This window comes from Agathobaculum sp. Marseille-P7918, from assembly GCF_964248325.1.
Taxonomy (GTDB): Bacteria; Bacillota; Clostridia; order Oscillospirales; family Butyricicoccaceae; genus Agathobaculum.
Map to the genome: position 1 here is coordinate 230,686 of NZ_CAXTXI010000001.1, position 424,067 is coordinate 654,752.

At 52.8% G+C, this 424,067-nt stretch carries 429 protein-coding genes, 12 tRNA genes, 2 rRNA genes, 5 pseudogenes and 2 other annotated features (1 of these 450 running past the window's edge); of the genes and pseudogenes, 155 read left to right on the forward strand and 293 right to left on the reverse strand.

From position 1 onward, the window contains the following. From ACESSO_RS01090 to ACESSO_RS01105, 4 genes are all read left to right on the forward strand, one after another. Positions 1–35, forward strand: the final stretch of a protein-coding gene (locus tag ACESSO_RS01090; RefSeq protein ID WP_373163202.1) for an S-layer homology domain-containing protein. The gene continues 4,774 nt to the left of window position 1, outside the view; 35 of the gene's 4,809 nt are visible here — the last part of the coding sequence; its start codon lies beyond the left edge, outside the window; the stop codon is at positions 33–35. Positions 36–172: 137 nt separating this feature from the next. Next, positions 173–3,211 (forward strand): EAL domain-containing protein, encoded by a 3,039-nt coding sequence (locus tag ACESSO_RS01095; protein WP_373163203.1) that lies wholly within the window; start codon positions 173–175, stop codon positions 3,209–3,211. A gap of 29 nt (positions 3,212–3,240) precedes the next feature. Further along, a complete protein-coding gene (locus ACESSO_RS01100) occupies positions 3,241–3,894 on the forward strand; it encodes a PilZ domain-containing protein (RefSeq protein ID WP_373163204.1) in 654 nt (217 codons plus the stop codon). 460 nt (positions 3,895–4,354) lie between these two features. After that, on the forward strand, positions 4,355–6,469 hold the full coding sequence (locus ACESSO_RS01105; RefSeq protein WP_373163205.1) for a methyl-accepting chemotaxis protein: 2,115 nt from the start codon (positions 4,355–4,357) through the stop codon (positions 6,467–6,469). Positions 6,470–6,587: 118 nt separating this feature from the next. Here the strand turns inward: ACESSO_RS01105 and hcp are convergent, their stop codons facing one another. Next, positions 6,588–8,234 (reverse strand): hydroxylamine reductase, encoded by a 1,647-nt coding sequence (gene hcp, locus ACESSO_RS01110; protein WP_373163206.1) that lies wholly within the window; start codon positions 8,232–8,234, stop codon positions 6,588–6,590. Between the two features lie 122 nt (positions 8,235–8,356). Between hcp and ACESSO_RS01115 the strand changes: the two genes are divergently transcribed. After that, positions 8,357–9,025, forward strand: a complete 669-nt coding sequence (locus tag ACESSO_RS01115) for a Crp/Fnr family transcriptional regulator (RefSeq protein ID WP_373163207.1) — start codon at positions 8,357–8,359, stop codon at positions 9,023–9,025. Between the two features lie 34 nt (positions 9,026–9,059). On the opposite strand, the gene ACESSO_RS01120 is transcribed toward ACESSO_RS01115, so the two are convergent. From ACESSO_RS01120 to ACESSO_RS01130, 3 genes are read right to left on the reverse strand one after another with little or no spacing between them, the layout of a single operon-like run. Further along, entirely contained in the window at positions 9,060–9,794 is a 735-nt protein-coding gene (locus tag ACESSO_RS01120; protein ID WP_373163208.1) for an ABC transporter permease, read from the reverse strand. A gap of 3 nt (positions 9,795–9,797) precedes the next feature. Then, a complete protein-coding gene (locus ACESSO_RS01125; protein ID WP_373163209.1) occupies positions 9,798–10,547 on the reverse strand; it encodes an ABC transporter permease in 750 nt (249 codons plus the stop codon). Next, on the reverse strand, positions 10,544–11,458 hold the full coding sequence (locus ACESSO_RS01130) for an ABC transporter ATP-binding protein (protein WP_373163210.1): 915 nt from the start codon (positions 11,456–11,458) through the stop codon (positions 10,544–10,546). Before ACESSO_RS01130 ends, ACESSO_RS01125 begins: the two co-directional genes overlap by 4 nt. Before the next feature lie 129 nt (positions 11,459–11,587). On the opposite strand from ACESSO_RS01130, the gene ACESSO_RS01135 reads away from it, so the two are divergent. Then, positions 11,588–12,301 (forward strand): response regulator transcription factor, encoded by a 714-nt coding sequence (locus tag ACESSO_RS01135; protein WP_373163613.1) that lies wholly within the window; start codon positions 11,588–11,590, stop codon positions 12,299–12,301. Beyond that, on the forward strand, positions 12,298–13,683 hold the full coding sequence (locus ACESSO_RS01140; protein WP_373163211.1) for a sensor histidine kinase: 1,386 nt from the start codon (positions 12,298–12,300) through the stop codon (positions 13,681–13,683). Before ACESSO_RS01135 ends, ACESSO_RS01140 begins: the two co-directional genes overlap by 4 nt. A gap of 110 nt (positions 13,684–13,793) precedes the next feature. Here ACESSO_RS01140 and ACESSO_RS01145 read toward each other — a convergent pair whose 3' ends face one another. From ACESSO_RS01145 to ACESSO_RS01200, 12 genes are all read right to left on the reverse strand, one after another. Continuing rightward, a complete protein-coding gene (locus ACESSO_RS01145) occupies positions 13,794–15,344 on the reverse strand; it encodes an S-layer homology domain-containing protein (protein ID WP_373163212.1) in 1,551 nt (516 codons plus the stop codon). Next, the gene (locus tag ACESSO_RS01150) at positions 15,341–15,976 is read right to left on the reverse strand and encodes a TetR/AcrR family transcriptional regulator (protein WP_373163213.1); all 636 of its coding nucleotides are present in this window, start codon (positions 15,974–15,976) and stop codon (positions 15,341–15,343) included. Before ACESSO_RS01150 ends, ACESSO_RS01145 begins: the two co-directional genes overlap by 4 nt. 220 nt (positions 15,977–16,196) lie before the next feature. Next, positions 16,197–16,730, reverse strand: coding sequence for an HdeD family acid-resistance protein (locus tag ACESSO_RS01155; protein WP_373163214.1), 534 nt, complete (start codon positions 16,728–16,730; stop codon positions 16,197–16,199). Positions 16,731–16,748: 18 nt separating this feature from the next. Next, entirely contained in the window at positions 16,749–18,593 is a 1,845-nt protein-coding gene (ftsH, locus tag ACESSO_RS01160; protein ID WP_373163215.1) for an ATP-dependent zinc metalloprotease FtsH, read from the reverse strand. Next, a complete protein-coding gene (locus ACESSO_RS01165) occupies positions 18,586–19,056 on the reverse strand; it encodes a MarR family winged helix-turn-helix transcriptional regulator (protein ID WP_373163216.1) in 471 nt (156 codons plus the stop codon). Before ACESSO_RS01165 ends, ftsH (ACESSO_RS01160) begins: the two co-directional genes overlap by 8 nt. A gap of 273 nt (positions 19,057–19,329) precedes the next feature. Further along, positions 19,330–19,476, reverse strand: a complete 147-nt coding sequence (locus tag ACESSO_RS01170; RefSeq protein WP_302664904.1) for a hypothetical protein — start codon at positions 19,474–19,476, stop codon at positions 19,330–19,332. A gap of 282 nt (positions 19,477–19,758) precedes the next feature. Continuing rightward, positions 19,759–19,872: an S-layer homology domain-containing protein gene (locus ACESSO_RS01175; protein ID WP_373163217.1), complete on the reverse strand. Its 114-nt coding sequence runs from the start codon at positions 19,870–19,872 to the stop codon at positions 19,759–19,761. Then, positions 19,854–23,609, reverse strand: coding sequence for a chitobiase/beta-hexosaminidase C-terminal domain-containing protein (locus ACESSO_RS01180; protein WP_373163218.1), 3,756 nt, complete (start codon positions 23,607–23,609; stop codon positions 19,854–19,856). The genes ACESSO_RS01175 and ACESSO_RS01180 overlap by 19 nt, the downstream gene beginning before the upstream one ends. A 27-nt stretch (positions 23,610–23,636) precedes the next feature. After that, on the reverse strand, positions 23,637–24,146 hold the full coding sequence (locus tag ACESSO_RS01185) for a deoxyuridine 5'-triphosphate nucleotidohydrolase (RefSeq protein WP_373163220.1): 510 nt from the start codon (positions 24,144–24,146) through the stop codon (positions 23,637–23,639). A 29-nt stretch (positions 24,147–24,175) separates the two neighbouring features. Beyond that, positions 24,176–24,661 carry an anaerobic ribonucleoside-triphosphate reductase activating protein gene (nrdG, locus tag ACESSO_RS01190; RefSeq protein WP_373163614.1) on the reverse strand — a complete coding sequence of 162 codons (486 nt, stop codon included), beginning with the start codon at positions 24,659–24,661 and terminating at the stop codon, positions 24,176–24,178. Continuing rightward, positions 24,661–26,781, reverse strand: coding sequence for an anaerobic ribonucleoside-triphosphate reductase (nrdD, locus tag ACESSO_RS01195; RefSeq protein ID WP_373163221.1), 2,121 nt, complete (start codon positions 26,779–26,781; stop codon positions 24,661–24,663). The genes nrdG and nrdD overlap by 1 nt, the downstream gene beginning before the upstream one ends. Before the next feature lie 142 nt (positions 26,782–26,923). Next, positions 26,924–27,094 carry a hypothetical protein gene (locus ACESSO_RS01200; protein WP_373163222.1) on the reverse strand — a complete coding sequence of 57 codons (171 nt, stop codon included), beginning with the start codon at positions 27,092–27,094 and terminating at the stop codon, positions 26,924–26,926. 109 nt (positions 27,095–27,203) lie between these two features. On the opposite strand from ACESSO_RS01200, the gene ACESSO_RS01205 reads away from it, so the two are divergent. Then, a complete protein-coding gene (locus tag ACESSO_RS01205; protein ID WP_373163223.1) occupies positions 27,204–28,781 on the forward strand; it encodes a recombinase family protein in 1,578 nt (525 codons plus the stop codon). A gap of 2 nt (positions 28,782–28,783) precedes the next feature. Here ACESSO_RS01205 and ACESSO_RS01210 read toward each other — a convergent pair whose 3' ends face one another. The 38 genes from ACESSO_RS01210 to ACESSO_RS01395 all read right to left on the reverse strand — a co-directional run bounded on the left by ACESSO_RS01210 (position 28,784) and on the right by ACESSO_RS01395 (position 63,973). Next, positions 28,784–29,059: a hypothetical protein gene (locus tag ACESSO_RS01210; protein WP_373163224.1), complete on the reverse strand. Its 276-nt coding sequence runs from the start codon at positions 29,057–29,059 to the stop codon at positions 28,784–28,786. Positions 29,060–29,125: 66 nt separating this feature from the next. Continuing rightward, the gene (locus ACESSO_RS01215; RefSeq protein ID WP_373163225.1) at positions 29,126–30,328 is read right to left on the reverse strand and encodes an SAM-dependent methyltransferase; all 1,203 of its coding nucleotides are present in this window, start codon (positions 30,326–30,328) and stop codon (positions 29,126–29,128) included. 107 nt (positions 30,329–30,435) lie between these two features. Further along, positions 30,436–30,999: an ATP-binding cassette domain-containing protein gene (locus ACESSO_RS01220; RefSeq protein ID WP_373163226.1), complete on the reverse strand. Its 564-nt coding sequence runs from the start codon at positions 30,997–30,999 to the stop codon at positions 30,436–30,438. Next, positions 30,996–31,763, reverse strand: coding sequence for an ABC transporter permease (locus tag ACESSO_RS01225; RefSeq protein WP_373163227.1), 768 nt, complete (start codon positions 31,761–31,763; stop codon positions 30,996–30,998). Before ACESSO_RS01225 ends, ACESSO_RS01220 begins: the two co-directional genes overlap by 4 nt. Beyond that, the gene (locus tag ACESSO_RS01230; protein WP_373163228.1) at positions 31,738–32,763 is read right to left on the reverse strand and encodes an ABC transporter substrate-binding protein; all 1,026 of its coding nucleotides are present in this window, start codon (positions 32,761–32,763) and stop codon (positions 31,738–31,740) included. Before ACESSO_RS01230 ends, ACESSO_RS01225 begins: the two co-directional genes overlap by 26 nt. Before the next feature lie 13 nt (positions 32,764–32,776). Then, positions 32,777–33,013, reverse strand: coding sequence for a TM1266 family iron-only hydrogenase system putative regulator (locus ACESSO_RS01235; RefSeq protein WP_373163229.1), 237 nt, complete (start codon positions 33,011–33,013; stop codon positions 32,777–32,779). 322 nt (positions 33,014–33,335) lie between these two features. Continuing rightward, positions 33,336–35,039 carry a recombinase family protein gene (locus ACESSO_RS01240; RefSeq protein ID WP_373163230.1) on the reverse strand — a complete coding sequence of 568 codons (1,704 nt, stop codon included), beginning with the start codon at positions 35,037–35,039 and terminating at the stop codon, positions 33,336–33,338. Between the two features lie 116 nt (positions 35,040–35,155). Then, on the reverse strand, positions 35,156–35,299 hold the full coding sequence (locus ACESSO_RS01245) for a hypothetical protein (protein WP_373163231.1): 144 nt from the start codon (positions 35,297–35,299) through the stop codon (positions 35,156–35,158). A 215-nt stretch (positions 35,300–35,514) separates the two neighbouring features. Beyond that, on the reverse strand, positions 35,515–36,603 hold the full coding sequence (locus tag ACESSO_RS01250) for a DUF871 domain-containing protein (RefSeq protein ID WP_373163232.1): 1,089 nt from the start codon (positions 36,601–36,603) through the stop codon (positions 35,515–35,517). A 50-nt stretch (positions 36,604–36,653) separates the two neighbouring features. After that, positions 36,654–37,523, reverse strand: coding sequence for a YitT family protein (locus tag ACESSO_RS01255; RefSeq protein WP_373163233.1), 870 nt, complete (start codon positions 37,521–37,523; stop codon positions 36,654–36,656). Then, on the reverse strand, positions 37,520–38,254 hold the full coding sequence (locus ACESSO_RS01260) for a copper homeostasis protein CutC (protein ID WP_373163234.1): 735 nt from the start codon (positions 38,252–38,254) through the stop codon (positions 37,520–37,522). The genes ACESSO_RS01255 and ACESSO_RS01260 overlap by 4 nt, the downstream gene beginning before the upstream one ends. 19 nt (positions 38,255–38,273) lie before the next feature. Beyond that, entirely contained in the window at positions 38,274–39,413 is a 1,140-nt protein-coding gene (locus tag ACESSO_RS01265; protein WP_373163235.1) for a Sapep family Mn(2+)-dependent dipeptidase, read from the reverse strand. A 3-nt stretch (positions 39,414–39,416) separates the two neighbouring features. Beyond that, on the reverse strand, positions 39,417–40,373 hold the full coding sequence (locus tag ACESSO_RS01270; protein ID WP_373163236.1) for a N(4)-(beta-N-acetylglucosaminyl)-L-asparaginase: 957 nt from the start codon (positions 40,371–40,373) through the stop codon (positions 39,417–39,419). Positions 40,374–40,476: 103 nt separating this feature from the next. Continuing rightward, positions 40,477–41,001: a GrdB-related putative oxidoreductase gene (locus ACESSO_RS01275; protein ID WP_373163237.1), complete on the reverse strand. Its 525-nt coding sequence runs from the start codon at positions 40,999–41,001 to the stop codon at positions 40,477–40,479. Positions 41,002–41,031: 30 nt separating this feature from the next. Further along, positions 41,032–42,399, reverse strand: coding sequence for a PTS sugar transporter subunit IIC (locus ACESSO_RS01280; protein WP_373163238.1), 1,368 nt, complete (start codon positions 42,397–42,399; stop codon positions 41,032–41,034). 14 nt (positions 42,400–42,413) lie between these two features. Beyond that, positions 42,414–42,734, reverse strand: coding sequence for a PTS sugar transporter subunit IIB (locus ACESSO_RS01285; protein ID WP_373163239.1), 321 nt, complete (start codon positions 42,732–42,734; stop codon positions 42,414–42,416). A gap of 64 nt (positions 42,735–42,798) precedes the next feature. Next, on the reverse strand, positions 42,799–43,119 hold the full coding sequence (locus ACESSO_RS01290; protein WP_373163240.1) for a PTS lactose/cellobiose transporter subunit IIA: 321 nt from the start codon (positions 43,117–43,119) through the stop codon (positions 42,799–42,801). Between the two features lie 57 nt (positions 43,120–43,176). Beyond that, positions 43,177–43,749 (reverse strand): RDD family protein, encoded by a 573-nt coding sequence (locus ACESSO_RS01295; protein WP_373163241.1) that lies wholly within the window; start codon positions 43,747–43,749, stop codon positions 43,177–43,179. Between the two features lie 21 nt (positions 43,750–43,770). Continuing rightward, positions 43,771–45,672, reverse strand: a complete 1,902-nt coding sequence (locus ACESSO_RS01300; RefSeq protein ID WP_373163242.1) for a transcription antiterminator — start codon at positions 45,670–45,672, stop codon at positions 43,771–43,773. 852 nt (positions 45,673–46,524) lie between these two features. Then, positions 46,525–47,292, reverse strand: a complete 768-nt coding sequence (locus ACESSO_RS01305) for an SDR family NAD(P)-dependent oxidoreductase (protein WP_373163243.1) — start codon at positions 47,290–47,292, stop codon at positions 46,525–46,527. Continuing rightward, positions 47,289–48,578: a nitrate/nitrite transporter gene (locus ACESSO_RS01310; protein ID WP_373163244.1), complete on the reverse strand. Its 1,290-nt coding sequence runs from the start codon at positions 48,576–48,578 to the stop codon at positions 47,289–47,291. Before ACESSO_RS01310 ends, ACESSO_RS01305 begins: the two co-directional genes overlap by 4 nt. A gap of 78 nt (positions 48,579–48,656) precedes the next feature. Next, positions 48,657–49,604 (reverse strand): transketolase family protein, encoded by a 948-nt coding sequence (locus tag ACESSO_RS01315; RefSeq protein WP_373163245.1) that lies wholly within the window; start codon positions 49,602–49,604, stop codon positions 48,657–48,659. A gap of 2 nt (positions 49,605–49,606) precedes the next feature. After that, complete coding sequence (locus ACESSO_RS01320; protein WP_373163247.1) at positions 49,607–50,446, reverse strand: transketolase; 840 nt, start codon at positions 50,444–50,446, stop codon at positions 49,607–49,609. Between the two features lie 25 nt (positions 50,447–50,471). Continuing rightward, positions 50,472–51,116: a phosphoribosyltransferase family protein gene (locus tag ACESSO_RS01325; protein WP_373163248.1), complete on the reverse strand. Its 645-nt coding sequence runs from the start codon at positions 51,114–51,116 to the stop codon at positions 50,472–50,474. A gap of 99 nt (positions 51,117–51,215) precedes the next feature. Beyond that, entirely contained in the window at positions 51,216–52,217 is a 1,002-nt protein-coding gene (locus ACESSO_RS01330) for a transketolase family protein (protein ID WP_373163249.1), read from the reverse strand. A gap of 14 nt (positions 52,218–52,231) precedes the next feature. After that, positions 52,232–53,095, reverse strand: a complete 864-nt coding sequence (locus tag ACESSO_RS01335; protein ID WP_373163250.1) for a transketolase — start codon at positions 53,093–53,095, stop codon at positions 52,232–52,234. A 27-nt stretch (positions 53,096–53,122) separates the two neighbouring features. Continuing rightward, on the reverse strand, positions 53,123–53,974 hold the full coding sequence (locus ACESSO_RS01340; protein WP_373163251.1) for an SDR family NAD(P)-dependent oxidoreductase: 852 nt from the start codon (positions 53,972–53,974) through the stop codon (positions 53,123–53,125). Between the two features lie 38 nt (positions 53,975–54,012). Beyond that, a complete protein-coding gene (locus tag ACESSO_RS01345) occupies positions 54,013–55,071 on the reverse strand; it encodes a zinc-binding dehydrogenase (protein ID WP_373163252.1) in 1,059 nt (352 codons plus the stop codon). 60 nt (positions 55,072–55,131) lie between these two features. Beyond that, entirely contained in the window at positions 55,132–56,535 is a 1,404-nt protein-coding gene (locus ACESSO_RS01350; protein WP_373163253.1) for an MFS transporter, read from the reverse strand. 280 nt (positions 56,536–56,815) lie between these two features. Next, positions 56,816–57,814, reverse strand: coding sequence for a zinc-binding dehydrogenase (locus ACESSO_RS01355; RefSeq protein WP_373163254.1), 999 nt, complete (start codon positions 57,812–57,814; stop codon positions 56,816–56,818). 10 nt (positions 57,815–57,824) lie between these two features. Next, positions 57,825–59,303, reverse strand: coding sequence for a helix-turn-helix transcriptional regulator (locus ACESSO_RS01360; protein WP_373163255.1), 1,479 nt, complete (start codon positions 59,301–59,303; stop codon positions 57,825–57,827). Positions 59,304–59,586: 283 nt separating this feature from the next. After that, positions 59,587–59,892 carry a type II toxin-antitoxin system RelE/ParE family toxin gene (locus ACESSO_RS01365; RefSeq protein WP_373163256.1) on the reverse strand — a complete coding sequence of 102 codons (306 nt, stop codon included), beginning with the start codon at positions 59,890–59,892 and terminating at the stop codon, positions 59,587–59,589. Next, positions 59,889–60,191, reverse strand: a complete 303-nt coding sequence (locus ACESSO_RS01370; protein WP_373163257.1) for a type II toxin-antitoxin system RelB/DinJ family antitoxin — start codon at positions 60,189–60,191, stop codon at positions 59,889–59,891. The genes ACESSO_RS01365 and ACESSO_RS01370 overlap by 4 nt, the downstream gene beginning before the upstream one ends. A gap of 123 nt (positions 60,192–60,314) precedes the next feature. Then, positions 60,315–61,067: a hypothetical protein gene (locus tag ACESSO_RS01375; protein WP_373163258.1), complete on the reverse strand. Its 753-nt coding sequence runs from the start codon at positions 61,065–61,067 to the stop codon at positions 60,315–60,317. A 143-nt stretch (positions 61,068–61,210) separates the two neighbouring features. Then, positions 61,211–62,401, reverse strand: coding sequence for a CAP domain-containing protein (locus tag ACESSO_RS01380; protein ID WP_373163259.1), 1,191 nt, complete (start codon positions 62,399–62,401; stop codon positions 61,211–61,213). 201 nt (positions 62,402–62,602) lie between these two features. Then, on the reverse strand, positions 62,603–62,752 hold the full coding sequence (locus ACESSO_RS01385; protein WP_373163260.1) for a DUF1540 domain-containing protein: 150 nt from the start codon (positions 62,750–62,752) through the stop codon (positions 62,603–62,605). A 130-nt stretch (positions 62,753–62,882) separates the two neighbouring features. Then, positions 62,883–63,122, reverse strand: coding sequence for a hypothetical protein (locus tag ACESSO_RS01390; protein ID WP_373163261.1), 240 nt, complete (start codon positions 63,120–63,122; stop codon positions 62,883–62,885). A gap of 17 nt (positions 63,123–63,139) precedes the next feature. Next, the gene (locus ACESSO_RS01395) at positions 63,140–63,973 is read right to left on the reverse strand and encodes a DNA adenine methylase (protein ID WP_373163262.1); all 834 of its coding nucleotides are present in this window, start codon (positions 63,971–63,973) and stop codon (positions 63,140–63,142) included. 491 nt (positions 63,974–64,464) lie between these two features. Here ACESSO_RS01395 and ACESSO_RS01400 point away from each other — a divergent pair, with 491 nt between their 5' ends. Beyond that, positions 64,465–64,704 carry a hypothetical protein gene (locus ACESSO_RS01400; RefSeq protein ID WP_373163263.1) on the forward strand — a complete coding sequence of 80 codons (240 nt, stop codon included), beginning with the start codon at positions 64,465–64,467 and terminating at the stop codon, positions 64,702–64,704. On the opposite strand, the gene ACESSO_RS01405 is transcribed toward ACESSO_RS01400, so the two are convergent. Then, positions 64,692–65,588: a LysR family transcriptional regulator gene (locus ACESSO_RS01405; RefSeq protein ID WP_373163264.1), complete on the reverse strand. Its 897-nt coding sequence runs from the start codon at positions 65,586–65,588 to the stop codon at positions 64,692–64,694. The two genes, ACESSO_RS01400 and ACESSO_RS01405, sit on opposite strands and share 13 nt — an antisense overlap. 204 nt (positions 65,589–65,792) lie before the next feature. On the opposite strand from ACESSO_RS01405, the gene ACESSO_RS01410 reads away from it, so the two are divergent. Together ACESSO_RS01410 and ACESSO_RS01415 are read left to right on the forward strand one after the other, a co-directional pair. Continuing rightward, positions 65,793–66,590: a DUF4866 domain-containing protein gene (locus ACESSO_RS01410; protein ID WP_373163265.1), complete on the forward strand. Its 798-nt coding sequence runs from the start codon at positions 65,793–65,795 to the stop codon at positions 66,588–66,590. A 19-nt stretch (positions 66,591–66,609) separates the two neighbouring features. Beyond that, positions 66,610–67,953, forward strand: a complete 1,344-nt coding sequence (locus ACESSO_RS01415; protein ID WP_373163615.1) for a threonine/serine exporter ThrE family protein — start codon at positions 66,610–66,612, stop codon at positions 67,951–67,953. Between the two features lie 239 nt (positions 67,954–68,192). Here the strand turns inward: ACESSO_RS01415 and ACESSO_RS01420 are convergent, their stop codons facing one another. Together ACESSO_RS01420 and ACESSO_RS01425 are read right to left on the reverse strand one after the other, a co-directional pair. Then, entirely contained in the window at positions 68,193–69,308 is a 1,116-nt protein-coding gene (locus ACESSO_RS01420; protein ID WP_373163266.1) for a 5-methyltetrahydropteroyltriglutamate--homocysteine S-methyltransferase, read from the reverse strand. Positions 69,309–69,452: 144 nt separating this feature from the next. Then, positions 69,453–70,361 carry a LysR family transcriptional regulator gene (locus ACESSO_RS01425; protein WP_373163267.1) on the reverse strand — a complete coding sequence of 303 codons (909 nt, stop codon included), beginning with the start codon at positions 70,359–70,361 and terminating at the stop codon, positions 69,453–69,455. Positions 70,362–70,534: 173 nt separating this feature from the next. On the opposite strand from ACESSO_RS01425, the pseudogene ACESSO_RS01430 reads away from it, so the two are divergent. Further along, positions 70,535–70,705 (forward strand): annotated as a pseudogene (locus tag ACESSO_RS01430) (resolvase); the annotation flags it as partial. 537 nt (positions 70,706–71,242) lie between these two features. Here the strand turns inward: ACESSO_RS01430 and ACESSO_RS01435 are convergent. Then, positions 71,243–71,407, reverse strand: coding sequence for a hypothetical protein (locus ACESSO_RS01435; protein WP_373163268.1), 165 nt, complete (start codon positions 71,405–71,407; stop codon positions 71,243–71,245). 628 nt (positions 71,408–72,035) lie between these two features. Between ACESSO_RS01435 and ACESSO_RS01440 the strand changes: the two genes are divergently transcribed. Further along, the gene (locus ACESSO_RS01440; RefSeq protein ID WP_373163269.1) at positions 72,036–76,061 is read left to right on the forward strand and encodes a hypothetical protein; all 4,026 of its coding nucleotides are present in this window, start codon (positions 72,036–72,038) and stop codon (positions 76,059–76,061) included. 17 nt (positions 76,062–76,078) lie between these two features. On the opposite strand, the gene ACESSO_RS01445 is transcribed toward ACESSO_RS01440, so the two are convergent. Further along, positions 76,079–76,237 (reverse strand): hypothetical protein, encoded by a 159-nt coding sequence (locus ACESSO_RS01445; protein WP_373163270.1) that lies wholly within the window; start codon positions 76,235–76,237, stop codon positions 76,079–76,081. A gap of 403 nt (positions 76,238–76,640) precedes the next feature. Between ACESSO_RS01445 and ACESSO_RS01450 the strand changes: the two genes are divergently transcribed. The 22 genes from ACESSO_RS01450 (at position 76,641) to ACESSO_RS01555 (ending at position 100,002) form a co-directional block, all read left to right on the forward strand. Further along, on the forward strand, positions 76,641–77,288 hold the full coding sequence (locus ACESSO_RS01450; RefSeq protein WP_080906742.1) for a TetR/AcrR family transcriptional regulator: 648 nt from the start codon (positions 76,641–76,643) through the stop codon (positions 77,286–77,288). Between the two features lie 135 nt (positions 77,289–77,423). Then, on the forward strand, positions 77,424–78,155 hold the full coding sequence (locus ACESSO_RS01455) for an ABC transporter ATP-binding protein (protein ID WP_373163271.1): 732 nt from the start codon (positions 77,424–77,426) through the stop codon (positions 78,153–78,155). After that, entirely contained in the window at positions 78,148–78,855 is a 708-nt protein-coding gene (locus ACESSO_RS01460; protein WP_373163272.1) for an ABC transporter permease, read from the forward strand. The genes ACESSO_RS01455 and ACESSO_RS01460 overlap by 8 nt, the downstream gene beginning before the upstream one ends. A gap of 3 nt (positions 78,856–78,858) precedes the next feature. Next, entirely contained in the window at positions 78,859–79,158 is a 300-nt protein-coding gene (locus ACESSO_RS01465; RefSeq protein ID WP_373163273.1) for a hypothetical protein, read from the forward strand. Continuing rightward, positions 79,155–79,973, forward strand: coding sequence for an MFS transporter (locus ACESSO_RS01470; RefSeq protein WP_373163274.1), 819 nt, complete (start codon positions 79,155–79,157; stop codon positions 79,971–79,973). The genes ACESSO_RS01465 and ACESSO_RS01470 overlap by 4 nt, the downstream gene beginning before the upstream one ends. A gap of 7 nt (positions 79,974–79,980) precedes the next feature. Next, positions 79,981–80,391, forward strand: a complete 411-nt coding sequence (locus tag ACESSO_RS01475; protein WP_373163275.1) for a hypothetical protein — start codon at positions 79,981–79,983, stop codon at positions 80,389–80,391. Positions 80,392–80,848: 457 nt separating this feature from the next. Continuing rightward, positions 80,849–81,280 carry a sigma-70 family RNA polymerase sigma factor gene (locus tag ACESSO_RS01480; protein ID WP_373163276.1) on the forward strand — a complete coding sequence of 144 codons (432 nt, stop codon included), beginning with the start codon at positions 80,849–80,851 and terminating at the stop codon, positions 81,278–81,280. Between the two features lie 5 nt (positions 81,281–81,285). After that, a complete protein-coding gene (locus tag ACESSO_RS01485) occupies positions 81,286–81,519 on the forward strand; it encodes a helix-turn-helix domain-containing protein (RefSeq protein WP_373163277.1) in 234 nt (77 codons plus the stop codon). A gap of 101 nt (positions 81,520–81,620) precedes the next feature. Continuing rightward, a complete protein-coding gene (locus tag ACESSO_RS01490) occupies positions 81,621–81,800 on the forward strand; it encodes a hypothetical protein (protein WP_373163278.1) in 180 nt (59 codons plus the stop codon). A 96-nt stretch (positions 81,801–81,896) separates the two neighbouring features. Further along, positions 81,897–83,606, forward strand: coding sequence for a DUF4368 domain-containing protein (locus tag ACESSO_RS01495; RefSeq protein WP_373163279.1), 1,710 nt, complete (start codon positions 81,897–81,899; stop codon positions 83,604–83,606). Between the two features lie 597 nt (positions 83,607–84,203). Then, positions 84,204–86,321, forward strand: coding sequence for an AAA family ATPase (locus ACESSO_RS01500; RefSeq protein ID WP_373163280.1), 2,118 nt, complete (start codon positions 84,204–84,206; stop codon positions 86,319–86,321). A gap of 75 nt (positions 86,322–86,396) precedes the next feature. Further along, positions 86,397–86,753 (forward strand): hypothetical protein, encoded by a 357-nt coding sequence (locus ACESSO_RS01505; RefSeq protein WP_373163281.1) that lies wholly within the window; start codon positions 86,397–86,399, stop codon positions 86,751–86,753. 239 nt (positions 86,754–86,992) lie between these two features. After that, entirely contained in the window at positions 86,993–87,760 is a 768-nt protein-coding gene (locus ACESSO_RS01510) for a hypothetical protein (protein WP_373163282.1), read from the forward strand. A 4-nt stretch (positions 87,761–87,764) separates the two neighbouring features. Further along, positions 87,765–88,841, forward strand: coding sequence for a DNA adenine methylase (locus ACESSO_RS01515; RefSeq protein WP_373163283.1), 1,077 nt, complete (start codon positions 87,765–87,767; stop codon positions 88,839–88,841). Between the two features lie 174 nt (positions 88,842–89,015). Continuing rightward, positions 89,016–89,513, forward strand: coding sequence for a hypothetical protein (locus ACESSO_RS01520; protein WP_373163284.1), 498 nt, complete (start codon positions 89,016–89,018; stop codon positions 89,511–89,513). 126 nt (positions 89,514–89,639) lie between these two features. Beyond that, complete coding sequence (locus ACESSO_RS01525) at positions 89,640–90,257, forward strand: SprT-like domain-containing protein (protein WP_373163285.1); 618 nt, start codon at positions 89,640–89,642, stop codon at positions 90,255–90,257. Between the two features lie 226 nt (positions 90,258–90,483). Continuing rightward, on the forward strand, positions 90,484–91,080 hold the full coding sequence (locus ACESSO_RS01530; protein WP_373163286.1) for a recombinase family protein: 597 nt from the start codon (positions 90,484–90,486) through the stop codon (positions 91,078–91,080). Between the two features lie 1,488 nt (positions 91,081–92,568). Beyond that, entirely contained in the window at positions 92,569–93,810 is a 1,242-nt protein-coding gene (locus ACESSO_RS01535; RefSeq protein WP_373163287.1) for an S-layer homology domain-containing protein, read from the forward strand. 162 nt (positions 93,811–93,972) lie between these two features. After that, positions 93,973–96,753 (forward strand): hypothetical protein, encoded by a 2,781-nt coding sequence (locus ACESSO_RS01540; protein WP_373163288.1) that lies wholly within the window; start codon positions 93,973–93,975, stop codon positions 96,751–96,753. Positions 96,754–97,514: 761 nt separating this feature from the next. Then, a complete protein-coding gene (locus ACESSO_RS01545; protein ID WP_373163289.1) occupies positions 97,515–97,706 on the forward strand; it encodes a hypothetical protein in 192 nt (63 codons plus the stop codon). 1 nt (position 97,707) lies between these two features. Beyond that, positions 97,708–97,944, forward strand: coding sequence for a hypothetical protein (locus ACESSO_RS01550; protein ID WP_373163290.1), 237 nt, complete (start codon positions 97,708–97,710; stop codon positions 97,942–97,944). 465 nt (positions 97,945–98,409) lie between these two features. Beyond that, positions 98,410–100,002, forward strand: coding sequence for a tyrosine-type recombinase/integrase (locus ACESSO_RS01555; RefSeq protein WP_373163291.1), 1,593 nt, complete (start codon positions 98,410–98,412; stop codon positions 100,000–100,002). Between the two features lie 362 nt (positions 100,003–100,364). On the opposite strand, the gene ACESSO_RS01560 is transcribed toward ACESSO_RS01555, so the two are convergent. From ACESSO_RS01560 to ACESSO_RS01575, 4 genes are all read right to left on the reverse strand, one after another. Continuing rightward, positions 100,365–100,440: transfer RNA gene (locus ACESSO_RS01560), tRNA-Pro, on the reverse strand. A 200-nt stretch (positions 100,441–100,640) separates the two neighbouring features. Next, positions 100,641–101,648: a M42 family metallopeptidase gene (locus tag ACESSO_RS01565; protein ID WP_373163292.1), complete on the reverse strand. Its 1,008-nt coding sequence runs from the start codon at positions 101,646–101,648 to the stop codon at positions 100,641–100,643. Further along, positions 101,645–102,667, reverse strand: a complete 1,023-nt coding sequence (locus ACESSO_RS01570; protein ID WP_373163293.1) for a M42 family metallopeptidase — start codon at positions 102,665–102,667, stop codon at positions 101,645–101,647. Before ACESSO_RS01570 ends, ACESSO_RS01565 begins: the two co-directional genes overlap by 4 nt. After that, a complete protein-coding gene (locus tag ACESSO_RS01575; protein ID WP_373163294.1) occupies positions 102,664–103,698 on the reverse strand; it encodes a M20/M25/M40 family metallo-hydrolase in 1,035 nt (344 codons plus the stop codon). The genes ACESSO_RS01570 and ACESSO_RS01575 overlap by 4 nt, the downstream gene beginning before the upstream one ends. Before the next feature lie 246 nt (positions 103,699–103,944). On the opposite strand from ACESSO_RS01575, the gene ACESSO_RS01580 reads away from it, so the two are divergent. Continuing rightward, positions 103,945–104,256, forward strand: coding sequence for a DUF6442 family protein (locus ACESSO_RS01580; protein WP_373163295.1), 312 nt, complete (start codon positions 103,945–103,947; stop codon positions 104,254–104,256). Positions 104,257–104,259: 3 nt separating this feature from the next. Beyond that, complete coding sequence (locus ACESSO_RS01585) at positions 104,260–104,469, forward strand: helix-turn-helix transcriptional regulator (RefSeq protein WP_373163296.1); 210 nt, start codon at positions 104,260–104,262, stop codon at positions 104,467–104,469. Between the two features lie 44 nt (positions 104,470–104,513). On the opposite strand, the gene ACESSO_RS01590 is transcribed toward ACESSO_RS01585, so the two are convergent. From ACESSO_RS01590 to ACESSO_RS01685, 20 genes are all read right to left on the reverse strand, one after another. After that, on the reverse strand, positions 104,514–104,930 hold the full coding sequence (locus ACESSO_RS01590; protein WP_373163297.1) for a hypothetical protein: 417 nt from the start codon (positions 104,928–104,930) through the stop codon (positions 104,514–104,516). Then, a complete protein-coding gene (locus ACESSO_RS01595) occupies positions 104,927–106,465 on the reverse strand; it encodes a DNA methylase (RefSeq protein ID WP_373163298.1) in 1,539 nt (512 codons plus the stop codon). Before ACESSO_RS01595 ends, ACESSO_RS01590 begins: the two co-directional genes overlap by 4 nt. A 245-nt stretch (positions 106,466–106,710) precedes the next feature. Next, positions 106,711–107,211, reverse strand: a complete 501-nt coding sequence (locus ACESSO_RS01600) for a hypothetical protein (protein WP_373163299.1) — start codon at positions 107,209–107,211, stop codon at positions 106,711–106,713. Between the two features lie 36 nt (positions 107,212–107,247). Beyond that, complete coding sequence (gatB, locus tag ACESSO_RS01605) at positions 107,248–108,672, reverse strand: Asp-tRNA(Asn)/Glu-tRNA(Gln) amidotransferase subunit GatB (RefSeq protein ID WP_373163300.1); 1,425 nt, start codon at positions 108,670–108,672, stop codon at positions 107,248–107,250. A gap of 15 nt (positions 108,673–108,687) precedes the next feature. After that, positions 108,688–110,157 carry an Asp-tRNA(Asn)/Glu-tRNA(Gln) amidotransferase subunit GatA gene (gatA, locus tag ACESSO_RS01610; RefSeq protein ID WP_373163301.1) on the reverse strand — a complete coding sequence of 490 codons (1,470 nt, stop codon included), beginning with the start codon at positions 110,155–110,157 and terminating at the stop codon, positions 108,688–108,690. Between the two features lie 14 nt (positions 110,158–110,171). After that, a complete protein-coding gene (gatC, locus tag ACESSO_RS01615) occupies positions 110,172–110,459 on the reverse strand; it encodes an Asp-tRNA(Asn)/Glu-tRNA(Gln) amidotransferase subunit GatC (RefSeq protein ID WP_297275931.1) in 288 nt (95 codons plus the stop codon). 1 nt (position 110,460) lies between these two features. Next, positions 110,461–112,449: an NAD-dependent DNA ligase LigA gene (gene ligA, locus ACESSO_RS01620; protein WP_373163302.1), complete on the reverse strand. Its 1,989-nt coding sequence runs from the start codon at positions 112,447–112,449 to the stop codon at positions 110,461–110,463. 65 nt (positions 112,450–112,514) lie between these two features. Beyond that, positions 112,515–113,207: a sporulation protein YunB gene (gene yunB, locus ACESSO_RS01625; protein WP_373163303.1), complete on the reverse strand. Its 693-nt coding sequence runs from the start codon at positions 113,205–113,207 to the stop codon at positions 112,515–112,517. Positions 113,208–113,292: 85 nt separating this feature from the next. Beyond that, positions 113,293–115,227, reverse strand: coding sequence for a bifunctional 4-hydroxy-3-methylbut-2-enyl diphosphate reductase/30S ribosomal protein S1 (locus ACESSO_RS01630; protein WP_373163304.1), 1,935 nt, complete (start codon positions 115,225–115,227; stop codon positions 113,293–113,295). After that, complete coding sequence (locus ACESSO_RS01635) at positions 115,224–115,811, reverse strand: lysophospholipid acyltransferase family protein (RefSeq protein WP_373163305.1); 588 nt, start codon at positions 115,809–115,811, stop codon at positions 115,224–115,226. Before ACESSO_RS01635 ends, ACESSO_RS01630 begins: the two co-directional genes overlap by 4 nt. Then, positions 115,808–116,488, reverse strand: a complete 681-nt coding sequence (cmk, locus tag ACESSO_RS01640; protein ID WP_373163306.1) for a (d)CMP kinase — start codon at positions 116,486–116,488, stop codon at positions 115,808–115,810. The genes ACESSO_RS01635 and cmk overlap by 4 nt, the downstream gene beginning before the upstream one ends. Then, positions 116,488–117,720 (reverse strand): NAD(P)/FAD-dependent oxidoreductase, encoded by a 1,233-nt coding sequence (locus ACESSO_RS01645; RefSeq protein ID WP_373163307.1) that lies wholly within the window; start codon positions 117,718–117,720, stop codon positions 116,488–116,490. Before ACESSO_RS01645 ends, cmk begins: the two co-directional genes overlap by 1 nt. After that, positions 117,717–118,586, reverse strand: coding sequence for a MurR/RpiR family transcriptional regulator (locus tag ACESSO_RS01650; protein WP_373163308.1), 870 nt, complete (start codon positions 118,584–118,586; stop codon positions 117,717–117,719). Before ACESSO_RS01650 ends, ACESSO_RS01645 begins: the two co-directional genes overlap by 4 nt. Before the next feature lie 84 nt (positions 118,587–118,670). Continuing rightward, on the reverse strand, positions 118,671–119,396 hold the full coding sequence (locus ACESSO_RS01655) for a pseudouridine synthase (protein ID WP_373163309.1): 726 nt from the start codon (positions 119,394–119,396) through the stop codon (positions 118,671–118,673). A gap of 23 nt (positions 119,397–119,419) precedes the next feature. Continuing rightward, the gene (locus ACESSO_RS01660; protein WP_373163310.1) at positions 119,420–120,505 is read right to left on the reverse strand and encodes a serine hydrolase; all 1,086 of its coding nucleotides are present in this window, start codon (positions 120,503–120,505) and stop codon (positions 119,420–119,422) included. A gap of 73 nt (positions 120,506–120,578) precedes the next feature. Continuing rightward, entirely contained in the window at positions 120,579–121,010 is a 432-nt protein-coding gene (ytfJ, locus tag ACESSO_RS01665) for a GerW family sporulation protein (protein ID WP_373163311.1), read from the reverse strand. Continuing rightward, positions 121,003–121,644, reverse strand: coding sequence for a DUF2953 domain-containing protein (locus ACESSO_RS01670; RefSeq protein ID WP_373163312.1), 642 nt, complete (start codon positions 121,642–121,644; stop codon positions 121,003–121,005). Before ACESSO_RS01670 ends, ytfJ begins: the two co-directional genes overlap by 8 nt. 7 nt (positions 121,645–121,651) lie before the next feature. Then, positions 121,652–122,299, reverse strand: coding sequence for an SMC-Scp complex subunit ScpB (scpB, locus tag ACESSO_RS01675; protein ID WP_373163313.1), 648 nt, complete (start codon positions 122,297–122,299; stop codon positions 121,652–121,654). Between the two features lie 6 nt (positions 122,300–122,305). Then, positions 122,306–123,016, reverse strand: coding sequence for a ScpA family protein (locus tag ACESSO_RS01680; protein ID WP_373163314.1), 711 nt, complete (start codon positions 123,014–123,016; stop codon positions 122,306–122,308). Between the two features lie 12 nt (positions 123,017–123,028). Next, positions 123,029–123,685, reverse strand: a complete 657-nt coding sequence (locus ACESSO_RS01685; protein WP_373163315.1) for a site-2 protease family protein — start codon at positions 123,683–123,685, stop codon at positions 123,029–123,031. A 400-nt stretch (positions 123,686–124,085) separates the two neighbouring features. On the opposite strand from ACESSO_RS01685, the gene ACESSO_RS01690 reads away from it, so the two are divergent. Both ACESSO_RS01690 and ACESSO_RS01695 read left to right on the forward strand, forming a co-directional pair. Next, positions 124,086–125,168 (forward strand): DUF4118 domain-containing protein, encoded by a 1,083-nt coding sequence (locus ACESSO_RS01690; protein WP_373163316.1) that lies wholly within the window; start codon positions 124,086–124,088, stop codon positions 125,166–125,168. Beyond that, positions 125,165–125,872, forward strand: coding sequence for a response regulator (locus tag ACESSO_RS01695; protein ID WP_373163317.1), 708 nt, complete (start codon positions 125,165–125,167; stop codon positions 125,870–125,872). Before ACESSO_RS01690 ends, ACESSO_RS01695 begins: the two co-directional genes overlap by 4 nt. A gap of 64 nt (positions 125,873–125,936) precedes the next feature. Here the strand turns inward: ACESSO_RS01695 and ACESSO_RS01700 are convergent, their stop codons facing one another. Together ACESSO_RS01700 and ACESSO_RS01705 are read right to left on the reverse strand one after the other, a co-directional pair. Then, a complete protein-coding gene (locus ACESSO_RS01700) occupies positions 125,937–126,359 on the reverse strand; it encodes an HIT family protein (RefSeq protein ID WP_373163318.1) in 423 nt (140 codons plus the stop codon). A 70-nt stretch (positions 126,360–126,429) separates the two neighbouring features. Further along, the gene (locus ACESSO_RS01705) at positions 126,430–127,572 is read right to left on the reverse strand and encodes an FkbM family methyltransferase (RefSeq protein ID WP_373163319.1); all 1,143 of its coding nucleotides are present in this window, start codon (positions 127,570–127,572) and stop codon (positions 126,430–126,432) included. Positions 127,573–127,650: 78 nt separating this feature from the next. Between ACESSO_RS01705 and ACESSO_RS01710 the strand changes: the two genes are divergently transcribed. Together ACESSO_RS01710 and ACESSO_RS01715 are read left to right on the forward strand one after the other, a co-directional pair. Continuing rightward, a complete protein-coding gene (locus tag ACESSO_RS01710; protein WP_373163320.1) occupies positions 127,651–128,253 on the forward strand; it encodes a hypothetical protein in 603 nt (200 codons plus the stop codon). Then, positions 128,253–129,116: a hypothetical protein gene (locus tag ACESSO_RS01715; protein WP_373163321.1), complete on the forward strand. Its 864-nt coding sequence runs from the start codon at positions 128,253–128,255 to the stop codon at positions 129,114–129,116. Before ACESSO_RS01710 ends, ACESSO_RS01715 begins: the two co-directional genes overlap by 1 nt. 49 nt (positions 129,117–129,165) lie before the next feature. Here ACESSO_RS01715 and ACESSO_RS01720 read toward each other — a convergent pair whose 3' ends face one another. The 7 genes from ACESSO_RS01720 to ACESSO_RS01750 all read right to left on the reverse strand — a co-directional run bounded on the left by ACESSO_RS01720 (position 129,166) and on the right by ACESSO_RS01750 (position 136,901). Next, positions 129,166–130,128: a carbohydrate kinase gene (locus tag ACESSO_RS01720; RefSeq protein WP_373163322.1), complete on the reverse strand. Its 963-nt coding sequence runs from the start codon at positions 130,126–130,128 to the stop codon at positions 129,166–129,168. Then, on the reverse strand, positions 130,125–130,991 hold the full coding sequence (locus tag ACESSO_RS01725) for a Cof-type HAD-IIB family hydrolase (RefSeq protein ID WP_373163323.1): 867 nt from the start codon (positions 130,989–130,991) through the stop codon (positions 130,125–130,127). Before ACESSO_RS01725 ends, ACESSO_RS01720 begins: the two co-directional genes overlap by 4 nt. Before the next feature lie 3 nt (positions 130,992–130,994). Continuing rightward, entirely contained in the window at positions 130,995–132,401 is a 1,407-nt protein-coding gene (locus ACESSO_RS01730; RefSeq protein ID WP_373163324.1) for a glycoside hydrolase family 32 protein, read from the reverse strand. A gap of 15 nt (positions 132,402–132,416) precedes the next feature. Beyond that, complete coding sequence (locus ACESSO_RS01735; RefSeq protein WP_373163325.1) at positions 132,417–134,303, reverse strand: glucose PTS transporter subunit IIA; 1,887 nt, start codon at positions 134,301–134,303, stop codon at positions 132,417–132,419. A gap of 210 nt (positions 134,304–134,513) precedes the next feature. After that, positions 134,514–135,560, reverse strand: a complete 1,047-nt coding sequence (locus tag ACESSO_RS01740; protein ID WP_373163616.1) for a LacI family DNA-binding transcriptional regulator — start codon at positions 135,558–135,560, stop codon at positions 134,514–134,516. After that, positions 135,515–136,030 carry a M48 family metallopeptidase gene (locus tag ACESSO_RS01745; protein ID WP_373163326.1) on the reverse strand — a complete coding sequence of 172 codons (516 nt, stop codon included), beginning with the start codon at positions 136,028–136,030 and terminating at the stop codon, positions 135,515–135,517. Before ACESSO_RS01745 ends, ACESSO_RS01740 begins: the two co-directional genes overlap by 46 nt. Beyond that, positions 136,017–136,901, reverse strand: a complete 885-nt coding sequence (locus ACESSO_RS01750) for a DMT family transporter (RefSeq protein ID WP_373163327.1) — start codon at positions 136,899–136,901, stop codon at positions 136,017–136,019. The genes ACESSO_RS01745 and ACESSO_RS01750 overlap by 14 nt, the downstream gene beginning before the upstream one ends. A 171-nt stretch (positions 136,902–137,072) precedes the next feature. Here ACESSO_RS01750 and selD point away from each other — a divergent pair, with 171 nt between their 5' ends. Further along, positions 137,073–138,110, forward strand: coding sequence for a selenide, water dikinase SelD (gene selD / locus ACESSO_RS01755; protein WP_373163328.1), 1,038 nt, complete (start codon positions 137,073–137,075; stop codon positions 138,108–138,110). On the opposite strand, the gene ACESSO_RS01760 is transcribed toward selD, so the two are convergent. Next, positions 138,097–139,248 carry an aminotransferase class V-fold PLP-dependent enzyme gene (locus tag ACESSO_RS01760; RefSeq protein ID WP_373163329.1) on the reverse strand — a complete coding sequence of 384 codons (1,152 nt, stop codon included), beginning with the start codon at positions 139,246–139,248 and terminating at the stop codon, positions 138,097–138,099. The genes selD and ACESSO_RS01760 overlap by 14 nt on opposite strands. 127 nt (positions 139,249–139,375) lie before the next feature. Between ACESSO_RS01760 and yedE the strand changes: the two genes are divergently transcribed. The 4 genes from yedE to yqeC are packed head-to-tail and all read left to right on the forward strand — an operon-like array spanning position 139,376 to position 141,616. After that, positions 139,376–140,470: a YedE family putative selenium transporter gene (gene yedE / locus ACESSO_RS01765; protein ID WP_373163330.1), complete on the forward strand. Its 1,095-nt coding sequence runs from the start codon at positions 139,376–139,378 to the stop codon at positions 140,468–140,470. Then, a complete protein-coding gene (locus ACESSO_RS01770; protein ID WP_373163331.1) occupies positions 140,463–140,675 on the forward strand; it encodes a sulfurtransferase TusA family protein in 213 nt (70 codons plus the stop codon). The genes yedE and ACESSO_RS01770 overlap by 8 nt, the downstream gene beginning before the upstream one ends. Then, the gene (locus tag ACESSO_RS01775) at positions 140,672–140,914 is read left to right on the forward strand and encodes a DUF3343 domain-containing protein (protein WP_373163332.1); all 243 of its coding nucleotides are present in this window, start codon (positions 140,672–140,674) and stop codon (positions 140,912–140,914) included. Before ACESSO_RS01770 ends, ACESSO_RS01775 begins: the two co-directional genes overlap by 4 nt. A gap of 3 nt (positions 140,915–140,917) precedes the next feature. Then, positions 140,918–141,616 carry a selenium cofactor biosynthesis protein YqeC gene (yqeC, locus tag ACESSO_RS01780; protein ID WP_373163333.1) on the forward strand — a complete coding sequence of 233 codons (699 nt, stop codon included), beginning with the start codon at positions 140,918–140,920 and terminating at the stop codon, positions 141,614–141,616. Between the two features lie 34 nt (positions 141,617–141,650). Here yqeC and yqeB read toward each other — a convergent pair whose 3' ends face one another. Both yqeB and ACESSO_RS01790 read right to left on the reverse strand, forming a co-directional pair. Beyond that, positions 141,651–142,493 carry a selenium-dependent molybdenum cofactor biosynthesis protein YqeB gene (gene yqeB, locus ACESSO_RS01785; protein WP_373163334.1) on the reverse strand — a complete coding sequence of 281 codons (843 nt, stop codon included), beginning with the start codon at positions 142,491–142,493 and terminating at the stop codon, positions 141,651–141,653. A 5-nt stretch (positions 142,494–142,498) separates the two neighbouring features. Further along, the gene (locus ACESSO_RS01790; protein WP_373163335.1) at positions 142,499–142,855 is read right to left on the reverse strand and encodes a winged helix-turn-helix domain-containing protein; all 357 of its coding nucleotides are present in this window, start codon (positions 142,853–142,855) and stop codon (positions 142,499–142,501) included. Between the two features lie 236 nt (positions 142,856–143,091). Between ACESSO_RS01790 and ACESSO_RS01795 the strand changes: the two genes are divergently transcribed. The 9 genes from ACESSO_RS01795 (at position 143,092) to ACESSO_RS01835 (ending at position 150,014) form a co-directional block, all read left to right on the forward strand. Then, positions 143,092–144,117, forward strand: a complete 1,026-nt coding sequence (locus tag ACESSO_RS01795; protein ID WP_373163336.1) for a molybdopterin-binding protein — start codon at positions 143,092–143,094, stop codon at positions 144,115–144,117. A gap of 1 nt (position 144,118) precedes the next feature. After that, positions 144,119–145,087 (forward strand): GTP 3',8-cyclase MoaA, encoded by a 969-nt coding sequence (gene moaA, locus ACESSO_RS01800; protein WP_373163337.1) that lies wholly within the window; start codon positions 144,119–144,121, stop codon positions 145,085–145,087. Position 145,088: 1 nt separating this feature from the next. Continuing rightward, a complete protein-coding gene (locus ACESSO_RS01805; RefSeq protein ID WP_373163338.1) occupies positions 145,089–146,021 on the forward strand; it encodes a molybdopterin-binding protein in 933 nt (310 codons plus the stop codon). 79 nt (positions 146,022–146,100) lie between these two features. After that, positions 146,101–146,949 (forward strand): molybdate ABC transporter substrate-binding protein, encoded by an 849-nt coding sequence (gene modA, locus ACESSO_RS01810; RefSeq protein WP_373163339.1) that lies wholly within the window; start codon positions 146,101–146,103, stop codon positions 146,947–146,949. A gap of 66 nt (positions 146,950–147,015) precedes the next feature. Beyond that, positions 147,016–147,684: a molybdate ABC transporter permease subunit gene (gene modB / locus ACESSO_RS01815; protein WP_373163340.1), complete on the forward strand. Its 669-nt coding sequence runs from the start codon at positions 147,016–147,018 to the stop codon at positions 147,682–147,684. After that, on the forward strand, positions 147,681–148,724 hold the full coding sequence (locus ACESSO_RS01820; RefSeq protein ID WP_373163341.1) for a sulfate/molybdate ABC transporter ATP-binding protein: 1,044 nt from the start codon (positions 147,681–147,683) through the stop codon (positions 148,722–148,724). The genes modB and ACESSO_RS01820 overlap by 4 nt, the downstream gene beginning before the upstream one ends. Before the next feature lie 12 nt (positions 148,725–148,736). After that, the gene (locus tag ACESSO_RS01825) at positions 148,737–149,690 is read left to right on the forward strand and encodes an XdhC family protein (protein WP_373163342.1); all 954 of its coding nucleotides are present in this window, start codon (positions 148,737–148,739) and stop codon (positions 149,688–149,690) included. Between the two features lie 128 nt (positions 149,691–149,818). Further along, positions 149,819–149,903: transfer RNA gene (locus ACESSO_RS01830), tRNA-Leu, on the forward strand. Between the two features lie 25 nt (positions 149,904–149,928). Beyond that, positions 149,929–150,014 (forward strand) — tRNA-Leu (locus tag ACESSO_RS01835). Positions 150,015–150,345: 331 nt separating this feature from the next. Here ACESSO_RS01835 and ACESSO_RS01840 read toward each other — a convergent pair. The 3 genes from ACESSO_RS01840 to ACESSO_RS01850 form a co-directional block, all read right to left on the reverse strand. Then, on the reverse strand, positions 150,346–151,131 hold the full coding sequence (locus tag ACESSO_RS01840; RefSeq protein ID WP_373163343.1) for a Swt1 family HEPN domain-containing protein: 786 nt from the start codon (positions 151,129–151,131) through the stop codon (positions 150,346–150,348). A gap of 5 nt (positions 151,132–151,136) precedes the next feature. Then, a complete protein-coding gene (locus tag ACESSO_RS01845) occupies positions 151,137–151,739 on the reverse strand; it encodes a hypothetical protein (RefSeq protein ID WP_373163344.1) in 603 nt (200 codons plus the stop codon). Between the two features lie 321 nt (positions 151,740–152,060). Then, a complete protein-coding gene (locus ACESSO_RS01850; RefSeq protein ID WP_373163345.1) occupies positions 152,061–152,207 on the reverse strand; it encodes a hypothetical protein in 147 nt (48 codons plus the stop codon). Positions 152,208–152,496: 289 nt separating this feature from the next. Here ACESSO_RS01850 and ACESSO_RS01855 point away from each other — a divergent pair, with 289 nt between their 5' ends. From ACESSO_RS01855 to ACESSO_RS01900, 10 genes are all read left to right on the forward strand, one after another. Further along, complete coding sequence (locus ACESSO_RS01855) at positions 152,497–152,862, forward strand: CD3324 family protein (RefSeq protein ID WP_373163346.1); 366 nt, start codon at positions 152,497–152,499, stop codon at positions 152,860–152,862. Positions 152,863–152,999: 137 nt separating this feature from the next. After that, positions 153,000–153,698 (forward strand): conjugal transfer protein, encoded by a 699-nt coding sequence (locus tag ACESSO_RS01860; RefSeq protein WP_373163617.1) that lies wholly within the window; start codon positions 153,000–153,002, stop codon positions 153,696–153,698. 20 nt (positions 153,699–153,718) lie between these two features. Further along, the gene (locus tag ACESSO_RS01865) at positions 153,719–154,375 is read left to right on the forward strand and encodes a CatB-related O-acetyltransferase (protein WP_373163347.1); all 657 of its coding nucleotides are present in this window, start codon (positions 153,719–153,721) and stop codon (positions 154,373–154,375) included. Then, entirely contained in the window at positions 154,362–154,781 is a 420-nt protein-coding gene (locus ACESSO_RS01870; protein WP_373163348.1) for a sigma-70 family RNA polymerase sigma factor, read from the forward strand. Before ACESSO_RS01865 ends, ACESSO_RS01870 begins: the two co-directional genes overlap by 14 nt. Continuing rightward, complete coding sequence (locus ACESSO_RS01875; protein WP_373163349.1) at positions 154,778–155,011, forward strand: helix-turn-helix domain-containing protein; 234 nt, start codon at positions 154,778–154,780, stop codon at positions 155,009–155,011. Before ACESSO_RS01870 ends, ACESSO_RS01875 begins: the two co-directional genes overlap by 4 nt. Before the next feature lie 264 nt (positions 155,012–155,275). Next, on the forward strand, positions 155,276–156,829 hold the full coding sequence (locus ACESSO_RS01880) for a recombinase family protein (RefSeq protein ID WP_373163350.1): 1,554 nt from the start codon (positions 155,276–155,278) through the stop codon (positions 156,827–156,829). Positions 156,830–156,940: 111 nt separating this feature from the next. Next, positions 156,941–157,025, forward strand: a tRNA-Leu gene (locus ACESSO_RS01885). Positions 157,026–157,048: 23 nt separating this feature from the next. Continuing rightward, positions 157,049–157,134 (forward strand) — tRNA-Leu (locus tag ACESSO_RS01890). Positions 157,135–157,299: 165 nt separating this feature from the next. Beyond that, positions 157,300–157,464 (forward strand): hypothetical protein, encoded by a 165-nt coding sequence (locus ACESSO_RS01895; protein WP_373163351.1) that lies wholly within the window; start codon positions 157,300–157,302, stop codon positions 157,462–157,464. Positions 157,465–157,524: 60 nt separating this feature from the next. Beyond that, positions 157,525–157,758, forward strand: coding sequence for a hypothetical protein (locus ACESSO_RS01900; protein ID WP_373163627.1), 234 nt, complete (start codon positions 157,525–157,527; stop codon positions 157,756–157,758). 305 nt (positions 157,759–158,063) lie between these two features. Here ACESSO_RS01900 and ACESSO_RS01905 read toward each other — a convergent pair whose 3' ends face one another. Beyond that, positions 158,064–158,234 (reverse strand): hypothetical protein, encoded by a 171-nt coding sequence (locus ACESSO_RS01905; RefSeq protein WP_373163352.1) that lies wholly within the window; start codon positions 158,232–158,234, stop codon positions 158,064–158,066. Positions 158,235–158,482: 248 nt separating this feature from the next. Beyond that, complete coding sequence (locus tag ACESSO_RS01910) at positions 158,483–158,791, reverse strand: helix-turn-helix domain-containing protein (protein WP_373163353.1); 309 nt, start codon at positions 158,789–158,791, stop codon at positions 158,483–158,485. Between the two features lie 179 nt (positions 158,792–158,970). On the opposite strand from ACESSO_RS01910, the gene ACESSO_RS01915 reads away from it, so the two are divergent. Next, positions 158,971–159,222 (forward strand): AbrB/MazE/SpoVT family DNA-binding domain-containing protein, encoded by a 252-nt coding sequence (locus ACESSO_RS01915; protein WP_373163354.1) that lies wholly within the window; start codon positions 158,971–158,973, stop codon positions 159,220–159,222. Between the two features lie 315 nt (positions 159,223–159,537). Here ACESSO_RS01915 and ACESSO_RS01920 read toward each other — a convergent pair whose 3' ends face one another. From ACESSO_RS01920 to ACESSO_RS01930, 3 genes are all read right to left on the reverse strand, one after another. Further along, complete coding sequence (locus tag ACESSO_RS01920; RefSeq protein ID WP_373163355.1) at positions 159,538–159,966, reverse strand: hypothetical protein; 429 nt, start codon at positions 159,964–159,966, stop codon at positions 159,538–159,540. A 101-nt stretch (positions 159,967–160,067) separates the two neighbouring features. Further along, positions 160,068–160,772, reverse strand: coding sequence for a DUF4367 domain-containing protein (locus tag ACESSO_RS01925; RefSeq protein ID WP_373163356.1), 705 nt, complete (start codon positions 160,770–160,772; stop codon positions 160,068–160,070). Beyond that, complete coding sequence (locus ACESSO_RS01930) at positions 160,759–161,310, reverse strand: RNA polymerase sigma factor (RefSeq protein ID WP_373163357.1); 552 nt, start codon at positions 161,308–161,310, stop codon at positions 160,759–160,761. The genes ACESSO_RS01925 and ACESSO_RS01930 overlap by 14 nt, the downstream gene beginning before the upstream one ends. A gap of 295 nt (positions 161,311–161,605) precedes the next feature. Between ACESSO_RS01930 and ACESSO_RS01935 the strand changes: the two genes are divergently transcribed. Continuing rightward, on the forward strand, positions 161,606–161,761 hold the full coding sequence (locus tag ACESSO_RS01935) for a hypothetical protein (protein WP_373163358.1): 156 nt from the start codon (positions 161,606–161,608) through the stop codon (positions 161,759–161,761). Between the two features lie 248 nt (positions 161,762–162,009). Here the strand turns inward: ACESSO_RS01935 and ACESSO_RS01940 are convergent, their stop codons facing one another. Continuing rightward, complete coding sequence (locus ACESSO_RS01940) at positions 162,010–162,267, reverse strand: hypothetical protein (protein WP_373163359.1); 258 nt, start codon at positions 162,265–162,267, stop codon at positions 162,010–162,012. Between the two features lie 482 nt (positions 162,268–162,749). On the opposite strand from ACESSO_RS01940, the gene ACESSO_RS01945 reads away from it, so the two are divergent. Together ACESSO_RS01945 and ACESSO_RS01950 are read left to right on the forward strand one after the other, a co-directional pair. Then, positions 162,750–163,184 carry a hypothetical protein gene (locus ACESSO_RS01945; RefSeq protein WP_373163360.1) on the forward strand — a complete coding sequence of 145 codons (435 nt, stop codon included), beginning with the start codon at positions 162,750–162,752 and terminating at the stop codon, positions 163,182–163,184. Positions 163,185–163,312: 128 nt separating this feature from the next. Next, positions 163,313–163,478, forward strand: a pseudogene (locus tag ACESSO_RS01950) (IS256 family transposase); the annotation flags it as partial. Between the two features lie 228 nt (positions 163,479–163,706). Here the strand turns inward: ACESSO_RS01950 and ACESSO_RS01955 are convergent. The 4 genes from ACESSO_RS01955 to mtaB form a co-directional block, all read right to left on the reverse strand. Then, positions 163,707–163,782: transfer RNA gene (locus ACESSO_RS01955), tRNA-Val, on the reverse strand. Between the two features lie 40 nt (positions 163,783–163,822). Next, on the reverse strand, positions 163,823–164,383 hold the full coding sequence (efp, locus tag ACESSO_RS01960; protein WP_297284238.1) for an elongation factor P: 561 nt from the start codon (positions 164,381–164,383) through the stop codon (positions 163,823–163,825). Between the two features lie 194 nt (positions 164,384–164,577). Continuing rightward, entirely contained in the window at positions 164,578–164,730 is a 153-nt protein-coding gene (locus ACESSO_RS01965) for a hypothetical protein (protein ID WP_373163361.1), read from the reverse strand. A gap of 69 nt (positions 164,731–164,799) precedes the next feature. Continuing rightward, positions 164,800–166,080 (reverse strand): tRNA (N(6)-L-threonylcarbamoyladenosine(37)-C(2))-methylthiotransferase MtaB, encoded by a 1,281-nt coding sequence (mtaB, locus tag ACESSO_RS01970; protein ID WP_373163362.1) that lies wholly within the window; start codon positions 166,078–166,080, stop codon positions 164,800–164,802. A gap of 168 nt (positions 166,081–166,248) precedes the next feature. Between mtaB and ACESSO_RS01975 the strand changes: the two genes are divergently transcribed. Next, positions 166,249–166,548 carry a hypothetical protein gene (locus ACESSO_RS01975; protein ID WP_373163363.1) on the forward strand — a complete coding sequence of 100 codons (300 nt, stop codon included), beginning with the start codon at positions 166,249–166,251 and terminating at the stop codon, positions 166,546–166,548. A gap of 34 nt (positions 166,549–166,582) precedes the next feature. Further along, entirely contained in the window at positions 166,583–167,530 is a 948-nt protein-coding gene (locus ACESSO_RS01980) for an SH3 domain-containing protein (protein ID WP_373163364.1), read from the forward strand. 99 nt (positions 167,531–167,629) lie between these two features. Here ACESSO_RS01980 and ACESSO_RS01985 read toward each other — a convergent pair whose 3' ends face one another. After that, entirely contained in the window at positions 167,630–168,193 is a 564-nt protein-coding gene (locus tag ACESSO_RS01985; RefSeq protein ID WP_373163365.1) for a hypothetical protein, read from the reverse strand. Between the two features lie 150 nt (positions 168,194–168,343). Between ACESSO_RS01985 and ACESSO_RS01990 the strand changes: the two genes are divergently transcribed. Then, the gene (locus ACESSO_RS01990; protein ID WP_373163366.1) at positions 168,344–168,550 is read left to right on the forward strand and encodes a hypothetical protein; all 207 of its coding nucleotides are present in this window, start codon (positions 168,344–168,346) and stop codon (positions 168,548–168,550) included. 91 nt (positions 168,551–168,641) lie between these two features. Here the strand turns inward: ACESSO_RS01990 and ACESSO_RS01995 are convergent, their stop codons facing one another. From ACESSO_RS01995 to ACESSO_RS02005, 3 genes are all read right to left on the reverse strand, one after another. Next, positions 168,642–169,265, reverse strand: a complete 624-nt coding sequence (locus ACESSO_RS01995) for a hypothetical protein (RefSeq protein ID WP_373163367.1) — start codon at positions 169,263–169,265, stop codon at positions 168,642–168,644. 206 nt (positions 169,266–169,471) lie between these two features. Beyond that, positions 169,472–171,202, reverse strand: coding sequence for an ammonium transporter (locus ACESSO_RS02000; protein ID WP_373163368.1), 1,731 nt, complete (start codon positions 171,200–171,202; stop codon positions 169,472–169,474). Between the two features lie 302 nt (positions 171,203–171,504). After that, positions 171,505–173,592 (reverse strand): glutamine synthetase III, encoded by a 2,088-nt coding sequence (locus ACESSO_RS02005; RefSeq protein WP_373163369.1) that lies wholly within the window; start codon positions 173,590–173,592, stop codon positions 171,505–171,507. 480 nt (positions 173,593–174,072) lie between these two features. On the opposite strand from ACESSO_RS02005, the gene ACESSO_RS02010 reads away from it, so the two are divergent. The 11 genes from ACESSO_RS02010 to ACESSO_RS02060 all read left to right on the forward strand — a co-directional run bounded on the left by ACESSO_RS02010 (position 174,073) and on the right by ACESSO_RS02060 (position 185,583). Then, positions 174,073–175,170 carry a glutamine amidotransferase family protein gene (locus ACESSO_RS02010; protein ID WP_373163370.1) on the forward strand — a complete coding sequence of 366 codons (1,098 nt, stop codon included), beginning with the start codon at positions 174,073–174,075 and terminating at the stop codon, positions 175,168–175,170. Continuing rightward, positions 175,170–176,675 carry a glutamate synthase-related protein gene (locus tag ACESSO_RS02015; protein WP_373163371.1) on the forward strand — a complete coding sequence of 502 codons (1,506 nt, stop codon included), beginning with the start codon at positions 175,170–175,172 and terminating at the stop codon, positions 176,673–176,675. Before ACESSO_RS02010 ends, ACESSO_RS02015 begins: the two co-directional genes overlap by 1 nt. Positions 176,676–176,689: 14 nt before the next feature. Next, positions 176,690–177,118, forward strand: coding sequence for a 4Fe-4S dicluster domain-containing protein (locus ACESSO_RS02020; protein WP_297283904.1), 429 nt, complete (start codon positions 176,690–176,692; stop codon positions 177,116–177,118). Between the two features lie 5 nt (positions 177,119–177,123). Next, positions 177,124–178,362, forward strand: a complete 1,239-nt coding sequence (locus ACESSO_RS02025; RefSeq protein WP_373163372.1) for an NAD(P)/FAD-dependent oxidoreductase — start codon at positions 177,124–177,126, stop codon at positions 178,360–178,362. Next, positions 178,362–179,090, forward strand: coding sequence for a glutamate synthase (locus tag ACESSO_RS02030; protein WP_373163373.1), 729 nt, complete (start codon positions 178,362–178,364; stop codon positions 179,088–179,090). Before ACESSO_RS02025 ends, ACESSO_RS02030 begins: the two co-directional genes overlap by 1 nt. Positions 179,091–179,140: 50 nt before the next feature. Continuing rightward, positions 179,141–180,460 (forward strand): glutamine synthetase family protein, encoded by a 1,320-nt coding sequence (locus tag ACESSO_RS02035; protein ID WP_373163374.1) that lies wholly within the window; start codon positions 179,141–179,143, stop codon positions 180,458–180,460. A 39-nt stretch (positions 180,461–180,499) separates the two neighbouring features. Further along, the gene (locus ACESSO_RS02040; RefSeq protein ID WP_373163375.1) at positions 180,500–181,075 is read left to right on the forward strand and encodes an ANTAR domain-containing response regulator; all 576 of its coding nucleotides are present in this window, start codon (positions 180,500–180,502) and stop codon (positions 181,073–181,075) included. Positions 181,076–181,255: 180 nt separating this feature from the next. Next, positions 181,256–182,101 carry a diaminopimelate epimerase gene (gene dapF / locus ACESSO_RS02045; RefSeq protein WP_373163376.1) on the forward strand — a complete coding sequence of 282 codons (846 nt, stop codon included), beginning with the start codon at positions 181,256–181,258 and terminating at the stop codon, positions 182,099–182,101. After that, the gene (locus tag ACESSO_RS02050; RefSeq protein WP_373163377.1) at positions 182,098–183,714 is read left to right on the forward strand and encodes a CTP synthase; all 1,617 of its coding nucleotides are present in this window, start codon (positions 182,098–182,100) and stop codon (positions 183,712–183,714) included. The genes dapF and ACESSO_RS02050 overlap by 4 nt, the downstream gene beginning before the upstream one ends. Continuing rightward, the gene (locus tag ACESSO_RS02055; protein ID WP_373163378.1) at positions 183,701–184,879 is read left to right on the forward strand and encodes an LL-diaminopimelate aminotransferase; all 1,179 of its coding nucleotides are present in this window, start codon (positions 183,701–183,703) and stop codon (positions 184,877–184,879) included. The genes ACESSO_RS02050 and ACESSO_RS02055 overlap by 14 nt, the downstream gene beginning before the upstream one ends. Before the next feature lie 53 nt (positions 184,880–184,932). Continuing rightward, the gene (locus ACESSO_RS02060; RefSeq protein ID WP_373163379.1) at positions 184,933–185,583 is read left to right on the forward strand and encodes a ComF family protein; all 651 of its coding nucleotides are present in this window, start codon (positions 184,933–184,935) and stop codon (positions 185,581–185,583) included. A gap of 13 nt (positions 185,584–185,596) precedes the next feature. Here the strand turns inward: ACESSO_RS02060 and ACESSO_RS02065 are convergent, their stop codons facing one another. From ACESSO_RS02065 to ACESSO_RS02090, 6 genes are all read right to left on the reverse strand, one after another. Further along, positions 185,597–186,778, reverse strand: a complete 1,182-nt coding sequence (locus ACESSO_RS02065) for a helix-turn-helix domain-containing protein (RefSeq protein WP_373163380.1) — start codon at positions 186,776–186,778, stop codon at positions 185,597–185,599. A gap of 166 nt (positions 186,779–186,944) precedes the next feature. Next, entirely contained in the window at positions 186,945–187,133 is a 189-nt protein-coding gene (locus tag ACESSO_RS02070; protein ID WP_373163381.1) for a hypothetical protein, read from the reverse strand. A 113-nt stretch (positions 187,134–187,246) separates the two neighbouring features. Further along, entirely contained in the window at positions 187,247–188,455 is a 1,209-nt protein-coding gene (locus ACESSO_RS02075; protein WP_373163382.1) for an aspartate kinase, read from the reverse strand. Between the two features lie 48 nt (positions 188,456–188,503). Further along, positions 188,504–189,394, reverse strand: coding sequence for a homoserine kinase (thrB, locus tag ACESSO_RS02080; protein ID WP_373163383.1), 891 nt, complete (start codon positions 189,392–189,394; stop codon positions 188,504–188,506). 18 nt (positions 189,395–189,412) lie between these two features. Continuing rightward, positions 189,413–190,624: a homoserine dehydrogenase gene (locus tag ACESSO_RS02085; protein WP_373163384.1), complete on the reverse strand. Its 1,212-nt coding sequence runs from the start codon at positions 190,622–190,624 to the stop codon at positions 189,413–189,415. Positions 190,625–190,671: 47 nt separating this feature from the next. Beyond that, positions 190,672–191,112, reverse strand: coding sequence for an ACT domain-containing protein (locus ACESSO_RS02090; RefSeq protein WP_373163385.1), 441 nt, complete (start codon positions 191,110–191,112; stop codon positions 190,672–190,674). A 230-nt stretch (positions 191,113–191,342) separates the two neighbouring features. Here ACESSO_RS02090 and ACESSO_RS02095 point away from each other — a divergent pair, with 230 nt between their 5' ends. Beyond that, on the forward strand, positions 191,343–192,668 hold the full coding sequence (locus ACESSO_RS02095; protein ID WP_373163386.1) for a sodium-dependent transporter: 1,326 nt from the start codon (positions 191,343–191,345) through the stop codon (positions 192,666–192,668). 92 nt (positions 192,669–192,760) lie between these two features. On the opposite strand, the gene ftsH (ACESSO_RS02100) is transcribed toward ACESSO_RS02095, so the two are convergent. The 6 genes from ftsH (ACESSO_RS02100) to ACESSO_RS02125 all read right to left on the reverse strand — a co-directional run bounded on the left by ftsH (ACESSO_RS02100) (position 192,761) and on the right by ACESSO_RS02125 (position 200,751). Continuing rightward, on the reverse strand, positions 192,761–194,731 hold the full coding sequence (ftsH, locus tag ACESSO_RS02100) for an ATP-dependent zinc metalloprotease FtsH (protein WP_373163618.1): 1,971 nt from the start codon (positions 194,729–194,731) through the stop codon (positions 192,761–192,763). A gap of 42 nt (positions 194,732–194,773) precedes the next feature. Beyond that, on the reverse strand, positions 194,774–195,328 hold the full coding sequence (gene hpt, locus ACESSO_RS02105) for a hypoxanthine phosphoribosyltransferase (protein ID WP_373163387.1): 555 nt from the start codon (positions 195,326–195,328) through the stop codon (positions 194,774–194,776). A gap of 3 nt (positions 195,329–195,331) precedes the next feature. Then, the gene (tilS, locus tag ACESSO_RS02110; protein ID WP_373163388.1) at positions 195,332–196,666 is read right to left on the reverse strand and encodes a tRNA lysidine(34) synthetase TilS; all 1,335 of its coding nucleotides are present in this window, start codon (positions 196,664–196,666) and stop codon (positions 195,332–195,334) included. A 4-nt stretch (positions 196,667–196,670) separates the two neighbouring features. Continuing rightward, entirely contained in the window at positions 196,671–198,092 is a 1,422-nt protein-coding gene (gene dnaB, locus ACESSO_RS02115) for a replicative DNA helicase (RefSeq protein ID WP_373163389.1), read from the reverse strand. 162 nt (positions 198,093–198,254) lie between these two features. Continuing rightward, the gene (rplI, locus tag ACESSO_RS02120; RefSeq protein ID WP_295945583.1) at positions 198,255–198,701 is read right to left on the reverse strand and encodes a 50S ribosomal protein L9; all 447 of its coding nucleotides are present in this window, start codon (positions 198,699–198,701) and stop codon (positions 198,255–198,257) included. Between the two features lie 52 nt (positions 198,702–198,753). Beyond that, complete coding sequence (locus ACESSO_RS02125) at positions 198,754–200,751, reverse strand: DHH family phosphoesterase (RefSeq protein ID WP_373163390.1); 1,998 nt, start codon at positions 200,749–200,751, stop codon at positions 198,754–198,756. 178 nt (positions 200,752–200,929) lie between these two features. Here ACESSO_RS02125 and glpK point away from each other — a divergent pair, with 178 nt between their 5' ends. Next, positions 200,930–202,420, forward strand: a complete 1,491-nt coding sequence (gene glpK / locus ACESSO_RS02130) for a glycerol kinase GlpK (protein WP_373163391.1) — start codon at positions 200,930–200,932, stop codon at positions 202,418–202,420. Between the two features lie 17 nt (positions 202,421–202,437). Here the strand turns inward: glpK and ACESSO_RS02135 are convergent, their stop codons facing one another. From ACESSO_RS02135 to ACESSO_RS02190, 12 genes are all read right to left on the reverse strand, one after another. Continuing rightward, positions 202,438–203,673, reverse strand: a complete 1,236-nt coding sequence (locus tag ACESSO_RS02135) for a U32 family peptidase (RefSeq protein ID WP_373163392.1) — start codon at positions 203,671–203,673, stop codon at positions 202,438–202,440. Beyond that, positions 203,663–204,826: an endolytic transglycosylase MltG gene (gene mltG, locus ACESSO_RS02140; RefSeq protein WP_373163393.1), complete on the reverse strand. Its 1,164-nt coding sequence runs from the start codon at positions 204,824–204,826 to the stop codon at positions 203,663–203,665. The genes ACESSO_RS02135 and mltG overlap by 11 nt, the downstream gene beginning before the upstream one ends. 30 nt (positions 204,827–204,856) lie before the next feature. Further along, on the reverse strand, positions 204,857–205,747 hold the full coding sequence (locus ACESSO_RS02145; protein WP_373163394.1) for a lysostaphin resistance A-like protein: 891 nt from the start codon (positions 205,745–205,747) through the stop codon (positions 204,857–204,859). Continuing rightward, positions 205,737–206,327, reverse strand: coding sequence for a 5-formyltetrahydrofolate cyclo-ligase (locus ACESSO_RS02150; protein ID WP_373163395.1), 591 nt, complete (start codon positions 206,325–206,327; stop codon positions 205,737–205,739). The genes ACESSO_RS02145 and ACESSO_RS02150 overlap by 11 nt, the downstream gene beginning before the upstream one ends. Continuing rightward, positions 206,293–206,844, reverse strand: a complete 552-nt coding sequence (locus ACESSO_RS02155) for a DJ-1 family glyoxalase III (protein WP_373163396.1) — start codon at positions 206,842–206,844, stop codon at positions 206,293–206,295. Before ACESSO_RS02155 ends, ACESSO_RS02150 begins: the two co-directional genes overlap by 35 nt. A gap of 15 nt (positions 206,845–206,859) precedes the next feature. Next, positions 206,860–207,657 carry a GNAT family N-acetyltransferase gene (locus ACESSO_RS02160; protein WP_373163397.1) on the reverse strand — a complete coding sequence of 266 codons (798 nt, stop codon included), beginning with the start codon at positions 207,655–207,657 and terminating at the stop codon, positions 206,860–206,862. Next, positions 207,654–208,568 (reverse strand): DUF2156 domain-containing protein, encoded by a 915-nt coding sequence (locus tag ACESSO_RS02165; protein WP_373163398.1) that lies wholly within the window; start codon positions 208,566–208,568, stop codon positions 207,654–207,656. Before ACESSO_RS02165 ends, ACESSO_RS02160 begins: the two co-directional genes overlap by 4 nt. Positions 208,569–208,720: 152 nt before the next feature. Then, positions 208,721–209,458: a WecB/TagA/CpsF family glycosyltransferase gene (locus ACESSO_RS02170; RefSeq protein WP_373163399.1), complete on the reverse strand. Its 738-nt coding sequence runs from the start codon at positions 209,456–209,458 to the stop codon at positions 208,721–208,723. A 271-nt stretch (positions 209,459–209,729) separates the two neighbouring features. Then, positions 209,730–210,806: a 3-isopropylmalate dehydrogenase gene (gene leuB / locus ACESSO_RS02175; protein WP_373163400.1), complete on the reverse strand. Its 1,077-nt coding sequence runs from the start codon at positions 210,804–210,806 to the stop codon at positions 209,730–209,732. Positions 210,807–210,809: 3 nt separating this feature from the next. Further along, complete coding sequence (leuD, locus tag ACESSO_RS02180) at positions 210,810–211,301, reverse strand: 3-isopropylmalate dehydratase small subunit (protein ID WP_373163401.1); 492 nt, start codon at positions 211,299–211,301, stop codon at positions 210,810–210,812. A gap of 16 nt (positions 211,302–211,317) precedes the next feature. Further along, positions 211,318–212,580 (reverse strand): 3-isopropylmalate dehydratase large subunit, encoded by a 1,263-nt coding sequence (gene leuC / locus ACESSO_RS02185; protein ID WP_373163402.1) that lies wholly within the window; start codon positions 212,578–212,580, stop codon positions 211,318–211,320. A 21-nt stretch (positions 212,581–212,601) separates the two neighbouring features. Then, entirely contained in the window at positions 212,602–214,146 is a 1,545-nt protein-coding gene (locus ACESSO_RS02190) for a 2-isopropylmalate synthase (protein WP_373163619.1), read from the reverse strand. Between the two features lie 31 nt (positions 214,147–214,177). Further along, positions 214,178–214,418 (reverse strand) — a binding site (T-box leader). Between the two features lie 142 nt (positions 214,419–214,560). On the opposite strand from ACESSO_RS02190, the gene ACESSO_RS02195 reads away from it, so the two are divergent. Genes ACESSO_RS02195 through ACESSO_RS02205 form a run of 3 tightly spaced genes read left to right on the forward strand, consistent with a single transcriptional unit; the run spans position 214,561 to position 217,771 of the window. Further along, a complete protein-coding gene (locus ACESSO_RS02195; protein ID WP_373163403.1) occupies positions 214,561–215,757 on the forward strand; it encodes a dicarboxylate/amino acid:cation symporter in 1,197 nt (398 codons plus the stop codon). A gap of 22 nt (positions 215,758–215,779) precedes the next feature. Beyond that, positions 215,780–216,352 carry a phosphatase PAP2 family protein gene (locus ACESSO_RS02200; RefSeq protein WP_373163404.1) on the forward strand — a complete coding sequence of 191 codons (573 nt, stop codon included), beginning with the start codon at positions 215,780–215,782 and terminating at the stop codon, positions 216,350–216,352. Then, entirely contained in the window at positions 216,353–217,771 is a 1,419-nt protein-coding gene (locus ACESSO_RS02205) for a lipopolysaccharide biosynthesis protein (protein WP_373163405.1), read from the forward strand. It abuts the gene before it with no gap. Positions 217,772–217,821: 50 nt separating this feature from the next. On the opposite strand, the gene ACESSO_RS02210 is transcribed toward ACESSO_RS02205, so the two are convergent. Both ACESSO_RS02210 and ACESSO_RS02215 read right to left on the reverse strand, forming a co-directional pair. Beyond that, entirely contained in the window at positions 217,822–218,250 is a 429-nt protein-coding gene (locus ACESSO_RS02210) for an Rrf2 family transcriptional regulator (protein ID WP_297275850.1), read from the reverse strand. Positions 218,251–218,312: 62 nt separating this feature from the next. After that, the gene (locus tag ACESSO_RS02215; protein ID WP_373163406.1) at positions 218,313–220,880 is read right to left on the reverse strand and encodes an NYN domain-containing protein; all 2,568 of its coding nucleotides are present in this window, start codon (positions 220,878–220,880) and stop codon (positions 218,313–218,315) included. A gap of 246 nt (positions 220,881–221,126) precedes the next feature. Here ACESSO_RS02215 and ACESSO_RS02220 point away from each other — a divergent pair, with 246 nt between their 5' ends. The 15 genes and pseudogenes from ACESSO_RS02220 (at position 221,127) to ACESSO_RS02290 (ending at position 238,020) form a co-directional block, all read left to right on the forward strand. Continuing rightward, positions 221,127–221,240, forward strand: a complete 114-nt coding sequence (locus tag ACESSO_RS02220) for a small, acid-soluble spore protein, alpha/beta type (RefSeq protein ID WP_302667028.1) — start codon at positions 221,127–221,129, stop codon at positions 221,238–221,240. Between the two features lie 402 nt (positions 221,241–221,642). Next, positions 221,643–222,923, forward strand: coding sequence for a response regulator (locus ACESSO_RS02225; protein WP_373163407.1), 1,281 nt, complete (start codon positions 221,643–221,645; stop codon positions 222,921–222,923). Beyond that, complete coding sequence (locus tag ACESSO_RS02230; protein ID WP_373163408.1) at positions 222,920–224,638, forward strand: sensor histidine kinase; 1,719 nt, start codon at positions 222,920–222,922, stop codon at positions 224,636–224,638. The genes ACESSO_RS02225 and ACESSO_RS02230 overlap by 4 nt, the downstream gene beginning before the upstream one ends. After that, complete coding sequence (locus ACESSO_RS02235; RefSeq protein ID WP_373163409.1) at positions 224,625–225,596, forward strand: substrate-binding domain-containing protein; 972 nt, start codon at positions 224,625–224,627, stop codon at positions 225,594–225,596. The genes ACESSO_RS02230 and ACESSO_RS02235 overlap by 14 nt, the downstream gene beginning before the upstream one ends. A gap of 237 nt (positions 225,597–225,833) precedes the next feature. Beyond that, positions 225,834–227,066 (forward strand): substrate-binding domain-containing protein, encoded by a 1,233-nt coding sequence (locus ACESSO_RS02240; RefSeq protein WP_373163620.1) that lies wholly within the window; start codon positions 225,834–225,836, stop codon positions 227,064–227,066. 198 nt (positions 227,067–227,264) lie between these two features. Then, positions 227,265–228,773 carry a sugar ABC transporter ATP-binding protein gene (locus ACESSO_RS02245; protein ID WP_373163410.1) on the forward strand — a complete coding sequence of 503 codons (1,509 nt, stop codon included), beginning with the start codon at positions 227,265–227,267 and terminating at the stop codon, positions 228,771–228,773. A 15-nt stretch (positions 228,774–228,788) separates the two neighbouring features. Then, positions 228,789–230,444, forward strand: a complete 1,656-nt coding sequence (locus ACESSO_RS02250) for a galactoside ABC transporter permease (protein WP_373163411.1) — start codon at positions 228,789–228,791, stop codon at positions 230,442–230,444. Between the two features lie 159 nt (positions 230,445–230,603). Beyond that, on the forward strand, positions 230,604–231,890 hold the full coding sequence (locus ACESSO_RS02255; RefSeq protein ID WP_373163412.1) for a galactokinase: 1,287 nt from the start codon (positions 230,604–230,606) through the stop codon (positions 231,888–231,890). A gap of 41 nt (positions 231,891–231,931) precedes the next feature. Beyond that, positions 231,932–232,924: a UDP-glucose 4-epimerase GalE gene (gene galE, locus ACESSO_RS02260; protein WP_373163413.1), complete on the forward strand. Its 993-nt coding sequence runs from the start codon at positions 231,932–231,934 to the stop codon at positions 232,922–232,924. A 2-nt stretch (positions 232,925–232,926) separates the two neighbouring features. Next, positions 232,927–234,423, forward strand: coding sequence for a UDP-glucose--hexose-1-phosphate uridylyltransferase (galT, locus tag ACESSO_RS02265; protein WP_373163414.1), 1,497 nt, complete (start codon positions 232,927–232,929; stop codon positions 234,421–234,423). Between the two features lie 3 nt (positions 234,424–234,426). After that, positions 234,427–235,464, forward strand: coding sequence for an aldose epimerase family protein (locus ACESSO_RS02270; protein ID WP_373163415.1), 1,038 nt, complete (start codon positions 234,427–234,429; stop codon positions 235,462–235,464). 161 nt (positions 235,465–235,625) lie between these two features. After that, entirely contained in the window at positions 235,626–235,826 is a 201-nt protein-coding gene (locus tag ACESSO_RS02275) for a hypothetical protein (protein ID WP_373163416.1), read from the forward strand. 36 nt (positions 235,827–235,862) lie between these two features. Further along, a complete protein-coding gene (locus ACESSO_RS02280) occupies positions 235,863–237,536 on the forward strand; it encodes a recombinase family protein (protein WP_373163417.1) in 1,674 nt (557 codons plus the stop codon). A gap of 35 nt (positions 237,537–237,571) precedes the next feature. Then, positions 237,572–237,712 (forward strand): annotated as a pseudogene (locus ACESSO_RS02285) (alpha/beta-type small acid-soluble spore protein); the annotation flags it as partial. Between the two features lie 167 nt (positions 237,713–237,879). Continuing rightward, the gene (locus tag ACESSO_RS02290) at positions 237,880–238,020 is read left to right on the forward strand and encodes an IS3 family transposase (RefSeq protein ID WP_373163621.1); all 141 of its coding nucleotides are present in this window, start codon (positions 237,880–237,882) and stop codon (positions 238,018–238,020) included. A 116-nt stretch (positions 238,021–238,136) separates the two neighbouring features. Here the strand turns inward: ACESSO_RS02290 and ptsP are convergent, their stop codons facing one another. Then, positions 238,137–239,849: a phosphoenolpyruvate--protein phosphotransferase gene (gene ptsP, locus ACESSO_RS02295; RefSeq protein ID WP_373163418.1), complete on the reverse strand. Its 1,713-nt coding sequence runs from the start codon at positions 239,847–239,849 to the stop codon at positions 238,137–238,139. Between the two features lie 210 nt (positions 239,850–240,059). Here ptsP and ACESSO_RS02300 point away from each other — a divergent pair, with 210 nt between their 5' ends. Next, entirely contained in the window at positions 240,060–241,370 is a 1,311-nt protein-coding gene (locus tag ACESSO_RS02300) for a DUF1015 domain-containing protein (protein ID WP_373163419.1), read from the forward strand. Here ACESSO_RS02300 and ACESSO_RS02305 read toward each other — a convergent pair. From ACESSO_RS02305 to ACESSO_RS02335, 7 genes are all read right to left on the reverse strand, one after another. Then, positions 241,363–241,956 (reverse strand): hypothetical protein, encoded by a 594-nt coding sequence (locus ACESSO_RS02305; RefSeq protein WP_373163420.1) that lies wholly within the window; start codon positions 241,954–241,956, stop codon positions 241,363–241,365. The genes ACESSO_RS02300 and ACESSO_RS02305 overlap by 8 nt on opposite strands. A gap of 69 nt (positions 241,957–242,025) precedes the next feature. Next, positions 242,026–242,388, reverse strand: a complete 363-nt coding sequence (locus tag ACESSO_RS02310) for a type II toxin-antitoxin system PemK/MazF family toxin (RefSeq protein WP_125114755.1) — start codon at positions 242,386–242,388, stop codon at positions 242,026–242,028. A 152-nt stretch (positions 242,389–242,540) separates the two neighbouring features. Further along, a complete protein-coding gene (gene alr / locus ACESSO_RS02315) occupies positions 242,541–243,662 on the reverse strand; it encodes an alanine racemase (protein ID WP_373163421.1) in 1,122 nt (373 codons plus the stop codon). A gap of 20 nt (positions 243,663–243,682) precedes the next feature. After that, complete coding sequence (locus ACESSO_RS02320) at positions 243,683–244,093, reverse strand: hypothetical protein (RefSeq protein WP_373163423.1); 411 nt, start codon at positions 244,091–244,093, stop codon at positions 243,683–243,685. A gap of 173 nt (positions 244,094–244,266) precedes the next feature. Continuing rightward, positions 244,267–244,719, reverse strand: coding sequence for a type III toxin-antitoxin system CptIN family toxin (gene cptIN, locus ACESSO_RS02325; RefSeq protein ID WP_373163424.1), 453 nt, complete (start codon positions 244,717–244,719; stop codon positions 244,267–244,269). A gap of 355 nt (positions 244,720–245,074) precedes the next feature. Continuing rightward, entirely contained in the window at positions 245,075–251,194 is a 6,120-nt protein-coding gene (locus ACESSO_RS02330; RefSeq protein ID WP_373163425.1) for a peptidoglycan DD-metalloendopeptidase family protein, read from the reverse strand. Between the two features lie 57 nt (positions 251,195–251,251). Further along, positions 251,252–252,151, reverse strand: a complete 900-nt coding sequence (locus ACESSO_RS02335; RefSeq protein ID WP_373163426.1) for a hypothetical protein — start codon at positions 252,149–252,151, stop codon at positions 251,252–251,254. Positions 252,152–252,161: 10 nt separating this feature from the next. Between ACESSO_RS02335 and ACESSO_RS02340 the strand changes: the two genes are divergently transcribed. Next, complete coding sequence (locus ACESSO_RS02340) at positions 252,162–252,398, forward strand: hypothetical protein (protein ID WP_373163427.1); 237 nt, start codon at positions 252,162–252,164, stop codon at positions 252,396–252,398. A gap of 103 nt (positions 252,399–252,501) precedes the next feature. On the opposite strand, the gene ACESSO_RS02345 is transcribed toward ACESSO_RS02340, so the two are convergent. From ACESSO_RS02345 to ACESSO_RS02540, 40 genes are all read right to left on the reverse strand, one after another. Continuing rightward, entirely contained in the window at positions 252,502–252,798 is a 297-nt protein-coding gene (locus ACESSO_RS02345) for a hypothetical protein (protein ID WP_373163428.1), read from the reverse strand. Between the two features lie 3 nt (positions 252,799–252,801). After that, entirely contained in the window at positions 252,802–253,116 is a 315-nt protein-coding gene (locus ACESSO_RS02350; protein ID WP_373163429.1) for a hypothetical protein, read from the reverse strand. Positions 253,117–253,171: 55 nt separating this feature from the next. Continuing rightward, complete coding sequence (locus ACESSO_RS02355; RefSeq protein WP_373163430.1) at positions 253,172–253,651, reverse strand: hypothetical protein; 480 nt, start codon at positions 253,649–253,651, stop codon at positions 253,172–253,174. A gap of 25 nt (positions 253,652–253,676) precedes the next feature. Further along, the gene (locus ACESSO_RS02360) at positions 253,677–253,871 is read right to left on the reverse strand and encodes a hypothetical protein (protein ID WP_373163432.1); all 195 of its coding nucleotides are present in this window, start codon (positions 253,869–253,871) and stop codon (positions 253,677–253,679) included. Positions 253,872–253,946: 75 nt separating this feature from the next. Beyond that, on the reverse strand, positions 253,947–254,171 hold the full coding sequence (locus tag ACESSO_RS02365) for a helix-turn-helix transcriptional regulator (protein WP_373163433.1): 225 nt from the start codon (positions 254,169–254,171) through the stop codon (positions 253,947–253,949). A 39-nt stretch (positions 254,172–254,210) separates the two neighbouring features. Then, complete coding sequence (locus tag ACESSO_RS02370; protein ID WP_373163434.1) at positions 254,211–254,468, reverse strand: hypothetical protein; 258 nt, start codon at positions 254,466–254,468, stop codon at positions 254,211–254,213. Then, positions 254,461–255,357 (reverse strand): N-acetylmuramoyl-L-alanine amidase, encoded by an 897-nt coding sequence (locus tag ACESSO_RS02375; RefSeq protein ID WP_373163435.1) that lies wholly within the window; start codon positions 255,355–255,357, stop codon positions 254,461–254,463. Before ACESSO_RS02375 ends, ACESSO_RS02370 begins: the two co-directional genes overlap by 8 nt. 9 nt (positions 255,358–255,366) lie before the next feature. Then, positions 255,367–255,636 (reverse strand): phage holin, encoded by a 270-nt coding sequence (locus ACESSO_RS02380; RefSeq protein ID WP_373163436.1) that lies wholly within the window; start codon positions 255,634–255,636, stop codon positions 255,367–255,369. Then, entirely contained in the window at positions 255,620–255,961 is a 342-nt protein-coding gene (locus ACESSO_RS02385; RefSeq protein WP_373163437.1) for a hypothetical protein, read from the reverse strand. The genes ACESSO_RS02380 and ACESSO_RS02385 overlap by 17 nt, the downstream gene beginning before the upstream one ends. Positions 255,962–255,973: 12 nt before the next feature. Next, a complete protein-coding gene (locus tag ACESSO_RS02390; protein WP_373163438.1) occupies positions 255,974–256,402 on the reverse strand; it encodes a hypothetical protein in 429 nt (142 codons plus the stop codon). Further along, positions 256,359–257,021: a hypothetical protein gene (locus ACESSO_RS02395; RefSeq protein WP_373163439.1), complete on the reverse strand. Its 663-nt coding sequence runs from the start codon at positions 257,019–257,021 to the stop codon at positions 256,359–256,361. Before ACESSO_RS02395 ends, ACESSO_RS02390 begins: the two co-directional genes overlap by 44 nt. 24 nt (positions 257,022–257,045) lie before the next feature. After that, a complete protein-coding gene (locus ACESSO_RS02400; RefSeq protein ID WP_373163440.1) occupies positions 257,046–257,843 on the reverse strand; it encodes a hypothetical protein in 798 nt (265 codons plus the stop codon). After that, on the reverse strand, positions 257,840–259,750 hold the full coding sequence (locus ACESSO_RS02405; protein WP_373163441.1) for a hypothetical protein: 1,911 nt from the start codon (positions 259,748–259,750) through the stop codon (positions 257,840–257,842). The genes ACESSO_RS02400 and ACESSO_RS02405 overlap by 4 nt, the downstream gene beginning before the upstream one ends. Continuing rightward, a complete protein-coding gene (locus tag ACESSO_RS02410; protein ID WP_373163442.1) occupies positions 259,743–260,135 on the reverse strand; it encodes a hypothetical protein in 393 nt (130 codons plus the stop codon). The genes ACESSO_RS02405 and ACESSO_RS02410 overlap by 8 nt, the downstream gene beginning before the upstream one ends. Positions 260,136–260,192: 57 nt before the next feature. Beyond that, the gene (locus ACESSO_RS02415; RefSeq protein ID WP_373163443.1) at positions 260,193–261,251 is read right to left on the reverse strand and encodes a chitobiase/beta-hexosaminidase C-terminal domain-containing protein; all 1,059 of its coding nucleotides are present in this window, start codon (positions 261,249–261,251) and stop codon (positions 260,193–260,195) included. Positions 261,252–261,266: 15 nt separating this feature from the next. Beyond that, on the reverse strand, positions 261,267–262,277 hold the full coding sequence (locus tag ACESSO_RS02420) for a hypothetical protein (protein ID WP_373163444.1): 1,011 nt from the start codon (positions 262,275–262,277) through the stop codon (positions 261,267–261,269). A gap of 316 nt (positions 262,278–262,593) precedes the next feature. Beyond that, complete coding sequence (locus tag ACESSO_RS02425; RefSeq protein WP_373163445.1) at positions 262,594–262,776, reverse strand: hypothetical protein; 183 nt, start codon at positions 262,774–262,776, stop codon at positions 262,594–262,596. 12 nt (positions 262,777–262,788) lie between these two features. Further along, complete coding sequence (locus ACESSO_RS02430; protein WP_373163446.1) at positions 262,789–263,004, reverse strand: hypothetical protein; 216 nt, start codon at positions 263,002–263,004, stop codon at positions 262,789–262,791. Then, positions 263,005–264,591 (reverse strand): hypothetical protein, encoded by a 1,587-nt coding sequence (locus ACESSO_RS02435; protein ID WP_373163447.1) that lies wholly within the window; start codon positions 264,589–264,591, stop codon positions 263,005–263,007. Beyond that, positions 264,584–265,030, reverse strand: coding sequence for a hypothetical protein (locus ACESSO_RS02440; RefSeq protein ID WP_373163448.1), 447 nt, complete (start codon positions 265,028–265,030; stop codon positions 264,584–264,586). Before ACESSO_RS02440 ends, ACESSO_RS02435 begins: the two co-directional genes overlap by 8 nt. Next, positions 265,014–266,339 carry a phage terminase large subunit gene (locus ACESSO_RS02445; RefSeq protein WP_373163449.1) on the reverse strand — a complete coding sequence of 442 codons (1,326 nt, stop codon included), beginning with the start codon at positions 266,337–266,339 and terminating at the stop codon, positions 265,014–265,016. Before ACESSO_RS02445 ends, ACESSO_RS02440 begins: the two co-directional genes overlap by 17 nt. Next, a complete protein-coding gene (locus ACESSO_RS02450; RefSeq protein WP_373163450.1) occupies positions 266,336–266,866 on the reverse strand; it encodes a helix-turn-helix domain-containing protein in 531 nt (176 codons plus the stop codon). Before ACESSO_RS02450 ends, ACESSO_RS02445 begins: the two co-directional genes overlap by 4 nt. Before the next feature lie 178 nt (positions 266,867–267,044). Continuing rightward, positions 267,045–267,656, reverse strand: coding sequence for a recombinase family protein (locus tag ACESSO_RS02455; protein WP_373163451.1), 612 nt, complete (start codon positions 267,654–267,656; stop codon positions 267,045–267,047). Between the two features lie 195 nt (positions 267,657–267,851). Next, positions 267,852–268,229, reverse strand: coding sequence for a hypothetical protein (locus tag ACESSO_RS02460; RefSeq protein WP_373163452.1), 378 nt, complete (start codon positions 268,227–268,229; stop codon positions 267,852–267,854). A gap of 311 nt (positions 268,230–268,540) precedes the next feature. Beyond that, positions 268,541–269,371: a hypothetical protein gene (locus ACESSO_RS02465; protein ID WP_373163453.1), complete on the reverse strand. Its 831-nt coding sequence runs from the start codon at positions 269,369–269,371 to the stop codon at positions 268,541–268,543. Between the two features lie 49 nt (positions 269,372–269,420). Continuing rightward, entirely contained in the window at positions 269,421–269,696 is a 276-nt protein-coding gene (locus tag ACESSO_RS02470) for a hypothetical protein (protein ID WP_373163454.1), read from the reverse strand. After that, a complete protein-coding gene (locus tag ACESSO_RS02475; protein WP_373163455.1) occupies positions 269,668–270,060 on the reverse strand; it encodes a hypothetical protein in 393 nt (130 codons plus the stop codon). Before ACESSO_RS02475 ends, ACESSO_RS02470 begins: the two co-directional genes overlap by 29 nt. Next, positions 270,045–270,377, reverse strand: coding sequence for a hypothetical protein (locus ACESSO_RS02480; protein WP_373163456.1), 333 nt, complete (start codon positions 270,375–270,377; stop codon positions 270,045–270,047). The genes ACESSO_RS02475 and ACESSO_RS02480 overlap by 16 nt, the downstream gene beginning before the upstream one ends. After that, the gene (locus ACESSO_RS02485; protein ID WP_373163457.1) at positions 270,374–271,282 is read right to left on the reverse strand and encodes a DUF3102 domain-containing protein; all 909 of its coding nucleotides are present in this window, start codon (positions 271,280–271,282) and stop codon (positions 270,374–270,376) included. The genes ACESSO_RS02480 and ACESSO_RS02485 overlap by 4 nt, the downstream gene beginning before the upstream one ends. Further along, the gene (locus ACESSO_RS02490; RefSeq protein WP_373163458.1) at positions 271,279–272,916 is read right to left on the reverse strand and encodes a PcfJ domain-containing protein; all 1,638 of its coding nucleotides are present in this window, start codon (positions 272,914–272,916) and stop codon (positions 271,279–271,281) included. Before ACESSO_RS02490 ends, ACESSO_RS02485 begins: the two co-directional genes overlap by 4 nt. Before the next feature lie 8 nt (positions 272,917–272,924). Beyond that, positions 272,925–273,314 carry a hypothetical protein gene (locus ACESSO_RS02495; protein WP_373163459.1) on the reverse strand — a complete coding sequence of 130 codons (390 nt, stop codon included), beginning with the start codon at positions 273,312–273,314 and terminating at the stop codon, positions 272,925–272,927. Between the two features lie 86 nt (positions 273,315–273,400). Then, positions 273,401–273,868, reverse strand: a complete 468-nt coding sequence (locus ACESSO_RS02500) for a helix-turn-helix domain-containing protein (RefSeq protein ID WP_373163460.1) — start codon at positions 273,866–273,868, stop codon at positions 273,401–273,403. Continuing rightward, positions 273,837–274,136: a hypothetical protein gene (locus tag ACESSO_RS02505; protein ID WP_373163461.1), complete on the reverse strand. Its 300-nt coding sequence runs from the start codon at positions 274,134–274,136 to the stop codon at positions 273,837–273,839. Before ACESSO_RS02505 ends, ACESSO_RS02500 begins: the two co-directional genes overlap by 32 nt. After that, the gene (locus tag ACESSO_RS02510) at positions 274,123–274,296 is read right to left on the reverse strand and encodes a hypothetical protein (protein ID WP_373163462.1); all 174 of its coding nucleotides are present in this window, start codon (positions 274,294–274,296) and stop codon (positions 274,123–274,125) included. Before ACESSO_RS02510 ends, ACESSO_RS02505 begins: the two co-directional genes overlap by 14 nt. After that, positions 274,293–274,538: a hypothetical protein gene (locus ACESSO_RS02515; protein WP_373163463.1), complete on the reverse strand. Its 246-nt coding sequence runs from the start codon at positions 274,536–274,538 to the stop codon at positions 274,293–274,295. The genes ACESSO_RS02510 and ACESSO_RS02515 overlap by 4 nt, the downstream gene beginning before the upstream one ends. Positions 274,539–274,551: 13 nt before the next feature. Next, positions 274,552–274,884, reverse strand: a complete 333-nt coding sequence (locus ACESSO_RS02520) for a hypothetical protein (RefSeq protein ID WP_373163464.1) — start codon at positions 274,882–274,884, stop codon at positions 274,552–274,554. A gap of 32 nt (positions 274,885–274,916) precedes the next feature. Then, complete coding sequence (locus ACESSO_RS02525) at positions 274,917–275,147, reverse strand: hypothetical protein (RefSeq protein WP_373163465.1); 231 nt, start codon at positions 275,145–275,147, stop codon at positions 274,917–274,919. Then, positions 275,144–275,299 carry a hypothetical protein gene (locus ACESSO_RS02530; RefSeq protein ID WP_373163466.1) on the reverse strand — a complete coding sequence of 52 codons (156 nt, stop codon included), beginning with the start codon at positions 275,297–275,299 and terminating at the stop codon, positions 275,144–275,146. The genes ACESSO_RS02525 and ACESSO_RS02530 overlap by 4 nt, the downstream gene beginning before the upstream one ends. 5 nt (positions 275,300–275,304) lie before the next feature. Continuing rightward, on the reverse strand, positions 275,305–275,625 hold the full coding sequence (locus tag ACESSO_RS02535) for a hypothetical protein (RefSeq protein WP_373163467.1): 321 nt from the start codon (positions 275,623–275,625) through the stop codon (positions 275,305–275,307). 25 nt (positions 275,626–275,650) lie between these two features. Continuing rightward, a complete protein-coding gene (locus ACESSO_RS02540; RefSeq protein WP_373163469.1) occupies positions 275,651–275,890 on the reverse strand; it encodes a hypothetical protein in 240 nt (79 codons plus the stop codon). Between the two features lie 70 nt (positions 275,891–275,960). Between ACESSO_RS02540 and ACESSO_RS02545 the strand changes: the two genes are divergently transcribed. Beyond that, a complete protein-coding gene (locus ACESSO_RS02545) occupies positions 275,961–276,377 on the forward strand; it encodes a hypothetical protein (protein ID WP_373163470.1) in 417 nt (138 codons plus the stop codon). 160 nt (positions 276,378–276,537) lie between these two features. Here ACESSO_RS02545 and ACESSO_RS02550 read toward each other — a convergent pair whose 3' ends face one another. Both ACESSO_RS02550 and ACESSO_RS02555 read right to left on the reverse strand, forming a co-directional pair. Beyond that, on the reverse strand, positions 276,538–276,813 hold the full coding sequence (locus tag ACESSO_RS02550) for a hypothetical protein (RefSeq protein WP_373163471.1): 276 nt from the start codon (positions 276,811–276,813) through the stop codon (positions 276,538–276,540). Between the two features lie 2 nt (positions 276,814–276,815). Beyond that, complete coding sequence (locus ACESSO_RS02555; protein WP_373163472.1) at positions 276,816–277,031, reverse strand: helix-turn-helix domain-containing protein; 216 nt, start codon at positions 277,029–277,031, stop codon at positions 276,816–276,818. A 508-nt stretch (positions 277,032–277,539) separates the two neighbouring features. On the opposite strand from ACESSO_RS02555, the gene ACESSO_RS02560 reads away from it, so the two are divergent. Genes ACESSO_RS02560 through ACESSO_RS02570 form a run of 3 tightly spaced genes read left to right on the forward strand, consistent with a single transcriptional unit; the run spans position 277,540 to position 279,688 of the window. Next, positions 277,540–277,935, forward strand: coding sequence for a helix-turn-helix domain-containing protein (locus ACESSO_RS02560; protein WP_373163473.1), 396 nt, complete (start codon positions 277,540–277,542; stop codon positions 277,933–277,935). Positions 277,936–277,982: 47 nt separating this feature from the next. After that, on the forward strand, positions 277,983–278,633 hold the full coding sequence (locus tag ACESSO_RS02565) for a stalk domain-containing protein (protein ID WP_373163474.1): 651 nt from the start codon (positions 277,983–277,985) through the stop codon (positions 278,631–278,633). 11 nt (positions 278,634–278,644) lie between these two features. After that, positions 278,645–279,688, forward strand: a complete 1,044-nt coding sequence (locus ACESSO_RS02570; protein ID WP_373163475.1) for a tyrosine-type recombinase/integrase — start codon at positions 278,645–278,647, stop codon at positions 279,686–279,688. Positions 279,689–279,826: 138 nt separating this feature from the next. On the opposite strand, the gene ACESSO_RS02575 is transcribed toward ACESSO_RS02570, so the two are convergent. Together ACESSO_RS02575 and ACESSO_RS02580 are read right to left on the reverse strand one after the other, a co-directional pair. After that, complete coding sequence (locus tag ACESSO_RS02575) at positions 279,827–279,997, reverse strand: hypothetical protein (RefSeq protein WP_373163476.1); 171 nt, start codon at positions 279,995–279,997, stop codon at positions 279,827–279,829. Between the two features lie 28 nt (positions 279,998–280,025). Beyond that, entirely contained in the window at positions 280,026–280,904 is an 879-nt protein-coding gene (locus tag ACESSO_RS02580; protein WP_373163477.1) for an NAD(P)H-hydrate dehydratase, read from the reverse strand. Positions 280,905–281,049: 145 nt separating this feature from the next. Here ACESSO_RS02580 and ACESSO_RS02585 point away from each other — a divergent pair, with 145 nt between their 5' ends. Continuing rightward, the gene (locus ACESSO_RS02585) at positions 281,050–281,622 is read left to right on the forward strand and encodes an N-acetylmuramoyl-L-alanine amidase (protein ID WP_373163478.1); all 573 of its coding nucleotides are present in this window, start codon (positions 281,050–281,052) and stop codon (positions 281,620–281,622) included. 57 nt (positions 281,623–281,679) lie between these two features. On the opposite strand, the gene ACESSO_RS02590 is transcribed toward ACESSO_RS02585, so the two are convergent. The 13 genes from ACESSO_RS02590 to ACESSO_RS02650 all read right to left on the reverse strand — a co-directional run bounded on the left by ACESSO_RS02590 (position 281,680) and on the right by ACESSO_RS02650 (position 295,741). Continuing rightward, positions 281,680–282,393 carry an SDR family NAD(P)-dependent oxidoreductase gene (locus ACESSO_RS02590; RefSeq protein ID WP_373163479.1) on the reverse strand — a complete coding sequence of 238 codons (714 nt, stop codon included), beginning with the start codon at positions 282,391–282,393 and terminating at the stop codon, positions 281,680–281,682. Next, entirely contained in the window at positions 282,393–283,367 is a 975-nt protein-coding gene (gene pfkA / locus ACESSO_RS02595; protein WP_373163481.1) for a 6-phosphofructokinase, read from the reverse strand. The genes ACESSO_RS02590 and pfkA overlap by 1 nt, the downstream gene beginning before the upstream one ends. A gap of 37 nt (positions 283,368–283,404) precedes the next feature. Next, a complete protein-coding gene (locus tag ACESSO_RS02600) occupies positions 283,405–286,920 on the reverse strand; it encodes a DNA polymerase III subunit alpha (protein ID WP_373163482.1) in 3,516 nt (1,171 codons plus the stop codon). Next, entirely contained in the window at positions 286,921–287,814 is an 894-nt protein-coding gene (whiA, locus tag ACESSO_RS02605; protein WP_373163483.1) for a DNA-binding protein WhiA, read from the reverse strand. 23 nt (positions 287,815–287,837) lie between these two features. Beyond that, the gene (gene rapZ, locus ACESSO_RS02610) at positions 287,838–288,695 is read right to left on the reverse strand and encodes an RNase adapter RapZ (RefSeq protein WP_373163484.1); all 858 of its coding nucleotides are present in this window, start codon (positions 288,693–288,695) and stop codon (positions 287,838–287,840) included. 31 nt (positions 288,696–288,726) lie between these two features. Further along, a complete protein-coding gene (gene murB / locus ACESSO_RS02615; RefSeq protein WP_373163485.1) occupies positions 288,727–289,641 on the reverse strand; it encodes a UDP-N-acetylmuramate dehydrogenase in 915 nt (304 codons plus the stop codon). A gap of 194 nt (positions 289,642–289,835) precedes the next feature. Beyond that, a complete protein-coding gene (locus ACESSO_RS02620) occupies positions 289,836–290,342 on the reverse strand; it encodes a DUF6376 family protein (RefSeq protein WP_373163486.1) in 507 nt (168 codons plus the stop codon). 143 nt (positions 290,343–290,485) lie between these two features. Continuing rightward, entirely contained in the window at positions 290,486–291,499 is a 1,014-nt protein-coding gene (locus tag ACESSO_RS02625) for an NAD(P)H-dependent glycerol-3-phosphate dehydrogenase (protein ID WP_373163487.1), read from the reverse strand. Next, complete coding sequence (gene plsY, locus ACESSO_RS02630; protein WP_373163488.1) at positions 291,496–292,140, reverse strand: glycerol-3-phosphate 1-O-acyltransferase PlsY; 645 nt, start codon at positions 292,138–292,140, stop codon at positions 291,496–291,498. Before plsY ends, ACESSO_RS02625 begins: the two co-directional genes overlap by 4 nt. A gap of 39 nt (positions 292,141–292,179) precedes the next feature. Next, positions 292,180–293,508, reverse strand: coding sequence for a ribosome biogenesis GTPase Der (gene der, locus ACESSO_RS02635; RefSeq protein WP_373163489.1), 1,329 nt, complete (start codon positions 293,506–293,508; stop codon positions 292,180–292,182). A 30-nt stretch (positions 293,509–293,538) separates the two neighbouring features. Continuing rightward, positions 293,539–294,843 (reverse strand): DUF512 domain-containing protein, encoded by a 1,305-nt coding sequence (locus ACESSO_RS02640; RefSeq protein WP_373163490.1) that lies wholly within the window; start codon positions 294,841–294,843, stop codon positions 293,539–293,541. A 148-nt stretch (positions 294,844–294,991) separates the two neighbouring features. Beyond that, a complete protein-coding gene (gene rpmF, locus ACESSO_RS02645) occupies positions 294,992–295,177 on the reverse strand; it encodes a 50S ribosomal protein L32 (protein WP_125114771.1) in 186 nt (61 codons plus the stop codon). A 48-nt stretch (positions 295,178–295,225) separates the two neighbouring features. Beyond that, positions 295,226–295,741 (reverse strand): DUF177 domain-containing protein, encoded by a 516-nt coding sequence (locus ACESSO_RS02650; RefSeq protein ID WP_373163491.1) that lies wholly within the window; start codon positions 295,739–295,741, stop codon positions 295,226–295,228. Positions 295,742–295,911: 170 nt separating this feature from the next. Between ACESSO_RS02650 and ACESSO_RS02655 the strand changes: the two genes are divergently transcribed. Further along, complete coding sequence (locus tag ACESSO_RS02655) at positions 295,912–296,883, forward strand: RluA family pseudouridine synthase (protein WP_373163492.1); 972 nt, start codon at positions 295,912–295,914, stop codon at positions 296,881–296,883. A gap of 85 nt (positions 296,884–296,968) precedes the next feature. Here ACESSO_RS02655 and ACESSO_RS02660 read toward each other — a convergent pair whose 3' ends face one another. Then, positions 296,969–298,099, reverse strand: coding sequence for an FtsW/RodA/SpoVE family cell cycle protein (locus tag ACESSO_RS02660; RefSeq protein WP_373163493.1), 1,131 nt, complete (start codon positions 298,097–298,099; stop codon positions 296,969–296,971). Positions 298,100–298,263: 164 nt separating this feature from the next. Here ACESSO_RS02660 and ACESSO_RS02665 point away from each other — a divergent pair, with 164 nt between their 5' ends. Further along, the gene (locus ACESSO_RS02665) at positions 298,264–299,934 is read left to right on the forward strand and encodes a formate--tetrahydrofolate ligase (RefSeq protein WP_373163494.1); all 1,671 of its coding nucleotides are present in this window, start codon (positions 298,264–298,266) and stop codon (positions 299,932–299,934) included. Here the strand turns inward: ACESSO_RS02665 and ACESSO_RS02670 are convergent, their stop codons facing one another. Beyond that, the gene (locus ACESSO_RS02670; protein WP_373163495.1) at positions 299,935–300,168 is read right to left on the reverse strand and encodes a hypothetical protein; all 234 of its coding nucleotides are present in this window, start codon (positions 300,166–300,168) and stop codon (positions 299,935–299,937) included. Between the two features lie 31 nt (positions 300,169–300,199). On the opposite strand from ACESSO_RS02670, the gene ACESSO_RS02675 reads away from it, so the two are divergent. The 3 genes from ACESSO_RS02675 to ACESSO_RS02685 all read left to right on the forward strand — a co-directional run bounded on the left by ACESSO_RS02675 (position 300,200) and on the right by ACESSO_RS02685 (position 302,723). Continuing rightward, positions 300,200–300,943, forward strand: a complete 744-nt coding sequence (locus ACESSO_RS02675) for an AEC family transporter (RefSeq protein WP_373163496.1) — start codon at positions 300,200–300,202, stop codon at positions 300,941–300,943. A gap of 122 nt (positions 300,944–301,065) precedes the next feature. Beyond that, positions 301,066–301,557 (forward strand): Lrp/AsnC family transcriptional regulator, encoded by a 492-nt coding sequence (locus tag ACESSO_RS02680; RefSeq protein ID WP_302665265.1) that lies wholly within the window; start codon positions 301,066–301,068, stop codon positions 301,555–301,557. After that, positions 301,551–302,723: a pyridoxal phosphate-dependent aminotransferase gene (locus ACESSO_RS02685; protein ID WP_373163497.1), complete on the forward strand. Its 1,173-nt coding sequence runs from the start codon at positions 301,551–301,553 to the stop codon at positions 302,721–302,723. Before ACESSO_RS02680 ends, ACESSO_RS02685 begins: the two co-directional genes overlap by 7 nt. Positions 302,724–302,777: 54 nt before the next feature. On the opposite strand, the gene pyrE is transcribed toward ACESSO_RS02685, so the two are convergent. The 5 genes from pyrE to ilvB all read right to left on the reverse strand — a co-directional run bounded on the left by pyrE (position 302,778) and on the right by ilvB (position 308,499). Then, positions 302,778–303,440, reverse strand: a complete 663-nt coding sequence (pyrE, locus tag ACESSO_RS02690) for an orotate phosphoribosyltransferase (RefSeq protein ID WP_373163498.1) — start codon at positions 303,438–303,440, stop codon at positions 302,778–302,780. A gap of 116 nt (positions 303,441–303,556) precedes the next feature. After that, positions 303,557–305,179 (reverse strand): dihydroxy-acid dehydratase, encoded by a 1,623-nt coding sequence (gene ilvD, locus ACESSO_RS02695; RefSeq protein WP_373163622.1) that lies wholly within the window; start codon positions 305,177–305,179, stop codon positions 303,557–303,559. 106 nt (positions 305,180–305,285) lie between these two features. Next, positions 305,286–306,281: a ketol-acid reductoisomerase gene (ilvC, locus tag ACESSO_RS02700; protein ID WP_373163499.1), complete on the reverse strand. Its 996-nt coding sequence runs from the start codon at positions 306,279–306,281 to the stop codon at positions 305,286–305,288. Between the two features lie 60 nt (positions 306,282–306,341). Further along, entirely contained in the window at positions 306,342–306,818 is a 477-nt protein-coding gene (gene ilvN / locus ACESSO_RS02705; protein ID WP_373163500.1) for an acetolactate synthase small subunit, read from the reverse strand. Positions 306,819–306,834: 16 nt separating this feature from the next. Beyond that, on the reverse strand, positions 306,835–308,499 hold the full coding sequence (gene ilvB / locus ACESSO_RS02710) for a biosynthetic-type acetolactate synthase large subunit (RefSeq protein WP_373163501.1): 1,665 nt from the start codon (positions 308,497–308,499) through the stop codon (positions 306,835–306,837). Between the two features lie 52 nt (positions 308,500–308,551). Further along, positions 308,552–308,802 (reverse strand) — a binding site (T-box leader). A 152-nt stretch (positions 308,803–308,954) separates the two neighbouring features. Between ilvB and ACESSO_RS02715 the strand changes: the two genes are divergently transcribed. From ACESSO_RS02715 to ACESSO_RS02735, 5 genes are all read left to right on the forward strand, one after another. Beyond that, entirely contained in the window at positions 308,955–309,629 is a 675-nt protein-coding gene (locus tag ACESSO_RS02715; protein ID WP_373163502.1) for a DUF421 domain-containing protein, read from the forward strand. 1 nt (position 309,630) lies between these two features. Then, entirely contained in the window at positions 309,631–309,969 is a 339-nt protein-coding gene (locus tag ACESSO_RS02720) for a DUF4363 family protein (RefSeq protein ID WP_373163503.1), read from the forward strand. 116 nt (positions 309,970–310,085) lie between these two features. Next, entirely contained in the window at positions 310,086–310,718 is a 633-nt protein-coding gene (locus ACESSO_RS02725) for a flavin reductase (RefSeq protein WP_373163504.1), read from the forward strand. Between the two features lie 103 nt (positions 310,719–310,821). Next, entirely contained in the window at positions 310,822–311,229 is a 408-nt protein-coding gene (locus ACESSO_RS02730) for a zinc-ribbon domain-containing protein (RefSeq protein WP_373163505.1), read from the forward strand. Between the two features lie 6 nt (positions 311,230–311,235). Continuing rightward, a complete protein-coding gene (locus tag ACESSO_RS02735) occupies positions 311,236–311,835 on the forward strand; it encodes an NAD(P)H-dependent oxidoreductase (protein ID WP_373163506.1) in 600 nt (199 codons plus the stop codon). A gap of 73 nt (positions 311,836–311,908) precedes the next feature. On the opposite strand, the gene ACESSO_RS02740 is transcribed toward ACESSO_RS02735, so the two are convergent. From ACESSO_RS02740 to ACESSO_RS02860, 25 genes and pseudogenes are all read right to left on the reverse strand, one after another. Further along, complete coding sequence (locus tag ACESSO_RS02740) at positions 311,909–312,388, reverse strand: pyridoxamine 5'-phosphate oxidase family protein (RefSeq protein ID WP_373163507.1); 480 nt, start codon at positions 312,386–312,388, stop codon at positions 311,909–311,911. An 82-nt stretch (positions 312,389–312,470) separates the two neighbouring features. Then, a complete protein-coding gene (locus ACESSO_RS02745; protein ID WP_373163508.1) occupies positions 312,471–313,379 on the reverse strand; it encodes a C39 family peptidase in 909 nt (302 codons plus the stop codon). Positions 313,380–313,682: 303 nt separating this feature from the next. Then, positions 313,683–314,006, reverse strand: a complete 324-nt coding sequence (gene hisE, locus ACESSO_RS02750; protein WP_373163509.1) for a phosphoribosyl-ATP diphosphatase — start codon at positions 314,004–314,006, stop codon at positions 313,683–313,685. A gap of 131 nt (positions 314,007–314,137) precedes the next feature. Further along, a complete protein-coding gene (gene hisI / locus ACESSO_RS02755; RefSeq protein WP_373163510.1) occupies positions 314,138–314,470 on the reverse strand; it encodes a phosphoribosyl-AMP cyclohydrolase in 333 nt (110 codons plus the stop codon). Between the two features lie 3 nt (positions 314,471–314,473). Further along, the gene (gene hisF / locus ACESSO_RS02760; RefSeq protein WP_373163511.1) at positions 314,474–315,238 is read right to left on the reverse strand and encodes an imidazole glycerol phosphate synthase subunit HisF; all 765 of its coding nucleotides are present in this window, start codon (positions 315,236–315,238) and stop codon (positions 314,474–314,476) included. Further along, positions 315,238–315,951, reverse strand: a complete 714-nt coding sequence (gene hisA / locus ACESSO_RS02765) for a 1-(5-phosphoribosyl)-5-[(5-phosphoribosylamino)methylideneamino]imidazole-4-carboxamide isomerase (RefSeq protein ID WP_373163512.1) — start codon at positions 315,949–315,951, stop codon at positions 315,238–315,240. Before hisA ends, hisF begins: the two co-directional genes overlap by 1 nt. Beyond that, positions 315,948–316,565 (reverse strand): imidazole glycerol phosphate synthase subunit HisH, encoded by a 618-nt coding sequence (gene hisH, locus ACESSO_RS02770; protein WP_373163513.1) that lies wholly within the window; start codon positions 316,563–316,565, stop codon positions 315,948–315,950. Before hisH ends, hisA begins: the two co-directional genes overlap by 4 nt. Continuing rightward, positions 316,565–317,140, reverse strand: a complete 576-nt coding sequence (gene hisB, locus ACESSO_RS02775; RefSeq protein ID WP_373163514.1) for an imidazoleglycerol-phosphate dehydratase HisB — start codon at positions 317,138–317,140, stop codon at positions 316,565–316,567. The genes hisH and hisB overlap by 1 nt, the downstream gene beginning before the upstream one ends. After that, entirely contained in the window at positions 317,127–318,428 is a 1,302-nt protein-coding gene (gene hisD / locus ACESSO_RS02780; protein ID WP_373163515.1) for a histidinol dehydrogenase, read from the reverse strand. Before hisD ends, hisB begins: the two co-directional genes overlap by 14 nt. Before the next feature lies 1 nt (position 318,429). Beyond that, a complete protein-coding gene (gene hisG, locus ACESSO_RS02785) occupies positions 318,430–319,098 on the reverse strand; it encodes an ATP phosphoribosyltransferase (protein ID WP_373163623.1) in 669 nt (222 codons plus the stop codon). 9 nt (positions 319,099–319,107) lie between these two features. Further along, positions 319,108–320,064, reverse strand: a pseudogene (gene hisZ, locus ACESSO_RS02790) (ATP phosphoribosyltransferase regulatory subunit); the annotation flags it as partial. 62 nt (positions 320,065–320,126) lie between these two features. Beyond that, positions 320,127–321,092: a DUF1835 domain-containing protein gene (locus ACESSO_RS02795; RefSeq protein WP_373163516.1), complete on the reverse strand. Its 966-nt coding sequence runs from the start codon at positions 321,090–321,092 to the stop codon at positions 320,127–320,129. Positions 321,093–321,094: 2 nt separating this feature from the next. Next, complete coding sequence (locus tag ACESSO_RS02800) at positions 321,095–321,439, reverse strand: DUF6054 family protein (RefSeq protein WP_373163517.1); 345 nt, start codon at positions 321,437–321,439, stop codon at positions 321,095–321,097. Between the two features lie 30 nt (positions 321,440–321,469). Next, a complete protein-coding gene (locus tag ACESSO_RS02805; RefSeq protein WP_373163518.1) occupies positions 321,470–325,846 on the reverse strand; it encodes a PolC-type DNA polymerase III in 4,377 nt (1,458 codons plus the stop codon). 18 nt (positions 325,847–325,864) lie between these two features. Next, positions 325,865–326,923, reverse strand: a complete 1,059-nt coding sequence (ispG, locus tag ACESSO_RS02810) for a flavodoxin-dependent (E)-4-hydroxy-3-methylbut-2-enyl-diphosphate synthase (RefSeq protein WP_373163519.1) — start codon at positions 326,921–326,923, stop codon at positions 325,865–325,867. Next, a complete protein-coding gene (rseP, locus tag ACESSO_RS02815; protein ID WP_373163520.1) occupies positions 326,920–327,960 on the reverse strand; it encodes an RIP metalloprotease RseP in 1,041 nt (346 codons plus the stop codon). Before rseP ends, ispG begins: the two co-directional genes overlap by 4 nt. Before the next feature lie 36 nt (positions 327,961–327,996). Further along, a complete protein-coding gene (locus ACESSO_RS02820) occupies positions 327,997–329,130 on the reverse strand; it encodes a 1-deoxy-D-xylulose-5-phosphate reductoisomerase (protein WP_373163521.1) in 1,134 nt (377 codons plus the stop codon). A gap of 11 nt (positions 329,131–329,141) precedes the next feature. Then, positions 329,142–329,984, reverse strand: coding sequence for a phosphatidate cytidylyltransferase (locus ACESSO_RS02825; RefSeq protein WP_373163522.1), 843 nt, complete (start codon positions 329,982–329,984; stop codon positions 329,142–329,144). A gap of 24 nt (positions 329,985–330,008) precedes the next feature. After that, positions 330,009–330,758: an isoprenyl transferase gene (locus tag ACESSO_RS02830; protein ID WP_373163523.1), complete on the reverse strand. Its 750-nt coding sequence runs from the start codon at positions 330,756–330,758 to the stop codon at positions 330,009–330,011. Positions 330,759–330,841: 83 nt separating this feature from the next. Further along, entirely contained in the window at positions 330,842–331,396 is a 555-nt protein-coding gene (gene frr, locus ACESSO_RS02835; protein ID WP_373163524.1) for a ribosome recycling factor, read from the reverse strand. Then, a complete protein-coding gene (pyrH, locus tag ACESSO_RS02840) occupies positions 331,393–332,118 on the reverse strand; it encodes a UMP kinase (RefSeq protein WP_373163525.1) in 726 nt (241 codons plus the stop codon). Before pyrH ends, frr begins: the two co-directional genes overlap by 4 nt. 205 nt (positions 332,119–332,323) lie before the next feature. After that, complete coding sequence (gene iolE / locus ACESSO_RS02845) at positions 332,324–333,259, reverse strand: myo-inosose-2 dehydratase (RefSeq protein ID WP_373163526.1); 936 nt, start codon at positions 333,257–333,259, stop codon at positions 332,324–332,326. Between the two features lie 195 nt (positions 333,260–333,454). Further along, positions 333,455–334,627: an NADP-dependent malic enzyme gene (locus ACESSO_RS02850; RefSeq protein ID WP_373163527.1), complete on the reverse strand. Its 1,173-nt coding sequence runs from the start codon at positions 334,625–334,627 to the stop codon at positions 333,455–333,457. Between the two features lie 145 nt (positions 334,628–334,772). Next, the gene (locus ACESSO_RS02855) at positions 334,773–335,738 is read right to left on the reverse strand and encodes a transketolase family protein (RefSeq protein ID WP_373163528.1); all 966 of its coding nucleotides are present in this window, start codon (positions 335,736–335,738) and stop codon (positions 334,773–334,775) included. Positions 335,739–335,752: 14 nt separating this feature from the next. Further along, positions 335,753–336,604, reverse strand: a complete 852-nt coding sequence (locus tag ACESSO_RS02860) for a transketolase (RefSeq protein WP_373163529.1) — start codon at positions 336,602–336,604, stop codon at positions 335,753–335,755. A gap of 548 nt (positions 336,605–337,152) precedes the next feature. On the opposite strand from ACESSO_RS02860, the gene ACESSO_RS02865 reads away from it, so the two are divergent. Next, positions 337,153–337,908 (forward strand): DeoR/GlpR family DNA-binding transcription regulator, encoded by a 756-nt coding sequence (locus ACESSO_RS02865; RefSeq protein ID WP_373163530.1) that lies wholly within the window; start codon positions 337,153–337,155, stop codon positions 337,906–337,908. A 94-nt stretch (positions 337,909–338,002) separates the two neighbouring features. Here ACESSO_RS02865 and ACESSO_RS02870 read toward each other — a convergent pair whose 3' ends face one another. Beyond that, complete coding sequence (locus ACESSO_RS02870; RefSeq protein ID WP_373163531.1) at positions 338,003–338,884, reverse strand: AraC family transcriptional regulator; 882 nt, start codon at positions 338,882–338,884, stop codon at positions 338,003–338,005. Between the two features lie 337 nt (positions 338,885–339,221). Between ACESSO_RS02870 and ACESSO_RS02875 the strand changes: the two genes are divergently transcribed. Together ACESSO_RS02875 and iolD are read left to right on the forward strand one after the other, a co-directional pair. Then, a complete protein-coding gene (locus ACESSO_RS02875) occupies positions 339,222–340,028 on the forward strand; it encodes a 5-deoxy-glucuronate isomerase (protein ID WP_373163532.1) in 807 nt (268 codons plus the stop codon). A gap of 65 nt (positions 340,029–340,093) precedes the next feature. Further along, positions 340,094–342,055, forward strand: coding sequence for a 3D-(3,5/4)-trihydroxycyclohexane-1,2-dione acylhydrolase (decyclizing) (iolD, locus tag ACESSO_RS02880; RefSeq protein ID WP_373163624.1), 1,962 nt, complete (start codon positions 340,094–340,096; stop codon positions 342,053–342,055). 95 nt (positions 342,056–342,150) lie between these two features. Here the strand turns inward: iolD and ACESSO_RS02885 are convergent, their stop codons facing one another. From ACESSO_RS02885 to ACESSO_RS02945, 13 genes are all read right to left on the reverse strand, one after another. After that, positions 342,151–342,555 (reverse strand): VOC family protein, encoded by a 405-nt coding sequence (locus ACESSO_RS02885; RefSeq protein WP_373163533.1) that lies wholly within the window; start codon positions 342,553–342,555, stop codon positions 342,151–342,153. Positions 342,556–342,683: 128 nt separating this feature from the next. Then, the gene (locus ACESSO_RS02890; protein WP_373163534.1) at positions 342,684–344,405 is read right to left on the reverse strand and encodes a solute:sodium symporter family transporter; all 1,722 of its coding nucleotides are present in this window, start codon (positions 344,403–344,405) and stop codon (positions 342,684–342,686) included. A gap of 414 nt (positions 344,406–344,819) precedes the next feature. Further along, the gene (locus ACESSO_RS02895) at positions 344,820–346,763 is read right to left on the reverse strand and encodes an LTA synthase family protein (RefSeq protein ID WP_373163535.1); all 1,944 of its coding nucleotides are present in this window, start codon (positions 346,761–346,763) and stop codon (positions 344,820–344,822) included. A gap of 72 nt (positions 346,764–346,835) precedes the next feature. Continuing rightward, positions 346,836–348,647: an aspartate--tRNA ligase gene (gene aspS, locus ACESSO_RS02900; RefSeq protein WP_373163536.1), complete on the reverse strand. Its 1,812-nt coding sequence runs from the start codon at positions 348,645–348,647 to the stop codon at positions 346,836–346,838. Between the two features lie 37 nt (positions 348,648–348,684). Continuing rightward, positions 348,685–350,043, reverse strand: coding sequence for a histidine--tRNA ligase (gene hisS, locus ACESSO_RS02905; protein WP_373163537.1), 1,359 nt, complete (start codon positions 350,041–350,043; stop codon positions 348,685–348,687). A gap of 77 nt (positions 350,044–350,120) precedes the next feature. Continuing rightward, on the reverse strand, positions 350,121–350,531 hold the full coding sequence (locus ACESSO_RS02910; protein WP_125115826.1) for a methylglyoxal synthase: 411 nt from the start codon (positions 350,529–350,531) through the stop codon (positions 350,121–350,123). Positions 350,532–350,653: 122 nt separating this feature from the next. Continuing rightward, complete coding sequence (locus tag ACESSO_RS02915) at positions 350,654–351,397, reverse strand: P-loop NTPase (RefSeq protein ID WP_373163538.1); 744 nt, start codon at positions 351,395–351,397, stop codon at positions 350,654–350,656. A 100-nt stretch (positions 351,398–351,497) separates the two neighbouring features. Next, entirely contained in the window at positions 351,498–353,795 is a 2,298-nt protein-coding gene (locus tag ACESSO_RS02920; RefSeq protein ID WP_373163539.1) for a penicillin-binding transpeptidase domain-containing protein, read from the reverse strand. Between the two features lie 21 nt (positions 353,796–353,816). After that, positions 353,817–354,326 (reverse strand): rod shape-determining protein MreD, encoded by a 510-nt coding sequence (gene mreD / locus ACESSO_RS02925; protein WP_373163540.1) that lies wholly within the window; start codon positions 354,324–354,326, stop codon positions 353,817–353,819. 4 nt (positions 354,327–354,330) lie between these two features. Beyond that, positions 354,331–355,176 (reverse strand): rod shape-determining protein MreC, encoded by an 846-nt coding sequence (gene mreC, locus ACESSO_RS02930; RefSeq protein ID WP_373163541.1) that lies wholly within the window; start codon positions 355,174–355,176, stop codon positions 354,331–354,333. A 40-nt stretch (positions 355,177–355,216) separates the two neighbouring features. Further along, a complete protein-coding gene (locus ACESSO_RS02935; protein ID WP_373163542.1) occupies positions 355,217–355,786 on the reverse strand; it encodes a nucleoside triphosphate pyrophosphatase in 570 nt (189 codons plus the stop codon). Further along, a complete protein-coding gene (locus tag ACESSO_RS02940) occupies positions 355,786–357,816 on the reverse strand; it encodes a DUF3656 domain-containing protein (RefSeq protein ID WP_373163543.1) in 2,031 nt (676 codons plus the stop codon). The genes ACESSO_RS02935 and ACESSO_RS02940 overlap by 1 nt, the downstream gene beginning before the upstream one ends. Further along, positions 357,813–358,124 (reverse strand): cell division protein ZapA, encoded by a 312-nt coding sequence (locus ACESSO_RS02945; RefSeq protein WP_373163544.1) that lies wholly within the window; start codon positions 358,122–358,124, stop codon positions 357,813–357,815. Before ACESSO_RS02945 ends, ACESSO_RS02940 begins: the two co-directional genes overlap by 4 nt. A 258-nt stretch (positions 358,125–358,382) precedes the next feature. Here ACESSO_RS02945 and proB point away from each other — a divergent pair, with 258 nt between their 5' ends. The 10 genes from proB to ACESSO_RS02995 all read left to right on the forward strand — a co-directional run bounded on the left by proB (position 358,383) and on the right by ACESSO_RS02995 (position 366,128). Further along, positions 358,383–359,192, forward strand: a complete 810-nt coding sequence (gene proB / locus ACESSO_RS02950; RefSeq protein WP_373163545.1) for a glutamate 5-kinase — start codon at positions 358,383–358,385, stop codon at positions 359,190–359,192. Further along, positions 359,189–359,341 carry a hypothetical protein gene (locus ACESSO_RS02955; RefSeq protein WP_373163546.1) on the forward strand — a complete coding sequence of 51 codons (153 nt, stop codon included), beginning with the start codon at positions 359,189–359,191 and terminating at the stop codon, positions 359,339–359,341. Before proB ends, ACESSO_RS02955 begins: the two co-directional genes overlap by 4 nt. Before the next feature lie 50 nt (positions 359,342–359,391). Further along, on the forward strand, positions 359,392–360,639 hold the full coding sequence (locus ACESSO_RS02960) for a glutamate-5-semialdehyde dehydrogenase (protein WP_373163547.1): 1,248 nt from the start codon (positions 359,392–359,394) through the stop codon (positions 360,637–360,639). Then, on the forward strand, positions 360,639–361,244 hold the full coding sequence (locus ACESSO_RS02965) for an inorganic triphosphatase (RefSeq protein WP_373163548.1): 606 nt from the start codon (positions 360,639–360,641) through the stop codon (positions 361,242–361,244). The genes ACESSO_RS02960 and ACESSO_RS02965 overlap by 1 nt, the downstream gene beginning before the upstream one ends. A 216-nt stretch (positions 361,245–361,460) precedes the next feature. Continuing rightward, entirely contained in the window at positions 361,461–362,957 is a 1,497-nt protein-coding gene (putP, locus tag ACESSO_RS02970) for a sodium/proline symporter PutP (RefSeq protein ID WP_373163549.1), read from the forward strand. Then, on the forward strand, positions 362,957–363,829 hold the full coding sequence (locus tag ACESSO_RS02975; protein ID WP_373163550.1) for a ComEC/Rec2 family competence protein: 873 nt from the start codon (positions 362,957–362,959) through the stop codon (positions 363,827–363,829). The genes putP and ACESSO_RS02975 overlap by 1 nt, the downstream gene beginning before the upstream one ends. After that, entirely contained in the window at positions 363,826–364,059 is a 234-nt protein-coding gene (locus ACESSO_RS02980; RefSeq protein ID WP_373163552.1) for a DUF3006 domain-containing protein, read from the forward strand. Before ACESSO_RS02975 ends, ACESSO_RS02980 begins: the two co-directional genes overlap by 4 nt. Before the next feature lie 28 nt (positions 364,060–364,087). Beyond that, complete coding sequence (locus ACESSO_RS02985; protein WP_373163553.1) at positions 364,088–365,353, forward strand: diaminopimelate decarboxylase; 1,266 nt, start codon at positions 364,088–364,090, stop codon at positions 365,351–365,353. Positions 365,354–365,501: 148 nt separating this feature from the next. Continuing rightward, on the forward strand, positions 365,502–365,660 hold the full coding sequence (locus tag ACESSO_RS02990) for a transposase (protein WP_373163554.1): 159 nt from the start codon (positions 365,502–365,504) through the stop codon (positions 365,658–365,660). A 42-nt stretch (positions 365,661–365,702) separates the two neighbouring features. Beyond that, entirely contained in the window at positions 365,703–366,128 is a 426-nt protein-coding gene (locus tag ACESSO_RS02995) for a transposase (protein WP_373163555.1), read from the forward strand. A 37-nt stretch (positions 366,129–366,165) separates the two neighbouring features. On the opposite strand, the gene ACESSO_RS03000 is transcribed toward ACESSO_RS02995, so the two are convergent. From ACESSO_RS03000 to ACESSO_RS03010, 3 genes are all read right to left on the reverse strand, one after another. After that, positions 366,166–367,368 (reverse strand): S-layer homology domain-containing protein, encoded by a 1,203-nt coding sequence (locus tag ACESSO_RS03000; RefSeq protein ID WP_373163556.1) that lies wholly within the window; start codon positions 367,366–367,368, stop codon positions 366,166–366,168. A 9-nt stretch (positions 367,369–367,377) separates the two neighbouring features. Continuing rightward, entirely contained in the window at positions 367,378–374,892 is a 7,515-nt protein-coding gene (locus tag ACESSO_RS03005; RefSeq protein WP_373163557.1) for an InlB B-repeat-containing protein, read from the reverse strand. Positions 374,893–375,019: 127 nt separating this feature from the next. Continuing rightward, positions 375,020–375,172, reverse strand: coding sequence for a hypothetical protein (locus tag ACESSO_RS03010; RefSeq protein WP_373163558.1), 153 nt, complete (start codon positions 375,170–375,172; stop codon positions 375,020–375,022). 150 nt (positions 375,173–375,322) lie between these two features. Between ACESSO_RS03010 and ACESSO_RS03015 the strand changes: the two genes are divergently transcribed. Genes ACESSO_RS03015 through ACESSO_RS03025 form a run of 3 tightly spaced genes read left to right on the forward strand, consistent with a single transcriptional unit; the run spans position 375,323 to position 378,673 of the window. Beyond that, a complete protein-coding gene (locus ACESSO_RS03015; RefSeq protein ID WP_373163559.1) occupies positions 375,323–376,063 on the forward strand; it encodes a LytR/AlgR family response regulator transcription factor in 741 nt (246 codons plus the stop codon). Further along, positions 376,053–377,366, forward strand: coding sequence for a sensor histidine kinase (locus tag ACESSO_RS03020; RefSeq protein ID WP_373163560.1), 1,314 nt, complete (start codon positions 376,053–376,055; stop codon positions 377,364–377,366). The genes ACESSO_RS03015 and ACESSO_RS03020 overlap by 11 nt, the downstream gene beginning before the upstream one ends. 29 nt (positions 377,367–377,395) lie before the next feature. After that, entirely contained in the window at positions 377,396–378,673 is a 1,278-nt protein-coding gene (locus ACESSO_RS03025) for a sensor histidine kinase (protein WP_373163561.1), read from the forward strand. Between the two features lie 147 nt (positions 378,674–378,820). On the opposite strand, the gene ACESSO_RS03030 is transcribed toward ACESSO_RS03025, so the two are convergent. The 11 genes from ACESSO_RS03030 to ACESSO_RS03080 all read right to left on the reverse strand — a co-directional run bounded on the left by ACESSO_RS03030 (position 378,821) and on the right by ACESSO_RS03080 (position 389,940). Next, positions 378,821–380,128, reverse strand: coding sequence for an NCS2 family permease (locus tag ACESSO_RS03030; protein WP_373163562.1), 1,308 nt, complete (start codon positions 380,126–380,128; stop codon positions 378,821–378,823). Between the two features lie 21 nt (positions 380,129–380,149). After that, positions 380,150–381,148, reverse strand: a complete 999-nt coding sequence (locus ACESSO_RS03035; RefSeq protein WP_373163563.1) for an ABC transporter permease — start codon at positions 381,146–381,148, stop codon at positions 380,150–380,152. Then, entirely contained in the window at positions 381,145–382,695 is a 1,551-nt protein-coding gene (locus ACESSO_RS03040) for a sugar ABC transporter ATP-binding protein (protein ID WP_373163565.1), read from the reverse strand. Before ACESSO_RS03040 ends, ACESSO_RS03035 begins: the two co-directional genes overlap by 4 nt. Positions 382,696–382,709: 14 nt before the next feature. Next, the gene (locus ACESSO_RS03045) at positions 382,710–383,873 is read right to left on the reverse strand and encodes an NCS2 family permease (RefSeq protein ID WP_373163566.1); all 1,164 of its coding nucleotides are present in this window, start codon (positions 383,871–383,873) and stop codon (positions 382,710–382,712) included. 9 nt (positions 383,874–383,882) lie between these two features. Continuing rightward, positions 383,883–384,110, reverse strand: coding sequence for a hypothetical protein (locus tag ACESSO_RS03050; RefSeq protein ID WP_373163567.1), 228 nt, complete (start codon positions 384,108–384,110; stop codon positions 383,883–383,885). 28 nt (positions 384,111–384,138) lie between these two features. Continuing rightward, complete coding sequence (locus ACESSO_RS03055; protein WP_373163568.1) at positions 384,139–385,281, reverse strand: substrate-binding domain-containing protein; 1,143 nt, start codon at positions 385,279–385,281, stop codon at positions 384,139–384,141. Next, entirely contained in the window at positions 385,278–386,696 is a 1,419-nt protein-coding gene (locus tag ACESSO_RS03060; protein WP_373163569.1) for a carbon starvation protein A, read from the reverse strand. Before ACESSO_RS03060 ends, ACESSO_RS03055 begins: the two co-directional genes overlap by 4 nt. Positions 386,697–386,721: 25 nt before the next feature. Next, positions 386,722–388,476, reverse strand: a complete 1,755-nt coding sequence (locus ACESSO_RS03065; RefSeq protein WP_373163570.1) for a SpoIIE family protein phosphatase — start codon at positions 388,474–388,476, stop codon at positions 386,722–386,724. An 86-nt stretch (positions 388,477–388,562) separates the two neighbouring features. Next, positions 388,563–389,174, reverse strand: coding sequence for a VOC family protein (locus ACESSO_RS03070; RefSeq protein ID WP_373163571.1), 612 nt, complete (start codon positions 389,172–389,174; stop codon positions 388,563–388,565). Positions 389,175–389,187: 13 nt separating this feature from the next. Further along, the gene (locus ACESSO_RS03075; protein WP_373163572.1) at positions 389,188–389,484 is read right to left on the reverse strand and encodes an STAS domain-containing protein; all 297 of its coding nucleotides are present in this window, start codon (positions 389,482–389,484) and stop codon (positions 389,188–389,190) included. Between the two features lie 111 nt (positions 389,485–389,595). After that, positions 389,596–389,940: a cation:dicarboxylate symporter family transporter gene (locus ACESSO_RS03080; RefSeq protein WP_373163625.1), complete on the reverse strand. Its 345-nt coding sequence runs from the start codon at positions 389,938–389,940 to the stop codon at positions 389,596–389,598. Here ACESSO_RS03080 and ACESSO_RS03085 point away from each other — a divergent pair. Then, the gene (locus ACESSO_RS03085) at positions 389,930–390,415 is read left to right on the forward strand and encodes a hypothetical protein (RefSeq protein WP_373163573.1); all 486 of its coding nucleotides are present in this window, start codon (positions 389,930–389,932) and stop codon (positions 390,413–390,415) included. The genes ACESSO_RS03080 and ACESSO_RS03085 overlap by 11 nt on opposite strands. A 175-nt stretch (positions 390,416–390,590) precedes the next feature. Here ACESSO_RS03085 and ACESSO_RS03090 read toward each other — a convergent pair whose 3' ends face one another. From ACESSO_RS03090 to ACESSO_RS03100, 3 genes are all read right to left on the reverse strand, one after another. After that, positions 390,591–390,884 carry a hypothetical protein gene (locus tag ACESSO_RS03090; RefSeq protein ID WP_373163574.1) on the reverse strand — a complete coding sequence of 98 codons (294 nt, stop codon included), beginning with the start codon at positions 390,882–390,884 and terminating at the stop codon, positions 390,591–390,593. 1,460 nt (positions 390,885–392,344) lie between these two features. Beyond that, the gene (locus tag ACESSO_RS03095; RefSeq protein ID WP_373163575.1) at positions 392,345–393,439 is read right to left on the reverse strand and encodes a hypothetical protein; all 1,095 of its coding nucleotides are present in this window, start codon (positions 393,437–393,439) and stop codon (positions 392,345–392,347) included. 337 nt (positions 393,440–393,776) lie between these two features. Further along, entirely contained in the window at positions 393,777–394,688 is a 912-nt protein-coding gene (locus ACESSO_RS03100) for a hypothetical protein (protein ID WP_373163576.1), read from the reverse strand. Between the two features lie 366 nt (positions 394,689–395,054). Here ACESSO_RS03100 and ACESSO_RS03105 point away from each other — a divergent pair, with 366 nt between their 5' ends. The 4 genes from ACESSO_RS03105 (at position 395,055) to ACESSO_RS03120 (ending at position 396,915) form a co-directional block, all read left to right on the forward strand. Beyond that, the gene (locus ACESSO_RS03105; protein ID WP_373163577.1) at positions 395,055–395,465 is read left to right on the forward strand and encodes a TIGR04076 family protein; all 411 of its coding nucleotides are present in this window, start codon (positions 395,055–395,057) and stop codon (positions 395,463–395,465) included. Between the two features lie 191 nt (positions 395,466–395,656). Then, positions 395,657–395,851, forward strand: coding sequence for a hypothetical protein (locus ACESSO_RS03110; protein WP_373163578.1), 195 nt, complete (start codon positions 395,657–395,659; stop codon positions 395,849–395,851). 38 nt (positions 395,852–395,889) lie between these two features. Further along, the gene (locus ACESSO_RS03115) at positions 395,890–396,294 is read left to right on the forward strand and encodes a hypothetical protein (RefSeq protein ID WP_373163579.1); all 405 of its coding nucleotides are present in this window, start codon (positions 395,890–395,892) and stop codon (positions 396,292–396,294) included. 171 nt (positions 396,295–396,465) lie between these two features. Next, positions 396,466–396,915: a zinc ribbon domain-containing protein gene (locus ACESSO_RS03120; protein ID WP_373163580.1), complete on the forward strand. Its 450-nt coding sequence runs from the start codon at positions 396,466–396,468 to the stop codon at positions 396,913–396,915. A gap of 155 nt (positions 396,916–397,070) precedes the next feature. On the opposite strand, the pseudogene ACESSO_RS03125 reads toward ACESSO_RS03120, so the two are convergent. The 5 genes and pseudogenes from ACESSO_RS03125 to ACESSO_RS03145 all read right to left on the reverse strand — a co-directional run. After that, a pseudogene (locus ACESSO_RS03125) lies at positions 397,071–397,286 on the reverse strand (rhodanese-like domain-containing protein); the annotation flags it as partial. Positions 397,287–397,298: 12 nt separating this feature from the next. Further along, entirely contained in the window at positions 397,299–397,454 is a 156-nt protein-coding gene (locus ACESSO_RS03130) for a hypothetical protein (RefSeq protein ID WP_373163581.1), read from the reverse strand. Further along, positions 397,451–397,984, reverse strand: a complete 534-nt coding sequence (locus ACESSO_RS03135; protein WP_373163582.1) for a GDSL-type esterase/lipase family protein — start codon at positions 397,982–397,984, stop codon at positions 397,451–397,453. Before ACESSO_RS03135 ends, ACESSO_RS03130 begins: the two co-directional genes overlap by 4 nt. Before the next feature lie 39 nt (positions 397,985–398,023). After that, on the reverse strand, positions 398,024–399,208 hold the full coding sequence (locus tag ACESSO_RS03140) for an endonuclease NucS domain-containing protein (protein WP_373163583.1): 1,185 nt from the start codon (positions 399,206–399,208) through the stop codon (positions 398,024–398,026). Continuing rightward, the gene (locus ACESSO_RS03145) at positions 399,121–399,966 is read right to left on the reverse strand and encodes a hypothetical protein (protein WP_373163584.1); all 846 of its coding nucleotides are present in this window, start codon (positions 399,964–399,966) and stop codon (positions 399,121–399,123) included. The genes ACESSO_RS03140 and ACESSO_RS03145 overlap by 88 nt, the downstream gene beginning before the upstream one ends. A gap of 54 nt (positions 399,967–400,020) precedes the next feature. Here ACESSO_RS03145 and ACESSO_RS03150 point away from each other — a divergent pair, with 54 nt between their 5' ends. Together ACESSO_RS03150 and ACESSO_RS03155 are read left to right on the forward strand one after the other, a co-directional pair. After that, on the forward strand, positions 400,021–400,533 hold the full coding sequence (locus tag ACESSO_RS03150) for a tyrosine-type recombinase/integrase (protein WP_373163585.1): 513 nt from the start codon (positions 400,021–400,023) through the stop codon (positions 400,531–400,533). After that, positions 400,526–400,729: a helix-turn-helix domain-containing protein gene (locus ACESSO_RS03155; RefSeq protein ID WP_373163586.1), complete on the forward strand. Its 204-nt coding sequence runs from the start codon at positions 400,526–400,528 to the stop codon at positions 400,727–400,729. The genes ACESSO_RS03150 and ACESSO_RS03155 overlap by 8 nt, the downstream gene beginning before the upstream one ends. 61 nt (positions 400,730–400,790) lie before the next feature. Here the strand turns inward: ACESSO_RS03155 and ACESSO_RS03160 are convergent, their stop codons facing one another. From ACESSO_RS03160 to ACESSO_RS03180, 5 genes are all read right to left on the reverse strand, one after another. Further along, positions 400,791–401,030, reverse strand: a complete 240-nt coding sequence (locus tag ACESSO_RS03160; protein ID WP_373163587.1) for a hypothetical protein — start codon at positions 401,028–401,030, stop codon at positions 400,791–400,793. 13 nt (positions 401,031–401,043) lie between these two features. Next, complete coding sequence (locus tag ACESSO_RS03165; protein ID WP_373163588.1) at positions 401,044–401,571, reverse strand: hypothetical protein; 528 nt, start codon at positions 401,569–401,571, stop codon at positions 401,044–401,046. Positions 401,572–401,611: 40 nt separating this feature from the next. After that, the gene (locus tag ACESSO_RS03170; protein ID WP_373163589.1) at positions 401,612–402,160 is read right to left on the reverse strand and encodes a class I SAM-dependent methyltransferase; all 549 of its coding nucleotides are present in this window, start codon (positions 402,158–402,160) and stop codon (positions 401,612–401,614) included. A gap of 67 nt (positions 402,161–402,227) precedes the next feature. Next, positions 402,228–402,932 (reverse strand): ATP-binding protein, encoded by a 705-nt coding sequence (locus ACESSO_RS03175; protein ID WP_373163590.1) that lies wholly within the window; start codon positions 402,930–402,932, stop codon positions 402,228–402,230. Between the two features lie 151 nt (positions 402,933–403,083). Then, positions 403,084–404,271 carry a DUF819 domain-containing protein gene (locus tag ACESSO_RS03180; protein ID WP_373163591.1) on the reverse strand — a complete coding sequence of 396 codons (1,188 nt, stop codon included), beginning with the start codon at positions 404,269–404,271 and terminating at the stop codon, positions 403,084–403,086. 206 nt (positions 404,272–404,477) lie between these two features. Here ACESSO_RS03180 and pepV point away from each other — a divergent pair, with 206 nt between their 5' ends. After that, a complete protein-coding gene (gene pepV, locus ACESSO_RS03185) occupies positions 404,478–405,842 on the forward strand; it encodes a dipeptidase PepV (RefSeq protein WP_373163592.1) in 1,365 nt (454 codons plus the stop codon). 35 nt (positions 405,843–405,877) lie between these two features. Then, on the forward strand, positions 405,878–406,969 hold the full coding sequence (locus ACESSO_RS03190; RefSeq protein ID WP_373163593.1) for a dipeptide epimerase: 1,092 nt from the start codon (positions 405,878–405,880) through the stop codon (positions 406,967–406,969). A 64-nt stretch (positions 406,970–407,033) separates the two neighbouring features. Here the strand turns inward: ACESSO_RS03190 and ACESSO_RS03195 are convergent, their stop codons facing one another. Next, on the reverse strand, positions 407,034–407,753 hold the full coding sequence (locus tag ACESSO_RS03195) for an N-acetylmuramoyl-L-alanine amidase family protein (protein ID WP_373163594.1): 720 nt from the start codon (positions 407,751–407,753) through the stop codon (positions 407,034–407,036). A gap of 135 nt (positions 407,754–407,888) precedes the next feature. Between ACESSO_RS03195 and cysK (ACESSO_RS03200) the strand changes: the two genes are divergently transcribed. Then, entirely contained in the window at positions 407,889–408,818 is a 930-nt protein-coding gene (gene cysK, locus ACESSO_RS03200) for a cysteine synthase A (RefSeq protein WP_373163595.1), read from the forward strand. Between the two features lie 69 nt (positions 408,819–408,887). On the opposite strand, the gene thiE is transcribed toward cysK (ACESSO_RS03200), so the two are convergent. Genes thiE through ACESSO_RS03220 form a run of 4 tightly spaced genes read right to left on the reverse strand, consistent with a single transcriptional unit; the run spans position 408,888 to position 411,252 of the window. Next, positions 408,888–409,520: a thiamine phosphate synthase gene (thiE, locus tag ACESSO_RS03205; protein WP_373163596.1), complete on the reverse strand. Its 633-nt coding sequence runs from the start codon at positions 409,518–409,520 to the stop codon at positions 408,888–408,890. Between the two features lie 12 nt (positions 409,521–409,532). Beyond that, complete coding sequence (locus ACESSO_RS03210; protein ID WP_373163597.1) at positions 409,533–410,258, reverse strand: nitrilase-related carbon-nitrogen hydrolase; 726 nt, start codon at positions 410,256–410,258, stop codon at positions 409,533–409,535. Beyond that, a complete protein-coding gene (locus ACESSO_RS03215) occupies positions 410,246–410,719 on the reverse strand; it encodes a YbaK/EbsC family protein (RefSeq protein ID WP_373163598.1) in 474 nt (157 codons plus the stop codon). The genes ACESSO_RS03210 and ACESSO_RS03215 overlap by 13 nt, the downstream gene beginning before the upstream one ends. 2 nt (positions 410,720–410,721) lie before the next feature. Continuing rightward, a complete protein-coding gene (locus tag ACESSO_RS03220) occupies positions 410,722–411,252 on the reverse strand; it encodes a DUF1836 domain-containing protein (RefSeq protein WP_373163626.1) in 531 nt (176 codons plus the stop codon). Positions 411,253–411,376: 124 nt separating this feature from the next. Between ACESSO_RS03220 and ACESSO_RS03225 the strand changes: the two genes are divergently transcribed. From ACESSO_RS03225 to rbr, 4 genes are all read left to right on the forward strand, one after another. After that, positions 411,377–412,618, forward strand: coding sequence for a polysaccharide deacetylase family protein (locus ACESSO_RS03225; protein WP_373163599.1), 1,242 nt, complete (start codon positions 411,377–411,379; stop codon positions 412,616–412,618). A 158-nt stretch (positions 412,619–412,776) separates the two neighbouring features. Beyond that, a complete protein-coding gene (locus ACESSO_RS03230) occupies positions 412,777–413,430 on the forward strand; it encodes a hemolysin III family protein (protein ID WP_373163600.1) in 654 nt (217 codons plus the stop codon). Between the two features lie 98 nt (positions 413,431–413,528). Further along, entirely contained in the window at positions 413,529–413,918 is a 390-nt protein-coding gene (locus tag ACESSO_RS03235; protein WP_373163601.1) for a Fur family transcriptional regulator, read from the forward strand. A 54-nt stretch (positions 413,919–413,972) separates the two neighbouring features. Further along, on the forward strand, positions 413,973–414,509 hold the full coding sequence (gene rbr, locus ACESSO_RS03240; protein WP_297283837.1) for a rubrerythrin: 537 nt from the start codon (positions 413,973–413,975) through the stop codon (positions 414,507–414,509). A 66-nt stretch (positions 414,510–414,575) separates the two neighbouring features. Here the strand turns inward: rbr and ACESSO_RS03245 are convergent, their stop codons facing one another. From ACESSO_RS03245 to gluQRS, 4 genes are all read right to left on the reverse strand, one after another. Next, positions 414,576–415,175, reverse strand: a complete 600-nt coding sequence (locus tag ACESSO_RS03245) for a GerMN domain-containing protein (protein WP_373163602.1) — start codon at positions 415,173–415,175, stop codon at positions 414,576–414,578. 105 nt (positions 415,176–415,280) lie between these two features. After that, positions 415,281–415,451, reverse strand: coding sequence for a hypothetical protein (locus ACESSO_RS03250; RefSeq protein ID WP_373163603.1), 171 nt, complete (start codon positions 415,449–415,451; stop codon positions 415,281–415,283). Between the two features lie 66 nt (positions 415,452–415,517). Then, a complete protein-coding gene (locus tag ACESSO_RS03255) occupies positions 415,518–416,543 on the reverse strand; it encodes an SPFH domain-containing protein (RefSeq protein WP_373163604.1) in 1,026 nt (341 codons plus the stop codon). A gap of 106 nt (positions 416,544–416,649) precedes the next feature. Further along, the gene (gene gluQRS / locus ACESSO_RS03260; RefSeq protein WP_373163605.1) at positions 416,650–417,567 is read right to left on the reverse strand and encodes a tRNA glutamyl-Q(34) synthetase GluQRS; all 918 of its coding nucleotides are present in this window, start codon (positions 417,565–417,567) and stop codon (positions 416,650–416,652) included. A 105-nt stretch (positions 417,568–417,672) separates the two neighbouring features. Here gluQRS and ACESSO_RS03265 point away from each other — a divergent pair, with 105 nt between their 5' ends. The 5 genes from ACESSO_RS03265 to ACESSO_RS03285 all read left to right on the forward strand — a co-directional run bounded on the left by ACESSO_RS03265 (position 417,673) and on the right by ACESSO_RS03285 (position 422,774). Then, complete coding sequence (locus tag ACESSO_RS03265) at positions 417,673–418,812, forward strand: glycoside hydrolase family 3 N-terminal domain-containing protein (RefSeq protein ID WP_373163606.1); 1,140 nt, start codon at positions 417,673–417,675, stop codon at positions 418,810–418,812. 169 nt (positions 418,813–418,981) lie between these two features. Continuing rightward, positions 418,982–419,542 carry an RNA polymerase sigma factor gene (locus tag ACESSO_RS03270; protein ID WP_373163607.1) on the forward strand — a complete coding sequence of 187 codons (561 nt, stop codon included), beginning with the start codon at positions 418,982–418,984 and terminating at the stop codon, positions 419,540–419,542. After that, positions 419,529–420,902, forward strand: coding sequence for a hypothetical protein (locus tag ACESSO_RS03275; protein WP_373163608.1), 1,374 nt, complete (start codon positions 419,529–419,531; stop codon positions 420,900–420,902). Before ACESSO_RS03270 ends, ACESSO_RS03275 begins: the two co-directional genes overlap by 14 nt. A gap of 130 nt (positions 420,903–421,032) precedes the next feature. Beyond that, on the forward strand, positions 421,033–421,965 hold the full coding sequence (gene cysK, locus ACESSO_RS03280) for a cysteine synthase A (protein WP_373163609.1): 933 nt from the start codon (positions 421,033–421,035) through the stop codon (positions 421,963–421,965). 212 nt (positions 421,966–422,177) lie between these two features. Beyond that, entirely contained in the window at positions 422,178–422,774 is a 597-nt protein-coding gene (locus ACESSO_RS03285; protein ID WP_373163610.1) for a hypothetical protein, read from the forward strand. Between the two features lie 241 nt (positions 422,775–423,015). Here ACESSO_RS03285 and ACESSO_RS03290 read toward each other — a convergent pair. The 8 genes from ACESSO_RS03290 to ACESSO_RS03325 all read right to left on the reverse strand — a co-directional run. After that, positions 423,016–423,091 (reverse strand) — tRNA-Thr (locus tag ACESSO_RS03290). A 33-nt stretch (positions 423,092–423,124) separates the two neighbouring features. Further along, positions 423,125–423,201, reverse strand: a tRNA-Asp gene (locus ACESSO_RS03295). Between the two features lie 12 nt (positions 423,202–423,213). Then, positions 423,214–423,290 (reverse strand) — tRNA-Ile (locus ACESSO_RS03300). 60 nt (positions 423,291–423,350) lie between these two features. Beyond that, positions 423,351–423,426 (reverse strand) — tRNA-Asn (locus ACESSO_RS03305). A 29-nt stretch (positions 423,427–423,455) separates the two neighbouring features. Continuing rightward, positions 423,456–423,572: ribosomal RNA gene (rrf, locus tag ACESSO_RS03310) — 5S ribosomal RNA — on the reverse strand. A 74-nt stretch (positions 423,573–423,646) separates the two neighbouring features. After that, positions 423,647–423,721 (reverse strand) — tRNA-Glu (locus ACESSO_RS03315). Positions 423,722–423,797: 76 nt separating this feature from the next. Next, positions 423,798–423,873: transfer RNA gene (locus ACESSO_RS03320), tRNA-Lys, on the reverse strand. An 80-nt stretch (positions 423,874–423,953) separates the two neighbouring features. Beyond that, positions 423,954–424,067: ribosomal RNA gene (locus ACESSO_RS03325) — 23S ribosomal RNA — on the reverse strand; the annotation flags it as partial.

Here is a 424,067-nt window from a genome sequence, read left to right on the forward strand (position 1 = left end):
GCGATGGCATGACATCGGAAATTATTTCCTCGTAAACCCATACAAAAAAAGAAGCCCTCACGGGCTTCTTTTTTTGCATCTTTCCCTGTTCCCTTTAATTTTACTTTAATTTTTCCGATATATGATATATAATATCAATGGGTACAAAATCTTCCTGAAAGGAGAATGCAACGTGAAGGCTGTTTGGGAATTTTTAGAGAACTTCTATGCCGGTGTTTATGTCGCAGATATGAACACATATGAATTGATATATATGAACGCCAAGGCCCGAGAATGGTTTCAAATCTCCAGCCCCGAGGAATACAAAGGGCAAAAATGCTATGCTGTTCTTCAAAAATTCCGCATGCCCTGTCCGTTCTGTACCAATACACAGCTTATAGACGATCAATTCTATGAATGGGATTACTACAACCCCATCATCAATAAGACTTTTCATCTCAAAGATTATATTATTGAGTATGAGGACCGAAAATGCCGCGTTGAAATCGCCATTCCCGACGATGCTACTCTCAATGCCAAAGACGGTAAAGCGGAAAATGCCGAAATGAATCCGGACTTTTTTATTAACAAGTGTCTGATGGCCACGCATTCCGCATCTGACCCTTCCGTATCGATAGAGCTAATGCTGCAGTATATCGGCTCACAGCTCGGATGTGAAAACATTTTTCTTTACGAGCGGATGGATAACGGTGAATTTCTCAGCACCTATCATTGGGCTCCCTCATCTGCTGAGCATCCCTTGAATCTTTCTCTTCAAGTGGAGTATCCTCAGCACCTTCAGAGCCTATACCGAAACGAAGTTTTGATTTTCAGTGACAGCGATGATCGTTTGCCAAGTCCTTTTCAATTTTCATCTCAACAGGATTTTGCAGACATCCATACGCTTGTCCTGTCCCCCGTGCTATCCAAAGGCCGGATTATTGCACTTCTGCGGCTGGATAACCCATCTGTACAGCATATTCGTCAAATATCCGGCACTATCAAGGTTTTATCTCATTTTATGGGTTCCATCCTGCTGCGCCGGGATTTAATGGCCCATCTGGAAGAGCTTAGCTATCATGATTCCATGACGCAGCTGCTCAATCGACATGCGCTCAACCGGTATATCAGCGGCGAGGATTATCAAAAGCGTAAAACGCTTGGTTTAATTTATTGTGACCTGATTGGCTTAAAACGCATCAACGATAACTTGGGCCACAATAACGGCGACCGCCTGATTATGCAGGCCTCCCACATTTTAACCGAACTGTTTTCTGCCAAAAATGTTTACCGCATCGGCGGAGACGAATTTCTGGTCGTCTGCCAGGATATCTCCCAAAAAGGTTTGGAAGAACAGGTGGAACAGCTCCGCGCTCGTGTTGCGCAGGATAATTGTGCACTGTCCATTGGCTGCACATGGTCGGATGCTCCCGATGATGACTTTTCTCAACTCATGACGTTGGCTGATGACAGCATGTATCGAGACAAACTGTCCTATTACGAAAACCAACAGACACACGAGCCGCATATCGACTCCTCCAAATCCACCGCGTTTCAGGCGTTCCTGCAAAACTATTACTTTGACGCTGAAACCTTTTTCCATTCCATTGCCATGCCGGAAGCGCCGTTTTACCTGTATTGCGGCGATGTTCAGCGCAATATTTACTACATCTCCGACAATCTGCGGGACACCTTCAACTTTGACAGCAACCTTGTCTATGATTTTGTCGGCCTGCTGGAACAGCGTATTTATGAACCGGATCGCCAGCTTCATATCAAGGACTCGCAAGCCATGTTTCGCGAGAAGCGTACCTCACACAGTATCCGCTACCGCATCTTTGACAAAAATGGTCAGCTCCTCTGGATTCATTGCCGTGGGATTCTCACTTGGGACGAGACAAAAACTACGCCTCTATTCTTCTCCGACAGTATGATCAGCTTAAAAAATGAATCCGAGGTTGATCCTGTTACCGGTCTTTTGAATATGTCCTGCGCTCTCAAGGATCTCGCGACGCTTTGCCGTCGGCAGGTCAAACTCCTGCTTCTGTGCTTTAATCTGAGGAATTTTTCCGATATCAACCTGTCTCTGGGGCGAAGCACTGGAGATGCCATGCTTCGTGAAATCGCCAACCGCATGGAAATGGAATTGGGAGAACAGTTTGAATTTTTCCGGTTAGACGGCGTGCATTTTCTGGTATTGACACAGCTTGATTACGATGTCCGCGTACTCTCCGACACCATCCGGCAAATCGTTCTTGATGTCTACCGACGCAACGGTATTCACATTATGTATCCTTGCGCCATCGGTGTATTGCATGCTCCTCAAGACGGTACTGCCCCGCAGGAGCTTATTGACAACATTCTATTGGCAACACAAAATGCTAAAAAAACCTATTCCACGGATTTTGTCGAATTTTCCACCTATATCTCCAAAGGGTATCGGGAACAGTCCGATATCAGCATGGCGCTCAATTATAGCGTAAATCATGGTTTCCAGGACTTCCAAATCGTTTTGCAGCCTCAGGTAGCGGCAGATACCGGCGAGATTTACGGAGGCGAGATTCTGCTTCGATGGAATTACCTCGGTCAGGAGGTGCCTCCATCCAAATTTATTCCCATCCTTGAACAGGTTGGTCTGATTGTGCCGGTTGGAAAATGGGTGGTCACACAAATCATGCAGGCCTGCCAAGAAATCTTTCTTCGTGCGCCCAACTTGAAAATTTCCTTTAACGTCAGTTATTTGCAGATTCTTGACTCTGCCTTTTTTGATTATATTCACAATGCCATGCTTTTATATGGTATTCCCGGACGCAATCTGATGATCGAGTTAACAGAAACACATTTTGACGAAATGCCGGATTATTTGGAACATTTTATCGAACGATGCGATAAGGTTGGCATCTCCTTTGTTCTGGATGATTTCGGTACGGCATACTCCAGCCTGCACATGCTATTGCAATACCCTGCCGAGCTTATCAAGCTGGATCGCACTCTGATGTGTGAGCTTACCTCTTCTCCGGAAAAGCTGAATTTTATGATGAGTATCATTTATGCCTGCCATCGTTTCGGCAAGAAAGTATGCGTAGAGGGGGTGGAAACTCAAGAGGATCTTCAAATTGTCCGTCAAACCGAATGCGACTTTATACAAGGCTTTTATTTCTATAAACCACTTGAACTTCCGGATTTTTATCGTCTTTTGCGCAATAATAATGGAAAGCTCATCCAAAGCTGACACAATTTCTTTGGAAAGGATTATGATCCATGCAAGACTATACGGATTCCATGCAACATTATCTTGGTGCATCATGTGAAGTGCTCAAACTGGATAACAATCTTTTATTTGCTGGTTCCATCCACCAGTACGATGCCGGTGAAGACGAACTAACCGTCTCTATCCGTAACGGCAATGAAACGCCACAGGGCATCATATACCACACGCCTGTAAAACTACATGTGCAGACGAATATCTCAATGAATAAAGTGCTCCTGCTTTACGGTCAGGTATCCCGTTGTGCGGCTGATTTCTGGAAAATTGCATTGAAGCACAGCTTTTCCTGTGCAGAGCGACGCAGCAGTTTCCGTCAACCAGTTTCCGTCGAAGCGATTGTTTCCCGTGGTTCTGGTATGGCCTCCTCCGCAGTGGCGCCCTGCCAAATGATTGATGTCAGCCTGACCGGACTTTGCTTCAGCAGTCAGGAGTGCTACCTTGAAGGAGAGCAAATCTTTGTTTCTTCTCTGCAGCTGCGCCGTGACGGACCTGTTCATTCCTTTGCATGCACCGTGCAGCGGGTACAGCCGCTGGAATCCGGCGCTTTACGCTATGGATGCAGCTTTAATGATATCACGGAGCGTCAGGAGGATTTGCTTTTCCAAGACATGTTCTCACTTCAAGTAAAGGCCTTCAATCAACAATGATGACTGCTCTGCGCAGGACTCTTCTCCGGTTCTTATCTTACACCTGCCGAAAGCTCATTTTTTATGCAGAATAGCACTTGAGCAATTCATATGGATTTCCCCATGTTAGTACCCAAGGGACGCTGCAAAAAGCAGCGTCCCTTTTCTGATGTCCGAAAAGCTTTTTACCAAAGCCGCTCCCCAAAATCACCGGCTATTATCCTAACCTATCACATATTTCAAAAAATGCAGCAAAATCGACAAATACTGTAAATACACCGATTTTTTTGGTATATTTTGTGCGATAAGTATATATTTTTTTATTCCAAACTTCTTTCATTGTGCAAAAAGGAAAATGTTATTGGATATAACTGTTATCATTTGAAAAAAACGGTCGAAAATATAGACATGGGTTGTTGCTGCTCATGTACAACAGTTCACACTACACGGGAATGAGAAAACTAAATGGGAAGGTGTTATCGTGAAATTAGGGATCGCGCAAAAGCTCGCTTTAGGAATCCTAATTCCGCTCATTTTGGTGCTGAGCGGTATCGGAGTGCTGCTCGGTATACAGATTTCCGGCACAGTAGAGCAAATGATGACGGAAAATCTAACCGCACAGGCGGAATCCGGTGCGCAGCAGGTGAACGCATTTTTGAAACAATACTACGGCATTGTAGACACGATGATTTGTTCGCCTGCCATTTCCAATCTGGCAGCAGATCAGGCAAAAACTTCATTGGACGGCTCGGCGTACTTTTCCGGTATGCTCAACGAGCTGAAAGAAATCCAGCAGCGGTATCAGGGGACGGTGCTGGGCGTTTGGTTTGCGGATATCGGCCTGCAGGAGTTGGTGTATTCCGACAATAGCCGCTTCACTTCGGCAGATATGGACTTCTCCACGCGTGAATGGTATATCCGTAGCCAACAGGAACAGAAAGCGATTGTCACGGGTGCTTACATAGATGTCGCAACACAGAAATTGGTCATCAGTATAGCAGGCCCAATCATGAGCAACAACCGTATGATCGGTGTGGTAGGTCTCGATGTTTCCACAGAGCAGTTGAGCAATTCTCTCAGTTCCATTCAGGTTGGTGAAACCGGCTACATTACCTTGATTGACTCCTCCAACATGATCATTTATCATCCGGACTCCTCTGTGGTCGGCACCACGATTGAGGAGGCGCAATATTCTGACAACATGAAACAAGCATTGCTTAACCGCAACAGTGTAAAAGGCTTGTCGTATACCCGTCAGAATACTTCATATTACGGCAGCACCGCCACTTTGGACGACATTGACTACGAAGTTCTGGGCGTCCTGCCGTCAGAAGAATATAACAGCCATGTCTCCAGCACTGTACGCGTAATTGTCATCAGCTTTGTCATCTGCGCTATTCTGTTGGCAATCATTGTTACTCTACTTGCCATTTCTATCATTCGCCCGCTCAAGCGTCTCGGCAAGGTTGCGGATCGTCTGGCCGACGGTGAATTGGATGTGGACTATCAGGTGAAGGGCCATGACGAAGTTGCCCGCCTCGGTCAATCTACGCTGCGCATTGTGGAGCGTTTGAAGACCTACATCAAATATATTGACGAGTTGTCCTCTGTCCTGGATCAGATGGGCCGGGGCAATCTGGTATTCGAGCTGCAGTATGATTATCACGGCGAGTTCGCCAAGCTCAAAGAAGCACTGCTGCGCATCCAGAAGAACCTTTCGGAAACGCTGTCCAGCATTGCAATGTCTGCGGCACAGGTACACATGGGGTCGGATCAAATTGCCAGCGGCGCGCAGGCACTGGCACAGGGTGCGACCGAGCAGGCATCTTCTGTGCAGGAGCTGTCCAGTACCGTGCAGAGCTTGAATGAGAAGGTCACCGAAGGCGCAGCGCAAGCCGGACAGATGATTGAACAGCTCAATGAAGTAAAGGCACAAGTGAGCACGAGCAATGGTCAGATGCAGGATATGCTCACCGCGATGCAGGATATCAGCCGCCACTCCAATGCGATTGGTAAGATTATCAAGACGATTGACGACATTGCGTTCCAGACCAATATTCTGGCACTGAATGCAGCAGTCGAGGCCGCCCGTGCAGGCGCAGCAGGCAAAGGCTTTGCGGTGGTCGCCGATGAAGTGCGCAACCTTGCTGGTAAGAGCGCAGCAGCAGCCAAGGAGACCAACGAATTGATCGCACATTCCGTAGAGGCTGTCAAGCAAGGCGAAAGCATTGCTCGTGCAACTGCTGATGCACTCAGCACTGCCGCCTCCAATTCCGATGAAGTTGTTGCAGCAGTCGAACGTGTTACACGCGATTATCAGGATCAAGCCGTCCGCTTGAAGGAAGTTTCCATTGGTGTCAATCAGATATCTGAAGTAGTACAGACCAATTCCGCTACTGCAGAGCAAAGCGCTGCGGCCAGTGAGCAATTGTCCGGCCAGGCGCAGATGCTGAAGGGCATGATCAGCCACTTCGTACTGCTCGAATCCGAAAACGGCCTGCCGATGTCATCCTTTGGAGAGAACAGCTCTACTGATTCGGTCTCCCCAGCGCCGGTAGAGCATTATGACAGCACCAACTATACAGATAAGTACTAATTATCCCACTGATAGAAGCAGTACAGAAGCCCAGCATTGGCTGGGCTTCTGTAAAAGCAAAGAAGGACGCTGCAGCACGCAGCGTCCTTTTTTCTATCTGTGACAAAAATATTTTCACTTATGCGTTTTCTGCACCGAAGAACAGTCGAATGTCGTCTTCCACCGTGCCGATGCCCGCAATACCGAAGTTCTCCACCAGCACTTTGGCCACATTCGGGCTGAGGAAAGCCGGCAGTGTCGGTCCAAGATGGATATTCTTGACACCCAGATACAGCAGAGACAGCAGTACGATTACCGCCTTCTGCTCATACCACGCGATATTGTAAACAATCGGCAGGTCATTGATATCCTCCAGTCCAAAGACCTCCTTGAGCTTAAGCGCAATCACTGCCAGCGAGTAAGAGTCATTGCACTGTCCCGCATCCAACACGCGCGGAATACCACCGATGTCGCCCAAATCCAGCTTGTTATACTTATACTTAGCACAGCCTGCGGTCAGAATCACCGCGTCATGCGGCAGCGCCTTGGCAAAGTCCGTATAATAGCTGCGGGACTTCGCACGGCCGTCACAGCCCGCCATTACCACGAACTTGCGGATCGCGCCACTCTTGACCGCCTCTACGATTTTGTCCGCCAGCGCGAGCACCTGTGCATGCGCAAAGCCACCCACGATTTCGCCGCGCTCGATTTCCTCCGGCGGTGCGCAGCGCTTAGCATGCTCAATGAGAGCCGAAAAATCCTTGTGCTCCCCTACGCCGCCCGGAATGTGCTTGCAGCCCGGATATCCTGCCGCTCCTGTGGTGTACATTCTATCCTGATAGCTTGCCGCCGGCGGCACAATGCAGTTGGTAGTCATCAGAATCGGACCGTTAAAGGAGGCGAATTCCTCTTTCTGCTTCCACCACGCGTTGCCATAATTGCCGACAAAGTGCGGATATTTCTTAAACGCCGGATAGTAATGCGCGGGCAGCATCTCCGAGTGCGTATAGACGTCCACGCCCGTGCCTGCTGTCTGCTCCAGCAGCATCTCCAGATCGCGCAAATCATGACCAGATACCAGGATGCCCGGACGTGTGCCGACACCAATATTTACCCGCGTGATTTCGGGATTGCCATAAGCTTCGGTATTCGCCTTGTCCAGCAGCGCCATGCCCTGCACACCGTACTTGCCGGTTTCCATTGCCAGCGCTACCAGCGCGTCTACCGACAGGCTGTCATCCAAGGTTGCCGCCAAAGCACGCTGCAGGAAAGCGTCTACCTCGCCGTCATCCTGAAGCAGCGCGTTCGCATGCTTGGAGTACGCCGACAGGCCCTTAAGGCCGTAGGTAATCAGTTCACGCAGAGAGCGGATGTCCTCATCCTGCGTAGACAGTACGCCGACCGTTGCAGCCTTAGCCGCAAAATCCGCTTCATCCGCCGTCCAATGTGCGGCCTCCGGCAGCAGTTCCGGCTGCGCTGCGCGGCGCAGCAGCTCCCGCTTGACATCCAGCGTCTCACGGATACACGCCACGATTGCTTCTTTGTCAAAATTTGCATTTGTGATAGTAATAAACAGGTTGAGCGTAATCCGATGGTTGATTTCCGGTGCAATTTCCTCACCCTGCTTACGCAGTGCGGTAGTCACCGCAGAAAGGCCCTTGGTCACATACACCAGCAGGTCCTGCATGGCAGCGACATCCGGCTTTTTACCACATACGCCTGCCATTGTGCAGCCGGTGCAGCCCGCAGTTTCCTGACACTGATAACAAAACATTTTCGGTTCCATCGTTCATTTCCTCCACATGTACCATGGATCATACAATCCATACGGTTGTTGACGTTACAAGCGAAGTATACTATACTCAAGACAACAAGTATGTTGTTATAACAACAATGGAGGAATGTTTTTTGAATACCACTATTTTATCGGAAAGCGCACTGTTTCGCGGTATCCAACCGGACGAAGCAAAAGAAATGCTGCACTGTTTGGGTGCAGAGCGGCGAAAATTCAGCAAAGGCGAACGCATTTTCTGTGCCGGTGATATTACTACCGAGCTTGGTCTTGTCCTCACGGGCAGCATTTTGATTCAAAACAACGATTTCTGGGGCAACACCACCGTGCTGGACCATGTGATTCCGGGCCAGATTTTTGCGGAAACCTACGCCTGCACCGGCGAACCGCTGATGGTGGATGCAGTTGCAGCAGAGGCTGTCGAGGTGCTGCTGCTCAACGTTGGACGAGTGCTGCAAACCTGTCCGCAGGTCTGCGCACATCACAGCCGACTCATCCGCAACCTCCTCTTTCTTTCCGCGCGCAAAAACTTAAACCTGTCGCGCAAAATTTTTCACACTGCATCCAAATCCATCCGCGGGCGGCTGCTGTCCTATCTTTCATTTCAATCGACGCGCTGCGGCAGCCGCAGCTTCACCATTCCGTTCAACCGCCAACAGCTCGCAGATTATCTGAACGTCGACCGTAGTGCGCTCTCCAACGAGTTGAGCAAGATGCAGAAAGACGGCTTGATCCGTGTCGACCGCAACCGATTTGAACTGCTTTGCAGCCACGATATGCTATAAGAGTGAGTTACCTAAGGGCTGTACCCAAAAACCGTCAGCCAGTTTTTACATCGCGCATCCGCAGCCAATACACGCAAAAGCAGTAGCCCACCAGAATAAAAACGCAAGAGCTGACGACAAACGCTCTGCCGCTGCATTGCATCGGCTCGGTCGGGTGGTGCGAACACATGGACAGCGGCAGGAGTGAAAACGGAAAGTATACCCCATAACCCTTCACCACCGCCGCAATACCACAAAAGCCACCCAGCAGCCCTGCACCTACCGGCACGGCAAACGAGCGAATGACCAGCGCCACGGCAAGCAGCAGCGCAGCCTGTACGGTCAAACTCCACCAACCGCGCAGCAGCCATAGCGGCAGCGCCGCAGGCAGCGGAGCGGTTAGACCTGCAACAAGCCCGCCGATGACAAACAATGCACCAATCAAAAGCTGCGTCAGCGCACTGAGCAGCGATACAACGACCAGCTTGCTCAGTACAACCGTATGCACCGCAATCGGCTGTGTCATTACCATATTCCAGTTGCCGTGCAAGTGCTCCAACCGGCACAGATAGGCGCAGTAGATTCCCACAAGTGCAGGTGCAAACAGCGTGCAGTAAAACAACGCGTGCTGCGTCCAAAGCGAATACCACGCATCCTGTAAAATTGCAATGTTACCCAGATAATTGAGCGTTCCAAACACTGCGGAAAGCAGCGGCAGCACCAGCGCTGCAATCCAGATGCACGAACGGCGCAATTTCAGCATTTCCGCACGAATTGACCAAAACAGCATCACTCAAACCTCCTTCCGCACAAACAGCCGTCGGCCAATGCAGTACAGCACGACCAGAAATACCGCGGCCACACACAGTGACCGCATATCAAACGAAGTAAAGTAATAGTGGGTGACACGGGTCTGCTCATTCCAATCCATCGCTGCCACATGCAGTACACCATAATACCCCCACGGAATACATTTCTGCACGGCGGTCGGAAAAAACAGGGAAAACAGTCCGGCAAATGAGCCAATTAACCCGAAAATCATCCCGATCATCTGATTGGGAATCAGCAGCGACAGAATCAGCTGAAACAGCACCAGCACGGTTGTGACAAGCAGCACCGCGACAAAGTACAGCGCAATTTCTACTGTCGGCAGCGGTCCTACAAACCCATGCAGCACACCGAATATCACCATCACTGCGGTTTGCAACAGCAAATAAGCCGCCATATAACATACCGAACACAGAAATTTAGCGCAGAACAGGCTGCCTGCTGTCTGCACCGTCTCAAGCAGCTTGAGCGTCTGCCCCTTGTGCTCGATATCCGCAATGCGAGAGGCCACTATCGCCGCGACAATCGGCGTCATCATGGCGTTGAGCAGCGGAAAGGTGTACAGGATATTGCACCAGCCCTCCTGCAGCTCGGCCTCGCTCATATTCCGGAACGACCACAGTCCCCATGCAAGCTGCGCTGCAAGCATGACCAGTGGCGCAAGCCAGACCCACCTGCGGCGGCATTTGTAAAACTCCAATGCAAGCGTTTTCACAGACTGTTCGCCCCCTCCGTCAAGTCCAGGAAAATATCCTCCAGATTTTTGCGGCGCTCTTCCAGCCGTATGACACCAATCTGCGCTGCGGTCAGCAGCCGGACACAGTGTGCCGCAGCCTCGTCCTCCAGCGGTGGCAGGAGCACAAAACCGTCGCGCGCTTCGCACGCAATACCGTTTTTTGCAAGCACCTCCATCGCTGCATCATCCCGGTTGGTACGCAGCGCGAGATGGTGCTCGCTTTTTTCATGCAGCCGTTCAATCGTGTCCTGATAAACCAGCGCACCATCCGCAATGATACCGACATGGGTCGCCATCTGGTCAATTTCGCTCAGCAGATGGCTGGACACCACTACCGTCATGCCGAACTGCCGCGGTAAATCGCAAATCAGCTCACGCATTTCCTGAATGCCCGCCGGGTCCAGTCCGTTGGTCGGCTCATCGAGAATCAGCAAGCGCGGATGTGTCAGCAGTGCCGCTGCCAGCCCCAGCCGCTGCTTCATCCCCAGCGAATACTGCGCAACCTTCTTGTCCTTTTGTCCGTCCAGCCGCACCAGCGCCAGCGCTTCCTCAATCGCGCGTTCCGGTACGCGGCGCAGCATCTGCAAAATACGTAAGTTTTCCGCACCCGTCAGATGACCATAGCAGGACGGCGACTCAATCAACGAACCCGTATTCCGTAAAATCTCCAGTCGGTTTTTGGCGTTCATCGCGCGGCCGAATACCGTGATTTCCCCATTCGTCGGATGCACCAGCCCCAACAGCATTTTGAGCGTTGTGGACTTTCCCGCGCCGTTCGGACCGAGAAAGCCATAAATTGCCCCCTCCGGCACTGCCATATGCAGGTTTTTGACACGCATGGCCGCACCATATCGCTTGCTAAGCCCCCGTGTTTCAATTAGATAATTCATCGCAAAGCACTTCCTTTCATCCCACAGTTTGCATGCTCTGCCTTACAGGCCGATGAATTCTGCCTTACTTTTACCTTACATTTTCACCGAAAGGTGTTTTGCTGTGGTATGATAAGCATGGTGATTACTATGGAAACACTTTACGACTGTAAGATACTGGTGGTCGATGATGAAACAGCCCTATGCGATATGATTGCAGAAATGCTGACCCAAGCAGGATTTTGTGCAGTGCGCACCGTGCAAAGCTGCGCAGCAGCACGCGCGCAATTCTCCACCTTTGTCCCGGATGCAATATTGCTGGATGTCATGCTGCCGGACGGAGACGGTTTTTCCCTCATGCGCGCGCTGCGGCACGAACGCGATGTACCCATTTTATTCCTGTCCGCGCGGGATGCGGACGAGGATCGGCTGCACGGACTGGGGCTGGGCGCAGATGACTATATTGTCAAACCGTTTTTGCCGCAGGAACTGGTCTTGCGGCTGCAAGCCGTACTGCGGCGCGCCTATGCCACCCGCTTGCAGGAAGCATCCGTTGTGCTGCGCATGGGAGAAACCGTTGTGGACTGGGGCAGCGGCACGGTCACACGCGGCGGGCAAACATTCTCCCTCACCGCCAAGGAATATGCCCTGCTGCGCAAATTAGCAGCCAACCGCGGCAATATTGTGACCATCGACGCGCTTTGCAGCGCTGTCTGGGAAGACGGCAGCTTCGGTTACGAAAACACGCTGATGGTGCATATCCGGCGGCTGCGGGAAAAAATCGAGGATACTCCGTCCGCTCCTCGCTGGCTGCTGACTGTGCGCGGACTGGGCTATCGGCTGGCAAAGGAGGAGGTGCGATGAAGGGCCTAGGACGCATCCTGTTCCGCTTTACATCTGCGGCAATTGGCGTAGGTATCTTTTTGCTACTGCTGAATCTGGTTGTATTTGTATATTTCGTTCTGAGCAGCTCTGAGATACAGCCAACATCGACCAACTATATTGAACAAATCGCAAACGGCATCACCCGTCAGCTGGACGGCAGCTGCTCGATTTCCGCCGAAGCACAAGCACGGTTGGATGAAAACTTCGTCTGGGCAATGCTGCTGGACGATGCCGGTACTGTTGTCTGGCAGGACCGTATGCCCAAAACACTGCCGACAGCTTATTCCGCAGGCGATATTTCCAGCTTTTCCCGTTGGTATCTGGAAGATTATCCGGTGCACACCTGGTCAGATGCAGATGGCCTGCTGGTCCTGGCCAGTACACCGGGCAGCGAGTGGAAATACAATATCGTGATGCCGACAGCGCAGCTTGAATTATTGTTCCGGCTGATGCCGCTCGTGCTCACCATCAATCTGTTGGCTGCGCTTTTGCTGGCACTATTCCTTGGCTGGCGTATGTATCGTTCCGCCTCCCCCATTGCGTCCGGTATTGCAGCGCTTGCCTGCGGCGAGGCAGTCGAGCTGAGCGAAAAAGGCGTATTGGGCCAGCTGGCGGCCGGACTCAACCGAACCTCCTCCCATTTGCTGCGGCAGCAGGCACTTCTCAACCGTCGCGACCGCACCCGCACCGAGTGGATTGCCGGCATATCGCACGACATCCGTACACCGCTGTCACTGGTACAGGGCAATGCCGCACAATTGGAAAGCGATCCCCGATTGCCAGAGGAGGCGCGCCGGCGTGCCGAACGTATCCGACTGCAAAGTCAGCGCATCAGCCGCCTCATCAGCGACCTTAACCTGACCTCCAAGCTGGCATATGCAATGCAGCCGCTGCGCTTCCAGCCATTTTCTCCGGCCAAAATGCTGCGGGATGCGGCTGCCGAATGGCTCAACGGACTGGATGACGCGCAAGTCTCGCTTGCAGTGGATATCCCACCCGCATGCAATGCGCTTATTGCGCAGGGCGACGAACATCTGCTGCGGCGTGCGGTCGAAAATTTGCTGCGCAACTGCAGCACACACAATAGCGCTGCCGTACAGGTACACCTGCGCCTGACCGCCGAGCAAACTGTATGGCGCATCGTTGTCGCAGATAACGGCACTGGTCTGCCCCCCGACGTGCTGGCACGCCTACGGCATGGAAACCGCGAGACACTGCCCACTCATGGACTGGGGTTGACGCTGGTGCAGCAAATTGTGCAGGCGCACGGCGGCAGCACGTTGTTCAGCAATACTACGCCCGGTTTACAGGTTACACTTGTTTTGCCGATGCAGCCGCCCAATACGACTTGTGCACCATAGCACCAATCCCTTTGCCTTCATCATTAACAAAAAGCGATATGCTCCCCCACGAAGCATATCGCTTTTTTAAATCTATACGGTCAATCGCCGCATATACCCCAATTCTGTTCTTACCAGCAGTCTGTCAACCGCTTCACATACTCCCTGTCCCACACATAGTCCTGCATCTCATCCGCCAACACGCCGAAATGCACAAATCCAAATTTGGACATCCCCCGGTCGCTTGTCGCGTCGTAATACGCCCATTCCCCATCAATCTGCGCAATATTCCACATGTGGTTCTCCGACCGCATCCGTCCTTGCACCGTCAGACAAGGAATCCCTGCTTTTTCAAACAATACCTGTATGGCCTGCGCATAGCCGCCGCAGATAGCCAGATTATCGTGCAGCGCACCATACGCCGTCTGCGAATCATACGGCATAGACGACAAATCGGTATAGTAGCGCCGGTCATATTGCACTCGGTCTGTGATGGCAGTATAAATCGCCAACGCCTTTTCACGTGCTGCCATATCGTCGCTGATGCAGCTTGCAAGCAACTCATCCGCCAAACGGTCAATCTCTGCCAGCCGCGCCAAACACGCCTCCCTAGTCATATTGTTCTGCGGCGCGAAGGTTACGGCCGTGCCGTCGCGATTGAGCTGACACAACAGGTAGCCGCCGCCCACCTGCTGCAAAGCGTTATTCATATCGTCCACCGTCAGCAACGGATCGGTGATGCGAATATTAACCGATGTCTGTGACAGGTTTTCGCGTGCCAGTGTAACCAGCGCATGCAGACTATCTACTGTCTCCCCCTGAAAGCCTGCCGGATAATCTCCGCTGCGGTATGGCATATAGGAAAAGGTACATTGCAGGATATCTCCTTGCAGAGTAACACGCATATCATAGGCATATTTGTATGACGGATACTCTGTCAGCAACGCATAATACACATTCTTAGCGGTTATCTCCCATTCTGCTTGTGTCTCAACTGCCGAAACCTCAAATTTCGACGGCTGCTGCACTGATGCCAGCGCACGTTGTAAGTGCTGTGACATTTGTTCGGCAGCCGCGTCAATGTCTCCGCGTAAATACACGGTATTCTCCGCACCCCCGCTATCGCCCTGCGCACGCTGCATAATCACAACGGCCTCTGCCGTTGTGATGGGTGCGGTTGGCGCCAGCCGGTCTTGCGACTTTCCTTGCAGCAATCCCTGCTGCACACACCAAAGCATGGAATCCTGTGCCCACTGCGCGATTTCCGACCAATCGGAAAAGTAATGCAGCTGCTGACCGGATACCGCAGGTTTTTCTGCCTGTCGGTACAGCATTGCGGCAAACTCCTGCCGCGTCACTGATGCCGACGGACGGAATTTCCCATCGCCGGTGCCTTGCACATATCCCTGTCCAGCGGCCCATGTCACCGCATCCGCATATGCACTACTCACATCCGTAAACGGCAGTTCTTCGGAAACCGTCGGACTTCCCGCCACTTCATATAACAGCTGCACAGTCTGTCCTCGCGTCAATTCCATCGACGGTGCGGACAAAAAAGACTCGCTGATTCCCTGTTCTACCGCCCAAGTCTGTGCATCAACGGCCCACGATGGCCAATCCGCGGCCGCTGCACTGCCGAGCAACAGCATCGCCATTAGACCAAAGGCCACCAGCTTTCTCATATCTGTTCCCCCTTTTTCGGCTGCATCACGCCGAACAGCAGCATATCCAAAATCTCGGACGCAATTTGCAGGATATCATGGACATCCTTCACGTTGCCCGCTTCGTTATACTGCTCCAAAATGGTCTGAAACGCATAGTTAATGCTTTCCAGATATCGCATTACCTTCTCTTCTTTCAATCCGTCGCGCAGTGGATACTGCCGAACCACGCTCTGCCAAAACTGCCGGTTGCGCTGCCAAACCGGAGCACGCAATTCGCGCAGTCTGCTTTCCAAATGCGCTGGCGGATGCAGCATCGCGCTTTCAATCACCTTTCTCCTTCTTGGATGTACGGCAAAAAACTGCTCCCGGCACTGGTAATATGCCGTTAAACTCTCCAGCGCGGAATGGTCCTTCAGTGGATACTCATTTTGCGCCACAAATTCGGACAGTTTTTCAAACGTATCCCCCACGCACAGCAAAAACAGGTCGTCCTTACCGGAATAATAGTGATACAGCATTCCCTTGGAAATGTTGTGCCGTGCACAGATATTATCAACGGTGACCTGCGCATACTCGTATGTGCCGAATTCATCGAGCGCCGCCTGCAAAATCTCCTTCCGGCTGTTCTTCTGCCGCTCCTTTTGGGTCATTTTCTCACTTCCTGTTCTTTCTTGCTGCCTTGCAGCACGCAGATTGTAAAATATGGACGGTTCCGTCTATTTCATATTATAACAGTTATAGACGATATCGTCTATAAGTTTTCCCAAATTTATCTTTGGTGCAGATACTCCGCTCTCCTTGATAACCCACCTAGATGCAAAAAGAGAGGGACGTAAAACGTCCCTCTCTTTGTCTGAATCCCTTTGCGGGTCATCGGTTGGGAAACGATGCGAACAAACCACGCATCAGCGCCATCAGGCCCTGCGTAATCAGCAGAATCGCAATCACCGCCGAGATTGCTGCCACGGCAATCATCGGATGCAGCAAAACCGCCACACCGAACAGCAAAACGACTACGCCTACGCCAAACTGCACGCCCCAAAACGGCATACCGCCTTTGCGGTAAACCAGCGCGCCCGCGCATTTGACGATACCGGAACCAACCGCCCACACAGCCAGCACGTACGGCAGCACTTCGACCGCCACCCAGCCATTACACAAAAACACAACACCGAGTAGCACATCAATGATGCCATCCGCCAGAAACCAGCCGGAAAGCCCATATACCCATTTGCGTGCTGCATACACCACCAAATCCGCCGCACCGGAAACCAGCATGGTCAATCCGAACATCCAAGCAACCGACAATAGCGTTTCCTGAGGATGGATGAGAAAATACAGGCCCATTACCAACAAAAACAATCCAATTAAAATCCACGGGATGCTTCCAGGTTTGTTTTTCATCAGAGCCGCCTCCACTTTTTACCCGTTCTGTGTTTTGTTCAGCAAATCCATAAACTCCTCGCCTGTTATTGTTTCCTTTTCCAGCAGATGATGCGCCAGACGGTGCAGCGCCTCCATATTCTCCTGCAAAATGCCAACCGCCTTTTCGTGCGCGGTTTTCACGGTCTGCACGACTTCCTCATCAATCTGCGCCGCGGTCTGCGCCGAGCAGGCCAACGAAGTATCGCCGGACAAATACTGATTGGTCACAGTTTCCAGCGCGACCATATCAAATTTCCGACTCATGCCGTACCGCGTAATCATCGACCGCGTCAGCTTGGTCGCCTGCTCAATATCGTTGGATGCGCCGGTGGTTATCGAACCGAAAATCAGTTCCTCTGCTGCACGGCCGCCGGTCAGGGTGGTCACCTTGTTCAGCAGCTCCTCGCGCGTCATCAAATTGTGCTCGCCCTCATCCACCTGCATGGTGTAGCCCAGCGCACCAGAGGTGCGCGGTATAATTGTGATTTTGGTCACCGGTGCGGAATTGGACTGCTTGGCTGCCACCAACGCATGTCCGATTTCGTGATAAGCCACGATTTCCTTTTCCTTCGCACTGAGCACCGCATTCTTGCGCTGCGCACCCGCGATGACCGTCTCCACGCTCTCTTCCAAATCAGCCTGTTCGACCGTACTGCGTCCCAGACGCACTGCGCGCAGCGCCGCTTCGTTGATGATGTTTGCCAAATCCGCGCCGGACGCACCCGAGGTTGCACGCGCAATCGCATTGAAATCAATGGTTCCGGACATATGAACATCCTTGGCATGCACCTTCAAAATCGCGATGCGGCCCTGCAAATCGGGCAGCTGTACCGGAATGCGCCGGTCAAACCGGCCGGGACGCAGCAGCGCGGGGTCGAGCGATTCCGGACGGTTGGTTGCCGCCAGAATGACCACGCCCTTGGTGCCGTCAAAGCCGTCCATCTCGGTCAGCAGCTGGTTGAGCGTCTGCTCGCGTTCGTCATTACCGCCCATGCCGCCGCCGTCACGCTTTTTACCGATGGTATCAATCTCGTCGATGAATACAATACACGGTGCTTTTTCACTTGCCTGCTTGAACAGGTCGCGCACCTTTGCCGCGCCCATACCAACAAACATTTCGACAAATTCAGAACCGGAAATCGAGAAAAACGGAACGTGTGCTTCACCGGCTACCGCCTTCGCCAGCAGCGTCTTACCGGTGCCCGGAGGGCCGACCAGAAGCGCGCCCTTGGGCAGCTTCGCGCCGATGGAGGCATATTTATTCGGGTTGTGCAGAAAATCCACAATTTCGGTCAGCGCTTCCTTGGCCTCGTCCTGTCCGGCTACATCCGCGAAAGTCTTGCCGGTTTCGGTTTCTGCATAGATTTTCGCTCCCGACTTGCCGAAGCTCATCGCATTGCCGCCCATGTTCTTCATCATCTTTTTGCTCAGCCACTGGCCGACCACGACAATCAGAATAATCGGCAGAGCATAGCTGAGCAGGATAGTCAGCATCGGCGAAGTCTGCGTCGGAATTTCGGCCGCAAAATTCACATCTGCCTTATCCAACCGGCTGTACAAATCCGAATCGGGGAAGATGCCGGTCTTGTAGATACCGGTCTTACCGTTTTCATCGGTTGCCTCAAACACAATCTGACTCTCCGACGGTTCATAGGCCACCGTCTGCACCTTGCCGTCATCCAGCATGGTTACAAACTCATTATAGCCCACCTCGACGACCTGCCGCTGCGCCAGCATCGGCACCAGCAGCCAATTGAGCAGCATCAACACCAGCAATGTCACTCCATAATAATAGATCAGCGGCCGCTTTGGTGTTTTGGAATCTTTGCCCGGTTCAATCATATTCTTTCACCTGTCCTTCCATATCTCTGAGTACTTCGTCCAGATTGCGCTGCATTTTGTCCATAATAGTATGTACCATCTGCATTTCTTCCTCCGTCACATCCCGACGAAGCCGCTCCGACACGCGGCAGCCGCTCTGATACAGCTGCTGCGCAATCGTAACTCCTTCTCCGCACAGATGCAAATGCACAACGCGCCTGTCGTTAACGTCGCGCTCACCCTGCACCAAACCGCGCCGGTGCAGACAATCCACACTGCGTGCGACCAACGCCTTGGATATGCCAAGCTGCTGCACCATATCGGTTGCGGTATCCCATTTCGGCGCATAGCGCCGCAAAAACAGCAGCACGGAAATCTCATTGGGTGTCAGACGATAGCCGCTTGCCGCTTCCTTAACGCAGCTCCAATACAGCTTTTCCATTTTTGCAGCTTCCAGCAAAAACCGTTCTTCCCACCATATCATATCGTCCACCTCCTTTTCCATGCATTCCTGTTATTATCATCATACGCAAAACAGTCAACACTGTCAATCGTTCAATTGTGAACAATTTGCAAATTTGGATTTTTTCTGACAGAAAAACGGACGGCACAGCCATTTGCCATACCGCCCGTCTCCGACGCATATGCATTTTGCAGCCTTTTGCACTCAGGTAATATGAAACAGCTTACTCAAAATGCCTCGCAAATATTTCGGACTCTTCCATACAACAACCTTCATCATACTGTCCACCTCCCGTCAACACTGAAGCAGGAACCACCCTGCTGCGATCAGCGCCAGCGCAAGCAGCCAGACCGGCAGGCACAGCGAGAGCAGCCCGCCCAGCAGCAGGCCCACGCCCAGACAGAGGCAAACCAGACCGATGACCTGACCCCGACAAAACATTGCGCATCACGCTCCTGTCATCAGTATAAGCGATGTGCTGCAAAAAGGTGACACATACACAAATTCTTCTTGCCGCAGCAATCCATAAAGAATCCGAACGAACCCGATATAATGATGCCGGTTATGCAGACAACGGTGACGAAAATGCCTTGCTGCGGCATCTTTGCAAATGGCATTTCAACAGGGTTATAAATAATCCCTTTTAGATATATAAAAAACTCCCAACAGGAAAAAACCCGTCGGGAGTTTGACATCTTTTTGTGGGCATGTATCGTTTTCCGGTTATGCCATAGATTGGATAAACCGTTGCAGGATCGCCGCAACCTGTGCGCGAGTGGCCTGCTCCTGCGGTTCAAGAGTGGTGCTTGTCGTGCCGGTCAGCAGGCCCTCCTGCACCGCCCACGCGCATAAGCGCTGACCTGTACGCCATCGGTATACGCATCCAACGCACCGTTGGCAGACGGACTACCCGCATAGCGGTACAGCATGGCGGCCAGTTGTTCCCGGGTCAAGCTCGCCTGCATATCCGAGCCGTCTGAAACGCCGTTCTGCATAGCCCACTGACGGCCCGCGTCATACCAGTTTGCGCCGACCGACGTGTCAACGCCGTCCAGACGCGCCAGAACCGTGACAATCATGGCGCGGTCCATCGCCTCCTCTGGGGCAAAGGTTGCCGCTCCGGTGCCGGAAAAAATTTCCCTGCCGGTTACATAGTCAACCGCAGCTGCACCCCAATAACTTGCAGGCACATCCGTATACTGCTTGGTATTGTTCACAATACGGACAGTGTCGCCATCCTTTATTGTAACAGCAATGCCGTTTTCCGTCAGCTGCGTCTGCATCATCACCTGTTCGCTGCCGTCGCTCTTGATAAGAACCGCTACCGTCCCCATCGTTACATCCTTGACGGGAAGCTCCACCTTAACTGTGCTGCTGTCCGGCAGGTTCACTGTCACGACAGGCGCGCTCGCACGGTTCGCAGTCGCCGAAACCGCAGGCATAGGCAGCGCGACCATACCGCCCTTTTGTGCCGCGTCCGCGGTACTCTGACTGGTCAGCGTAACTTTACCGGACGTATGCCCATCCGGTTTTGTTACTGTCACAGAGCCCGATCCATCCTTGTTGTTCACCGTAGTGGTTGTTTCACCGGCAGGTGTCTTAACCGTCTCGGTCTTGTTGCCTGCCGCGTCGGTTGCCGTTGTTGTAGTGGTGCCGTCCTTCTTGGTCTCTACAACCGACTGAGAACCGTCCGGATGCTTGGTGGTCTGGGTAGTCGAACCATCCGTTTTGGTGATGGTCGTGGTGGTCGATCCGTCCGGATGAGTCACGGTTTCCGTCTTATTACCAGAGGAAGAACTGCTGCCGCCCGAAGACGTACCACCAGTGGATCCGCCACCCGAAGTGCCGGGCAGAGCAATTTCGTAGTCCAGCGTGACTGCCGCGCTGTCCAGAAGGCCCGCTGTAACCGCAACCGCTCGAATGCGCGTTTTCACCGATTGTCCCGCAATACCATTGACCGCAATGGGCGCGGTATATCGGATTCCGGTTGTCGCCGACGGTTCGCTGCCGTCGAGCGTGTAATAGATAACAGCATCAGAAGTTGCAGATGTCAATACCACCGTCTGATTTGTCTCATATCGTCCGGGAGCAGGCTGCGCTGTGGGCGCAGCGGTCTGAGGTACCGAAGACGCCGCGGAAACGGTCACATCAATCTGAACCGTAAGCGGAACACCGCCCGCTTCCACACCGCCCGGCAGTATGACCTCTCCCTGCAAACGGAAAATTTGTTCGGCGGCCAGCTCCGGCTGGTAGCTGGTGCCGTCGGTCGGAACACGTGTCCATACAACATCAGCCTTGCGGGTCTGTCCGTCGCTGGTTTTGATATCAACCTGCTTCGGCAGCGGCAAGCCCTCCAATGCCGTGCCGTTCGGCACGGTAATCGGTGCAGGCGGAATGATAGATTGCAGCTGGATGGGCTGCGAAGACGTTGCCGGGAATGTCATACGCACGGACAGGGTACCATCCGGCTGTGCGCTAACCTGCGCCGGTTGACCATTGATGGTAACAGAAACAGAAGATGCAAAGGCATAGCCGGATTCCGCCGTCAAGGTCAAACTGGCTGTATAAGCAATGTCAAACGCTGCCGCATTATCATTAGGCGACCATGCAACACTGGATGCAGTCACACCGGCAGTCTCCACAGTTACCGTGGTATCCAGCGGCTGTCCGGCAATCGGAGCATCCAGATCGGTCAGAGAAACAGCAGAAATCTCCTGCGGTGCAACAGACAAGCCGCTGACCTCTACCTCATACGAGATGGTATAGTCAAATGCTACCGCTTCAAAACGATAGGTACCGTTTTCCAGCGAGTCGGTCGGTTTGGTTGCACTGCCACTGTTGGGGGACTGTGCCAGTGTCCACTGCAAGTTGTATTCCCCGACTGGAACGGGGGCCAGGCTTCCGGTATTCCCATAAAACTGCATCACTACCGTGGGCTGCTGCATCCCGTTCAGCAGGTCCTGCACGGTCTGTCCATCCTGCGCAGCAAAGCTGCCCGTTGCCGGTGCGGTCGGCTCGGCAACCAGATAAGCGGTTGCAATTTTTCCGCTGGCAACATAGCGCACATGAGGTGCTTTGAGCGGCGTATTGCCCGCAATAACAGAAGAACCACCCATTGGCTGCGTGGAACTGGCAAACTGTACATTGCCCCCCAACGTCAAGGAACCATTGTTTTCAACTACTTTTGTCTCACTACCGCTCAGCTTGACCGCCGTAAACCGTCCCGAATTGATAATCGAAGCCGAATCGCCCGCTTCGATACGAAAAACCGGTGCGGTCGTTCCCGTAATTGCACAAGGAGAGGAAACGTTGCCGCCGGTCTGGCCATTTAGGTCAAGTGTGACGCCATCCTTCAGCGTGATGGTGCTGTCCACCTGCACAGAATTTTGCAGAATCACCCTATCGCCCGATTCGGCATTCTGCATGGCCGCATCCAGCGTATCGTATGCCGTAGGGTTTCCATCACCCTTATCCAGCATTACATCGCCGCTTGCACTGGGGTCGCGCGCCTCGGAAGCCAGCGTCGGATACGTAAATTTATGCTCCTTATAGGCCGGAGACTTCGCAGTCGAAGAATCATGGTTTTTCCCAAAGGTCTCAAAACCCGGCAGATTCTTTTCAGTAACCGTATTGCTGCCAACCAGAAAATAGACCTGACGCGCCGGAAGCGTGGAAGCACTGGGGTCATCCCAAGTCGGGTCAAGCGCATACCATTGTTCCTGGCCGGTACCGTCGTTGAGCTTCACATAATTCCACGCATGCTGCTCACCATTGGGCTGATTATTGGTATTATAAGCCCAGCCCTCAATGTAGGCATTTTCCATGCCGAACGCATCGAGCAATACTTTCATGGCTGTCGCATAGCCATAGCAAACTGGGTCATCGCCTGTGGTGGCTGCGTTGTTATCGCTCAAGAGACCGCTGGCCGCACAGCGGGAAAAATTGCCGGCGCCAAGTCCCTGCGCGTTATATACATTATTTTGGGCCATCCAGTCGTTGAGATACTTGAGTGTTGCAAGCTCGTCAAGCGCTGTAGAAGGCACGTTTTGCTTAATTTCATCGACTTTATCGTTCAGCCTGTCCCGGTAATCCTGCAAATTACCCGTGGTAAATCCATCATAGAAAAAGGATTCGCCGGGCGTTTTGCATGACAGCACATAGACTTCATTTCCATCCCCATCTATAGAGGGATTGCCTTCCGCCCAAACCAGCTTTGAGCTGTCCACCCAGAAAAATTCGGGATGATCACGGAACACGGCAAAAACAGGTTTGCCGCTAATGGAATACCCGGAATCCTTTGGAATAGTCACCTGTACGCCCGACGGGTCCGTGTCGTTGCGGGTCAATTCCTCAATCTGGTCAACGATGGCATCATAGACCGCCTTCTCGTTGTCATTAAGCTGCGTATACAAATATTCGCCCGGCTCTGCTGCACGCGCTGTGCGCGCGACTGCAACCGTACCATATAGCGGAGCTGCAGCATATGCGGGAACCGTGCTGGCGCACAGCAGACAGCCTGCCAGAGCGATACAGCCGATGGTTTTCCCAACCTGTGATGGATGTAGTCTTTTCATGAAAGCCTCCTCTATCCTGCCTTTTTCTTATTTTGTCGTGCTTCCGAATCCGCCCTCTCGGCATCCGTCCGCATCGTCATCCTGCGTGATACCGAACGGCAGGAAGATGCCTTGTGCAAAGCCTTCACCCGCAGCAACCGAGAGGTTTCTGCCCTGTCGGTTCTGGTTGGTCATCTTGACAAAGATATGCCCTCCATTTTTGGCATTGAAATAATCGCTGTCAATGATACCGACCGTATTGTCCATTTGCAGGCAATACTTAAAGCCCAATCCGGAACGCGGATAGAGCTGCAGCACCCAGCCCTCCTTGATTTCCACACGGATACCAGTCGGGATCAGGATGGTTTCGTGCGGCACGAGAGAAAATGTCTCCGGTGCAAAAAAGTCATAACCTGCGGAGCCGACCGTCGCACGACGCGGCAGGCGAATCTTCTCATAGACCGCTTTTGCCTCGCTCGTGCTGCTTCCGGTTGCGCTGCACCAATCCGTGAGAAACTGCTGTTCTGATACCTTGTGAAATTTTGCAACCTTTTGCATGATATATCCGCCTTCCTTATCCATACTTTTTACAGTAAAACAACTTCCTGTGACGCGCGGGTACGCCCAACGTCGATCACGCGCTGGTTGGCGCTGCCGCGCCAATGCAGCTGAGAATCCGCCTGCGCCTGCACAAATCGTCCGTCCACGACCACATCCACGTTTTCCAGCAGCGGCAGGTCCTGAATTTCCTCCCAAGTGTAGCCGGTATACAGCCAGATGGTCTTGTCCGGAAAGCGCTGCCGGATGCGGGCGCACAACGCCCCCACATCCGCGCGGTTCGCCGGGAACAGCGGATCGCCGCCCGAAAGCGTCACACCCGACACATAATCTTTGCCAAGCTCCGCAAACAGCTCGTCCTCCGCGTCGCTGTCGAACGGCAGGCCGCTGTCCGCATCCCACGTCACGGGATTATGGCAGCCCGGACAAGCATGTCCGCAGCCAGCCACCCACAGCACGACGCGCAGGCCCTCTCCGTTGAGCATATCGTCTTTGGTTATGTTGTGATAGCGCATCACATGCTTTTCCTTTCTGCAATCTCCGCCATTTTGGCGTCGTTCAAGCGCGTATCGCCTTTGACACGCGAATAGGACAGGTATCCATTCATGCGGTCAATCTTGGTCAGATTGCGGCTGCCGCACTTGGGACAAACGTCCATCGACAGCTCTTCATGTCCGCAGTCGTCGCAGTACGCCAGCGACAGATTGACGCCTTCGTAAAAGCCCATGCGCATCGCGCGGCGCACCAGCGAGCGAATGGCCTCCAGATTGTAGTCGATGGGGTACTTGACATACTGAATCTTGCCGCCGTTGCACAGGTTCCAGAACCGGCCCTCCAAATCCTGCTTTTCAATGGGAGTCAGGTCCTCGGTAACGTGACAGTGGAAGCTGTTGGAGACATACGGACGGTCGGACACACCCTCGATGATACCGTATTTGCGGCGGAACTGCTCGACCTGCAAGCCGCACAGACTCTCGGCCGGTGTGCCGTAGATGGCGTACAAATTGCCGTCCTCTTCCTTAAACTGATTGACCTTCTGGTTGATGTATTCGAGCGTATCGAGCGCAAACTGTCCGTCCTCAACCAGCGACTTGCCGTTATACAGCTCCTGCAATTCGTTGAGCGCCGTAATGCCGAACGACGCGGTCGCGGTTTTCATAATGGGCTTAATCTTGTCCGACGGCTTGAGATGACCGCCGTAGAAGCCGCCCTCACAATAGGCCAGCGGATTGGTGGACGCACGCATCTCACCGAGGTATGCATAGGTGCGGATATGCAGGCGACGAATCAGCTCGAGGTAGTAATCCAGCACCTCGTGGAAATCACGGTTTTCCTGCTGCGCCTTGGCATAAATCATCGGCAGGTGCAGCGACACCGCACCGATGTTCCACCGACCGATAAAGACCGGCTTGTCCTCCTCATCTGCAGGCTTCATCCCGCCGCGCTCATACCACGGAGACAGGAATGCACGGCAACCCATCGGACTGATGATAGCACCGTACTTCTTATACATCGAAGGCACATAGCCCTCGCCCGTCAGGCTGAGCCAGTCCGGATACATCGCCTTGGACGAGCACTCGATGCCTGCCTCAAACACGTCCTCTAGTTCCTTGCCCGGTCCATGCAGGTTTTCATCGTACAGGAACACGATTTTAGGGAACAGTACGGGCTTTTTCTGGCCCTTCTTGCCCTGTCCCTTGCGGCGAACGTTCAGCATCGTAATAGACGCGAGCTTTGCAAACCGACCCGTGCCGGTGCCCATGGTCATGGTGATGAACGGATAGTCACCGCGGCTGGACGCAACGGTGTTGAACTTGTACTCCCAGCCCTGGAAACCTTGCTCAAAGTCGTTCAGAATGTCGGCCATGACCTCTTTTTCGACCGTCTCGGCATCCAGACCCAGACGGCTGTATTTTTCGGTCAGCATCTTGTAGCTGCGCTCGGCGTACGGCTCAAGCAGCAGGTCGACCGACGGCACAGTAAAGCCGCCGTATTGCTGGCTGGCCGCGGACAGCACGATGTCGCCGATGACGTCAAAGGCAACATTGAGTGTCTTAGGTTCATTATACCACAGATTACCCATTTCGAAGCCATCTTTCAGCACATGCTGTACGTCAAACAGACAGCAGTTCATGGTATCGCGGCGTGCGGACATATCATGGACATAGATATAGCCGTCTCGGCATGCCTGCAATTCCTCGGTGTTCATAAAGAACTTCTGATATAGCTCCTTGTTGAGCTGGTTGAAAATCAGGCTGCGCTTGGTGGACACGAGCGCAGAGTCCGTATTGGAGTTCTCCTTATCGCCGATGTACATAATCGACTGGCTCTTTTTGTACACGCTGTCCAGCATGCCGACAAAGTCCTGCTTGTAGTTGCGATAATCGCGGTAGCTTTTGGCGACCTCAGGGCGCACAGATTCCAGCGCAGCTTCGACGATGTTGTGCATCTGCCAAATCTGTACCTCGCTCATGCCATGGTCACGGATGTAACCCTCTACGTGATCGCAGATTGCCCGCAGCTCTTCATCGGTAAACGTATACAGCACACGATTTGCGGACTTATTGACCGCAATGACCACTTTTTGAATATTAAATGCCTCTTTTGTATTATCTTTTTTAATTACTCGAACCATTATTTTTCCTCACTCATGCTATTTGGTGTAGGCTTTCATTATAGCACACCATATGTAGTGTGAAAAGAGAAAAAACTGAACAAAAAGAATAAACGCAATTTGACGGATTTTGACGCGGTGACATGCATTTCCAGCTCCTGTTTTATTTTTCCGTTTCCTGCCGTTTGATTTGCGCACCCAGCGCAATTTCATATGCCGCGCGCCACATGTGCTCCTCGCGGCGCTTTTTTTCCTCGGGCGATATGCCGCGGTAAGCGTCGTCGCAAACGGAAACCGTACCGTGTGCATAGTGATAAGTCGCAGCAACAGCCATGCTGACCGCCTCCTTCGCCGTATCCTATGCGCCCGCGAGACTCCGACATGTCATTTTTTACATGCGCTATCGATAGGATGTTAATAAATCCCTGTAAGGAGCTGGTTCCATGCCCACGCAATACTGCATCTATCTGCGCAAATCCCGTCAGGACCTCGAAGCGGAAGCGCGCGGCGAAGGCGACACACTCGCCCGCCACCGCCGAACGCTTACCGAACTGGCTGAAGCGCGCGGCCTGCCGGTTGGGGCAATTTATGAAGAGGTTGTTTCGGGCGACACCATTGCCGCACGCCCGCAGATGCAGCGGCTGCTGCAAGAGGTCGAAGCCGGACAGTGGTGTGGTGTCATCGTTATGGAAATTGAACGTCTGGCGCGTGGTGACAGCATTGACCAAGGCATTGTCGCGCGCGCTTTCAAATACTCAGAAACCCGCATCATCACGCCATTCAAAACCTTTGACCCCAACAACGAATACGACGAGGAGTATTTTGAGTTTGGGCTTTTCATGTCCCGCCGCGAATATAAAACCATCCGCCGCCGTCTGAACGCTGGTGTGCAGGCCGCACGGCGCGAGGGCAAATACACCGCCGGACAACCGCCTTTCGGCTATCGCAAAATCAAGCTCAAGGGCGAAAAGGGCGGTTCACTCGAACCCGACCCACAAACCGCCCCCATTGTGCAGAACATATTTCACTGGTTCGTGCATGAAGATATGTGCATTTCCCAAATCAAAAAGCGGCTTAACCGGCTGCTGGCTCCGCCGCCGGGTACACGCAATCAGTGGACCGACCGCCGCGTGTCCCTCCTGCTGCACAATCCGCACTATGCAGGCTATACCACCAGCACCCGCCGACCAACACGCAAAGAGGTGGTCGACGGCCGTCTCAAGGTCGTTCGTCTGACCGCCAAGGACGTGCAGCTATACGAGGGGCGGCACGAAGCGCTTGTCTCCCGCGAAGACTGGCACCATGCACAGGAAATCCTCGCAAGTCATCCTGCGCCCCCGGTCCCTGCCGGAAAGGGACAGAAAAACGCCTTCACCGGCCTGATCGTCTGCGGCTTATGCGGCCGCAAGATGCAGCGCAACTGCGTTTCCACCAAGCAAACCGTTCCGCGCGAGCCGCTGATTTTCTGTATTTCCCGTTCTGCCTGTCCGACCATTTCGCACCGCTATGACGAAATCGAACGCATGGTGCTCGACACGCTGCGCATCTGGCTGGCCGGCTATTCGCCCGACAGCAGTTCCCTCCCCTGTCAGGATGATGCTGCGCCGCTGCGTGCCTCACTCCATCTGCTGGACAAACGTCTGTCCGAGTTGGACATACGCATAGACCGTGCTTTTGAACTGGTCGAGACTGGGGTGTACACCTCCGCATTATACCTCGAACGCAAAAACGCGCTCGATGCCGAGCGCGCCTCGCTCCTCCGTCAGCAAACCGAAATACAGACCGAACTGAAACAACTGGAACACGAAAACGCACGCCGCCGCGCCTTTGCGCCCCGACTGCAGCATGTTCTTGACGCCTACGAGCAGGCAGAGAGTGCCCGTGAGCAGAACCAATTGCTCAAAACCGTTATTGACAAAATCGTCTACACAAAAACGGTTCGCGTCACCGCAAACTCCCCCGGTAATCTGCATCTGCAAATTTATCCGCTGCTGCCGCCATCGTCTGCCTCGATGTGGTAACCTCACAAGCCGCGTTTAAACTGAACGTGTTCCACGTCGATCTTCACACACAGCAGCTCAGCTGCGCGCGGCTTGACCGAAGCGATGCCGCCGGCGTTGAGCAGTTCCTGCGCATCGCGGCACAGATACACGCGGATGTCGCGCAGGCACTCCTTGCTGCGGCAGGAATCATAAACCTTCTTGGTGTGAACGCAGACCGCCTCGCGGAAACCGCCAGCGGTGCCGTTATTGTTATTACTGCCGCAGATCGGACCGGGGCAGCAGACTTTTTCAGCCATGTATATTACCTCCAAATATTGATTGAAGAGACTTCATTACCAGTTTATTCAGAGGTAATCTTGGTGTTACAAAATCAGATCTTCGTCTGTGACAAAGAATTCCGCGTCCATTTCGGCGCAGCGCCGGTCAAGCTCCGAGGTTGTCCCGACCGCCTGCCGTACTGCGTCGTATTCCTTACGGGCACGCGGATTGTCTCGTCCGGTGCGTACCGCGCGGATGAGCAGGTTTTTCGGCGTGTCGAGCGGCGAGATATACTCTACCACCGATACCTTATATCCTTCCGCTTCGAGTTTGAGCGCGCGCATGCTGTCGGTCAGCACATCGTTAAAGCGCGCCTTAAATACGCCGAATTTGGTCAACGGCTCGAGTCCCGGCAACGTATACTGGTCGAGCAGCTCCTTATGGCAGCAAGGCACGCACGCGATATACTTCGCGCGGGCGCGGATGGCCGTTGCCAGTGCCAGATCGGTCGCAATATCACAGGCATGCAATGAAATCACCGCCGTTACACCCTTAGGCGGCTGATAAGTGCGTAGGTCGGCGCACTGGAACACCATGTTATGATATCCCAGCCGCTTAGCCATCGCGCGGCTCTCGTCGATGACATGTTCGTTGATATCCACACCGATCACGCGGCAGCGGTGGCGCAGCACCTCATGCAGATAATAGTTCATGACAAAGCTGAGATAGGATTTGCCGCAGGCGCAGTCGAGCAGCACGATTTCCTCGCTGTCGTCCTGCTCGAACATGGGCGCGACCAGCTCCACATAATGGTCAATCTGGTTGTACTTGCGGATCATGTCGTTTTTCAACTTGCCATCCGCGGTCAGAATGCCGATTTCGCGCAGCAGCGCTGCAGCGCGGTCAACGCGAATCAGATACTGCCGTCCCGGGTCGAGCAAGGGGTTGGCGGCCGCCGCTTTCTCTTCCGTCGTCGCCTGCCGCTCCGCCTGCTTCATCTGCACCCCGCGCGGCGTGACCGAAAGTGTCACCACCGATCCGCGCTCAGTGTAAGTCAGTACTGCTTCATCAAATTTCTCTGCCTGCTCGGCAAAAAACGTACAGAAACCATCCGCATCCACCGTGCGTTCTGCGCCCTGAAAGCGCAGCCGATAGTCCTCACCCTCACGCGTCAGTTTCGCTTCAAACTTTTTCTTTCCCGAAGTAAATGCACCGACCGCCTGCACAAAAAAATCCCGGTTTTTGGTCAGTCGTGCCGAAATACCGCTGAGCAGCAGCTTGAGTTTTGCCGCTTCTCCCTTTTGCATTTTATATCACAACCTTTACGCATGCTATCTTATCATATTTCCCCGCCCTTTGGCAAACCTTTGCTGCACAATACTGCAAAACGGCCGCCCCTTCGGGCGGCCGTCTGTCATTTATTTAAATCCAGTATCTGAAAGCCGCACAGCAGGTCGTCCGTGCCATGCGACACGATCACTAGTGTGCGTTCTGCCCGATGCTGTTCAATCACTGTCATCGCTTGCCGCTGGGTTTCCTCATCCAGACCCGCGAACGGCTCATCCAGCACAAGCACGTCGCCCTCGGCGGCCAATGCGCGCGCCAGCGCAACACGGCGGCGCATGCCGCCGGACAGCGTTCGCACCGGCTGGTCGATTGCGTCCTCAGGCAACAACTTGCATAGAATCCTGTGCACACGCGCAGCATCCGCGCACACCAGCGACACATTCCCTATCGCGCTCCAATGCTCGACCAGACGGTCCTCCTGAAACACTGGCAGAAACTGCAGCCCTTCCCGACCCGTGATGCAGCCGGCATCCGGCGTTTCCAAGCCCATCAGCAGCCGCAGCAGCGTGGTTTTACCAATGCCGGACGCGCCTCGCACCTGCCATCGTTCTCCTGGCGCGATACGCCAGTGAACGCTTCGCAGCACAGTCTTGCCATCAAACAATTTGCTCACTCCATGAAATTCTATCATACGGCGGCACCCCATTTCTTCTGTAAGGCTGCGGCAGCATATACCAGCAGCTTTTCCAGCAGCAGACTGAGCGCGATGATAGTCAGCGACCATGCAAACAAGTCGGCCGTGTTAAGATACAGTTTGGACAGATAGAGCTGCTCTCCGATTGACCAGCGTGGCAGACCAATGATTTCGCCCGCAACGCCCGCCTTGAGCGCCATGCCGACCGAAACCCGGCACGCGCCCAGCACATACGGCACCACAGCGGGCAGGTATACTGCGCGAAGCCGTTTACCGCGGGACAGTGCAAACACACGCGCCATTTCCAGCATTTTTATATCCACGCTGGCCAGTCCCTGCTGCAAATTGATGTACACAACAGGAAACACGACAAAAAACGCCGTTAAAACCGAAATCCATGCCGACCGCACCCAAATGAGCGCCACCACAACAAAGCAGGCCACCGGCACGCTTTTCATGATCTGCACCGCAGGCTCCATCAGCACACGCGCAAGCGCCGCCCGATGAGACAGAACGGCGAGCAGGCATCCCAGCGCAAACGCCAACACAAAACCGCCCGCAATTTTTCCGATGGAATACCCAATCGAAAGCCAGAAATCCGCAGTGCCAATCATGGAAAACAGGCTCTGCACAGTTTGTGCAGGGCCTGCAAACAACAGCTTAGGCAGGGCAAGCGATACCGCCTGCCACAGCCCCAGCCAAAACACCGCCGCCGCGATGACGCGAACCCAGCGTTTATCCCAGATAGTAGAAGCCTTCATCCGGCAGCTTTCCTCCCACGGCATCCGGCGCTACCTCATACAGCATTTCCAGATAACCGGAAACCCATGTTTTCATCTCCTCGCCGGTCGTTGCCACCATAGGATTGAAGTTCTCGATCACCTGCTGTGCAACCGCCGCCTTGACGATGCCGTATTGCTCGATCAGCGCCGCCGCATCCGCCGGCTTTTCCTCCGCCGCCGCGACCGACGCCTGATGATCCTGTACAAACTGCGCAACTGCCGCCGGATGCTCCTTGGCGAATTCCGTGCGTACCACGGTCACGCCGGTCGCAATGCCGCTGCCGTCCGGGCTGTATTCCTTCCAAGCGTTTTCCAGCGGGAAGTTCATCGAAAGCTCCTGATCCTGCAGCATTGCCACCGTGGCAAACGGCTGCGGCAGAATACCGACTGCGGACGCATCCTGCGCCAGCGCGGAAACAACCTCGGTCGCCTCGGCCTTAAATTCAATGGTCAGATCGCTTTCGCTCATACCCGCTTTACCGAGCAGATATTGCAGCGTCCAGTCCGGCGAAGTGCCCTTGCCGGTCATATAAACGGTCTTGCCCTTCAGACCACTCAGGTCAGTAAGCGCTTCATCATGCGAAACCACATACAGCACGTTGCCCGCATTGACGTCCAGCACCTGCACGCCGCCCTCGGTCTTTTGGTAAAGCGTTGCGGCCAGATTGGTCGGAATCAGGGCGATATCCACTTCCCCCTTGCCGATGAGCGGCACAATTTCATCGCCCGAGGTGTACAGGTCAAACGAATAATGCGCGTCCTCTCCCTCATTCTCACTCATCAGGCAAACCAGTCCCATTGCGGTCGGGCCTTTGAGCGCGGCCACGCGCGTGGTCAGGCCCTCTTCATAACCCGGCTCTACCGCAGATTGCTGCGTCTGCTGCTCCTGACCGTCTGTCGTATTGTTCTGCTGCCCGCAGCCTGTGAGCAGCGAGAACGAAGCCGCTACCGCCAACAAACCTGCCAAAAATCGTTTCATACTTTTCTACTCCTTACTTCGCCATCATAGATTTGACCTGCACGTTTTTCAGACGTCCGAGCTTGCCGGACAGCGCATTGATCGTATCATTGGCGCCCTCCATCACAACCGTGATGATCGAGCATCCCTCACGCGGAATACCCATACGCCCGATGATATGCTCGCCGTACTCATGCAGCAGACTGTTTACCTCTGCGCTAGCCTCTCGATCGGATACGACGATTCCCAAAACGGCAATGCGCTTTTCCATAAAAACTCTCCTTTTCGCAAAAATGCGTCCTGCAAAACGATGCAGGACGCAAAATGACCTCATTCCGGTTCTTTCATCGCAGACCATATCTTTGACAGCAGATCATATAGATTTCGTAGAGGCTTACCCGTCAGCTCTGCTTCCGGGAAAGGGTATCTACTGTTTTAGTATATCTATTCGGCAGGGATCTGTCAATATGCGGCTGCCGTTCAAAAGCAGACGGGGAGGACGCCCCTAAAGTAGGCTCCTCCCCGTCTTTTGTCACATCAGCACTTGCGCTGGAAGGACTTGCAATCGGTCTATTATTAGAATTTGCGCGGGGTCAAATGGCTTCTTTGACCTTTTCCGCCAGCATAATATCCGGCATAAATTTATATTGAATCTTAATTTGCTGGCCGCACGAACCATAACAGGCTCGGCGCAACTTCTTTCCCTTGGGCAATTCATAATGGGATATTTCAATCCGTTCAACGAATTCCTCAAGCACTTCGCGCGTTAACTTCTGAATCGGCTGTTTGCCGACCAATCCATTTACAAATCGACTGAAATCCAGCGGCGCATCGAGATGTCCTAACTCTTTTTCCATCTGTTCAATTTGTTTGCTGCGCGCTTCAATATTTTGATTGTACTGCTTGAGCATACTATCGAGTGCGCTCTGACCCAGCAGCCCTTCCACACTCTTGGATATGGCGGCGGTAATGCTCTGCACATCTCGCTCGTTTTTCCGCTTTAAATCTGCAATTCTTTTTTTCAGAGTCTCGGTTTCTGTCTCTCCCGCCATGCTGGCAGTCAAGCATTCGACCAACCTTTTACGCTCGGACTGTGTCATGGAAAGATAATAATTGAGCCGCTCCGTAACCACGGTGATCAGATCATCATACGGGATACTGTGACTTTGGCACCCTTTGGCGCCAAAACGAATGTTGGTGCCGCATCGCAGTCCGCGCACCTCACTACCATCCCGCTCGGAAAACTTTTTTGTGATCGTCATAGCAGCACCACAGGTATCGCAGAACACAAAACCGGAAAACATGTTTCGGAATGTCCCCTTTGTCGCTCTCGCGTTTTTTACCTGCTGACATCGTTCAAAGAGTTCTCTGCTGACAAGCGGTTCATGGGTATTCGGGGTCACCAGCCAGTCCGATTTCGGGCGATATTCACTGATCTTCTTCTTAAAGTTTTTTCGCCTTGTCTTGCCGAGAATCGTATCGCCAAGATACACGCGATTGTTGAGAATTACATAGATCGTACTTTTATCCCACCCGGATTGAATGGACGGAGCGCTGAGCGTAACATGCCTATTTTTCCGTCCGTCATGCGGATTGAGCCAGCCTCTCACCGCGGACGGCGTTGGAATGCCCTCATCGTTGAAAACCCGGCAAATCTCCTTTGGCTTTACCCCCTCAGCATAGAGAGAAAAAATACGCTTCACAACCCAATCGCATCTGTCATCCGGTATCAGATGCATATTGTCGGCTGGATCTTTTCGATATCCATATGGCGCGCGGGTACAATACTCTCCGCGCTCACGCTTGACCTGCAACGCATGTGTAACCTTCTTCGAAGTGTCTCGGGAACTCATCTCATTGAACAGATTTTTGAATGGGACGATGATATCATACTCTTTCAGCGTATCGACATTATCATCCACCGCCACATATCGAATTCCAAGCTGCGGAAAAACCTCTTCAATAAAACGATCCGCTTCAATGTGATCACGAGAAAGACGAGACAAGTCTTTCGTGAGAAACATGTTGCACTGTCCAGATTCGAGGACGCTCAACGCTTGCTGAAAGCCGTCGCGATCTGTATTCAAGCCGGACCGGCCATCATCCACAAATTCCCCGACCAGTGTGATTCCGTTTGCTTCGCAATAATTTCTGACGATGGCGCGCTGATTCTCGATACTTTCGCTTTCGCCATATTTTAAATCTTCCTTGGACAGTCGATAGTATCCGATTGCAATGTACCGCTGCAATGCAGTTGCATACGACATAGATTGCTGAATAATGTTGTTATTCTGCATTTTGCCTCCTTACCAAAACACAGAACAGAACCATTCTACACCATTCAGTATAGCATAGTTCTGTCCGGAATCAATGGTTTATCATGGCTCAGGCTTGCTATCCTCAGCCCAAAGGCTTAATGCGTGGCTGCATACGATTCTTTCACTTTTCTGGAATAATACTGAAATAATGCATCGGCCGCCGACCGTTCCTTCGTAAATTCTTCCACAATCACATAATTTCCGCATGTTGCGGCAGTTGCTTTGGTATTGGTCAGCATAAGATCACTCCTTCACATAGAGTTTATCCAATTTATGGACTAAATATATCTTTCTTGTTTTTCTTTTCTTGTGTTGCTATCCAAAGACTTGTTGACTGAATGTATATAAAAACAGGCCTTCGATGACAAAATCATCGAAGGCCTGTTTCTTTATTCATCAGAAAGATACATACCGTCCACTATCGCGCACTATGAGAAAAAGTTATAACCAAAACTCATAGAATAAAACCAAATTCGTATTCCGGCTTGACCAAATCCAGCAAAATTTGTTCTTCTTCCGGAATCACACCAACCAAATTACGCTCTCCGTCATTGGGGATATCACACAGGACGATCTCCAATTCTCCACGATAATGCTTCAAATTATCATTGACCACGACGACATCTCCACGTGTGAAAAACGGTTTGGCTGCCGGTCGGTGTGCAATCGTAACATCACGGCAGTCCAATCTGGGCAGCGAAGAGCGAATCATGTAATCCGATACATCTCCGCGGGCAAAATGACGATAGCCCGAAAGAATGTGCTTTTCCTGCTCCGTTGCATCCTCGCAAACATCAATTTTCATCGTAATGCGATTTCTATCCACCCGCGACATCGCTTTCAGCTCATCCTCTGTGGCAAAGCAGTTTCCAATTAAAATATCATCAATCTGCTCGGTCGCCAGCAAATGCCGTACCTGCAAATCGATAGGAAGATTGCGATGCATCTCACAAGTCGGCAATCCTGCGCTGACCGGCCACGGCCCAAACGTATTTTGATTATGGCTTGACACAAATGCCGCCGTATGGAATCCATCCTTCTTATATTTGTTTGTCAGATAGGAGAACCGCTCAAAACCCAAACCTGTATATTTCTGCGGATAAAAATTGTGACAGGTGATGACATTGTGACGGTTTGCACCGCGCTCCACCAACAAATTCAAATCCATATTCTGTGAGGCGTTAAACTCAATCCGAATGTTGTATGGATTCCGCGTAATGGCAATGTCCTCGACTTCGCCAAAGTGACCATCCAATCGAATGATATCAACCCCCATATCTGCAAACACTTTCAAGTCCAACGGAGTTGCGCCCAGTTTGGCGAAAATTTCAGGATTGGTATCCACCGCAACTTCAAAATTATACTTATGCGCTCTGGACATAAAGTCAGTGAAGGTGGCGATAATCTCTTCTTTTTCACCTTTACCCGATAACAGGCAGGTAAAAATACGCTGAAATCCGTATTTGGCTGCCAACGCCATGTACGCATCGTCTTTTTCGGGAGTGCTGTGCTGAGGATAGAGGGAAATACCAAATTTATGCATAACAGATTTCTTCCTTTCGGTTTGCAAAACGGGTTGATAAAAAACAATAGTTAATCAATCGGTTTCTGATAAAAACCGCCGTAAAATTTTTCGGTCGGCAATACGTTGATAATAACATGCGGGTCAGCTTCCCGCATCAATGCTACAATGTCCCGCACTTCATAAGTCGATACCACCGTGTGCAGCAGGCTGAGTTTTCCTTTTCCATAGCCGCCGTATCCGTTGAGCACAGACATACCATGCCGATACTGCCGCATATAGGTGTTAATCAATCGATTAGGCTCTCTGGTCGTGATTTGCAGCGTCACACGTTTATAGCGATTATCAAAGGTCTCTATCGTCTTGGTTGTCAGAAATTGAAACAGAATCGAATAGCCCGCATAGACCCATCCAAACAGCCAACCAAAAATGCACAACATTGAGCAGTTGAATAAAAATACCAATTGCCAAATGGATTTGCCGCATTTGGTAGACACATAAAGCGCAATAAAGTCAGTTCCGGCGGTTGAAGCGTTGCCTTTCAGTGCAATCACAATGGCCATGCCATACAAAAAGCCGCCAAAACAGATATTCAAGAAAACATCGTCAAAAAGCGGCTGAAAATTGGCAAATCGCAGAATAAAGCTGGCGAAAAAGACCTGCATCAGCGAAAAAACAACAAACTTATTTCCTATATGTCGAAAACAGAATGCGGCAACCGGAATATTCAGCGCTATCATTCCCAGCGAAGTGGGAAAGCTCATTCCAAACAGTTCTGCAATCCGGTCAATCAAAACGGCAACTCCAGTAAAACCGCTGGACAATATTTGCGCTGGCGTCAAAAACACCTGCATGGTGAATGCCTGCAGAAATGCCGATGCCAGCACAGCCACGAAAGAAATGACATAACGCCCTATCTTTCTGTTTTCAATCACTTTCATGCCAAAACTTCTTTCAATTTTGCCACCAATTCCTGACTGACTACATCATAGCAATTCTCATGCGGTGCAGCTGCAAATGCATAACTCACCTGTTCTCCGCTTGTCGTGGGGTCTGTCTGCCAGTCTTTGCACGAAGAATGCGCCTGAGAAACTCCGGTGTATTCCATCAGTTCACGCACATTAGATGCGTTCACACCACTTCCGGCCAACAATTCTATCCTACTTCCGTATTTCTCCTGCAGAGCACGAATGAGGTCTTTTCCCCCCATTGCTTTTTCTGCCAGACCGCTGGTCAATACACGGTCAACGCCTAATTCAATCAACGTTTCGATTGATTCATGCGGATTGCTCACACAATCAAACGCGCGATGAAATACCGCTTCTCCACCATACTGATGAATCAGCTTGACCATTTTTTCGGTTTCCTTTACATCAATCTCGGCATTTTCGGTCAAAAAACCAAAGGCAATGCCGTGACTGCCACGGGATAACAGTTCTTCCGCTTCTGCAAACATCTGTGTTTTTTCATCTGGTGTATAGCAGAATCCTGCGCCGCGCGGCCGAACCATGCAGATGACCTTTACCTTAGTATCGCGCAGCACCAAAGACAGGCAAGCTGCCGTTGGTGTCAGTCCGCCCAAATGCAGTGCCGAATTGAGTTCGATACGCTCCGCACCTCCACGATATGCATTCAATGCATCTTCATAACTGCCGCAGCAAATCTCAAGCATAAAATCCCTTCCTTTGCTCTCACAATGCCAGATAATACAGACTTAACGCATAAATTTTGGCATTGGTCAAAATATCCTGCTCGTTCATCCATTCATTGGGTTGATGTCCAATACCTTTTTGTCCGGGGAACGAAGGGCCAAACGGTACAATATTCGGCATTAGCTTGGCGTATGTGCCGCCGGTCGTTGTAACCGGCGTGCCATCTTGACCAGTTACACGCTCATATGTATACCGCAGTGTATCCACCAGCCGGCAATCCTTTTCAAATCGGACGGGGTCAAAATTGCTGACCAATCGAACAATACTGTTCGGCAGTGTCTGCCGCAGCTGCTCCAGCAGGCCGTTTACCGTGCATCCCGCCGGATAGCTGATAGAAAACTGTATAGCTGGGCCTTGATCGGTCTGATTCATGCGATAATTACGCACCTCTAAGCTGCCAAACTCCTCATCCCGAAACGCAATTCCCAACCGTTCACCATTGTTATTTGCATTGAGAATATATTCATTCATCAGCACAAACAGCGCTTGATGGTCAGGAACGATGATTTCTACGACCGCACGGCCACGCTCGGCATAAACCACCGGATATTTGCAATCAGGTGTAAATCCCATGACCGGCGGCTGCTCTTTTGTTAAATAGTACTTTAAATCTTCGAATCCGCTTTCCTCATCGCATCCGAACACAATACGCACTTCTCGTCTGAGCGGCAACCCTAATTCCTTGAGGGCATATAATGCATACAGACAAGATAAGATAGGGCCTTTGTTATCCAGTACGCCGCGGCTATAAATCACGCCATCCTGACGAAAGCCGGAAAACGGCGGCTGCCGCCACCCGGTACCTGCCGGCACGACATCCAAATGTCCAATCGCACCGACATACCCCTGTAAATCAACCGTTCCAGGTGCCCGATAAGCTGCATACCCCATGTAATGATCTACATCCACTGTCTCGAAGCCCAATCTGTCTGCCAGTGCCAGCGCCGCATCCAAGGCATCACGCACACCTACGCCAAACGGTGCGTCCTGCGCCGCCTGTGTTTCCGTGCTGTCAATCTGCACCATGTCTACAATGCTGTCCAAGAGCTGTGCGCCCAGCTCCTCTACCTTGTGCACAATCTGCTGCTCCAGCTGCACATTTTTCTGCTGTTCCATCATACCTTATTTCTCTACCAGCGGTGCCGTGCGTGTACGCATATACTCGTCCAACCATTCCTGACTCGCCACTTCATGAATGCACTTTCCATCTACATTTTTAGTCAGATATACGATTGGCTCCTGTCCTTCGGTTGCAACCGAAAAGGAAAAGCCTTCGATATTGGTTGCCACGCCCCATTCGCCTTTATTGTTCATCGCTATCAGCGACATATCACCCGCTTTGCCGCGGCGTTCACGCAGTGTTTTATCGAACAGATTGACAGCTGCCTCGCAGGCCTGCTGCGGGTGCATTCCCTCTTTCATCAGACGCACAATCTCATATGAAACGCAGCCCTTCATGACGTCTTCTCCCAAGCCGGTAGCGCTTGCGCCTCCCACTGCGCTGTCCACATAGAAGCCGGAACCTGATATCGGAGAATCGCCTACACGGCCCTTTCTCTTCATGAACAAACCGCTGGTTGATGTAGCCGCGGTCATTTTGCCTGCGCAGTCCAGACAAACCATACCCACCGTATCATGTCCGGTATACGGCTTGATTTCAGTTTCCTGCACTTCTTTGACGCGGTTATGGTAATGAATCTTGGCGCGGTCGGTTAACATATTCTTGCGCTCAAAGCCATTGCGATGTGCAAACTTTTCCGCGCCTTCTCCCACCAGAAGGTTATTGACCGGCTCCTGCGATAAGCGGCGCGCAATTGAAATCGGATTGGCAAAATCCTTGATTGCGGCCACTGCGCCAATATCCAGTGTATCGCCATCCATATAAGCCGCATCCAGCTCAACTTCCATTTCCTCGTTAGGCAGTCCGCCATACCCGACCGACTTATAGTACGGAAAATCCTCGACTTCCTTAATCGCGGTTTCGATTGCGTCGCCTGCATTTCCACCATTTTTCAGCATGCCACTCGCTTTTGTAATGCCCTCGACAGCCATTCTCCAAGTTGCAATAATGCCCCACATAACCGTTTCTTCCTTTCGTCTGACTAAAACTATATCATTTTTCCCGCAAAAAAGCGGGGGCGCGGCAATCCGTTACCGGAACCGCGCATCCCTCTTTCATTTTTCAGCGAAAGCAGTATTTCGCCGCTACTTCATCCTCACTCTTACCGTCTACCATAGCCTTTGCCAGCAGACACATACCTTCCAGCGCCTCGTTCAGACCGATACCACCCTTTTTCGGAGTTTCAACAATATGGATTTTATCCTTATATTGCGCAATCGTATCCTCATTTTCTTTGGACATTGCCGCAAATGCCGGAACTCCTGTGCTGGTTATGATATCATGCGCTACCTTAGCCGCCATCTTACCGTAACCAAGATAGTTAAACGCCGGACCACACATCACTACATCAGGCCCCAGTTTTTTAACCATCGCACACAGCTTACGGCTCACTTCTGCCGGGTCGTTTTCAAAAAATCCGTCTCCGCAGTACAGGCAAGCCACGACCCGTCCATCCACTTGCTTCAAAAACGGCTCCATCATGCGCGCCGGACCGACCGGATCTTTACTTGCGCCCAAAGGCACCATATGGTCATCCTTGATTCCTGCACCAGCCTGAATCTGGTCATAAATCATAATGATTTTCATAAAACATCCTCCTCACACGCCAACGCTTGCTTAAAGGTCATCAAACGACAGGTCATCCAGCGAGATGTCATCTTCATCTGCATGTTTGGTTGCCTCCGCTTCCTCCTTGATGTACTGATTATCCATAGCCTTGATAAACGGCATGTACACAAATACGCCCAAAACCAGCAACGCGATTTGCAGCAGACCGCCCACCCAGTTGGTAGCCAGAACACCCGAAATGCCCAGCGGACAAGTCCACGGAATATTAACGCCAGAACAAATCGGTACTAGTTTAAATGCCATCATGAAATAGGAAATGACAATGTTAATCGTCGGCACCAGCATGAACGGAATAATCATGGTCGGGTTAAGCACGATAGGCAAACCAAAGATAATCGGTTCGTTGATGTTAAAGATGCCAGGTACCAATGACAGCTTGCCAAGTTCCGTAATTCGTTTAGACTTACAGAACAGTATCATCGCAATAACCAGAGACAGGGTAGAACCTGCGCCGCCAAACGTTGCAAACAGGTCTTGGAATTGCTGGCAAATGATATGACCACTGCCTACACCCGTGCGGAAAAAGTCCAAGTTTTCCAGCGACAGTGTTTGCAGAATGGGATTGAACACTGCACCAACAACCGAACCGCCGTTGACGCCGAAGAACCAGAAGAAATGCAGGAAAATATAGGCCGTTACCATTGCGCCCAGCGTATCGCCCAAGTTCAGCAGCGGGGTCTGAAGGAACTCAAAGATGATCTGGAACGCGTTGGTGTCTGCAAAATTGAATGCCAGGTTGATGGCGCCAAATACGGTCATAACAATCGTAGCCGGAATCAGAGCGGAGAACGACTCAACAACCGTAGGCGGAACGCCGGCCGGCATCTTAATGACCCAGCCCTTCTTTTCTACCCATGCGTAGATATGTACCGAAACAAATGCACAAATAATACCAACAAAAATACCTTTCGCGCCCAGCCAGCCCAGAGACAGACCCGAAACCATAACGTCACCCGTGACGCCGTCCACAGTAACCGTGGACGGAATCAGGTACGGCATCAGCATAAACCAGCTCATCAGCGCAACCGCTGAGCCAAACAACGAATTGGTCTTCAGCTGCTTGGCAAAGCTGTTTGCAATACCCATAACGGCAAAGATAGCCATGATGGTAAACGTCGCATCCGAAGGCTTATTGAGCATGGACGCCAGTGTTTCACCAGTCGTCTCATTGACAACGATGGACGAAAGCCAATCCATCCATGCCTGAATCGGAAAGTTTGCAATAATTAAGAAAATAGAACCTGCAACCAGCAACGGCATAGATACCAGAAAACCATCACGAATTGCAATTAAGTATTTATTTCTACCAATCACTTCAGCCATTGGCATGAAGATTTTTTCAAGCTTGCGCAGCATATTGCTACCCCCTCTTACTTATTCTGCTTAATCAGCTTAATCGCGGTTTTGAGTACTTTCTCGCCGTCCATCATACCGTAATCACCTGCGTCAATCACCGCAATCGGAATGCCTTCCTTGCCATACTGCGCAACCGTTTCATCATACATATACTTCACCTGAGGACCCAGCAAAATGCAGTCCGGTCGGTCTGTATTCAAAATCTCCCCCAGTTTGTTATGTGCATACGCTGCAACTTTAATCGGCAGATTGTGCGCATCTGCGGTTTCCTGCATCTTGCTTGCCAGCATACTGGTGGACATGCCTGCCGAACAGAACAAATATATCTTTTTCATTATTATATTCCTCCTTTTTCATGAAACCATCGTGAATAGAGCGTTAGCGGCCTCCTTATTCCGCTTAGTTTGCCATCTCAGACAGTCTCTTGTACAGCTTAATATTTTCTTCCGCCATCAAGCGAATGGTTTCCGACGACATCATCTGGTCCTCTGCATGAAGTAGCAACAGGCTGGGCACGACTGGCGTGCCATTGGATTCCTGCTCAATCAAATCCGAATGCGCGTTATGTCCCTGTGCATAAAATCCGTCCCCCTCTTTAATCTTGGCTGTCGCCTCATCAAAATTTCCTGCCGCCGCCGCGCGCATTGCCTCAACATAGCTGGACTTCGCCATACCTACCGACGAAATAATGTTGAAACAAATCAGTTCCATACCTTCCATAATCATTCTCCTTGTTGAATATTTTTAAATTTCAATCGTCTTCTCTCGCATCCGGCATTATGCCTGGTGCTCAACCACTTGTGTACCGGCTACCCGGTCATGAATCGCCGTATGATTTCGTGTGACAACCAGCAAGGCCGAAACGGCACTAACCACCATGCCCACATACATCAGCGGCTTGACCAATTCCACACCTGTCAGGAGAGTTGCCAGCTGATGCCAAATTGTACTTGCTGTAACCAAACCGCCTTCCAGCACCATCATACCCACAAGCTGCCGCAAAAATATGGTCCCCGCCGACGCATCGGCACCATCTGCCTGAACAATTTTGAGTCGCAGCAATCGCTTTCCCGGCGTCTGTCCTTTCCACCCCCATGTCGGAATAACCGCATAATACAGCACTGCACACATCAGCGCCAGAACACCTGCAATTACACCGTACGGCGCAGAAAACAGCATAATATTTTGATTTTGCACGGTGTGGTACTGCCGCATCGAAAAAAATGCAATCGGCAGTGCCGTTGCCAATCCACCTACATACCAGTCAAACAGATATGCGAAAAACCGACGGCTCAAACTTGCCTGCGCGGTCTGTTCTTTAGCTTGCCGTTTCACCGCTGCCTTGGTCATACTCCCAGTCCTTTCTCTTCCTTAGTTATCTGCATGTATCACATGCTCCAAAAACTCCTCAAAGCTCTGAGCGCCTATCAATTCTGCAAATTTGACTCGGTCGCTTACAACATGGAACAACCAATCCAGAAATACCTTCAATACATTGTTATCTTCCTCACGTATCGCAAGCAATACCACTAAGCGGACATCAAAATCGCCCCATTTAACCGGCTCACGCAGCAATAAGATAGAAATGCTGGTCTTTTGCACGAAAGACCCCATCGCATGCGGAATAGCAAACCCATACACAAACGAGGTAGAAGCATACGATTCTCGATGCAGTACATATTCCTTCAGGCTGCCATCGTCCAGTCCGGCGGCCTGCACCTTTCCGCACAGAAAATCAATAATCTTATCCTGACTGTCCATACTTTGTTTAATATCAAACAGTTCAGGCCGCATGATATCCTGTACCTGACGCACAAATTCATGATGATACCGCGCTTTATCCATGCGGTTGAGTGTCTGAAAAATACGGCTCTCATCTTCGGCGCTGACGAACAACGAAATCTGTACGGTTGGAACGTTTAAATTATGCTGAAGCGGAACGGTAGACAAAATCAAATCCGGCTTGTCCTGACGGACTTTGCGCTCATCAAACAGATTATATCGGCTAACCATTTCCATTCGATTTCCGAACCGCTGCACCAAGCTGTTCATGCACTGTCTCGTCAACGTGATGTAACTGTTGGGGGCAATCAATACCGCCCGGTATCGTGGTACCGCGCTGGAACGCTCATATGCTAACCCAAGATGCAATGCTAAATAAGAAATTTCATTTTCATTCAGCTTGCATCCGTAAGCATCTTCAATACATCCGGCTACCGCAACAGCCATTTCGAAAATAAGCGGATATTTCCATTTGATTTCCGGTAAGCAAAAATTTTCAGGTTCTACTTGCTGATGTAAACGTTTGATCAGCAGACGAATATGTGACATAATGCCATTTACAAACTCTTCGTCACCACTCAAATCAATATCAAATCTTGCCTGTATGTTCTGCAAAATCAGCCGCGTCAAATTATCTAAATTCTCATCGCTCGGATCATGATAGAAGTTATTCTTTTTCATCAGCAGTTCGGCAAACCGACTAACCTCATCCTCTACCCGCTCAATATGATATAATTCTGCAATTTTCTGGAACAGCTCATCTGCAATCTGATATTCCAAACGTTTGGTCAACCGCGCATCGCAGTCCGTTTCCTCAACGAAATTGTGATGCAGTATACGCTCAACTGATACACCTGCGTGAAGCATCAGCATGGGATAGGCTAAATCCGAAATATGATAATCATATTTCTTACAAATTTCCTCCAATGCATCTTTGAGTTCCAAAAGGTCAAACTCCTGCCAAATATTCGCAATGGCGCTCAGATTGATAAAATTTCCTTCTGTCTCACGCGTCAATAGCTTTTTATATAGCTTACGCTTTTCGCTTTCTTCGCCCTCCAGCCGCAAATGGTTTTTACTGCGCACCAAACGCAATCCGGGATATTCGCGAATCATGGTACGTATTTTACGAATATCATTGTCAATCGAATAACCGCTGACAAACACCTGATTTTGCAATTCTATCAAGTTAATTTCCTGCTTATGAAACAACAGTTCTTTAATCAAATAAACACATCGCTGCTGTGATGTCTGTGGAATAGTTTCTTGTTTTGCATTCTGTCTGATATTCAATGCATTCGCATTCAAACTGTATCCATTTCTATGACTCGCTTTGATTAATTCATACTGCGAGTTTCGATTGAGTTCATCAATATCCGAACGAATGGTTCGGTCAGATACACCTAGCATCTGTGCCAATTCCCGCCCAGTAACCGGATGTCCTTCACTGTTCAGAATATCAATAATCGCCCTTTGTCTTAACGTCAACATTGGCTCTCTCCCCTTGCTATTTTAAATTATAAGACACAAAATTATTTTTTGGGACTATCATTCTTTCCTATCTATTAGGAAATACAAAATTAACTTAATTTTCTCCCTTTTTCATTCCTTTTTCCGAGTTTATACTCTATTTTAGACCACGAATCTCTTTTTTTGACAACGATTTTAAAAGATAAATTTAGGACGTACTGCAATTTTATTTCCGCAGTACGTCCCCTGAATTTGTTACTGATATGTTGTTTCCTGCTTTCTTAAATTTGTTTCTATATTTCCGGTACCACAGAACATTGCAAACAGAACTCATCTATTTTGTCATATCAAAGCCGATATGTATATGATTTTTTTGCAACATATAAAGAAAAATATACAACAGGCTTTTCATCAAAACTCACAAACAATCCAATGAAAGCCATAATTACTGAACCGATGAACGAAATATATTCGTTAAAGGTATGAGCCTGCAATTATGGCTGCCAATACACCTTAAAATCAGATGCAACTAAAAAAAGCTTTGCAAACATATTTTTCAATGTTTGCAAAGCTTCTTCAAATCTCTATTAAAATTTGCATTTTATTTATGCCCCAGCAATTTCCGCACAGCACATTTATCCAAATGCCCATACACACATCAAAAGGATAAGGAAGGCTGCTCCAAACATAGCTGTCGAAAGTACTAGTACTTCTTTCATGTTCCCTCCTATCAAACATTGAGTAAAATCGCTATAATTTTGGAGAGAGATACCATATAGATACCTCTCCCCACAAACATGACTCTCAAAGTGATTTGTTCGATGCATTTATATTTTTTGACTTTGACAGCCTATGTTTTGTCATGAAATACGTTTATACAGCAGTGAAACCACCATCAACCGGTATAATAGCACCTGTCGTATAGGATGAATGCGGCGATGAAAGATACAGAATGGTTGTATCCAATTCTCCCTGCTTGCCGCATCGATTCATTGGCAATACCACATTCAAATAGGCACTGACATAATCACTGGTCATTGTTTCTTCTGTCAGCTCCGTAATAAAGTATCCTGGGCAGATCGCATTTACGGTAATGCCATAACGAGCCCATTCCGCCGCTAAACTACGCGTCAGGTTGACTACCCCGCCTTTCGCTGCCGCATATGCAGTGCTGGGAAATTTCATGCTGGCAACCATGCCATACATGGACGCGATATTGATGATGCGGCCGTATCCCTGTTGAATCATAATGCGTCCAGCAGCCTGCGCCATCTCAAACACTGCGGTCAAGTCCAAATTGATGACACGCTGCCAATCCTCCAACGACAGGTTTTCGGCCCCACTCCCCGCACCTGCACCTGCATTATTGACCAGCACGTCGATCCGGCCATAGGTATCCATAATCGTTTGAATCGCCTGCTCAACCGCAGCATGATCGGTGATATCGCATTGTACCGGAAGGCATTGCACATCCAGTTTTCGAATTTCTTCCGCAACCGCCTCCAGCCTCTCCTTTCTGCGCGCCAGAATTGCAATATCAGCACCTTGTGCCGCCAACGTTTTTGCAAACTGTACGCCCAAACCAGACGATGCACCTGTAATAACGGCTACCCGACCGGTTAAATCAAACAAATCACTCATATTATTGTACACTCCATTTCTCCAGCATTCCCCACATTTTTCTTTTCAGTTTTCATATTGAGGACGATCCGCATCAGCGAATACACTACAACGACAATTCCGATTTGGATACAGAAAATCGGAATAAAGGATCCCCACGCATCGTACAACGCACCAAAGAGTAAGGATTGCGTAGCAACACCCGCTTGAAATACGCCCATCAGGTTGCCATTGATACTGGTTGCCGCCTTCTTTCCGAATACAGGCAATGTAATATTGGCATATATCCCCTGAATCGAATTGCCCATAGAGATAAATATAATGCTAAAGACAAGCGCAATCATGCCAACCGAAGTACTTCCCCAGATGATGGTTAAAACCAACCCTATGAGGAAACTCGCAAAAATTGTTGTCAAATAAGATTTTAGTCCGAATCTATCTGCAACCATTCCCACCACAATGGAAGCACAGCCACCCAACAAGGTAATAATGCTCGCCATTGTAGCCGCTGTGGATTGAGTTAGTCCTTCGGACATCCAAAACGTGGTCGCGTAAGTTGTAAATGTTGCCATCAGCATCGCCGACATGAAAACCGCTATGATCAGCATAACAAACGCTTTGCTTTTTCTTGCCTCTGCCGGGGTTAAATCATTGTTCGTATTCTGCACAACATTTTCCATGTTCTTTTCTTTTTCTGCATCCCAACCCAGAGGTTTCTGCCCCAGCTCTTCCGGAGTGGAACGAATCAAAAAGACCTCGCAAAACACCGCAATGACAACGGATAGGCTTCCTAAAATCAGATAAGTATTCATCTGTCCCACTCGCCCGATCAGTTGTCCCGCCAGAAACATGTAAAGCGATCCACCAAAGACAGCGCCGCTTACCACAATACCGATGATTGTACTGCGCTTTTTTATAAACCATCGATTGATAATCGATGTGCATGTGAGATGTCCACCATATGCAATGATAAATCCACTGATGCCGTTGGAAATATACACCATCCACGGTGCGGTTGCAAAAGCATTGATTAACATGAAGGCAGCACAAACACATGTGCCAAATACTAATACGGTCCGCGGAGAAAACTTCTTCAACACAAAACCGGACGACATCGCCGCAAAAAAGGCGATAATGGTACCAACAGAACTGGATCCAGCCAACACCGCCGTAGAACACTGAAATGTTTTCAAAAAGTGCGGCAACATGACTCCCCATAAGTAGCAGCATCCTAAATGTGCCAGCACAACCAATGTGCAGCCAACCGCTACCCTGTATCCAGAAAACTTCTCTTTCGTAGTGACCACTGTTCTCCTCCCTTCAACCAATAAATATCACAGACTTTCTCATCTGCAACAATAACAGCATTACTTTTTCTTTTGGAATCACGATTTCAGTGCAAGCGCCTTTTTGGCGCTTGCCGCAATCCCCTCTTTACTCAGCCCGTACGCCTTCAATACCAATGCTGCTTTACCGCTGCGACCAAACTCATCTTGCACGCCATTGCGAATCACCGGCACCGGGCAAACTCCGCTTAAGTACTCGCAAACCGCTGCTCCCAAACCGCCAATTACATTTGCTTCTTCTGCTGTGACGATGCAGCCCGTTTCTTTTGCGGCTGCAAGAACTGCCTGTTCATCCAGCGGTTTAATCGTATGCATATCCAACACGCGAGCTTGAATCTGCTCCTCCGCCAGAAGTTCCGCAGCTTTCAGCGCCATCTGAACCATCATCCCGTTTGCAATGATTGTCACATCCGACCCTTCCCGCAGTTTCGCAGCTTTACCCAATTCAAACCGATATCCCTCAATGGTATCCGTCACGGTTTCTACTGCCAGACGTCCCAAACGCATGTAGGCCGGACCGTCATAATTGAGCAGTGCCTCTGTTGCCAAACGCATTTCATGACTGTCGCACGGACACAGCACCATCATGCCCGGGATTGCCCGCATCAGCGCAAAATCTTCAATACATTGATGCGTCGCTCCGTCTTCACCTACACTTAATCCACCATGAGAACCTACTACTTTGACATTCAAATGCGGATAGCAAATAGAATTGCGCACCTGTTCCCATGCGCGCCCTGCAGCGAACATGGCAAACGTATTGACAAACGGCTTGAGACCACAGGTTGACATGCCTGCGGCAACCCCCACCATATTGCATTCCGCGATGCCCATATCGAAGAAACGCTCGGGATAACTTTTCATAAAGCCTTTGGTCATGGTTGCGCCTGCCAGATCCGCGTCAAAAACAACCAGCTTCGGATATTTCTCCGCCAGCTCTACCAGTGCATTCCCATATGCCGCACGCGTTGCGATTTTTTCAGCCATTTTTATCCCTCCAGTTCCTGCAATCTTGCTTCCAGCTCTGCTTTGGCCTGCGCATACTGTTCATCATTCGGCGCTTTTCCATGCCAGCCCGCGTCGTTTTCCATGAAGCTGACTCCCTTGCCCTTAATGGTCTTGGCTAAAATCATGGTCGGCTTTCCCTTGATGCTCTCCGCCTCTGCAAATGCGTTCTCGATTGCCTCATAATCATGGCCGTCAATCTTGATTACATGCCAGCCGAAGGCCTCAAACTTCTGATCCAGCGGCTCGGTGGGCATAACATCCTCGGTTTTGCCATCGATCTGCAATCCGTTTACATCCACAACCGCACACAGATTGTCCAGTTTGAACTTTGCAGCCGCCAGCATTGCCTCCCATACCTGACCTTCGGCAATCTCACCGTCACCCATGATGGCATAAACACGATAGCTTTTTTTGTTATACTTTCCACCAAGAGCCATGCCAACCGCAGCAGAAATGCCTTGTCCCAAAGAGCCGGTGGACATATCCACACCAGGCACATGCATTTCCACATGCCCCGACATGTGGCCATCGATCGATCGGAACATTTTCAGATCTTCTTCCGGAAAAAAGCCTCGCAGAGCCAGAACCGAATACACCGCCGGCGAACAATGCCCCTTGGACATAACGAAGCGATCCCGATCCGGATCCTGCGGTTGATTCGGATCGACATGCATTACGTCAAAATACAGCGTCGTTAATATGTCCATACAGCTCAGCGAGCCACCGGGATGCCCCGATGCTGCGTCATGCACCATTTTAACTGCGAGCAGACGCGCTTTGGTTGCCTGAATGGACAACTCCTGCAGCTTAGATTTTTCCATTGATTCATCCATCCTTTCATGGAAATCACGGTTGCTGAAAGCATTTCAGGCAAACGTGCTGAAATGCATCCGTAAAGTTGCTCAGGTCGGTATATGAAATAAAAGTCACACTGGAAACGCCAAAATACGCCTTCATCTCAGGCAGCGACAATTTTTGTGCCAACAGGTCCCTCTGCGGCATACAGCCGTATGGACAGGGCGATGCGCAAAGCGAAGTCGGAATTAAAATATGAATTTCTGACACTCCATGCTGCTTCAGCCGTTGACAGACTGTTTTGAGCGTTGTACCGGTGAAAATCGCTTCATCTACCAGCGCGATCCTTTTCCCCTCCAGCAGGCCTGGCAGCAGCAGCATGTTATCCAAAATCATACGTTCCCGCATCTGCTGATCCGGTTCCCACAAGGTGCGCTGTTGCCCATCTCGCTTGACCAGCGCCTGCAAATACGGCACACCCAGCGATTCCGCCGCACCCATTGCATAGTACAAACCGGAATTTGGCACAGGAACAATATAATCCAGTCGACTTTCCAGTACCGCTTTTGCTTTTTCGCCCAAAAAACGGCCTAATTGATACCGAAAACATCCTATCTGTGCTTTTCCCTCCAGCTCAGCCGGACTACAGGTATACAACAGGCGAAGAGCACAAATTTCATTTAATTGCTGTTTCATGAATATATCCTCTTATTTTTTCACAGCCCCATCCTGATTTTCGGAACGGATGGGGCTGTATACCTTACCACTGATGCAACTTCTTGGGTATTCCAAAAATTATTTCAGCATCTCGCGCACTGTTTTCTTGATTCCTTCCGGGCCAAAGCCATAATGATCATACAGCTCCCACATATCACCAAGATGCGGGAACCCTTCATTTCTGGGAAGGCCCAGCGCTTTATACTTGATACCCAGACCAGACTTGGCAAGCACTTCAGACACCGCTCCGTTCAGGCCACCAATATCCAAATGATCTTCCACTGTGATAATCACACCGGTTTCCTTTGCAGCCTTAATGATAGCTTCTTCATCCAGCGGCTGAATGGTGTGCATATCCAGCACCCGCACATGGATGCCTTCTTTTTCAAGGCCATTAGCCGCAGATACCGCCAGTGCAACTGTCGAACCACAGGCAATCACCGTAGCGTCGTTACCCGGTACTGCTTCAATCGCCTTACCAACCTCAAACTTATAATTGGTATTGGTATAAACCTGCGGCTCTTTGCCGCGCGTCACGCGAATGTTGACCGGACCCGGAATGGATTCCGTTGCACGAATCGCTTTTTTACACTGATCCGCGTCAGAAGGGACAATACATGTCATATTTGGCATGACTCGCATGATTGCAATATCCATGATATTGTAGTGCGTAGGACCGCCGCCGGAGGTCACACCTGCATGCGTGTTAATCAGTCGTACCGGAACATTCTGATATGCAATATCCGTGTGCACCTGATCCAGCGTGCGCAGCGCCAAGAAGGGCCCGAAACCATTTAAGAAAACCGTCTTGCCGCACAGCGCCAAGCCCGCAGCCGCGCCTACCGCATTCTGTTCTGCAATGCCTAATTCTACAAAGCACTGCGGGTACTTTCCCTTTAGCTCCACCAGCTTACCGGAATAAGAAGCACCCTCGGCGGAAACAAACATATACTTGGACGGATCCGATGCAAAAATATCCGCCATTTCTTCAATATAGGCTTCTCGTGAGGACGCACCCGTCAAGATATTCATATGACCAAGGTTGGTTAACTCCTCTGTAAACGTAATTCTTTCTGACATAATTTGCTTCCTCCTTATTTCTCAGCCGCGTGCGCGTCAACCGAATCAAAGCACTGCTGCAGGAATTCTTCTGTGGGAACAAAACCCAAATGACTTGCTGCCGTTCCTTCCACACCGCCCAGCATGGTATATCCCTTAATCGTATGGGAAATAATCGCAATCGGCTTGGTTCGTGTCTGAGAATCAGACGGCGGCAAAGAATGCAGCGTCCGCACGATATCTTCCATATCGTGCCCATCCATTTCCAGGACGTCCCAGTTAAATGCTCTCAGCTTATCCGCCAAAGGCTCCAAATTCATTACGTCTTTCACCGGACCCATGCAGGAACACTTATTGTAATCAATAATCAGAACCAGATTGCCAAGTTGGTAATGCGCCGCAGCCATAATGCCTTCCCAGATGGAACCTTCATCCATTTCACCATCACCGGTCATGCAGATCACGCGATAATTTCTCTTATCCACACGTCCTGCAACCGCCATGCCAAATGCAATGGACAAGCCATGGCCCAGCGACCCGGTCGACGCCTCAATTCCATCGATATAATGCATATTGGGATGCATGCCAAATCGACCGTCGATCTTATTGTAGCCGTTCCAAAGATCTTCGTGCGTATAGAGTCCTTTATCGACCAGAATATTGTAGAGTACGTGACCGCAGTGGCCTTTACTCAATACAAAGCGATCGCGATCCGGATCGTGGATTTGCTCCGGGGACCAATTCATGAAATCATAATAGAGCGCCACCGCAACATCCAGCATAGAGTTGCCGCCACCCAGATGCGCATAACCGATTTTATTGGTCGTCACATACATATCCTTGCGGATTTGTACAGCTTTTTCTTTTAACGCTTTCACTTTTTCCATATCGACTGCCATAAAAATACCTCCTATGTGATTGTTTAATCAGTACAGCGTTTCACCGCCGTCTACAATGATATCCGTGCCAACACAGAAAGCAGCCAAGTCGGTTGCCAAAAATGCGACCGTTGCCGCAACATCCTGCAAATATCCAAAGCGGCCAATCGGAATCTTCTCAACCGCATTACGCATCATGCATACCGGTATTGGATCGTGGATACCGGACAGCACCACACCCGGACTAACGCTATTGATGCGAATCCCATATTTTATGTATTGCAGCGCCATTGCATGGGTCAGATGCAAGGCTCCGCCCTTAGATACATGATACGCATAGCCAAAATCGTCCTTCCAGTTGGTGTTCACGATATGACCGCTTTGCGATACGGTATGTACAATCGAACCGCCATGACCATCGCGCTTCATGATATTCGCACAGGCTCTGCTGACCATCATCATGCCAACCAAATTGATGTTCAGTACCCTTTTGAATTCCGCTACGCCAATATCCGGGTTATCCCCTGGTAAAATAATGCCTGCATTGCTATGGCAAACATCAATCGTTCCAAATTCCCGATCCGCTGTCTGGATACACTCCATCACACTATTTTCGTCAGATACATCCCCCAGTGCATAAATTGCTTTCACACCATATGACCGTGTGATATCCGCACAAATGCTTTCCAACGCATCCTTTTTGCCGGGAATATCCACCAGACAAACGTCACCGCCCAGTTCCGCAAAACCTTTTGCTGTCGAACGACCAATCCCGCCTGCCGCGCCGGTCACCAAGCATTTTTTCCCTTCGAGCGTAAATAACGCTTTAAGAGAGCCGATTTCCCTGCACTTAAAGTCCGGATGATCTTTGCACAGAATATTAGGAGAATTCAAGTCCATTTCGTAACTCCCTTCTTCGATACCGTTATGCCGAGTTTTTACTCACCTGCGACACGGAAAATAACCTTGGCATATTTGCCGGAAACCGCATCATCAAAAGCCGCTTTATATTCATCCAGCGAATACTCTTTCTCCGCAATTGCATCAAGATTGACCAGCGGAAGCATCTCAATCGTCTTGGGGAAACAGTCCGACGAAGTGTACATGCCATGAATATGTTTCTGCTGCAAATACATTTGGCTGAACAAATTGACCTTCAAATCAAAATCCGGTTTATACATGGCAAAAAATACAACATTCCCATCCGGAGCCAACATATCCAGTGTCGACTGTGCTGCTGAGGATGCACCGGAAGAATCAATAATGCAATCAAAACCGAGACCGTTCGTCATTTTGCGGATTGTCTCAGAAACATTCGGATCGTTCGGATTCAGCACGGCATCTGCACCCAGATCCAAGGCCATTTTTTGACGGCTTTCTGCCAGTTCAAATACCACAATCTTAGACGCGCCTGCATGCCGGGCGAGCTGCAGAGCCATCAGTCCAATACCGCCGCCGCCAAAAATCGCCACCTTCTTGCCAAACGATACTTGAGCCGTCTGCACCGCATTCAGCGCGATCGTCATCGGTTCAGTCATGCAAGCCTGCCGCAACGTAACATTTTCCGGAATTTTATACACCTGAGACATGTGCCAGGATACATATTCCGCCATTCCGTCTGCCGAAGCCTTCGCCTGCTTGCACAAGCCCTCTCGACCCGTATGACACCAGTAGCATGTACCACACGGCTTTGAATAGTTTGCCGTAACACGATCCCCCACTTTAAAGCCATTGGCAGCCGCCACTTCACCCACTGCGTCAATAACGCCGGAAATTTCATGCCCGGTTCGAATCGGGAGTCTGCTTAAAATACGAGGACGCATCGGCCCTAATTCACCACGCAATGTATGTGGATCCGAGCCGCAAATTGATGCATACGCAATCTTAATCCGTACCTCTTCCGGACCCGGCTCCGGAATCGGAACCTCTTTCATATCAATCGTACCCATCGTTTTCTTTTCCGGGTCTCCAATTGAAGTGATAAACAATGCTTTCATTTTATTATCTCCTTTCTATCATTGATCATCTTTTGAGATCGTTTTTAACCAATCACGTTTTCAGGTGATACCACGGCGTTTTTCCAATTCATTGACGATTTCACTGTGCTTTTTACTGTCCATATCATAAACAAGCAGATAACCAATCGCACAAATGACACATAATATAGCTGGTATGATTGACATACTCAAATTCAATGCGGTCAAAACCGATGCATTCTGCGTGATATTCGGCACATAACCCAGTGCATCCAGCCATGCAATCAGAATTGCCGGGCCTACTGCGCCGCCGGCCTTGAGCATCAGAGAAATAAAGGCCGAAAGAAAACCATCCACGCGAATACCGTATTTGTATTCTGCAAAGTCTGCATTATCTCCATCGCAGCTATAACGCAACGCACTCGCAGCGGTCTGAAAGAGATTGGAAAACGCATAGAAAACCCAGAACACGATCTGCTGCGGAATGAACCAGAAAATCGGAATATAGAAAAGACCCGAGAGTCCAAACCCAATCGCCAACGCATAGCCCTTATGTCGAAATTGCCTATAGAGCCAAGGACATACAAACCCGGATCCAATAATACCTGTGGCAATGCCCACAATACCTGTAACCGAATACAATTCAAAATTACCGGCGTAATAAGTAAAATAATATGCCATGATTGTCATTCTGCCATAGGCCAGAAAGCCCACCATGAACTGCCCGAACAAACAAATAAGTGCATATTTATTTCCAAAGAGACACTTCATTTGTTGGCTCAGCGGAATCCTTGCGCCTTTTTTCATTTGTTCGGGAGGCGGCTGAACACGCTCCTTACTTTTCACAGCAGACCAGATGATCGTAGGAAGGCCAATTACGACACTCACAATAACTGCCAGAGAATATCCACGAGCGCTATTCGCAGTTCGGTTGGTGCCGGAAAGAAGCAGTATCAGAGTTGCTGCAATCAGATTCGTAAAATTGGAACCAATGTTTGCAAAAACCATACGAACACCGGCCAGTTTAGTACGTTCCTCTGTATCCGAGGTTATGACCCCGTTCAGCGCGCCATATGGCATATTGCAAGCAGTAGAGGCAACCGTAATCAATATATAGATCACCCACATCCAACCTACTTTAACTGACATGGGCCATGCAGGTTGTGCTGCAAACAGTAAAATAATAAGTAGTGACATCACAGTACCGCCGATCGCAACCCATGGCCGATACCGTCCCCATTTCGAATGCGTTCGATCGGCAAGCGACCCAATAATGGGATCGTTGATAGCATCAAAAATACGTACTCCCAGCATAAGCAAAGAAACAGATGTCGCCGCTACGCCTATATAATCTGTGAAAAAGATTGCCATAAAAGCACTGATCCAGATATAAATGGAATTATATCCAAACTCAGAAACCGCAAAGTTAATGCGTTCGCGAAAATCCAATTTCACTTTTGTGCTTTGATATTCTGTTCCCTGCATGCATTTCCCTCCTTATTCCTGCTTTACTAAGTATTTTTTAGAATTGTTCCCGCTATACTGCTATTTTCTTTGGTACACACAAAGCATTATCGTCAAATCAACCAATTTAACTTTTTATTAGCAGCGTTTCTTTGTACTTATATTCTAAGTCAGGTTGTGATTAAGCAACAACGGGACATTTTCTCCTTTGAGGAATAAACAGATGGATTTTTTGCACTTCAACAAAAACAAAGGCAGCGGGGTGGACAAATTTGTCCACCCCGCTGCCTTTGTTGCTTTTTTATTTGGTTACTTCTACAAAAACACGCGGTAATTTCCCGCTATATGCGGCTTCATAAGCCTCTTGCACTTGTTCCAAAGGAAACGGATTGCTGTTCAATACTTCCAAATTCAGCTTTGGCAATATTTTCATGGCTCTGTCCAAAAGATATGGCGCCATGAATGAAGTCAACAAAGTGATTTCCTTCGAATAAAGCGTCGGCAAATCAATCGTAATGTTGCTTTTTCTCTCATGCAGCGAAAAAAGTAAAAATGTCCCGCCCCGTGCTAACAAGCTAATTCCTTCCGGTAATGCCGCTTCATTTTTGGAAACATCAAAAACACATTGATATCCCAATCCGTCTGTAATCTCCATGCCTCGTGCTACAAGATTTTCTGAATATGGATCAATCGTCTCATCTGCCCCCAGCGTCTTGCACATCTGTCGTTTCGACGCAATCGGTTCACTGACTGTAACACTTGCTGCGCCGCACATACGCACTAATTGCAGCATAATCATACCGGCTCCGCCGCCTCCCAACAACAGTACGGAATCCCCCACATGGATTTGTGCACGTTCCACGGCATGAATACAAGACGCTACCACCTCTGATACGGAGGCCAGTTGTAACGGAATTTGTTCCGGTATTTTACAAATTTGATTGCTGTCCAGTACAACATATTCTTGCATTGCACGCTGCGGATACATATTTAGGCAAAGATTTTCCTGCCCACGTCGGCAATATGGACATCGACCGCAAAAACGCCATACATACCCTGTCACCCGATCTCCTATTTCGTAGCCAACCTCTGCCGCTCCTTGCCCAAGTTCTGTAATTACACCGGAGAATTCATGTCCAACTGCATTGGTTTGTACGCCATTGACAAAGCTTTCCAAATCGTCGGCGCAGATAGAAACATATCGAACACGAATTTTTACATCAAAGCTATTCACAATTCTTGGTTCAGGCAAATCAACAACTTTGGCTTCCTGCGGACCTATAAACGCCACTGCTTTCATCAGAACCCTCCTATCGTTCTTTATTTTGCAATTGAACAATATAAGAAGAAGGACTTGTATTCATCTTCCGTCTAAAGACCCGACTAAAATATTTGGGGTCGGTATAACCGACGCGGTTAGCAACCTTTTCGACATTATGTTCACCTGCACGAAACAATGCCTTCGCTTCCAATATGCGAACACGGGTTAAGTAATCTGTAAAACCAATACCAAGAATTTTCTTAAATTGTCTGCTGAAATAGGTAGCCGACATTTGAAAATGTTGCGCTACACTTTCCATAGACAGCGCTTCTCCATAATGTTTCCGTACATAATGAAGCGTTTGCAGTATTTTTCGATATTCTCCCGGTACCTGTTCGACCTCATGGCAGCTTTTCGTGATTTTAATATGCACTGCCCGACGTTCTTCTTCTATTGAATCATAAATTGGTTCTTGCACCGCATTTTCCGGAATATCCCTATCCCAAATGATTGAAACCAGCTCAATAGAATCCTGTAATCGCTCTTGCACGTATTGCAGTGCAGTAAAATCCATGCTGGGTGCCAAATACGCATCATAAATCATATCCACAGCATCCAGCGCATTCGTCGTATTGCCGTCTAACATGCTCAGCACCATCTCATCGATGAGTTTGTTGACCTGAGAATAATCAAAAGAACGTCTTTGTTCAAATTGTGTTACGGTGAATATAACATGATTTGGACAGAAAAACAAAAAACGTTCCAGCGCTTTTACCTGCTCATATGCACTGCATGCCGCCATACGATTGATTTTATCGCTGACAAGAATGGGATAAATCACAGTCCCAACAGACTGCAAATATTGAGCAATCGACTCAATCATTTCTCCCATAACTTGAATAGAATACAAAATACTTATTTTTTCCGGTTCTTTCAAAACCAAGCATATGCTCTCTTCCGTTTCCCAGAAACAGTTCAGAAAAAAGCTGCCAAAAACAGTGATGAGTTGATCATTCAACTGATTTTTTGTGGGCCAAGTGCATCCTTTATGCCGTATAATCCGCATCAAATAGAGCCACTGCTTTTCCCGCACGCCAGCAAGTATTTCAGCGAGTTTCTCCTTACTATCTGTCAAACTGCCGACTTGTAAATCCGTATTTACGTTATTCTCCTGCGAATCGGAAATCTGCTCACATAGATGCTTGATGTATTGCGTAGTCAGCTCGGTTTCTGACAGCAAATGTGCGCCCAAATCGTTACAGGTCACTTTTTTCCATTTTCCATTGCTGCCTACAAAAATCAACTTGGCCTGTGCATTTTGGTGATAAAGATTTTTAGCCAGTTCTTCAACATTACTAAACATCAATTTGCCCAAAATTAAAATGTGAGGTTTAATAGAACGCACCTTTTCCAAACCACACACATCATTATATTCAACAAATAAGGAAACGCCCAAGCTTGACCAATCAACACTTTTTTTAGCCGTATTGCATGGGTATAGTCTGCGTCGATCAATAAAGCTTTCCACATTTCATGTCTTTCCTTTCTTGCATTATTGATATTTAGTTTATCAAAAAAAAATGAGAAGGCAACACAATTCATTTTCTGTTATAGGCCCACCTCCCATTTTCAGCGATCTATTGCGACATAGAACAGCCCTTTACCATCTGAGTTTTGTTTTGCCGAGCGACTTGCCACAAGCGATATGAGCCACTGTTAGACACAGGGGCGCATATCACAACAGGGCAGATCGTGCAAAACAAAAGCCCACAGTTTTTTCCTGTGAGCTTGCTTCCAACCTTATTTTGTTTTCAAAACAGCAGTGCCAGATAGTCCTGCCGCCCGTCCAGTACGCGCGTAACCTCGATATGATCGTCCTCCACCACGCGATAAAAGACCAGCTGCTTTGCCACCACCAAAAACCGAAGGTCGGTCTCCACGGCAAATTTACGGCTGAGTTCCGTCCCCATATAAGGATTATCGGCCAACAGCATAATCGCATCATACACACGCCGGGTCAGCTTTTTCGCTGCCGTCCCATTACCGAGCGTTTCCAAAATATAGCGTTCCGTCGTCTGCATATCGTCCAGCGCAGTTTTCTTAAATAACACCTTCATTCAGACAGCCCCAGCATCTTACGCGCGTCATCGGCATCGTACACTTCGGCGCACTCGTCGCCCTTTTGCAGCTCTTTCATCAGCCGCGACAGCGCCTTTGCCTTGATGATCTCCGCATTATCCTCATTTACCGCGAACGGGAAACCACCCGCATTGATCGACTGCTGGAAAAACACGTTGACCGCGTCCGTCAGCGTCAGACCGTTTTTCGCATAAATCTGTTCCAGTTCTTCCCGGATTTCGGGGTTCATGCGGATACGGAACATATCCGTTTTGGCAGAAGAAACTACATTGCCCATACGTCATTCCTCCTTTGGGTTCAGTATAGCAGGTTATCGCGCTTCTGTCAAATTTGTAGCAACAAAGTTGCTACAAATTTGAATTAACGTTCTTCTTCAGGAAAACATACCGACCCATGTCGTTTATTCGGTTTCGCTTGAAATCAGGACTGCGGCGGTCTGGTCGAATGTCTCGGAACCTTCGTCCCTCTGCACATCGACCAGCGCGCGCCACAGGCGATCCACCCGAGCGATGCCATTACCCAAATCGGTATAGCAGACCATCTGCTCCATGCCGACCGCATCATTATCCAGCATCAGATGCACGACATAGCGCGTTTCACTCAGCTGCATCGGCTGGGTATACTGAATGCGGTCAAATTCACTCGCATCCGACCAGTGGTACAGCTCGCTTTCCGCCAGCTCGCGCACCGTGCCATACTCGCCCAGCTGCACCGCCGAACTGTTCAGCACCAGCTCCGCACTGACCGATGTGAGCTGATCCGTGCCGACAGTTGGCTCCTCGCCCGTATCAAGTGCATACAAGGCGGCCGAACCGCCTGACGCGAGTGCTACGTCACGCCGTACCAGCGGCACTTCCAGTACCTCCTCTGTCGGGGCATCGTTCCACTCCTCCAAGTTCGTCTGCTTCATCTGTACAAATGCTGTCGTGTCCGTATTGGGCACCTCCATTTTGTGGTTATCATCCGCGCAGCCTGCCGGCAAAAGTAACATTCCCAAGAGGCAAGCAGCATTCAAGCCGCGGAATTTTATAATATCACGCACGTATCGAATTTCCTGTCCGATTACGCGGAATTGAAATGCCAACTTATTCGCAAGGCTGGTGAACGCGGACAATGTGCCTGCTGTTGCCCGTTTCAAAATGTCCTTTATCATTTTGTTCCTCCTTATTGTTGGAATAAAAAAAGCCGCCTTTCAAAGGAAAGGCGGCGCACGCTGATAATTTTTATGTTGTTCCATGGTTCCAGATAAAGAAAAGGACTGTCTCGGAAAAGACAGTCCTTCATATCGCATTTGATTTACCAATTTCCACCAAAACTCTGAACCCAATACATTACTCCGTTAAACTCAAAAACACCTACGCCGATATCCGTATTATTTGCATTGAGAATAGCGTTGCGATGTCCTTCAGAATTCATCCAGCCAGTTACAACTGCATCTGGAGTCTCAGAACCTTTTGCACAGTTTTCACCCGGTCTCAACTCGTAAGGATCCAGCCCCACCTCATAGAATACAGTGGACATTCCATCGCCATTCGGTCTGGTATGAGAAAAGTTTTCCGCAATCTCTTCCGAACGAATCGCCGCAGCCTGCATGAGTTTATCGTTCACTTTTAACGCAGACAGCCCGACCTTTGCGCGTTCCTCATTTGTTAATCGGATGACTTCCTGCGCATACTCTTCCAGCGTATTGGTGTCTACCGTTTCACCAATGCTATCGTTCTCGGCATTTCCGTTACCAGATATGTTTTCGCCTAACGCCTTGCGCAGCTCGTTCGCCCAAAACATGTTTACCGGGTTATCATCGAACGAAACCGCGTCCACCGGCGCGCCTTTCATGGAATCCAGCGCAGCAATTACATCCTCGACCGTGCCGCTCGCTTTGCCAGTGATGACCGGCGCATACTGCTTGGCGATCGTGAGGTATTGGCTCTTATCCCAGTCACAGTCAATCATGGCCTGATTAAACTCAGCCATGGTGCTATTCCACCGAGTGATAGCGCTGCTGGAAGCCGTCGTGCTTTCCGTATACGGTGCATCCGTGTCGATGCGGACACTTGCCGTCGCATTGTCATAGCCCACGCCAAAGTTCACTTGCTTGCCGATATCGCGCAGCTTCACATAGTTGTTACCACCGATCTGGTAGGCAGTCATGCTGACCTGTACGCCATCCACCGTGATTTTCTGGTCGCTGATCTTAGCCACCGCGCCGCTTACCGCCGTGTCCGAGATACCCTCGGTGCTGGGGGTGGTGCGCACTGTGCTGATCTCAACGGTCTGCGTCTCGCCGTTCCACTCCACGCCGAAGCCTACAAGCGTACCAATATCGCGCAGTTTGAAGTAATTGTTGTCCGCAATATTGTAGCCCGTAGGATAGACGCGAGCGTCGCCCACGTATACCGCCTGACCTTTGTCACGGGTGGGAACAGCAATAACAGCGTCGGCTGCCGCTGCTGTGCAAACCGTTGCCACAATACAAAGGAATAACATAGCGACACGCTTCATGCAAAACACCTGCTCTTCTTTTTATATTCTTACCATAGCGCAGCTCACACGCCCTGTCAAGAAATTATTCGAAACCAAAACATTGTGAATTTGCAGAAAAAGCCGCTTTTACAACGCCTAGCGGCTTTCCTGCAAAAGGAAGTAGATGATTCTGTTCTGAATGATAACTACTATTTTGCGCAATATCTAACAATGGGTGCACTGGTCGACTGTCGGGTTTGCCTCGTGCGTGCCTACCGTGATGCAGTCCAGCGCGCAGTATTCCGCGCTGTCACAGTGATTTGCGCACTGAGAAACAGTGCAGCGGATCGCCTTATTGCATTGAGAGTGATTCATAGATTTGACCTCCTTTGTTGGTTTGCTGTTATCATGCCCGCAATCGGCCGATCTATGCGCGCTCGTCAGTGCATCAGGCTTTTCTCCTTTATTTTCCATTTAAAAGAATAATAAAGTGTTCCGCCCCAAACTATGTAAAGTTCATTAAGCTAGCATCAACCTCTAACTCGATAACACCCGCCTTGCAACACTCTTCATCGACACGGTCTGTCATCTGCAATTCCCGAGTGCGCATCATTTCCTCCGTTACGATGGCGCAACCGATGCTGTTCCTGACATTGACTGTATTGCTGTCACTGCCGCTGGCAGGCGTTATGCTTTCCGTATACGGCGCATCCGTATCAATGCGGACGCTTGCCGTTTCTGTCAAGTTATGTCAGTCGTTATTTAGTAATTTGTGATGATGACTTCTTTTCCTGTACGTTTCGATGCGTCTCTATTGATAGCCCGCTTAACATCAACACCTTCAATCTTGAAACCTGCATACAATTCATAAACAAGGTCCACATTGTGATTGCTAAGCATCACCTTTGCACCGGCAGCATCAAGCCGTCTATATAGCTGCGCCAATCGGCAATGGTCCGTATAGCCAAATCCATCCTTTGTGTAGTCTGTAAAATTAGCCGTTCCACTCACCGGAATATATGGTGAATCAAAATACACAAAATCGCCTGCCTGTACATCTGCACAAGCTGCTTCAAAGTCGCCCTCTCGAATTTGCACTTTGTTTTCGTTGAGATAACGCCCTATACTGCGCAGATTCTCTTCATTCATTGATACACCGTCAGTTTTATTGTTATACGGAACATTAAAAAGGCCTTTAGAATTCACGCGATAAAGTCCATTAAAACAATGCTTATTTATCCATATCATAAGCGCAGCGCACTCTGCATCCAGTACATGTGCAGCTATTTTTTTATTGTATTCGGCACGCATTTCCAGATAGCGTTCTTTGTTACAGGCAACAGCATCAAGCTCATTCAGAGTTGAGATTACTGCTTCGGCATTTGTTTTGAGCTGCCGATACACATTCAGCAATTGCTTATTGACATCATTGATAACCGCTATTTGCGGCTGTGCATCCAACAAAAGCGCGCCGCCCCCTATAAATGGTTCGTAGTACCTGTTATAGGTTTTGGGCATGCGCTCCTCTAATCTGTCTAGGAGCTGCTTCTTCCCACCCGCCCATTTTACAAATGGGCTCATTTTCAAATTATCCATTCAGAAACCTCTCGAAATTTGAGGCGTACCAGCTTGCCACACTCTTGAACTGTTAAAATCCGCGTTCGCGTCATAGCTTGGAAATTTTTCTCCATTTCATGCCTCTCATGAAATCTGCGGCATCACGAACCGTAAGGATGTCCACCCAACAATTCGTAGATATCCAACCGCTCGCTTTTTTCCTGATTTCGTATGTTGCTTCCGCCAAGTGTCCTCTGTCATATTCCAACCATACGCCATTCGCATTTTTCAGTACAATCTCCCACTGTTATCTTTTCCAAACAAGCATACGTCTGCTTCTACACACGGAGAGATGTCAAACAAGTTTTTAACCCCATCATTCTCAAAAAACTGCATATAAATTCAATTTTATTATATCACAGAAACTGTCACGACACCATACGGGAGATTGAAATCCTCTTTGTAATCACAAAATATATATTTCCGAGGCGTAAATGCGGTATAAGCCGATGAAAACATTTTGTCATGATATGAAACTTCTGGCCGGACTGTTCAACAAAGGACAGCTCGAAGAATGCCGCGTCCATTTGCACACGTTCAAAACCATGTTGGCTTCTCTGTTTTCCTTACTTGCAAAATCAAGTTTACGCCACACAAAGCAACCGCTATATGCGGTTATTCCGCCCGAAAAGCTGCAATTGACAACCAAAATGTTAATAAATGAAACTTATACCCCATCCTCCTATTTACCGGAGCATTATTCATCATGATTTTCCAAGATGTCATTTTTTAATCGCTGTGCCGCAGCGCTCAGAGGATGCTGTCGATCATATACCATGCAGATTTGCCGTTCTGGTATTTTCTCCCGCAGTCTAATTTGGACAATCCTGCGTTGACGGAGCGCCTCCTGTGCCATGGATTCCGGGAGAAAGGCAAGGCCAAGATCAGATTTTACCAATGGCAAAATCTGATCTGCAGTTGCTACTTCGGTGTCGGGGTTCAGCTCCAGGCCATGGGATAAAAACAGATCGTGATAGAACTGCCAGGTCATCGTTTCCCGGCCAAGGTAAATCAGCGGATAATTCTGCAATTCCGCAAGGCTAAGTTCCTGACCGCCCAGTGCGGTAAAGGTTCTTCCACCCACAAGAATGTCCCGAAACGATTGTACGTGTATTTCTTTGAGTGGGTCATCCGCATTAGTAGGTGTCGAGACAACAGCGAAGTCTATCTCGCCGTTTTTGATGGAACGGATTGCCTGTGGCGTAGAGTGATTATAGATTTTCAGTCGAATACCTGGATGTTGCATGTGAAAGGCTCTCAATTTATCCAGCAGGTAGATATTCAATGCCGTTTCACTGGCACCAATGGAGATACTGCCATTTTCCAACCCCATACTGGCTGTCAGTTCCGCCTCTGCCGCCTGCAACTGTGACATTGCGACGGCAACATGCTCGAATAGCTTCGCTCCCTCCGATGTAAGTTTTACACCGCGGTTGGTTCGAATAAAAAGTGTACAATGGATTTCTTGTTCCAAGCAATTCATGGCACGTGTGACATTTGGCTGCCCACTGCCCAATACATTTGCCGCTTTAGTAAAATTTTTGTATTTTGCGACATAATAAAATATTTTATAGTATTCAAAATTAACGTCCATATTTATACCTCTGACATATCATTCAATGATATTTACTATATCAATAATGCTTTTTACAAATTTCTGTATGATTAGTATAATAAATCATAGTTTTAATCTGTGCCTATTATAACACGCGGGTGTGCAGTTTTCTTGTATCACTCCATTTATTGAAATCAAGAAATACCTATCTATCAATAAAATTTCATACCGGGAGATGATTTTATGTCATTAGTTCTTCCACGAGAGGAGGAAGTGGAGAATATCTTTTCCAGAATTCTTTCATCCGAAGCAGCCTGTGAACGGCTCAGCGAAACATTTTATGACCATTTGCTTGATGATAACCGAAATGCCGATCCCGATCCCCACCATTTGGCTGAGGTTCTTTTCACCGCATATCAGAACGGCGATGTAAGCGCCATTTTATTGGAACTGTGCAATCGCAGTATGTTTGATCTCTTAAAAGAATCCTATCTGATTCCTAAACGGTTTCACGGAAAAGCGGGTGAAAACCCAGTACTTCTTACCAATGAAGATGGTATGCTTTTGGAAAACAACAAGGATATCGTTTCCAAACACGAATATAAAAAATTCTGCGAGATTTATAAATTTCATTCTGCTGCTCCACGTTCCCGATTATATCTTGCAGATGGCTATGATCTGGTCAGATATTATACGGAAGGTATGGATATTACTGAAAGGAAGGAAAATAAAAAACGTGGAATTCTGATTCTATACGCTCTTCCAGATACCAAAAAGCTGCACCTAACAGAAGCACAGGCCTATGATGTTGTCTGGACTACATTTCAGGAAATCCAGAAGGCTGCATATTCTGCCGTTGTTTACTACGGACAGGAGACAGGCGAAAATAATGGGAAATCTTTTGATGAGCTTGGTGTACTTCTCCCCATCCACCAGTTTGAAAATAAAATGCTTCAGCATCTTGAAATGATAGACGGTCTGGTATTGGCCTGTCGCGAGAGAATGATAAAAATCGCAGGAGCTGAAAGCCTTGACCTGTAACCAAAATAAGGAGCAAGCTATGCCACATACTGATAAGCGATCAACCATTATTAAAAGAAATCATATGGAAATCCTGTGGCATGAATATGCCGACGCCACAGTTTCCGGCCCTATTCTACAGGAAAGTCTGCCCGCAAAAGCATCCATTGTGGGAAGAGTTGGTATGATGATGCTCTCCTGTGGCACGGGGGCATGGCGAGTACGGAATTCTATGAATCAGCTATCCGAACTTATGGATATGACATGCACTGTAGATGTGGGTTTTATGTCGATCAACTACACCTGTTTCGATGGAGAAAGCAGCTTCAGCCAGTGCTTATGTCTGACCAACACAGGTGTAAATATTTCTCAGCTCAATCGGCTTGAAAAGTTTGTAAAAAATTTTTCAAAACAGGAAATCAAGCAAAGCTGTGAAGAAATTCATTCTGCATTAGATGCCATTGAAAACATACATGGTTTATATTCTTCGACTGTTCTGACATTATCAGCAGCTTTGGCATGCGGAGCTTTTACCTTCCTCCTTGGCGGCGGCATCGTAGAAGTTCTATGCGCTTTTGTGGGAGCAGGAATCGGCAATTATATCCGATGCAAACTGTCAAAAAGCCATTATACCTTGTTTTTGTGCATCATTTCCTCTGTATCAGCTGCCTGCCTTACCTATGCCGGTTTACTAAAATTACTGGAAATCCTCTTATCTGTTCAATCTCAGAATGAGGCGGGGTACATATGCGCGATGCTCTTCATTATCCCCGGATTCCCATTTATCACCAGCGGAATTGACCTGGCCAAACTGGATATGCGTTCAGGGATAGAGCGTATGACTTATTCTTTGATTATCACAACAGTGGCAACAATGACTGCCTGGATATTGGCCATGTTACTTGACTTAACACCGTTACCTTTCCAGCCATTAAAATTTGCATTGTGGCAGTGGATTTTACTTCGACTGATTGCCAGTTTTTGTGGCGTATTTGGTTTTTCTATTATGTTTAACAGTCCTGTTCAGATAGCTGTCGCCGCAGGCATCGTAGGTGCTGTAACAAACACTCTTCGCCTTGAACTTGTAGATCTTTTGGCACTTCCCCCTGCCGTTGCAGCCTTTATCGGTGCGCTTTTATCTGGTATTCTTGCATCTGGTCTGAAAAAAGTCGCCGGATATCCAAGAATTTCTCTCACGGTACCATCAATCGTGATCATGGTTCCTGGATTATATCTGTACAGAGGATTTTATAATCTTGGCACAATGGATCTTTCATCAGCCGCTTCGTGGCTTGCATCGGCATTACTTATTATTTTAGCGCTTCCCCTTGGACTAATATTTGCCAGAATAATAACAGACAAAACATTTAGATATTGCACCTGATAATCTTTGGACATAACAAAGTATTTTCAGTCAATTATATTTCAGTAAAAGGGAGTAATTGTGGTATGTTAATTGAGGCAAGATTTTTACGAACGCACAGACGGGCAACATCGTTCTGCTAAATCAAAACATCTATGAAACGCATTTTAAAATAGGCAGTAATCATTTTCCAAGGAAAACAGCGGCCCCCGATGAAATATACTCATCGGAGGCCGCTGTATAATCGGTTCAGGAATATTTTAATCCCATACTTCTTGTGCGATCTCTTTGACCAGAGCCAGCTTTGCCCATTGCTCCTCCTCAGTAAGCTTATTCCCGATTTCGCAAGATGCAAAGCCACACTGCGGGCTGAGGTACAGACGTTCAAGTGGAATATACTGAGCTGCCTCATGGATGCGGGAAATTACAGCGTCTTTATCCTCCAGTTTGGGTGATTTTGTAGTAATCAATCCCAAGACAACCTTTTTAGTACCAGTAATTTCTTTTAGAGACTCAAAGTTTCCGGATCGCTCATCGTCAAATTCCAAGTAATAAGCATCGACATTCTCCTGTCCAAAGACCAGAGGCGCAACCTTATCGTAAGCCCCTGTGCAGGCCCAGGTGGAATGGAAGTTACCACGGCAAATATGGGTGTTGATGATCAGATCTTCAGGTTTGCCTTCGATGGCCAGATTATTGATAGTCAGAAACTGTTTCTGAAGGATTTCCAACCGGGCATCATCTGCTTCAAAGAACAGATTGGCTTTCGGGTCTACAAAACACCCCCAGGTGCAGTCGTCAAATTGGATATTCCGGCAGCCTGCCGCATATAGATCTGCAATCACCTTTTTGTATCCATCAACGATATCAGCAATGAGCTCTTCATCATTGGGATAGAACTTCCGAGTGGCCTCCAGATTCATAGGCATGATCAGCTGCTCCAGAAATTGCGCTGGAGCCGGAATAGTCTGCTTGGCTACCGTGCTCTCGTCTTCCAAGCCTTTTACAAACTTAAAATGCTCTACAAAGGGGTGCGCGCTTACGGACAGCTTACCTGTAAGATAGGTGTCGTCAATTTTAGCAGCCTCATCGTGGAACGGTAGACCAGTTTCTGTTTTCTTGTGCTCGATGCCCTGAAATCCCCACATGAAATCCAGATGCCAAGTAGCACGGCGGAATTCGCCGTCAGTGATGACATGATATCCAGCCGCCTTTTGCTTTGTCACAAGCTCGGTAATGCACTTGTCCTCTACAGCTTTTAATTGTACAGCGTTGATATTCCCAGCTTCATAATCTGCACGGGCCTTTTTTAGTTCGGAGGGGCGCAGAAAGCTTCCTACATAATCATAGCGGAACGGTGTTTGTAAATTATTCATATAAAAGTCTCCTTCGAGTTTATGTATTCACCATGTGTTTATTTTTCGTTTTCAGTATACAGAACGATTGCTTTTTTGTAAAATACGGAAAACAGGCGGTTTTCCATAGCTTCAGTCTATGGCAAACCGCCTGTTATAATTGGATTATCTTTGTGCCAAGGCATATCGTTTCAGAATCTCAATGTACAAATTGCCAAATCGACCTGTACCAACTTTACTATGGGTGATGTAGCCGATTTCCATATAATCGTCTACATCAAGAGGAATTGCTACAATATTTTTCCCATTTAATTCTTCATTGATGACTCCACTGCAAATGGTATATCCGTTCAGACCAATAAGCAGGTTGAACAGCGTGGCACGGTCAGAGACCATAATGTCTTTTCTGCTCTCCAATGTACTTAGGATTTCCTCGGAATAATAGAAAGAGTTGTGCTCTCCCTGTTCATAGGAGAGACGTGGATACGGTGAGATATCCTCCAGCGTGACACTGGCTTTTCGGGCCAGCGGATTGCCCACGCCGACAAAAACATGGGGCTTTGCAACAAACAGTCGATGGAACTTCAGGCTGTTTTCTCTCAGGACCTTGCGCAGAATAGTCTCATTGAACTGATTCAGGTAAAGCACACCGACCTCGCTGCGTAACTTTGCTACGTCTTCAATCAGTTCATAGGTCTGCGTTTCACGAATACGAAAATCGTATTCTTCGCCTCCGTATTGCTTCAACAGCTCTACAAAGGCCTCCACTGCAAAGGAGTAGTGCTGTGTGGATACACAGAATTGATGCTTGACCTGTCCCGTTCCCAGATAACGTTCTTCAATCAAGTTTGTCTGTTCGATGACCTGCCGGGCATATCCCAGGAACTCCTCACCTTCCGCTGACAACAAAACGCCCTTATTGGTACGTTTAAAAATGGTGATGCCCAACTCATTTTCCAGTTCTTTGACTGCTGAGGTCAAACTGGGCTGTGCAATATACAGACGCTTTGCTGCCGCGCTAATCGTCCCAGTTTCCGCAATTGTGACAATATATTTAAGCTGTAAAAGCGTCATTGGATTTCCTCCTCATTATTCCAATTAAGCAGATGAAGCAATATGATAGTTCGGTTTCTGAGGAATATTATACTGAAAAACAAGTGACTTGTCATCTTCATCAGGTTACTCAAATTTAAAACTGTAAAAAACACTATGATATCATGTTGCAGCGAGGGAAGACCTTTGCTAGCTCTCTTCAGAAGCAGATGCTAGAGGGCTATGCCCTCCATCATGGACTGCCGACCCCCATCCAATTTACGAATGACAGCGCATCCTGCACCCGCTTTAATCGTCCTGACTTTCTTGCCATGATGGAGGAAGTCGAGGCGGCGCGTGTGGAGGCCATTGTCATAAAAGACATGATCCTATATCATTGACCGCGGACTTGGGAAAAGGCAGAACGCCTGCAAACCACCCCGCGCAGGTGAGCTTCCGTAACAAAGAAGTCCGGCGCCTTTTGTGGCAATCTGAGCGGGTAGATGTGGCTACATTTTTGGAAACGAGAAAAGGCGTAGCATTAAGCTACGCCCCCGCACAGATTGCCATATAGATTTGGAAATAAAAAATGCGGAGTATCATCAAAAGAACTTCTCAGATCCTTTAATGATACTCCGCATGGTATGAGTGGTGATACAGAACTTTTTGAAAACCCCAGTAATATCAAGGACTTGTGGGCATCCGAACAGAAAACCATCTTGTATATCCCCCTGTTTTAGGGCGGCTGTTTTGAAGCAGCCGCCCTTTTATTAATGTCCAAAATAAATGTACCGATTGGGGTTGAAAAAGCCTCTTTTTTCTTTTTGTATTGCCCGTTAGAAATAGGACATGGGTGATTTATCACCCAGCGTGTCAAAGTGGCACAGAAGTAGCTTTTCTCAGAAGACAACACTTTTTTAAATCTACGAAAATATGTCATCTATGCGACGCTCCATCTCACCAAACGGCTCAACCGTATGTGAACGATCCGAATACGGCTTGTCCAGATACGGGAAAACCGGATATGGATAACCCATGTCTGGAAAACCGGCCACAATTAAATAAAGATAAAAGAAATACTGATTCATCAAGTACAAAAGGATCAAATCCTATCCTATCAAGTCCCCATAGGTGTCAATTGGACTAGACAGGATTGGATACGGGGCCAAAGAACTATCGAGGACCTACTTTTAGATTAGAAGAGATGTTGAAGCGGGCATAGGACAACACTACTAAAGCTTTACAAGCAGAGTTTCAAGGTGGCGGAGGCATCCTTGCCCACACTATTTTCCTCCTTTTTCAAAGGCGTAGAAATTATGGTTCAAAATGAGCAAAAAACGCCTGTGATGGTTTCCGTGTATAGGGACAGTAGATTTCCTATATGAAGACTGTTTCTATGAAGGATAAACGCCCAAATTCACCTTTTTAGACAAAGATAGGGGTGTAATCACCGCATAAGGCCTGATAATAACGCTATCTTTATTGACTACGATTGAGAATCGGTAAATTGCTTTCATTTTTCTTGGCAGAGATGTTTTTGCCTCTTTTGACTCTTGCGTTGTGGGAAAAAGAGGGAAATGATATAATAAACTAGGAAATAATATAAGTTTATTTAAACTGAAGGCGAAAGCACACTATTTTTGCAATTTAAAAATAGATGCAGAGAATGTCCTTTGGATTGGGCATCTGCGTGGCTTTGCTTTAGGGAGGTAAGAGATGAGTAATCCGAATTTTACAAAATCAGACATTGGTGCTCAGGCTGCATGGAAAGGTTTTTCGTCTCAAACTTTATATATTGCTTATAGATTGCTTGCGGACGAAGACGGTTACGAATATTACCCCGAAGATATCGAAGATCTGGTTATAAAAAAAGACGGATCTGTTGTTGAGGCTGTTCAAGTTAAAAATATATCTTCCGATCTAACACTTTCAAGCCTTGCTTCTACGAAAACATCTAGGGGTGGAGAGGGCTTTTTTAATCGGATGTGTAGTTTACACACCATAGATAAATCCTTTTCCGGTATAAAGATTGTTTATTTTGGGAGGTTGGGTGCAGAGTTTCAAGAAGTCGCCAACGACAACAAAGAAGTAAAAATGATATTGGCTAATCGGTTGAAAGAAAAACATAAACTGTCAGCCGAAGACGCCGTTTGGTTAATCGATTCCCTGAAATTTGAAAAAGTTGGCCTTAAGGAACTCAAAGAGAACCTAAAAGAACAGATCCGAAGTTATGTACCTGTAATGCCAGCACCTGAACTGGCTCAAGAATTATTAGTACAATACATTTCTAGGTTATCCAACAGTAAAGGCTATACAACTTTAGCAATGTGGAAAGACAAAATCCATGAAATTGGAGTAAGTATTTCTGCTATTGATGGCTTTTACAAAGAATATAATAAGTCTCTCGTATGCTTGAGTGAACTGAAACTTAATACCAGTCAAGAGCAGCTTCAGAATGAGTTTTCACAAGGGGTTTCTGTCCATCCATCACATATTCGAAGCGGTGTGGATGTCAAACGAGACTACTGGTTAAAAAAGATTCAATTTGCCATTGAGAAAAACGGCGTAGCAGTAATTAAAGGAGTTTCAGGTCAAGGAAAATCCGCTTTATGCTACCGTTATTTGCTTGATACATATCCGGAAGGATGCGTATTTTGTGTCCGCACAATCGCTACGGAAACGCAAGCCCAAAACCTTGTGGCTGCACTAGATGGACTTGGAAAGCATAATGAAAATCTTATTATTTATATTGATGTGCAACCGGGAGAAATGCTATGGGCATTTCTGATTCAAGAATTACAGACTCGTGGATTAGGGATACCTGTTTTGGTTTCAATTCGTGATGAAGATTATAATGCCACCCCATTGAATGGAAAAGCTATTAAATACGATGTGGTTGAATTAGCGCTTTCAAAGGATGAAGCAGAGAATATTTATAATATTTTTACAAGTGAAAGACCACACCCAATTTATAGAACATTTGAAGAAGCATGGATTGCCTTCGGAAGTGGAGGGCCCTTAATTGAATTTGTATACTTGCTTTCAAACAATCAAACTTTGACAGCTCGCCTACAGTATCAAATTGATGCGCTCATAAAAGAGAAAGTATCCGATGATTGGTTGGAATTGTTACAGTTGGTATGTTATGCTGGCCGTTTAGGTGCCAATGTAGATTTCCTAACGGCAAAAAAGGAGATTCATTGCTCGACTATGCAGTCAGCCATACAACGGTTAAAAGATGAGTATCTTATTAGAGTTATTGATGAGAACAAGATTGAAGCTCTTCATCCGGTTCGTGCGCAAATTGTATTTGATACCATCTGCTTACAAACTGGTACGACTGAGAAAGATATAGTTTTCAAGACGGTACCTTGTGTGGAAACTAAAAATATACGAGTTATTTTGATGGATTACTTTTCTCATCAACCCTGCAATTTAGATGATTTGCATCGACTTTCTCAATGTGAATTTAACGATTGGATTGGATTTGCGAGTGTAATAAAGACTATGCTTTGGTTAGATGCAAAACGCTATGTCGATTGTAATATGGCGGCCATCCAGGATTTAATTAAGAAACGCGGTAAGGGATGGCTTTGCTTTTTACCACTTGACCTTTCTGGGATCTATCATTCTAATGAAATCATTGCGAGCACTATGAAAGAGCTTTCGATATTCAAAGACAAGGAAGCGCTACAAAGTGCTATTGATGAAATAAAGAATTCACTTACATCACTAACCATAGATTATCAAGCAACAGACTATTTCGTTAAAAACTGTCGTCATCCGAGTCTGCTGCCACAAACAGATGAGGATAAATCATCATTTGGATATGCGCTATTTTGGATGGCAAAACGCGATTGTGAAGTTCATATGCTCATAGAGCCGGACGAGATAGCACAATGGATATGTTCCGGCGACCTCCAAGCGGCTGCAGATGTTATAAGGGGTCTTTCTGAACACACAGCATTTTCAGCTGCTTATCAAACAGCGACAAACAGATTGGTCAATAAATTGATTTCAGAAATGAATGTAATATCTTTTACTGAGGCTGAGAATGAGATCATATGCAAATTCATCCCACCGCTTGAAAATGAAGTAACGATTCCAGAAAAAACTAAGAATCTAAACCAGTACTGGCGAATTAAAATGCTAGATATTCTTGAACAGATGTATCCCCAAAAAGAGTACATTGATATAGAACTACTCGGTGTTGATCTTCTAGATGATTTGGGAATAGAGCCGTTAGATTACAAACTTCGTATGCATAAAGATAGGAGATACAACTCTTGGGTCTCTGAAGTCAATGGATGGGTCAAGATCAGAATTGATTATACCCAACGCCCGGAATCTTGGGGGCAGTATGTGGCAGAAGTCGATGAAATCCGAACAGATGTTAACGAATTGATTGAGCAAACGATAAGGTTAATAGATGATATTTATAAAAAAGGAAGATTTACCAAAGAAAGGTGGAAGCGAATTGAAGATCAGGTCGGTGTATTTAGGAGGCACACCTTCGCTGAAAATCATCTTCCGGTTTCTGCGGTAGATCCATATTGCCTCTACTCGGAGGGAAAAAATAATATACCAGCATCTGAATATTTTCCGATGCGACAGTTGCTTTCCGTCGAAAAATACAAGCGTTTTAGGAAATATTTTAATGAGGTATATTCTTCTTTGGATAGCTTCTATAATCAGTTTGCTGAGGTTCTTTTGGTTCGAATCAAAAAACAAGATATATCATCAATTAAGAATCCAAGGCTAGCTATGTTTAATCTCTATTCTGCTGCCAAAGCTTTTTGCAGTTTTTGTTATGAGTATGATTTACTGTTTTCAGAATACAGCGGCCTGAGTACATCTTTTAAGCAGGTAGAAGCAGAAAATTTTCTCACTTTATTAAATGTTTGGCGTCATGTTCTTGATAATCCTCCCAAAGGACAAGCAATAGCTTATGAGTCTAAATTGCGGTATCGTAAAGGCAAGACATTTTTTCAAGATGCCCTTGCTAGAATACCCGATACAGTAGAGGGAACCCTTTTCGTAACTGACCATCATGCATATATTGCTAAAGATTACAGCATTGATGAGAACAATCCGATTGAAAAAGCGTATGCAAGTCTAGTCTACGAATTGAGAAGTGTGTTTCAAAGTGCCGTGTTGCCATCTAGCGATAGATGGTATTGCGAAACACAGCCTATAGAACTAGCATACATCCCTGTAATTTCCGGCTCGTATTCACCCACAGCGTTTTCTATTCCTTTTTATAGACTTTTTGACTCTGATGTTTCGGCCCTTGAAAAAATGATGTTGCCATGCGAAATAGAACCTGAAGTCAAAGAAAAATTCTTCATTAAAACAGATGTACTCACATGGATTGCCGCCATGCAAAAAGTTCAAGAAATCAAACTTTATATTAAACGATTCCAACAAATTATTCAGATTGAGCCCAGCGAAAACTGCATTGGTGTATTAGCATTGTTTTGCGAAAAAACAGAAGAGAAAATTCAAAACTTGTGGGCCGAGTTCACTGTGTGTGAGAGTATTGCAGATGAACTTATCACAGATGCTGACAAGCAAATTCTTGAAATGATAGAGGCAATCAAAACATTTTGTAGTTGTGGCGATGACATAATTGATTGTATCAGGCGTAAGAGTAACACAGAAGAGGTCATTCACATAATTGATACTATTTCCTCCTTTATGTTGCTGTTACAACCGTTAGTATCAAATATGGGAGTTCGCTAAAACGCAGTTAAAAAAAGTTATCCAGTATCTAAATCTTTTTTCTCGTTCTCATTGTCAATACGGGTGGTGAGTACAAACTCGTACTTGCCACCCAATATTTCTTTTGCCAGTGTATCCCAATCTCGTGAGTTTCCTCGGCGGATACCTCCCCAGGCGTAGAAGTATCCATCTATCACGATCCTGTATGGGTAAGCGCCGTTCCGCTTTGTCTGGAATGGGCCATCTTGTGCTCATCAGAAGTCATTTCTCTGCTGTTATCCGGTCGTGTAGGATGATGGGCGTTTGTAATTTTCCATAGGGCAGCGGCGTTCTTTCTGAATAAGGGTTTGGGACTATCCCAACAAGCAATTTTGCATTTAGGGATAGGGGGGGTCCTAAAGCAAAATTTCGCAAGTGAGGCCTCACTTGCTGTGCTTGCTGTCATCGCTCTTCCCCGTACCTTCTTCCGTTATTACTACATATTCACCCTCGTCAAATGGCCGTTCTGCGCCTTAGATACTATAAGAATGTATCTTGACAGGGCGCAATATCATCTGTATAATAAATACATACTTAGAGAATGTTTAGGGGGCACAGCGGATGGCACGGAATAAATACCCGGAAGTCACCGAGGAGCGGATTTTGGATGTAGCTCAGCGCCTCTTTTTAGAAAAGGGCTACGAGAACACCACCATCCAAGACATCGTGAACGAGCTGGGCGGCCTTACGAAAGGTGCGGTGTACCACCACTTCAAGTCCAAAGAGGAAATCATGGATGCGGTGAGTGACCGTATGTTTTTTGAAAATAACCCCTTCGAGGCAGTGAAAGGGCGCACCGATCTGAACGGGCTCCAAAAGTTGCGTGAAGTAGTCCGGCTGAATCAGGCAGACACAGCCCGTACCAATATGACAGCACAGTCCATTCCGATGAATCACAATCCCAGAGTATTGGTCGGAATGATCGATGCCAACCGCCGGATTCTCACTCCGTATTTTCTGGAACTCATTGAGGAGGGGAACCGGGACGGTTCCATCCACACAGAGTATGCCAAGGAGATTGCTGAGCTGCTGCCGCTGCTCACCAGCCTGTGGCTGCTGCCATCTGTGTTTCCGGCCACCAAAGAGGAGATGCGGCGGAAATTCTCCTTTATCGGGGAGATGATGGAGAAGATGGGCGTGCCTCTGTTTGACGATACCATTCAGCGACTGGTGGACGAGTTCTTTGAGCAAATCCCCAACCTGAAATAAAATTGCCTCACGGCAATTTTATTTTGGATAGATACATTCATTCGGAAGGTATTATATTTTGAATACCGCAGTCAATTACTGCGGCAAATTTTTTACTAGGATACATACCGCTCGAAGGTATGAAAGGAGTATAACATGGGCCAAATTGTAATCTCTGCAAACAACCTGACAAAAACCTTTTCGGGAAAAGAAGTAATCCGGAAATGCACCTTTTCCGTGGAGCGGGGCAGCATTTATGGTTTCCTGGGGCGCAACGGAGCAGGTAAGACTACGGTGCTTAAACTGTTGCTGGGGTTGTTAAAACCATCTGCTGGAACCGCCATTGTGCTGGGACTGGACAGTGTGCGGGATAACGGGGCAATACTTCGACGCACCGGAAGTTTAATTGAAACGCCGATATTTTATGAACATCTGTCGGCTGCGGATAATCTACGCCTCCATCTGGCTTACATGGGAATCGAGGATACCGATGTGGAACCAACGCTCTGCCGTGTGGGGCTGCCCGGTACAGGGAATCAGCCGGTGTCTACCTTCTCCCTGGGTATGCGGCAGCGTTTGGCCATTGCGCGAGCCATCATCCATCGGCCCGATGTGTTGATCCTGGATGAACCGGTCAACGGTCTGGACCCTGTGGGCATGAAGGAGATGCGTATTTTGTTTCGCCGTTTGGTGCAGGAGGAAGGAATGACCATTCTAATGTCCAGTCACCTTCTATCAGAGATCGAGCAGATCGCGGATCGTGTGGGTGTCATTGTGGACGGAACTATCGTGCGAGAAGCGGAGATGGCAGGTCTCTGTAAGCAGCATCCTTCCGATCTGGAGGACTATTTTATTTCGCTCATCCAAGGGGGTGCCGACCATGCGTAATTTGATTGCATTGGAATTAAAACGGAATCGTCTACGCCCATATCATATTGCAACCTTGATTTGCGGAGTGACGATGCTGGGCTTCCAGTACCTGATGGCTGCCATCCCCTATATGGCCCCCACCGAGCCGGATGCAGAATTGTTCTCCCAGTATCCCTTCCTGATGGGGATAACCTGTTTGGTCTGTATGGCGATTTTTTTGATTCTGTCGGCAGTCATGGCCTCCCGGTTTGTGGTGGAGGAATACAGCGGGAAACGCGCAATTCTGCTGTTGAGCTATCCAATCAGCCGGAAAAATGTGCTGTGCGCAAAGCTGATGCTGGTGTTTGCCTATACCGCTGGCGGGATGTTCCTGTGCGGAGCGGTGGTCCAGGCTGTGTTCTTTCTAACAGAATCACTGTTTCCCATCTGTTCTGACCATCTGACAATCAAAGTGGTTCTGCAATCACTGGGCTTCCTGTTCTGCTGTTCCGTTCTGGCGGGGCTGATGGGGATGATTGCTCTGTGGTTTGGATTCCGCAAAAAGTCGGTTCCAGTGACCATTGTGGCATCGGTCGTTCTAGCAACCATTGTGTGTCAGATAATCAGCTCAGCACTGGCATTCTTGCCAATGATGGGAGCCGTTCTTGGTGTGACGGGCATCCTTGCAACTTTGGCAATCAAAAATCTACTGAGACAAGTAAATAACATGGAGGTATGAGACATGACAGAACGAGAATTTGACCAGAAGGTTGAAAGGGCAGCTGCGAACTTTGAACGACGGGTGGAGACCGCAGCAGATCATCTGGACAAAACCGTAAATTGCGTGTGGAATCGCAGCCGCTTATTTCGCTGTGTATCCAGAGGGACATCCCTGGCTGCTGAAGTCGGATTACTACTGATTGCTGGGCGTCTGGCGGATCGTGGAAACCGAACTGCCGCAGCGTGGTGTGCGGGGCTAAGTGTCGTTGGTCTGGCAGCCGATATGTTGATTGCAATCTGTTTCCGGAGGACAGAAAAATGAGAGACAAACTATTCACCCGCAATTTTACTTTTCTGATTCTGGGGCAGGTCAGTTCCCTGATTGGCAACTATACTCTAAAGTTTGCACTTTCTATGTATGTGCTGGAGCAGACCGGCTCGGCGTCCATTTTTGCGACATTGCTGGCAGTAGCCATGCTTCCTACCATCCTGTTGTCCCCCTTTGGCGGTATTCTGGCGGATCGAGCCAACCGGCGTAACATCATGGTGGGGCTGGACACTCTCTCCGGATGCACCGTGCTGGTTGCCGGATTGGTGCTGCCCTTTGGACATGATATCTGGGTCATCGGCGCATTGTTGGTGATCTTGTCTGTCCTGGCTGCTTTTGAGTCTCCCACAGTACAGGCCTGCATCCCCCAGATGCTCTCTGGAGACAATTTGATGAAAGGAAATGCGGCGGTCAATCAAGTACAGGCCATTGCCGGTCTTATCACCCCGTTTCTGGGTAGCCTAGTTTACGCTGCTTTTGGACTTACTCCGGTCCTCTGGGGAACGGTGGCCTGCTTTTTCCTCACCGCTATTTTGGAGTGCTTCATTCGCCTGGACTATCAGAAGGCGGAAGCCACTATGAGCGTCCGGGAGATCATTAGAGAGGACTTTTCCGTCAGCATTCACTTCCTGCGCCGGGAGCAGCCAGGTATCCTCAAATTGCTCCTGCTTGCAGCCCTGGCCAGCTTGTTTGTAGCCGGTACGGTGGTGGTGGGCTTTCCTTATTCTGGTGCGGACTGTTCTTGGACTCTCGGCAGAGCATTACGGAGCAGCAGAGAGCGTTATGGGTGTAGCCGCCGTACTAGGTAGCCTCTTTGTGGGAATTACAGCACAGAAATTCCGTTTGTGCTGGCTGGCCTTTGTCTTTATGGGACTTGGCCTTAGCCTCATTCCAACGGGAATTGCTTTTCTCTTACCCGTAGGGCCTCTCGGTATTTACATCATTCTCCTTGTCATGTTCAGCCTTGGGCAATTTGGATGCAGTCTATTTTCCACCTATGCAATCTCTGTTATCCAGGCTCGAACTCCCGAACACTTGATGGGGAAGATCATGTCTTATGTATTCACTCTTGCCATGTGTGCCCAGCCTGCAGGACAGATCATCTATGGGGCGCTGTTTGATTGGTTTTCAGATAGTCCCTATTGGGTGTTGATCCCCAGCGGCTTACTGGTATGTGTGATTGGTCTGGCATCCTCAAGGTTTTTTGTAAACTTCGAAAAGAATTGATTCCTGGCGGCGCAAACCGCTGACGGAATGCGGCGGTTTTGAAAACAAGAAATCAAGACCGCTGTATTCTGTTTGAAAAAATGAGAATGCAGGGGGTGTATTAAAGTCGCCCTTTTTTAAGGATACGGCGGTATCGAGGAGGTATCGCTGTGTCCTTTTTCATTTTTCACCCACCTAATAGCTCAAAAAAAGCCCGTTCCATTCGACGGACAGGTTCGGCCATGAGTATGAACTATACCATGTAAACAAACTTCATATTGCTTGCTATTGCGCCCGGTGGGTCTGTGACCTGCCGGGCGCTTTTTGTCGTTTCCTGCGGTCGGAATGGCTGGCTGTTGCTTTTCTCAAATTTTCTTCCAAAAGGAGGCGTTTGGCGGGCAAAACACGCTCCCGCCGGATTGGTAGTAGCGGAAAGGGAGAGAACCACCTGATCCCCCATGGAAAGGGGGTGAAACTGATGGAATCTAACCCCCGCGACTATGGCGAGCAATGCCGGTTCGATGCTTTTTGCAAGAAGGTGTTGCGAAACGAGGCCAGAGCCTACCTGCGAAACATGAAACGCCAAAGAGAGCGTGAAGCCTTCTTTAGCGACTTGTCCCAGGCGGAGCTGGACAAGCTCTACGTCGTGGATCGTTACCCCAGCGACAGCATTGTATTCTCGTCGCACGGCTACGATCTACATATCGACAACGAGCTTGTGGCCGAGGCTTTCTCCGCTTTGCCGCAGATGGAGCAGAGTATTTTGATTTTGCACTGCACCCTGGACCTGGCAGACGGTGAGATCGGCAATCTCGTTGGGATGTCCCGGAGCGCCGTTCAGCGGCACCGGACGAAGGCGCTGCAGGAGCTGCGCGAAGCATTGTCGGTGCTGATGCCGAAAGGAGGCTGAGGAAGATGACAGAGCCCATCCACAAGGGAAAGGACCTGCCGCCCGTTTGGGTGATTCACGCGGCCTCCGGCGGTGACAGCGAGGCTATGGAGCAAGTGCTGCGGTACTACGACGACTATATGGGCCGCCTGTGTACCCGTACTCTCTATGACAAGGACGGAACTCCTCGTGTGTGTGTGGATACCCACATGAAGCGTTGTCTGGAAACCCAACTGATTCGGGCTGTCGTTCGGAAATAACTGCACCAGGCCAGGCATCGGCGGGCGGTGTTCCCTTTCTGCGCCCGCCGTCAGCCTGGGCTGGATTCATTTTTCTATGTGAGAGGAAAGGAAGGCGATCCATGAAAGAGAAACCTGCACCCCCAGATATTCCAAAGCAACATCAAGTACAACTTGAAAAAATGACCTATCGCTTCGGTAATAGGTCGTTTGTCGTAGAGTCTGTTTTCAAAGAGAAAAGCCCGGATACCTTGGGCAACATTCTTCTTCGATTGATGAAGGCCGAACGTGAGAAACTGTAACCTCTACATACCCGGCTGACACGGGCAGAGGGCGGCGGTATAATTGTATTGGGAATACAAGATATGCACTGTTCGGCTGTCCGGAAAGGAGGACTTATGAGACAGTCGAATCCCAAAAAATCCCGTGACATGACCGCTTTCCTCTATGAGCGGCTTTCCCGTGACGATAATCTGGAGGGTGAGAGTTACAGCATCGGCAACCAGAAAAAGCTGCTGACCAAAGTGGCGAAAGAGAAAGGCTACACCAATCTGGTCCATTTCCTGGACGATGGCATTTCCGGCGTCACGATGGACCGCCCTGGTTTTGTGGAGATGATCCAGCAGCTTGAACAGGGGCGGGCCGCCGCAGTATTTGTCAAAGACCTTTCCCGCTTAGGCCGTAACTACATCGAGGTCGGCAGACTGACCGAGGAATTTTTCCCGGAGCATGACATTCGCCTGGTGGCGGTATCTGACAACATAGACACCGCCGAGGGCGAGAATGAGTTGGCGCCGATCCGCAACCTGTTCAATGAGTGGTACGCCCGCGACATCAGCAAGAAACGGCGCATCAGCAACAAGATCAAGGGGAATGCGGGCGAGCCGATGGGCCAGCCTCCCTACGGTTACATCAAAGACCCCGACAATCCGAAACGATGGATCGTAGATGACGAAGCCGCCCAGGTGGTTCGGCGGATTTACAGCATGACCCTGGAGGGCTACGGGACGGAGCAGATCGCCACGCAGCTTGAACGGGATGAAATCCTTACCCCGCGTGCCTATTGGCTAAAGAAGGGCATTAAGCGCCCCGGAAAGGGTAAGCAGCAGCCCGCTACCAAGTGGAACAGTTCCACCGTGACCAAAATCCTGTCTTTGCAGGAGTATTGCGGTGACATTCTTAACTTCAAGACCTACTCCAAATCCTACAAGAACAAAAAGAGGTTGGAGAATGACCGTGAGAATTGGGTCATCTTTAAGGATGTCCACGAGCCGATCATCGAACGGTCTGTTTTTGAGCAGGTGCAGCAGAAACGGGGCAAAATCCGCAAACGCCGCACCAACGAAGGAGAGCACAACATGTTCTCTGGTCTGCTGGTCTGTGCTGACTGCGGCAGCAATCTTCACTTTCATTTCAATCAAGGAAACCCGGAGATCAAGTATTTCAACTGCTCCAACTATAAGGGCAACCGTGGGAATTGTACTTCCACCCACTATATCCGAGTGGATTTTCTGGAACAGGTGGTGCTTGGTGAGATACGGCGTCTGACAAAGTTTTCCAGCCTCTATGAGGACGAATTTCTGAAAGCGGTGATCGGGCACTCTCAGCAAGCAGCGGAGGCCGACCGCAAGCTGAAGGAGAAGGAATTGAAAGCCCTGCTTGCCCGTGATGAGGAACTGGATGGGCTGTTTGAGCGTATTTATGAGGACAATGTTTCCGGCAAACTCTCCGATGACCGTTTTGCGAAAATGTCCAAACGGTATGAGGATGAGCAGAAGGAACTGGCGGAGAAAATCAAAAAGCTCCGCTCCGAAATCGAGAAGCAGAGCAGCCAGGCCATGACCACGGATATGTTCATCTCTTTGGTGCGAAAGTACACCCGCGCACGGAAACTCACGCCCCGGATGCTCAACGAATTGGTTGAGAAGATTGAGGTTTACAATGCGGAGAAAATTGATGGCGTGTGGGAGCAGCGGCTTCGCATCCATTATAACTGCGTGGGAGAAATCACAATCCCTAAAATGCTGCCCCTGCCCATTCCTGATGTGACCGTCAATACCCGGAAGGGTGTGTTTGTCAACTACGCCCCAGCAGAGATCGCCGGATGAAAACAACAAAAAAGACGAGTGTTCTTACAGCTTTTCAAATGCTATAAGAACACTCGTCATGGTCCGAGTGACAGGACTTGAACCTGCGGCCTCTTGACCCCCAGATAAGTGGCGGCTATTACTGGTACAGTTTTTTTGTAATCAGAGGGCTTGGTGTCTATTTCGTCTAACTATAATCTCTCCCGGATGCACAACCGTTTTCTCTTGTGGCAAGTGATTAAGCCAATGCACCTTTGCCTCATTTCTCTGCTCATGCAAAAGCAGAAAGCGCAGTTTAGGTATGTGCTGCTTTAATTTAGTTCAGAAACCTATTTTATCGACAACCCGTCGCTATGGATTTCTTGATACATCAAGCTTCTTTTGCTATATTCTCTTTTAGCTATATTAAAAATAATTCTATAACCATGTGCAATCTGTGTGTGTCTTGCGCCCCGTTTATAAAATATTCAAATAATGTGTCATGAGGTGACAACTATTACAACAAGACAAGCGAGTTGAACTGTTTAATTCATTTGTCTTTTCGGAGAAAAACATGCTATAATACAAATAATGTCATTTATTGCTTTTGTATCCACTATATGAAAGGAGCGGCATGACATGAATATTGAAATTAAAAACTGCAACAACATTGACTCCGCGAGAATAGATGTCACCACAGGCCGGTTAAATATAAAATATGCCATTAACGGAACAGGCAAATCAACAGTCGCGCACGCCATTGAACTTGCTACAAATGGAAAAGACCTAAGAGAACTATTACCGTATAAGTACTTAGGTGAAGACCCAATTTCTGAATCACATACTCCATCTGTAGTATTTTCAGAAACAATAGATGGAGTCGCAATTTTCAATGAAGAATATGTTAACCAATATTTGTTCCTTCCCAACGAATTGGTAGAAAATAGCTTTGAAGTTTTTATAAGGACTTCAGACTATGATGAAAGAATGGCAAAGATTCAGCTCCTTATTGCGGACATTCAAAAGACATTTAAAAATAACCCAGAATTAGAGGAACTTATTAGTGATCTTACAACTTTTATTACCGGCTTTGGAAAAGCACAAAAAGGATACTCAAAAACGGGTTCTATTGGCAAGGGAATCGCTAAAGGGAACAAAATATTAAATGTACCGCCTGTTTTAGCGGAATATACTCCTTATATTCAGAGTGAAAAAAACGCAGCATGGCTGACATGGCAAAGCAGAGGTGACGAATTTCTAGATCTTTCTGAACAATGTCCTTATTGCGCTGAAAAGCTATCTCCTCCGCAGAAAGAAATTGTTAAACAGGTCGCAATAGAATACGACTCAAAATATGTTGCAGAACTTCAAAAAATGGTGGGTGTATTCCAAGCATTAAAAGAATATTTTACAGATGATGTTAAAGTAGTTATTGATAGACTTGCAACGAGTAGCACTGAGTTTACCAAGGAAGAAATCAACTATTTAATAGAAATAAAAAGACAAGTAGAAATCCTAAACAATCGCCTTATTGAGATTAAAAATCTGAATTTTGGCGCTCTAAAAGACGTAGATAAAGTGATTGCTGAGTTAAACAGACAGAAAATTGACTTACAATTATTGACGCATATTAACTCGGATTATACTGCAAGAAAAGTTTCTCTAGTCAATGGTGCATTGGATAGCGTAATTGAGCAGGCTGGTAAATTGCAAGGAGAAGTAAACAAGCAAAAAGCACTTATCCAAAGCACGATTGATAGGTATAGCAGTGAAATAAACGGTTTTTTGGAAAGTGCGGGTTATAAATATAATGTGTCGATTGTTGAAGACACTACAGCAAATACTTATCGACTTATTCTTTGTAGCACAGACACACTGGCACCGGTTAACGATGTAAAACTTCATTTAAGCTATGGAGAAAGGAATGCGTTTGCATTAGTGCTTTTTATGTATCATGTGCTGAAGGATAACCCTTCCTTAATTATCTTGGATGATCCAATATCTTCTTTTGATAAAAACAAAAAATATGCAATAATGGAAATGCTTTTTAAAGGGAGCGGTTCACTTCAAGGCAAAACAGTTATTATGCTGACACATGACTTTGACCCAATAGTAGATATGATCCATACATCAAGTATTAGGTGCAGATTTTGCCCAGTACCCGTTGCCGCCTTTCTATGCAATGAAAACGGTACTTTAGCAGAGCAAGAAATATTGCCCTCAGATATTCAATCGTTTTTTGAAATTGCAAATACCAATATAAGAAGCAACATTGATATAATAAACAAACTGATTTATCTGCGTAGATGGTTAGAGGCGTGTGGCGATAAAGGGCTAGCTTGGCAGCTATTATCAAATTTTGTTCATCCAGATAGAGAAACACCTGTTATTCAAGAAACATCAGGGTTTCGTAATATGACGGATGAAGAAATAGAAGCAGCTTCTCGACAAATTTGTGAAGATATTCCGGAATTTGATTATCAGGCGGCTTATGCAAGGGCGCATGATCCTTATCAAATGATAGCACTATACAAGACTCTTACAAGTAGTTATGAAAAAATCCAACTTTACCGGATGATCAATCATGGACAAATATCGGATACTGTTTTCAAAAAATTTGTAGATGAAGCCTTTCACATAGAAAACGACAGCCTTTTCCAACTAAATCCATCCAAGTATTCGACAATACCATATTACATCATTCAACTGTGCGATAATGGCATCCGAATTTTGGAAGAACAATTATGTGAAAATTAGAGTCCGGTTTAAGGGACAACTATCATGGTATTATCTTTATTAGAAAAGGAGTATATCTAGTTAGGAGGTAATACCATGATAGTTCAATTACAATGCCATTGTCATTGGTCATCTGAAAAGCAAAATCGTATTGCAAATTTAATTGCTGAAAGGGCAGAATTAATTCTTGGTAATAGTGTAGCACCATTAGTGAGAGATTTGATTTTCGTGGATAAACTCCAACCATCATTTCAATCGACATTATCCCTTATTCAGCCGAATCTCAAAGATATTTGTTTAGACAAAAGAAGCGATAGTACATACAGACTGGTGTTAAGTTCTGAAACACTGCTTTCTCTGATGACGCCCGGGGCTGGGCAAGCCCGTTTTGATGAACTAATCACTTCTGCCAAAAATGCCATATGTGAATCACAGCTTTATAATCGCACCTAAATTGTATATCAAAAAAAGAATGTCAGTTTAATTCCAGAGTGGTCTTTTTCATTAAGCCACTTTATAACGGGTTTAGTATTTGTATAGGCACTAATATTGCCAACAAATGTTCTTGCAAGCACTGACAGATAAAAATGTGAAAATATCGGCTAACTTTGTATGCAACCCATATTTATATTTACATATCTGGAATTATCTGCTATCATAATAATATATACCTGATCGGATGTGAGACGAGCATGGGGAATTTAATTAAGACTCGATTTAAGGGTATCTTTTTTGATAAAGATGAACAATATTTTTTATATGATCAACAATGGAAGTTGGTAGACGAAAGCCAGCCTGAAGCGTCCGCTAGTACAGAAACCGAAATCCCTAATGAGACGGAAAAGCTCATATCCCACATTTCTTTTAAGTTTTATGTGAAGCGTCAAAAATTCCATGAAACGAATAAAGAACAACAAATTATCACAGTTTATGATGGTTTGTCAGGTGTTTTGATGGGTCAGATCACTGCTACAGTGCCTACCTTGACAGAAGATTTACTTTCGCTTCGTGAATATGGCGTTGTTATAGGGCGAAGCGATTTTATTAGTTTGAAAAACTGCATTGAAAAATATTATAACGAAATTTTAACTGAAATTATTCACGAGGAACAGTCCATCAGCGATGAAGAGTTAAAAAATATCCTGACCATGATAGGTGAGTACATTTCAGAAAGAAAAAGTGATGGCTACGACCTGAAAGCATCAGTTAAAGGTGAGATATGCTATAATATCCCTGTAAAGGAATTTCAGGACTTGATAAGAGATAGCGAATATGCCCATATCAACTTGATGGAGCTTAAAAAGCAGTTAAAGCGGCAAGGCTACACGATTTGCAGCACCGGGCGATATGATCGCACCGTACATAATTCTGCTATGGGAAAAGCTGAAAAGGTCATGTCTTTCAGCCAGAAAGCTATTACCACATTACCAGAATTACCAGAGACAGAAGCAAAAGAGTGATGTCGTGAAAACCTTATCAATGTTTAGCTACTTTGGTGGCAAAGCGAAACTAGCACCATTGATTTGTGACCTAATTGATTACGATGGAACAGATATTTATTTAGAGCCATTTGGTGGTGCGTGTCGGGTTTTGCTGAATAAAGAACGGCATGATTTGGAAATATATAATGATTCCTCCGCTGGTCTCTGTGCGTTTGTTAGATTGATGAGCAATCAAGATACAGCACATGAATTGATTGCCCGGCTCTATGAAACGGAATATAGTCAAGAACAATTCGATTGGGCATTAGATATCCGTAATAAGGTTGATGATCCCTTAGGCGTTCAAATTTCTAGGGAGTTAATGAGGGTTTATAAGAAATTAAAGCGAACGATGGAGCAATGTCCAGACTACCAGTTGAATCCTGAAGAAATTGCAGAAGCTAAAACGGTTCTTGATAATTGGCGTGCATTTACAGAGACTTATGATATCTATCATGCGAATCTAAATGCATACAAACCCCAGTCACAAGACAAAGTAAAAAAGGGAAACCTTAGAGACTATACGATAGCTTATGCCCAAGATGAATTATATGGCATTTCCGAGATTGACCTTGCAGTAGCTACCTATGTCGTATATTCGCAGAGCCGTGACGCAATAGGAAAGAATTGGACTTCATTCAAGTATAAAAGCCAAGAAGCATATTATAAGCAAATTGACCGACTGTATGACGTCGCAAACAGGTTGGAAGGTGTCCAAGTAACCCAAGTAGGAGCACTCGCCTATTGTCTGAAGAATAATTATATAGAATCTCCCCATGTATTTTGCTATGCAGATCCAAGTTATCTCGATCCAAAGATAAAAAAGAAGGATTTGGGTAATCAGGTTTATAAGCATCCTTTTTCCTATGAAGATCACGAATTGTTTTTGGACATGGTACATAATGCAAAATGTAAAATGATTATCAGCAATTATGATAATGAGTTATATAATAAATACCTGCGTGGTTGGAACAAAATTGAAATCCCCACAAAGACCTCTGTTGGCGGTAAAGCAGACAACAGACGAACAGAGGTGTTGTGGTATAACTATTCGCTGTAAAGAAAAGGCCTATTAACATAATGTTAATAGGCCTTTTAGTATAAGAAATGAATGTGCAATTAGATCAAATTAACTTAATAATTCCTTACATAATCACCATAGTTTATCACTCGTCCCAGCGTTACAATATGCAAGCATCAAGAGAAAACCAATAGAAAAAGGAGAAACAAGACCATGTGCAAAGTATTGATTAACGAAGTGATGCTTGGCAAACGGAGCGTTGGGTTTGAATGCTACTCTACCGAGAACAAGGACATGGTAGGTTTGACAGCCAAGCAAATCAAAAATGCCCTCAAAGAAGGAAATGCAGTCCTTGGGTTTCAGCTGGATAGCAGTGGGCAATTAGCAGTAGATAGGGATTTTTGCAATAACTATATGGTCAAGACTGGTATTGGTTCCCTCTCCCCTAAGTTCGAAAGTGATTGCATCGTCAACATCATGTATACTGTGGTGGGGAAAGTCGGTACAGAATATGAAGTGGTGTCCAGTAGGTTTTTTCACGGTATGATGGCTGAAGAAAAGATTAAGACACTGTATGAATTACGCGCAATCAACGGAATTAAAATAGATAACAAAGGGAAAATACAAATGCTGTATCCAGCGGTGAAAAGTAGCAGCACTAAAGAAGCTGCCAGCAAGCCTGAGATCCAAACGGCTAACATAGCAGGATAAAATACTGATATTTATAAAAAGAGCACTCAACATTGCGGTTGAGTGCTCTTTTTCGTATATCCAGCTTGAAATAAGACATTTTGAGATAGATATATGTAGGCAGATATTGAAAGAGAGGATTTTCTAATGATTGCACAAGACAATGCTATACTGGAGAAAGCTTTTGATATTCTAAATAGGGTGTATTTTGAAAGTGCACTGCCAAAAGTTATGATCACAATACAATCACGCCCCAAGGCGTATGGATACATCACGACACAAGAGGTATGGAAAGATGAAGCTGCCAGTTATTATGAGATCAATATTAGTGCAGAGCATTTAGATAGACCAATCGAAAATGTTTTAGCTACTTTACAACATGAAATGGTACATCTTTATTGCATGGTAAATGGTATTGCTGATACATCAAAGGGAGGACGATATCACAATAAACTTTTTAAAGCAGAAGCAGAAAAGCGTGGACTTCTTATTGAGTATGCACCATACATCGGGTACAGCAAAACCACGCCAAGCACAGGGTTTATTGCAGTACTGAAAGATAATGGGCTTATGGAATTGGGTATTGATCATCACCGGGATGATAACCTCTCCCCTTCCCCATCCACAGGTGGTCAAACAGGAAAAAGAAAATCAAGTACACGGAAATATATTTGCCCTTCATGCGGTATGAGCGTAAGGGCAACAAGAGAGGTTAATATCCTGTGTGGTGATTGTATGTGTACAATGGAGGTGAAACAGGCGTAGCAGGCAATGTGAGATAAGTCAAATGGGAATTGTCATTTACAGTCTCATAAGTGTTTCAAAGCAGTATCAATAGGGATTTTTATGTTTATATGAGGCTGCAAATGAAACGCTCAATTGGGTATAGTCTAATGAAGCATAGGGTGTGTCAATGAGGTGATATGGGTGAAAATGGGACTTGAAGCATTCAAGTGACTAGTGATGAACAAGAGAAACGAGGTTTTTTAAGATGAAATTCTTTTATTCCAGAGTAAGTACAGCAGATCAAAATGAAGCAAGACAGATAGAACAAGCAAAGCAAGGTGAATACGATAAAGTTTATCTGGATAAGGCGTCTGGTGCAAATATGGAGCGTGCAGAACTGAGTATAATGCTAAATCAATTACGCGAAGGCGATTCGGTTACTGTGTTGAGTATAGATAGATTGGGAAGAAACACCCGTGATATACTGACGATCGTAGATAGAATTACTGAGCAAAAGGCAAGTTTGGTTTGTCTTAGTCCACATTTTACGAGCGCAGACCACTATGGCGAATTCTTCCTAAGTATGCTTGCATGCTTTGCGCAATTGGAGCGAAAGCAGATATTGGAAAGACAGATGCAAGGTATTCAAATTGCTAAGCAAGCCGGGAAATATAAAGGACGTAAGCCGAAAACAATAAACAATTTTGAAGCTGTTTATAAGCAGTGGTGTGACGATAAGATAACATCAGAGCAGGCGGCAAAGCTTTTAGAGATCAGCAGGTCTACATTTTATAGGAGGGTAAAAGCGTATGAAGAAAGTAAAACAGTAGATTTTGGATGTGAAGCAGTAAACAAAAATTAGGGATACATTGCACGTACAACCTAGGTGAAAAAAATTTTTGAATTTGAAATGTAATGATACATTGATGATTTGATAGCGATACGTCAAGTGATACAGTGGTGAAAAAAATTATGCAGCAAAATGAGGAAAAAGTGAGTTGACTTAGGTACGGAAAGGGTAAATGATTTTAGGGTATCATGAAAAAAACACATAGCATAACAGAATAAAATGTTAGCTTAGGATGTAAGACTTAAAAGGCGAACATTCCATATAGAAACAAAGCATCAATTTGATTAAAAACAAAGAAGTGATGCAAGAGCAAATAGTGTACTAGTTAATCTCGGATAAGATATGGATATCTCACCTACAAAGCAAAAGCATAAACAAAGCATTGGTATGACCCCAATGCTTTTGTTTTTAATTCCCCAGACAGATAGTAAAAAATAATATCAGTATGGTTTCGGTTACAGAACATAGGGGTAAAAATTTGCATACCTGTTTTGCAACCTTCCACAGAAGTAAAGTAACCACTAAGTCCACGGGGTTATATCCAAAATTAAGAGAAATGAAAAACAATCTAGTTTACAAGCTACACATTAGATAAAACCAATGCAGCTTACCTATCTCAGAAAATACAATACGCAAGCAGCATTGTGTTTTACAAAAAGTACATAGAAAAAGTGTGATAATGGACTGATAAAATCCCAACATGCTTATAGCTGACGGTAGGAGCATAATAATTATCTCGCATTACAGACAAAAGCATTGGTATGATGCCAATGCTTTTGTTTTTAATTCCCCAGACAGATAGTAAAAAATATCATCAGTATGGTTTCGGTTACAGAACATAGGGATAAAAATTAGAATACCTGTTATACAACCTTCCACAGAAGTAAAGTAACCACTAAGTCCACGGGGTTATATCCAAAATTGTGGCGAATGAAAAGCAATCTAGTTTACAAGCTACACATTAAATAAAACCAATTCAGCTTATCGAACTCAGAGAATACATTACAGATTATACCCAAGAACCTTGGCAAGTAGCATTAAAATTAGATAGCAGAGACTTGGGATGATGATAGCGAGAGCAGATCATATTTTATATACAGTAAGCAGAAACATATAAGTTAGCACGATACATTATAACAAGCTAACATATTTCGGGATTTTAGATGATAAACATGTTCAATACGCTAGTCATAATCGGGATCGTAGAATAGGACTGATGGGGGTAAAAAACCAGCTGTACAGAATGTTGAAAAATGCATATATGTTAAAACTGGGGGCTTGAAACTGAGAAAGAAAATACAAGGGGAAAAATGTCAAATCATGTCTTGTAATGCCAGCAAATCAGCAATATAATGGAAATACGCTGATGCTCGTGGTGCAGCTGAAAGATTGAAGATGCATCACAAAAAGGAGCAAAATTAAGGGGGGATAATCATCCATATTACATACACATATCTGAAAGAGGTAGTGTAAATTTTAGAAAGAGAGGCATAAGCATTTATGAAAACTCAATTTATTAAGGTGAAGCGCATATTGATACCGATGATTATGGCGGTAGCGATAGTAGCGCAGGGAACGGTATCGGCGATAGCGTTAGATACGGAGGATGTTAGTGATTTAATCACTATGGATGGGAGTATAGTGATGGAGGTTGGGGAGGTAGATGCGATTTCCGCAGCGGCTCCGATAGCCCGCTCCACCACTCCTACTCCTAATCTGGAAGATTTCAGTGATTATGAGAGTGTATTAAAGAATCACTGGGCGGTTCGGGATAATAATATTCCGATTTTGTTATCTCAGGGTGGCATCAATGGTACTCCAGATGGAAATGGCGGGTTAAAGTTTGACCCAGACCGTAGCATCACCACAGCAGAGATACTGTCCCTAATCCTTGAGGCAGCTAATCAGAATCTTGTGGATGATACCAAGGCATGGCCAGACCGCGTAATTGACCCAGCTATTGAGCTTGGCATTATCCCCTCCAGCATGTCCTCAGAAGCCAACACTCCTATTACCAGAGAAAAGATGGCGATGGTGCTTGTCAATTCTGCGAAAGCAATTCGCAATGAGGACACCACAGGTGTTACCTTTGATGCTTCTAAGATAAGCGACCTCAATCAGGCAGACTCCACTTATCGTTCTTATATCCAGACAGCTTATGGAATGGGTTTATTAGAGGGTAAAGGTTCCAAGTATGACCCCAAGAGTTCTACTACTCGTGCTGAGACATGTGTTATTGTAAATCGTTTGTATGGTTTTATGCCACGCGTAGAGGTTAGCGATGATGATACCACCATTGAAATGCCGACTGGACTCTCTCCTCTGCCCGACAATAGCAACGTAGGCATTTCTGGCATCGTCTATCCTAAGGAAGGTGACGTCATCAATGGTGTTAAGGTAGAGCGTGACGAAGAGACTGGTGTTCTTGGTTTAGGTGGTAATGGTAAAGGTGGTATTTATCTTGGCCTTGTTTACCCGACCAATGGTGCTAAAGTAGAGATTGGTGACATCGCTGAAGATTTTTATGATAATATGGGTGGCCAGTACTTGCAAAAAGGAGATTACGTCTTCTGGGAGACTGAGTGGGCTATGATTGATGGTGCAGGCATGCGTAAGCTCGAGAAGGTTTCCAATCCAACCAATGGAATGGTAGCAGACATCCATGGCAACCTTACTACTGGCAGTCCTTCAGATAAAGATGTTTTCTTTGTTTATGATGGTTATTGGCAGACTTGCAAGTAAGGCAAGTAATGGCTTTTAGCCACAAGTTAAACTAGAGAGGTGTGATGTTTAGGCATCACACCTCCTCTTAATATAAGGAGGAAATTTTAAGAATGACAATTACACCACGAGGTCATCCCAACTCAAGTCTAAATGGAATAAGTTTCAACAGGAGGTAGACAGATGCAACGAAGAAGCAGAATATCAAGGGTATTTAGTTTATTTGTGGCTTTCCTATTGTTCGTCTCCACCATCACAACAGCATTTGGTGCTGGTTTTAGCTCAGCCTCTCCCGGACCACAGTTTAGTGGTTCTGGACCATTAGCTGGTAACCAATGGGCAGGTGGAAATGCACAATTTTTACGAGTCACACTGTACTGGGCACCACGAGCCACAGACTCATCCAAGGCATTGGGTGAAGATGGAGCTGATTGGTCAAAAGTAATCAAAGTAGCTACATACGACTGGGCATCAGCGAATCCGGCATACAAAGTAGTCCAGCATTCCAATTTCTCGGATGCACTTTATTACTATAAAGCTGGCAATACAAATAAAATGTCAAAGCAGTATGACTACTATGCCAAAACGTCTACATCGCCATTAGGTCGTGTTTTTGTAAACTATGCGTCATATAAGAATGATGCAGGTCAAACAATGTCATTCCCGTTACCAATTGGTACAAATGCTAGCAGCACGACCAAAGTAAAAACATTCTTCACTCAAAGTGAGGTTATCAATCAGGCGTTATGGTTAGCAAAAGTAGCGAATGGTAGTTATGCTAATCAATCGAGTGGTTTTGGTAAGGTAGGAGAAAATGACTACAAAAACGGTATATACTATACCAAATCTGGTGTAGCACAGCAAGGCACCTATATGTTCACTGTAGAGCCCGGTGTATACACCCCAGTAAATGGAGTTTACACAGCAGCTACAATGCGTGACATTGTCAACTGGAAAGGTAATGACACAATTCTGGGCGACACTTCTGGTGTAGCTCCTTCATTAGCTCGCAACACCGCTACATCAGTTATGCTTGAGCCTAACATGAAGTATCCGGGACTTGGACTTGAATACAAACCGTTAGACCCCGGTATTCAGGGTGACTATTCATGGATGCGCAACAACAGAGACACCATGAGATTGTCTTATGGTATAGGCGTATTCATGCAATGGAGCAAAGTACAGCAACTTCCAGTAATAAATTATTATTATGATTTAACTGAGGAAGATTTTGTACGGGCGGGATTGCTATTAACGCCAGATGAAGAAGATTCTACACTGTATCACATTTATGATGCAGATGGTAATGAGCTTTCAATTTATGAAGCGATAACGAATTATCCGGAGGTAGTGAATCGGAAGGCGAACAATGCTTCAACAGCAGCGGTAACGGGTAACACCTACATTGCATCAAGAGAATCCGAAGCATTTAGTTCATCGGATGATGGAAAGAGTGGTCAAGTTAAGACATACAACCTCATAGCGGGTTATATGACGAACAAGCAAGTTACGGCTGGTTACCTAAACATCACTGATGATGGTGGTGGATTGCAATTTTATGATAACAATGGCAAAGCAAACATCACTGAAGAAGTTAAAGTACAAACGAATGATGCAGAGCTTACGCAAGAGAAGATAAAGCAATGGGATGATTCGGTAAAGTTAGCGACTACGGTTAGTCAAAACAATCAAGTTTCAAAGCTAGGTCTCGCTGGTAGTCAGAAACATATTACTCCAGTAGAAAATGGGTTGCAATTAAATTTTGGGCAGGACAATGGAAGTTTACAAGGCGCATTTATTTATGTAGACCTTAAAGTTCCGGTATGGCCAGACATCACTACTCTAAATGACCCGGGTGAACCCATTGACCCAGACCCAGAGGATAAAACGCCATACGTTCCACCTCAGTACACCAACGTAACGAAGATGTACTATGACAGTCCAGAGGCTACCACACCTTCTAAGACAACATCTGAGAAGATACCTACCACTGCAACGTATGAAATAGAAGATGAAGAAGAATACAAGGTAGTGGATTGGGTAATCGTTGATGATATTACGCCAGATGAGCCGGAGCCATATCCGACTTATGAAGAAGCGAAAGATAATCAATCCGAAGAGGGTAAGACAGGAACTACACCGGGTAGTCTTGGACCCTCTAACTGGACGAATCCAGATAGGGAGTTGTTTATCAAGTATGAAAAAGCACCAGAGGAAGAAGAACCCGAGCCCCTTGATGGTTCACTTCGTCTCACAGAGAAGCGAATTAGTTGGTTAAAGTCTTTAGAGGATATAGGCGGAATACCAACGATTACATTCCAGTGGGCGGCGATTACGGGACATGAAACCCACTATTGTGGTGATGAAGATTGTAGTGGGCATTCATGTAATGAGCACATAGGTAAAGATAGTTTCTTGCGGTTTGTAAGTAGTAACACCACGCCTGTTAAATCAGACATAATGGGTAACAAATCAGGCTTTATGCCTTATGATGAAGATAATGTTTATGAGTTTAACAGAACGGATGATGGTGGTTCTTATGATATGAAGCCAAATTACTGGTATGTAATTTGGAGAGGCAAGGACATTCCAACCATAGCATCTTATAAATATGGTGATACAACTGGTAGTGGTAAAGCTACGAGTGCTCCAATCATCAAGAATTTAATTGGTGAAAACATGGTAGGCATCAAGCCAGCTGGAGCACGTAATGCCAATAACAACAGCTTCTACATGGATAGCTTTACGATTACAGAGGGTAAGTCGAATTATGATGCTAAAACTCTTTCAGCCTTTGTAAACTCGTTTGGTGCTCAAGCGGGTGGTGTAGGTGACCAAGCCTTTGCCAATACCCTTGATGAATACCATGACATCAGTGAGCAATATGAAAAGGCTGAGGAAGATGTGAAGATAGCCGAGGCGGAAAAGAATCAGAGGCTTTCTAGTCCCCTACTCCTCTTGTGATGTGGGGATGAAGTTTATAAGCTTAAAGGAGTTGACACTCAAGTGTGAGTGTTATTTTTTTGCCTGTGATTATGACATTGTGGGCAGTTGGCAGCATTGGCAAGTGCGGAATGCAGGAAGTGTTTAGCGGATAAACAATATGTGTTAGGATAGGACGTATGGTTTACATACCCGTATGGATTTTAAAGATGGACAGTATCAAAATTTTGTGATGCATTGTAGATATACGTTGCTCGTTCAGCATCAAAAGCAAAATGTATCGCAAGCGATTAAGTGTCGGAAAATGTGTAAAAATCAGATAGTTCCCTTGAAAAAATGCAAAACCATTGCCGATCGGGGCGGTTGGACTAGTTGTAAAATTGTCCGACATTCTGCTATACATTGTGCGGAGAGCATTAAAATAAAAATTTGATGGAAAAAAAGATGGATAAAGTACTTTAAAAGCAAATGAGACATAAATATTGGGGTTAGATTCATTGATTAAGATTGCAGCATAATTTGTTTGAATTAGTACTGTTATGAAAAGAATGTTTATTGAGGAATTGGAAGAACACTCCGTCAGGGGTGTTATTTTTTTAGTTGAGTATGGCATTTTTGATTTATCTATTCTGATAGGTTGATGAACAATACGGCAGCAGTATAAATAGTAAGTAAAAAAAGGAATTCTGTCTGAATGAAAGCTGTTACAGTACTGATATTATAAACAACTATGATAAATACATAGATGTAATATATAAATAAATTAAAAAAGGAGAAATGTTATGGTTATTAGTACATCGGATTCAATCAAAATATACGACGAGAATAGCAATCAAGTTTATCGGGAAATTCATCTTTCGATAAATGCGAATGGGGACGCAGTAAGCATAGAAAACATGAAAAATGCTATAGCAAATGCCACTATGGCAATGGGACAATTGGTTAAAGCAACGCAGATCAGGGAGGACAGATGATATGGCAGATTTAGGAGCAAGTGCAAAAGTATCCGGTAAGATACCAAAGCGGGCTTTGCAGTTTATTGGAGTAAAGCGGGTTTCAGGTGGATATTACTTGTATGATAATAAATCAGGCCAGTTGCTTGCAAGCCTGTCTATTATCGAAGGCGCAAATGATATGTTGAACTCTCATTTGCGTGATGTTGTTATCTCAATTTACTATGAGTATGGAAAAGTGTTAGGGATATATAATTAAGCTGTATCCATACTAGTTGTCGTAAAAGCAGGCAATGTGTTTTAGATGTTGATTCAGTTTAATGGCATATTATCATTGATGAAGCAGTGGGATATGACCAGAGCAAAAGAGAATATTGGTAAAAATGACCAAGAAGAAAGGAAAGCTAAATAGAAAATAACCAAAATGAATTACCATGGGATTAAAACTTTGGATAGCTGGTTAAATTCGTGAAACGGATAGGGATTTGAAGTGATTTGGAGGAAAAGAAAAAATAAATCCAGAATAAAAGGAGTTTGGATTTTTATACCATGTTCCATAAGGGATTGGATTTTAGGAGTTGAGTAAAGCATCTTTTTGGTAAAGGACATTTTCAAATCCAATAAGACTAAGGGTAGCCCAATAGACGTTGGTGCTGTCGAGTAATACCATGATTTGAACTTTCTCATATAAGAGGTATCAAAAAAATAGGAGTGGTACCGATATATGGGCAAAATAGAAAAAGCAATGATGAATATTACTAGTGCAGCAGAGCTAATGGGTTTACAAGAAGATGAACTGCGTGATTTGATTGACAATGGAGATATTCAAGCTTTTGGCAGTCAAAAGACTTTGATCAGGAAATCAGATTTATACAAATTCTTAGGTGAAAAACCTGACGAAAACACTATTGAACGAGAAGAAGTATCAGCGTTATCATCCTGCAACAAAGCTCACGAGGGTGATGATATGAAAGAAAGCAAAGCGCAACCTTATTATAATAATAGTCGTAAATGCTACCAGATGTCCCCATATATTGTTTATCCGGATGGAAAAAAAAGAATAACCGTTAGCGGGCATTCGGTGGAAGAAGTTCTTGCAAAGGTAGAAGAAAAAAAGCGAGAGGCTATGCAGCAACGAATGAATACATTATCAACCAACGTACCTCTTCAAGTGGTTTCTACAAATCAACAAATACAACAGCAAATAACTCCATCGTTTAACAATGTGCCGGTTCAATTGGTTGTAATGAATCAGCAACTACATCGGTGCAAGATGAAGCAACTGGCAGATGAATGGTTCGCCATGAAAAAAGATACTGTTAAATACTCTACTCTACAATCTTATTTCTATCCATATCAGGAGATTAGAGATTACATGGGAGATATGTACGCTGACGAGGTTGATGCCCGGACTATACGGAATTACTTTTGGTGGAAACAAGAGCAAAGCGAACATACATATTCTGAATCTACGTATAAGATTCGACGTAAGGTTTTATATAATATGTTTGAATACGCAGAAACATATAAGTACATCAGAGAGGGGGCAAACCCCATGAAGCACAAAATCGATTGCCCTAAGTCTATTCCGGCAGATCGTGATAGTAGATTCCTTTCAAAAGAAGAATTGAAGGAATTGGCAGAAGTTTTGAAGCCCAATCTGATGTACTACACGATCATGCGTTTGCTTTGCGTCACAGGTATGAGGATAGGAGAATTGTGTGCGCTGCAATGGTGTGATATTGTTAAATCCTCTAATACAGAGGATGGACAGCATTACCAGATTAAAGTTCAAAGGGCATTGACCAAGAATAGCGAGTTTATTCCTGATGATGAGGCGCATAGGCGTTATTGTGTTGGTGAAACAAAAACAAGCACGAGCGTTCGCAGTATTGATATCAGGCAAGATGTATATGACATCATAATGACGTGGAAGGAGCATTTAGATGGTAATTTAGAGCTTGTTCAAAAAAGAATACAGAATCAGACGCAAGATTTTGTGTTTGTCAACAAGTTTGGTCAACTTATCAACCCAAATTCCTTGCGATCTACGATGAGTAGATATTTTGAAAAGAGATTGCAAGACATGGGTAAAGGTGAACAAAGCGATTCCTGCAAGCACAAGATTAAATTTCATGATTTTCGGCATACATTCGCATCACTAATGTTGCAAAATGGCATGAGCCTCCTTGAAACCAGTCGGTTACTCGGGCATACTGACACGAGCATCACCGCAGATTATTATGCGACAATTACAGAGCAACAAAAACAAAAGGGTGCAGATTGTATATCTCGTATTGCATCTGAAATCGTGTAATGTGTAAATATATCTTAGGAAGAAAAAACATGAAAAGAACACCTAACCAAATCGATTAGGTGCTCTTTTCAATATACAGACTTTAAATTTTGAATGGAGTTTATTTGGAAGTGCACTGCCAAATGTTCGAAAAAACTTTTGCGAAAACTCGTTAGTGAGAGATCGCAGGGCGTATTTGCTGACAAATCGCTGACGTTCGCTAACATTTCGCTTACCAATATGGGATTGAGAGCTGTGCGTTTATTGTGAGAACAGTAAGAGAAAAAATAACCCAGGGGCATAAACATGATGATTTCTTACAAAAAACATTACAAAAAAGGCAAAAATAAAATGCTGAGTACCATTAAAATGATACTCAGCACTGGTCCGAGTGACAGGACTTGAACCTGCGGCCTCTTGACCCCCAGTCAAGCACGCTACCAGCTGCGCTACACCCGGATAAATTTATCGAAATAAATCTTGCTAAAATAGAATAACAAATTTGACAGCGATTGTCAAGGAAAATCTATAAAAAAGCTGCAAGTCTGGAGCAAACTACGAACGGACTCATGCTTTTCCCCGTTGCAGAACGAAGTGTTCCAACTGTAGGCCGGACGGGACGCGGTGTATTCCGTATCCCGTCCGGTTTTCTGCTGTTTTTATGTGTTCTGCATTCCAAAGGTCATCGCAAAACGCGCAATCAGCTTTGCTGCATCCTCAACATCGCTTACCGCACACATCTCGCTCGGAGAATGGATATAGCGCGTCGGGATGGACACGGCACCTGCCTGCACGCCCGCGCGCGCCTTTTGCAGCGCGGCCGTATCCGTACCGCCGAACTGCAAAATTTCGCGCTGTGTGGCTACGCCGCAGTCGTGAGCCGCCTGCTCAAGCGCTGCACATACCGCCGGCGTGCAGATGACCGATCGGTCCATCACCTTAACTGCCGGGCCTTTTCCCATGTCGACCGCCATCGGCGTTTTACGCTCAGGCAGGTCGCCCGTGTCGGTCACGTCCACTGCAATGGCGACATCTGGCTGCACGGCAAATGCCGCCGCGCCCGCGCCGCGCAGGCCCACTTCCTCCTGCGCCGTGAACACAAAGTAGAGGTCGTTATCCGTCTCCCCTACCTGCTCCATCGCGCGCAGCAGCGTCACACAGCCGATGCGGTTATCCAGATACGGGCCACACAGCACACCGTTCTGCTCAAAGCGCGGCGCCTCAAACACGGCAAAATCGCCCACCTGCACCTGCTTTTCCGCATCCGCGCGGTCCTTTGCGCCAATATCGATGAACAGATTGTCCAACGTCAAATCCTTAAACGGTGTTTTTTCCTCGTAGGAAATCACACCACGCGTACCGTTTGCAAAGCGCACCGTGATATTGATGAGGTCGCCCTTGAACAGGCCGCCAACCTGTGAAAAGCGAATAAATCCGTGCTCGTCGATATAAGTGGCCACCACGCCGATGGAATCCATATGCGCAGCAAACAGCACCTTTTTACCGCTTCCCTTTTTACGGCAAATGAGATTGCCCAGTGTGTCGGTTGTCACGTCGTCAATATATTCACCTGCGATGGCCGCAATCGCCTCGCGCACAGCATCCTCGCGGCCGGATGGGCCAAACGCGCCGCCGACCTCGTTCCATAAATCAAAAACCTTGCTCATTCGGTTTCTCCTCCCAGTTCCTCCAGAAATGCGCGCGCAGCCTGCAAAACCGCCTCGCAGTCGCTCAGCGCCGCCACGCTCGACGGCGAATGGATATAACGCACCGGCGCGGCTACAGCGCACACGCGCACGCCCGCCCGGCTCTTATGAATACGGCCTGCGTCCGTACCGCCAGAAATGCGCGTCTTGGTCTGCCACGGGATGCCGCGCCGGATGCACGCGTCTCGCAGCAGCTCGAACAGCGACGCATCATAAATCGTTGCGCCGTCCATAAACGGGATGACCGCGCCGCCGAGCACGCGGCAAACTGCTTTACCATCCTTCACTTCCGCCAAATCAGCTGCGGTTGTACCCTCTATAACGAGCGCAAAGCCCGGATCGAGCGCATAGGCCATGCTCGCCGCACCACGCAGGCCAGTCTCCTCCTGCACGGTAAAGCAGAACCAGGTATCAACCGGCGGCTGCTCCTCAAGCAGCGTCAGCAGCGCCGCGCAGCCGATACGGTCGTCAATTGCCTTGGCTTTGATTAGCCCATCTCCGAACAGCACCACATCCGAATCGAACACACCGTAATCGCCCAGCGAAACCTTAGCTTCGGCTGCCGCGCGGCTGGTTGCGCCAATGTCAATATATAAATCCTTGGTTTTTGGCATGGTGCGGCGCTCTGCTGCGGTCGTCAAATGCACCGCCTTGATGCCGATGACACCGCGCGTGTCGCCGAACCGCACGTCCTTGCCGATTACGACGCGCGGGTCGACCCCGCCGACAAAACCGAATTTGAGCATGCCATCCTCAGTGACTTTTTTGACGATAACGCCAACCTCATCCATGTGCGCGCATACGGCGACCGGCCGCTCGAGCGACTTTTTTCCCCTTCGAAACACCATGACGTTGCCGATGGCATCCGTTCGGATTTCATCCGCGAGAGGCTTTGCCTTTTTGAGTACAAACTCGCGCACCGCGTCCTCACAGCCGGATGGACCGGGCAGCGCGCATAGCGTTTTGAGCAGTTCGGTCATGCTTCCACCTCCCCGTCAAAGTCACACAGAAACCGATACATCAGTTCCGCAACATCCTCTACATCGGATGTTTTGACCACCTCGACCGGCGTGTGCATGTATTTCTCCGGGATGGACAGCAGTGCGGTCGCAATGCCATGCGCGACAATCTGCATCGTCCACGCATTCGTACCCGTGTTACCCTCCATCACCTCAAGCGAATAGTCAATATCGTTGGCCTTCGCGGTTTTGATGAGCCGTTTGGTCAGTCCGCGGTGCAGGTTCGGACCCACGCCGATGGCCGGACCGCTGCCCAGCTCGAACACGCCATCTGATGGGCCGTCCGGCGTTTTGCCGTGCGTGACGTCCACCGCGATTGCATACTCCGGCTGCACTGCAAACGCGCCGGTCTGTGCACCGAGGCCGGTAACTTCCTCCTGCGCGCTGATCAGCACCGCAATGTTGCAGTGGCGCTTTTTGTGCTTTTTGAGCTTTTCCAGTGCAAGCAGAATCGCGGCCACGCCCGCACGGTCATCCAGACATTTGCTGCAAATCTGCCCGCCGAGCAGCTTCACCGGCTGCTGTGCAAACACAATCGGCGTGCCAATACGGATTTTCTCCTTGGCGTTTTCCAGTCCGGTGTCGATCAGCATTTGGTCAACCGGCACGGCCTTATCCTGTTCGCCCGCTTTCAGCAGGTGCGGCGGCATGCAGCTGACAACGCCGTATAACGGCTCGTCCGCCAGAATGGTAACCTCAGTGGCGAGCAGCATGCGTGGGTCAACGCCGCCGACCGGCGCAAAGCGCAAAAAGCCGCCGTCCAGCACCTCGGTAACAACAAAGCCAATCTGGTCGAGGTGCGCGTCGAGCAGCATGGTTTTGGCGTGCTTGCGGCCGCAGCCCTTGTATCCCAACACGTTGCCGTTGTGGTCGACTTCAACCGTATCACACAGCGGACGCAGCAGCGCGGCTACTGCCTGCGCCGCCTGTTCTTCAAACCCGCTCACCGCCGGCAGCGCGCACAGCATTTGCAGGGTTTTTTCTATCTGCAAGGAACATTCCTCCTTTTTGTCTACGGTGGGCCGCGGCCCGCCTGTAGACTCTATTATACCCGTTTCCCCTGCCGGAAACAATACGCCACCCATAGTGATGGACAGATTTTGCATCTTGTTTTTCGGTTCCGAAGATTTTGCCAAGAAAACTTTGCAAATTCTCTTGACAAGTTTACTTGGCGTGTTATACTTAATATGCAAAGTACACTTGGCAAACCAACAACTCGACCCCAAGAGGTGATTGTCATGAATAAAGAGGAAATTCTGGAAAAAAGCCGCAGAGAAAACCTGGATGAAGGCAAAAAGAATGCAGAAAATCAGGGCAGACAAATCGGCATCATCTCCTTCCTGATTGTTTTGATTTTTCTCATCATTTTCAACCTGTGTACCGGCCAGTCAAACGATGCGCTAACCGCAGTCTTTTGGGCATATGTTGCAGCAGAAGCCTATCCTCGATATCGGTTCAGCAGAGATAAAACTCTATTGGTGACCACCATTGCAGGCGGTCTTCTTTCCATTGCCAACCTTATCACCTATGTAATCGGCGTGCTGGGGTGAGCGATGAACGAAAAACTGATTCTGCACAACCGTCTGAAAGAAGCGCGCGGTGAGAAAAATCTATCGCAGGCACAGCTGGCCGATCTGGTCGGTGTGTCACGCAACACGATTAGTTCCATCGAGACCGGACAGTTCAACCCGACCGCCAAGCTTGCGCTTATCCTGTGCATCGCGCTGGACAAAAAATTCGAGGATTTATTTTACTTCGAGTAACCAATCAAAACAGGCCGGCCGCTTTCCGCGGTCGGCCTGTTTCATCATAGCAAATGCAGGTCCATCACCTGCTCCACCGGCACAATCGTGCCGTCCTCCAGCACGATCTGCTTTTCAAAATCGCGTATTTTACAAATGCGGCCGCGCACGGTCACATACGCCCCACCCTCCTTTTTATGGTCCGGCACGAAGTAGGTGATCTCCGCCGCCGGATGCGTACTGATCTGCGCGCGCAGCTGCCCGATGCGTGCGTCCAGTTCCGCGATCACGCCCTCGTCGAGTGCTGCGCGCGGCTGGGTCAACCGCGCGGTTTCCACGACCGCATCCCCATGACCGGTCAATGCGGCAAAAGGGGCAAACTGCGCCGCGCGATTCTCCCGCGGCATAGGTGGATGCCGCGATGACGTATGATGCGGCAAATGCAGCAAATCCGCATACCGTTCTGTTCCCGTTTCGTTCATGCTCTATGTCCTCCGATTTGGTCGTTACGGACGCGTGTTGTGGCGGCTTCCTGCAAATCCATCCCCTTTAAGATTGCATTCTTGCCAAATTTGCGCTTGATCGACAAAATCGCTTGCTGCATCTGCTGTTCCCGCGCAAGTACAGCGGCCTGCTCCCGTTCCTGCTGCTGCCGCGCCGCATAATCAGTAAATAAATCTATCTGCTCATATTCCGGCACTCGCTCCACTGTGGCCTCGTCCCGCAGGTGATTGGCCGACAGCGATAACCGCCGCACAAGCAGTTCGCGCCGAACAATGCGGTCATAGAGACCACTTACCGCATCGGTCAACAGTCTGGCTGATGCGGTGTGCTGCTCCAGATTTGCCGTACCGTGCGCAGGCTTTGGTATCGTGCGGCCATAATGGTCGGTCAAAACAGCGCCCTGATACTGCGCACGCCGCGCGGGATCGGTCAGACTGACGCGATCATATCCCACAGTCAGTACAATCTGGTCGGTCGTCAAATGCTTTTCCACCAATTCAAGCGCAAGCAAATCGACCATTTCGCGCATCACCAGCCGCGCATCGGCAAAGGAATACGGCTCCTGCAGCACCTGCCCGGCGGCAATGCTTTTTTGCGCCGGACGATAGGACTTAATCTCTGCCATCGTGCATGACTCAAATCCCCATGCATGGTCAATCAGCAGCTCGGCATTCACGCCGAACAGACGATACAGCAATTCTTCGTTGTAGTAATCCTGCGGTGCTCCTATGGAACAGCGCGCGATATCGCCCATCGTGCGCAGCCCGTGCTGCTCCAGTTTGCATGCGTAGCCGTGCCCTACCCGCCAGAAGTCGGTCAGCGGCCGATGTGTCCACAACTGCTGTCGATAAGTCAGCTCATCGAGCTGCGCGATGCGGATACCGTCCGCATCCGGTGTGATATGCTTGGCGACAATATCCATCGCGACCTTGGCCAGATACAGATTGGTGCCGATGCCCGCCGCCGCAGTGATGCCGGTTGTGTGCAGGATATCCCGCACGATACGCGCAGCTAGTTCGCGCGCGGTCAGACCATAGTGCGGCAGATAGGCGGTCGCATCGATGAACACCTCGTCGATCGAATACACATGGATATCCTCCGGCGCGATATATTTGAGATAGATCTCGTAAATCCTTGTGCTCCACGCAAGATAATGCGCCATTTGCGGCGGCGCAGTCAGATAATCCACCGCAAGGGACGGATTTTGCCGCAGTGCGCCGTCATCACAGGACTTGCCGGTCAGTTGATGCCCCGGCGCCTGATACCGGCGCGTTTGATTGACCTGTCTGAGCCGCTCGATCACCTCGAACAAGCGCGCTCGTCCCGGAATTCCGTATGCCTTGAGTGAGGGCGACACCGCAAGGCAGATGGTCTTTTCCGTGCGGCTGGGGTCTGCCACCACCAGATTGGTGGTCAATGGGTCCAGCCCGCGCTCCACACACTCTACTGAAGCATAGAAGGACTTCAGATCAATTGCAAAGTAGATGCGCGCCTGCGCTGCACTTGCCGACACAATTTCTCTCTCCCTTCCGGCGATGCCTGCATTTGTTACCCTTATTATAGCATGGCATATTCTCAAAATCAAACATTTGTTCTGTTTTTATTCTGCATGATTCTTCCATATTCCAAAACCGTGGCATTCTTTCTGTTTACGGTATCTATCTTACCGCTTATTGCAGTTTTTCCAATTCGAGCAAATGTCATGCATAGAACAAAAAAGCCTGAGGGATTCTCCCTCAGGCCTTTTTATGCGTTTATTCAAGTATCCAGCTCACAGCAATACAACGTATTAGTGTCGGTATCATAAATCCCCACGGTAAAATTGAAAGACGCCCGGCTCAAGATATCCGCGCCGGTTGCCTCGCCCTGCTCCACCTGCCGGTCGATCAAACGATAATATCCGTTTGCAATCTCAGGTACTAAGGCCTTGCCGTCTTCATCCGTCAAAAAAGGTCCGACACTGCTTGTTTCATCAGATATCCCATATACCAACGTCTGAACAGTTTCGTCCAGCGGAAACGATTTCCATACGTCATCTGCTTTGATCTGTTTTATCATCTCGTTGCCGTCAAAATGCAGCACGACGCAGGAAGTGCCGTCACCGTTACCACTATGCGTGTCCATACTGGACATCGCGCTGCCAGTGGAAGCATCCACCCCAAGTGCTTCCGAAACCATGTCCTGTGGGTTCTGCGAACCGCAAGCAGCTAATGAAAAGACGAAAACGAGAACAATCCCTATCCAACCTAACTTTTTCACAGCAAGCACCTCCGCTTGTCATGTGGGAAAACCCACTTAGAGCTTCGCCAACTCCTGTGCGATCAGCTTATTGATGATCTGCGGGTTGCCCTGCCCCTTGGAGGCCTTCATGCACTGGCCTACAAGGAAACCGGTGACGTTCTTGCCCGCCTTGAAGTCCGCGACTGCCTTTTCGTTCTTTGCAATCACGTCCTGCACGATGGCAAGGATTGCGCCCTCGTCGGACACCTGCTTGAGGCCCATGCGCTCCACGATCGCCTCAACCGTTTCATCGGTCTCGAACATGCTCGGCAGCACCTTTTTGCCTGCCGCACCCGAAATCGTGCCCGCTTCAATGAGTTTGACCAAATCGACCAGCTTGTCAGCGGTCAGCTTGGTGTCCGGCAGCTCCACGCCCTTGTCGTTGAGATACTTGGAGATATCGGACAGAATCCAGTTTGCCGCCGCCTTAGGCTTGACCTGTTTTGCCGCCGCGTCAAGCAGTTCCGCCTTGGCAAAGCTGTCCGAAATCAGACGCGCCTCCATCGCGGTCATGCCGTATTCGTTCAGATAGCGCTCATAACGCGAAATCGGCAGCTCAGGAATCTCGCTCTCAATCTGCTTCATCCACTCATCCGGAATTTCCACCGCAATCAGGTCCGGATCGGGGAAATAACGGTAGTCCTGCGCGTCCTCCTTGGTGCGCATGACTGTGTTCTTGAGCTTCACGTCATCCCAGCGACGAGTCTCCTGCTGAATTTCGCCGCCGTTCTCGACCACTTCGATCTGGCGGGCAATCTCATAGTCAATCGCACGAACCGCACCCGAAAACGTGTTGATATTCTTCATCTCCACGCGCGTACCCAGCTCCTCCGAGCCTTCCGGACGAATAGAGACGTTAACGTCGCAGCGGATCGAGCCTTCCTCCATCTTGCAGTCGCAGATATCGAGGTAGGACAGCGTAGTTTTAATCATTTCAAGGAATTCCTTCGCTTCCGCCGAGGAATGCAGGTCGGGCTTGGTGACCATCTCAATCAGCGGCACGCCGCAGCGGTTGAAGTCGACAACCGTGCCGTCGATTTCGTCGTGCAGCAGCTTGCCCGCGTCCTCCTCGAAGTGGATGCGCTCGAGGCGGCAAGACTTCTTTTCGCCGTCTACATAGAAGAACACTTCTCCGTTTTCGCAGATCGGCACGTCGAACTGCGAAATCTGGTACGCCTTGGGCAGATCGGGATAAAAGTAATTCTTACGGTCGGCCTTGCAAAGCTGGTTGACCGTGCAGCCGGTTGCCTTGCCCATCTTGGCCGCGTAGTGAACCACCTGCTTGTTCAGCACAGGCAGCGCGCCCGGCATACCGGTGCAGACCGGGCAGGTGTGGGTATTGATCGGTGCGCCGAACGAAGTCGAGCACGAGCAGTAGATCTTGCTCTTAGTGGACAGCTCCGCATGCACCTCAAGGCCGATGACAGCTTGATATTTCATTTGTCTATTCCTCCCTTACAGTGCCGCGATGATGTTCTTGAGGCCGGACGCCTGCTCAAACGCAAGGCCCGCGTCCAGCAGCTTCTGCTCACCGAAGCGCGGCCCGATGAGCTGCATGCCGATCGGCATCTTGTCCGCATCAAAACCGCAAGGCTGTACCAGACCCGGCAGGCCCGCGATGTTAACCGATACCGTGCAGATATCGCCTGCGTACATCTCCAGCGGATTGGTGGTCTTGGAGCCCATTTCATAAGCTGTGGTAGGCGCAACCGGCGTCAGAATGACGTCGCACTTTTCAAATGCGTTTGCAAACTCCTCGCGGATCTTGCGCTGCGCCGCACGCGCCTTCTTGTAATATGCGTCGTAGTAGCCGGAGGACAGCACATAGGTGCCCAGCATGATGCGGCGCTGCACCTCTGCGCCGAAGCCCTCGGAACGGCTCTTGGTGTAGAGCGCAATCAGGTCATCCCCCGCGTTCGGAGTGCGATAGCCGTATTTCACGCCGTCAAAGCGCGCCAGATTGGACGATGCCTCGGCAGACGACAGGATGTAGTACACCGGCAGCGCGTATTCAACCAGCGGCAGCGAAATCTCGAACACCTCTGCGCCGAGGTTCTTGTAGGTTTCGGCAGCGGCAAGCACGCTCTCGCGCACTGCGTCCGAAATGCCCGCGCCGAAATATTCCTTGGGCAGACCGATCTTCATGCCCTTGATATCTACATTGAGGTTTGCACGGGTCGAGCCTTCAAACGGGGTTTTAACCGAGGTCGAGTCGTGCATCGGGTCGTGACCGGTGATGGCGTCGAGCAGCATCGCCACATCTTCTACCGAACGACCGAACGGGCCAATCTGGTCAAGCGAGGATGCAAATGCAATGAGGCCATAACGGGACACCGCGCCATAGGTCGGCTTAAGGCCGACCACGCCGCAGAAGGATGCCGGCTGACGAATCGATCCACCGGTATCCGAGCCGAGCGACAGCGGAACCTCGCCCGCCGCAACGACCGCCGCCGAGCCGCCAGACGAACCGCCCGGTACGCGGTTTAAGCCGTGCGGGTTGTGGGTTGGATGTGCAGCCGAATTCTCACAGGACGAACCCATTGCGAACTCATCCATATTCGCTTTGCCGGTCATGACCACATCGTTTGCGGTCAGTTTCTCAATCACCGTTGCGTTGTACGGCGGCTTGAAGTTATACAGCATCTTGGATGCGCAGGTGGTCAGCGTCCCCTTGGTGCAGATGTTGTCCTTAACGGCAACCGGAATGCCCGCCAACGCGGACAGTTCCTCGCCTGCGGCGCGCTTCTTGTCCACTTCAGCCGCCTGCGCGAGCGCGGACTCCTCCGCGACCGTCACATAGCCCTGCACCTTGTCCTCGACCGCCTTCGTGCGGGCGAAAACATCCTGCGCAAGCTCCACTGCGGAAATCTCCTTATCGGCGAGCATTTTGGAAAGCTCGGTCGCTGTTTTCTCAAAAAGTGCCATTGCTTCTGTCCCCCTTATTCTACCACGCGCGGCACGGCTACGCCGCCCGCCTGAAAGTCCGGCGCGTTCGGCTCGATAAGCTCATCGGGCGTATACTCCTGTACAACCACGTCCTCGTGAAACGCGTTCTTGCGCTCGGTGTTGATAACGTCCGTGATGTCGCCAAGGTCCAGCTCCGCGAGCTTGTCCACCATGCCGACGATACCCTGCATGTCGTCCGCGAGACGGTCAAAAATGCCACCCGTCGAGTCCAGACGCGCAAGGGATGCGATGTGCTCAATTTCTTTTCTGGAAATCGCCATGTCAAAGTTCCTCCTGCTGTATCATATTTTTGAATTCTTCCTCTGTTAAGACCGGAATGCCAAGCTCCGCTGCCTTTTGCAGCTTGCTGCCCGCGTTTTCTCCGGCCACCACATAGCTTGTTTTCTTGGAAACTGACCCAGCCGCCTTGCCGCCGAGCGACTCAATGAGGTCATTGATCTCCTTGCGGGTGTAGAGTGTCAGACTGCCGGTGGCCACAATCGTCTTTCCTGCAAGCAGGTCGCTTTTTGCAGTCTTTTCGCCGACGAAGTTCACGCCCGCCGCACGCAGCTTTTCAATGAGTTCTTTCGACTGGTCGAGTGCGCGCCACGCCGCGATACTTTCCGCCGTGGTCTGACCGATGTCGCGGATTTCGGTCATTTCCTCGACCGATGCTGCAAGCAGCGCGTCCAGACTGCCGAAATGATTGCTCAGTATCTTACCCGCCTTCTGCCCGACATGCCGGATGCCAAACGCAAACAGCAGCCGCGACAGATCGCGCGTTTTGCTCGCCTCGATGCCGCGCAGCAGATTGTTCGCCCAGGTGTCCACTTTCTTGCCAAGCGGCAGCAGCTGTTCCACCGTCAAATCATACAAATCGGCAGCGGATTTCACCAGCCCCGCGTCAATCAGCTTTTGCAGGTTGCCTTCGCCGCAGCCGTCAATGTCCATCGCGTCGCGCGAGGCAAAGTGCATCAGGTTGCGCAGCAGCTGCGCCGGACATGCCGCGCCCGTGCAGCGGATAGCTGCTTCCTCCTCGTCCTCAAACACCGGCGCGCCGCATACTGGACAGAACTTCGGCATTTCATACGGCTGCGCGTCCGCGGGACGCTTGTCCAGCGCCACTCCAATAATTTCCGGGATAATCTCGCCCGCCTTGCGCACCGAAACCGTGTCCCCCACCCGTACATCCAGTTGGCGAATGAAGTCTCGGTTGTGCAGCGTTGCGCGCGACACAGTTGTGCCCGCAAGCCGCACTGGTTCCAGTACGGCATTAGGTGTTAAAACGCCCGTGCGTCCGACCGAAATGATGATATCTTTGAGCAGCGTCTGCTTGACCTCTGGCGGGTATTTGTACGCCGCCGCCCAGCGCGGGAATTTGGCCGTCGAACCGAGCGTCTGCCGCTGCGCAAACGAATTGACCTTGACCACCGCGCCGTCGATGTCGAAATCCAGCTCGCCGCGTGTCTCGCCCATGTTCTCAATCTCACGCTGTACGTCCGCAGGGTCGGTATAGACCGGATAGCGCGGACTGACCGGAAAACCAAGCGATTTCAGGTAATCAAGCGAATCGGTATGGCTGGTCAGCGGAAGCTCGTCCGCATTCTGGATGTTAAAGCAGAAAATGGATAGCTTGCGCTGCTTGGTGATTTTGCTGTCCTTTTGCCGCAGTGAACCCGCCGCCGCGTTGCGCGGATTGGCGAGCAGCGGCTTTTCGTGCAGCTCCAGCTCCCTGTTGAGCGCGTCGAACACCGACTTTTTCATATAGACCTCGCCGCGCACAATCAGGTGCGGCGGCGCGTTTTCCAGCTTATGCGGAATATCCTTTATAGTCTTGAGGTTTGCGGTCACGTCCTCGCCGACCTGTCCGTCGCCGCGCGTCGCGCCGCGCACAAATTCGCCGTCGACGTATTCCAGCGCAACCGAAAGCCCGTCGATTTTATACTCAACCACATATTCCGCCTGTCCGACCGCGCCTTCGACGCGGCCATAAAACTCGGAAAGCTCGTCAAAGGAAAAGACATCCTGCAAGCTCTCGAGCGGATAGGCATGCGTGACCTTGGCGAACCGGCCGGATACCGCACCGCCGACGCGCTGCGTCGGGGAATCTGCATCCGCGTATTCCGAATGCGCTTCCTCCAGCGCGCGCAGCTCGCGCTGCATCATATCATATTCGTAATCCGAAATCTCCGGTGCATCTTCGTTATAATATTTTTCGTTGTGATACCGCAGCTTTTCACGTAATGCGGTAATCTGCCCGAGGGCATCCATGCAAGCACCCCTTCACATTCCAATACAGAATATAGTATACCAAATTTTTGGCCCATTCGGAAGTATTATTTTCCGTTTTCCGACGAATTATCATAATCACTGATCTCCCCGAGCAGGCCGGAGCCCAAATCGTCAATATAGGTATACCGCTCGGGCACGGTGCCGACAATCACCGTATCGGTGACCGGATAGCTGGTGACAATTTCGCGGTCCTCGCCGCCCAGCGGCGTCAAAATACGGAAACCCGCATGGATTTCGATAATGATGTTATGCCGCGTTTGATTGATGCCCGCCGCAGAAAAGGCGCTGACAAACTCGGCCTCCATCTGGGTCAGGCCCGCCATGCCGATGTCCACCGACGGCCCCATGCCGGTAAAATAGTTCGGGGCAAACACCGTGCCAAGCGGCACCTCGACCGTCGTCTGTTCCAAATCCTCCAGCCGCTCAAACAGCCCGTTGACCAGCCGCGCCTTGATTTGCCCGATTGCAATCACATCCGTGCGCAGCGCGGTGACATGATTTTCACTGTCCCGCTCCAAAATCACCATATTCTCATAGGTCTCCGGGTCGGAAAAGACCTCCTCCTGCATCAGGTTGTTGATCTCCTGAATCGCGCTGTCCTCACAGACATTAGTGGCGTATTCCATGAAAATCTGCCGCATCCGCACGGTCGCCATGATGCCGGCGGCAGCCAGCACAGTCAGCAGCACCATCAGCCGCAAGCCTTTCCCTTTTCCGCGATACCTGCGCCGCCGCATAACTTCCGCCCCCTCCGGGGACAGTATACGCAGCGCAAACATAAAAAAGAAGCACCCGTTTGGGTGCTTCTTTGCAGCTTCAGAATTACTCTTCGTCGCCATACTCGTCGCCGACGAGCAGCGCACGGATGGAGAGAGAAACTTTCTTCTTCTCATCGTTGATGTCGATGATCTTCGCCTCAACCTGCTGACCAACCTCGAGCACATCCTCAGGCTTGGCGATGCGGTGATCTGCGATCTGAGAGATATGGATCAGGCCGTCCACGCCCGGCACGATCTCAGCAAATGCGCCGAACGGCATAAACTTGAGGATCTTAACCTCAGCCACGTCGCCCACGCCATACTTGGACTTGAATACGTTCCACGGATTGTCCTCCTCGCGCTTATAGCCGAGGGAGATCTTCTTGTTTTCCTTATCCAGACCGATAACGAACACCTTGACCTTGTCGCCGACATTGACAACCTCGGACGGGTGCTTGATGCGGCCCCAGGACAGCTCGGAAATGTGAACCATGCCGTCCACACCGCCGATGTCAACAAACGCGCCGTAGGAGGTCAGGCTCTTTACCGTGCCCTCGTACTCGTTGCCAACCTCGATGGTGCTCCAGATCTTCTCGGCAGCAGCCTTGCGGGCCTCCTGCTGGATCTGGCGGATGGAGCCAACCACGCGCTTGCGCTGACGGTTGATCTCGGTGATATAGAAAGACTGCTTGGTCTTTACCAGCTGGCTCATCGGCTGATCCTTCGGCACGCCGGTCTGGCTGGCCGGAATAAAGACGCGCACGCCAAATGCGGTCGCAACGACGCCGCCGCGGTTCTCTTCCACGATGGTGCCTTCCACAACGGTGTGTTCCTCATACGCCTTCTCGATGGTCTCCCAGCCCTTGAGCTGGTCAACGCGCTTCTTGGACAACGTAACCGTACCCTCGCCGTCGTTGACGCGAACCACAACTGCTTCGATCTCATCGCCCGGATGAATGTTGGCAGCTACATCGTAATTCGGATCATCCGACAGTTCGCTGACCGGGATATACGCAGTGTGCTTAACGCCAAGGTCGACCTGTACGTCGGTCGTGGACACTGCGACAACGGTACCGGTGACTTTCTCTCCTGTATTTAAAGTCTTGAAGGACTCTTCGAGCATTGCGGCAAAGTCCTCGCCATTTTCGATTTTCGTTTCTTCGCTCATCATGTTACTGACCTCCTTAATTATCCATGCCGGTGTCGATGCCCCTGCTGTGATCCCGACGCGCCCATCCCGGCAGAGCTCCTGCGTCGTAAGCTCCGCGGCGTCCTCGATATAAAGCACATTTTTGCACAGCGACCGGCTGATTTCATACAGCCGTTTTGTGTTGGAACTTTTCTTGTCGCCGATCACAATCATTTGATCCGACGCACCGGCAAGCAGACGAGCCTCCGACTGACGCTCATCCGTCGCTTTACATATTGTATCAAAAATTTTGAGGTTTGTACACCTTTTTTTTATCAGACCGACGGAAATATTCCAAATTGCCCGATTGACAGTGGTTTGTGCAACTACGGCAAGCGGTCTGTCAACCATCTCCGGCTGCTCGGTGAACGCCCGCGCCTGCTCTTCTCCCTCCAACACGACCGACTCGCCGCACCAGCCTTGAATCCCGACAACCTCGGGATGGCCCGCGCTGCCCAGAATGACAATCAGACGGCCGCCCCGGCTTTCCCGGTCAACAATGCGGTGAATTTTCTGGACAAACGGACAGGTTGCGTCGAAAACCTCGCAGTTTTTTGCCGCAAGGGTGTCATAAACCGTGCGCGGCACGCCGTGCGCGCGAATGAGCACTTTTGTCCCGTCCGGAATTTCCTCCAGCGTCTGCGCGGTGCGCACACCGCACTCCTCCAGCCGTCGAATCTCATGCATATTGTGGATAATTTCACCGTAGGCGTAAATCACACCGTTTTTTCCGGCCTGCTGCTCGGCCAAATTAACCGCGCGGCGCACGCCAAAGCAGAATCCCGCGGTTTTTGCAACTGTAACACTCATACTTTTTCCTTCAGCGCATAAATGCGGTGCAGAATATCATCCGCAATCACGCCGTAATCCTTTTCTTTTGCATCCGGACGGAAGGGTTCACCGATGACAACGGTTGCCTTACAGCGAAAGCTCTTGTTTTCCGTGATGTACATCGGCAGAATCGGCGCGCGGGTCTTGACCGCCAGCATCGCCGCGCCTTTTTTGGTTTCACCCTCGCCCGCGCCGCGTGTGCCCTGCGGGAAGATAATCAGCTTGCGTCCTTCGCGCACCGCGCCCAGAGCCGTCTTAATCGCTGTGATATCCGCACCCTCACGGTCAATCGGAAATGCGCCCAGCGCTGCAATCAACCACGCAAACAACTTATTACCCTGAAACAGCTCCTTTTTCGCCATCAGGCGCAGCGGCGTCTGATGTCCCAGCGCAACAGCCGCAAACGGCGGGTCGGACAGCTGCACATGATTGGGGCAGACCACGCAGCCGCCCTCCGGGATATTCTCCCGACCAATCACCTTATATCCGAAGTAGATATGAAAGCCCAGCGCCACGAACGGCACCGCAAGCCATTGAAACCAGCGGTGGAATTTGAATTTCATGAATTTTCCTCCGTTTTTTCCCGAATGATACGCAGCACAGCCTCGATGCTCTGCTCAAGCGTGATATCACTCGTATCCAGCAGCACAGCGTCCTCCGCCTGCCTCAGCGGTGCAACTGCGCGCGTCATGTCCTTATGGTCGCGCTGGCGAATATCGCGCAGCACCTCGTCCAGCGTCACCTGCTGTCCCTTCTCGCGCAGCTCCAAAAAGCGTCGCTGCGCACGCGCCTCGGCCGAAGCGGTCAAAAAAATCTTGACCGGCGCATCCGGCAGAATAACCGTGCCAATGTCGCGCCCGTCCATGAGGATATTGCCATTTTTGGCCATATCCCGCTGGGTATCGAGCAGAAACTGCCGTACTTCGGGTACCGCCGACACCTGGGAGGCATATTTTGCAATCTCCGGCGTGCGAATGGCCTCGGACACATCCTCGCCGCACAACAGAATATGCTGCGCGCCGTTCTGATACGTAATCGAGAGTGTAATTTCGGGCAAAATGGAAACAATGCCCGCCGTATCGTCCCCGGAAATACCCTTGCGGCACACTGCAAGGCCGATGGCGCGATACATTGCACCGGTGTCCACATATACGTAACCCAGCTGCGCGGCCGCCGCACGCGCGACCGTCGATTTGCCCGCGCCCGACGGGCCGTCGATGGCAACAGAAATGTAATCCATCACGATTCCTCCTCCTGCGCGGCGGATAATCCGGCTAGCCGGCCGGTCGACCACGCGATTTGCAAATTAAAACCGCCCGTGTAGGCGTCTACGTCCAGCACCTCGCCTGCAAAATACAGACCGGTACATTTTTTCGACTCCATAGTTTTCGGGCTGACCTCGCGCACGCTGATGCCACCCGTTGTCACAATTGCCTCGGCAATCGGACGCTTGCCCGACACCGCCACCGAAAAATGCTTGAGTGTGTGCAGAAGCGAGGCACGCTGCGCTTTAGTGATGCTGTTTACCTTGGCATGCGGGTCGATTTTGGACAGCCGCACCACCACGGGAATCATCTTACGCGGCAGCAAATCGCCCAGCGCATTGATAAAATCACTGTTTTTATGCTTATCAAAGTCCGAGAGCAGACGCTTGTCCAGCATTTTTTCGTCCAGCGCGGGCTTGAGGTCAATTTCAACATGATACTCCTTGCTGCCAAAGTGCCGCATATGCGCGGACGCAGACAAAATCAGCGGGCCGGACAGGCCGAAATGCGTGAACAGCATCTCGCCGAACTCGGAAAAAATCTTTTTGTTGTTTTCAAACACAGTCACCTGCACATTACGCAGGCTCAGCCCCATCATCTCGCGGCAGGTCTCCCCTGCTTCGACCAGCGGCACCAGCGACGGATTGGGCGGCACGATCGTGTGCCCGACCTGCTTGGCGAAGCGGTAGCCGTCGCCGGTCGAGCCGGTCTGCGGATAGGACGCACCGCCGGTCGCCACAATCACACGGTCGCCCGCATAAGTATTGCCGCCCGCACGCACACCGGTGACGCGGTTATGCTGTATTTCCAGTTGTTCCACTGTTTTCTGTATAATTGTAACACCCAGACGTTTGATCCAGGTAAAAAGTGCGTCAATAATATCCGAGGACTTGTCCGAAACCGGAAAAACGCGGTTGCCGCGCTCGGTCTTGAGCGGCACACCGTGCGCCCAAAAAAATGCCATCACATCTGCGGGTGAAAAGCAATCCAGCGCGGAATACAAAAACCGCGGATTGACCGGCACGTTCTGCAAAACCGTCTGCGCATCGCAGTCATTGCACACATTGCAGCGGCCCTTGCCGGTGATGAATAATTTGCGGCCAACCTTTTCATTCGTCTCAAACAGCGTCACACGCGCGCCGTTTTCCGCTGCCGTCCCCGCAGCCATCAGCCCTGCCGCGCCGCCGCCGACTACCAGAATGTTCAATTTGTCTCGTCCTCCGGCTTTTCGTATACGTCGTATTCCTCCCAAATGCGCTCGAGCTTGTTGAAGGTCTGCTCGATTTCATCGCGCCGGCTCATGCCGACGGCGACAATCAGCGCATTGACAACCGAAAGCGGTGCCACCAGCGAATCGACAAAACTCGCCATATCGCTGCGCGCAAGCAACAGATGGTCAGCCACGCGCGCCAGCGGAGACAGACGCGAATCGGTCAGTGCAATGACGCGCGCGCCGCGGTCGCGCGCATATTGCATCGCGCTGAGCGTGCGCTTAGAATAACGCGGGAAACTGACGCCGAGCACCACATCACCCGGCCCGACGCGCAGCACCTGCTCAAAAATCTCGCTGACGCTGTTGGTATGTACAAGCGTCACATTTTCAAACAAAAGGTTAAAATAAAATCCAACAAAATTGGACAGCGCGCTCGAAGAGCGCACGCCGAGTATGTAAATCCGTTTCGCCCCGATCAGCGCATCCACCGCGCCCTGAAAGGCATCCCGGTCGATTTCGTCCAGCGTCTGCCGAATCATGTCCATGTCCGCGTGCAGCACCGTCTGCAGCACATCGCGCCCGCCCATGCGGTCGCTTGACACCTCCATACGCTGCACCGAGGTCAGTTTGTTTCGGATCATCTCCTGCAGGGCGCGCTGCAAATGCGGATAGCCGTCGTAGCCCAGTTCGGTTGCAAAACGCACCACGGTTGATTCGCTCACGCCGACAGTCGTGCCCAGACGGCTGGCCGTCATAAAGGCGGCTTTGTCATAGTGCTCTAAAATGAAGCGCGCAATCTGCTTCTGTCCCTTGGAAAAGCCGGACAGTTCGCTCTGGATTTTATTGATCAGGTCGTTCATGGTTTCTCTCCCTTGGCATGCAAAACCTGCATTTTGCCGTTTCTATTTTAAGCGGTTGCCTTACAAAATGCAAGAAGTTTTGCATCAATCCTGCAAATTTGCAGCAATTTCCTGCAAGTAGGCCAGCTCGTCCGCCGTCAGGTCGCGCCATGCACCCGATTTCAAATGCGTATCCAGCGGCAGCTTGCCTACCGCCACCCGCTTGAGTCGGCGTACCTCCAGCCCGCATTGCTCGCACATTTTGCGGATCTGACGGTTTCGGCCTTCATGGATGGTTAGACGCAGCTTGGCGCTCTGCTCATCTTTTTCCAAAATGACGACGTCCGCAGGCCGGATTGCATATCCGTCAATTGTCATCGGCTCTGCAAGACGCGGAATGTTGTCCAGCCTGCCGCGCACGCGCACCTCATAATGCTTTTCCACCTCATGCCGCGGGTGGGTCAGCGCATGCACCAGCTCGCCGTCGTTGGTCAGCAGCAGCAGACCTTCCGAGTTATAATCCAGCCGTCCGACCGGCACCACGCGTGCGCCGCAGTCCCGCACCAAATCGCCCACCGTCTTGCGGCCGCGTTCATCGTTCAGCGTTGTCACATAACCGCGCGGCTTGTACAGCATCAGATAGCGTTTTTCCTCAGCCATGCCGATCGGCTTGCCGTCCACCTGAATTTTGTCGCGCCGCAAATCCGCGCGGTCGCCCAGCGACGCCGCATGACCATTGACCAGCACACGGCCCTCCAAAATCCAACGCTCCGCCTCACGGCGCGAACACAGCCCCGCCTGCGCGAGCAGCTTTTGCAGTCTCTCTTCCACTTGTTGTCCTCCATCCTGTTCTGTCAATCATCACCAAACAGACGGTCCCAGATCTGTTCGGTTATGCTCTTTTCCTCGGGCGGCAGCAGCACCGCTCCGCCGTATACCAGCGCATCATCCGCCAGCACCATCCCGTCCAGACGGTATTCAATCCGCCCGGCGGATGCGCTCTGCACCACCGGCGCATAACAAATCCGATCGCCGTACCGCACGGTCTGGATACGTTCCTGCTCACCCGGCAGCAGCATTGCGGTCACGGTATTGCGCGCGACCAGCGGCACGGTATCCGCATTACCGCCAAACACCTGCTGCTGCATGATCTGCTCTCCCGCTTCATGCAGTGTCACCTGCTCATACTGCGCAAAGCCCTGATCCAGCAGCGCCATGTGGTCGTTCCAGTCGTCCGGGTCGTTGAGAGTCACCACAATTACCGTGCGACCGTTTTTCTCTGCCGCAGACACCAGACAGCGACCTGCCGCTTTGGTATAACCGGTTTTGACGCCGATTGCACCGTCATACATGCTCAACAGCCGGTTATGGTTGGTAAACGTGCGCTGCCCCACCGTGTAGCTCTCGGTCGATACAATCTGCCGGAACACCGGGTCGCGCAGCGCCTCAGCCGTGATGACTGCAAGCTCACGCGCGGTGGTATAGTGCGTCTCACTCGGCAGACCGTTCGGGTTGTCAAAATGGGTGTTCGTCAATCCGAGAGCCGCCGCCTTGTCGTTCATTTTCTGTATAAACGTTTCCAGTCCGCCGCATTCGCCCGCAATCGCTACCGCCGCATCGTTGCCCGATTCCAACATCAGACCATACAGCGTATCACGCAGCGTGAGTGTTTCGCCCTCCTGCAAGTACATGGATGAGCCTTCCACCTGCGTGTACTCCTTGCGGACTGTGTATTCCCGGTCGAGGTCGCCCTCTCCGAGCGCCACGAGCGCCGTCATGATTTTGGTAGTGGACGCCATCGGCAGTCGAGTGTCTGCATTCTGCTCCAGCAGCACTTCACCGGTGTCCGCATCAATTACGATGGCTGCCTTTGCGCTGATTGCGCCCGCAGCGGGCAGACAAAGCACACAGCACAGCAGGCCGCACAGTAGTTTCTTCACGTTCGCATCTCTCCCCTGCATAACAAAACCTACTCAGCATATCTGTGAGTAGGTTTTGCGGAGAAACGCGGCCTTATTCGTCGGTTTCCGCCGCAGGCTGCTGGTCGGGCTGCATTTTTCCTTTGTAGCCCTCCACAAAGCTGGAAACCTTGTTAATCGCACCCGGAATCATTTCCACCAAACGGTCGACCGTCGTGGATGCCTGTGCGTTGACGCCCAGAATGTTGGCACTGCCGTCGCGTCCGATGATCAGAAAGCACACCGGCGAAACCGTGACGCCCGCGCCGCCGCCGCCGCCAAAGGCCAGCGGTGCGCCGGACGGCATATGCTTGGGCGCAAAATCACTGCCGCCGGACGCAAAGCCAAAGGTCACCTTGGACACCGGAATGACGGTCGTGCCGTCCGGCGTGGTGATCGGCGTGCCGATAATCGTGTTCACGTCCACCATTTCCTTGATCTTGGTCATGGTTTCTGTCATCAGATTGCTGATGGGATGCTCACTCATGTGTTATCGCCTCTTCTTTCTTTATCATTCGTTTATACATCCGGTACAATTCCCCGCTGTGCCGCAGCAGACACCAAAGCACCCGCAGCGGCCGCAGCCAGCAGAACAAAGTTAACGCCCATTCGGTGTGGTCGGCCTCAAAATCCGCATCCACATTCACATGATAATCCCGCATGGTAAAAGTATTCTCCAAAAACGGGACAATCATGCCGGTCAATGCTGCAGACTCTCCGAGCAAAATGCCGGTTTTGGCAGCATCGTCCGTCCCGATGATCACACGCACCCGCAGGCGGCTGACTTGCACCGCATCGGTTAATTCACTGTGCAAACGGTGCGTTAAATCCGCCAGTTCGCCAATATCCAGTTCCTCCCGGTTAAGGGAATACCGGTACTTTTTCTTTTTTTGCGGCTTTTGTCCGCCCTCCTGCTGTTCGGATGACGGCTTTTCTTTTTTCCGTCGGGGCGGCGGCCAGACCGGAATCCGCACCGGGCCGTAGCGCACCTCCGCGCTCACGTCCCCATTGACCCCGACGATATCCAGACCGGTTCGCACACACAGCAGCAACAGGATCAGCAGCAGCACAAGCAGTGCAAGCCCCAATACTGCCGCCAGTATCACGAGTAATACCGACATGCGCGCTTCACTCCGTTTCCTGCGGTGCGTCCGGCGGCTGAGTATCCTCTCCAACTGACGGCTGCGGCGCCGGCGGCGTCAGCGTTATCATTTCTGAAGGCGGCTGCTCGGCAGCCTCCTCCATCTCCAGCTCCATCTGCTCGTTTTCCTCCAGCGCAGGCAGCGCGGGCAGCTCCTCCAGCCCGCTCAGACCAAAGGTGCGCAAAAACGCCTCGGTCGTGCGGAACAGCATCGGGCGCCCGGGCACATCCAGCCGGCCCGCCTCTTCAATCAGCCCTTTTTCCATAAGGCCGGCCACAGTGCCGCCCGAATCCACGCCGCGCAGCTGGTCGATAAACGCACGGGTGACCGGCTGACGGTATGCCACAATAGTCAAGACCTCGAGCGCAGCAGCAGACAGCGACGGCGGCTTGCGCGACTCAGTCACGCGGCGCGCCGCCTCGGCATAAAGCGGGCGTGAGCAAAGCTGCAGCTTGTCCTCCAGACGCAGCAGCATAATGCCGCGGTTTTCGAAATCATACAGATTTTCCAGCGCGGCGGCCGCATCCAGCAGCGCATCGCGCGAGGTTTCCAGCGCGGCGACAAGCCGGTCCACCGGCACCGCATCGCCCGCAGCAAACAGCACGGCCTCCAGCCCGGCCTCCAGTTGGGTCATCGCACGTTACTCTCCTTTATCATCTATCAGCGTCAGTTCCATATCCTCGCCGTCTCCTTCCAGCCGGATGCGCCGATTCTTGGACAGCTCCAAAACCGCCAGAAAGGTCGCCACAATCTCCGAACGGCTTCTGGCATCGTCAAACAGACGGCGAAACGGCAGCCGGACATGGTGCAAAAAACGCTTGAGGATGGAGGTAATCCGTCCCTCAACCGGTACAGGCTCCCGCCCGACAATGCCGGAAAACGCGCTGGCCGGCGGCGGCACGCGCCGCTGCGCCCGACGCAGCATGTTGTTGGCTGCCCGGATAAGGTCGGTGACCGACTGACGGTACTCCTTGGGCGTATCACCCAGATGCTCCGGCGGCTTGACAAAAATATCGCGGCCCATCTCGCCTTTTTCCCGAAAAAAGGACGCGGTTTCCTTGATACGCTGGTATTCCAACAGCATTTCCACCAGACTGGTACGCGGGTCCTCTTCCTCTTCTTCTTCATGGCGCGGCAGCAGCATTTTGGATTTGATATACACCAGCTGCGCCGCCATAGCAACAAAATCGCCCGCCACATCCAGATCCATCGCCTCGGCTGCATGCAGCACTTCCATGTATTGTTCCAGAATCTCCGCAATCGGGATGTCGTAAATGCTGACCTTGTTTTTTGCAATCAAGTGCAGCAGCAGGTCAAGCGGACCGTCAAAGTTCTCCAAATGAAATTCCATGCCGCGTAACCCTTACAAAAACAGGTTGACCAGCTGCAGCGCAAGATGCAGAATACGCATGCCAACCCAGCTCATGATTCCGTCCAGCCAGCCGCGCCACAGTGCCAGAATGAACACCAGCAGTATGATATTCTGATATCTCTGCAGCTTGAGCGACCACGAAAACGGCAGAAACGCATCCAGAACGCGCGAGCCATCCAGCGGGTGCACCGGAATCAGGTTGAACACACCCAGACCAACCGACATGCTCGCCACAATTGACAGGAACATGCCCAGCGTCTGCATGAATGCACTTGTGCCGTATATCCATACCGGCACATACAGACAATAGGCAATAAACGCCGTGACAAAATTCGCGGCGGGACCGGCCAGCGCGGTCAACGCCATGCCCCAACGCCGGTTTTTGAAATTGGAAATATTGACCGGCACAGGCCGTGCCCAGCCAAATCCAAAAAGCAGCAGGCACAAAAAACCCAGCGGGTCGATATGTGCCATCGGGGACAGTGTCATCCGGCCCGAATCATGCGCCGTGCGATCGCCTAACAGATACGCCGCACCGCCATGCGCCGCCTCGTGCACCGACAAGCACAATACGATCGCGGGAAGTGACAACGCCAACGTAATAAACGCGGACTGCAAATCCCCGCTCAGTAAAGCTCTCCAAAGCAAACCAAAATACCTCCTGTGGCAGCGCAGGCCCGCCGTTGATGCAAGCCGGCACTCCAGTTTACCCATTTTGGCCGGTTTTTAACGTACCCCGGCCTGTATATGTTTGAAATTATATCACGCCTGCAGGAAATTGTCACCTCTTTCTTTATTTGTGCTCCCGTGACACACAAAAAGGGGACATGATATGCCAACCTGCGCTTTGATAGTCCGGTCATCGCACCTCCCGTGTTGCACCGCCGCTGGTGTCATAGGTCATATCGTTAAGTTTTCGATAAGGTAAGCCTCTCTTCCGTTCAGATTTCGTCAAGTTCTTAACAGACTTTTAACGATTTTTCTGTTATACTTATAGTTGGATTGAAATGGGCTTTTGATGTTTCGCCCATATCGGAGGAGAATCTTCATGCGGCAAGCACAAAACAAAGTCCCGCTTTTTCCGTTCACATTTCGGGACTTTTTCATCTTTATCGGTATTTTTTCCTGCGCTATCGAATTGTGCATTCTTTTGCGCATGGCCGACAGCAGCGACGGCTTTGCCTCGCCCGTGTTTGTGCTTGCCGTTCTGCTGATTTCCCGCTTCACCAACGGCTATCTGTTCGGCACACTTGCCGCTATCCTCAGCGTCATCGGCATCAACTATATTTTTACCTACCCTTACTGGGAATTCAATTTTACGCTTGCCGGTTATCCGCTCACCTTTCTGACCATGCTCGGCGTATCACTGGTCACCTGCACCATGACCACCAAAATCAAGCAGCAGGAACGCCTGCGCGTCGAAGGCGAGAAGGAAAAAATGCGGGCCAACCTGCTCCGCTCGGTATCACATGACATCCGCACACCGCTGACCTCAATTGTTGGCGCAACCTCCACCCTGCTGGAAACCGAAGGGCTGTCTCAGGAGGAGCAGCGTGCCTTGCTGGAAGATGCGCGCGACGAAGCGCAATGGCTTATTCGCGTTGTGGAAAACCTGCTTTCCATCACACGCATGGGCGACACACATACACAACTGGCCAAAGTCCCGGAGGCCGCTGAAGAAATCCTCGGCGAGACAGCGCGCAAATTCCGCAAACGCTTTCCGGAGATACAGGTCGCCGTATCCGTGCCGGATGAACTGCTGCTTGTGCCAATGGACGCCATTCTCATCGAGCAGGTGCTCTCCAATCTATTAGAAAACGCTGCCACACATGGACAAACCGTGACGCAAATCCGACTTTCGGTTCAGCGCGAAGAGTCATATGCCCGTTTTTCCGTGCAGGATAACGGCTGTGGTATCCCGCCTAAAGAGCTGACACGACTGTTTGACGGCACACTCAAACGCAGCGAAACCCCGTCCGGCGACGGCAAACGCAACATGGGAATCGGGCTTTCGGTCTGCATGGCGATCGTGCGAGCGCACGGCGGCACCATGGAAGCGAAGAATTTATCCCGCGGTGCAGAATTTTCGTTTCGGCTGCCGCTATCTGAAAAGGAGTCTCAAGCATTATGAATATTCGTGAAAAAATATTGATTGTCGAGGATGAAAAAAGCATCGCGCACTTCATTTCCACTATTCTGACCTCCAATGGATACGAAACCATTCAGGCGCGCACCGGAAACGAGGCCATGACTATGATCTCCTCTCATTGTCCCGATCTGGTGATTCTCGATCTCGGGCTGCCGGATATGGACGGCATGGAGGTGCTCAGCAGCCTGCGCTCGTGGTCGAGCCTGCCGGTCGTGGTCGTTTCCGCACGCTCGCATGAGCACGACAAGGTCGCCGCACTCGACCTCGGCGCGGACGACTACCTGACCAAGCCTTTTGGGACCGCGGAGCTGCTGGCCCGTGTGCGCACCGCCATCCGGCATACCCGCACCACCTCATCCAGCAGCGAAATTGCCCAGCGCGGCACGTATACGGTCGGTGATCTGACCATCGACTACAACAAGCATCAGGTACTGGTGCGCGGTGAAAACGTCCATCTGACCCTCAGTGAATTCCGTATCGTCGCGCTGCTCGGCAAGTACGCCGGCAAAGTGCTGACCTACGACTATATCATCAAGGAGCTATGGGGACCGCGTGCAGGTGGGGATAACCAGATTTTGCGCGTCAACATGGCCAATATCCGCCGTAAAATTGAAAAAAATCCCGCCGAGCCGGAATATCTGTTCACCGAAGTGGGTGTCGGCTACCGTCTGGCAGAAAACGAATAGCAGCCTACCCAACAAAAAACGGCGAACCCACAAGGGTTCGCCTTTCTGCTGATTGCACAGAAAATCAGATGTTCAGTTCTTTCTTGAGCGCCGCAATCATTTCCTGATATTCCTCGTCCTTCAGATGTACCGGCTCGGGATTGGTGATGGCAAAGCTGCCGCCGAACTCAAAGCCGCCCTCATACTTCGGGACGATATGGAAATGCAGATGCGGGTTGGTATCGCCGAACGAACCAAGGTTGAGCTTGGTGCAGCCCCACAGCTTCTTAATTGCGCCGGACGCCGCCGCCAGATCGGCCATAAAGTCGTTGCGCTCCTGATCGTCGCACTCGCAAAGCTCCTTCTTATGCGTGCCCAGCGCCAGTACGCAGCGGCCCTTGTGCGCCTGATCTTTAAACAGGTAAAGCGTACCCGCCTTCATATCGCCAACCTTGAACATGATTGCCTCGCGGCCCTCATGGTGCTCGTCACAGTAAAAACATCCCATTGCAAACCTCTCCTTTACAGATTACTGTGTTTTTATTATACCGCTTGTCCCCTGCAATTTCCAGTGTTTTTTACGGACAGACCGCATATAAATTGGTGTCCCACGCAGGTACATACGGATGATGCCGCAGATACAGCCGATAGTCCGGACAGAGCGTGTGGACAAGCAGCGGCAGCTGGAAAAAATCCTCACTTTTGTGATAGGCCGCAATATTGAGTTTGGGCCGGTACTGACGGATAGTCTGCGACGCACCTGCAATCGCTTCGCGCTCCGCGCCCTCGACATCCATTTTCATATAAGTGCAGGGTGCGCCGTCCAGCACGCTGTCCAGCGCGCGCATTTGGGTTTCCCTGCCTTGCTTTGCCACCCGCGACTGCCGCCCCGCCTGATCCGAAAAGCACAGCACGGTGTCGCTCGACCACGCCCCCGCCTGCTCACACCGCACGTTACCGGACAACCCTTCGGCATAGGCGGTCAGCTTACGAAAGCTGCGCCGGTCAGGTTCGAGCGCGGTGATGGACGCAAATGCGCCGTCTGTATAGCGCAGCAGCTCGCGGATGGTATCGCCTGTATACGCACCCAAATCGGCAAAATGCTCCTCGTGCGCAGGCCGCAGGATAGTGCAAAACGCCTCGTCCTTATCGGTCTCGCTGGCACGCAGGTAGCGCAGGCGACCGGACAGCTTAAACCGTACGGTATCAAGGAACACCTGCCGCGACTGCTCATCTGCGAACAGGTCAAACGCCTGCTGCATCTCTGTTTCGTGCATCCGGATAAATTCCATATCAAACACCGCGCCGGGCACCACCGGCACATCGGGTGCTACCACATCAAAGCGCGCGTCAAGCGCATACATCTTTTCCAGCACCTCGGGCCGCTGGCTGGCAAACGCAATCACAATCACGATATCTTCGCCGAACTGTTGCACCACCTCAGACAGCTTCTGCACCCGAAAGCCGTGAAAACTGTGTCCGCGCACAAACTCGTCGCTGGCAAATACGCCCGATGCGCGAATGCCGCATGCATCAAACTGCGCGAGGATTTTATCCGCGCCGTCTCCCATGCCATACAGAATGATTGGGCGTTTTTCCTCACGCAAAACCTGCCAAACCGAGCGTTCCAGTGACAAAAAATCCATATTCTTCTCCCCTTTTCCGTACTTTCCATTATAATCTGCGCACACGCCGCTGTAAAGCGGAAAAAACTTTTTCACGGCGCAATTTTCTCATTGCGGTTTACCCCGCAGTACAGTATAATTTGAATATAAGGCAAATGAAAAGGGGGCGTGGCCATGTCAAAATCCAACGGTATTCTGGCGATGGATCCAAGCAAATACCGGGAAATCGACGGCGTGGTTTTCGATCTGGACAGCTACGCCAAGCATTGCGCCCCCATGGAACAAAACCCACCCGCAACAGAGGAATCCGCACCCGCGGTATCGATTGCCGCACCGGTGGGCATCCTTGCGATGGATCCGGAGCACTATCGCGCGCTCGACGGCGTCGCCATGGACGAGGACAGCTTCGAGCGCCACAACCAGCCGCCCGCGGACGAATCCCGGGCAGACGAGGCTGTAATCGAACAAGCCGCACCCTCTGGCGTATTTGCGGTCGATCCGTTTCCCAACGGCTGGTATCCCGCTGAAGACGGCAAGCCACCCGTTCCCATCATGGGCGGCGCGCTGCCGCCGGTCGAGATTCTGGAAAACGGCACGCATGTGGTCACGGTCATCCGCACCGTTTTTCTGCACACCGGCTCGGGTTCGGGTTCCGGCTCTTATGTGACCTCGTACACCACCTCGTACCGCACCAGCTATCTTTCCTCAGGTTCCGGCTCGTATGTGTTCGGCTCATGCACCTATCTGGTCGGCGGCTACGGATTGGAGCTGATCTGATGCTGCGTGCGTTTCACTCCAACTGGACGCGCCCGTTTTTCGTGCGCTCCCCCGACCAACCTTATGCGATCGAGCCGTTTGAGCTTCTGACGACCGCACTGTCCGCGCTGGCATGGCGGCGGGAAAACGGCCCCATCCGTATGATTTGTGATACCAAGGCCCAGCGGTATTATGACACGCTTGGCCTTACTTTTTTGTGGGATGAAGGCGTGCATCCCCTGCTCGACGCTGTGCCGGAGGACGTAAACCCCATGGCATTCTGGGCGGCAGGCAAGCTGTACGCGCTGTCCGCGATGCCATCCCCCTGTGTGATGATAGACACCGACTTCATCTGCTGGAAGCCGCTCTCTCCACTGCTGACCGGGCTGGATGCTGCCGCGATTCATCGCGAGGACATCACACCCGATATCTATCCGGACGCGCGTGCGTTTACCCAGACGCACGGCTTTGACTTTGCGGCTTTCGATTGGACGGTGCAGCCGTTCAACACCGCGCTGTGCTACCTTGCGGACGACAATTTCCGTCGATATTACACGGATACCGCTATCCGCTTTATCCGCTGCTCACCTGATGCCGACGATGTGCTAACCTACATGGTTTTTGCCGAGCAGCGTCTGCTTGCGATGTGCGCCGCGCACAAGCATATCCGCGCCGCCGCGCTGTCCGATCTGGAATTGCTGTTCACCGGCGCGCAGCAGGGATTTTTCACGCATGTTTGGGGCTTCAAACAGCAGATGCGGGGGGAATCTGCGCTCTATGAAGATTTTTGCCGCCGCTGTGCAGCGCGCCTGCGGCGCGACTTTCCGGACGCAGCCAAACGCATTGCCGTTGTCCCTGCGCTTGCCCCTTATTTTACCGACTAATAGCAAAACGGCCTGCACCACATCGGTGCAGGCCGTTTTGTTATGTATTTCAGTCCGGATACGCCTGTTTCAGCTCGTCCAGCGTCGCCATAACCGCACCCTTGTGCTGTACGGTCAGCGATGCATACTGCGCGGAAAAACGCAGATAGGCTTCGAGCTGCGCCTGCGGCAGCGCAGACAGGTCATCCACTCCCACGCCATCCCGCGTCAGCTGATACAGAAACGAGCCGATGAACGAATCGCCCGCGCCGGTCGTATCGGTCACCGGTACGGACAGCGTGTCGGTAAACGCCTCGGTCTGCGGCGTGTAAACCGCCGATCCGTTCGCGCCACGCGTGACCAGCAGCAGCTTGCAGCCGCCTTCAAACAGCTGCTTTGCCGCCGCGCGCTCATCCGTGCAGCCGGTCACGAACTCCACCTCATCGTCCGACAACTTGACCAAATCCGCACTGGGCAGGAATGCGCGAATCGCCGCCTGACAGTCTGCCGGGTCGTCCCACAGCGGCAGTCGAACGTTGGGGTCGAATGAAATCAGAGCGCCCGCTTCGCGCGCGAGTGTAATCGCACGCCTGTGCGCGGCCCGTACGGGCCAGTCCACCAAATCGACCGAGCAGAAATGCAGCGCTGCACAGTCGGCGAACATTTCCGGCTGAATCTGCGCCTCATCGAGAAACAGGTCAGCCGACGGGTTGCGGAAAAAGGAAAACTCACGGTTTCCGGTGGCATCCAGCGAGACAAAGGCAAGCCCAGTGTTGGCACGCTTTGTACGGAACACTGAAGAAATGTCCACGCCGTTACCTTCCAGCACCTTCAAAATATGCGTACCAAAGGCATCCTCACCCACCTGCGAAATCATAGCTGCATGACCGCCCAGCCGCGCAACCGCTGCCGCCACATTGGCCGGCGCACCGCCCGCGACACGCTCAAAATGCGTCACCTCGTCGAGCGCGCATCCCTTCTGCTGCGGCACAAAGTCAATCAGCAGTTCTCCAATCGCCACCACTTTTTTCATGACTGTCCCTCCAAAATAAACTGTTTCACCGCTGCTGCCACACCGTTTGACGTATTATCCAGCGTCACCGCATCCGCCGCCGAACAGATATGCGGCGCAGCGTTTGCCATGGCAACGCCCAAACCTGCCATTTGCAGCATGGTCAAATCATTGTCGCTGTCGCCGACCGCCATCACTGCATCCATGCCGAAACCAAGGTGCTTGGCCAACCGTTCGAGCGCGCATCCCTTGTGCACACTCTTTCGGTTAATCTCCACATTTTTCAGTTCACCGCCATACATAATGGACGGTGCTAACTCAAATAGTCCGGTCTCTTCCAGCGTCTGCGTGATTTTGTCGATCTCTCTGGGATCAAGATGGTGCAGAATCGCCTTGACCACACGCCCATCCTCACGCGCGAGCACCTCGTCCCATCCGGCTGCATCCGGGACAAATTCGTACCCCTCGGCCGCCTCATTGAGAGTGACATGTCCACGCCGGCGCAATTCCTCCAGAAAACGCAGAAAATCCCGCCCATAGTACAACCTGTCTGCCGTATACAGGCATAAGTCAATTCCGAATTCCGCGCATATTGCACGCAGCGAAGCGCACATTGCGCGATCCAGCCCGTCATACGCAATCTGCGCACCGTCCGAAAAGCGCATCACCGCCGCGCCATTAGAGATAACCGCCCAGTCTGCAGAGACGTCGAGCTGCGCGTTGAACGCGCGCGTCTCCGTGAGATTGCGCCCCGTACACAGCACAATCTGAACCCCCGCCTGCTGTGCCAGACGCACCGCATCTGCGTTTTCTTTCGTCACGCGGCTGTGCGAATCGAGCAGCGTTCCGTCCAGATCAAGTGCGAGCAGCTTGATTTCCGACATATGTTATTTCACATCCTGTTGCTCCGTAATTTGCAGCGAACCCATCTCCCAAATCTGCGTTTCCGCACCAAACACTGTCACACCATGCGTATAGGGTGCCGGATAATAGCGGGTAGACAGCACCTGCTCTCCGTCGTTTATGAAAACTTCCAACGAGGACGCATCCGCCAGCACGCGCAGCATTTGCACCGTGGGCACCTCCGCACAGCGAACCGTACGGCCCGCGCCGCCGCCGTCAATCGTCAGACGAAGCAGTCCTTCTTTCCATTCTATCACAGCGCTGCCACGGATGACAAGTCTGCCCTGCTTTTGCGTGCGGCACTCCATGTCGAATACGCTTGCATCCTCAGGCGCGACATGTTTGCCGCGCAGCGCGTCAATCTCCGGAACGGGCGTACGCAGCAGCCGCTCACCATCGCGCCGCAGCAGGCATGGTACGGTCAAACAGTGCTGCCAGCCCTGCTCTACGGTCGGATTGGTATACGGCGCATCCGGCATACCCATCCAGCCGATGAGCACACGACGTTGGCCATCTGCAAAGGTCTGCGGCGCGTAAAAATCAAAACCACAATCCAGTTCCTGAAATTCTCCCAGCGTGTATTCACCGCGGAAGTCGCCGCACAGCGGGAAATACCCGCAGGTGTACACATTCTGGAAATGGTTGCCCTGCTGCTTTACACCCTGCGGTGAGCACTGCAAAAACCACTGTCCGTCCAAACAGAACAGGTCGGGGCACTCCCACATATAACCGAACGGCTCGGGCGTTGTAAGTGTATTGATATGCTGCCAGTTCCGCTTGTCTGCCGATTCATAGACGAGCAGCTCGCCGCGATCTTCCTTGGTGCGCGCGCCGAGCACCATATAATACTTGCCGTCCTGCGCCCATACCTTGGGGTCGCGCACATGGCAGGTTAAATCGGAGGGATAATCGCGGTTTTCCATCAGCAGCTCGTTGCTTTCAACCGTTACTCCGTCGCGCGAAACGGCGAGCGCAGTGTTGTGACCGCGCCCTGCCGTAATATAATCATAATCGCCCGAAAACTTGACATTGCCCGTGTAGTACAGGTACAGCGTTCCGTCCTCGACCAGCGCCGAGCCGGAATACACCCCGTGAATGTCCCACGGCTGATCGGGATACATCATGGGCGGCAGCTGTTCCCAGTGCAGCAGGTCACGGCTGCGATAGTGACCCCACAGCTTAACGCCGCCCGTCGGGTCGAACGGACCATACTGATAGAACACATGGTACCACTCGCCGCAGCGGCACAGGCCGTTGGGGTCGTTCATCCAGCCGACCGGCGGCATCAGATGAAAGCGCTGGCGAAAGGGGTCGGCCGCCGCACGCGGCCCATCCTCCCGCTCAATGCGGCGCACCAGCCGCACAAGGTCCCGTTGTAATGCATTGCTCATGGCGATTCTCTCCTATTATTTCAGCGTCAGAACCGTGTCTTTCCCGGCCTGTACCGTACCGAACGACGGCTCCACGGACGCAAATTTTTCCGTATTGGTCACAATGACCGGCGTAATGACCGGATAACCGGCTTTTTGAATCTCCGCGCTGTCAAACTCCAGCAGCAGGTCGCCCGCCTTAACGCGCTGGCCCTCCTGCACATGGCCAGTAAAATACTTGCCCTCCAAATTGACTGTGTCTACGCCCACATGAATGAGCAGCTCTGCGCCGTTGTCGCATTCCAGCCCAACCGCGTGGCCCATGACCGCAGATACCGTCGCGTCACACGGTGCAATAATGCGGTTTTCCGCAGGCTTTACTGCTACACCCTTGCCCAGTGCCCCGGCCATGAACGCAGGATCATTGGTTTCCTCCAGCGAAACCGCCTCGCCGCTCAGCGGAGACACCAGTGCGATATCCCCCTGCGGCGCGGCAACCGCAGGCTTTTCCTCCTGTACGGGTGCGGTTTTCTTTTGGTCTTTTTCCTCCGGAATGCCCAGAATCCACGATATTACAAAGGCAACGCCGGTGGCAATACCGATCGTAAGGATATACTGGATCGGATGATGCAGATGCAGCAGAATGCCGAAGATACCGGTCACGCCCGTGCCGGTCGCGCCCAGACCGACCACAGACGCATACAGCGCGCCGCATGCAGCACCAATCGACGCGGCGATAAACGGCCGGACAAAGCGCAGGTTAACACCAAAGATGGCAGGCTCGGTGATGCCCATAAACGCGGAGAGCGATGCGGGCAGCGCCATGGACTTGAGCTTTTTGTTCTTGGTCTTGATGGCGACTGCAAGCGCTGCACCGCCCTGCGCGACGTTTGCCGCACTGGCCAGCGGCAGCCAGTAGGTCACACCATAGGCGCTGAGCTGACCGAGGTCAATGATCGTATACATATGATGGATGCCGGAAACCACGGTTGTGGCATACAGGCCGCCCATGATAAAAGAACCGATGCCGAACGGAATGGCAATCAGCCACTGCACACCATTGATGACAAAATTCTCAACCGTAGTGAACACCGGGCCGATGGCCGCAAGCGTCAGATAGCCGGTTACGAACACGGAAACCAACGGCGTGACAAACAGGTCGAACATCGGCGGCACCACTTTGTGCAGCTTCTTTTCGATAAAGCTCATCAGCCATACCGCGATGATAACCGGAATGACGTGACCCTGATAACCGACCAGCGGCACCTTATACAGGCCGAAGAACACTTCCTGATAGGTATGTACGCCCTCGGTGGCCACCGTCCATGCGTTTTGCAGATTGGGGTGCAGCATAATCATGCCGATAACCGCGCCGAGGAACGGATTGCCACCGAACACCCTGGCCGCCGAGAACGCAATCAAAATCGGCAGGAAGGTATAGGCCACATTGGAAAACAAATCGGCAAACACAAACAGCGAGCTGGTGCTGTCGAGCGTGATGAAGCCGTTGTTAATCATAAACTTGAGCGACTCCATGATACCCATGAGGAAGCCCGAAGCCACGATCGCCGGAATGATCGGCACGAAAATATCGCCCAGTGTCTTGATAGCGCGCTGGAACCAATTGCCCTTCTGCGCCGCCTGCGCCTTGGCCTCGTCCTTGCTGACCGCCGCCGCACCTGACTGCGCGATAAACTGATCATACACCTTGTTGACCGTACCGGTGCCGAAAATGATTTGCAGCTGTCCCTGCGCCTCAAATACGCCCTGCACGCCCGTCGCATTCTCCAGCGCGTCCTTATTCACCTTTTTATTGTCTGCTATCACCAGCCGCAGACGTGTCGCGCAATGTGCCGCCGAAATCACATTATCCTTTCCGCCGATGCAGTCCAGCACCTCGGAAGCCGCTTTGCTATAGTCCACCTTTGTTCCGCCCTTTCCTTGTTATATATGAAATCGATTTCATCTTTTCTGCATTCATTATACCGCTGTACCAGTATTTTTGTAAATGCGCAATTTTATCTAAACCTTTCCTGTCATTTTTGAACACTGTGCAACAGACACTGTATAACATACACAAAAAAGCAGCCTGTGTTTTGTGTAACACAGGCTGCTCTCTCGCGTTTCTTATGGTTATATTGATTCGCCCGGACAAACCTCAAATCCAAGCATCAGCTGTTTTTTCCTATCCACGCCCTGTCCGATGATTTCAAGCAGATCGTGCGCCGCCTCCTCACCGCTGGTCTGGTAATAATAATGTGCTGTTGCCAGACGCGGCCGCACCAGTTCACTCATACGGGAATGTCCGATACCTGCCAGCGCCACATCGTCCGGAATGTGTCTGCCTTGCTCCTCCAAACGCTTCTTGGCACCAATCGCTATGGAATCGGTTGCACAAAAAACCCCCTCAATATCCGGCACGCGGGCCAGCAGCCGCTCCGCCGCTGCATAACCGCCGTCAATGGAGAAATCACTCTGTTCCATCCATTCGGACTGCGGCTCCTCTCCAGCAGCATGCAGCGCGTCCTGATAGCCTGCCCGGCGTGCCGCGCCTGCAGCCTTATCGCGCGGTGTTACGCCGATATACCCCACCCGGCGGCGGTTGTTTTGCAGCAGCAGCTCGGTCACCGCGCGCGCCGCACCGCGGTCATCGTGAAACACGCAGGACATCCCATCCATCTGCTGTCCAACCAATACCGCCGGTACGCCCAACGCTGTCAACGCCTTGCGATGCGCAGCAGAGAGCATTGTTGCCACCAGAATCACGCCGTCTACATTACCGCTGCGGAACACCTCCAGATATTCCAGCTCTTTTTCGATGCGGTTATCCGTGTTAGCCAGCAGCAGCCGATAGCCGTAATCCTCCAGCACGCGCGAAATGCCCGCCACCACGCGGCTGATAGACTCCGAATCAATGCGCGGCACAATCACGCCAATCATATGGCTTTTACCCGTGCGCAGTGTCTGCGCCTGCTGCGAAGGCACATAACCGGTCTCCTCAATCACGCGGCGAATGGCTTCCCGCTTTTCTGAACTGACATAACCGTTGTTCAGATAGCGCGATACCGCCGCCTTGGACACCCCTGCGCGGCGCGCGATTTCCGCAATCGTCATTTTCCTTCCTCCTTCAGCCCCTACTCCCGCAGCAGCGCACGACGGGCGCGATAATCCGGCATGTATTGTTCTACCAGCGCCCAAAACCGCGGGCCGTGGTTTTTGTGCACGATATGCGCCAGCTCATGTACGACAACATAGTCGACCGCCGCGTCCGGATAATCCATCAGCCGCCACGAAAAGCACAGTCGGTTTTGTGCGCTGCACGAACCAAAGCGCGTGCGCGCCGACGTAATGCGCACGCCGGCCGGTTTCAGCCCCATCCGCTGCGCGTAATACGTCACTTTGGGCGGCAGCTCCTCCCGCGCACGGCGCATCAGCTCCGCCTGCCGCGCCTCATCCGGCTCGGGATGCGCTTTCAAACGCGCCCGCTGCCGCGCCTGTGCACGGGCAATCCAGTCCATATGGTCACGGACAAACCGCTCAATCGAAGCCGACGACGCACGCAAGGGAGCGCGCACAATCACACGCCCTTCGCGCGTGACCTCCAGCCCCAGCGTGCGGCGGCGGGAGCGGCGCAGTTCAACTCCGTCCATTGGCCTGCTCCCGACTTTCCAGCGTGCGGTTATAGAAGAACATCAGCACCGATACACCGCAAATCACAATATAACCAAGCACACTCAGCCCGTCCGGAATCTGGTTGAACAGGAAAAAGCCGAGCAGCGCGGAAAACAGCACCTGCGTATAGTCGAACACCGAGATTTCCTTTGCCGGCGCATGCGCATAGGCCAGCGTCACGCCGAACTGACCAAGCGTTGCCGCCGCACCTGCACCCAGCAAGCTCGCCAGCTGCCACCACTGCATTGGGTGGAAATCCACAATCAAATAGGGCAGACAGACCAGCGTGGAAAATGTCGAAAAGAAAAACACGATGCGCGCGCTGTTCTCCCCCTTTTTGGATAATGCGCGCACCGCCGTATAAGCCGCACCCGCAAAAATACCGCCGAACAGACCAATCAGCGCCGGAAACATATCCGCCGAAAAGCCCGGCTTGATAATCAGCATGCTGCCGCCGAACGCCGCCAGCACCGCCAGATACTGCCAGACATTTGCACGCTCCTTGAGCATGAAAAGCGAAAACAAAATGGCAAAAAACGGCGACATTTTATTTAAGATATTCGCATCCGCCAGCACCAGGCGGTCAATCGCATAGTAGTTACACAAAATACCCAGCGTGCCGCAGGTCGCGCGCAGCAGCAGCATGGGCAGGTTGCCCTTTTCCCATTTCCAGCTGACGCCCTTGCGCCGCAGCGCCACCGCTGCAACCACCATCGCAACCAGATTACGGAAAAATGACTTCTGCATGGACGGCAAATCGCCTGCCAGACGCACAAACGTACTCATCAGCGCAAAGCCGAACGCAGACAGCAGAATAAACCCGATTGCTTTGCTTTTATTGGAAAGCACCGGCCTTCCCCTCCCTGTATTTTTTTCATATGTACTGCATTATAGCATAGTTTCACCCGGTATGCAAAGGCGTGCACGCATCCGCTTGACCTTTCATACGACACATGTTATCTTTTTATAAGGATAACGGTCTTTTATCCGTTTCCTCCACTTTTTCAGAAGGAGCGGCCTATGGAACAGGAAATCAAACTCACCAAACTCGCTAGTTGCGCAGGCTGCGGCGCAAAGGTCGGCGCGGGTACGCTTGCCCGCCTGCTGGACGGTCTTGCCGTGCGCGCGGACGAAAATCTGCTGGTCGGCTTTGACAAAAGTGATGACGCAGCGGTCTATCGCGTCACGGATGACCTCGCGCTCGTGCAGACGGTGGACTTTTTCCCGCCCATCGCGGATGACCCGTATCTGTTTGGACAGATTGCGGCGACCAACGCCTTGTCTGACGTATACGCCATGGGCGGTGAGCCGCGCATCGCGCTCAACCTACTGTGCATCCCGAAGTCCATGCCGGACAGTGCGGTGCACGATCTGCTGCGCGGCAGCTACAGCAAGGTCTATGAGGCCGGCGCAGTCATCGCGGGCGGCCACAGCATTCTGGACGAGGAACCCAAATACGGCCTGTGTGTGACCGGCTTTGTGCATCCCGACAAGGTGCTGACCAACGCAGGCGCACAGCCAGGCGACGTGCTGTTTCTGACCAAGCCGCTCGGCGCAGGTATCCTGACGACCGCCGCCAAGGCCGACCTGTGTCCACCCGACGTGCTGGATGCTGTTTTTGCGCGCATGACCACGCTCAACAAGGCCGCGCGCGACGCGATGGTGCAGTTTCGCGTGCATGCCTGCACGGACGTGACCGGCTTCGGTCTGCTCGGTCACGGACTCGAAATGGCGCAGGGCAGCGGCGTGCAGCTGGAGCTGGATGTTGCCGCACTGCCCATCCCGCCCGAAGCGCTGGAATTTGCCCGCATGGGAATTCTGCCCGAGGGCATGTACCGCAACCGCAAATACGCGGAATCCTTGGTCGCGGCGGATGGTGTGCCGCTCGAAGTGCAGGACGCACTGTATGACCCGCAGACCTCAGGCGGTCTGCTCATTGCAGTGAATGCCGCAGACGCGGACGCGCTGGCGGCCGAACTGCAAAAAACCGTCCCGGATGCGCGGCGCATCGGAACGGTTTCGGATTTTGCGGGGGCGGCCCGCGTTATTCTGCGCTGACAGCAGCGATTGCCTCCAGCGCACGGTCAACCTCGCTTTCGGTAGTAAACCAACTGAAGGACAGGCGCACCGTGCCGCGCGGAAACGTGCCGAGCGTGCGGTGCGCGCTGGGCGCGCAGTGCAGCCCGCAGCGCGTCAGGATGCCGAAGCGCTCCTCGAGCGATACCGCGACCTCAGCATTATCCTTTCCCGGGAAATCCAGACTGAACACCCCAACGCGGCCTTCTGCCGTGTCCGGACCGACGAGGACTGCACCCGGAATGACTCGCAACCCGTTCAGAAAGCGCTGCGACAGCGCACAGTCATGCGCCTGTACCGCCGGAATAGTCACCTGCTGCAAATAGTCCAGCGCGGCCTCCCAACCGAATATCCCAGGAAGGTTGGGCGTACCCGGCTCGAGCCTATCAGGAAAATACGCGGGCACTTCCTCGGAGTCCGACACGCTGCCCGTGCCGCCGCTGACCAGCGGCTCCAGCGTTTCCGCAAAGTCCGGCTGCAGCAGCAGCGCGCCAATACCTTGCGGACCGAGCAGACCTTTATGACCGGGTACAGACAGCGCGCTCAGGCCGAGCGCTTCAAAATCAATCGGCACATGCCCCGCGGTCTGCGCGGCATCGAGCGCAAAGGGAATGCCGCGCGTGCGGCAAATCTCCCCGACCGCCTGCACGTCCTGTACCGTACCGGACACGTTGGACGCATGCGCGAGCAGCACCAGACGGGTGTTTTCCCGCAGCAGCGGCTCGATTTGACCGATTTGCAAGCGCCCCTCCCGGTCGCACGGGATGCGGTCGAACGTCACGCCGCGGCGGGCCAGCTGCCCGAGCGGCCGCATAACCGCGTTGTGTTCCATCGCAGACACCAGACAATGGTCGCCCGGCCGCAGCGCGCCGAACAGCAGCAGGTTCAGTCCCCAAGTATTGCCCGGCGTCAGCACTGCATGCGGTATTGATTGAAACGCAAACAACTCACACAAACGCTGGCGCAAACGCAGCGTAATCAGTTCGGCCTGCTGCGCAGATGCATATGAGCCACGGCTGACACTCGCGCCGATTTGTTCCACATATTCCCGCATGCGCGCGGCGACAGCAGGCGGTTTGGGGAATGAGGTCGCGGCGTTGTCCAGATAAACCGAATGCATGGCATTTTCCTCCCGACGTCTGCGGAGCACTTTATCCGCATACTTTTCAATCAGTGTAACACAGGACCGGACAAATGTAAAACCGGCCTTGTTGCAGCATACATTTCACAAACCAAAGGAGATTCACATGAACAAAAACAAGTATCTGGTGATTTGCACCGGTGTGGTCGTCGGCCTTGCGGCGCTGGCGCTCACGGCGGCGGGCAACCCCGCCAATATGGGCTTCTGCATCGCCTGTTTCCTCCGCGACATCGCGGGCGGACTGGGTCTGCACAGTGCAGAAAAAGTACAGTATCTGCGCCCTGAGATTGTCGGCCTTGTCCTCGGCGCGACAGTTGCCGCGCTTACGAGCAAGGAATTCCGCGCGCGCGCCGGTTCCGCGCCCGCTCTGCGCTTTGTGCTTGGCATGATTGTCATGGTCGGCGCGTTGGCCTTCCTCGGCTGCCCGCTGCGCATGGTGCTGCGTCTGGGCGGCGGCGACGTGACCGCGATTGCGGGCCTTATCGGCTTTGCCGCTGGCATCGGCGCGGGCGTACTGTGCCTGAAAAAGGGCTTTTCACTCGGCCGCGCGCGCAAAGTGCAGAAAGCGGACGGCTTTGTGCTGCCCGGCTTTGTCATCGCCGTACTGGCGCTGCTGCTGCTTGCGCCGTCCTTCATCCGTTTTTCGCAGGCAGGCCCGGGCGCAAGCCACGCCCCGTGGCTGATTTCGCTCGCGGGCGGTCTGATTGTCGGCGTGCTGGCGCAGAAAAGCCGTCTGTGCATGGCGGGCGGGCTGCGCGACGTGTTCCTGTTCCGCGATTTTCACCTACTGACCGGTTTTATCGCTATTTTTGTGACCGTTCTGGTCGGCAACCTTGTGCTGGGTAACTTTAACCCTACCCTCGCCGTGCAGCCGATTGCCCACCATGACTATGTGTGGAGCTTCCTCGGCATGGCGATGGCGGGCTGGGGCTCGGTACTGCTGGGTGGCTGTCCGCTGCGTCAACTCATTCTGGCCGGTGAGGGCAGCGGCGACAGCGCGGTCACCGTGTTCGGCATGCTGGTCGGCGCGGCGCTGGCGCACAACTTCGGTATGGCAGGCAATGCGGACGCAATGACGGACGGCGTATTCACCGCAGGCGGCGTGGCGCAGGCTGGCCGCATCGGCATTGTTATCGGCCTGATCCTGCTTGCCATTATCTCTTACGCGAATTTACATCGGGAGGAAAAACAAAATGATTGATGCAAGAGGATATTCCTGCCCCATGCCCGTAGTCATGGTGCAGAAGGAAGTCAAGAAAAACGCGCCTGATAAGCTGGAAGTTCTGGTCGACGACCCATGCGCAGTGGAAAACATCACCCGCTTTGCCCATAACAACGGCTACGAGGCGGCATCCCGCGAAACGGGCGACGAAGAATTCGCCCTGACACTAACCAAAAAGGCATGAGCGAGTTTGTTGCAACCTTCCACACACACTTGAGCGCAATGCTCAGCTTTCAGGCGCTGCAAAACGCGGGCTGCAAGGCGAAAATGCAGCCCGTGCCGCGCGCGCTCAGTTCGTCCTGCGGCACCTGTGTGCGTTTTTCGGCAGAATGTGACTGCCGCCACCTACTCGATACGGACGCGGAAGCGCTCTATGCCGTCGAGAATAGCGCATACCGCCTGCTGTGGCAGAATGAGGACTGAGCAATGCAGCCGAAAATTGTTTCTATTGTCGGCGCGGGCGGCAAAACGACCGCGCTGCGTGCGCTCACCCGCGCGCTGGCATCCCGCCGCGTGCTGGTGACCACCACGACCCATATGTTCCCTGTCCCGCCACCGGACTGCCGCACAGTGCTGACTGACCCTGCGCCGGATGCGCTGCTTGCGCAGCTCCAGCTCCCGGGTGCGGTCTGTGCCGGCCGACAGGCGGAGGGCGGTAAGCTGTGTGCGTTCTCCCCCGCCCTGCTCACGCAAGCGGCTGCGGCAGCTGATACCGTGCTATGCGAGGCAGACGGCGCACACCGTCTGCCGCTGAAATTGCACCGCGCAGACGAGCCGGTGCTGCCGCCGCAGACCGACCTATGCCTGATTGTAGCGGGTCTATCCGCACTCGGCAGGCCGATACGAGATGCCGTACACCGCTATGCGCTGTGCCCCGACTGGGCCGCGAACCCGGAACGGCTTGTCGGCATCCCGGAGTTGCTGTACTGCGTGCGCGAAACCGCCGCGGCCTGCGGTCTGCCGAAAAAAACGATGCGCGTGCTGCTCAATCAGGCAGACACACCTGCTCTTGCGGCGCTGGCCGAACCTGCCGCCACAGCACTGGCCGCAGAAGGGCTGGACTGCCGCATCGGCAGTCTGTATGCCAGTCCCGACTTGCTGCACGGCTGGATATTTTCAGAATAAAAAAGAACGGGCAAATCGCCCGTTCTTTTCTTGTTTACAGCAGCCGAATGCCCTTTTCTCGCGCGAGCTGCAGCAGCGCCTCAACCACGCCGCCGCCGATGGCGCGTGCTTTGTCGGACACCGTATCACAATAGGCTACCTGTTCGGGCCGCGGGTCGATGTCCGCAATCTTGAGTCCTTCGGTCACCGGATAGCCCGCGCGAATCAGGCCGCGCAGCACGCCGTCTATCGTGGCGAGCACCGGCACACCGCCGACACGCGCAATTTCCTGTCCCTTGCGAACCAACGCGCCGATATCGATAGTCTGCCCATTTTCGTCCTGCACGAACACCATTTCGCCAGATGCAGGCGCATGGATGACCCGCTCGGCAGCATAGCCTGCAATGACGCCCGGCACGCCCGTGTTGGGAATCGCCGCACCCTGCAAAATCACGCGCCCCAGATGATGCCCGCGCATGGTCTCAACCACCGCATCCACATCCTCGCCCGCGGTAAAGCCCGGCCCAAGGCCGACCGTGATGGGCGCCATTTCCCGACTGGTGCCTAAATTGCGCTTGGCCAGAATCGCATCCACGACTGCCGCCGGGCGCAGCACAGATACGCACGCAGCACACTCGTCCACCAACAGCGGCACCTCGCCCGCCTGCGATACGTGCGCCGCTTCGTCTGCGTCCGCCACACTGCGGCAGGTCACGCCTTCTACTTCTGCCTGTCCCTGCCACACCGCCTCGCACAGCGCCGCGCGCCGCCGGATGGCGGAAGGGTTGGCACATTCGGTCACCGCCACACGGAAGCCGCAGCGGTGCAGCCGCACAATAACGCCGGTGGCCAAATCGCCCGCGCCTCTCACCAATACCCAAGGCTGTTGTTCCTGCATGTTTGTCACCTTTCCTTCAAAATATCCGAAAAATATTCTTCTGCCATCTGGTCAAGCAATTCATGTGCTTTGTTCGAAAACGCCCGGTATCTCGCAAGCAGCGTTTTTCCCCGTTCAGTCAGCACCGCACCGCCGCCGCCCGCACCGCCGATATGCCGCTCGAGCAGCGCAAAGCCCAGCGCCTCCTCGCAGCCGTGCACCACGCTCCACGCCTTGTTGTAGCTCATCTCCATGCGCGCCGCGCTGCGCCGCAGCGAGCCGAGCTGCTCTACCCCTTCCATCAGCTGCGCCACGCCCGGGCCAAACAGCTTGTCCTCCCGCACGATGCGCAGGCTTGCCCGCACCTTCAGCGGCTGTTCCATCTGCGCTCCTCCTTTATCTACCTTATCATTTTCCGCATAAATCGGCAATGATCCAACAAAATTGCCGCATTTTTGCATATTTTGGTTGAACTTTTAAAAATACAACGAAAAACTTTGGCAACATTGCCCGCCCCGACCGAACGGTTAGCGGTTGCTTGCCCGTGCTCAAATATGATACAATTTTACCATAGCAAGGATTGCGTCTGCAATCCGCATTTTACTGTTGGAGGCTTATCATGAAACTGATGCGCACACAGGACGCCGTCGGGCAGGTTCTGTGCCATGATATCACCCAGATTATTCCGGGCGTGACCAAGGACGCGGTATTCCGCAAGGGACACATCATCCAGCCGGAGGACATTCCGGTACTGCTGAGCGTCGGCAAGGAGCACATCTACATCTGGGAAAACAACGAAAATATGCTGCACGAAAACGATGCAGCGGAAATCCTGCGTGCGTTGTGTCAGGGTGCGCACATGCACGCAACCGCTCCTAAGGAGGGCAAAATCGAGCTGATTGCGGACGAGGACGGTCTGCTGCTGGTCGATGTGGATCGTCTGCGCGCGGTCAACGCGCTGGGCGAAATGATGATTGCGACGCGCGCGGGCGGTTTTCCGGTCCAAAAGGGCGACAAGCTGTGCGGCACACGCGTTATCCCCCTCGTCATCGAAAAGCAAAAGATGGAGCAGGCGCGCCGCACGGCGGGCGATACGCCGCTGTTGCAGCTGCTCCCCTTCCGTCCGCGCACATTCGGTGTGGTCACCACAGGCAGCGAGGTTGCAAACGGGCTGATTGAGGATGCGTTCACCCCCGTTCTGGAACGTAAACTTGCTGAATATGGCTGCGAAATGGCCGCGCATGCCATTTGCGGCGACGACCCGGACGAAATCACCGCCGCCATCACGCAAACGGCCTCTGACGGCGTGCAGATGATTTTTTGCACCGGCGGCATGAGTGTCGACCCGGACGACCGCACCCCGCTTGCCATCCGTCAAGCAGGCGCACGGATCGTCAGCTACGGCGCACCCGTCCTGCCCGGCGCGATGTTCCTCGTGTCCTACCTGCCGGACGGCCGACCGGTCTGCGGCCTGCCGGGCTGCGTGATGTACGCGAAACGCACCATCTTTGACCTTGTCCTGCCGCGCCTGCTGGCCGATGTGCCGGTCACGGCGGAGTGGCTGGCCGGTCTCGGCCACGGCGGACTGTGTCTGAACTGCCCGGAGTGTCACTTCCCGAACTGCGGCTTCGGCAAAGGCGTGTAATATGCTGGATTCATTCGGACGAGAAATCCGCTACCTGCGCTTGTCTATCACCGACCGCTGCAACCTGCGCTGCCGCTACTGCATGCCGGACGAAGGCGTGCCGCCCACTGTGCACGATGAACTGCTGCGCTATGAGGAACTGCTGCGCGTCGCAGAGACGGCGGTTTCGCTCGGCATCAACCGCTTCAAAGTCACGGGCGGCGAACCGCTGGTGCGGCGCGGCTGCGCAGACTTTATTCGACATCTCAAAGCACTGTCCGGTGTCCGTCAGGTCACTCTGACCACCAACGGTCTGCTGCTGCCGCCCCTGCTGGACGAACTGTGCACGGCAGGGCTGGACGGAGTCAACATCAGCCTGGACACGCTGGACAACGCGCAGTACCAGCGTCTGACCCGCCGCACACACACCGCCGACGAAGTGCTGCGCGCCGTGCGCCTGTGCGCCGCGCGCCTGCCGACCAAGATTAACGCTGTGCTGCTGCCCGAAACCGCCGACCAGCTTATCCCGCTGGCCGAGTTGACGCAGACGTTGCCGGTGGATGTGCGGTTTATTGAGCGCATGCCGCTGGGCACAACGCAAACCGGCCAAACAACAAGCGCTGATATCGCACTCAACCGTCTGCGCGCACGCTGGCCGCAGCTAAAGCCGATATCTGAGCCGCGCGGCAATGGGCCGGCGCGGTATTTTCGCGCGCCCGGTATGCAGAGCTGTCTCGGCCTGATTGATGCAGTCAGCCACGGCTTTTGCGACCGCTGCAACCGCCTTCGGCTGACCAGCACCGGATTGCTCAAGCCTTGCCTGTGCTACGAGCAGGGCGTGGAGCTGCGCTCTCTGCTGCGCGGCGGCGCGGACGATGATGCGCTGCGGAACGCAATGCGCGAAGCAATTTTGCAAAAACCCGCCGCGCACTGCTTCCAACAGCGGGAAAACATCACGGAACACAAATCCATGAACCAAATTGGAGGATAATATGGGAAAGGTACTCGCTGTGTGCACCAGTGCGGTGCGCGGCGTACAAAAAAAAGACCGCGGCGCGGCACTGTTCGTGGCAAACCACGGTCTGGACGGCGACGCGCACGCGGGCGACTGGCATCGGCAGGTCAGCCTGCTTTCTGCGGACGAGATCGCCGCGTTCAATGCGCGCGGCGCGGATGTTGCGCCCGGCGCGTTCGGGGAAAATTTGGTGGTCGAGGGCATCGACTTCCGCACACTGCCGGTCGGCACACTGCTGCGCTGCGGCGAGGTGCTGCTTGAGGTCACGCAAATCGGCAAAGCCTGCCACCACCACTGCGCGATTTTTCACAAGATGGGAGACTGCATCATGCCGCGCGAGGGCATTTTTACGCGTGTGCTCGAGGGCGGGCGCATTGCGGTGGGCGATGAAATGACCGTCCAGCCGCGCGACACGCCGCTGCCCTTGCAGGCAGCAGTCATCACCCTGTCTGACCGCTGCGCCGCGGGCGAGCGGCAGGACGAAAGCGGCCCCGCCGTCGCGCGTCGGCTGCAAGAGGCGGGCTATACGATTCTCGAACAGCTTGTTCTGCCCGACGGACGCGAAGGGCTGACCAAAGCCCTCATCCGGCTGGCCGACCAGCGCCAGCCCGACCTGATTCTTACGACGGGCGGCACGGGCTTTTCCCCACGCGACCTCACGCCAGAGGCAACGCTGGATGCCGCCGAGCGACTCGCGCCCGGCATCGCGGAGGCCATGCGCGCAGCCAGCCTGCGCATCACCCCGCGCGCAATGCTGACGCGCGCCGTCAGCGTCATCCGCGGACGAACACTCATCATCAACCTGCCCGGCAGCCCCAAGGCCTGCACGGAGTGCATGGATGTTTTTCTGGACCAGCTTCCGCACGCGCACGCACTGCTGCGCGGCGAGCGGATGGACTGCGCCCGCTAACTTTTGCTTCGACCGCGCCGTAAAGCCGACGGGTTGAAAATAAAATCATCCCTGAAAGACGGGACAAAGGAGACACACCATGAAGAAACTACTTGCAGGGCTGCTTGCCGCGTGTATGGCGGCCAGCCTGACCGCCTGCTCATCGGGCAGCAAAGAAGCGGACGCTTCGGCAAACGCGGACAGCGGCGAACCGACCGAGTTGGTCGTATTCGCGGCGGCAAGCCTGACCGAAACGCTCGAACAGATTGCGGAGGACTACAAGACTGTCGCGCCCGACGTGACACTGACCTTCAACTTCGATTCCTCCGGCACACTCAAGACCCAGATTCAGGAGGGCGCGGACTGCGACGTGTTCATCTCGGCTGCACAAAAGCAGATGGATCAGCTGGACGCGGCAGCCGATGCCTCGGTCAACACCGAAGGGCTGGATTTCGTGCAGTCGGACAGCCGTCTCGACCTGCTGGAAAACAAGGTCACGCTCGCCGTACCTAAGGGCAATCCCAAGGGCATCGAAAGCTTTGATTCGCTCGCGCAGCACTTGCAGGCAGGCGATATCCTGCTGGCGATGGGCAACAGCGATGTGCCGGTCGGGCAATACACCCAGAAGATTCTGACCCATTACGGGCTGGACGAAGCCGCGCTTGCAGCCGCGGGCTGCATCACCTACGGCACGAACGTCAAGGAAGTGACCACACAGGTGCGTGAGGGCAGCGTGGACGCAGGCATCATCTACGCAACCGACGCGTTCAGCGATGGCCTGACCGTCGTGGATGAAGCGACCGCCGACATGTGTGGACAGGTCATCTATCCGGCCGCGGTGCTCAAGACCTCGGCACATCCGGAGGCGGCGCAAGCGTTTCTCGACTATCTCTCCACCGACGAGGCGATGGCTGTATTTGAGTCCGTGGGATTCTCCCCGGTTTCCTAATTTCAAACAACACAGACGGGGCGGGGCACGTGTCCTGCCCCGTTTGCCAAAGGAGTGTATTTCCCTGTGGACTGGTATCCGCTCTTCAATTCCCTGCGCATCGCGGCGCTGAGCAGCATCATCGTATTTTTCACCGGCATTGCCGCGGCCTATTACGCCGTGCGTCTGCCGCGCCTAATGAAAGGCGTGCTCGACGTGGTGCTCACGCTGCCGCTCGTGCTGCCACCCACAGTCGTGGGCTATTTTCTGCTGCTGTTGTTCGGTTCCCGCCGTCCGCTCGGCATTGCGCTTGAGCAGATCGGTGTAAAATTCGTCATGACGTGGTACGGCGGCGTGATTGCAGCGGCGGTCGTCGCCTTTCCCCTGCTCTACCGTACCGCGCGCGGCGCATTCGAGGCCTTTGACCAAACGCTTGCACAGGCCGGACAGACGCTCGGCTTATCCAATACCTACATTTTCTGGCGCATCCGTATGCCCGCCTGCCGTCAGGGCATCATCGCAGGCGTGGTGCTGGTCTTTGCGCGTGCGTTGGGCGAGTACGGCGCAACCAGCATGCTGATTGGCTACACGCCCGGCAAGACCGCAACCATCTCGACCACGGTCTATCAGCTCTGGCGCACGGGCGACGATGCCCATGCATTTCTGTGGGTGCTGGTCAACCTTGCCATTTCGGCGGCGGTGCTGCTGACCGTCAACCTACTGGAGCGCCGACAAAAGGGGGTGCGCCGCGTATGAGCCTGCATGTGGATATCCGCAAAAAACTGGGCGATTTTGTGCTGGAAACCGCCTTTGACGCGGAGAATGCCGTCACCGGCCTGCTGGGTGCGTCCGGCTGCGGCAAGAGCATGACGCTCAAATGCATCGCAGGCGTGGAAACGCCGGACAGCGGCTGCATCATGCTGGACGGCGAAACCCTGTTCGACTCCGCGCGCGGCATCAATCTCAAGCCGCAGCAACGGCGCGTGGGCTATCTTTTCCAGCAATACGCCCTGTTTCCGCATCTGACGGTCGAACGAAATATCCTGACCGGCCTGCACCGTGAGCGCGATGCCGCCGCGCGCCAGCGTCGCCTGCGGGACATCATCGAAATGATGCAGCTGGAGGGCCTCGAAAAGCTGCGCCCGGCGCAGCTCTCCGGCGGACAGGCACAGCGCGTGGCCCTCGCACGCATGCTGGTGAACGAGCCGCGCCTGCTGCTGCTGGACGAGCCGTTCTCCGCGCTGGATAGCCATCTGCGCGACCAGCTGCAGCCGCAGTTTGTTGCCTTGCTGCATTCCTACGGCCGACAGGCCGTGCTGGTCACACACAGCCGCGATGAGGCCTACCACCTGTGCGGTCAGCTCTGCGTGATGGAGAGCGGCCGCATTGTGCGCGACGGCGCAACCAAAGAAGTCTTTGCCGACCCACGCAGCGAAGCCGCCGCCCGCCTGACCGGCTGCAAAAACATCACCCCCGCCCGCAAAGTCGACGAGTGGACAGTGGAAGCGCCCGCATGGGGGCTTCGTTTTACCGCCGCGCATCCCGTGCCGGACGAAGTGCATGCCATCGGCCTGCGCGCACACTATTTCCACGCCCGCGCCGCCGCTAACCGCGCAAACGTGCAATGGGTGGGCGAACTGGAAGAACCGTTTGAATGGATTTTGCTGTTCCGCTACGCGGGACAGGGCCAAAACACGCCGCCCCTTTGGTGGCGCATGCCCAAAGACCGCAAACCCGCCGCGCTGCCCGAAGTGTTGGGCATCGCACCGGAAAACGTATTGCTTCTGACCCGATAAGGAGGATATCAAATGTTTGAGCAACTGCTGACCACCGCACTGCACGAAATCGAGGCGGGCCGCCTTGTCCTGCTGGTTTCGGTCGCCCGCGCGACCGGCTCGACGCCGCGCAAAGAAGGCGCAATGCTGCTGGCGGGCACACAGGGGTTGCTGTGCGGCACGATTGGCGGTGGCTTACTCGAACACCGCTGTCTTGAGCTGGCGGCCGCACAACCCGCCTGCGGCCATCTGGAACACTTTGAACTGGACAACCGCAAGGCAAGCAGTCTGGGCATGGTGTGCGGCGGTTCGACCGAGGTGCTGTTCACCCCCCTGCACGACACTGCGCTGCTGCGCGAAGCGCTCACTGCCTTGCAGGACAGAACGCCTGCCTGTCTGTGCCTGCCGCTAGACGGCTCTGCGCCTCATATCGCGCAGGACGGCGCGCTGCCTGCCCGTCCGTCTGTTTTATCGCTGCGCGGCAAAGATGCGCTGTGTGTGCCTCTGACCGACGCAGGGCGGGTATTTGTCATCGGCGGCGGACATGTGTCGCATGAGCTGTGCGCGCTGCTGTGCCGGCTGGACTTCCGGCACCTCGTCATCGACGACCGTGCGGACTTCTGCTCGCCTGCCCGCTTTCCCCACGCCGAGCAAACGCTGATCGTTCCCCTATCCGAACTTTCCGGGATGCTCACCGGGACGCTGCGCCCCACTGAAGCAGATGGCTTCTGCATCATGACGCGCGGTCATGAAGGCGACGCAGACGCGGTGCGCTATGCGCTGTCCACCCCCGCCTCCTACATCGGACTGATGGGCAGCCGCCGCAAACGCGAAACACTGTTCCACACTCTGACGCAGGAAGGGTTCTCTGATGCCGCACAGCAGCGCATTATCACGCCCATCGGCTTGGAGATCCACGCGCAGACCCCTGCGGAGATTGCCGTCTCGATCGCCGCGCAGCTGATCGAGTGGCGCGCCGCTCGCTGAGTTTTCGGGGCCGAAAAACGGTCCCGAATTTTTTTGTTTTTTTGCAGAAAATATGTTGACAATATGCGTCTTCTTCGATATAATACTATTTGTCGCTGACAGTGAGGCGACTCGATACGAAAGAGAATGCGAGTGTGCTGGAACTGGTAGACAGGCACGTTTGAGGGGCGTGTGTCAATCGACGTACGGGTTCAAGTCCCGTCACTCGCACCACCTTCAAGCGATGAAAACCAAATATGCGGATGTGGCGGAATGGCAGACGCGCTAGCTTCAGGTGCTAGTGTTCGCAAGGACGTGGGGGTTCAAGTCCCCCCATCCGCACCAAACCAATATAATCCGAACTTGTTTCCGATAGGGGATGGGTTCGGATTATTTGTTTTCTTTGACAGTTATGAAGCCACCTATTTCCGCAACGGAATGAAGCCAAAAACTTCCTCTAAACAGAGGCGCCGTAGAGGAAATCAAGATTTTTAGATCTTACCAAAGTGTTTTCACTATACGATTTTGCGGCGCACGATAGATACCATTTTCGTAGGAACAAATAGCAAAGCCAGGAAGTCTTTTATAAAAGCTTCCTGGCTTTGTACGCAACAAAGAGAAAGCCTTTGCTGCGATATCTGAATAAGGGAAAATCGTGAGAAAGTGCGCGATCTGATTATTGGATATTTGTTGTTTGTCGGCACCAATCCTTAAAAGATAATATTACACGTTGAAAGTCTTCACTATTAGGGAGAAAGCCGTTATGAGCAGTTATATTACGAACTCTTTCTAGCTCTTCAAAACGAAGTTCTACAAATTTAATATCTTTGATATAAGGAAGAAAATCCGCTTCATATTTTCGAATAAGGGAAAGTAAGTCTGCCCAGTCGATATAGAATAATGGATTATCGCCACGAGGAGTAAGCCAGCAGTGCTTTTTCTCTGTTTCTTTCCTGGATTTCACCTTACTCTTTTGAGCGGAATTTGCCGCAATTTCCCACCAATTATCCCCTAGTTTCCTGTATAACACCAGTTCCACCAGTTTGCGTGCAGAGTTTTCATAACAATGCAAAACCATATACAATTGGGCCATTTTTTGAGCTTGGCTTATCTCTTCATCAGAAAGATATGATGTTCTCGAAATTCCGGCAGCGTCCTCAATTTGCGGTTCTGTTTCCCACAAATATCCATACTCTTTTTCAAAAGCAGTAACTGCAGGGAGTGTTAGCTTGTATAAGCCAGACTTACTACCTTTACATACATTTTTGCTTTTAGCAAAGGCTGTTTTCGCTCGGGTTACATTCAACTTTGGCAAACAGGCGGCTTCAAAATATTGATTAATGGTTGCTAAAGAGATTTCAGGATTGCCAGTGTCCTTTTGGCAAAACCACATAATAGCTTCAGCCTGTTCCTTCTTTGTGTGGAGAGAGAGTAAGCAACTATGTGCAAATGTGTTAAACATCTATCTTAGCCTTCTTTTTTGGGGAGGTTAAACTTGACAAAATCTTCACCTGTGTGATGAATTCTGTAACCGTCAGCATCGCCCGTAATCTTACCTTCTATTCCGAGATTGGAAAGTACAGAAGAAATTCTGGCAGGTATCTTCGCTTCAACGGTTCTCAACGCAGTATAAATTTCATCTTTTGTTACAGAATTCTTTCCCGCATTACGTTTAAGCCAATCCATAACAACTAACAACTGTTCATTCTGACTTTTAGGATTTTTTTCGCTATAAAATTCGCGCAGAGCAGATCTGCTGTTTTCATCCAACCCCAATTCAACCATGTTAAATGTTTCGGTTTTTTTAGAAGAAGATGTGCGTTTTCGCTTAGTTGAGTTTTTGAATAGTGCATCTGTGTGTTCACTTTTTTCTGCAGCTGAAGCTGAATGATCATCTTCTTCAACTGTAATGGAATCAGCTTTATCAGGCACATACTCGGTACGTATATCCGCTAATTTGGGTAAAAAAGCTTCTAATTTATCGAAGATAGTGTCAAGTGACTCCGCAGGAGCTTGGATGTGTATTTCTCCATTCGTCATGTTAAGCTGAATAGTTACATTATCTGCCATCGGTAATCACTCCTATCGTTTTGTTTAGATTATAATGCTTTTATTTGAACATGTCAACATTGTTGCCAACATTGTTTCAAAATGTGGAAATGTTGGAGCGACTGGAGCAAAACAAACGTAAAAAAAGAAGGACGAACGTTTTTAAAACAGTTCGTCCTTCTTTTTTGCCTTTATTCTATTTTTGTGGTCAGTCTCTCCGTTTCCCACTGTTTTTTCCAATCTGCAAATTCCCTCTGCCCTTCCTCACTCTCATAGAAAGCCAGAATGTCAGGTAAAATACAGCGGGCTATCACCTCGATCTGATATTGTGGTATAGTGGTGTTATTGATTAGCTTTTTCCTTCGGCCCAAAGAATCCCTCCATCCGGTCTGTCAGCGTCAGACTGTCGGTAGTGATGTTGCTGTCAATCCGTTGGAGGCTTTGCGCCTTCCACCATACTCCTTCAAATTCCGTTACAAAATCCCACATCCCCTTCCTTTCCATTCCGGGTGAACTAAAAGAGAGCAAGCATAGGGAGTGTGGCCACATTCCCGTAAAATCTCCGTTTTCGGCCTGTTGCCGGAGCGGAGATTTTTTCTTGTTGGGAGTATCCCAAACCCTCTCTTGATTGCTTCGCTAATAATATGCTCAAACTAGACGTTTCTACCCGCTATTTACAAAAAAGCGTTGAGCGATTTCAAGTTGCGTGGTATGATAAAGATGCTATAAAACAGAAAGAAGTGGTGTCGAATGACAAAACTCAACGAAGTGCGGCTCCATGCAAAGCCAGTGGATTGCGACGTTTGCATGGAGTAAAAATCGTCGCATAATCAATGTGCTGGCTTTGCTGCTTGACGATCATCTCAAGGAGGAAGCCTGCATGAAATACATCAATGCAAAAAATCTTCTTCCCGATGCGCTGGTCAAGGAATTGCAAAGCTATATTCAAGGGGGCTATCTTTATGTTCCCGCCGATCAAGCGCAGCAAAAGCGATGGGGAGAAACTTCGGGCTACCGACAGGAATTGCAGCAACGAAACCGCCAAATCATAGAGGAGTTTCAGAACGGAACCTCTATGGATGCGTTAGCGGAAAAATATTTCCTGTCCGTATCAGCCATTCGTAAAATCATTTATCAGAAATGAACCGGCAGGGGTTGCAGAAATGCAACCCCTGCTTTTTGTTTGATACAGAGCGATTCGGTATTGTCTGGTGGATGGAAAAGCATTCGTATCAGCAGTACGATAAAAGCAACAAATATATCGCAAGAAAGGAAAAGACCATGTGTACTCGATTTGTCTACCGAGGTGACGATACCATCACCGGCTTTAATTTTGAGATTGACCTTGCCGTATGGGATCACAAAATCATAACAGAAAAAGACCGCTTTTATATCGGCATCCTACGGCCCGATGGGGTGCGTCATTCCTATCATGGCGTGAACCGTAATGGAAATGTCGGAACCTTGTTGTATGTTCACGGAAACCCGGAGGGGGCCTATCAGGATTTTAAAGGTTGCATGACAATCGCAGACCTGACAGAACAGTTTGTGCAGGCAAAAATCAGCTTTGACGATGCACTGCAAATAGTGCAGGAACGGAAGATCATCTATGCCCCGGATGCTACCATGCAGGCCATGCTGTCCGACAGGCAGGGCCGCACCCTGATCGTTGAACCGGGGATTGGCTGGCGGGAAGAGCATGGGCGCTACTCGCTGATTACCAACTACTCTGTCCTTGCCCCCGAAAGCACAATGCCCTTTCTTGTGCCAGGAGATGACCGATACGAAAGGGCCGCTCAACTTCTGAACACTTACGGAAAGCAGTTTACTGTCACCGATGCGTTGTCTGTGCTTCAAGCTGTCCGACAGGAAGGGATCTGGGCCACCAGAGTTTCTTTCGTTTATTCGGCAAAGGAACACGCTGTTTACTATGTGGAAAACAACCATTTTTCACAGATTGAGAGATACGAGTTCTCATAACTTCGAGAGGAGGGAAAGTCATGAATCTAGAGAACATTTATCCTCGCACCAACGACCACGAAACCGTTTATCTGAAAAATGTCATCAAAAATCCCAACATCCTTGTCGGGGACTTTACCATGTATAACGACTTCGTCTATGACCCGCAGCAGTTTGAGAAGAACAATGTACTGTACCACTATCCGATCAACCATGACAAACTTATCATCGGAAAATTTTGTTCCATCGCCTGCGGGGCAAAGTTTTTGTTCACCAGCGCCAACCATACACAAGCATCCTTGTCCACCTATCCGTTCCCGATCTTTTTTGAGGAATGGGGATTGGATGTCCAGAACATAACGAGCGCATGGGATAACAAAGGCGATATTATCATTGGCAACGATGTGTGGATTGGATATGAGGCGGTGATTCTGTCTGGTGTTACCATTGGAGATGGCGCAATCATCGGCACTCGCGCCGTCGTAACAAAAGATGTGCCGCCTTATATGATTGTCGGCGGCGTTCCCGCCAAAACAATCCGCAAACGCTTCTCGGATGATACCATCGCGGCCTTACTGCAAATTAGCTGGTGGGACTGGCCTGAAGAAAAAATAAAGCAGCATATTTCAGATATTCAGGCCGGGAGAATTGACCGTTTGCAGCCGTTATGCAAAGGAGAGCCACATGATGGTCTATGAAGATACTGCGGAGCGCCACCGCTTTGACTCCTTCTGCAAAGTTGTCCTGCGCCATGCAATGCTGGACTGTTTTCGGGAATTTTCATATCAAAACAAATGGCTGGTATCTCTGAATTATTTGCCGCAGCCAATTTTAGACGACATCTGCACGACAGACCAGTACCCCAGCGATTGCATGACCTTTTCAGTGGATGGTTGTACCCTGCAAATCAGCAATGAGCAGTTGGCAAATATCATTGAGAAGCTACCGCAGTCAGAGCGACGACTTTTGATTTTGCGCTTTGTATTGGAACTGAACGACCAGGAAATCGGCAGGAGGATGTGCTGTTCCAGAAGCGCCATTCAGCGCCGCCGTACAAGTATTTTGCGGAATATGCGGGAACAACTGACGGGGAATCTTCCATGAAAAAATCAAGCGGCAAATACAAGCCCCCACCGCTTCTATCCGTTATCGAGGCAGCCCGCGCAGGAGAGGCCGATGCGATGGAACAGATTTTGCAGCACTATGATGCTTATATCAACAAGTTGTGTTTGCAGACAATGGTCGATGAAAGCGGGCAGACTTATAAGCAAGTAGACCCATATATGAAAGGCCGTTTGCAAAGTAAGTTGATGCAGGCCATTACGAAGAAATAGCAAAGCCGGGGAATGCCGTGCAAGGGTCAAGATGAACGCTTCGCGCCCTTGACGTCATTCCCCGGTTTTGCTGTGCAGTAACCAAGTGGGTGCAAGCAGAAAGCTGCTTGCGCCCACCAATCAGTATCATATCTACGCATTTCAGACGCAAAAGGCGAAGTAATATACGGCTTCTGGCGGTGTGTCAGCACTACGGTAATATAATTCCTTATGCTAACCGTTAAAACGGCTTTGAAATGCGTAGAAACAAGGAGGTTGAAGAAAATGAAAGCAGTTATTTACGCCCGTTATTCCTCCGATAATCAGCGAGAAGAAAGTATTGAAGGCCAAATCCGGGAGTGTACCGCCTTTGCTGAAAAGAACAATATCACCATTTTGCGCCATTACATAGATCGAGCCTTTTCCGCTAAGACCGACAACCGCCCGGAATTTCAGAACATGATTAAAGACAGCGGCAAGCGCCTGTTCGATATGATTATCGTTTGGAGGCTGGACAGGTTTGCCCGCAACCGCTACGACAGCGCCCGCTACAAAACCGCTCTGAAAAAGAACGGGGTTAAGGTGGTGTCTGCCACCGAGGTCATTTCCGACGGGGCCGAGGGTATCATTCTGGAAAGCGTCTTGGAAGGATATGCTGAATACTACTCCGCCGATCTGTCCGAAAAGGTAGTGCGGGGCATGACGGAGAACGCCTTAAAATCCAAGTACAACGGTGGAACCCGTCCTATCGGCTATCTGATTGATAGCGACCAGTGCTTCCAGCTTGACCCGCTTACCGCTCCCTTTGTTCGGGAGGCATTCCAGCGTTACAACGAGGGAGCCACCATGACAGCCATCCGGGACTGGCTCAACGAGCAGGGAGTGAAAAACACGCGAGGCCAAAAGATGACCTATAACAGCGTCCAGCACCTTCTGAACAACCGCCGCTATATCGGAGAGTATACCTACCGGGACATTGTGGTGCCGGACGGTATTCCCACCATTGTCCCTCGAGACCTCTTTGACCGGGTACAGGAAAAGCTGGCAAAAAACAAAAAGGCCCCGGCCCGCCACAAGGCCGAGGACGATTATTTGTTGACGACCAAGCTGTTCTGCGGCTACTGCGGGGCCTACCTCTGCGGCGAGAGCGGCACCAGCCACACGGGGAATGTCCATCACTACTACAAGTGCGTGTCCGTCAAGAAGAAGCGCACCGAGTGCCGCAAGAAGTCTGTCCGCAAAGAATGGATTGAAGATTTGGTGGTCAGCGAAACCATGAAGATGGTGATGGACGATAAGGAGGTTGAGGCCATCGTGTCCATGCTGATGGACTTACAGGATAGGGAGAATGTAAACCTGCCCCTCTATGAGCAGCAGTTGCGGGAGGCGGACACAGCCATTCAAAACCTGCTGAACGCCATCCAGCAGGGCATTTTGACCAAGTCCACGAAAGGGCGGCTGGAAGAACTGGAAGCCACAAAAGAGGAACTGGAAACCAAGATTGCCTGCGAGAAACTGGCGAAGCCCAAGGTGAGCGCCGAGTTTATGACCTTCTGGCTCCACCGCTTCCGCAAGCTGGACGTACAGCAAAAGTCCCATCGTAAGATGCTGATTGACACTTTTATCAACGCCATTTTCCTATACGATGACAAGATGGTGATAACATTCAACTGCAAAGAAGGAACAACGACCATCGCTTTTGATGACCTCAAAACCGCATTGGCCGATCAGAAAACAGGTTCGGATTTGGATTGCTCAACTGCACCAAGAGGAAGTACTGATTTCGAAAGAAGTTCAGTACTTTTTCTTTTTTGTATTGACTTGCACCATGCAAAATAAACAGAACCGATCCAATCAAACAGATTCGACAAAATATATTGACAAAACCGTTTCCTTTTGCTATAATATTATCCGTCGCTGACAGTGATGCGACACGACGCAAAAGAGAATGCGAGTGTGCTGGAACTGGTAGACAGGCACGTTTGAGGGGCGTGTGTCAATCGACGTACGGGTTCAAGTCCCGTCACTCGCACCACCTTCAAACGAAAAACCAAATATGCGGATGTGGCGGAATGGCAGACGCGCTAGCTTCAGGTGCTAGTGTTCGCAAGGACGTGGGGGTTCAAGTCCCCCCATCCGCACCAAGAAAAGTACTGATTTCGAAAGAAAATCAGTACTTTTTCTTTTTTCCGCAATCCCGCAATCGAGCCAGTACAGCTGCGGCAGTTTTCTTTCTCATTTTTCAACCATTATTATTTGTATCGGATATCCCCGCGCATCTCGGGCAGGCTATGGATGAGGTGATCTTCATGTCTTATGTCAGTCCGAAAATCCGCTCACAGTTTGAATCTTTGTCTGTCGAACTGAAAAATGAAATTTTATCCCGCAATGTGCACATGGAAAACCTGCATGACCTGATTTCCGTGTTGGAAACGATTGTTTCCGAGGGCGAACACGTTGAAAAAAGCACCTGATCAAATTTCCATGTATGCCGCTTTGTTTGCACACACACGCTAAAGATGAGGTGATTTTTTATGGCCAAAGCAGGTATGCGCCGCCCCGATCCAAAGGAGCCGCACGGTACAGAAAGCAATCACAAAACGCATTTCCCCAAAAACGAAGTGCCGCCTGTTCCGCTCATTCAGGGCGAAGCCAAACACGGCAACGCGAAGGCACGCCCCATCGTCATGGATGGCACACGCCATCCGCACAAGGTCTTTCATGAGCCGCAAGCCGACAGTACGGCTGTGGATCCAAAAGCGAGGTGATCTCTATGCCCAAGGACAGCCAACCGGATAACAAAAAAGCACGCATGGAAAAATGCAACGGTCAAACACCGCTCACGCGCGAAAACCAGAACCAAAACCCAAATGCCAAAAAGCATTCCGTCCCACACAACGACGTATAATTGCTGCCGCCCCCTTGCCGGGGCGGCTTTTTTCGCTTTACTTTGCACGCATCACTCACTCATCAGGATTTTGGTGGTCACCCCATGCTCTTTGCAGGCGCGAATCGCGTCAGCCGTTGTTGCCTTCGGCGAATCAAAGAACGCCAGATATCTCGCACCCATCCTTCACACCGAAGGCCTTGCCGACGAGGGATTGCTCTTGTGAGCCAACGCCAGATGCAATCTTTTGTCGTTGAGCGCATCCACCGTCTCCTCCGCAACAGAAGAGGCCATTGTTCCAAACAGCGTATGGTCCCCGACCGACAGACCCACGCTGATTACACTGCCGGAAACCACATTGTTTTTGTACTTTCTGTAGCGCAGTTCAGCCTCCAGACCGTTCTACCAAAACTCGGCAACGGTCTCCTTGAAGAAACTCTGAATATCATCCATCCTACCGATGTTTGCCATCGAACAGCTTGAGAACTATCAGATGTTCATGAAATATGGTGTATGCCCTGTACGATAATCGATTATACTTTACAACACAGCAAAAGCGACTTTCCAGTACCCTGTGAGAGTATTGGAAGGCCGCTTTTTTCGTTTCATTTGCGCAGCGACAGTAAAAACTGTCGCAAGGCTTCCTGTTGCTCTTGAGACAACGAAAGCGTGTTTGGATTGAAACACAAACAGTCTACGTCATCACGAATTCCGAGAAGGCAATCGGCAGATATGTCGAGACACTTCGCTATAGAAGCTAAACGAGATAATGATGGCTCCTGCGCTCCATGTTCATAGCGATATATGGTTTCTTTGGTCACGCCCAACATCTGCGCAAATTCTGCCTGCGTCATACCGCGCCTGCGTCTAAGCTCTTTCAGCCGTTCACCAATAAAAGATGGAGTGTTTGTCATAATATGCACCTCAAGCTCAAAATTTGTCGAAAATCAACATTGCGTGTTGACAAAAATTTGCAGAAAATAGAAGTATTATGTTGACTGACATATAGAAGTATGATAACATTTGTTCGCAGCTAATAAGGAAGAGCTGGATTGCAAAACAAATAAATTTATCCAGAAGAGAGGAAGATTTCATGAGAGCCACTGGTGTTGTGCGAAGAGTCGATGAACTCGGACGTATTGTTTTACCCATAGAATTAAGGCGAACATTGGATATCAAGGTTAAAGATCCGGTTGAAATTTTTGTAGAAGGAGACCAGATCATCTTGGCAAAACACGAAACAGGCTGTTTGTTTTGTGGCGAAACAAAAAATTTACTTACATTCAAAAACAAAACACTTTGCAGAAAATGTATTGACGAACTTGTGACATCCTCTCCGGAGTGAAAACTGAGATTGTACCGCATCGAGAATACTGAGGCCCGCCTTTGTGCAGTGCGATAATGGACCTTGCATAGTTTGTTTATGTAATGCAATAATTTCAGTCGGCAGACGCAATATCGACGCTGTGATTCAAGTATTTATTTTTACTGCTGTTGTATCGTCTAAACTTATACATTTTAATAACCATATGCATTGGTTTTGCGGCCTCTTGTTTTATCTTGGGAAAATAGTCTATCGATCAACTGAATGATATAGAAGGAGCTGGTTTCGCTATGAAATCAGCTCCTGTTTATTTGTTGGGGCAACGATTACAACATTTTAGCGAAAGTACCCGTAGCTTACAGTATGTGTTGCTGTTTCCAAGAGCTTCGTACCATTATAGGCTTTTAATGTGATATATAGTTGATAAGAATACCCATGAGCGACCTGCCAACTGCATTCACCCGACCTAATTATGTTTGAAAACGAAGTAGTCGTCCATTCTTTTTTCGTCTGCCATTTGCCACCAACGAATTGCTGCAAGTCAAGCGTTAGAACCGTTTTATTAACATCACTGCTTGCCGCACTGCCGCCAGCCAATACCGTAGCCGTACCGGAAGAGGAAATGTCGATATTTCCTTCAATCGTTGAGATATAACTCCATCTCAACAATTGCGTATCAATTGCACCGGAAACACAAAATACACTCGAAAAAATTAAAAATGTCGAAACCAAAATTCTGGTTAATTTCTTCCGCATAATCTTCATAAAAAAGCCTCCTTAATTTCGTTTATCTAATGCCCCTATATAGATAAACGAAAATTAAAGAGGCGATATTACAAAAAATTATTTAAAATATGGTGATATGTCTATAAATCTAAATCAACACTTTCTAAAATTTTTACACAAATCTCTGCTCCAAGCGTTCCAGATAGGTTGTAAGTGAATTTGTCTCCTTGCCAAATTACAGCTGTTCTGTCTGCTCGATAAGAAACTAATGCAGGAAAACCCTTAATCGTAAACTGTTCTAAATTGCTTCCTTCCGAGTCAAATGCGATATCCATTTTTTTATTGTAAAAAGATAATGTAAGTGTGTCCCCGTCTTCGCTTTGAAATGACACTGCAAAACCAGTGTCATCTTCTACTACATTTACGACCACAAGGTTTTCCGGAATAAATGATGGATAATATTTTGAAAATTGTTCGGATACAGGAATAGACTCATTCGGATCTGGAAGAATCTGAGCATGCGTTTCATTTACGCTTAAAAAGAATGGAAATGTAATATTTTTCGAAGCAAAAACCTGAGCAATGGTAATACTACTTACGCCTATCACCAAAATTAAAACGGCTGCAGTATTGTAAAGTACTCTTTTATGCTTTGAAATCCATTCCTTTCTGCGACTTTTCGCGCAAACACGAGACATCTTTTTTTCAAATCCCGCCGAAAACTGGTGCGATTCCACACCATCAGCCTTTAATTCATCTTTTGTTTTGAGTTCAGATTCGGATGTTTCAATTAACTCGTCAAGAGCAGATGAAATATATTGTTCAAACCAATCATTTTGCTTCATTGAAATACTGTTCCTCCTTCAAAATAGACATCAATTTTGATTTGGCTCGAAAAAGACGCTGATTTACACTGTTAGGAGATATCCTCAAAATTTGAGCAGTTTCTTCTGTCGACATCTGATATAAACAACGAAGTTTGAGTACATCCTTATAGAGATCAGGGAGTTTGTCGATAGCAGCGACCAGATAGGCATGTCCAATTCGTTCCAGCAGCGCTTCATCCGAACTTTGCAGATGCAGATCGGGTTTATCCTCATCGAAGGCTTCTTCTTGCACTTTATGCTTTTTTCTATACATATCAATTGCTTGATTGCGTACCATAATTGAAATGTAATCTTGTTGGCGCTTTCCAGAAAGAGAAGCAACAAAATCTATTTTTTGAGCGATTTTTATAAAAGTATCGGAAACAACATCTTCAGCTAAATGTATATCCTTGATAATTTGAAATGCAATTATGTACATGTGTTGACGATACTTATAATACAGATCCTCGAAAAATGTTCTGCCATTCTCGTCCTCTATCAATGCAAATGAAATCATTTATTTGTCTCCTCAACACCACAGTATCATATCTCTATGTTTAAAGTATATCATAGTTTCACAAATTAACAAATGCGCATGGACTTTTTTGACATAACGAAAAAGAAAGAAGAAATATTACAAGAAACGATATAGGAATAAATGTTTTTTCGTTAAAATAAAGTATAGATATCAGCAGTACAGAAGATGGGAGCCTATAGACTATTTGGATAATGGGATATGACGTATACCCTTTTACCTTGAGCACTTAGCATAGTTATGATAAAATACAATTAGGGTGATTGAGGTGATTGATATGAAAATGATCCGACTCATTTCTGATCTGCGAAAATTTGACAGCGAAGTATATTACAAGCTCCAACAGGCAGAGCAAGAAGCATCGCTGACCGGTCAGCGTTATTCCTCCAAAGATGTCCTCAAGACCATGAAAGATGCTATTGGGAAAGGATAAGGCTGTATCATGTGGAGTATTTGCCTTCTGTACGGCAAAAGCTCATGGGAATTGCCCAGTATTTTGACCGAGAACTTTGCAATCCAGTCGCGGGAATCGATTTGCGTAGCGTTTGAACAGTTCTGCCGATGCACTGTGTAATTTCCCGCACGCACCCCCAGTTTATGTTCCCATCCGTCCCTTACAGCGACCGGCGCATTACAGAAATAAAACACAAATGAAAAGTATGAACCACCTGCTTCATGCTTTCAACCTATCGAAAAAGTCCGGCTAATGCCGGGCTTTTTCGCATTTAACAGGTAAGGTGATGCAAGAGATGCTGGCATGCGGAAAAACGGATTGTGATGTGATTGAGAATGTGGTAATAGACAGCCTGGTACCGAAGAAACATCTTCCAGGAAGAATCTGGCTCGACGGAAGAATGCACGGACCATGAACCTGCATACCGCCGCATTCGCTGCAAATTCGGCATTTACAGAACCTTTGCGTGAAAAAAATGCCAGCATATTCTTTCTGGAACTTTAAACATCGCCTCCCCCCGGCACCTAAAGGCTATGTATTGCGCAATCAAACCATTATCTATCTTTTTGGCATCAATGAGCAAGAGCAAGAAACCATCAACCTTTTTCACAGAAAACAAATAATTTTTTTGTGATATAATTCCATTGTTAAATAGTGGAATATATATTACACTGACATCAGAAACAATAGATTCCGGAGGAGATATCAGTTAATATCATTTTAAGTGTTTTGCTTGCGGTATTTCATTTGATGACGCTGTTGGTGGACAGATAGTATTTCAAGAAGTTACCGAAAAGATTTTCGAAGGAATTATCGATTATTCGATGAATCTCAAGGTATTTGCACGCGAAGATACTTTCAAAATCCCAGCTGTTGTTATATTCATAAAAATGTTTTCAATTTTTATTCTGGTTCTGCACATAGCGATTGGAGCGGATACGCCTTAGCGTATTCGAGTTGAGCTTAGTTGATTGTTGCTGGTGATTTTATGATCGGAATTATAATCGCAAGGGCGTTGATACAAGTAGATTATCCCGGGCAACGTACTAAGACTATTTTGGATTCATCTTTGTTTTTTGACACTTATTTTTTCGCTTTTGTATTGGCTGCCGCAATAAGTCGTTCTCCCATCGGGAAAAAGCTTCATTTAGCTCTGAAGAAGATTTTGCAAAAAAAGACCTCTCGCATCAAATATTTAACCATATTGGAGAGCATTCCATTTATATTTACTCTTGTTGTTCTTGCAATTTGCCTAATCGCTCGGCATTATGTTTGGAATGACATTATGTTCGTATTGTCATACCTGCTCATGATATTCCTTTTTTTGTTTTCTTATCGATGGTCAACTGCGATTGCTGAGATACGAAAAGAGCGCAAAAGTAAAGATGATGATAAAACCTGATCAAATAAAAAGGCGGCACCCGGCTTACACCATATGGGTATAAGCCGGGTACTTTATATTACATGCAGGCCTCTTAATATTAGTTCTTATCCTGCGATGCAGAAGCACCACATTGGAGGGTTTACATAATTGAGGGCTTCAACCGCCAGCTGTACAAGGTAGCCAAGGCCAAATCCGTGTTTCCTGCCGATGACAGCCTGCTGAAAATGTTGTATTTGGCCATGATGGATATCTCAAAAGTGGACTGGACGGCGGCAGAACAGAAGCATAATTCGCACCCAGATCAGAATTTACATGGAATGTGGGATTGACCCGGTGAATTATGTCATCCATTTCTGGATCATTTTCGCCAATCAATTCCACATCTTTTCCACATTTATTCCACACAATACGACAGAAAACAATAGAATACAGCAATATTACCAGTTATTTACAGCGCAAGTTCTAAAACTTTATTGCTGATAATGTTAGTAAAAACAAGTAAAAGCAGCAAAAAACCGTCCTTTTCAGGACGGTTTTGGATGGTGGACATTGACGGGTTCGAACCGCCGACCTTCCGCACGTCAAGCGGATGCTCTTCCAGCTGAGCTAAATGTCCATGACTCGGACGATGATTTTCATCGTCCGGATAAATTGTCTTACTTCTTGCAGCGCTCCAGATACTCACCGGTACGGGTGTCAATCTTGATGCGCTCACCCTGCTCAATGAACAGCGGAACCTGAACGGTCGCACCTGTTTCAACAGTCGCGGGCTTAAGAGTGTTGGTCGCAGTGTTACCCTTAAAACCGGGATCGGTCTCAGTGATCTCCAGCTCTACAAAGAGCGGTGCCTCAACCGCATAGACATTGCCCTTGTAAGAGCAAACCTTGCAGTTTTCGTTTTCCTTCACAAAGCGGAAATCGTCGCCGAGCGTATCCTTGCTAATCGGAATCTGCTCGTAGGTTTCATTATCCATGAAGTAGTACAGATCACCTTCGTTATAAAGGTACTGCATGTCGCGGCGTTCTACATAAGCCGCTTCATATTTATCCGTCGGATTGAAGGAACGCTCCGTTACCGCGCCAGTGATGACATTCTTCATCTTTACGCGAACAAACGCCGCACCCTTGCCCGGCTTTACATGCTGAAACTCAATGACCTGCAGCACCTGACCGTCCATTTCAAAAGTTGTGCCGTTACGAAATTCGCCTGCCAGCATATCGGTATTCCTCCATAGTGATTTATCCTCATTTTGACTGTCTCTCGAACAGTGCTTGTTTATTCTACCGCAAATTTCTTCTTTTTGCAAGAGGTAATTATAATTTTCTTGAAATTTTTTTGCAGGCACGGAAAAAGGCGGCGCAGCCGCAGACCGCGCCGCCTTTACATCCGCTTTAGGAATATGTGGCTGAATCAGCAGCAGCAATTGTTGCCGCAAGTGCAGCAGCCGTTATCCGAGCCGCAACCACAGCCGTTGCCCTGCTCGCAGCAGATCCAGATCAGGATAATGACAACGATGATCCACCACCAGTTATTCTCGCCGAAAATAGAGTTAGAAGAGCACATAAGGAATTTCCTCCTATCAAAGATTTCACTTCATACTATGGAGCAACTCCTCATGTGGTGACAGATCCGCTAAAGGATTTTTCCGCGCAGGCCATCGCGGTGCAACCCTTCCAACCGCACAGAAACCGGCCCGTTCTTTTCTACCCTTTTCTCCTCTTCTATATATATAGGAAAACCGTAGGTGCCGTGCGCCGCCCAAAAACCGCCTGTGCGATGCTCGGGCAGTACGGTCAATTCTTTTCCCACAAAGCCGCGGCGATATGCTTCACTCAGCCGCAGCGCCACTGTTTTGGCTCGCTCTGCGCGCGCCGCTTTCTCCTGCTGGCAAAGCTGCCCGGGCAGCTTTGCCGCGCGCGTGCCCTCCCGCACGGAAAACGGGAACACATGCACCGCTGCAAACGCACAGTGCTCGAGAAACGCCAGCGTTTCTGCGAACTCCTCCTCGGTTTCTCCCGGAAAGCCTACAATTAAATCGGTGGTGATGGAGGCATCCGGCAATACCGCACGAATCCGCTCCACTGCCTGATAATATTCTTCCGCCGTGTATTTACGCCCCATGCGTTGCAGCACACTGTCACAACCGCTTTGTAGGGAAAGATGAAAATGCCGCGCCAGATTAGGTAAACCCGCTAACCGGCTGCAAAAATCCGCATCCACCACGCGCGGGTCGAGCGACCCCAGTCGGAACCTCACCTCCGGATGCGCCGGCAACAAATCACACAGCAGGTCCATCAGCGAAACGACGGGCTGCAAATCCCGCCCATATGACGCAATCTCAATACCCGTCAGCACAATTTCATGTACGCCCTGCCGCTCCAAACGCGCTGTTTCCTGCTCTGCCTGCGTGGGCGGCAGCGAGCGCACGCGCCCCCGCGCATACGGAATAATACAATAGGTGCAGAAGTTGTTGCACCCATCCTCTATTTTCAGCAGCGCGCGCGTCCGGCCTCTGGGCACTCCAGCCGGCAGCACTTCATATCTCTCTTTCTCGGATGCATTGCAAGGCGAAGACTCCCCTTGCACAGCGGCTTCGCACAGTGCAATCACCTCTGCACGGCTGCCAGTTCCGCAGATGAGGTCGACCTCGCCCGTCGCGCGCACGCGCTCCGGGTCGGTCTGTGCAAAACAGCCGCAAGCCGCAATCACCGCCCGCGGATTGTCCTTGCGCAGCCGATGGAACGCACGAATGTTCTTATGATCGGACACCGATGTAACAGTACAGGTGTTGATAATAACCGCATCGGCATCCTTGTCCACGATCTCATGCCCGCGCGCCTGCACCAGCTGCTCAAGCGCCTGCGTTTCAAACAGATTGACCTTGCATCCCAAGGTGAAAAAAGCAAACTTCATGAAAGCCCCTACCAAATTGTTGTATTTGCTGCCCTATTGTATCACAAAATAGCGGATTTTCCAACCGATTTTTAATTCGCATTTGACAAACGGCGGCAGTCATGCTATACTGTTTCCATAATGTAACTTTAAGTTGTAACCGTTTTGTAACTATAAGGAGTGCACAAAATGTCTACCACCGCCAAGAAGAAAGAGCTTCTGGAATATAAAGGACACCCGCTGATGCGCAAGGAAAACATCATTTATTATGGTTCGATGAGCGATTCCCACATTATTATGATGCAGATTCTGGACGCTGGCCAGGTCAAGAACCTGCCGGTTGCCAAGCGCGTTTCCGTTCAATTGCAGCAGACTAACCCCAACGTGCGAATCAAGGATCGCATTGTAAAAAAGACCGAGAAAAACAGCCTGTGGGCCGCCATGGACATCGCCTCCATCTGGCTTGGCCGAGCACTGAACAACAAGTAAACCACACTTTGCTTTGACAAACGGAGGCTTATCCATGAAATCCACAAAGAAATTATTCCGCATCGCCGTCACCGGCATGCTTGCCGTATCCATGCTTCTTCCCAATTCGCTGGCTATGTATCAGGCAAAGGTGAAGGCGGATGCGCTGTATCTGCGTGAATCTCCCGGCGGTGAGGTCATCGCCACGCTGTCGCAGAATACCGTTGTTGCCGTTCTGAACAACAGCAGCAGCTGGTATAAGGTTGTTGCCAATGGCAAGGAAGGCTATGTCAGCGGTGAATATCTGACCGGCACAACCGTCACCGATTTTTCGCTCGGCAAGGCAAAAATTGTCTGCGACACCACGGTAAACTTCCGTTCACAGCCGAGTACCTCTTCCGGTGTGCTTGCGTCTTTGAAAAGCGGCACGGTTGTTGACGTGACCGGCGTGCAGAGCAACTGGTATAAGGTTACATATAATGGCAAGACCGGTTATGTACATCCGGACTATATCAGTTTCTCCGGCGTACAGAGCGCAAGCTCCAATTCCGGCAGCTCCGCTACCAATAATTCTAACACTTCCGAGACTATCGTACCTTCCACCAATGTGGTTTCCTATACCGGCACCAGTGAGAAGCGTGCAGAGGTTTTGGACTATGCCGCACAGTTCCTCGGAACCCCGTATGTATACGGTGGTAGCACGCCGAGCGGCTTTGACTGCTCCGGCTTTACCTCGTATGTTTTTGCCAACACGGTCGGCTCCATTCCGCGTGTTGCCCAGTCCCAGTTTGACGCAACCACGCGCGTAGCGCTGGAGGATCTTGAGCCGGGCGATCTGGTATTCTTCGGCAGCAGCGCCTCTTCCATCAGTCACGTGGGCATCTATGTCGGCGACGATACGTTCATCCACTCCCCGCATACCGGCGAAGTGGTCAAGTATGAGCCGCTTACCGGCAACTATCTGACCCGTTTCCAGGGTGGCGGCCGCGTTATTTTTGATTAAAAAAGGACAACCCTATGCTTTGAAACGGCATGGCCAATTTGGCCATGCCGTTTTTTCTATTGCATACTTTGCAGTCTCCCATGCGGAGCACTTTGTTTTCTACGCTGTCAACCGTAACGAACCGTCTGTCCATTCCAGCTTTTTCGGCTCCAAGCCTGCTTTCGCCAAATACGCATTGATGGATGCCGCTACCTGATCGGTTAACGCCGTAATCAGTTCCGCCGGTACGGAAATTCCGCCAATTTCCGCATTTTCACATTGCAGCCCAATCTTCCCTTCCGCCACGGAAGCCGTCCATACCCCATACATACGGCACTCATCCGGCAGAAACAACAGCGCAGTACGCAATCCCCCCGGCACCAGCCCACTCTCCTGTAAATCCTGCTTACGCACCAATACCACCACGGAAATCGTTTCATCCGCTCCAATCTGCGCGGTGATTTCCCGCACCGTTATTGGCAGAGCCTGCTCTATCAACTCACATAAATCCGTTTCGCGCAATTCCATTCCCGTCTCCTCCTGCTCCGGTAAAGTCGGACCGCCCGCTTCCGGCGAAGCCTCCTGCTCCGGATGACCCAGCAGCATTCTGCCAATCATCAGCAAACACAGAAGCATACATACGCCCAGAATAATAGTATAGACAGGGCTTCTTTCTTCCTGCATCCCAGCGCCGCCCCCTTCCTACACGCTCATTCTATGCGTCGGCAGCCACGCTTATGTATCCCATGTACCCTTCGGCTCTGTGCCGACGTGCATGAGCCAACTCAGCCGCACTCCTCTCCCGTATTTTACAAATAACCAAAGAGGTTACATATGAAGATTTTTCCTGTTACCTTTGTCGGCTTGAACATTGTCTGTTCGCTTGTGTTCCGTGCCGGTCCGTATAATCCGCAGGACTCGACGCGGATTCTGGCGCTTGCCATGCTGACCGTATTGGGACAGACGCAGGCCATCGGGCAATATGACAGCGAAACCACACAAAGCGTATACGACGCTTTGATAGGCGGTCAATACCGGTAAGTGCTCCGGCATAACGTACCATCCATGACACACAAAAAGGGGCGCTCCTTTCGGAGCGTCCCTTTTCCGTTTGGTGCAGTAACCGTTCGACTCAGCCGCCGCACTTGCTGCCACAGCCGCAGCCACCCGAATTGCTGTTGCCGCTGCCGCAGCCACAGCCGTTCGAGCCGCCACCCAGCGTGCCGCACAGATTCTCGCCGCATTCCTGCTTGGGCGGGAAGAATTCATCAATCGGGAACTCAAAGTTTGCAAAAATCTCGCAGGGATCCTGCTCGCCGCCTACGCCGCTGTTCGAGCAGTCGCGGCGCGGCAGGCAGATGTCATAGGCCGGCATAAGCAGCTGGATATCGCGCTCCAGACGGATGATGGCAAACTGGCCGAGCGTAACGAACAGCTGATAGCCGTCGTTATCCAGCACCAAATTATCACCGCCGAAGCAGGAGCAAATCGGGCGCGGTACCTCATGCAGTGCGCAGCAGCAGCAGTTGCACGAAGTCTCCGGCGCAACCACGCGCGCGTCCAGCACAATGGGGTCAACCACCTCGACCACAGCGGTCGGCTTGTTGCTGTCGGGCGCAAGCTGAACATCCATGCCGTCCTCCACATAACGGGAAGAGAAGATACGGGCGCCGCCTTCGCCGCCGAACAGTACCACGCGCTTGTCAAATACAGCCAAGCCATCGATGATACGCGGACGGCCGACCACGCAGCTCACCTCGCACTCGATGCGATAGAAGAAGCGTATATCAACCGTATAGCAGCCACGGTTAAACGGCTGCAGAGGTTACCACATTCGTTTTTTCTCTTTTTTCGAGAAAATTTGACGCCAATTTCTATCACTGCACAACAAAAGCCGCCCGATTGGGCGGCTTTTCTGCTGTGATTGCAACTTGTCAGGCAGCGCAGGACTGCCCCAGTAATTTACTCATCGTCCTGCAAGGCATCAAAGCCCTCTGCGCCCGTGCGCACCTTGATGACGTTCTCCACGTCGTAAACAAAGATTTTACCATCGCCGATATGACCGGTGTACAGTACCTTCTTGACCGTTTCAACAACAGTCTCCACCGGCACCTTGGACACAACGACTTCCATCTTGATTTTGGGCAGTAATGTCATATCCACTTCTGCACCACGGTAATACTCCGCCGCACCCTTCTGGACGCCGCAGCCAATGACGTTGGTCACCGTCATGCCGGATACGCCGATTGCACCCAGTGCATCCTTGAGCACTTCAAACTTGGACTGTTTGGTGACGATAACAATTTTGGTCAGCTTGTGATCACTGCCCTCGGTAGTAACCTTAGTGACCGGCACTGCCTTCTCAACCGCAACCGGAATGGTGTCCAGCATGGATGCTGCCTTTTCGGCCGCCTTGGTGCCCAGTACGTTCGGCACCACCGGCATGAAGTCCGCATACGCCGAGGACAGGCCATGTTCGGGCTTGTCGAGACCCATGATTTCTTCTGCTTCGGTGACACGCAGACCAATGGTATGCTTGATGATCTGGAATACAATCGTCATCGCAATGGCAACCCACGCAATGACCGCTACCATGCCGAGCGCCTGAATGGCCAGCGCATGTGCGCCACCGCCATAAAACAGACCGACCGGCGCAACCTCAGTGCTTCCGTAAGCATAATAACCGAACAGACCGACCATCAGCGTACCGGTCGCACCGCACAGACCATGTACGCCAACCGCACCGACCGGATCGTCAACCTTGAGCTTCTGATCGACAAATTCAATACCAAATACCACAACAAAACCTGCAATAATGCCAATGACTGCTGCACCAAAGGGCGTAACCGTGTCGCAGCCTGCCGTGATGGCAACCAGACCGGCCAGCGAACCGTTCAATGTCATGGAAACATCCGGCTTCTTGTAACGAATCCAAGTGATGCACATCACCGTCACGGTCGCAACCGCAGCTGCCATGTTGGTGGTCACAAAGACACGGGCCGCAACCTCAGCGCCCTCACCGGACAGGGCAACCGTCGAGCCGCCGTTGAAACCAAACCAGCAGAACCACAGGATGAATACACCCAACGCACCCAGCGTCAACGAATGGCCGGGAATTGCACGCACCTTGCCGTCCTTGGTATATTTACCGATACGAGGTCCAAGGATGGCCGCACCGATGAACGCTGCGACGCCGCCAACCATATGTACCGCCGTGGATCCAGCGAAATCATGGAAGCCCAGTTCAGCAAGCCAGCCACCGCCCCAGATCCAGTGACCGGAGATCGGATAAATGATGGCCGAAATGATCATGGAGTAAATGCAGTAGGCCGAGAACTTGGTGCGCTCCGCCATAGATCCGGAAACAATCGTTGCAGCCGTCGCGCAGAACACAGTCTGGAAAATGAGTGTGGTCCAGTTGTAGCCTTCCCCTACGACACCGTCGGCCAGAAAGTCAAAGCCACCGAAAAAGCCGTTCATCGAACCAAACATAATGCCGAAGCCCACCAGCCAGAAAATCGGCGTGCCGAGGCTGAAGTCCATCAGGTTCTTCATGATGATGTTACCTGCGTTTTTCGCGCGGGTAAAGCCGGTTTCCACCATTGCAAAGCCCGCCTGCATAAAGAATACGAGCGCTGCGGCAATCAGTGTCCAGCCGACATCCATCGAGGTCGCAAGTGCATTGAAATCCATTGTTAAAACCCCCTAAAAAATTAAAATGGCGTGTATCCCCTGCCGCCCTTTTGGGCAAACAGGAAACACACGCCATTGTGTACGAAGATAGATATATACAAGTATGCAAGAACTTATTTTCCGCGCGCTGCGCGGTATGATTCCGCAAACCGTATCACGGTTTGCATCCAATGACCCAGCTTTGCCGGGGCATTTGATCCCCCGACCCAGCGGCCTGTAGCCGCGCCGTTCGGGTATCAGGACTTGGTTTCTTTCGGAACCAAGTCCCGTACATAGGGGGCTTATGAAGCCCCCTATACGTTTTAAACATAGAAGAGGATATCCGAGTAGGTCGGGAACGGCCAGTACTTCTTGCCCACCAGCATTTCCAGCTGATCGGCCGGTGCACGAACCGCATCCATTGCAGGCAGAATGGTATCGTGATAGTAATTGGCGACCGTCTCCGCGTCCGCAGCGGGCGCTTCCGCTACCGCCGCATCCAATGCACGGCCCTTGGTGTACAGCTCCTCGGTCAGCGCGGATACGCGGCCCAGCAGATCGGCCTCCATGCCACCCGCAACGCCGGCCTCCTTCTTATTCTTGACCGTTTTGGCCAAATCGCTCTGATACGCAACACAAGCCGGCAGAATCTCCTCGCGCACCATGTCGCTCATGGTCAGGGCCTCGATGTGCAGCGTCTTGTAATACTCCTCCAGCAGCGCTTCCTCACGGGATTCCATCTCCACGCGGCTGTATACGCCGTGACGGGTGAACAGCTCGACGTTGGCCTCATCCGTATAGTGCGGCAGTGCGTCCGCCGTAGACTTGAGGTTATGCAGACCGCGCGCCTCTGCCTCGGTCACCCAAGCGTCGTCATAGCCGTTGCCGTTGAAGATGATGCGCTTGTGCGCCTTGATTTCGCGCTTGATGAGTGCCACCAATGCAGATTTGAAGTCGTCCGCCTTCTCCAGTTCATCCGCGAACAGGCGAAGTTCCTCGGCTACCGCCGTGTTAATCATAATGTTCGGGCAGGCGATGTTGATCGCGGAACCCAGCATACGGAACTCAAACTTGTTGCCGGTAAAGGCAAAGGGCGAGGTACGGTTGCGGTCGGTCGTGTCCTTCGGGATATCCGGCAGAACGGAAACGCCCAGATCCATCTTGGTCTTGGCCATGTCGGTGTAATCCTCACCGGACTCAATCGCGTCGAGAATCGCCTGCAGCTCGTCACCAATGAACATGGAAACGATAGCCGGAGGAGCTTCATTTGCGCCCAGACGATGGTCGTTGCCCGCAGAGGCAACCGAAATGCGCAGCAAATCCTGATATTCGTCCACTGCCTTGATGACCGCAGTCAGGAACAGCAGGAACTGTGCATTCTCGCTCGGGGTCTTGCCCGGTTCGAGCAGATTTTCGCCCTCGTCGGTCGAAATCGACCAGTTGTTGTGCTTACCGGAACCGTTAACACCGTCAAACGGCTTTTCGTGCATCAGGCAGATGAAGCCGTGCTTCTGCGCCACGCGCTTCATGACCTCCATGGTCAGCTGGTTGTGGTCGGTTGCGATGTTGGTGGTGGTGAACACCGGCGCCATCTCGTGCTGAGCGGGCGCAACCTCGTTGTGCTTGGTCTTGGCAAAGATGCCGAGCTTCCACAGCTCCTCATCCAGCTCCTGCATGAATGCGGCAACGCGCGGACGGATAGAGCCGAAGTAGTGGTCCTCCATCTCCTGTCCCTTGGGCGGCTTTGCGCCGAACAGGGTGCGGCCGGTGAAAATCAGGTCCTTACGCTGCGCATAGTCCTTTTTGTCAATGAGGAAGTACTCCTGCTCAGGGCCGACCGTTGTAGTCACGCGGCGAACATTCTTGCCGAACAGTTTAAGCACGCGGCATGCCTGCGTGCTGATGGCTTCCATCGAACGCAGCAGCGGGGTCTTTTTGTCGAGAATTTCGCCGGTATAAGAGCAGAACGCCGTCGGAATATAGAGCGAACCGTCCTTGACGAACGCATAGCTGGTGGGGTCCCACGCGGTATAGCCGCGGGCCTCGAAGGTCGCGCGCAGACCGCCGGACGGGAACGAAGAGGCATCCGGCTCGCCCTTAATCAGTTCCTTGCCGGAAAACTCCATCATTACGCTGCCGTCATCCGTGGGGGAAATAAAGGAATCGTGCTTTTCCGCCGTCACGCCGGTCATTGGCTGGAACCAGTGGGTGTAGTGTGTTGCGCCTTTGGACACCGCCCAGTCCTTCATCGCCGTTGCCACTACCGCAGCAACGTCAGCATCAATGGCCGTACCTTCCCGCATGGTTTTCTTCAGCTTTCTGTAAACGTCCTTGGGCAGACGTTCCTTCATCACGGTCTCGTTAAAGACCATGCTGCCGAACAACTCCGGAACATTCTTTGCTGTGTTCATGAATGGTTCGCTCCTTTATATGTGAATTTATTACCCAACGAATGGAATATAACAAAACAGGCGCTGCGGGTCGTGTTCCCACAGCGCCTTTGCTGTTAACACCTTGCATTATAGCGGGCAAACCCTCCTTTGTCAAGGTCTCCGAACACTCTTTTTCACCAGAAGAAACGATTTGATGCAACCTTCTGAAAACCTGCCGAAAATGTATCGGTGATTCTATGCAAATTGTGAAAAAATAATGTTTTCCACCGTTTTCCCGCTTGACGCTGTCCCCCGTTGTGCTATACAATAGGAAAAGGACAAAGGCGTCCACGATAACCGGAGATCAAAAAAAGGCGGTCTCCGGTTATCGTGGACGCCTTTTTTATATCGTATCCTATTTTTCCGCCCCGGCAGCGGTTTCCCGATGAAAGCGCGCCGGCGGCCGGCTTCCCCTGAGCGGGACGCCCTGCAACGCGCATATATAAAGGAGGAAGCACCATGTTGCAAAAAGAAGGCAAAATCCGTATTCCCGCCGGCTGTGCGATCTCCGGCATCTTCCACAAGGACGGCACACGGGAGAACGGCACGCGCATCATCGACTCCATCCGCACCATGCACGACCGTTCCAATGGTCTGGGCGGCGGCTTCGCCGGCTATGGTATTTATCCCGAGTACGCAGATTTCTATGCGTTCCATGTATTCTATGATACGCAGAACGCCAAAGACGAATGTGAAAAAGAGCTGGAGCGGCACTTCGACATCGTCAATCTTTCCAAGATTCCGACACGCCGCCATCCCCGCATCACTGACGAGCCGATGATTTGGCGCTATTTCGTTACCCCCCTGCACACCAAGCTGACGGCTAGTCAGCTCGACGAGCGCGAATTCGTCGCCCGCTTCGTCATCCGCATTAACCACACGCTGGACGGCGCTTACATTTTCTCTTCGGGTAAGAACATGGGCGTATTCAAGGCCTCCGGTTTCCCGGAGGACGTGGGCGAATTCTACCGGTTGGAGGACTACGAAGCCTATTCGTGGACCTGCCACGGCCGCTACCCGACCAACACCCCCGGCTGGTGGGGCGGCGCGCATCCGTTCGCACTGCTGGACACCACGGTCGTGCATAACGGCGAAATTTCCTCTTATGATGCAAACCGTCGTTTTATTGAAATGTTCGGCTATTCGTGCGACCTACTGACTGACACCGAGGTCATCACTTACATCATTGATTATCTTGGCCGCAAGCTCGGGCTGACGCTCGAGGAGATCAGCCGCGTCATCGCTGCACCGTTCTGGTCTACCATTGAAAAGCAGGAGCCAGCCGAGCGTGAGCGACTGACCTATCTGCGCAACGCATTCGCCTCTCTGATGGTCACCGGTCCGTTCTCCATTCTGGTTGGATACGAAGGCGGACTGATGGCGCTCAACGACCGCCTCAAGCTGCGCAGCATGGTAGTCGGCGAAAAGGACGAAACTGTATACATCGCCTCAGAAGAATGTGCCATCCGCGTGATTGCGCCCGAGCTTGACCGGGTATGGGCGCCGCGCGGCGGAGAGGCTGTCATTGTGAGCTTAAACGACGGAGGGAAGCAGTAATGGCTATTGATTTTCTGTATCCGCAGTACGAGGTCGTGCGCAATTACGACCGCTGCATCGCCTGCCGTGCTTGTGAGCGGCAGTGCGCCAACGAAGTGCATTTTTACGATCCGGAATTTGAAAAAATGATGGTGGACGAGAGCAAATGCGTCAACTGCCACCGCTGTGTCTCGCTCTGCCCGACACGCGCGTTAAAAATCGTCAAGACCGACCACACCTTTAAGGAAAACGCCAACTGGACGGGCAAAGCCATTTCCGAGGTCTACCGTCAGGCAGGCTCAGGCGGTGTGCTGCTGTCCTCCATGGGCAACCCGGAGCCATACCCCATCTACTGGGATAAAATCCTCATCAACGCCTCGCAGGTCACCAACCCCTCGATCGACCCGCTGCGCGAGCCGATGGAAACCAAAACCTTCCTTGGCAAAAAGCCGGGCAAGATTACGCGCGACGAAAACGGCCGTCTGGTTCCCAATATGTCCCCGCAGCTCGAGCTGAACGTGCCGGTCATGTTCTCTGCGATGAGCTACGGCTCGATTTCCTACAACGCGCATGAATCGCTTGCCCGTGCTGCCTGCGCGCTGGGTACCTACTACAACACCGGCGAGGGCGGCCTGCATCAGGACTTCTACCAGTATGGTCCACACACCATCGTACAGGTTGCCTCCGGCCGCTTCGGCGTGCACAAAGACTATCTGGAAGCGGGCGCGGCCATCGAAATCAAAATGGGCCAGGGCGCAAAGCCCGGCATCGGCGGCCATCTGCCCGGCCACAAGGTCGGTCCGGACATCTCCAAGACCCGCATGATTCCGGAGGGCACGGACGCCATCTCCCCCGCCCCGCACCACGACATCTACTCCATTGAGGACCTGCGGCAGCTGGTATTCTCGCTCAAGGAAGCAACCGAGTACAAAAAGCCGGTCATGGTCAAAATTGCAGCCGTACATAATGTTGCGGCAATTGCCTCGGGCATTGCCCGTTCGGGCGCGGACGTCATCTGCATCGACGGCTACCGCGGCGGCACAGGTGCCGCCCCGACTCGCATCCGCGACAATGTCGGCATTCCGATCGAGCTGGCGCTCGCCGCGGTCGATCAGCGACTGCGCGATGAAGGCATCCGCGATCAGGTTTCCGTGGTTGTCGGCGGCTCGATTCGCAACTCGGCCGATCTTTTGAAAGCCATCGCGCTCGGCGCGGACGCATGCTACATCGCCACCTCCGCTCTGCTCGCGCTCGGCTGCCATCTGTGCCGCTCCTGCCAGACCGGCAAGTGCAACTGGGGTATTGCAACCCAGCGTCCCGAGCTGGTCAAGCGTCTCAACCCCGACATCGGCTCCCAGCGGCTGATCAATCTGGTCACCGCGTGGGACCACGAGCTTAAGGAAATGATGGGCGGCATGGGCATCAACTCGATTGAAGCGCTGCGCGGCAATCGACTGATGCTGCGCGGTCTGGGCCTGACCCAGAAGGAGCTTGATATCCTTGGCATTAAGCATGCGGGCGAATAAGGAGGAAAGCAACGATGAAACGGGTTTATGTCAACGAAAAATGGTGCCTCGGCTGCCATTTGTGCGAATATTACTGCGCCTTTGCCAACTCGGGCAAGTCCTCGATGGTCAAGGCGCTCAAAGACCATAAAATTGCGCCGCGTATCCGCATTGAGGAGCGCAACAACATTTCCTTTGCAGTCAACTGCCGCCACTGCACCGACCCGCTGTGCGTCAAGGGCTGCATTTCGGGCGCGCTGACCATTGTGGACGGTGCGGTGCAGATCGACTCGGACAAGTGCGTCGGCTGCTACACCTGCATCCTGTCCTGTCCGTACGGTGCGCTGTCCACCTCCAACGAGGGCGCTATCCAGAAGTGCGAGCTGTGCGCCAAGAACGAGTTTGGCCAGCCCATGTGCGTACAGGGCTGTCCGAACAAGGCCATTGTATACGAGGAGAGGTGAAACGCATGAATTACGTGATTATTGGCAACGGCACTGCTGCGGTCGGCACGATTGAGGGCATCCGCGCCGTCGATCCCACCGGTCCCATCACGGTCATTTCGGATGAGATTTATCCGGTGTACGGCCGTCCGCTGATCTCCTATCTGCTGCTTGGCAAAACGACCGAGGACAAAATGCTGCACTACCGTCCGGTCGACTTTTACGAGACAAACGGTGTTAAAACCATGCTGGGCCGCACCGTCACGAAAATCGACCCTGCGGCAAAGACCGTGCTGCTCGAAGGCGGCGAGACCGTCCCCTATGACAAGCTGTGCATCTGCACCGGCTCGCGGCCGTTCGTCCCGCCCATGGAGGGGCTGGAAACCGTGCAGAACAAGACCAGCTTTATGACACTCGACGATGCCAAGCGTCTGAACACCATGCTGGGTGAGGGCAACGACAAGCGGGTGCTCATCATCGGCGCGGGCCTGATTGGTCTGAAATGTGCTGAGGGCATCTATCAGCGTGTCAAAGAGCTGACGGTCATCGACCTTGCCCCTCGCATTCTGCCTAACGTATTGACTGAAGCGCCTGCCGCCATTATCCAGAAGCACATCGAAAGCAAAGGCGTGCACTTCATCCTTGGCGACAGCGTCGCCCGCTTTGACGGCGGCACCGCCACCCTGCAAAGCGGCGGCACGATTGACTTTGACGTGCTGGTCATCGCGGTCGGCGTGCGGCCGAACACCGAGCTTGCCGCCGAGGCAGGCTGCGAAGTGAACCGCGGCATCCTGACCGACAACCGCTCCGCCACCACCGTGCCGGACATTTACGCAGCGGGCGACTGCACGGTATCGCATGACATCACTTCGGACACCGACCGTATTCTCGCCATCCTGCCTAACGCCTATATGCAGGGCGAAGCCGCAGGCCGCAACATGGCGGGCGGCAAAACGTCCTTTGAAAAGGCCATCCCCATGAACGCATCCGGCTTTATGGGCCTGCATATGATTACTGCCGGCTCTTACGACGGCGACACCTATCTCGAGCAGGACGAAGAACACTACAAACTGCTGGTGACGCGCGACAATCATCTGGTCGGCTTCATCATGATCGGCGATGTGGACCGTGCGGGCATCTATACCTCTCTTATCCGCGAGCGCACCCCACTCGACACCATCGACTTCGACCTCATTCGTGAAAAGCCGCAGCTGATGGCATTCTCCCGCGCCGAACGCGCGAAAAAGTTAGGAGGCGCACACTGATGACCACCGTACAGGCAAATCTTACCTATTACCAGCAGCTCAATGAGCAGATTCGCGCGATTGACGACACCGACATCACGGTCGAAAACGTAATCGGCCAGCGATACATCGGCTGCGGCTCAGCGGATCACACCATCACCATCCACGGCACGCCCGGCAACGGCCTTGGACAGTACCTGAGCGGATCGACCATCGAGGTGTTCGGCAACGCACAGGAAGCGGTCGGCGACACCATGAACAAAGGTGACATCATCATCCATGGCAACGTGGGCGACGCCTGCGGCTACGGCATGCGCGGCGGCCGCATTTTCATCCAAGGCGACTGCGGCTATCGCGGCGGCATTCATATGAAGGCCTATGAGCAGCACTTTCCCGTCATCGTTATCGGCGGCAAAGCCGGCTCGTTCCTGGGCGAATATCAGGCCGGCGGCCTGATTCTGGTACTGGGCCAAGGACAAAACGGCGCATACCCTGCAGGAAATTTCTGCGGCACCGGTATGCACGGCGGCAAAATTGTGTTAAGATGTGATAAAGCCCCGGCCGGTCTGCCGCGTCAGGTGCTGGTCAGCCCGGCGTCGCAGGCGGACCTTGACGGCATCGCGCCGTATGTTGAGGAATACTGCCGTCATTTCGGCGGCGACGCTGCCGCTCTGCTCGGGCAGCAATATTATGTACTGTCCCCCAATCCGGAGGCCGGTTATCATCAGCTTTATACCTATGAATCCTGATTTTGTGCCTCATCGGCATATCATACTTTTCAGAGAGGAGCGCGGCTCTTATGGATACCACCATGCACGAAGTCATACAATTTATCGAGGAGAATGACGTTAAATTCATCCGTCTGGCCTTTTGCGATATCTTCGGCAACCAGAAAAATATTGCCATCATGCCAACCGAGCTGACCCGTGCGTTTGAACACGGCATCCACTTCAATGCATCCTCGCTGCGCGGCTTCCTCAACGTGGACGCCTCCGACCTGCTGTTATTCCCCGACCCGGCAACGCTGTCCGTGCTGCCGTGGCGACCTGCACAGGGACGTGTGGTGCGTTTCTACTGCGATATCCGGTATCCGGACGGCACGCCCTTCGAGGGCGACGGTCGCCGTCTGCTCCGTGAAGCAAGCCGCCGCGCCCGTCAGTCGGGTTATTCCATCACAATGGGTACAGCAAGCGAGTTTTACCTGTTCGAGCTGGATGAAAACGGGCATCCCACCATCATTCCGCACGACCACGGCGAATATTTCGACGTGGCGCCGCTGGACAAGGCCGAAAACGTGCGTCGTCAAATCTGCCTGACGCTCGAGGAAATGAATATCCAGCCGGAATCTTCGCATCATGAGCAAGGCCCGGGACAGCACGAAATCGACTTCCGCTATGCAGAAGCGCTTGAGGCTGCAGATAATTTTGTCACCTTTAAATGGGTGGTCAAATCCATGGCCGCATCGAGCGGCCTGTACGCTTCGTTCCTGCCAAAACCCCTGCCCAGCATTCCCGGCAGCGGCCTGCACCTGTCCATTTCCATCATGCGGAATGGAGAAAACCTGTTCCATCCGGGCTTTGACCAAAGCGAAGCAGGACGCAGCTTTGTTGCGGGCATTTTACAGCACGCAGCGGAAATGACCATATTCGGCAATCCGCTGACCAACTCGTTCCAACGTCTGGGCGAGTTTGAAGCACCCAAGTATATTACCTGGTCGCATCAGAACCGCTCGCCGCTGATTGCCGTGCCACTGGCAAACGGCAAACTGGCCAACCGCATGAAAGTACGCTCGTTCGACGGCTGCATCAATCCCTATATCGTCTTTGCTCTGCTCATCCACGCGGGTCTGGACGGCATCGAACAACACCTCCCCCTTGCTCCCGCGTGCAATGACAGCCTGTTCACCGCCTCGGACGCGGTGCGCGCCCAGTATCAGGCGCTGCCCGGTTCGTTGTGCGAAGCCATCCGCTGCGCACAGGACAGTCTCTTTATCGCCCGTCACCTGCCGGTCAAAACGCGCGAAGCGTTTTTTGCTGCCAAGCAGGTCGAGCATGACCGCATTGCGCTGGCGGACGACCGTTTTTCCGCTGAGCGTGCGCTGTACTTCGAGCGCTACTGATTTCACTCCCATCCTTACCCGAAAGGAGGGAAACGCTGCTTGGAACGCATTATGATCGTTTCCGCCACGCAAAAATCCCATGCCATGCTAACACAATTTCTCACCTCCTGCGGTGTGCAGGCCAAAACTGTTGCGGTCTCCTCCGGTTCAGAGGCCCGCCGCGCACTGGTGGACGGCGACTTTGATCTGGTTCTGGTCAATACGCCGCTGCCGGACGAGTTCGGCCACGAGCTGGCGCAAACCGCTGCGTGCGACACGCTTGCAGGCGTTATCCTGCTCGCGAAAGCAGAGGTAGCCGACAGCGTTGCCGAAAAAGTAGAGGACGACGGCGTGTTCGTCATACCCAAGCCACTTTCGCGCGTGCTGTTTTTACAGGCACTGCGCATGACGCGCGCCGCACGTTCGCGGCTGACCGGCCTGCGCAAGGAAAACCGTCGTTTACAGCAGCGCATCGAGAATATCCGTCTGGTTGACCGCGCCAAGTGCCTGCTGATTGAATGCTGCTCGATGAGTGAGCCCGAAGCACACGCCTATATCGAACAACAGGCCATGAATCAGCGGCGCACCAAGCGGGAAATTGCGGAACATATTATCTCCGGCGGCACGCCGGAATGACCCGCTTTTGTGCGATACCGCCCAAACTATCCATCTCGCTGCGACAAATTTTTTCCCCTTTTTTTGAAATGGATAGAGAAATTCCCGACGGATTATGATATACTAAATGGTATATGAGCAACTGCCTGCTGATCGGTCTGCTCATATACCATTTTTTGTTTTATCAAGGAGGGAGCCCGCTTGAAGCTGTCCTTCACCAAGATGCACGGCTGCGGCAACAACTACATTTATTTCAACTGTTTTGACCAGACGGTACCCGATCCTGCGTCGCTCTCCGTCCGGCTGAGTGAGCCGCACTTCGGCATCGGCGGCGACGGCATCATCCTTATCTCCCCTTCGGACAAAGCGGATGCGCAGATGCGCATCTTCAACGCCGACGGGTCGGAGGGCAAGATGTGCGGCAACGGCATTCGCTGCGTCGGCAAATATCTGTACGACAACGGTATGACCGACGGACGCACCACCATCACGGTCGACACGCTTTCGGGCGTAAAAACACTTGAGCTGACCGTCAAAGACGGCAAAATGACATCTGCTCGCGTGGACATGGGCGCGGCCATCTTGAAGCCTGCCGACATTCCGGTTGACCTCGAAGGCGACACGGTCATCGGCGCGCCAATCGTCGTAGACGAAAAGGTATACCACATGACCTGCGTCTCCATGGGCAACCCGCACTGCGTCATCTTCCTCGATGAGGACATTGACGGGCTGGACCTCGAGCGGATCGGCCCCAAATTTGAGCACCATGCGCTGTTCCCTGAGCGCGTCAACACCGAGTTCGTGAACGTCCTGCCGGACGGCACGCTCAAGATGCGCGTGTGGGAGCGCGGTTCGGGTGAAACCTGGGCCTGCGGTACAGGCGCATGCGCGGTGGGCGTGGCCGCAGTGCTGACCGGACGCGCACAAAAAGGCGAGGATATCACCGTACATCTGCGCGGCGGCGACCTGACCGTGCGCTACACCGACCAGACCGTGTTCATGACGGGCGCGGCAACAACCGTATTTAAGGGGGAAATCGAGTTATGACAAAATATATTTTTGTGACCGGCGGCGTTGTCTCTGGTCTGGGCAAGGGCATCACGGCCGCGTCGCTCGGCCGCCTGCTCAAAAGCCGCGGCCTCAAGGTTGCCGCGCAAAAGCTGGACCCGTATATCAATGTTGACCCCGGTACGATGAGCCCGTTCCAGCATGGCGAGGTTTATGTCACCGACGACGGCGCGGAGACCGACCTCGACCTCGGCCACTATGAGCGCTTCATCGACGAGGACCTCAATAAATTCTCCAACCTGACTACCGGTAAGGTGTACTGGAACGTCCTGAACAAGGAGCGCGCGGGCGAGTATCTGGGTGAAACCGTGCAGGTTATCCCGCACATCACGAACGAAATCAAGTCGTTTATCTACTCGGTTGGCAAAAAGACCTCAGCAGACGTAGTCATCACTGAGATCGGCGGCACAACCGGCGATATCGAGTCCCAGCCGTTCCTCGAAGCCATCCGTCAGGTGGCGACCGAGGTCGGCCGCCGCAACTGCCTGTTTATTCACGTTACGCTTGTGCCGTTCATCTCCGGATCGAACGAACCCAAGAGCAAGCCCACCCAGCACTCGGTCAAGGAGCTGCGCGGTCTGGGCATTTCCCCGGACATCATCGTCGCGCGTGTCGATCAGCCGCTCGACGACGACATCAAGCGCAAGATTTCGCTGTTCTGCACCGTGCAGGAGGACTGCGTAATCGAAAACCGCACGCTGCCCGTGCTGTATCAGGCGCCCATGATGCTCGAGGAGAGCCACCTGTCCGACATCGTCTGCCGTGAGCTTGCCATCGGCGCGCCCAAGGGCGATATGAGCGATTGGGTTGCGATGCTTGAGCGCATCGCCTCCCGTAAAGAGCATGTCAAAATCGCGTTGGTCGGCAAGTATGTCAAGCTGCACGACGCATACCTCTCGGTTGCAGAGGCATTGCAGCACGGCGGCTATGAAACCGGCTGCTTCGTCGACATCGACTGGGTTGATTCCGAGGAAATCAACGATTCAACCGTGGACAAGCTGCTCGGCGAGGTCGACGGCATCATCCTGCCCGGCGGCTTCGGTCCGCGCGGTATTGAGGGCATGATCTGCGCAGCGAACTATGCGCGCACACAGGGCATCCCCTACTTCGGCATCTGTCTCGGCATGCAGATTGCAGTCATGAGCTATGCACGCAATGTGCTCGGCTTTGAGGACGCAAACTCCTCCGAGTTTGACCCGGATTCCACCCATCCGGTCATCGACCTGATGGAAAGCCAGCAGGGCATTTCCAAAAAGGGCGGCACAATGCGTCTGGGTGCGTATCCGTGCAAAATCCGTCCGGATACCATCATGGCTTCGGCCTACGGCGCGGAGATGATCTCCGAACGCCACCGCCATCGCTATGAATTCAACAACAACTTCCGTGAGCAGATCGAAAGCCACGGCATGCATATCACCGGCACTTCCCCCACGGGTGAGCTGGTGGAAACCGTCGAAATTCCCAACCATCCGTTCTACATCGGCGTGCAGTTCCACCCCGAGTTCAAGTCCCGTCCCAATCGCGCGCATCCGCTGTTCAAGGCGTTTGTCGCAGCATCGCTGAAAAGGAGCAAAGAACATGCAGATCAATAAGCACTATGACGATCTGGAGCAGAGCTATCTGTTCTCCACGATCGCACGCAAGGTAAACGAATATTCCGCCGCCCACCCGGAAGCGGACATCATCCGTCTGGGCATCGGCGACGTCACCCGTCCGCTCGTGCCTGCCGTCATCGACGCGCTGCACGCGGCGGTCGAGGATCAGGCAAAGCAGGAAACCTTCCACGGCTACGGCGACGAACAGGGCTACGGCTTTCTGCACGAAGCCCTCGTCGGCTACTACAAAACCCACGGCGTCACGCTCGACACCAACGAAATCTTCATTTCGGACGGTGCCAAGAGCGACCTCGGCAACATCCTCGACATCTTTGGCACGGATAACACCGTGCTCATCCCCGACCCGGTTTACCCGGTGTATGTGGACACCAATGTCATGGCAGGCCGTAAGGTTGTGTTCATGGAGGCGACCGCAGAAAACGGTTTCCTGCCGCTGCCGGACGCTTCCGTCAAAGCGGATATCATCTATATCTGCTCGCCCAACAACCCGACCGGTGCGGCATACGACCGCGCAGGCCTCAAGGCTTGGGTGGATTACGCCAATGCGCAGAATGCCGTTATCCTGTATGATGCAGCCTATGAATGCTTCATCGAGGATGAGAATCTGCCCCGTTCCATCTATGAAATCGAGGGAGCAAAGACCTGTGCCATCGAGTTCTGCTCGTTCTCCAAGATGGCGGGCTTTACCGGCACACGCTGCGGCTGGACGGTTGTCCCGCAGGCGCTCATGGACGGCAAGCTGAACAAGATGTGGCTGCGCCGCCAGACCACCAAGTTCAACGGCGTTCCCTACATCGTGCAGAAGGGTGCGGCAGCGTGCTTTACCGAGGAAGGCATGAAGCAGATCAAGGAAACTCTCGGCTACTACAAGCAGAACGCCAAGGTGCTCTCCGAAACACTCGATTCGCTCGGTATCTGGTACACCGGCGGCAAGTCCAGCCCGTATCTGTGGCTCAAGTGCCCGAACGGTATGGGTTCGTGGGAGTTCTTCGACTATCTGCTCGAGAATGCCAACGTGGTCGGCACGCCGGGCGAAGGCTTTGGCAAGAATGGTGAAGGCTTCTTCCGTCTGACCGCTTTCGGCGACCAGAAGCGTACGCTCGAGGCAGCGGAGCGTCTGAAAAAGCTGCTTTCCAAGTAACATCAAAGGGCTGTCCGTTGAGACAGCCCTTTTTTCTTGCAGGAGGAATACGCATGGGAGTTTTATTTACCAAACGGTGCGTACTGTGCGGTGAAATGCTGCCCGCCGCCGGCACGGGCAAAGCGATGCTGTGCTCGGACTGTGCCGCCGAGGTACGGCAGTGCTACCGCTGCACGGAAACCATCTGTATTCCGGGCGCGGTGGATGCAGCCGCCGCGCTGTACTACACCGGCAAGGTGAGAAACGCAATGCAGCGGTTCAAATTCCAGCACAAACAGCACTATGCAGACTGGTTCGCCGCGCAGATGCTGCCGCTGCTGGCTGACCGTCTGAACGCATGGCAGCCCGACCTTGTCACCTTCATGCCAATTGGCTGGCTGCGGAGACGCGAGCGCGGCTACAATCAGGCCGAACTGCTGGCCAAAGCCGTCGCAGAACCGCTTGGCCTGCCCTGTCGGGCAACGCTGCGCAAGCGTGCGTTTACGCCCAAGCAGTCCGCACAGAAAGATGTGGCCGCACGGCAGAAAAACGCGGAACGGGCGCTGCTGCCGCGAGAAAACGCCGAGGTGCATGGCAAGTCGGTCGTGCTGCTAGATGACATTATCACCACGGGCGCAACAGCGGCGGCAGCGGTCAAGCTGCTGCGTGAGATGGGCGCAGTGAGGGTGTATGTGCTGGCTGCGGCACACACGTCTGGTAAATAGAAAAAGCCGTCCCTCACGGGCCGGCTTTTTCTATTGCGTAATCATAAATATGCCATTCATATACTCGTCCATAGCTGTCGGTCACTTCTGCAATTAGTTCCAAGTCCTCAAAAGACTTCAGTACTGTCCAATCAGGCTCACCATAAGCATAATATTGCCCATTCTCTTCGTTATACTCTGCCGCGCTCATCTCCAGGCTTTTGAGTTCCGTGTCACCCTCCCGCAGAATCAATCTGCATTTTACCGGATAAGCACGAAATTGATCCGACCACGCATTGTAGAACCGGTACTGGAGCCACCCTCGAATCGTCGTGCTGCCATTTTCTGACGTAATAGCGCTGCCATCCAGTAAGGCTTCTCCTTGCTCATCCAGCCACTGATAATCAAATTGAAGCCGATATTCATTTGAAATCCCGCTCAGCGTTTCCAGCAGCAGATTGCGTACCGTACCACTCTCGCGGTCGGTCAGCGTCAGGTACACGGTAAATGCATCCCGCAGTGGAATCTCCGTGCTGCCCACATACGAATTATCCTGCTCCAGAATCGCAGCACACGTCCAGCTTTTGCCCGCGCTCTGAATCGTGAACTTTGGGATATCGGTATCCGGGTTCAGTTCCTTAGGCCGCGCGGACAGAGACAATTCAAGCGTGGTCGTTACTGTCTTGTTCGGGCTATATTTCAGATCATAAGCGATGTCATAATCCGACAAGGCATCTTCTTCGGTTTGCCCCTCTGCCGGAGCGTATTCCGCACCTGACTGCTGCATCTGTGCGGACATAGCTTCTACACGCAACCGCAGATTTTCTACTTGCGTTTGCAGCATTTGTACATATCCGATCGAAAATAAATTCCCAATGACGCTCACAAACAGCAATAGTGCAACTGCAATGATGAACCACTTTGTCTTTTTGGTCAGCACCGGCGAATACGTGATCTTAAAGCCGTCCGGTGCGAGTTTCATCCATTCCGACGACTTCTGCTCTTTATCCGGCAGCGGCTCGTCCGGCCGCAGCAGCGTATCCACCGGCACGTCAAACAGTCGGCTCAGTTCCACCAGATTATCCATTGTCGGCACAGCCTGATCGGACTCCCATTTGCTTACCGCCTGCCGGGACAGCCCCAGTTTCTCGCCCAGTACTTCCTGACTCAAGCCCTTCTCACGCCGAAGCGCTGCAATTTTCTCCCCTGTTGTCATATTCCGACACCTGCCTTTCTGTGCTTTCAGTGTGCCTGAAATACCGGAAAAACGCCACCAACCCGGCGTTTCTTTTTGTCAACCAGTGGTTGCCTCCGGCTTTTCCGACGAAAAAAGCCCCGAAAGACGTCTCCTTCGGGGCTTCTTGCCAATAAGTAACGCAGGTTTATTCGACTCCCTCGCCATCACCATCATGACGGTTGTTAAACGCATATTCCGGACACTTGGCCTTTGCTTCCTCCTCGGTCTCATAAGGGCAAGCACGAACACGGCCCTCTGTCTCAGAAAATGCAACGCACATTTTATCATTTCCGGTAGCAAACCGGCGCCGGAACAAGCACCAGAGTTTCTTCATAACATAACATCCTTTCCTGCCGATTGATAATATTATGACAATAATATTATAACGAACCTGACTGAGCTTGTCAATCAGGTTCGTTATTTTTTTATCAAATTCTCAGTGATGCCTTATTCGCTGAAGAATTCCTCATGGATGGCCTTGACCGCCTTCTCGCTGTCCTCCTCGTTAATCAGAACAGAAATCTTGATTTCCGAGGTGGAGATCATGCGGATATTGATGCCGGCCATAGCCAATGCCTCAAACATCTTGGATGCAACGCCCGCAGAGGATGCCATACCCGCACCAACGATAGATACCTTGGCAACCTTGGTGTTGATCGAAACATCCTCATAGCCGAGCATTTCGGCGTTTTCCTCCAGAATTTTGCCGACGCGTTCCGCGTCATCCTCACGAATGGTAAAGGAGATGGACTTTTTATTGTCACGTCCAACCGATTGGAGGATGATGTCGATATTGACATTGTGCTTGGCCATAAGCGAAAACACCTTGAACGCCGTGCCCGGGGTATCCGCTACATTGATAATGGCCACACGCGCACAATTATTATCACGGGCCACGCCCGATACATTCATTTTTTCCATGTGAGAACCCTCCTTGACTTTCGTACCCGGATTGCGGGTAAAGCTCGAAACGACCTCCAGGTCGACGTTGTATTTTTTCGCCATCTCCACCGAGCGATTGTGCAGAACCTGCGCGCCGAGCGACGCCAGCTCCAGCATTTCATCATACGTAATTGCATCCAGCTTGCGCGCATTGGATACGATACGCGGGTCTGCGGTGTATACGCCGTCGACATCGGTATAAATCTGGCACAGGTCAGCCCCCAGCGTCGCTGCAATCGCAACAGCGGTCGTATCCGATCCGCCGCGGCCGAGCGTCGTCACATCTCCGAGCTTGTTGATGCCCTGGAAGCCTGCCACGATGCAGATTTTTCCGTTATCCAGCTCTGCCTGCAGGCGGTCCCCCACGATGCGCTTGATGCGCGCATCCGAATAATTGCTGTTGGTTTCCAGACCAATCTGCCAACCGGTCAGCGACACAACCGAAAAGCCGAGCTTCTGAATCGCCATCGCCAGCAGCGACATTGAAATCATCTCACCGGTATTAAGCAGCACATCCATCTCACGCTTGGACGGATGTTCATTCAGCTCCGCCGCCTTAGCAATCAGGTCATCGGTAGTATCTCCCTGTGCGGAGACCACAACAACCACCTTGTTGCCGGCCTGCGCAGTCTTGGTGACAATATCCGCAACATTTCTCAGCCGTTCGGTATCCGCCACCGAAGTGCCGCCGAACTTTTGCACAATAAGACTCATACTGATTCCGTTTCCTCCTTATATAGCCTGCCGCATACGCGGCCTCGCTCACATGCGTTTCACGGTCGCACCGACCTCGTCGCAGCGCAGCTGTACGGCCTTCCAATGCGGATATTTTTCCGCACAGACCGCCTGCGCACGCGACAGATAGTCGCGGTCCCCCTTATATACCATCGCAACGATAGACGGGCCGGCGCCCGAAATGAATGCGCCCAGCGCCCCCAGCTGCTTCGCCTCGCGGACAATGTCCTCGCCGTTTTCAATCAGGCTGAAGCGGTATGGCTGGTGCAGGCAGTCCCCCGTCGCCACATCCAGATTTTCCAGCTTACCGGTTGTCAGACTGCCGGCAAGCAGCGCCGCGCGCGCCAGATTATACACCGCATCATGATGTGAGATGGTTTTGGGTAATGCTGCACGCGCCTTCTCGGTCGAGAGCTTAAAATCCGGGATAAATACGATAAAGTCAATCGCGCTATGCACCGGCACACGCACGTGATGTACATGGCCATTCTCCAGCAATGCCACGCAGAAACCGCCTAGAATAGCGGGTGTGGAGTTATCCGGATGGCCTTCAATCGTTGCAGCAAGGTCGATGACAGCCTGCCGGTCGAGCGGCTCGCCCAGCAGTGCATTCGCGCCCATAATGCCCGCAACCGTGCAGGCCGAGGATGAACCCAGGCCGCGCGTCTGCGGGATGGCACAGTCCTCAATAATTTTCAGACCGGAAAGCGTCTTACCGCATTCATCGTATACCCGTTTTGCACACTGATAAATCAGATTGCGCGCGTCCTTTGGCACAAACTGACCATTTTTATCCGAAATATCGATGCGCTCGCTTTCTTCCATATCAATCACATTATACAGTTCGAGCGCAATGCCAATGCTGTCGTAGCCCGAGCCCATATTAGCGCTCGTAGCCGGAACAGTAACACGAACCATTTTCCTGTTATCCTCCTCTTACAGCATACGCATGGCAGCACGCACTTCGCCACAAGCGTTCAGCTTTTCCATCTTGTCTTGCATCTCCGACGTGGACAGTTTGCGCGTCTTAACCACCGTCACGCCGTTAACCGGCTCGGTCAGACTTTCCACCGGCAGCAATGCCTCCAAATCACGCGATGCACCCTTGAAACGAACATACCACGCGCTTTGCAGTGTGTCAAGCGGACGCAACAAATTTTTCGACCCATCGCCCCAGAAAATCCGGCGGCGGTGGTCTGCGTGTTCAATGCAGTCAAGCACATCCGCCACAACAGCCGAAGCAGTGGCGAGTTTGCCCGCACCCTTGCCATAGAACATCACGTCGCCCGTGGCATTACCGTTGACCATAATGGCGTTAAACACATCTTCTACCGCGGCCAGCGGGCTTTCCTTATGAATCAGGTGCGGCGCAACATAGGCATAAGCCGTGCCGTCCTCACACCGCACCGTGCGGCCGAGCAGCTTAATCACACAGCCCAGCTTATCGGCGTTGGCTACGTCCTCCAGCGTAATCTTGGTGATGCCCTCGCAGGACACCTGCTCAGGGTCAAACTTATCGCCAAAGGCCAAATCCGCCAGAATACAGATTTTGCGGCAAGCGTCATGGCCCTCGATATCCGCCGTCGGATCCTTTTCCGCATAGCCATTCAGCTGCGCCTGCTTGAGCGCATCCTCAAAGGTGACGCCGTTATGAATCATCTGCGTTAAGATGTAGTTGGTCGTTCCGTTGAGAATACCGCAAATCTCATTGAATTCATTGGCGGCAAGGCATTGCACCATCGGCCGGATAATCGGAATACCTCCGCCGACCGAAGCTTCAAACATATAGTTTACGCCCTTTTCCTCGGCAATTCTGAGCAGCTCCTCGCCGCGCGTAGCAACCAGCTCCTTATTAGAGGTGCATACGCTCTTGCCGGCGAGCAGGCAGCGGCGTGTAAACTCGTAGGCAGCACCCACACCGCCCATGACCTCGGCTACGACTGTAACCTCAGGGTCGTTTTCAATAACCGAAAAGTCGTTAACAAATTTGTGCCCATACGGCAGCGCGGAAAAATCGCGCAGATCGAGCACATATTTCACCTCGACCGGCTGACCAACCACACGCGCGATTTTTTCGGCGTTCATTTCAAACACCTCATATACGCCGGAGCCAACCGTACCATGTCCCAAGATTGCTGCTTTTATCATAATCCCGTTTCCTTTCCTTCGGTTCTATTTTTATTCGAATGTCAGTTTTATTCGGATGCCAGAATTTCCACCTTGCTTACGCCTTCCATCTGTTCCGCACGGCGCAGCAGCTCCTCAACCGAATACTTCATCTCTCCGGTACGGGCGGCAATGGTCACGGATGCCTGACCACGCATCGGAATCGACTGGTTGACCGTCAGTAAATTTGCACCCGAACGGGCCATCAGACCCAAAATGCTCGATAACACGCCCGGTTGGTCGTGCAGCATAAAGTGGAAGGTCACGATCCGATCGGTTGTCGCCTCGAAAAACGGACGCACACCATCTTTATATTTGTAATACGCACTGCGCGACAGCCCGGCGATTTTCGCCGCCTCACTCGCCGTCGCCGCCCTGCCCGAGGCAATCGCCTCATTTGCTTCGATCACACGCTGGAACACTTCCGGCAGCAGTGTGCGTTCGACCAGATAGTATTTTGGTTTTACCATGCGCTGTTTGTCCTCCCCAAAAAGACATGTGTCTTTCTCACGCTTTTCTATCATACCATAAGCGGGCGTTAAGTGCAAGGGAATAACTGATAAATTTCCCGAATTTCCGCACAGGCTTTTGTCGGATATGACAAAGCGCTTGTCCTTTTCTGGTGAAATCGCGTATGGCTTTATCCCCACTGTTGTGATATACTATATAGACTTGTGAAATGAAACCGGAGATTGAAAAAATGCATCAGAAAAGTGTAAATGGTACCTTTACCTCTAAAATTGGCTTCGTGCTGGCGGCGGTCGGCTCTGCGGTCGGCATGGGCAACATCTGGATGTTTCCTTATCGCACCGGACAATACGGCGGTGCGGCCTTCCTCATCCCCTACCTGCTGTTTATCGCTCTGTTCGGCTATGTCGGTCTGTCGGGTGAATTTGCCTTCGGCCGATTGACCGGCACAGGTCCGATCGGCTCCTATGAATACGCGATGAAAACGCGTGGGAAAAAGGGAGGCGCGATTCTGGGCGCCATTCCGCTGTTCGGCTCGCTGGGCATCGCCATTGGCTACTCGATTATCGTGGGATGGGTTTTACGGTGCGCGTTCGGCGCACTGACCGGCACGCTCATATCCACCGAACCGGAAATCTTTTTTGCACAAATGAGCGCCACGCACCTGTCGAGTGTACCGTGGCATGCAATCGTTGTGGTAATGACGGTCGCCATCCTGATTTTCGGCGTTTCGGGCGGTATTGAAAAGATAAACAAGGTCATGATGCCCGCATTCTTCATTTTGTTCCTGATTATTGCGGTGCGCGTGCTCTTTTTGCCGGGTGCACTGGAGGGCTACAAGTACCTGCTCGTCCCTCAGTGGGAGTATCTGCTCAACCCCCACACCTGGATCATGGCGATGGGACAGGCGTTCTTCTCGCTGTCGGTGACCGGCTCGGGCATGATTATCTATGGTTCCTACCTCTCCAAAAAAGAGGATGTTGTCCACTCCTCCTGTATGACCGCTGTTCTGGATACCTGTGCGGCCATGCTCGCAGGCTTCGCGGTCATTCCGTCTGTATTCGCATTTGGACTGGACCCCGCCTCCGGTCCCAAATTGCTGTTCATCACGCTGCCGCGCGTGTTCCAGCAGATGCCGCTGGGCCGTCTGTTTGCATTCCTGTTCTTCATATCCGTGCTGTTTGCCGGTATCACTTCGCTGGCAAACATGCTGGAAGCGGTGTCTGAGGCCGCGCAAACGCGCCTCAAGCTCAGTCGCAAGGTTGCCGTTCTGGTGGCCGGCGCGGCAACGCTCGCAGTCGGCCTGCTGATTGAGCAGGAAGCCCTGATGGGCCGCTGGATGGATATTATCACAATTTATGTTGTGCCGATCGGCGCAATCCTCGGTGCTGTGATGATCTACTGGGTGCTCGGTGTCAAGACCATCAAGAAAGAGCTGATGGAAGGTCGCGACAAGCCCCTTAGCCCGGCATATGATTTTCTTGCCAAGTATGTCTATGTTTTTCTCGCCGCCCTAGTTGTGATATGCAGCTTTGTCATTCCCGGCGGTATCGGCTGAAACAAAGAAAAAGGGAGCGGAAAACTGCTCCCTTTTCTTGTACCGATAAAACAAAATCCCACGGTTTCCCGTGGGATTTTTCATTGCAGGAATCAGTCCTGAGTGTCCGAATGAGTAGGCGCGGCCTTCTCTTCCTCGCCCGACCCCTCTGCCTCAGCGGCTTTGGCAGCGCTTTCCGGCGCCTTGCCAACCTTGGCATCGAGTTCTTCCTTCAGTTCGGTCATCAAATCCTCGCCGACCACCTTATCCGGTACGACTTCGCCGTTATACACCTTGACGAACGTCTCGCCGTCCATGGTTTCGTTTCGAATCAGATACTCCGCTACGCGGGTCATCTGCTCCTGATGCTCGCTCAGCAGCTTTTTACAGGCACGATACGCCTCTTCGATAATGCGATGAACCTCATCGTCAATCTCCGCTGCCTTGACTTCGGAATAGCCCTTGCCCGCTGCAAAATCGCGGCCCAGGAAAATCTCTCCGCTGTCCGAACCGTAATCGATGGGACCGATTTTCTCACTCATACCATAGCTGGTGACCATCGCACGGGCCATCTGCGTGGCCTGCTTGATATCGCCGTATGCGCCGGTCGAAATATCCTCCATCGTCAGCTGCTCGGCTACACGACCGCCCAAGCACACGATAATATATTCTTCCATATATTTCTTGGTGCGGTAGGCCTGATCTTCCTCAGGCAGCGGCATGGTAAAGCCGCCCGCACCGGAAGAGCGCGGAATAATCGTGACATGGTGCACCGGGTCCTGCGTCGGCAGCACATGGAAGCAGATTGCATGACCGGCTTCATGATATGCCGTCAGGCGCTTATCCTTATCGGTGATGATGTGGCTCTTCTTTTCCACACCCATAACCACCTTGAGCAAGGATTCTTCAATCTCCTCCTGAGAAATCAGCTTCTTGTTACGGCGTGCCGCCAGCAGCGCCGCCTCATTAAGCAGATTTTCCAAATCCGCGCCGGTAAAGCCCGCCGTGGTCTTGGCAATATCCGCGAACTTTACGTCCGGGTCAAACTGCTTGTTGCGTGCGTGCACCTTGAGAATTTCCTCACGGCCCTTAACATCCGGCGCGCCGACATAGACCTGACGGTCAAAGCGGCCCGGACGCAGCAGCGCATTATCCAGAATATCCTTACGGTTGGTGGCTGCAATGACGATAACGCCTTCGTTTGCGCCGAAGCCATCCATCTCAACCAGCAGCTGGTTGAGCGTCTGCTCACGCTCGTCGTGCCCGCCGCCGAGACCTGCGCCGCGCTGACGGCCAACCGCATCAATCTCGTCAATGAACACGATTGCCGGCGCGTTTTTCTTTGCCTGCTCGAACAGGTCGCGCACACGCGATGCACCAACGCCGACATACAACTCAACAAAGTCCGAACCGGAGATAGACAGGAACGGCACGCCTGCTTCGCCCGCAACCGCACGCGCAATCAGCGTTTTACCGGTACCCGGAGGGCCAACCAGCAGCACACCCTTAGGGATACGCGCACCGATCTGCACGAATTTCTGTGGATTTTTCAAAAATTCCACAATTTCCTGCAGCTCCGCCTTCTCTTCGTCCGCACCGGCCACGTCGTTGAACGTAACCTTGCGCTTGTCGTCCTGCGCCAGACGCGCGCGCGCCTTGCCGAACTGCATCGGGCCTGCGCCGCCGCCGGACTGTTTGTTCATCATAAAATACCAGAATGCGCCAAGAAGCACAAACAGGATAACATACGGCAGGAACTGCGCCCACCACGGGATGGTAGTGGTTACATAATCGACCTCTTTGAGCGTACCATTCCGCATCTGCTCATCAATGGTTGCGCCAAGCTGCGCCCACCAGATATCACGCGAACCGCCCAAATCATAGGTAACAACACGGTTTTCGTCGCGCAGATGCATGGTCAGCACCGTATCGTCTACCTTATACTGGTCTACCTTACCCTCGGTGAAATAGGTAAACACATCAAAGTAGGTAACCGGCTCGGTTTGCTGGGTCTGGCTGATGACATAGCTGACGCCCGCCAGAAGGAACACCAGAATGATGAGATAAAGGCCAAAGCCCTTCATTTTGCCTTTCAAGTTGGTTTGACACCTCTTCCTTGTTTATATTTACTCGCCGCCGTATACACTCGGCTTCAAAATACCGATATACGGCAGATTGCGGTATTTTTCAGCATAGTCCAGACCGTAGCCGACCACAAATTCATCCGGAATCTCAAAGCCCAGATAATCGACCGGTACATCCACTCTGTGCCGCGCTGGCTTGGACAGGAGCGTACACAGGCGAATGGAGCGCGCGCCGCGCGCGGTCAGCACCTGCATCAGATAGCTGAGCGTTACGCCGGAGTCCAGAATGTCCTCCACAATCAGCAGGTCCCGTCCGTCGATCGGCTGCTCGATATCCTTAATGATCTGCACCTCGCCCGAGGTCTTGGTACCCTTACCGTAGCTCGACACAACCATGAAATCCACGTTGCAGGGCGTGTCAATCTTGCGTGTCAGATCAGCCATGAACACATAGGAACCTTTGAGCACGCTGACGATCAGCGGGTTCTTGTCCCGATAATCCTCGGTGATGCGTGCACCCAGCTCCGCGACCTTGTCCGCCAGCTGCTGCTCGGTAAAATAGATTTCTTTGATATCGTCCCGCATATCATATGCCATTTTTCAATACCCCTCTATTTTTATTTGCATCCGCGCGCCTCCCTGCGGGGAACGCGAACAATCCATACCTATATCCTGCACGGCAATCACGCCGGTTTTATCCGCTATAACCGCCAGCCCATCCCGCTTGCAGCGTGGCACTTTTCGGTCGATGAGCAGTTTTTTCAGCGTCCGACTGCCGCCTTTTTCCGTCAGTCGAATACGGTCACCCGCCTTGCGTGTGCGAACGCACAACGATACGAAATCTATTGTACCACAATCCACGCAAAAAGTATTGAATGATTTGTAAAAAACTTCGTTTTTTTCTAAGACATGCACCGAAACCCGCACGCTGCCGTCCCACAGCAACTGCTCGGATGGAACTGACAGCGGTACCGCCGGCCGCTCCGGTTGGTTTTGCTCGTGTATCAGCCGCAGCACACTATATTCGCGCTGTGCAATAAATCCATGCGGCAGCGCACAGCAGGCGGACGGATTTGCGTTTTCCAGCAGCCGTTCCAGCGCAAAAATATGCTGCGCGGTTACATCCCGCAGCGGCATACCGCTCTGCGCAAGCAAGCGCCGCAGCGCACGCGCGCGCACCGCTGGATGCGCCTGCCGCAGCGGTGCAATCTCCCATGCGCCTTCCGGCCGCGCCGCCTGTGCCAAACATTCCTGCGCCAAACCGCCCAAACAATCCTCATCCTGCCGAAGCAGATTGCCCAGCCGCGCCGCAGCCTGCGCCGCGGACGGCTGAATCGCCCGCAAAGCGGGCACGACCGTGTGCCGGATGCGGTTGCGGGTGTAGGTTTCATCCGCGTTTGTGCTGTCGGTGACATAATCCTGCCCAAGCACCGCAAGATATGCCTCCACCTGCGCGCGCTCCACCTCCAGCAACGGACGGATAATCTGCCCGCGCACGGGTGGAATCCCCGCCAGTCCCTTTGGGCCGGTACCGCGCACCAGATGAAACAGCACGGTTTCCAGATTGTCATCCGCAGTATGTGCCGTAGCAATCTTCGCACCCTCCGCAGCCTTTTGCAGCCGCGCATAACGAATGCGACGGGCGGTCTCCTCCACCCCGCTGCCCTGCTGTACCGCTGCGGATACATCCACGCGTTCGACCGTCAGTTCCACGCCCAGCTGGGCGCACAATGCCCGGCAAAATGCCTCGTCCCGTTCGGACTCCGCGCCGCGCAAGCAGTGGTTGAGATGGAACGCCCGCACCGGATAGCCCAGTTCGTACAGCGCGCGCAGCAGCGCCACGGAATCCGCACCGCCCGACAGCGCCACCAGCACCGGCTCACCCTGCCGCAGCATTTCATATACCGCAATGGTCTGCTTGACTGTTTCCAGCATAAGTTTAGTCTCCATGGATACGGTCCGGGTTGGAGAAGGTCGTGTACTGACCAACCCACTGCAATTCAATCGTACCCGTTGCGCCGTGACGATTTTTTGCAACGATGATTTCCGCGATGTTCTTGTTCTCGCTTTCATCATCATAATAGTCGTCACGATAAATAAACATGACAATGTCTGCGTCCTGCTCGATGGCACCGGATTCACGCAAATCGGACAGCATGGGCCGCTTATCCGAGCGCTGCTCGGATGCACGCGACAGCTGCGACAGACATACCACCGGCACATTGAGTTCCTTCGCCATAATCTTAAGCGAACGCGAAATCTCCGCAACCTCCTGCACACGGTTGTCCATGTGCCGCCCGCCGACATGCATCAGCTGCAAATAGTCGATAACGATAAGACCCAGCTCTTCGCCCAGCCGTCGGCACTTCGCCTTGATTTCGGCAACCGTAATAGCCGGATTGTCATCTACATAGATGTTCAGTCCCGCTAACACGCCCGACGCGCGGGCAATCTTGACCCAATCCTCTTCATCCAGATTGCCGGTTTTGAGTTTCTGTGACTCGATAAGCGCTTCGCTTGACAAAAAGCGGCTGGCGAGCTGCTCTTTGCCCATCTCGAGCTGGAACACGCACACGCCCGTCCCCTTTTTATAACCGCGCGGCTTATCCTTCACACTCGCCTTGGCAGCGTTAAGCGCAACATTCAGTGCAAACGCCGTCTTGCCCATGCCGGGACGTGCCGCAATCAGAATGAGATCGGATTTGTTCAGACCGGTCAGCGCAGTATCGAGCGCATGGAATCCGGTCGACATGCCCGGAATGTCACTATCCGACTTGGCGCGCTCATCCAACTCGGTGTATAGGTCGGCAATAACCTCGCTCAGTTTGGACAGACCTTTGATTTCGCGTCCCTGCCGAATGCCGTAAATCCGCTGCTCGGCCAGTTCCGCAATGCTGGATGCTTCCCCCCGCGCCTCAAGTGCATTCTGCTGAATCTCGCTGCCCGCATCCGCGAGCTGGCGCAGCAGACTCTTATCGCGCACAATGCGCACATATTCATTTACGTTGCGCGCGCCGGGCGTAACCTCCATCAGCTGGAACAAGTACGCGCGGCCGCCCGCTTCGTCATAATAACCCATGCGCGTGAGCATATCGAGTACCGTGACCGGGTCGATGCGCTGCGCGCCGTTGAACATGGAATAGATGGTTTCAAAGATGCGCTTGTTTTCGTCGGCATAGAAGTCGTCCGCGCGCACCTGCTCAATCACCTCAGGGATGCAGTTCGGGTCGACCAGCATCGCGCCCAAAAGTGACTGCTCCGCCGTCAGGTCCTGCGGCACCTGCCGCATCAAAAGCTCATCCAAAACCGCACCGCCTTTCTGCAAAAGGATTCGCTTTGCCGCACTCAGCGCGGCTATCATTCCGCAAACCGTTATGCGGTTTGCATCCAAACGCCCTGCTTTGCCGGGTGTTTGGATACCCCGACTCAGCCGCCTGGGGCGGCGTCATTCGGGTATCGAAGGTCGGTTTCTTCGGAACCGACCTTCGTATATAGGGGGCTTATGAAGCCCCCTATAAGTGTATTACGCTTCTACTACCTGCACCAGAATCTCGCCTGCGATATCCTGATACAGCTTCGCCTTGACGCGATGCACGCCGAAGGTCTTAATCGGCTCTTCCAGCACGATTTTCTGCTTGGGTACGTTCAGACCGTACTGCTTATTCAGCTCCTCCGCGATTTCCTTGGAGGTCACCGCGCCGAACAGACGGCCGCCCGATCCGCCCTTGGCCGGCACCTTGACCGGGCTGACCTTGAGCTTTTCCGCCGCTTCACGCGCTGCCTGCTGCTCCAGCGCAACCTTGCGTGCATGGGCCTCGTCCTGCGCCTTCTTGACGTTCAGATTATCCGCCGTAGCCGGCTCGGCCAGTCCGCGCGGCATGAGGAAATTGCGGCCGTAGCCCTCACTGACCTCGATAAGGTCGCCCTTTTTGCCCTTGCCCTTGACATCGGCTTTGAGAATGACTTTCATAATTGTGTTAACTCCTTTTCTGACTTTCTGTATCTGATAGAAGCCGAGCGGCTCAATGCTCCGCCGGTTTATCGGTTTGCTGATCGGCAAAATAGCCTTGTATTGCCTCGGTTATCATGCGGTCCGCCTCTTCAGGTGTGGTATTTTTCAGCTGAGCACCCGCTGCCGTGTGGTTGCCGCCGCCGCCCAGACGCTCCATGAGTAACTGCACGTTAACCTGACCCGACGCGCGCGCAGACACCGCCATATCATTACCGCTGCGGAACGCCACTACGCTTGCGCGCGTGCCAATAATGCTTAGCAGCTCGTCTGCCGCCTGCGCCGCCGCCACACGGTCCACTTCCTCGTCGGTGATGGCAAAAATAACACCCTGCCCGCAGTCACGCGCGGAAGAAATAATCTTCTGCCGCTCCATATACTGCGTAAAGCTGGACTGGAACAGATGCTTTACGTCGCTCGCCTCTGCGCCCGCACGACGCAGATAGGCGGCCGCCTCAAAGGTGCGCACGCCGGTGCGCATGGAGAAGCCCTTGGTATCCAGATAAATGCCCGCAAGCATTGCTTCCGCTTCGCCCGTCAAAATGCCGCTGGTAGGCACCAGATACTGCAGCAGCTCACTGACCAGCTCAGACGCGGACGACGCGTACGGCTCGTGCAGCGAAACCACTGCATTTTCAATATAATCCGCTGCGCGGCGATGATGGTCGATAACTGCCACCTTATTGATGGATTGCAGCAGCGCCTCGTTTTCAACATACCCCGGACGGTTGACGTCCACCACAATCAAAAGCGTGTTGAAATCGCACAGGATCATTGCATCCTCCGCGCTGATAAACACATCCTTATACTCCGGCAGCGTCTCCAGCCGTTCGATCAGGTCACCTGCCATGGTGTGCTCCCGATCGACCACAACATGCACCGGCTTGCCCTTGACACGGGCCGCGCACACCATGCCGGATGCAGCGCCGATGGCGTCCATATCGCTGTTCCGGTGGCCCATGATCAGCACCTGCGAGGAATCGCGGATAAGCTGGGAGAGCGCATTTGCCACCACGCGGCTTTTCACCTTGGTGCGCTTTTCAACCTCCTCGGTCAGACCGCCGTAAAACTCAAAGGTATACCGGTTTTTGATAACCGCCTGATCGCCGCCGCGCGACAACGCCATATCGATTGCAAGACCAGCGTATTGATAGCACTCCGCCAGTGTTTCGCCATCCTTGCCAATACCGATGGACAGCGTTGCAATAACGCCTTCATGGTTCTGAATATCGCGCACATCCTGCAAAACCGCAAACTTGCGCGCGCTGAGCTTGTCAAGCTCGGCATTTTCAATGATGAAAATGTATTTATCGCGGTCATATTTGCGCAGCACTGCGTTGCAGTCCTTGATCCACGAAAACAACCGTTTATCGATGCCCGCCAGAATGGTCGATTTCTCGGAATCGGTTGCATTTTTGGTCAGTTCCTCATAGTTGTCGATTGCAATGACCGCAATCGCCGGACGGCGGGTTTCCGCTGCGTCGCGCAGCTGTACGTATTCCGTGCAGTCCAGAAAATGCAGCATCATCATCTGTCCCGCGTCACTTTGCACCAGACTGCCGAATACATGATACGCATTCCGTCCCATTCGCAGCTCACCGGGAAACTCGGTCTTCCCTTCAATCAGCCAACGGGTTTCAAAGGTCGGCGCAAGCTCGGTCAGCCGCATATGCCGCGCACCGGCAAACTGCCCGCTGATGTCCGCAAACGCACTGTTTGCCCAGACAATTTCACCCGTCGTTGCCAGCGCCACCACGGTCGGAAGCGGAGAATGCGTCACCGCGGGGTGGATTTCCCCGCCGTCAATCACAATGTTGTCCATCAACGCCTGCATCTGACGGCTGCGCTCTTCCTGACCATGCAGCGCAATCATGCGCAGAATTACACCGATGATAAGGCCAATCAATCCATATATCACGGAAAAATACATGCTGCCCAGAGCAAACAGGAGAAACAACACAAAAAACACTCGGCTGCCCGCCCGAAGCGTTTTTCGAGATGGCTTATTCAACTTCTCGTCCCCCTTTCGGACGCAAAAATTCACGTTAATTATACCATCGCTCCGCAATAATGTAAACAAAAATCGTATAAAGCGTCCCGGTGCTGCGCAGGCCGTATCCCTCCCTCAACATATTGACAGCGGCACCCCCTCAAGGTATGATTATTTTACGAAAGCGAGGCGACGAATTATGGCGCAATATATTCTGGCTCTGGACCAAGGTACCACCAGCTCGCGTGCCATCCTGTTTGACCGCGAGCAGAACATTCTGGCCATCCGCCAGCATGAACTGACACAGCACTATCCGCATGAGGGCTGGGTCGAACAGGATCCGATGGATATCTGGTCCACGCAATATGCCGCGATGCTTGAGGTGCTGGCCGCCTCCGGCGTTTCACCGCGGGAAATTGCCGGCATCGGTATCACCAACCAGCGTGAAACCACCATCCTTTGGGAGCGGGAAACCGGTCGGCCGATTTATAACGCCATCGTTTGGCAATGCCGCCGCACAGCCGATATCGTTGACGGACTTGTGGCGCAGGGTCTTTCCGAGCATATTCGGCAAACCACCGGTTTGATACCGGATGCCTACTTTTCCGGCACAAAAATCAAATGGATTCTCGACCATGTAGAGGGCGCACGCGAAAAAGCCGCCCGCGGCGAAATTCTGTTCGGCACAGTGGATTCCTGGCTGGTCTGGAAGCTGACTGGAGGCAAGGTGCATATCACGGACGCGACCAACGCCGCCCGCACCATGATTTTCAACATCCATACGCTGGACTGGGATAACACCCTGCTGGAGGCGCTTGATATTCCGCGCGCCATGCTCCCGCGTGTGTGCTCTTCGAGCGAGGTGTACGGCACTGTCGCCATACCGGGCGGCGACATCCCAATTGCCGGTATTGCCGGCGACCAGCAGGCCGCGCTGTTCGGACAGACCTGTTTTGCGCCGGGCGACGCAAAAAACACCTACGGCACCGGCTGCTTCCTGCTGATGAATACCGGCACGCAAGCCTGTGAAAGCAAAAACGGACTGCTCACCACCATCGGCATCCGCATTGGCGGTGAAACCCAATATGCGCTCGAGGGCAGCGTCTTTGTTGGCGGTGCGGTCATCCAGTGGCTGCGGGATGAAATGCGCTTTTTCGCGGAAAGCCGCGATGCTGAATACTATGCGAAAAAGGTGCCAGACACAGGCGGCGTATATCTTGTGCCCGCGTTTACCGGCCTTGGCGCACCGCACTGGGACATGTATGCACGCGGCTGTCTCATCGGCCTGACGCGTGGCACCTCTCGTGAACACATTATCCGCGCGGCACAGGAATCGATCGCCTATCAGGTCAATGACCTGCTGGACGCAATGGCACGCGATACCGGCGTGCCGCTGTCCTCGCTGTCGGTGGACGGCGGCGCAAGTCGTGACAGTTTCTTAATGCAGTTTCAGGCGGACATCTCGCACTGTACCATCCGCCGCCCTGTCATCCGTGAAACGACCGCGCTGGGCGCCTGCTATCTGGCAGGGCTTGCCACCGGCGTGTGGCGCAGCCGAGAAGAACTGACACAGCTTTGGCGTTGTGATACATTCTATGAACCGGCTATGGATGAGAATACCCGCCGACGGCTGTTGGCAGGCTGGGCAAAGGCGGTGGGCCGGAGTCTGGACTGGGAGGAACACAACTAAAAGCAAAAGAACGGCCTTTATGAAGGCCGTTCTTTTTTCTTGCGTAAAATTGCGTATTCATCCACTGAAAACGGAAAAGAGAAATGCACCCGCATCTGCGGTACGTTAAACAAATCGAGCGCCTCGCCCTCGTCGTTGACCACACCATCCGCGTGGAAGCGATACGGCGGCTTGCCCGGCTGAATGAGTTCCAGCTCCTCGCCCTTGAAAATGCGGTTTTTTAAAGCAAACACCGCATGTCCGTCGGCACCGCAGTCAACTGGCATGCCCACCACTTCGTATTCACGAATATACTGGCTGTCGCCATAGTGCTGTCCGTTTTCCTCCGAACCGAAGTAGAATCCGGTGTAGTATTCGCGGTGGCTGACCTTGTTCACTTCCTCGCGGCAGAACTGCGGCAGCACGAAGCCCGCCGGGTCGGCGGCATAGGCGTCAATCGCCGCGCGGTATGCGCCGGTCACACAAGCGGCATAATACGCCGTCTTGTTGCGCCCCTCGATTTTAAAGGAATTCACCCCGGCGCGCACCAATTCCGGAACGTGCTCAATCATGCACATATCCTTGGAATTATACAGATAGGTGCCGCGGGCATCCTCCTCAACCGGGAAAAACTCACCCGGCCGCTTTTCCTCCATCAGCGTGTAATTCCAGCGGCAAGGCTGGGCACACGCGCCGTGATTGGCGTCCCGCCCGGTCATATACTGCGAAATCAGGCAGCGACCGGAATAGGAAATGCACATCGCGCCATGTACAAACGCCTCGATTTCCAGTGCTTTCGGGGTTTTCGCGCGAATCTCTGCGATTTCGCCGAGCGACAGTTCGCGCGCAAGCACAACACGCTCCGCGCCCAGATCCGCCCAGAAGTTCGCCGCCTCGTGGTTGAGGATACTGGTCTGGGTCGAAATGTGTAGCGGCACCTTGGGTGCATAACGCTGCGCCAGCCGAATCACGCCCACGTCCGCCACAATCAGAGCATCGGCCCCCGCGTCCGCAAGCAGTTCCAGATACGCGGGCAGAGCAGGCAAATCGCACTCGGAAGGCATAATATTAACCGTAATATAGCATTTAACGCCGTGCGCATGCGCATAGGCAATACCTGCGCGCAGCTCATCATCGGCAAAGTTTGCGGCAGCGGCCCGCATTCCGAACCGCTGTCCCGCAAGATACACCGCGTCCGCGCCATACGCGATGGCAAAGCGCATTTTTTCCATATCACCCGCAGGCGAGAGCAGTTCCGGCATCTTATTGTTCACTGCTGCCCTCCGCATTTGCGGCTGCGGCTGCCGCTGCCGCCTGTGCTGCATTGGACTTCGCAATATTCGCCTCATGCTCTGCATAGCTGTTGGCAAACAGATGCGTGCCGTCCGGCATAGCTACATAATAGTAGTAATTATGCTGTTCCGGATGGGAAGCCGCATACAGGGATGCATAACCCGGATTACAAATCGGTCCGGGCGGCAAGCCCTGCTTGGTATACAGGTTATATGGTGTATCGGACGCCAAATCCTCATTGCTGAGCGTGCCGCCCGTGCGACCGAGGCCGTACAGTACGGAAGCGTCCACCTGCAGATACGGGAACTCGCTGGCATTATTCAAACGGTTGTAGATAACGCCCGCAATCGTTGCGCGCTCGCTGTCCACCTGTGCCTCGCGCTCAACCAGCGATGCAATCGTTACAATATCATGCATCGATCGGCCAAGGCTTTCCGCGCCGGCCTGAATGTCCGCATCATATTTGGTCTCAAAGTTATTGAGCATCTTGTTGATGGTATCGACCACCGTTGCATTGCCCTTGTAAATCTCATAGGTATCCGGGAACAGATACCCCTCCAGCCAGCCTTCGGCTGCCGGCAGCTCATTCTGCAGGAAAGTGTGCTTGAACGGATATTCGTTCAGCGCTTCGTTCAGCGCATCCTCGGTGCAGACATGCTCATCGAGCAGCAGCTGCTTAATTTGCGCGACCGAATAGCCCTCTGGAATGGTGATTTTCATCGTTTCCTTACTGGAAGCGTTGACCAGCGTATCAATAATCTGACCGTAGTCCATATTGGGGTTGAGCGAATACGAGCCAGCCAGCACGCCATCATTGTCGCCCTTGATACGGACGTAAAACTTGAAAATAGTGCCGTAATTGATGACGCCTTCGTCATCGAGCTGCTTTGCCAGCGAAATCAGGTCGGTATTTTCCGAAACCGTAATTTCCTTCACTGCATTTTCCTTGACAAACGCAAAAACGTCATTGGCGATAAAAATCGCCGCCAGCGACAGGATAATCGAAACACCCAATACGGCAATGACATAAACCACCGTGCCTGCACATCCGCCGTTGATTTGGCGGCGGCTTCGGCGGCGGTGCTGCTGCGGCTGCGGAATGCGCTGTGTCTCCTGATTGATATTATTGTCCATTGTCTCACCTCAATATTTTTCTGTTTTCCGTTATAATACGCGGTTCATGATAATCTTGGCAATAAACGCAAGCACAAAAGCCAGCATACCCGGATTGCGCACGAGCAACCACAGGTCATACAAACCAGCGCTTTTTTCAAAATGAGGAATGCAGCCTCTGGTCAGCAAATTTTCCAGCTGGCGCAGCGTCAAATAGAGAAACAGCAGCAGAACTAGTGCATTGATTGCCGCAAAATAACTCCAGATGCCGAAAGCCGCATAAGTATCCGTAATCCAAAGTACAAACATATAGTACAGGTTATTGACGCCGTGCGCCAAAACCGCGGGCCATACGCTGCCGGATACAAAAGTCAGATACGCATAAGCGATACCGGCCAAAAACGGCCCTGCAAAGTTCATCATACTGCCGTGCAGCATGGCAAACACCAAGCCGCTGAACAGCAGGCAGGCCGAAGTGCCGACGATTTCCTCATGCACAGTGAATAACGCACCGCGTAGATATACTTCTTCCACCACTGCCGAAAGCACAACGATGACGGCAAACCGAGCGGCCATACTCAGCCCCGACTGAGGCGCGTCCAATGCAATGGCCGTCAAATCCGCGCCGACCAAACCCGCCAAATGATAAATCAGCAAATTTAGGAACAGCGAAAGCACGGCTACCGTAACGCCGAGCCGAACCGTCAGCCCCAGCATGCCCTTGCGCAGCCGTCGCGGCTGCAATCGCTTTCTCAGTTTCTTCTGATCCCGCATGGAGAATACCATTAAAACCAGCGGCAGCGCAAACGAAATAAATTCCGCCAGTGCAAGCAGCGGTGCGCCCCCGCCAAAGCGAGACGCCAGTTTTCCGGTACCCGTCAGCAGACAGAAGCACAAAAACAGCGAAAGGCCGGGCAGCAGCGCAATTTTGTTATTCTTCATCCGTGCGCAGTACCTGCCTTTCCGTAATAATCCAGCGGCATCGTTGGTCGAGCGCCGTATGCGGCAGACTTTCCACCAACCGCTGTTCAGCGCAAAGCGCCATGCGGACGGCGCCCGTCCGGCAAAGAAAACGGTCGTAGTACCCACCGCCATATCCCAGACGATACCCCTGCCGGTCGCAGGCAAGCGCCGGAACCAGCACCAGCTCAATCTCCTCCGGCGGTATTTCCCGCGCGGAGGCATCCGGTTCATCGATACCGTATGCACCCGGCCGCAGCTCATCAAGCGACCGGATTTGCCGCGCGGTCATTTCGCCCGCCGCTCCGCACAGCGGAACACAGACGGTTTTTCCTGCGGCCAGCGCCTCGCGCAGCAGCGCACGGGTGTCAATCTCCTGAAGAGTGGATACATAGGCAAACACACAGCCGGCACCGCGGTAGCTTTCATGCTCCAGCACACGACTGGCGATTTGCCTGTCCATGGACTGTTTCTCCGCCGCATCTTGCGCGGCACGTTCGGAAAGAAATTGACGACGCAGTGTTTTCTTATCGCTCGACATGGTGCACAACTTCAGTGGCAATCCGGCGCGCCTGCTCTTCGCCGCGCAGCGCGGACACCAGCGCACAACCGAAATCCAGTGCGCCGCCCACACCGCAGGCGGTAATAATGCGGCCATCTACCACGCAGGTGCGCTTGAGCGGAGTTGCGCCCGTCATGCCATCCTCCATGCCCGGATAGCAGGTCGCCTTGCGACCCTTGAGCAGCCCCATGCCGCCCAGAATAATAGAAGGTGCAGCGCAGATGGCAGCGACATACTTGCCTTCGTCATAGCACTTGCGCACCGCACCGGTGACACGCTCGTCCGCATACAGGTTCTTCGTGCCCGGCATACCGCCCGGCAGCACCACCATATCCGTTTTGTCCCAGTCCACCTGATCCATGGTCAGCTCGGTCTGGATGCCGATGCCGTGCGAGCCGTGCACCAACTCGCCCGTCACACCAACCAGCTTGACCTCCACACCCGCGCGACGCAGCAGGTCAATCGGCGTAATCGCTTCCGTCTCCTCAAATCCCTCTGCCAACAGTACATATACCATGTTTTGTCACACCTTTCAGTTCAGCATTAAATTCATATATCCGCGGGCATCCTCCCGCTCCTCATACCATTTGATACAGCCGAGCGCTGTCTGTGCGCCGCAGCCGGTCACCGTGCATTGCTCCAGTCCCAGCGCTGTAAGCAGACCCTGCTCCCGCGCAGGTGTCAGCCCGAATGCCTCCTGCACATTATCCGTCCAGCAAAAGGCATATGCCGCAAGCGTGTCGCCTGCAAACCAGCCAAATACACCTGCACCCAGCGCATCGAACATGTCCAGCTGCGCCCGCCAGTACGTCTCAGCGCGCACAATGCGGCAATCCGACGCCAGACAATCATACAGCGCCGCTATCTGCGGCACATCGGCCTGCGTCATCCGCCGCGGTACTTCGCCGTCCGCTGTTCGCGCAATGTTTCGCTTTTCCACATCAAAAAACGGCACATACCCGAATGGACGGTAAAAATCAAACAGCCACGGCTCCGCCGGAATCAGCGCGGAAGCCGCTTTTCCCTGTTCGCGGTCCATCGCAAAGGATGCTTCGAGCAGACGCGCCATATGACCCTTGCGGCGATACATCGGATCGGTGCATGCGCCGTAAATATAGGTGATCTCTTTTTGCTCGCCGCCGGTCAGCAGCCGGTACGGCAGCATCTGTACCATCGCGCACAGCGTTCCCCGCTCTTCGCTGAGCAGCACTGTGCCACAGTCAAAGAAATGTGCAAAAAAATAGTCGTTAAAGCCGCCCTCATCCGGAAAGCAGGTTTCCCACAATTGCCGGATACGCGGCACATCCTGCGGCTGCGCCCGCCGGATCATACCTGCGGCTCCTTCGGCACCGCGGTGTATTTTACACCGCGCATAACCGGATAATACGACTTTTTCGCCTTGCGCAAACCTTCCAGACCGAGGTCTTCCTCTCTATTGACGTACTGCACGTCATCGCAGTTCCGCAAAACGAACTGTTGGTTAATCATCTGATAGGCACCGGGGATGGTGTGGTCGGCTTTTTCAATCTGCACCACATACATGTCCGGCTCGGCTTTGCAGCCAAAGGTAAAGGCGATTACCTCGCCGTCCAGCCGCAGCAGACCGCCCCGCAGGTCGAGTGCGTCAAAATTATGCAGCGCCTGCACAATTGCGCACGTCTCCCCTTGAAAATCGCGGCTCTGCGCGCAGCCATTCTGGTTGCACCAGCGGATATGATAGCCAAATGCATCCTTGATGTTGTCGCGCGTCATATCCTCATAGCTCCAGCGGCCTTCGTATGCCGCTTGAAACCGATTGACCAGATTGCGCTTGCTTTGCAGCTTTTTGCCGGACAGTGTGCGCAGCTTTTCCGACAGATAAATATAATCGTCGCCGTCCTCGTTGTCGTGCGAAAAGGCAAATTTGCCCGGACGCGCTGCCTCAATCCGCTCGATCATCGGCTCTGCCACCGATACCACTACAAACGGAATGCCGCGCTCTGCGGCATCCTGCTCCAGTGCATCCAGCACATCGCCCAAATCGCCCTCGCCCACCGGGGCAAGATAGCAGTCGTGTCCGCCGTCCAGCGGCGTCATCTTGACCAGCAGGAAGCCGTCCCGAAAGCAAATTTGCGTGTTATAGTGACTGCGCCACATAAATAAATCGACGAAACATCGCTCGCACAAATGATAATAATAGTGCGAACCGCATGCCTCTACCGCCTGCTTGTCCTCCAATGTGATTTCTCGAAATGGTAACATAAACAATCCTTTTCCTTCAATTTTCGCGGCAATCCCCCATCGTCCGCATCCGATTTTCCGCATCGCTTGGATTTTCTTTCCGTCCTACAGACCCATTTTCTCCATATTATCCGGGTTTTATCGCAAAATGCCGGTTTATCCCATCCTCTGTTTTACTTGCGCTTGCCTCCGAACAACCGCTCTCGGATAACAATCAGCAGAAATTTGGGCAGCTTCATCATGCGTCCGATACGGCTCGGCTGACAAAGCAGCCGGTAAAACCATTCAAGGCCCAGCTTAATGAAGATTTTCGGCGCACGCTTGGCCACGCCTGCAAACACATCCAGCGATCCGCCCAGACCGCAAAACAACGTCGCATGGATTTCATCCATATAATTCGACATGAACCGTTCCTGCTTCGGCGCTCCAAGGCAGACAAACACCACATCCGCGCCGCCGCAGGCGTTGATAGCCTCCGCCGCCTCCTGCGGGTCCTTAAAGTAGCCGTCATGCGTGCCGGCCAGCACCAACCCAGGATATTTTTTGCACAGATTTTCTCCGGCTTTTTCCGCCACACCCGGCTTTGCCCCCAGCAAAAACAGCCGCATGTTCTCCTTAGCCATCGCCGCTACCAGATGCTCGGCAAACTCAATGCCTGCTACCTTGCCGCAAAGCTCCTCACCGAGAATTTTCGCCGCATAAATGATGCCGATTCCATCCGGCAGTACCAGTGCCGCACGATTGACAATGCCCATATATTCCCTGTCTCTGCGGCAAAGATCGACGATCTCCGGATTCGGCGTTACCACGTAGCCTTTCTGCCTTGCGCGGATACGGCTCATTGCCACATCGACAGCCTGCTGCATTGTCACAGCATGGAAATGCACGCCCAAAATTGAAGCGGTTTTCATTTTCTATCTCCTGCATTCTTCATTTTCATAATAAAACAGTGGGTATTCAAAATCTATCTTATTATACAGCAGTCTCTGCAAAATCTCAAGTCTCAGCACGGCAAATCTCTTTTTGGCACAAATACAGACAAGAAGTCCGGCATTTCGCCCGACTTTTTGCACACTTTTTCCTTTTTATTTGTATCCTTACGACAAAAGCACCGTCCAGCCGCACTTCATGAAAAAGAAAGAAAAAGGACACAGCCGTTTGCTGTGTCCCCTTTTTCAACCGTTAAAGCTGCGCGCGGATAAGCTCGCCCATTTCGCTGGTGGAAAGCACCTTTTCACCCTTGGCTGCGATATCCGCAGTGCGATGACCCGCATCGAGCACATTTTCAACCGCGTTCTCGATTGCATCCGCCTCATCCTTCAAACCAAAGGAGTAGCGCAGCATCATTGCGCAGGACAGGATGGTGGCAATCGGATTGGCGATACCCTTGCCCGCAATATCGGGCGCAGAGCCATGAATCGGCTCATACATCCCCTTGCCGGTTTCGTTCATCGAAGCCGAGGGCAGCATGCCAATCGAACCGGTAATCATCGATGCCTCGTCCGACAGGATATCGCCGAACAGGTTGCCGGTCACAATCACATCGAACTGGCCCGGGTTGCGTACGAGCTGCATCGCGCAGTTGTCCACGTACATATCTGAATATTCAACCTCGGGATATTCGTCCTTGATGCGGTGCATGGTCTCGCGCCAGACGCGGCTGGTCTCCAGCACATTCGCCTTATCGACCGAGCAGACCTTCTTATTCCGCTTCATCGCCATTTCGAAGGCGCGGCGGCCGATGCGCTCGATTTCATAAACCGAATAATTCATGTCGTCCGCGCCGACCTCGCCCCAGCCCTTTTCGCTTTCGCGGCGATAGTGCTTGCCGAAGTATACATCGCCGGTCAGCTCACGGCAAACGAGAATATCAAAGCCGTCCCCAATGATTTCAGGCTTAATCGGGCACGCGTCCGACAGCGCCTTATGCATCTGCGCGGGACGCAGGTTCACGAACAGGCCGAGCGCCGCGCGCAGGCCGAGCAGTGCCTTTTCCGGGCGCTTTTCCGAGGGAACTTCATCCCACTTCGGACCGCCGACCGCGCCAAGCAGCACGGAATCCGCATTTTTGCAGATTTCGATGGTTTCCTCGGTCAGCGGGATGCCATTGGCGTCAATCGAGCAGCCGCCCGCGAGCACCTCAGTATAGTTGAACTGATGGCCGAACTTCTCGCCGACCTTATCGAGCACTTTCATCGCCTCGGTGACGATTTCCGGACCGATACCGTCGCCCTTGACGACCGCAATATTGTACTGCATTGCTTATTCCCCTCTTTCCTTGAGCGACTTGAGCAAACCGCCCGCCTTGATAATGCTCTGAATGAACGGCGGGAAAGCGGCCGCCTGATAGCTTTCGCCCTTGGTCTCGTTGGTGATGACGCCAGTGTCAAAGTTAACCGAAACCATGTCGCCGTCATCAATGCCATTGGCCGCCGCCTCGCACTCGAGAATCGGCAGGCCGATATTGATGGCGTTGCGGTAGAAGATACGCGCAAACGACGCGGCAATCACGCAGGAAACGCCGTTTTCCTTGAGCACCAGCGGCGCATGCTCACGCGACGAGCCGCAGCCGAAGTTACGCGTCGCCACAACGATGTCGCCCGGCTGCATCTTTTTGACAAACTCTGCGTCGATGTCCTCCATCGCGTGCGTCGCCAGTTCCTTGGGGTCTGCAATATTTAAGTAACGTGCGGGAATAATAACGTCGGTATCAACGTTATCCCCATATTTGAAAACTCTGCCTTTTGCGTTCATTGTGCTGTTTCCTCCCTTACTTCAGGTCGTCAGGCGCGCAGATATAGCCCGCAACAGCACTTGCCGCCGCGACCGCCGGGCTCGCCAGATAGATTTCCGAGGTAATATGGCCCATACGGCCGACAAAGTTGCGATTTGTGGTCGAAACCGACTTTTCGCCGTGCGCCAGAATACCCATATGACCGCCCAGACACGGGCCGCAGGTCGGAGTGGAAACGATAGCGCCCGCCTGAATGAAGATCTTGGCAAGGCCTTCCTCAATGCACTGGAGATAAACCTCCTGCGTAGCGGGGATAATGATGGTGCGCACGTTCGGATTGACATGACGGCCCTTGAGAATCTCGGCTGCAACGCGCATATCGTCGATGCGGCCGTTAGTGCATGAGCCGATGACCGACTGCTGAATCTCGATATGTCCCAGCTCATCAATCGTCTTGGTGTTTTCCGGCAGATGCGGGCAGGCAATCGTCGGACGAAGCGCGGACAGGTCAATTTCAATAACCTGCTCATATTCCGCGTCCGCATCCGCCTCGAATACCGTGATATCGCGGTTTACGCGCCCCTTGATGTACGCCATGGTCTTTTCGTCCACCGGGAAAATGCCGTTTTTCGCACCCGCTTCTATCGCCATGTTGCAGATGGTGAAGCGGTCATCCATCGACAGGGAGGAAACGCCCTCGCCGACAAACTCCATCGACTTGTACAGCGCGCCGTCCACGCCAATTTGACCGATGATGTGCAGGATGACATCCTTACCGGACACCCACGGGCTGAGCTTGCCAGTCAGCACGAACTTGATGGCGCTGGGCACCTTGAACCACGCCTTGCCCGTTGCCATACCGGCGGCAAGGTCGGTCGAGCCGACGCCGGTCGAGAACGCGCCGAGCGCACCGTAGGTGCAGGTGTGGCTGTCCGCGCCGATAATCAACTCACCCGGAGCGGTCAGACCTTTTTCGGGCAGCAGAGCATGCTCGATACCCATGCTGCCGACATCAAAGAAGTTGACAATGCCGTGCTTTTTGGAAAATTCACGGCAAGTCAGGCACTGCTCAGCGGATTTGATATCCTTATTCGGTGCAAAATGGTCCATGACGAGCGCGATTTTGGTGTTATCGAACACTTTATCAAAACCCGCCTTTTCCATCTCACGAATCGCAACCGGACCGGTGATATCGTTGGCGAGCGTCAAATCGACATTCGCCTCAATCAGCTGTCCGGCGCAAACGCTGTCCAGCCCCGCGTGTTTTGCGAGGATTTTTTGCGTCATTGTCATACCCATAACGGTTGTTTCCTCCTGCTCTCAGTCAATGAAATACTTGTTGATGCCGTTGATGTAGGCCTTGATAGATGCCTCGATAACGTCGGTCGATACGCCGCGGCCGGTGACAATCTCGCTGCCGTCGATGCTGATCTTGGCAATCGCTTCTGCCTGCGCGTCCTCGCCGTCGGTCATGGAGCGCAGCGTGTAATCCTCCAGCTCCACATCCTTGTCGACAATCTTATTGATAGCGCGGAATGCGGCGTTGATCGGGCCGTCGGAAACCGCAGCGCGCTCGAACGTCTCGTCACCCTTCTTAACACGGATAACCGCCGTCGAGGTGATGGTGTTGCCGGAATTGATGACAAAGCGGTCAAGCGTATAGCGCTCCTCGCCGGAAACCGGCACCGCGCCGACCAGTGCTTCCAGATCGCGGTCCTTGATGACCTTTTTCTTGTCGGCCAGCGCCTTGAACTTCTCAAAGGTCTTGTCGAGTTTTTCCTTATCCATCGTATAGCCCAGCTCGCGCAGGCGCTCTTCAAACGCATGACGGCCGGAGTGCTTGCCCAGTACAATGGCATTCTTCGGAATGCCGACCGATTCGGGCGTCATAATCTCATAGGTTTCCTTGTTGGCCATTACGCCGTGCTGATGAATGCCTGCCTCATGTGCAAAGGCATTGGCGCCGACAATCGGCTTGGTGGGCGCGACCGAAACACCGGTGATCGTCTGAATCATGCGACTTGCGCGATAGATCTGATGGGTGTCGATGTTGCACTGCACGCCGAACAGATCCTTGCGGGTGTTGAGCGCCATGACGCACTCTTCCATCGAAGCGTTGCCCGCGCGCTCACCGATGCCGTTTATCGTGCATTCGATCTGATTGATACCAGCTTCCACACCGGCCAGCGAGTTGGCTACCGCCATGCCGAGGTCGTTGTGCATATGGCAGGAGAGAATGACGTTCTCGATGCCCTCGGTGTGCTGACGCAGATAGCGAATGCGGGCCGCATACTCTTCGGGAACCATATAACCAACTGTGTCCGGAATATTCAGCGTTGTTGCGCCAGCCTTAATAGCAGTCTCAAACACGCGGCACAGGAAGTCCATATCCGAGCGGCAGGCGTCCTCGGCAGAGAATTCAATGTCCTCGCAGTACTTCTTGGCGTATGCCACATTGTGTGCCACCGATTCAATAACCTCATCAGGCGTCATCTTGAGCTTGTATTCCATGTGCACCGGTGAAGTGGCAAGGAAGGTATGGATACGGGCGGAGTCCGCACGGCGGATGGCATTCCAAGCCGCATCAATATCCTTTTCCACGCAGCGCGCCAGCGAGCAGATTGTCGAGCCGTGCACATTGTCCGCAATCGCCGCAATTGCCGCTGCGTCGCCGGGCGAGGAGGCCGCGAAACCCGCTTCAATAATATCTACCTTCAAAGCTTCCAGCTGCTTGGCAACCTCGATTTTTTCGTTCAGGTTCATGCTGCAGCCGGGAGACTGCTCACCGTCACGCAGCGTCGTGTCAAAAATTCGGATGGTTCTTGCCATGTTCTTGTCCTCACTTTCTTGTCTTTGGTTGTACAGGGACAAAAAAAGCTTCGTCCCTTAATCAAAATTAAGAGACGAAGCATAACTCCGCGGTACCACTCTTGTTGCCGCACAAAATACGGCCACTCAGTGCGCATCAAACAATACGCCGCCCCTGTAACGGTGGGCATCCGTTCCCTCCTACCGGCCGGACGGCTTTCAGCGGACCGCTCCCGGGCGAGTTTCATCGTTTCCTGACGCTGTCTTACACCGACCGACAGCTCTCTGCGGACAGGAGTGCGATTACTTTACCCGTTCATCACCTTTTGCAATATGTTATTATATTAGCCTTTGGCTGCGCGGTTGTCAAGGGGTATTTTAATTTTTTCCTTCCCAAGCTGTCGACTTGCGAAGATTGCAGCAATCTGGTATAGTAATAGCTATACTGCAAAAAAAGAGGAGCAAAAATACGTGAAACAACTGGGATTGCTTATTCGTTTGATTGTCGGCATCATCGCCGGTACACTGATCGGCCTGTGCGGCGGCTGGTTCGGCATTGCAGACTCCACTGCATTTATTGCCGTCGTGCGCTTATTTGCCACGTTTACGTCGCTGTTCTCCACCTTCCTGTCCTTTATGATTCCACTGATCATCCTCTCGTTTATCACAGTGGGCATGGCAGAGCTGGGCAAGAAGGCCAATCGGCTGTTTGGCATTACGCTGCTGCTGGCATATGGCACCACGGTTATCTCCGGTTTTCTCACCTTCCTTATCGGCAAGGCAGTGCTGCCTGCGATTATTCAGCCCATTACAGGCGATGTGCTGGAAAGCAACGCCTTCCAGCCCTTTTTCACCATTGATATTCAGCCGATCTTCGGCGTGATGACCGCTCTGGTGCTTTCATTTGTGCTTGGCATCGGCATGGCCAACCTGCGCGGTTCCTCCCTGCTGGACGTGTGCCGCGACCTGCAGCGAATTGTTTCCGGTGTACTCAAGCGCATCATCATCCCGCTGATTCCGGTCCACATTGCGGGTCTGTTCTGCAACATCGCCGCAGAAGGCCGCCTGTTTGCCACCATTAAGATGTTTGCCTCCCTGTACGGCATCATTATTGTGCTGCAGCTGCTGTATATTTTCTCGCAGTTCGGACTGGCCAGCGTGGTCTGCCGCAAAAACCATTTCAAGAGCATGAAAAATGTTGTGCCCGCCTATTTTACCGCACTGGGCACACAGTCTTCCGCCTCCACGATTCCGGTAGCGCTGGACTGTGCCTATAACAACAATGTCAATGAGGATGTCGCGGATTTTGTTGTGCCGCTTTGCGCAACCATCAACTTAAACGGCGACACCATCTGTCTGGTACTCGGTTCGATGGGCATTATGATTGCCAGCGGCCTGACGCCCACCCTTGCCATGTTTGCCCCCTTTATTATGATGCTCGGCGTGACGATGGTTGCCGCACCGGGCGTACCCGGCGGCGGCGTGATGGCGGCGCTCGGCCTCATCACCTCCATGCTCGGTTTCACCGATCCCATGCAGCAGCTGATCATTGCACTGCACTTCTCACAGGATAGCTTCGGCACAGCGACCAATGTAACGGGCGACCAGGCGATTGCGCTGATCGTCGACCGGATTGATCGCGCAGACAGCGAGAAAACTGCTTACTGATTGACAGAAAGGAGCGCCTGCCTTGGAGGTACTGCTTGACATCATCCGATCGTTTGACTTTGATATTCTGTATGAAATTTCCACGCATCTGCGCGGCGGCATTTCCGATACATTCTGGAAATTCTTTTCGCTGATTGGCAATGCCGGCGCTGTTTGGATTGTGCTGGCCATTGCCTTGCTATGCTTTCGCAAAACGCGGCGTGCGGGTGCGGCAATGCTGGTGGCACTGCTCATCGGCGTGCTCATCGGCAATGTGTGGCTCAAGGAATGGATCATGCGTCCCCGTCCTTTTGTGACGCATCCGGAACTGACCGCTCTGCTTGATCCGGGCGACCAATGGTCCTTCCCATCCGGTCATACCCTGTCCTCTTTTGCAGCGGCGACAGCCTTGTGCTTTTTCCACCGCAAATCCGGTGCGCTTGCCTACATTCTGGCGGCGCTGATTGCTTTCTCCCGGCTCTATGCCAGCGTGCACTACCCGACGGATGTACTGGCCGGTGTGCTGCTGGGTATTCTGTGCGGTCTTGTCGGTGCATGGCTGACCGATCGCATCACAGACCGCATTCATACCATCCGGCTGAGAAAGGGTGCCTGAATGAATCAGTATAAGCGGCTTTTAAGCAACACCTTTATCTTTGCAATCGGCACATTCAGTTCCAAAATCCTTGTCATCCTCATGCTGCGCTTCTATACCGGCATGATGACTACGGATGAGATGGGCGTTGCCGATTTGATTGTCAAGACCACCAGCATCCTGTATCCGGTCGTTTCGCTTTCCATCGGACAGGCGATTATCCGCTACGGTCTGGAGCGCCGCCGCCGCAAGAGCGACGTGTTCACCATCGGTCTGGCAACCATTCTGTGCGGCTTTATCATTTCGTTGCCGTTCCACCCGCTGCTCGGCCTGATCCACTACAATACCTCGACCGGCGCAACCGGTTCCCTTCTGGAATACCAGTGGCTCATCTATCTGTATGTGCTGACCTCCTGCACGCAAAACGCCTGCAGCCAGTTCATCCGGGCGCTGGGCTATGTGCGGCTGTACGCCGTTGACGGTATTTTCCGCACCTTTGTCACCATCCTGCTGAACATTCTGTATCTGACGGTATTCAAATGGAATATCTTCGGCTATGTGTTCTCCATTATCTGCGCGGACGCACTTTCCACAGTCTGCCTGTTTCTGTTGGCAAGCCTGTGGAAGTATATCCGGCTGCGCAAACCCAACTTCTATTTGTGGCGCAGCATGCTGGCCTACTCGCTGCCGCTTGTGCCGGATGCGATTCTGGTCTATATCATCGGCTTTTCCGATCAGGCGTTTCTCGCGGCCATGCAGGATACCTCGGTCAGTGCGATTTATTCCATCGCCTATCGCGTTCCGACGCTGATCGCGCTGGTTGCCTCAATTTTTGTCGATGCGTGGCAGATTTCCATTGTCAACAACAACTCGCGCGAGGAGCAAATTCAGTTTTTCTCCAACGTCGGCAACACGTACAGCTCAATTGTGTTCATTATTGCATCGGGCGGCATCATGTGCGCCAAGCTCGCCATCACTGTGCTGGCCGTTCCCAGCTACTATATCGGCTGGACATTCATCCCCATTCTGGCGGTCGGCGCAGGCTTTAACTGCCTGTCAAGTTTCCAGAAGAGTGTATACCTGCTGGAAAAACGCACGATTCCCTCGTTCCTGTCCACTGCTTTTTCTGCGGTCGTCAACATCACACTCAACGCGCTGCTCATCCCGCGCTACGGCGGCATGGGCGCGGCGACGGCAACGCTCATCAGCTATGTCGTCCTGTTCTTGTACCGTGCGGTGGACAGCCGCCGCTTCATGCCGGTGCGCTGGAATAAAAAACGGCTGGGCATCACCGTGTTTCTGCTGTGTGTGCAGGGTGCTTTGATGCTGCTGGAACCGCCTCTTTGGCTGCTGTGGCAGCTGCTGCTGTTCTTTGTCGTGTTCCTGCTCAACTGCCGCGAACTGCTGGTCGGTGTCAAAAAACTGCTGCACCGCGCATAAACAATATCACACAAAAAGAAAACGCCGGACTTTCGTCCGGCGTTATTTTTTCAAATGGAAAAATCCAACGCTTTGCCGCGGTTAACCAATTCCTCCAGCGTAACCGAATCCACATACTGATTGACCACATCGTACAAGCCGCGCCAAAAGTCCAGTGTTATGCATTCCTGCGCGCGCGTGCACTCAACCGGATCATGTTCCAGACACGCCACCGGCACCAGAGCGCCTTCTGTAATGCGCAAAATATCCCCCACGGTATATTCCGACGGATGCCGCGCCAATTGGTATCCGCCCTGCGCACCGCGCGTGGATGTCACAAAACCAGCGCGTGACAACTGAACGACAATCTGTTCCAGATATTTGGCCGATATTTCCTGCCTTTTGGAAATATCCCGCAACGGGATGTAGCCGGCAGCATCATGCTGTGCCAGATCGATCATCAGACGAAGCGCATATCTTCCCTTTGTCGAAATCTTCATATGCATACCCCTTTGCAACATTATTCCTCAAAAAGCCGCCACTTTCCTGCATCCGCCGCATATTATTCCTGCTGCAAACGCGCAATCACATCTGCAATATGCTGGCTGGCCTGCTCCACTTCCCATTTCAGTTCTGTGGCGGAAATGCGCTCCGCACCGTGTCCCAGGATAATCATCTGCTCCATGCCATCCGATGTGGCAACGCGCACACGGTGCTTGCGGGAGAGGTCGTAGGATGCCTGTTCAATATACATGTCCGCCGTTTCCGCCTCTTTGGTGTAAACGATATGCAGACCATGCCGTTTTTCAATAGACCCCATTCCCCCTTTGACTTTGTATGCGTCAAACACCACAATCAAATGGCACTTGCGCACACTTTGATAATTACTCAATACGTTAATCAGCGCTTCGCGCGCCGCATTGATATCCGCAGCCGCCATGCTGCGCAATTCGTCCCATGCAAAAATAATATTGTACCCATCGACCAGCAGATAGTCATCCGCGCGGATGCGGGTAACATACAGCTGCTCGATTGTCTCCGCTTTTTTGCGACTCTGCCGAAAGGCTTCAAAACCGCGGTCGCGGATTGGACCATAGGTACGCTCAAACAGAGCGCGCAGCTCTTTATCGTCATCCAAGCCGGATGACGCCGCCGCACGGCGCACCGGCTGAAGCGTCGGCTCTTCTTCCTCCGGCTGCAAACACACACCTGCATCCATATGCGCATGTGCGCGCACCTCGTCCCACTTAACGACATAGCCCGCGCCATGCGAACAAAACACGGAATCCGGGGAATTTTCGGTATCGTGCTCCGGCTGATAGCCGCTCTGCTCAATCACCTGCGCAGCATTATGGCAGGGCGCATAGCCATCCGGCGTGCACACCAGCCGTCCGCATCCCTTGGTATAGGCCGCCACCTCGGTCCAATAATTGCGCATCGTGGAAACCGGCGCCGTGCCGGTCAGCAGCACGCCATCCTCCTGCGGCTCAGGCGGTTCAAATGTGCCTTCCATACGCTGAATATCGTTCATTGCACGGCCCACGCATTCTTCCGGCAGCGTCAATTCAAATGCGTAATACGGTTCAAGCAGTACGCTTTCCGCCTGCATCAGACCGTTGCGCACCGCGCGATAGGTCGCCTCGCGGAAATCACCGCCCTCGGTATGCTTGACATGCGCGCGGCCGGTCAGCAGCGTGATTTTCATGTCGGTAATCGGCGCGCCGGTCAGCACGCCAACATGCGTTTTCTCTGCCAGATGCGTCAAAATCAAACGCTGCCAGTTGATGTCCAGCGTATCGGCCGGACAGGCCGTGGCAAACTGCAAGCCGCTGCCGCGCTCACCCGGCTCCAGCAGCAGATGCACCTCCGCATAATGGCGCAGCGGCTCAAAATGTCCGATGCCGACCGCGGGCGTAGTGATAGTCTCTTTATAGACGATACTGCCTTCGTCAAATGTGACCGCCACGCCAAAACGTTCCGCAATTACGCGGGTCAGGATTTCCAGCTGCACCTCACCCATGAGCTGCAAATAAATCTCACCCAAACGCTCATTCCAGACTACGCGCAGCTGCGGGTCCTCTTCTTCCAACTGACGCAGATTCCTCAGCATAGTATGTGCGTCATACGTATCCGGAAACTGCACCCGATAGCCCAATACCGGTTCGAGTACCGGCGGCAGCGCACCTGCCGCACTGCCCAATCCCATGCCGGGCCTCGTGTGGGTCAGGCCGGTTACCGCACAGACCATACCGCTTTCCGCCCGCTCGACCGATTGAAATTTTTCGCCCGAATACACCCGAATCTGGTTGACCTTTTCCTGCCAGCCGCCGTCTTCTTCGCCGGACAGCAACGCACGCACCGCAAGCGTGCCGCCAGTGATTTTGAGATGCGACAGACGGTTGCCCTGTCCGTCGCGTGTGATTTTGAACACCTGCGCACCGAAGGTGCTGTCATACTGCGGCTGCTGCGTATAGCGCTCCAGTCCGTCAAGCAGCGCTTCCACACCTTCCAGCCGCAGCGCAGAGCCGAAATAACACGGAAATACCTTGCGGGCGCGAATCAGAGAAGCGATTTCCTCCTGTTCCACGCAGCCTGTTTCCAGATACCGCTCGAGCATTGCCTCGTCGCACACGGCGATTTCCTCCGCCATGGTATCCTGCTGGTCAAAAGCAATACATCCATCCCCCAGACGTTTTTTCAGTTCCGCCATACGCGCTGCACGCGCGTCCGGATGGATGTCCATTTTATTGATAAAAAGAAAGGTCGGCACATGATGCCGCTCGAGCAGCCGCCACAGCGTCTGTGTATGCGCCTGCACACCGTCCGTCCCGCTGACAACCAGAATTGCGTAGTCCATCACCTGCAGCGTGCGCTCCATTTCCGCAGAAAAATCCACGTGCCCCGGCGTGTCCAGCAGCGTCACCGCAGCCGTCGGCAGCGACAACTCGGCCTGTTTGGAAAAAACCGTGATGCCCCGTTCCCGCTCAATCGCAAACGTATCCAAAAAGGCATTTTGATGGTCTACCCGCCCCAGTTTTTTCACTGCGCCCGTCAGATACAGCAGCGCCTCAGACAGCGTTGTTTTCCCCGCATCCACATGTGCCAGAATACCGATGACAAATCGTTTCATAATTTCCTTCTCGTTGATTGATTTATAATATTATATCAAAAAAGTAGTTAAAGCACAAGACATTCCAACAGCTGCATCCACATAACAATTTTTCCTTTTAAAAAGGCATTATTGAAATTTCTGCACATAATTTACGCAGCATTTTCCTCGAAGAACAGCAATTTCATCTCATATTGCGGTTTTTTGCGCACAAAATACTATCAGCAAAACCCCAAAAACAAAATCAAACAAAAGGAGAGAAAAAACATGACTAACACGAAGAATGGTTCTAATCAGGGTATGGTTCCGGAAGCACGCGCTGCAATGGATCGCTTTAAGATGGAGGCGGCAGCCGACCTTGCTGTCTCTTCTCCATCTTAATCCATCTAACCACACTACATACCGGCTCACACCTCCTAAACGGCCGCCCCCCACTTTTATGGGAGGCGGCCGTTTTCTGTTCCCATGCTATTTTTATAGAGACGCAGCGTTTATTCTTCCGCACGCACGCAGACAATATAGCTTTCACCATTCTCCAAATTGCAATTGGTGGTGTTTCCCGGAAAAATTTTCACATCCACCGAGCAAGTTGTACCCTCATGAATGGATTCTTCGCTCGGTGTCAACTCCGCGGATACTCTACAGTCCCATCCGATACTGTCTCCATCCGGACTGTTTGTGTATTGTAGCAGAATTTGTTTTGCGGAATGGGGAGAAATTTGGTATAATACTGCACATCAGAATTCCAAATACCGCCTTGGCGAGGAAAGGACGGGGACTGCTATGGCTAAATCATTATACTCGGTGATTGTCGCAGACGATGAGGATGAATTAAGGGAAGCAGTATGTACCATGATTCCCTGGGAGGAGTACGGTTTCCGTCTGGTGGGGAGCGCCAGCAATGGGCTGGATGCTCTGCAGATGGTGGAGGAATGCGAGCCTGACCTGCTGCTCACCGATATCCGGATGCCCTTCATTTCAGGCATTGAGCTTGCCCGGCAGGTGCGCGAAATTCGACCTGCCACCAATATTGCTTTTCTCAGCGGTTATGACGATTTTGAATACGCCAAACAGGCAATTCAATATAACATCATCAGCTACATGCTCAAGCCTTTGACCATGGAGGGGTTGAGTAAGGAGCTGCAAAATATCCGGCAGAAGATTGACACCCAGTTCGCCATGTTCCGGCAATCCTCCCCCAATCCCAGCGGACTGGACCTGCAGACTGCAATGCTGATGCCTCTGGTACTGGATGACTACGCTGAGCCGGATGGTGAGCCGCGGGCGAAGGCTTATGCACGGCAGTGCGGCCTGCTGCGGGATATGGAGGATCGGCCCCACTATATTGTGATGGTATCCACCCTGCTGGAAGCAGACGGAGGCAACTGCACGCCCCCCTCCTTTGTCGCGTCTGTCAATCGACTGGCAACAAAATACCTGCGCGGCGCCCATTTTTTTGCTTCCGGCAAAGTGATTTCCGTGCTGCTGGGCAATCCATCTGATTTTGACAAATATCTTCACATCCTTGCGGACGAAATCCCTCAAATGGCTGACCGTGTGCTGGGCAAATGCTGCCGCATCGGCATCAGCCGCACAACACGGAATTTGACCGCCCTCCACGACGCGTATCGGGAGGCAATGGATGCTCTTCGTCAGGGCGACCGCATGGAAAGCGGCGCACAGTTCATCAGCGACCTGTCTCCGTCCGTCAAGGGGGGCGAGCTGCTGTGCAAGCGGGCCATGGAGGCACTCAACCAGCACTACATGGATGCCGACCTTTCTCTGGTATCGCTCAGCGGGATGCTGACCGTCAGCCCCAATCATCTTTCCACCTGCATCAAAAAATATGCCGGCGAAACCTTCATCAACATTCTCATCCGCAAGCGGATGGAAGCCGCCCGCGAACTGCTGATATCCTCCCCACTCAAGATTCAGGAGATTGCCCAGCGGTGCGGCTATACCGACCAGCACTACTTCAGCTACTGCTTTAAAAAATACTGCGGTGAATCCCCCAGCACAATGCGCCGCAGGCTGGATCGGGAAAAGGCAGGTGAGCAGCCGTGAAGGACGGTGTTTCCCGCACAGGGCTGCGCATTACCACCATTCTGGTCTCCATGGTGCTGGGCGTGGTAGCAGTCATCCTGTGCAGCAGCATTCTTCTTTTTCTCAACCGCTACCGCAGCGCCATGGTGCAGAGCGCCCTTACCAGCAGCGACCAGGCGGTTTCACAGGTTTCCAACACGGTCGGCAACTATCTGCAAAGCATGGAGCAGGCCATGTCTCTGGTGGAATGGTCCCTGCTGGAAAGCGCCGACAACCGAAACCAGCTTCTGGATGCCTTTCTGACCTTCCGCCCGGATGTGGTAGCGGTGACAAGCTACTCACCTTCCGGTAAGATGCTGGACTGCTGGTGTCTTGATCGAGAGCCTCGCGAAGTCATTTATCAAAACCTTTCCTTCAATCTGGACCGTGCACGCGCCTCCGGCGGCGCCTATATGACCGCTCCCCATGTGGAAAGTATTTTCGAAGGCTATTATCCCTGGGTGGTGACCATGACCGTGCCGCTGGAGTCAGGCAACCAGACGGCCTGGGTATCACTCGACCTGAGTTTTTCCAGCATCTCCACCTACATCAATAACGTCAGCATCGGCCAGCGCGGCTACTGCTTTCTCATGGACAAAGAAGGCAACATCGTTTACCATCCCCAGCAGCAGCTGCTGTACGCGGGGCTGAAATCGGAGGACACCACCTCTCTGTCCACCTTAGCAGACGGCGCCTATGTCAATGATACCGTGATTTATTCCGTCACCAGCGTGGCGGATAGCGACTGGCGCATCGTGGGCGTCAGTTATGTGGATGAAATGGTCAACCGCAGCTTCCGGGAAATGATTCGTCTCTCCCTTGCACTGGGCGTGGTGATGCTCGCAGCAGCGGTGTTGACAAGCTTTCTCCTCTCCCGACTGCTGGCCCGCCCGCTCCGCGGTCTGGCCGACGCCATGGAGAGTTTTGAAACCGATGCCGATCACTTCACCTATCTGCCTGTAGGCGGCACCCGTGAGGTGCAGGAGTTATCCAGCTCCTTCGAGCATATGGTACTGCGTATCCAGCGTCTGATGACCACTGTGCGAGAGGAGGAAATCAACCTTCGCAAAACCGAGTTGAAAGCGCTTCAGGCGCAGATCAACCCTCACTTTTTATACAACACGCTGGATTCCATCGCATGGATGTGCGAGCAGGGCCGCAATGACGACGCGGTAAAAATGATTCATGCTCTGGCCAGACTGTTTCGCATCAGCATCAGCAAAGGACATGAGCTCATCCCCATTGCCAAAGAAATCGAGCATGCGGAAAGCTATCTTCAAATCCAGAAATACCGCTATAAAAACCAGTTTACCTATGAATTCGATGTGGACCCTGCGTGTCTGAACTATTACTGCAACAAGATAACTCTCCAGCCCATTATCGAAAACGCCATCAACCATGGCCTTGACCTACTGGTGGATGAGGGCCGCATTACCGTGCAGGTGCGACAGGACGGAGAGGACATTGTATTCGACGTCCGCGACAACGGCGTAGGCATGAGCGACGAGCTGATTCAGTCCATTTTACAGCGCGGACCGGAGGACCGCACCGGCATCGGCATTCGAAATGTGAACGACCGGCTGCAAATCTATTTTGGCAAGCAGTATGGCCTGCATATCAGCAGTGAGCCGGATGTGGGAACCTGTGTGGAAATTCGCATGCCTAAGATACAGGAGGGAGATTATGAGACGAAATAGATGGGGCTCTGTATGGGCAGCTATGCTTTGCGTACTGCTGTGCGGCTGCTCCACCAGCACCGACTACTCCCGACAGCATACGGTAGCGCTGGTGGCCAAGTCCACGCAGACAGAGTTCTGGCTGTCTGTCTTTGCCGGGGCGGAGGCTGCCGCCACAGAATACAATCTCAAGCTCACCATCATTGGCCCGAATACCGAAGAGGATTACGAAACACAGAATCAAATGGTGTCCGATGCGGTAAACGAAGGGGCGGAAGCCATTGTATTTTCTGCCATTGACTACGAAAACAACGCCGCTGCAATTGATGCTGCCGCCCAAAACGGCGTCAAAATCGTAGCCATTGACAGTAACGTGGATTCCGAAGCAGTGAGCACCTATATCGGCACCGATAACTACGCCGCCGGACAGATGGCGGCGCAGGCAGCACTTGAACGGGTAAAAACCCCGCTGAGGGTCGGCATCGTCAATTATGACATCAGCAGCGCGAACGGTCAGGAGCGCGAACGGGGTGCGGTAGATACTTTTGCCGCCAGCGACCGGGCCGAGGTTGTCAGCGTTATCAACACACTGGCGGAGGCTGGCCACGCCAAAATGGACACCATCGCTCTGCTGACAACCCACCCGGAAATCAATGTGCTGCTCGCCTTCAATGAGCCTACCAGCGTGGGCGCAGCACAGGCGGTAGAACAGATGGGGCTTTCCGAAACGGTTTTTCTGGTGGGCTTTGACTCCAACGTAGCCACCGTGGACGGCCTGCAGGAAGGCTCGGTTGATGCCCTTATTGTGCAGAATCCTTATGCCATGGGCTATCTGGGTGTGGAAAGCGCCTATAAGCTGCTCGCCGGGCAAGCCGGCGGTATGGAACGCATCGTGGACACCTCGACTCAGATTGTGGACCGGAACAACCTTTTTGATGTAGACAGTCAAAAGGCTCTGTTCGCCTTTGACAGTCGCTGAATTGTGAAATATGCACAATTTAAAGATTTAAAAATTTCATTTTATAATAAATTTCAATGAAATTTACCCCTTCTTCGGTGATTTTTTACCTTGTTTTTCCGTATTGTTTCCCATACAATGAAAACAAGCAGGAAGGAACTTCTGAAGAATATCCCTTCCAACTAAAAGGAGAAAAGGAGAATCATTATGAAGAAAAAGGTACTCGCGCTTACCCTGGCTGCTGCAATGATGGCCAGCATGGCGGCTTGCTCTTCGGGCGGCAACAATTCGGATACGACGCAGAACAACAGCGGTACGGAAGCAGCAGAAGTTGCCAACAAGGATAAGCCCTTAGTATGGTTCAACCGTCAGCCCTCCAACAGCTCCACCGGTGAGTTGGATATGACCGCTGTGAACTTCAACGAAAACACTTACTACGTAGGCTTTGACGCTAACCAGGGCGCTGAGCTGCAGGGCACCATGATTCTGGACTACGTAAAGGCTAACATTGACACCATCGACCGCAACGGCGACGGCATCATCGGCTATGTACTCGCTATCGGCGATATCGGCCACAACGACTCCATCGCCCGTACCCGCGGTGTCCGCGCGGCTCTCGGCACTGCCGTTGAAGCCAACGGCGCTATCAACAGCGATCCCGTAGGCAGCAATGCAGACGGCTCCGCTACCGCTGTTAAGGACGGCTCTCTGGAAGTCAACGGCAAGACCTACATTGTCCGTGAGCTGGCTTCTCAGGAAATGAAGAACTCCGCCGGTGCAACTTGGGATGCTGCTACCGCCGGCAACGCGATCGGCACCTGGGCTTCCTCTTTCGGTGACCAGATCGATATCGTAGCTTCTAACAACGACGGCATGGGCATGTCCATGTTTAACGCTTGGTCCAAGGCCAACAATGTTCCGACCTTCGGCTATGACGCTAACGCTGACGCGGTTGCAGCCATCGCAGAAGGCTACGGCGGCACCATCAGCCAGCATGCTGACGTTCAGGCTTACCTGACCCTCCGCGTACTGCGCAACGCACTGGACGGCGTGGATATCGACACCGGTATCGGCACCGAGGATGACGCCGGCAACGTGCTGAGCGACGACGTTTACTACTACGACGAGTCCGCTCGCTCCTACTACGCTCTGAACGTAGCAGTTACCAAGGACAACTACACCGACTTCACCGACTCCACCAAGGTTTACGCGCCGGTCAGCAATCAGCTGGATGCTTCCGCTCATCCGGAAAAGAGCGTATGGCTGAACATTTACAACGCTGCTGATAACTTCCTCAGCGCTACTTACCAGCCGCTGCTGCAGAACTATGACGACCTGCTCAACCTGAAGGTAGAGTACATCGGCGGCGACGGCCAGACCGAGGCCAACATCACCAACCGTCTGAGCAACCCGAGCGCGTACGATGCTTTCGCCATCAACATGGTTAAGACCGACAACGCAGCTTCCTACACTGCTCTGCTGAATCAGTAATTCGGATTCGAACACTTTTCAAGCGAAACAATAGGTAACAAGCCAATGTGATTGGGGAGAAGGAATTCTCCGTCTTAGGAGAAGCGATTCTCCATACGGAAGAATACCTTCTCCCCAATCCTGTTTTTCCAAGGAAACCGGAGCGGATCGCTTGGGTCCGCCCAATCTGGCAATATTGCATAAACGGGAGTAACGAGAATGACAGATGCAAAAAACGATATTGTCCTGTCAATCCGCGGCATGAGTAAATCCTTTGGCCGTAACCGAGTGCTCGATCACATCAATCTGGATGTCAAGCGCGGAACGGTCATGGGACTGATGGGCGAAAACGGCGCCGGCAAGTCCACGATGATGAAGTGCCTGTTCGGCACCTATCAGAAGGACGAAGGAAAGATCTTTTTGAACGGCAAGGAGATCAGCTTCTCCGGCCCTAAGGACGCCCTGGAGAACGGAATCGCCATGGTGCATCAGGAACTCAACCAATGTCTGGAACGCAACGTGATCGACAACCTGTTTCTGGGCCGGTACCCCACCAATTCCGTGGGCATGGTCGACGAAGGCAGGATGAAAAAGAAAGCTTCGGAACTGTTCCGCAAGCTGGGTATGACGGTCAACCTGACCCAACCCATGCGGAACATGTCCGTTTCCCAACGACAGATGTGCGAAATCGCCAAAGCAATTTCCTACAACTCGCAGGTGATTGTTCTGGATGAACCCACCTCCTCCCTCACGGTGCAGGAGGTCGATAAACTCTTTGAAATGATGCGAATGCTGAAGGAGCAGGGCATTGCTCTCATCTACATCTCGCATAAAATGGATGAAATCTTTGAAATTTGCGATGAGATTTCCGTACTTCGCGACGGCAATCTGGTCATGACCAAACCCTCGCAGGACACCAACATGAACGAGCTTATCACCGCCATGGTAGGCCGCTCTCTGGAGAGCCGCTTCCCCCCGGTCAACAACACACCGGGAGACACGATTTTGTCGGTGCAGCACCTCTCCACCAAGTACGCGCCCCATCTTCAGGATATATCCTTTGATGTAAGGGAAGGCGAGATTTTCGGCTTGTACGGTCTGGTGGGCGCCGGGCGCACCGAGCTGCTGGAAACGATTTTCGGTGTTCGGACACGCGCTGCCGGTCGTGTCTATTTCAAGAACCGTCTGATGAATTTCAGCAGCGCCCGAGAGGCAATCGAGCACGGCTTCGCCATGATTACCGAGGAGCGCAAGGCCAACGGACTGTTCCTCAAATGTGACCTCACCTTTAACACAACCATTGCGAATCTGAATCAGTACAAGAGTGGCCTTGCCTTGTCTGATGCACAGATGGTAAAAGCCACCAACAAGGAAATCAAGATCATGCATACCAAATGCATGGGCCCCGACGATATGATTTCCAGCCTGTCCGGCGGCAACCAGCAAAAGGTCATCTTCGGCAAGTGGCTGGAACGGGAACCTCAAGTCTTTATGATGGACGAACCCACTCGAGGCATCGACGTGGGTGCCAAATATGAGATTTACGAGCTGATCATCAATATGGCCAAGCGCGGCAAGACCATCATCGTCGTCTCTTCCGAAATGCCCGAGATCCTCGGCATCACCAACCGTATCGGCGTTATGTCCAACGGACATCTCTCCGGCATTGTCAACACCAAAGAGACCGATCAGGAAGAGCTTTTGCGGCTTAGCGCAAAATACCTGTAGTAGGAGAAATCGCTTATGGCATCAACAAGTACAAAAATTCTTACGGCTGAGCAGGAAGCGCAGCTTCGCCAGCCCATCGACGAATATGTCGGCAAAATTCAAGATCAGATCAATGACCTGCGCGAGGACGGCACCGATAAGGTGATCGAAATCCAAAGCGCCATCGACAGCCTGAAGCGCGATAAAATCTACACCGCTCAGGAGAAAGAAGCCCGTATTCGGGAACTTCAGTCAGAGCTGGAGAAGGCCAAAGCGGTCGAAAATCGAAATAAAGATACAATCGCCAAGCTAGTTAGCGACGCAGAGAATTACTTAAAGGCCCATTTCAATACGGACTACTATCAGGCGGTCATTGCAAGCTGCAAGGACGAAAAGGTGCTTGCTGAGGAAAAATACCGCGCAACGGTCGCCAAACTCAATCAAGAGCATCAGAGCACGATGTCCAAGCTCAGTGATGCCCATGAAATCAAGGATGAAAAGTACGTTCACAAAAACCGGCTCTTTGACGCCAAAATGCAGCGGGCTAAGAACCTGCAGGAGGTGAAGGACCGGCAGCACGCCGCCTTTGAACACAAGTTCCACCTCATTGACCTGCTGCGCATGTCCAAATTCTCGTTCGGTGAATCCATGTCGCAGCGGTGGGAGAACTACAAGTACACATTCAACCGTCGTGACTTCCTGCTGAAAAACGGTCTGTATATCGCCATCATCATTATCTTCATCGCCCTGTGTATCATCACCCCGCTGGTGAAGAACGTACAGCTGTTGACGGTAAACAACGTGCTGAACATTCTCCAGCAGGCTTCACCCAGAATGTTCCTGGCTTTGGGCGTAGCGGGCCTGATTCTGCTGGCCGGTACCGACCTGTCCATCGGCCGTATGGTCGGTATGGGCATGACGGCGGCAACCATCGTCATGCATCAGGGCATCAACACCGGCTCCGTGTTCGGTCATATCTTTGACTTTACCAGCCTGCCGGCCATTGCCCGTGTTCTTCTGGCACTGGTCGTGTGCATCGTGCTTTGCACCGTGTTCACCACAATCGCCGGTTTCTTTACGGCGAAGTTCAAAATGCATCCCTTCATTTCCACCATGGCGAACATGCTGGTTATCTTCGGTCTGGTCACCTATTCTACCAAGGGTGTGTCCTTCGGTGCGATTGACCCGACCATCCCCAACATGATCATCCCCCGCATCAACAACTTCCCCACCATCATTCTGTGGGCGGTTGCAGCGGTAGTCATCGTGTGGTTCATCTGGAACAAGACCACTTTCGGCAAGAACCTCTACGCTGTCGGCGGCAACCCGGAATCCGCCGCCGTGTCCGGTATCTCCGTATTCTGGGTCACTGTAGGCGCATTCGTCATGGCCGGTATCCTGTATGGCTTCGGCGCTTGGCTGGAATGCATCCGTATGGTTGGCTCGGGTTCCGCGGCTTACGGTCAAGGCTGGGAAATGGACGCCATCGCAGCCTGCGTAGTAGGCGGTATCTCGTTCACCGGTGGTATCGGCAAGATCTCCGGTGTCGTTGTGGGCGTATTCATCTTTACTGCCCTGACCTACTCGCTCACCACGCTGGGTATTGACACCAACCTGCAGTTCGTATTCTCCGGCATCATCATTCTGGTAGCCGTTATGCTGGACTGCTTGAAGTACGTACAGAAAAAGTAAGCAATCCATCTGATAAAAGCGAAAAGCCGCTGCAAGGCAACTATAAAGGTCCCGCCTGCTTGCAGCGGCTTTCTGTTACACTTACTGAAAAAAAAGATGTATACTGTTTTTTGAAAGCAGCGCCTCGGTCTGCCGAGGCCAAAAGGAGTGAATACAACCATGCAAAAATTGGGCGATGTACGACGCGCACTGGATGCCGGAGAGCTAAACGAGCCGCTGTCTCAACTGTTGTATGATGATCTGGCAGCCGCCCGACAGCGCATAGCAAAATTACTGGATGAATTTCAGAAAACCTTTGGCGTCGGAGACGACGCAACCGTAGCTCTGTGCTCCGCCCCCGGCCGCACAGAGATTGGCGGCAACCATACCGACCATCAGCACGGCCGTGTTCTGGCCGGTGCGGTCGATTTGGACTTTTTGGCATGTGCCAGCCCGAACGGCACTAACACCATCCGTTTCCAGTCCGAGGGCTGGCCGATGGTAGAGGTCGCGCTGGACACGCTGGACCCCAAGGAGGAAGAAAAAGAAAGTACCGCCGCACTGGTGCGCGGTATGGCGGCTCAGGCTGCACAGAAGGGCTATACCGTAGCCGGTTTTGATGTGTATGCCACATCCAACGTGCTGCCCGGCTCCGGCCTGTCCTCTTCTGCAGCATGTGAGGTTCTGTTGGGCGTGATTGAGAATCATCTGTTCTGCGAGGGCAAACTTGACCCGGTAACGATTGCCCAGATGGGTCAGAAGGCGGAAAATGTGTATTTCGGCAAGCCCTGCGGACTGATGGATCAGACTGCTTCCTCGGTTGGAGGCGCTGTAACCATCGACTTTGCCGATCCTGCTGCTCCGGTTGTTCGGGCGCTGAAGGTGGATTTGGACAGCCTTGGTTATGCCCTGTGCATCATCGACTGCGGTGCGGACCACGCCGATCTGACAGACGAATACGCTGCAGTCCCCAGAGAAATGAAAACTGTTGCTGCTTTCTTCGGCAAAGAGGTGCTGCGCGAGGTGGAGGAAGCCGACGTACTCGGCAATCTGCCCGCGCTGCGCAAAGCGGTAGGAGACCGTGCGGTGCTTCGCGCGCTGCATTTTCTGGCCGACAACGAGCGGGTAGCCAAGCAGGCGGACGCACTGGCCAATGGCGATATGGACACCTTCCTTGCACTGGTCAACCAATCCGGCCATTCCTCCTGGGAACAGCTGCAGGACATCACCCCGACCGGTGCTGTACAGGAACAGTCCATGGCAGTTGCGCTCACCGTGGCACAGCGCGCGCTGAACGGCCGCGGTGCCTGCCGCGTACACGGCGGCGGCTTTGCCGGAACCATTCAGGCTTTTGTCCCGCTGGACATTCTCGAGGCGTTCCGCAGTGAGATCGAAGGCGCGCTGGGTGCCGGCTGCTGTCACGTGCTGCGGATTCGACCGGTTGGCGGCACGGTTCTCTGGTCCTGAATAATACAACTGCTTTGATGTGAAAGGAGCGCATCTGTAACATGGCAATTTTAGTGCTGGGCGGAGCCGGTTATATCGGATCCCATACCGTATATGAGCTGATTGACGCAGGCCGGGAGGTCGTGGTAGCCGACAATCTGCAAACCGGTTTCCGTGCTGCGGTTCATCCGAAAGCAAAATTCTATGAGCTGGATATTCGAGACAAGAAAGCGCTCGATACCCTGTTTGAGACCGAGAAAATTGACGGCGTTATCCATTTCGCCGCCTCCTCTCAGGTTGGAGAATCCATGTCTGACCCGCTGAAGTATTACGACAACAATCTCCACGGCACCATGGTGCTTCTCCAGTCCATGGTGGCGCACGGCATCGACAAAATTGTTTTTTCCTCCACCGCCGCAACCTACGGCGAGCCGGAGCGTGTGCCGATTCTGGAGGACGACCCCACCTGCCCCACCAACTGCTACGGCCAGACCAAGCTGGATATGGAGCACATGATGGGCTGGGTATCCCGGGCGCATGGTCTGAAGTATGTGGCGCTGCGGTATTTCAACGCCTGCGGCGCGCACGCCTCCGGTCAAATTGGCGAGGCACATAATCCGGAAACCCATCTGATTCCGCTTATCCTACAAGTACCCTTGGGCCAGCGTGAGATGATCAGCGTGTTCGGTGACGATTACCCGACCACGGACGGCACCTGTATTCGTGACTACATCCATGTCACCGACCTTGCACAGGCTCACATTCTGGCGCTGGATTACCTGATGAACGGCGGCGAAAACAACGTATTCAATCTGGGCAACGGTGTAGGCTTCTCTGTCAAGGAAGTCATCGATGTGGCCCGTGAAGTCACCGGCCATCCGATTCCCGCCAAAATGGCCCCCCGTCGAGCCGGCGATCCGGCGCAGCTCATCGCCTCCTCGGAAAAGGCCGTCAAAGTGCTGGGCTGGAAGCCCGAATACAATGACCTGTCCACCATTGTGGCCTCCGCCTGGACCTGGCACAAGAGCCACCCCCATGGCTTTACGGAGGGTTGAGCATGGAACGTGACACAGCCATTACCATGCTGGTGACCTATGCTCTGCGCAAAGGTCTTATCCAGCCCTGTGAGAAAATCTGGGCGACAAACGCTCTGCTGGGTGTGCTCAAACTGGACAGTTACACGCCCCCTGAGACGGAAATGCCGGAGGACATCGACCTTCCTACCGTGCTCGACGCCCTCACGGATGACGCCCATGCGCGGGGCGTTTTGGAGGAAAACTCCATCGTATACCGTGATCTGTTTGACACCGCGCTAATGGGCGTGCTCACGCCCCGTCCTGCACAGGTCATCGACACATTCCAGTCTCTGCGTCAGGAAAGTGCGCAAAAAGCGACCGATTGGTATTACCGCTTCAGTCAGGATACCAACTATATCCGCCGCGACCGCATCGCAAAGGACGTACTGTGGAAGGCTCCCACCGACTACGGTGAGCTGGACATCACCATCAACCTGTCCAAGCCGGAAAAGGATCCCAAGGCCATCGCCGCGGCCCGCAACATGCCTGCTTCAGCCTATCCTCGCTGTCTGCTGTGCGCGGAAAACGAGGGATATGCCGGCAGAGTCAATCACCCCGCTCGACAGAACCATCGTATCGTTCCCATTACCATCAACGATTCGCCATGGTTTTTGCAATACTCTCCCTATGTGTATTACAATGAGCACTGCATCTGCTTCAATGCGGTCCACACCCCGATGAAAATCGACCGGGCGTGCTTTGCCAAGCTTCTGGACTTTGTGGGGCAGTTCCCGCATTATTTCGTAGGCTCTAACGCCGATCTGCCCATTGTAGGCGGCTCTATTCTGGCACATGACCATTTTCAGGGCGGACGGTACACCTTCGCCATGGAGAAAGCACCGATAGAGACCCCCTTCACCTTCCCCGGCTATGAGGACGTGCAGGCAGGTATCGTCAAATGGCCGATGTCGGTCATTCGCATCACCGCCCGCCAGCCCCAACGGCTGATTGACCTGGCCGACCGCATCCTGACCTCGTGGCGCGGCTACACCGACGAGAGCGCGGTCATCTATGCGGAAACAGACGGTGAACCGCACAACACCATCACCCCCATTGCCCGCCGTCGCGGCAGCGACTACGAGCTGGATCTGGTGCTGCGCAACAACCTCACCACCCCCGAGCATCCCTTGGGGCTGTATCATCCACACGCAGAACTCCACCACATCAAGAAAGAGAATATCGGCCTTATCGAAGTGATGGGGCTGGCTGTCCTCCCCGCCCGTCTCAAAACCGAGCTGGCTGCTGTAGCACAGAAACTGGTCTCCGGTGATGACTTGGAGGCCGACCCCCTCACCGCTTCTCACGCCAGCTGGGCTATGGGCTTCCGGGACAAATATCAGCTCACCGCAGACAATGCGCTGGACGCGGTATATAAGGAGACTGGTTTAGTCTTTGCCAAGGTACTGGAGCATGCCGGCGTATATGCCCGCACGCCCGAAGGCAAAGAAGCCTTCCTCCGTTTCTTAAGGCAGGTGTAAGATATGACAGAATTCATGCGGCAGCCCTTCGGCGTAACCGCTGACGGACAGGCTGTGGAACAATGGACTATGCGCGCGGGCCAGTATGTCGCACAGGTGCTCACCTACGGCGGCGTGCTGCGCTCCTTTACCGTCCCTTCTCCCGACGGCAGCCGGGACATTGTACTGGGATATAACAGCTTGGCCGAGTATGAGGCACAGGACAAATATTTGGGGGCATTAGTCGGGCGCGTGGCCAATCGCATTGGCGGCGCAGCCTTCGACCTGAACGGCGTCCACTACCCCTTGGCTGCCAACAACGGCCCCAACTGCCTCCATGGAGGATCGCGCGGTTTTGACCGTGCGGTGTGGAAGGCGCAGGTTGAAAACAGCACCTTAGTGCTCACCCATATCAGTCCGGCGGGAGAAGAGGGTTTCCCAGGTACACTGGAAGTAAAGGTGACCTACTCCCTCACTGTTGACGGCATGCTCTCGTTGGATTATCAGGCAAAAAGTGATACCGATACCCTGTGCAACCTGACCAACCACAGCTATTTCAATCTGCTGGGACACGCCTATGGCTCATTGGAAGGGCAGCAGGTCGAAATCCGGGCAGATGCTATCACCGAAACCGATGCCGACAGCACCCCTACCGGCGTCCTGCTGCCGGTGGAAGGAACTCCTTTCGATTTACGTTCTCCTCGGGACTTTCTGCAGGGACTGGCGATGGAACATCCTCAGCTGACGCTGGGCAACGGATACGACCACAATTTTGTGCTGCGCACCGAACCGGTCTCCCCGCTGGAACCGGTTGCATGGGTCACCGGCGGCGGTCTGTGTCTGGAGTGCTGCACCACCCAGCCCGGTTTGCAGCTCTACACAGCCAACTATCTGGACGGCAGCCCCGGCAAAGAAGGCGCCAGCTACGGACCGCGCTCGGCATTCTGTCTGGAAACCCAGGCTTGGCCGGACGCCATCCACCATCCGAATTTTCCCTCTGTCGTGCTTCCGGCAGGAGAAACGTATCACCATACCACGACTTACCGTGTAACCATGACCTGATTGCATCAAGAGCAATCAAATAACAACAACAAACCGGGATACTGCAACATATGTTGCGGTGTCCCGGTTGTTTTTTATGCTCCTTACGATGTATCGCTCGATTTAAAAAGGAATAAAAATGTGCTTTATGACGCAAATTACCACAAAAAGGAGGTGCTTTTATGAACACTGCAACGCATACGGCCTATGGAACTCTCCCCGCCACTGCACGGGGAACACAAACCTGCATCGGTGCAGGCACATTTATCGTCAGCCGGCAATTTGTTGGCAGCGTCCCGGCCTGTGACTTGCTTCGACAGCGCATGCAGCAAACCGCACACACAACATCATCCATTGACGAGCGAATCGGCACTGCGGTATAATCGACTGGTGAGCCGGTTCTGAAAGGAGCATATCATATGAGAACCGGTAATTTAAAACTTGTTTTTGCTTATCTTCGTCTTTCCAATGAGGAAGCACGAAGCGGCGAATCCTCCAGTATTGCAAACCAGAGACAGATGATTCAGGACTATTGCCATCGCCACAACATCACACTTGTGCGGGAATTTGTGGATGACGGCTATTCCGGCGGCAATTTTGACCGTCCAGCGTTTCAGAACATGCTGCGGCAGCTGCATGACGGCAAGGCCAACATGGTTATCACCAAAGATCTATCTCGTCTGGGGCGCGATATGCGCGAATCCAGTTACTATGCCGAGCAATTCTTTCCGGAGCACGGCATCCGCTATCTGACTATTGCGGACAACTTCGACACCGCTCACGAAAACGTCATGGCACCGTTCCAATTCGCCATGAACGAAGTCTATCTGCGGGACGGCTCACGCAAGGTCAAGGACGTGCTGCGCAGCAAGCGGGAAAACGGACAGTACTGTGCCTGTCCACCCTATGGCTACCGCAAAGACCCTGCGGATAAAAATCGTCTTACTCCCGACAAGCAGACTGCCCCCATCGTGCAGCGCATTTTCGAGCGAGCGGCCGCCGGAGATTCCTCGCGCAAAATTGCGCTCGACTTGAATGCGGACGGCGTCATCCCGCCGCTCAAATACCGCGTACTGTTCCGCGATGATTTCAGTCCGGAGGGCGCGGCGCGCGCCTCTGATCTGTGGAACTACACTACGGTCAAGCGTATCCTGAAAAACCCGGTCTACCTCGGGCATACCATGCTCGGCAAAAGCCGCAAGGTCAGTGTCAAATCCAAAAAGAAGGTCGCAGTTCCCCAAAGCGAGTGGGCGGTCACTCGTGACACGCACCCTCCCCTGATTGCTTCGCTGCTTTACGAGCAGGCGCAACGCAATCTGGGACGAGGGCGGCGCACCGCTTTCACTCAGGATACTGTCCGAAAAAGCATCTTTTCGGGCATTGTATTCTGTGCGCGGTGCGGTCATTCCCTCTGCTCCTGCGGTACAGTGTACAAGGGTGAACGAGAAAAGTACTGGTACCTGTCCTGCACCCATCAGCGCGGCGACATTGCTAATCGCTGCGATGGCGTGCGCATCAAGTATGCCGACCTTATCGAAGTCGTACGGCAGGATTTGAACACCCTGCTCGCACTGACCGATGCGCAGGCCGAGGCACTCGCCCGTGCGGCAGTAAAAAAAGAGCATGACACTGGCGAACGCGCAGCACGGCAAGCCCGCTTGCAGCAGGCGCAGGCTCGCCTGCTGACGATCGACAAAATTGTCACCAAACTGTATACGGACAATGCCGAAGGTCGTTTGGATGATGACCGACTGACTCGCATGGTCGAAGCACTCGAACAGGAATCCGCCTCTCATCAGGCCGTCATCGCAGAGTTGTCGCAGGCACTTCCAGAGCAGGAGGACACCGAAGAACGCTATCAACGTTTCTTTTTGCTGGCCAAACAGTGCAGCCACATTGACACACTTGACCGTGAAACGCTGCTCACCTTTATCGATCGCATCGAAGTCGGACCCAAGCAATTCGAAAACGGACTGAGCAAGGCGACCCACCGCAACACCCCCTACCGTCAGGATATCCACATCTTCTATCGTTTTATCGGTGAAATCAACATGGAAAACGAGCTGGAGTTGGAACAATCCTGCAACTTCTGAACTAGCTTGTCCACACAATGTTTTAAGATGGTACAGATACACCAAGGGAGGTCGGCGTCAACCTGAAGCAGGGCTATAACGGTGATCTGACCTCCCGTCAGGCCGGCTCGATCGGTGGTCAGATGGTCAAGAAGATGATTGAATCCTACGAGCAGAACCTGGCTAGCCAGGGCTGATCTGAGGCAATAGAGAGCGCGCGGCTTCCGAAATTTCGGAAACCGCGCGCTTCTCTTTTACTCGCGCTATTTTATACAACAGTATGCCATATCAGCGTATTGGCTTAGTTCAAAACATAGTTTTTTGCAGTATGCACAGCAAAATTGGTTGTCTCTGTTCCGGTCATATGGAATGTATCTATCGGCGCAAACCGGCTAGCTTTGCCCAAGCCAACGAGATAATTGACCGGTACATTTATTTTTACAACCATGAGCGTGTCCAATACAAAACAGGAGTGGCGCCGCTAACGCTGCGCCACTCCGTTTAAAACTTAACAAATTCCTACTCAGGGCTTTTTCGTACTGTCTGCATAAACCAAGGCTTGTTCATAAGGTGAACGCGCTTTGTTTCGCTTTTATGTGATGCAGTACATCGCAATTTTGCTCAACCGCGCCACGCGGCAAAAATCTGCTCCGCATCAGTCGCGCTCGGCGCTGCCACCAGCTTATCCGCCAGCTCCTTGCACTCCGCATACGAATGCGCCGCCAGATCGGCCTTCGCTGCCAGCATTGCAGAAGCGGACATGGACAAGTTGGTTACACCAAGACCGCAGAGCACCGGCGCCATGCCCGGCGTACCGGCCATCTCGCCGCACACGCCAACTTCGATGCCATTCTCATTGGCTGCCTTAGCCGTCATTGCAATCAGACGCAGCACACCCGGATGCAGCGGACGGTACAGATAGGAAATCTTCTCATTGATGCGGTCCACCGCGCAGGAATACTGAATCAGGTCATTCGTACCGATCGAGAAGAAATCGACCTCCTTGGCCAAAATATCCGCGCAGACAGCAGCCACCGGAATCTCCACCATGATACCGACCTTGACATCCGGATTATGCGCCACACCCTCGGCTGCCAGCAAATCCTTTGCCTGACAGAGAATCTGCTTGGCATTGCGGATTTCCTCAATCGAAGAGATCATCGGGAACATGATGCGTAAATCACCATATTTTGCCGCACGCAGCAGTGCCCGCAGCTGGGTCAGGAACAAATCCGTCTTGTTCAAGCAGATACGGATTGCACGGTAACCGAGGAAGGGATTCTGCTCCTTCTCAAGCTCGAGCGCAGGCACTTCCTTATCGCCGCCGATATCCAGCGTACGGATAATGACCGGCTTGCCTGCCATGGTTTCGCACGCCTTCTTATATGCTTCAAACTGCTCTTCCTCGCTCGGGAGGTCATCGCGGTCCATAAACAGGAATTCAGAACGGAACAGACCGACGCCTTCGCCGCCCAGCTCCGCCACGCGGACTGCATCGTCCGGCGTACCAATATTGCCTTCAACCACAATGCGGCGGCCATCGCTCGTTGCACCCTGACGATCCTTAAACTTGGCCAGCATCGCCTTGCGCTCGTCCTCCGCCTTTTTCTTCTCTGCAAACTGCGCCAGTGTTTCCTCATCCGGGTTGACCACAACTTCGCCTGCCACGCCGTCAAGCAGCAAATCGGAACCGTCCTCAATACCGTCTACCTTATCGCCTGCGCCTGCAATAGCCGGAATACCCATCGAGCGCGCCATAATCGCGGAATGGCTGGTGCGGCCGCCGATGCGGGTAATAAAGCCGACAACCGGCTTCGATCCGATCTTCGCCGTGTCAGACGGAGTCAGATCGTTGGCAATGATAATGCACGGTTCGGTAATCGAATCAATCGCATTGTCGGCAATGCCCTTGAGATTTTTGAGCACGCGCTTGGAAATGTCTCCGATATCCGCCGCACGCGCCTGCATGTATTCGTCATCCATCGCGCGGAACATCGCCTGGAAATTCTCGCAATTGACAAAGCAGGCATACTCCGCGCACACCTTTTCCTCTTCCACCAGATTGGTCATACCCTCAATGAAGTCCGGATCATCCAGCATGAGCAGATGCGCATCAAAAATTTCCGCTTCTGCCGCACCGATGTTTTTCTCCGCTTCATCGCGCAATGCCTCAATCTGCTTTTTCGCATTTGCCACAGCATCGGTCACACGTTTCTGCTCGGCCGCAACATCCGTGATGCTGTCTTTGACGACCGTCAGATCCTCCTCCTTGATGACCAAGGCCTTGGCATGTGCAAGCCCCTCCGAAACGCCGATCGCTTTAAACTTGACCATAGCCGTATCCTCCTGTTTTCTTGTATTTCTTATACAAAAACCATATTCATTTCTCAAATTACATTGTATAATATTTACGCTCTTTCGTCAAGTGTACAGGACATTTTTCCGAAAACTTGCAAGAATTGAAAAAAAATTGTACCGAACGGCCTGTTTTCTGCTATACTTATACCATTCCATATATGATCTTCTACAGGAGGAATGACAACCATGGCAAACCGCTGCACTCATATTCCCGAAATTATGCTGCCCCGCGAGGGTACGGATCTTTCCAAATGGGCGGTCATCGCCTGCGACCAATATACTTCTCAACCCGAATACTGGGCCGAGACCGACCGCACAGTTGGCGATGCACCTTCCACGCTGCGTCTGACACTGCCCGAAGTCTATCTGGAGCAGGACGATGTTGCCGAGCGCACCGAGAAAATCCACAGCACCATGCATCGTTACATAGAGGACGGCACGCTGCGCACGCTGCCCGCAGGCGTCATCCTGACCGAGCGTTGGTCAGGCGGCAGCTGCCCGCGCCGCGGCATCGTTCTGGCAGTCGATCTGGAAGCCTATGAATACACCCCCGGTTCGGCCTCGCTTATCCGTCCGACCGAAAAAACCGTGGTCGAACGCATCCCGCCGCGCCTCAAGGTTCGTCAAGGTGCGTGTATAGAGCTGCCGCATATCATGATCCTGATTGACGACCCGGATCGCAAAATCATCGAACCACTGTTTGACCAGACCGCAAAGCTGGAAAAGGTGTACGACACCGACCTGATGCAGAACGGCGGCCACATTACCGGTTGGTTCATCCCGAAGGGCGCACAGACCGATACCATCGAAGCAGGACTGGAAGCCCTGTGCGACCGCGAGACCTTCAACCATAAATACGGCTGCACCGACGCACAGGCTCTGCTGCCCTATGCCGTAGGCGACGGCAACCACTCGATGGCGACCGCCAAGGCCTACTGGGAGGAAGTCAAGACCGGGCTGTCCGCCGAGGAGCAGGAAAACCACCCCGCGCGTTTCGTGCTGGTCGAGGTGGTCAACATCCATGACGAAAGCCTGATCATTGAGCCGATTCACCGCATCCTGTTCGGTGTAGATGCCAATGAACTGCTGAATGGCCTGACCGCATTCTATGAAGCACAGGGCTGCAAGGCCTATGTTGCGGACGAAGCGCCCGCCGATACCACGGCCCATATTTTCCCGTTCTGTGCAGCAGAAAAGACCGGTGTGCTTGTCGTCGAAAACCCCAAGTGGTCCATCCCGGTTGCCACCATTCAGACCGCGCTCGACGCTTATCTGGAAACGCATTCGTCCACGCGCATTGACTATATCCACGGTACGGATGTGGTGTGCAATCTGGCCGAAAAGTCCGGCAATCTAGGCTTTATCCTGCCGGATATCGCCAAGAATGACCTGTTCCGCGGCGTTGTCTTTGACGGCGTGCTGCCGCGTAAGACCTTCTCCATGGGTGAAGCGCATGAAAAACGCTACTATATGGAAGCTAAGACAATCGTCAAATAATATCCTGTTTATTATCGGACGCAGCCACACCGGCTGCGTCCTTTTTTGTCCAGTCGAGCGTCGCCTCGTCCCCTTTCACCTGGCACAGCACAAACGCAGGCGCAAGTCCAAACGGACGGTTCGGCGCAAACAGGCAATGCAAACGAATTCCCTCCTGTATGCGTTCCGCATGCACCGCGCCGCTGTCCAGCAGCGCGTCCAGCACCGCATCGCCTGTCCGCAGCGGCGGCTTTCCATGGTCCGGGGTCTGCAATATTTCGTCTTGCGGAGACTGCTCCGTCTGCGGCACTGCATCGGCTTTTTGCCGGGGACGCTCGGCCAGATAGAACGCCATGGGCGGCCTTTCTATACAGCCTTCTGCCTTGAGTGTCTCTTTGGACAGATGCCGCCGCAGCCGTAGCCTGCCGTCTTCCGGCGCGGGCAGCCCGACCAGCAGCGGCTCGTCTCCGGTTTCCCCGTAGCAACGCAATAGCGGCGGCGCACCGGACGGTAGTTCACAATCCACCTCAATCTGCACACCGTATGCATCCGGCTCCCACAAAAGCCAGCCCACCGGTTTTCCTTCATATTCCACCGCCGTCCGCATTGCCGCACCTCCTCAAAAAAAACGCGTACCCTGCTTACAGGATACGCGTTTTGCTTTGCTGATATGCCCTCAGCCCTGTACAGAGCCAAGACCAAAGCTGACCGCCAGCGCTTCGTCCACATGACGCATCGCTTTCTCATCCAACGATCCCATTTTCTCGCGCAGCCGCCGCTTATCCAGCGTACGGATTTGCTCCGTCAGGATAATGGAATCTTTGGTCAGGCCGTAATTGGGAGCGCCGAGCGTTATATGCGTCGGCATTTTGGCCTTATTGATCTGCGATGTAATGGCGGCGGCGATCACGGTCGGGCTGTAACGATTGCCCACATTGTTCTGCACGATCAGCACCGGGCGGATACCGCCCTGCTCACTGCCGACCACCGGGCTGAGATCGGCATAGTAAATATCTCCCCGTTTGATGCTGGTATCCACGTTGGTTCACACTCCGATGAAATAGATTTGCGGTTTGTCCGCAAACCTATTTTCCCCGCGCTGCGAAAAAATATAACAGATGTCTGCCAATTCACCCAGACACGGGCAGGAATTTCTTCCCGCTTCATCCTATGCAGTGTGCTGCCCAATCGTCAACCAATATAAAACCGCGGCACACGGCTGCTTGCCGCACAGATAACCTCATAGGAAATGGTACCTGCAGCCTCAGCGGTGTCCTCCGCTGTCCAGACCTCCGGCCCGAACACGGTTACCTCGTCGCCGCGGCGCACTTCCACACCGTCCGGCACACGCACCATGCACATATCCATACAAATACGGCCGAGTACGGGCGCCTTTTGTCCGCCCAGCACCACATGCGCTTTGCCTGATCCTGCGCGCAGGAAACCGTCGGCATAACCGATGGAAACCACCGCTACCCGAGTCGGCTCGTCCGTTTCATAGGTGCGGCCGTAACTGACCGTCGTATGTGCCGGAATATCGCGCACCTGCACCACGCGCGCCTTGACCGTCATCGCCGGCCGCAAATCCAACACCGGCGGCACAGAAGCATCCGGACGGCAGCCATACAGGATGATGCCCGCGCGCGTCATTGTGCAGTGCATCCGCTCATAGCTCTGAATTGCGCCGCTGTTGGCACAATGCCGCAGCGGAAGATCCAACCCCCGCGCATTCAAATCATTGCACACATCCGCAAAGCGCTGGTACTGCAATTCGGTATATGCTTCGCCCTCCGGCACATCCGAAACTGCGAAATGCGTAAAAATACCCTCGGACACTAGACCCGGCAGCGCGGCACAGGATGCAATCCGCTGAACGGTCCGCTCCCGCTCCCACGCTGGAAAGCCAAGACGGGTCATGCCAGTGTCCAGCTTATAGTGGACGGTCAGCTTCTCTCCCGTGCGCACCGCGGCATCGCTCAGCAGCTGTGCGGTTTCCTCGTCATACACAGGTGCAGTGATGTGCTGGCGTGCAATGGTGTCCATATCCGCTTCATCCACATAGCCCAAAATCAGAATGGGCTTTGTGATTCCGTTTTCACGCAGCTCAACCGCTTCCGGCACGGTCGCGGCAGCGAAATACGGCGCGCCCATCGCTTGCAAGCGCTGTGCAACCGGCACGGCGCCATGGCCATATGCATCTGCCTTGACCACGCACAGCACAGGCGCTTTCGCCTGCTGACAAATCACACGGTAATTGTGTTCAATCGCACCCAAATCCACTTCAGCCCAGGTGCGGTGTTTACTCGGCTTCATATTGTTATTCATCCCCAGATTTATGTTTCCCGGTAGGACATCACCTGAATTTGCAGCACCCGTTCGCCGTCCGCATACAATTCGGCACAAACCGGTTGATACCCCTGTTCAGTGAGCCATACCTGCTTTTCGACCTTCCCATCATCGCCGTCCTGCTTGTAGCGCAGTACCAGCAGCTCCACACCGCTCGTTTTTTCCGTCCAAACCTGTGCCGGTTCTGCGCGGCGCAGATCGTCCAACAGACAGAACAGTGCATCCGCAGGTGTTAGTCCCGTGCGCTGCGGCATAGCGTCATCCAATGCGAGGCCGTCGTACTGCAAAACAAAAGAAGCGCTGTCCGTACCCGCGATGGTGCCGCCGATGCCGGCAAGACTTTCGGGCGCAGTGATGGTGAAAGTGTCGTTATCTTCCTTATTATAAACATATTCCAAAACCGCCTATTTACTGGGCGAAAAGCCGTTTTGTCGTATTGCAAGTATATTGCAACTTAGCTTTTGCAAATCGGCTTTTCTGTTTCTGGATTATGTTCTGTACTATCATACACCGTTTGCCGACCAGATGCAACCATGAAAAAAGCCGCCCGAAAGGGCGACTTTTTCATAGTTTATTTCCTCAACGCATTACGAATTTTTATAACATCTATCGACGGCTTCATCTTGCTATGTTCCACCAAGGACAAATACTTTTTAGCCCTTTTCTGTACCTCTTTTATCAGCTTCGCATTTTTCACAACGTAATGAGTCCCTGCCATAGTATACTCTTTCTTGATATACTTTTCTGTAATTGGAAACATACTTCCTATTAAAAACACACGTTTATATCCAGCAATTAAACCAATATGATAATAGAGACACATCCCATATTTCTTTTCGTCTGCTTGAATTTTCTTCTGATATGTATCTACCTGTGTGCTTAACGGTATCATCCACCAAATCCCAGAAGAATCTTTCACTGAACAGAAGTATGGTCTGTTTTCAAACTTGTTATAAGGGAAATAAGGACTTTTGAAATCCTGAAAAAATTGATCCTTTATACTATATAGACCAAATTGCACCATCTTTAATACTCCCTTTATCTAAAAAAGCCCTCCCGCAGGAGGGCCTTTTTCACGCCGGCTTCTTATATCCCGCGGCCGGCAGGCGGTAATCTCAAGCACTCCAGCGATTTGTTCGACGCGGCTGGTAGGCGACATATAGCTGCACGAACGAAGTGCAACTCGGCGAAGAAGTGGAGATGATTCAAATTTGCATATACTCCTATTGTTTCTCCGCCTTAATCTTATCCTATCCAAATGAATTTGTCAATATGTCAAGATTTTTCTTTTTAGTCAAATGCACAAAATATTTTCTTTATTTTTATGCAGTTTGTGTTTGATTTAACAAAAGCCGCCCTCTCGGGCGGCTTTTCCTTTCTTAGAATAAGCTGTCTAATCCTCCCCATGATTGTTTTGGCGTTTTCAGCTTTTTCAAGCTGTTGCTTGTCGATTTGCTGCTGCTTCCGCTGCTTTTCCCTCCCCCGCTGCTGCTCGCTGCATAACTCTGCCCCGTGCTGGTGGTCGTTGCCGGTCTTTCCGTTCCATACCCCGGAATAACCGTCAACGGGTCAATGTTCTGCCCGTCCTTTGTCATTTTCAGGTGTAGGTGCGGCCCTTCCACGTTTCCCGTGCCGCCGATAATTCCGATTTCTTCTCCCGCTTTTACCTTCTGCCCTGCACTAACAGATGCTTGCCGCAAATGTCCGTACAGTGCTTGATAACCATTCCCGTAGTCTACAACAACATAGTTCCCGTAGCCGTATTGATCGTTTCCTACGTCCACAACAGTTCCATCCCCAATGCTGTTTGCAATCTCCCCATCAAGGTTTTGTCCATCCGGGCCTCCAATATCCACTCCTTCATGGAATTTGCTCCCCTTCCCGTATATCGTGTCCGGCTGCTCTCGGTTTCCGTACCAGCTAACAATTTTTGAACGGCTTGCCGTTGTTGGATTGATGAATCCTGCGGCAGACTCCACCTGCCGCGATACCTGCGACCCGCTTTCCGTGACCGCTGGCAGCGTTCCCGCTCCCGTGTATGCGTCTTCGATCTTTTTATACCCCAGCGCATGCATGATGGCGGCATACTGGTCATAATTCTGCGTGTTCTGCGCAACGATTGCCGCCTGCGCTGCCAGCTTTGCGCCGCTCACGCCCTTTTCATATTCCGCTTCTCCTGCCAGCGTCTTAATCGTCAGGTATTGCGCCGCCGTCACGCCGCTGTTCTGTATCGCCGCGACGTTTTCCTGCTCGTTTTTGCTTCCGTTCTTGCTGAGCATCTCAAAGGTGTAATTTTGCGGTTCTGCCGGGAACATATTGTAAAACTTGAAAGTGTCCTCCAGCGCGGCGCGCTTTGCGCTGTCGTATTGCTTCATATCCAGATAGCGCGAAAACTCGGTCGCCTCTGTTGTCGCGCGGTCTTCGTCCAGCTCGTCGCCGTATGCCTTGATAGCCTGTGACTGTATCATTGCGTCAATATATTCCTCTGCCGTCACTGTGCCGCTGATTTTGGTGTACTTCTCCCACTGGCTTTCGCTCGTGCCCTTGATCAGCAGCGTATGGTAAAGCTGGTTCTTCTGCTGGTCTGTCAGCGAATCGTCGCTGCGAATGGTCTGGAACACCTCGTCCCGCGCTTCGTAGGATTCGTATGTTTCGCTCAGCGTGTCCTGCAATTCCTTGTATGCATAGTATAGGCCGGGTTCGATGCCGCTTTCCTGCACGGTCTTGATCGTGCCCTCAAGCTCCTTGCCGTAAACCTTGTTGGCCGCCAGCGCGGAGGAATAGTCGTAAATATCTTTGATTGCGCTTACCCGCTCGTCGTTTGTCATGGACTGGTATGCGCTGGACTGCACCAGCGCATTGATGGCATCCAGCGCAAGCGCTCCTTTCTCTCCGGTCAGCTTTGCATACTGCTCTGCATTCAGATATACGTTTTTCCCGTCCTTCTTGTAATATTTCTGCGGCTTGCTCGGCAGTATCGCGGCCTCACCCGTCGCGTCGTATAAGTCGCGCAGCGCCTTCTCCGCGTCGGTTGATACCTGTTCGCTGATGTATCCGGGCGAAATGAAGTTTTCAAATGCCCGCAGCACCACATTATCCGACCGCTCTTCGCGCCCCCATACATCCGTATAGGCGGGCTGATTTTTGGAAAGGCCGGGGATTTTGTTTGCCTGCCGCTGGAGGAATGTTTGCAAGCTGTCTGGAACCCAGCTGTCCTTGTCTGCGTAGGTCGTGCGCCGCGTCCCGTCGAATGTTCTTGCGACCTGACCAAGCAGCGTCGGCACAAACTGTCCCGCGTAATTCTCACCGATATTTTCGGCAATCGCGAAAATCGGGTTGGTCTGGCTATAGCCTACGCTCTGCAATGTGCCGCTGATGCCGGAAAGCATCGTCATGTTGATCATTGGCTCAAACAAACGGGAAAGCGCATCCGTAGCCTGTTTGAACGCCTGTTCCTCGTCTCCTCCCCTCTCGGCAATGGCATTGTAAAACTCTGCGCCGACGAACATCGGCAACGCCGCCGGAGCTGCCCAGTCGATGGTATAGGAATATGGGCCGATATTGAGCGCGTATTCCTGCGAACCCTGCGCAACGTCAAAGTTTCTCTCCTTGTCGTTTTCCGGGCTGGATGCGGAAAGAAGTCCTTGCGACGCAAGGAACGCGCCAAGCGCCGCAAGGCTTGTCCCTGTAAGGCCAGTGGATATGTGGTCTATCGCGTCTGTCGCCGTCATATTCCCCTTTTTCACCTGCACCAGATCATAGGTAAGTCCTTTTAGCAGCCCGGCGGGCGAAAGTTCAAAGCCTCGCTTTGCAATGTTGATCGGTGTCCGCTTAAACGGCACCAGACCGCCGATGATAATTTCGCTTGCCTTGTTCTTTTTCTCGATTTTCCCGATAAAATCAGCAAGCGCGGATGCGTCTTGAAAAGTGGCGCGCTGCGCGTCCTTGATCGCATGCGTTCTCGCCTGCTCCAGCGTGTCCTGCGGAATATTGTCCACGTCCACGCGGCGCGCTGTCAAAAACTCTGTCATGCTGTTGACGTATGTCATGCGCTTGAATATCTGGTCTTCCCAGTCCAGCGCCTTGGAGTTGGCATCCATGACCGCTTGAATCGGCTTCGGGAAAGACTTCTTTCTGCGCTGTATCTCGGACATTTCAGATGTGTATTGGTTGCCGTCCAGCACATCCTGCATGGTTTGATAGTCTTGCTTTGCAAATTCCTTGATTTTCCCGCTCCGAAGCAGCGACCTTGTGCGCCTGTCCTTGTCCTTGATAAACAGCTTTTGCAGTCCGGCGCTCAGCTTGTTGCTTGCTCTGGTCGGAATCTGATAAACGATATTGCCTATCACGTTTCGGATGTGTGTTCTCGGATTGCCCAGCATCGCAAAATATCGCCATGCGTTCAGCCGATCGCCCAATGTCGCCGGAATTTTCGCCGCAACATCGGTATAGATGGCATCCATTGCCGTTTTTGCGTCCTGATCCGTTTTGGCAGCCAATAGGTCAAGCGCAAGCTGTTCGTTTATTTCGATTTGCGGCGCTTTATCGCCGTATTTCTTGTTCAGGTCTCTTTGTACGTTGTCTACGGTTTTCTTGATGTAATATAGCTTGCCTTCCGACGTTGTGCGCTTTAAAAGGCGTATCGCCTGAATGCTCTGTCCTGCTCTTGTCCCCTCTGCCGCGATCTCAGCGGCCAGTCGCATGCCCATGTCGATATCACCCGCTTGCATTGCCTCTGCATAAAGGATTTCCGCAAGCACGATATCATCTTTTGTTGCGCTTCTGCGCCCGCTCGTCACGTCCGCCCACTGGTCCATTGCGCCATTAAAGCCCTTTTCGGTGATCGTCTTCCGTGCCTTGTTAACGCTTTCCTTATCCTTGCGAACGTCATGCGAGAATGTCCCGTTTGCTACCTCCTGCTCAAATCGCTCGATTGCCTTATCCGGTGTTGCCCCGGCTTCCATCGCTGTCCGGGCAAACAGGCTGACGCGGTCGTCTCCGTCCGTCGATTTCGGAACGTCCACCTCGCGCGCCCTCGGCTTCTCGCCTTGGTCAATTGTTCCGTATTCGTTTGTCATGCGGGAAAACGGGTCAAAGTTATATTCCGCTGCACCTACGGAACTTTGCTGTGCTGCCTTGATTGCCTCATTCCTCGCCCGCTCCTGTGCCTCCAGCATGGCCGCCTCTGGACTAAGGCCATACTGAAACGCAGCATCTGCCGGCACTTGCACGCTTGGCTCAGTCCTTGCCGGCGGCGCTGGGTTCTTTGCGGCGGCTTCCTGCTGCACGCGCTGCATTGCTTCCTCTGCCTGCTGTATTGCCCGCTCTCTGATTGGCCCGGGCAGAATGGTTTCCGCCTGCCGCTTCTCCGCGTCCAGCTCCGCCAGCCTGCGCCCAAGCGCTTGGGAATTTGCCGCCTGCTGGTCTGCGCTTTCGATCGCTTCGGACAAGCGCGACATATCCTCCAGCATGGCCTGCTGTGTTTCCGCATCCGCGCCCCAGTATCTTGTCTGCATCTGCCCCAAACGGTTTTGCAGCATTTGCACGGGCATACCCATGTATGGATTGGATTCCATTCCTCGCGGGCTGCTGCCCTCCTGAATGATTTCTGTTCTCGGCAGTAATGTTTCACCCTGCGCCGTCTGTATGGCCTCCTGCGCCATTCTTGCGCCCGCGTCGACCTCCTGCGTGCTTATGCTTTCCGGTATGCCGACAGTTGGCCCTTGCCGTGTCCGCGTCCCGCCGATCACCGTGCCCGCCGTGCCGAACACGCCGCCGCTTACCGCACCGCCGAGCGCGCTTTGTGCAAGCTCCGCAAAAGAAAATTCTGCATTCGGGTCATTTGCTGCCAGGTCGGCGGCATAGTTCATCAGATAACTTGCGCTTTCCTCACTCGCTTCAATGCCCATCTGCCGCAGGATATTGCGCACTGCGCTTGTGCCGCCCCCCTTGAGCAGCTTTGCCATCTCGTCCAGCGGCAGCTTCTCGGTCACGGCCTCGATGATGCCGGATGTAAGGCCGCGCCCCAACGCTTCATCCGGGCTTACTCCTTGCGCATTGAGTTCTGCTGCGCGTTGCCCGGCTGCATTAACTCCCATCAATGCCATACCCGCAACCGGTCCAGCACCGGGAATTGCAGAAAGCGCCATCGTCGGCGCATTTCCCGCAATACTAATTCCGGTATCAGCCAGAAAACGCGGTACAGCCGCAAGGCCCGCCGTCGCGTTTGCCTGCGCCTCTGCCGCCTCGCGCAGCATAGTCTGCCCCCATTTGTTCTGGTCTACCGGGGTTTTGACTGCCAAAGCATCCTTTTGCTTGATTACTTCTTGCAGCTCATTATAGACTTTCATGTACTCCACAACAGAGGACACGTCTTGCCCCTTCTTTTGCATTTCCTGCAACTGAGCATTTAGCCTCTGCTGCTCTTGCTCCAGCTTCACATATTCCGGGTTTTCCCTGCTTTGCTCAAGGTTTTCCCTTCGTTGGTCCGATGTTTCAACCAGTGCCGGAAATGCGCCGACAGCCTGTTTCCCGACTGCTTCCAAGCCCTGCTTTATGCGGTTGGTTCTTCCGCGCAGTTCAATGTTTTCAGCAATATATGCAAGCAAATCATCATCCGCACCCGCTTCCCGCAGTCGTTCTACGGCTGTCTGGTCGCTTACTGTGTTTGGCATTCCCCAACTCGCGCTTGCTCCTAAACCGCTTTCGCTGTAATTTAGTCCGAATTGACCCAGAATGCGCTCCATTTCATTTTTTAACACAGTCTTTGCCAATTGTTGCTGTGATCTGTCCTCTTCGCTCCATGTCTCTGCGGCTCTGCTGTATAAGTCAGCCATTACCTGGTGCGCGTTAATGGCTCTGGCGTTGTCTGCCCCATATGTCAGAATTTGCTCATAGGTAGGTTGTACTGCAATATCCTTTGCATCCTTCCCCATGAACTCTCGGCTTTGTGAATATTCGGAAGCCATGCGTGCTTTCTGCCCTTTGTTCTGCCCCAGCGCCATCTGCGTCGGCAGCGAATAATTTTGCCCCGTTTTGCTGTCGAACGTCACGCCGGTGCTCGGATCAAAGGACAGCCCCAACCGCTGCCGAATCGCGTCATTCTGCTGCTTCAAGCTGTTTCTCTTGGCTGTGTCCGTCGTTCCGTGCCATTCGATCATGTTTTTTTGCAGGTTGTATCGGTCTGCCGCCACAGGATTTGTCTTTTGCAGCACACTCGTTCCAACAGACTGCACCGTTTTTGCCACGTTCCCCAGCTTTTGAAACGAGGAAAGCCCGCTTTGCTGCTTCGGCGCGCTCTGCGTGACGGTGTTCGTCCTTGCCGTGCTGCCGGATGATTTTGCCGCCATCTGCGTTGTCGTGTTGGTTTTCGGCTTAATAGACTCCGCCGCAGTTTTCAAGTTTTGTGTTGTCTGCTGAAAATTGCTTTGCTTAAAAGCCTGTTCCAGTGCTTTTTTCTTCTTGCGGTTCTCTTCCAGCTTGTCTCTGCTGTATCCCATTTTCTTCTCCTTTTCATCAAAAAGAGCGGCGGTTATCCCCGCCGCCCTTTCGGTGTGTTATGAAACGCCTGCCTGTTTCATCTGCCATTCGTTATAAGCGATCTCTTGCTGAAGCTGCTGATTTTGCAGTTGATACTGCTGCTGTGTCAGCTTGCCAAGCGCCAGCTGTTGGTCAAGCTCCTGTTTCTGCATTTCCAGCTGCTGCTTTTGAAGCGCAAGCTGCTGCTGTTGATAAGTATAATTCTGATTGTTCTCAATGCCCCACTGCCGTAGTGCTGCAATGTCCTGCGCATTGGCATATCCATTTTCGGCAATCTGTGTCATGACGGACTGAATTGCCTGCAAGCGCTCCAAATCATTGGTATACTGCGCTTGCGCTGCCATGCGCTCCAGCTCTGCAATGAGTTCGGTTTGCGTAGTCGCGTTATTGTTCAGCGCGTTCTGATAGGTGTTGCCCGCTTGAATCTGACTGCTTTCTGTAACGCCGGAAGAAAGAAGGCCGTTTGCTGCCAGGTTCTCGGCCAAACTTCCATTGGGCTTGATGGTCTGCATATATGCCTGCTCAGCCGCGGCATTGTTCAGCGCCGTCTGCTTTGCCGCGTCCTGCTTCTGCGCGTCAATGTTGGATTGCATCTGACCCAGTGCTGCCTGATACTGCGCATTGATATTATCAAGTTGCTGTTGATATTGCTGATCTCTTTTATCTGCAGCATCCATCATTCCTGCGATGACTTGCGCCGTATTACCGCTTTGCGAAAAATCCAGTTTTTGCGAACCATCCCCGCCGCCGGAATATCCATATGTTGCGCGAATCTGTTCGGCAAGGCTATGTGCCTTGTCCATTCCCGCCTGATCGCCCAGCTTCGACGCTTCGCTGTATTGGTTTTTGTACTGCTGGATTTGCTGATATGCCTGCGGATCAGCTGTTTTCAAATCCGCATCATTGTAAACTCCCATCGGCTTATATGTGCCGCCCGACGTTCCGCTGCTGCTCTGCGAACTGTTCGAACTTCCCGAACTGTTGGAGCTTCCCGAACTGCCGGACGAAGAACCGCCCGACGTGCTGCCCGAGCTGGTGCTGCTGCTCGGCTTTTTGTTGTTTGAATTTGAAACCGCGTTGCTGATTGCTCCGGCAAGTCCCGCACCGATTCCTGCCAAAACTCCTGACCATCCCATAAAATCAAACCTCCTGTTTTTAGGGTGAACCATTTTTTGTTTGCGTCCCTTTTGTCTGAGTATACACGCACAAAACGCACAAAACGCACAAACTCACTTTCCTGCAAAAAAATAAAGGCGGTTTCCCGCCTTTATTTCTTGGCCGCCCTGTCCAGCTTCTCCCGGATGCGGTCGCTCCAGTCCTCAATGTGCATGCGCAGTGCTTTCCATGCAATATTTGTGCTCTCGTCGTTCGAGCCGTCCGCAACCATGTCGGCCATGTGCGCGATATTGTCCGCGTGCTTCAGCTCGTCGCGGCTCATTTCGATGTATCGCGTTCGCTCTTCCGCCGTCTTGGCGTGGCATGCGTCCATGGCGTATTTCTGCGCGCCCATCAGCTCTTCCAGTGCCTCATTGTACTTTTCGAGTACATGCTCCAAAAATCCCATTGTTTACGCCCCCTTGATGTATTGATAAAGCTTGTCAAGATCGGTTTCGGACATTTTCAGCCCCGCAAGCTCGATCGGCCACTTTCCCTGTGCCTTTACCTTGAGCGTGCTGTACAGCTTGTCAACGTCCACCATGTCGCCGTTGACGACGCCCATCATTTGCACCATGGGATTCGTGAGAATCTCGGTAGACTTGCCCTCAATCATCAGCGCCGCGCCTGCCGAAAGCAAAACGCCCTTCCAGCGCGGCATAATTGGCGCAACCTCGCCGTCGATGAAGTTTGCAATTCCTCGCTTGACCTGATCAATGCTTTCCATGTTTCATCACCTCATAAAATCATCGGGGCGGAGTATTCCCCGCCCCTTGATTGTCTTATGCCGCCGGAGTAGTGGTGGTCGTGGCCGGAGTAATGGTCACATTGCCCCAACCCGGGCAAACGCTCGTATTCGGCACAACCAGCTTAGTCAGCGCCTGCAGCGCCGCGATCTGCTGCTGCATGCAGCTGATGGTCGCAGTGTTCGTACCGTTGTAAACAGCCTGCTGCGTGTTGATTGCAGTCTGGTTGTCCTTGATGGCCGTGATCTGGCTCTGCAAATCCTTGTATGCCTCCACGATCTTCTGGTCGGTGTACTTGTCCGCTTCGAGCAGACCGATGTGCGCGTCCTTCGCTGCGATCTCCTGCACCAGATTCAGCTCATAGCGGTTTACCGCAGTGTTCTCGCCGCAGCAGTTGCCGCAGCCGTTACCCATGCCGTTCAGAAGGCCCCAGCCGCCGTTGAGCAGACCGAGCGCAGTGCCTGCGATACCCAGACCCAGACCAGCGCCTGCAACGCCCTTGCTTGCGTATTCCATGGTATTTTCTCCTTTTGGTATGTATTCACTGCTCGCTGCGCGCCGGCGAGACGGTGTCTGATAAAATGCTGCTCACACGCTCGCTGATGCTTTGCGTGTCCTTTTGAAAAAGGTACTCGACCAGCTCATGTGTCTTTCCGTTTTCCGCATACCGTTGCAGTATTTCCTCTGCCTTTTCTTCGGAAAACCCCATCCGCATCAGCCGTGCCTTGCAGCTCATTTCCTCACGTCCTTTATGTCCATATTGTACCGAAAAGCAAAGGCCCGCGAGGTTCACTCGCGGGCCTTTTATGGCTCAATTGTGGTTCATTTTTCTGGTGCGCATGATATAGCTCACCGTTTTGTTTGTGATGGAGGTGATGCGCCGCTTGACGGTCGAAACGGATATATCCAGTTCGGCCGCAATATCCATCTGATACCAACCGCGCCGAAGCAGCGGAATGATTTTCTTCTCGTTATCGGTAAAGTCGATATTGCCGAGAAATTCCTCCCAATCTTCCTTTCGGAATTCGAGCTTCATACGCCCTTCTTTCTGGCCTTCCCCTTCGCGCGGCCGTCCTTACGGGTTCGCTTGCGCACTGTTAGCGTCTGCCCCATAGTCTGTCACCTCGTTTGCATCTCCGATCACGTTCATTCCCTCGCCGTCCTGCGTGTAGTTGTATGTCTCAAAATCGTACTGATACAGATACCATACAAACCCACCGATTGTCAGCAGCCACGCGACCAACAGTGCCATTGCCAGACAAAACATTCTTTTGTTCTGCTTGCCCTGCAGCTCGATCATATGCCACGCATCGGATTTTTCGCGCTCAGGCATTGCCCTGCACCGCCTTTGCCAGCTTCTTTACCAGCTCGTCGCCGTACTGGTACTTGCGCATATATGCAATCGTCTGCTCCTCAAGGCCGCAGACCTCCTGCAGCGTGTCGATTGCATCCTGCACGGCTTCATCGCCTTCCGGCACAAATGCGCGGCACTGCGGCGCGGTCATGGCCGGCAGCTGGCGCGCCGCATCGAATACCACGTTATACCCCGCCTGCGAAAGCGAGCGCATCTTCACAAAGTTGTTTCCGTCCTTCTCAATGCACTCGCATTCGTACTCCTTTCCGTCCACCAGCACGGTTTTCTTCTCAACCACTTCGTTATCCTCCTCAACCGTTTTCCCAAAGCCTTCCGCTATTCCATCCGCGATCGCGCGCGCAATGTCGTAAAACTTTTCCTTATACAGCTTCATATCGTCCGCGTCGTCGATGAAGCATGTCTCTACCAGCGCGTGGCTGATACCCGCCCGGTGTACGGTGTTCATTACCTGCAAATTGTCTCTCCGCTTGACACCGCGGTTTTTGAACCCCAGCGCTGAGATACGTCGGCAAATCGCTTGCTCCACAGATACGCCGCTTTCCGCTGTATGTACCAACACCTCTGTTCCTGTCGTCGCGCCGTTTCCGTCCTTATCGCTCACACCAGCATTGAGATGGATTTCCAGCACATATCCAATGCCAAAGAGGGGCAGACTGCCGCCGCTGCGCAGCACCTTGTATGCGTCGTTGCTCTGGTCATACATAGTGACATTGAATCCGTATTTGCGCAGCATCGGCGCGACTGCCGTTGCCAGTCTGCGTGTCTCGACGGCCTCTGTGTATCCGCAGCCACAAGCGCCTGGGTCATAAGGTGTACCTCCGTGTCCTGCAATCAAAAGAATGTTCATGTCGGCACCTCACTTTTCCAGCGGTTTGTCGTAGTTCTTCGCGCGGTCGCTGTCCGTCAGGCCGCTGGTGGTCGGGTCGTTCAGCGCGTTCCAGATATTGCTCAGCATCAGAAAAACGCAATACGGATTGCTGAACGTGCGAACAATCAGCTCCCACACGCTGCCCCATGTTGTCATATCCTTCGGTGTCAACCCCCAGTATGCCAGCACCGTCAGCAACGCGCCCACAATGATCTGTCCCCAAAATACCGGATTCTGAAATCTAACCTTCCAATTCATTGTTTTTGCTCCTCTCGTCAATGATCTTCACATAAATACCAACGCGTTCCATCAGCTTTTTAATTGTCCCGTTGCCGCCCAGCGCGACATACTGGTCATGTAAAAGCGTCAGGTTGTCCATCTCGTCCGCTGTGATTTCCCCCGCCTCCAGATATTTCAGGCAAAGGAACAGCAACCGATCGTGCAGCGTAGCAAGCAGTGCCTTCTGCACTGCTTTTTCCCACTCCGCGCGGTGCTTTCGTCGCTTGATTGCTTGTTTGACCACCCACACCGCGGCGGCGAGCGCGGCGGATAGCTGCGCCCAATAGTCCCGTATCGTCTCCATCCGGCTTTCCCCTCACCTCCCGCGCCGGTGCGTAATCCACTCTGCCACCCGGTGCAGCGCGTTCTCCAGCTTTATCGCCGCTGCGCTGAGGAAAAACCACGCGACCGAGAACTGCGGGCAAACCTGCCCCATGAGGTTTCCCGGTATATCCGAATAATCCCAGACGTTCCATCCAAGCCACACATTAACGATCAGACCGGTGAGAAACTCAAGCCAAGTCACCATCGCCGCGCCTTGCACCATTTGAATCCATAGCGGTGGGTGCTTCTGCATCTCGTCTTGTAGGCCGATTAACACAAAGCACAACCCGCCCAAAACGCCCATGCTCCAGTGTGTATGTCCACGCCAGAGGATTTCGATAACCATGTACGCCAGCCCGCCAATCACGCCAAACGCGCTATGCAGTAGCACCGACACTACCGTAGTCGATTTGGATTTCATCCAGTTCCTCCTCACTCTGCGCCGCGAAAATAGTCTCTTTAACAGCCTCCTGATACCGTCTGTATGGATAAACGTATGCGGAGATGGCAAGCGACAACGCCGTGTAATCCTCTATCGTAAAGCTATGGCAGCGCTTTTTCTGCGTGTGCCACTCAAGCACGGCGGGCTGTCCGGCGGCGGTCGCCAGCTGGTACTGCGCAAAATTTATCGCCATTTCGGTCTGATCCTGTTCTGTCACGCCATACACCTTGCCGTCCGTCCATGTCAGCGGATGCGCCGCAAGCCAGTCCGCAAGGGCTTGCTTGTTCTGCTCCTGCTTTGCCGCGCGCAGCGCGTCCAGATTGACTGCGGGCGCGGGGTGCTCCGCCTCCCACGCGGCCATCTCCTCTACGGTCGCACCCTCGACCCATGCGGCGGCATCCTCATCCCAGCGGGGTCGGACAAAGCCTGCGCCGCCTGCGTGCTGCTTTCTATCCGGCGTCGTCTCGGAATCGACCAGCATATCTCCATCTTGCATCTTATATCCGACCACGGTTTGCTCTTCATTTTCCGTTTGTACCAGTACATATTCTTTGTAAAAATATTGCTCATCGACTACACAGCAGTGTTTATAATGCATGCCATTTCCCTCCTTACAAATCGGTTAATTCTGGACTAAGAATGTGGCGCCAAACGATACATAGTTGAACGCAAATGCAGAATAAATTATAATGTCTCCATTTTCTAAAATTTGTGCCTCTGCAATTCCTCTTCCACTATCTCCGTATACATGTGCCGCACGACATACGGTTTTTTTGGGACGAAATCCCGCAGGAAGTGATGCAATTAAATTCTCATTTGGCACACCTGTGCCATTAACAGAACAATTCACAGTGCAACTCCCATCTTGTGTCTTATAATACGTTGATGTCGCAGCATTACTCCAGCCCGACTTGAACGAGATTTCTTGTTCCAGCGGCTGCGTTTTATCCGCTTTGCTGTCTAAAATTGAAATCACATCATCTGCCAACATATCTGTTGTAATCGACCCACCCGGAATAATACCGGAAACGCTGTCATCAATCGCTTTTCGCAGTTCCTCCAGCGCTTTCTGCACATTCTGTGCCTGCATCCCGCTGATCGCAGAAACGCCAACCTCGGCCGCGCCGGTCGCCGCTTTAATTTTGTTGATGTACGCCGTCAGGTTCTGCTGAATGGCTTCCAGCGCCTGCTGCACGTTCTCCGCTGTCACGCCCTCGATCGGCCAGACCGGGATTTCCCCAGCGGCTCCCTCCCCAGCCAGCGCTTCCAGCAGCAGATTAAACCTCTGTATGATCAGCTGCGGCAATGCGTCGAATACGGCTTTATTCTGTTGCGCGGTTCCGGTCAGCCGGTCTGGCTGGCTTTGCACATAGGTGCTTTGCACATTCTGGTCTGTGATTTCTAATTCTTTGATACTCACTTTTTCGCCTCCCCCGCGTCCTCCCATTTGACTTCCAGTTCATAAAAGCCAAATCCTTCGTTAACCGCATCCGAAACGAAAACAAACTGTATTGCTTTCCATTTTTTCAGCTTGATGAGCAGCGGCAAAATCGCGTTTTCGCTGGAAACAAAGCTGATTCGCTTGAAATCAATATCATCAAACGTGAATTGATCGGCATACATGGTTTTATAAAACCGTGCGGCGCTGTTTTCCGTCCGAATATAAACGTCAAACGCAGACTTGGCGTAACTTTTCATGTGTACTGAGCTGCCGCGCTTCGGCATCGTCTTGAGCTGGCTCAGCGTCCCCATCGTGTCGAGCTTAGTCGCCCACTCAGTATGGATTGCCGCGCCGTCGTCGTTATATGCCTGCCGCAGCGTTTCGTTTGCATCGTTCACCATGTCATCGTTGAACTTGCAGATACGGCCGTCTTTCGTGCCAAAATACAATGTCTGCCGGTCCGGCTGCATCACATGCGCGGGAATGTTCGTCCAGTAGTACCACTCATACCCTTGATCCTCGCGGTTCTGGTTGCCGTCCGCGATGTATGCAACGCCGTTCACCACCAGCACATACCACCCGCGCCACACCGCGCATATCGCATCCTCAAGGCCCTTTTCCTTGCACAATTTCGGGTTTACGCGGCGGCTACGGCAATATAGCTGACGCACAACAATATTGTTGTTGTACGTCGTTGTCGGTGCATACACGCCGCGCGGACTTAAATACAGCGGGTCGTCGTTCAGGTTCGCCGCCGAATACCTGGCAATTGCGCCATATCCCGGCACGCCTTCCTTCAAGGGGAATGCCGCTGTCTCGCTCACAATCGTGCTCGCGTGATGCCAGATTGTTCCCTCCTGCCGGTTGTCCTGCTTGATAATCAGCAGCTCGCCCTGCGCCTTAACGTAGCACATAATCGGAAAGTCACTTGAACCAACAACCGAATAATTGATATCCGGGAAGTATGTCGGATCGCTGAGTCCTGAAAACCACTCCGTCGCCGCGTACTCGCTGTTGCCGGATACAAATACCCGGTTGCTGCTCCCGTCCGCTCCGTACAGCGCGAAAATCGTGCTGCCGAGTATCTTCTTTCTGTCCTCGGTTGTCTTAGCGAACTTAATTTCGACGTTGCTTGTTCCTGCGTTCTCCGGTGCTTTCGGCGCGGTCGCAAAGGTCACAGTGCCTTTTTTTGCGTCAAAACTCTCTATGTCTATCTTGTCGCCCGTGATGTAATAGCTTGCCTCCGGCTTAAAATCGGCATCAATTTCGGTCACGTCAAGCTGAAACGTCTTGCTGCTCCCGTCCGCCACAAACCGGTTCTTGCGGTATTTGCACAGCATGTTGATACTCTCATAGCTCTGCCCGCCGCCTGTCGGCTTGCTCTGATAGGTCGTCAGCGGCACATATGCCGTATCATCCGAAACGCGCTTTGCGTCCTTGCCATCGAAAACGATGTACTCCGCGCCCGTCAGGATGTAAAGCTTTCCGTTCATGTAAAAGCCCTGGCTGCGCCCGCCGTTTTTCAGGCCGGACAAAAGCTCCTTTTTACTTCCTGCGCCGCTCGGTGATAGCGATACCAGATACAGCTTTGCACCAGCATGAACCACAAAATACCGCGTTTCCGTGTCGCTCTCCGCTTCGATCTCGCCCTCAAACGGAAAAATGCCGGAAACCGCCACTTTCTCGCCAACGTCAAAAACCGTTCTCCATCCCCAGCGCCGTTCCGGGAATCCGCCCTCGTCCGCGATGATGTTAATTGCGCGCGGCGACCGTCCATCGTCTATCTGTGTTTCATCCGTGGAGTAGTCCACGCCGCGAAACCTCCTGTAGTTCTTCCGACCGGTCGCAACGCTGGAAAAGCTCGGCACGCTGATCTGTTTAGGCATCCTCGTCCCCGCTTTCTCCGTAGTAAGGAATTGCGGGCGCGGCCTCTTCCAGCGCCTGCAAAAACTTGTTATATTCGATTACGGCCTCGGCCTTCTTGTTGTTGTCGTCGCCCATGAACTTGCTGGCGAGTCCATGCGGCAGCGCGCCGCGCGTGATGCGGTCGTCCCAGTCGATTTCCGTCTGGTCGTCGATGGTAGTCACCTCCGGCGCGGTCTCCAGCCGCTCCCTGCCCTGATATTCCCGTATCTGGTTTTCATACGGCAGCGCCTCCATGAGCAGCTGCTCAAGGAACAGCGGCGCGTATTTATCAAAATCCGCGTCTCCGCCTTTGCTTTCAAACAGGATCGCGGCGGCAAGGTCAAATATTTTCTGTGTCGTTGCCACCGTCGCACCTCCTTTCTGTCAAAAAAGAAAGGGCGGGGCTTTCCCCGCCCTTCGGGCTTAGTCGCTGTCCGTTGCGTAGGCAACGTCGGACGTGAATTTTCCGTTTGCGCCGAATGCCACGGCACGAATCATCTGTCCGCTTTCAGTCGTGATTTCTCCCGTCACGACCTGTGCGCTGTCCGAATAGCGCGGATCGCTGCCGTCCAGCGTGTACATGATCTTTTCTGCGCCGGAAGAAGTCGGCGTCACCTTATGGCTCGAAATCGACACCGTCGGCGCGGCCTGCTTTTCGCTTGCCAGCACCAGCGCCACCACACCCATTGCCTTTGCACCGATGACAAACGCATCATAGTAATGGCGGCCTTCAATCAGATTGCCTGAAATGCCGGGCGGGTCCTGATGAATTTTGGTGTCCTGAATCTTGTACGGCATGATAACGCTCTGCTTATAAGTCGCCAGCATGAAACAGTTATCAGGAAGATAACCAGCAGGCACCTTTACGATGCGGAAATTGTCAATATCGCCGCATTCGCCGCGGCTGATGCTCTTTTCGCCCAGCTTGTCGATGGCGATGAACTCATCCGACGTACAAACCAGCTTGTACATTTCTGCCGTCATGTACAGATAGCGATTATCCTCCGGCACAAGCGCATCATCCATCGCCTGACCCATGTCAAAAATCGTGGAAACGATGTTAGACTTGGTCGGCTTGCTGTTGACGGTCATAATCTTGCCCGCATACATGGCAAACTTCTTAAATGCATACTTATCCGCCGCAGGGGTGGACTGCTCACGCAGTTGCAGCTGAAGCATCCTTCCCGCTGCCTTGATGTTCATCTGATCGACGTTGTTTCCCTTGTCGATAGTCAGCTTAAAAGCTTTGTCCTGCGTCATGGTCATTTCCTGTACGGTATCCTGCATCTCAGTGCCTTCACCATACCGGTTATCACCGGATCGCTTGTAATCTACCTCGGACACAGTAATCGGCGTGTAAATCTTCAGCGTTTTTACTCCCGTAAGATCATACGCATTGGAAACCTTTCCTCGAATAAACGAGGACTTGGTAAAAACTTCTGCGATTTTATCGCTGTATTTCGTGGCCAGATTGATAGCCATATTTTATGTCTCCTTTCAGTTTCCACACAGCCCAGCAAGAAAATCGTCCTCTTCCACGGCCGCGCCCGCAAGGCTGCCGGTCGTGGCCTGCCTGTTTCTCTCCTGCTGCTGGTGGATGTTGTTTTGCTTGTCAAGCTCGGCCTTTGCCTGCTCGCTCTGATACTTCCATAGCGCCTCAAGCGGTGTTTTTCCCTCCCGCACGAGTTCAATCACGCGCGGCGGTACTTCTTCCACCGTCTTGATGCCGGTTTCCTTGATGTAGTCCACCCACTGTGCAATTTCTCGCTTTTTCGTCAAGTCCTGCACGCTCTGGTCTACCCGGCTGCGCAGCTGCTGCATCTGAGCTTCGCGGGCGTATGCCTGCTGCATCTGCTCATTTCGGCGGGCGGCAACGCGGCTCTTGGCAATCTCACGCAGCGCGCCTTCCTCGGTCGCCGGAAACTCGTTTTTGAGCTTCTCGACCTCGGCTTCCAGCTCCTGCATCTGCTGACGCTGTTCCAGCTGCTGGATGAACTGCGGCACGGTCATATTCGCCGCCGCCGCGTACTGGTTCAGCACGGCAAGCTCCCGCTCGTTTTTGTGCTCGTAGTTCATGCCCTTTTGCAGCAGTTCGATTGCGTTTGCACCCAGCGCGCGCCCAATCTCCTGCACGGCAGCCTGCGGCAGCATAATCTGCTGTCCGTTGTAGACCAGTGGAATTAGCTGCGGCGGCTCTTGCGCCGGCGGCTGTCCCTCTGCTGGCGGCTGCTCACCGCCCTCCTGTTCTTTCTTCTCCGGCTCTCCCTGCTGGCCGTCGGGCTGCTGGTTTTCCAGCCCTCCGTCCGCGCCTTCGCTCGTGTCCTGTTCCGCGGTCTGCTGGTTTTCCAGTCCGCCATCAAACAAGCCGTCCTCGAAGTCGCTGCCGAAATCGCCGTCCATGTCCGCGCCATCCGTGCCCGCGTCCTCGCCCTCGGCGAAGAACTGCAGGCCCATCCGGCCGCGAAACTCGCTTGTGCTGTCGTAATTGCTGGTTTTCCAATTACTCATAGCAGTATGTACTCCTTTCAAAATAGAGCGCCTGCGCTCCGGCGGACGCGCCGGGAAACCCTCCTTCTGTGTAGGAACGTAGAGCTCAAGCAGATTTCCCAGCGTATCCCCGTATCCTTGCTCAGGTATATGGGAGTTCGGGCGGGAATGGCTTAAAACCGCCCGCCGCAGCGTAGGCGCGCATTATTTATGTGTTCCAGCGCTGAGACGGACGCGCCCTCGTTCCGCAAAGGGCGCACCCACCATCAAAAGAATAGGAGATATGCCGGGCAGGTAGGCTCTTCCCGCCCGTCTCAGCGCTGGAAATTGTCACGGTTTATTCTGCCGGTTCGTATGTTTTCTCAAAAATATCAGGTTTGCAAACATGCTTTTCGCCATCCACACCCGTAATGATGTAATCACCGACACTGGCATGTATGTTTCCATCAGCCGTGCTGATGTTCATTGCACGATCCGTTTGATATGCCTCTATCAAACCCATTTTTTTGCGATACTTCATGTTTGTCCTCCGTTAAAACGTGAACTTCTTCGGCTTGTCCTTCTGGCTGAACGCCGCCCGCGCATTGTCCAGTTCCTTCTGCACCGCGCCGAACATCGCGTCCACCTGCTCCTCGGTGTACTCGTAGTTACTTCCCGCCAGATTGCCGAGCAAGCTCACCGCCTTGCATGCGCGCGTGACGCGCGGCTCTGCAATGCGCACGAATTTCTGCTGCTTGGTTTCTTCCATTTATATCGCACCTCCCTGCTGCATCAACTGCGCCTGCGCGGCCTGCTGCTGCGCCCGCTCAATTTTTTCAATCAGCCCAGCCTTATCCCGCACCATTCCCTCCGGCACGCGCTTGAGATATTCCACCGCGTCCGGAATCACCTTGGCATTCATCAGGTTATCCAGCGTCGCTGTCTGAAGCGTCTCCGCCCAGTAGCTTGCCGCACCGATATTGATATTGAGGTCCATCGCATCCACCGGCAGCTGAGAAAAATCATATTCCTTAATGACGGTCTGCTCGCTTGTCTCTCCAGTCGCAGGATTGGTCACCGTCTCGGTCGTTTTCACATGCCGGATACCATAATAGGCATGAAACATGTCAATCAGAATCCGCGTGTAATCCTCAACAAATTGGTAATAGCTCAACCGCGTCAGACTCAACGGCGCGGCGGTCGCCTGCTGTACCGCTACGATTGCAGACGTGTTGTCCGGGTTTTTGATATTGCCCAGCGCCGCGTCGTTTGCGCCCGCGACATTTTTTGCCGTGTCCAGCAGATTATTGGTAATGCCAAAAGCGTCCGTCGGAATCGGCATGCTGCCCGCAACGCCTGTGAGTGCCTGCGTCGGGTCACCTACTACGCCAATCGTCTGCGCCTCCGCGTCCCAACCGTCCGGGAATTGCCTTTTGTTGTACACCAGCTTCGGCATTGCATTATTGAGTACCTGCGTACCGAGCGCCGTAAATTGCTTGTTGACCGCGATCTGCGTATTGATCAGCGGCTCGATCTCGCGCACGCCGTGCATGGAATTTTTGCGTGGCTTCCAGCTCATGTATGCGAGCGGATAGCGCGTCATGGCTGCTACGGTCTCTTGTTTCACGATGACCTTATCAATGACCTGCATGAAGCGTACAAAGCCGTCCTCTCCCTTCCAGAACCGCGTCAGCTTGGTGCATCCCTTGTCAGTCTCGGACAGCTCGTCCTCGCCCTTGTATTCGCTCGCGCTGTCCCCGGTGATGCTCTCCCAGTCCTGCACGCCTTCCTTTTTGGCTTTTTCCCTTTCCTCTTCCACCGGCACGCGCTGCACAATGATGATATACGGCTGTCTCTGCACCCGCGCGCTCTGCGGATTGCCGAAAATAATGTTGGTGTTCATAATGCTTTCGGCTATAATATCGCCCTGCACGCCGTCCATACCGGTTTTGGCATCCGCGTCAAACCAAAAATACAGCGCAGCATCACCGTCCACGAACGCATCCCGCAGAATCTCTCGGTGCTTCGCCTTGATTTTCTGCCGCTCGACCACACGGTCAATGGATTGCTCGATAATTTTTGCCGCCCGCTCGGCCTCTTCGTCCGGCAAAAACGGCTCGATTTCCTGCCCCACATCGTCCGAAACGATCTGTGCAACCTTGTAATAACAGATGGGGTCCAAGAAGTTCATCGTGATCGGGCGCAACTGCTTCACCTTCAGACCTGCCCACTGGTCGCCCTCGACCATGCGCTCGCAGATTTTGACGCTCTCATACAGGTTCAGGCCGTTTTTGTAGTCCTTTCCGCGTTCATATTCGCGCTGTACCTGCTCTGCGGTGATTGGCTTCTCATTCATCCGTCAAATCCTCCTGCGACTGCTCCGTTCCGTCATAGCGGAAAAGGTTAAGTAGCTCTCTCTGCAACTGGGTTTCCACCTTTGACCTCTTCTGGCTTCCCTCCTGCGCTTTTGCCAGCTGCTGCTTCAGCTCGCACCGCGCGTCCTCGCTCATCCGCAGCGCCTTAGCCAGCCGATCCGCCCGGCCGCGCTCGGCGGCAAGATGCTCTTCCATGGTCTTTGCAGCCTGCTCGAAAGCGCGCGCCTGATCTTGTGCGGCGTCAAGTTCCTTTGCTTTCTTGTTGAGCAAATTGATACAAGCCTTGTATGTGTCATCGTTATCCTTTTTCAGCTTTTTGCAGTAAATATCCAAGGATTTCTTACCAGATTGAACATAAAGCAACCCAATAAACAGACAAATCACACAAACAGCCAACACCAAACTAATAGCCAAATACATCTCGCACTTCCTCCTCATATCCTTTTTCAAACTCATCCCGCTCGACTGGCAGCGTCGCCGGCAGCGGGCAGCCGTCACAGTAGTACCGGATCGCATCCGGTCCATGCGTCAGCTCGTGCGGCTCCTTTGCCACGTCGTTCGGGTTTTTCTCATCGTGCTGCAAGCCTGGCAGCGTCCGTATCAGGTTGGTACAGGTGTTGAAAATCCGCAGTCTCGGTCGCATCTCGCCAAACTCGTTTTTCACTACCTGCAACCGCCGCTTGAGTTCATACCAGCCCGCAACGCGGTTGTTTGATACCTCGCTGAGGTATATTCCCTCTTCTGCGAAGATATCCGCAACGCTTCGGCCGGTCTCCTGCCGCCTGTTCCACAAATCGCGCGGCGCAAACCATGCGGTGATTGCCTCGTCTCCATTTGCGTCCAGCAGCCGCCGCGCCGCCTCCGGAATTATCAGGTTCGGCTCATATACCTCGCGGTATACCGTGCCGCATCCGGTTTCGTCCTCTGCCACCCAGTATGCCGCCAGCATGTCCAGTCCATAGTCCAGCGCAACATACCGCCGCCAGTAGTCGGGAATCACAAACGGCTCACAAACGTGCGTCTCCCGCTTGAACTCGGTGAAATACTGGCCGACGTAGTAATCCCAGTTCCCTTCTCGCAGCGCCATGTACACCTCATGCGGCAGGTTCCGCAATCGATTTTCATATTCCGGGTCTGCTTCCATCAAAAATGGATTGTCCTCCAGCTTCGCAGGGATAAACAGGCGGCTTCCACCCTCGCACTGATGCACCTGCATCGGCGGGCCTATGTCGATAAACCGTTCCTTTGCGTTTGCGTGGCCTACGCTGCCCGGGTTTGCCGAGCATTTCACATGCTTCGGAAACCCGTTCACACCACGCACACGGGAAATCATGTATTTGTACTGCGTTTCCGTGAAGTGCGTCATTTCATCAAAGCGAATCACGTCATATTCTGCGGACTGGTACTGCTGCACGTCGCCCTCGGTCGCAATGTATCCCATTTCAATCGTGCTTCGTCCCACTGTCCAGACGTGCTTGCTCGCGTTGTACTTCGCAATTCCGGCCGGATAGATACTCAGCGTTTGCGGCACCATAGAGCGTTCCAGCTCCTTGTATGTCCGACGCAGTATCAGTTGCTTGCTGCCCTGATACCGCAGAGCGTACAGCAACGCGTCCAGCGCCTGCACAAAGGTTTTGCCGCCGCCTGCCGCGCCACCGTACAAAACCTCAAAAGCATCCGTCTCAATGAAAGTCTTTTGCTTTGGCGTAAGCTGAAAATCTATTGTCATGCGCTGTCCACCTTCGCCGGGTCAACCAGCGTCAGCTGCACATGCAGCTCTTGCGCGGTGTCCGATGCATCGAGCAGCTGCTCCTCAAGTGACTGCTGGAGCGCATGCACGTCCTTCATACTGCCGGACAACTCCCGCAATCCGATGCCGGTATAATCCGCCAGTATGCCTTTGAGCTTTTTCACGTCATCCTCGCTGAGCGCGATCACGCCGTCCTTGGCTGCCTTTTTCAGCACCTTCAGCCCGTCGTCCACTTCTCGGCACTCGCTGGCTGCTGCCGTGACCTTCTTCCCGATTGCGCCGAGCGCCCGGTCAACGATCCTGCCGCACTTCTCGACCGACGCGCGCCGCGCTTCCATGCGCTTTGCAACAACGTCCTCATCATCCTGCATTTGTGTGTTCCACCAGTGGCAGACGGTCGATTTCGGAAAACCGAGCTTCTTTGCCGCCTGCGTCGGTGACATACCGGAGGAAATCAGGGCAAGCGCCCGCTCGCGGTCCTCGTCTGTGTACTTGCTTCCTTTCAACGCGCCCACCTCCTTGCCCTGCGCGTCTTTTGCTTGAGCATTACTATACACGCACAAAGCGCACAAAACGCACAACTTTGATTTTCCGCAAAATTTTTTCGTTTACCGCCACTGAGACTGGCCATGCGGCACGCGCGCCCAAGCGCTTGGGATTTTACCCAAAGAAAAAGAGCGCGGCTTATACCGCGCCCTCGCCCTGTTTCACCAACTTATAAAACGTCGTCTTTTTCACGCCCGTCTGCCGCATCGCCTCGGCGGCAGTGATATCCCCCGCTCGCCATCGGCGCACTACCTCATCAAAGCCTTCCGGCGGCTGCACTGCCCGACGACCAAGATTTTTTCCCTGCGCCTTTGCTGCTGCTATCCCCTCGGCCTGCCTCTGGCGGATGGTCAGACGCTCCTGCTCCGCAATCGTCCCGAGCACCTCGATCAAAATATTATTTGCCATCTCAATCACCCAATCCTGCCCATCCGGCAGATCAATCATGGTGGTCGGCAGATCAATAATTTTCACCCGAATTCCATTGCGCCTGTAATGCTCCAGCTCAGCCTTTATATCTGCCTTGCTGCGGCTAAGCCGGTCAAGGGATTTCACAACCAGCGTGTCCCCCGGCCGGAGAAGCGAATCTCGCAGCGCACGGTATCCCGGCCGGTCAATGTCCTTGCCGCTCTCCTTGTCGGTAATAATATCCCGCTCGTCTGCGCCCAGCGCGCGGAACGCCTCAATCTGGCGATCTAAGTTTTGCTCCCTTGTGCTCACTCTTCCATAGTAAAACGTCTTGCTTGCCATTTTTCTCCAACTCCTTTCTTTTTCCGTTCGTCAATATCCCTATTTTAATGCAAACGTCCGTTTTTATTATTCCGTACCTTTACGAACTGTCAAGGCATAAGAAAACAGGGCTCGTCCAACCCGTTCTAAAAGGAGTACCTTGTCGAACGGTCAAAGCGGCCGTGTCAACTGTGTTTGCAAAATCGGCTCGTTTCGTCAACTGGCTTCGGTCTCCCCGGCCAGATGCCGATCACACAGCATCCGCGGCCCACTGTCATTGGCGTACCCCATGCGCCGCGCGATGATTCCCCACGGCAGGCCGTCCAGATACCGCAGCTTAAATGCCCGCCGGACCGTCGCGTCCTTGATTTGCTCAACCCACAGCCGCACCGCCTCGGCCTCGTCCATGCGCCGCGCGGTCAGCTCTCGCACCCGAGCACGGGTCTCCTCCAGCTGCTCTTGACCAAAAAGGCAGCCGACCCCGAACTCGTATTCCATCCGCTCAATGTGCCGACGCTCCCGGGCAAGCCGCTCCTCTTCCTCCCGCTGCTCGTCGATCAGGCTGTCCAGCTGCCGAAGCCTTTCCTTTGTCATGTCGTGCCGTCCTCCTCTGTCCAGCGTTTCCCGCCGTCGCCGCTTTTCTTATGGTTTTCCGCTCTCGGCGTCCGAACCTTTAGAAAAAACGGGTTGTTTTTTCGTCAAATCCCGTTTCCCGCCCTAACTGCTGCAAAAACCATGCGTCTTTTGTGGTTTGCCCTCTGTCAACCTCTGGCAGCAAACCGTGTTTACATCCGTTTTCCCGCCCCACCGTCCAACGCTGTCCGAACCTGACGAAAAACAACCGTCCGAATTGTTAGACCCCTTACAAGCCAGAAAAACGGGCCCTCCCGCTGTAATTTTGCAACTTATCTCGGCCTATATCTTCGCCGCTGCAACCGCTGCCATGGATCAGGCGCGGAAAGCTTCCTCTGCTTGTCCCAGTATGCGTCAAACAGCTTGTGATCGTATATGCGGGCAACCATATAGCGATAATGACCAAACTCGTTGTCAATCCGCTCATCGTTGATCACTACCACGCCCGGCGGCGGTTCGACTTCCTTTGCCGCAGACTCCGGCAGCCGCAGCCGGATCGGCTCATTCGGTGGCCGCAGGTTTCGGCTGCATGAGTATTTGCGCGCGCCCTTCTTGGTCGGCTGGGCGAGTAGATATCTGGCCGTGTCCCGGAAAAATTCCTCGTTTTGCCTGAGCGGCCGCACGTCCACCGTTCCCAGTCCCCAGCATCGATCTATCGCATCGCGCAGTTTTTTGTACATGCCCTCGCCCTTTGCGCCGCGCATAATCAGGTGGTGATGCAGCCGCACTTCCGTGTCTGCATCCGGCATGTCGTGCGCCGTTGTAACGACGATATATGTATGCTCAATGCCCAGCTTCTGCAGCTCGATTCGCATCTTTCGGTGGAACACCTTCAAGCATTCCCCCTCGTTCGTCGGCGTCTCTGCATAGGTCAGACAAACAAACAAATCGCGCATTTCAACGAAATTGGCGCAAATCTTTTGCGTCAATGCCCATTCCTGCGCCCTCTCATTGATTCGCTTCTTTGCCTCGCTTGTCGTTTGCTTGCGCTTCTCGCGCTGTCTCGGTGACTGCCCCGGCAGATACCCGGTCGAGTATAGCGACATCTGGCATAGATTCCCGTTGGCTTCTAATTTTTGTATCAGCATAAATACCTCCGTCACCGGCCCGGCTCCTGCACCCGCGGCCCGTGATACTCATATAGCCGCCCCATCACGGGGCGGCCTTTTCTTTTTTCATTTCCCGCCATATCCGGCGGGCTTCTTTCTGTATGTGCGGCCAGTAATCGCGCTCCGGTCTCCCATATCCGCATACACTGACCGCATAATCAATGGCAGCCCATAGCGTGTCAAACGTCAAACCATTTGCAATGGCTTTGCTAAAAAACGCTTGTTTTTCTTCGTCCGGCACATAACCAATCATCCGTCCGTAATAATCCACGACCGAATGCAGCGCCTGCTCATTCGTCAGAGCCGTTCTCCCCTCCATCTTTTCCCGCCTCCTTTTCCGCAACCATATCAAACAGATTGTCCGTATCTCTGTAGTACATCGCGGGCAGTCCATCCGCACCAAGCACCAGCACAAAATCCTCGTTGATCTCGCCGCTCGTTTTTGCCTTCTGCACGATCTGCGCGGCCGTCTCATGCTCAAAGCGCGGCACATAGATTTCCTGCTGTTTTCCGTTCTCATCCAGAGGAAACTGCCGCTCAAGTGATACGCTGATTTTGAGCGAAACACACCCCTCGCTAATATTCAGCTTTCGCATCCTCTTCAGCAGCGACAGCATCTGCCGGTCAAACGCTTCCACCGCCGGCGTGAACGTCTCCGACGCAAGGCTTAATTCGTATCGCATTTCTGCTCCTCCTCAATCCTCTTGATGGTCTTATCAATTCCCGCCTGTCTCGCAACCTTAAAATCAAGTTCCAGCCCGAATAAATAAACCACCTGCTCTGCAACATTCTGAACGTCTGCCAGCTCTGCTGCCAGATGCTCCAGCCGATCCTGCAAGTCCGTTCCCTTTCCGCCGTCCTCCCGGAATGTCATGCGCATCAACACGTCACTGGCAGCGCTCACCGCCTCACCCAATTCCTCGATTAGCTTGCATACCTGCTTTTCCTCGCCGTAGTACCGCGCAATGCGCATCAACTTTGCCGCTCTTTTTGCATTCATAAATTCCAACCTCCAATCACCTGTCCGATCGCCGCTTTCATCTTCCCCGCGGCCTCCTCGTCCGACTGCTCCAGCTCCTTCAGCGCCGCCTGCAAGCGTCTCCAATACTCGCATAGTTCCCCGAACAGAAAATTGACCTTATGCGCGGCCGGATTCTTGAACTTCTCCAGCTTTGCCAGCGCCTCGGCGGCGCGGTCTTCCGCTGCCTGCAAGGCCTTACTCTGCTCGGCGACTACCTCTGCGCGCAGCGCAGCACGCTCCTCGTCGGTCAGATCGCGCGGCTGGTTTGCCTGCGCGGCCAGCTCATCCAGCCGGCGCTGCAATTCCGCAGCAGTCTCCGCATTTGCCTTAGCTGCCTCTGCCTGCTCCTGTGCTTTCTGCGTTTGCACTTTCAGCTTATCTTTGGCAGTCGCCAGCGCAGACCGCGCGCTGCGCGCCTCCTGCCCCTGCTTGTCCGCCTGCTCCTGTGCCGCAGCGGCGGCGGCCTTGGCCTCGTCGCGCTCCTTGACCAGCGCCGCGATTTCCCGGCTGCTCATGCCGGCAAGGTCGTGCTCCTCTGCCAGCTGCTCGCGCTCCTCCTCCGGCAGACCGAGCAGCGGAAGCAGCTGCGAATAGCCGAGATTTCCGAAAAAGTCGCTCGCTGTCTTGCCGGAAAGCCCCACCTGCCCGTCTCCAAACTCGCGCGCAATGCGCATATAGTTCTGCGCCGTGCTGGGCTTGTACCCCAGCTTCGTGTCCAGATAATCCGTCCACTCTCCATGCGGGACAAGCTGCTTTGCCTCCTCCAGCCGCCGCCCGATCTGCACCACGCTGTCCATGAACACCCGCGCCGCGTTGTCTCGGATGGTATATATCTCCGCGGTCACGATATCGATGGACCGCACCGCAACTACCTTGTCACTCATGCCGTTTTAATCTCCTTCGGTTTCTGTATCTTCGGATTTCCGTCCTTGTCCCGCGGACTGCCTTTTCCCAGCCATTTCAGCCAAACATCCAGTACATCCGCATATAATTCCCGCGCCGGAATCATTTTTGGATTATCCGTGCATGGTTCGCACTCATTCCTGTACCCATGCACTTGCACGATCCGGTTTCCATTCATCTGAATCGTTGCCAGCGGCGTGTCCGAATGCTCCGCCCGCCGCAAAAACAAGATAGTTGTTGACCCGCTGATATGCCTTTCCGCATATCCGCCGACGCAGTGCCGCAGCACCTTTCCTTCCTCGACTATCTCCGCTTCCAGCAACGGAAACAAAATCACAAATCCGCCGTATGCAAACTGATATTTTTCAATCCGCGCATGCAGCTTTTTCTTTCGCTTCTCAAAAAGCTCCGCATTCTTACGCATCTGGATCTCTTTATGTATTGCAGCGACCAGCTTCGCCTTTTCGTCATGCGCTTTGCATAGGTCTTTCGGGAACGCCACCAGCCGATCTTTCACATCCAGTTCCAAATCCCCGCAGAAATTCAAATAGTCAACATAATGCTGCCACGCGGGCAACCGCGACGGAAACCCGCCATATGCCATATGCCCGCATTTGTTCACCTGTCCCGCCAGATAGCGCCGTATCTTTCCCGGCGATTCGCCCAGCTTGTCCACCATTCGAACCAGCCTGTTAATGTCGTTGTTGCAAAGCAGTAAATAGTCCGCGCAGCTCTCTATGCTCTCCGTATAGCCTCGTTTGAGCAATCGCTTACGCAGCCGCAGCAAAAGCACCTTATCATTGTACTTCTGCAGCTCCTTCAGCTCCGCCCCGTTCAGCCCCAAGGCGCGCCGCGGGTCTTTCTGCGTGTAGTCGATGATCTCCTTGTTGACTGTCCCATACATCAAATCCCGCACAAAACACGAAAGCCCCAGCTTTTCCAGCATCTCAATCGAGTAATAGCAGGCCAGCATCAGCCGCTTGGTCAGGTCGTAGTAAGTACCGTCCTTAAACCTTCGATCTCCTGCGCCGACATACTGCAAAAACGTACCTTTCAGCCGTTCCCATCCGATCACATGATAGCTGACGCATCCTGTCACATCTTTCAGCGGCGCATAGTGCTTTTTCATCCAGTCAGTCAGGTAACACGCATATTCATCCACTTTCGGCTCTTCATGATACCGAGTGTAATAGCAATGATTTTCCCACATCTCCGCACACCCCGACCGCAGCCGGTAACTGAATGTTGCCATATAAAATGTCTGCGGCGTCAAGGTGTCCTCATAGCCGCGCTTCATCCAGCAGGTGCGCAGATATACCGTCCCGTTCCGCTTGTGTATGAACATGACCGGCACAAACTGTTTCAGTCCCTTTTTGCCGAAGCGCTTGCCGTACCATATCGCCTTGCTGCCGCAAAACGGGCAAACGCCCGGCTCCCGATGACGCCCAAGCGCTTGGGATTTCACCACTCCGGACTTGCCGCAGCAGCTTGCCGTCACCTCGCCGGCGGTGTTGAAAAACAGGTAATGCGTAAACAGCGCATCTGCGCACTGCACATCTTCCTTGGTCATGCGCGGCCATGTGCGCATGATCTCCATGCTCTCTTTTTTGTTCATGCCGCACCTCACAACAGGTCTAACAGGTCGAACACCATGCCCGGCTGCTCTTGCTTTGGCGTTTCCTGTTGCACCTGCTCCGGTTCGGCCTGCGGCATGTCGTATTTGCTCATATACAGCACCATCTGAAACTCTACCTGCGCCCCCGGGAAGTAAAACTCCACCGCCCGACGGTATGCCTCAATGTCTGAAATGCTGTTCCCGACGCCCTTTGCAACATGCTTCATGCAATCTGCAAACGTCTTTTTGCTCTGATATACCGCCTGCGCAAACTCCGGCTGCTGGCGGCAAAACTCCCGCAGCGCATCCGCAACCGGCTTGTACATCACCTGTTCGCGCTTGTCCCCTTTGAAACCGCGCACTTCCTCATCAATCTTTTTCAGTGCTAAATCCGTCACTTGCAATCACTCCCAAAACCTGCTATACTTGCAGTACCTTAATATTTCTGAACCGGCTGTCGAGCTCCTACCCTCGGCAGCCGGTTTTATAATGCCTGTCTTTTCCGCATGCTGTGAATCTCCTGCGACACAGCTTTCCATGTCCGGTCAACCGCATCCCCGATTGCCTGCATGCTGTATCCCTGATGCCACATCCGAACGATTGTTTTTCTCTCTTCGTCCGTCCATGCCCTGCCTTTTGGCACACGCTTTCGCAGTCCCTTCTGGTCAAGCACCCGGCGAACCATATCCACACTGCGCCCAATGTACCCTGCAATGTCCGCAACGGAAACATCATCCTGATATAGCGTGCAGATGGTCTCTTTTTCTTCCTCGCTCAGCGGTGTTCTCTTAATCTGCTGTTCCGGGTCATACTTGTCCGCATCGCTCAGCAGCCCGCGCATGTCTCGCTCCGGTGTCAGCACCGCCTCGCATATGTGGTATGTACCGCCGAAAGCATTCCTTCCCGTGGTCTCAATCACCTCAAACCGCCCTTGCGGGTGGCGGTATATCACGCTTGCTTGCTCGCTCCGTCTCTTCGCGTCTCGCTTGCTCAATTTGTTTTTCCATCCTTTCTTTTTGCGCCCACGCGGCCGCAAAGTCTTTTTCCGGCCGCGCCATCGGCCATTCTTCGCCCGTCCGGCCCATGCGGCCCATCAAGCTGTATTCGACCTCTCCGAATACCGTCTTGTACGCAATCACCCGCAGCCGGTCAATGCGCACGCGGGGCATGTCCGCCGTCTGGCAGTAGGGCCGGACCTCCAGCCCGCTAAATTCCCGCACGGCGCGCCTCCAGTCGTTCCAGCAGCAGCTTTTCCAGCCTCGCCCGCTTCGCCGCCGCTTCCTGTTTTTTGCGCCTCGCGTCCTGCTCGCATCCGACAAGGAACAATTCCTGTATGCGCTTCTGCTTATACCGCGTAATTCGGTTATTTGTGTGCTTCATAGCTTGTCCAGCTCCCGAAAAAACTCGGCCTTCCGCGCGCTGCGCTGGATGGCCTCTTTTTCTTTCTTCTCAAAAGCGCTGATGACTGCCAGTTCATGCAATGCCACAAACAGCCCGCACCCGCAGCCGATCAGGATCATTACAAATGAGATCCCGCTGCACCACTCTGCATCCCATGCGGCGGCGGCCACTCCAATAATCCCGCCGCAGCAGTATGCCGCGACTTTAAGTGCCCATTTCAATCTGTTCACCCCCTCATTGATACATCATCGCGCGCTCTGCGCGTATCGTCTCAATCAGCTTGTTCGCTGCTTTGGTGAACTCCTCCAGCTTGTTCACCAGCTCCCGGATATCCTCTGTCGGCATAACGCCGTGCTTGTAGGATATCAGCCTGTCCTTGTCGATGCGGTATGTCCATGTTCCCGTTTTGGGATTTTGGATAGCCTCTCCGATCGGCAGTTTTCCCGCGCGCATCGAAAGCGCAACGCTCATCGCATTCGGGTATTGGTCTAAGTACTGGCTCGCAATCAGCGGGGTCACTCGCTTCAGCGCGCGGATTTCATCATCTGTCCAGGTCTTGTCAGCCATCTTCGGCCACCTCCTCCCTAAAGGTTATGCGGCTAACGGCTTGTCCGTTGCATGTCCGCTTCTGTTCCCTCTTGGGCAGCGCGCTCATAGGCATAACGGGCCAGACGTTCCATGTATGCTTGCTCTTTCATGGCCGCCGTGGAAAGCTGCGCCTGCTGCGCTGCCAGCTGGTTTCGCGCGCGGATTTTCAAGGTCTCCGGCGCATCCGGATCATCAAGAATCTGCGCAGGCGACATTGACTGATATTCACTAATCGTTTTCATTCGCTCATCACCTCAAGCAATTCAACCGCTTTAAGCAGCATGTTAAAACACTTGCTTAATTCTTCATCTTTAATGCCTAAATCATAAAAAGCGTCACGCAGTTCGATTGTGGCATTGTGAAGACGCTCCACTTTTTCTTTTTTGTTTTCCATTGTGTTTACTCCTTTACTCCCATACGTTTTTTTGTCTTTTTCCCGATGCAGTCACATTGATATGTGCCACCAAAAACGCCAATCCTGCGTTTGCGCTTATTCTTTGGATTTGCAGAAAGACACCGCATCCCAAACAATATTGTCTTGGCTGCATTATCTTTCACGCCCGCCTTGCGCAACGCCATGTAAGTGCGCTTCTCTCGTTTTTTGCGCCGGCATCGCATATCGTTCTGCACCAGAATGGTGACACCAGTTACTTTAGGGTCTGAAATCAACTGGACACACTGTTTCATAATCAATTCACCCACCCCTTCCTGTGTTGTCATACATCTTCGTGACTTCTGCATATTGCTAAACTGCCGGAATCCGCAAAATTACCCAACGCAATAGGATTGCCCATATCAGAAAAAACGGAACCGTCGCGCAAAGCACGCAAAAATAAACAATAATGCCCTTTCCTACGCCGCGCCAAAATATTTTTCTCTGCTCTTTTTGATGCTCTTTCAATAACGCATTCCACGCCCTGATATATCGCTCTGGTGAAAATTGCTCTGCATACTCCAGCCCATCCGGCCTGTTACCTTCTTTCATCCTCACCCCTTCTTTCCTTGTCTTTCCATTCCCTCCCTGCTACAATGAAGAGCAGAAAGGATGTGTTTTTATGCTTGATGGTGTGACCGCTGTTGCTGCTATCTTGGCTGCGCTCGCAGCAATCATTGCCCCAGTTATTACTTCATTGATCGACTACAAAAAGTCAGTGCATCTGAAAAAAATTGAAATTTTTGAAAGTGCTGTTCAATCCTCTATCACGGATTTAACGAAATCCTTTGCAGAACTGGAAAAAAACTACGAATACTCGCAATTTTATGTTCAATTTCTTTCTGCTGCCTATACTGTTTCCGCTCGAATCAATGATGAATTAGTGCAAAAAAAACTCAATGAGCTGTTACATATGCTGCGCAGCAAAAATGGGGATGTCGATCAAAAGATCACAGAATGCTTTGATTCGCTTCTTAGCCTGATCTCAAATTACCTCAGAGACATGCAAGGGCTAAAAAAAGACCAATCACACCCATGATCTGACCTGTTACCGCAAATCTAATACTTCCCCTTTTACATCCGATTAAGGAAAACGCTAACGCAATTAAACAAAAAAACAACACGAAAATGTTTTTCAAATGCTTCCCTACTTTCATCTCGAAACGTAAAGGTATCTGTCAGGAATAACCTTTAAAATCTCAACCAGCGCACGAATTTTTACAGAATTCATGTTTGCATTCGGTATGCTGCCGCTTTTGCTGAGTGCCTCCACGCACTCTGTAAGGGCGGCAACTGTCTTTTTTGCTAATTCTTCCATAATCACCCCTTCTTTCCTTTCTCATTTCCCGGGCAACCCTAACAATCGCATCCGTAATTCCCAGTTTCAACCCCATTTGATTTTCCTTAAAGTCATACCCGTCCGCCAGCTTCATCAGCCGCTTTAGCTGCTTTTTGAGCGCTTTCTTCCGTTTCATCCTCACCCCGCCTTTCCTTGCTCGTCCGCGCGCGCGAACAGCACGCGCCAATCCATTTCCGGGAAAATATCCAGTATTTTCTCGACTTCTTTTAGCTTGAAGTCGAACTCGCCGCGCAGCTTTTTGTACATGGTGCTCTCGCCAATGCCCAGCCGTTGCGCCATCTCGCGCCCCGTTATCTTCCGCTTGAACATCTCCAGCTCCAGATTCGGATACATGCCAAACACCTCCATTTTGTAAATTTTCTGTTACGTCCCTAAAAAATGGACATTTATTGTTGACGCAATCCCACCCAAACCTTATACTTTTATTGACCCATAAATGAGGAGGTGATGTCTTTGAAACCACTGAAACTTAAAGTCGGCTTTCAAATGACATTCCCCTGTTCTGCCCCGATGTAAACCAACGGGAAAAACAGTCAGGAAACATGCATGATGTAAAACTGTTTTATTCTCCCATAGAAGCATCGTTGCGGATGTCGGTGGCCGGGAAACCAACGGTCACAGAGTGCAAGAGATTTGGGTGGGTTTCATGCTGCTCCGTATATCTGTCGCAACCGGATATACGGAGTATTTTTTGCGTCAGAATCACCATCAATGGTAATTCTTGAGTATATAATATTACGAACGATGGTGATTGTCAATACTATTTTCCCATTGTCCGTAATTTTTTATTGCTTCCCCTCTTTTTTTGTGTTATTGTAAAGACATGGAAGGAGTTGGCTTGATGAACCTAAGAGAAAAACTTGAATTCTTAATGAGCCGCAATAACATCACGAAAAAAGCTGACCTTGCGCGTGACCTTGATATTGCATACTCTACAATTGATAACATTTTGAAACGCGATCATTTTGATAACGTGAAATTTAGCACTCTTGAAAAACTTTGTGACTATTTTCATGTTGACTTGCGTTATCTTATCAAGGATGAAATCACCGACCCCAACTATGGACTATCTTCACTTTCTTCATCCGATTTATCAGAAGATGAAACCCAACTTGTCGAGGACTACCGCTCAATGAACGATGAGGGCAAAGAAAAGGTCCGCGATTATGTCGCAGACCTGAAAGATAACCCCAAATATAAAAAATGTTCTGAATCTTGCATGGATAAAGAAGCATAAGTAAAAAACCGCCCTCTCGGACGGTTGAAATAAAAGGAGGTATCCCCATGAAAAAGAGAATCCCCGCCGTTATCCTGATGTTTACCCTGTTTTTGACTGGTGCTTTTGCGGCAAACACCTATCAAAAGTCAATCAACGTGGAATATGGCATCACGCTTTCTATCAACGGTCAGACCCCCAGACTAACCGATGTAAACGGCAAAACTGTGCAGCCCTTCGTCTATGACGGAACAACCTATGTCCCCATTCGCGCTGTTGGCGAAAATTTAGGTGCAAGCGTCATATATGAACAATCGACTAACACTGCATATGTAACTGATACAAAAGATATAGAAGGCTACCTGTATTATCTGGGCAATGCAACTAATGTTGCTTCTTCCATGTGTGGCTATGTATCGCAATATCAAGCGATGCAGCTTGGTAACGTTCGTAATGAATCTCGTTTTTATCCTACAGTTAGCAATCTCGTAAAATCTACCCAAAAAATTATATCATTTATCCCCAATAATTCGACATATTACGATGAAGCCGAAAAAATAAACACAATGCTTGACGAAATGTTAACTGCTTTCGCTGATATGGAGGATGCATACTATAACAAACAAATTAATAAGCTCACACAAGCAATGCAAATCATTATTGATAACTATTTCGACATTAACGACATGATGATTAAAGCTGGTACTTTAATCGTTTAGGAGTTGAGTTTATGCGAAACCCCAATGGCTATGGCTGTGTTTACAAACTATCCGGCAAACGGCGCAAGCCGTTTGCCGTCCGCATCACCATCGGCTGGGAGCTGGGCGAGGACGGACGCAGCCGCCAGCGGTATAAACACCTTGGGTCGTATGCCACGCAGGCCGAAGCGCTCAAAGCCCTTTCGGCCTATAACGATGATCCGCACGCACTTCCGGACGCATCGACCTTTGCGCAGGTGTATGAGCGTTGGTCTGCCGAAAAATTTGAAAAGGTATCGGAAAGCGCCATCACCGGCTATCGTGTTGCGTTCTCTCATTGCAAACCGATTCATGATGTGAAATTCGTTGACATTCGCAAAAATCACATGCAGACAATTGTCGATAAGCATAAAGGCGGCTACCACTCCAAGGAGAAGATAAAAACACTTTTTGTTCAGCTTTATAAATACGCGCTGGAAAATGATTTGGTCGCCAAGGATTACAGTAAGTTTGTCACCCTCTCCCGGCCAGATGAACCGACAACACGCCGACCGTTTACAAATGAGGAGATAGCCCTACTCTGGCAGAAAGTCGAAGCCGTTCCCAACGTGGATTTAATTCTGATTTTGATATATACCGGCTGGCGCATCGGTGAGCTGCTGAACATGGAAACCGCATCGGTCGATCTGGAAAACTGGACTATGCGCGGCGGTTCAAAAACCGCAGCCGGTAAAAACCGTGTTGTTCCCATTCATACGCGCATCCGGCCTTTGGTTGCGGCCCGCTATGACCCCGCGCAAAAATATCTTGTCTGGCGTGCCGATAAGCCCAACCGTCCGATAACGCATGCGCATTTTCTCGAATCCATGTTTAACCCGGCTCTGGAGCTGTGCGGGATTCCCAAGCACGTCCCGCATGAATGCCGACATACTTGTGCCACTCTGCTTGATAATGCAGGCGCAAACCGCGTTTCCATAAAACGCATCCTTGGGCACACATCAACCGACGTCACCGACGCTGTGTATACCCATAAGGACATCGAAGAATTGCGCCGTGCTATCGAGCTTATTTCTTAACTTCTTTTGTCTATTGTGTGTCGTATTGTTTGTGTATTGTTTTTCCGAGTACTCATTTTTTAAATATGAAAATAAACATAAAAACACCCCGTAATTCCGAAAATTACGGGGTGTTTCATATAAAAATATTTCTTACGTTTACGCCAAAATATTATAAACGTAATCTACTTCATATTCCAGTACCGATTGCTCCAGATCGGATAAAATTTTCAAATGCGCTTCAAATCCGGCCAGTTCCTCAAAATGTGTGCGTACGGTTGATCCGTCCGCTGCCGTATCGCCGCCGCAGCCGGACAGCACCGCCAGCAACAGGGCTATGCAAAGAAACCGTTTCAGGTTACCACTCCCTTGTATTGTACCGTTTGAGCAGTTCGGGCAGGTATTGCAGCATATCTCCCGGTGTCATGCCGTATTCGCTCAGCCGGTTTGCCGCCAAATCCCCCGCGCGGCCATGCAGCCACGCAGCGGCACAGGCCGCCTGCACCGGCGAAATCCCTTGCCCGCATAGTGACACCAGCATGCCCGCCAGCACATCGCCACTTCCGCCCTTCGCCATGCCGGGATTACCGGAATGGTTGCGGTACATCCTACCGTCCGGTGCAAAAATGCGTGTGCGATGACCCTTATAGAGCAAAATACAGCGATTTTCCTGCGCAAACCCGGACAAACTCTCCGTATCCGGCTGTTTGATGCCGCTCAGTCGTTCGAACTCGGCTGCATGCGGCGTGAGCACAACCGGCTGCGCCGTCTGCTGTAATACATCTTTATGCGCGGAAAGCGCATTTATGCCGTCCGCATCCAAAACGACCGGACATTTTGCACCTTGCAGCAGCGCACATACAATCTCCGTCACCGCATCCGATCGTCCCAGACCACATCCAATGAGTACTGCATCCGCCCGCGCAGCCAAAGCAGTCAGCACAGGCAATGCTTCGCGCGACAGCATGCCGTCCGTCCCGCATGGCATCGGCCGCACAACCGGTTCGTTCAATTTGACCGCAAGCACCGGCCATGCCTTTTCGGGCGTTGCCAGCGTCACCACGCCACTGCCCATGCGCACCGCACCCTGTGCAGCAAAATACGCCGCACCCGTATAGCCCGCAGAACCACATACGCACAACACACGCCCAAAGGCATTTTTATCCGCATCCGGTTTCCTTCGCGGCAAAATCCCATCCACATATGCCTGAGCAATCTCAATAAATGCTTCTGCCATATTGCATCCGCTCCTGTTATTGCATTTTTCTGCATCCAGCATAGCACCATGCCTTATTCTGCGTCAAGCACAGCGCAGTATTTTGCCGTCCCCTGTGTCCCGTTCCGATATCCGACGGAATACAATGAACCGAGGAGGTGATTTTTTGCCCATCCGTATTTTTATTGACCCGGGACACAACCCGACCGGTCCGAACACCGGCGCGGAAGGCAACGGCCTGCGCGAGCAGGACGTGAACTATGCTGTCAGCATGTACCTTGCCGACCTGCTGCGCGCCGACCCGCGCTTTGCCGTTCGGCTGAGCCGCAACAGCCCGACCGAAATTCTCGGCACGAGCAACGCGACCAGCCTTGCCATGCGCGTCAACATGGCCAACAGCTGGCCTGCGGATTACTTCATCAGCATCCACTGCAATTCCAACGTCAACCCTGCCATCAACGGCACCGAGGTTTACGTTTATCAGCAGAACACCCAGCCCTACTGGCTGGCGCAGCATGTGCTGCAAGGTATTGTCAATCGTGTCGGCACCAAGGACAACGGCGTGCGGCTCAACCCCAGCCTGTATGTGCTGCGCCGCACCCGAATGCCTGCTATTCTGGTCGAACTGGCCTATCTGAGTAACGAAGCGGATGCCCAAAAGCTCGAGAACGACCCCTACGGCTTCGCACAAGGTATCTATAACGGTATGCTCAGCTACTTCGGCTTCAGCCCGCTGTAATCAAAAAGGTCTTGCCTGGAGGCAAGACCTTTTTCTGTGTACCCATTTGTCCGACGATCAGAATCCGCCGGTCACACCAAGCACCTGCCCAGTGATAAACGAAGCACGCTCCGAGCAAAAATACAGCACGCTCTGCGCCACCTCATCCGCAGTACCGATTCGACCAAGCGGCGTTTCCGCCGCCAGCCCGCGCATGGTTTCACCGCTGTGCATCGCATTCATATCCGTGTCGATTACGCCGGGGGCCACGCAGTTGACCCGGATGCCGCTCGGCCCGAGTTCCTGCGCTAACGACTTAGTCAGCCCAATCAGCGCCGCCTTGCTCGCCGCATAATGGCTTTCGCAGGATGCGCCCATCTGTCCCCAAATAGACGAAATGGTCACGATGCTGCCATGCTTTCGGTGCAACAGGTCGGGCAGCGCGGCGCGAATGGTGCGCACTGCTCCCAGCAGGTTGACATCCAGCATGTGCAGCCAGTCCTCATCCGTAATGTCCTGAAACAATTTCTGCTCCGCAATGCCTGCATTGCACACCACGGCATCCGGCGCGCCGAAATGACCGCGCACCTCTCCAAACGCACGGCTGACCGCCTTATCGTCATGCAGATCGGCACACAACGCCAATGCACCGGTTTGCTCCGCCAGCGCGCCGGCTACCTCCCGACTGACTCGATAGGTAAACGCAACCTGCCAGCCGGCCGCGGCAAATGCACGCACACACGCCGCGCCGATACCGCGTGATCCTCCTGTAATAAAAACCGTCTGCGCCATCAGATTGCAACCGTCTGCTGCGCTTCAAACAGGCACTGATTCAAATCCTTATCGCGGGACAGGCCCTCTTCGATATCCAAATCAGTAACCTGATTATTATCAAACACCACCACACGATTGGTCTTGCCTTCCATCAGCGCACGCACAGCCGCATAGCCCATGCGGGTTGCCATAACGCGGTCCTGTGCGCTCGGGGAGCCGCCGCGCTGGATATGGCCCAGAATAGTCACGCGGGTGTCGATACCCGTCGCCTCATGAATGTGGTCAGCAACCTCCTGCGCAGAGCCATAGCCCTCCGCTACGATGATGATGTGGTGATTGCGGCCCTTGATGCGGCCGACACGCATTTTTTCTACAATATCGATGTCAAAATCCAGTTTGCGCTCGGGCAGGCAGATCGCTGTTGCGCCAACCGCGCAGCCAACATGCAGTGCCAGATGGCCTGCGCGGCGTCCCATTACCTCTACAACAGAGCAGCGTTCATGCGACTGCATGGTATCGCGCAGCTTGTCGATGCATTCAATTGCAGTATTGCATGCTGTATCAAAGCCAATGGTGTAATCCGTGCATACGATATCATTGTCAATCGTACCGGGCACGCCGATGCACGGCACGCCCTTGCGGGAAAGTGCCTGCGCGCCACGGAAGGTACCGTCACCGCCGCAGCAAATCAGGCCGTCGATGCCGAGATATTTGCAGGTGTCCGCCGCCTTTTGCAGCCCCTCCTCGGTCATCATCTCCTTGCAGCGCGCGGTATACAGCATCGTGCCGCCGCGACGGATGATGCCGTCGACACTGCGCGCCCCCATCTCAATGATGTCACCGTTGATAAGACCGCTGTAACCACGGCGAATGCCAAGCACGGAAATATCATTTGCGGATGCGGTTCGAACGACCGCGCGAATCAATGCATTCATACCGGGGGCGTCGCCGCCGCTGGTGAGTACGCCAATTCTACGAATCTGCTTGTCCATAATGAGCCTCCCTGTATCGGTGCTGATAATTTTTATTTTAATTCATTATAACATTTTCTTCCCCTAAGAGAAAGCGTAATTTTTCCAAAAGCGGAACATCCGGTCTGCACCAGTATCGTCGAGCCGCAAGTGTCTTCTTTTTGGTATCCGTCGGGTACAAATATACCGGTGTATCGCCCGACTGCGTAACCAAAACCGCTTTGATCTGCGGCCATTCATCGCTCTGCATGCTGGAAATACGCAGATAGAGCTTTTGCGGTGCCATACGCGCTGCCTGCGCATCGGTATAAACCGACTGCTGCGGATGCTCACGCGCCTGCATACTGCTGACTGCCGCTTCGGTCAACGGCTGCGCTTCGTTTAAAAGAATCTTGGGTGCCTCATCCTCACGTGCATCAATTTTACCGGTCAGCAACACCGCGCTGTCTTCGGTCAGATACGCGCCGCACTGCTGCAGCGATCTCGGAAACACGACCAGTTCAATAGCCGCCGACTCGTCCTCCACCGTTACATATGCCATCATCGAGCCGTTTTTCGTGGATTTGAGCCGTACCGCCGTGATAACGCACGCCAAATGAACGGTCATACCATCTTTATACTGCGGCTGTGCACTCTCGCCGGACAAGTCATCAATAATCTGCCGGACCGAGGCCGCCTGCGCCTGTCTCGCCAAATCACGGTATTCGTCCATCGGATGTCCGGACAGGTACAGTCCGGTTGTTTCCTTTTCCATCGCAAGCAATTCCCGCTTGGAAACCTCCGGAATATCCGGCAAGGCTATCTGTGTATCCTGCACCGCATCGTTGCCCATACCGAACAGATCCATCTGCCCTTCGATATTCTTTTTGCGGCTCTGCGCAATCGCATCTACCACCGCGCCCACAATCTGAATCAGCTGACTGCGGCGGTAGCCCATCGAGTCAAATGCACCCGCTTTAATGAGACTTTCAAGCGCGCGGCGGTTCAGTTCGCGGTCGTACATGCGCTCACAGAACTCCTGAAACGAAGAAAACAGTCCGCCCGTCTCACGTTCTGCCACCAGCTGCTTCATGAACGAACGGCCCACGCCCTTGACAGCGGCAAGGCCAAAACGAATATCGCGCCCGGAAACCGAAAATCCATCAAACGACTCGTTGACATCGGGCGGCAGCACCGAAATGCCCATTTCGCGCGCAGCCTGAATATATTCGGAAATCTTGTCCGAAGAATCAAGCACACTGGTTAGCAGCGCTGCCATATATTCACGCGGATAATGACATTTGAGATATGCCGTGCGGAAAGAAACCACCGCATAGCACACCGCATGCGCCTTGTTAAAAGCGTAGTTGGCAAAATCCATGATTTCATCAAACAGGCTTGCCGCAACAGCTTCCGGCACACCGCGCTTCACTGCACCGTCAATGCCGAGTTCCTCGTTACCGTGGATGAAGTTGACGCGTTCCTTTTCCAGCTCCTTCATCTTTTTCTTGCTCATCGCACGGCGCACCATGTCCGCCTTGCCGAGCGAGTAGCCTGCCAGCGACTGAAACACCTGCATGACCTGTTCCTGATAAATCATGCAGCCATAAGTGACGCTTAAAATCGGCTCGAGCAGAGGATGCTTATATGTCACCTTTTCCGGATGGTGGCGGCACTCAATATAGCGCGGGATAGACTGCATCGGCCCCGGCCGGTACAGCGCCACGACCGCGGTGATGTCCTCGATGGACTGCGGCTGCAGGCCGGTAACAACATTGGTGATGCCCGCGCTTTCGAGCTGGAATACGCCCATCGTCGAGCCGCGGCCCAGCATTTCATAGGTGGCCTTATCGCTCATGTCCACCTTTTCGATATTGAAATCCGGCACATGACGGCGAATCATTTTTTCTGCATCTGCAATCACCGTCAGGTTGCGCAGACCAAGAAAGTCCATTTTGAGCAGGCCCAGCTCTTCGAGCGTGGTCATGGTAAACTGCGTGACCATCTGCTCGTCGTTGCGCGCCAGCGGCACATAGGTGTCGACCGGGTCCTTGGTGATAACCACACCCGCCGCATGCGTGGACGCATGGCGCGGCATACCTTCGAGCGCGCGCGCCGTGTCGATGAGTTCGCGTACCTGCGGTTTCTCGTCGTACATTTTTTTCAGTTCCGGATTGACCGAGAGCGCCTTGTCAATCGTGATGTGCAGCTCATTGGGCACCTGCTTGGCGACGACGTCAACCTCATTATACGGGATGTTGAGCGCACGACCCACGTCGCGGATGGCGCCGCGCGCCGCCATCGTACCGAAGGTAACGATCTGCGCGACGCGGTCCTTCCCGTACTTATTGGTGACGTATTCAATGACCTCAGGACGGCGCACATAGCAGAAGTCCACGTCGATATCCGGCATGGACACGCGCTCCGGATTCAAAAATCTCTCGAAATAGAGCGAATAATGGATAGGATCAAGGTCGGTAATACCCAGACAGTAGGACACGATCGACCCTGCCGCCGAGCCGCGCCCCGGCCCGACCGGAATACCCTGCCGCTTAGCATATCCGATGAAGTCGGAAACAATCAGAAAGTAATCGACAAAGCCCATCTTGGCAATCATGTCGATCTCATACTGCAAGCGCGCCCGCACTGTACCGTCATCCTTCGGATAGCGCACGGCAAAGCCCTCATCGCATAGCTTTTGCAGGTACTGCAGGGCGGTATACCCTTCCGGCACATCAAATTCCGGCAGGTGATATTTGCCGAACTCAAATTCGACCTGACACCGCTCGGCAATTTTGACCGTATTGGCAAGTGCTTCGGGATGATTTGGGAACAATGCGGCCATCTCGTCCGCATCTTTGATGTAGAATTCCTCAGTTTCAAACTTCATGCGCGTGGGGTCGTCCACCGTTTTACCCATCTGAATGGACATGAGGACATCCTGAATGCGCGCGTCTTTTTTGGTCAGATAATGTGCGTCATTGGTTGCAACCAAACCGATATTCAGCTCATCGGCCAACTGGAACAGTCCCTCGTTGACCTTCTTCTGCACGTCAATGCCGTGGTCCTGCACTTCCAGATAGAAATGGTCGCGGCCAAAGATTTCGAGAAATTGCTCGCACAGCTCATACGCGCCATCCATATCCCCCTCAGCCAACGCACGGGGAATAACACCCGCAAGGCAGGCGGACAGACAAATCAAGCCCTCACTGTGCTGCCGCAGCAGCTCCATATCGATGCGCGGCTTCATATAGAAACCCTCAGAAAATCCGAGTGACACCATATGGATGAGATTGCGATAACCGGTCATATTTTCGCACAACAAAATCAGGTGGCTGTGCCACTCACCGTTCATATAGCTGCGGTCAAACCGGGAATGCGGTGCAAGATATACCTCGCATCCAATGACCGGATGCACGCCTTTGGCCTTGCACGCGCGGTAAAAGTCGATTACACCGTACATCACGCCGTGATCGGTCAGCGCGCACGCAGTCTGGCCCAAGGCCGCCACACGGTCCACCAAACCCTCGATACGGCATGCGCCGTCCAGCAGGCTGTATTCACTATGCACATGCAAATGCGCAAACGGTACCATTTAGTCCTCCTTTGACGCAAACTCAGTAATTTTTTTCAATCGATGGCTCAATCCCGACTTGGAAATCGGCGGCTCGAACCGCTGCGCCAGTTCTGCCAGCGTATCGGTCGGATACGCCAACCGTAAGCGAACGGTCTCGCGCAGATTCTCCGGAAACGCCTTCTCACCACGCGTATCGAGCACGGCACGAATGGCCGCAATCTGCCGCGCGGCAGCATCCGCCGTCTTGACCAGATTGGCCGTTTCGCAGTTGACCTGCCGGTTGATTGTATTGCGCAGGTTTTTCTCTACCTTGGCCTCCATCAGCGCCATCGCTGCATGCGGCGCGCCGATACGGGTCAGAAAATCCTCCACACTCGCACTGTCTTTAAAATACAGCAGGCACGTGCCGCCCCGCCGTGCGAGCTTGGGAGACAGGCCCAAATCCAGCAGCAGGCTGGTCTCCTCTCCGGCAAGGCTTTGATGCCCGCTTTTCAGTTCCAGATGACTCTTTTTCTCCGGTCCTGCCACCGTGCCCGCCATCATAAATGCACCGCGCAAAAAAGACGCTAAGCAGCACTCCTCTTCCAACTCGTTGCGATTAAGATGATAGGTCACATGGCTTTTCCGGTCATACCCCAGCGCATCAAAAATCCGACCGATCTGCGTCGATTGATCGATCACAATCTGATATTTTCTGCCCTGTCGCTGCGGCTCACACACGACAAAAAACGCGCGCTGCAGCAAGGCCTGCAAGCGACGCGCAACCACGGCGTTTTCTGTAGACAGGCGGATCTCCCTATGGGAGAAAACCGTTGCATGCAGCAATGCGCCATAGGCCTCCGCCCGCGTGCAGCATGCACGCTGCATCGACACACGGCACAGCTCATTTTTTACTTCAGTTGAAAAGGACATTTCTGCTCCCTGTTTTTCTCTTTTTATCTCTGATAATCGCGGTGCATGGTGACCACACCGTAATCATGACCACGCAGATGCTTGCTGAGCGCATCAGCAATGGCGACCGAACGATGCTTGCCGCCCGTGCATCCAATGCCGATGATGACGTTGGACTTACCCTCCGCCATATAACGCGGCAGCAGAAAATCAATCAGACTGGTCAGATGCCCCATCAGCGCATCCGCCGTGCCGCCTTGGAATACATAATCACGTACGTCTGGGTCGGTGCCGTTTTTCTCACGAAGGCTCATCTCGTAATACGGGTTTGGCAGAAACCGCACGTCAAACACCAAATCGGACTCCGGCGGAATACCGTATTTGAAACCAAACGACTGCACGATCACCTCGAACGCGCCGCTGCCTTCCGTACCGGAGAACAAGGCAAGCAGGCGTTCACGCAGCCCGGCAGCGGACAAGCCGGTCGTATCGACCACGAAATCCGCTCGGTTGCGGAGTGCTGCCAGCATATTGCGCTCTTTTTCGATCGCTGCGGTCATGGATATGCCCTTTTCCATCAGCGGATGCTTGCGGCGCGTCTCCTTGAAGCGCCGGATAAGCGTCGGCGTATCCGTATCCAGAAACAGGATGCGATAATCACAGCCCATCGTTTTGATCGAATCAAGGGAATCAAACAGCTGCTGAAAGTCCCCGCCCGCACGCACATCAGTAACCAGTGCGACCCGCTCGTACCGCTCGGTTGCGGCAAGGCAGATCTCCGCAAAGCGCGGAATCAGCGCAATCGGCAGATTATCCACGCAGTAATAGCCCAAATCCTCAAACGTGGCAACCGCGCGACTCTTTCCTGCGCCCGACATGCCCGAAACAATTAAAAAATACATTTATGCCAACCCCCTTGTTCGGCAACACGCTTTAGCGAACGATGCGCACCTCGCATTCCAGCTCCACGCCGAACTGCTCGCGCACACGCTGCTGCACCAGTTCAATCAGACGAAGCATTTCGTCGCAAGTCGCACCGCCGCGATTGATTAAAAATCCCGCGTGCTTTTCTGAAACCTGCGCCGCGCCGACTGAAACACCCTTTAGGCCCGCGTCCTCAATCAGCCTTCCGGCAAAATATCCCTCCGGCCGCTTGAAGGTCGAACCGGCAGACGGGAAATTAAGCGGCTGCTTATCTCGCCGGCGCTGTGCAAAATCATTCATCTTATCCAAAATCGCCGCCGGATCACCCGGCTGCAGCCGCATGGTCGTGCGGACAACCGTCCAATCCGGATGCGCGCGGAACGCACTGTTACGATAGCCAAAGCAATGCTCTTCACCCGTAAGCGTGTGCAGGTTTCCCTCACCATCCAAGTATTCGGTTTTTTCCACAATCCCTTGCATCTGTCCGTCATACGCCCCGGCGTTCATAAACACCGCGCCGCCTACGCTGCCCGGAATACCGCCGGAAAACTCCGCGCCGGTCAGTCCTGCGCGCTGTGCGCGTCGGGCCACGCGGCCAAGCAGTGCACCCGCCTGCGCCACCAGCGTGTTGTCATCGCCCGTGCGTACATCATCCAGCTCGGTCATGCAAATGACCGCTCCACGGTAACCCGCGTCCGCAACCAACATATTCGATCCATTGCCCAACAACAGCAGCGGCACGCTGCAGTCCCGAATCACCTTAAGCGCTTCCGACAGTTGTTCCGACGTTTTTGGCGTGACAAACAGATCGGCAGGCCCGCCGATGGCAAATGTCGTATGGCGGCTCATCGGCTCTGCCTCCGCTATCTCTATATCCGGAACGGCAGCGCGCAGTGCGGCCTTGCATGCATTGATATTTTCCATATAATCCTCCATTGCTATTAACCGGTAAGTATACACAGTGAGCCGCAGCGGCAGTCCGATGCGATTCTTCCGCATCCGCGCCGCACAGCAGCAGTATTGTTCCATGTTCGCAAGTATTATACCAAATACGGACGCAAAGTGCAAATCAAAGGCACCCCGAAGGGTGCCTTTTTTGATTTCCTATTTTATGGATTTTACGAACCGCTTGCTTCCTGCAGCATGCTGGCGCCTTCCGCCATATCGGTCATGGCAGCTTCCAGCTGCTCGCTCATCTTCGTGGTCAGCTCAGACAGCTTGGTCTGGTCGGTCTCTTCCGTCATTGCAGCAACGGTATCAATGAACTCGATCAGCGACTGGCAGCCGGACTGGAGCTTTGCATGCGCATCCGCATAAGCTTCCGGGGGAGTGATGGCAATGAAATCATTCAGCGAAGTCTTCATGGTCTCCAGTACTTCCTTGGCCGATTCCGGATCGGTAACGGCCGTGCTGGCGCTGTTCTGGATCTCGCTCATCTCTGTGCTCAGATCCTCAACCGCCTGCTGGTACTCTTCCTCAGTCAGAGCAGCCGATGCAGCTTCGCCGGTTTCGCCGCTGTTCTCACCGTTACCAGCATTGTTTCCGCCGCCGCAAGCCGCCAGGGAAAATGCCAGTGCCGCTGCGAGCAGTGCAGCCAACAAACGCTTCGTCATATTCTTCTTCATACTGTGTCTCTCCTTACCCTTACTTGTTTTTTTCAAGACTGTATTAAGCATTATAAAGGAAGAGAGCAGAATTGTAAAGTCATATATTGACAGTAGGTATGCAAACTTATCAGGAAATTCCTGTGCATTTTACCTATTAAGTCTCAGTGCACCCAAACTTCCTCATGCTCGCCGCGCCGCGGACGACCCAACAGCAGGCGGCTTGCTTCGGTGGCAGGCAGACCGTTATACAGCACCTCATACATTGCTTCCGTAATCGGCATGGAAACGCCCTGCTGTTTTGCCAGATGGTAGCCCGCCTCGGTTGCGTAATACCCTTCCACGGTCGCGCCGACCTCCTGCATGGCCTCCTGCACGGTCTTTCCCTTGCCAATCAGGATACCTGCACGACGGTTGCGCGAATGCATCGAGCAGCAGGTTACAATCAGGTCGCCCACGCCGGATAGGCCCGCAAATGTCTCCTGTCGCGCACCCAGCTGGACGCCCAGCCGCGCAATCTCGGTCAAGCCGCGCGTCATAAAGGCCGCCTTGGAGTTATCGCCCATGCCAAGGCCGTCCGCGATGCCCGCGCCCAGCGCAATGATATTCTTAAACGCGCCGCCAAGCTCACAGCCGATAATATCCGCCGAAGTGTAAACGCGGAAATAGCTTTCGTTCATGAATGCCGCCTGCGTCAGTTCCGCTGCGGCGCGGCTTTCCGATGCAGCCACAATAGCGGTGGGAACGCCGCGTGATACCTCCTCCGCATGGGTCGGGCCGGTCAGCGCAACGACCGGGTTATTGCCATGCATCGCGCGGTCAATCGTCTGTGAAAAGCGACAGTAGCCATGCTTGGCATCCAGTCCTTTGCCGACGTTGACAATCACCGTACCCGCCGGAACGATATCCGCCAGCTGCTCTGCCGTGGACGCGACCGCAAACGACGGCACCGCCATCACGATAAGATCAGCCTTTGCCGCGCCCGACATATCGGTGGTAATCGCAATGCCCTCCGGAATTTTAACGCCCGGCAGCAGTTTTTCATTGGCGCGGTCGCGCAGCAACAGGTCGCACTCCTCCTGCAAATAGGTCCACGAGGTTACCTCATGGCCGTTGTCATGCAGCAGCAGTGCCAGCGCAATACCCCAGCCACCGGTACCAAGTACAAAAACCTTCATTTTCCGTTCTCCTCTCCGTTACGATCGGACTGTTCAATGGTTTTCTTGCTTTTGAAGGAAAACTTGTTTTCCTCGCCGCGCAAAATGCGCGCGATATTCGAGCGATGCATGAAAATCACCGCCACCGCCATGCCGAACGCCATGGCAATCAGCACGGGATCGTCGTAAAATACAAAGGTGGTGATGGGAAAGCTGATAGCACCCAGAATCGATCCGAGGGAAATCCAGCGTGTCAGCGCCACCGCAATAAAAAACAGTACAAATGCAATCAGGAAAATGCGCCAGTCGAACAACAGCAGCATTACCGCACCGACCAGCACGCCCTTGCCGCCGCGAAAGCCGAAATACAGCGGAAACATATGCCCCAGAATGACAAAGATACCCGCTACCAGCTTACCAACCGGTCCGGCCAGCATAGCGCCAATCGAAACTGCGGCCGCGCCCTTGGCAATATCGCCCAGCAGAACAAACAGTGTCTTGCCCGCGCCCATTGTGCGGTAAGAGTTAGTCAGCCCTGCGTTGCCGCTGCCGTATTCCCGGATATCCTTCCCCAGCGTGACCTTACTGACAATGATTGCAAAACTCAGCGAGCCGAGCAGGTAAGCACACACCGCAATGATAGCAAAATGCGTAAGTGTCATATGGTTTTCCCCCAGTTTCAGAAATATCAGCTGCGCTCATTATCCCTTCTTATCGCTGCGCTCCCGGATTACCATGCGCACCGGCGTACCGGTCAGGCCGAACACCTCACGAATCTGATTTTCCAGATAGCGCTGATAGGAAAAATGGAACAGCCGTGCATCGTTGCAGAAGCAAACAAAGGTCGGCGGGCAGGTAGATGCCTGCGTCATATAGAAAATACGCAGACGACGCCCCTTATCGGTCGGCGGCTGCACGCGGGCAGTCGCCTCAGCCAGAATCGAGTTGAGTCGACCGGTCGGGATGCGCATGTGGTTCTGCTCGTAAACCTCGTGAATCAGTCCGAACAGCTTGTCGACACGCTGGCCAGTCTGCGCCGAGATGAACAGCACAGGCGCATACGGCATATAGGCAAGGCCCTCTCGCACGCGCAGCGTATATTCCTTCATGGTTGAGCCGTCTTTTTCAACCAAATCCCATTTGTTGACAACAATAATGCACGCCTTACCCGCATTATGCGCCTCGCCCGCGACCTTAGTGTCCTGCTCGGTCACTCCCTCGGTCGCATCAATCATGATGACACATACGTCCGCGCGCTCGACCGCAAGCAGCGAACGCATCACCGAGTATTTCTCAATTTTTTCATCTACCTTGCTCTTCTTGCGAATGCCCGCAGTATCGATGAAGGTGAACTTGCCGTGCGCATTATCCACATCGGCATCCACGCTGTCGCGCGTGGTACCGGCCATATTGGACACAATGACACGCTCCTCGCCCAGCACACGGTTGAGCAGGCTGGATTTACCGACGTTCGGCTTGCCGATGAGCGCAACGCGAATGCGCTCCTCATCCTCGCCATTCTCGTCTTCGGGCGGGAAATGCTCATATGCCGCGTCCAGCAGCTCGCCCATTCCGTAGCCGTGCAGTGCGGAAATACCGTACGGCTCACCCAAGCCAAGATTATAAAACTCATAAAACTCCGGCTCAGGCTGACCCGGCTTATCACATTTGTTGACTGCCAGAACAATCGGCTTACCCGAGCGCAGCAGCATGGCCGCCACATCCTGATCAGCCGCAGTAATACCGGTGCGCAAGTCGGTGATGAAAATAATCACATCTGCGTGCGAGATCGCCGTTTCTGCCTGAAAACGCATAAACTGCAAAATCTCGTTGTCGTTATTCGGCTCAATGCCGCCGGTATCGATAATGGTAAAATCACGGCCGCGCCAGTCGCTCTCGGCATACAGGCGGTCGCGCGTTACGCCGGGCGTGTCCTCCACGATCGACAGGCGTTTGCCCGCCAGTCGGTTGAACAGCTGGCTCTTGCCGACATTCGGCCGGCCCACAATCGCAACAATCGGTTTTGGCATATCGTTTCCCTCCTCTTTGCTCCGGGGGTGTCAGTCTTCAAAAATTTTGGCGAGCAAATCCGCGCCGTCGATTTCAACCGGCACAAGCGGCACGCCAATCGCTTCCGCGACCTGCTGCGGGGTGTAATCATCAAGGAATACATCGCCGCCGTCGCGCAGCATGTTGGCCGAAATCAGCACACGCTCACCCAAATCTCGATCTCTCAGCTGCGCAATCAAATCCTGTCCGGTGATCAAACCCGCAACCGAAACGCGATGTCCAAAAAAGTCATTGCGGATTTCCACTACTTTTCCATTCAGATTATCGCATTTTGCGGCCGCTTCGTCAAGCAGAACCGCCATAGACGGCGCCGCTGCCGCACCGGTGGCAATGGTAAACGGACGCGCTGTTCGGCCCAAGTAATCGGGCAGCGCCAGTCGGAACTCCTCCATAAACAGCGGCAGCATACCGATGCCGTTTTCAAACTGGGTAAAATCCTCGTAATACTCGGTATTCGGCAGCGGCCGTTCGGCCTTGAGATACAATTCATCCCCGCACCAGACCAGACGCGTGCCCAGTTCGCGCAGACACTCGTCTGCAAACGGCTCGACGATGTCCAGAATGGCCTCAGCCGCCGCCTTGTCGGTCGGCTCGAGCGGATACAATCCCTCGCGGTGGCGCGTCATACCGAACGGCACAACCGAAATCGTATTCACCGCAGGATACAGCGCCTTAAGGTCACGCAGCGAGCGTCCAAGCTCCTCGCCGTCGTTTAAGCCCTTGCACACCACGAGCTGACAGTTCATCTGGATGCCGCCCTCGGCAAAGCGGCTCATGATTTTGAGCGCTTCACCCGCACGAGGGTTGCGCAGCATCTTGACGCGCAGCTCCGGATTGGTCGTCTGCACCGAAATATTGACCGGCGAAATGTGCATGCGCAGAATACGGTCGACATCTGCTTCGGACAGATTGGTCATTGAGATATAATTGCCCATCAGGAAGGACATACGCGCGTCGTCATCCTTGACATAAAGCGTTTTCCGCATACCGCGCGGCAGCTGGTCGATGAAGCAGAATACACACTTGTTCGAGCACTGCTTCATGCCATCCATCAGATAGTGTTCGAAATTCAGTCCCAGCGGCTCGCCCTCACGCTTGCGCACATGCACCTCGTGCAGAGTTTTACCGTCCGCTTCCATCACCTGCAAGGTGAGCGAAGCGTCATAGCTGTAAAATTTGTAATCCAGCACATCGCGAATCGCAGTGCCGTCAATTTGCAGCAGGGTTTCGCCTGCTTGCAGCCCTGCGCGCTCCGCCGGACTGCCCGCGTCCACGCTGACAATTTTTGACGCCATACAGCGCCCTCCTTTCGGCAATCTCCTTTTTCCCGCGCCATGCACAGCACATCTCCTTCGTTCGGAGCGCTTACGGCCCGAACAAGACGAAGCCAAAAAAAATGGAGAAGTCGTTGCCGCCTTCTCCATCTCCTGTTCTGTTTTCGCCTTACGCTTCCTTAACGGCGACAACCTCACGGCCGTTGTAATAACCGCAAGCCTTGCACATTCTGTGAGCCAGCTTCATCTCGCCGCAGTGCGGGCACTTAGTCATGCCGGGCAGAGAGAGCTTCCAATGAGAGTTACGACGCTTGTCACGACGGGCTTTCGATACCTTTCTCTTCGGTACTGCCATGGTGGATACACCTCCTACTCTATCTTCTTTATTTTTTATTAACGAACTTTAATTGCGCTCGTCCTCACCGGAATCGAGCAGAGCACGCAGCGCGGCAAAACGCGGGTCAATCTGCTTGCTTTCGCAGTCACAGTCAACCTCATTGCGGTCGGCGCCGCAGTGCGGACACAGGCCCTTGCAATCCTCCTTGCACAGATAGGTCATCTGCACCTGAAGAATCAATGCGGGTACCATCACATCCGCCGGATCCACGCTGTCACCGGTCAGCACGAAAAGATCATCCTCTTCCTCTGCATCAGGGTCGTCCGACAATACCGTATCGACCTCGGCTGTCAGCAGAACCTGAAGAGGCTTGAGACAGCGCGCACAGGCGGTGGAGTAAATCGTTTTGATTGTTCCCTTGAGCCGCAATATGCCGCTTTCACCGGAAACCTCGCCGCTCATCTGAACCGGGCTTTGAAACGGTTTGACCCCGTACAAAGTCTCTTCCCGCAAGTCAATCGTTTCGGAAAACGGAATCGACGCATGCTGGGACGCGGTCAGTTTTTTTAAATCAATCTTCATGTCAACCTCACATGGTACTAAGATAGTATACTACACTCAATCCCGCTTTGTCAACCAAAAAATACAGCAAAAAACGCATTTCTCTATCCGGCGGGAGCACTTCCCTTTTCTTCCGAAATGCGGTATACTGAAGGCGTTCCATTATTTTTTACAGAAAAGGATACCGCATCTTGAGAGAATATTATATCACAAAAAACGACAGCGGGCAACGCCTGAACAAATTTCTTGAAAAAGCGGTGCCGCTGCTGTCCGGCGGCATGATGCACAAATATCTGCGTCTCAAACGCATCAAGGTCAACGGCAAACGCACAGAAGCCGCCTATCGCCTTTGCGAAGGCGATGCGGTGCAGCTCTACCTCAACGACAGCTACTTTGAAGCGCCGCGCGAAGAAGAAGCCTTCCGCCGCATCACGCAGCCGCAGGTCCGCATCGTCTATGAGGATGAGAACATCCTGCTGGCGGACAAAGCGCCCGGCATGGTCGTGCATGCTGACGAGCACGGTGACACCAATACGCTCATTGCGCACATTCAAGCGTATCTGTTCCAGTCCGGCGCATGGAACCCTGAGGACGCGGCCTCGTTTGCGCCCGCGCTGTGCAACCGCATCGACCGCAACACCGGCGGCATTGTCATCTGCGCCAAAACCGCCGAAGCGCTGCGTATTCTTAACGAACGCATCAAGGACCGCGAGCTGGAAAAACGCTATCTGTGCGTGGTGCACGGCAGACCCGTACCGCCCGAGGGACTGATTGAAAACTATCTGCGGCGGGATGAAAAGCGCAAGCAGGTCACGCTGCATAAAACGCGCATCCCCGGCGCGAAAACCGCCAAAACACGCTACCGCACGCTTGCCAGCAGCGGCAAGCTGTCTCTGGTCGAATGCGAACTGCTCACCGGACGCACCCACCAGATTCGCGCGCACTTGGCGTCCATCGGCTGTCCGCTGCTCGGTGACGGCAAATACGGCACAAACGAGTTAAACCGCCCCTACCGTGAAAACGGTCAACTTCTATACGCCTATTCGCTAACATTTCGCTTTGAAGGGAACGCCGGCGCGCTCTCTTATTTAAATGGCCGCACCTTCCGAGTCAAGCATATTCCTTTTGTAGAACAGTATTTCCCATCCTATCGAATCCCGTAAGCGCAAGGTCGATCTTACCGGCTGCGCATGCAAAACGGCAGGCACCAATGTGCCTGCCGTTTTGTTATATATTCTACTATTGCTACTATTGCAGCCAGGATGGTTTTTCACGCATTCGCACGCCTGCCGCAATACCAAGCGCGGCATACATTGTCACCACTGAGGTACCGCCGTAAGAGAAGAACGGTAGCGTCAGGCCCATAACGGGCAGCAAACCGACATTCATAAAGATATTCATAAAAGTCTGAAACAGGAACATGCCGCCTACACCTACCGCCAGCAGCGCGGAAAACGTAGTGGAGGCGCGGTAAGAGACATAAAACAACCGCAGAATGAGCAAACCCAGCAGGCAGATAATCAGCATACAGCCGATAAAGCCCAGTTCCTCACCCGCAACCGAAAAGATGTAGTCAGTCTGGTTCTCCGATACCATCTGCATCTGTGTCATCGTGCCATGCGTCAGCCCCTGCCCGGAAAGCTGACCGGATCCGATGGCGATTTTACCATAGGTCGACTGCATCGAAGCATCCGGATCAATAGACGGATCAAATAACACCAGAATACGGGTTTTCTGATAATCCTTCAAGATAAAATTCCAGATGATCGGGATACTGATGATACCGAGCCCCAAGCCTGCACCCAGCCATTTGAGAGAAAGCCCCGCAGCAAACAGCATAATGAGCGCAATCATAAAGTACTGGATCGCCATGCCGGTATCTCCCGATGCGATAACAACCGCACCCATCATAATCAGTGTGTGCAAGCCGATGACAAACAGTCCGCGCCACTCGCTGATATGATCTTTAATTTCCGAAATATGGGCGGCAAGCGTGAAAATGAATATCAGCTTACCCAGTTCGCCCGGCTGCAAACTGGTCACACCCAGATCCAGCCATGCCCGCTGACCATTCACTTCCATACCCAGAGGCGTAAACAGCAGAAACTGCAAACCAATGTTGACCAGCACAAAAATTTTCCACCAGCCGCTCATGCCCTCCAGATCAATCAGGCTCATCACCACAAACGCGCCCAGACCGATGATAACCGCCGCACCTTGAATAATCAGGTTGCGGGTACTGCCGTCATACACGGTTACCGGGTTGAGCGTTGCAGAATAGATCAACACCATGCCGTACCCCGAGCAGACCAACGCCAATATTACCAGATACAGGTCGGTATTTTTGATATAATGCGTGACCGTTTTGAAAACGTCCATGCCGACCCTCCTTTTGCCGAAATTATATACGCTTTATATCATACCACAACACAGCCTCTTTTTCGAGTCACAAATTCGGCAAATTTTTCGGTCTATCCGCTGGAAAACTGTGCAGAACATTGTTATAATAATGTCACTGTGTAAAATGTACGGGAGGAACTGCTATGTTATCCGATATTGAAATCGCACAGGGCTGCCAGATGCGCCCGATCACCGAAGTTGCCGCGTCCGCCGGTCTGGATGCGGAGGATCTGGAACTATACGGGAAGTACAAGGCCAAGCTGTCTGCCGACGTCTGGAAAAAAACGGCCGGTCAGCCGGACGGCAAGCTGGTGCTTGTCACCGCTATCAACCCCACTCCGGCAGGAGAGGGCAAGACGACCACGACCGTCGGCCTTGGTCAGGCAATGGCAAAGCTCGGCAAAAAAGCCATGATTGCGTTGCGCGAGCCATCCCTCGGCCCGGTATTCGGCATTAAGGGCGGCGCTGCCGGCGGCGGCTATGCACAGGTTGTGCCGATGGAGGACATCAACCTGCACTTCACCGGCGATATGCACGCTATCACGGCAGCCAACAACCTGCTGTGTGCCATGCTGGACAACCACCTGCAGCAGGGCAATGCGCTGGGTATCGACCCGCGCCGCATCATCTTTACCCGTGTTATGGATATGAACGACCGCGCCCTGCGCAACATCACCATCGGTCTGGGCGGTAAGGTCAACGGCGTGCCGCGCGAGGACCACTTTATGATTACGGTTGCCTCCGAGGTCATGGCAATCCTGTGCCTTGCCTCCGATCTGGAGGATCTCAAAAAGCGCTTCGGCGATATTCTGGTTGCATACTCTTATGATGGCAAGCCGATTTACGCACGCGATCTCAAGGCCGAAGGCGCCATGACCGCACTGATGAAGGACGCTATCAAGCCCAATCTGGTACAGACGCTGGAGGGTACGCCCGCGCTGATGCACGGCGGTCCGTTCGCCAACATCGCGCACGGCTGCAACAGCGTGCAGGCCACCAAACTCGCGCTGCGACTCGCGGATATTGCCATCACCGAAGCCGGTTTCGGTGCGGATCTCGGCGCGGAAAAGTTTATGGACATCAAATGCCGCAAGGCCGGCCTGTCCCCCGACTGCATCGTGATTGTTGCGACGGTACGTGCTCTGAAATATAACGGCGGCGTACCCAAGGCCGAACTGAACGCGCCCAATATGGCGGCTCTGGAGAATGGCATTTGCAATCTGGACGCACATCTGGACAACATGAAAAAGTTCGGCGTGCCGACGGTCGTGGCCATCAACGCATTCCCGACCGACACCGCAGAGGAAGTGGAATTCATCCGTCAGCACTGCGCCGCGCGCGGCGTGCGAGTCGCCTTGTCCGAAGTATTTGCCAAGGGCGGCGAGGGCGGCAAGGCGCTGGCCGAAGAAGTTCTTGCCGTGCTGGACGAAGGCAAGGCGGACTTCCATATGCTGTATGAAGATGAACTGCCACTTGAAGATAAGATTCGTAAGATCGCCAAGGACATTTACGGCGCACTGGGCGTAACCATCGCCCCGGCAGCACACAAGGAACTGATGAACATCACCGAGATGGGCTACGGAAATCTACCCGTCTGCGTTGCCAAGACTCAGTATTCCCTGTCCGACGACCCGGCGCTGCTCGGCCGTCCGACCGAATTTGTCGTCAATGTCCGCTCCGCCCGTCTTGCGGCGGGCGCAGGCTTTGTTGTGGTTGAGACCGGCGCAATTATGACCATGCCGGGTCTGCCCAAGGTGCCGGCTGCGGAAAAGATTGACGTCGACGCCGATGGCAAAATCACCGGTCTGTTCTAATCACAATTTTAAATCCATAGACAGGAGCCGCCGACAGGCGGCTTCTGCATTGCATCGACAAAACAGGGGGACCATATGGAAATCAGTCTGATTCTGGCAGAACAGATTGTGCAGCTTTTTCTCATTCTGCTCATGGGTTATATTATCGTCAAGGCCAAACTGCTGCGTACCGAGGACAGCCGCAGCATTTCGGTGGTCATGGTATATATTGGTGACGCCATGTGTCATTATCAATGCGTTTCAGGTGGAATACACGCCGCAGGTGATGGGCGGACTGCTTTATTCCTTTGCTTTTGCAGGCGTAGCACATCTGTTATTCTTGCTCATTGCCCGTGTGCTTGCCCGTCCGCTCCGGCTGGATGTCATCGAACGCGCCGTTATCATTTATACCAACGCAGGCATTCTGGTCATCCCGTTAGTGAACGCTCTGCTGGGCGCGGATTATGTTATCTATTCCTGCGCCTTCCTCGTCATTCAGCAAATCCTCATCTGGACACACTGCCGCAGCCTGCTCTGCGGCACCGGCGGCATGGAATGGCGTAAAATTCTGCTCAACATCAATATCATCGCTATTGCTATCGGCTGTGCGCTGTTTCTGCTGCGCATTGAACTGCCCGACTTCATCAACCAGACGCTGAACACCACCGGATCGATGCTCGGCCCGCTGGGCATGCTGCTGGCCGGCATGGTCATTGCGGATACGCCCCTCACCCGTCTGTTCACCGCACCCCGCGGCTATCTGGCAGCGGTGCTGCGCCTGCTGTTTTGTCCGCTGCTGACCGTGCTGCTGTTTCGCGCCGTCGGCGCTGCAAACCTGATTGCGGACGGCAAAAATATTCTGATGACCGTTTATCTGGCCTGCATCACACCAGCCTGCGCCACCGTCACCTCGCTGGCGCAGCTGTACAATCGGGACGCGGCGCACTCGAGCGCGCTTTATGTGTTGTCCACCCTGCTGTCCATCGTCACCATGCCGCTTATGATCGGCGTATACGACTGGCTCATCTGAGATTTGTCATAGAAGCAGGCCGTACAGTGGACAAATTCGTTCTCTCTGGTGTATAATAGCCATACGACAGTGAATCACACTATCCTATGACCGCAAACTGACTCAAACAGGAGGTTATTATCATGGAAAATCCTGAAAAGCTGCTGGATTTACTCAGTCAGGACGCTCGCCTGACCCCCGCCCAACTTGCCGCCATGACCGGTGCAAGCGAGGAAGAGGTCACCGAAGCTATCCGGACTTTTGAAAAAAATTCTACAATTCTGGGCTATAAGACCGTTATCGACTGGGACAAAACCGCAAAGGAAAGCGTAACCGCACTCATCGAGGTCAAAATCACCCCGCAGAAGGGTATGGGTTTTGACGAAATCGCGCGTCAAATCTACTCCCACCATCAGGTGGAAAGCGTTTATCTGATGAGCGGCGGCTTTGACCTGACGGTCATCATCAAGGACCGCTCCATGCGTGAAGTTGCGCGCTTTGTCTCCGAGCAGCTCGCACCGATGGAGAACGTCCTTTCGACCGGCACGCATTTCATTTTGAAAAAGTATAAGGATTACGGCGTGGAATTTGACCCCTCAGATAATGACAAAAGAGAGGTCATGATTGCATGGTAGATTACGAACAGCTGCTCTCCAACCGGGTCAAGGAGGTCAAGCCCTCCGGCATCCGTAAATTCTTCGATGTGGTTGCAACCATGCCTGACGCGATTTCGCTCGGCGTGGGCGAACCGGATTTTGAGACCCCGTGGCAGATTCGCCGCGCCGGTATCCAATCTTTAGAAAAAGGCCAGACCTTCTACACCTCTAACTGGGGTCTTGCCGAGCTTCGCCGCCAGATCGCGGCGCTGACCCGACGCAAATATCAGCTCTGCTATGATGCAGATAAGGAAATTCTGGTGACCGTAGGCGGCTCTGAGGCAATCGACAACGCTATCCGTGCACTGGTCAACCCCGGCGAGGAAGTCCTGATTCCTGAGCCGAGCTTTGTCTGCTATACGCCGCTGACCCAGATGGCGGGCGGCGTACCTGTTCCGCTGCCGACGCGCGTAGAGGATCAGTTCAAGCTGACCGCGGACGCGCTGCGCGCGGCCATCACACCGCGCACTAAGCTGCTGATTCTGCCCTATCCCAACAATCCGACCGGCGCTATCATGACACGGGACGAGCTGGAAGCGATTGCAGCCGTCCTGCGCGACACCAACATCGTCGTGCTGTCGGACGAAATCTATTGCAGCCTGACCTACGGCAAGGACCCGCATGTCTGCTTTGCCGAGCTGCCTGGCATGCAGGAGCGCACCATCGTCGTGGATGGCTTCTCCAAGTCCTACGCGATGACCGGCTGGCGCCTCGGCTGGGCGATGGGGCCGAAAGAACTCATGCGCCACATCTGCAAGGTGCACCAGTTCGGTATCATGTCCGCGCCGACCACTGCGCAGTTTGCGGGCATTGAGGCCATCCGTTCAGGAGAGGATGACATCGAACGGATGCGCACACAATACGACATTCGCCGCCGTTTCCTGCTCGGGGAGCTGCGCTCAATGGGTCTGGAATGCTTTGAACCGCAGGGCGCGTTCTATATGTTCCCATCCATCACCTCGACCGGACTGTCGTGCGAGGAATTCTGCGAGCGTCTGCTCAAAGAGGAGAAGGTCGCCGTCGTACCGGGCAGCGCCTTTGGCGCAAGCGGCGAAGGCCACGTGCGCATTTCCTATTCCTATTCAATGAACCATCTGCGCGAAGCCTGTTTCCGCATGCGCAAATTTCTGCAATCCTTATCTTAAAGCAAAACGGCCTGTTTCTGTGGAAACAGGCCGTTTTTATATACAAGTTTTGTCTTAGAACACGCAGTACTGCTTCATATATGCATCCATCAGCGGCAGCAAATCGGCATACTCCGCCTTGTCCGCCAGATACTCGCGGATATCCTGTACGGTAACGAGCGCATGCACCTTGATGCCGAACTCCTCGCCAACTTCCATGACCGCGGTCTTGCCCGGGGTTGTACCTACCTCGCAGCGGTTGACCGAAATAAACATATCGGTCACCTTGACATCTGCGCAGCCCTTGAGCACCGGCATGGTCTCTCGAATCGCCGTACCTGCCGTGATAACATCCTCGATGATGATAACGCGGTCGCCGTCCTTCGGCTTGTAACCGACGATATTGCCGCCCTCGCCGTGATCCTTTGCCTCCTTGCGATTGAAGAAAAAGGGCTTGTCGATACCGTAGTTGCGTGCCAGCGCACCGGAAACCGAGGTCGCCAGCGGAATTCCCTTGTACGCAGGGCCGAACATCGCGTCAAAGTTGTCGCCAACGGTCTCCTGAACCAGCGCGGCGTAGAACTCACCCAAACGGGAGTTTTGTAAACCGGTCTTATAATTGCCGGTGTTCACAAAATACGGAGTCTTGCGACCGGACTTGGTTGTAAAGTCACCGAAGCGCAGCACGTCCGCGCTCATCATAAACTCGATAAATTCCTTTTTCGCCTCAGAAAGCATAACTCGTTCCACCTTTATTCTCATTTGTCACCAGTATACCAGATTTCCCCGGCGGAAACAAGCCGTCTGTATTATACAGAAAAACCCGAAGCAGTTGCTTCGGGTTTTTTGTGTTTTTATCGCAGCACCGCGCCCTGATCGGCCGAGGTAACCAGCCTCGAATAGCGGTACAGCCAGCCCGACTTGATGTTAGGCTCACGCGGCACAAACTTTGCGCGGCGCGCCTCCATCTCCTCATCAGAAATCTGGACATTGACCTTGCTGTTTGGAATGTCGATGGCAATAATATCGCCCTCTTTAATCAGCGCGATCTCGCCGCCCGCAGCAGCTTCCGGCGAAACGTGGCCGATGGATGCGCCGCGGGACGCGCCGGAGAAGCGACCGTCCGTGATGAGCGCGCAGTCCTTATCGAGCTGCATACCGGCCAGCGCAGATGTTGGATTGAGCATCTCGCGCATGCCGGGACCGCCCTTCGGACCTTCGTAGCGAATGACCACAACATCGCCCTTATGAATCTCACCGGCATAGATGGCCTTGATTGCATCATCCTCGGAATCGAACACGCGCGCCGGTCCTTCGTGCACCATCATTTCCGGTGCGACAGCCGAGCGCTTGACGACACAGCCGTTCTTGGCAATGTTGCCCCACAGCACCGCGATGCCGCCCGTCTCGGAATACGGATTCTCCAGCGGACGCACGACCTCGGGATTCTTGTTCTCGACGCCCTCAAGGTTCTCGCCCACCGTCTTGCCGGTCGCGGTGATAAGCGACAGGTCAAGCAGGTCGCGTTTGGTAAGCTCCTTCATGATGGCCGGTACGCCGCCCGCCATGTACAACTCCTCAATGTGGTGTGGACCGGCCGGCGCCAGATGGCAAATGTTCGGCACCTTGGCAGACAGCTCATTGAGCACATTCAAGTCAAGCGGCACGCCCGCCTCGTTGGCCAATGCCAGCAGATGCAGCACCGAGTTGGTGGAGCAGCCAATCGCCATTTCGCAGGTCAGCGCATTGCGGAAAGCCGCAGGTGTCAGGATGTCGCGCGGCTTGATATCGCGGCGCAGCAATTCCATGATCTGCATGCCCGCGTGCTTGGCCAGATGGATGCGCGCTGCGTGGACAGCGGGGATGGTGCCATTGCCGGGCAGCGCCATACCAATCGCTTCGGATAGGCAGTTCATCGAGTTTGCCGTATACATACCCGAGCACGAACCGCAGCCCGGACACGAGCCGCACTCGCATTCCTCAAGCTTTGCGTCATCAATCAGGCCGGCCTTATACGCACCGACCGTCTCAAACGTCTTGGAAAGCGAGATTTCCTGTCCGTCATAATGACCGGCCAGCATCGGGCCGCCGGAAATGATGATAGACGGAATGTTGAGACGCGCCGCAGCCATCAGCATGCCGGGCACAATCTTGTCGCAGTTCGGGATGAGCACAAGCGCATCAAACTGGTGTGCCTGCGCAAGCGTCTCGACGCTGTCCGCAATCAATTCGCGGCTGGGCAACGAATACTTCATACCGATATGTCCCATGGCGATGCCGTCGCACACGCCGATTGCCGGAACCAGTACCGGTGTACCGCCTGCGATACGCACGCCCGCCTTGGCAGCGTCCGCAATTTTATCCAGATTGATATGACCGGGGATAATCTCGCTGTATGCGGAAACCACGCCGATAATCGGCTTTTTCATCTCTTCTTCGGTCAAACCACAGGCACGCAGCAGCGAACGATTGGGCATACGCTCTGCGCCCGCAGTGATATTGTCACTTCTTTTGGACACGGGGATTTCCTCCTCTTTTGCGAAACAGGCGGGCGGAAACCCGCCCGCCTGTGCGCAGTATTTTTTACTTTTTCAGCCAGCTCATCATGCCGCGCAGCTTCTTGCCGGTCTCCTCAAGCTGGGTATTTGCCTCCAGCTCACGGGTTGCCAGGAAACGTGCACGACCGCCCGCTCTGTTCTCCTGAATCCACTCGGAAGCAAAGGTGCCGTCCTGGATTTCGCGCAGGATCTTCTTCATTTCCTTGCGGGTCTCCTCGGTGATGATGCGCTTGCCGGTGCGGTAATCGCCATACTCCGCAGTGTCGGAGATGGAGTAACGCATCTTGGCAAAGCCGCCCTCGTTGATCAGGTCAACGATCAGCTTCATCTCATGCACACACTCAAAGTAAGCGTTCTCCGGAGCGTAGCCCGCTTCAACCAGCGTCTCAAAGCCAGCCTTCATCAGCTCGCAAACGCCGCCGCACAGAACCGCCTGCTCACCGAACAGGTCGGTCTCGGTCTCGGTCTTGAAGGTGGACTCCAGAATGCCCGCACGGCCGCCGCCGATACCGCAGGCATAAGCCAGTGCGATATCCATCGCCTTGCCGGTTGCATCCTGATGTACGCATACCAGATCCGGAACGCCCTGACCCTCAGTATAGGTACGACGAACGATGTGACCCGGGCCCTTCGGCGCGATCATGATAACGTCAACGTCTGCCGGCGGAACGATCTGCTTGAAGTGGATATTGAAGCCGTGCGCAAATGCGAGGCAGTTGCCCGGCTTGAGGTGCGGCGCAATAGACTCCTTATAGATGTCCGCCTGCTTCTCATCCGGAACCAGCATCATAATGATGTCGCCTGCCTCAGCAGCGTCAGCCGGCGTCATAACGGTCAGGCCGTAATCCTTTGCCTTTGCTTCATGCTTGGAGCCCGGACGCAGGCCAACGACAACATTGACACCCGAATCCTTCAGGTTCATCGCATGTGCATGGCCCTGAGAACCAAAACCGATGATAGCAACGGTCTTGCCGTCCAGCAGGGACAGGTTGCAGTCCGAATCATAGAACATCTTTACCATTTTTAACTCCTCCTAAATATGTATAAATGAAATTAGGAAAACAAATTGAATATGCCACCGTTACTTCTCAATAGCGGTAACACCCGAACGGCTCATCTCCACCACTTCAAAGTTGGAGATAACGTCCAGAAACGCATCGATGCGGCTGGGCACCTCGGACAGCTCGACAATCATCGACTGTTCGGTGGACTCCACAATATGTGCATCATATAGCTCACACAGCTGCCGGATGGCATCACGCTCACTGCCGGTTTCTGCACGGAGCTTGACAAATACCAACTCACTGCAGCAGGAATCATCCTCCTGCAAATGATCGACACGCTGCACCTCTTCCAGCTTAAGCAGCTGCTTGATGATCTGCTCAAGAATGGGTTCGTCGCCCTGCACGATAATGGACATGCGGGAAATCTTGGGGTCGGTGGTCGCCGACACAGTCAGCGAATCAATGTTATAGCCGCGGCGGCCAAACAGGCTGGACACGCGCGCCAGTACGCCCGCGTTATTCTGCACGGTCACAGAAAGGATATATTTTTCCATGATAGTTTCTCCTTTCTCAGTCCGCTACGATATCGTCCACCGTGCCGCCCGCGGGAATCATGGGCAGAACGCGCTCATCCTTGTCGATGCGGCAATCGATCAGCACCGGACCGGTGCGCTCAAGCGCATCCGCCAGCGCCGCACGCAGCTCCGCAATATTGGTCACGCGGAAACCGCGTCCGCCAAACGCATCGGCAAGCTTGATATAATCGGTCTTACGATACAGATTGGTCTGGGAATAGCGCTTTTCATAGAACATGGTCTGCCACTGACGCACATTACCCAGCACGTTGTTGTTCATAATAATCGTGATAATCGGCAGGTTATAGGTGACCGATGTACACAGCTCGTTGAGATTCATATGGAACGAACCGTCGCCCGTGATGTGGACCACCGTCTTTTCCGGGAAAGCTACCTGTGCGCCCATTGCTGCGCCGTAACCAAATCCCATTGTACCCAAGCCGCCCGAGGTCAGGAAATGACGCACCTTACGGCAGCGGTTATACTGTGCCGACCACAGCTGATGCTGACCGACATCGGTCACAACGATTGCGTCATCCCCGATCATATCGTACAGCGTGCGCAGCAACTGATGCGGATGGATAACGCTGTCATCATCCTTGGGCACATAGTCAAGCGTTTTGTGCCACTCGGCAATCTGTGCGCGCCATGCATCGTGCTTTGCTTCCTTTACGTACGGCAGCAGCGCTTCGAGGAAGTTCTCTGCATCGCTGACCACCGAATAATCCACGCCGATGTTCTTATTGATCTCGGCCGCGTCAATGTCAATATGTACAATCTTCGCCTTGGGGGCAAAGCGCCGCGGGTTGGTTGCCACACGGTCGGAGAAACGCGCACCGATACAGATCAGCAGGTCGCTCCGTTCCACCGCCCAAGCCGCCGAAACCGTGCCGTGCATACCGACCAGACCCAGACTCAGCGGCTCGGTGTCCGGAATGCAGCCAATTGCCATCATAGTGTGCGCAGAAGGGATATCCGCCCGACGCATCAACTCGAGCAGCGCCGCACCGGCATTTGCCGTCTCCACGCCACCGCCATAATAAATAATCGGGCGCTCCGCCTGCGCGATCATACCGGCAACTGTTTCCAGCTGCTCCGTCGTTACATCATATGTCTCATGAACCTCGACCTTGGGGGCCGGAATATATTCGCACTCCGCGCTTGTGACATCCTTCGGAATGTCGATCAATACCGGACCGGGCCGGCCGGATGCTGCGATGCGGAATGCGCTGCGAATGGTATCGGCCAGTTCCTCCACATGACGCACGACAAAGTTGTGCTTGGTGATCGGCATGGTGATACCGGCGATGTAAACCTCCTGAAAGGAATCGCGTCCAATCAGGCTCGTACCGACGTTGCCGGTGATGGCAACCATCGGAATAGAATCCATGTAAGCCGTTGCAATGCCCGTGACCAGATTGGTTGCACCCGGGCCGCTCGTCGCCAGACACACGCCAACCTTACCGGTCGCGCGCGCATAACCGTCGGCTGCGTGGGCTGCCCCCTGCTCATGGGCGGTTAAAATATGTCGAATGCGGTCGCTGTTTTTGTAAAGCGCATCATAGATGTTGAGGACCGCGCCGCCCGGATACCCGAAAATCGTATCGACTCCCTGCTCTACCAGCGCTTCCACCAAAATCTCAGAACCATTCTTTACCATGCGAATCCGCCTCCTTTCCTCAAATCACAAAATAAAAAAGCCTCTGTCTCTACAAAGAGACAAAGACCATTCCTCTGCGGTACCACTCTTTTTGCCGCGTATCATTGGATTGCATACTGCGGCCACTCACTTGATCCCTTAACGCAGATCACGCGGAGCGCCTTACACAGGGCCTTATTTCATCCCATTTCAGACGCTCGGCTCACGGAGGACTTTCGCACTTTCCTTCCTCCACCGCCTTGCACCACCCGGCGGCTCTCTCTTTTGGATTCCAGACGCTACTTTTCCGGTCATCGCCAACTTGCGTTGTTCAAAATGTAATTCATATTATAAATCCGCTTACAGCGATTGTCAACAACTTTTTCGTATTTTACTTTGTTAAATTCCTGTCCGGGTATATTCTTCCGTTTTTGTGCCATACTACCGGTAAATTCTGATAGAAAAGAGGCCGAGACATGGCTGTTCCCCTGCTTCGTACGCTGATTCTATACTTTGCAGTCATCGCGGCAGTCCGCCTGATGGGCAAACGCCAGATCGGTGAGCTGGACCCGTCCGAACTGGTCATCACCATTCTGGTCTCCGATCTGGCAGCGGTTCCCATGCAGGATCTGGGTATCCCGATGTTCGCTGGACTGGTCCCCATCGCCACGCTCATCGTGCTCGAAATCCTGCTCAGCTGGATTGCGCTGAAAAGCCGCACATTCCGGCGGCTGCTCAACGGTCAGCCCGCCATTATCATCCGTGGCGGGCGGCTGGACATCCCCAAGCTGCGCGAAATGCGTCTGACAACCGATGAAATCATCGAAACGCTGCGCAAGCAAAATGTGTCCTCCGTGTCCGACGTCAAATATGGCGTCATTGAGCCGGACGGCACGCTGTCTGTGATTCTCAAGCAGCCGCAGCAGCCGGTCACGGCTGAGATGCTGGGCATCACCCCCAAGGACACTGGTCTTCCGCTGGTCGTCGTATCCGACGGCAAGCTGGTGCGCCGCTCGCTGCACCTGCTGCAGCTCGATCCCAAAGACATTGAAAACCGGCTGCGGAACCAAAGCCTTGCCGTATCCGACGTATTTCTGATGACGTTGGACGACTGCGGCAACAGCTTCATCCAAAGAAAGGAGAAACGCTGATATGCGGCGTCTTTGCATTGCCCTGCTGCTTCTGGTGCTGCTCATCTGGGGCAGCTGGTGGAGTCTGCATACGGTAGAGCGGGTCACCGGCAGCATTATCCGTGAAATTGAAGCGGGCGAGCTGGACAAAGCACACCAGCACTGGGACAGCGCGCAGCTTTTGCTTGGCTCTCTGCTGCTTCACGACGAAATTGATCAGGCGGACCGCCTGTTCGACCGCGTGCTTGCCGCACATGAGTCCGAAAGTTCAGAGGATTTCCTGCTCGATTGCACGGAACTGCTTGCACAATTAAACCATTTACCCGAGCTGGAGCGTCCCAGCCTTATCAACCTGTTGTGATTTCCCAAATTCCACCCTGAAACTTTGTAAGTTTTGATATAGCATTTCTCTTTCTTATGTGATAATATTTATTTGTAATTAGTAATCATTTTCAATAAAGGAAAGGGAGCTGCTTTATGAATAACGCCGCCTATAAAAAGCTCGATTACAGTCTTTCTCTGATTTCCACTGCGGCCGATGGCAAAAATTTCGGCTGCATCATCAATTCTCTGCATCAGGTGACCTCTTCCCGCCCGCCGAAGTTCACATTGTCCCTCAACAACGATTCCGCCACCGGCGCTGCGCTCAAAAAGTCCGGCGTTGCCGCCGTCACCCTTCTTGCGCAGGATGCGGACGAGAAAATCGTCAATGAGTTCGGCTATAAATCCGGCCGCGCGATTGATAAATTTTCTGCTTTCCCGTTTGAGAAGGACGAAAACGGCTGTCCTTGGCTGCGCGAGGGCATGGTGTCCCGTCTGAGCCTGCGTGTGACTGAAACGGTGGCCATCGGCTCATACACGCTGTTTGTCTGCGAACTGGTCGACGCTGAGGTGCTTGCCGACGGTGACTGCCTGACCGTAAAAGCGCTCGAAAGCCGCGGAAAAGACGCGCCCCCCGCAGCACCCGTCTATCATGAAGTTGGTCCGGATGCCGGCTGGAAATGCACGGTCTGCGGCTATGTCCGGCTGGATGATACCATCCCGGACGACTATGTCTGCCCAATCTGCCGCGCTCCGCGCAGTAAATTTGTCAAGCGAAGCGAAGCCTAAACGCCTCCGGACTCTCTTTTGCCGCTCCTTTTAAAAAAAGGAGCGGTTTTCTTGTCTTTTGACGCTCCCTGTGCTATGATGAAGCAAAGGCAGGTGGAGTAACATGAAAAGCATCAAACCCGGCCGCGGCCCCTCCATGATGGGTGGTTTTGGCTCTGTATTCGGCATCATTTTCGGCATCTTCTGGACGGTGCTTGCCGCCTCTATGACACAAGGCTTCGGCCCGGTCGGCATCATCTTCCCGTTGTTCGGCGTGTTGTTTATCATCATCGGCATATGCAACGCCGTTTACAACTTCAAAAATGCTACCGGTAAAAACCGTTATTCCGAATTTGATATCACGGATGATACTGAGGAACCCGATCCACTCAACCGGTATTTTGGCGACAAACCGGAAAACACCCTCGATACGCATTCCTCGGGCAGCAGCTTCTGCCCCTACTGTGGCGCACCGGTACAAAGTGATTTTGCCTTTTGCCGCAAATGCGGAAAGGCTTTGCCAAAGGAGTAATCAGTTATGAAAAAAGTTCTGTTTGTCAACGGCTGCATCCGTGGAGATGCATCCCGCTCCCTACGGCTGGCGCGGCGGCTTGTCAGCCGTATCCCGGATGCAGAAATTGAGGTACTGCAGCTTTCCGCGCTGCATCTGACACCTTACGGCGCTGACGACATTGCCGAGCGCGATGCACTATCCGCTGCCGGCGCATTCGACACGCCGTTCTTCGCACTCGCCAACCAGTTCAAAGCGGCGGACGCTGTTGTGCTGGCCTGCCCGTTCTGGGACATGGGCGTGCCGTCCATGGTGCGAACCTATCTGGAGCATTTGTGCGTGACCGGTCTGACCTTCCACTATGGCAGCGACAATTATCCCGTGGGAGACTGCCGCCTGCAGCGGTTTGTTTACGTCACCACGCGCGGCGGTGTAGTGGATAACCGCGACCCTGTGCTCACTGACCACGCTTCCGCTTATCTGCTATCCATCTGCAAACTGCTCAGCCACGGACGCTTTGACACACTCGCCGCAGAAGGGCTGGACATCGTCGGCAACAATGCGGAAGCACTGCTCTGTGCAGCTGAAGCGCAGGCAGACGACATCGCGCAGCACTTCTGGGAATAACCGTTCCCTCTGAAAGCGGCAAAACGCCGGAGACCAATTGGCCTCCGGCGTTTTTCATTTGCACAATATTGTATCATTTGGGCAGCTTTTGCGAGCCTTCAAACGAATCCGCGTGCACCCAGAACACCTCTGCCACAGACAGAGCGGCATCGGTATAGCTCCAGCCGTCGCGACCGGTCTGGTGCTGCATAATCACATCAAACCCGCGCCGTTTCTCCTCATTATTCTGCGCAAACTGCACGCTGCCATAGCCTACAACAGAGGAAAACGCATAACTGTACCGACAGGCCAGATCACCTTCGCCGGTCACGCCCATCTCGGTATCCACCTCGAAGCACACGCGCGGGTCGGCACGCAGCGCGTCGATTTTCTTTCCCTTGATACCGCTGTGGAAATAGAGGGTCAGTCCGCTTTCATCCCATGTATAACCAAAATTAAGCGGGATCACATACGGCGCGCCGTCCGCAATCATTGCCAAGCGACAGGTTTTGCACGCCTGCAAAACCGGCTCGATATTCTCCCGTCCTGTGATTTCTCTGTCTTTTCTGCGCATGATTCTTTCACCTCAACACAAGCATACCATGTTTCCCGGCAACAGGCAAGCAAAAGGGATGCAAATGTATACCGTTCTCTCCTTATGCACGTGAGCAAGCCCATAAAGCGGCGATCTGTCCGGATAATCGGTCGTAGGACCATGTTTTTTCGCTGCGCTTAACACTGTTTGGGTCACGCACCAGATACTCGCCGTCCTCTGTGCGGCCCGCCAGCACAATAAAATGCCCTTCGGTTGTGAAATCGCCCGGCAGCATCGAGCAAATTACCGGTTGGCCCGCGTCAAGCGCTGCATCAATCTGCATTTTATCCAGCGAAAGCTGTCGGCAGCTGATACCGAATGCGCCCGCTCCATCGCTGAAAAGAGACCAGCTTGTCCCCTGCCCCGATATGTAATACCCGTGTTCCGCAGCATAGCGCGCAACGCGGTACGGCGTTACGGTGCTGTCCTCCGTCAGGTATGCTGCCGCCATCGCAAGGCTGGTGGGCGCACAGCCACTGACCGAGATTGTGCTGCTTCCATATGCCTGATATCCCCAGCGTCTGTCCCATTGCAGCAAAAGCGGAACCGTATCCAGCGACTCGGTCAGACTTTCCGCGGGCGCGTCCGCATGGTGCTCCGGATAGCCCAGCACAAAGTCCAGCGTTTCATTGTTTCCCGCAAGCATCTCAAGCAATGCAGGCGGATAATTTTCCGGATGCTGCAAAATCTTGCTCGCGCGGCCGTCGGACAGCGACAAACGGAAAATCGACAACGCAGTACCGCTTTTTACATCCTCCACGCCATCTATCTGCCAGCGCATCACAGCCAATCCACCCGTCACAGCGCGCAGTACAAACCAGATTGCCATCCCCAGCAAAAACAGCACGAGCAGCAAGCGGATCGGTTTGCGCCGTTTTCTCGTTTTGCGGCGGGTACGCCGCTGAACCGGGCGCGGCGCGATACGTTTCGCAGAAGTTTCCATTTGTACCGTAGCATAACGAGTTGTCATATTGTTTTCCCCTTCCCGGCTCCCTCTGGGACAGCCTGCACCTGATGTATTCAGCATAACAGAGCTTTCTTGCGATTTAGCCGCCAAAAATCTTAAGATTTCCGAAGCCCTGATGGATGCATCAAAGTGTTCTCATTTATTAAGAGTCAAAAAACCCCCGAATCGTTGCAGGAATTCTGCAAATTTCGGGGGAATGATTCTCCTCCTGCTTGTCATACGCTTGTCCGCCCGGTTTTCTGACAGCGGCCGCGCGCATTCCTAAAAAATACACGATGCAGGAAAGGGATTTGTTCGGTTGTACAGTCAGGTATTGTGATCGGATACGTGGAACTGCTTGAGATTGCCTATCTTCTGCGCGCGTACATCCATCTCTGCGCACACATCCGCGAGCGTCACGCCGCACTCGTTCATCATTACCATCATGTGGTAAAACACGTCGTTGATCTCACCGACCAACTCCTCTTTATCACCGTTTTTCGCGGCAATGATGGTCTCTGCGCACTCCTCACCCACCTTTTTAAGGATTTTATCCAATCCTTTTTCAAACAGGTAGCAAGTATAGGAATTCTCCTGCGGCTCTGCACGGCGCTGCGCAATAACCGCCTCCATCTGTTCAAACGAATTCATGTTATTCGTCCTCCTTATCATTTTCTCTGCTCACTGCCGCTTGGTCACCAGCAGCACGAGCGCCGCAATCAGCGCAATCACCACGACGGCACCGACCACAAAGCCTACCACGGACACCAAAGGGAACGCCATTATGTCTGCTCCCCTTTCTCCCACAGAGTGGTATAGAAGCAGGTACGGTTACCCGTGTGACAAACCGGTCCCTTGGGGGTGCCGACATAGATCAGCGTGTCATCATCGCAATCGGACAGAATTTTGCGCACAAAAATGAAGTTGCCCGAAGTCTCACCCTTGTTCCACAGCTTCTGTCGTGAGCGCGAGAAAAACCATGCTGTGCCGGTGTCCATCGTCAGCTTGAGGGCTTCCTCGTTGGCATAGCCCAGCATGAGCACCTCGCCGTTTCGCTCATCCTGACAGATAACCGGAATCAGCGGCGCCTTCACAAAAAACTTGCTCAAATCCATGATTTACAACCTCACCGGAATGTTTTTTTCGCGCAGGTGGGCCTTAACCTCGCCCACGGTCAGCTCACCGTAGTGAAACAGGCTGGCGGCCAGCGCTGCATCGCAGCCCGTTTGCTCGAACACCTCGGAAAAGTGGTCAAGCGCACCGCAGCCACCCGACGCAATCACCGGGATGCCGACCGCATCCACAACCGCGCGCGTCAGTTCCAAATCGAAGCCGCTTTTCGTGCCGTCCTTGTCCATCGAGGTGAGCAAAATCTCACCCGCTCCGCGCTCATATACCTCACGCGCCCACGCGACCGCATCTATACCGGTCGGCGTGCGGCCGCCTGCAACGTATACCTCAAAGCCCGACGGTGTTTTCCCCGTTCGGCGGCCGTCGATGGCCACGACCACACACTGGCTGCCGTATTTTTCTGCAGCAGCATCCACTAAGCCGGGATTTTTCACCGCTGCGGAATTAACCGAAATCTTGTCCGCGCCCGCGCGCAGAATATCGCGGAAATCATCCACTGTGCGGATGCCGCCGCCCACAGTAACCGGCACAAATACCTCACGGCAGGTGCGGCGCACCACATCCGCAATCGTGTCGCGGCCGTCACTTGTGGCCGTAATATCGAGGAATACGATTTCGTCCGCACCCTCCGACGAATAGAATTTGGCCAGCTCCACCGGATCGCCTGCATCGCGCAGGCCGACAAAGTTGACCCCCTTAACCACCCGTCCATCCTTGACGTCCAGACAGGGAATGATGCGTTTGGCCAGCATTATTCGGCCTCCTTAATCGCCGCCGACAGATCCAGTTTTCCCGTGTAAACCGCCTTGCCCGCAACCGCCGCATCAATTCCCAGCCGCTTGAGCTGGCGAATATCCTCCAGCGTGGACACACCGCCCGACGCTGCGATACGGCAGGATACGGTCGCACGCAGTGCGGCCAGCTGATCAAAGTTCGGACCGGCCAGCATACCATCCTTGTCGATGTCGGTAAAAATAATCGTCTTGACGCCGTAGGATTCCATACGCTCGGCAAACGAAATGTAGTTCTCGCCGCTGTCGCCCAGCCAGCCGTCCGTACGCACGGTCTCAGATTTCGCATCAATGCTGACCGCAATCTTATCGCCGTATTTTTTGACGGCTTCAGCCACAAACTGCGGGTTGCGCACCGCCGCGGAGCCAATGATGACGCGCTTGACGCCCAACGCAAGAACAGCTTCGACATCCTGCATCGAACGAACGCCGCCGCCCAGCTCAACGGTTGCGCCGGTTTCACGGATGACGCGCTCGACCACACCGTAGTTGGCATGCGATCCGTCTTTCGCCGCGTCTAAATCAACCATGTGGATCATGGTTGCGCCCGCCGCCATAAACTTTCGTGCCGTCTCAACTGCGTCCTCAGCCACCTTGTGTACAGTATCGTAATCGCCCTTTTTCAGACGCACACACTGTCCGTCCTTCAAATCAATCGCCGGGATAAACTTCATTTCCCCACCTCCGTCAGTTTTGCAAAGTTTTGAAGCATGAAAAGTCCAACTTTCCCACTTTTTTCCGGATGAAACTGGCAGCCAAACAGATTACCGCGCGCTACCATTGCGGGTACCTGTGCGCCGTAGTCGGTTACGGCGGCCAAATCGCTTTCCTCTGCCGGACACGCCATGAAGCTATGCACAAAATACACATAGTCCCCGCTCGCAACGCCCTCGGTCATTGCGTTCGGACGCAGCACCTCCAGCGCATTCCAGCCAATCTGCGGCAGCTTAAGCTCGGTCCGGATACGCTCGATGCGGCCGGGCAGCAGTCCAAGACCTTTACAGGGCCGCACCTCATCCGACTCCTCAAACAGCATCTGCATGCCGAGACAAATACCCAAAAACGGCTTTTCTTCCGCTGCGCGCAGCACCGCGTCGGTCAGTCCCGAAGCGTGCAGTGCGTCCATTGCATCCGGAAATGCGCCCACGCCCGGTAATATCACGCCGGAAGCCTGTTCAATCACCGCAGGGGTGTCCGCAACTTTATTCTCATAGCCCAAAAAATCCAGCGTATTGTGCACGCTCATCAGATTGCCCGCACCGTAGTCCACAATTGCGATATAGCTCATTACAGCACTCCTTTTGCGCTCAGCACGCCGCCGCCCGTCACCGTAACCGCCTGTTTGAGCGCCCGCGCAAGCGCCTTGTACAGCGCTTCGGTGATGTGGTGCGCATTTTCGCCGTATTCGGCCTTGAGATGTAACGTCAATCCTGCGTTCACCGCGAGCGCGCGCATGAATTCCACCGTCAGGCAGGTGTCATACGTCCCGCACATCGGCTGCGGCATAGGCGCGTCAAACACCAGATACGGACGGCCGGAAATATCCAGCGCGCAAAAGCCGAGTGCCTCGTCCATCGGCACAAATGCCTGCCCGAAGCGCGCGATACCCGCCTTGTCTCCCAAGCACTGCGCGAGCGCCTGTCCGAGCACAATGCCACAGTCCTCGACCGTGTGATGGCCGTCGACCTCAAGGTCGCCCTTGCAGATGAGCGTCAGGCCAAAGCCGCCGTGCACAGCAAAGCTGTTCAGCATATGGTCAAAAAAGCCGATACCGGTATCAATCTTACGCTCACCGCCCTCCAAATCAAGCGAAAGCGTGATGCCGGTCTCTTTGGTTTTGCGTGTAATTTCAGCCTTTCTCATTCTCATCCTCCTCCGAAAAGCGCACTGCAATGGAGTTCGCATGCGCATCCAGATGTTCGCTCTGCGCCAGCGCAATGATATCCTGTGCATAACCCGCAAGTGCGTCACGCGTATACTCAATCACGCTGGTTTTCTTCAAAAACGTATCGGTCGAGAGCGGCGAGAAAAACCGCGCCGTCCCCGAGGTCGGCAGCACATGGCAAGGGCCTGCCATATAGTCGCCAAGCGGCTCGGGCGCGTACTGACCGAGGAAAATTGCGCCTGCATTGTGCAGATATGGCAACCATTCACGCGGATTTGCCGTCACGACCTCCAGATGCTCGGGCGCGACGACATCCGCCATTTTGCAGGCATCCTTCAAATCATCAAACACAATCGCGCAGCCGTAATTTTGTACGCTTTCCTTGATGATGTCATAACGCGGCAGCAGCTTCGCCTGCCGCTCCATTTCGCACGAAATCGCCTGTGCCTGCGCCATCGAATCGGTCAGCAGCACGGCGGAAGCCAGCCTATCGTGTTCAGCCTGACTCAAGAGATCGGCCGCGACCCAAGTGGGATTGGCCGTGTGGTCGGCGATCACCAGCACCTCACTTGGTCCGGCGATCATATCGATATCCACCGTGCCGAAGGCCAGCTTTTTCGCCGCCGCCACAAAAGCATTACCCGGGCCGACAATCTTATCCACCTGTGGGATAAAACCTGCTCCGTAGGTCAGCGCAGCAATTGCCTGCACGCCGCCGATCGCAATAACGGTATCCACACCCGCGATTTTCGCCGCTGCCAACACTTCATTCGAGAGATTTTCCGTCGGCGGGGTCACCATAATCAGCTCACCCACGCCTGCAACCTTGGCAGGCACTGCGTTCATCAGCACGCTCGACGGATAGGCCGCCGTGCCGCCCGGCACATACAGGCCGACGCGCGCAAGCCCGCGCACGGTTTGACCAAGGATTTCGCCCTCGCTGCGCTTCCATTCCCACGACTTGGCGAGCATCTGCTCGTGATAGTCGCGGATATTGGCCGCCGCCTTCTCAAGCGCGGTAATCAGCGCGGGCGAACAGGCAGCATAAGCCGCATCGAGCTGCTCGGGCATGATGATGTACGGCTCGCGCTTGTCGAATTTCTTCGCGTATTCACAAACCGCATCCCAGCCACGCGCCTGCACATCGTCCATAATCGAGCGGACGGTCTGCTCGATATCTCCCCGCGCACCTGCCGCGCGCGCCTTCATCTCGCGGATAACGGTCTGCTCGGCCTGCCCGTCCGCAATCACGGTTTTTAAAAACATATTATCCCTCCAAACCGCTTTCCAGATCGGAAATCACCTGCTGGATAGCGGCTTTTTTCATCTTTGCACTCGCCAGATTGACGATAACACGTGCCGAGATGGGCGCGACATCCTCGATAACCTCAAGGCCGTTCTCCTTGAGCGTCGTGCCGGTCTCGACGATATCGACAATTGCATCAGCCAGCTCCAGCAGCGGCGCAAGTTCTACCGAACCTTCAATTTTAATGGTTTCCACATCCATATTCTTCTTGTTGAAGAAGGCCTTGGTCACCGCCGGATACTTGGTCGCAATGACCGGCGTTTTATAGCCGCCGTACACGTCCTTGCCCTTTTTGGTCGCCAGCGCGAAGCGGCACTTGCCGAAACCAAGGTCGACCATCTCATAGAAGCTGCCGCCCTTTTCCATGATTGTATCCTTGCCGACCACACCCATGTCGCACACACCATGCTCGACATAGGTGATAACGTCTGCCGCCTTGGCCAGCACAATCTCTACACCTGCATCCGGCAGAGCGAAAATCAGCTTGCGTGAGCCGGCTTCCAGCTCGGAGATATCATAGCCCGCCGCTTTGAGCAGCGAAAGTGTTTTCTTTTCCAGCCGTCCCTTGGTCAGTGCGATGCGTACGGTATCGCGGCGGGTCGCTGCCTCCGGGCGTGCCGCTCCCTGCAAGCTCTCCGCGACGCTCTCCACGTCGATACCAAAGCCGCCTGCGGGCAGATCCTTGCCGAATTTGGCACACAGCGCATTGTATCGTCCGCCCGACAGAATGGCCGCGCCCGCACCGCCGATATAGCCGCGGAACATCACGCCGGTATAATAATCCATCTCATGCACCAGACCAAGGTCGATCATGATGCGGCTGCCGTAGCCCGCTTCATCCAGCGCCTTGTACAGCCGACGCAGATAGGACACCGCGCCGAGCACACGCACATTGCCGGTCAGGGCCTCAACCTGGTCAAGCACCTCGATGCCGCCGAACAGCTGCGGCATTGCGCCCAGCGCTTTGGCCGCGGGCCGCTCACCGTAAGGCGCAAGCGCATCCCCCAGCGCTGCAAAAGACTTGTTTTCAATCAACCGGCGAATGCTCTCCGCCGTCTGCGCATCCACGCCCAGTTCTTCGATAAGCGCCTTATAGATTTCCGCATGGCCCAGCTCAATACGGAAACTGTCCGCACCGGTACCTGTCAGCGCACCAAAGGCTGCCGACAGAATATCCTTGTCGGCTTCCAGACCATCTGCTCCGATGAACTCCGCACCGACCTGCAGGAACTCCCCCTTGTGCCCATGTCCGCCGACGACCGAGCGAAACACTTTCTGGCTGTAATACAACCGCACAGGCAGCGCCGCGTCGTCCAGCCGAGTCGCCGCAATGCGGGCAATCGGCGTAGTATTGTCCGGCCGCGCCACGCAGATACGCCCCGATCGGTCAATAATCTTGAGCATATTCTCCTGATCAAGCTCCGGGTTTGCCTGCGCAAACACATCGAAATACTCAACCGCAGGCGTAATCACTTCACTGTATCCACAGCCCTCCAGCGCGGTACGGATCGCGTGCTCGGTCTGCCGCAGTGCACGGCAGGAAGCAAACAGCAAATCGCGTGTCCCCTCGGGAGTAGAAATACGAAAACGGTTCATAACCGCAAAACCCCTTTATTACTTTATCGCGCTAAAATAATACCATACCTGTATGTCATCTGTCAACCCCTGATTTTGCAGATGGTCATATCGCGGTATGTCGCGCCGTCCTGTACAATCTCCAGTTGCCCCGCCGCGCCCAGCGCGCGGATACGCGAAAAAATCAGCATATCGCTGACTCGGTTACCTGTCTCGGCGAGCTTGGCCAGCGCTTTACCGACCGTCATGGCGGCGCGGCTTTCCTCCTCCGGCACACAGGATAAAATGGTTTCATCGTAATAATCTTCGGGCACCGACTGCACTTTGCCGTTCACCATCGCGCGAAGCGGCGTGTTTTCCTCCTGCATGCGCGTCCATTCCGTCAGGAGCGCGGCCTGCTCGGTCTCGGTCAGCTGACGGCGGCGCTTGTAGAAGTAGGGCAGAATTTCAGGCTCGGCCTCCCCTACCGTTGAATAATAAACCATACCTGCACGCGGCGATGCCTTTTGCCGTGCCTCCCGGCTGCGGCGGTCTATCCGCGCCGCATATCGTCGGAGCATGAACTGTGGCATCAGACGGAATACAGCATTCATCAATCGACTGTCACTAACAATACCCCAAACGCCTGCATTCCGGTCAATCGGCGTCGCTTTGGAAAATTCCTGTACCGGCACCCAGTCTACCTCGACCACCCACACCGGAATATGCTTTCGATACAAGCGGCCGACCACATACCGCAGGCCGCATTGCTCCAAAGCGTTGCCGCCCGCATACCAGATGACCGCCTCATCCACCTCGTCCAACTGCTCGAGTGTGGCCCAGTGCCGCGCCTGATACTCAGCCTGCCATTTATCATCCAGCTCCGGGTCGCCGTGCCACGGCGTCAGGATATCCACGCGCGCGGCGCGGTCGGTCACGTCCCGGATATCGCCCTGTGAATAGTCATCCGAAAGCGCAAGAATCTGCTCCACATTCAAAGAGGGTTCCATGGCTTTACGCGCCATTGCGAGGCAGCCCTTCGCACTGTCCCCGAAACAAATCCAGTACACGGTCATGCACCTCCGCTGTAGCTTTCAGCCAGTTCGATGACCTTGTCCAGAAAACTCTCCTCGCCCATGGTGTTGATTTTCCAGAATACCGCCTGACTGCCGCCTGAGGTAATCGCAGACAGGAACAGCTGGTTCCCGCTGCCCGCGAGCGTCAGATTGAGGCTCACGCGATTGCTGCCCGTCCAGCTGTACCGCTCAAACACGCGCACCGCCACACGCACGCCATCCGCTGTCCACTCGCTGCCGTCCTCATAGGAAGCGGACGCACTGCCATTCATGATACCGTCAAATAAGTAATCCAGAAATGCATCAAAGTCACCGGTGAGATGTTGTTCATACTTAGCCATGGTGGTATCCTCCTTTTATTGTCCGCAGTTTTATGCAAACAGTGAAATCTGGGTGGTCTTGGGCATCGAGCCGAGTGCGCCAATCTGGTCAAGCAGCTCGACAACCGCCTTGGATGCCTTGGGACAGCGTACGGTCAGCTCTTCCGCCGAGAGGAATTTGCCGTTTTTGCGCTCCTCCACAATGTTCTGCGCCGCCTGTTCACCGATACCGGGCATCGAGGTAAACGGCGGAATCAGCCCGTTTTCGGTTACCAGAAAAGTCGTCGCGTCTGATGTGTAAATATCCATCGGCTCGAACACAAAGCCGCGGCGGTAAAACTCGTGGCAGACCTCGAGCGTGGTGGACATTTCCTTTTCTGCTGCGGTGATGGTTTTTTCCTTTTCCTTGACTGCCAGCTCGCGCAGCTTGTCCTGCACAACCTTATCCCCTTTAATCATGCACGAAGCATCGAAGCCCTTGGCACGCACCGAAAAGTACGCCGAATAGAACGCAAGCGGTCGATGCACCTTGAACCATGCGATACGAAATGCCATCATGACATACGCCACCGCGTGTGCTTTGGGGAACATGTACTTGATTTTCTTGCATGAGTCAATGTACCAATCCGGCACGTTCTGCTCCTGCATCGCGCCTTCCATTTCCTCGGTCAAGCCTTTGCCCTTACGAACCGATTCCATCGTCTTAAACGACAGCTTGGGCTGCACGCCCTGCAAAATCAGATAGTTCATGATATCGTCACGACAGCAGATACAGCCGGACAGTGGGATCCCCTTACGGACCAGCTCTGCCGCGTTGCCCAGCCATACGTCCGTGCCGTGCGACAGACCGGAAATCGAAACCAGCTCGGCAAAGGTCGAGGGATGCGTCTCCTTGACCATGCCGCGCACGAACTTGGTACCAAACTCCGGCACCGCCAGACAGCCAAGGTCGCCCAGAATCGGGTCGGTGTCCGGGTTTTCGCCCGTGTACTTGAGCGCCTTGCACGAATGGAACAGGCTCATGGTATCCGGGTCGTCGAGCGGAATCTCCTGTGCATTGACGCCGGTCAGGTTTTCCAGATGCTTAATCATGGTCGGGTCATCGTGTCCCAGCTCGTCGAGCTTCAAGAGGTTCGCGTCGATGGAGTGATATTCAAAATGGGTGGTGATGATGTCCGAATCCGGGTCATCTGCCGGATGCTGCACCGGACAGACATCGTAAATCTCGATTTCCTTGGGCACAACAACCACGCCGCCGGGGTGCTGGCCCGAAGTACGGCGCACGCCCGTGCAGCCTGCCGCAAGACGGTTTTCCTCCGCGCGCGAGCACTCGATACCGCGCTCGTCCATGTACTTTTTGACATAGCCGTAAGCGGTTTTTTCCGCAACCGTACCAATCGTACCCGCGCGGAATACATGGTCGTGCCCAAAAATCTCGCCTGTATAATAATGGATGCGCGACTGATACTCGCCCGCAAAATTCAGGTCGATATCGGGTACCTTATCACCTTCAAACCCCAGAAACGTCTCAAACGGAATATTGAATCCCTGTTTGGTCAGGGGCTTACCGCAATTCGGACAGATTTTGTCCGGCAGGTCGACGCCGCAGGAATATTCCTCATGCCACTCAACGTATTTGTCATCCGGACACAGATAATGCGGCGCGAGCGAGTTTACCTCGGTGATGTCCGACATAAACGCCGCCAGCGACGAGCCGACCGAACCACGCGAGCCAACGAGATAACCGTCCGCAAGCGACTTTGTCACCAGCTTTTGCGCGATGATATACATCACCGCGTAGCCGTTGCCAATGATGGAATTCAGCTCACGGTCAAGCCGCGCCTGCACCATTTCGGGCAGCGGGTCGCCGTAAATACGCTTTGCCTTTTCATAGCACATATTGCGAAGGTCGTCCTCGCAGCCGTCGATGTGCGGCGGATAGTTTTCGCGCGGCACTGGACGAATCACGTCACACATATCCGCAATCATATTGGTGTTCTTGACCACAACCTCATATGCACGGTCCTCGCCGAGGTAGGAAAACTCCTTGAGCATCTCGTCGGTGGATTTGAAATACAGCGGCGCCTGATTGTCCGCGTCACCGAAGCCCTGTCCCGCCATCAGGATGCGGCGGAACGCCTCATCCTCGGGTTCGAGGAAATGCACATCACCGGTCGCACAGCAGGGTTTGCCCAACTCATCGGCCAGCCGCAGGATATCCCGATTCCAGTCGCGCAGCTGCTCGTCATCCTTTGCCATGCCTTTGGCAATCATAAACTGGTTGTTGCCGATTGGCTGGATTTCCAGATAATCATAGAAGAACGCAAGCCGTTTGAGCTCATCCCACTCCGCGCCATTTGTCAGCGCCCGGAACACCTCGCCCGCTTCGCACGCCGAACCAAAAATCAGCCCTTCACGATGGCGAATCAGCTCACTGCGCGGCATAATCGGGCGCTTATTGTAGTATTCCAGAAAGCTCTTGGAAATGAGCTGATACAGGTTGCGCAGTCCCGCCTGATTTTTCACCAGAATGATAAAGTGATAGCGCGGCAGGTTTTTCAGCTTGTTTTTACGGTCGGTTGTCGCGGCGAGAACCGGATTGATGTCCGCCGTCGTGACTGCGTGCAGCTCGTCTTTGAGCCGCGCGAGCAGCTTTACAAAAATTCGCCCCAGCACGGCCGCATCCTCGCTTGCGCGGTGATGCTCAAACGGGCCGACTGCCAGCTCTTTCGCCAGAATGTTGAGCTTGAACTTATGCAGATGCGGGAGCATCAGGCGGCTCATTTCCAGCGTGTCGATAGCGGTAAAATCCCGCTCGATTTCCAGCCGTTTGCAGGCCGTGCGCAAAAAGCCCATGTCAAAGCCTGCGTTGTGCGCGACAAGCGGATATTTTCCCTCGCCCGCCCACGCAAGGAACTGCGGCACGGCCTCGGCAAGCTCGGGTGCGTCTGCAACCGTCTCATCCGAAATGCCGGTCAGCTTGGTGATTTCCTCGGGAATGGGCTTATGCGGGTTGACATAGGTTTGGAAGCTGTCCTGAATCGCGCCGTCCACGATGCGTACCGCCGCGATTTCGGTAATTTCCTCGCTTGCGGGATTCAGTCCCGTGGTTTCCAAGTCAAAGACAATGAACGTGCCGGTCAGCGGCTCAGCCGACTTGCCACGCACCACCGAAAGCGTGTCCTCATCGTTAATGTAATACGCCTCGATACCGTAGATAATCTTCATATCCCCGATGATGCTTTTCTGCTTGCCCTCCTGTGCGTGCAGTGCTTCGGGAAACGCCTGCGCCACGCCGTGATCGGTAATCGCCATTGCGCGGTGGCCCCACTGCGCCGCGCGGCACAGCAGCGCCGCCGTCGAGGTCATACCATCCATTGCGCTCATGTTGGTATGCAGATGCAGCTCGACACGCTTCATGCCTTCGGCCTTGTCCTGCCGCACCGGCTTTTTCGCCTTGACAATGCCGGTCGGCTCCAAAACCATCTCTTTGGCGTAGGAATCATACACCATCTTGCCCTGTACCGTGCAGTACAGACCGTTTTTAATCTTGGATGCCGTATCGCCCGCTTTGTCCGCAGCAAGGAACTTGGACACGCGCACAGAATTCGTGCGGTCGGTCATATCAAAGGCGATTTTGACATAGTCCTTGCCGGTCTTTTTGCTGTGGATATCCTTGTTGTCGGTAAAGAATACCTCGCCCTGAATGGTGACCATATCGTACGCCGCAATCGCTTCGTTGACCGAAATAATGGGGTCCTGCATCAGCTTTCCGAAAATCAAATCATCCTCGCGCACCTTTTCCGCGCGCGGACGCTGATAACCGGTATGCTCCTGCCTCGGTGCAGGACGCGGCTTTTTGGGTTTTGGCTCGGCAGGAGTCTCTGCCGCCGCCTGTTCGATTGCCTTCTGCAAAATTTCCTCGCGCTGCGGCGCGTCGGAGGCCGGCACAAAATCACAGACTTCCGCCCGTACGGCATGCACCGGACAGGGTGCACCAAGCTCGCGCAGAATGCGCGCTTCCAAATGGCGCAACGCGTTTGCAAAGTGCCGCTCGCTGACCTCATCCATCGGGATTTGCAGCGCGCCGTCCGTATATTGCCACTTGCCGCAATCGAGCAGACCGCGCGCAGACGGCATACGAAACGCCATATCCTCGTAAAGCGAACGGATATACGCGTCTGTCAAGCCGTCCGGCATGGTATAACGCGGCTCAATACACACGCGGCTCAAACCATACTGCTTTGCAATCTGCTTTTCCGCCTTGGCAAGCGTCTTTCGGCTGACGACCTGCTTCAGGTCCAGCTCGACCACCATGACCGTGTTATTATCTCCAAACGCGAGAGAACGCACCTCGCCTGAGGCGAGGTGCTGTTCTTCCGTCAACAATTTACAGTTTTGAAATAAGTCTATCAGTTTACCAGCCAATTTGACCGTTCCTCCGGATTATGCTTCATAATGCTCGATCATACTCATCAGCTCGTCCACCAACTGCTCCTGCGGCACCTTTTTGATGATCTCCCCCTTGCGGAAAATCAAACCGACGCCGTCGCCGCCCGCGATGCCGAGATCCGCCTCACGCGCCTCGCCCGGACCGTTGACCGCACAGCCCATCACCGCAACCTTGAGCTTTTTGCCGTGGATATTCATGCAGCGCTGCTCGACCTCTTTGGCAATACCGATGAGGTCAATACGGGTGCGCCCGCAGGTCGGGCAGGAAACAACGTTGACGCCGTCCTCGGCACAGCCGACCGCCTTGAGAATGGCCTTTGCCGCATAGATTTCCTTGACTGGATCATCGGTCAGCGATACACGGATGGTATCACCCACGCCGAGCGCGAGCAGACCGCCGATACCCGCCGCAGACTTAATCGTGCCCATATACTCGGTTCCCGCCTCGGTCACGCCGAGATGCAGCGGATAATTCGTCTTTTCGTGCGCCAGCAGATACGCCTGCATGGTATACGGCACGGAAGACGACTTGATCGAAATGCAAATATCATCAAACCCGCAGTCATTTAGCAGGCCGACATGATACAGCGCAGATTCGACCATCGCTTCGGGCGTGGGGCCGCCGAATTTCTCTAAAATATGCTTTTCGACCGAACCGGAGTTGACGCCGATACGAATCGGGATTTTTCGCTCCTTTGCCGCCTGCACAACCGCGTGCACGCGGTCGGCTCCTCCGATGTTGCCGGGGTTGAGGCGAATCTTATCCACGCCTGCCTCGATGGATGCGAGCGCAAGCCGATAATCAAAATGGATATCCGCCACGACCGGGATAGGCGAGCCGGCGCAAATCTCTTTGAGTGCTTCTGCTGCCTGCGCGTCCGGCACGGCACAGCGCACAATATCGCAGCCCGCTTCCGCCAACGCACGAATCTGTTTGAGTGTGGCTTTCGCGTCACGCGTATCCGTATTGGTCATAGACTGCACCGCGATCGGCGCACCGCCGCCGATGGGTACGTCCCGCACCATAATCCGTTTGGTCTGTTTCATGTTCATGAACCTCCCGCAACAATGCGCAAAATATCCTGTCCCGTCACATATACCATCAGCGCCAGCAGCAGCACCAGCCCCGCCGCGTGGATATAGCCTTCATACTTGGGCGGCACCGGCTTGCGGCGCACCGCCTCTATGATGAGGAACAGCAGCCGTCCGCCATCCAGAGCGGGCAGCGGCAGCAAATTCATCACGCCCAAATTGATGGAGATAAACGCGACAAGCTGGAAAAAGGAAATCATGCTGTATTTCGCCGTGTCCGCCATCACTTCGGCAACGCCGACCGGCCCGGAAAGCTGGTCTACGCCAACCTGTCCGCTGACAAGCATGCCGAGGCTCGCCCAAACCATGCGCGCATAGCTGACCGAGGTGCGTACCGCCATGCTCAGATGCAGACCGATGCTGTTCGGCTGCTCGGCAAAGGTCAGGCCAATCATTTTGCGTCCGTCTCCTGCATCGATAGTCGCCTCCAGCTTGACAGCGGGAAGCGTGATTTTCTCTCCATTTCGCCGCACAACAATCTCGTAGGTCGTATCCTCGCCGCGTGCAAGCGCAACCTCAAAATCGCTGCGCAGCAGGATTTTATAGCCGTCCACCTTGAGGATTTCATCTCCTGCCATCAGGCCGCCCTCTGCCGCAGCCGTGCTCGCCGGATCGACCGACGCGAGCGTCGAGATGATATAGCCGCCGTCCGGTCCGTTTGGCCGCATGACCGCCAGCACAATCAGGAAACCGACAAGGAAGTTCATCAGCGCTCCTGCGGCCACGATAAGCATGCGCCGCGGCAGACTTGCCTTGCCGAATGCGTGCTCGTTTTCGCTCTCGCTATCCTCGCCTTCCATCACGCACGCGCCGCCAAACGGCAGCACCTTAAGACAATACAGCGTGCCATGATACTGCTTCTTCAGCAGCGTCGGCCCCATACCGATCCAGAATTCATTGACCTGTACCCCGCCGCGCTTGGCCGTGATAAAATGTCCAAACTCATGCACAATGACCAGCATGCCAAACGCCAGAATCGCAAGTATGATTTGCAGCAAAATACTTCTCCTCTCACAGGACAGAATAAACCCGCTTCACGCTAAAACGCTCTCCCGTGCGGCGCGGTCAGCCGCAAGCACCTCGTCGAGCGTGACGCTGCTGCGATACGGAATCGCATCCAGCGCCTGCGCCACCCGCTCGGCAATCTCGGCAAAGCCGATGCGTCCCTCCAGAAACAGGCCGACCGCCGCTTCGTTTGCACCGTTGAGCACCGCACCGCGGTCTCCCTTTTGTGCAGCCGCCTGCCACGCAAGTCCAAGCGCAGGAAACGCCTCATAATCGGGCGCATAAAAGGTCAGCTTTGCCGCTTCCGCCAGCGACAGCCGCGGCACTTTGCAAGGCACCCGCGCAGGATAAGTTAACGCATACTGAATCGGCAGACGCATATCGGGCAGACCGAGCTGCGCAATCATGGCGCCATCGGCAAACTCAACCGCGGAATGCACAATACTTTCCCGATGGATGACGATTTCGATATCCTCGGGCGGCATGTCGTACAGCCACATCGCTTCGATCTGTTCCAATCCCTTATTCATCATGGTTGCCGAATCAATCGTAATCTTCGCGCCCATCGACCAATTGGGGTGCGCAAGCGCCTGCTCACGCGTGACCGAGCGCATTTCCGCAGCCGTTTTTCCGAAAAACGGGCCGCCCGACGCAGTCAGAATAATTTTCGCAAGCGGATTGCCCTGCGCGGCCTGCGCGCACTGGAAAATCGCCGAATGTTCCGAATCGACCGGCAGAATTTTGACGCCCTTTTCCCGCGCCGCGCGCATGACCAGTTCGCCCGCGCACACCAGCGTCTCCTTGTTGGCCAGCGCGATGTCCTTGCCCGCATCGATGGCAGCCAGTGTCGGTAGCAGGCCAACCATGCCAACAACCGCGGTTACGACGATATCCGCGCCGCTCTCCGCCGCACAGGCCGTCAAACCATCCACACCGCTTAGCACACAAATATCTGTGTCCGCGAGCTTGACCTTGAGGTCGCGCGCGGCCGCTTCGTCAAACGCACACACCATCTTCGGATGCAGCGCGCGCGCCTGCTCTTCGAGTAAGTCTATGCGCCGATTTGTCGTCAATGCGACAACTTCAGCGTCAATCGAGGGCAAAATATCGACCGTTTGCGTGCCGATCGACCCGGTTGAACCTAAAATCGCAATTTTTTTCATAAAACACACCCTTACCAGATGATCCGGAACAGGATTTCTGCGAACGGCGCGACAAACAGCACGCTGTCAAACCGGTCGAGCACGCCGCCGTGTCCCGGGAAAATATGGCCGTAATCCTTGATGCCGGTCTGCCGCTTGATAACCGAGAACGACAGGTCGCCTACTTCGCCCAGCACCGCGCCGACTGCGCCCAGCACGACCGCCGACCACAGCGGCATCTTGAGGCCAAGCGTCGCATTCATCAACAGTGCGACAAGCAGCACCAGCACCGCGCCGCCAATCACGCCGCCAACCGCGCCTTCCACGGTTTTTTTCGGGCTGACAACCGGCGCAAGTTTGTGTTTGCCAAAAAACATACCGGCGAACAGCGCGCAGGTATCCGCGCCCCATGCAGCAAGCAGCGGCAGCAGCACAATGAACTGCCCCGCGCGAAAGTCGGTCTGTCCAATCGGCTTAAAGTCCATTTGATAAATACGCAGCAGGCTGAGCATGAGATATGGCACAATGAGTGCGCCGAAAAAGCCCCATGCGACCTGTGAAGCGTTCATGCCATGATGAAATTTCAGTTCGATTGCAAACGATCCGATCAGCAGCACGAAAATCAGGCCCTGCACCACGTCCTGCAAATCGAGCGGCAAAATAGAAAAATGGCCGATTGCCAGCCCCAGTGAGACCAGCATACACAGCAGCAGCTCCAGCCGGTTATGCACCAGCTTGGTGGAGCCGAGCACCTCATACGTCGCCAGCACGCACAGCGCCGCAACCGCCAGCTCCAGCACGAGCGACGGAAACACATACAGCGCAAGCAACACCAACACAAAGCCGACCACGCCGAACAACACTCTTGCTTTCATATCTTTACACCTCGCTCCGTTCGTTTATACGCCGCCGAACCGGCGATTGCGTTTATTGAACGCATCAATCGCCGCATCCATGTCGACAGTCTTAAAGTCCGGCCATAACACGTCGGTAAAATAATACTCCGCATAGGCAGACTGCCATAACAGAAAATTCGAGGTGCGAATCTCACCGGACGGCCGGATAATCAAATCCGGATCGGGCATATGCGCGGTATACAGATGCGCGCCGATTGTCTCCTCGGTGATGTCCTCGGGTGCCAGCGCACCGTTTTTCACCTGCTCTGCAATAGCCCGAACTGCATTTTTGATTTCATCCCGTCCGCCGTAGTTAATGCACAGAGAAGCGGTCGCCGCATCCGGCCCCAGCCGGTCGGCAATCTCATCCACCTCGCGGATCTGCGCACGGATATCCTCGGGCAGCGGCGTCAAATCGCCCAGCACTCGCACCGCAACCCCGCGCTGAAACATGGTTTCCGCCGCTTCCTTCAAGTAGGTGCGGAACAGGTTCATCAGCGCGTTCACTTCCTCCTGCGGCCGTTTCCAATTTTCCGTTGAAAAGGCATACACTGTAAAATACTGCACGCCAATGTCCTTGCAGTACGTCGCGATGGTGCGGAAGGTTTCTGCGCCAACCTTATGCCCTGCCTGCCGCGGCAGACCGCGCTTTTTCGCCCAACGGCCATTGCCGTCCATGATGACCGCGATATGTCGCGGCACAGGACGGTTTTCCGATACGGCTGCTTTCTTTTTCCGTGTAAACAGACCCACAAATACTTCCCCCATGCAAAGGGGCGGCCATGCCGCCGCCCCCCAATGTTGTTTGTTTTTCCTTCAGAGCGATGCACAGAGCGTCACACCTCGGCCAGCTCCTTGGACTTCTTGGCAACCATGGCGTCAACTTCCTTGACATACTTATCCGTCAGCTTCTGCATCTTGTCTTCGCCCTCGTGCAGCTCGTCCTCGGTCATTTCGCTCTTCTTCTGCGCCGCCTTGAACTTGTCAATCGCATCGCGTCGAATATTGCGCAGCGCAACCTTGGATTCCTCACCCGTCTTGGAAACGCCCTTAATCAGTTCCTTACGGCGCTCCTCCGTCAGCGGCGGGAAGCTCAAACGAATCTGCTTGCCGTCGTTCTGCGGATTGATACCCAAATCGGATACCTGAATTGCCTTTTCTATGGCCTTGAGGATCGAGCCGTCCCACGGCTGGATCGCAAGCGAACGGGGATCGGGCGAAGAAATCGCAGCCACCTGATTGAGCGGTGTCGGCGCGCCGTAATACTCGACCGTAATCTTATCGAGCACGGCCGGATTTGCGCGGCCTGCGCGAACAGCCGCCAGTTCCTTGGCGAGCACATCGAGCGTTTTCTTCATTTTTTCCTCATAAGCATTGAGCTGAGCCTTCATGATTTGTCCTCCTCTACAATCGTGCCGATTTTCTCACCGTTGACCGCACGATAAATATTTTCCGGATCGGAAAGTGCGAATACCAAAATCGGAATGTGGTTATCCATGGAAAGCGAGGTCGCGGTCGTATCCATGACGCCGAGACCCTGATTGAGCACGTCCATATAGGTCAGACGGTCATACTTTTTCGCATCGGGATTTTTCGCCGGATCGGAATCGTATACGCCGTCGACATTTTTTGCCAGCAGAATGACTTCCGCGCCGATTTCCGCCGCACGCAGCACCGCCGCAGTATCGGTCGAGAAGAACGGGTTGCCCGTGCCGCACCCGAAGATGACCACGCGGCCCTTTTCCAGATGGCGCGTTGCGCGCTGCCGGATGTACGGCTCGGCGATACGGTTCATCTCGATTGCCGTCTGCACACGTACCGGCACGCCGCGCTGCTCCAGCGCATCGGCCAGCGCCAGCGCATTGATGGTCGTCGCCAGCATGCCCATATGGTCGGCTCGTGTGCGCTCCATCTTACCGCCGCCGTCCTTGACGCCGCGCCAGAAGTTACCGCCGCCAACGACAATACCGATCTCGCAGCCCTGTTCGTTGCATTTTTTTATCACATCACATACCGGACCAATCACATCGAAATTCAGACCGAAATGCTTATCGCCGGCCAGCGCCTCACCGCTGATTTTTATGAGAACTCGCTTATATCTCTGTGTTTCCATGCTCCACACTCCTTGCTTCATTTTCCCGTTTTCTATTCTACCCTATAAACGCCTATTTTGCAAAGGGTTTCGCTATGGATTTTACAATTTATGCACAACTGCACCACGCATTGTACAAGTTTGCACACTTCCCCTGTCCGCATCCGTTCCGATGTAAAAAAATCCCGCTCCAAACAGAGCGGGATTTTTCTGCTTATGTATGCTTTTACTTCTTAAGAACGACTTCGCCGCCCAGACCGGTGTGTGCGGTGATGTATTCGCGGCCCATCTTGGCATACTCGTACGGATTAGCCTTAGCCGGGTCCTGCTCGGCCTCAACCATGATCCAGCCGGTGTAACCAGCCTTGTCCAGCAGGTCGAATACCTTGTCGAACTCGACGCAGCCGTCCGGATCGCCCGGAACGGTGAACGCACCGGCGCGAACCGCATCGAGGAAGGACCAGTGCTCTGCACGAGCCTTTTCCACCATCGGCATACGCATGTTCTTCAGGTGAACGTGACCAACACGGTCTGCAAACTTCTCGAGCATCTTGACCGGGTCCTCGCCTGCGAAGGTGAAGTGGCCGGTATCGAAGCACAGGAACACATACTTGGGATCGGTGTTCTCCATCAGGCGGGTGGTCTCCTCCACCGTCTGGCACACGGTACCCATGTGATGATGGAAGCAGGTGCGGATGCCATACTTCTCCATGGACAGCTTGCCCAGCTTGTTCAGACCCTCGGTGAAACGAGCCCACTCTTCGTCGGTCAGAACGCGCTTGTTCTCCATGTCGAGGATAGCGGTATCCAGCTTGCCCTGAATGGAGCCGGACTGCTCGGATACGTTGATGGCGGTTGCGCCGACATAGGAGAGGTAATCCAGCTCCTTGATAAACTCAGCCTCAACCTCTTCGTACGGCTTGTCAACCAGGAAAGAGGAGAACCACTTGGACGCGATGGTCATGTTGCGCACGTCGAGCATGTGCTTGAGAACTTCCTTATCCTCCGGATACTTGTGGCCGACTTCGCAGCCGTCGAAGCCCGCGAGCTTCATCTCGGAAATGCACTGCTGGAACGTGTTCTCATCGCCCAGATCCCACATATCGTCATTGGACCAGCCAATCGGGCAGATGCCCAGCTTTACTTTCTTCGGATCTAACATGTGTTATTCCCTCCATTTTATCTCATGCCGCATGCTTCCGCATGCGCCGTTACTATCCTTATTGTACTCAACTATATCCTAAAAGTCAAACGCATTTTTGCACAGAAATGCCCTGTGCAAAAAACTTTTTCAGCAAATTGCACAGTACCGACGTGCACGAGCACGCAACACCCCTTTTTCCCACCGTTCCGCCTCTTAAACGCGCGCCACACCCGAGTCGCGCGCTGCCTGTGCAACCGCGTCCGCAACCGCGCGGATGACCTTTTTGTCAAACGCCATCGGCATGATATATTCTGGGGTCAGCTCCTCGTCCGATACGCAGTAGGCAATCGCCTTGGCAGCGGCGAGCTTCATTTCCTCGTTGATATCGCTTGCGCGTACATCCAGCGCACCGCGGAAAATCCCCGGGAACGCAAGCACGTTGTTAATCTGGTTGGGATAATCCGACCGGCCGGTACCGACGACTGCCGCGCCGCCCTTTTTCGCGTCCTCCGGCCAGATTTCGGGCACCGGATTTGCCATGGCAAACACCATTGGATTTGCCGCCATGGTGGCAACCATTTCGCTGGTCAGCACCTGCGGAGCCGACATGCCGAAAAACACATCCGCACCCTTGATGGCGTCCTCCAGCGTACCGGTCATGTGGCTGCGGTTGGTGACCTTTGCCATCTCGGCCTGCGCAGGATTCAAACGCTCGTCACCCTCGCAGACAATACCGAACCGCTCGACCATGGTCACGTCACGAATACCGAGGAACATCAGGAACTTCGTCACCGCAATCGCGGCCGCACCGCAGCCATTGACCACCATCTTGATATCCTCTACCTTGCGGCCGGTCAGACGGCAGGCGTTGATGAGCGCCGCCCCGCAGCAGACCGCTGTGCCGTGCTGGTCATCGTGGAACACCGGAATATCACAGACCTCCTTGAGCTTGCGCTCAATCTCAAAGCAGCGCGGCGCGGCGATGTCCTCCAGATTGATACCGCCGAACGAGCCGGAGATCAGCTGAATTGTGCGCACTATTTCATCCACATCCTTGCTCTTGACGCAAAGCGGGAACGCATCCACGTCCGCAAACGCCTTGAACAGCGCGCACTTCCCCTCCATAACCGGCATACCGGCCTCCGGACCGATGTCGCCAAGGCCCAGCACTGCCGTGCCGTCCGTAATAACCGCAACCAGATTATGTCGGCGGGTATAGGTGTAGCTTAAGGACGGGTCATCCTTAATTTTCAGACACGGCTCGGCAACACCCGGCGTATAGGCAATCGAAAGATCCTCCTTGCTGTTGACCTCGCAGCGTGCAATGACCTCGATTTTACCGCCCCACTGCTCATGCGCCTTAAGAGCGCGCTCTTTTAAATCCATATTGTTTCCTCCATCGGCTTTATATACAAATTTTCCTGATTATCAGTTTACCGCAAAATCCTCCTTCTGCATAGAGGCAGAATGGACAAACCCGTCAAACAGAAAAGGCGCGCTGCCAATGCAGCGCGCCTGCGTTCTGTTTGAATTACTTGCGGGAAATTGCCTTCTTGGCAGCCTCAACGATGTGTGCTGCGGTCAGGCCGTACTCCTCACGCAGGAAGCTCTCCGCGCCAACCTGGCCGAAGCGATCCTCAACGCCGACCATCTCCATCGGAACCGGGCAATTCTGGATAACAACGTTGGCAATTGCAGAACCAAGGCCGCACTTGACCTGATGGTTCTCTGCGGTTACGATCGCGCCGCACTCCTTGGCAGAGTCGATGATGAGCTGCTCGTCCAGCGGCTTCCAGGTGAACATGTCAATCACCTTTGCGGAAATGCCCTCAGCAGCCAGCTGCTCCTGCGCCTTGAGTGCCTCGTCCACCATGATGCCGGAAGCGATGATGGCAACGTCCTTGCCTTCCTTCAGGGTGACGCCCTTGCCGATCTCGAAGTCGGAGCCGTCGCCGTAAACAGTAGTGAAGGTCTTGCGGATCATGCGCATGTAAGAGAACTTGCCGGATTCCGCCAGCTTCTTGGTCAGGCAGTTGATCTGTGCGTAGTCGACCGGATCAACAACAACTGCGTCCGGAATAGACATGTACAGTGCGCAATCCTCAAACGGCATATGGGTGCCGCCGTTGTAAGCCGCGCATACGCCGGGGTCAGAACCGACGATATGTACCGGCAGCTTTGCATAAGCTGCGCTCATGAACGCCTGGTCAAATGCACGGCGGGAGGCAAAGCAGCCGAAAGAGTGCACGAATACGGTCTTGCCCGTTGCGCACAGGCCGGCAGATACGCCAACAGCGTTAGCTTCCGCGATACCTGCGTTGATGGTACGCTCCGGGAAAGCCTTTGCCAGCTTGCCGGTGTTAATGCAGTTTTCGAGGTCACAGTCAACATGCATGACCGTGGGGTCCTTCTCCATCATCTCGAGCATCGCGGTAACGTAACCATCGCGGTTTGCACGAGAATCCTTTTCGTGTTTGCCAATCAAAGTAAAGCTCATGTTCGTACCCTCCCTTACTGTGCCTTGATCTCAGCGAGCTGCTTCTCAGCATAGGCAATGGCTTCATCCCACTGCTCCTTGGACGGCTGAGAAGAATGCGCGCCCGTACCGTCGGCAAAGGTAGCGCCCTTGCCCTTGACCGTGTTCAGCACAATGCAGGTCGGCACGCCCTTGGTGGCGTAAGCATTCTGAATCGCGTCGTAAATCTGCTCGACATCGTTGCCGTCTTCGCACTCGACTACGTTCCAGCCGAACGCTGCAAACTTGGCGCCAATACCCTTGGCATGCTTCATGACCTTCTCGCATGCACCGTCGAGCTGATACTTGTTGTCGTCGACAAAGCAAACCAGATTATCCAGCTGATAATGTACCGCAAACTGAGCGCCTTCCCAAATCTGGCCCTCGTCCGCCTCGCCGTCGCCGACAAACACGAATACATGATTGTCGCGGCCGTCGATTTTGTTGCCGAGCGCCGCGCCCGTAGCGGTGGACATGCCCTGACCGAGCGAGCCGGTGGTCAGGTCAACACCGGGGGTCTTGGTGCGGTCGGTATGGGACGGGAAGTTGGTGTGCGGCTGGTTGAGCGTATAGGCATCCTCAATCGGATAGAAGCCCTTCAAGCCGAGGGTGGCGTACATTGCCGGGCCAGCATGTCCCTTGGACAGCACGCACCAGTCACGATCCTCCCAGCGGGGATTCTTCGGATCAATCTTCATTACTTCACCATACAGAACGGCCAGCGCGTCAATGATGGACATCGAACCGCCCACATGACCAAAGCCGAGCGAGCCGATGGTTTTCAGGGTTTCCAAACGGATTTCCTGCGCAAATACGCGAAGCTCCTGCATCTTTTCTGCTTTCTGCATTGCATACACCTGCCTAATTCAAAATATTTTCTCTCCACGGAACAGGTTCCGGCAACAGCGGCGGCTGGCCGCTGTATATCGATTACAGTGTATCACCAAGCTACCCAAATTTCAACCAGAATTCACACATTTGTTCACAAAAATTCCACCCCTTGTTTTGTACTCTTCGGAATATTTTATAAAAAATCGCTGGCTTTTTTTTGAAATTTGTTTGTTATGTATTGGTTGTATTTCTGTATTTTCTTGGGCATCTTATTGCAGCATTCCTGCTGCGTTCCTCAATTTTTGCTGCCTGTCCAGCCACTTGACAGATATGACCAAAAAACAACCACCTTATTTCCACGAAGAAATATTTTTAAATTCAATTTTCCCTTTTTAATCCCAAAAACATTGCTGCGTTCACGCCCCCGCACGTAATAGTTTATAATTATTGAACACATTCACCCATTTTCGCCATTTTTTGAACCAGTAGACATTTTATGCATTTTTTGATAAACTATAAAAAGTTATTCTGGTTAATTTTCGGGTAAGAATGGGGAAAAGGGAAGATGAAAGTCAGCCGTCTCAATTCAATTGAACAATATGTTATCTCACGTGAAACTGTCAGCATTGATGAATTATGCGAGGTTTTCGGTGTTTCCAAGAACACCATCCGCCGCGATTTGAACGAGCTTGAGGTGCGCGGACATATCACTAAGGTATACGGCGGCGTTACCGCCACCGTCCCCTCCGGCGCTGTGCCGACACCTATCCGTTCCGGACTCAATCCGATTGACAAATCTCTCATCGGCCGTCTGGCCGCAGAGGAGGTTGCCGACGGCGATACCATTTTTATTGATTCCGGCACGACAACATTGTGCCTGCTGCGTTTTCTGGTCGCCAAAAAGCGCATCACCATCATCACACATTCGCTTGGTGCGCTCAGCGAGGCATCCAAATATGATAATCTCAACATTATCTCGCTTGGCGGCATCTATAGCCCGACAACCGACTCGTTCGTCGGTCTGTCCACGATTGAATCACTCAGCGCTATGCGCATCAATAAAGCCTTCATGGGCGCCACCGGCGTGTCTCTGACCGCAGGCATGACCAACACCACCTTCCTGGAGGCGGAGATTAAGCGTGCGGTCGTCCATCGCGCGGACATGATTTACGGCATGGTCGATTCCTCCAAAATCGGCAAGGAGGCCATTGTCACCTTCTGTCATCTGAAGGATTTGACCGCCTTTATCACCGACCGTGAACCGCCGAAGGAATATGTCGACCTGTGCCGGCAGGAAAACGTCAAGCTCCGGTTTGAATGACTACGACACTGCGGTGACATAGCTTCTCATTGTAACAAAATTAACGGGCGGCTTCGGATTGCATCCGAAGCCGCCCGTTTTTCTTTTCCCGATATCACGCCAGACTGTTTTTTCGATAATTGGAGGGCGAAACACCATAAACCGCACGAAATCGCTTGATAAAATAGCTGAAATTATCAAATCCGACATTAAAGCCAACCTCCATCACCGGTAGGTCGCTCTCGCGCAGCAGACGGGCCGCCTGCTCGATGCGCAGGGAGTTGATATGCTGCGTGAACGTCCGTCCGAAATTCTCCCGGAAAAAGCTGCTAAAATACTGTGGCGACAGGCCGAAATGCGCCGCTACCGCAGTCAGCGACAGCGGTTCGGTAAAATGCGCACCTAAATACCCCACAATCTCCTTGAGCTGCCGCGCCTTATAATCCGCGCCCGGGCGCACCCTCTTACCGGTCAACAGCCCGACCTGCGCGCATACCGCCACGATGCCGAGCAGCGCCGCCTTGACCGCAAGCTGGTACCCCGGCGCCCGTGCCAAGCAGGCGCGCACAATCTGCGCTAACAGCGCTCGCACCTCGCGTTGTCCGTCCTCTCCTGCACGCAAGCTGGTTGCAAACCGCAGACGACCTTCTGCAAGCGGTGCAAGCAACTCCGTTTCCACCTGATCCGCACGCGCAAACTGCAAAAAATCCGCTGCAAACACAAAAGATCGAAACTGATTTTCCCGTCCCGCCGCGCGGATTTCATGCAGTTCTTCTCCCGCAGCGAAAAACACGTCCCCATGCTCTCCCTCGTAAACATGGTCCGCAATGGTCAGCGACACATGTCCTGCATCCACCGTGATAATCTCCAATTCCGGATGCCAGTGATAGGGAATAAAGTCACTGTCATCCGCTTCGCTGCCGTCCAGTGCAGGATAAATCTGAAAGGGAAACGCCTGCGTGCCGTGTTCCCGTTTTTCCCGCCTTGCCGCGTCCATTTCGTCCCTCCGCATTTTCCTTAAAATAGTGTTATTGCTCATGAAGATATTGCAAGCATTTTTGTCGCTATCTGCTATAATTATAGTTACAAACGGGAACAAATGCAAGAGAACGAAATTAAAAAATCGTATTTTTGTTGTATCATTTGACAGAAGAACCGAGCCGGTTTTTGTGCTAAATGACAAAGAGTTCCCGCGCAGCAGCGAATGCGTTGAAAGCATTTGCTGCCGCATGTTATAATGAAGGTTGGACAGCCTTATCGTGGCTGACCGCCAACCGCCCGGCCAAAATGCCGGACGCTGTACCAAAAAAATCTTTTTTTGGAGGGAAACAGTTATGTACATTGATAAGCAAGTCAAGCGCGGATACAACGAATATATCCGTCTGGACGAGGGCATCGGCAAGGACGCCATGATGGACGTTGCCCTGCTCGTAATGGAGGATGGCGACACCTACTCTTTCGAGGAGCCGGAAAAGGAACTGGCTGCTCTGGTATTTGACGGCACGTGCACACTCGAATGGGATGACCAGTCCTACGACGTCGACCGTCCCAATCCGTTCGACTACAACCCGTCCTGCCTGCATGTCTGCAAGGGTACCAAGGTCAAGATTACCGCACACGGCCCCTGCAATATCTATATCCAGAAGACCTTAAACGACAAGACCTTCCCGAACAAAATGTATAAGCCGGAAGACACCGACACTTGGGCGCGCGGCAATCAGGGCGAACTGATGGGCTGCATCAAGCGTGATGTGCGCACCTGCTTCGATCTGGACAACGCCCCCTACTCCAACATGGTGCTGGGCGAGGTTGTCAACCTGCCGGGCAAGTGGTCGAGCTATCCGCCGCATCATCATCCGCAGCCGGAGTGCTACTTCTATCGCTATGACAAGCCGATGGGCTTCGGCGCAGGCTGGGGCAACGGCGAAATCTACGAGACCCATCACAACGGCCTTGCCATCATCACCGACAAGATGCACTCTCAGGTTACCGCTCCGGGCTACTCCTGCTGCTATGCTTGGGGCATCCGTCATCTGCCGGGCAATCCGTGGGATAAGACCCGTATCGACGACGAGGAGCATCTGTGGCTGCTCGCGGACGACGCCAATGATCACATCTGGCACTGCCCGACCGGCAACTGAGCCTTTTCTAATCCCGATTGACGAAATAGAATCTTTTTTAGGAGGAACATAAACCTATGAAGCATATGGAAACGGTACGCCTGACCGCTTCTCAGGCGCTCGTTCGCTTCCTCGAAAACCAGTATGTCAGCTACATTGACATGGATGGCAACGAGCAGGAGCACAAGTTTGTCAAGGGCATTTTCATGCTGCCCGGTCACGGCAACGTTGTCGGCTTTGCCAACGGTGTTGAGCAGGAACTGAAGGACATGGTTGTCTATCAGGGCAAGAACGAGCAGGGCATGGCGCTGGCCGCTGTCGGCTACGCCAAGCAGATGCGCCGCAAGCAGATTTTCGCTGCGACTTCTTCTGTCGGCCCCGGCGCGTGCAACATGGTAACCGCCGCTGCAACCGCTACCGCCAACAACATCCCGGTTCTCATTCTGCCGGGTGATATTTACGCTTCCCGTCAGCCTGACCCGGTTCTCCAGCAGATGGAGCAGCCCCAGAACCTGACCATTTCCGCGCACGATGCATTCCAGGCCGTCACCAAGTACTGGGGCCGCATCAACCGTCCGGAGCAGGTTATGACCGACATGATTTCCGCAATGCGCGTGCTGACCGATACCGCCAACACCGGTGCGGTTGCAATCTCCCTGCCGCAGGACGTACAGGCGGAAGCCTATGACTATCCGGTTGATTTCTTCAAGAAGCGCGTATGGCGCATTGACCGCCGTCCGATCACCAAGTACGCACTGGAGAAGGCTGTCGAGGTCATCAAGACCGCCAAGAAGCCGCTTCTTATCTGCGGCGGCGGCGTTCGCTATGCAGAAGCGCACAAGGTGTTCAAGAAGTTCGCAGAAGACTTCGGTATTGCGTTCGGCGAGACGCAGGCGGGCAAGAGCGCAGTAGAGTGGACCCACGAGCTGAACCTCGGCGGTCTGGGCACCACCGGCGGCATTGCAGCCAACAAGCTGGCTCATGAGGCGGATGTTGTCATCGGCGTCGGCACTCGCTACACCGACTTCACCACCGCTTCCAAGTGGCTGTACCGTACGGACGCCAAGTTTGTTAACATCAATCCGTCCGAGTTCCAGGCATACAAGATGGACGCTACCCCGGTTGTGGCCGATGCCAACGAGGCACTGACCGCCATCGGCGAAGAGCTTAAGAAGATCGGCTACCACACCGATGCCGCTTATGCGGAAGAAGTTGCCGCACTGCGCAAGGAGTGGTTCACCGAAGTAGAGCGTCTGGACAACTGTGTTTACACCGACAAGGATTCCTTTGTTCCGGAAATCAACGATGCAAACCGTCAGTGTGTTGAAAAGTACATCGAGGACACCGGCTGCAAGCTGTGCCAGACTGCGGTACTCGGTGCTATCAACCATCTGATCGATGACGACGCCATCGTCTGTGCGGCTGCCGGCTCCCTGCCGGGCGACATGCAGGGTCTGTGGCGCGCCTCCAAGATTAACACCTATCACATGGAATACGGCTATTCCTGCATGGGTTACGAAATCGCTTCTGCACTGGGTGCAAAGCTCGCTTGCCCGGACAAGGAAGTCTACGCAATGTGCGGCGACGGCTCGTTCGACATGCTGCACTCCGAACTGATTACCTCCGTCCAGATCGGCAAGAAGATCAACGTCATGCTGTTTGATAACGCTTCCTTTGGCTGCATCAACAACCTCGAGGTTGGTCAGGGCAACGCCTGCATCTGCACTGAGAAGAACATGCTGGAAGAGGGCGTAACCAACGGCATCCATAAGGGCAAGGTCATCCAGATTGACTATGCGGCCATCGGTGCAGCATACGGCTGCAAGACCTACACCGTCAAAACGATGGATGAACTCAAGGCTGCCATTGAAGACGCCAAAAAGCAGACCGTTTCCACTGTTATTGATATGAAGGTTCTGCCTAAGACGATGTCTGCCGGTTATGAGAACTGGTGGCGCGTCGGCGTAGCAGAAGTTTCCACCAAGCCGGAAGTGCAGGCTGCGCGCAAGGCAATTGAAGAGCATCTGTACGAAGCTCGTCACTATTGATCTCTCTCTTACTCTCAATAAAGAGCGCCTTCGGGAAATATCCCGAAGGCGCTCTTCCATTATGGTATGTTTTATAGATAAAATCAGCTGCTAACTCAAAGCATTTGCAGCAGCTCAATCTGTTCCCCGGACGGGCCGGTAAAGAACCAGTTCTGCAGACCGCCGAAGGTCTCCGGCATCACCTTTTTCTCCGGTGTCATGAACGAGATTATCCCTGCAGCCTTAATGGCAGCGGCTGCTTTATCCAAATCATCCACATAGACTGCAAAATGCGGAATGCTGCCCTCTCCCGCGGGCACCAGCTCGCCTTCCGGCGGCTCAACGAGTTCGAGCAGAAACCCACCGAATTCCACCAATGTGAGTTTCTTCTCCCCCTCCGGCACCTGCACACTGTCTCGCTTATAAACGCTGCCGCCAATCTTTTCATAAAACGCAATGCTTTCTTCCATATCGACAGTATAGATTGCGACATGCCCCAAGCCCTTGTATAATTCCTTCATAGCTGACAAGCCTCCTTTATATCGTTATCATTTTACCATATTCCAGCGCTCGTGCAAAGCCTTTCCCTCCATATAGCGCAAGGAAAAAGGGCCGTCCCAAACGGGACAGCCCTGCATTTATGTACCTTTTATTCCTGCACCGTCTCGGTAACCGAGGTCGATGCATGATTTGCCTGATAACGTTCAAAGGTAGAGGTCTCGCTCTTGCCGAAGCCGAGCGGAGAGAAGATGACGTATGCGATAACCATGATGAGCAGCGTAACCGTCGCCCAAACCTTGCCATTCTTCCACGGCGTCATATCAACCGCCTTAGCGTCATGCAGGATAAAGTCTTCCGGACGCGGATTCTTCTTGACGATAACCCACATCAGCAGCATATCGAACACGAACAGAATCGCAGTGAAGTACAGATAGTGGACATCCTTCAGCCACGGGATAACATTGCGCAGGCCAAACTGCAAGGTGAAATACAGCACAACATGAACCGGAATAACGATTTTCGCTGCGATGGAGGGTACCTTCTTCCAGAAGAAGCCGCACAGCAGGCAGACAAAAATCGGGGTATTAAACGCAGCAAACGCCGAGTTTACAAAGCTCGTGATACCGCCCATGTACAGCATAAACGGGCTCATGATAGTGGATACGATTGCAACAATTGTGCCAAAATTCTGGCCGACCTTTACCATATGTGCATCGGATGCAGTCGGATTGAAAATCGGACGATGAATATCCAGCGCATAAATGGTGGATGCAGAGTTAAGTACCGAGTTAAAGGACGAGAGAATCGCACCGAACATAACAGCCGCGAAGAAACCAAGGACCGGCTTAGGCATTACCTCGGCAACCAGCATCGGATAAGCCGAGTCACCGCTGCCCCAGTCCTGACCGGGATATGCCAGCGCACAGATAACGCCCGGCACAACGATAATCAGCGGAGTCATGATTTTGAGGAAGCCCGCGAATACCGCACCCTTCTGCGCTTCCTTGAGGTTCTTTGCGCCGAAGGCACGCTGAATGATGGACTGGTTGGTCGCCCAGTAGTACATGTTATTAACCAGCAGACCGGTCAGCAGCAGCGGCCACGGGAGCCACGGCTCGGGAGAATTCACCTCGTTAATCGCGTTCAGATACGCCGGGTCGGTATGCAGGAACTTGTCAAAGCCATCCATGAAACTGCCGTCGCCGCCCAACTGTCCGGACAGGAACATAAAGCCGAACACCGGCACCAGCAGGCCGCCGACAATCAGGCCCAAGCCGTTGATGGAGTCAGACAATGCAATTGCCTTCAAACCGCCAAAGATGGCGTAAATCGAACCGACAATCGCAGTAGCCACACACACGATGGCGATAGCTGCAAAATACGAAATGCCGAACATTTTATCCAAACCAAAGATATTCACAAACACCTGTGCGCCGGCATACAGGATGTTCGGCAGCATGATGACAACATAGCTCAGCAGCACGATAATCGAAACCAAACGACGCGTGCCGGCATCATAGCGCTGCTCAAAAAACTGCGGAATAGTCGTCAAGCCGGTCTTGAGGTACCTCGGCATCAGCACGAAGGCTAAAATAACCAGCGCGATTGCAGAAGTAACTTCCCAGCCCATCGTACTCATACCGACGCGAACCGCCTGACCGTTGTTGCCGACCAGCTGCTCGGCAGACAGGTTGGTCATCAGCAGAGAACCCGCAATAACCGGACCGGTTAAGCCACGGCCAGCCAGATAATAGCCGTCCTGCGTATCCAGATTATCGCCGCGGGTTTTCCACCACGAGATAACTGCGACGAGCGCCGTGAATGCCACAAAGGAAATCGCGGTGAACGCCAAGGAATTAAAAAACTGCATGTTTTTCTCCCCTTCTTGTTTTTCTTTCTTTCCCGGTTCAGAGGCATTCCGCTTCACACACTCCCCAGTAATGCGAAGCAGCCGTTTTGCGGGCGCGCGCACGCAAGCGCCCAAAAAAACAGATCACCAGTTTTCACTGAAGATCCTGACGTGCACGATAGCCGCGCCTCATTTCCCGTCATTCATTTTAGCACCATGTTCCTATATTGGCAAAACATTTTTGAGCCATTTTTAGCACTTTGGTTAGTTGCACATAATCCAATTCTCTTTTTTGTAAAATTCGCACTAATTAATTTTTATTATCACAAGAAATTAACCATTTCTTCACCATTTTAGTACCCAAAACATATTGTTCATTTTTCACAAAAAAGTGCAAAAAGCGCTTCGCGCCAATGACGCGGAGCGCTTCTCACCTCACGGCTCATACCATGCATCGTCTCGCTTTTTTACATCGAACAGATGCGCATACTGCATCATCTGGTATTCAGCCAGCAGCGTATCTGACTCGACATTTTCCATCGCAAACCAGCTCCCGTCCGGTAAGTAATAGCCTGTGTTATTGATGCGCGGTATCTGCTCCCGCACTGCCAAGCGAAGTGCGTCATATCCTGATGTCGCACAGCCCAACGAATCCAGCGCAAAAGCGGTCAAGTAATTGGTACTGATTTGCACATCCTGCTGTTCTTCAATATCATAATTGGCCCAGATGAAAAATGAAGCAAGCTTTTTCTTCTGCTTTTGTTCGGAGCTTTGCTCCTCATCCGGAGTTTCCATCAGCTCTTCATAAAACGCACTCGACAAATTCGGCTGATGATCACCAAAAAAGATGATAGCCGTTGGCTCATCTACCGCAGAAAAGTACGCAATCAGTTCTTCAATCGCTGCATCGCTGCGCTTTACCAGCGACAAGTATTCGTCTACCTCAGGATATTTCCCCGCATATTCTCCCGTCAAATGGATGGTCTGCTCAAAGTTATCGTTCTCGTCCGGCACATAGCCGCCATGATTCTGCATGGTTACATTAAACAGGAACAGCGGCGCATCCGACTGCTTATTTTCGAATACCTCAAAGATTTTGCGATAATTCTCGCTGTCGCTGATAAAGCTGCGTACCCGTTCGGCATTTGTCCCAAAAGCATCCTCATACAACTGTGTATCAAAGCCAAACCGTTCATACACCTGCTGGCGGTTCCACGAAGTTGCGCGATACGGATGCAGCGATACGGTCTGATAGCCCTGCTCAGATAAACCGGATACCAGCCCCGGCGTCGCCTGCTTGACATACATCTGATACGGCGAGCAACCGTACGGCAAGAACGCCATTGTGTCCCCCGTCAGCACTTCAAACTCAGTCGTTGCCGTTCCACCGCCAAAGACAGACACCAGCAAATCACCGGTAATCGTATTCTCCTTCCCTTTCAGTGAATGTAAAAACGGCAGATAATCTTCGTTTGTCTCAAACTCCCCTACATCATGCAAATCCGCAAAGGATTCGTTCATAATCATGATGATATTCGGGCGAATTTCTCCCTGTGCTCCGTCATATTCCTCGGTAATCTGCTCCAATGCCCCGGCCGAATACCCTGCCGGCTGCTCTACAATAGCATTGCCCGCTGTCCGGCAAAAATAATACCATTCACTGTATTGCAGATTGCCCTGCCAAAAACCAAAACTATCGCCTGCAAGTTGTAAGCCATACAACCAGCAGCAAAGCAGCAATGATACCGTGATAAACTGCCAACGCCTTGGTGTCGCCACACGGCGCATCCGCCAGACAGCAACACAAAACAGCACAGCAATCCCGACCGTCTGCAAAACAGAAAGCTCCATCGGTACCGAATAATTCGCTGCGACATTTTTTGCCGTGCCAATGGCAAAAATATCACTCAGCAGCACCGGTGTGCCGCGGAACACGGTCACATAATGGTCAATGAGCGCATACAACAACGTCAAGCCCATGCCGATATTGGTTGTCCAGCGAATATTGCCGACAAACACATAGACAAGCCCAAATACGGCTGCGTGAGCAAGATACCCCTGCCAAATCGCCGTATTCCCCACCAGAATACCGCCCTTGACCACATACTCGGTCAGCAGTAACGCAAACGAACTGGCTGCCAGCAGCACCAGAATGTCATGTACGGCCAGTTCAAATGCCGAGGCCCGTCTGTGCGGACGCAGCAGCAGCGGCAGTGCCGCTAAAACCCCCAACGGCTCCTGACTTTCCGGACGATAAAAAATCGTTCCCTTGCGGAGCAGATACACCGCCGCATAAATGAGCAGCACTGCCAGCACTGCATTGACGATATAACTTAAAATTATCCTGCCTTTTGCTTGTTTTTTACATTTGGGGCGCACGTTTGCTTTTCTCCTTCTGAAAAGTAGAAAAGCCGCTACGGGCCTGCCGCAGCGGCTTTGTTCAGTCTGCTGTTATGCTTCCGGTTCGCTTTCCACACGGGTGACGGCAATGGACAAATCATCCAACTGCTTGGCATCCACGGTATCCGGACAGCTCATCATCAAATCGGACGCATTCTGCACCTTGGGGAAAGCAATCACGTCGCGAATGGAGTCCAGCCCCGCCAGCAGCATGCACAGACGGTCCAGACCATAGGCAAGGCCACCGTGCGGGGGCGCACCGTAGGAGAAGGCCGTAATCAGGTGTCCGAACTGCTCCTTGGCACGCTCTTCCGTAAAGCCGAGTGCCTCGAACATCTTGGTCTGCAGCTCCGAATCATGGATACGAATCGAACCGCCGCCCAGCTCGCAGCCGTTGAGGATAATATCATACGCCTTGGCGCGCACCTTGGCCGGATCGGTATCCAGCAGCGGAATGTCCTCGTCCATCGGCGCGGTGAAGGGATGATGCTTGGCAACCAAACGGTCCTCTTCCTCGCTGTACTCAAACTGCGGGAACTCAGTGACCCACAGGAGCTTGAAGTCGTCCTTCTTGGCAAGGCCCAGACGTTTTGCCAGTTCACAGCGCAGCGCCCCCAGCGAAACGAGTGCCGTTTCCTCGGAGGCGTCTGCAACCACAAACAGCACGTCATTCTCATGCATGTCCGCGCGCTCCTTGATGGCTGCGATTTCTTCCTCGGTCAGGAACTTAGCAAAGGACGAGGTCATCGAACCATCGGCGGCAACCTTCATCCACGCAAGGCCCTTTGCACGATAGGTCTTAACGAAATCTGCCAGCTTATCAATTTCCTTACGCGGGAACTTGTCGGCATAACCGTTGATGTTAATCAGCCGTACCGTACCGCCGGCCTCAACCGCACCCTTAAACACGCCGAAGCCGCAGTTTGCCGCAATATCCGAAATATCCTTGATCTCAAAGCCAAAGCGGGTATCCGGCTTATCCGAGCCGAAGCGGTCCATTGCCTCGCGCCAGGTCAAACGCGGCAGCGGCAACTGGATATCGATATCCAGCACTTCCTTGAACACGCGTTTGAGGAAACCCTCATTGACCGCGATGACATCATCCTGCTCGACAAAGCTCATCTCAAGGTCGATTTGGGTAAACTCAGGCTGACGGTCGGCACGCAGATCCTCGTCGCGGAAACAGCGGGTGATCTGGATATAACGGTCCATACCCGACAACATCAGGAGTTGCTTATACTGCTGCGGCGACTGCGGCAGCGCATAAAACTTACCCGGATGCACGCGGGACGGCACAAGGTAATCTCGCGCACCCTCGGGCGTAGACTTGGTCAGCATCGGCGTTTCAATCTCGATGAAACCCTGCTCGTCAAAATAATTGCGAGCCACCTGGGTCACACGATGGCGCAGCATCAGATTCTTCTGCATGGAAGGACGACGCAGATCGAGGTAGCGGTACTTCAGGCGCACCTGATCGCCGACCTCCTTGGAATCGTCAATTTCAAACGGCGTGGTCTCCGCCTTGGACAGGATGCGGATGTCCTCGGCAATGATTTCGACCTCACCGGTCGGCATCTTTTTGTTGATGGCGGCCTCGTCGCGCGCAACCAGCTTGCCGCGCACCGCAACGACAAACTCCGTGCGGCAGGTAAAGGCAATGTTGAACAGCTCGGCGTTGACCGACTTATCGAACGTGCACTGCACGATGCCTGCGCGGTCGCGCACGAGCAGGAACAGTACACCGCCGTTATCACGCACACGGTCCACCCAGCCGTTGACCGTGACCGTCTGGCCCGCGTCGGAAACGCGCAGGTCGCCGCACATATGCGTGCGCTTCATGCCCGCAATCGATGTGTTATTCATGTTTATCAGTCCTCATCTATGATTTTTCAAATACTTTTCACTTATCGCAGATGACCTTGCCCTGGTTTTTGGCGACAAGACCGTCCCGGATGCGGGTGATAGCGTCGTCAAGCGATACCTTGACCTGCTCACCAGAGTCCATGTCCTTGACCGCAACGACGTTTTCCTGAATTTCATCCTCACCGAGGAAGATGACATACGGGATACCCAGCTTGTCCGCATAGCCGATCTTGTGCTTAAACTTCTTCTGCTCGCTGTACAGCTGTGTACGGATGCCCGCCTCGCGCAGAGAAGTCGCCAGCGCAATGGCCGCACCCATCTCATCCGTCATCGGCAGGATAAGCACATCAGCAGGCGCGCAATTCTGTTTGTCGTTCAGATAGCCCTGCTCTCCCAGCACATAGAACAAACGAGTCAGACCGATCGAAATGCCGACACCCGGCAGTTGCTTATCGGTATAATACTCTGCAAGGTTGTCATAGCGGCCACCTGAACAGATGGAACCGATCTCCGGATGATCCAGCATCGCCGTCTCATATACCGTGCCGGTGTAATAATCCAGACCGCGCGCGATCGTCAGATCGATTTCAAAGTGATCGTCCGGCACACCAAAAGCAGTCATGTACTGCGCAACCGTTTTCAGCTCGTCCGCACCCTGATCGAACACCTCGTTTTTGCCCTTGTAGCCCTCGAGCGCTGCAAGAATACCCTGCGTACCGCCCGGTGTTGCAATAAACGCCAGCAGCTCATCTGCCGTGTCCGCGGTCACACCAAAATCGTCCACCAGAATGGCTTTTACCTTTTCCGCACCGATCTTTTCCAGCTTGTCAATCGTGCGCATCACGTCGCCCGCCTTTTCAGTCAGGCCGAGGATGGCAAAAAAGCCGTTAAGCACCTTGCGGTTATTGATGCGAATCTTGAAACGTTCCAAGCCAAGAGAGGTGAAAGTCTTGTAGATGATGCTGGGCACTTCGGCTTCGTTGATAATATCCAGCTTGCCGTCACCGATAACGTCGATATCCGCCTGATAAAACTCACGGAAACGGCCGCGCTGTGCGCGCTCGCCGCGGTACACCTTGCCAATCTGGAAGCGGCGGAACGGAAAGGTCAGCTCACCGTAATGCTGCGCCACATATTTTGCCAGCGGCACCGTGAGATCAAAGCGCAGCGACAGGTCGCTGTCGCCCTTTGTAAAGCGGTAAATCTGCTTCTCGGTCTCTCCGCCGCCTTTGGCAAGCAACACCTCGGAGGATTCAATCAGCGGCGTGTCCAGCGGATAAAAGCCGTACAAGGCATAGGTCTCGCGCAGCACCTGCATGATTCGCTCCATCTGCACCTGCGGAGCGGGCAGCAGTTCCATAAAGCCGGACAGAGTTCTGGGTTTCACTTTTTCCATACTTTTTGATTCTCCTCAAGACAGACGATTGCACCGAATAGGCCCATCTGCCCATCCGGTGCATTGCTTTCTGTCGTTTATTTTTTATTCTTGGGGTTGACGATATTACGCCAATCCAGATCACCGCGGTCGAGGCCAAGGATGAGCATTTCGGCCGTTGCGGAATTGGTTGCAATCGGGATATTATGCATATCGCACAGACGGGCAATGGCGTGCACATCCGGCTCATACTGCGAATTGGACATAGGATCACGGAAAAACAGGACAAGGTCGATTTCGTTATACGCAACACGAGACGCTATCTGCTCCTCACCGCCTTGCATGCCTGCCAGACACTTATCAATCTTCAGGCCGGTTGCCTCTTCCACGAATTTTCCCGTTGTGCCGGTTGCACAAATATCATGCTTTGCCAGAATACCACAATACGCCATACAGAACTGAACCATCAGCTCCTTTTTCCGGTCGTGTGCGATAAGTGCTATGTTCATTTCCGAAACATCCCCTTTCCACGTACCACATATATGCTGTTTCCACTCTCTTATTGCGTCAGGCAACGCTGTTTGGTTGCTGATGTTTTGCAGAGAAGATGCTTTACCATATATTACGCTGTTTAGATACGAATGAGCGGTACCCGTTCTCCGTCCAACCGACGGGCTATGTTTTGAAAGGCACGTGCTGCACCCGTATGCTTGACCGATAAAATGCTCTTTCCGCTGTTGCCGCAGGAAATCAAATCCTCATCCTCCGGCACAACGCCCAAAAGCGGCAGCCCCGCTTCATCCATCGCGTCGTCGATATTGCCCGACTTGCCGCGGCAGATAAGTTGCGGACGCACCCGATTGAGCACCATGCGAATGCGCTGGATACAATATTCCTCTTCCAGCTTGCGCGCACACCGCTCCGCCCCGCGGATGCAGGCACGGTCGGTTGACGTAACAACAACCGCCTGCGTCGCAATATGCGCCAGAAAAGAAAGCTCCGCAGGCAACCCGGCAGGACCGTCCACCAATAGGTAATCAAACGCAGCTTCCTCCGCCTGTACGGCCAGCTGCTCCATGCCGCGCTCGCTGAGCGCGGGCAGTGCCACCGGCGCTGTCAGTAAGTACAGGCTCTGATACTCCGGATGCCGCGCCATGGCGTCGCCGAGCGGCACAGCGCCGCCCGCCACATCAGCAAAGGAATAAACCACCCTGTCCGACATACCCAGCACAATATCCAGATTTCGAAGGCCGCAGTCGCCGTCGATCAGGAGCACGCGGTGGCCAATCTGCGCCAACGCAGCGCCCACGCCCGCTGTAAAGGAGGTTTTCCCTGTGCCGCCCTTACCGGACGCAACCAGAATCACCTTCAACATACCGCCTCCGAAATAGAAAAACTTATATATTGTATTATAAACTACCAACCGTCAATTTACAAGCATTTGTGCAAAGTTTTTATTGCACTGAAACATTCCGTCAGGGAACCATGGTGTTTTCACTCTGCACAGACTCCACCGTATCCGGCTCCTCCTCTGCGAAGTACGCGTCGAGAATATCCCGTACAATCGGCGCGACCGCAGAACCGTGTCCTGCACCTTCACCAACCACGCAAACGACAATTTCCGGGTCGTCAAACGGTGCGAAAGCGACAAACAAGCCATTGGTGTAGTTGGTCTCAACGCCGTCTTTCCTTTCAGTCATTTCTGCAGAACCGGTTTTACCGCCGACCTTAATCGGATAATCGGCAAAGGTAGTCGCTGCGGTACCGCCCTCGGCAGTAACCTCGCTCATGCCCTTCATCACCAAATCGCGTGTTGCATCCGAAAACTCGATGGTATCGATGACCTTCGGCTGCTCTTCCTCGACCACGTCGGAATAATCATAGGTTTTGATGCTCTTGACCAGCGTCGGCTGATACAGTGTGCCGCCGTTGACCACCGCCGCCATATAGTTTGCCAGCTGCAAAGGGGTAAACAGATTATCAGACTGACCGATCGCAGCGTTGACATCGTCGCCGCCCTGCCACTCGCGCAGCGTGGGGTCGTTTTTGCGATTTGCCTCGCGTTCGGTCGGACCTGCCGCCTGACCGGCATATTCCGCAATCTCTACGCCAGTCACATTGCCCAAACCGAATTTGTCACACCAGTTTTCCAGATGCGCGCCGGTAAGCTGCTGACCAACATTGTAGAAAAACACGTTGCAGGAATATTTGATAGCCTGTGTTACGTCCAACGTCATGGGTTGTTCGTGGTTGTTACAGGGGAATGTCACACCGCCATATTCGAACTTGCCGTCACAAACATATGTGGTGTTGGCGTCAATAATACCCTCCTCAAGCGCCGCAATCGCCGTCAGCACCTTAAAGGTCGAACCGGGCGGATACAAGCCTAACGTGGCACGGTTCAGCTCCGGGCTTCTTGAGTCACTGGAAATCTGGTCGTAATCCTTGTTGTAATTCTCCAGATTATAGGTTGGATAGGACGCCATAACCAACACCTCACCCGTATCCGGGTCAAGCGCAACCGCCGCGCCGCCGCGCTCATAGCCGGAAAGATAGTTGGCCAGCGACTGTTCCGCTACTTCCTGCAATTCCAGATCAATGGTGGTAATGACATTGTCGCCCGGCTGCGGCGCATACGAATTGGCATGGTCGGTGATGCTGTCGCCGCCCAGATCGGTTTCCACCGTGCGTGAGCCTGCTGTGCCGTGCAGATAGGACTCCAGCGCAGACTCCAATCCGCTTTTGCCGATGGTGTCATTCATGGTATAGCCCGCCTTATTCTGATACGGGCCGCCGTTTTTCGTACCCGTCCATTCCTCTGTGAACATCGGGCCAACCGTTCCCAACAAATGCGCAGCATACGTCGTGTCATACTTGCGGATGGCTTCGCTCTGCACGTCAACACCGGTATACTGCTGATGGTGCTCCTTGATATAGGCAATCAAATCCATGGAGACATTGTCTGCCAGCGTAAACGTGGCATTGTTATTAAATCCAACACGCCGCATGCTGTAATACAGGCCGACCAACGTGCGCGCATCCGCGTCGGACAGCCCGGTCTGCATCCCCAGATTATTCTCCATATAGGTACGCATGGCGCTGATAAACTCGGAGGCTGATACCAGTGTGGTCGCATCAATCTGCGACACCTGATCAATTTTGTTGCCGTCCGCATCATACTGCGGATTTTCCTCATTCGCCGTATTTGCAGCCGCTTTGGCATCCTGCACAGCCTTCAGGCCAAGCGTATCCGCACTTTGCTTAATATAATCGGACAACGCTTTGCGCTCAGAGTCTCCCTCCGCGCCGACATATTCATACGGTGCGGTATCTGTAATAGGCATTACATCATTGAGCACCGCAGCGCTTGTTTCTTCCGTCGTATCCGTATCGGTTTCGGTGCCGTCCCCGGTCTCATCGCCGCCATCTGTGTTCGCGGCTGCGGCCGCAGTTCCGTCCGCCTTAACCCGATTGGCCAAGTCCAGCAGCACCTCAAAGCGGTCTTCCTTGTCCTCCCAAAAGGAGGAATATATCAGCACCAGGGAAAAGCCGGTCTGATTGGTCACCATTGCCCTGCCGTAGCGGTCCAGAATTTCGCCGCGCGCAGCCGATACAGTGGACGTTGTCGTCAAAAAGCTCGCTGACCGACGCACATAGCTTTCTCCGTTAATCAGCTGCAGCTGAAGCAGCTGACCGCCCGCGAGTCCCACGCAAAGCAGCAGCAGACAGCCCAATACCAGCAGACGGCGCAGCAGTTGTGTTTTATTTACCATAGGGGTTCCTCTTTTCGCTTCTCATCGGTTGGCGAATTTACGGCTGATTTTCTGCATCGGCCAGTATACGATAAAGCAAAACAGGCAGGCCAGCAGTGTCCCGCCGATAATTTGACGCAAAACCAGACCAAAGGATGCACCGGCCTGCGGCAGAAGATAGGCAAAATACCGCAGCAGTCCCAGCACAATCATTTCAAATGCCGTCATGAGCACCATCGACACGTAGCTTCCGCTGAGCGTCAGACGGCTCATCTCACCCGCAATAAAGCCGAATATCAGGAAAAACAGCGGATACAGTCCGTCAATGCCGATAAAGCCCAAATCGTAAAAAAGGCCTACCGTGATACCGATAATTACGCCTTCCACCGGACCATCCAGCAGCGCGGCCGCGGCCACGAGTGCGGGCAGCAGGTCCAAGTGATAGCCGCGAATCGACCACGTGCCGAACAAACTGGTCTGCAGCACATAAATCAGCAGTGCAAACAGAATGTACAGCACGATCTTCGGGATGGATAATTGTTCTCTCTGCATGTACTCACTCCGTAGTATCCGTAAAATCGGTGACAATGGAAACGCTTGATACCGTATCCACATTTGCAAACGGCTTGATAACCGCGTAATAGGAAATGCCGTTTTCCTCAGGCAGCACGCTTTCCACTGTGCCAATCATCACACCCTTGGGGAACAGCCCGCCGCGGCCGGAGGTTTCCACCGTATCTCCGATGACGACGCTGGAATCCTCCGTCAGATAGCTCAGCCGCAGATTCCCCTCCGCCATCAGGTCGTAATTGCCCTCGGCAATAGCGGTTTCACGGGTGCGGGTGATCAGTGCGCCGCACTGCATCTCGACATCGATTACAGTCGTAACCTCGCAGGTGTTGGAATACACCTCGCTGACGTAGCCCACCATGCCGTCCACCGTGGTAACCAGATCGCCCACTTCCACGCCGTGAGAAGAACCTTTGTCCAGGCTGAGCGTCATCGCCCAGTCGCCCGGATTGCGGGCAATGACCTCAGCATTGATAGTCGTCAACTCGCGCGTGCGTTCGGGCTGACCCGCCGCGGCACGCAGCTGATTATTTTCCTCAATCGCCAGCTCCGCATCGCGCACGGTCTGCTCCATATCGCGAATCTGCTTCTTCAGCTCCTCATTTTCCGCTTTCAGGTCATCAAATTCGGTGAAATATCCAAAGCCCTTCCCCAGCGCACCGGTCACGCCGGATGCCAGCCGCTGCACAGGCGTGGTCACAAAGCTGACCAAACGGGTCACCGGAGACGGTTTGCCGGTCACGCCGCTGTACAGCGCGGACAGGATGCACAGCACAATCACAATCACCACGCCGACCACAAAACGCGACCCCACTCTGTTACGTCTTCGCAAAAGCTCTAAACTCCTTTCAATATTTCCAAACGCGCCGGTTTCAGTACATTTCCTGCGTCATTTGCCGCAGAATCACATGCAGTCCCGCCACCGGCAGGCCCATAACGCTGTAATAGTCGCCCTCAATGCCGTCGATAAGCAAGGCGCCGTGCCCCTGTATGCCGTAAGCGCCCGCCTTATCCAGCGGCTCACCCGTGGCAAGATAGGCGGCAAGCTCGTCCTCATCAAACGCGCGGAAGGTCACCCGCGTGCGGGTGCACAGCGTGCGCGCCTCGCCCGCAGGCGGCAGCACGGCCAGTCCGGTCAGCACCTCATGGGTGCGCCCACGCAAGCGGCGCAGCATATCCGCCGCCTGTGCCTCATCCGCTGGCTTACCCAGCGGCAGGCCGTCTATCGTGACCATCGTGTCCGACCCGATGCACACCGCATCCGGATTCAGCTGCTGCGCCGCCTGTGCTTTGAGCCGCGACAGACGCACAACCTCTTTATCCAGCGGTGCGCCGGGACGCAGCGTTTCATCCGCATCCGCCGGGCAGACGGTAAAATTCTCGGTAATCAGCGTCAGCAGCTCCCGCCTGCGCGGCGATGCGGACGCCAGAACGATTTGCATTATTCGACTCCTCTTTTGTATAGTCCGTTGGTGAATTCCCCCTCCATGGGGTTGCCTTCGAGGAAGGCGCAGGCAATGCGCGCGCATTCCTCCGGTGTTTCGATAGTAAACAGCAGCCGCGCAGTCTGTACACCGAGCGGCCGCACATCCTCACGCAGGCAAAGCGCTCGATTGCCCAGCAGGGTATTGCGGCAGCCATATTCGGGCAGCAGCGCAAATCGCTCACCGCGGCGGTCGGTCAGATAGGTAACACCGTTCTCGCAGCTGCACTTGCCGCCGTGCTGACGGCGAATCGCACAGTTTTCAAAAATCATCAGCGGCAGATGACCGTAAACAATCATTTCGATTTCCAGCGGCCCGCGCATGTCGCGAATCTGCGCCAGACGCGCCTCAAACGACAGCGTCTGCCGCTGCACGCCCATTTCAGCCAGCGCATGCAGTGTTTTGCTGTTGAATGCATTTAAGCCGAAGTCGCCGTGCACGGCAAATCCAAGCCGCCGCGCCAGCGCGATATGGCCGAGGTTGCCCGCCAGCACGGTTTTCGTGCCACGGCTCATCGCCTCGCCCAGCAGCATTTCAATCTCGGGCTGCTCCGCGTCCGAAAAGATACGCGGCAGTACGGCAGGCAGGCCGGTCTGCGCCGCAACATCCAGCGGCACATAGATGGTTTCCAGCCCCAGGTCGCGCAGCGCGTCCGCCTGCGCCTTGGTGCGCACAGACGCGGTATACCCGCAAAAACCGGTGCGCGGGCGGCTGTCGTCGTCACGCGCGAGCAACGGGCCTTCCAACCAGTCCCGCGACGGCGGAGCCGCGCGTTTGGCCAGCAGCAGTGCGAGCGCATCGCGCCGCATGGCATTGACGGTAGACGCAGGCAGCGCCAAGCCGTCCTCCATCTCAATGCGTAAGTTTTTGATATAAAACGGTGTACCGCCCGTCTTGCGCAGGGATTTTTCCACCATTTCCGGTGTGGTTGGGCGGGTACGCGCCCGCTCGACGGCCGCCGCGGACGAAACGCCGTCCGCACTGAGCACCGCGCCCGTGTCCTCGCGCGCGGTAAAGCACAGCGAAACCGGCACAAGCGGCGCTTCCTTGCCCTCGGCAAAGCGGTGCGCTGCCTCATCGTACAGCGACTGCACCTCATGCAGCGGCACATCGGTCTTGGTGCCGAACATCGCATCGCCCTTTTTTCCGGTGTAGTAACCGTCAGTAAATCCGTCGCGCGAAAAGACGCGCCGCAGCGTGTCGCGCTCCTCCGGTGTCGGGTTCCGATGCTCGCGCAGCAAATCGGCGTAAATCTTCGTAACGATTGCGGTGTATTCCGGCCGCTTCATACGGCCTTCAATCTTGAGCGAGGACACACCGAGGTCGGCAAGCTCCGCCACATGGCCCGCCAGCGCCAAATCCTTGAGCGAGAGCGGATAGCCCCCGTTATATGGTAGGCGGCAGGGCTGCGCACACAAGCCACGGTTGCCCGAGCGCTGCCCGATGACCGCAGACAGATAGCACTGTCCCGAATAGCACATGCATAGCGCGCCGTGCACAAACACCTCGGTCTCAACGCCCGCCTGCTCGGTAATCAGGCGCACTTCGTCCCGCGTGCACTCACGGCTGAGCACCACGCGCGAAAAACCAAGGTCGCGCGCCTGCTTTGCACCGTCAAGCGTGTGAATGGTCATCTGGGTGGAGGCGTGCAGCGCAAAATCCGGCGCGTGCGCATGAATCAGCCGCGCCAGTCCCAAATCCTGCACAATCAGCGCATCCGCACCCGCCTCGTACAAAAATTTTGCGTCATGCAGCGCGGTGTCCAGTTCGCGGTCGCCCGCAAGAATATTCAGCGTAATGTTGGTCTTAACACCCCGCGCACGGCAGTAAGCAATAGCGTCCGCCATCTCGTCGGCCGAAAAGCCCTGTGCGTTGCGACGCGCATTGAACGTGCCGAAGCCCATATACACCGCGCCCGCACCCGACTGCACGGCCGCGCGCACCCCCTCCGGCGAACCGGCGGGCGCAAGCAATTCTACCTTACTCATTTATGTCGATTCCCCGGATGACCTGTGCTGTTACGATTGACCTGTTGCCGCAGAGCCGTGTTCTCCGCCTCGAGCGCGCGGCACTTGCCCTCGGCAGCCTCGGCAGCCGTCTTAGCCTTGATATACTCGTCAGCAAGGTTGACTGTCGCCAGCGCCAGCGCCCGTGTGGACGCAAACGATGCCGAACCGCCGCACTGCGCGATGGTCTGCTGCGCCAGCTCCGCCACCTCATTCATATATTCCACAGATTCATCCGCCAGCATGGTGTACTGCTGTCCGGCAATCTGTATGGTTACACGGTTTGCCATGCAAATCCTTCCTTTCGCAAAATAGTCGCTCAAAAGGCATAATTTGATAAAATATAGTATACCACAACCCATTCCCTTTTGGAACAAAAATTCTGTGCAAAGATGCGCACTCTGCTTCCCGTTTTTTGTACACAACGATGCCGGCGTATAAATTTGTAAAAGATTTTTGTTTGCCTTGTGTGATACGCTGCGCTGTGCTAAAATAAAAATGAATTATTCCGTCCGGATGAGATGCCGGACAGACATCAGGTGAGATTTATGCTGCATATCAACGAGGTCCGCCGCATCGTAGTCAAGGTGGGTACCTCGACGCTGACATACGAAAACGGAAAGCTCAATATCCGCCGCATCGAACGGCTGGTGCGCACCATCAGCGACCTGCAAAACCGCGGGTTCGACATGGTGCTCGTCTCCTCGGGCGCGGTGGGCGTGGGCGCTGCCAAGCTGGGGCTTGGCGGGCGGCCCCGCGAGCTTGCAATGAAGCAGGCCGCCGCCGCGGTCGGACAGTGCGAACTGATGCATATTTACGACAAAATGTTCCTCGAATACGGCATCAACGTCGCGCAGATTCTGCTCACGCGCGAAAACATCATCGACGACGACCAGCGCGAAAACATTCACAACACCTTCACCGCGCTCATGCGCACGGGCGTTGTGCCGATTGTCAATGAAAACGACACGGTCGCCACTGCAGAGCTTAAGCACATCGAAAACTTCGGTGATAACGACACCCTGTCCGCCGTGGTTGCGCGCATGTGCGACGCAGACCTTTTGGTCATCTTCTCGGACATCGACGGGCTGTATGATTCCGACCCGCGCAAAAACCCGCAGGCCAAACTGATTGGGCATGTAGCCAAAATTGATGCAAAAATCCGCCGCATGGCGGGCGGCGCAGGCTCGGCACACGGCACGGGCGGCATGGCCACGAAAATTACCGCCGCCGAGTTGTGCATGGATGCCGGCATTCCCATGCTGGTGGCCAACGGCGACAAGGACGATATTCTGTATGACATTGTGGACGGCAGACCGGTTGGCACGCTGTTTGCACGGGAGGAGGAGCGCGTATGACAAAATTTCACATTCACCGCCTGACCGACGTACTCTGCGGCGGAAATCTGCGCGTTTTTTCCAAGGCGCAGGTCATCGCGGCGCTTATCGGCGCAGCCATTGGTGCGTTTCTGGGCGTGCAGGCTTACTGCAACGGCTGGCTGGGCTGAGGCTCACCGATTCCCTATACCGATATTTTAGATAAACGGAGTGAAACACCATGCGGCAACTGATGGAAATCGCTGAGGATGCGCGCCGCGTTAAGCACGCGGTGGCAAAACTCGGCACAAACGATAAAAACCGCGGTCTGCTTGCCATTGCAGACGCACTTACCGCGCACGCGGACGAAATCATCGCCGCCAACCGCATCGACATCGAAAACGGTCGTGCCGCCGGTCTGGCGGACGGGTTAATCGACCGTCTGATGCTGGATGAAAAGCGCATCGCAGGCATCGCGGAAGGCTGCCGTCAGGTTGCCGCGCTGCCCGACCCGGTCGGCGAAGTGCTGGGCATGCATAAGCGGCCCAACGGCCTGCTGATCGGCCAGAAGCGCGTGCCGATGGGCGTCATCGGCATCATTTACGAGGCGCGCCCCAACGTCACGGTCGATGCAGCGGCGCTGTGCTTCAAGGCGGGTTCGGCCTGTATCCTGCGCGGCGGCAAAGAAGCGTTTCACTCCTCGATGTGCCTGACCAAGCTCATGCGCGCGGCGCTCGAAGCCGAGGGGCTACCCGCAGACGCAATCAATCTGGTTGAGGACACCTCGCGCGAGAGCGCAAACCAGATGATGAAACTGAACGGCTATCTGGACGTCCTCATCCCGCGCGGCGGCGCGGGCCTGATTCGCGCGGTCGTGCAGAACGCGACCGTTCCGGTCATCGAAACCGGCACGGGCAACTGCCATGTGTATGTGGACGCCTCTGCCGACCTCGATATGGCACAGCGCATTCTGGTCAACGCCAAGTGCCAGCGGCCGAGCGTGTGCAACGCCGCCGAAAGCCTGCTGGTGCATAAGGATGTCGCCGCTGCATTCCTGCCCGTGGCGGCAGAGGGTCTTGCACCGGACGGCGTTGTGCTGCACGGCTGCCCGCGCACCATGGAGATCCTCGGAAATGCGGTGCTGCCTGCGACCGATGAGGACTACGGCCGCGAATACCTCGGATACGAAATTTCCTGCAAGGTAGCGGACTCGCTCGACGAGGCCATCGACCATATCAATCGCTTCAACACCGGCCACTCCGAATGCATCGTCACACGTGACTACGCCGCTTCACAGCGGTTTCTCGACGAAGTGGACGCGGCGGCGGTCTATGTCAACGCCTCTACCCGCTTTACCGACGGCTTTGAATTCGGTTTTGGTGCAGAAATCGGCATTTCCACTCAAAAACTGCACGCGCGCGGTCCGATGGGACTGACCGCGCTGACCACCACCAAATATATTATTTACGGAAACGGACAGGTGCGCTGATGAACAAAACCATGGAGAAGGAATATAAGTGGCGCGCGAATGAAGGGCTATTGGGGCAGGCGCTTTTATGGGCCTCCTCCCGCATCGGCACGCAAAGCCGGACGCTGCATATGCAGTCGCAGTATTTCGACACAGCGGACGGTTTGCTGCGCGGGCAGCAAGCCGCGCTGCGCATGCGAAAAGAAAACGACCGCAGCGTCTGCTGCCTCAAGCTGCGCAACGAAAACACACCGGACGGTATGCGCGCACATGAGGAATATGAATGCATGGCGCAGACGGTTGCCGAGGGACTTTCCATCCTGCCCAAAAAGGGCGCGCCGCTGACGCTCTGTGCGCAGGCGCTCGCCGCCCCGCTGGAGATCATCTGCACGGTGAATTTCCGGCGCTGCGCCATCCTGCTGCAGCAGGGCAATACGGTGTGTGAGCTGGCGCTCGATCAGGGCACACTGCGGCATGGAGACAAAACCGCACCGCTGTGCGAAATCGAGCTGGAATATGTCGCCGGCAGCGAAGAGGCCTTTCACGCGCTTGCCGCCGAGCTTGCCGAGCATCTTTCGCTTGTGCCGGAACCGGAAAGCAAGCTGGCACGGGCCATGCAATTATAATTCTCTCCGCTTGAACAGGAGGCTGCGTATGCGCAGCCTCTTTTGTTATGCCCACAGTCTGTGCGCAGACGTTTCTGATAACTGCCGCAAGCGAAATGTGCATAAAATTGTGCAAAGCGTATATTTTTCTCCGACCGCGCAATTCTCCCCCCGTGTTCTTGCAAAAAAAGCAGTTTCCATGTATAATAAACATGAATTTTGGGAGGGTAAATACACATGAACTTTGACAGCATCATCACGATTGCCGCTTTCGGCGTATACCTGATCTTCATGATCTGTATCGGCATGTACTTCATGGGCAAAAGCCGAACGACGACCGATTATTTCCTTGGCGGCCGCAAGCTCGGCTCCTGGGTCACCTCGATGAGCGCTCAGGCGTCGGATATGTCCGGCTGGCTGCTGATGGGTCTGCCCGGCGCCGCTTATCTGTCCGGCATTTCCGCCGGCTGGATCGCCATCGGTCTTGCCGTGGGTACTTATCTGAACTGGCTGCTGGTTGCCAAACCCCTGCGCCAGTATACCAAGGTTGCTAACGATGCAATCACGCTTCCGCAATTTTTCAAAAACCGTTTTCATGATGAAAGCGGCATGATTTCGGTCATCGCGGCCGTATTTATTTTGGTATTTTTCCTGTTTTATACGGCTTCCGGCTTTGTGTCCTGTGCCAAGCTGTTCTCCTCCGTGTTCGGCATCCCGTATATGGTGTCGCTGCTGGTGGGCGCAGTTGTCGTCATTTCCTATACCTTCGCAGGCGGCTTCTTTGCCGTGTGCTGGACCGACTTTTTCCAGGGCCTGCTGATGTTTTTCTGCGTTATCGCCGTACCCTCGATTGCGATTGGCTCGCTCGGCGGCCCGTCCGACTTTTTGGCACAGGTGGAGGCCTTTAATCCCAACTTCCTGAACATGTTCGTCGACGGCGAAACCAACACCCCTTACACGGCGCTCGGCATTGCTTCCCTGCTCGCCTGGGGTCTCGGCTATTTCGGCCAGCCGCATATTCTGGTGCGCTTTATGGGCATTTCTTCGCCCGGCGCGATTAAAAAATCCCGCCGCATTGCCTCTATCTGGGTACTCATTTCGCTGACTGCCGCCGTGCTCATCGGTGTTTCCGGCCGCATGTTCCTGGGCGATGGCCTGCTGGTCACCGCCGGCAATGAGGAAACCATTTATATCAACATGGTCAGCCGCATCTTCCCGGTGTTTATCGCAGGTATTTTCCTGTCTGCAATTCTGGCAGCCATCATGTCCACGGCCGACAGCCAGCTGCTGGTCACGGCCTCGGCCATCACCGAGGACTTTTATCATAACAAGATCCGTCCGAACGCTTCGCCGTCCGAGCTGATGTGGGTTTCCCGCATCTGCGTTATCGCGGTCGCACTGATCGCTGTTTTCATCGCCACCAATCAGAACAGCACCGTGCTCGGTCTGGTAGAATACGCATGGGCCGGTTTTGGCTCCGCCTTCGGTCCGCTTGTGCTCTGCTCGCTGTTCTGGCGCCGCACCAACAAGTATGGCGCATATGCCGGCATCATCGTCGGCGGTGTGGTCGATCTGGTGTGGGCGCAGCTGTCCGGCGGTATCTTCGAGTTGTATGAGATTGTCCCCGGCTTTGTCTGCGGTATGATTGCCATTTTCGTAGTCAGCTTGCTGACCCCCGCACCGTCCAAGGAAGTCACCGACCAGTTCGATTCCTACCGTACCTGTGAGGAATAATGAAACGCAAACTTCGGCTGTTCCTCTGGTGCGCGGCTGCCGTTGCATTCGTGCTGAGCGGCATCGTCCAAACCGCCGACCACCTGCTCCCGCACCAGAAGCTGACAAATGAAACCGCCGTGCATTTTATTGACGTCGGTCAGGGCGATTCGGTGCTCTTGCTTTCCGGCGGGCAAGCTGTGCTGGTGGATGCAGGCACCGCGGAAAGCGGCGCGGCTGTGGTCCGCTATCTGGAGGATCTGGGCGTAACCCGGCTGTACGCCGCGGTTGTCACCCATCCGCATGCCGACCATATCGGCGGCATGGCACAGGTCCTTCAGGCGTTTCCGGTCGAGCATTTCTACATGGGGCCGGAAACACAGAACACTTCTTCCTTTTCAGAACTGCTGGACACACTGCAAACACAGGGTGTTCAGCCTACTATCCCCGCACCGGGCGATACGCTGGCGTTTGACTCCGGCGCTTCGCTCACCTTTCTCGGCCCTGCAGACGATGTGCCGAGCGGCAACCTAAACGACCGTTCGCTCATTACGCTGTTTCAGGCCGACGAGCAGAAAGTGCTGTTGATGGGCGACGCGGAAGCTGCCGCCGAACAGTCGCTTTTGACGCACTATCCATCCTTACGCTGTGATGTGCTCAAGGTAGGGCACCACGGCGGAGCGACCTCGTCCTCCCTGCCCTTTCTGCAAACCGTTCAACCATCCGTTGCCGTCATCTCCTGCGGCGTAGACAACGACTACGGCCACCCCGACCCGCAAACGCTGCAAAATCTGTCCGTTGCGGGAGTAAACGATGTCCGCATTACAGCGGAATGCGGCACCGTAATCCTCCCGCTTCACCCACCGTCATCAAGCAAGGAGAATGCTGCATGAAACAGACCGGTATTGTCGATCGCTTTGAAGGCGATGATGTGGTTGTTGAAATTGGTGGAAAAATGGTCAATTTTCCCCGCGCCGACGCTCCCGCTATGCTGGGCGAAGGCATGGTCGTCATCATACGCGACGGCCGGATTGCGGAAATCGACCAAATTGAAACCCAACGTCTCGAGGACGATATGCGCCGCCGTTTTGAGCGCATCCTCGGCAAACAATCCGATGAATAAATCCTAGAAGGAAAGGCGAACAAAACCAATGGAAAAGAAACCCTTTTTGACACTCGAACAGGTACAGGAGATTACAAAGACCTACCCCACCCCGTTCCACATCTATGATGAGAAGGCCATCCGCGAAAATGCGCGCAAGGTCAAGGAGGCATTCGCATGGAATCCGGGCTTTAAGGAGTACTTTGCCGTCAAGGCTACGCCCAACCCCCGTCTGGTGCAGCTGCTCCACGAGGAAGGCTTCGGCTGCGACTGCTCCAGCTACACCGAGCTGCTGCTGAGCAAGGCTTGCGGCATCACCGGACACGACATTATGTTCTCCTCCAACGTCACCCCGAACGAGGACTTCAAGCTGGCCAGCGATTTGGATGCCATTGTTAATTTTGACGACATCACCCACCTTGACTATTACGATAAGGTCGGTGAGTGGAAGGAGACCATGTCCTGCCGCTTCAATCCCGGCGGCGACTTCGTGCTGGAGAACGAAATCATGGACACCCCGCAGGAAGCCAAGTACGGCATGACCCGTGAGCAGCTCATCGAGGCATTTAAGTACATGAAAACCAAGGGCGTCAAGCACTTCGGCATTCATGCGTTCCTCGCTTCCAACACGGTAGCAAATGAGTATTACCCCGCTCTTGCCCGCATCCTGTTCAAGCTGGCAGTTGAGGTGCGCAAGGAAACCGGCGTGCACATCGCGTTTATCAATCTGTCCGGCGGCGTCGGCATCCCCTACAAGCCGTGGCAGGAGCCGAACGACATCATGGCCATCGGTGAAGGCGTGCGCCGCGCATATGAGGAAGTCCTGTGCCCGGCAGGTATGGATGACGTCTCCATTTACACTGAAATGGGCCGCTTTATTCTTGGGCCGTACGGTGCGCTGGTTGCCAAGTGCATCCACCACAAGCACACCTACAAGGAATATGCCGGTCTGGATGCGTGCGCAGCCAATCTGATGCGTCCGGCGATGTACGGCGCATACCACCACATCACCGTACTGGGCAAGGAAAACGCCCTGCACGACCGCACCTATGATGTGACCGGCGGTCTGTGCGAAAACAACGATAAGTTTGCCATCGACCGCAACCTGCCCCGCATTGATATCGGTGACTATATCTATATCCACGATACGGGTGCGCACGGCTTCTCGATGGGCTATAACTACAACGGTAAGCTGCGCTCGGCAGAACTGCTGCTGCACGAGGACGGCTCGGTAGAACTGATTCGCCGCGCAGAAACCCCCAAGGATTACTTTGCTACGCTGGACTTCACCGGCCTGTTCGATGGCATCCTTTAATTTCACAAAGCAAAAAGCGTGTATTCCAATGAGTACACGCTTCAGCTTATCGAAAAAGTCCAGCGGTAGCTGGGCTTTTTCATTTGTATGAGGTAAAATATTATAGGTGGTGAGTGAGGTGCTGGAACGCGGAAAAATGGATCGTAATATGATAGAAATGGTGAAGCCATTGTACTGTCAAGACAACGGCCGGCCGAGCGTAGACCCTGTGGTGCTGTTCAAAATGGTACTGATCCAGCATTTGTACGGCTTGCCATCCCTTCGACGGACGGCAGAAGAAGTAGGCTTAAATGTAGCATACCGCTAGTCTCTGGGATATACGTTGCAGGAGGAAACACCTCATTTCTCCATGGTGAGCTATAATTTCCGGCATCGCTTTACAGAAGAGACGATAAATGGGAGTAATCCGAATATCTGTGTCAACTGTCCCACCCGACATTTGTGTACTCATTCGAAAGACTGTGTCAAAACAGTACAGCGGCACATCTGGAAAGACTACGAGGACTTAGCGGATGACGCCCGCTATACTCTGAAATGCCGGGAACTATACAAACGGCGTAAGGAGACCATTGAACGGATCTTTCGACGCCAAGGAAAACACGCCATGCGTTATACGCAGTACAGAGGCTTGGCCCAAGTGACAAACTGGGTGAAGCTCAAATTTGCTGCCATGAATCTGAAAAAACTGGCCAGATGGTTGTGGAAGGAGAAGCGTTCTCCTTTCGCTTTGATACTTCTTTGGTCTCTATACGCCAGAAACCCGGCTTATGCTTGACGCATAAACCGGGTTTCTCGACAGACTGAGAGCGCTCCTACTGGAGCGCTCTATCGTTTTTATTCAGTCTTTTTCCGGCAAATCGCATCAGGAGCGTGGCGGCCTGCGCTCTGGTAGCCTGACCACAGGATTCCAGTTGATTATGGCCTACACCAGTAATCAACTCCTGATCCACGGCCCATATCATGGCTGACTGTGCCCAGTCGCTGGCCTGCGCCCCATCCACAAAAGAGGAGAGACTGCCATCCACATTGGGGCTTCCTGCATATCGCCACAGCATGGCTGCCATTTGCTCACGGGTGATGGGATCGTTAGGGCCAAACTTGCCGCTGCCATAGCCGGTGACGACACCTGCACTGTCAGCCCAGCGAACTGCTTTCCCATACCAGTCCTCCAACTTTACGTCGTCGTAATCCATAGGATGATCGACAATTGGGCTGCCTTCCAGCCGCCAGAGGATCGTGACAATCATTCCTCGGGTGGTAACGGCATCGGGTTCAAAAGTTGTTTTTCCAGTCCCCACCATCAAGATGTTTTCCAAGCAATAATGCACACCATCATGATACCATGCCCCCAATTCTGTATCAGAGAAAGCTGCCATAGGACAGCTGTCATCCTGGGGACAGTCGGATGTGCCGGTCATTCGACGGAATGTGACCGTAATGGTTACTTTTTCGTCCGGTTGTGTAAAGGTATAGGTTCCATCATCGTTTGGAATAACCTCTACCGGCTTACCAGTAGAGTCAGTGACGATAACCTCATCTACGGTATAGCCTTCATCCGGAGTGGGCGTAATCGTAACTTGATCTCCTGTTTCCGGATTCTTGGGGCTGGTGGTAACCGAACCGTGCTCGGTCTGCTCTATGCTGGGAGGATATACAGGGGCCGATGATCCGCCTCCCTGATTGCCACCGTTGCTCCCGTAGGATTCCGCATAGCCGATAGCATAGGTGGAAAAGCATTTGACATATAGGGTCAATCGGGTCTTATCACTGTTGACAGTAAAGTATTCGCCCAGTTCATTTTTGTTGGCTTCACCTTGTTTCAGTTCCTGCGCTTCCTTATCCTCCTCCTGTCCGGTGCTGCTGTGTACACGGTAAACGGAATAGGTACCTTTTCCCTGTAGTTCTGTGGGCAATGGCAGCAGGACTTCCAGCAGGACGTTGGCCTGTGGAATCAGGGTCGGATCGCTGGTAACACCAGCTGCAGTCGTTACCGTTTTTTCCAGCTTGTAATCCATCACAAGACCCTATGTTCCGCCATCGGAGATTTCCTCAATTTTCGCAATATCCTTGCCAACCTGCCCTTCCTGCTGGGCATGCGTCTTTTCCTCGGCGGTAAAGGTAATTTCCACCCTGCCGCCTTCGTTTACGTTTTTCCGATCGTCCTCAGTGTACACTGTCGTATCGGTGCTATTAAATACAGTATCCAGCTTGCCCACCACGATGTCCGGACTACCGGGGCGCACTTCCACGACAGAATTGGTAGCTCCTTTCGGCAGGGTAGTGTTACAAATTTTGTTTTCTGTGGTGATTTCCACTTTGCTGGTAACCGTGCGCACATCCTTGGTGACCACCAGATTGTAAATGCCGGGCAACAGATTGGAGAAGCTGTAGCTGCCATCGGCGCCAGTCTTGGCTTCAGCCAGCTGGTTTGCCCCCAGCCAAATGCTGACTACCGAGCCTTCTGCGGGCTGCTCCCCACTATCTGTTTGCTCCTTAATAATACCGCTGACGGAATACACATCCTGCCACTGGGCAGTGAAAGTCAAATTCCGGGCAGGCATAGTGAAGTTGTCTCCGGGCTGATAGAGCTTGGTGTCTCCGTCGGCCTTCCAGCCGCTGAAACGATAACCGGTTTGTGTAAACGGATTAACGGGCAATGTGATCTGTCCCGCTGCCAAAGCAGTCTGCGGGTCAGGCTCGACACCTGTGGCGCCCTCCCCGCCTGCAAAAGACACAGTGTACAGTACCGGCGGGGCCTGGGTAATGGTTAGGGTGCCCACCTGCATCATATCACTGCCGTTGGAGTGGCGATAGTTGGGATTGGTGATCTCCACCAAGATTTCATAGCTGCCCACATCTTTCGGAGAGGACACCTTTTTATCATCCTGCCAGTAGGAGACGGTGTAATCGCTGAAAGCAGCGTCATCAGCGGTAATGGTTGCCCTCTTTTCGCTGCCGTCGGCCTGCACCACATTGCCCGTCACAGTGAAAATCACCGGCTTAGGTTGAATAGTCAGCATGGCCACAATGTTTTTCAAGGTGTAGTTAGCTATATCAGCACCGATGAGGGTAGCAGTCAAAGCATGCCTGCCTGCTGTTTTCTTCACCCCAGTGAAGCTGATATCAACATCATCGCCGTCCACTACGCCCGAAAGCGATACCTCGACTGGTTCGGTGCTGGTACTGCCATACACTTGATTCAGCCCCGACCAAGTTGCAGTAATAGACTTCTTGGAGATGGTGAACTCGGCCTTGGCAGTAACTGCTTCATGGTTTGCTGTTGCGGCAAAGGTCGCGGTGACGGTATAGTTACCCGCATCAGTTGGAACGGTATCACTGTTATAAACGGTTCCGTCTCTCCCATCATAGTGATAGGTCACATTATCGATGCCGTTGGTAGCAGAGGCCGGAACCGGGCGGTTTGCCGCATCGCCGTAGGTCCATCCTTCCATGGTGACCGTAGCAGTACCATCAGCCGTGGCAATGGTGTAGTCCTTCATGGTGCCAGTGGCCGGCAGTTGATAGTTTGGGTTGCTCAGACCAGTGGCTTCAGCAGTATAACTGCCCACATCCACTTTGTCGCCGTCCTCCACGATAACGGTGCAGGTGTCGCCAACCACCAGACCGGTAGCAGCGGCGGTAACGCTGACAGGCTGGCCGGTATAGGTCAGGTTTTCGTATCCATGCCATTCAAGACCCACTGTTTTTGCGGTGATGGTGGCTATGGCGGACAGTCCTGTCGTGGAGAGCACATAGTTATTGCCCCAATCTCCGTCCAAAGCAACGGCCACGGTGACTGTCTTGTTCTGGCCTGCGTTGGCGCTATCGAAGGTGAAAACACCGGTGGCAGTAGGATCGTCACCCGGCACCGCGCCATCAAGTGTGACGGTACCGGTGGCGGCAGTGCCGCCGTCGTATTCCTTATCCTCCACGGAAACGACAGAGGGGGTCAGTGTCTTTTTGGCAACCGTTACGGTGACGGCCTGCTCAGCAGCATTGTAGTTCTCCATATCATCCGGAGTGAACACCACGCTATAGAATTGGGAACCGCTGTTGGGCATGATACTGCTGTCTTTCCATACAAAACCGCCCGCAATATCAGCGCTGCCGCCGATGAGAGAGCTTTCGCTGAGCTTGTCACCGTAGGTAATATCAGATGCCGAGGGCCAGGCGGTGATGCTGGGGTCGGCCTTTCTAATGGTGACTGTAACAGTATTACTGCTGGCAGCTGCGCTTTGTCCACCGGCGCTGGCGGTAGCCTTCACGGTGTATTTGCCGCTGTCGGCCACGGTGGAAAGCGCCAGCGTTTCGGCGGTTTTGCCGTCCAGCTTTTGACCGTCCTTATACCATTCATAGGTGAAGGTAATGTTAGCCCCGTGGACGGCGGTTGCAGTGAGCGCAATCACCGGTTGACCGCTGTTGTAGACTGCGTCAATCTTGTCGGCGGTAAGCGTCACTGTAAGGGCTTCCATCGTCCAATGGGCGGTAAGCGTCAGCTCCTTGGTGACGGTCCCGGCGTCAAAGTCCCACCGGGTATCTCCGTCATACCACCCGTCAAAGATATAGCCGTTCTTGGTGGGATCGGCAGGCTTTGTGACCTTACCGCCATCTACCACCAGATGATTATCCGCACCAATGGTAACGCTGTGGACCGGGACGGTCTGGGTAACGGTTTTGCCTGCGCCTGTGGTAGCGGTAAAGGTGTAGGTACCAGCAGAGGTGATGGGGTAAGTATCTCCGTAAACCCCTTCCATCGTGCCGCCGTCTTTCTGCACCGTAACCGTTACCCCGGAGCTGCCGTCGGCGCTGACGGTTACAGTCAGGTTCAGGCTGGCCGCGCTTTGGGTACCTCCGATGACTTTAAGAATAGGTGTACTCTTGTCTAACTTGTTCACTTCCACCGTTTGCCGGGCGGTGTTACCCAACTTATCTGTAGCAGTGACAGTGTAAGTACCGTTTTCGGACACGGTAAAGGTATACCAACCGTTATCCTTGGCGACAGCTATCGTGCTTTCGTCCTTTTCGACCTCCACATGGTCCACGCCGGACTGATCGTCCGTCACGGCAAGGGTAATGGTAACATCGTTCGCTGTCCACTCTGTAGGATTGCCGTAGACGGCAATAACAGGACTGGTGGTGTCAATGTTTGTGATCTCGATGGTTCCGCTGCCCATATTTCCGGCGGCGTCGGTGCAGGTGACGGTGTAGGTGTCATTTGCGGAAACCGTAAAACTGCCGATGAAGGAGCCAGGCTCCTCGGCGGATTGAGTGAGATGGATGGTTTGGCCGTCCCGGATGGCAGTTAGGTTTTTGCCCACGCTGCCGGCATCAAAGATCGTCACGGCAACAGTTACCGGCCCCTTTGTCCAGTTTTCGTCCGCAATGCTCAGGCGCACGTCGGGGGACACGCCGTCCAGAGTTTCACCCTCCGGCACAGTGACGGTTATGGTCTCCGACACAAAATGCCCAGCAGCGTCAGTGACATTGATGACATAGTTTCCCGGCTCGCTGATAGTAAACGTGCCGGTGAGATTGGTGGTTGTACTGCCGTCGGGCAGGGTAACAGTGATATCAGTGTTGCCGTTTTCTTCTACACTATAGTTATAAACAGCGCCCTTATTATCACTGGCCGATTCATCCTTCGTCACCATCAAACCCGGTCGAGTGGCGTTGATGGAATAGGCCGAAGATATATCTGTCCCGCTGTTCCCGACTTTGTCCATAGCGGTGACAGTCAGCGTCCATGTTCCGCTTTGGTCGGGGGATGTGGTGGTATACACACCCGTTTCACTGGTAGGAGTCAAATCGAATTCTGCTCCATTATTCCACTTTCCTTTGACCGATTGAATTCCCGACTCGCCGTCACTGACATGCACCGTCAGGGTGACGGCCTCAGTGTGGTTCATGTTGGCGAGATGCACGATCTCCACCGCAGGGGCGGCGGTGTCCAGCTTGGATACCGTGACCATTTTTGTGATAATTTCGTCGCCGCTCTCAAGGGTAAAGGCATAAGTGCCGTTTTGGGTGGCGGTGTAGGTGCTGCCGGCAACTTCGGTTGTGTTCGTGCCACCCGGTGTTTTCACCTTCACCGTGGTGCTGGCGGGGCTGCGGGTTACCGTAATTTCCCGTGATTTCGCCCAACTGGCATTGTCCGCTGTCACGGTCAGACTGGGCAGCTGCACAGAACTGCTGCCCAAATCGACGGACTGGCTGTTATGAGCGGCCACGCCGTTGTTGTCGGTCGCACGGGCATGGAGATACCATATGCCGCTGGTCTGCCGGGTGGAGACGGTGCCACCATTGGTATCGGCCAGCAGTTTCCAACCAACCACATCTTTTTCATCCGTTTCCATACTCCAAGCATATTCTAATTTTGCTGCATTCGTGGCGGCGATCGCGCCGGTCAGGGTACCGTTGACGTTGGTAATCTGGCTCACCGTGACCGCGGGCGCACCGGGGCCATTGCCCAGAGCGGCACCCGTATTGCCGCCCGTTACGTTGCTGTCGGTAGCCGTGCCGGTATCACTGGCCATGTCCTTAATATTTCCAGCGTTGGTGATAGACTGCACCGTCAAGGTGCCGCTGGCCGTATCCGATACCGTACCGGTGAAGTACAGCACATTGGTGTCCGCGCCGCCGGCGTAGTCGAACGTCCCCCAGTTGGTCGCTATCTGCACATCGTCAAGGTTCGAGCTGTTGGTGCTGTCCACAATTTCATTGAACACCAGCGCCACGGTGACGCTGTCGCCGGGCAGGTAGCTGCCGCCCGCCATGGGGGCAACGCCCAGCAGCCGGGGTTCCTCAGTGTCGGAGAATTTGAAATGATGGACAATATTTTGGGTGTACCAATTATCGGAATTTTCGCCGCTGGCACCAAAGCCAACGGTGATTTGACTGGTGTTTACATCAAAACGAATGGATGAGCCGGATTGTCCGCTGGCATATTGATATTTTGTCAGATTTGAACCATTCGTTAGGCTTGCTGTCGGGAAACTATATTCTGATGGAGTGGAGTTTGCCCCACTTCCTCTGTGCTCGAACAATGCGACATATTGTGCAGTTGTTAAAGTACCGTTTAGCTTACCCTCATTCGGATAAATATTAGTATCCAACGTATTGCCCGCATGAATTTGAAGGGCCTGATAACCGGAATCTTCCTCCCATGCAGTAAATGTTACCCAGTAATATATGCTGTCGGCAGTATCCAGAAAATAGTCCCTAGCCGCCAACTGCGTAACATTTAAGGTTTCGATTGCAGCTGTTCCTATCGCCCCTTGTGTCCAGCCAAGTCCATCGTCCTTATGATCGCCACGCAGTTTTGCATCCGTTGTGCCATTGCGTGTTATCTCTGTATACAAGGAGCAGTCTATCGTTTTTCTGCCATCCTTGCTCATGGTGCGGGTGGCACTTTTCTGACTGCTGTTGATTTCCGCGCCGCCGGTGACCCGGTAAATCTCAAAGGAATAGGTGCGGTCGGCGTTGGAGTAGGCGGTGGCGGCGTTGCCATCAAAGGTGCTGGACTCATCCTTTTCCGTGACCGTAACCGATTTTGTCGTTTCCCCCGCTGCAAAGGTCACGCTGCCCGCTTCATGTTCAAAATGCGTCCCGCCAATAGCGGAGCCATTTACCGTGCGGTAATAGACAGTCTGCGCACCGTCGGTGCCGCCGCTGCGGGTGATGGTAAAGGTGTTTCCGCTATTGGTAACAGAGAAAGCACCGTATTGGGGCATGCCCACGCCGAATTCCTCGCTCTGCTCACCGTAAAAGACGGTGCCGTCGTCAGCTTTGGCATAAGCGCGCGCGTAATAGGTGATGCCGTAGACCAAGTCCTCCTTCTGGATGGTGGCGGCAAGTGTGCCGCCTGCGTTATTCACGGCAGTACGGGTGGTCACCTTGCCGTCGCTCAGGGTCAGGGTGGGATTTTGCAGCGCGCCGTAGACAAAGCCGGTTTCTTCGTAGGTCAGGCTGCCGGTGTGGGTCATGGCGGCGGAAAGGTTGAAGTTCTCGCCGCTTTTGGCTACCGTCGTTTTCGTCAGCTCTGCGGGCTGGGGCAGCACGGTGACGGTGAGGGTGGCGGTGACATCGTCAAATCCCTCCGCGCTTGCGGTATAGGTAACGGTTGTCGTTCCCAGCACGCCGGTATCAACGCTCGTGGGATTGATGGTCACCGTACCAAAACTGGAGCGAATAAACGTTTTTAGCCGCGCCTCATCCAGCGTGTCACCCTCCATGACCGTGACGCTGTCGGTGGTAAGGCTGATCGTCGGTTCTGCCTTGATGGTGACAGGCTGACTTTTGATTTCCGAAATGCCACCCTCGCTCGTGGTACCCCAGTAAGTAAAGGTGCCGTTTCCCAAAGGCATATCCTCCGGTACCGTAACCGCCACAGAGAAGCGGCCGTTCACCACATTGGCCGAATATTCCTTGCCGCCGATGCTCACATAGACGGTATCGGAGGCGGGTTTATCGCCATCGGCAGTGGCAGTGCCGGTGATGGTAACAATGCCGCCTGCATTCAAGTTGAAATCATTATCACTGTCCAGCACAGGTGCATTGGGGGTAGGCGGCAATTCGCCTGCGCCGATGAGCACATAGCGGCTCCATGTCTGGTCGGGGGCGACGCTGCCGCTCCACGACCATGCCATGCCGCTGTCACGCGTGTAAGGAGTGGCCTTATCTGAGAGATCGGTAAAGATATTGTTGTATGCCTGGGCGTAGTGCCCGAACCACAGCGTATCGCAGTCGGGGGCCACCAGACTAAACTTATAATTGTTTTTGGGGTTGCCATCCATGGACAGGCCGGTGTCCGTACCGGTTACCACCGCATAATCGTTGTTGTCGATCATCACATCGGCGCTGGAGCCAATTTGAAAGGATTGCGTGGTGGAACCCTTGTTCTGGACGGTGTAGGTGATTTTCACATAGCGGCCACCATAGGCAATATTCAGCGTCGTCTGCGCGGTCAGGGAATTTCCCACGGAAACCGCCGCAGACTGGTACGGAACCGCTACATTGGAGCCTTCATTGACGGAGATGGCGGTACGGTAGCCGTTGTTCCGATAAGTAGTTTGGAAGTCCTTGCCGCTATCCACACCTTGAATATCAAATCGGGTCCCGCTTTGATAGTATTTGATGTAGTCGCTGCTGTCCTCCAGTGCACCGTCCGACAGGCTATTGGCCATCAGCATGGGCCGCTGCAAAACAGAGGGGTCGTAGGCGAAGGTTTCACTGGTCACGGACTGCTCCCCGCGGGTGACCGTGCAGCGGAAGCCGTAAGAGGTAAAGTCTTCCTTGGAAAGGATCAGGCTGGGGCCATCCCCCGCCCAATCAGACCAGAAACCGTAAGTGCAAGCTTCCCAGACATAGCTGTCCCACTCCCCTTCCACAATCAGCACCATGTCGCTGCTGGAAGCCTCGTCCAGTGGCGCACAGTAAATGGTTGGAGCTTCGAGAACCACTGAGGTGGTATCATCCTCAACCGTGTATGTAGATGAATTAGCGGTGTCTATGTCTGCTTCTGTCGCCGTGTCTGCTGTCACTTGCCCATCTTCGGACCTATTTTCCTCTGCGGCCATCGCCGACACCGGCAGAAAGGTAAGCAGTAGGGAGAGAATCAACCCCCCAGCTCAAAATCCTCTTTATCATACTCCTACCTCCTCAAATGGATTATTCTTCGTGTGCTCCAACTGTCGGACGCAGCACCGACCCTTGCCCCATGGCGATTGCCTGTGTCTGCATTATGGGCCGGTCATAAAGTATCGCAAACTCGTCCCCGCCGATACGCCCCAGCTCTGCTGCGTCTATAAAAACACGACGCATGACCAGACCTCCTTTTGGCAACCCCTCTTGACAGTCTTTTGCTTCCATGCTATTTTCATTGTACAAATTGGTGTGAAATTGCAAAGCATTTGTTCAAAATTTGATGCTATCTGCGTAAAATATGCACTTCGTTGTGGAGGAGGGATGGCGATGCTACGAATCGCCGTATGTGATGATGAACAAAAGCAACTCAATCAGACAGCGGCACTGCTGCACACCTATCTCCAGTCCCACCCCAGCCTGAAAGGGCAGATAGAGACGTTTCGGAGTGGCAGGGCGCTGTTGGCACGAGCAGAAGACGCAGGGGGCTTTGACCTCTATGTGATGGATATTCTCATGCCCGAGCTGAGCGGAATCGACACTGGCCGTCGCCTGCGGGCACTGGGCGAGGGCGGTGAAATCGTTTATCTCACCAGCTCCAACGACTTTGCCGCCGACAGCTACGATGTCCGGGCGTTTTTCTATCTGCTCAAGCCGGTGGAAGAAAACAAACTGTTTCAGGTGCTGAACGGAGCGGTGAACAAACTGAACCGGCGGCGAAGCAACGCCGTTGTGGTAACCACGGCAGATGGGCCACGCCGTATCCTGCTTGAGCGTATCCGATATGTGGAGCGGGTGGGGCGCGTCATGCGCTATTACTGTACCGATGGTACCGTAGATTCTCAGACGATTCGGGTTACTTTTCGGGAGATGTCCGCCCCACTTCTGGCAGACCGACGTTTTTGCCTGTGCGGAGCCAGCTTCGTGCTGAATTTCCAGCATGTGACCGGGGTCAACGGCCGGACGGCCCTGTTGGACAACGGCCAGACCGTAACGCTGCCACGAACAGTGGCAACAGACTTCAAGAAAGCTTGGGGGAACTACTGGCTGACAGAAGGCGATGAGCTTTGAGGATTACGGACTGAATGAGGGGGTTTTGAATCTGGATGTCTATCATACTCTGTTCGTAGCAGTGTCACAGGTATTTCTGGGCAGCTATGTCTTTCTTTTGGTCGACTTTCGCAAACCGATCGCCACATGGCGAACCCGGTGGGTTGTTACAGTGGTGCTGGTTGTCTGCGCCAATCTGATCGGACTGCTTTTCTTGAATTTCTGGGACACCTATCAGCATGTCTATATATTTACGTTAACCCTTCCGTATATTGTCATTACACTCTGGTGCTCCCAGCACCGAGATTTTCGCGCTGTTTTTAATATTATCACCGGCCTGTTCATCGGCTGCATCGGAACCGCAAATGCCATGCTGACCACACTGCTTCTGGAGAACAATGAATACCGGGAATACTATTCCTTTGCTGTGCGTACCGTTTCCTTCTTCCTAATGTTCTTTATTCTGCGGCGATTCAGCTTTACATACCGGCAAATGCTTCACCAGCTTAATCGCAGCTGGGGAATGCTTTGCATTATTCCGTTCTCTACTTTTATTACCATGCTGTACACCATCAACCATTCAGAGAACTCTGTTACGATTATGGTACTATTCTACGGTTTACTGACGGTGTGCGGCTGTTCCTACTACTTGATGTATCTCTTTTTTGAGCGGGTGCAGAAAGAAAACAGCGCCCGTTATGAGGCTCAGCTATCCGCCTTTCAGCTGTCCGCCCTGCAAAGCCGCATGGAGGCGGTGAAAGCGGCCGAGAACGCCATCCGCACAGAGCGTCATGACCTTCGCCACCGACTTCATGCTGTCACAGAACTGGTGTCACGAGGAGACAAAGATGCGGCTCTGGACTTTCTGGACGCTGCTCAAAGGCGGCTGGATGAGCAGAAGGAAATCCAATGGTGCCGCCCGCCGGTGCTGGACGCTGTTTTTTCCTCCTACTTCGATCAGGCCAAGAATCAGGGTATTCACGTAACGGCCAAAATCTCCCTGCCGGACTCGCTGACGGTGAACGAAGGCGCATTGGCCATTGTCGTTGCTAACGCTTTGGAAAACGCCATCCACGCCAATCTGGCGCTGCCTCAGGAGCAGCGAGTCATCCGCTGCAAGATGGTAGCAACCCCAAGCATCATGCTGGAAATCTCCAATCCATGCAACGAAGATGTAACCTTTGATGCACAGGGCCTGCCTGTTGCGCATAGAGAGGGGCACGGCCTTGGAGTGCAGTCCATCTCGGCTTTTTGTCAAAAAAACGGAGCCGTCTGCCAGTTTAAACTGGCAGACGACTGGTTCTATCTTCGGCTGGTGCTGTAATAAATTGCAAAAAGAGGAGGAAATCTACCGTGACAAATGTGATATTTCTTGTCTTCCGCACATTTTTCATCACAATGATGACGGTGGGAATGATGGCAAGCCTTACACACTTCCGTTTTGGGCGCAGAAAACTGCTGTGCATTCTGTCCGTTTACAGTGTTTGGGTAGTCGCCTCCAGCGCAGTGTTGCTGTGGTTTGGTGGAGAATTGCTGCTGCTTCGCCTATTTTACCTCACCATTTCTGTCCCCACCATATTGCTTACCTACTGGGCCGCCAACGATACCCCTACCCAGGCAGTGTTCAACTACACAACGCAAATCATGGTATCTGTATTGTCAGCCTCCATGATCCGCTGGCTGACGGAATCCCTCGGGCTCTCCTCGTTTGTCAATATTCTGCTGATGTGCGCATTCTATTTCACAGCCATCTATTTAGAATGGCGTTTTCTACGACAGCCCTTTCGTATGTTGATCCAAATCATCCCCGCTCGCTGGGGAGTGCTCACGCTTATCCCCTGCGTATTCTGTATCTATCTTATTTTCGTATCGGCCTGGCCGACCAGTTATCTGGAAAGCTTTCCTCAGCGTGTCTATGTCTACACCGCTGTCATACCACTGGTCTTTGTGTATATTGCCGTATTTAAAAGCCTTGTGGCACAGTACAACATCCAAATGGAACGCCAAAGCGCCGTACTGTTGACGGTGCAGATTTCAGCTCTAAAAGATAAATTGCAGAAGGTAAAAGAAGTGGAGGAAGGCATTCGAATCCAGCGCCATGACCTGCGTCATCAGCTCCAGACTGTCACAGAGCTGGTGGCACGAGGGGACAAGGATGCGGCTCTGGACTTTCTGAACGCTGCTCAAAAGCGTCTGGATGAACAAAAGCAAATCCGCTGGTGCCGTCCACCGATACTGGACGCTGTTTTTTCCTCCTACTTCGAGCAGGCTAAAAGCCAAGGTATTCGCGTAACGTCCAAAATCTCCCTATCGGACACACTGACGGTGGACGAAGGCGCATTGGCTATTGTCGTTGCTAACGCTTTGGAAAACGCCATCCACGCCAATCTGGCGCTGCCTCAGGAGCAGCGAGTCATCCGCTGCAAGATGGTAGGAACCCCCAGCATCATGCTGGAAATCTCCAATCCATGCAACGAAGGTATAACCTTTGATGCGCAAGGCCTGCCTGTTGCGCATAGAGAGGGGCACGGTCTTGGGGTGCAGTCTATCTCGGCTTTTTGTCAAAAAAACGGAGCCGTCTGCCAGTTTAAACTGGCAGACGGCTGGTTCCAGCTACGGCTGGTGCTATAATATGGTTTTCCAAAAAAGGTTCCTGCAAACTGACTTTCTGCGGGAACCTTTTTTCTAAGCGGATGCTATAGAAGCGTCCCCAGCATGGCGTTCAGAGGAAGCATGGCGGCTATAAAAAGTGCCAAAGCCACCCGATGGACTCTCCTCTTATATCGCCGAAAGGACGTACATGGCCACAAACAGGATGGTCAGAATATAGGTGACGATAGAGATCTTTTTCCTTTTTCCGCTAATTAGACCGATAGCGGTATAGGAGATAAAGCCTATGCCAATACCATCTACTACCGAATGGGTAAAAGGGATTATAAGCATGGTGAGGAAGCCGGGCAAGGCTATCTCCACCTCACGCCAATTGATGTTGGTGGCGTTACGGATCATCAGCATCCCGATGAGCACCAGAGCAGGTGAAAGCGCCGCTTCTGGGATTAACCCGGCGATAGGAGCCAGCAAGGCGGCAGCCAGAAACAGTACCCCGGTGGCGGCGGTATACAGCCCGGTCTTGGCCCCATCCGCCACGCCGGTAGAGCCTTCCACTGGAATGCCGATGGGAGGCGCGCCCAGCAGCGGCGCGGCAGCAGTGGACAGAGCCACCGCCATGATGCCCCGGCTGTAGCGGCCCAGCTCGCCCTTTTCATCCAACGGCTTTCCCACCCCGGCAATGCATGTCAAGCCCTCTAAGGTGTCAAAACACAGGCACATGGTAAAAGTAACCACCGCGGTTACCAAAGGCAGAACCCCCAGCGACAACACGCCGCCAAAATCCGGGGACAACAGCAAGGGGCGCAGGGATAACAGAGAAAAACGTATGGATTCCGGCGCTTGGGTTACTCCCAGCGGGAACCCCAGCAACGTCGTGGCTGCAATGCCGATCAGCATGGCACCCTTCACTTTCCATACCATTAGCACGCCGGTGATCAACAAACCCAGAATGGCCAAGAGGGTGGTTGGGGTGTCAATCGACCCCAGCAACAACGCACCGTCCTTCGCCCGGGCGATGCCGGAGTTTAACAGTCCTGTGAAAGTAATGAGCAGCCCCAGGCCGGCACTGATAGCATTTTTCATGCTCTGCGGGATACAGGAGGTCATCTTATCCCGCAGAGGTGTCAAACTGATGATCAGATACACCAAGCCCGACAGGCTCACCACCGCCAGCGCCTGTGCCCAGGTGTAGCCCATGGTGAGACAGAGGGTATAGGTAAAAAAGGCGTTGAGGCCTACCCTCGGAGTCAAAATAAAGGGCAGGTTAAGGGCAGCGGAGAGAAAACAGGCCAAGGCGGAGGACAGACAAGTGGCTAACAGCACGCTGGTATAGTCCATGCCGGTCTGAGACAGATAGCTGGGGGTGACAAACAGAATATATGCCACCGAGAAAAAAGAAGTCAGTGCACCCAACAGCTCCCTGCGGACTGTCGTCCCCTGTTCCGTCAGATGAAAAACGTGTTCCAGTATCTTCATTTTTGTTATACGCCTCCGTTTTCAAGTCATGATATGTGCAGTCCGCCGATGGCAGCCATAAGCCGCAACCAAAGCCAGCGCCAGCACGCCGCCCTTAACCGCGGGCAGCACATAGTAGACCACGCCCATTTGAGTCAACCCGTTTTCCAGCACCGCTACCAGCGCGGCGCCCACCAGCGTTCCCAAAGCATTGGGCTTTTCCGCACCGCCCACGGATCGCCCCACGAATACAGCTGCCAGAGAGGGCATCAGATAGCTGTCGCAGCCGGAGATTTGCGCCGCTCCATTGCGAGAACAGACAACAATTGCTCCCACCGCAATCATAACGGCGGTGAGCATCCCCGCAAAAAAACGATATTTCTTTACAGGAATGCCGGAATACGCCGCTGCGGTATGGTTGCTGCCCATGGCATACAGACAGCGGCCATGGCGGGTATATTGCAGGAACACAAAGGCAAAGGCTACGCAGCCCAGCATGAGCAGGATGCACCATGGCGCTGCGCCAATAGCAAGTGCCTCCTCCGTCCATCCCATGCGGGCAGGGTCAGTCCCCCACGGCGTTGGCATACCGGCAGACACCGCGCCGCCGCCCGTCCACCACAGACCAATCCCCTGATGCACGAACATCAGCGCGCAGGTCGCCAGCATATCGGGTACCCGGCAAACCAGAATGAGAAACATGGTCAGCAGATACAGCACCATGGTCAACACCACGGTGAGCAATACGCTCAGCCATAGAGGCAAACCAAACCACAGGAACAGACTGGCAAACAGAAAGGAGGAGACGGTGGCAAGGGTGCAGGCTGACATATCAAAGCCGTCCGGCGCCATAGTGAGGGTAGCGCCGATGGCAAAAATAGTGGTGATGGACATGGAGCGCAGAATATTGACGGCGTTTGCAGCTGAAAAAAAGCTGTCTCCCCGCAGCAGCGCAAACACCGCAACGGCGGCTGCCAGTGCAATCACCGCTGCCCAGTCCATCCACAAGGCAGCGCGTTTTGGGGTAAGTTGTTGCTTCAAGACCGTTCCTCCCTTTCTGTCTGATCCGACGGAACGAACGGAGCCTTTCCGCCGACGGCATAGTGCATGATTTCCTCTTCCGAGGTAAGAGCGGTGACCAGTTCCGCCGCAATTTTTCCACTATACAGGACATAAATCCGGTCTGTCACCTGCAGCAGCTCGTCAGGCTCGGCAGACGCATACACTACACCGCACCCTGTCCGGGCGATCTTGGTGATGAGCTGCAGCAATTCCGCCTTTGCGCCCACATCCACACCCTTAGTAGGTTCGTCAAACAGGTAGAGCCGACAGCTGGCCGCAAGCCATTTGCCCACGACTGTTTTTTGCTGATTGCCGCCGGAGAGCAGCTCGATCCGCTGCTCGGGCGATGGCGTTTTGATCCCCAGCTTTTCGATTTGCGTCCGGGCGTTCTGTTCCTGCTTTTTGCAGGACAGAAAAGACAGACGGCTCCATTTTTTCAGGCTGGCGATTCCCAGATTGAAAGACACGCTTTCCCGCAGGAACAAGCCTTCCTTCCGGCGCTCTTCCGGCACCAGCCCCATGCCCAAAGACACCGCGTCCGCGGGGCTGCGAGGATTCACCGACCTGCCATCCAGCATCATCTCTCCTGTAGCTCGGGGCAAAATACCGAACAGTGTCTTGCACAATTCGCTCTTCCCTGCCCCCACCAATCCGGCCAAACCGACGATCTCCCCATGCCGCACCATCATGGAGATGTCCCGCACGCTGCCGTCCTGACTGGACAAGCCACGTACTGACAGTAGCTCACTGCCGACCGAAGATGAGACACGGCGACGAACGGATGCCATGCCCGCGCCCAGCATATGCGCCACCAGCTCACTGGTGGTGGTTTGGAGCGTAATGGGCGCGCTGGCAGCCACTCTGCCGCCCCGCAGCACCGTATAGCGGTCACAGATCTGCAAAATCTCCGGCAGGCGGTGGGATATAAATACAATGGCAAGTTGCCTTTCTTCGACCATGCGGCGGCAAAGAGAAAACAATCTTTCCGTCTCCACTGTGCTCAAAGGAGCCGTCGGCTCGTCCAGCAGAAGGATACGGCACCGGCTATGTATCGCTCTTGCGATGAGTACCATCTGTTTTTGCGCCAGCGTCAGCCGGCCTACCGGCGTGCGGATGTCGAAATCCATGTTCAGCTGACGTTTCAGCTCCTCTGCCCGCTGATACAGCGTACGCCAGTTGACCCACAGCCGTCCCGGCTTTCCCAACTCTTCCAGCAGCATATTTTCCGCCGCCGACAGAGCGGGCGCCAGCGCCACATCGACCTCCTGATAGACGATCTGGATACCCAACTGCTGCGCTGCTGCAGGGCTGCGCAATTCCACCGTCCTGCCATCCAGCAAAACCTCTCCGCGATAACCGGGATTGGTACCGGCCAGCACTTTCATCAGCGTGGACTTTCCCGCTCCATTGGCGCCTACAAGCGCATGGATTTCTCCCGACAAGAGCCGAAAGTCCACCTGCTCCAGTGCCTTTACGCCCGGAAATTCCACGCAGATATGATTTGCCTGAAGTGTAAATTCATCCATATATCCTCCGCCTGTCAATGGGTTACGAGAAACATCAGCGTAAACAGCCCTGCAATCACCCAAGTCCCCGCAGTTAATTCTTTTCTTTTTCCTGTAAATACGGCAATTAACACATGAGAGAGAATACCAAAGGCAATTCCGTAGGAGATATTGTATGTCATAGGCATAATCGCCAGGGTCAGGAATGCCGGAACACCTTCTCTGGTGTTTTGCCAGTCTATTTTTTTCGTACAGTCTATCATTAAAATGCCCACATAAATCAAAGCCGCCGATGTGGCGCAGTTTGGCACAAGGGCAGCGACAGGACTAAAAAACATGGCCAGGAGAAACAGCCCTCCGGTGGCCATGGCGGCCAGCCCGGTCTTTCCTCCCTCGGCAATGCCAGCCGACGCCTCCACATAGGAACTAACAGTAGAGGTTCCGCACACCGCGCCGCAGACTGTTGCCACGGCATCGGCCAACATGGCCCGCTCCATATTCGGCACCTCGCCCTCCCGCGTCAACAGATTGCCTCGGGCGCAGGCGCCGTACAAGGTTCCGATGGTGTCAAACATGTCCACCAGACAGAAGGCCAAGGCAGTGGTTCCAATCAGAAGCGCCAGTTCTGCCGAATTGTGATCGGCCAGATAGGATGAAAAATCAAATCCCTCCGTAAAGACCCGGCCAAACGCCGAGGTTCCAAACTCGCTAAACGCTGTGAAAGGGTTCAAATTCAGATTATCACCGAAGTTTGTATAAAACCCTGGAACCGTAACACCCAACAGGTAATATAGAATGGTACCTCCCAGAATCCCCCACAAAACAGCCCCCTTGACACCTCTGCATGTCATAACGGCAATAACGATCAAGACAGCCAGCGTCACCAGTATAGGCATGACATCCGACCATGAAACAGAGTCAGACAGCAGATTGAACGACGTCAGGTTGACAAACGTCTCCGGATCTGCCACTACAATACCAGCGTTTTGCAGTCTGATGAAAGCAATGAACAGGCCCACTCCAGCGGGGATTGCCAAGCGCACAGACGCGGGAATGGCCTCAAAAATCTTTTTTCGCAGGCCGGTCACGGTCAGAATGATGAAGGCACTTCCATCCAAAAGAATCAAGACGAGGGCATTGGCGTAGCTCAGTCCAAAACCGAGGCACACAGTATAGACGAAGAAAGCATTGGAACCCATAGCAGATGCCTATGCCAGGGGCAGGTTAGCCAGAAGCCCGATCAGAATAGTGTCGATGGCCGCGGAAAGAGCTGTCGCGATATAAATTGCATCATAGGATACGCCGGGCAGCTCAGCAAACATCCCGGCGTTAACCATGAGGATATACGCCATAGTCATGAATGTAGTCAGGTCCGCCAGCAGCTCGGTTCGGATGTCAGACCCCTTTTCGGTAATATGAAACAGCTTTTCCGTCATAGCTTTCCAACTCCTTCCCATTCTTTGGTCAATCCCCCAGCAGCTGCACCATCCAATCCGCAGTAGGCATCCAGCTGCGGTCAGTATAAGAATCTCCCGCCACCGTATCTAGGTTGGTAACATTGATGCCGCCGCCGGACACCATGTCCTGCGTGACCACAGTAGTGGGCAGCTCCAGCCAGCTTGCAGCCTTTCCCGTCATGGGGTCAATAATGGCATCATGCTCACCCGACAGCTCGAGCGCCAGCACTCGCACACCAAATTCCCCATTATAGTTCCAGTTGGTTGTGGCACATGCCTTCCAAGGCGATTCCTCGCGGGACATTTTCTCAATATCCGCATTGCAGATATCCACGCTAACCATCGGAATGTCATATCCGCCCTGCGTCAGGGCAGTATACACCCCGCTGGCATACAGGTCATAGCAGCACCAGATGGCGTCAATCTCCCCCGGCTGATATTTTGCCAGCGTAGCGGTGGTGACGTCAGCCATGGATGCCTCGGCATTGCTGAAGTCCGAAGGGCCAATGGTTTCCACAGTGCGGATCAGGCCCTCAGCCTCGCAGGCGGCGTACCCCTCCTGACGGCGGTCGAAGGGAGAAAGAAAGTTCGGCCCCACCCAGACTTTCAGAATGTTGACCGGCTCCCCTGCCGCGACCTTGTCCGGATACAGCTCTTCGCACACATATTCCAACAGCAGCCGGGCAAATTGCGCATCCTGCTGGAAGAACTGTGTTACGCCGTCCAGCGTCTGCGTCTGGCCGCTGCTGTCCTTGAATTGGGTGTCAAAAGTGACAATCTTCAAATCAGGGTACTGCTCAAGCAGGCCCTTGAGAAAGGTGTAAGCGTAATTCTGCCCGCCATGGCTCAGCAGCAATCCGTCATATCCGGCGGCAGCGCACTGAGAGATTGTATCCTGCCACTGCGCATCCGACCCGCCGCAGAAAAAGGCATCGTACTCCATCCCCAACGCTTCCGCTGTTTCCTGCGCAGACTCGGACCACATCTGAAAGATATCCGACGGCGCCATCTGCATGATGTAAGCAACCTTTTTCCCTGCCACCGGAGAATCTACGGTGACGTTTATCGTGTCGGCCCGATTCGTACCGTCGCAGCCCATCAGGGAAATGGCGCAGAGAAATGTGAAGATTCCTGCAATCCAACGTTTCATAAGCACTGCGCCCTCCTTTTGCTCATTTTATAACCATAGGCTGCCGCGCAGACCATCGCAAAGACAATCCCCGCCGGATAGGCAATGGACTGAGACAGTCGGAAGCCCTCCTCCGCCATTAGGATATAGGTGGAAGATACACCGGACATAAAGGTGGCGGGAATGGCGCACAACAGCGAATGCCACGGTTTATCTGCATTGCGAACCAGATACATCGCCGCCGCCCACAGGGTAATCATAGCCAGAGTCTGGTTGCTCCACGAAAAATAACGCCAGATTACATCAAAGTCCACTTGAGTCAGAACCGTACCCGCCGCCAGCAGCGGAATAGTCACTGCCAGCCGCCGTTTCAGATCGGACTGATCAATGTGGAACCAATCGGCGATGGTGAGACGTGCGCTGCGGAACGCGGTGTCGCCGGAGGAAATGGGGCAAACCACCACACCGATGATCGCCAGCGCACCGCCGAATACACCCAGCAACGATACCGAAATATCATAAACCACACCCGATTGCCCCAGTTCTTCCAGCGCCGCCTGCAATCCTCCGGTGGCACCATAAAAAGCGACACCCGCCGCCGCCCACACCAGAGCAATGACGCTCTCAGAAATCATGGCACCGTAGAAAATCTTCCGCCCATCTTTCTCTGAGGTGAGGCAACGGGCCATCATGGGCGATTGGGTGCCGTGGAAACCGGAGATCGCCCCGCAGGCCACCGTAATGAACATATAGGGCCACACCGGACGGCCCTCCGGATGCAGGTTTGCCAGCGTCAGCTCGGGCAGCTGGTAGCCGCCGGCCACCAGTCCAACGATAATCCCCACGGCCATCATCAGCAGCACCGCGCCAAAGACGGGATACAGCTTGCCGATCAGTTTGTCAATCGGCAGCAGCGTGGCCAACAGGTAGTACACCAAAATCACGACCACCCAAAAACCGGTGTTCATCCAGTCCGGCGTCAGACGGGCAATCAGCGCGGCGGGACTGGTGGTGAACACCGCTCCCAGCAACACCAGCAGAATCAGTGAAAACACCCGCATGACCTGCTTGGCCGTTGTTCCAAGATAGGCACCTACGATTTCTGAGATCGACGCCCCATTCATCCGCAGAGAGATCATGCCGCTCATGTAATCATGGACGGCGCCGCCAAGGATGGATCCGAACACGATCCACAAGAACACCACGGGGCCAAACACCGCTCCCAGCAGTGCGCCGAAAATGGGGCCGGTGCCGGCAATATTCAGCAGCTGAATGAGAAAAACCCGCCATGTTTTCATGGGGATGTAATCCACCCCGTCGGGATGGGCTGTGGCCGGCGTGGGCCTCCCATCAGGATGAAAAACCCGTTCTACCAACTTTCCATACAGCACATAGCCTGCCGCCAGCAGCAACACAGCACATATCAGGGTAATCAAAAGACATTCCTCCGTTTGGTTTGTTTTACCAGTGCTTTTCTATGGTCAGGATATTCCGCCCATCCGCGTACTCATAGGCCACCCGATCCATACTCTTCTTTACCATAAAGATCCCTAAGCCGCCGTTCTCCCGTTCCTCAGCCGATAGGGTAATATCCGGCTCTTTCTGCACGGTAGGATCGTAGGGCTTTCCGTCATCCGCAAAGTGAATGACAGTACGACCATCCATCAGCTCACAGTCCACTTGGGCAGCCGCAGCACCACTGTACCGGGCGATGTTAGAGCAAATTTCGTCCGCCGCAATATTCATCTGTGTGATAACTTTCATGGGTGTGCCCTGCTCTTTCAGTACACGCTCCAAGAATTCACACACCTGAGGGATACTCTCCAGTATCGGTGCGACCTGAATGCTCCGCCGGCCGACGCTTCCCTTCCGCTGGAGCGACAGCATGGTAATATCATCAAACTGAGGCGCCGAACCGACGAACCGGTCAATATTTGTCTTGACCTGATGCAGAAGTTTTTCCGGATCCAGATCACAGTTTTGGTTCAGTGCCGCCAGCATGCGGTCGGTTCCATAAAGGGTATTCGCCGCGTCTGTCGCTTCAGCTACACCATCGGTATACACAAACAGCGTGTCGCCCACGCCAATCTCCAGTTCGTATTCCTGATATTGTACGTTTTCCATGCCTGCCAGTACAAAGCCGTGCCGATCCTTCCATAATTCAAATTGACCGTTTGCTCTCCGGAGCGCCGGATATTCATGACCCGCATTGGCAGCAGTGAGCTTTCCGGTGGAAATTTCGTATATGCCCAGCCATACAGTGACAAACATCTCTGCCTCATTGTTTTCGCACAGTTGGTTATTGACCTTCTCCAGCGCAGCTTTGGGGGACAATCCCGTTTGTACTGCATTTTTGAGCAGGGTCTTTGTAATCACCATGAACAGCGCTGCCGGCACACCCTTGCCGGATACATCGGCAATAACCATAGCCAAATGGTCATTGTCTACTAGGAAAAAGTCATAGAAATCGCCGCCAACCTCTTTGGCCGGCGTCATACTGGCATAGATATCAAATTCCCTGCGTTCGGGGAAAGCAGGGAAAATCCGGGGCAGCATGTCTGCCTGGATCTGGGTGGCCACATTCAGCTCAGTCTCAATGCGCTGCCGGGCAGAGGAATCCGCAGCCTGCTTTTCCAGCAGGCTGCGGGTACGCTTGGCCACGATAATACACACGAAGGCCATGCCCACCAGGATCGCGGAACGGGGCAGGAGGAAGAACAGCACCGCCTCCCCAAAAATCTCTGGGGTGATTACCGCCTCCTCCATATGGAAGGCCTTGATCAGATTGGGATCTCCCTCCCCCATGAACAAGCTGGCGACGCCGGCGACGTACAGGCAGACCACTGATGCGGTCAGGGCGCTGGCGGTCAGCGTTCGGGAGTAGTAGTGACAGCTGAGAAGCACCGGGGCAATCCAGGCCAGCACGGTGTGCTTCGGAATGGCAATGGACAGTACGGTGATGCCCAGAATACAGCAGCCCATGATAAGATATTTAAACCGCCCGCCCAGCCGAGTCATCTTGGCACAGAGCATGGTGGGCAGCAGGAAAAAGAAAATGCACACGGGCATACCCACATTCATGACGGCCGGCGGAACAATAAACACATCCAGCAGATTCAGGACCCAGGCCAACGCGGCAATCAGCGCCATAACCTGCAGGCAGCGACAGGAATACCAGTTCGCTTCCCGCTCGTTTTCCAGAAAAATAGTGTCCATGCTTCTCTTTTCCGCGTAAATCGCCCCCAACACCGTGAGACAGGCCGCATTCGGCCCCGCTGTCCTGTGTGTATCTTTGTCTGTGATTAGTCACCGATATCGGTGTGCCCCTGCTCAAATTCCCATTGCAGGCCATAACGGTCAATAAAATAGAAATAGCGGACCTGCCCGAGGATCTTGGCTGTCTCGGCATTCCGCTCATCGGTTTCCCCGGATGCCTGATCGAAGAACCGGACTTCCTCCGGCTGCGTCTCACTGATCTGATACACCCGATAAGCCTCGGTCTCGTTGATGAGTCGGGTATCCTGCATGGACTGGACATGCGCAAATGCCGCTTCGATATTGGTGACCTTTAGGGCCACATGGCGGGCGCCGCTGACATCATTGGCGGCAAAGATCACCGGCTCCGTCCGTCCTTTGGGATAGTGGTACTGCATCAGTTCCAGGGTGAGTTTTGTGCCGGGTACATTGACAAAGGCAATGGAGACATCTCCATCGGCCGCCTCATCCACAAATCCTCCCGCCTGGAAAAAGCCTTTATTTCTCCAGTGAGACAGACAGTGGTCGGGCTGCACCCCCAACAGATTGCGGTAATAGTCCACAGCCTGCTCCATGTCATCTACAAAAATACAGATGTGAGACAGGCCGACAATGTTCGGCAGTTCGGGCCGGATCATGCCCGTTTCGTTGTTACCCATTTGTTATGCCCCCTTATACAATGGTCAGAACATTGGTGAAGCCCGTGACTTCAAACACTTCCTGAATGTTCCCATTCACATGGCATACAACCATTTTCCCCTGTCGGTTCATGATCTTCTGCGCTGCAAGAATGACCCGCAGACCGGCAGATGAGAGATACTCCAACCGGGAAAAGTCCAACACCAGCTCGGTCACGCCGGTCAGTGCCCCTTTTACCTCTCCCTCCAACTGAGGGGCTGTGGTGGTGTCCAACCGTCCCTCTATCGCAAAGGTCAGTTTTGTATCTTCACTTGTTTTTACGATATTCACATCGAGTCCTCCAATTTAGTGATTTATGTCATTTTACGCTTGGAACAGGATCGCCACCGCGTTGACAGACGGAGAGTCTATCGTTGCCTGAAACATCCGTCGTTTTTCGATTCACTCCTTCTCCAATCGTTCCCGATCCAGCATCCCCAGTTTGTTGGCTGAGAGCATCAGCTCTGACTGCAGGCAGGAGATGCCGCAGGAGGTCATAAAGAAATCCAGAAGCACATTACCTGCCACAGCCAGTCCGATGGCCCCATCCGGGATTCCCAACTGAGCCAGCAGCACCGTATAACAAGTTAAACTTCCGCCGGGCACTGGCGGGGCGGCGATGGCCAATAGTCCCGATGCCAGCACACCAGTGACCACCCAAGAAAGGGGCATTGCTACCCCGTAAAATTCCGCCAACCCCAGTGCCAGCACAAAGAAGCCCACCACAGCACCAGTCTTGAATACCACCTGTCCCAAAGGGACGGCAAAACAGTGGGCTGATCTTTTGAGGCTTGGAGGGATAAAGAGCCAGTCGGTTGATTCCGTCTTGATAGGAATAGACCGGAGAGAGACCTGCCTGCGCCAGCAGGTTCGAACACAGCATCTGGCCGACCATATCTGTGACCACCTCGTCAGGGTCAATGCGCCTGCCGGGAGCCGTGATCTCAAGATACATCCGCCCCAGCCGAGTACCGCACTGGAAGCTACAAACCGTTTCTTTCTCCTTTTCAGAGTTCCACAGCCCCAGAATTTCTTCCACGGCCAGCCGCAGACGGATGATATCCTTCCGATTTACGCCCGCCTGTTCCAGTGCGTCGGCCAGCAGTTGGGAGAGAGTGTCAATACCTCCTTCATCCAACAGCACTTCTTTTCGCTGCTTTGGCAAGGTCAATTTTTTCTTGTTCATGAAACAAAGCTTCTTCCCTATTTAATAATTCCGTGATCCCGGGCCAAAGCCTCGATGCTGCGGTCATAGGTGGCCTCCGCTTCCTTGGAAAAGAAACAGCCCGGCACACCTTCATCATGATCTCGGTGATGGGCTACACATTCACAGCATTTTCCGTGCCGGATGCAGTCAAAAGTGCAGGGACAGTCCCGCTTGTTGTCACAGTATTGCGTCATTTTCGTTTTTCCTTTCTGTCGTGAATATCAGGATTGTGAATCCAGTCAGGCCACAAAATCCTCCTTAGAATAAGTAAAGGCAATCTCTGCCCACTCCCGTCAGCAATCAGAAACTCGGTGAGTCCATACGGCGAATCTCCGCCACTCCAGTCATAGGTGTAACCCAGTCTGGTCCATGGATATTCGCTCTTAAAATAGGAGTAGAGGATGTTGTCGTCAAACCAGCTTTGATACATCGGGTCTGTTATTTCTTCGTATCCGTTTTCCATTTGGGCGGTCACATCAATCACATAGGCAGGACGGATCACCTCCGACGGCGAGTTCCAGAAGGTGGAAAAATGCGTACAACTGCAGCACCCGCTCTCCTCCCTCGTCCCAAATGACCCGTGGATCTTACTGTGTTAGACAGACCAATTCCTTCACCTCGTTGTCCTCGCTAAATACCGCATCGGCCATGGCAGCCGCCCACAGTTCCTCGTTGGAGGGTGGGCCTCACTCACACATCCAGCCAGCGGCAGTAGGCTCAGAACCAGACAAGCAGCAACCGTAACCAATGTCTTTTTCATCAAATAAGTGGGACCCTCCTTGCTGAAACTACTGTAGCTACCCATATTGGATAACTCTGCGGCACCACTTGACCATTTTTGCTTGGGTGCTATGTTTAAGTTTAATGATAATTCTTCCTTTGTGAACCGACTGCAAAAAATTTGCTTTCTTTTGTGCAGAATCTGCCTTCTTTGCGTGCAGACACGAAGCCACATCTGCTGCCCGCAACCATTTACCGCGTCTTCTCCGCATTTCAACTTTCCCCTCACCTCTCTGCTTTTCTGCAAAACTAAATTTTACTCATTTCAAGTTAACACCGCAGAAGATCGCAAAAGAAAACGCCATGCCGACACATCATCGTTAGCATGGCGTATTACGATTTTTCTGTTGCAACGGGCGCACTGATTCAAGCTATCCGGCAAGATCTGCGACCAGAATCAGATTCGCTATTGTGGTCCACGACTTCTATCACCATCGCCTTATCTGACAAGTTATACAGATTTTATAACACGTATAGCCGCAGTATCCACTCCAAGTCATAGAGCTTGTTTCTGCATTTTCCTTTATGATAAAATGGGCCAGATTATTTTAATCCACTTGCCCATGATACAATCCGCTCGCTCTGCGACATAATTCTTTTCCTTTTGTCCGCACCTGTGCCAATTCTTCATTCAGGCCGGATAAACTTATCTGCTTCTTCATGCTTCCATTTTACCATGATGGATTTGGCTATACTAATTTGTTTGTCCGGTGATGCCTTCACAAGCTCCTGCTTGCTCCTGCCCAGTTATTAATCTTGGTATTCACATATATGCTCTATTCAGTCCCCATTTGTTTGTGACCCTTCTTCTCGAACAAAGCCTCTTCTTACTTTACAAAAGCCCTCTATATGACATATAAAACAACAACGGCAGCAAGCCTCACTGCTTGCTGCCGTTGTTGTTTGTGACCGCAAATACGTTCCTGACCATGTGTATGGTTCGTATCTCGCGTCATAATAGAGCCGAGAGGAGTTGAATCCGCTTTTTGAACATTTTAACCCGTTTCATTGTGCACTATTACTCACTTCTGTCTGTTTTCAGAACTTTTCTTTCCCATTTGTTCCCTGTCCGTGATGGGTTTTGACGGGTGAAATCTACCTGAAAATCTACCTACCGAGAAAGTAAATCTAACATGGTTCAGCGGACATTTGATAAACTCTGTGTTAAACCATAAAGTCCATGCTGCGGGAGACCGTTGGGAAACGGTCAAAATACCGCTTGGGATAGATCTGCAAGTTGGACAGGAATTGATTGAGCAGGCTGGCCTTGTCCGTATCCTTATCCGAGAAGGACAGTAGATCCGCAACGTTCCGAAGATCTTCTTTGCTGTTGTTGAATACAAGATCCGTGCTGAGCCGATGCTCCACCCCATTTTCATCTGTGTAGGAAACCCATGTCTGTGCTTTTCGAGGATCTTTGGAATCAAACACATCGGTGGTATAATCGGTTACGGTTTTGTTGCCATCCGCATCCTCCACGGTAAGCGAATTGAATCGGATGGTGGTGCTATAAGCATCTCCGCCCTTTTCATAAAACCACTTGAAATTTTCCGGGGGTGCAACATTGGGGTCAATAATATAGTGATAATCGGATGCAACAAACGGATCGCCGCTCAGAGCCGTGTTGAAATTGTTTAGATTGGCTTTGCCCTGTGCCATGTAGTCGGGAACCTCAAAAGAGGAGCCATACTCCTGTGACACATTCTGAGCGCCTTCCGTAATAGCAGAGATTGCCGATTCACTGGCATAATAATAGTCGGAATTGTAATAGGCCCAGTTACGCTGCACATTCATGTCCCCGGTGATATACTGCTCGCCCTCAGCGTTGTTACGCTGAACGGCAGCCGACAAAATCTTTTCCCGGAACGCATCATAAAAATTTGTTGCGATTTCTTTCTGCGATGCACTCAGGGGACCTCTCGGATTCTCCATGGAGCCAAACAGCTCTTTTTTCAGCAGTTTCTCATACTCGGCCTGCAACTCCGATTCCGACATGGTGCCATCAAAGAACCGATCGATGCAATTATCCATCGGGCTGGTCTGCGTTGCTTGATCCCCCTCCAGATAGGCTCTTGCCGCCTCTCCCAATTCTGAGGATGCGTATGTGGATTTTACGGAGACAAAGGAATCCACATTCACCGTGTCCTTGGGAACTGTTGTTAGATCTTTGGTGATGCTCGGAAAGCTGCCATAATCGTTTTTCAACTGTGGATAGTTGGATATGTTGATTCCGCCCATCTTTTCTCTCTCCTTGTTCATATCAGATATCATTGTTGGGACAAATATCCTTTTCTATTTCATCGACCATTTGGCGAGGAAAATTTACATTGTCCTCGCGATATGATGGGTAGCAATGTGTTGTGGTAGAATAAAGGTGATCCATAGCGTTCAAACCCTTCTGTCGTAGTTGGTGCGGGAGCTTTATTCTGACCGTTGTCTGATCTCTGTGGAACATTTATGTGTTCAATTTGATTTTATAATTTACCAGATAAAAAGATACCGAGAGACGCCAAAGTTGCGATTCCCGGTATCTCTTTTCATATGCGAATTTCCGGTCTGTGGACGCGAATGCATTTTGCGATAAATTCATTTCATATCATTTCTGTACTTCAGAAATAATATTTGAAATATATCCATATAGCTCATCTACGCTACTTTCATGCGCGATACCGTTTATGTAATAGAATGTATCACAACTTGCACGATACTTGATATACTCGGTTACGTTGACATTATTATCAAGCCGCCATATATCATCGTCATATGGACTTACTCTGCCGACCGTAGCTGTTGCCACAGGAATAACCGGAACCATCATGGTATTTGCACGCTTGCCAGCCAACTGGCTTTCGACCTCACTCAGAACCCCCATGTCGGTCAGGTCCTGAAGAAAAGACTGATACTTTTCTTTCGTAAGCGGTGTGTTCCCATATTTATCCTTGAGCATTTCAAGCTGGCTTTCCGTAGGGAGCGCCTTGTCTGCATAGGATATGTCATAATACTTGTTGGCCAGCTCTTGCCCGCGTTTCTCGACCTGTTCCTGCATCCATTCCGTGTATAACGATTGCAGTGTTTGCGCTGTTTTTTGTATGGATGGCGAAAAGGACGGATTGGATGCATTACTCTGCAGCATATTTACAAAATTTTTCTTTTCCAGATAATCGCCGATTTCCGTTCCGGGGGTGACAGGGGACAATATCTGATTGGCGGCGGAATAAGCGCCCGTATCATTTTGATATCCGATCAGTGCGCACATTTCCGCATAGGAGGCGTTTTGCGGATTAATTTCGTTAATATGCTTTACGAAATCAAACGCGCTGCCATTGGACGCTGTGCCACGGATGCGGACAATCGGGTCATCATCGCGCGAGTCTGCGGTATAGGTTACATAGATATTTTGTCCATCTCCAGTACCGCCGGAATAAATACAGTTTTCATTCGGAAGCCATACTTTGTAATTCGTTTGATTCTGTGCTTGATACAGATCGGATTTCTTCGTATTTATCATGGAATTTGGATATGCAGGGGTCGTGTATAATGAAGAAATCATCATGAATCACCATCTTTCTACCCTTTTTTAAGAAACTGCTTTATGTATTTTATCGGAACAAGGAGAAGGAAAATAATGCAAAATGCGAAATAAGTTACTGTCTATCCTCGAAGGAAATCCAAGAACAAGGTGCCACTCGATACGATCGCCAAGAGTCCCCCCTTTCCCTGCATCGGTTAGACATATGTCTGATGGCCGGAGGCTATCGCACTTGCCAGAAGAGCCTTTCCCCGGTACAATGGCAGTAAGAAGGGCGTCCTGCCCCGTCCCACCGGACGGGGCAGGAGGCGGGCTGGAAACCAAACAGACGAGGAGGACGAAGCGATGCAGCACGAATGCAGAATCACAGTACTGGAGACAAAGGTGTTTGAGGACTATCAGGCGCAGTATCTGGCCAATCCCAAGTCGGGCCCCTGCCCCTGCTTTCGGAAGGGAGACACTTTTTTACTGAAGCGCACCGCGGAACGCGATGATTTTTACCACCTGATGAACGGAAAATTCTGCGGGGAGGCGTGGGACGCCATCAGCCGGTATGTTTACACCTCCCTACAGGGTGGGTCCATCATGCACAACTGGACCAATGACGAACGGATGATGATTGCCTGCTGCAATGACGGAACCAGGCCGGTGATCTTTAAGATCGAGCGGATCGACATCCCGGAGACCGAAGAGGAAAAACAATGGCTTGCAAAGCAAAATTTTAAGAATACGGCAGACGATGCCTATACAGGCTGAGCAAAGGACAGGCTTATTGCAACAGGTCCTGTTTTATGCCGTTTTGTGATGGAATTTCGTTATCTCCATCCCCTGTCAGCACACCGCTTGTATAAATTCTTGCAAATGCAGGCATCCTTTGCGATACTGATACTAATTGATACTAAATAATATCAGAGGTGAAAGCAACGGATGCCGCGTTGTTTGCCAAGATGCTCTCCGATAAAAGCATCATCGACCTGAAAAAGCTGGGCTATAAATACCCTCAAGCCGATCTGAAGGAATTTGCGGCACTGCTTGGGAACGGTTTTTATAAGCCCCTGCCGCTGAAGGATTTCAACGGCAGGAATCTGGCTATCTGGACTCTGTTACCCAGGTCCAGATATCGGCAGACAACGTGCTGCTGACGCCCCAGAGCAGCAGCCAGGTCTATGGCAGGAGAGCCATGGAGGACGAGCTCCTCTCTACCTTCACCATTGAGCAGTTTGACACCTCCCAGGACAGCGTCCGCAAGATTTTGTCCGGCTATGCCCCCACCAGCGAGAGCGAGAATCGCATCTACGGAATGAAAAAGGGCTTGGAGTTTATCGGTAATCCCCGGCATACGATCAGCACAGAAACCTTCCAGAACGCTTTGGCCCAAGGCGATGTAACGGAAAAGGAGCAGGCCCTGTGGCAGTTTTTGCTCACCTCTTATGGGAACGGCCAGTTTTCCACCAAACAGCTGGAGAAAGATTTCGGCAACGCAGCCTACGCAACCATCCGCGGATTTGTACTCAAGTTTGAGAATCTTGGGCTGCTACGATCGGCAAAATACGGCAACCGTATCAAGTATCAGATTGCAGACTAAGCCAAAGAAGCGCCTTCCGAAACCCGCAGATTCCAGAAGGCGCTATTCTTTAATTATAGCTTGTTAAAAACTGATACGCCTGATGCGAAAGTAAAGTAGAATTAGGGCAACAAGCGGTTGCTTTGCTTTTCGTGCCCGCTGTGGTACAATTCAGGCAAGGTGGTGATCAACATGGATACCAAAGAAATCCTTTTGGAACTGCGCACCAAGCGCGGACTCTCCCAAGAACAGTTAGCGGAACAAGTGCACGTGACCCGGCAGGCGGTTTCCCGCTGGGAGACTGGCGAAACAGTACCCAATACAGAAACTTTGAAGCTGCTCTCCAGCCTGTTTGATGTCTCTATCAATACCCTGCTGGGCTCGCCGCGGCAGCTGATCTGTCAATGCTGCGGCATGCCGCTGGAGGACGCCAATATCAGCCGAGAGCCGGATGGCTCCTTCAACGAGGAGTACTGCAAGTGGTGCTATGCTGAAGGGAAATTTGTCTACACAAACCTTGAGGAACTGCTGAATTTTCTGGAGCGACATATGTCCAATGAAACCTGGTCTCCAGAACAGGTCAGAGCCTATTTTGCAGCTCAGCTGCCAAAGCTGAACCACTGGAAACAGTCCGAGACATGAATACATCCCTCTGAAATCTGCGCTTTTCAGAGGGATGTGTTTTTTTGCTTTGTGGCATTGGGATAGCCTTTCTGTGTGCTGGGCGATCAGTCATAGAACCCCCCGTAGTAATCTTCCTAGGTCATCTGTTTCATGGCTGATACCTCATGCGGCTCTTAGGCTTCTGTCCCATAGGGCCAAGTGTTAATGCCGCCAAATTCGTAGATATGGGTGTAACCCAGTTCGGCCAGTGTGGAAGAAGCTGTCTTGCTTCGGTTCCCGCTGCGGCAGTAGACCAACACCGTAGAATCCTTTTCCGGTATGACCTCAGCAGCAGTTTCCTCATCAATGGTACCCACCGGCAGCAGGACAGCACCGGGGATGTGTCCGCTGTCGTATTCGTCCTACTCCCGCACATCCAGGATGATGACCTCTTCGGTGTCCATCATTTCTTTGGCTTTTTCCTGAGTGATCTGCTCATAGGAACCGTCCGCGGCATTCCCACCGCATCCGGTCAACAGCAACAGCAGAGAAGAAAGTAAAATTGCAATTCGTTTCATTTGAGTTCCTCCAGAAGTCTGGCGGCAAAGGCTTTGTGGCCCTGCTCCGTGAAGTGTACGCCGTCATAGGCCAAGGAGATATCCCACTTCTCGGCGTCGGCAAAGCGGACACACATTTTCTCCGCCAAGCGCTGACAGAGCTGGGCAAACGTGCGAGAATCGTCAATAAGCTGCGGGTTTGGCACCCACTCTCCCAGCGTTACCGGCGGCAGTGCGATCAGTAAGATTTTGCTTCGATCCAAAGAAATACCGGAGAGGAACCGCTCCAGCCTCTCGGCGGCTTGCACCGGACTTCGGCCCTGAAGCAGATCGTTGGTGCCCAGCATGACGATCAACAGATCTGTGTCAGCAGGGAAGGCAGGAGCGACAGAAGGGATCTCTCGGCCGTTCTGACCCATGTTGCAGATGGTCCAGCCGGTTTCTGTAGCCATAATATCCACCCACCGGCTGTCCGCATCATAGCGTCCGTCGAAATAGCCCCGAGGGTCGTAGCCGTAGGTATTGGAGTCGCCGAAGCACATGACTTTCATCCGCCAATACTACCTCCTTTACAGCTTAGGTACTATCCCTCACACATCAATTCCCCAAACCTTTTTCAAGCGTTCTACTGTATATACCCATTTTTGATCTCTGGGGCGGCAAACAGAATTTTGGTTGCCAAAGAAGCCAATTTCCTTGACCGCCTGATTCTCCAAAACAGTTTTGATCCAGTCAACCTGCACAACATATTCCGCATTCGCAGGATCATCACTGGAGTACAAATAGTTGCCTTGTGTTTTGAGAGATGAAAAACCAACCTGCTGCCCATCCACGGAAAACAGGACATCTTTTGCCTGTTGTACTTCCTTTCTAACGATACCCACACCTACATAGCCGGTATGCGGAATATTGACCCAGACCCGATCTCCTGGGCTAAGCAGCTTCAATGTGTTGGTATACCAAGTGCCACCTCCTGCAGAAATAAAGCCATACTTTCTGGCATCAACCCAAGAGCGCTCACCGTTTCCAAATGATACATAGTATTCCTGGTTCCACTGTCGAATCGATTTAGGGTCCGGTCGCTGTTCTTCTACATTTTCCTCAAACCAAGCCCGACTGATAAGGCGTTTAGATCCACACGAAACTACTCTGAAAAACACAATATTAATATCAACTTCATACTTGTCCCGCAGATAACGAATGATACGTTCGGTGCTATCATCCATTTTTGCGGCGACAATTACCATTTTGACATTATTATTAATGCTGTCCTCTTCTAATGCCGTACCGTACTTCTTCTCATAAGCTTCATTCAGCGTTACTTGACCACCAGAAAACTGCAGATATTGCTCCGCCAATTCCTCCAAGGTCAAGTCCGCCATACAGGAAGCATAGTCGATCGCCTGCGCCGTAACCTCCCTTGGTGTTAAATCCTTTTTTAATTCTACGACAACCAAGTCTCCATCGTGATCCATGCAGAGCAAATCAATATATTTCCCCGCAACTGTACGTACCTGTCGACCAATCAGCAGCCAATCTGGATTTAGAATTTCTATATGCTCTGCGAGTAAATCTTCTAACTCTTTTTCGTTGGTCAGCTCTGCCGGCTGCAGCTCAACCTTATCATCCAAAGACCATATCACTTGAGAAATTGCCAATGTAACCACCATCCAATCATAATAAGTGCCTATTTCAGACGCCAAAAATACTGCTCCAGTTTCTCGTCGCAAATCCGCTCGATTTCCTGCTTTTCCTCCCGGGTCAGCTTCTTCCAAACAGACTCATCCACCTGGATCACACCCAAAGTCTTGGTGTGGTGGAGCATCTGCATATCCTCAAACCGCTTGAAGGGATTGGACAGGATATTCCGCTGGGCCTGCGCATCGGTGTATCCGCCCTTGGCGTAGATGCTGTTAGCCTTTTCCACAACCAGTCCAGCCGCCCGGCGGGCTTCATAAAATTCCCGGAAGTATGTAACGATATCACTGAGCTTCACCCGACCCTTGTTGTCGGCATACAATAGCACCGCCTTGAGCAGCACCGGCTTGTAGGAGTAACTCATATCCATCTGCCGCACCATATCCAGAAACAGCTCCTTGCGGTTGGAGTCGTCGATGAACGTCCAGCCGTACTGCTCCGCATACTTCTGGAGCGTCTCCTCTTTGAAATACTTAAAGGTTCGGTGCTCACTCATGGGCACCACCAGATCGGGTACCAGCAAGCCATCCCGGACATACCGCTCAACAGTTTCTGTCTGCACATCCACACGGCAGAAAAACTCCATCTGGGAGATCATGCCGGCGGCTTCCTCCTGCCAGTTGAAGATGTCCACCAACTCGTAGTCCAGAGCATCGACCGGCCAGTCGATGAGAGAGTCCGGGCGTTCTCCCTTGTCATAAAGCCCCTCATCGCGCCCAAGCACATTTTTGCTTACGCTGGTTTCCTCAAGGAAAACGACCGCGCGGCATCCACCATCAAGACCGACCTTGCCGCCCTCTGCTTTTTCCACGACCAACTGCCGAACCGCAAACATCTCAAGCTGCTGACCAACGCCATACTCGATTTGGAACGCCGCTCGTTCGACAAGGTGGATCGCACTTGGCGCGACGAGGAGGTCAACCGCATGATCGGCAAGACATGGGGCGAGGGCCGCGAGGACTACGCCGCCGCGATCTGTCTGCCGCGGCGCTGCGGCCTGCGCATCCATGAGATTTTCCGGCTAGACACAGTAACGGCAAAACAGGCGCTGAAAACCGACCAACTGACGATCAAGGGCAAGGGCGGCAAAGTCCGCACCGTTCCCCTGCCCCGCACGGCGCAGCTTGAGCTGGAAGCCATGCTGCAGCAGATGCCGCGCGGGTACAAGCTGTTCGTGCCGGACGCCACGCCGACCGACCTTGCCATCAACCGTTTCCAGTGCTTTCTCTACCGGCACCGCGACGCCGTGCAGATCGCTGACAAGCACCGTCCGCTGACCTGCCACGGCTTACGCCATACATACGCGGTCGAGCAGTATCTGGCCTGCCGCAAGCAAGAGCTGGACGAGCACGCCGCCTGCCGGCATGTGTCCCTACGGGAAGGGGGCAAGCGGCATGGCTGACAAGCGATACACCTGCTGCGACGCCCTGCCGCTGGTGCTGACCGTGCCCGAGGTGATCGACGTGCTCGGCATCGGCCGGAATACGGTGTACGAGATCATCCGCACAGGCGGGCTTCCCAGCCGCCGTATCGGTAAACGGAGTCCGATTCGCGTGCTGAAACGAGATCTGATCCGGTATCTGGAGGGCGAAGGATAATAATATAGCGCCATGTTTCAGTAAAACAGCGAGGCCAAAACGGCCTCGCTGTTTTATGCATTCACAGATTTTGCAGCAGCAAAGCCGCCGCAAGTGCAAGCAACACAACAGTCAGAGCGCGCAGAACGCGTAATATGCGCTGCTTTTTCGGACTTTCGCGCTCCCAGCCTTCGGGCGGCGGCGAAAGCTCTTCTATCGTCTCCGTGCCGTCCGGCTTGTGAGCGATTAGCTTGACATGACAGGTATTGCAGGCAGTAAACCCCTTACGAAACTCTGCCCCGCACTTTGGGCACCATGGCATAGATTCGCCTCCTTCAGTTGCTCACAAAATACAGCAGCACCAACGCCACCACGATGATGCCCGCCACCACCGGCAGCAGCTTAAACGAAGCATTGTCCTCCATCGGCTGCTCGGGCGTTTCCATTGCCTGCTCCTCGGCCAGACGCGCAAGTGCCTCTTCGTCCACCGGCTGTTCCGCCAAATCGTGGTTCATTTCATCTATCAGTGCACATGCCTGCGCCGTCTGGCTGGCATCCACGATGATTTCCACCCCGAACCGCGCGTCTGCACCGGCGTACGCCTGTATCTGACGAAATGCCGCCGGCCGGTTGAACACAACAATATCATGTTCGCGCAGCAAATCGCAGATGGTTTCCGCCTCCAGGCGGTTGCTCGCGGTATAAACCGCAATGGGCTTCTCCATGCCGTCCGGCAAAACAAACTTGTCACGCTCCGACACTTCATTTTCTTCAGGCAAGCTATTCACCAGCGGCACATGACAGGCGCTGCACTCCGTGAATCCTTCCCGGTATTCCGCTTTACACTTGGGACACCAAGGCATAATGCATCCCTCCTTACCTGCCGATTATAGCATATCCAAACTATTCTTTCCAGATAAAAATCGGCAGCGGCGGATCGTGCTTCCGGTTGAGCCAGTCGCAAGCCAGAACAGTGAACACACGGTCATTTAACGACTTTAAATGCTGTAAAACCGCATTTTTCTCCTCATATCCATTTTCTTTGCCGTAATAGAGCGCAAGTGCCATAATACCGCCCGGGCGCAGCAGCGACAGCCCCGCGTCGATTGCCGGAATAGAGGATGCTGCGGTAGTGAAGATTTTCGGATCACCGCCCGGCAGTCGACCGAAGTTGAACACGATGCAGTCCACGCTTTCCGGCGCAGCGTAGCGCGCCATATTCGCGTGGCTGTCCAGCACAACCTCAGCAGTCAGTCCCTCCGCGTCCAACAGCGTGCGCGTCTGCGCGACTGCTTCCTGCTGCACATCAAACGCAAGCACATGCCCCTCCGCTCCGGCAAGACGGCAAAGCAACGCCGTGTCGCGTCCCTTCCCTGCCGTCGCATCAATGCAGAACGCACCGGGCTTGACCTGCCGCCGCAGAAAATCGTGCACTACATCCAACGTGTTCATCCGTTTCCCTCCGTTTATGCCAGATTCTTTCCCATTGTAACACAAACGGACGGTTTTGCCTACCTGCTTACTGTTCGAGAATCTTTCCGTCGGTTGAAATGACAACCACCTGCCACGGCAGGAACTTGCCGCTCGCCTGCAGCGCCGTGCGCACTGCATGCTCGATACCGCCGCAGCACGGCACCTCCATACGCACTACCGTGACGCTTTTGATGTTGTTGTTGCGGATGATTTCGGTCAGCTTTTCACTGTAATCGCCTTCGTCCAGCTTTGGACAGCCGATAAGCGTTATCTTATTCCGGATAAAGTCCTGATGGAAACCTGCATAAGCATAGGCTGTGCAATCCGCCGCGACAAGCAGGTGCGCCCCGTCAAAATACGGTGCATTCACCGGAACCAGCTTGATCTGCACCGGCCACTGACGCAGCTCAGATGCCGCAGGTGCAGCCGAAGCGACCGGTGCGTCTGCCGTGCGCTCAATTGCGCACGCCTGACTGCCCGGACAACCACAGGCCAGCGGCTGCTGTGCCTGCTTCGCGCGCAGATTGGCCTGCACTGCCGCTTCATCGTAAGCCGCAGCCTCCCGCTCAACAAAGGTGATCGCGCCGGTCGGGCAAACCGGCAGACAATTGCCCAGTCCATCACAGTAGTCATCACGCAGCAGCTTGGCTTTGCCGTCCACCATGCCGATGGCGCCCTCGTGGCATGCATTCGCACACAGGCCGCAGCCGTTGCACTTTTCTTCATCAATCTCAATAATTTTACGCATCATTGCGGTTATCCTCCCATGTATTTCGATTGTCCTCAGTATATCGCGTTCCTCATCGGCTGTATGTTGTTGCAACAACATAACTGCAATTTTTCATCTGTTTTGAAAAACGGCTGCCTCTCTGTGAGAGACAGCCGTTTTTTCTCGAATAAACTCACGCAAACAATCGCATGATGTTCGCCGTGAGGATACCACCGCCGGTACCAATGATATAGCCCATCAGCGCCATCAGCACACCAACCGGAACCAGTGCGCCCGAATAGGATGCCGCAAGCACCGGCGCAGACGCCGTACCGCCGATATTCGCCAGTGACGCCACGCCGCAAGTGAACATATCGAGCTTGAAGATCTTTGCAATGATGACCAGGATAATGCCGTGGATTGCCAGAATCATAAAGCCGGAAACGATCCACGCCGGAGCATCGGTCATCTCGAGCAGGCTTGCACGGGAAGCAAGCAGCGCAATGACGATATACAGCATCACGTTAGACAACTCTGCCGCACCTGCAATCTTGCCGATCGGCGTGACCGCTGCGACCAGTGCAATTATCGTGACCACCAGCACAGTCCACGTCGCAGAGTCGATCCACGGAGTATTTCCGCCGATCAACGTCTTCGTCCATTCAAAAATCGCATTGCCCGCATTCTGCGACAGGGCGGAAACCAGCAGCGCACCACCGACCAGGAACAGCAAGCCGGGGAAGGTCATGTGCTTGTCTTCCTCCTGCATCTCCTTCTCCAGACGGGCGCAGACCTCATCCAGCGTAGTCGTGGACGCCTTGGTCCATTTGTTAAACTGCGGTGCAAACGAAATCGCCCACAGCAGGAACATGACCCAAACCGAATAGTCGATCGAATCGATCACAAGCGCGTAGCCCATATCCGCTTCCGAAATATGGAGCGCTTCCTGCACCGCAACCATATTGCCCGATCCACCCATCCAGCTGCCGCACAGAGCGCCAAGCGCCTTCCATGCCTCCGAACCGAGCACACCATGCATGATCGCATAGGTTGCGATAAAGCCGATGGCAATCGAAATGCTGGCCGCAAAGAAGCCGCCCAGCATACGCGGACCGAGTTTGAGTACCTTGCGAATGTCACAACGCAACAGCATCAGACAGAGCATCGCATACAGGATATTGTTTTTCAAAGCACTGTATGCGCCCTTGGTCGCCTCCATATCCCACGCCCCCACAGTGCAAAGCAGCATGGTCAGCAGATACAGCAGAACAACCGGCGGCACAAATTTAAAAAATTTCCACTTGGTGATCTTTTCCGCGCCTACCAGAATACCGGCCAGAAATACCAGCACCGCAATATAGGTAAAGCCGTTGGTAATCATCTGTTTTCATCCCTCACTTTTTCGTTCTCTTTCCCTCTGTCCCGGCCCCCGTACGCCGCAACATCGGACGGTATTTTCAGTATACAGGAATACCAACCTTTTTGCAAGGTCTTGCAAGCAATTTGCACAGAATGGTTTGCAAATCAGTCGTGCATCCTGTACAATATGATATGGGAATGTTGAGAACCCGTTAAGGAGGGACTACGATGGAATTAAAAACCTATATCCGTGCGCACGCAGATGACCTGCTCAAAGATTTGGCTTCGCTGATCCAAATTCCGAGTGTGGAAGGCGAACCTATGCCGGATGCACCTTACGGGAGCGCGGTCGCACGCTGTCTGCATGAAACGCTTGCGCTGTGCGAAAAGCTGGGCTTCCGCACGGTCAATATGGATAACCGGGTGGGCTGGTGCGAATACGGCGAGGGCGACGAAATGATTGCCGTGCTTGGACATCTGGACGTTGTACCCGCAGGCGACGGCTGGCAGGTCACTGAACCGTTTTCGGGCGAAGTCAAGGACGGCCGCATCTATGGCCGCGGCACGATGGACGACAAGGGGCCGACCGTTGCGGCGCTATACGCGCTGGCTGCGCTGAAGGATGCTGGCTTTACCCCGTCCCGCCGCATCCGCATCCTGTTCGGCACGAACGAGGAAACCGGCTGTCAGGATATGGTATGGTATCTCGAACACGGCGGTGAAGTGCCGGTCATGGGCTTCACGCCGGATGGTGAATACCCTATCATTAACGGCGAAAAGGGCATTATGAACTGCGTATATGCGCGCAAGCTGAACCAAACCGGTGCGTACCGCCTGACCCGTTTTGAAGGCGGCACTGCCTCCAATGTCTCCCCCGCGTATGCAGTGGCAGAACTTGCATGCCCCGCAGAGGCTGCGGATCGCATCACGGTGGACAAGGTCACGGCAACGCCAATCGATGGCGGCATCCGCGTGGAGGCCGAAGGCGTGTCCGCGCACGGCTCCACTCCCGAGCAGGGCGAAAACGCAATTGGCCGACTGGCGCTCGCGCTGACCCAGCTCCCGCTGGAGGGTGAGCTTGCCGAGTGCATGGCATTCCTTGCCGACCGAATCGGACTGGAGACGCGCGGAGAATCGCTGGGACTTGCCATGCGCGACGACCTTTCGGGCGACCTGACGGTCAACCTTGGCGTTGCAGCGTTTGCAGACGACACACTCTCGCTCACGCTGTCCGTGCGATATCCGGTCACCAAGACCTATGACGAGGCACATCCGCGTCTGGAGCGCGCATTCTCGCTGGGCGGTTTCCAGGAAACCCAGATGAAGCACAAAGCGGCCATCTATATGCCGCCTGAGAGCGAACTCATCCGCAAGCTGTCCAAAGTGTACGAGGAGCAGACCGGCGAAAAGGCGGTGCTCAAATCCATTGGCGGCGGCACCTATGCCAAGTCCATCCCGAATCTGGTCGCATTCGGTCCGGTCTTTCCGGGCGACGAAATCCGCGAACATAAGCCGGATGAATATATGGAAGTGGAGCGGCTGCTGCAGAACGCGGAAATTCTGGCGGCGGCAATGTATGAACTGGCAAAATAATCGGAACGCATCTTGCAACAAGGAGCTGACAACTGATGAAAATTACTCAAATCCGACTTGGCCGCATTTCCGTGCCGCTGCGCGTGCCGTTTAAGACTGCGGTGCGCTCGGTTTCATCCGTCGAGGACGTGATTGTAGAAATCCACACCGATACCGGCGCAATCGGCTACGGCGAAGCACCTCCGACCGGCGCGGTCACAGGAGACACCGCAGGCGCAATTATTGGAGCCATTCAAGACCACATCGCCCCGACCCTCCTTGGCCGCGAGGTGGATGACTTTGAAAACCTGATGCTCTCCCTGCAGGGCTGCATCCTCAAGAATACCAGCGCCAAAGCGGCGGTCGATATGGCGCTTTGGGACCTGTACGGGCAGCTTTACCGTATTCCGGTGTATAAAATGCTCGGCGGCAGCCGAAGCAAAATTGTGACCGACATCACCATCAGCGTCAACGACCCGGAGGAGATGGCGCGCGACGCACGAAATGCCATCGACCGCGGCTATGACTGTCTCAAATGCAAAGTCGGCAAGGACGCGCCGCTCGACCTGCGCCGCCTGCAGGCCATCCGAGCCGAGGTGGGTAAGGATGTGAAAATCCGCATCGACGCCAATCAGGGCTGGAAGCCCAAGGAAGCGGTGCGCATTCTCAGCCAGATGGAGGATGCGGGACTGGACATCGAGTTTGTCGAGCAGCCGGTTGCGCAGCACGACCTGACCGGCCTGAAATACGTCACCGATAATGTGACAATTCCGGTCATGGCGGACGAAAGCGTGCAAAATGCGTCGGACGCGCTGACCATCATGCAGATGCGCGCAGCCGATCTGATCAACATCAAACTGATGAAGGCTGGTGGCTTGTACAACGCGCTGAAAATCGCCTCCGCCGCCGAGGTCTACGGCGTCGAATGCATGCTCGGCTGCATGCTCGAAGCAAAAATCAGTGTTAACGCAGCCATCCACCTCGCCTGTGCCAAGCAAATCATCACCAAGATTGATTTGGACGGTCCGGTGCTGTGCACTGAGGACCCCATCCTCGGCGGTGCGGTGTTCCACGAAAAGGACATTACTGTGTCCGACGAGCCGGGCCTCGGCATCAAGGGCATCCAAAAAGTCACATATCTGGACTAAGCTAACCTTTATGAATAGAAGATAAAAACGGCGAAAGCAAAGTGCTTTCGCCGTTTTTTGTCACTTAATCTCCATAAATGCCTGCTCGGTCATTTATGACAAGCACGCGCAGCATCTCTTCCGGAAGGTTGAGTCCCGCGCTACCGCCTTCGCCTTTGATCCAGCCTTTCCGCTCCAGCTTTTCCACCGTCGCACGGCCCCATTCGGGTACGGACGCTATGGTGCTGTATACCGTTTTGCTTTGCGCTATCAGGTTCTTTACCTCATCTGCCGTCATATCATCCACCTCCTCCGTCAATCTGCGCTTGAAGTCCTGCCACGCCGCTGCATTTTCTACAAACGGCGCCGGACAGTTTTTGTGCGTCACATCATAATGCCGCACCACATGGTCGGGCGCAATGTCATACTTCTGCATCAGCATACGCACCAACTGTACCGCGTTTTCCACCGTTCCCGGCTGAAAATAATATTTGCCGTTTTTCATGCGGCTGCACAGCTCGATGCCGATACTGTTGGCATTCCGGCAATACGGATGAAAGTAAGTACCTTTAGTGCCGCAATGCCATGCAATATCCACTTCACGCACAGATTGCCATACTTCTTTTTCATCCACAAAATAATGTGCTGAAGTCGAAATATTGGAATTTGTGAAGTAATCTGCATTGTTTTTGGCAGTATCACCGTCATTTGCCGTGAAATGAATTACCAGATAACTGATTTGCTCCTTTCCACGCGCTGCGGACAGATAATTACCCGAATTGGCCTGCTGAAAATGAATTTCCATCACTTTTCACCTCCTCCCTGCATAAACTCCAAAAAAAGAAGGTTCGATTGACACAATTTGGTCAATCTGTTCTATCCTTATGCAAAAAGTTGTGCTATAATGTATACTAGACACGTTTGAGAGGAAGATTTTTCGATGATATGCAGCAACATCCTGGAAGCAGTCGGCCATACGCCGATGGTACGTCTGAACCGTATGGTTCCCGCAGGCTGTGCCGAGGTGCTCGTCAAATTTGAGGGCTTAAACGTCGGCGGATCCATCAAAACGCGTACAGCACTCAACATGGTGGAGGACGCTGAGCAGCGCGGCTTGATCGGACCGGACACCATTATCGTGGAACCCACCAGCGGTAATCAGGGCATTGGCCTTGCTCTTTGCGGTGCTGTGAAGGGCTACAAGGTGAAAATTATCATGCCGGATTCGGTTTCCGAAGAGCGCCGCAAACTGGTTCAGCATTATGGTGCTGAAGTAATTCTGGTACACGATGCCGGCAATATTGGCGATTGTATTGCGGAATGCCAGCGGATTGCAGACGAAATGGCAAAAAATGACCCGAAGGTCTTTGTTCCGGGACAGTTCGACAACCCGGCAAATCCCTCCGTTCATCGCCACCACACTGCCACCGAGATTCTGGAACAGGTTGGCGGCCCAATCGACGGCTTCTGCTCCGGTTTTGGCACCGGCGGCACGATCAGCGGCATCGGTGAAGTGCTCAAAGCGCAAAATCCTCAGTTGGAAATCTGGGCAGTCGAACCGGAAAACGCGGCCATCCTGTCGGGTGGCTCTATCGGCACCCATCTGCAAATGGGTATTGGTGACGGTATTATCCCCAAAAACCTGAACACCAAGATTTACGATCACCTTTACATCGTAACCGATGACGAAGCGATTCAAACTGCCAAGGATCTTGCACGCTTGGAAGGACTTATGTGCGGCATTTCGAGCGGCACCAATGTTGCTGCCGCCCTCCAGCTTGCTAAAAAACTCGGTCCCGGCAAAACCGTAGTCACCGTCCTTCCCGATACCGCCGAGCGCTATTTCTCTACGCCGCTGTTTCAGGATTGATTTCGTTTTCCCCATACAGCAAAAAGGCTTCGGAACGAATGTTCCGAAGCCTTTTTTTATGCTATCCAATCAATGATTCCGCATTGCCAAAAACTTTTCTTTGATATGTGCCGACGCTGCACACGGGTCCTCAGCTTTCATCACAGCGGAAACCACCGCAATGCCCGCAATCGGACTGTTTGCCAGCACATCCATATTGTCCGCATTCAAACCGCCAATCGCAACCACCGGAATGGGTACGGCACGGCAAATTTCATCCAGTGTAGAGAGCGGCGTGAGCTTGGTCGTGACATGCGTGGTGGTCGGATATATCGCACCCGTACCAAGGTAATCCGCACCGTCTGCATAGGCCGTCTGCGCGGCCTCCACGGTTTTCGCGGTCGCACCGACTATTTTATCCGGCCCCAACAGCTTGCGGCACACGGCCACCGGCAGATCGCTTGCACCAACATGCACTCCCGCTGCATCGCAGGCAATGGCCACATCCACACGGTCGTCAATGATAAGCGGTACATTCCAGCGGTCCGTGACCGCCTTCACCTGCTGCGCAAGCGTCAGATAATCCCGTCCGCCTGTGTCCTTTTCACGCAGCTGGATGAGCGTTGCGCCCCCCGCACAGGCCTGGTCAACCGCGTGCAGCAAAGTCTCTGTCGTATGGTAAGTGCTGTCCGTAATAACATATAACGTGGGATCAAATTGCATAATCGTTCTCCTTTAAATTGTGATGGTCAATAGACCGTCTCCTTCTTCCAACGCGCCGAGCGTACTGCCGTCCGATGCGAAAGCCACGCTGTGGCCGATAAAGCAATCAGGCGCATACTGATCGACGCCGATCACGGGCATACTGTTTTCAATCGCACGCGCGCAAAGCAACGTGCGCCAATGCAGCACCTTATTTGCACCGGCTGTCCAGCCCGCAGGAACCAGCAGTATCTCTGCTCCGTCCTGCTTCTGTGCAGCAGCCAACGCCGGAAAACGCAGCTCATAGCAGGTAATCAGCCCCAGACGACCAACCGGCGTATCCACCGGCCGGAATGGACTTTTTCCTGGCCGGCATTCATCGGACTCCCGATAGCCGAAGGCATCATACAGCCGCTGCTTGCGATGTACGCCGCGTAGTGTACCGTCTTTATCTATGACCACAACGGCATTGTACGGCAGACCGTCCGTCCGTTCATACATGCCTGCGGCGAGCCACAGACCATACCTGCGGGCAATCTGCGACAGCGCAGAAACAAACGGGCCATCGAGCGGCTCCGCTGCCTGAATATTCTGTGACCGCCTGTTCATTTTTGCATAAAACATGCTATATTCCGGCAGAAACAGCATGGATGCGCCAAATGCTTTCGCTTTCTGTGCATAGTCTTGTATTTTGCACAAATTGTGCCGCTTGTCCTCACAGGCGCCGAACTGCGCCAGCGAAACGGTTACTCCCGCCATCCCTTGCACACATCTACCCAAGCTTTATATCCGGAAAACTTCTCCAGTTCCGGAATGGTCAATTCAATTGCGGAATTGGCGGAGCCACAGGCAGGAAACACGGTCTCGAAACGGTGCAGCGACTCATCCAGAAAAACCGTCACGCCCTCATTGATGCCAAAGGGGCACACCCCTCCGACTGCATGACCGATTTCCGGCTCGACCTCTTCAAAGGCAAGCATTTTCGCCTTACAGCCAAAACGAGCTTTATATTTCGGATTGTCGATTTTGGTGTCGCCCGCAGCAACAATCAGAATTACGCCGTCTCCAGTGCGAAAGGACAGGGTTTTTGCGATACGCGCCGGCGCACAACCAACCGCCTGTGCTGCCAGTTCAACCGTAGCCGAGGAGGTATCAAATTCCCGTACACGGTCCTCCACCCCAAATTGCCGCAGCCAATTTTTTGCTTTTTCAATAGACATTTTCATTTTCCTCCGGTCTGTTCGTCAATTGCATCAATTACACTTTCGCATAAACGACGCAAATAAGAAGCAATTTCACTGAGCGCAAGGCACAGCATGAGCCGTCCGTTAGGATCGTCCGAATCATAAGGCAGGAACGCATCCAGCATCGGCGGAACGCTCTCGCGTATCTTCATCTTATCCTCCAGCAAATGCGCATAACAGGCCCCAAAATCGACGTCATCACGTCCGGTCAGCGCCTTCACATCGCTCAGGCGCAGATTTTGCTTCAAATGATATACACAAAGCAGCTGCATAATTTGCTGCCGGGTATATTTTTTACCGCGAACCGGGGTCATCAACCCCTCTTTTACATAATTATTCACCATCGTTTTGGTCAGCAGCTTATCGGAAGGATTCCGTTTATCCGCAGACAGATGCTGATCAAACAGCGACAAAACCTGATCCATATATAAATCAAGCTGCGGCACATCCGCGGGCATAATATCTTGATCGGAAAAAACCCGAGCAATGATATCTCCAAAATCAGGCATGATATTCACCTCATTTCCTCCTCATTATAATCCTTCCAGCACCAGCATGCAAGGGGCGGAAAAGTGGACAACATTGAAAAAAAATGGTATAATGCTTTAGAAAGGATAGGCGGATAAGATGAGAATGGCGTTTTTCAAAAAGGCGGCGGCAATTATCGCAATCATTTCCATGGTGACAATGTCAACGCTGGAAACGGCCGGTGCCGCACCGGCCAACAACAGCTTAACCATTTTAATGTACCATGATTTAACAAACGATCCGGGACGTACCAACAGCATGACCATTACGGTGGATCGCTTCCGGTTGGATATGGAATTTCTAAAGGAGTTCGGGTTTACACCATTGCTGCCGGCAGAGTTGGTTGCAATCACGCAGAGCAAGCAACCATTACCGGAAAAACCCATTATGATTACTTTTGATGATGGCTATCACTCAAATTACGAATATGCCTATCCGATTTTGCAAAGCACCGGCATGAAAGCGACCATTGCGGTGGTTGCTAACAACATTCATTTGGCAACCACAACCGATGCGCCGTCCAATTCTCTGACTTGGGAAGAGATTCAGGAAATGGTCTCCAGCGGTATCGTAGAAATCGGTTCGCATACCTATAATCTGCATAATCCCCAGTACCAAGGCAATAACGCACCGAACGGTATCAACGGTGTCATGCGTCTGGCCGGAGAATCGGAAGCTGCCTATCGTCTGCGTGTCGGCAGCGACCTGCAAACCAGCATCCAGTTGATAACGCAGCATACCGGGCAGCAGAAAGTGCTTTATTTCTCCTATCCCTTTGGAGCCTATGACAGTTGGATGCAAACGCTTTTGAACGAAAACGGCATATTGGTCAGCACGCTGACCAACGCGGGAAAAGCCAATCCCTTTGTCTCTCTCCATAAGATGCCGCGCTATCGCATCACCATGCAACAGTCGGTCTCCTCCCTGCTGCGGCAAACCTCTATTGCCTATCCTGCGGTTGCCAATGTGTCGGTCAACGGCAACACTACCGTACTGCCGGCGTATAATATAGGCGGCAACAATTATGTACGGGTACGTGATGTGGCAATGCTGCTGAAAGATACACCCAGCAGCTTTGACGTACAGTGGAACAAGGATTTGCAGCAAGTGGAGCTCAAGTCTTTTTCTCCCTATACGCCGAACGGAAAGGAAAACAAACCAATGTCGAGCGAGAGGCGCACCGTGCAATCTCTGACTGAGCCGACCGCTGCGGATGGCGCACTGCATATGATCGCGGCATACAATGTGGACGGATACACCTACTATAAGCTCAGAAGTTTGGGCGATTTGTGCGGCTTTCTGGTCGATTGGGACGGTACCTCTCAAACCGTTACGATAACCGCATAAGTCTACCGTATCAATACACCTGCAGGATTGCAGGTGTATTTTTTTGTCCCGGGGACACAATAAATTCACCAAAAGTCTATTGCATTTTTCTGTATATGTAGTATCATATTAAGTGCAACATAGTTATCGATACTATATTTGAAGAGGGAGGAATCTATATGCCGCGTGTTTTCCTCAAGGCACGAGAACCATTTTCCAGCTATTCACACTTTATTGGAGCGGTACTGAGCGGAATCGGACTGTTTGCCATGCTTCTCCGCATGCTGACCACCGATACCGCCAACGGTCAGATGACGGCTTCGGTCATTATTTTTTGCCTTTCCCTTATCGGACTGTATTCTGCCAGCAGTGTATACCATTATTCCTGCCGGGATGAACAAACCTTGCGCAGGCTCAAAAAACTCGACCACAGCATGATTTACGTGCTGATTGCAGGCAGTTATACCCCCATTGTGCTTTGCTACATGCGCCCGCCGCACAATTATGTTTTCCTCGCTTTTATCTGGTTGATTGCTGCGGCAGGTATTGCTGTCAAGCTGATCTGGATAGATGCGCCGCGCTTTTTGGGAACCGCCCTGTATCTGGCGCTGGGTTGGGCAATCGTATTGGATTTTGATGTTGTCCTCTCCATGCCCGCACCTGCTATTGCCCTGCTGGCCGCAGGCGGCATTTTCTATACGATTGGCGGCGTGATCTATATTGCCAAACATCCAAATCCCAGCGCGTTGCTTGGTTTTCATGAAATCTTTCATTTGTTCGTTATTGCAGGCAGCGTATGCCACTATCTGATGGTTTTTCTCTATGTTCTATAAGATAATCCTGTAGGATTTTCCGCAAAACGCTTGACAATTGTATAAGTCAGGTATATACTCTAAATAATAATTTATACTATTAGGGAGTAGGTGACAGCATGCAGACCAGAAATACGGTGCAGCGTCAAATCGTTTTGCAGACCGTTCTGCACATGCACGATCATCCCACTGCGGACAACGTGTATGCTGCCGTCGCGGCGGAACATCCTTCTATCAGCAAGGCTACCGTATACCGCAATCTGAACCAGCTGGCTTCACAAGGTGAAATTCGCCGTGTGCCTGTGCCGAATGGCGCCGATCGGTTTGATTTTAACACCAGTGAGCATTATCATGTGCGCTGCGAGAAATGCGGCGCAGTATATGACGTGCATATGCCGCATATCAACAACCTGATCGAGCAGGTTGAGGATGCCTCCGGCGTGGAAGTGCAGCGATATGACATTCTGTTTGAAGGCATTTGCCGGGATTGCCGGGCAAAGGAAGCGTGATTTCTGACAGCGATAGCTGTCTGAAAAATACTAAAATGTGAGGAGTATGTGATTATGGCAAATTTGAAGGGAAGCAAGACGGAAGCAAACCTCCAGACCGCATTCGCGGGCGAATCCATGGCGCGCAATAAGTATACCTACTACGCCTCCAAGGCCAAGAAGGATGGCTATGTGCAGATTTCCAAGATCTTCGAGGAGACGGCAAATAACGAAAAAGAGCATGCAAAAATCTGGTTTAAGCTGCTCGAGGGCATTGGCAGCACGGCTGAGAACCTCAAGGCGGCAGCGGCCGGTGAGAATTACGAATGGACCGACATGTACGCGACCTTTGCCAAGGAAGCACACGAAGAGGGCTTCGAGGATATCGCATTCCTCTTTGAGAAGGTCGGCGCGATTGAGAAAGAGCATGAGGAGCGTTACCGCAAGCTGCTCGCTAACGTAGAGGGCAATCTGGTATTCTCCCGCGATGGCGACTGCATCTGGCAGTGCTCTAACTGCGGCCACATCGTGGTCGGCAAGCAGGCCCCCGAAGTATGCCCGGTATGCGCACATCCGCAGGCTTACTTTGAAATCAAGGCCGAAAACTATTAATCCATTCCATTACCACCCTAAAAAAGGCTTCGGAACTTTCGTTCCGAAGCCTTTTTTTGCGTTCTCTCAATTCGTTGCTTCCAGCGGATAATCGTAAATCTCATGCCCGCTTTCCAGCGGCGCACCATCCACTGTGATGAGCACACTGTTTACACCGCGTGCCTGCACGAAGGTATTAACCAGCGAATAGATGAGCAGACTCTCCCCTGTGGTACCGGAGGAGCGTACTGCGTCGCCATACACCGTATTCATATCCAGCGTCAGCACGCCGTCTGCCGTTGAGGAGGACTGCACTGCCGCCCCTTCAGGAAGCGAGCCCGCCGTGATCAGTGCATCAACCAGTGCCTGATCCGAGTCGTCCACCGCATCGGTTCCGACCGGCGTCAGCGTTTCGCCCTGCTCATCCGGCACATATACAACGACCGATTCCCCGCCCGACGGGTTGGGGTTTTCCGGCTGCACCGGATTCTCCTTGGTATCGTCCGTGGTCTGCTGGTCATCCGGCGTGTCTTGCTCATTCGGCGTATCCGGCTCGACCGTCTGGTTCGGCTGCTCATTCTGCTCCGGCGTCTGCCGTCCGGAAACATATCCGAAAACACATGCAGCAACAATCAGCACAATAATGACAACAACTGCCGCTACAACCGTTTTTGTCCGTTTGCTCATGGTATATTCTCCTTTCTTCCGCCGCAGCTTCATATAGAATGCGGCTGGTTTGCCGTCATTATACCACACCGAAGCGCAAGTGGGAATACCCACGCGGCTGCAAGTTCATTCCTTCGGGCCTTGTTTTTTCCGGCGGCGCACTGCCTCGGTCAGCAGATACTCAATTTGTCCATTGACCGAGCGAAACTCATCCTCTGCCCAGCGGGCAATCTCATCATAAAGCGAGGCGGACAGCCGCAGCGGCACCTGCTTTTTTGCTTTATCCTTTTCCGCCACGGCTGCACCTCCCCTTCATTCTTATTATTATTGTAATGCAACTGAGCTATTCTCGGCAAGACCGATTTAATAAATCGAACCCGAATTGACAACCGGCTGTGCATCCTTCCCCGCGCACAGCACCACCATCAGGTTGGATACCATCTGTGCTTTGCGCTCGTCATCCAGCTCAACCACCTGCTTGCGGCTCAGTTCGTCAAGCGCCATCTCTACCATACCGACCGCGCCTTCGACAATCATCTTGCGTGCGTCCACGACCGCGCTGGCCTGCTGACGCTGGAGCATTGCCGCCGCAATCTCCGGTGCATAAGCCAGCGTTGTGATGCGCGCTTCCTCTACTTTGAGACCTGCACACGCGACACGTTTCTGAATTTCCTCCGCCAGCACGCCCGCTATCTCCTGCGAAGAGCCACGCAGACTTTTTTCGTCACCGCCCTCAGATACATCGTATGGATACAGGCGTACAGTGTTACGCAGCGCCGCATCCGACTGGATGGACAAGAACTCCTGATAATTGTCGACCGCGAACACGGCCTTGGCCGTGTCCTCGATATGCCAGATGACCGCAATGCCAATGACGATCGGATTACCGAGCAGATCATTTATCTTCTGCTTGTCGTTGTTGAGCGTCATGGTTTTAAGCGAGAGCCGTTTGCCGCGACCCGAACCGGTCGAAATACGGCCGGATGACAGCTTGCTGCCCGACTTGGTCGCGTCCGCCGCCTCCTCGGCTGCTTTGGCAAACGCGAACTCAGCCGCCGGATTGACCGCAGAACAGAACGGGTTGACAAAGAAGATGCCCTCCCCTTTGAGCGTGCCGATGTACTGGCCGAACAGCGTCAGCACAAGTGCTTCGTTCGGACGCAGCACCTTCACACCCGCAAACAGCAGCCAGCACGGCAGACACCAGTAAAAGATGCACACGACCAGCAACGCTATCATTGCACCACCGGCGCCATTGTCCAGCTGCACCGCGCTGTATACGATTCCGGCTACAGCCGCAAGCATCAGCACAATGTTGAGCAGCAGAATCCCCAAACCGTTCGGTGCACGCAGGTTTTTCTCCCGATACTCCACTTGATTTGCATTCATATCCTATCCCTCACAATCATATCAATTTGATATCATCATAATACAACCGGCATACATCTCTGTCAAGAGAAATTTTGACAAAAAGAAAAGCGCCCGTTTGGACGCTTTATCTGAAAATATTCGGTAAATACAGGTCATGCCGTGGAACCTTGTCCCAGTCAAAGGACGAAACCAGCTCACGCGCTGCGACCGGCTCCGGTCGGTCGATGATGCCTGCGGCACAGGCCAGCGCGCCGATCACCTGCTCCGGTGTAAACCGCTGCCGCAGCAGTCCGAGGTCAAGATCCTCATCCCGCTTGGACAGGCGGCGGCCGTCATGGTCACACAGCAGCGGCAGATGCGCAAACCGCGGCGCTTCAAACCCAAACAGCCGATGCAGCCAAATCTGCCTTGGTGTGCTCGAAAGCAGATCCGCGCCGCGCACAACCTCATTGACACCGGTCAGCGCATCGTCCACCACGACCGCAAGCTGATAGGCAAACACGCCGTCCGAACGCCGGACAATGAAATCCCCACATTCCTCCGCGAGATTTTCCGCATACTCGCCCCAAACCTCGTCGGTAAAGCGCACTACCTCATCCGGTACACGCACACGCGTTGCCGGTGCGCGTGTTTTCCGTTTTTCCGCGATCTGTGCGGGCGTCAAATCGCGGCAGGTGCCCGCATAAATCACACGCCCATCCGACAGATGCGGTGCAGACGCCGCATGCAGGGCCGCACGCGAGCAAAAACAGGGATAGAGCAACCCCTTGTCACGCAAAACGGCCTCATACCGCTCATAAATCGCCGCACGCTCGGACTGATACGGCACCTCACCGTCCCACTCCAATCCCAGCCAGCGTAAATCATCCATAATCAGGTCGGCGAAGCTCCGCGGGCAGCGCATCGCATCCAAATCCTCAATGCGCAGCAGAAATTGCCCATTCTGCCGCCGCGCGCTCAAATAGGCCAGCAGCGCACACAGCACATTGCCCAGATGCATGCGCCCGCTCGGGCTGGGTGCAAAGCGTCCGATGGTCTGCATCCTGTCTCTCCCCTTTCCGTCTCCTTATCTTACCACAAACACAATAGGCTTTGCAACGACCCGCTCACTCCTGTATAATGGAACCAAAGAAGGAAGGTGCTGACTATGAAAAAACGCCTGCTCTGTCTGCTGCTCGCACTCGCCCTACCGCTTGGACTGACCGCCTGCAGCGAGAAGCCCGGCGCAGATGCGACTGCTGCACAAACCGCGCCCGAACCCACTCCCGAACCGCCCCAGCCCGATCCCGCCGAAGTATATGCGGATTCCCTCACGCTGGAGCAACAGGTCGCGCAGTTGTTCTTTGCGCGCTGTCCGGATGTGCAAGCCGCAGAACTCGCCGCGCAGTATGATATCGGCGGCTATATCCTGTTCGGCCGCGACTTTGAAAATCAGACGCCGGACAGTCTGCGCGAGACGATTGCATCCTACCAGCAGGCCGCCGCAACGCCCATGCTCATCGGCGTAGACGAGGAGGGCGGCACAGTCGTGCGCGTCAGTGCATATCCCGCCTTTCGCGCGGGTCGGTTCCAGTCCCCACAGGCGCTTTTCGCTGAGGGCGGCCTGGAGCGTATTCAAAGCGATACCAAGGAAAAGGATACTCTGCTGGCTTCACTTGGCATCAACGTCAATCTCGCGCCCGTATGCGATGTATCAACCAGCCCGTCCGACTTCATCAATGCCCGCGCATTCGGACAGGATGCCCAAGCCACCAGCGACTATGTCCGCACCGTAGTCGAGCAGATGAAAACGGACAGTATGGGTATGGTGCTCAAACACTTCCCCGGCTACGGCAGCAACGTCGACACGCACACCGGCATCGCGCAGGACAACCGCCCACTTGAACAATTCCGCTCGTCGGATTTTCTGCCCTTTACTGCGGGCATTGAAGCAGGCGCACAGGCGATTCTTGTCTGCCACAATATCGTTTCCTGCATGGATGGTACACTGCCCGCTTCGCTCTCTCCTGCCGTACATCAGGTGCTGCGCGAGGAGCTTGGCTTTGACGGCGTAGTGATGACCGACGACCTGGTCATGCAGGCGATCACAGACTACACAGGCGACGCGGATGCAGCCGTACTCGCCGTGCAGGCGGGAAACGACATGCTGATTTCGTCAGACTTCGTCACGCAGTACAATGCGGTGCTGACCGCCGTGCAGAACGGAACCATCAGTGAAACTGCCATTCGAGATTCTGCTGTGCGGGTATTGCGATGGAAAATCGAGCTGGGATTGATTGATTCGTAATCCTTTGCAGAGATGTCGCCGTGCTTTTTGGAAAGCGCTATAAAAAAATCTCCCTTACGGGAGATTTTTTCATGTTGCTGCAACCAAAGTCCGCATCTCTCCGTATCTATCAATGTACGGAGCAGCGCGCGGCGCCGTATCGATAGAGAGAAAGGGGGATGGATGCGATATGAATGAGACTAAACTGATTCGGGCACTGCAGCGTGGCCAACGCGGTGCACTCGACAAGGTCATTTCCCACTACAGCAGCTATGTCGCATCCATCGCCCGCAATGTGTCAGGGGTTCAAACTACGCGGGAGGATTTGGAAGAAATCGTTTCCGATGTATTCATCGCACTGTGGCGCACCGCAGAACGCTTGGACGAAACACGTCCGCTGAAAAGCTATCTGGCAGCGATTGCCCGCAATGCCGCGGTGGACCGTCTGCGCCGCATACGTCCGGAAGAGCCGCTGCCCGAGGAGGATATCCTGTCCGCCGATGAAGCACAGGGGCCGGAAGCGGAAGCACTGAAACGTGAACAGGCAGAAACACTGCGCCGTCTGCTGCTTGAAATGGCAGCAGATGACCGCGAAATTTTCGTACGGTTCTACTACTACCGTCAGACCGTGCGTGAAATTGCGGCACTGCTTGGCAGAAATGAATCGACAGTCAAAGCGCGTCTGGCCCGTGGACGCGCAAGGCTGCGTGAACGTCTGATAAGGGAGGTGGACGGCAATGCGCATCTCTGAACTGTTTAACGCACTGGATGAGCAGACGTTGGACGAGCTGCTGCCGGTGCCCGAGCGGGAAATGCCCGCCGTATCCGCGCGCGATATCCGCCGCCGCGTGAGCCGAACACTGGACGAGGACCCCGTAGAAAGGAGACGGCATATGAAACAACTATTCAAAAAAGGCGTGTGCGCAGCACTGGTTGCCGCCAGCCTGCTGACCGGCGCATTTGCTGCATCACAGATGGATTTCTGGCAGTATTGGTTTGAGAACGGTACCGGCGATTTATCAGTCAACACGCAAAAGGAGTCTATTGAAAGCACAGACCTCCGATTGACGCTGGAGGAATCGCTTGCAGACGATAATCATGCACTTGTTATTTTTTCGGTAACTGCCTTGTCTGATACCGGCCGCAAGCAACTCTACAGTGACGGCCTGACCGGCGGTGGCGTGACTACACTGGTCGGCATTTCCCCCGACCCAAATGCATCGCAGGGCGGCGGTATGAGCTATCAGGCCAGCCCAATTGTCGAGCGTGATACAGAGGGGCAGCGTTTTTTCCGCGCAGAAATATCCCTGTCCGGTCCGAACGTTAAACCGGTGCTGTATCTGCATGATGTATCGACCTATATCTCTATACCGGTCACCGCAAATATCCAAAGTATTTCCATTCCATTTGACGGCCGGACAGTTTCCTGTCCGCTTGATACGGTGGTACGTCTGAACACCCTCCAACTGTCCAGCCTTGGCTGGGATTTGGATTACGATCTGGTTTCGCAGCCCAATGCCGCGAACAACTTTGTAGAATATCAGATTTTTTACCTTGTGACGAAAGACGGGACTCTCAAAACCATGACACAGCTGATGGATGCGCAGAACTGGTTCTACTGGCGGGAAGTGCTGGATCTGGATACCGTGGAAGGAGTGGTTGTAGACAACACCGAGTATTTTCTGGACGGGCGCGTACCGCAGCCTTATGCCGTTCCGGAGCAGCTGCAATTTGCAGAACTGGACACCTACAATATTTCACAGGGAGGCAACCAATATGAGGGAATTCTGCTGCGGGAGCTAGTGGAAAAGTTGGGCGGTACGATTACTTGGAATAATAAGACGCAAAGTGCAACCGTCACCTATCGCGGTGTCACGGCCGTATTCACTGCCAACGCTTCTACCTTTGTGCGCAACAGCCGTTCCTATGATCCGTGGTCTGGCAACAGCACACCCTGTACCGTCTTACAAAACAACAGACTCTACCTCATCAATGAAACTGCACTGCAGCGTGCGCTGGATGTCCGTCTATGCGCCACGCGGATACGCAAAAGTGAAGAGTGGGAATTTGATAAAAGCTATACCAATCACATTTGGATTGTCGCTCCATAATACAAAAAAACGCCCGTGTTGTCACATGGGCGTTTTTTTAATTTTCTCTTGACAAATCCCTTTTTTCCCTGTATGCTTAATTCATATAAAACACCTATGAATTAAGGGAATATGAAAGGTGGCACACCACATGTCAGATATCAAGCATAGCTTTGCCGATCTGATCGGCAACACCCCGCTGTACGCGGCAGATAAATTTGCAGAAAAATCCGGCGCGCAGGCGCAAATTCTTGCCAAACTCGAATACTTCAATCCGGCAGGCTCGGTCAAGGATCGCGTTGCCAACGCGATGATTACCAAGGCAGAAGAAAGCGGCGCGCTCAAACCGGGCGCGACCATCATCGAGCCGACCAGCGGCAACACCGGCATCGGTCTGGCGGCAGTTGCCGCAGCCAAGGGCTACCGCATCATCCTCACCATGCCCGAGACCATGAGCGTCGAGCGCCGCAACATGCTCAAGGCATACGGTGCAGAGCTGGTGCTCACCGACGGCGCCAAAGGTATGTCCGGCGCGATTGCCAAGGCGGATGAGCTGGCGGCAGAAATTGAGAACAGCTTTATTCCGGGGCAGTTTGTCAACCCTGCCAATCCTGCGGCACACTATGCAACGACCGGTCCTGAACTCTGGTCCCAGACCGACGGTAAAATTGATATTTTTGTTGCAGGCGTTGGTACAGGCGGTACGATTACCGGTGTTGGCTCCTACTTGAAGGAACAGAACCCCAATATCAAGGTCATTGCCGTGGAGCCGGATGAATCCCCTGTGCTGTCTACCGGCAAGGGTGGTCCGCACAAGATTCAGGGCATCGGAGCCGGCTTTGTACCAGAGGTTCTCAATACCGGCGTATTCGACGAAGTCATCCGCGTTAAGGGCGAAGATGCCTTTTCCACCGCACGCACCTTCACGCACAGCGAAGGTCTGTTTATCGGTATTTCCTCCGGCGCTGCGCTGCATGCTGCTGTCGCACTGTCTCAGCGTCCGGAAAATAAGGGCAAAACCATTGTGGCATTATTGCCCGATACCGGCGATCGCTATCTGTCCACTCCGCTCGTCAGCGACTAAAACAATCTTCAGAAAAGCCTGTCTCACGACAGGCTTTTCATTTTTGGGCAGATATCAGTCAGAAATGTTATTATGATATCACATTGACGTATATTCAATTTTTTAGTATCTTATTATTAGCGCAAAAGAATGCGGCATCCAACAAATTGGAGCATCTTCATATAACTCCGTAAGTTGTGTGGAGAGAATACAAATCAAAGGAGGAAAGAGAAATGCGAAAAGAAATAGGGGCTGTATTGGCGGCAATGTTGCTGCTGACCGGCTGCAGCAGTGGCGAAACCGCCCAGACAAACGAGAGCGATAACTCTTCGGAAAGCGCTCTGGCAAACCAACAAGAGAACAGTCAAACCGATATTGCGGAACCGGAACAGGAGAGTGCCATTCCGGGTAGCTACACCGTACCAGACGGATGGGTGAAATCTGATGAACATTCTTCAGCAAATATGGTTTTCTATGTAGAAGAAGGGCACGAGGAGGATGCATTGCCTGATAATATTTCCATCAGCGTCGGTGCAAATCGATACAGCGCAGAAGAACACACAAAGTTCAAAGACGCCATCACAAAACAGCTCCTGATGCAGTTAAATGGTGCAGATGCCCAACTGGAAGGGAGCGGCAGCAATACAAAGCAAGGTTATGTAGTTTGCACCTTTACCATCGATGATGCCACCGCCGTAACAAAACAATATTACATTGTGAAGGATTACGGGTTTTGCTTAGTTCAGCTTACCAATTTCACCGGATCTGACAACGCATATCAAGCTGCCCAAACCATAGTGGATAGTTTCGTATGGGATGATGAAGAATAAGAAAATTGCCCAATACTGCGCAATTTAACTTCGTCCTAAAAAACTGCCATCACTTTGCGTCATATTTATCGATGCAGGGATGACCAACACCATTACACCGCTGACAGCGGCTGGAAAACCTACACAATCACAGGGATGTTTAATAAGAAACCGTTCCGTGCGTTGGAGCAAGCTGGGCTAAAACAGTTCTAATATCATAATAAAAAAACCCTCGAAAACCAAAGTTCTCGAGGGTTTTTTCTGGAGCTGCTGACCGGATTTGAACCGGTGACCTCATCCTTACCAAGGATGCACTCTACCTACTGAGCTACAGCAGCAAAAACAAACGGCGAACAATGTCGCCGTTGTATTGGCGACCCGGATGGGACTTGAACCCACGGCCTCCAGCGTGACAGGCTGGCGCTCTAACCAACTGAGCTACCGGGCCGAATATAAAATTTGGTGGGCCTTCGGGGACTCGAACCCGGGACCGACCGGTTATGAGCCGGTTGCTCTAACCAACTGAGCTAAAGGCCCATATTAGGGTTGACAGCACTTTGCCGCCACGATATATGGTGGCGGCAAAGCCTTATCAGATGGCTCCTCAAGTTGGACTCGAACCAACGACCCTGCGGTTAACAGCCGCATGCTCTACCAACTGAGCTATTGAGGAATATCGAGCGGACCGAAATGATCCGCCTGTGTGCGCGTCGAGTTATCTTCCCGGGCCGTCGCCAGCCAAGTATTGTCACCGTAAACGAGCTTAACTACTGTGTTCGGAATGGGAACAGGTGTACCCTCGTCACCATTGACACGCACTATATGAGAAACGCTATTGCGCTTACTCGCTTTATTACCATACCATACCGCTCTCCATCTGTCAAGTAACAAGATGGTGACCCGTGGGGGAATCGAACCCCCGTTTGCGGCGTGAGAGGCCGCCGTCTTAACCGCTTGACCAACGGGCCATTTCAGCTAGCTTCCCGGTATGCCTGGCACCACTGTGGGACTGCACTTTCCGTCCAATCCCACAGCGCACCATTCTGGTACACCATCACGGGCTCGAACCGTGGACCCACTGATTAAGAGTCAGTTGCTCTACCAACTGAGCTAATGGTGCTTATTTGAAGATTTACACCTTCAAAACTGAACAATAACTACCGGCAAGCTAAGAGTTTATCTGAGATTGCCTCTAATTTTGAGGTCAAGCCCTCGGCCTATTAGTATCAGTCCGCTCCATACATTACTGCACTTCCACTCCTGACCTATCAACCTTGTAGTCTACAAGGGGCCTTACTCCCGAAGGATGGGAAC

Bases quoted from the DNA above. Each gene is read 5' to 3' on its own strand.
- ACESSO_RS01850 (WP_373163345.1), bottom strand. From the start codon at position 152,207: ATGTGGGATTTTGTAACGGAATTTGAAGGAGTATGGTGGAAGGCGCAA.
- ACESSO_RS03285 (WP_373163610.1), top strand. From the start codon at position 422,178: ATGCGAAAAGAAATAGGGGCTGTATTGGCGGCAATGTTGCTGCTGACC.
- ACESSO_RS03130 (WP_373163581.1), bottom strand. From the start codon at position 397,454: ATGAAACGAATTGCAATTTTACTTTCTTCTCTGCTGTTGCTGTTGACC.
- ACESSO_RS02345 (WP_373163428.1), bottom strand. From the start codon at position 252,798: ATGGGATTTTTGGAGCATGTACTCGAAAAGTACAATGAGGCACTGGAA.
- gatC (WP_297275931.1), bottom strand. From the start codon at position 110,459: ATGGCGATTTCCAGAAAAGAAATTGAGCACATCGCATCCCTTGCGCGT.
- ACESSO_RS02650 (WP_373163491.1), bottom strand. From the start codon at position 295,741: ATGAAGATTGATTTAAAAAAACTGACCGCGTCCCAGCATGCGTCGATT.
- ACESSO_RS01895 (WP_373163351.1), top strand. From the start codon at position 157,300: ATGTCTTATGTCAGTCCGAAAATCCGCTCACAGTTTGAATCTTTGTCT.
- ACESSO_RS01530 (WP_373163286.1), top strand. From the start codon at position 90,484: ATGAAATTCTTTTATTCCAGAGTAAGTACAGCAGATCAAAATGAAGCA.
- ACESSO_RS01455 (WP_373163271.1), top strand. From the start codon at position 77,424: ATGGGCCAAATTGTAATCTCTGCAAACAACCTGACAAAAACCTTTTCG.
- ACESSO_RS01975 (WP_373163363.1), top strand. From the start codon at position 166,249: ATGTCTACCACCGCCAAGAAGAAAGAGCTTCTGGAATATAAAGGACAC.
- ACESSO_RS02580 (WP_373163477.1), bottom strand. From the start codon at position 280,904: ATGGCAGAAGCATTTATTGAGATTGCTCAGGCATATGTGGATGGGATT.
- ACESSO_RS01770 (WP_373163331.1), top strand. From the start codon at position 140,463: ATGATTGATGCAAGAGGATATTCCTGCCCCATGCCCGTAGTCATGGTG.
- ACESSO_RS01630 (WP_373163304.1), bottom strand. From the start codon at position 115,227: ATGAGTGTTACAGTTGCAAAAACCGCGGGATTCTGCTTTGGCGTGCGC.
- ACESSO_RS03135 (WP_373163582.1), bottom strand. From the start codon at position 397,984: ATGAAAGTCATGTGCTTCGGCGACTCCAATACCTACGGCTACGACCCT.
- ACESSO_RS02350 (WP_373163429.1), bottom strand. From the start codon at position 253,116: ATGGAAAGCATTGATCAGGTCAAGCGAGGAATTGCAAACTTCATCGAC.
- ACESSO_RS01135 (WP_373163613.1), top strand. From the start codon at position 11,588: ATGGAAACACTTTACGACTGTAAGATACTGGTGGTCGATGATGAAACA.
- ACESSO_RS02730 (WP_373163505.1), top strand. From the start codon at position 310,822: ATGAAAAGCATCAAACCCGGCCGCGGCCCCTCCATGATGGGTGGTTTT.
- ACESSO_RS01760 (WP_373163329.1), bottom strand. From the start codon at position 139,248: ATGCATTCGGTTTATCTGGACAACGCCGCGACCTCATTCCCCAAACCG.
- ACESSO_RS02380 (WP_373163436.1), bottom strand. From the start codon at position 255,636: ATGAATTGGAAGGTTAGATTTCAGAATCCGGTATTTTGGGGACAGATC.
- mreD (WP_373163540.1), bottom strand. From the start codon at position 354,326: ATGCAGAGAGAACAATTATCCATCCCGAAGATCGTGCTGTACATTCTG.
- ACESSO_RS03180 (WP_373163591.1), bottom strand. From the start codon at position 404,271: ATGATTACCAACGGCTTTACCTATATTGCGGTGCTGGTATTTCTGGCC.
- ACESSO_RS02530 (WP_373163466.1), bottom strand. From the start codon at position 275,299: ATGGAAAACAAAAAAGAAAAAGTGGAGCGTCTTCACAATGCCACAATC.
- ACESSO_RS02405 (WP_373163441.1), bottom strand. From the start codon at position 259,750: ATGCCTAAACAGATCAGCGTGCCGAGCTTTTCCAGCGTTGCGACCGGT.
- ACESSO_RS01150 (WP_373163213.1), bottom strand. From the start codon at position 15,976: ATGACCCAAAAGGAGCGGCAGAAGAACAGCCGGAAGGAGATTTTGCAG.
- ACESSO_RS01545 (WP_373163289.1), top strand. From the start codon at position 97,515: ATGGTTATTAGTACATCGGATTCAATCAAAATATACGACGAGAATAGC.
- ACESSO_RS02540 (WP_373163469.1), bottom strand. From the start codon at position 275,890: ATGAAAGAAGGTAACAGGCCGGATGGGCTGGAGTATGCAGAGCAATTT.
- ACESSO_RS01285 (WP_373163239.1), bottom strand. From the start codon at position 42,734: ATGAAAAAGATATATTTGTTCTGTTCGGCAGGCATGTCCACCAGTATG.
- ACESSO_RS02520 (WP_373163464.1), bottom strand. From the start codon at position 274,884: ATGGCTGACAAGACCTGGACAGATGATGAAATCCGCGCGCTGAAGCGA.
- ACESSO_RS02165 (WP_373163398.1), bottom strand. From the start codon at position 208,568: ATGTTACCATTTCGAGAAATCACATTGGAGGACAAGCAGGCGGTAGAG.
- ACESSO_RS01725 (WP_373163323.1), bottom strand. From the start codon at position 130,991: ATGTCGGAAATCAAGCTGCTCGCACTTGATCTGGACGGAACGCTGCTC.
- mtaB (WP_373163362.1), bottom strand. From the start codon at position 166,080: ATGAAGTTTGCTTTTTTCACCTTGGGATGCAAGGTCAATCTGTTTGAA.
- ACESSO_RS02215 (WP_373163406.1), bottom strand. From the start codon at position 220,880: ATGAAACGATTTGTCATCGGTATTCTGGCACATGTGGATGCGGGGAAA.
- ACESSO_RS02065 (WP_373163380.1), bottom strand. From the start codon at position 186,778: ATGACAACAGGGGAGAAAATTGCAGCGCTTCGGCGTGAGAAGGGCTTG.
- ACESSO_RS02855 (WP_373163528.1), bottom strand. From the start codon at position 335,738: ATGAGCTTTACTTTGATTGGCAAACACGAAAAGGATTCTCGTGCAAAC.
- ACESSO_RS01700 (WP_373163318.1), bottom strand. From the start codon at position 126,359: ATGGGATGTTTTTACTGTGACGAGCACCATGAGGGCCGCGAGGCAATC.
- modA (WP_373163339.1), top strand. From the start codon at position 146,101: ATGAAGAAACTACTTGCAGGGCTGCTTGCCGCGTGTATGGCGGCCAGC.
- ACESSO_RS01500 (WP_373163280.1), top strand. From the start codon at position 84,204: ATGAATATTGAAATTAAAAACTGCAACAACATTGACTCCGCGAGAATA.
- ACESSO_RS01900 (WP_373163627.1), top strand. From the start codon at position 157,525: ATGGCCAAAGCAGGTATGCGCCGCCCCGATCCAAAGGAGCCGCACGGT.
- ACESSO_RS02660 (WP_373163493.1), bottom strand. From the start codon at position 298,099: ATGGACGTTTTCAAAACGGTCACGCATTATATCAAAAATACCGACCTG.
- ACESSO_RS01875 (WP_373163349.1), top strand. From the start codon at position 154,778: ATGAAAAAATCAAGCGGCAAATACAAGCCCCCACCGCTTCTATCCGTT.
- ACESSO_RS01290 (WP_373163240.1), bottom strand. From the start codon at position 43,119: ATGGAAGGTATGGAACTGATTTGTTTCAACATTATTTCGTCGGTAGGT.
- ACESSO_RS02445 (WP_373163449.1), bottom strand. From the start codon at position 266,339: ATGACAATAGATTTTCAGCTTACGCCAAAGCAAAAGACTTTCATTGAG.
- ACESSO_RS02435 (WP_373163447.1), bottom strand. From the start codon at position 264,591: ATGAATGAGAAGCCAATCACCGCAGAGCAGGTACAGCGCGAATATGAA.
- ACESSO_RS02980 (WP_373163552.1), top strand. From the start codon at position 363,826: ATGAAACAGACCGGTATTGTCGATCGCTTTGAAGGCGATGATGTGGTT.
- ACESSO_RS01820 (WP_373163341.1), top strand. From the start codon at position 147,681: ATGAGCCTGCATGTGGATATCCGCAAAAAACTGGGCGATTTTGTGCTG.
- ACESSO_RS01450 (WP_080906742.1), top strand. From the start codon at position 76,641: ATGGCACGGAATAAATACCCGGAAGTCACCGAGGAGCGGATTTTGGAT.
- ACESSO_RS02720 (WP_373163503.1), top strand. From the start codon at position 309,631: ATGCGGCGTCTTTGCATTGCCCTGCTGCTTCTGGTGCTGCTCATCTGG.
- hpt (WP_373163387.1), bottom strand. From the start codon at position 195,328: ATGGCATATGATATGCGGGACGATATCAAAGAAATCTATTTTACCGAG.
- ACESSO_RS02170 (WP_373163399.1), bottom strand. From the start codon at position 209,458: ATGAAAACCGCTTCAATTTTGGGCGTGCATTTCCATGCTGTGACAATG.
- ACESSO_RS02075 (WP_373163382.1), bottom strand. From the start codon at position 188,455: ATGAGTCTTATTGTGCAAAAGTTCGGCGGCACTTCGGTGGCGGATACC.
- ACESSO_RS01255 (WP_373163233.1), bottom strand. From the start codon at position 37,523: ATGAAAGTGATTGAAAACAGAAAGATAGGGCGTTATGTCATTTCTTTC.
- hcp (WP_373163206.1), bottom strand. From the start codon at position 8,234: ATGGAACCGAAAATGTTTTGTTATCAGTGTCAGGAAACTGCGGGCTGC.
- thiE (WP_373163596.1), bottom strand. From the start codon at position 409,520: ATGCAATTTGATCCCACGTTATATGTTATTACGGACAGCACTTACCAT.
- galE (WP_373163413.1), top strand. From the start codon at position 231,932: ATGGCAATTTTAGTGCTGGGCGGAGCCGGTTATATCGGATCCCATACC.
- ACESSO_RS01745 (WP_373163326.1), bottom strand. From the start codon at position 136,030: ATGGACGGAGTTGAACTGCGCCGCTCCCGCCGCCGCACGCTGGGGCTG.
- ACESSO_RS01145 (WP_373163212.1), bottom strand. From the start codon at position 15,344: ATGAGAAAGCTGGTGGCCTTTGGTCTAATGGCGATGCTGTTGCTCGGC.
- ACESSO_RS02665 (WP_373163494.1), top strand. From the start codon at position 298,264: ATGTTATCCGATATTGAAATCGCACAGGGCTGCCAGATGCGCCCGATC.
- ACESSO_RS01650 (WP_373163308.1), bottom strand. From the start codon at position 118,586: ATGAACGACCTGATCAATAAAATCCAGAGCGAACTGTCCGGCTTTTCC.
- ACESSO_RS01425 (WP_373163267.1), bottom strand. From the start codon at position 70,361: ATGACGCTTTTACAGCTTAAATATATTGTCACAATTGCGGAAACTGGG.
- ACESSO_RS01270 (WP_373163236.1), bottom strand. From the start codon at position 40,373: ATGTGGGGCATTATTGCAACTTGGAGAATGGCTGTCGAGGGCATTACA.
- ACESSO_RS03155 (WP_373163586.1), top strand. From the start codon at position 400,526: ATGGCTGACAAGCGATACACCTGCTGCGACGCCCTGCCGCTGGTGCTG.
- ACESSO_RS03275 (WP_373163608.1), top strand. From the start codon at position 419,529: ATGCGCATCTCTGAACTGTTTAACGCACTGGATGAGCAGACGTTGGAC.
- ACESSO_RS02480 (WP_373163456.1), bottom strand. From the start codon at position 270,377: ATGAATGCAAAAAGAGCGGCAAAGTTGATGCGCATTGCGCGGTACTAC.
- ACESSO_RS01440 (WP_373163269.1), top strand. From the start codon at position 72,036: ATGAGTAATCCGAATTTTACAAAATCAGACATTGGTGCTCAGGCTGCA.
- ACESSO_RS01405 (WP_373163264.1), bottom strand. From the start codon at position 65,588: ATGGACGTTAATTTTGAATACTATAAAATATTTTATTATGTCGCAAAA.
- ACESSO_RS02060 (WP_373163379.1), top strand. From the start codon at position 184,933: ATGGGAGTTTTATTTACCAAACGGTGCGTACTGTGCGGTGAAATGCTG.
- ACESSO_RS02365 (WP_373163433.1), bottom strand. From the start codon at position 254,171: ATGAAGCTCGAATTCCGAAAGGAAGATTGGGAGGAATTTCTCGGCAAT.
- ACESSO_RS01540 (WP_373163288.1), top strand. From the start codon at position 93,973: ATGCAACGAAGAAGCAGAATATCAAGGGTATTTAGTTTATTTGTGGCT.
- ACESSO_RS03030 (WP_373163562.1), bottom strand. From the start codon at position 380,128: ATGAAGATACTGGAACACGTTTTTCATCTGACGGAACAGGGGACGACA.
- ACESSO_RS02565 (WP_373163474.1), top strand. From the start codon at position 277,983: ATGAAAAAGAGAATCCCCGCCGTTATCCTGATGTTTACCCTGTTTTTG.
- ACESSO_RS01795 (WP_373163336.1), top strand. From the start codon at position 143,092: ATGAAACTGATGCGCACACAGGACGCCGTCGGGCAGGTTCTGTGCCAT.
- thrB (WP_373163383.1), bottom strand. From the start codon at position 189,394: ATGGTTCGTGTTACTGTTCCGGCTACGAGCGCTAATATGGGCTCGGGC.
- ACESSO_RS01230 (WP_373163228.1), bottom strand. From the start codon at position 32,763: ATGAAACGATTTTTGGCAGGTTTGTTGGCGGTAGCGGCTTCGTTCTCG.
- ACESSO_RS01240 (WP_373163230.1), bottom strand. From the start codon at position 35,039: ATGCAGAATAACAACATTATTCAGCAATCTATGTCGTATGCAACTGCA.
- ACESSO_RS03115 (WP_373163579.1), top strand. From the start codon at position 395,890: ATGGAGGACGAGCTCCTCTCTACCTTCACCATTGAGCAGTTTGACACC.
- ACESSO_RS01920 (WP_373163355.1), bottom strand. From the start codon at position 159,966: ATGAAGATTATGCGGAAGAAATTAACCAGAATTTTGGTTTCGACATTT.
- ACESSO_RS01510 (WP_373163282.1), top strand. From the start codon at position 86,993: ATGGGGAATTTAATTAAGACTCGATTTAAGGGTATCTTTTTTGATAAA.
- ACESSO_RS01840 (WP_373163343.1), bottom strand. From the start codon at position 151,131: ATGTTTAACACATTTGCACATAGTTGCTTACTCTCTCTCCACACAAAG.
- ACESSO_RS01320 (WP_373163247.1), bottom strand. From the start codon at position 50,446: ATGGAAAAATCTAAGCTGCAGGAGTTGTCCATTCAGGCAACCAAAGCG.
- ACESSO_RS01915 (WP_373163354.1), top strand. From the start codon at position 158,971: ATGAGAGCCACTGGTGTTGTGCGAAGAGTCGATGAACTCGGACGTATT.
- ACESSO_RS01335 (WP_373163250.1), bottom strand. From the start codon at position 53,095: ATGGCAGTCGATATGGAAAAAGTGAAAGCGTTAAAAGAAAAAGCTGTA.
- ACESSO_RS02470 (WP_373163454.1), bottom strand. From the start codon at position 269,696: ATGGAGGGGAGAACGGCTCTGACGAATGAGCAGGCGCTGCATTCGGTC.
- ACESSO_RS01825 (WP_373163342.1), top strand. From the start codon at position 148,737: ATGTTTGAGCAACTGCTGACCACCGCACTGCACGAAATCGAGGCGGGC.
- ACESSO_RS01490 (WP_373163278.1), top strand. From the start codon at position 81,621: ATGAAAGAGAAACCTGCACCCCCAGATATTCCAAAGCAACATCAAGTA.
- dnaB (WP_373163389.1), bottom strand. From the start codon at position 198,092: ATGATAGCCGCGCTGAGTGCGGCAAAGCGAATCCTTTTGCAGAAAGGC.
- ligA (WP_373163302.1), bottom strand. From the start codon at position 112,449: ATGGATGCCCTCGGGCAGATTACCGCATTACGTGAAAAGCTGCGGTAT.
- ACESSO_RS02360 (WP_373163432.1), bottom strand. From the start codon at position 253,871: ATGAGCTGCAAGGCACGGCTGATGCGGATGGGGTTTTCCGAAGAAAAG.
- ACESSO_RS02890 (WP_373163534.1), bottom strand. From the start codon at position 344,405: ATGCAGTTTTTTAATTCCTTGGCGTTCACCGCGATTTCCTTTGTGGCA.
- ACESSO_RS01265 (WP_373163235.1), bottom strand. From the start codon at position 39,413: ATGATGGAACAGCAGAAAAATGTGCAGCTGGAGCAGCAGATTGTGCAC.
- ACESSO_RS02030 (WP_373163373.1), top strand. From the start codon at position 178,362: ATGACCACCGTACAGGCAAATCTTACCTATTACCAGCAGCTCAATGAG.
- ACESSO_RS01525 (WP_373163285.1), top strand. From the start codon at position 89,640: ATGATTGCACAAGACAATGCTATACTGGAGAAAGCTTTTGATATTCTA.
- ACESSO_RS02620 (WP_373163486.1), bottom strand. From the start codon at position 290,342: ATGAAGAAGAATATGACGAAGCGTTTGTTGGCTGCACTGCTCGCAGCG.
- ACESSO_RS01180 (WP_373163218.1), bottom strand. From the start codon at position 23,609: ATGAAAAGACTACATCCATCACAGGTTGGGAAAACCATCGGCTGTATC.
- ACESSO_RS01215 (WP_373163225.1), bottom strand. From the start codon at position 30,328: ATGCAAAAGGGAGAAGCGGCAAAACTCAAGCTGCTGCTCAGCGGTATT.
- ACESSO_RS01100 (WP_373163204.1), top strand. From the start codon at position 3,241: ATGCAAGACTATACGGATTCCATGCAACATTATCTTGGTGCATCATGT.
- ACESSO_RS02375 (WP_373163435.1), bottom strand. From the start codon at position 255,357: ATGAACATTCTTTTGATTGCAGGACACGGAGGTACACCTTATGACCCA.
- ACESSO_RS01410 (WP_373163265.1), top strand. From the start codon at position 65,793: ATGTCATTAGTTCTTCCACGAGAGGAGGAAGTGGAGAATATCTTTTCC.
- cysK (WP_373163609.1), top strand. From the start codon at position 421,033: ATGTCAGATATCAAGCATAGCTTTGCCGATCTGATCGGCAACACCCCG.
- ACESSO_RS03055 (WP_373163568.1), bottom strand. From the start codon at position 385,281: ATGAAACGTTGGATTGCAGGAATCTTCACATTTCTCTGCGCCATTTCC.
- pfkA (WP_373163481.1), bottom strand. From the start codon at position 283,367: ATGGACAAGCAGATTCGTAGAATTGGCGTACTCACCAGCGGCGGCGAC.
- rpmF (WP_125114771.1), bottom strand. From the start codon at position 295,177: ATGGCAGTACCGAAGAGAAAGGTATCGAAAGCCCGTCGTGACAAGCGT.
- ACESSO_RS02715 (WP_373163502.1), top strand. From the start codon at position 308,955: ATGGCTGTTCCCCTGCTTCGTACGCTGATTCTATACTTTGCAGTCATC.
- ACESSO_RS01485 (WP_373163277.1), top strand. From the start codon at position 81,286: ATGACAGAGCCCATCCACAAGGGAAAGGACCTGCCGCCCGTTTGGGTG.
- ACESSO_RS02550 (WP_373163471.1), bottom strand. From the start codon at position 276,813: ATGAAACGGAAGAAAGCGCTCAAAAAGCAGCTAAAGCGGCTGATGAAG.
- ACESSO_RS02820 (WP_373163521.1), bottom strand. From the start codon at position 329,130: ATGAAAAAAATTGCGATTTTAGGTTCAACCGGGTCGATCGGCACGCAA.
- ACESSO_RS02280 (WP_373163417.1), top strand. From the start codon at position 235,863: ATGAGAACCGGTAATTTAAAACTTGTTTTTGCTTATCTTCGTCTTTCC.
- ACESSO_RS02025 (WP_373163372.1), top strand. From the start codon at position 177,124: ATGAATTACGTGATTATTGGCAACGGCACTGCTGCGGTCGGCACGATT.
- ACESSO_RS01140 (WP_373163211.1), top strand. From the start codon at position 12,298: ATGAAGGGCCTAGGACGCATCCTGTTCCGCTTTACATCTGCGGCAATT.
- ACESSO_RS01535 (WP_373163287.1), top strand. From the start codon at position 92,569: ATGAAAACTCAATTTATTAAGGTGAAGCGCATATTGATACCGATGATT.
- ACESSO_RS02960 (WP_373163547.1), top strand. From the start codon at position 359,392: ATGCGGCAACTGATGGAAATCGCTGAGGATGCGCGCCGCGTTAAGCAC.
- hisD (WP_373163515.1), bottom strand. From the start codon at position 318,428: ATGTTTTTAAAAACCGTGATTGCGGACGGGCAGGCCGAGCAGACCGTT.
- ACESSO_RS02330 (WP_373163425.1), bottom strand. From the start codon at position 251,194: ATGGGATACAGCAGAGACAAGCTGGAAGAGAACCGCAAGAAGAAAAAA.
- ACESSO_RS02955 (WP_373163546.1), top strand. From the start codon at position 359,189: ATGACAAAATTTCACATTCACCGCCTGACCGACGTACTCTGCGGCGGA.
- ilvB (WP_373163501.1), bottom strand. From the start codon at position 308,499: ATGGTAAAGAATGGTTCTGAGATTTTGGTGGAAGCGCTGGTAGAGCAG.
- ACESSO_RS01245 (WP_373163231.1), bottom strand. From the start codon at position 35,299: ATGCTGACCAATACCAAAGCAACTGCCGCAACATGCGGAAATTATGTG.
- ACESSO_RS01330 (WP_373163249.1), bottom strand. From the start codon at position 52,217: ATGTCAGAAAGAATTACGTTTACAGAGGAGTTAACCAACCTTGGTCAT.
- ACESSO_RS01355 (WP_373163254.1), bottom strand. From the start codon at position 57,814: ATGAAAGCAGTGGCGTTTATAGGTCCGCAGGAAGCCAAAGTTGTTGAT.
- ACESSO_RS01585 (WP_373163296.1), top strand. From the start codon at position 104,260: ATGAACGAAAAACTGATTCTGCACAACCGTCTGAAAGAAGCGCGCGGT.
- ACESSO_RS01130 (WP_373163210.1), bottom strand. From the start codon at position 11,458: ATGAATTATCTAATTGAAACACGGGGGCTTAGCAAGCGATATGGTGCG.
- ACESSO_RS01565 (WP_373163292.1), bottom strand. From the start codon at position 101,648: ATGAGCAAGGTTTTTGATTTATGGAACGAGGTCGGCGGCGCGTTTGGC.
- ACESSO_RS01205 (WP_373163223.1), top strand. From the start codon at position 27,204: ATGCCCACGCAATACTGCATCTATCTGCGCAAATCCCGTCAGGACCTC.
- ACESSO_RS03175 (WP_373163590.1), bottom strand. From the start codon at position 402,932: ATGATGCGTAAAATTATTGAGATTGATGAAGAAAAGTGCAACGGCTGC.
- ACESSO_RS01985 (WP_373163365.1), bottom strand. From the start codon at position 168,193: ATGCAGGAAGAAAGAAGCCCTGTCTATACTATTATTCTGGGCGTATGT.
- ACESSO_RS01940 (WP_373163359.1), bottom strand. From the start codon at position 162,267: ATGCTGGCATTTTTTTCACGCAAAGGTTCTGTAAATGCCGAATTTGCA.
- ACESSO_RS03095 (WP_373163575.1), bottom strand. From the start codon at position 393,439: ATGAACAAGGAGAGAGAAAAGATGGGCGGAATCAACATATCCAACTAT.
- ACESSO_RS02070 (WP_373163381.1), bottom strand. From the start codon at position 187,133: ATGAAGAAACTCTGGTGCTTGTTCCGGCGCCGGTTTGCTACCGGAAAT.
- ACESSO_RS03070 (WP_373163571.1), bottom strand. From the start codon at position 389,174: ATGGGTAACAACGAAACGGGCATGATCCGGCCCGAACTGCCGAACATT.
- hisB (WP_373163514.1), bottom strand. From the start codon at position 317,140: ATGAGAAAGGCTGAAATTACACGCAAAACCAAAGAGACCGGCATCACG.
- hisH (WP_373163513.1), bottom strand. From the start codon at position 316,565: ATGAGCTATATCGCAATTGTGGACTACGGTGCGGGCAATCTGATGAGC.
- ACESSO_RS02675 (WP_373163496.1), top strand. From the start codon at position 300,200: ATGGGCGGACTGCTTTATTCCTTTGCTTTTGCAGGCGTAGCACATCTG.
- ftsH (WP_373163215.1), bottom strand. From the start codon at position 18,593: ATGATTGAACCGGGCAAAGATTCCAAAACACCAAAGCGGCCGCTGATC.
- ACESSO_RS01200 (WP_373163222.1), bottom strand. From the start codon at position 27,094: ATGGCTGTTGCTGCGACTTATCACTATGCACACGGTACGGTTTCCGTT.
- cmk (WP_373163306.1), bottom strand. From the start codon at position 116,488: ATGGATTACATTTCTGTTGCCATCGACGGCCCGTCGGGCGCGGGCAAA.
- ACESSO_RS03255 (WP_373163604.1), bottom strand. From the start codon at position 416,543: ATGAATGCAAATCAAGTGGAGTATCGGGAGAAAAACCTGCGTGCACCG.
- galT (WP_373163414.1), top strand. From the start codon at position 232,927: ATGGAACGTGACACAGCCATTACCATGCTGGTGACCTATGCTCTGCGC.
- ACESSO_RS01460 (WP_373163272.1), top strand. From the start codon at position 78,148: ATGCGTAATTTGATTGCATTGGAATTAAAACGGAATCGTCTACGCCCA.
- ACESSO_RS01715 (WP_373163321.1), top strand. From the start codon at position 128,253: ATGCTGCGTGCGTTTCACTCCAACTGGACGCGCCCGTTTTTCGTGCGC.
- moaA (WP_373163337.1), top strand. From the start codon at position 144,119: ATGCTGGATTCATTCGGACGAGAAATCCGCTACCTGCGCTTGTCTATC.
- ACESSO_RS02945 (WP_373163544.1), bottom strand. From the start codon at position 358,124: ATGGCAAACCGTGTAACCATACAGATTGCCGGACAGCAGTACACCATG.
- ACESSO_RS01870 (WP_373163348.1), top strand. From the start codon at position 154,362: ATGATGGTCTATGAAGATACTGCGGAGCGCCACCGCTTTGACTCCTTC.
- ACESSO_RS03065 (WP_373163570.1), bottom strand. From the start codon at position 388,476: ATGGACACTATTTTTCTGGAAAACGAGCGGGAAGCGAACTGGTATTCC.
- ACESSO_RS02680 (WP_302665265.1), top strand. From the start codon at position 301,066: ATGGAAAATCCTGAAAAGCTGCTGGATTTACTCAGTCAGGACGCTCGC.
- pyrH (WP_373163525.1), bottom strand. From the start codon at position 332,118: ATGGAAACACAGAGATATAAGCGAGTTCTCATAAAAATCAGCGGTGAG.
- ACESSO_RS03165 (WP_373163588.1), bottom strand. From the start codon at position 401,571: ATGCCTTGGTGTCCCAAGTGTAAAGCGGAATACCGGGAAGGATTCACG.
- ACESSO_RS01380 (WP_373163259.1), bottom strand. From the start codon at position 62,401: ATGTTATTCCTTTGTATTGTGGCAACGGTTTGCACAGCAGCGGCAGCC.
- ACESSO_RS02460 (WP_373163452.1), bottom strand. From the start codon at position 268,229: ATGACAAAGGAAAGGCTTCGGCAGCTGGACAGCCTGATCGACGAGCAG.
- ACESSO_RS03195 (WP_373163594.1), bottom strand. From the start codon at position 407,753: ATGGAAATTCATTTTCAGCAGGCCAATTCGGGTAATTATCTGTCCGCA.
- ACESSO_RS03220 (WP_373163626.1), bottom strand. From the start codon at position 411,252: ATGCCTGATTTTGGAGATATCATTGCTCGGGTTTTTTCCGATCAAGAT.
- ACESSO_RS01855 (WP_373163346.1), top strand. From the start codon at position 152,497: ATGCAAAGCCAGTGGATTGCGACGTTTGCATGGAGTAAAAATCGTCGC.
- ACESSO_RS03000 (WP_373163556.1), bottom strand. From the start codon at position 367,368: ATGGATTACAAGCTGGAAAAAACGGTAACGACTGCAGCTGGTGTTACC.
- ACESSO_RS02160 (WP_373163397.1), bottom strand. From the start codon at position 207,657: ATGATCCGGCGGGCGCAGCCGCAGGATGTGCCGCGTATCCGGCAATTG.
- ACESSO_RS01590 (WP_373163297.1), bottom strand. From the start codon at position 104,930: ATGAACGAAACGGGAACAGAACGGTATGCGGATTTGCTGCATTTGCCG.
- proB (WP_373163545.1), top strand. From the start codon at position 358,383: ATGCTGCATATCAACGAGGTCCGCCGCATCGTAGTCAAGGTGGGTACC.
- leuB (WP_373163400.1), bottom strand. From the start codon at position 210,806: ATGCAGTACAATATTGCGGTCGTCAAGGGCGACGGTATCGGTCCGGAA.
- yqeC (WP_373163333.1), top strand. From the start codon at position 140,918: ATGCAGCCGAAAATTGTTTCTATTGTCGGCGCGGGCGGCAAAACGACC.
- yunB (WP_373163303.1), bottom strand. From the start codon at position 113,207: ATGCGGCGGCGCAGGTATCGCGGAAAAGGGAAAGGCTTGCGGCTGATG.
- ACESSO_RS03215 (WP_373163598.1), bottom strand. From the start codon at position 410,719: ATGTCTATTGAAAAAGCAAAAAATTGGCTGCGGCAATTTGGGGTGGAG.
- hisE (WP_373163509.1), bottom strand. From the start codon at position 314,006: ATGAATTCGTTTGAACAGATGGAGGCGGTTATTGCGCAGCGCCGTGCA.
- ACESSO_RS01480 (WP_373163276.1), top strand. From the start codon at position 80,849: ATGGAATCTAACCCCCGCGACTATGGCGAGCAATGCCGGTTCGATGCT.
- ACESSO_RS03210 (WP_373163597.1), bottom strand. From the start codon at position 410,258: ATGGCGGGAGTAACCGTTTCGCTGGCGCAGTTCGGCGCCTGTGAGGAC.
- ACESSO_RS01925 (WP_373163356.1), bottom strand. From the start codon at position 160,772: ATGAAGCAAAATGATTGGTTTGAACAATATATTTCATCTGCTCTTGAC.
- ACESSO_RS02035 (WP_373163374.1), top strand. From the start codon at position 179,141: ATGGATACCACCATGCACGAAGTCATACAATTTATCGAGGAGAATGAC.
- ACESSO_RS02570 (WP_373163475.1), top strand. From the start codon at position 278,645: ATGCGAAACCCCAATGGCTATGGCTGTGTTTACAAACTATCCGGCAAA.
- ispG (WP_373163519.1), bottom strand. From the start codon at position 326,923: ATGAACATGAAACAGACCAAACGGATTATGGTGCGGGACGTACCCATC.
- ACESSO_RS03145 (WP_373163584.1), bottom strand. From the start codon at position 399,966: ATGTTTGCGGTTCGGCAGTTGGTCGTGGAAAAAGCAGAGGGCGGCAAG.
- ACESSO_RS01305 (WP_373163243.1), bottom strand. From the start codon at position 47,292: ATGAGTGATTTGTTTGATTTAACCGGTCGGGTAGCCGTTATTACAGGT.
- putP (WP_373163549.1), top strand. From the start codon at position 361,461: ATGAACTTTGACAGCATCATCACGATTGCCGCTTTCGGCGTATACCTG.
- ACESSO_RS01865 (WP_373163347.1), top strand. From the start codon at position 153,719: ATGAATCTAGAGAACATTTATCCTCGCACCAACGACCACGAAACCGTT.
- ACESSO_RS01210 (WP_373163224.1), bottom strand. From the start codon at position 29,059: ATGGCTGAAAAAGTCTGCTGCCCCGGTCCGATCTGCGGCAGTAATAAC.
- aspS (WP_373163536.1), bottom strand. From the start codon at position 348,647: ATGAATAACACATCGATTGCGGGCATGAAGCGCACGCATATGTGCGGC.
- ACESSO_RS02685 (WP_373163497.1), top strand. From the start codon at position 301,551: ATGGTAGATTACGAACAGCTGCTCTCCAACCGGGTCAAGGAGGTCAAG.
- ACESSO_RS02245 (WP_373163410.1), top strand. From the start codon at position 227,265: ATGACAGATGCAAAAAACGATATTGTCCTGTCAATCCGCGGCATGAGT.
- murB (WP_373163485.1), bottom strand. From the start codon at position 289,641: ATGGAAAATATCAATGCATGCAAGGCCGCACTGCGCGCTGCCGTTCCG.
- hisI (WP_373163510.1), bottom strand. From the start codon at position 314,470: ATGGATTTGAGCAAGTTTTTTGTGAAGGCGCCGCTGATTCCGGTTATC.
- ACESSO_RS01555 (WP_373163291.1), top strand. From the start codon at position 98,410: ATGGGCAAAATAGAAAAAGCAATGATGAATATTACTAGTGCAGCAGAG.
- ACESSO_RS01495 (WP_373163279.1), top strand. From the start codon at position 81,897: ATGAGACAGTCGAATCCCAAAAAATCCCGTGACATGACCGCTTTCCTC.
- ilvD (WP_373163622.1), bottom strand. From the start codon at position 305,179: ATGCCCAATCGTTCGCTGCTGCGTGCCTGTGGTTTGACCGAAGAAGAG.
- ACESSO_RS02525 (WP_373163465.1), bottom strand. From the start codon at position 275,147: ATGAAAACGATTAGTGAATATCAGTCAATGTCGCCTGCGCAGATTCTT.
- selD (WP_373163328.1), top strand. From the start codon at position 137,073: ATGGAACAGGAAATCAAACTCACCAAACTCGCTAGTTGCGCAGGCTGC.
- cysK (WP_373163595.1), top strand. From the start codon at position 407,889: ATGATATGCAGCAACATCCTGGAAGCAGTCGGCCATACGCCGATGGTA.
- ACESSO_RS02555 (WP_373163472.1), bottom strand. From the start codon at position 277,031: ATGTATCCGAATCTGGAGCTGGAGATGTTCAAGCGGAAGATAACGGGG.
- ACESSO_RS01790 (WP_373163335.1), bottom strand. From the start codon at position 142,855: ATGGAACAGCCGCTGAAGGTGCGGGCAAGCCTGCGCATCGTGCGGGAG.
- ACESSO_RS02390 (WP_373163438.1), bottom strand. From the start codon at position 256,402: ATGAAATCCAAATCGACTACGGTAGTGTCGGTGCTACTGCATAGCGCG.
- ACESSO_RS01295 (WP_373163241.1), bottom strand. From the start codon at position 43,749: ATGACCAAGGCAGCGGTGAAACGGCAAGCTAAAGAACAGACCGCGCAG.
- ACESSO_RS03040 (WP_373163565.1), bottom strand. From the start codon at position 382,695: ATGGATGAATTTACACTTCAGGCAAATCATATCTGCGTGGAATTTCCG.
- ACESSO_RS03245 (WP_373163602.1), bottom strand. From the start codon at position 415,175: ATGAGCAAACGGACAAAAACGGTTGTAGCGGCAGTTGTTGTCATTATT.
- ACESSO_RS02865 (WP_373163530.1), top strand. From the start codon at position 337,153: ATGAAAGTCAGCCGTCTCAATTCAATTGAACAATATGTTATCTCACGT.
- ACESSO_RS03265 (WP_373163606.1), top strand. From the start codon at position 417,673: ATGAAAAAACGCCTGCTCTGTCTGCTGCTCGCACTCGCCCTACCGCTT.
- iolD (WP_373163624.1), top strand. From the start codon at position 340,094: ATGGAAACGGTACGCCTGACCGCTTCTCAGGCGCTCGTTCGCTTCCTC.
- ACESSO_RS01185 (WP_373163220.1), bottom strand. From the start codon at position 24,146: ATGCAAAAGGTTGCAAAATTTCACAAGGTATCAGAACAGCAGTTTCTC.
- ACESSO_RS02625 (WP_373163487.1), bottom strand. From the start codon at position 291,499: ATGAAGGTTTTTGTACTTGGTACCGGTGGCTGGGGTATTGCGCTGGCA.
- ACESSO_RS01365 (WP_373163256.1), bottom strand. From the start codon at position 59,892: ATGAAGGTGTTATTTAAGAAAACTGCGCTGGACGATATGCAGACGACG.
- ilvC (WP_373163499.1), bottom strand. From the start codon at position 306,281: ATGGTAAAGATGTTCTATGATTCGGACTGCAACCTGTCCCTGCTGGAC.
- ACESSO_RS02095 (WP_373163386.1), top strand. From the start codon at position 191,343: ATGCATCAGAAAAGTGTAAATGGTACCTTTACCTCTAAAATTGGCTTC.
- ACESSO_RS01990 (WP_373163366.1), top strand. From the start codon at position 168,344: ATGAAGATTTTTCCTGTTACCTTTGTCGGCTTGAACATTGTCTGTTCG.
- ACESSO_RS02640 (WP_373163490.1), bottom strand. From the start codon at position 294,843: ATGGCGTCAAAAATTGTCAGCGTGGACGCGGGCAGTCCGGCGGAGCGC.
- ACESSO_RS02235 (WP_373163409.1), top strand. From the start codon at position 224,625: ATGAGACGAAATAGATGGGGCTCTGTATGGGCAGCTATGCTTTGCGTA.
- ACESSO_RS01400 (WP_373163263.1), top strand. From the start codon at position 64,465: ATGAAACTTCTGGCCGGACTGTTCAACAAAGGACAGCTCGAAGAATGC.
- ACESSO_RS02210 (WP_297275850.1), bottom strand. From the start codon at position 218,250: ATGAAGATTTCGACAAAGGGAAGATATGCGCTTCGTCTGATGATCGAT.
- ACESSO_RS01720 (WP_373163322.1), bottom strand. From the start codon at position 130,128: ATGAAAAAAGTGGTGGCGATTGGAGAACTGCTGATTGACTTTGTGCCG.
- ACESSO_RS02005 (WP_373163369.1), bottom strand. From the start codon at position 173,592: ATGAACACAGCAAAGAATGTTCCGGAGTTGTTCGGCAGCATGGTCTTT.
- ACESSO_RS02985 (WP_373163553.1), top strand. From the start codon at position 364,088: ATGGAAAAGAAACCCTTTTTGACACTCGAACAGGTACAGGAGATTACA.
- ACESSO_RS02590 (WP_373163479.1), bottom strand. From the start codon at position 282,393: ATGGCGCAGACGGTTTTTATTACAGGAGGATCACGCGGTATCGGCGCG.
- rapZ (WP_373163484.1), bottom strand. From the start codon at position 288,695: ATGTATTTTTTAATTGTTTCGGGCATGTCGGGCGCAGGAAAGAGTCGC.
- ACESSO_RS02860 (WP_373163529.1), bottom strand. From the start codon at position 336,604: ATGCAGAAAGCAGAAAAGATGCAGGAGCTTCGCGTATTTGCGCAGGAA.
- ACESSO_RS03020 (WP_373163560.1), top strand. From the start codon at position 376,053: ATGAGCTTTGAGGATTACGGACTGAATGAGGGGGTTTTGAATCTGGAT.
- ACESSO_RS02225 (WP_373163407.1), top strand. From the start codon at position 221,643: ATGGCTAAATCATTATACTCGGTGATTGTCGCAGACGATGAGGATGAA.
- ACESSO_RS03235 (WP_373163601.1), top strand. From the start codon at position 413,529: ATGCAGACCAGAAATACGGTGCAGCGTCAAATCGTTTTGCAGACCGTT.
- ACESSO_RS02735 (WP_373163506.1), top strand. From the start codon at position 311,236: ATGAAAAAAGTTCTGTTTGTCAACGGCTGCATCCGTGGAGATGCATCC.
- ACESSO_RS03010 (WP_373163558.1), bottom strand. From the start codon at position 375,172: ATGCGTCGTGTTTTTATAGACGCAGCAGAGCTGGGGCGTATCGGCGGG.
- ACESSO_RS02920 (WP_373163539.1), bottom strand. From the start codon at position 353,795: ATGGTAAATAAAACACAACTGCTGCGCCGTCTGCTGGTATTGGGCTGT.
- ACESSO_RS02275 (WP_373163416.1), top strand. From the start codon at position 235,626: ATGAACACTGCAACGCATACGGCCTATGGAACTCTCCCCGCCACTGCA.
- ACESSO_RS01170 (WP_302664904.1), bottom strand. From the start codon at position 19,476: ATGTTTTGTCGGGGTCAGGTCATCGGTCTGGTTTGCCTCTGTCTGGGC.
- ACESSO_RS02355 (WP_373163430.1), bottom strand. From the start codon at position 253,651: ATGGAATACGCAAGCAAGGGCGTTGCAGGCGCTGGTCTGGGTCTGGGT.
- ACESSO_RS02385 (WP_373163437.1), bottom strand. From the start codon at position 255,961: ATGGAGACGATACGGGACTATTGGGCGCAGCTATCCGCCGCGCTCGCC.
- ACESSO_RS01980 (WP_373163364.1), top strand. From the start codon at position 166,583: ATGAAATCCACAAAGAAATTATTCCGCATCGCCGTCACCGGCATGCTT.
- ACESSO_RS02240 (WP_373163620.1), top strand. From the start codon at position 225,834: ATGGCGGCTTGCTCTTCGGGCGGCAACAATTCGGATACGACGCAGAAC.
- ACESSO_RS01120 (WP_373163208.1), bottom strand. From the start codon at position 9,794: ATGCTGTTTTGGTCAATTCGTGCGGAAATGCTGAAATTGCGCCGTTCG.
- ACESSO_RS03050 (WP_373163567.1), bottom strand. From the start codon at position 384,110: ATGACGGAAAAGCTGTTTCATATTACCGAAAAGGGGTCTGACATCCGA.
- ACESSO_RS01375 (WP_373163258.1), bottom strand. From the start codon at position 61,067: ATGATAAAGGACATTTTGAAACGGGCAACAGCAGGCACATTGTCCGCG.
- rbr (WP_297283837.1), top strand. From the start codon at position 413,973: ATGGCAAATTTGAAGGGAAGCAAGACGGAAGCAAACCTCCAGACCGCA.
- ACESSO_RS02740 (WP_373163507.1), bottom strand. From the start codon at position 312,388: ATGCGCAGAAAAGACAGAGAAATCACAGGACGGGAGAATATCGAGCCG.
- ilvN (WP_373163500.1), bottom strand. From the start codon at position 306,818: ATGGAAAAATATATCCTTTCTGTGACCGTGCAGAATAACGCGGGCGTA.
- ACESSO_RS01580 (WP_373163295.1), top strand. From the start codon at position 103,945: ATGAATAAAGAGGAAATTCTGGAAAAAAGCCGCAGAGAAAACCTGGAT.
- ACESSO_RS01385 (WP_373163260.1), bottom strand. From the start codon at position 62,752: ATGAATCACTCTCAATGCAATAAGGCGATCCGCTGCACTGTTTCTCAG.
- ACESSO_RS02560 (WP_373163473.1), top strand. From the start codon at position 277,540: ATGAACCTAAGAGAAAAACTTGAATTCTTAATGAGCCGCAATAACATC.
- ACESSO_RS02910 (WP_125115826.1), bottom strand. From the start codon at position 350,531: ATGAACATAGCACTTATCGCACACGACCGGAAAAAGGAGCTGATGGTT.
- ACESSO_RS02490 (WP_373163458.1), bottom strand. From the start codon at position 272,916: ATGAACAAAAAAGAGAGCATGGAGATCATGCGCACATGGCCGCGCATG.
- ACESSO_RS02145 (WP_373163394.1), bottom strand. From the start codon at position 205,747: ATGAAGAATAACAAAATTGCGCTGCTGCCCGGCCTTTCGCTGTTTTTG.
- ACESSO_RS01470 (WP_373163274.1), top strand. From the start codon at position 79,155: ATGAGAGACAAACTATTCACCCGCAATTTTACTTTTCTGATTCTGGGG.
- ACESSO_RS01805 (WP_373163338.1), top strand. From the start codon at position 145,089: ATGGGAAAGGTACTCGCTGTGTGCACCAGTGCGGTGCGCGGCGTACAA.
- ACESSO_RS02090 (WP_373163385.1), bottom strand. From the start codon at position 191,112: ATGGTAAAACCAAAATACTATCTGGTCGAACGCACACTGCTGCCGGAA.
- ACESSO_RS01315 (WP_373163245.1), bottom strand. From the start codon at position 49,604: ATGGCTGAAAAAATCGCAACGCGTGCGGCATATGGGAATGCACTGGTA.
- ACESSO_RS01465 (WP_373163273.1), top strand. From the start codon at position 78,859: ATGACAGAACGAGAATTTGACCAGAAGGTTGAAAGGGCAGCTGCGAAC.
- ACESSO_RS03170 (WP_373163589.1), bottom strand. From the start codon at position 402,160: ATGAACACGTTGGATGTAGTGCACGATTTTCTGCGGCGGCAGGTCAAG.
- ACESSO_RS02975 (WP_373163550.1), top strand. From the start codon at position 362,957: ATGAAACGCAAACTTCGGCTGTTCCTCTGGTGCGCGGCTGCCGTTGCA.
- yedE (WP_373163330.1), top strand. From the start codon at position 139,376: ATGAACAAAAACAAGTATCTGGTGATTTGCACCGGTGTGGTCGTCGGC.
- ACESSO_RS01225 (WP_373163227.1), bottom strand. From the start codon at position 31,763: ATGAAGGCTTCTACTATCTGGGATAAACGCTGGGTTCGCGTCATCGCG.
- ACESSO_RS02600 (WP_373163482.1), bottom strand. From the start codon at position 286,920: ATGGTACCGTTTGCGCATTTGCATGTGCATAGTGAATACAGCCTGCTG.
- ACESSO_RS02010 (WP_373163370.1), top strand. From the start codon at position 174,073: ATGTTGCAAAAAGAAGGCAAAATCCGTATTCCCGCCGGCTGTGCGATC.
- ACESSO_RS02455 (WP_373163451.1), bottom strand. From the start codon at position 267,656: ATGGCAAGCAAGACGTTTTACTATGGAAGAGTGAGCACAAGGGAGCAA.
- leuC (WP_373163402.1), bottom strand. From the start codon at position 212,580: ATGGGTATGACAATGACGCAAAAAATCCTCGCAAAACACGCGGGGCTG.
- ACESSO_RS01880 (WP_373163350.1), top strand. From the start codon at position 155,276: ATGAAAGCAGTTATTTACGCCCGTTATTCCTCCGATAATCAGCGAGAA.
- ACESSO_RS02335 (WP_373163426.1), bottom strand. From the start codon at position 252,151: ATGGGAGTTTACAATGATGCGGATTTGAAAACAGCTGATCCGCAGGCA.
- ACESSO_RS02825 (WP_373163522.1), bottom strand. From the start codon at position 329,984: ATGAAAGCAAGAGTGTTGTTCGGCGTGGTCGGCTTTGTGTTGGTGTTG.
- ACESSO_RS02475 (WP_373163455.1), bottom strand. From the start codon at position 270,060: ATGCGATACGAATTAAGCCTTGCGTCGGAGACGTTCACGCCGGCGGTG.
- efp (WP_297284238.1), bottom strand. From the start codon at position 164,383: ATGCTGGCAGGCGAATTTCGTAACGGCACAACTTTTGAAATGGACGGT.
- ACESSO_RS01300 (WP_373163242.1), bottom strand. From the start codon at position 45,672: ATGTTGACGTTAAGACAAAGGGCGATTATTGATATTCTGAACAGTGAA.
- ACESSO_RS02205 (WP_373163405.1), top strand. From the start codon at position 216,353: ATGAATCAGTATAAGCGGCTTTTAAGCAACACCTTTATCTTTGCAATC.
- ACESSO_RS01935 (WP_373163358.1), top strand. From the start codon at position 161,606: ATGAAAATGATCCGACTCATTTCTGATCTGCGAAAATTTGACAGCGAA.
- ACESSO_RS02290 (WP_373163621.1), top strand. From the start codon at position 237,880: ATGGAATGTATCTATCGGCGCAAACCGGCTAGCTTTGCCCAAGCCAAC.
- ACESSO_RS02220 (WP_302667028.1), top strand. From the start codon at position 221,127: ATGACTAACACGAAGAATGGTTCTAATCAGGGTATGGTTCCGGAAGCA.
- ACESSO_RS01345 (WP_373163252.1), bottom strand. From the start codon at position 55,071: ATGAAAGCATTGTTTATCACTTCAATTGGAGACCCGGAAAAGAAAACG.
- ACESSO_RS01520 (WP_373163284.1), top strand. From the start codon at position 89,016: ATGTGCAAAGTATTGATTAACGAAGTGATGCTTGGCAAACGGAGCGTT.
- ACESSO_RS01275 (WP_373163237.1), bottom strand. From the start codon at position 41,001: ATGAAAATCATTATGATTTATGACCAGATTCAGGCTGGTGCAGGAATC.
- ACESSO_RS02915 (WP_373163538.1), bottom strand. From the start codon at position 351,397: ATGTTGAAGGTGATTCTGGTTGCGTCCGGTAAGGGCGGCACAGGGAAA.
- ACESSO_RS01680 (WP_373163314.1), bottom strand. From the start codon at position 123,016: ATGGAATTTCATTTGGAGAACTTTGACGGTCCGCTTGACCTGCTGCTG.
- ytfJ (WP_373163311.1), bottom strand. From the start codon at position 121,010: ATGAGTGAGCATCCCATCAGCAATCTGATGACAGAAACCATGACCAAG.
- ACESSO_RS03100 (WP_373163576.1), bottom strand. From the start codon at position 394,688: ATGATAAATACGAAGAAATCCGATCTGTATCAAGCACAGAATCAAACG.
- nrdG (WP_373163614.1), bottom strand. From the start codon at position 24,661: ATGCGCTATCACAACATAACCAAAGACGATATGCTCAACGGAGAGGGC.
- ACESSO_RS03225 (WP_373163599.1), top strand. From the start codon at position 411,377: ATGGCGTTTTTCAAAAAGGCGGCGGCAATTATCGCAATCATTTCCATG.
- ACESSO_RS02055 (WP_373163378.1), top strand. From the start codon at position 183,701: ATGCAGATCAATAAGCACTATGACGATCTGGAGCAGAGCTATCTGTTC.
- der (WP_373163489.1), bottom strand. From the start codon at position 293,508: ATGCCAAAACCGATTGTTGCGATTGTGGGCCGGCCGAATGTCGGCAAG.
- ACESSO_RS01350 (WP_373163253.1), bottom strand. From the start codon at position 56,535: ATGCAGGGAACAGAATATCAAAGCACAAAAGTGAAATTGGATTTTCGC.
- ACESSO_RS02000 (WP_373163368.1), bottom strand. From the start codon at position 171,202: ATGGATTTCAATGCACTTGCGACCTCGATGGATGTCGGCTGGACACTG.
- iolE (WP_373163526.1), bottom strand. From the start codon at position 333,259: ATGTTAGATCCGAAGAAAGTAAAGCTGGGCATCTGCCCGATTGGCTGG.
- ACESSO_RS02395 (WP_373163439.1), bottom strand. From the start codon at position 257,021: ATGCATTATAAACACTGCTGTGTAGTCGATGAGCAATATTTTTACAAA.
- ACESSO_RS03160 (WP_373163587.1), bottom strand. From the start codon at position 401,030: ATGCCATGGTGCCCAAAGTGCGGGGCAGAGTTTCGTAAGGGGTTTACT.
- ACESSO_RS02250 (WP_373163411.1), top strand. From the start codon at position 228,789: ATGGCATCAACAAGTACAAAAATTCTTACGGCTGAGCAGGAAGCGCAG.
- nrdD (WP_373163221.1), bottom strand. From the start codon at position 26,781: ATGGTTCGAGTAATTAAAAAAGATAATACAAAAGAGGCATTTAATATT.
- gatB (WP_373163300.1), bottom strand. From the start codon at position 108,672: ATGAAATATCAAGCTGTCATCGGCCTTGAGGTGCATGCGGAGCTGTCC.
- ACESSO_RS01570 (WP_373163293.1), bottom strand. From the start codon at position 102,667: ATGACCGAACTGCTCAAAACGCTATGCGCGCTGCCCGGTCCATCCGGC.
- cptIN (WP_373163424.1), bottom strand. From the start codon at position 244,719: ATGGTGCAATTTGGTCTATATAGTATAAAGGATCAATTTTTTCAGGAT.
- ACESSO_RS02510 (WP_373163462.1), bottom strand. From the start codon at position 274,296: ATGAAGCACACAAATAACCGAATTACGCGGTATAAGCAGAAGCGCATA.
- hisA (WP_373163512.1), bottom strand. From the start codon at position 315,951: ATGAAGTTTATCCCGGCGATTGATTTGAAGGACGGACAGTGTGTGCGT.
- ACESSO_RS02935 (WP_373163542.1), bottom strand. From the start codon at position 355,786: ATGCAAATCGTTCTGGCGTCCGCATCGCCGCGCAGGCGGGAGCTGCTG.
- ACESSO_RS02300 (WP_373163419.1), top strand. From the start codon at position 240,060: ATGGCAAACCGCTGCACTCATATTCCCGAAATTATGCTGCCCCGCGAG.
- ACESSO_RS01435 (WP_373163268.1), bottom strand. From the start codon at position 71,407: ATGAATCAGTATTTCTTTTATCTTTATTTAATTGTGGCCGGTTTTCCA.
- ACESSO_RS01930 (WP_373163357.1), bottom strand. From the start codon at position 161,310: ATGATTTCATTTGCATTGATAGAGGACGAGAATGGCAGAACATTTTTC.
- ACESSO_RS02305 (WP_373163420.1), bottom strand. From the start codon at position 241,956: ATGCGGACGGCGGTGGAATATGAAGGAAAACCGGTGGGCTGGCTTTTG.
- ptsP (WP_373163418.1), bottom strand. From the start codon at position 239,849: ATGGTCAAGTTTAAAGCGATCGGCGTTTCGGAGGGGCTTGCACATGCC.
- ACESSO_RS02745 (WP_373163508.1), bottom strand. From the start codon at position 313,379: ATGACAACTCGTTATGCTACGGTACAAATGGAAACTTCTGCGAAACGT.
- ACESSO_RS01860 (WP_373163617.1), top strand. From the start codon at position 153,000: ATGTGTACTCGATTTGTCTACCGAGGTGACGATACCATCACCGGCTTT.
- ACESSO_RS01845 (WP_373163344.1), bottom strand. From the start codon at position 151,739: ATGGCAGATAATGTAACTATTCAGCTTAACATGACGAATGGAGAAATA.
- ACESSO_RS02990 (WP_373163554.1), top strand. From the start codon at position 365,502: ATGATAGAAATGGTGAAGCCATTGTACTGTCAAGACAACGGCCGGCCG.
- ACESSO_RS01695 (WP_373163317.1), top strand. From the start codon at position 125,165: ATGAATATTCGTGAAAAAATATTGATTGTCGAGGATGAAAAAAGCATC.
- ACESSO_RS03230 (WP_373163600.1), top strand. From the start codon at position 412,777: ATGCCGCGTGTTTTCCTCAAGGCACGAGAACCATTTTCCAGCTATTCA.
- ACESSO_RS02020 (WP_297283904.1), top strand. From the start codon at position 176,690: ATGAAACGGGTTTATGTCAACGAAAAATGGTGCCTCGGCTGCCATTTG.
- ACESSO_RS01260 (WP_373163234.1), bottom strand. From the start codon at position 38,254: ATGCTTGAGATTTGCTGCGGCAGTTATGAAGATGCATTGAATGCATAT.
- gluQRS (WP_373163605.1), bottom strand. From the start codon at position 417,567: ATGCAGACCATCGGACGCTTTGCACCCAGCCCGAGCGGGCGCATGCAT.
- ACESSO_RS01280 (WP_373163238.1), bottom strand. From the start codon at position 42,399: ATGCTGCGCAAGCTTGAAAAAATCTTCATGCCAATGGCTGAAGTGATT.
- ACESSO_RS03105 (WP_373163577.1), top strand. From the start codon at position 395,055: ATGCAGCACGAATGCAGAATCACAGTACTGGAGACAAAGGTGTTTGAG.
- ACESSO_RS01550 (WP_373163290.1), top strand. From the start codon at position 97,708: ATGGCAGATTTAGGAGCAAGTGCAAAAGTATCCGGTAAGATACCAAAG.
- ACESSO_RS02485 (WP_373163457.1), bottom strand. From the start codon at position 271,282: ATGAGTGACAAGGTAGTTGCGGTGCGGTCCATCGATATCGTGACCGCG.
- ACESSO_RS01165 (WP_373163216.1), bottom strand. From the start codon at position 19,056: ATGATATGGTGGGAAGAACGGTTTTTGCTGGAAGCTGCAAAAATGGAA.
- ACESSO_RS01415 (WP_373163615.1), top strand. From the start codon at position 66,610: ATGCCACATACTGATAAGCGATCAACCATTATTAAAAGAAATCATATG.
- ACESSO_RS02875 (WP_373163532.1), top strand. From the start codon at position 339,222: ATGTACATTGATAAGCAAGTCAAGCGCGGATACAACGAATATATCCGT.
- ACESSO_RS01965 (WP_373163361.1), bottom strand. From the start codon at position 164,730: ATGTGCTCTTCTAACTCTATTTTCGGCGAGAATAACTGGTGGTGGATC.
- scpB (WP_373163313.1), bottom strand. From the start codon at position 122,299: ATGACCCAACTGGAGGCCGGGCTGGAGGCCGTGCTGTTTGCTGCGGGC.
- ACESSO_RS01690 (WP_373163316.1), top strand. From the start codon at position 124,086: ATGCGGCAAGCACAAAACAAAGTCCCGCTTTTTCCGTTCACATTTCGG.
- ACESSO_RS03110 (WP_373163578.1), top strand. From the start codon at position 395,657: ATGCTCTCCGATAAAAGCATCATCGACCTGAAAAAGCTGGGCTATAAA.
- pyrE (WP_373163498.1), bottom strand. From the start codon at position 303,440: ATGCTTTCTGAGGCGAAAAAGGAATTTATCGAGTTTATGATGAGCGCG.
- whiA (WP_373163483.1), bottom strand. From the start codon at position 287,814: ATGTCCTTTTCAACTGAAGTAAAAAATGAGCTGTGCCGTGTGTCGATG.
- ACESSO_RS01395 (WP_373163262.1), bottom strand. From the start codon at position 63,973: ATGGATAATTTGAAAATGAGCCCATTTGTAAAATGGGCGGGTGGGAAG.
- ACESSO_RS01910 (WP_373163353.1), bottom strand. From the start codon at position 158,791: ATGACAAACACTCCATCTTTTATTGGTGAACGGCTGAAAGAGCTTAGA.
- ACESSO_RS03190 (WP_373163593.1), top strand. From the start codon at position 405,878: ATGAAAATTACTCAAATCCGACTTGGCCGCATTTCCGTGCCGCTGCGC.
- ACESSO_RS01775 (WP_373163332.1), top strand. From the start codon at position 140,672: ATGAGCGAGTTTGTTGCAACCTTCCACACACACTTGAGCGCAATGCTC.
- ACESSO_RS02050 (WP_373163377.1), top strand. From the start codon at position 182,098: ATGACAAAATATATTTTTGTGACCGGCGGCGTTGTCTCTGGTCTGGGC.
- ACESSO_RS01420 (WP_373163266.1), bottom strand. From the start codon at position 69,308: ATGAATAATTTACAAACACCGTTCCGCTATGATTATGTAGGAAGCTTT.
- ACESSO_RS01505 (WP_373163281.1), top strand. From the start codon at position 86,397: ATGATAGTTCAATTACAATGCCATTGTCATTGGTCATCTGAAAAGCAA.
- ACESSO_RS02370 (WP_373163434.1), bottom strand. From the start codon at position 254,468: ATGCCTGAGCGCGAAAAATCCGATGCGTGGCATATGATCGAGCTGCAG.
- hisF (WP_373163511.1), bottom strand. From the start codon at position 315,238: ATGCTGGCCAAACGCATCATTCCCTGTCTGGACGTCAAGGATGGACGG.
- ACESSO_RS02430 (WP_373163446.1), bottom strand. From the start codon at position 263,004: ATGGAAGAAACCAAGCAGCAGAAATTCGTGCGCATTGCAGAGCCGCGC.
- ACESSO_RS02965 (WP_373163548.1), top strand. From the start codon at position 360,639: ATGAACAAAACCATGGAGAAGGAATATAAGTGGCGCGCGAATGAAGGG.
- ACESSO_RS01635 (WP_373163305.1), bottom strand. From the start codon at position 115,811: ATGAAATTCAAATTCCACCGCTGGTTTCAATGGCTTGCGGTGCCGTTC.
- glpK (WP_373163391.1), top strand. From the start codon at position 200,930: ATGGCGCAATATATTCTGGCTCTGGACCAAGGTACCACCAGCTCGCGT.
- ACESSO_RS02870 (WP_373163531.1), bottom strand. From the start codon at position 338,884: ATGGACGCGGCAAGGCGGGAAAAACGGGAACACGGCACGCAGGCGTTT.
- tilS (WP_373163388.1), bottom strand. From the start codon at position 196,666: ATGCTGGAAACAGTCAAGCAGACCATTGCGGTATATGAAATGCTGCGG.
- ftsH (WP_373163618.1), bottom strand. From the start codon at position 194,731: ATGAAGGGCTTTGGCCTTTATCTCATCATTCTGGTGTTCCTTCTGGCG.
- ACESSO_RS02155 (WP_373163396.1), bottom strand. From the start codon at position 206,844: ATGGTATATGTACTGTTGGCAGAGGGATTTGAGGAGACGGAAGCGATT.
- ACESSO_RS01730 (WP_373163324.1), bottom strand. From the start codon at position 132,401: ATGAGCAATGCATTACAACGGGACCTTGTGCGGCTGGTGCGCCGCATT.
- ACESSO_RS03045 (WP_373163566.1), bottom strand. From the start codon at position 383,873: ATGGGTTCCAATGCTTTCTTCGTCTATACTGTGTGCCTCGGTTTTGGA.
- ACESSO_RS02535 (WP_373163467.1), bottom strand. From the start codon at position 275,625: ATGACAACACAGGAAGGGGTGGGTGAATTGATTATGAAACAGTGTGTC.
- ACESSO_RS01235 (WP_373163229.1), bottom strand. From the start codon at position 33,013: ATGGAAAAGCGCATTGCCGTTTTGGGAATCGTCGTATCCGATCGAGAG.
- pepV (WP_373163592.1), top strand. From the start codon at position 404,478: ATGGAATTAAAAACCTATATCCGTGCGCACGCAGATGACCTGCTCAAA.
- ACESSO_RS01710 (WP_373163320.1), top strand. From the start codon at position 127,651: ATGTCAAAATCCAACGGTATTCTGGCGATGGATCCAAGCAAATACCGG.
- ACESSO_RS01250 (WP_373163232.1), bottom strand. From the start codon at position 36,603: ATGCATAAATTTGGTATTTCCCTCTATCCTCAGCACAGCACTCCCGAA.
- ACESSO_RS02085 (WP_373163384.1), bottom strand. From the start codon at position 190,624: ATGATAAAAGCAGCAATCTTGGGACATGGTACGGTTGGCTCCGGCGTA.
- ACESSO_RS02425 (WP_373163445.1), bottom strand. From the start codon at position 262,776: ATGAAGTATCGCAAAAAAATGGGTTTGATAGAGGCATATCAAACGGAT.
- leuD (WP_373163401.1), bottom strand. From the start codon at position 211,301: ATGAACGCAAAAGGCAGAGTTTTCAAATATGGGGATAACGTTGATACC.
- rplI (WP_295945583.1), bottom strand. From the start codon at position 198,701: ATGAAAGTCATTCTCAAAGCCGATGTCAAGGGCAAGGGCAAAAAGGGC.
- ACESSO_RS02545 (WP_373163470.1), top strand. From the start codon at position 275,961: ATGCTTGATGGTGTGACCGCTGTTGCTGCTATCTTGGCTGCGCTCGCA.
- ACESSO_RS01370 (WP_373163257.1), bottom strand. From the start codon at position 60,191: ATGGGCAATGTAGTTTCTTCTGCCAAAACGGATATGTTCCGTATCCGC.
- ACESSO_RS02420 (WP_373163444.1), bottom strand. From the start codon at position 262,277: ATGAGTAATTGGAAAACCAGCAATTACGACAGCACAAGCGAGTTTCGC.
- plsY (WP_373163488.1), bottom strand. From the start codon at position 292,140: ATGACACTTACGCATTTTGCTATCATTGCGGTGTGTGCTTACCTGCTC.
- yqeB (WP_373163334.1), bottom strand. From the start codon at position 142,493: ATGCAGGAACAACAGCCTTGGGTATTGGTGAGAGGCGCGGGCGATTTG.
- frr (WP_373163524.1), bottom strand. From the start codon at position 331,396: ATGAAGGCTCAGCTCAATGCTTATGAGGAAAAAATGAAGAAAACGCTC.
- ACESSO_RS02415 (WP_373163443.1), bottom strand. From the start codon at position 261,251: ATGGCTATCAATCTGGCCACGAAATACAGCGATAAAATCGCAGAAGTT.
- ACESSO_RS01670 (WP_373163312.1), bottom strand. From the start codon at position 121,644: ATGTCGGTATTACTCGTGATACTGGCGGCAGTATTGGGGCTTGCACTG.
- gatA (WP_373163301.1), bottom strand. From the start codon at position 110,157: ATGGCACTTTTTGAGAAAACAGCGACCGAGCTTTCCAAAATGCTCGCC.
- ACESSO_RS01155 (WP_373163214.1), bottom strand. From the start codon at position 16,730: ATGAAAAACAAACCTGGAAGCATCCCGTGGATTTTAATTGGATTGTTT.
- ACESSO_RS02725 (WP_373163504.1), top strand. From the start codon at position 310,086: ATGAATAACGCCGCCTATAAAAAGCTCGATTACAGTCTTTCTCTGATT.
- ACESSO_RS01340 (WP_373163251.1), bottom strand. From the start codon at position 53,974: ATGGACTTGAATTCTCCTAATATTCTGTGCAAAGATCATCCGGACTTT.
- ACESSO_RS02885 (WP_373163533.1), bottom strand. From the start codon at position 342,555: ATGAAGGAATTATACAAGGGCTTGGGGCATGTCGCAATCTATACTGTC.
- ACESSO_RS02270 (WP_373163415.1), top strand. From the start codon at position 234,427: ATGACAGAATTCATGCGGCAGCCCTTCGGCGTAACCGCTGACGGACAG.
- ACESSO_RS03015 (WP_373163559.1), top strand. From the start codon at position 375,323: ATGCTACGAATCGCCGTATGTGATGATGAACAAAAGCAACTCAATCAG.
- ACESSO_RS02995 (WP_373163555.1), top strand. From the start codon at position 365,703: ATGGTGAGCTATAATTTCCGGCATCGCTTTACAGAAGAGACGATAAAT.
- ACESSO_RS01325 (WP_373163248.1), bottom strand. From the start codon at position 51,116: ATGAAACAGCAATTAAATGAAATTTGTGCTCTTCGCCTGTTGTATACC.
- mltG (WP_373163393.1), bottom strand. From the start codon at position 204,826: ATGGACAATAATATCAATCAGGAGACACAGCGCATTCCGCAGCCGCAG.
- alr (WP_373163421.1), bottom strand. From the start codon at position 243,662: ATGAAGCCGAGTAAACACCGCACCTGGGCTGAAGTGGATTTGGGTGCG.
- ACESSO_RS03120 (WP_373163580.1), top strand. From the start codon at position 396,466: ATGGATACCAAAGAAATCCTTTTGGAACTGCGCACCAAGCGCGGACTC.
- ACESSO_RS02255 (WP_373163412.1), top strand. From the start codon at position 230,604: ATGCAAAAATTGGGCGATGTACGACGCGCACTGGATGCCGGAGAGCTA.
- ACESSO_RS03270 (WP_373163607.1), top strand. From the start codon at position 418,982: ATGAATGAGACTAAACTGATTCGGGCACTGCAGCGTGGCCAACGCGGT.
- ACESSO_RS02850 (WP_373163527.1), bottom strand. From the start codon at position 334,627: ATGGATTTAAAAGAGCGCGCTCTTAAGGCGCATGAGCAGTGGGGCGGT.
- ACESSO_RS02440 (WP_373163448.1), bottom strand. From the start codon at position 265,030: ATGTATTTGGCTATTAGTTTGGTGTTGGCTGTTTGTGTGATTTGTCTG.
- ACESSO_RS01220 (WP_373163226.1), bottom strand. From the start codon at position 30,999: ATGATAGAATTTCATGGAGTGAGCAAATTGTTTGATGGCAAGACTGTG.
- ACESSO_RS02015 (WP_373163371.1), top strand. From the start codon at position 175,170: ATGGCTATTGATTTTCTGTATCCGCAGTACGAGGTCGTGCGCAATTAC.
- ACESSO_RS02940 (WP_373163543.1), bottom strand. From the start codon at position 357,816: ATGAGTAAGGTAGAATTGCTTGCGCCCGCCGGTTCGCCGGAGGGGGTG.
- ACESSO_RS02800 (WP_373163517.1), bottom strand. From the start codon at position 321,439: ATGGCTAAGTATGAACAACATCTCACCGGTGACTTTGATGCATTTCTG.
- hisS (WP_373163537.1), bottom strand. From the start codon at position 350,043: ATGGAAAAAGTGAAACCCAGAACTCTGTCCGGCTTTATGGAACTGCTG.